Below are 461373 nucleotides of genomic sequence, written 5' to 3' on the forward strand. Positions count from 1 at the left end.
TCTAAAATATGCGTGGCAATTCTATCTAAGAACCAACGGTCATGAGAAATAACCATAGCACAACCTGGGAACTCTAAAATAGCTTCTTCAAGAGCACGTAGTGTTTCAACATCTAAATCATTGGTTGGCTCATCTAACAATAATAAATTACCACCAGTTTTAACTAATTTAGCCAAATGAACACGATTACGTTCACCACCAGATAAGTCTTTTATGAATTTTTGTTGATCGTTACCTTTGAAGTTAAAGCGCGAGCAATAAGCACGGCTTGGTATTTGGTAGTTGCCAATCTCTAAAATATCATGTCCTTCAGAAATTTCTTGATAAACGGTGTTGTTATCATCCATATCATCACGGAATTGATCAACGCTAGCAAGCTTAACCGTGTCACCAATTTCGATAGTACCTGAGTCTTGTTGCTCTGTACCTGACATCATTTTGAATAAGGTTGACTTACCCGCGCCGTTAGCGCCAATAATACCAACAATAGCACCTTTGGGAATGCTAAAGCTTAAGTCGTCAATTAATACTCGACCGTCGAACGATTTTCTAAGGTTATGTACGTCTAGAACTTTGTCACCTAAACGCGGGCCAGGTGGAATATAAAGCTCATTTGTTTCATTACGTTTTTGGTTTTCTTGGCTATTAAGTTCTTCAAAGCGTGCCATACGTGCTTTACTTTTAGCTTGACGTGCTTTTGGATTAGAACGTACCCATTCTAGCTCTTGTTTAATGGTTTTTTGTAAGGCATTTTCACTTTTACTTTCTTGGGCTAAACGTGCATCTTTTTGTTCAAGCCATGAAGAGTAATTACCTTCCCAAGGGATACCTTCACCTCTATCTAACTCTAGAATCCAACCGGCTACATTATCAAGGAAGTATCTATCATGGGTGATCGCAACAACGGTCCCAGGGTAATCATGTAAGAAGCGCTCTAACCAAGCAACTGATTCAGCATCTAAATGGTTGGTCGGCTCATCAAGTAATAACATGTCTGGTTTTTGCAATAATAAATGACATAAAGCAACACGACGGCGTTCACCACCACTAAGTACTGATATTTTTTGTTCCCAAGGTGGTAAACGTAAAGCGTCAGCCGCTCGTTCTAGCACATTGTCAATATTATGCCCGTCTTGTGTATTGATAATATCTTCAAGCTGGCCTTGTTCTTTGGCTAGTGCGTCAAAATCAGCGCCTTCTTCTGCATATTCGTTATACACTTCATCTAAACGTTTTAATGCATTTTTAACCGTAGCTACTGCGTCTTCAACCACTTCACGAACGGTTTTTTCTTCATCTAGTTGTGGCTCTTGCGGCAAGTAACCAATTTTTGTTCCGGCTAATGCACTTGCTTCGCCTTCAAACTCTTTGTCTATTCCCGCCATAATGCGTAATAGACTTGATTTACCTGAGCCATTTAGGCCTAAAACACCAATTTTAGCGCCGGGGAAAAATGAGAGAGAAATGTCTTTTAAAATGGTACGTTTGGGCGGAACCACTTTACTTACGCGGTTCATTGAGAATATAAATTTATCTGGTAATGCCATGGGAATCCCAAGAGGTGAAGATTAAGTTGTAGGCTATTTTAAGTAACAACCTAGATGTTATCAATAGCTAGACCACTTTGCTTTTGCTCTAGCTGTATTTAAGCAATCAATACTACTAAAAATCATGAGAGTATTGGCCCATATTAATACCAATATCACTAACTATGTGCTCATTTCTATTTGCTAAAATCACTAACTACATCGTTATTTATTTAATAATTAGAACAACTAGTTATTGAAATAAATGCCTTGTATTTGGCAATTTTTTCTACGTATAAAATTGTTCACTTAATTAATGAAACGGGTATAAGAAAATTTATTTAGGTAGTGGGGTAAATAGTATATCTCCACTTTGTAATCCTGAAATTACCGTTACCATATTATGGTCTTGTGTTTTACCTAATCGCACAAAACGACGTTGAACATCGCCATTCACGTTCACCCAAACAAAATCCAGTTGTCCAACATGAGATATTTTATTTGATGGAATTGTTAGATTTACTTGCTCTCCTGCAGGTATCAACATACGAGCATACATACCCGGTAATAAGTGTTCATTATGCGTAATGCGTGTTTTAATTAAAAAGCTACGTGAGCCTGTATTCGCGGCAGGTACTATTTCTTCTATTTCACCTGTAATCGTTTTGTTAATACTCGGTAATTCTATATCAATTTTTTGACCAAGCGTTAAGGTTAGCGCTAATTGCTCTCGTACTTGTGCTTCTACACGTAATAGTAACGGGTTATATAATGATAATAATTTAGCACCAGCTTGTGCAGTGTCGCCAGGTTGTGCAAAGCGATCAACAATAAGGCCATTTATTGGCGCAGTTAATGTTGCGTAACTTAGTGTGGTTTCTGCCTGAGATAACCTTTGCTCGGCAGCAGTTAGCTCAGCGACAATACTTTGGTAATCAGCATTAGCCTTGTCAAAATTGAATGTTGAAATTAGTTGTTTTGCTAATAATTCTTTTGAACGTTCAAAGTTCTGTTTAGCTTCTTTATGGCGAGCCTGTAAGGCAATAATGTTTTGCTTTGTTTGTAGCACTTGTGATTGTAAATCGCTCTGCTCAAGTTCAACTAATAAATCACCTTTTTTTACTTTATCACCCGCTCTCACGGCAATGGTATTTATTCGGGCTAACATACGTGATGAAATAATGGTGGTTTGTTTAGCTTCCACACTGGCTGCAACTGGTTCGAATATCGCATCAGATCTTTCAATGACTGTATAAGTATTAGCTTTATCAAAATTAGCCATATTGGACGCTTGATTAATATCTTCGTTCAGTGAAGGGGAAATCTTCTCATCAAATGAACCAGCGAGCCAAGCGACCATGAACAGTAGAGCGAACAAGGCGATAACCGGTAGCAGTAATTTTTTTATAATGCTTTTATTGGCACTTTTTTGAGTACTTTTGGGATTGTTAATTTGAGTCATGTTTTTTCCTAGATAACCGCTTTATTTGGTTGTTCTAATGGTGAATGGTTTGATGATTGTTGTTGATTTTTATTGTCAAAAACTAATAAGTAAACAATAGGAACAACCAATAAAGTAAATATTGTGGATGAAATAATGCCAAAAATAATAGCAATGGCTAAGCCACTAAATACAGGGTCTAATGTTATAATTAAATTGCCTAATAACGTTGTACCTGCTGTTAATAATACTGGACGCATACGTACTGAACCTGCTTGAATTAAAGCTTCTTTAATTGGTTCGCCTCTATCTCGTGCTTGAGTGATAAATTCAATTAGAATTAAAGAGTTACGTACAACAATACCGGCTAATGCTATCATGCCTATCATAGCGGTTGCGGTAAATAATACCGAGTCAGGTGCATTAGCTATGGTGCGTTCACCAAATTGGTTTAGCATAAAAAAGCCTGGCATTATGCCAATAACCGTTAATGGAATAGCCGACATGATAATGCCTGATAATGCTGCTGAGCCTGTTTGTATTCTTAACACAATAAATATAGCGGTTAACGCAAAAGCAAAAGCAATACCCATATCGCGAAATACTCTAATGGTTATACGCCATTCACCTTCACCGCTCCAAGATAAATTTATATTGTCAGGCAAATACCAAGCGTTACCACTACCACTGTTTAAGAAAGTACGACTCTGCCAATCGTTTGATTGAGCTAGAGCAGGGGAGTTATCCTCTATATTGCCCTTGATATTACGATAATGTAGATCACTACTAATGTCGGCAATCACTGCTGCTGGGGTTCTACCTGAAATATCAGCGGTGACATAAACCACAGGTTTTAAATCTTTATGCAATATTACTTTGTCACTGATACCTTGCTCAAATTGACCTAATTCACCAAGTGATACCAATGATTGTGGTGCGATATCAATTCCTTGAGGTGTGGTTTGTTGTACTGTGCCTGCTTGTCCTTTAATGGTTAGACGATAAAGATCGGCAAGTGTTTCTCTTTGCTCAATAGGAAGCTTAATATTAATGGCCAATGGGGTTGCTTCTTCGTTAACATGTAAGTGACCCGCCACAGTACCACTATTAGCAACAGCGATAGCTTGGTTAATATTTTGTGTTGAAATACCAGATAACGCTGCTTTGGTTTTATCAGTAATAAAGCGTAACCTTGGTTGGTCATCAGCCACCGTAGAGTCTACTTCGACCACATGAGGCTCTTGCTTTAAGCGTTCTGCAACTATGCTTGCTGCTTGTTGTAATTCACTGTATTGCGTTAATTCGTCACCATATAACTCAGCAACTAATGTACTTAATACCGGAGGGCCAGGGGGAACTTCGACTACTTTTATTTGAATATCATTGTCTTTAAAAAGAGAGGTGTTAATCGATTTTAAATGTTCTCTTAATCTTAAAACAATCGCGTGAGATTGATGTTCGCGTTCTGTTTTATCAAGTAATATTATTCGTAAATCAGCCATGTAAGGTGTTTGACGTTGATAATATTGTCGAACCATCCCATTAAAGTCGATAGGCGAAGATGTGCCAACGTATGCGGCAATAGCTTTTATTTCTGATAATTGCTGTACTTTATTTGAAACTACTTTTGCCATTGCTGCTGTTTGCTCTAATGTAGCGCTTTCTGGCATATCAATAATAATTTGTACTTCATTTTTATTATCAAAGGGGAGTAGTTTAAGTGGTACTAACCGCATTACCGGAAGCATGGCGGCAACAATAAACAGTGCCAATACTAGCCATAAAACTAATTTACCTTTTTTCCTGTTATCTAATAAAGGCGTTAGTATACGACGATAAAATTGATCAAAGCCTTGATTACCTTTATCGGCGATCGCTAAATCGGTCGTTGTTTTTGGTTTGATAAATTTAGAGGCTAACCAAGGTGTCACTAAAAAAGCGACTAAGGTAGAGCTAATAACGCTTAACGGTACATTAAACGCCATCGGTGCCATGTAAGGACCCATCATGCCAGTGATAAAAGCGAGTGGTACAAAGGCTAGTACTATCGTTAATGTCGACATTAATAAAGGCACGCGAATTTCGTTTATTGCACCGACAATTTTGTCTTGCAAAGAACCACTTTTCTCTTTTAAGTAACGTTCAATATTATCAACACCCGTAATAGGATCATCAACGAGTAAACCTAATGAAAGAATTAAAGCGAAGAGTGTCACGCGATTAATCGTGTAACCAAAGAGTAAATCTAGCGATAAGGTTATGCCATAACAAATAGGTACTGCTAAACCTACGACAACAGCCGAACGCCAACCTAAAAAAACAGCAATAAAAACGACAACGGTAAATACGGCAAACGCTAAACTTGTAGTGAGGTTGTTTACTTTTTCGTTAGCAGTTTCACCATAATCACGTAAAGTTTGTACATGAACATTTGCTGGAAATATCGTTTTTTGTAGCTCATTAATTTTATCATGCACTGCTTGTGCTACTTTTACAGCATTACTACCACGCTGTTTGGCAACACTGATAGTCACAAGAGGGTGATCACCATTATTAGGAAATTTTATTGCTTCTGATGAACGGTTCTTAGGAGAATAGTGCTCTTGTTGATATTCGTTAGCGAAGTCAATCCAAGTGTAATTATTTTGCTCGCTAGGTCCATCGATAATAGTCGCGATATCTTTAAGTAGCACCACACTGCCATCAATAACATTAATAGGCGTTTGTTTTAACGTTTCTATGTCTCTAAAAACATCACCACTTTCAAGACGAAAAGATTGGTTCTCTAAAGTAATATTGCCATGATGCTGTAAAGCATTTGAAGCGTGAATCGCATTCAATACTTCGTTCATCGCTATTTTTCTGGCAGTCATTTGCTCAGGATTTAAATTGACTTGAATCTCTCTTGAGCGCCCGCCAACAATATTCACTTCACTTGTGCTTTCTATCGCTTGTAAGAAAGTACTAACTTCTTCAGCCAACCGACGTAAACTGTAGTCGTCTACTGTTTCACTATCACTACTCCATAAACCAAGCATAACAATAGGCACATCATCTACTTCTATGGGCTTCACACGCCAATTACTGACAATAGAGGGAATCTTATCTGTGTTTGAGTGAAGTTTGTTGTAGGTATTAAGTAATGCTTTCTCACGATTCTCACCAACATGAAATCGTAAAGTAACTATAGTTTGGCTATTATTGGTCACTGAATAAACATGTTCAACCCCAGATACTTGTGCTAATAATTTTTCTAGGGGTGTTGTGACTAGTCGTTCTACTTGCTGAACATTGACCCCTGGGGCACTAACTATAATATCTATCATGGGTACCACAATTTGTGGCTCTTCTTCGCGTGGCGTATAGTTCAATGCCATTATGCCGGCGATTATAGATAGCATTAGCAAGATAAAAGGTACTTTGCTGTTTAATGTTTTTCTTAGCAATGTCGATGTAAAGTTGCTTGGTATTTGCATGTTCAGTTAACTTTCCTTAGATAGGAGCAATGACGATAACTTAGATATCTTCACAAAATTGTTTTTGTAAAACTTCTAATAAATACGATATTTTTTGATTGGCAATTCGGTAATAAATTGTTTGAGATTCGCGTCTAGTTGCTACTATTTCGCTTTCTCTTAATTTTGCTAAGTGCTGTGATAGCGCTGACTGTGATAAATCTATCTGTTCATTCAAGTCTCCAACGGTCAGCTCGCCGCCAGCTAAACAACATAACACCATTAATCGATAAGGGTTCGAAAGTTGCTTAAGTATCGTTGAAACGTGTTGCGCACTTTCGAGCAATTTTGTTTGATCTGCTTTCATAATATGTACAAATTTCATCCGTTGATTTTATTTTAGTCTACTATTGTACTTTAATTTAGTAAAGGCTAATATACAATATATAAGATAAACTTAATTTAGCACAAACTAATTTAACGTTATCTTATGTTAATAAAGTATATTTGTTAAAAAGTGATAACCGGTATAGAGATTACAAGGAGAATATCATGACAGTGAATGATGTATTTCGTTTGATCGTAGGCGTAATGATTCTAGTTTCATTATTGCTCACACAATACCACTCCTCAAATTGGGTATGGTTTACCACGTTTATTGGTTTTAATTTATTACAATCCGCATTCAGTAAATGGTGCTTAATGATGATTGTTTTAAAAAAGATAGGTTTGAAAGACAGTTATACTGAGTGTAGATAACCATAAAGAGAATGAAAATTTAATTGAGGATTAAATATGTTAAAAACAATTCCTGAAGTGATTGCTCACGCAAGGCAATCACTGAATACAATTACTGCAGCCGATGCAGCAATAAAATGTAAGCTTGAAAATGGTATTATTATTGATGTGAGAGAACCGGCCGAGTTCGCTGAAAGAGCAGGAGATAATACTATTAATATTCCTCGTGGATTATTAGAGATGAAAATGTTGCAAATGTACCCAGATGAAAATTTAGCTATTTTTATTCACTGTGCTACCGGTGCTAGAGCCACATTTGCTGCAGAGCAATTGACTCGTGTAGGTTATAAAAATGTTTGGGTTGTTACTTGTATGCTTGATGATATTTGCTGCGTATTTTAACCATTGAATGTTAAACAGTGCAGCAAAATGGTTGCTAACAATTAAGCGTAATAATTGCCTGGATAAGGCTTTTAGTTGCAAAGGCTTTTAATTACAAAAGATGAGTTACAAAAGATTAGTTGCAAATAATGAGTTACGAAACAGTCTACTAATATTTAATGTTACGTAACCTGAGATCTGGATAAGGTGCGGCATTTTAAGCACTCATAATGGACTGTTCCCTATCCGATAACTTAATACACGGCTTTTGTCTTTTTAAACAATAAGCAACTATTCCTGAAATTACATTAAGCATAAAACCTGTTTCACTACGATGGCGGCTGTGCTCTATTTGAGATATGTTTTTAAGTTGATCATTCACTGTCTCTATTATGTATCTCTTTGATAGTATTGCCCGATCAAAGGCTGATATTACTTTAGCTTTCATATTTTTTCGCACGGTCGTCACTAAGTCAATATCTGATTCCTTTAATGTCTGGCTCAAGTTTTTTCCAATGTATCCCTTATCTGCATATAGCTTACCAGTAAGATTTTTACATAAGTCAGGTATTGGAGTTCGGTCATTTGTATTGCCCGGCGTAATATTCAAAGCAAGGATTTCACCTTTATGATTAATCAATAGATGAAGCTTAAAGCCGAAAAACCAGCCCATTGTTCCTTTTCCTCGCTTAGCCGTATCTGCAAATACACGGTTACGTGGAATACGGATATTGTGACATACCTTTAGGCTTGTAGAATCTACAAATGCAATTCCTGTTGGCTCACCTTTCACCGTTTGAAAGTAAGCACACATTGGTACAATAAGATCTGACATTGTATTGATGAAACGAGTGTAGCTGAGCAGCTCTGGGAAATCATCAGTCCAGTATCGTTGGACTAAACCAATATAGAAGTTTTTGAAATCTCTATGATTTGACTGATGAAATGCAATCATAATGCTCATTCGCTCGCTGGTAGACATTTTCGAACTACGTCTACGCTTGCGAGTACCGTCTGATAGCAATTGTGCTTCCCATTTAGGTGAAAATTGATGACAAAAATCATCGACATCACAAAATATTTCCACTAAATTATCCATCTGCCCACCTTATTTGCTTTCAAATCGTTTCTTGGTCGAAAGATCTGATCGCTAGGTGGGTATTTAGTTCAATTTTTTATCTTCTTATCCAGAATTGAGGTTACGTAACTTATTACTTTATTGTTCTTCATTTTTATAGCTATATTTACGTGGTAATTTATAGTTATACCCAACTAGGCACAGAGTCTGCGTTTATGATCTCATCATAACTAGGTCGTGCTCTGACAACTGCAAAGTCAGATCCTTTTACCATTATCTCGGGCGCTAACATCCGTGTATTATAAGTGGATGCCATTACCGCTCCATAAGCTCCACAGCTCATAATAGCAATTAAGTCACCTGATTTTGATTCATGCACTTGGCGAGCTTTGGCAAATGTATCTCCAGTTTCGCAAACTGGGCCAACCACATCATACGTTTTAAGGTCAGTTTGGCTTTGATCAACCGCTACAATTTCATGATGAGCTTCATACATACTTGGGCGGATCATGTCATTCATGCCTGCATCTAAAATAAGAAATTGGCGTTCTTCACCTGTTTTAACATAAACAACGCTAGAAACTAAAATACCGGCATTACCGAGTAAAGAGCGTCCCGGTTCAATTATTATTTTACAATTCAAATGACCTAGCTGCTTTTTGGCTATTGAAGCATATGCTTGCTTACTGGGAATAACTTCATCGTTGTAGGTAATACCTAAACCACCACCAATATCAACAACGCTAATGTTATGACCATCGCTTCTTAAATCAATAATTAATTGGGCAATGCGCTTGTAAGCTTCTTCAAAAGGAGCAAGTTGGGTAAGTTGTGAACCAATATGAACATCAACCCCTTGTACCTTTATATTAGGAAGCGAAGCTGCTCTATTGTAAGCAATGCGAGCTTTACTAATAGGAACCCCAAATTTATTCTCAGCTTTACCGGTAGAAATTTTAGCGTGCGTATTCGCACAAACATCCGGGTTTATACGAAAGGCAATAGCGGCTTCTTTATTTAAACGAGTCGCTACTTGACTAATAAGCTCTAGCTCTGGCTCAGACTCAACGTTAAATTGAAAAATCCCTTCGTTTAATGCGTATTCTATTTCCGGCTCAACTTTTGCTACACCTGAGTAGACAATTTTATTTGCTGGAATGCCTGCAGCACGTGCACGGCGTATTTCACCTATTGAGACAACATCGGCACCTGAGCCTAATTTTGCTAAGGTTGATAAGACTGCCTGATTTCCATTCGCTTTAACTGCGTAACAAATAAGTGTGTCTTGATCAGGCAATACCGTAGAGAATGCTTGTTGGTAATCTTTATAATTTTCGCTAATCGCGGTATTTGAATAACAGTAAAAAGGCGTGCCTACTTGCTTTGCTATATCGCTAAGTGGAATATTTTCTACTAGCATTTTTCCATTAACGTGCGAGAAGTGTTTTTGTGTAGTCATTTGATTACCATCAGTATAGTTTTTTAGTAAGGTTTGCCAGCAATGTATTTCAACAAAGTCTTTATACGAATATGTCAGTAAAGCTGCGGAAAATTTATTTTATCTTGATGTTTATTCAAGTCGCTAACTGTTAAGTAAACTAGTGAGTTATTGAATAGCTATTATTGATAGCTTTGCTCGAAGAAGCTTTCAATAATAAGCCTTGCCGATTCTGCATCGATATTATCTTTTTTCAAATTTTTAAAGCCACCACGGGCAAATAATTGTTCTTTTGCATCAGCTGTCGTCAGTCTTTCATCTTGAAATTCAACTTTTAAGCCAAAGCGTCCGGCGAGTCGATTACCAAATTTTCGAGCATCTTTCGTTAATTGTTGTTCACTACCATCCATATTAAGGGGTAAACCAACAACAACTAAGTCTGGTTGCCACTCTGTTAAAAATACTGATAAGGAATCCCAATGAGGAATTCCATCAGTCGCCTTAACCGACCCTAATGGTGAAGCAGAGCCAGTGATTTCTTGACCGACAGCAACACCAATATATTTTTTACCGAAATCAAAACCAATAATGGTACGTTGACCTATTTCTTTTGTTATTTTTTTAGTCATTATGCATGACCAATTTCAGAAGATAGATGCGCAATATCTATTCCAAGTTTCTGTGTCGCTTTTTTCCAACGTAGTTCAATTGGCGTATTAAATAAAATATCACTGTCAGCATCAATCGTCAGCCAAGAGTTACTTTTTAATTCAGACTCAAGTTGACCTGGACCCCAACCGGCATAGCCTAGAGTTACCATAAATTGCTCAGGTGCTTTATCTGTACCTAATGCCATTAAAATATCTTTTGAGGTGGTGATCATTATGTCTTCACTTAATGCTAAAGAGCTTTTCCAACCAGGTTGTGTTTGATGTAAAACAAAGCCACGGTTCTGAGACATAGGGCCGCCAGAAAGTACCGGTTGCTCTAAACTGATATCTATTATTATATCTTCAGCATCAGCATCTGTTTCAGACAAAGATGTTTGCTCAGGTAGTTGTTCTAGTGCGTCATCAGTGGCTTGGTTAGCAATACTTTTATTGCTTTCTTCTCGATCACTTTCTTCAATTTGTTTTAATAAATCATGCAAGGTAATATTGACCGGCATATTGATAATTAAGCCCATAGCACCTTCGTCATTATGTTCACAAATGTAAGTTACGGTTTTATTAAAATAGTCATTGGCTAATGATGGCATAGCAATTAAAAATTGATTCTCTAAGCTTTTCATCTATTTACCTTTTATAGATTGTTTTAAACGAAAGTTTGCACTACATATGTTAAATAATACTTTATCTACATTCATGTTAGTAAAGTATTCGCATTATTTTTTACGGATGTTCTCTTCAATAGCGTCCATTAGCTTACCACTAATATTGATAGGGTAGGCCGCTTCTATTTCACGTATACATGTTGGGCTAGTAACATTAATTTCAGTAACCTTATCACCGATAACGTCTAGGCCAACAAAGAATAAACCACGTTTTTTAAGCGCTGGCGCAATAGTGTCTGCAATTAGTTTATCGCTAGGACTTAAAGGTCGTGCAACACCACGGCCGCCGGCGGCTAAATTACCGCGAGTTTCACCTTGTGCAGGAATACGAGCCAAGCAATAAGGCATTGGTTCACCGTTAACAATAAGAATACGTTTATCACCATCAACAATCTCAGGCATATATTCTTGTACCATTGCGTACTGTTGCCCATGGTTAGTTAAGGTTTCTATAATTACACCAATATTGGCATCATCTTCTTTTATACGAAAAATAGAAGATCCACCCATGCCGTCTAGTGGTTTAATAATAATGTCTTTTAATTCTTGATGAAAAGCGCGAATTTGAACATCATTTCTGGTAACCAAAGTGCGCGGAGTTAGATCTGCAAACCAAGCAGTAAATAATTTTTCATTACAGTCGCGTAAACTTTGTGGTTTATTGACTATCAGTGTGCCTTCTACTTCAGCACGCTCAAGTATATAAGTAGCATAAATAAACTCGGTATCAAAAGGAGGATCTTTTCTCATCAAAATAGCGTCAAGATCGCTTAATGGAACATCTTGTTGGTCGCTTAGTTCATACCAATGATTAGCGTCATCAAATACTTTGATTTTCTGAGTATTTGCGCGAGCTTGACCTCGATCTAGATATAAATCTTTCATTTCCATGTAGTAAATTTCATAGCCACGCTTTTGTGCTTCTAGCATCATCGCCATAGAAGAGTCTTTAGCTACTTTAACTTCACTGATAGGATCCATTACGATACCGAGCTTTATGGTTTTAGGTTGTGCTATTGTCATTTTATATCCTATCTTTATATTATTTAGTTAAGTAACTTGGTAATGATTTATGCTAAATCACCAAAACGACATTGTAATGCCGTTATTGCGGTAAGTGCCGCAGTTTCTGTTCTTAAAACTCTAGGACCAAGTAATATGTCTTGAAAATCAGCTTCATTTGCTTTGCTAATTTCATCATCACTTAATCCACCTTCTGGACCTATTAGTAACCTAACCTGAAGCGCACTTTCTGTGCTATCAACGGGTAATGTCATAATAGAATGTTTAGCCTTAGGGTGTAAGTTTAATTTAAGCGAGTTGGTTTCTTGTGCTAACCAGTCTTCTAAATACATAGGCTCTGCAACTTCTGGCACTATGCAGCGACCACTTTGCTCACAAGCGCTAATGACTATTTTTTGCCATTGGTCATGTTTTTTTGCTAAACGTTCACCTGATAACTTTACACCGCAACGCTCAGTAAACAATGGTGTTATTTTATTAACACCAAGTTCTACAGACTTTTGTAACGTGTAGTCCATACGATCACCACGAGAAATACCTTGCCCTAAATGTATATTTACAGGAGATTCATTTGCTATTACTTCCTGTTTGATAATTTCAGCACTCGCTTCTTTCTTTTTTACATCGACTAATTTAGCTGTATATTGCACAGGCTCTTTACCATTAAACAGGGCAACAGTATCGCCTTCTGATAAACGTAACACTCTGACAATATGACCGAAGGCATCATCAGATAATTTCACTGTGTCATTTAAAGTTAGCTCACTATCTTGGTAAATACGTGTTTTAGGCATGCTCGTTGATACTAATTAATGTATGGGGTTATATAGTTAAAAGATAAGGGCATAAATGATAAAAACAATACAACCTATGAACTATTTAGTACTGTATTTATTTTAACTAACCTGAGATCTGGATAAGGTGCGGCATTTTAAGCACTCATAATGGACTGTTCCCTATCCGATAACTTAATACACGGCTTTTGTCTTTTTAAACAATAAGCAACTATTCCTGAAATTACATTAAGCATAAAACCTGTTTCACTACGATGGCGGCTGTGCTCTATTTGAGATATGTTTTTAAGTTGATCATTCACTGTCTCTATTATGTATCTCTTTGATAGCATTGCCCGATCAAAGGCTGATATTACTTTAGCTTTCATATTTTTTCGCACGGTCGTCACTAAGTCAATATCTGATTCCTTTAATGTCTGGCTCAAGTTTTTTCCAATGTATCCCTTATCTGCATATAGCTTACCAGTAAGATTTTTACATAAGTCAGGTATTGGAGTTCGGTCATTTGTATTGCCCGGCGTAATATTCAAAGCAAGGATTTCACCTTTATGATTAATCAATAGATGAAGCTTAAAGCCGAAAAACCAGCCCATTGTTCCTTTTCCTCGCTTAGCCGTATCTGCAAATACACGGTTACGTGGAATACGGATATTGTGACATACCTTTAGGCTTGTAGAATCTACAAATGCAATTCCTGTTGGCTCACCTTTCACCGTTTGAAAGTAAGCACACATTGGTACAATAAGATCTGACATTGTATTGATGAAACGAGTGTAGCTGAGCAGCTCTGGGAAATCATCAGTCCAGTATCGTTGGACTAAACCAATATAGAAGTTTTTGAAATCTCTATGATTTGACTGATGAAATGCAATCATAATGCTCATTCGCTCGCTGGTAGACATTTTCGAACTACGTCTACGCTTGCGAGTACCGTCTGATAGCAATTGTGCTTCCCATTTAGGTGAAAATTGATGACAAAAATCATCGACATCACAAAATATTTCCACTAAATTATCCATCTGCCCACCTTATTTGCTTTCAAATCGTTTCTTGGTCGAAAGATCTGATCGCTAGGTGGGTATTTAGTTCAATTTTTTATCTTCTTATCCAGAATTGAGGTTAAATAAGCTTTTGTGTAAGTAAAAGCAAAAAACCAGCACTGCTTATACACAAGTGCTGGTTTTATTATTTTGTTTCAGTGTTTAATGAATAAAGCTTTTTAACTAGATTCCAGCTGATTTTCTCAAATCATCAGCTTTGTCTGTTTTTTCCCAACTAAAAGCAGTAAAGGTATCATCACCAACTGTCATTTCAAAAGGTTCTCGGCCAAAGTGACCATACGCAGCTGTTTGTTGATACATAGGGTGTAATAAATCTAACATTTTAGTGATACCGTAAGGGCGTAAGTCAAAATGTTCGCGAACAAGTTCAACTAAACGTTCTTCACTTATTTTACCTGTACCAAATGTATCAATAGAAATTGATGTAGGCTCAGCAACACCAATAGCATACGATATTTGAATTTCACAACGATCGGCTAAACCTGCAGCAACAATATTTTTAGCAACATAACGACCAGCATAGGCTGCACTACGATCAACTTTTGATGGATCTTTACCAGAGAAAGCCCCACCACCATGACGAGCCATGCCGCCATAAGTATCAACAATAATTTTTCTACCTGTTAAGCCACAATCGCCTACTGGACCACCAATAACAAAACGACCCGTTGGATTGATATGATATTTAGTATCTTTAGTTAACAATTCAGCAGGAAGTACATGCTTAATAATGTTCTCCATTACCGCATCAACTAAATCTTCTTGTTTAATATCTGGATTATGCTGAGTTGAAAGAACAACAGTATCAATTGCAACTGGCTTATTGTCTTCATAGATAAACGTTACTTGTGATTTAGCATCAGGGCGTAACCATGGAAGAATACCAGACTTACGTGCTTCAGCTTGACGCTCAACCAAACGGTGAGAGTAATAGAGTGGTGCAGGCATTAACGTTTCAGTTTCATTAGTCGCATAACCAAACATTAAACCTTGATCGCCAGCACCTTGATCTTCAGGTTTGCTGCGATCAACACCTTGCGCTATTTCTGGTGACTGCTGACCAATTAAATTCATAATGCCGCATGTTTCACCGTCAAAGCCAACATCTGAAGATGTATAACCAATGCTACTAATAACATTACGCGTAATAGTTTCTAAATCAACCCATGCGTTAGTGCTTACTTCACCTGAAATAATAGCAACGCCGGTTTTAACCATTGTTTCACACGCAACACGTGCAAATTTATCTTTAGCAATAATAGCATCTAAAACCGCATCAGAAATTTGATCGGCAATTTTATCTGGGTGTCCTTCAGACACAGACTCAGAAGTAAAAAAGTGTGTAGACATAAAACCTCAACAGTTTAAATCTTTTAATCTATGTCGCTTAATAAATAGGTATTTAGAAAGTAGATGAAAAGATGAAAATTAACATTAATACAATATATAAATGCAGTTTACTATCATAGGAATCACATTTCTATCTTTTTTACGCCTAGACGTCTAAATGGCTTTAATTTTTAAGTCGGAAATCATTACATCTATAATAAGAAAAACAAAAAACATTCATTTTACAGCAGCTTATACCGATATATAACGGCTTTAAGTGCTTTTCATTAAATTTAGGTTTTGTTGAAGCTGGGGAAATAAATCAGAGGTGGGGAACTCGGTTGAGTAATAGTTAGTTAATCAACAGCCGTTGAGGGTATTTCTATAAAAGTAAATAAAAGGGCGCCACTACAATTGGCGCCCAGCTAATTTAACCTTTCCTTTTTCTCGGTTTTACTACTTCAGTAGTATTCGATTCTTTTTTCAATTTACGTTTTTCTTTCAACGTTAATACGGGCTTTTTCTTATCATTCTTAGACATATTGTTACCTAATAATAAATTACAGATTAATTACGTATGTTTTTGCAAAAAAACTAAAAATTATAGAAAATAAATCAAATAAAATACCCTCCTTAGATAGTTATAATGAGTTAGCTAATTACTTTATGAAATAATACCAATCTCACTAACTATGTGATCATTTCTACTTGCTAAAATCACCAACTACATCGTTATTTATTTAATAATTAGAACAACTAGTTATTGAAATTAATGCCTTGTATTTGGCAATTTTTTCTACGTATAAATTTGTTCACTTAATTAATGAAACTGGTATAAATAAATCTATAAAAGATGGATACAATTAAGCCTACTTTGTTAAGCGAACTTAAAAGGAGCTATCAAATAGATATAATGTGTTTGGTTTTTATTTTGAAATACAGACGAGCGTAGAGGTACGCTCGTTTAAACGGGGAATTTTAGGGCAAAGCTCCCTAAAAATAAAATATAATAAGGTATTGATATAGGTGTTTTCATAGGCCCAATATAGCAGCTTAAATAATAACTGCAAGCCTATTTGAACACGTTTAATAAAAGGTAATATTTAACGATCATGTACATTCAATCTATAAATAATTAAAGGAAATAATAAAAGTAAGAGTTAGGGTTTTATATTACAAATAACCATTCATTTTGTCAGGGGTGATTAGGTTATCTACTTATAAGTATCTCTATAAGTACCTTTATGAGTATAAGGAGAAAATTTCTACCTAGGTAACGGAGTTGACCATACTATTGAACATCGTACAGTTTTTTAAAGATAGCGCGAAAGTTTATCGTTTGTATAGCTATATGGTAATAGGTAACTAAAGGAGGTTCTTCCAGGGTGCCGCAGTAAATCGGTGTCTGAATGTCGTGTGCTTTTCTAGAGACAGCGCGGAAGTTTATCGTTTGTATAGCTATATGGTAATTGTTAATTAAAAGAGGTTCTTCCTGGGGGCGCAGTAAAGCGGTCTCTTAACATCGTGTGCTTTTCTAGAGATAGCGCGGAAGTTTGTTTTGATTACCTATTACAAAGAGGTTCTTCCAGGGTGCCGCAGTAAACCGTAGTCCTGAACACCGTGTGTTCAGGGCGGAAGTATCATTTCAACCGTAGGCTTCCCGATACGAGCCGGGCTTGCACAATAGCTGAAAATCAACTCCCTAAGGTAAAACTTATCGGCTCAGGGACATAGTCACTTACAAACACCCCAGAAGAATCATTATTATAACTGAAATTTAATGAGTGATAAGCTTTTTTTAATAAGTGTTGTTTGTTTGCTTAATATTTAACTACTTACTAACTGTTTATAAAACCTCATTAATAGGTATGCTTAATGATAAAGTGTAAATTACAAAGCATATTGATTGTTTAAACTACAGTATCTACAGGGTTTGTATCATTGTTGAGCACTTAAACAAATAATTGAACTTTTTGATAAATAACAGTTGACCCAGTAAAAGAAATCTATACAATGCGCTCCAGTTCCAAGGGGTTCAGGTAAAACGAATCATCAACGGACTGTTTTAATAAGTTATCTACTTTCATTTAATGATAAATAGTTAATTTAACGTTTTAAAATGAAGTGTTTAAGAGTTTACAAAAACTTTTAAAAAAATCAAAATAAAACGTTGACATTAAAACTCGGAAGCGTATGATACGCATCCTGCTTCGGGGCAACAGCAACGAGCAACACGAATTAAGTTAAGTTCTTAAATCGTTAGGTGAAGAGCGAATGCGACTCTCATCTATATCGACTAACCTAGTTACTCGATATCTTCTTTAACAATTAGTTATCATGCAATTTGTGTGAATACTCACATTAACTTGTTTTTACATAGTTCTTCTTTCTTAGGAAAGTGGAACAAAAAAACGCTTAATGAATGATGTTCATGCAAATAAATATAGTTACTTATTTCTAGCGAGATAGGTGCGACTATGTAATGCGATATCAACTTCGGTTGGTATCACGACAGAATTCATTGAGCAGTAACACATCACTTTTACTTAGGTAGAATGGTGAGGTTACACAAACGATTTTTAATTGAAGAGTTTGATCATGGCTCAGATTGAACGCTGGCGGCAGGCTTAACACATGCAAGTCGAGCGGTAACAGAGATAGCTTGCTATCTGCTGACGAGCGGCGGACGGGTGAGTAATGCTTGGGAATATGCCTTATGGTGGGGGACAACAGTTGGAAACGACTGCTAATACCGCATAACGTCTACGGACCAAAGGGGGGGATCTTCGGACCTCTCGCCATTTGATTAGCCCAAGTGAGATTAGCTAGTTGGTAAGGTAAAGGCTTACCAAGGCGACGATCTCTAGCTGGTTTGAGAGGATGATCAGCCACACTGGGACTGAGACACGGCCCAGACTCCTACGGGAGGCAGCAGTGGGGAATATTGCACAATGGGCGAAAGCCTGATGCAGCCATGCCGCGTGTGTGAAGAAGGCCTTCGGGTTGTAAAGCACTTTCAGTTGTGAGGAAAGGATGTTTGTTAATAGCAAGCATCTGTGACGTTAACAACAGAAGAAGCACCGGCTAACTTCGTGCCAGCAGCCGCGGTAATACGAGGGGTGCAAGCGTTAATCGGAATTACTGGGCGTAAAGCGTTCGTAGGCGGTTATTAAGCAAGATGTGAAAGCCCAGGGCTCAACCTTGGAACTGCATTTTGAACTGGTAGACTAGAGTACTGTAGAGGGTGGTGGAATTTCCAGTGTAGCGGTGAAATGCGTAGAGATTGGAAGGAACATCAGTGGCGAAGGCGGCCACCTGGACAGATACTGACGCTGAGGAACGAAAGCGTGGGGAGCGAACAGGATTAGATACCCTGGTAGTCCACGCCGTAAACGATGTCAACTAGCCGTTTGTGCCTTGAGGCGTGAGTGGCGCAGCTAACGCACTAAGTTGACCGCCTGGGGAGTACGGCCGCAAGGTTAAAACTCAAATGAATTGACGGGGGCCCGCACAAGCGGTGGAGCATGTGGTTTAATTCGATGCAACGCGAAGAACCTTACCATCCCTTGACATCCAGAGAAGAGACTAGAGATAGACTTGTGCCTTCGGGAACTCTGTGACAGGTGCTGCATGGCTGTCGTCAGCTCGTGTTGTGAAATGTTGGGTTAAGTCCCGCAACGAGCGCAACCCCTATCCTTATTTGCCAGCGAGTTATGTCGGGAACTCTAAGGAGACTGCCGGTGATAAACCGGAGGAAGGTGGGGACGACGTCAAGTCATCATGGCCCTTACGGGATGGGCTACACACGTGCTACAATGGCAGGTACAGAGGGCAGCAATACCGCGAGGTTGAGCGAATCCCACAAAGCTTGTCGTAGTCCGGATCGGAGTCTGCAACTCGACTCCGTGAAGTCGGAATCGCTAGTAATCGTAGATCAGAATGCTACGGTGAATACGTTCCCGGGCCTTGTACACACCGCCCGTCACACCATGGGAGTGGGATGCAAAAGAAGTGGCTAGTTTAACCTTCGGGAGGACGGTCACCACTTTGTGTTTCATGACTGGGGTGAAGTCGTAACAAGGTAACCCTAGGGGAACCTGGGGTTGGATCACCTCCTTATCTTGAAGTAAAAACGAATAATGGAATGTCCCTTTTAAGAGATATTCAGAGTATTCACACAAATTACATGATAACAAAATTGAAAGAAACCCTGATGGGGCTATAGCTCAGCTGGGAGAGCGCCTGCCTTGCACGCAGGAGGTCAGCAGTTCGATCCTGCTTAGCTCCACCATTTTGACTTTTTACTACGTTGCTTCGTAGTTCGTGTAGAAAAGACTACACGTCACCACAAAGCGCCTTGTAAAGAAATCAAAATACCATCGTTTCTTTTAAATGAAGAAAGAGACCAAACTTAATCTATCAAAGCGATGATAATTTAAGTTTGGTTTTTTAAACCAAGTTTTTAACCGAATGTGAGTTAAAAATTAGTTCTTTAACAATCTGGAAAGCTGATATAAATATCGGTATTTATATGACAAACACGGTGTCGCGCTGTTGTTTGTTACAGTATAAATACCAAGCTGTTACAACATTCTCTTATCGTGAATGCTGTAATGGTGATAATGCATCCCCCAAGGATGTATTATCGAATTCATACTTGCTCTTAGAGCAAAGATGTCTTATCAAGTAACTCATCTTATATCTTCGGATATATTGAGTACGTGAAAATGTCAGACTTTACAATTACTGTGGATTAGTCTCCACGGTGTACTTTGTTTTCATTTCTTTTATTAGAAAAGACTACTTAGGGTTGTATGGTTAAGTGACTAAGCGTATGTGGTGGATGCCTTGGCAGTTAGAGGCGATGAAGGACGTGTTAATCTGCGAAAAGCTTTGGTGAGGTGATAAAAACCGTTATAGCCAAAGATGTCCGAATGGGGAAACCCACTTAGCATAAGCTAGGTATCATTATCTGAATACATAGGATAATGAAGCGAACCGGGAGAACTGAAACATCTAAGTACCCCGAGGAAAAGAAATCAACCGAGATTTCGTTAGTAGCGGCGAGCGAACGCGAATCAGCCCTTAAGCTTATTGGGCGCTAGTGGAACTTACTGGAAAGTAAGACGATACAGGGTGATAGTCCCGTACACTAAAGCAACCTTTAAGTGAAATCGAGTAGGACGGAGCACGTGAAACTTTGTCTGAATATGGGGGGACCATCCTCCAAGGCTAAATACTACTAACTGACCGATAGTGAACCAGTACCGTGAGGGAAAGGCGAAAAGAACCCCTGTGAGGGGAGTGAAATAGAACCTGAAACCGCATACGTACAAGCAGTGGGAGCCCGATTTAGTCGGGTGACTGCGTACCTTTTGTATAATGGGTCAGCGACTTATATTCTGTAGCAAGGTTAACCGATTAGGGGAGCCGTAGCGAAAGCGAGTGTTAACTGCGCGTTTAGTTGCAGGGTATAGACCCGAAACCCGGCGATCTACCCATGGGCAGGTTGAAGGTTGAGTAACATCAACTGGAGGACCGAACACACGTATGTTGAAAAATGCGGTGATGACTTGTGGGTCGGAGTGAAAGGCTAATCAAGCCGGGAGATAGCTGGTTCTCCCCGAAATCTATTTAGGTAGAGCCTCGCACGAACACCATTGGGGGTAGAGCACTGTTAAGGCTAGGGGGTCATCCCGACTTACCAACCCTTTGCAAACTCCGAATACCAATGAGTGATATGCGGGAGACACACTGCGGGTGCTAACGTCCGTTGTGAAGAGGGAAACAACCCAGACCGCCAGCTAAGGTCCCAAAGTACTAGTTAAGTGGGAAACGATGTGGAAAGGCATAGACAGCTAGGAGGTTGGCTTAGAAGCAGCCATCCTTTAAAGAAAGCGTAATAGCTCACTAGTCGAGTCGGTCTGCGCGGAAGATGTAACGGGGCTAAACTAGTCACCGAAGCTGCGGATTTAATCTTAGGATTAAGTGGTAGGGGAGCGTTGTGTAAGCCGTTGAAGGTGAATTGAGAAGTTTGCTGGAGGTATCACAAGTGCGAATGCTGACATGAGTAACGATAAGGGGAGTGAAAAACTCCCCCGCCGAAAGACCAAGGTTTCCTGTCCCATGTTAATCAGGGCAGGGTAAGTCGGCCCCTAAGGCGAGGCGGAAACGCGTAGTCGATGGGAAACAGATTAATATTTCTGTACTTCTATATATTGCGAAGGAGGGACGGAGTAGGCTAGATGAGCACGGCGTTGGTAGTCCGTGTGAAAGAATGTAGGTGGGCGACTTAGGTAAATCCGGGTTGCTGTTAACACTGAGACTCGAGACGAGTGTCTACGGACATGAAGTCATTGATGCCATGCTTCCAGGAAAAGCTTCTAAGCTTCAGATATATAGGAACCGTACCCCAAACCGACACAGGTGGTTAGGTAGAGAATACTAAGGCGCTTGAGAGAACTCGGGTGAAGGAACTAGGCAAAATAGTACCGTAACTTCGGGAGAAGGTACGCTGCTCAGGGTGATGGAACTTGCTTCCTAAGCTCAGAGCAGTCGAAGTAACCAGGTGGCTGGAACTGTTTATTAAAAACACAGCACTGTGCAAAATCGAAAGATGACGTATACGGTGTGACGCCTGCCCGGTGCCGGAAGGTTAATTGATTCGGTTAGACTTAGGTCGAAGCTGATGATCGAAGCCCCGGTAAACGGCGGCCGTAACTATAACGGTCCTAAGGTAGCGAAATTCCTTGTCGGGTAAGTTCCGACCTGCACGAATGGCGTAATCATGGCCACACTGTCTCCACCCGAGACTCAGTGAAATTGAATTTGCGGTTAAGATGCCGTATACCCGCGGCTAGACGGAAAGACCCCGTGAACCTTTACTATAGCTTGACAGTGAACATTGCTCCTACATGTGTAGGATAGGTGGGAGGCGTTGAAACAGAGTCGCTAGATTTTGTGGAGCCAATCTTGAAATACCACCCTTGTATGCGTGATGTTCTAACCTAGGGCCCTAATCGGGCTTGGGGACACTGTCTGGTGGGTAGTTTGACTGGGGCGGTCTCCTCCCAAAGAGTAACGGAGGAGCACGAAGGTTGGCTAAGTATGGTCGGACATCATACGGTTAGTGCAATGGCATAAGCCAGCTTAACTGCGAGACAGACACGTCGAGCAGGTACGAAAGTAGGTCATAGTGATCCGGTGGTTCTGTATGGAAGGGCCATCGCTCAACGGATAAAAGGTACTCCGGGGATAACAGGCTGATACCGCCCAAGAGTTCATATCGACGGCGGTGTTTGGCACCTCGATGTCGGCTCATCACATCCTGGGGCTGAAGTCGGTCCCAAGGGTATGGCTGTTCGCCATTTAAAGTGGTACGCGAGCTGGGTTTAGAACGTCGTGAGACAGTTCGGTCCCTATCTGCCGTGGGCGTTTGAGAATTGAAGAGGGCTGCTCCTAGTACGAGAGGACCGGAGTGGACGAACCGCTGGTGTTCGGGTTGTTATGCCAATAGCATTGCCCGGTAGCTACGTTCGGAACTGATAACCGCTGAAAGCATCTAAGCGGGAAGCAGGCTTTGAGATGAGTTCTCACTGGAGCTTTAAGCTCCCTAAAGGGTCGTTGGAGACTACAACGTTGATAGGTCAGGTGTGTAAGGGCTGTGAGGTCTTGAGCTAACTGATACTAATTGCCCGTGAGGCTTAACCATACAACACCCAAGTAGTTTTTAGAACTATGAAGTGCATTGTATGAAGACTGACATTAGAAAACACACGTACTTACGTGTTACTTGAATAAGAATAAAGAACAAAACGATATTTACAGCTTTCTAAGATTGCCTTTTTTTGTTTAGCGACAATAGCGCTGTGGTACCACCTGACTCCATTCCGAACTCAGAAGTGAAACGCAGTAGCGCCGATGGTAGTGTGGGAGTTCCCATGTGAGAGTAGGACATTGCTAAACTTCTATTCGTACCGCAAGGTACACCCGAAGAGCCCGTTACGAAAGTGACGGGCTTTTTGCTGTTAGCTATTAAAAAATACAACAATAGCGCTGTGGCCCTACCTGAACCCATTCGCTAATACAGCCGCGGCGCACAGAAGTGAAACGCAGTAGCGCCGGATGATGGTAGTGTGGGAGTTCCCATGTGAGAGTAGGACATTGCTAAACTTCTATTCGTACCGCAAGGTACACCCGAAGAGCCCGTTACGAAAGTGATACCAATTCCGATAATTAACTGGTCATCATGGCCCAGTCTCGGTGACATAGAGATATTACCCTTTTAGTATTACTTCTGAAGCGGTTCCAAGCTTCTGAGCACTTCTCAACAATATCCTCATAATCCTTGAAACAACGGTTAGCTATTTCATTCTGCCTCATCCATGACCACACTTGCTCAATTGGATTTAACTCGGGTGAATAGGGAGGAATATGGATGATCGTCAAATTGTTGTATTCGTCATCAAGATACTTTTGATGCCAACTGGCACCATCCATCAAGACTACAGCATGTCGTCCCTCTTCTGTCGCCTTTGAAATGAGTGCTAAGTGTGACGCCATCACATCCATATTACTTAATGGGGCTACGATAGCTTCTGTTTTTCCATTGGTGATGCAGACTGCGCCAAACAAATAAGCGTAGGTAATACCAATTCCGATAATTAACTGGTCATAATGGCCCAGTCTCGGTGACATAGAGATATTACCCTTTTAGTATTACTTCTAAAGCGGTTCCAAGCTTCTGAGCACTTCTCAACAATATCCTCATAATCCTTGAAACAACGGTTAGCTATTTCATTCTGCCTCATCCATGACCACACTTGCTCAATTGGATTTAACTCGGGTGAATAGGGAGGAATATGGATGATCGTCAAATTGTTGTATTCGTCATCAAGATACTTTTGATGCCAACTGGCACCATCCATCAAGACTACAGCATGTCGTCCCTCTTCTGTCGCCTTTGAAATGAGTGCTAAGTGTGACGCCATCACATCCATATTACTTAATGGGGCTACGATAGCTTCTGTTTTTCCATTGGTGATGCAGACTGCGCCAAACAAATAAGCGTAGGTAAACTGCTGCTGTTTGATTGCCCTAGGGCGCGTTCCTTTTTCTGCCCACACTCTGGTCGTTGTGTTTTGCTGACCAAACCGCGCTTCATCCTGAAACCACACATCGACTTGATCAAGCGATATCGATAACGGGATCTTGGCGATCGTTTCAAATTGGAATTTTTTTAAAGGTTTCTTGAGTCTCAATGGATTGCTTAGGGTGCTTTGAACGTGTTGTTACCCAGCTTAGTTCAAGCTGGTGTAGTGTGTCGTATACATTAGATTTTTGGTAGACAACACCAAACTCTGTCGCAATATATTCTTGTATATCTTTTCCTTGAAGCCTACCACCACTCGGTTTTATAGCAGAATTGATAATAAAACTTTTCAGTTGTGATAGCTGCTTATCATCCAAAGATTTTGGGCGACCTGTATGTTTTTTTTCTTTAAGTCCCTCTAAGCCATCATGTAAATAAGTATGGATCCATTTATTAACGCTAGTGCGACTAACTTTCAAGAAAGTAGCTATTTGTGTGCGATTTTTTCCATCGATAAAATGAGATACAGCAAGCAATCTTAATCGCATTCTTGCATTAGTCGTTGATGAAATAAGCTGTGATAAGTTATGAGTCATTTTAAGCCTTATATTTAAGCTTACATTAGATCACAAAATTATCGGAATTGGTATAAACTGCTGCTGTTTGATTGCCCTAGGGCGCGTTCCTTTTTCTGCCCACACTCTGGTCGTTGTGTTTTGCTGACCAAACCGCGCTTCATCCTGAAACCACACATCGACTTGATCAAGCGATATCGATAACGGGATCTTGGCGATCGTTTCAAATTGGAGTTTTTTTAAAGGTTTCTTGAGTCTCAATGGATTGCTTAGGGTGCTTTGAACGTGTTGTTACCCAGCTTAGTTCAAGCTGGTGTAGTGTGTCGTATACATTAGATTTTTGGTAGACAACACCAAACTCTGTCGCAATATATTCTTGTATATCTTTTCCTTGAAGCCTACCACCACTCGGTTTTATAGCAGAATTGATAACAAAACTTTTCAGTTGTGATAGCTGCTTATCATCCAAAGATTTTGGGCGACCTGTATGTTTTTTTTCTTTAAGTCCCTCTAAGCCATCATGTAAATAAGTATGGATCCATTTATTAACGCTAGTGCGGCTAACTTTCAAGAAAGTAGCTATTTGTGTGCGATTTTTTCCATCGATAAAGTGAGATACAGCAAGCAATCGTAATCGCATTCTTGCATTAGTCGTTGATGAAATAAGCTGTGATAAGTTATGAGTCATTTTAAGCCTTATATTTAAGCTTACATTAGATCACAAAATTATCGGAATTGGTATAAATACACACAGAATAAGTACATATATGCATCGATATGACTCCCAAGGTAGTGTGGTTCATGCTAGTTATACCAGTTTCATTAATTAGGTGAACAATTTTATACGTAGAAAGAATTGACAAATACAAGGCATTTATTTCAATAACTAGTTGTTCTAATTATTAAATAAATAACGATGTAGTATACAAAATGAAAGGTAGTTATTTGGAGCTGAATTTTTAGAGTGTGATGAATAGAAGATGAGTACAGGGGAAATCATCCATGATTAACGATCCCTGTCTTTCATCGTCCCTCAGTGGCTTCATGCCACTTAGCTCAATCCTTCAAGCCTCCATAACAAGTTATCCTTACTTGTGTTGTTACCAACATTTTAAGCATAGGACAAATTTTATAAATTGCCAATATTTTTTGTGCTTTTTTTAATCAAATAATGGTTTTTTAGCATGATTAGGAGAGTAAAATAAGTGGGGAGGCATTTTCATAGAATATTTAAAGGGTTATAAAAAATTAGATTACGTTGATGCGTCTGTAATCTAATTTATATAAAGTCAGTTACCGTTAATTAAACAACACCTTGCTCTAACATTGCATCAGCGACACGTTTGAAACCAGCTATGTTTGCGCCTAATACAAGGTTACCTGGTTGGCCAAATTCGATTGCTGTTTGATGTGCAGTTTCAAAAATATTTTTCATGATAATTTGTAATTTTTGATCTACTTCATCAAACGACCATGTTTGCATGCTTGCGTTTTGTGCCATCTCTAATTGACTTGTTGATACTCCACCTGCATTAGCTGCTTTACCTGGACCATAAGAAATTTTAGCATCAATGAATGTGTTTATTGCCTCTTGTGTTGAAGGCATATTTGCACCTTCGCTGACAAGCTGACAACCATTAGAAACTAATGCTTGTGCATCAGCTACTGTTAATTCGTTTTGTGTTGCACAAGGGAATGCTGCATCAGCTTTCATACGCCATACAGCATGGCCATCGTTAGGGTATTCTGAAGTGGGAATAAACTGAGCATCTTTATGCTCTGCTAAATAAGCTTCTAGACTTGTTCTTGATTCTTCTTTTAATTTTTTTATTAAAGATAAATCAATCCCAGATTCATGATAAATAGTACCAGTAGAGTCAGTACAAGTAATTGGTGTAGCTCCTAACTGATAAAGTTTCTCCATTGCATATATCGCTACGTTACCAGAGCCAGAAACTAGGCATTTCTTATTTTTTAAAGATTCCTCTTTAATTGATAACATATTTTCAGCAAAATAAACGACGCCATATCCAGTTGCTTCTTTACGTACGAGTGAACCACCCCATAATAAACTTTTACCTGTTAATACACCTTCGTATCGACCTGTTAATCTTTTATATTGGCCAAACATATAGCCAATTTCTCGAGCTCCTACGCCAATATCACCTGCGGGAACATCGGTAGTTGGTCCTATATGTCTATATAACTCGGTCATAAATGATTGGCAAAAACGCATAACTTCACCATCAGACTTTCCTTTAGGGTTAAAGTTAGAACCGCCTTTTCCGCCCCCAATTGGTAATCCCGTTAAAGCATTTTTAAAAATTTGTTCAAATCCTAAAAACTTAATAATACTGGCATTTACACTTTGGTGAAATCTTAAACCACCCTTATATGGACCTAAAGCTGAATTGAATTCAATACGGTAGCCTTTATTTACTTGAATCTGACCTTGATCATCTACCCAAGGAACACGAAACATTATTTGTCTTTCTGGCTCGACTAAACGCTGAATAATAGCTTGTTGCTGATATAACTTATTACTTTCTAAGATAGGTGCTAATGACTCTAGTACCTCTTCAACTGCTTGGTAAAATTCACATTGCGCTGGACTTGTGTTTTTTAAATCAGAAATTGTTTGATGAATATATGACATATAATTTATCCTTTTAATTATTTATTAGTAAAGGTATACCCAATTATTATTATAGAAAAGGATAGAGATAGGAATATTTGAGGCGTGGCTAAATAAAAATACCGTCTTTACTATGGTAAGGTTTCGTTTTATTGCTGTTATTATCAAAAAAATAAGGTTTAAAGTAAATCAATTTTAAGCTATATCCTAGCCCGTTTTGGTCCTAATAAATATACAATTACTGTTAGTGTTTTTATACATTTGTTGAGTAAAGCGGGCTTAGATGTAAATCAAGTTAATCAAATAGGAGGTGTGAATTTCGAAGATACCTCGATTGATATCACAAACTCTTGCTGACTACCCACCAATAAATTTAACTTTATAACCATTTTTTTCTAAGAGTTCTTTTATTAACTCTCTTTTATCGCCCTGAACTTCAATTGTTTCATCGACAACACTACCACCTGTACCACAGCTTTTTTTTAGTTTACTAGCGAGAGATTTTAACTCTGTGCTATTTAATCCTAAGCCACTAATAACAATTACACCTTTACCTTTTCGGCCTTTGGTTTCTCTACGTACGTGTGCAAAGCCATCACTTGGCACTACATTGACGCTTTGTTTTTTAGCTTTTATACGTCCAGTGTTGGTGGAGTATACTAATGATTCATCAGTATTTGATTGATCATTATCTATATTGACAGGTGCTTTACCAAAAGCTGAAGCAAGGTCTGCAAGGCTTGAAAGTTTTTCTTTCATTGTAATAAATACCTAGTTAGTTGATATCAAATTGATAAGAGTAGTAAATCGACTGATTTTAAATTTAATCAAGCTTATATTAATTGAAAATATTAGATGAAAAAAAACCACTACTATGAGTGGTTTTATTATAGCAAGTTAAACCTTAAAGGCAGACTTACTTTTATTTAATATGATCTTTATAACTTACTTTCAAGCTCTGGTAAGGCATCAAATAAATCAGCAACAATACCGTAATCAGCGACTTGGAAAATAGGCGCTTCAGGATCTTTGTTAATCGCTACAATGATCTTTGAATCTTTCATCCCAGCTAGATGTTGAATAGCACCACTAATACCAACAGCAATATATAGATCAGGAGCAACAATTTTACCTGTTTGACCTACTTGCATGTCGTTAGGTACAAAACCAGCATCAACAGCTGCACGTGAAGCACCAATTGCTGCGCCAAGTTTATCCGCTATACCGTCAAGTAGTTTGAAGTTATCGCCATTTTGCATACCACGACCACCAGATATTACAATGCTAGCAGCACCTAAGTCTGGACGTTCAGATTTAGTTAGCTCATCACTTACATGGCTTGAATTACCTGCGTCAGTCACTGTATCAATAGCAACAACTTCAGCGTTACCGTCTGTAGCTACAGCATCGAAACCTGTAGAGCGTACTGTGATAACTTTTTTGCTGTCTAAGCTTTGCACTGTAGCAATAGCATTGCCTGCATAAATTGGACGAACAAACGTATCACTACTTTCTACTGCAATGATGTCTGAAATTTGTGTTACATCTAATAATGCAGCAACACGTGGCATAAAGTTTTTGCCTGTCGTTAGCGCAGTAGCAACAATATGTTCATAGTCAGCTGCCAATTCAGTCACTAGTAAGCTTATATTTTCTGCTAATTGGTGTTCATAAGCGGCATTATCAGCAGCTAAAACTTTACTTACATCATTAACTTTAGCTGCAGCGTCAACAACGCTTTGGCAATTATAACCAGCAACTAATAAAGTAATATCACCACCAATAGCTTGTGCTGCGGCAACCGTTTTAAGTGTTTCAGCCTTTAATGTGCTGTTATCGTGTTCGGCAAATACTAAAATACTCATGAGATCACCTTGGCTTCATTTTTTAATTTATCTACTAATTCATCAATTGTTTCAACAATAATACCTGCTTGACGCTCTGCTGGTGGTGTTACTTTTAGTAACTTAGTACGTGGCGATAAATCAATGCCAAAATCAGCGGCGCTTTTAACATCTAATGGCTTACGTTTTGCTTTCATTATATTTGGTAACGATGCATAGCGAGGTTCATTTAAACGTAAATCAGTTGTCACAATAGCAGGCATGCTTAGTGCAAGTGTTTGTAAACCACCATCAACTTCACGAGTAACATTAACTTTATCGCCTTCAATTTTTACTTCAGAAGCAAAAGTACCTTGTGGCATACCAGTGAGTGCAGCTAACATTTGACCTGTTTGATTGTTATCACTATCAATTGCTTGCTTACCTAAGATAACTAATTGAGGTTGCTCTTCTTCAACAATTTTTTGTAGAAGTTTAGCGATATTCAATGAATCTAAACTTTCATCTGTTTCAATTTGAATAGCACGGTCTGCGCCTAACGCTAATGCTGTACGCAATTGTTCTTGACAAGATTTATTGCCAACTGAAACAGCGATAACTTCTGTTGCAACACCAGCTTCTTTCAAACGTACCGCTTCTTCTACCGCTATTTCACAGAAAGGGTTGATTGCCATTTTTACATTAGCAAGATCAACATTGGAATTATCAGGTTTTACACGAACCTTGACGTTATAATCAATTACACGTTTTATTGGAACTAATATTTTCATCGTTGCCTCTGGTTTTTTTTATTCAGTATAATAATTAATTCAGTATGAAAGCTAATTTAGTCAAGACTAAATTATATCAAAATTATAATTTCTAAAAAGACTACTACCGCTTGACGTAAACGTCAACGTAATCTTAGTTAAAACTTTCAAAGTAGGATACAATATCTTTAACCTCTGAAGTGATTGTAGTTTCTTTTCAAACAGCTGACCAATTATAGTATAGTAGAAATGGTTAATTTAACTACAGTAAAATGGTGTTTTCTAAGAAAATAGCGCCTTGCTTGGTAACTGTTAATAAGATAATATCAAACACCTGTTTTAATATCAAACAACTGTTTGAATTTTTATAAATAAAATAATATTGGGAGATACCATGGAACGTGAATCGATGGATTTTGACGTAGTAATTGTTGGCGCAGGCCCAGCTGGTTTGTCTACTGCATGTCGTTTAATGCAATTAGCGCAAGAAAAGCAACAAGAACTAATGGTGTGTGTAGTTGAGAAAGGCTCTGAAGTTGGCGCACATATTCTTTCAGGTGCAGTGTTTGAACCAAAAGCTTTAAATGAATTATTTCCTGATTGGCAAGAGAAAGGTGCCCCTTTAACTACTAAAGTTACTGGCGATGATATTTATTTATTAAATAGTGACAATAATGGTATCAAATTACCCGGTTTTTCAGTGCCTAAAACAATGCACAATGATGGTAATTATATTGTTAGTATGGGGAATGTTTGCCGTTGGTTAGCTGAACAAGCTGAACAATTGGGCGTAGAAATATTTCCTGGTTTCCCAGCTCAAAGTGTTATTTATAATGACGACGGTAGTGTTGGCGGTATTATTACAGGCGATATGGGCTTAGACGCTCAAGGAAATGAAAAAGATTCGTTTACGCCTGGGATGGAGCTTCGTGCAAAATATACGGTTTTTGCTGAAGGTTGTCGCGGACACTTAGGAAAAGAATTAATCGCTAAATTTGGATTAGATGCCGACGTTTCTCCTCAACATTATGGTTTAGGGTTTAAAGAAATTTGGGATATTGATCCTGAAAAACATCAAGAAGGTTTAGTTGTTCATACTGCTGGCTGGCCATTAGACAAAGATACCACGGGTGGTGGTTATTTATATCATGCAGAGAACAATCAAGTTTTTGTTGGATTAATTGTTGATTTAAATTATAGCAATCCTCACTTAAGCCCATTTGATGAATTTCAACGTTATAAACATCATCCTAAAATTAGCCAGTACCTTGAGGGCGGCAAACGTGTTTCTTATGGTGCACGTGCGATGGCCAAAGGTGGGTTCAATTCTTTACCTAAAATGACTATGCCTGGTGCTCTGTTAGTGGGCTGTGATGCTGGCACAATTAACTTTGCTAAAATCAAAGGTAATCATACTGCGATGAAATCGGGTATGTTAGCGGCAGAAGCAATTATAGAAACGCTTATTGTTAATGACACTGTGAGTGAAGAAGGTAAGCAAGATATAACCTTATATACAGATAAATTTAAAGATTCTTGGTTATATGAAGAGTTATATAACACGCGCAATTTTGGTCCTGCAATGCACAAGTTTGGTACTATGCTAGGTGGCGTTTATAACACAATAGATCAAAATATATTTGGCGGTAAGCTACCATTTAACTTTAAAGATGACAGTCTAGATTACGATCAACTTAAACTCGCGTCTGACGTTGTCGTTATTAATTATCCCAAACCAGACAATAAATTAAGCTTTGATAAACTTTCATCGGTATTCTTATCAAATACCAATCATGAAGAAGAGCAACCTTGTCACTTAAAACTTGCTGATAGTAGTATTCCAATTGCCGTTAATTTAGTTAAGTACAATGAACCTGCGCAGCGTTATTGTCCTGCAGGGGTTTATGAGGTAGAAAAAACGGAGGAGGGTAATAAGTTTGTTATTAATGCCCAAAACTGTATTCATTGTAAAACTTGTGATATTAAAGATCCAAGTCAAAATATTACTTGGGTAACACCAGAAGGCACTGGTGGACCAAATTATCCTAATATGTAGGGTCATATAAATTATAGATAATAAAAAAGTTGCGATAAAGTTCGCAACTTTTTACTTCTAGCTTAACGCTAGTTTATTTCTATTAAATTGAAGTCTTGAAGAGGTTTAATTGATTGATGAATCTTTTTCTCTATTTTAGCTAACTCGGTTAGCTTAAAACAAAATTGTTCAGCTTTGTTCTTTAAAGCGGTAGCACTTGCACTTATTTCTAACTCTAAATCTTTCCCCATAGTTTCCATTCTATTGTCAAACGTAGAAAGACGTTGCTCACTGCCATTATCCTCAGAATTATCACTTATCATGGCTTCACCTACAGCTAACAATATTGTGCCAATAGAGTCAGATATTATTTCCTCTATTTCTTGTTCAAATTCACCAGTGAAAATGTCATCAAAATCAGCAAAATCTTGTGGCGCTATATAAAAGTTATTAGCACTTTGATTAAAGCGTGTGCGAACTCTCCATTTTAGCTCATCAAATCTTGCTTGAATCTTTTGTTGGGAAGCGCTATTTTCCCCAGTTAAGCTACCAATAGCTTTATTCACTGCCTTTAAACCAATATCAACACCTTCTATCGCAATAGAAACTATTTCTGGCACTTGAGCACGTATTCCAAGAGAAAACTTTTGAATGAGTTGTTGTTGCTCATGTGTAAGCCCTATTTCATGGCCTTCGACAAATAGTTGGCTTTCGCCATTAATTTGAACAATGGTTCTGCTATGGTCAATCATACGAATATGGTTAGGATCAATGATTACGCCATAATTGAAATTTACAGAACACTGCTTAGCGAAGGCATTAAAATTGAACAAGCAGGTGAATATCACCAAAGTAAATAGTTTAGTCATCATATTTTAGGAATTAACAATGGGATTTATATGAATTTTTCGATCTTTGTAAGTCATTTTACTGGGACCATATTCTTTGCGAGTTCTATCGTTTATATTACCCAAAATAAATTGCACGCCATTGTATAGCTTATCTGTTGCTTCAATTGAAACACTTTCCATATAGGTTTGCATTGTGCTTTCATGGGCCTCTTTTTCAAATAAAACTTCACCCATACGCTTGGCATGAAATTGATATGTTGAAATAACTTTAGATAACATCTCAGTATTAGCAGGGCTTTTGGGTAGTTTTTTTAGTTTATCACTGGCTATTTTTAGTTCGGTTGTTTTGTCATTCTCAAACTGTATGCGTGATTCTATGTCTTGCATTTTATCATTGAGCTTATTAATGATGTTTTCGAAGCTTATAATTGTATTACTTCCCGCTGTAGCACCCACAGATCCAGCGCTAACATGTTTTCCTGCTTTAATATAACCACCAATGAGTATACCGTTTGAATACTCTTCTGAGCCCACTTTTAAATCGCCATTAACACTAATTAAACTATGAAGTAATTGCTTTTCAATGCGCATATTTTTACTACAATTAATCTGTGCATATTGGCAATATTTTGCATATAAATTACCTTTGGAATTTACACTGACGCTCATTTTTACATCGGTAATTTTTGTTGTTTCGACATCGTGTTTATGACCAATAATACCACCAGAGATAGTGACATCACCACCTGATTCAATCATAGCTGACTCAACAAAACCACCTACAGTTACATCACCGCTAGCAATGACTTTCATTCCTTCGTTGACATCACCTTCAACAATGACACTCCCGGTAAAGTTGATATTTCCAGACCCTACGGTAACATTTTTAACCCTGTATACTTCGTCAACTTCCATACCATTAGGAATCATTTTAGGTAATCCTACCCTTTTGGATACAAGTATGTTTTTATTGGTTGAACTGATTTCTGTACCATTACCTGAAACTAAAGCTACATCATTTCCTGGTTCTGCTATTAAAGGCGTTGCCGTTACTGTGTAACCATTTTCACCTAAAGTGAGTGGGATTTTTTCTGCAAGGGGATCACCAACTCTTACACAAATTATGTCACCTAAATCTCGCATATCAACACTTTCATCATCTCTTGTTTTAGGGCGTAAAATACGAGACTGGGCACTTTCAACAAGTGGGTTTATTACAGCATCTTTACCTTTTATTGCTAGTTTTCCCATTGCTATTTGTAAACTGACTAAGGTTAATGGTTTTTCTTTTGCTGCTAATTGCGCAAGCTTCACAAGGTTTTCTTTACTAAATCCTTTTTTGACGCCACTTGCTTGAGCAGCTTCTAAAATAGCTTTTGCAGATAAATTTTTTCCACCTTGTGATGCTGTTATTTCAGCGCTAGCAGCCATGACATCATGTTCAATTGATACTGATATAGTTGCATCAATACGTTCAAGCACTTGATAAGTTATTTCTCGACCAAACTTGCCACTTTGTAGTGGCTTTAGTACATCATTTAATTCAGCAATAGAATTTTTAATATTTGCGATATTAGTGTGTAATCGGGTATATTCTGACTTTTCAATTAGCTCAAAAATAGATGCCTCTGTAATAGCATCACCATCTTTAATTGGTTTTAGTAATAAATCAACATTATTTTTGTTATTAACAATTAAACTTAATTGGGTCATAAGGAATACTCCGGTTTTATCGTTAAGAAATCAACCTAACCTAATTACCTTAAAGGTTTAGCTAAAATGGTTTTTGAATTCATCAGGTAAACCATATCTTGACAAGTTACATGCAGCTATCTTGATGAATTTTAATAAAGTTTTTTGTGTCCGTTTTACTGTAATCAACTTTATATTCTCGTCCATCAAGGGCTTGTATAAATAATAGCGTTTTGACCTCGCTAAATATTTCACTTGATTCAACATGAACTATATCTTGATAAGCTTTTTTGGCTATAGCACGTTTCTCTGGAATAATTCCTTTATAAATCCCAATACCTCTATGACTAACTATTACAACGGGGTTATCCCCGTTGATAATTAATAAATCAAACTTTTTTATTTTGTGAATAATGGTATTTCGACCACTGGTAATAAAGTTTTTTTCAGCCAAAATTGACTCCTACATATGAAAACAGCATTGTTGCTTGGCTAGCTATTGCTTAATTAGCTATTTTAAATTAATTTTTTAAACAGTTATCATAATAGCGTAACTGTTTGTTTATCTAAATATATAAATCTAAATATATTTTTATCTATATTATTTGTGCATTTATAAAAAATATGAATATATCGTTTATTTTCTTTTACGCTCAGTAATATATAAAGGTGTTTCTTGGCTATTAATTAACTCTCTTCTAATTAAATCTAAGCCAATAGCTGCAACATACTTTTGGAAGTAATGCCTTGATAGTGGCATTAATAAACAAATCGATTGTAAACTATTTTTACTGCCCCAAGCTATACATACTGTACCAACTGGCTTTTCGTCACTACCACCTTCAGGTCCAGCAATACCTGATACTGCTATAGCTAAATCGGCTGATGATCGTTCTAAAGCACCTTGTGCCATCGCAATAACGACTTCTTCACTTACCGCGCCATGTTCGGCTAACAGTTGTTCAGGTACACCCAATAACTTTGTTTTCATATTATTACTATAGGTAACAAAACCAGCTTCAAATAATGCAGAAGAGCCAGGTACTTGCGTTATCATGCTAGCAATTAGTCCACCTGTACATGACTCAGCAGTGGTTATTTTTAGGTTTTGATCAGCAATTTTTGATAATACATGATCAGCTAATGACAATGGCTTAGCATTAATTCGAGCGATTAAATGATCACCTAAAACTTTTACTAATTTTGCTTCCCATATATGTTTCTGTTTATGAGCTTCCTGACTAGTAGTTGTTAATTTTATCTCTAATAATGGCATACCAGCTCGAAAACCTAAGTCAATATTATCAGGCCAATCGGGTAGTTGCTCATCAACCATTTTCTGTAAAACTGATTCACCTAAACCAAATACTTGTAAGCGCGTAACATCTGAAATGAGGTCACTAGGAAGACTCTTTGCTATATCAGGTGCTATTTCTTCTACTAGCATTGTCTTTAATTCATTAGGAACGCCAGGAGTGCAATAAATATCACAATGTAAATGATTTACTTTGAAGCCAACTGCGCTACCGTTCTTATTAGGAATAATATCGCAGTCTTTTGGAAGTATCGTTTGCTTTAAGTTCGGCGCATTTAATGTTGCACCTCGTCGTTTACACCAACGTGTTAAATGGTCTAATGCTTGTGGATGTTCAGCTAATTCAACATTAGTCGCTTTTGCTAAGGCTAATGCTGTTAAGTCATCTATTGTTGGACCTAAACCGCCATTAATAATTAAAATGTCACTTTGTTCAGCGAGTAAATTTATTTCATTGACCAATAATGCTAAATCATCAGCTATGGTTACTTTTCTAGTTATTTCTAACCCAAGCTCTTTTAATTGCTGCGCGATCATAGCCGAATTGCTGTCAACAATATCGCCAGCCATTAATTCATTCCCCGTTAATAACAATTGTACATTTGGTTTCGTCATCGGCTTTAATCTCATTTATCAATAAAAATTTTATATAATCTAAACCTTTTTAAAACGAGTTACATCTAAATCTTAAGAATTTCACTCAAATGCATACAATTTATTTAAAACATCAATACATTTGGTATAAAAGAAAATGAAGGTATGTTAAAAATTATTTTGTTTGGATAATGTTTAATTTAGGTATATATATTAATTTCGAATTCGTATAATAAGAACGTAGTTTTTGCTTTCCTTTTTAATGAGCAATTTATAGTGAAATATGAAAGAGAGTTATTATGTGGGCGTTGGTTTCGTGAAGAGACGAATACACCAAATGAAAAACTTATAGAGTATGCTCAATTAAATGCTGACGGCAGTTTTGAGTTTACTTTTATAACCTTGCAAGTCAAAGTTGACGCAGCAGATGAAATTGTTGAGCAAGTAATAGAATTAGGTGATTGGGGCTTAGTAGGCGATATTCATTTTACAATAACTAAAGATGAAATTGTTGATGACCTACTTTATGCTGCCGATCTCAATGATGGTAATAATTACCACGCTTATAAAGTATTGCAGTTAAATCATCACGTTTTTGAATATCAGCATGTTGAGACAAATGAAACTTTTATAATGCGTAAAGTTACTGACAATATTGGTCATTGTTAGTTTGTCTATCAATATAAACGCTAGGAAAATAATGAATAAGTTCAAAGCAGCCAGTTTAATAACTGCAATAAAAACACCTTATACAAGCGAAGGTGAAATTGATTTAACTACTTATGACATCCTTGTTAAAAAACAAATAGATGCGGGTGTAGATGGTATTGTAGTTGGCGGTACAACAGGTGAAGGACATTTACTTAGTTGGGAAGAACACTTAATTTTAATTGCCCACAGTGTCCATGAATTTGGTGATAAGCTATTAATTATTGGTAATACGGGCAGTAATAATACGAGTGAAGCGATTAAAGCGACCAAACATGGTTTTGCCGCGGGTATGGATGCCACATTGCAAATAAACCCTTACTATGGTCGTACGTCAATTGCCGGTGTGCTTGAGCACTTTACGCATACTTTAGATATCGGTCCTACATTTATTTATAATGTTGCAGGGCGAACAGGCCAAGATATAACACCAGATATGATTGAAGTTTTAGCGAAACATAAAAACTTTATTGGTGTTAAAGAGTGTGGTGGCAACGAACGCATTGCTCAATACGAAAAACAAGGCATTGCTTGTTGGTCTGGCAATGATGATGAATGTCATGATGCACGACATCAACATGGTTCACACGGTACTATTTCAGTTGCTTCTAATATTATTCCTGGCTTAATGCGTCAATTGATGGATAAAGAGAACACTGAGTTGAATAGTCGTTTACAAAGCTTAATAAAGTGGCTTTTCTGTGAGCCTAACCCTATTGCCATTAATACCGCATTAATGATGACAGGAGCCGTCTCTGCTAATTTCCGTTTACCTTATAAAGCATTAACAAAAGAGCAAAGACAACAAGGCTTAGATTTACTCAGTGCGATTGATGCAAATGATCTGGTAGGTGAGTCTTTATCATTACTTGACGATGATGCTTTTAAATACTGTATTTAATTGTTTCAACATCAATATTAAAATACTACTCTCTATAAGCTTTAAGCTAAAAAGTAGCAAGCTTAAAGATAGTAGTGAAAAGAGTGACAGGCAATGAATAAATATTTATGGGCTTTTATCTATCTAGCAACACTGCTGTGGTCAGCTATTGCCCCTAAAGATTATCTTACTTGGTTCCTTGAAGTGCTACCGGCAGTGATTGGTGCGGTAATGTTATTATTCACCTATCGTTCTTTTCGATTAACCTCTTTACTGTATAGCTTAATTTTACTTCATTGTATTATTTTGATGATTGGCGGCCACTATACTTACGCAGAAGTGCCATTATTTGACACGATTAAAGATATTTTTAATTTAGATCGTAATAATTACGACAAAGTAGGGCACTTTGCACAGGGATTTGTACCAGCAATTCTTGCCCGTGAGATATTAATCCGAAAAAATGTGGTAAATGGTAAAGCTTGGCTTAATACCTTTGTGATTTCTATCTGCTTAGCATTCAGTGCGTTTTACGAGCTGATTGAATGGTGGGTTGCTCTTTTAAGCGGAGAAGATGCTGAAGCATTCTTAGGTACGCAAGGTTATATTTGGGATACACAATCAGATATGGCTATAGCATTAGTTGGTGCTATTTGTGCCATAGTTTTCCTTGCTAAGTATCACGATAAGCAATTGAATTCAGCTATCTCTTAGGTCACTACCGGCATAATTCCATTGGTGTCTATTTCTCTTATTCTGTGTCTCAGCACTTCTGTCATTCTGAATCAAGTTCAGAATGACAGAAGATATTTAGGGTGACGAAAAATCGCCGTCATTCCGTAGGTGTCTTGATACGGAATCCCAAGGGTGTGGTTGAATAAAATGAGAGATTCTGAATCAAGTTCAGAATGACAGAGGATATTCAGGATGACGAAAAAAGCGCCGTCATTCCGTAGGTGTCTTGATACGGAATCCCACCCATGTGGTTGAATAATTCAGGATGAACCTCTTTTTAAACAAAACTCAGTTTAAGCGCCTCAGGTACCTCAAATACCTTTTTAATCGTTTGTCCTTTTTCAATAGATAGTGGACAAATAAAAGATAAGCTTACCGCACATAGTTGCAAGTTTTGAGCTGAATTGTTATCAGCAATACCATGTAATCTATCACCAACCACAGGAAAGCCGATACTGGCGGCATGAATGCGTATTTGATGCTTTCTACCTGTATCAATCTTTACACTAATAAGCGAGTGATCTTGAGCTTTGTCATAAGCTAAACAAGTAAAAGTGCTACGTGCTGCTTTCTCATCTACCTCGCTAGATATAACTTGTGGTTGAGCGTTAGCATTATGATCACCGTGCACAATAATTTGGTAATTTTTTGATAATAAGTTATCTTCAGTAGAACGGTTTTCAAACATATTCGTTAACGCTCTTGCAGCTTTTTTGCTGTGTGCTACCAGTATTAATCCGGTTGCGGCTTTATCTAAACGATGAACAATGAAAACAGGTCGTTCAGGTACTAAATGCTGTTGAGCAAACCGAGCAATAGTACAATGGTCACTCCATTTCGAGCCTTGCGACAACATGCCAAAAGGTTTGTACCAAACGCTATATTCACCCTCATCACTAATTAGCGTTGCCTCAGCTACCTCACTGGAAAGTACGGCTTCATTATAATAAAAATGCAACTCATCAGTGGGTAATAACGTTTTTTTCACTCGTCTTAATCGTTGCGTATGTTTACCACGAGTTAACCACAAAGCACCTTTATTGATCGCTTGCTTAATTTGGCTCGTGCTAAGTAAATATTCTGTTTCTTTTAAGCTGGCGCAAAGTACAGATAAAGCAGTGTTACTCGCATCATTAAGTGTTGTGTCAAATGTTACATGGTGTTCGAAGATAAGAGTCATAAATGCTAAAAAGATGGCGAATGTATAACACTTAGTTTAACACTTTTACGCGCTAAGCGTTATCAGGTAAGATAGACGTTTATATAGATTTTAAAGAGTGCAATATGAGTCGTGATTTAAGCCTTTTTCCACAAGACAATATCGGTGATTTTCTGTGGGAACTTGAACAAAGTGGTGGTGTTTTAGAAACTCCTAGAGAAGTTGAGTTTTCAGTATTATTCCCATCACAAGCATTAGCGTTACAATTTGGTCAATTATTACTTGAGAATAATCAAAAATTATCTTTTACGCCTTTTGAAGATGATGAAGCCTACCCCTGGGAAATAACTGCTTACCCAGAAATGCCGTTAAGTTATGAGAATATTAGTGCTTATCAAGAATTATTAGAATCGAGTTGTGCGCCATTAAATGGAAAGTTTGATGGTTTTTACTGTGTGTAGCTTCTCATACCAATCTCACTAGCTATGTGATCATTTCTACTTGCTAAAATCACCAACTACATCGTTATTCATTTAATAATTAGAACAACTAGTTATTGAAATAAATGCTTTGTATTTGGCAATTTTTTCTACGTATAAAATTGTTCACTTAATTAATGAAACTGGTATCATTAAAATATAAAAGAAGAAATCATAATGATTGACATTGAAAAGTTTGCTGCGTTACAAAAAGCGAGTAAAAACTCTTTTGCGAAACAAAAACAGATCGTAAAAAAAGTAATGGCAGGACAAAAAGTGCTGTGCTCTGTGTGTCAACAACCCTTAACTTTAGTAACGCCTGAGCAATGTAATGCTACAAATAAAAAAAATTCAGGGATTAGTTGTAAAAAGGGCTGCACCGATTTACAACTAGATTTTGTATAGCAGTAATAACATTGCTACATTATAAAAAAGTAGCAATGTTATCTAGTGATTTTTTTACTTGTGCATGAGCAGGAATAGTAGCGTCGTCACTCGGGTAACCAGCAATAAGTAACATATAAGCACGCTCATTATCACCACGTTGACAAACTTTATTTAAAAAAGACATTGGTTTTGGTGTGTGTGTTAAAGTCACTAAACCAGCATTGTGCAAAGCATTGATTAAAAACCCAGTAGCAATACCTACGGACTCATGTACGTAATAATTGGTATTTTTATCTTCCTCAGTAATGCCACCCTTTTTTTGACTAAAAATAGCAATTAACCATGGAGCATGCTCTAAGTAAGGTTTACTAGCATCGGTACCTAAATCTTTTAATGCTTCAAGCCATTCTTCGCCAGCGCGCCCATTATAAAAACCACGTTCATGATGTTCTGCCTGCTCCCTTATTTGTTTTTTAATATCAGCAGAGTTAACCGCAACAAAGTGCCAAGGCTGGTGATTCGCTCCGCTCGGTGCTGTACCTGCCGCCTTAATACAATTTTCAATAATGGCTTTGTCGACAGCTTTGTTACTAAAGTTGCGCACAGAATGTCGACGTTTAATGTCTTGATAAAACTTCTCGGAACGTTCAAGCATTTCAGCTTCAGGGTATTCAATGTAATCTTCTAGTGGTGAGCAGTCGTGTTGTTGCATAAGTTGTCTATATTTTTATTTTTAGATATAAATCACTTTAGCAGAGTTGATGCTAATTTTTGACAAAGATTTTTTAAAAAGCATAAAAAAACCGACATAAAAATGTCGGCTTTTCTTTACATGGTTATAAACGTTTCAAAGTAAAAACGTTACATACGGTCCATTACTTCAATGCCTAGAATATCTAAACCTTGCTTTAAAGTATCCGAAATCACTAGGCATAAGGCTAAACGTGATGATTTAACATCATCACTAATGCCTTCTTTAAGAATAGGGCAGGCTTCATAAAAACTCATATAAAGGCTGGCTAGTTCGTAAAGGTAATTACATAACAAGTTAGGCGTACATTCACTGATTACAGCATCAATAGTATCTTCAAGTTGTAATATTTTTAAGGCAAGTGCTTTTTCTTGTGGTTCAATAATATTAATCGTTACATCGTTTTTTAATACGCTTGGTTTAGCATCAGCTTTAGAAAAAATACTTTGAATACGTGAGTAAGCATATTGCAAATAAGGAGCCGTTGCGCCTTCAAAGCTCAACATAGTTTTCCAGTTGAAAATGTAATCACTGGTACGGTTTTTAGATAAATCAGCAAACTTAACTGCGCCAATACCTACTTTATTTGAAATTACAGCTAAATCATCATCACTAATTTCTGGGTTCTTCTCTTTAATTAAAGCACTTGCACGAACAACCGCTTCATCAAGTAATTCAGCTAGCTTGATTGTGCCACCAGTACGGGTTTTAAACGGCTTTCCATCATCACCCATCATCATACCAAACGGACAATGTTGATAACCGACACTTTCAGGTAAGAATCCTGCTTTACGCGCAACAATTTCAACTTGTTTAAAATGAAGTGCTTGGCGAGCATCAGTAAAAATGATGATACGATCAGCTGCTAGTTTGCCACTACGGTAACGACAGGCTGATAAATCAGTGGTTGCATATAAGAAGCCGCCACCAGATTTTTGTACTATAAATACTGAAGGCTCACCGTCTTTATTTGCCATTTCATCAATAAAAACAACTTTAGCACCTTGATCTTCAACGGCGATATTTTTCGCCATTAACTCATCAATAACAGTAGATAAATCATCGTTATAAGCGCTTTCGCCCATAATGTCTGAGCGTTTTAATGAAACATTTAGCTTTTCGTAAATATCTTCACTGTGTGTAATAGAAATATCAATAAACTGTTGCCATAATTTAGCACAAGTTTCATCACCACTCTGTAATTTAACTACGTCAGCACGAGCTCTATCAGCAAAGCCTTCTTCGTTATCAAAGCGTACCTTTGCTTCACGGTAAAAGTTTTCTAAATCAGCAAGTGCTGTTTCAGCAACTTCATCACCTGCAAGTTTATCGCTTAAGTGGGCGATTAACATACCAAATTGCGTGCCCCAATCACCCATGTGATTTTGGCGAATAACCTTGTCACCACGAAACTCTAAAGCACGTACAACTGCATCACCAATAATAGTTGAACGTAAATGACCAACATGCATTTCTTTAGCAAGGTTAGGCGCAGAGTAATCAACAACAACTGTTTTTACTTTATCATCAGCGTTAACACCACGTTGTGTTACACCGGTAAAGTCATCTTTAGCGACTTTGTTTAGCTGAGCTGCTAGCCAAGTTTCATCTAAATGAATATTAATAAAGCCAGGGCCTGCCAGCTCAATTTTGCTAGCGATACCAGCTAAATCTAATTGCTCAACAACCTTAGTCGCTAATTCTCGTGGATTAGTTTTAAGCTTTTTCGCTGCGCCCATTACACCATTAGCTTGATAATCACCAAACTGTGGACGGTTTGACAAACTAATAGCGGGATTAGTATCTTCAGGTAAGCCCGCAGCAACCATCGCGGCACTAACTTTTTCGGCAAGTATTTGTTTAATATTCATATTGTTTAATCTTTTCGTTTATTTTATTCGTTTGCCAATAGTAGTTCACATATTTTGCAAACTAATTTGGATTTTAGCAAAGCCGTCAAGCAATTTTATCAGGGAGCATAGTTTACTATGTGACTTGGTAAAATTGCGCCGACAATGCCGCAAAAATTCTATTTAGGAATCAAAATTAGTGTTCACGGGTTGAATGGAACGCTATCTCCGGATGACGCTCTTGCGCTAGAGACAAATTAACCATAGTCGGCGCGATATACGTTAAGTTATCTCCACCATCTAATGCTAGGTTATCACCCGCTTTCTTCTTAAATTGCTCTAAAATACGTTCATCATCACAAGTACACCAACGTGCTGTTGCTACGCTGATCGGTTCATAAATAGCATCAACCTTATATTCAGTTCTTAAGCGTTGCACAACTACTTCAAACTGAAGCACACCTACAGCGCCAACAATCATGTCGTTGTTAATGAATGGTCTAAATACTTGAACTGCGCCTTCTTCAGATAACTGAATTAAGCCTTTTTGTAATTGCTTAGCTTTAAGTGGATCACGTAAACGAATACGACGGAACATTTCAGGCGCAAAGTTAGGAATACCGCTAAATTTCATATCTTCACCAGCGGTAAAACTGTCACCAATTTGAATGCTGCCGTGGTTGTGTAAACCAATAATATCGCCGGCGTAAGCTTCTTCAACATTTGAACGATCGCCTGCCATAAAGGTTACCGCATCGGCAATTTTTACGTCTTTGCCTAAGCGAACTTGTTTCATTTTCATGCCTTTTTCATATTTGCCTGAACAAATACGCATGAATGCAATACGGTCACGATGTTTAGGGTCCATGTTTGCTTGAATTTTAAAAACAAAGCCAGAAAACTTTTCTTCTTCAGCATGAACAGTACGCACATCGGTTGCACGAGGAAGTGGCTTAGGTGCCCATTTAGTTAAGCCTTCAAGCATATGGTCAACACCAAAGTTACCTAAAGCCGTACCAAAAAATACCGGTGTTAATTCACCTGCTAAAAATTCTTCTAAATTAAACTCGTGCGACGCGCCTTGCACAAGCTCTAACTCTTCACGTAAATCGTCTGCGTAACTACCAACTGCAGCGTCAAGCTCGGGGTTGTCTAAACCTTTAATAATGCGAACATCTTGAATCATGTGACCTAAGCCAGACTGATATAAAAACGTTTCATTAGTAACTAAGTTATAAACACCTTTAAACTCTTTACCCATGCCAATTGGCCAAGTGATAGGTGCACATTTAATTTTTAGTACATCTTCAACTTCATCCATTACTTCCATTGGGTCACGCACATCGCGATCCATTTTGTTCATGAAAGTAATAATAGGGGTATCGCGTAAACGAGTAACTTCCATTAATTTAATGGTACGTGCTTCAACACCTTTCGCTACATCAATAACCATTAAACATGAATCAACTGCCGTTAAGGTACGGTAAGTATCTTCTGAGAAATCTTCATGGCCAGGCGTATCAAGTAAGTTAACTAAACAATTATTATAAGGAAATTGCATTACCGAGGTAGTAATTGAAATACCACGGTCTTTTTCCATTTCCATCCAATCAGATTTTGCATGTTGACCAGATTTTTTGCCTTTTACCGTACCGGCTTTTTGTAAGGCTTGACCAAATAAAAGTACTTTTTCAGTAATAGTCGTTTTACCCGCATCAGGATGCGAAATAATAGCAAAGGTTCTGCGGATATTTACCGCTGCTGCCTGTAAAGTGTCGGTTGTCATTAATACTGCCTTGGTAAACACAAAGGTACTCAACATGAAAAATCCCTATATTTTAAGGATAATCATAATTGAAAAAAAATTTGGCGCATTATAGCACAAAAAAAAAAGCCGCATTAAGCGACTTTTTATTTTTGTGCGGATTAACTTATTTTTGTGATAAGTAATGCTAAATAATCTTATTACATGACGTAGCTGTATCGTTAGAGCTTAAGTGACATAACAATAGCGTCTTCATAACCAAAGCCTTTGCTACTTGGATAATAACCAGTACGACGGCTTATCTCGATAAAGCCTGCGTTCATATATAACATTTGTGCACTAATATTTTTTGCTCGTACTTCTAACCAAATTTTAACCGCACCTTTTGCTTTTGCTTGATCAATAAAGTGATGCAATAGTTTTTTGCCAAAACCTTTACCTTGCTCCGTTGGGTCAACACATATATCCATTAACGTGGCTTCATCAACCACGAACTCACCAACATAAAAGCCAATTATTTTACTTGTTGTTTCAGCAGGTGTTTCGCTAAGCTTCTGGCCAAAGTATCGTCCGCCAATACAGCTTGAAAAAGTTTTCTCAGTCCACGGGTGAGAGTGGCAAGCATTCTCTATCGGCATCAATTGCGTTATATCATCCGTTGTTATTGGTGTAAGTTTTAATAAATTGGTCATAATGTTTAATCGTTAGCTCTTAATAAGTACTGCTTATTTTTAGTTAATAGCGTCAAGTCTCAGCTTAAGTATTAGCCTTGCAGTATTAATTTTTATAATTAATGTCTTAAAGTAATTTTTTGATGATGGTTTGCCATAACTGTTTTTTTAATGCTGGAGACTGGCTAATTACTGCAATACTTGGACTAAATAAATTATTGTTATTACAATAAATGGCGGGGTTATCATTGCCGGTTGAGTTGAAATACCAATTAAATAAACCTAAATCGAGGTGGTTTTCTTTATGGTTAACTTCACCGATAGATATATCGACAGATTGTAATATGTCGATAAAAATTTGTTTAGTAAGTAAATCCGATAAAGTCTTCTCGGTTTGTGTTACATAATTTATTACTGGCTTATCATTTTCTATATTTGATGGGTTATGTTTACCAGCCACAACCTTATGCTGCCACAAGCTAATGCCCATTTCAGTAAGTTGATCGAATTGTCTTTGGTTAACAGCCATAAAAGGTACTCATGAAAAAGGCATTAGCTCTAATTTAGTTCTAATCTACATAAATTAGAGCGTATAAACAGTATGTACAAGTTAGAAAGTATAAATTTGAAAATAATCGCAAGACATATAATGCCAGAATTCGTAAAAACTAAAAAGTAAACTTTGATAAAGAATATACAACCGAGACTATAAGATTTGAAAACTGTAAAAGGTTAAAAATCCAAGTAAAAAATACGGCTCAATTATTTAGATGTTTTTGAATGTTTAAGCTAGAGCAAAAGGCAAAGAAATAAAAACGAGAAAAGCAGGAACAAAAAAGGCCTAGAATAAATTCTAGGCCTTAAGAATATGGCAGGGGTGGAGAGACTCGAACTCCCAACCATCGGTTTTGGAGACCGCTGTTCTACCAATTGGAACTACACCCCTGCAACGGATTTGAATTATACTGATGAACAGCAAAAGGTAAAGCACAAATTGTTATAAAACTGAATTATTTGTCTGTTCGGTTATTTAACCATCATAAATTGTAGTAATTACGACTAACTATGATTAATTTGGAATAACGGTAGTCGCTAAATTGAGTGACAGCAGTTTAAGATAAAATCTGAATTTGGCTCATTAGTCTGTTAATGAGCTTGAAAATAACGCATTAAAGAAAATAATAAGCTAAATGTTCCACTTAACATTTAGCTTAGGGGGCAGTTTCATTTTCTATTTAAGTGACGGGCTGCTTATTCATTGCCTTTCTCATTTCACAAAATCTAAATTTATCAGGGTAAGGGTAAACATCAACATAAAGACCTTTCGCTACATTTTTCTGACACTCTTGCCAGTAGCTTGCGGTTAGTAAATCTTCATGATGAATTTTAAATGCCTTCAAATATTTAGGGTTTGCTAAGGCAAATGTTGCTATTTCTTCAGGGAACATATCGCCAGGTGCAACAGAATACCAGGGTTCAGCGGCATAAATTTGCTCTTCAGTAACTGCAACAGGTTTCACTCTAAAGTTCACCTCATTCATATAGGTAATTTCATCATAATCATAAAATATCACGCGATTATGTCGGGTCACGCCAAAGTTTTTCAATAACATATCACCAGGAAATATATTGGCAGAAATAAGTTGTTTAATGGCTTGGCCGTAGCCGTATAGTGCTTCTTCTAATTCTTTATCATTAGCTTTCGCTAAATAAAGGTTTAATGGCACCATTCGACGTTCTATATATAAATGCTCAATAATCAGTAAATCATCTTCATAGCGAATAAGTGAAGGAGCAACCTTGTGTAACTCTTCTAGTAATTCATCATTAAATCGGTCTTTAGGAAAAGCAACTTCAGAGTATTCCATGGTATCAGCCATACGGCCTACGCGATCATGAAGTTTAACTAAGCGATATTTTCCTTTTACGTCAGCGCGAGTCATATTCTTACTAGGAGAAAATTTATCTTTAATTATTTTAAAAACATAAGGGTATGATGGCAACGTGAATACCGACATCACCATGCCTTTTATACCCGGAGCTAAGGTTAACTTATCGTCGCTGTTATCAAGGTGGTGTAAAAAGTCTCGATAAAATTGTGTTTTCCCTTCCTTATGAAAACCAATAGCAGAATATAAATCAGCTCTTGTTTTATGAGGAATTAAACTCTTTAAGAACTTTACTAACGCATAAGGGTGTAAACAATCAACAAAAAAGTAAGCGCGGGCAAAACCAAATACTACCGCCATATCTTCACTTTTTGTTAATAACGCATCAATGTACAAACCGCCTTTTTCATTATTTAATACAGCAATAATAAAGGGCGTCTCACCCGCTGGCGATAAAACTCGACCAATTAAATAAGCACCTTTATTACGGTAAAAAGTGAAATTTAAAATATCAAACTGCAAATCCTCCACCTTAAAACGCGTTTTATGCGCTTTGCGGCGAAAAGCACGAATTAATACTTCTACATCACCTTCAAGGTCAACAAAAGGCACTGTACTTTTGTGCGCGTTCATAATATCGCAAATGGTTTTCTTTAAGCCTTTAACTGCTGGTTTATAGCTGGTGTAAATTTCAGGTGTTGGTCTGTCGTCTAGACGATGAGCTGTGCTCTCAACAAAAATATAATCATTGTGGTAATACTTGCGCTCAAATAAACGACAAAACACTGAATTATAAAATGTTTCTGCCAGCTCAGGTTGTTTGTGGTCTGCTAGTAAATCGATATATTCTTTTTTTACTTGTAACCACAATTCATCATCAAGCGACTCAATTAAGAAATCTTTTTTAATTGTATTAAAAGATTCTTCAACGCGTTGTTCGTAAAAGGTCGTTCTTGCCTTCGCGGCCTTTTGAATTTCTGCCCACTGACACTGCTGAAAACGTTGTTGTGCTGATTTCGTAATTTCAATAAACAGGTGTATATGTCGGTCAAATCCGGTAATAATATTTTTAGCTATTGTAGAAGCAAGGTTATTCATAAGCAGGCACAAATATTGAAGAAAGATAACAAAAGCATACTCGAAAATAAGTAATTAAACAGGCTCTTTTAGTAAAATATTCAACATCATTGATAGTTATATTGATATGTATTAATACAACTGGCTTTTTATATAGGTAAAATATTATTTAACTTGCTATCAAAGGCGGGGATCTCTAAAATTACGCGCTTCATATTTCTCTTTATTTTCATCAAGGTTTTCTTAACTACTTACTATGCGTGTATCTGACTTTTCTTTTGATTTACCCTCTGAGTTAATTGCTCGTTTTCCTATGGCAGAACGCACCGGAAGTCGTTTGATGACACTTAACGGCAATAGCGGTGCTATCGCTGATCTTGGCTTTAAAGACATCTTGTCACAACTAACGGCAGGTGATTTATTAGTGTTTAATAACACCCGCGTTATTCCAGCTCGTATGTTTGGACAAAAAGCCAGTGGTGGTAAAATTGAAGTTTTGGTTGAAAGACTTATTGATAAAAGTACGGTGCTGGCGCATATACGTGCGAGTAAATCACCTAAAGTAGGCGCAGAGCTTATACTTGAAGGAAAAGCACAAGCAACCATGGTTGCTCGTCACGGTGCTTTATTTGAATTGAAATTTAAAGGTGATAAATCAATACTTTCTATTTTAGATGATATTGGTCATATGCCATTGCCGCCTTATATAGACAGACCTGATGAGAATAGCGACCGTGAGCGTTATCAAACCGTATACAATGAAAAACCCGGTGCCGTAGCCGCGCCCACCGCAGGTTTACATTTCGACGATGCCTTATTAGAACAAATTAAAGCCAAAGGTGTTGAACTTGCCTTTGTAACCTTACATGTAGGTGCAGGCACATTTCAGCCAGTAAAAGTTGATGAAATTGCAGACCACATTATGCATGCCGAATATGTCGAAGTGTCTGATGAAGTTATTGCACAAATAAACAAAACGAAAGCTGCTGGTGGCAGAGTTGTTGCTGTTGGCACAACGTCTGTACGTTCATTAGAAAGTGCGGCAAAATCGGCACAAGAAAAAGGCACCGCGCTAACGGCTTTTTATGGTGATACTGATATTTTCATTACACCTGGCTATGAATTTCAGTTAGTGGATGCATTGTTAACTAACTTCCATTTATCTGAATCAACCTTATTAATGCTTGTTAGCGCTTTTGCAGGCTACGATCATATTATGAAAGCATATCAACATGCGATTAGTGAAAAATACCGTTTCTTTAGTTATGGTGACGCTATGTTTCTTACCAAGCAAGTGGTTGATAAAGTAGCTAACGAAAACATCACCAATTAAATTATCACTAACAAAACACCAATTAACGTCTATCACATACAAGGTAGGCGATTTGAACAACAACCATCAGCCTGTTTCGCTGATAGGTAGGAAAGATTATTTATGACACAAAAAATGAAGTATGAATTAATTAACACCGACGGCAAGGCTCGTCGTGGTCGCTTAACCTTTGAACGCGGAATAGTAGAAACTCCAGCCTTTATGCCTGTAGGTACTTACGGTACTGTGAAAGGCATGAAAGCGGAAGAAGTTGAAGCGACAGGCGCACATATTATCTTAGGTAACACCTTTCATTTAATGTTACGTCCTGGTACTGACATTATTGAACAACATGGTGGTTTGCACGGTTTTATGAATTGGAATAAACCAATTTTAACTGACTCAGGCGGTTTCCAAGTTTTTAGTTTAGGTAAAATGCGTAAAATTACCGAAGAAGGTGTACGTTTTAGTTCACCAGTAAACGGTGAAAAAATTATGTTAACGCCAGAGCGTTCAATGGAAGTACAACGTAGTTTAAATTCAGATGTTGTTATGATATTTGACGAATGTACGCCATACCCTGCAACACATAAAGAATCTCAAGACTCAATGGAGCTTTCACTTCGTTGGGCACAACGCTCAAAAGATGCGCATGGCGACAGTCCAAATGCGTTATTTGGTATTGTACAAGGTGGTATGTACGAAGACTTACGCGAAGTATCAATTAATGGTTTAAAAGCTATTGAATTTGACGGCTACGCTATTGGTGGTTTATCAGTAGGTGAACCAAAAGAAGATATGATCAGAATATTAGATCATACCGCCCCCTTGATTCCTAAAAATAAGCCCCGATACTTGATGGGTGTTGGTAAGCCTGAAGATTTAGTTGAAGGTGTACGTCGCGGTATTGATATGTTTGATTGTGTTATGCCAACACGAAATGCACGCAACGGCCATTTATTTGTTAATACTGGTGTAGTAAAAATTCGTAACGCAACGAATAAAACGGACACTGGACCATTAGATACAACCTGTGATTGTTATACCTGTAAAAATTACTCGCGTGCCTATTTACATCATTTAGATAAGTGCAAAGAGATTTTAGGTTCACAACTTAACACCTTACATAACCTACACTTTTATCAAAAAGTCATGCAAGGTTTGCGTGATGCGATAGAGCAGGGTAAATTAGACGACTTTGTTGAAGAGTTTTACTCGCTTCGAGGTTTACCTGTTCCGCCTTTAGCTAAAGGTAGCGAACAAATTTAACAAATTCGGATATGAATGTTTAAAATATAAATGCTTAGCGCATATATATTTAGAAAAGAAAACGACGAATAATCGTCAAATGTGCAATAACCTAGTCGCTTAGCAGTAATATGAAAAGTAACTAACTAATTATAAAAAAGTAAGAGGATATTATGAGTTTATTTATAGGTACAGCCCACGCCGCAGGCGCTCCAGCATCAACCGGTGGTGGTATGGAAATGATGATTATGCTAGCGGTATTTGGTTTAGTATTTTTCTTTATGATTTATCGTCCACAAGCTAAACGTGTTAAAGAACATAAAAACTTAATGTCAGCTTTATCAAAAGGTGATGAAGTTTTAACGCAAGGCGGCATCGTTGGTAAAATCACTAAAGTATCTGACGAAAAAGACTTTATCGTTGTAAGCATTGCTGAAGGTACAGAAGTGACAGTACAAAAAGGTGCTATCAACGCAGTACTTCCTAAAGGCACAATGAAATCTTTATAGCACTTAGTCTCTTTGCTATGTAACTTGAACGCAGGTAAATCAAAACTCAGGTTGTTTAGCCTGAGTTTTAATACTTAGCTTTAAGTGCCCAGCTTTAGTTGCTTAGTGCTGATTACTTAGTGTTGTAGCGACAAGGAAACCACATGACCACGGTCAGTTTAATGTTTCCTTTTTGCTACAACATCAATTTATTGCAAGCTTAAACACAACAAAATAGAAAAGGAAGAATTGTGTTAAATAAATACCCTTTATGGAAAACACTAATGGTAGCGTTAATCGTTGCTTTAGGTGCGCTCTATGCCACACCTAACTTATATGGTGAAGATCCAGCCGTACAAGTTTCAGGTTTACGTGGTGTGGAAGCAAACCTTACCACCCTTGATACAATTAAAGGGCAATTAACTGAAAACAATATTGAATACGCGAGTGTTGTATTAGAAGACGGTCAAATTTTAACACGTTTCAGAAACACTGAAGACCAGTTAAAAGCACGTGATGTACTCGACGATAGTTTAGGAGACGAATACTCAGTCGCCTTAAACTTAACGCCGGCGACACCAGACTGGTTAGCAAGCATTGGTGGAACGCCAATGAAACTAGGTTTAGATTTAAGTGGTGGTGTTAGTTTCTTAATGGAAGTTAACATGCAAGAAGCCATCAACAAAGCCAAAGTAGGTATGGTTGGTGATTTTCGTGGTGACCTACTTAATGAAAAAATTCGCTACCGCAGCGTAAAAGACGAAGGCGATGTGATAACCGTTAAATTCCGTAAAATAGAAGACTTAGAGCAAGGCTTATCTTTACTGAAAAAACGTTATAATGAATTATTATTTAATTCTGACGACGACACATTAACGCTTACCGCACAAATGACTGAAGCTAAACTTAAAGAAATTCAAGAGTATGCGCTTCAACAAAACATTACTATTATTCGTAACCGTGTTAACGAATTAGGTGTTGCTGAGCCATTAGTTCAACGCCAAGGTAAAAAACACATTGTTATTGAATTACCGGGTGTACAAGATACCGCTAAAGCAAAAGAAATTCTTAATGCTACTGCTACCATCGAGTTTCGTTTAGTTGACACTGAAGGTGATTTATCGGCCGCATTAAATGGTCGAATTCCACCGAGTTCAATTTTATTAACAGATAAAAACGGTCAACCAACATTATTGAACAAGCGTATTATGCTTACCGGTGATCATATCACTGACGCTACTTCAGGGTTTGATGAGTATTCTCGTCCACAAGTTAATATTTCACTTGATAGCGCCGGTGGCAGTAAAATGTCTAACGGCACAAAAAGTAATATTGGCAAGCCTATGGCGACAGTCTTTATTGAATATAAGCCAACAGAACGCCGTGATCCTGAAGGCAATATCATTTTTGAAAAAGTTCAAGAAGTGATCTCAGTTGCAACTATTCAAGCGCGTTTAGGTAAAACTTTTCGTATAACTGGCTCTGGCTCACAAGCTGAAGCACATAATCTAGCTTTATTATTACGTGCAGGTGCGTTAATTGCGCCCATTACTATTGTTGAAGAACGTACCGTTGGCCCAACATTGGGTGCTGAAAACGTTCAATTAGGTTTCCAGGCAATTTTAATTGGTTTTGGCTTAGTTTTCCTTTTCATGGCTATCTATTACCGTGCTTTTGGTTTGGTGGCAAACGTTGCATTGCTTGCTAACTTAGTATTAATTGTTGGCATAATGTCATTGATTCCAGGGGCTACATTAACATTGCCGGGTATGGCGGGTATTGTACTAACGGTAGGTATGGCAGTAGATGCTAACGTACTTATATTTGAACGTATTCGTGAAGAAATTCGCGAAGGAAAAACAATTCAACAAGCAATACATCAAGGGTATGAAGCCGCATTTTCAACCATTATTGATGCCAATATAACCACTTTAATTGCCGCATTAATATTATTTGCTGTTGGGACTGGGCCAGTAAAAGGCTTCGCAGTAACCTTATCAATAGGTATTATTACTTCAATGTTTACGTCGGTTATAGCTTCACGAACCATAGTAAATTCTATTTGGGGTGGAAAACGCCTCGAAAAGTTATCGATATAGTCAGACGGGAATTTAAATATAATGCAAATTTTACAGTTAAAAGAAACCGTCAGCTTTATGAAATATCGCAAATTTGCGATGATTTTTAGCGCGTTACTAATGATGGCAGCAGTCTACTCATTAGCAGTAAATAAATTAAACTTTGGTTTAGACTTTACTGGTGGAACGCTAATTGAAGTTGGTTTTGAAGAAGCCGCAGATTTACAAAAGCTACGTCAACTGATGGAAGACAACAACCATGAAGATGCCAAAGTGCAGTTTTATGGTAGTAGTCGTGATGTTGTTATTCGCTTAGGTTTACGTGGTGACGTAAAAGCTGAAATGTTGGGTAATGAAATACTCGCTATTCTTGAAGAAGGCACGCATCAAAAAGTAGATATGCGCCGTATTGAGTTTGTTGGTGCAAGTGTTGGTGATGAATTAGCAGAGCAGGGTGGCTTAGCCATGCTAACAGCGCTTATTTGTATTCTAGTATATGTTGCTTTTCGTTTCGAATGGCGCTTTGCAGTAGGCTCTGTAGTTGCTTTATTTCATGATGTTTTATTAACGCTTGGGCTTTTCTCTTTCTTAAAGTTAGAGTTTGATTTAACCGTACTTGCGGCAATATTAGCCGTTATTGGTTATTCACTTAACGATACTATTGTTGTGTCGGATCGAATTCGTGAAAACTTTAGAAAAATACGTGATACGTCAGCAGAAGAAATAATTAATATGTCTCTAACGCAAACGTTGAGCAGAACTATTATTACGTCAATAACAACGTTATTAGTATTAGCGGCATTGTTCTGGAAAGGTGGTACACTTATTCACGGTTTTGCAACAGCGTTACTGTTTGGCGTGTTTGTAGGTACTTACTCTTCAATTTATGTAGCGTCATTAGTTGCATTAGGTTTAGGTATTTCAAGAGAAGACCTGATACCAGAAGTGATTGAAAAAGAAGGTGAAGAGCAAGAAGAGATGATGCCATAAGCTAAGCTTATTACATCAGCTACTCTGCTAGCTTAATCTCATTTCTTCACTTTAGCGCTAAGCTTTAGTTTATAGCTGAGATAATAAAAACCGAACAACTCCATTGTTCGGTTTTTTTATGCCTAAAATAGTACGGGTAAAGGGGGAATTTTTTGCACTACACGCACGCATACTGTATGCTGCACCGTTCTAATATCCCCATTGGTATAATTAGCAGGTTGTCTTATACCTATTAGGTATTAATCGCTGATATCGCTGCTCGTATTCCAGAAAACCACCCAAGAGATTATTTATGAGCACCACTGCCACTAATACAACTAAATTTACCGACCTAGGCTTATCTGAGCCATTACTTAAAGCTGTTCGTGATCAAGGTTACGATACACCATCACCAATTCAAGCACAGGCTATTCCAGCGGTACTTGCGGGTAGAGATGTAATGGCAGCCGCACAAACAGGCACAGGTAAAACAGCCGGATTTACGTTACCTTTATTAGAAAAATTATCTAAAGGCGGCACGGTTAAAAGTCGAGTTCAATCAAACAACGTTAGAGCATTAGTCTTAACACCAACAAGAGAATTAGCTGCCCAAGTTAGTGACAGCATTGCTACCTACGGTAAATATTTAGATCTTCATTCAACCGTTGTTTTTGGTGGCGTGAAAATTAATCCTCAAATGATGCGACTTAGACAAGGTGTTGATGTGTTAGTAGCAACGCCAGGTCGTTTGATGGACTTATATAACCAAAATGCCGTGAAGTTCTCTCAACTAGAAGTATTCATTTTAGATGAAGCTGACCGTATGTTAGATATGGGCTTCATTCGTGATATCAAAAAAATTATTTCTGTATTACCTAAGCAGCGTCAAAACTTACTTTTCTCAGCAACATTTTCAGCTGATATTCGTGCTTTAGCGAAAGGGCTAGTACACAATCCATTAGAAATCTCAGTTAATGCTGAAAATTCAACAGCAGAAAAAGTAACGCAATGGTTAACACCCGTAGATAAAAAGCGTAAGCCAGCGGTATTAACACATTTAATTAAAGAAAATGAATGGCGACAAGTATTGGTGTTTACCAAAACTAAGCATGGTGCAAATAAGCTCACTAAATATTTAGAAGCTGAAGGCTTAACTGCTGCAGCTATTCACGGTAATAAAAGCCAAGGCGCACGTACTAAAGCGTTAGCTTCTTTTAAAGACGGTACCGTACAAGTATTAGTTGCCACTGATATTGCAGCACGCGGTATTGATATTGACTTATTACCTAACGTAGTAAATTTTGATTTGCCAAATGTACCAGAAGATTATGTTCACCGTATTGGCCGTACAGCACGTGCAGGTAATACTGGGCAAGCTGTATCACTGGTTTGCGCTGACGAATTAAATTTACTGTGGGATATTGAAAACGTTATTCAACAGCATATTGAGCGTAAAATACTAGAAAACTTCATCCCTGCTAACGAATTAGGTGAGTCTAGACCAATTCGTTCATTAAAAGCGAAGAAGGCTAAAAAAGTACATAAGCCTAACGCAGAAAAGGTTGAACATAAAGATGGTCAACGTTCAGCTAGCAACACTCATAACAGCAACAAAAACAACAGCAGCAACGGTCAACAAAAACCGCGTAATGCTAAACCTGCTACAACAGGCAGAAGAAGAAACAACAACAATACGTAATAGCTAATAGAAGTATTGAATATTTAAGTGCGTTTATAAAACGGCTACATTGGAATGAGTTGTAGCCAAATATTTAATCGTACTTAAGCTTTATTAGCAATACTCAGGCTTAGCAAAGTAATAACAACATGGTAGCTATTACTTTGCTCAAGTAACCTGAACAATAGCTTGAGCGTTTTTAGTGCTGATTTTTTGAAGTTTTTGTTTTTGTATAGCGGTTAGTATGACTAATAGTTAACCTTGTTTAACATGCGAGCCTATATTTTTTATGTACCTACGCTGGCGCTAAGTAACCTAAGTTTTTCAATTCTACATCAGCAAAGGTATCAACCACATCACCAATAACAATTAGGCTAGGTGGCTTGATGTTATGTAATATTACGAGCTCTTCTAACGTTGCTAAACTGCCTTTAATCACTTGTTGGCTTTGGTGTGTGCCTTTTCTGATTAATGCTGCTGGTGTATTTTTACTTCGACCAGCCTTAACGAGTTGTTGGGTAATAATAGGTAAACTTTTTATCCCCATATAAAATACTACGGTTTGCTCGGGATCATTTAACGTCTTCCAAGGCAGGTCAAGTGCACCATTATCTTGCACGTTGCCGGTAATAAAGGTGCAGCTGCGAGCAACTTTTCTATGTGTTAACGGAATACCTGCATAGCTGGTACAAGCTGATGCGGCAGTCATTCCAGGAACAATATGACAAGCAATGCCTTTGTCTACTATAAATTGCGCTTCTTCACCACCACGACCAAACACAAAAGGATCACCGCCTTTTAAGCGTAATACCTTTTTATTTAACTTGGCATTATCTACTAATATTTGATTGATAGCATCTTGTGGAACACGGTGGTCAGCTTGTTTTTTACCTACGTATATTCGTTCGCAGTTTTCGGGTAATAATGCCATTATCTCTTCACTTACTAGGCGATCGTAAATCACAACTTCTGCTTGTTGAATGAAACGAAACGCTTGTAAGGTTAATAAATCTGGATCACCAGGTCCTGCGCCAACTAGTGCAACCTCGCCATGTATGAAAAGTTGTTTATGTGCTGGAGGTATATATTCAGGGAAAGGTTTCATTATTGCTCAGGCTGCTTTTATTAGTTAAAGGTAAGGTTTGTCGTTATAGCTAACAGTGTTATGCTTTAAAGACGACAATTTTTTAATTGTATTTATGTTTCACCATTTATTAAAGCAAAAAAAGCGCCAATAGGCGCTTTTTAAAAATATAACTTATACGTTGTTGGTATTGTTAGCTCTGCTAGCCACTTATTTAGTTAAATAGTGGCTTAGCTATGCAACTAACTACTTACTTAACGCTTCGCCTAAATGTGGGCGAATAGTTTGTAGCAATTCTTTTTGTAATCTTGTGCTACTTGCAACAATATTTCCTGATGAAGTATGGTTATGGCCACCAACAAAATCTGTTACTAAACCACCAGCTTCTATCACAAGTAATTCACCTGCTGCTGTATCCCAAGGTTTTAAACCTATTTCAAAATAACCATCAACTCGACCAGCGGCAACATAAGCTAAATCTAATGCTGCAGAGCCTGCACGGCGAAGATCTGATGATTTTTTAAATAAAGCAGTAAACATAGCCATGTATGCTGTTGTATGTTGCTTTTGTTTATGAGGGAAACCTGTTGCAATAATTGTTGCTGCTAGCTCTTTGTGAGCTTTCACACGAATACGCATACCGTTTAATTGTGCACCTTTACCACGGCTTGCAGAAAATACTTCACCACGAATAGGGTCAAATACTACAGCTTGGTCAAGTTTGCCTTTTACTTTCAGTGCAATTGATACTGAAAAGTGTGGAATGCCTTTAATGAAGTTTGTTGTGCCATCTAACGGATCAATAATCCATTGATAGTCATCGTCTGAGCCCGTTAATACACCAGACTCTTCACCTATTATAGTGTGAGCAGGGTATGATTTACGAATAGTTTCAATAATTGCTTCTTCTGCTGCAAGATCAGCACTGGTCACAAAGTCGTTAGAACCTTTAGATTCAATTTCTACTTTATCAAGTTGCTCAAATGAGCGAATAATAACTTTTCCTGCATTGCGCGCAGCGCGCACGGCAATATTTAGCATGGGATGCATAATAATGTACCTATTTGTAAATGGCTTTTAAAAGAACGAGTCGCTTTGAAAGATAGATAAAGTAAAATTTTATCTATCAGGGATAAATCCCCTTATAATTTCAAGCGCGCGCAGTATAGCAAGTTTTAAATTTTTTAGCGAGGGGCAACTTGAAATAAATAGTTTAATTTATAAGCTGTTTATGTTTCGTCTGATTTTGTGTCGGTTGCTATATAGGAAAATAAACTATGTTAAGCGAATTTGATTTGTTGATTTTACGTGTTTTTTATTAGTCACAGCAGTATTCTTCTATGCTAGAATCACAGGCATAAAAACTGGGGCGCTTAACTTTATATATTTTCTTTATAGAGTGTATAGCCACCCAACAATGAAACAAAGTATGAGCATAAAGTAACATGTCAGATTCAAAAAGTAATAGTTTATTAGATCAAGTGCGTATTGTATTAGTGAATACGTCAGATTGTCGTAATATCGGTAGCGCTGCAAGAGCGATGAAAACAATGGGATTAAGCCAGTTAATTTTGGTTGATCCAATTGAAATGCCTAATGGCCAAGCGCAAGCGTTAGCTGCCGGTGCTACTGACGTGTTGGCAAATGCCAAAGTTGTTAGTACCTTAAGTGAAGCAATAGAAGATTGTGGTTTGGTTGTTGGTACCAGTGCTCGTTCACGTACCTTACCTTGGCCTATGTTAGAGCCACGAGGTTGTGGTGAAAAATTAATAGCGGAAGCAAATGAATATCCTGTTGCGTTAGTTTTTGGTAGAGAAAGCAGCGGTTTGACTAATGATGAATTACAGATGTGTCATTTCCATGTGCAAATCCCAGCTAATCCTGACTATAGTTCATTGAATTTAGCCATGGCAGTGCAAACCTTAAGTTATGAGGTTCGTACTAGTTATTTGTTGTCTATTGATAATGAACATCAAGAGCGAAGTACTGGTAACGGTAATTATATCGGTAAAAAAATAATTAATGCGAAAAGTGAAGACAATGAAATTTATCCGGTAACGGAAGAAACTGAGCGTTTTTATCAGCATTTCGAAAATGCGTTATTAGGTACTGGCTTTATTGTTGAGAGTCACCCAGGTTTAGTGATGACTAAATTAAGACGTTTGTTTAACCGTGCTCGTCCAGATGTAAAAGAAATTAAAATGATGCGTGGCATTCTTGCTTCAGTTGAACGAGCATCAAAAGATAAGTAATAAGGCCTGTAAGCATAGTCAGTTAGCATAGTTAGCAAGCACAGCCAGTAAGCATTAACCTAGTACAACCAAGAAAGGAACCAATATGTTTAGCCGTATCAAAGAAGACATTAATAGTGTTTTTGACCGAGATCCTGCCGCCCGAAGTAGCCTTGAAGTATTACTTAATTATCCCGGTTTACATGCTATTTGGATTCACCGATTAAGTCATAAACTATGGCGTGCTAATTGGAAGTTACTGGCACGTGTTTTATCTACCTTTTCGCGTTGGTTAACTGGCGTTGAAATTCACCCCGGCGCAAAACTCGGTCGTCGTTTTTTTATTGACCACGGTATGGGCGTTGTTATTGGTGAAACCTCTGAAATTGGTGATGATGTTACCTTGTACCATGGGGTTACCTTAGGTGGTACTAGCTGGAATGCAGGAAAACGTCACCCTACACTAGAAGATAACGTAGTTATTGGTGCTGGTGCTCAAGTACTTGGCCCTATTACTATTGGTAAAGGCGGTAAAGTCGGCTCAAATTCTGTTGTTGTTAAAGATTTACCTGCAAATGCGACTGCCGTTGGTATTCCTGCACGTATTGTTAATGGCCGTACAAACTCATTACTTGATAAAGAGTTGGGCGAAAAACTTGGTGCGAGTTTAGATAAAGAGTCGCGCGATAAAGCGGCGAAAAAATTCGGCTTCGATGCTTATGCCGTTTCTGCTGATAGTCCTGATCCTGTCGCTAAAGCAATAGGGCGTTTGTTGGATCATATGCATTTAATGGACGACCGTGTTTCAAAGGTTTGTAAAGAAGTGAATCAGCTAGGGGGTAACATTTGTCCTAACGATTTACCTGAGCTACGTGTTGGCGAGTTTGTTGAAGACAAAAAAGCGGCAGCTAAACGTCGAGAAAGCAAAGTTGAGAGTTTCGATCCTGAAATTTAAACTGGAATTTAGCCTGATTTAGTCCAGTTCTGATCTAGCACTAATACAAGTTCAGGCTTGTTAGTATTTAATTAGCTTCTGAATTGTCATTGATTAGTGATCGATTAGTTAATGTTTAGTGACTGATTTTATTATAATTAGTCTTTAGTTGGCTCCTAGTTTCCTTACTGTAAAAGTAATAGTTGATTAAAATAGTCAAGTATTACTTTTCCATTTAATCATCTTAGTGTAAAATACTTGACTAGATTACTCGGGTATATGTTTGACTATTTTGTAGGGTTATGTAAAATTGCGGTCAATTATCGTGTTCAACTACGATTTCGCAATGTTATCTACTATTAAATAGCTAACTATATATATGTCACTAAAGTGGATTAGATGGGCACATTATGAAATTAACTTCTAAAGGTCGTTATGCCGTAACTGCAATGCTTGATGTTACAATTCATGCAGTAAGTGGCCCTGTATCATTAGCTGATATTTCAGAGCGACAAGGCATTTCTTTATCGTATTTAGAGCAATTGTTTTCTAAATTACGTAAAAGTGGTTTAGTGATTAGCATTCGAGGTCCTGGCGGTGGTTATCGTTTAGGTCGATGTTCAGCACAAATTGCTATTGCCGATGTTATAAGCGCTGTTAATGAAAGTGTTGATGCGACAAAGTGCCAAGGAAAGGGTAATTGTCAGGGAGGAGAGCAATGTTTAACGCACTCTTTATGGCAAGGTTTAAGTCAGCGCATTGAAGAGTTTTTACAAAATATATCATTGGCTGAACTTATCACTAAAAATGATGTAAAAACCGTGTCAAAACGACAAAATGATATTCATATATCTGGTAAAAAAGAGTCATCGTTAGAAACCATTATTCCTATTAATTTATAACGTATTAATTTTTACATTAATTTAGCGCAGTATTTACAGCAATAGTTAGTTGATATTAGCGCTAGGTTAAATATTCGTACAAGTGGAGAGAGAGAGCCAATGAAGCTTCCTATTTATTTCGATTATTCAGCAACGACCCCTGTTGACAAACGTGTTGCTGAAAAAATGATGCAATATATGACCACTGATGGTCATTTCGGAAACCCTGCATCCCGTTCACATAAGTTTGGCTGGCAAGCTGAAGAAGCAGTTGATGTTGCGCGTAACCAAATTGCTGAATTAATTAATGCTGACCCACGTGAAATTGTTTTTACTTCAGGTGCTACAGAGTCAGACAACCTTGCAATTAAAGGTGCTGCTAACTTTTATAGTAAGAAAGGTAAGCATGTTATTACGTGTAAAACCGAGCATAAAGCTGTATTAGATCCATGTCGTGAATTAGAGCGTCAAGGTTTTGAAGTTACGTATCTTGATCCTGAAGATAACGGCTTAATTGATTTGAAAAAACTTGAAGCAGCTATGCGCGAAGATACTGTTTTAGTTAGTATTATGCATGTAAATAATGAAATTGGTGTTATTCAAGATATTGGCGAAATCGGCGAAATGTGTCGTGCTCGTAAAATTATTTTCCATGTTGATGCCGCACAAAGTGTTGGTAAAATTAACATTGACTTACAGCATTTAAAAGTAGATTTGTTATCAATATCTGCTCATAAAATGTATGGTCCTAAAGGTATTGGTGCATTGTACGTACGTCGTAAACCACGTATTCGTCTTGAAGCACAAATGCACGGTGGCGGTCATGAGCGTGGTATGCGTTCTGGTACCTTAGCGACTCACCAAATTGTTGGTATGGGTGAAGCTTGTCGTTTGGCAAAAGAAGAAATGGCACAAGATTTTGCACATGCAACTGCTATGCGTGATCGTTTATGGGCTGGCTTAAACCAAATGGAACAAGTGTTTGTTAACGGCGACTTTGACAAACGTTACCCTGGTAATTTAAATGTAAGCTTCAACTTTGTTGAAGGCGAATCATTAATTATGGCATTAAAAGACTTAGCAGTTTCATCAGGCAGTGCCTGTACTTCTGCAAGTTTAGAGCCTTCTTATGTTTTAAGAGCGCTTGGTTTAAATGATGAAATGGCACATAGCTCAATTCGTTTTAGCTTTGGTCGTTTCACTACAAGTGAAGAAGTTGATTATGCAATCGACTTAATACAGAAATCTATTGGTCACTTACGTGATATGTCACCGCTTTGGGAAATGTTCAAAGACGGTATTGATTTAGACTCAATTGAATGGGCAGCTCACTAATTTTAATCTATTCCTTACTGGCAATTATGTTGGTAAGGATTAAAAAATAAAGTGAAAACTGTTAGGAGAAAATATTATGGCTTATAGCGAAAAAGTAATCGATCATTATGAAAATCCACGTAACGTTGGTTCTATGGATAAGAATGATCCATCTGTAGCAACTGGTATGGTTGGCGCACCTGCGTGTGGCGATGTAATGAAGTTACAACTTAAAATTTCAGCAGACGGTGTTATTGAAGATGCTAAATTTAAAACTTACGGCTGTGGATCTGCCATTGCTTCAAGCTCATTGGTAACAGAATGGGTTAAAGGTAAGTCAATTGAAGAAGCTGGTCAGATTAAAAACACTGCCATTGCTGAAGAATTAGCTTTACCACCGGTAAAAATTCATTGCTCAATTTTAGCTGAAGATGCTATTAAAGCGGCAATTGAAGATTACAAAAGCAAAAACGGTTAATAAACCGAGTTTAAGTTAATAAGATAAGTTCAGTACAAGAATCAAAACAGGAAAAGTAGTATGTCAGTTACCATGACGCCAGCGGCAACAGAGCGAGTTCAATCTTTTATGACGAATCGAGGCAAAGGTCTTGGTTTGCGTTTAGGTATTAAAACGACAGGTTGCTCAGGCTTGGCTTATGTACTTGAGTTTGTTGATGATTTAAATGAAGATGATCATATGTTTAATATTGAAAACGTTAACATTATCATTGACACTAAAAGCTTAGTTTATCTTGATGGTATTGAGTTAGATTTTGTTAAAGAAGGTCTGAACGAAGGCTTTAAGTTTACCAACCCTAATGCCAAAGGCGAATGTGGTTGTGGTGAAAGCTTTAACGTATAAGTGCATAGCTTTTTAGTTTAGCTTGATTTTGTTTGGCTCTATTGCTAGATAAAAGTACTGATAAATTCTTCGGATAATATTTAAACATCCGAAGAATTATCTGCTAAACGTTATCTGTTAAGAACATAACGGACTATAAGCAACGGTATTAAGCGAGTAAACAGAGTAATAGCTTAAAGTCAGTGTACAGAGCAAGAATACAGGATGTACGGAATAATGATTTAGGTCAATTCCGTGTTTTCGTTTTATTTTTGTTATGATGTTTGTCTTATGCTTTTGCAGTTTTGTTTTTATGTAAGATACAAGCACTAAACACCGTTAACTTTAACCATCATTACAATATCTTAATCGAGTTTAAATTCTTTAGGTAACCAAGTGAATTACTTCCAATTATTCGGGATTGAAGTTACTTTCGATGTCGATTTAAATCAACTATCTCAAACCTATCAAACACTGCAAAAGTCGGCTCATCCTGACAAATTTGCTCATGCTTCGAGCCAAGAGCAGCTTATTGCAGTACAAAAATCGGCAGAGCTTAATGATGCCTATCAAACAATAAAACAACCTTTAGCACGTGCGGAATATATTCTTACCTTACGAGGCGTAGAATTACCTAACGAGCAACATACTTTTGGTGATACCAGCTTTTTAATGAGGCAAATGGAACTAAGAGAAATGTTGGAAGACGTGACCCATGCTGAAGACGTTGACGGTGCTTTAGAAGCTGCGCAACAAGAGCTTGCTCAAGAATATCAGCAACACTTTAGCTTATTACAAGCACAAATTTGCGAAAACACTGAAGCGGCTAATATGTTAGCATGCGATAATTTACGTAAATTGAAATTTTATCAAAAACTCAATATTGAAGTAGATCGTCTTGAAGATAGTTTGTTTGACGATTAGCAAACAGCGTCTTTTACTTTTTAACTCAGATAACTGAACATAATTAAAACATGGCTTTATTACAAATAGCAGAACCCGGACTTAGTACAGTACCTCACGAACATAGATTAGCTGCAGGTATCGATTTAGGTACAACAAATTCACTTATCGCTAGTGTGCAAAGCGGTGAAGCGAGCACGTTAGTTGACCAAGATGGTCGCGATATATTGCCTTCTATTGTGAGTTATCAACCAAATGATATTTTGGTAGGTGAGGCAGCAAAAGCATTAAGTGTGAGTGATCCTCAAAATACTATTGTATCGGCTAAACGTTTAATTGGTCGCTCTTTAACTGATATTCAAAGTAAGTATCCTTCTTTGCCATATCAATTTACCGGCGATGAAAACAAGCCAGAAATTGTCACTCGTCAAGGTAATATTAACCCTGTACAAGTGTCGGCTGAAATTTTAAAAAGCTTAGCCCAACGTGCTGAAAAAGCACTGGGTGGAGAGCTTACGGGTGTGGTTGTTACTGTGCCTGCGCATTTTGATGATGCACAACGTCAAAGTACCAAAGACGCGGCAAAATTGGCTGGCGTTAACGTATTACGTCTTCTTAATGAGCCAACGGCAGCTGCTGTTGCTTATGGTCTTGATTCAGGACAAGAAGGTGTGATCGCTATTTACGATTTAGGTGGCGGTACCTTTGATATTTCAGTATTACGCTTAAATAAAGGTGTATTTGAAGTACTTTCTACCGGCGGTGATTCGGCATTAGGTGGCGATGATTTTGATGTTGTTTTAGCTGATTATTTAGTTGAGCAGGCTGGTTTAACTCGCCCATTATCTCCATCGCTTGAACGTCAATTAATACAGCAAGCTTGTTATGCTAAAGAACAATTAACGACATTGGATAATGTTGACGTTACGTTAACATTCGACTCGGCTGACAGTAATGACCAAACATGGTCAACTAACTTGTCAAAAGAAACTTTTGATGGTTTGATTTCAGCTTTAGTGAAAAAAACCTTAAGAGCATGTCGTCGAAGCTTAAAAGACGCTGACATTAGCATTGATGAAGTACTTGAAGTTGTTATGGTTGGTGGCTCTACGCGTGTACCTTTAGTACGCAGTGAGGTTGAAAAGTATTTCAATAAAAAACCATTAACATCAATTGATCCAGATAAAGTTGTTGCTATTGGCGCGGCTATTCAGGCTGATATTCTTGCCGGTAATAAACCTGACAGTGATATATTATTACTTGACGTTATTCCATTATCGCTTGGTTTAGAAACGATGGGCGGCTTAGTTGAAAAGGTTATTCATCGTAATACCACTATTCCTGTAGCAAAAGCGCAAGAGTTTACTACCTTCAAAGACGGGCAAACAGCCATGGCTGTGCATGTTTTACAAGGTGAACGAGAGCTTGTTGATGATTGTCGTTCGTTAGCACGTTTTGAATTACGTGGTATTCCTGCCATGACAGCAGGTGCTGCACATATTCGTGTAACATTTAAAGTTGATGCTGACGGATTATTATCTGTGAGTGCAATGGAAAAATCTTCTGGCGTTGAATCAAGCATTGAAGTGAAACCTTCTTTTGGTATCGACGACAGTAAAATTGCACAAATGCTTAAAGATTCAATGAATAACGCTAAAGCGGATATTGATGCTCGTATGCTAAAAGAGCAACAAGTTGAAGCTGCACGTGTTATTGAATCGGTTAAAGCGGCAATCGTGTTAGATCATCATTTACTTAATGAAGAAGAAACGTCTACTATTGAGCAAGTGATAAATTCGTTAGCTGAAATTAGCCAAGGTGACGATGTTGATGCTATTGAAGCCGCGATTAAAAAATTAGATAAAGCGACTGATGTATTTGCTGAACGACGTATGGATAGTTCAATTAATAAAGCGTTAAGTGGTCAGTCTGTCGATAAATTATAAAGAAACAACTTACTTGTATCTTATGACAATACAAAGATAAAAAGAGATAAATAATATGCCAAAAATTATATTTTTACCCAACGAAGAATTATGCCCTGATGGCGCTGTCGTTGAAGCTGAGAAAGGCGAAAGTGTATTAAACGTTGCCTTGAGAAATGACATTGGTATTGAGCATGCTTGTGAAAAAGTTTGTGCTTGTACAACGTGTCACGTAATTATCAGAGAAGGTTTCGACTCAATAGAAGAGGGCGATGAACTTGAAGAAGACATGCTAGATAAAGCATGGGGCTTAGAGCCAGAATCTCGTTTAAGCTGTCAATCTATTGTAGGTGATGAAGATTTAGTTGTTGATATTCCTAAGTATACTGTGAATATGGTATCTGAAAATCACTAAAGTGAATTGAGTTTAATGCCGGCTTCTAGTTAGCTTCGCTAGGCTCAAACAAGTAATATTAAAAAGGGTAATAACAGTGATGTTATTACCCTTTTTTGTTGAACCTATATGCCGAAACTTTTAGTTTCGTTTGATTAAAAAATAGAAACACTTGAATTTTGAGGTGTTAGCTTAAGCTTTCTTTTTTGATTATCACTTTTGCGGGTCGCAACAATATCTAATACTTGCTCTGTCGGCGCAGTTCCAAACAAGTCTATTGTGTATTCCAATGGGCTAAGTAAGTCAGTTAAATTGTATCGTCCCATCACAACCAGTTGTGATACAGGATCTTTTGGTGACTGATGCGACGTGACGGGAGAAAGGATCATATCTTCTAACACTAACTTTCTTTTTTTATCTTTTAGTACAACTTTTTCGTGGATAACATTGGTAATAACACTGCGGTGTTTAGTAAATTCAGTGTTTGACAGTTTGCCGTCATTATCATCATCAACGCCTTCAAAAGCGGTAATAGGCAATGAAAGCACCATAAATACGCCATTATCAATAATGTTGAGTGTGCCACGTTGCGACACCATAACATGTGCAGATGCGTGCTGTGATAAGAGTATGCTAGATAGCAAAGTAACAACTGAGATAAGGCTTTTTTTTATATATTTCATAAGGTGGCTCTATAGTTTATTTAACTTAACTAAATTTAACTAAATTTAACTTAATTAGTTTGGATTAGTTGAGAGTATTCATTAGGAGTTAACACAACAGGCTTTTTACTAAAATCACCTGTTATGCACCTACTCAACTGAGTACTCTTATTGTGGTGGTGGACCGCCAGCCGATTCTACTTCACCTGTTACACAACGTTGGAAATATGGGTAAGTGTCAGTTGCATAATAATGATAAATTCCTTGTGGAAATTCGGGGGTAACGCCAACTCGACCATTACATTCATCTAAATCACCAGAATCAGCAATATATTCCCAATCTTCAGCAAATGTACCTAGGCTATAAGTTTCAGTTGATGGACGAGATGTTGATATGTCTGTTTTTAATTGATAACTGCCTGTTACCGCTTTTATTGCTGAGGTTGAATCGCTAGCAATGGTATAACCATAACGCGCATAGATAGGGAAGCCGTCAGCAGCCCAACCGATAATTGTCATTTTAGTCTCATTGCCATCTTGTTGAGTAATGAAGCCTTCAGGCATACCATGGTAATGATAAGCACCGCCTGGTTGTACATGCGCGTTGTTGTCGTCGGTACCAAAATCAAAATTATTGTGACCTAATGCTTCAATATGCCAATTACCTGAGTTATCGATTAAGCTACAGTTTTCTGCCGAATCATCACAACTTCCTGCTGTACCTGCATCAATTTTTACACCATTGAGTACATAACCAGTAACACCGGCAGGTCCGCCTAATGTTGTTGCTGTTGTCGTTTCAACAGGTGTTAATGTAAAACTGTCGGTTATACTTTGTTCTGTGATTGAATTTGGATTGTCTTCGTTGGGGAAAGTGCCAACAGCGTGATCAGGGACACCATTTGCTGTTATTTCACGCTCTTCATCTGTACAGCTCCAAGTAACAGTACTGTATAATTGTACTGAATTTGATTCATTATAAGCGTCGTAGTTATAGTCACATAAAACACCTGTTGTTGAACCGTCAGAAACTTCCGACACGGTAATATCAACACTATCAACTTCACTGTTTTCTTCGTCATCATTTACCATTAGCGTGACAACATAAACACCTGCTACATCTGCTGAAAATGAGGTTGTCGAGTCAGTATCGCTAGATAATGTAGCAACACTGCCGTCAGGTAACGTAGATAAGCTCCATGAGTAGCCAAGTGTGTCGCCATCAGCGTCACTACTTGCTTCGCCAGATAATGCGACTGTACTACCAACAAATAAGGTTTGGTCTGCACCAGCATTGGCAACCGGCGCAGTGTTAGTGTCAACCGTACTGCCGGTATCACCTGTATCATCCGAATCGCTGGTACTGCTTCCACCGCAAGCCGCAAGAGAAGATGCAAACAATAAGCTTAGTAAGGCGGTACTTGCATTATTTCTACAGCTTAATGTTCTTTTTATGTGTAATAGAGATGGCTTCATTTGACACACCCTCCAAGGGGATAATATTTACAATTGGTTTATATGCTGTAAATAATAATAGGTCAATGTGCAAATAATGTGCATATAATGAGGAGTTTTTTTGTTATTCTGAATATTTCTCGTCATTCTGAGTCTCGCTTTTATTCAACCACACGCATGGGATTCCGTATTAAGTGAACTACGGAATGACAGAAGTGGTGACCAACGGAGTGACGTCGCTCTCTAAGTTATGCTGTGTAGTTCTGGGGATTCAGAACCTCGCTTTTATTCAACCGCCCACGAACTGACTATATCGTGGGGCGTTTTGATTATTATCTATCAGTAACTTTTTTCAGCCTTAGTTACTTTTTCTAAATAACGGCGAGATTCTGATTTAGGGTGTTTTTGTGTCAGTAAATAATAAACATCGTTAGATGACTTTGTGTTGAGTACTTTCATCGCTGTTGTTCTATTACTGTGAAAGGTTTTTAGTACATTTCCTGCACCACCATTGTATGCAGAAATAATTGAATAATGTCGGCTAGTTGAATTAGCAACTTCGTTTAAATAGTTGTTATTTAGAATATACAAATAGGCAGCGCCAATATCAATGTTATAAGCAGGATCAAATAGTTGTTGTTTTGTTGGCATGCCAGTTTTATTTTTAATGCGTTGGAATACATCAGCACCTGCGGTTTTTGGCACAACTTGCATCAAGCCGTAGGCATTAGCTGAACTTACTGCCAAAGGGTTAAAGCTACTTTCAGTTTCAATTATTCCATAGATCAATTGTGGTGATATTTGATAACGTTTAGCTGCAGCGAGTACATAGGTACTGTATTTTTGTTCGCGTAAATGCTGATGCTTCTCAACCATATCAATTCTAACTGCGTAAATTTGTTTTCCGTTGTTGTTATATTTTTGCAATTTGAACTCGGTTAAATACTTGGAAAATCGATTAGCACGCCATTGATATTGAATCGCTTTATCATCATGATCAAGCACTTGCTGATATAAATAAGGCTGGCCTGACAGTTTGGGAATATCGCTTGAAAATATATCAGTTTTACTAGGATCTGCTGTTGATAATAGGGTAGTGGTGATGGCGTTTTGTAAATTAGTGAGCGTTTTAGTTTGAGAACTATCTGCTAAAGTTTCAATTAGTATGGTGCCTTTTTCAAAATCAACAATTGCACGGGATCTGTAATTATTTGTATATTTAACCAGTTTTTTATTATTAGGTACTTGCGGATTTTTTTCGCCCCATACGTCACCAACTTTTTGGCTTAATTCATCCAACAACGCTTTAATATCACTGACATCTTTGAGAATAAGTTTATTGGTGTGAACTGCTTGTTGAGCAATAGCAATAATATCTGGATTATTAGATTCTATTTGTTTAATTAAGGTTTCGGCGCTTCGAATTGAATCTAAGTTTGGTGTGGTTTTGCAGCTAGTTAAGCTGATGATAAGAATAAGCATTAATGTTTTTTTAAACATTACAGCTAACCTTTACATCACGGTGATTCTTTGTGCTAGTGTATTGTTTCACATTTGGGATGGGCAAAAGTCATAATCCATATTAGTGTTATATTTCACAGTTCAATAACTTTCTAAATTACTCTATAGAATACTTTGTAGATTGTTTATGCGGAATAAACAATCTACAAAGTAGGAGAACTGATAATTGTGTTTAAAAGCTTAAAGTTTAAAATGATGAACGGTTGTATTAATGAAATGTAGTACTTAGTGCTTCGATTTCTTTGGCACTATTGTTAACACTTTCTCCACTTAAGCTTACTTTATTACATAGCACTTCATTTTCTTTTGAAATAATATCTATATCTGTAATTTGCTTGTTCATTTGTTCAGATACAACATTCTGCTCTTCAGTCGCTGTCGATATTTGTGCGGTCATATCACTAACATCACCAACACTTTTCATGATATTTTCGATAGCTTGTTTAATAATTAATGTATTAGCAGAACATGCCTCAGCACTATCCTTACTTACTAGCATTACTGTACTCCACTCTTGTAAAGTTTTTTGTAATTCTAACACTGAACGTTGTATATCTCCGGTTGCATCTTGAGTTCTACTGGCTAATGTTCTCACTTCATCGGCAACCACAGCAAAGCCTCGGCCTTGCTCCCCGGCTCGTGCTGCTTCAATTGCAGCATTAAGGGCTAGTAAATTAGTTTGATCAGCAATACCTTGAATCTCACTCATAATCTTTGAGATTTTATCAACATCTAGGACTAAACTCTCTGCACTATTTGCAGCCGAATGAACATCATTAGCGAGGCTACTCATTCTTTTTTGATTGTTTGTGACTAAGTTTGTCGCATCGTCACATTCTTGTTGAACTTGTGTCACTTTATCATGTGTCGATACGGTATTTTCACTAACATTACTAATAGTGCTACTCATTTCATCAATAGCAGTAGAAAACTGTTCTAATTGTTGATTAATATTTGAAGTGCCTGTCAGCATTTCGTTTGAGGCTAATTTTAATGTTTCAGCTTGACTCGATAATATTTTTCCCGCGTCATAGCTACGGCCAAGAACAGTACGTATGCGGGCTTGCAATAAGGTAGTTTGATATTTCGTTATATTCGTTAAGCCCTTACCGGTAAAAATAAAGCGAGATGGACTATCAGAATGTTTTTTAATTTCTTCTACATAATTTGGAAAGGTAAATAATTCTTCAGAAAAAATAAGTGCTGTGGCCATGATATTCAACAAAATAATAACTGCGGTGATATATGAGTCTAAATATAATAAAGAAAATAAAAGGGAAGTGGCGAGCATAAGTCCGATAATAAGACGTTTTAATTTTGTGTTTGCGTGAAAGTCTGACACAGTTTTTTGAGCATTTAATTTATCATAAAAATTTTGAGCATCATTTTTTTGTTGAGTTGTGGGTTTTACCCTGACTGATTGATAACCTGTAATTCTACCTCCTTCTGATAAAGGGGTTACATAGGCATCTACCCAATAATAATCGCCATTTTTACAACGATTTTTAATCATACCACGCCAAGACTCGCCATTTTTTAACTTCTTCCATAGATCAGAAAAAGCTTCTTTTGGCATATTAGGGTGGCGAACAATATTGTGATGTTGTCCTTTTAGCTCTTCTAAAGTGTAGCCAGCTACCCGACAGAACTCTTCATTCGCATAAACAATATCTCCTTGTAAGTCAGTAATGGAAACTAATTGTTCATCGTTTGAAAAATTGAGTTCTTTGTTGGTTGTATTTGGCATTTATTATCCTTTAGTTAACTTTTAGACTTTGTACTACTTATTTCACTACGTATTATAGTTAACAAATTTTAATGTACTTAATTGAATTATATCTATTTATTATATATTAATTAATGGTTATAGGTAAATAGAGGTGTTAAGAAGCTTGTAACTATAGTAGTAAATATTTCAATAGTTGCGCTAACTTTACTGTTAATTATATTTATTAAATTAAAAAAATAAAATTAATATACTGTATAGATAATAATCATTGTGGTGCTATAGTATTAATTTAAATCAGTTTAAAAAGCTAAACAAGTATATTTTTAATTTACTGGAACATTAAATATACCGCACTATTTTTTGCTTAAAATGGAATATTCGTATGTCAAATAAAAATAAAAACGATGAAGAAGCACAAGAATCTATTACCCCCATTGGAGAACTTGATCAACTTAGGCAAATAGTCTTTGGTGATGCCCAGCAGCAGCTAATTACACAACTAACGACATTACGAAGTGATATGGAGCAAGCCCTTAACGAACAAGATAAAAAGTTTTCAATTCGTTTAGATAAAATGCAAATAGATATTAGTCAACAATTAGAAAATTTAGAAAAACAAGTAAATTTTGTTGATAAACGTCATGATGATAATGAAGAAAGTATGCAAAAAGACCATACCAGTTTAGCGTCAGAATACGAAATGTTTACCGTAGCAACACAGCAAGATTTTAAAGATATTGAACAGTCGCTTAATAGCGAAAGTGCGGTATTGTCTAATGGTTTCAATGAACAACTTGAGCAGCTTAAAAACCATCTTGAGGCGGTATCAAAAGAATTAAGTTCGTCTAAAACCGATCGTAAAACACTGGCTAAATTGCTGGCAACAATGGCAACAAACTTGGCAGATGACCAGCTATAATGTCGAAGTCATCTGATACCGAGCAAGTTGAATCTGAACAGCAACTTGAACAATTAAGATCGCTAATACTGGGTAAAAACAGTCATGTGGTAACCGACGCTATTCAAAAAGAAGCGCGTACTATTGTGGGTGAGGTATTTACTGAAGCATTACACGATAGACAAAAAAAAGATGGCTCGGTTAATAAAGTTTTATTGCCTATTGTAGAAGATGTGGTAGAAGATTCGGTCGCACATAATAGTGACAGGTTAGTAAACTCCCTTTATCCCTTAATGGGCAGTTTAGTAAGAAAGTCAGTGACGGCTTTTCTAACTGATTTTATGGAAAAAACAAACCAGTTAATTGATAGTAGCCTAACATTGAAAGGGTTAACTTGGCGCATTAAAGCCTGGCAAGCGGGTGTTAAATTCTCACAGTATGTTGCTTCACAAACATTTGTTTATCGAGTTGAACATGTTTTTTTAATCCATAGAGAAACAGGGTTATTACTAAACTCGGTGAATTTTAATAGCACAGCGAAAAGTGATGCCGATTTAATTTCTTCTATGTTAACGGCAATTAATGACTTTGTTGGTGATTCTTTTTTAGATAATGAAGATGGATTAAAAGAACAGCTAGAAACGGTGACAACCGATAATTTCACCTTATTAATAAAGCCAGGGCCTAATGCATTGGTAGTAGCTGCGGTAACAGGTAAACCACCGCAAAAAGTTAGTGATAAACTACAAATAATATTAGAAAGTATTCACAGTTTGTACGCCAATGATCTTATGCAGTTTAACGGCGATAATGAAGCCTTTGTTACGGCCGAAAATTTACTGAGAGATTGTTTATTAGCAGAGCAAAAAACACCAGAGCCTAAAAATAAAAAAACACCTTGGTTTGCTTGGTTGGCTGTTTTAGCCTTTATGATTTTAATTGGTTTTCAAGCGGTAAAGTGGTGGGAGAACCAAGCTTTAACCGATAAGCTGATGACGCTAGATCATGAATCAGGTGTTGTTATTAATCATATTGACGTACAAAGTAATAACAAGGTTAAACTTGATATTTTACGTGATCCTGACGCTATTTTGGTTTCTGAATGGTTAGAGGAAAACAGTCTTACTATTGAGCAACTATCATTAACTGAGCGACTGTATCATTCTTTAGATTCTGACATTCTAAATATCAGAGCACAACGGGTTTTACTTGAATATCCTGAACTTAACATGATGTGGAACAAAGAACGTTTATACTTATCGGGGACACTCGCTGTACTAAAATCTGAAAAACTGGTAACTGCATTGATGGCCGCTGGTTTTACGCTAGAAAGAAATTTAATAATAGAGGATGTTAAGCCTCCTTCTGCTAATGAAGCCATTTCAACTAAGGCGATTAAAGCGCAAATATTTAAAGATTTAGTTGGTAGGATAACAACTATTCAACTTGACTTTCCCGTTGCTAGTGCTGATGTAACACCAAATATGCACTCAACTCTGCAGCAACTTTATCAATATTTTCATCAACTAAACCAATTAGCGGATGAACTTGATTTAAACGTTGGTTTAGTCGTTATTGGCTGTAGTGATAATTCAGGTAGTATTGCTAAGAATACGTTATTAAGTAGGCAGCGCGGAGAAAATACGGGTAATGCTTTAAATCTTTTAGGGCTAAGTAAAGAGCAAATGTATGTTACAGGTTTAGGGCAAATAGATATTATGAACGTAAAAAATAATGCAAGAAAAGTTCTCTTTAACGTGCTATATGTAAGCAGTGGTGAAAAAACAAACAAGAAAATGTAATCAAATAAAAATGTAAATGTAGAATAAACGTTAAAGGGATATGCCTGATATCAACTGGCATTTTAACAGCACTATACAGAAATTGGAGACGGCTTTTGATTCAAAAGAAAATTTGTTTACTCGGTGCCTCTAGCGTAGGAAAAACAAGTTTAGTTAAGCAATTTGTGGAAGGTATTTTTAACGAAAAATACCTAACGACTATCGGTGTTAAAATTGATAAAAAAGTTGTTACGCTAGAAAATAATTCTCTGCAGTTTATGCTCTGGGATATTGAAGGCAATGATCGCTATAATGCTTTTCAAGAACGCTATTTACGTGGCGCATCAGCCTATATTATTGTCGCGGATCAAACACGCACTACCTCTTTAATCGAAGGTTTAGAAATTCATAGTCTCGCCCGAAAAGTTGCTAAATGTCCCGCTATTCTCGCTATCAATAAAAGTGATTTACAACCAAGTTGGCATTGGGAAGATAAAGGGCTAGAAGATTATAAAGATTTGTTTGATTTACATTTTTATACAAGTGCTAAAACCGGCGCAAATGTAGAAAACATGTTTATTGAGCTGGCTAAATTGCTGCAAGAGAATTCATAGCATGACTTCAATACTAAATAATGTACTAAATGCAATGCAACAAGTTATTATTGAACCTGTTGATGAAAAGCTAGCACTCTTTAAACTTATTGGTGGATCTGGCCTATGGGCTACTGAATTACTTCCTCTTTCTACTAGCCAACACATCTTTAGCATTGACGATAACTCACCTTTCTTGCAAGATTTTCTTATCGATGCGCAATTTATATGGAACGGCACTGAAAATAGCCGAGTCCGCTCTGGATTTTGGACAGAAGTTGTCGCAAATAAAAAAGAATTACACTTAGAAGCGATTGCGATTAAACAAGACGAACAGAATTTACTGATTATCAGTAATCAAACTGAAGAATTCACGCTTCGTCAAAGCACCATGCAGTCTGCTCGTGAACTCTCTTTATATAATGATCATTTAATAGAACAAAATGAGTATCTGCACACAAGAATTCTAGCTATTTTTAATAAGCCTTACGAGCAAGAAAATATTATTACTGCGCTAACTAAAGCGATTGAAAATGCAGGCTTTGCAGTACTTATTACCAAAAACAACTTTACTACTATTATTGCTAATACTGCGGCATTAAACCTGTTTAAAGAAGATGGCTCTACAATTGATAAGCCGTCGAGCCCCGTTGATATTATTGTTCAACTCTTAAAAAACCAATTACCAGAGTATGAACGCATCATCGCTACTAAATCTAGCTGGGATGGCGAGCTCTGCTGGATGTCTCCACCGTCGACATTAAAATGGTTGAAAATTGCTTTGTACCCTGTTTTAGATGACCTAAACGAAATAAAAAACTGGATTATATTTGCTAATGATATTAGTAATATCAAGTATTTAGTACAACGAAATGAAAAAAGTGATTTACAGGATATGTTAACCAAATTACCAAATAGAATTTCGTTTTGGCAAACATTGGAAAAACAAATAGTATCAAATGTTCCTTTTTATTTATTATATGTAGATATCAACGATTTTAGACGTCACAACGAATTTTATGGTCATGACGAAGGAGATAAATTACTTGTTGAGATGAGTGGTCGGATTAAAAGTAGCATCAAAACATCTGATTTTATCGCTAGGGTAGGAGGTGATGAGTTCGCTATAATTTTAACTGATATAGATAATCAGACTTGCTGTGAAGGTGTGGTTGAAAGAATCCTTGATTGTACCAGAGAGACATTTCAAACTAGTGAGTTAGAGAACTTTAATATTAACTTAAGTATAGGTGCAGCTAACTTTCCACATGATGCACACAGCGTTGAAGAGTTAATGAAGTTTGTTGATTTAAGTGCCTATAACGGTAAAAAATCAAAAGAAAATTCGTTACAATTTTATTCTCAATCTATGAAAGATGCATCACGCCTTATTATTGAAGTAGAACACGAGTTAAGAGAAGCGATTAAGAATAATGAGTTTGAATTATTCTTACAGCCGATTATAGATTTAGAGCTAAATAAAATTGTCAAAGCTGAAGCATTAATTCGTTGGAACCATCCTACTAAAGGAATGCTATTTCCTGATTCTTTTATTTCTATTGCTGAAAAAAGTGGATTGATTATAACTATTGGTAAGTGGGTGATTGATACAGCTTGCCAAATGGTTGATAAAATTAACAAAATGGGACACAAAGTTAAAATTTCACTGAACCTTTCACCAGCTCAAGTGTTTGATGAAAACCTTTTTCCTCATCTACATGCCTGTATTAAGAACAATAAAATAGACCCTGGTTTATTAGAGATAGAAATAACGGAAGGTGTGATGGTTGACGATTATGCCATTACTGAAAAGCTTCTTAATAAAGTAAGAGCGATTGGTGTTAGTGTTGCTATTGATGATTTTGGTACGGGTTATAGTTCGTTGTCGTATTTAAAAAAATTACCTTTAGACTTTTTAAAAATAGATCGATCGTTTGTTAGAGACATTGTTAGTGATGATAACGATAAAGCTATTGTTAGAGCTGTTATTGCCATGGCACACAATTTAAATTTAGGGGTTATTGCGGAAGGTGTTGAAACCCAAGAACAGTTAGACTTTCTTGCACAAAATTCATGTAATTCAGTACAAGGTTACTTCTTTAGTAAGCCAATTGAATTTAGCTCTTTTATTATGTTACTTCAAAATCAAAAAGAAAAAACCTAAAGAAGCACCGCTAAAGTGTAGGTTTAAAGCCGTACTATTTTTAAAGCTGATATTAGATTATTATTATTATCGACAACAATTTATTCTGTCCCAACATAGAAGGGGAGCTATGTTGGGACAAATTGACGATGTTTATGGTGAAGTGTGATTAATACAAATCTCACTAACTATGTGATCATTCCTACTTGCTAAAATCACCAACTACATCGTTATTTATTTAATAATTAGAATAACTAGTTATTGAAATAAAAGCCTTGTATTTGGCAATTCTTTCTACGTATAAAACTGCTCACTTAATTAATGAAACTGGCATAAGCCTAAGATAACTTCTTTTGCTGAAGTTATAAAATCGATTTCCCTTGGCTGATTAGTAATTCTTTAACTTTATTACTAAATTCATGTGCTCGTTTAATTACATTCTGTTCATTAGCGGTTAATACCTCACGATTTTTCATTAACAATTTACCATCAACAATACTATGCTTTACATCGGTCGCATAAGCCGAATAAACTAAAACTGAATATGGGTTATACATAGGGGTCATGTTGGCTGATTTTGTATCAAAAACAATAATATCAGCTAGTTTTCCTATTTCTAATGAGCCTACTTTATCTTCAAGGTTCAAAACTTTAGCACCACCCATAGTTGCCATTTTTATGATGTCTACGGCAGGCATAACACTTCGATCTTTATTCCATAGTTTGTGAATCTTTGCGACTTGGCTAAACTCGTCGATTAAGCTAATGGTATTACCAGACATAGGACCGTCAGTACCTAAACCAACATCAACCCCTTGTTTTAACATATCAAGTACAGGCGCAACGCCTTTCGCAGATTTAATATTAGCGCTGATATTATGTGCGACGCCAACGCGATTTTTTTTCAATAAAGTGATGTCATTATCATTAGCTAAAATCACATGGGCACCGACTAAATTTTTATTTAGAGCACCTATACTCTCTAAATATGCGATAGGAGATAACCCATCAGAGCGCTCTGCTATTGTGGTTTGTTCTTTCTGAGATTCTGCTAAATGAGTCAATACAGGAACATCATAAAGTAGCGATAATTCAGCTATTTTTTGTAAATCTTCAGTGCTGTTAGTATAAGGGCCATGAGGAGCAAAAGCAGGCGTTATTCGGGCATGACTCTTATATTTCTTAATGAATTTTTCTGCATAAGCAATGGCTTCTTTTGGTGTTTTAGCATCGGCTTGTGGATATTTAATAACCGTTTGGCCTAGTACCGCTCTAAGACCTATTTTATCAACAGCTTTAGCGACTTCATCTTCAAAATAATACATGTCAGCATAAGTCGTAACACCACCTTTTAACATTTCTAAGTTGCCTAATTCGGCACCTAAATAAACCATTTCACGAGAAACAAACTCTTTTTCAAGGGGAAAAATATAACCATGTAAACGATCACTAACATCATCCCCTAAAGAACGAAATAGTGACATAGATACATGGGTATGTGTGTTTATAAATCCAGGAAGCACTAAATCTCCATCGAGATCGAGCGTTTCAACAGCAGAAAACTGTTTTGCTTGTGTTTGTGGTCCTACTGCAACAATCTTGTTTCCCTTTATAGCAATAAAGCCTTGAGGGTATTGCGTTAGCTTTGCATCCATTGTTAAAACATGCCCATTGATTAGCATTATATCAACTAGTTCTTCGGAAAAAGATGCTGAAGAAAACAACAGTGCAATAATAGGGAAATATAGTGATAGGCATTTAAATGGCACTCGGGTAGACCTTAATATGTTGGTTGAATAATTCAGGATACATAACATGATGTTAAGTATCCTGTACAATTAACAGGAGTAAAATAGCTAAGGTTTAAAAGCTAATTTTAAACTCTGCTCCCCAAAAACGCCCATCGTTAACAATACCTGATAGATTGTTAAGAGTGAGTCCGCCGATGAGTGATGTTTCGTCAGTAATATTTCGACCAAAAGCCGCTACTTCAAGGTCATATTCATTTACTGGCCAGTTATAACCAGCACGAATACCACCTTCTAAGTATGGGTCTTGATGCATCTCTACTGCGTCAATTAAAGAGAATTGTACTGAACTTGCGTATGACCAATCGGTATAAACATAAAATTCACCATCACCCAATGTTTTACTATAACGTAATGTGAAATTACCGATCCATTCAGGAGCACGGGGTAGTGACAGTCCATCAACACCGATTAAACCATCTTCATTAACTGAATTTCTAACAGTACAGAAACTACAGGTAGAAATAGCAACGTCGGTATCTTTAATTTCAGTTTTATTATAACTAACACCTAAGGTCATTAATAAATCAGCAGTAATTGCGTACTCTGTATCCACTTCAAAGCCATATCCTACCGTTTTATCTAAATTTAACAATTCTTTAGCGGCACCTTCATCAAATGAAGATTGGGCTGTCATTTGTTGATCATTCATTTGAAAGTAGAAAATATCAAAATTAACACGAGCTGCGCCATCTAATAAATCGGATTTAGTACCGAATTCAATAGAGTGTATCGTTTCAGAATCAGCAACGCTTAACTTAGGGTCACTGCCACTAACAATACGGCCTTGAATACTTGGTGCTCTGAAGCCTTTAGCAATACGACTATATAAGTTAATATCATCAGAATATTTATAACTAGCACTTAAGTCCCAGCTGATTGCTGAATCTTCAGGGTTAGCATAAAAAGGGTTAAAAAATTCTCCATCACTGGCAGTTGATATAATGCGTTGCGCGACATAATCTTTTTTATCTTTTGAATAACGAATACCTGCTGTTATCTTCAATTCATTCGTTAGATCATAGTCTCCTGAAGCAAATAATGCCCATGCATCAGTTTTTTGTGTTTGTGTTAGGTAACGTTTAACACTGCCATCTTCATTGTAGTGATAAGTGTCTATATCAAGATCTTCTGAAAAAATGAAAAAACCAGCTTGATAATCAAATCTTCCTAATTCGTTTGAAGCAATACGAAATTCTTGAGAAAATTGACTGTGATCCGGTATACCATCGGCACTTTCTACTGAGAATGAAGGAACGGTACCTAGCTCACCGGTATAGCCTGAAGGGTCTGAAAAACTACTGACACGGTAACCGGCATCGACATCCGCACGTGAAAACATTTCAACAGATTCATAACCTGTAACAGAGGTATAGGTATGATTATTAACAACATATTCTAATTTAACACTGCCGCCATTGACTTCAACATCTTGAGTCGCTCTTTGTGCGGCATCATGATAAATGACATCTCGATCAAAGCCATCTTCAAAGTCATTTGTTCCCGGTTTTATTGCACTGGCACGAAAAACTGTTGGCGTACCTTCTAAATCACGCATGTGATAATTGAATAGTGCTGAAAAATCTTGATTCGGTTCGTACAAAACTTGTAATCTTGCCGCTTTATCATCGTATCCACCTAAAACATCTTTTTCTTCAAATCCAGGGGCTTTCGTTGAAATCCAATCATCACGTGTTTGATTTAATACAGATAAGCGTACTGATACAGTATCGGTTAAACCACCGCTTAATGCTGCTTGCGTTGAAATAGTATTTAATGAACCAATTGATGTGGTTAAGTATCCTTCAAAGTCTTGTGTTGGTCTTTTAGACGTAAACTTAATTAAACCAGCAGGGGTGTTACGGCCAAATAAAGTACCTTGTGGACCTCGTAGTACTTCAATACTCTCAACATCAAAAACAGGAAAGCCTTTTAATATAGGACTTTCTTGAACAATATCATCATAAATTACGGATACTGGCTGAGAAGCATTTAAATCATAATCTTGATTACCTAAACCGCGCATGTAAAAACGTGGAAATGAGCGGCCAAATGAAGATTCAATTTTTAAGCTTGGAATTCGTGCCGACATAAAACGTATATCCGCACCACTTGCGCTTGCGCTGTCTAACAAGTCACCTTTCATTACAGATACTGAAATAGGTACTTCTTGTAAGTTTTGCGATCGACGTTGTGCTGTAACGATAATTTTTTCTATAACTCTTTTATCTTTTTTAACATTAGCTGTATCAGCTTCCGTTAAATTATCAGTACTTTCTGTTGTTGTTTTAGGTTGTTTACTACTTGAATTTTGTGGTGACAGTGGAAGCTTTTTTCCTGGTTGAGCTTCTTCAATCGCGATAGTTTTTTTATTAATATAACGAAATTGAAGTTCTGTATTTTGCAGAAGCTTATTTAATGCTGCTTGCTCACTATATAAACCTGAAAATGGTTGAACTTTTAATCCTTCGGCTACGTTAGAAAAAAATACGATTTGCTTGCCAAACTGCTGAGCAACACTTTGTAAAGCATCGTCAAGGGGGAGCGCTTCAATTTTTATCGTAACTTGCTTTTCTGCTGCAGCTTCTTGAGCACTTGCCTCCATTGCAACAGTGAAGTTTCCAGCCAAAGATAACAAAATAGATAGTAATATTGGTTTCTTTTTCCACACGGGTGTTTTTATTTTCATGTTTAGGTTCCTATAACCATATAATTTTTGTTTTTTATATACAATAAAGCTTGTGATATTTTTCTCGCCTATTAATGAAGAGTTACGACAGATCATTTTTAGGTACTAATTAATTTATATTTTTTAATTTTATTTTTTTGTACCCAATCTTTGATCTACAACACTCTTATTAAATGGGGATATTTAAATGTTATTTTTATTAACTAAACATCCAGTTAAAAATATTAATAATGAATTTTTCATAACTATTTTATGATGATATAAGAATCTATGAGCAAAAGTACCGTAAATAAAAAAAGTCGTTTTATTAAAGGATTATATGAAAGTTCATATAAAGAATTATTTTCTTTTTTACTTCGACGCTCTACTAATAAACAACAGGCACAAGACTTATCACAAGAAACTTATCTCAGACTTATTCGGGTAGAGCGAACAGATCTGATTGAACAGCCAAGAGCTTACCTTTTTCGTATTGCAGCTAATTTAGTCTATGAAATGCGAATTAAAAGTGAACGACATTGTGAGAACGTGACTTATCCCTTAGAGGAAGTAGAAGATATTCCTTCGGCTGATGACCCTCAACTTAATTACGAAACTTCAAAGGCTATTAAGGATCTTGAAAAAATCATTGAAGATCTTCCGCTTATTTATCAAACTGTATTACTGATGAGAAAAAGAGATGGTTTAAGCCATAGCGATATCGCTAATAAGCTTGGAATTTCTATTCACACAGTGAGAAAGTATTTAACAAGAGCAGTTGCTGAATGTCGAAAAGCACACAGTATGGGTGATCCATCATGAATAATCATAATATTATTGAGCAAGCAAGCCATTGGGCAATGTTATATGATGAAGGCGAGCTTGATAGCAAACAAAAAGTTGACCTATCTAATTGGTTATTGAAAAGTCCTGCGCATATTGAAGAGTTTTTACATGCAGGCGCTATTTTTAACTTATTAGAAGGTATTGATGCCAACAAAAAAATATCTGTAGATGCCTTAATTGAAAAAATTAATCAGCCCACATCTGCGGTTATTGCTTTTGATTCTATGCAAAATAAAGCACCGTTAGGAGAAAATAGCACAAAGAAAAAAAGTTTTAGTAACATATTATTAGCCTTAGCTGCGAGCGTTATAATAAGTGTCTGTAGCTTATATGGTCTGCACTATTTTTCTTTAACTAACGATACCTTTGCTAATTTAAAAGTACCTAATCAAGATCGTAATCAGTACACCACAGTATTAGGCGAGCAAAGAAGTATTACGTTAAGTGATGGCACAATTGTTTATTTGAACACCTTAACTAATATAAAAATCGACTACAATGAACAGTATAGAAATATCCACCTTAATCGGGGGGAAGCGATATTTAAAGTCGCACATAATCCTGATAAACCCTTTAGAGTCTGGGTTGATGGTGTTATGTTTCAAGCGGTAGGTACTGAATTTAATGTTAGGGATAAGCAGGGGAAAGTGGAACTTACCGTTATTACTGGTGAAGTGGCCTTAACTAACCAGATAGTTAATAATGAAAAACTCGATGTTGAAGAAAATACTATCAGATTATCAGAGAATACAGATTTAGATTTGAAATCATCTAAAACACTTATTGTCACTATTGGTCAAGAAGCATCTGTTCAGGCTAATGGGAAGATCACTACCGATGTTAATGCTGATTTAAATAAAAAGACGTCATGGAAATTACGCCAGTTAATTTTTAAAAATGATACATTGGAAGACGTAATTCATGAGTTCAATCGCTATAATCAACTGCAAATAGTGATTGAATCAGATTTATTATCTCGCTTGCCTATTACCGGAATTTTCGAAAGTAACGATCCAAGCTCTTTAATTGAATTTTTGAGAAGCTCAGGCAAAGTTAGTATTAAAAAAGATAATACTAATAAGGTTAATCTTTTTTTATCGCAGAGTAATAATATTTAATTAGGGATTTGTAGTCTATAGGTTGAGTTTCAATCAATAAACTATAAATATTTGAAGACGAATTGCCTTAAAAGCAATTCGTCTTTAATATCGATAATATAAGTACTTCTCTGTACCTTAAAGACTAAAGGCCGTTATGGTATTGAACACTCGTTGACTGTGGTACTAGTGCATTAATATTGTGCGCAACTTCTTTTTCATCTGCTGCTTTAGCTAGTAGCTGTTCAAACTGTTTGATCAGTACAGCTTTGTCTGGTGATTCTTTATCGCCAGCGCCAATGTTGGTTAGATCAATCATAAAGCCGTCATATAAATCAGAAAGATCGTTAATGATCTCCATGTTTAAAAACTGATCCTGATTATAAATACTTGGGTAACCTGCTTTTTGTTTATCAATAGCAAAGTTATCGCCTTTCAAGTTGGTTATGCTCGTTGATTTATCACACGAGAGCATGCAACCGTTATCTATTCTTGGTTTGTCACAACCGACACTTTGTTGGAAGAAGCATTGTCGGCTAGTCATTAATAAAATAGGGTGATAAATACTGTAGAACAATTCAAAGTTTTCAGGGCGGGCAATACTTCTCATTTGTTGCTTGTTAATTTCGTTTGAGATAAACGCGCCGCTACAGTCAAACGTCTCTTTCATCGCTAATAAAGCATAAGAGTTAGTTGTATTTAAGAATGGACCTGCAATCCATTTAATGCCTAACCGGTATGCTTCATAAGCGATACCTGTGTTATTTGTTACGATCAGTTCAGGTTTTACTTGCTGTAAAATATTTAAAGCAACGTCGTAATCTTTACCTATTAATACCGATGGAAACCATGGGATTAATTTTGGATTTTGTTTGAAAAAATCAACGTATTTAGTGCAACCACGCTTGTAAGCATCAGGTAATTTAAAGTAAACGTTAGCATTTGTTACATTAGTTAAATTAATATCTTCTTCATCACAAATCAGTAAAGATAACTTAGGCTTAACGTATTCTGCTTGAGCGTTTGTTGGCTTAGGATAATTTTTAAGTGGTGGCAGTGTCACTTCTGGTAATACTGCTTTGTTGTTATTTAAGGTTAACGCGAGTTGCTTTTTCAATTCGGTTAATTCTTTAAACGGAATACTTAACCCTTGTGCTAAATTATCAATATTAATTGCTGTTAAATTATAGCTGTTGTTGTTAAAGCTTTTAAAACGCTTATCGATAACGCTTGAATCAATACTCGCTTTATCACTTTGTGTAAGTAAGCTGGTTGATTGCACTTTAAATTCAATATTATCGTCTTTTTCAATCACATTTGCGGTGATCGTTAAAGGCTGATCAAGTGCACCTGAAAAGGTTAATGTCAGTGGCAGTTTTTCAATGGTTAAATGTTTTATTTTATCAAAAACAGTGGCTTTAATTTCTTTGTTTTGTTGATGAAGCTCTTGTTCAACTTCATGTATTTGTACCACAGAAATTGCTTTGCTTTTATCAACGGCATGCTTAGTTGAATTATCGCGTGGGTTATCAATAAACATTGACTGATTCAAGTCACCACGTAAGAAAGCATTAGAAAAGTCACGGTTAAATACTTGGTAAAGACGTTCGCCATCTTCTGTTAGCTCGCCAGTATTTACGAAGCCATCAATTTGTTTTCTAAAACTATCTACTATGGTATGTACATAGTTAGCGCCTTTGATACGACCTTCAATTTTAAATGAATGAACACCTGCTTCAATAAGTGCAGGTAAGTCGAAGAAGGCGGAATTATCTTTAATATTTAATGGAAAATTATTGCCTGATTCTGTTGTTTCATATTCTTCACGGCAAGCTTGGCTACAACGGCCTCTATTACCTGAATTACCAACACTGGCTGAGGTTGAATAACATAAACCTGAAAAAGCAACACACAGTGAACCATGAACAAACACTTCAACTAAGGTTTCATATTCTTCTGCTACTTCAGTGATTACGGCTATTTCTTTTAGGTTTAGCTCTCTTGATAAATTAACGCGAGAAGCACCCAATTTTTTCAAGAAAGGTATTTGCCCAACATTATGCGTAGTAAGCTGTGTTGACGCGTGAATATCTAATGTCGGAAAGTGCTTGGTGATTAAATTGAACATGCCAATATCTTGCACTATTACGCCATCAAGCGTGGTATTTGCTAATTTACTTAGCAATTTTGCTAATGATTTAAACTCACGTTCTAAAATAACGATATTTAACGTTAGGAAGATTTTACATTGATACTGATGTGCTAATCGAATAACACCCACTAATTCATCAAAGGATAGGTTAGACGCTCGATTTCGGGCATTGAATGTATCTAGACCACAGTAAACCGCATCGGCACCAGCAATAATTGCCGCTTTAATCGCATCAACATCGCCACCGGGTGCTAATAATTCAATTTCAGAACTCATTTTATAACCTACTCTACAACTTTGATTGGTATAATTTTAAAGGAGGGATTTTACCCGTATACTTACCGAAAGAATAGCGTTAAATAAGTTGAGTCGCCTTTGCTTTCGGGCTTACTCGTTAAATAGAGCGTTTTTATCGACTAGTCCCTAAATTAGTATTAATACTTGATACCGAAGCAGAGGTTATACAAGCGTGGTTCTGGATAAAGTGAGAGATTCTGAATCAAGTTCAGAATGACGGAGAATCTTCACAATGACAGAGGATATTCAGAATGACGACAAAGCGTCAGCATAATGTAGAGAGCGCCGTCATTCCGTAGTTCACTTAATACGGAATCCCATATGAGTGGTTGAATCAAAAAGAAATTCTGAGTCACCTGAACTACACAGCATAACGATTTGTAAAACTATGCATGCTTAGGCTTAACGACTATTTTTCTAATCATAACTTCAATAAAAACCAACAAAGCGCCTAAACAAAAACCAACAATTAAATCGATGGTCAATGGTGTAATACTTGAAAGTATATTTCCGATAAATGGAGCTGTTGCCATAAAATCAGCGACGGCTGTTATGTAAGCTTGCGTGGCATGTATACCGTGTGTGATAAGTGAACCACCAACAAGCCACATGGCTGCCGTGCCTGCAACGGCTAAAAATTTCATTAATTTCGGAGCAAAGCCAATCATCAGTCGCCCTAAAGCACGTTTGAACTTTCCCCATATCGATGCCGACTTATCTTGTATTAGTGCTAAACCCCCATCATCAATTTTAACAATACATGCAACTAATCCATATACGCCAACAGTCATTAAAATAGCGACAAAAACCAATACTGATATTTGTGTTGAAATGTCTTTATCAGCAATAGTACCTAAGGCAATAATTATAATTTCAGCGGATAATATGAAGTCTGTTCTAATAGCGCCTTTTATTTTATCTTTTTCAAAACTTTTTAAATCTATGTTTGGATCTTGTAATGCGGATTTCAACTTTGCTTTATGCGCTTCAACCGCAGCTTTATCTGTAAAGTTATGCCAAACTTTTTCGAAACCCTCATAGCATAAATAGGCTCCACCTAGCATAAGTAGCGGCATAATGAGCATGGGTAAGAAATAGCTAAGTAATAGGGCTATAGGAACTAACATGGCCTTGTTGAGCATTGAACCTTTAAATACCGCCCAAACTACAGGTAGCTCTCGATCAGCACGTATACCACCAGAAAGTTGTTCTGCATTGACGGCAAGGTCATCACCAAGAACACCTGCTGTTTTCTTCGCAGCTACTTTCGATAATACAGCAATGTCATCGAGCAACATGGCAATATCATCAAGTAAAGTAAGTAAACTAGCGCCAGCCATAAAGAATTCCATCAAAATAATTAAGAGTAACTATCATGGTGTTTTTCTTTTTACTAATCAACCTGAACTCAACTTAATAACCTTTTATTTAATTGTATAAGCGGGCTTAATGTTATTTTTTGATAAAGCTAATTTTAGTTAAGCATATTAAGAAATAGCCTCATACTTTGCGCGGCAAGGCTATTTATTTTGCTGCTAACGATTTAATAACTTAACTCTTTAATTTTTCTTTTTGAAAACCAAGGATATAACACGGGTAATACAAAGAGGGTTAATAACGTTGCAGTGATTAAGCCACCGACAATAACGCTGGCTAAAGGTCTTTGAATTTCTGCGCCAACACCATTAGATATTAACATAGGAATTAAGCCTAACGCAGAGGTAATTGCTGTCATCAGAACTGGTCTCAACCTTGATGTAGCACCGTCAAATATCGCTTTATTGCTTGCTAAGCCATCTTTTATACGCTGATTAATACTCTCAACCATCACTACGCCATTTAACACTGCTACGCCAAAGAGTGTGATAAAGCCAACCGAACTTGGCACTGACAAATATTGTCCCGATATGTAAAGTGAGAAAACTCCGCCAATTACAGCTAACGGTACATTAACGAGTATCAACATTGCTTGTCCAACTGAACCAAAAGCAAAATAAAGCAGTAAGGCAATTAAGGCTAAAGAAATAGGGACGACAATAGCCAACCTTTTTTGGGCACGTTGCTGGTTTTCAAACTGTCCCCCGATAACAATTGAATATCCGGCGGGTAATGTAACGTTTTCTGCAATTGCAGCTCTAATATCAGCGACCACGCTTCCCATATCACGACCTTGCACATTTGCCTGAATAACCACTCGGCGCTGTACATCATCGCGTCTAATTTGAGGAGGGCCAGACTGATAAGTGACTGTGGCTACATCTCCTAAACGTACCCAAGCACCCGTGGGTGATTGAAGTCTAATATCAGCAATAGTGTCTATATTTTTGCGGTATTGTTCTTCAATGCGCACATAAATATCATACCGTTCATTGCCGTTGATTATTTGTCCAGCCTCAACTCCGCCAATACCATCTTGAACTACATCCATAATGTCTCCTACTGACAGGCCAAAACGTGATAGCTCTAGCCTGTTAGGATCAATAACTAACTGTGCTTCACCTTCAATTTGCTCTAGTGCCACATCGCGTGCACCATTAATTGTTTTGATTACCGCTTCAAGCTCTTGGCCTTTACTGGCCAAAACATCTAGCTCAGGTCCAAACAGTTTGATTGCTAACTGTGCTTTTACACCCGATAAAAGCTCATCAACACGTGTTGCTATAGGTTGAGAAAAATTTAATAAAAGTCCAGGATGAACAGCTAAAGACTCTTCCATTAGCCGTTGTAATTCAAATCTATTAGAGGCACTTCTCCATTGTGATACTGGTTTTAAGCCGATATAAATTTCAATGTTATTTACTGGCTCAGGATCGCCGCCGATCTCTGCGCGACCAATGCGGCTTAATGCATAAGTTACTTCAGGAAATTCCATAAGCTTTTGTTCAAGTATCGGTGCTACCGCTAAGACTGTTTCCAAACTCGATGATGGCGCTAAGGTAGCCCTTAAATTAATGGTGCCTTCTTCTAGCTCGGGTACAAATTCAGTTCCTATTTGAGGGATAAGAGCAAAGGCCGAGATAACAAATATAAGAGAAGTAACAATCACTAATTTAGTACTGTTCAGTGCGATTTTCAGCCCTTTTTTATACCATTTATCTAGCGGTTTCAGTACAAAGCTTTCTCGTTTTTTTAGGCCTTTTTTAAACATGAAAGTGGCTAAAGCAGGTACAACTAATAAGGCCACCATAATTGCCGATATTACCGCTAAAATTATACTAATCGCCATCGGTTGAAATAACTTTGCCTCAACGCCTTCAAAGCTAAATAAAGGCATGAAAACAACAATAATAATAGACGCTGCAAAAAATATGGGTCGAGCAACTTCTTTACCTGCCTGTTTCAATCGTCGATCTATGCTGTGATTATTGCTTTTAGCAGGGTAGGGGCTTTCATCTAAATCAGGAACCCGTGATGCTGTTTTTTGTGCATAAGTTGAGGTATTTGTATGTATTGATTTACTTTCATTAATTATTTCTGTCTTGTTAAGGTGATTAAACATGTTTTCAACCATGACCACAGAGCCATCAACCAACATACCAATGGCGACAGCAATGCCACCTAAAGACATTAAATTTGCAGAAACTTCCCACCAAGCCATCACCATTAAAGCAATACAAATTGAAATAGGGATAGAAATAAGTACCAGGAATGTTGCTCTGAAATTCATTAAAAACAAAAAAATTACAATAGCAATGAAGATAAATGCCAGTGATAAAGCTTCAACAACCGTGTTAATGGCTTTTTCTATTAAGTCGGCTTGATCATAAAATGCTTCAAACCTTACCCCTTTTGGCAATGCTTGATTAATAAGATCAATGCGAGCGTTGATGCCATCAATTGTTGCCTTTGTATTCGCGCCCATTCGCTTTAATACAATACCTGAGACTACTTCACCTAATGGTTCAATATTCCCATTTTCATCCCGTTGAGTCATCGTTGCAGCACCTTGGCGAATCTCACTGCCTAACTCAACTTTTGCAACGTCAGCTACCGTAATAACAGTACCTTCAACACTTTTCACTGGGACTTGTTTAATACTTTCTATGCCGGCTTTACCACTTTTAAACCAACCTGTGCCTCTAACGACTAATTGCTCTTGACCTCTATTCATATACCAACCGCCAACGTTGGCATTATTGCGCTCTAAAGCCTCAACAACATCGTCTTGAGATATTTGATAAGAAAGCAGTTTTGAGGGATCTACATTAACCTGATATTGTTTTACCTTCCCACCAAATGACAGCACATCCGTTACGCCATCTACCGGCATAATGAGTAGCTTCACTATCCAATCGTTTAAGCTTCTCAACGACATTGAATCATAGTCAGAATCTTTGTCGGCAATAAGTAAGTATTGATAAACTTGCCCTAAACCCGAGGTGTTAGGTCCCATATCAGGTGTACCAACGCCATTAGGTATTAGTTCTTTGGCTGCTTGCAGTCGTTCAAAAACGAGCTGCCTAGCAAAATAAATATCGGTACCTTCTTTAAAAACAACAGTTACACCAGATAATCCCGTTTTAGATATTGAACGTACTTGCTCAACATCAGGTAAAGCATACATAACTGCTTCAATAGGGTAGGTAATTAACTGTTCAACTTCTTCTGCAGCCAAACCTGGTGCTTCAGTATTTACGGCTACTTGTACATTAGTAACATCAGGAAAGGCATCTAAATTAAGGTTAGGAATAACCATCACAGCACTAATTAACGTGACAATTAAAGCGATTAATACGAGTAGTCTGTTATTGATAGACCAATCAATCATTTTATTAAACATATTGATTACTACTCCTAATGGTTATGCGGATCAAATCCGCCTTTCGCTATTTCCGAAGCAACAAAAAATGCACCTTTGGTGACGACTTTACTACCACTGGCTAAACCAATAATTTCTCGAAAATCTCCAAATGATTGTCCTAATTCAATTTCTATTGCGTTGAATTCACCGGGGTGATCTTCAACAAAAACAATCCAGTCGCCATCAGCTCCGCGAATTAACGCATTTTCAGGTACCGCCATCACTTGGTTATCGCTTTCAAACTGAAAATTGACCTTAACAAACATGCCTGAATGTAAATTGTCATCAATATTAGCCACTGATAACCTGACGATCCGTGTTCTGGTGATTGGATCAATAGTGTGTGCTTCTTGGATCACCTTCGCTTTATAATTCTGTCCATCTAAGGTGACAATAGCAGGTGAATTTATTGATAAGTTTAACTTTTTACTTGGCGCCATTTTGGCCTCAACCCATAAGTCGTTTTCATCTGCTAACAGCATAATTTCATCACCAGCAGCAACCCGTTGTCCTTGCGCGAAATCATCGCTTAATACAATACCAGCGCGTTGGGCGGTTAGTGTATATTGCCCAAAGGAAGTGCTATTACCTTTTAAAATGCTTTGAGAAATATTTTTAATGGCTTCGTCGGTTAAACCAAACGCGAAAAGTCGACCATAAGCGGCACTAAATGTTGTTTCTGCACTGAGTAAGCGACTTTCACTAACCGTTTGTTTTCCTAATTTTTTAACGCGTTGCCATTCTGTTGAAGCAATAAGATAGTCAGCTTGCGCTTGAGCCATCGCCTCACTAAAAAGCGTCACCAAACTTTGACCTTTATTAACATGTTCACCTAAAATTGCATGTCTTTTAATGATAACTGACTCAGTTCTAGGTGATACCACATAGCTTTGATAACCATTTACTTTTATTTCACCAGGTGCATAAACAGTATTGAAATGTACTTTTGGCAATATTGGCTCAACAATAATATTAGCTATCAACATTTTCTCTGGTGATAGTGTGATACCTGTTTCATGTTCTGAATTGCTTTCTGCGTCGTTTATTGCATGGTTTTCTGAGGAGTAAGCCGTGTTCGTTAATCCCACAGAAAAGAGGGCAAGCGAAAAAACCGCTATTTTTGTTCTATTAAATTTGTTCATTATCTTCATCCACAGCACTATTTAAACAAATATCATCGTTGGCCTTTTCAACCAATTGAAATGATAGAGCAGCAAAACTCACACACAGAAAAAAGCCTGCATGCATGTTAAATATGCGCATATAATATTTATTACTTTACATTAAAAATTTAGCCGAGGGCGGCCCTAAAAATTAAGTCAAATAAGTAATGGGGGGACGAATAGTTGTTTCTATAAATGTAGAAAGGGATTTAACAAGAAAAGATGATATTTCAATAGCGTTGTTCGTAACAATTTTAACTGAGTTCTTAACCGTCATCCATACTGAATGTGAGGCGCTACAATGGCCGCAGTGATGACAGTCTTTAATATCGTGTCCTGCATCGTCTGTTTCTTCAGAGGCATTATCGTTAGTGTGAACATGAACAGATTGAAGGTGCTCAATGTCTACTTGATGATTTTCAATAGACGCAGCACTAGAAGCGAAGGATTGCAGAACAATCGACACTAATAATAAAATGCTTAATAACAACCTATTGTTCAAAACGTATCTCAATGAAATATTATTTTCAACTGCAGTCTGTCAAGCTATTAACGCAAAGTCAAAAGTTAATTTACTTTCATATTGCGTATAAATTCAATGATTTTCAATGGCGATATTGTTAATGGCGCAATGTTGTATAGGAGCTTGTGATGACATATCAATCACTAAACAACTATCGGGTCGTGCATTACTGAATTTTTCGTAAATGACAAAAGCACGTGCTAAAGCATCTGTAACTTGGCAAAGATTGTTTAAGGTTGAGTTTGCTAGGTCTTTTGATCTACAAGAATTATTTCTTTTAAGCAAAGTACCCATTGTTGTATATATTTGCTGAGTTTCTTCTGAAATGTCGGCAAAGGCTAGAGAGCCGGCATTACGCACTAAATAAAAGTCTGAAATAAAATCTAATACCGTTGCCTTTTTTAACTCATGTATTTGTTTGCTACATAGTTGTTTTGTCATTAGTTTTTTTATGAGAGTTAGACTTGATAAGCAGGGGGGACTTTCTGCTATAAAATGATCAACGTGATTAGTTAACATTAAGGTATCAAATAATGATCGGTTAAGTACGTCATCACGAAAGCTTTTTGGCCATTCACGGGGGATAAATCGCCATTTTGCCAATGCTTGTAAGTGCATTTTTGTGTAATTTTGGTAATTATTAGCGCTTAACATATTTTTATTCCAAGCATTTTCAGGATCATGTTTTAACAGGTATGCATGTTCTTTTTGATAGGCGCTAAATAGCGTATTAAAGTGCTTAACATTATCAATAGTCACCGTGCTTACGGTTGCTAAGTTGTTTTCTATGTTCACTAATTTGTATGCTGGTCTATATGCTGCAATTGACGGCGCTTGAATATTAAAGAGTGTGTTGTTTTTACTTTTTATTATAGACGTGTCATTCATGTGCATATGCCCGCCAATATGTAGCCTTAAGCCTGTTTCTGCGAGTAATTTTCGGGTGTCATTTGTAGGCTCACGTTTTAGTTGAAAAGCGGTGTTACCAAACAATGCTTGTATTGACGCTGTTTGACCATCATAAAACTCACCCATTGGGAAATGACTAAAGGCGATTAATGTCTTACCCTGTGTTTTTGCACGTTGTACTACGTCTGTTATCCAAGCAAGAAGAAAAGGTTTTTCGGTGAGTACTTTGTTATAGCCGGCATTACCAGAGCCTTGAAAAGCTAATGCGCCATTTTTTACTTGAGGAATATAGACGTTTGCATCAATAGCTAATAACCAAAGGCCTGCAATGGGTTCAATTAAGTAGCTGGTATCAGGTACTTTTATGCAGTTGCTTTTATCGTTTTCAGCGCATTGCACGTAACTACGTTCAGCTAATGAGGCGCCTGTTGAGAAAGGTGTTTCCCATAATATTTCATTACCGCTAGGCATCAATCCAAAAGAAGCCATAATCTCAACTACTTCTTTGTAGCCTGCATGCGCAATTTTGTCACTGCATATTATTTTTTTATTGTCGGGAGTTATCTGTCTATTATGAGGACTTTTTTTGGTGCAATGAGGGTGATCTGTTGAGTAAATAGCTAATTCTTGACCTTGTTCATTTAAAAAGTCAGGTTTACCTCCCGCAGTTTTAAAAGGTTTTACCGGGTCATGATTGCCCGGAATGGCAAAAAAACGCATCCCATAGATTTTTGTATATTTATCAAGAATTTTTTTTAAACCCTGCAGGTGCACAGGTTGACCGTCATCGGTAAAATCACCTGGCAGTGCAACTAACTTTACCCCTTTATCTGCAATATCATTAAGTGTGGTGATTAAAGCAAAATAATTCTCGTTAAATAAACGGGTAGAATGAATTTGCGACCTCATGCTGCGAATACTAACGGGGGGCATATCTTTCGTTATTTGAATTCCGCTAAACCCTTGTTGAGAAAAGTCGCCGTAAATATCATGGAAATGAATGTCTGGTACAAACGCAATTTGGGTTTTACTGCTAGGATGCGCATGTATTGTTAGGCTTGTTAAGCAAATGATGAACAGTAATACTTTCATATTTATTTCCTATTAAGGGGAGCGAAACCTATTAATAAGTTAACTTTATTATTTCGAATCATTAAAGAAAAAGGGGATCTAAATGATCCCCTTTTTTAGGTTATTTAAAAAATTGCACGTAAACCTAATGATATTCGTCTACCCGAAAACTCATACATTGTCGGGAAGGCAGGAGCAATAGTGTAGCCTTGCGTAGCTTCGTCTGTAATATTAATTCCTTCTAATGTTACTTTAACGGTGTCGTTAATATTATAGCCAAGCGAAATATCGGTTTGGCCATAAGCATCCCGATAAACTGGGTATATATCACGTTCTATATATTCAACATATTTATCTTTGTAGTTGTAAGAAATTCTAGCGTCGAAATTATAATTTTCATAATAGAAAGTTACATTGTAAGTTTCATCGGCTAGACCTTCTGCAGGGGTAGAAATACCTAAGTCTGATGATCCTGTTAATGAATTATCTAAAGAAGTGTAGTTAGCATTAACACCAAACCCTTCTAATGCACTATGAAAACGTCCAAATGGAATTTGCGCGACTAATTCAATACCACTGACATCGTAGGAGCCTTCGGCATTAACCTTTTGATAAACATCAAAATCATATACGCCATCAATAGTACCGTTATCATTGTATTTAGTAACACCTGTGACAACGCCGGTTAATGATTCACGCACTACGCCTTGTATCTCTTTTTCAAAGTAAGATATGGCTAATAAACCGCCTTCTTCTAAATACCATTCTAGGCCCATTTCCCATTGGTCGGCATAGGTTGGTTGTAGATCTGGGTTACCGTCGCGATACTTGAATTCACTCAAACTTACGGTACGTTTGTAGGCAATGTCTGTTAAGGCGGGGCGAATAAGGGTTTCCGATGCCGCAGCACGTAAAACTAAGTTATCACTAAGATCAAGCGAGAAGTTTATGCTTGGTAGTATGTCCGTGTAGTTACCGTTTTTTGATACCGGGGCAGATGTGTAACTCGTCGAGCCATCACTACCTTGTACTTGATGGTAACCAGACGAAGTCACATCAGTATCAATATAACGAACACCGGCGTTTAAGGTTGCCGGCATTTCGCCAATATGAAAAGAAAAATCAGCCATTGCATAGATAGCGGCGGTTTTTTCTTGTACTTGATAAAATTGATCCGGTTCAAAGTCAACGGTAAAGCCTTCATATCTTAATTCATTGCGGGCGTAGCTATTTGACACTTGGCTCCAATCTACTTTTGATGCAACTTCTGGTAAGTATTCACCACCGGATACTAGATCTGAAATACTTGTTAGTTCACTGTCAGCTAATGTTCGTGTCCCTACCCATGAAGAATCACCTTCGGTTGGACCTGTTACACGGTTAGTGCCGTAGTTACGCTCTTTTGATTTGTCGGTATAGCGAGCACCAAATTGAATACTTGATAGTGCCGGTAAATAGGTTAAGTTTAATTGACGTGAAAAATCTAGTTGAGCAGCATATTTGTCATCTGAAATATCTTCGATATTTACTTCATTATAATCAAATAAATAAGCTTCAGGGGTATTATACATATCAAAACTTTCGGCATTATCACTAGAAATAGTCTCAGCACCTGTACTTGTATAACGAGAGCGTGTCGCACGATAGGCTGTGTGTTTCAAATTGGTTTTTTCTGATGACTTTTGAGCGCCGCTATAACCAATTAAACCATAAATATCCCACTGCCCAACTAACGAATCCATTGTCAGACTATATTGTTGGTAGTCAGTATCGTTGCTATTTTCTTTACTTAAAAGCTCATGTTGCGTTGCCGCGTAATCAGCATCGGTTATAACTGTAATCCCGTATTCTGACAGCGTTGTATTGTCATAAGCATGTATTTTTTCAAGCGAACTAATACTTGATGCTGTGTAGGCTGCTGCATCGTATTCGTCTTCATGGTCGTCAAAATTTCCAACTAAGCCATCGAATGTTAAGCCAAAGTTACTATTGGGTTTATATTGCAAAGATAAGGTAGCACCCCATTTTTCTTGTTCAGTTAAATAAGCGCGATCACCCACTTTATTTAAAAAAGACAACTCGGCTAGTCTCGTCATCATCAAAGCGATCGTTAATTATTATGCCTGTATCGCGTTCTAATACTGCTGCTGTTTGGTCTGCTTGAAATTGCGATGAGCCTTTTTTTTCTAACCAACGAGAAATAGGGCGAAAGTCTATACCTGAGTTACTGTCTGAACGGTTGGTACGTTCTGAGTAGGCGAAAGATGCTAATGCGCCCCAATCGCCAAAGGTATCGCTGGCTAACAATGCTAGCTTAGGATCGGTTTCTTCTGATATTTCGTTATAAGCACCTTCTATTGATGCCACAAGCTTACGCTCATTGTAATCAAAAGGTCTTGCTGTATTAATAGCAACAGAGCCTGCAATACCGCCTTCTTCATCTGCAGCGGTAGGTGATTTTTTCACGGTAACACTTTGAATTATTTCTGAAGCAAAAATATCAAACTCTACATCACGACCGCCACTACCCGATGCCGTTGCTAGATTATTAATAGACACAAAAGTGAAATCGCTAGGTAAGCTGCGAACATTAACTTTTTGGCCTAAACCTTTGTTACGTTCAATTGTTACTCCCGGCATTCTTTGTAATGCCTCGGCTAAGTTTTGTTCTGGGAAGTCTGCGATATCAGATGCGACAATCGAATCAGAAAAACCGATATTTTCGCGTTTTAAATCAATTGCTTTTTTTAAGCTTTTTGAATAGCTAGCGGTAACAACAACTTCTTCCATAGCGTGTTCATTTGAATCACTTTCTTGTGCGTGAACTTGGCTTATAAACAAAGCACTTAAAGCAAGTGCTAATGGCGACAGTTGAAACATTCGGTTAGACATTACGTTATTCCTATTTGTTAGTATTTATTAAGATTTAATAGTTATTTCTCCACTAAAGACGCAACATGAAATGAAAAGGGGACGTATATATTTGATGAAACTTTTATGTCAGTTTTACTACAGATATTTCATAAAACTGTCATCAAATCATCACAATAAACCTGTATTTTCTAAGCGAATATTAGCGCCATTTTTAATGCTCAATGATTAATGATTTGACGCTGTAAATAACTATACAAAAAAGAGAATCATGCCCCTCACTAAAATGTCATCACCGATTATTAGTAAACATACTCAGCAACATGGACCATTAGTTAGGTGCTTTATAGCGAACCAAAATTCGCTTCAGGAATTTTTTCGTCGATCGGTAGATGATCATGCTGATGCTGATGATTTATTTCAAAAGCTTTTGTTAAAAGCATTAAAAATAGAAAATACGGATCATATAGATAACTTACTTGCGTATGGTTTTCGCATGGCGAAACATTTAGTTATTGATCATCATCGTGATCAAAAGAAAATGCCTGAAAGTCTTGAACATGATCCCGAAAGTGAGGCGTTATCACTTGAAAGCTTACTCGAACATGAACAGCGTATGCGGCTATATCAGCAAGTGTTAACGCAAATGTCACCATTGCGTCGTGACGTTTTTATTCGTCGTCGGTTACATGGTGAAAGTCGGCAGTTAATCGCAAAAAGTTTGGGTTTATCTGAAGAAGCGGTCAAAAAGCATATATCGCGTGCTATGGATATGTTGAAAAACGCTATATCAACATTAATTAATAATTGATTGTCCCCTTAGCAGGGATTAAACCGTCATTCATATTAATAATGAAACATAATTAGTTATAAAAATAAATTTTAGTTAAAAAAAATTGAGACATTTAATGGTATCGGCACCTAAAAAAAACGCTAACAATGAGCAATTAACGCAGCAGATTTGGCATGATCCTGCGCTTATTGAAGCCTTGAAAAAAGTAGATAAAGAAACTGAGTCGCATGTCTTGGTAAAAGCGCCTCGAAAACTTAAATTTTGGACGTGGGGTGGTGCTTTAGCCGCGAGCGTTATTTTTTCTTTTGTAAGCCTTAATTTTATCAAATCAGACGTTACGACTTCTGCTCCAGCTAGTGTAGCGGCGCAGTATTATAGTGGTAATGATGCTGAAAATGTAGTTTTGTCTGATGAGTCTAAAGTCGCTTTAAATAAAAATTCAACGTTAAAATTTAGTGAAAATAGTCAATCAAGAACTGCACTATTAAGTAAAGGGGAAGCTTATTTTTCAATAAAAAGAGATATTGAAAGACCCTTTACACTGGAAGTAGGTAACGCGACTATACGTGTGCTTGGTACTGCGTTTAATGTGAATAATATCTTAGGTGAAACAAATATTGATGTCTTTCATGGGAAAGTTTCCGTAAAGACTATTGACGATAAACAGCAGATTGAACTGATAAAAGGACAACGAGCACGGGTTTATAACAATAATATCATTGTTTCTACCTTTACAGCCAAGCAACCTGATTGGCAACTTGGTTGGCTTAACTTTGACGATGTGTCTATTAGCAATGCTGTTTATCAGCTTAATCGTTATGCTCAAAGACCCGTTGTTCTTAGTAAGGTTGATGCCAATTTACGGGTCAGTGGACGTTTTAAAACGAATGATGTGCTTGGTGCGGTAACCCTTATTGCGCAATTAAATAAGCTTTCAATCAATACTTTTGATGACAGCATTATATTGTCTTCTACTGATTAATATATTTGCACTATTCCTAAGCTATTTTGATCACGGTTAACGAGGCTAATAAATGTTGAAACGTTTTTTATATGTAGCCTTAAGTACCATGTTATGTGGCTTGTCTTTTTATGTTAATGCGGCACGCGTTAGCTTAATTGATCAGCTCAGCAACTATTCTGAAAAGTTTTCAATCGCAATTATATATGACAGATCATTACTTGCAGGGCTAGAGGTAGCAACAGGTAGTGCTCAAAATGATGAAATTAACCGTAGTGACTTTAATAAACAGTTAACGTATTGGCTAACGCCGTATCAGCTTAACTGGAAGCAAACACCATCAGGTATTCTAATTTATAGCGTTAATAATCCCGCTAAGCACCCCATTGAAAAATCAGTAAATCAATTAGAAGAAGTCACGGTTATTGGCCAAATGCCGACGGGATCGTTATCTGAGCGATATCATGATAAATATCAACAGGCCGTTGATTATGCGCAATTAATAAAAAGTAATTATGCAGGTGAAACCGACATAATATTAGGCGCTATGCTTACCCAATTACCTGCTGAGAATTTGGCTGAAGCATTACAAGCGGTTCCTGGGTTAAGTATTACTCGCGACCGTGGTGAGGCGCTTAATATTAATGCTATGGGGTTAGGCGCAGAATATCAATTAACGCTGTTTAATGGTCGCCGTCTTGCAAATACTGAAAATGTTCGCAATTCAAACCAATATGGTAAAGCGCATCGATTTGATATTTTTAGTGCTGGGTTATTTTCAAATATTGCAGTTTCTAAAACGGCAGATCCTCGGTTACCGAGTGGTGCCATAGGCGCTACCGTCAATTTATTTAGCGATGCTCCTTTGGACTATCAAAAAAATAACGCAGACGTTAAGTTAACCGTTGCTGCGTTAGAGGGAGAGCGTGACCTTCAACCTAGCTTTGGAATAACAGCAAATACTAAGCTTGCTGATGATACCATCGGTTTAATTGTGAAGATGAATTATGAAAATCGCTTACAACGTCAATTTCAATTTGAATCTTGGCATTGGGGTGAAAATGGCGGCGCATCGAATGTTTATCAGTGGCCTGATATTGATGATCACATTTTAGTGCCAACAGATGGCTTGGCACTCACCATTGAAAATGAAGATCGTATCAGAACGACGATTTATAGTGCTTTAGCATGGCAACCAAGCAAGCAATTAACGATTAATACCTTGTGGTTTCGCTCTGAAACGGATTTTGCTTTCGATGAATATCGATTATCAATAAATCCATTAAGTCAGTCTGCCCAAGCAAATATTATTCATAATAAAAATAGCTTAGATCAGTTTCTATTTTCAAATGTTACGGGCAAATCTAGCCGTGAAGAGTCAACACTTTATTATGCGAATAAAACCTTTCAAACAGACATAAAATGGCAACCTCATCAAGGCTTAATAGTGACGCCATTCTATAGCCGTAGCGAAGCTAATAGTTTTACTAAAGAGCCTATTTCTCGTGTACATGTTGGGCTCTCGCCGATGGACGCACTTGTTGAATTACAAAACGATTCGGTTGATACGTTTACCTTTGATCGTAATTTAACACTGGTAAGTAGTTATTCTACTATTAATCAAATGAGTAAACGTAACATTAATGTATTGAATAAAGTCGATGAATGGGGCATTGATAGTCAATGGGATTCAACTGGGGATTCTATTTGGGGTGAAGGATTGAAAACATTAAGTTTTGGGTTTTTACATTCAACCCAAGCCTATAATTATACACGCCGTGATGTAAGCTTATCGACTTCTGCTTTAGCGGCATTACCTAAATTAGATGGACGATGGCTAGAATCTATTCCTGATCTTTTTTCCGCTGACTTTATGAGTTCACAAACCCAAGATTGGCTGATTCCAAAAAGTGATTTATTTCAATTGTACGATATAAGCCTACCTTTTGAAGGTGTTACCGATAATGACTTACTCAATAGCTATAAAGTCACTTACGTTTCAAAAGAGGGGGATCTTCAATCACAGTGGCAATTAGGCCATTGGTCACTTTATACAGGGCTTCGCTATAGTGATACGCAAAGTCAAATCGCGGGGACGCAATTAAATGTAGCTAGCGAAGCGATATTGCCACTTAACAATAGTCTGAATTTTGTAACCTGGTTACCGTCATTAAATATTCTTTGGCAACCGTCTTTACATTGGCAGTGGCGGGCGGGATATAGCCGTTCTTATAATCGTCCGAATTACTCGGATTTAAACCCTAAAGTGCATGTTAATTCGGGGGGGTTACCTTATGCGGAGCTGGGTAATCCCGCTTTACAACCGGTTGTTGCAAATACGAGTACACTTTCTGTTAGCTGGTTACAAACATCGTTAAATGCTCAATTATTGGGCTTTAATCATAATCTAGATAATTTGATTGTAGAGCAAAAAAAATCTTTTAATTACCAAAATATTGAATACAGCTCATTACAAAGAACAAATGACGGTTTTGGTAATATTAATGGTTTACAGGCAAGTGTTCACTGGTTACTGCCATTGCGTAGCGCTTGGTTTTCTGAAACGAGTTTAGGTGCTAATGTTACGCGTATTATCAACGCCAATTTTACCACACCAGATGCAAACAATTTTCGAATTGAAGGTGTTTCAGATTTTACCGCTAACCTTCGTTTTGTCATCAATAATGATAACTGGCAAGCAGGGCTTAATGTTAATCATCGGAGTGAGTTTCTTACCAGTAGAGATGTGACAAACAATGCTGATAGCTATATTGAAGCTTATACCAATACGGATTTAAGCTTCAGTTGGCTGTATTCAGATAATATGCGTTTACGGTTAGATGTCTTTAATGTAACCAATGAACCCCTTTTTCGTACAGCTAAAACAGATACCGCCGCTTCATTAATGAAAGCGGAAGAATTTGGCCGTCGTTTTGTTGTTGGTTTATCATTAACGTTATGAGGCTTTTTTAATTGGCATTTGCTTAATTGGCATTTGCTTAATTGACGTTTGCCTTTACTCTTAACATATATAATTTACGTATTACTCTATTTTTCCTACACTTTTCTCTCACCTACTAGCATATTGCCATCTTCTAAGAAGGTTAAAATAATTTGCTTACCAGGGCGATTATCGTCAAATAATTCGCTATATTTTTCAATTATTCTGTCTCTGTCTGCTTGGGTTCTTGCGGTAGACATTTCATCACGAAAGGGTTGTCCTTCCATGATGCCGGCGTAATGGCTTGCTAAAGCAGTCGTTGTACGTAGTGCATTTTCAACTTTTGGGTTTTCAGATAATGCCTGTTTTAATTGGTCGGCATAAGCATAATCTGCAGGTAAAACGACCTGACCGTGATTATCAAATTCTACGGTTGCTGGCGGCGATGGAATGTCATATTGCGCCAACAAGTCTTTGAATTGTTCTTGTGAATATTTCGACAAAGTATCAATGTTATGGGCCGTAGGGAGTAATAAAGGTATGTCATCCAAGTTCACTGGCGTTGATTGCTGTCCTGGAGTCAGATATTCATCTAGATTAATGGTTGTTTGATCACCTTTACTTGTATTCATCTTAAATACAGCACTTTCCTTTATTTCTTCAGGCGTTGTATTTTGTGCACTAGCTGATTGATAACTGGCAAAAACTTGTGAAAAAGTAGTGCTAGTATTACTAGCGTTGCCTGCTGTGTTATTGGCTTGTTGCACACTTTGTGAATGCGTTTGAAAATTTGTAGTGGTGACTTCCATTTTACCCTCGATACTTGATTACGTCATATAAATATACGGATGCTTAGTCAATATTTAGCAAAAAATGTACCATTACCACTTATGTTTTGTTGCGCTTGTTAACCATCAATAATTATGATTTTTATTACCATATAAATTACAAATAAATGGCAATTTATTGCCGGTGTAAAAATACTCAAAGGCATTTTTTGTCGTTTTTATTGGGTCATATTGAGTAAATCAACACACCACTAACAATTTATAGATGACGAGGGTTGGTACGCTATTTGCTCTTTAGTTTAGTATCGTAAAGAGTTAAATCATTTTATTAGTCAGTCATTTTATTATGTACATAACAGATTACTTATCAATAGGAATGAAAAAACCGATTAAGGAAGATAAATGATAAATTCAATTAGTTCACAACACTATGCTGTTCAACCAGTTCGAAACAATACCAATAAAGTTGAACCAATTGCGGCAAATAACACGCAAGTAACCAAGGCTATTGTTCATTACGATACCCGAAAAAATGCAGTTTCTTTTATTGAAAACGCTTCACCTGAAGAACTAGCCGCAAAGGTTGATTCCTTAATAGGACGAATGCAGTCAATGGCGGCGATTAATTTAAATGAAATTATGAATGCAGATAATGGTTTTGAAATAGCCGAAAGAATAAATCGTTTACAAGAGCCATTAAAACAAGCACACCAGAATGTGTTAAATTTAGAGCAAGAACTTATTAGTCAGGGGCGTGCAGAGGGTAAAAGTGATAAAGAAATTTTAATGAGTATTGTGCAAATGCAAGATGAACAGTCCGATTTATTTAAGATGTCAATGAATTGGGGAACCAAAGGGCTTACTTCACCTGACAATTATGCCAAGCTAGTTGAGTACACACCTAACTATGTCAATTCTTATGCCTAAAAAGTACTAACGGCTAACGGTGTTAAGTGATGCTATAATTTAGAGATTATTTTGTTGTAAAATCGCCTAGCCGTATAAAGACCCTTGGAAATTTATGATCTACCCGCAAACTTGTTTTAACTCTTTTAGTCAGAATATAAAAGATTACACCTTACCCGAACGTTTTACTTTCCCATTTTGCTATGATCCTCATCCATTGTGTTTATTAGCGGCAACAGAATTACAAAACCAGCTTGAAAACCATCAACAACTGTCAAAAGAGCTTGAACAACAAGGGAAAATGTTTGGCGTGTTGTTAGTGAAAAATCAGCAAGGTGAAATAGGTTATCTTATTGCTTTTTCAGGAAAACACTTTGATCTTTCTATTCATCAAGCTTCGCTTAAAAATAATATGACCTTTGTGCCAGCTGTTTTTGAGCTTAACGAGCAAGCCGAGTGGTATTACGATGACAGTATTATTATCAATCGACTTAATCATGAACTCGAGCAACTCTTAGTTAACCCTAACCTCGAAGAGTACCAATCTCAACTTACATCACTTGCTATTCAACAAGAAGAACAGCTTGCTCAGCAGCATGAAAAAATGGCGTTTAATCGGAAAACTAGAAAGGCTAAACGCAGTCAAGTAAGGGATGATTTTACTGAAGAACAGTTAGCAGAGCAGCTGAAAGAATTAGCAAAACAAAGTGTTTATGATAAAAATGAATTAAAAGCGTTAAAACAGTATTGGCTTGATTTAATAACCGCAGTGCAAGAAAAATTAACCGCGTTAACTGATGAAGTTGATGCCGTTAAAAATAAACGGAAAAAGCTGTCTACCCGTTTACAAAAAAAACTATTTAAACAATATCATTTATTAAATAGTGCTGGCGTTGAAAAAGATTTAATTGAATTATTTCAAGACACACGCCATCCAATGCCACCAGCAGGTACTGGTGATTGTGCCGCACCAAAATTATTACAATATGCTTTTATGAATAATATGACACCACTAGCGATGGCTGAATTTTGGTGGGGACGGGCGCCTAAGTCTGAAATACGTCAACATAAAAAGTTTTATGGTGCATGCTCTGGTAAATGTCAGCCAATTTTAGCGCACATGCTTGAAGGTATGGTGCTTGATGATAACCCTTTATTGATTAACCCCGCAGAAGGTAAAGCGTTAGATATTATTTATCAAGACACTGATATTGTGGTGGTCAATAAACCGAATGAATTTTTATCAGTACCCGGTAAAAACATTGAGGATTCGGTTTATTTACGAATTAAGGCGCTGTTTCCCCAAGCAACAGGCACCTTGATTGTACATCGACTAGATATGTCGACCTCTGGTTTAATGGTGTTAGCGTTAACTAAACGGGCACAAAAAAACATACAGCAACAATTTATTAATCGTACTATTAAAAAGCGTTATGTGGCATTACTTGAAAATAAAGTAGCGGCTAATATTGATAAAATAGTTGAACAAAGCGAAGGGGATATTAATCTGCCGTTAAGAGGTGATTTGGACGATAGACCCCGACAGTTAGTGTGTTTTAATGCTGGAAAAGCATCGAAAACTCATTGGCAAGTTATTGAACATACCGATGAAAAAATAAAGTTATATTTGTACCCGGAATCAGGAAGAACACATCAATTAAGGGTTCATTGTGCTCACCCACAAGGATTAAATACGCCTATATTGGGTGACGATTTATATGGAAATAACAATGACAATATTGCTCAGCGCTTACACCTTCATGCACAAAGGTTAACGTTAAGGCATCCTGTTAGCCAGGAAGAAATGACTTTTCAAGTAAACGAGGCATTTTAGGCTCGAACACAATTATATTCAGCTCAACAAAGACATGTTTAATAAACAGAAATAAAAAAGCCTATCACTAAGATAGGCTTGATATGGCGACTAGAGCAACAATGTTACGCGTTTATTTAGTCTTTAATTTCAGCATTATGATAAACGTTTTGTACGTCATCACAATCATCTAACATGGCAATGAACTTTTCAAAGTTAGCTAAGTCTTCTTCGCCTTCAATATCAATATAAGTTTGAGGCACCCAAGAGATCTCTTCAACTTCTAAGTCGTATTCTGGCATAGAGTTAGCAAATTCAGTTTTTATTTTGAAAAACTCAGTATGCGGAGCATAAACGGTAATAATACCGTCTTCTAGTTCAACGTCAGATACGTCAATGTCAGCCATCATTAAGTTTTCTAAAACTGCTTCATCGTCTTCACCTTTAAAAGCAAATATTGCTTGGTGATCAAACATATGTGAAACCGTACCAGAAGAGCCTACTTTAGAGTGTGTTTTAGTGAAACATTGACGAACATCTTTAATGGTACGATTGCCGTTATCGGTTAAGCAATCAATAATTACCATGCAATTACCTGGGCCAAAACCTTCATAACGGGCTTCTACAAAATCTTCACCACCAGCACCCGATGCTTTATTTATTGCATTATCTATTACGTGCGTCGGTACTTGATCTTTCTTTGCTCTATCAATTAAACCACGTAATGCAAGGTTGCCGTCAGGATCTACGCCACCATTTTTAGCACAAACGTAAATTGCTTTACCGTACTTTGAATAGACTTTGGTTTTTGCCCCAGCAGTTTTTGCCATGGATAGTTTTCGGTTTTGGTAAGCTCTTCCCATTGTTCAATCTCTCATTTTTTCGTTGGCATAAAATTAATGGTGTAGATTCTACCAGTCTCACAGGGCTTTTGACTAGAGGGATATACCTAAAAATTAACAACAGCCTTAATAAATAGCGAACTTGAAATAATCATTTTTATATACTAACAGTTAAGTATGCCGGTTAAATGCCGTAATCATTCAAAAAGGAAAGTGATTTATGAAAAAGTTGATTTTTTGTTTTGATGGCACTTGTAATTCACCACAAGATGCTGACGATTTCTTTGAAGACTCAAGTATCAGTAATATACTAAAGCTACATGCTTTCTTCGGTGGCAAGCTAAATAATTTTACTACTGAAAATCCTAACGTTATCAATCAACAGAGTTTTTATTATAGTGGTGTTGGTACGCGTGGTAGTTGGCTTAAGCGAAAGTTTAACGCTATGTTTGCACCAGCGTATGGTGATATGGATGATATTATTGATGAAGCGCGCAGCGATTTAACGACACACTTTAGTGAAGGGGATAGCATTTATGTTTTCGGGTTTAGTCGAGGGGCGGCTATTGCCCGTATGTTTGCCGCTCATTTACCGCATAAAGTTAAATTTTTAGGTGTTTTCGATACCGTTGCCGCCACGCGCGGATCGTTAGATTTAAACCCTGATACCTTTCCTGCGAGTGGTATTGTCTTTGAAAATGGCACGCTGGGCGAGCATGTTGAAAAAGCGGTGCATATACTCTCACTGGATGAAAAAAGAATTCTGTTTCAACCCACCTTATTTAATTATGATAAAAGAATAACTGAAATATGGTTTGCCGGCGTTCACTCGGATGTAGGCGGTAGCTATTGGTTTGACGGTCTGTCTGATATTACTTTGCAATATATGCTTGATAGTGTGCGTGATGAACTAACGATACAAGATATTAACGATATTGATTACGAAGGCTTAAAAGTTCAAGGGGGGCAAGATAGTATTTGTTTTGATGATCTTAACCTTAAACCTTTGGTAGATGGCACATTACACACGCAAATTAGAACTAACCGAAACTCCGCAACTTTGGCACCTCGTTTAGTCAGAGTCAATGTAGATGATGTAAAATCACCGCGCATTCCTATTATTCATCACACGGTCGTTGAGCGGTTTCACTTAGTGAGTGGCTACCGGCCTTACTCTTTGAGGGATTTGAATTTTAAAATTATCAATGAAAAAGGCAAGGTTGGTAAAGTACAGCAGGGGATTAGTAGTTTAGGTTAATGAAAATAATAAAAATAATGATATAATTAATCTATATTCGTTATTGTTATGGACCACCTTTATTTTATGAACACCTTAAACACCAACAGTAAAATTCCTGATATATCGATTGTTATTGATTATTTGAAAACCCTGCAAGACCGCATTTGCGAAGCGTTAGAGCAAGTAGATGGCAGTGGTCAATTTATTGAAGATAATTGGCTGCGCAAAGAAGGTGGCGGTGGTCGTACGCGAGTCATGACTAATGGCACAATAGTTGAGCAAGGTGGTGTTAACTTTTCAGTTGTATCAGGTGATAAATTACCTCCGTCAGCAACGGCTCATCGACCAGAATTAACGGGACGAACATGGCAAGCTTGTGGCGTATCGTTAGTTATTCATCCTAAAAACCCTCATATTCCAACCTCACATGCCAATGTCCGTTTTTTTATTGCTGAAAAAGAAGGCGAAGAGCCTGTTTGGTGGTTTGGTGGCGGTTTTGATTTAACACCATTTTACCCTGTAGATGAAGATGTTTTACATTGGCATCAAGTCGCGCATGATTTATCTGCGCCTTTTGGTGAAAATGTTTATGATGACTATAAAAAATGGTGTGATGAATATTTCTATCTAAAACATCGAGATGAAACACGTGGCGTAGGCGGTTTATTTTTTGATGATTTAAATGAATGGGGTTTTGATACAAGTTTTGATTACGTTAAAGCGATTGGTCAAGGTTTTATCGATGCTTATGTTCCTATTTTGAACCGTCGTAAAAATGATGAATACAGCGAACAGCAAAGACAATTTCAGTTATATCGTCGTGGTCGTTATGTTGAGTTTAATTTGGTGTTTGACCGAGGTACATTATTTGGCTTGCAATCAGGCGGCAGAACAGAATCTATTCTAATGTCGATGCCACCTTTAGCACGTTGGGAATATAACTTCCAAGCTGAAGAGAATAGTGATGAAGTAAAGCTTAACCACTACTTAGTTCCTCAAAATTGGTTAAACCGAGCTTAGGTTAATTATTCTCAAGTAAATGCAGGATATACCGGTAAGTTTAGTGCTGCTGATGAACCTGCGTTTACATTCTTTTCAGCTTTAGTAATTAATGATTGAATATCATTTTGCACACGCGAACGTAACTTATACACTTCAATGAAGAAGATAGTGCGAGTGACATTTCTATTGAATAAGCAGTGGTTAAAGAAAAAATATTAACATCCATTAACCACTACTCTTACTAGATAACCTGAGCTTTACTGCTTTATACCTTCAATATGTAGATTCAATTCTACAGTTTTTGAAGCAGGACCTAAGTCCATTTTAATTGCAAAATCAGTTAACGCTATCGTTGTTGTACCGCTAAAACCTACACGGTATCCGCCCCACGGATCTTTACCTTCACCAATAGTTTCTGCATCAATAACGATTTCTTTAGTCACACCGTGCAAACTTAATTGACCTGTAATGGCTAATTTACCATCACCTTTATCTGCAACAGAAGTACTAACAAATTTAGCATTAGCAAATGAGCTTACATCAAGAAAGTCACCAGTTCTTAAATGCTTATCGCGTTCAGCATGGTTTGAGTTAATACTACTAGTATCAATATTTACTTCAATTTTTGATGCGGCAATATTTGATTCATCATAACTAAAAGAACCGCCAAATTTGTCAAAACGACCGGTTTAACCAGCTATAACCTAAATGTTGAATTTTAAAGTTGATTGAAGCATGGGCACCTTTAGTATCAATAATGTAGTCAGCTGCATTGACCGTTGGCATGAAAGTGGCTGCAACAAACGCCGATGTTAGTGCTAATTTTGTTAATTGTTTTCTCATAGTTATTCTCCGTTTTTTTGGCGTTTGCCAATCATTCTGTTTAAAGTGTCATCTTTATCAATAAAGTGATGTTTTAGTGCTGCTAACGCATGTAATGTCGCTAGCCCTATCAGTAAATATGCTAACCATTTATGTATAAATCCAGCGACATCAGCTTGATTTTCAATGATAGATCCCAGTGCTGGTATAGTTATCATTTCAAATATTTCTATTCCTCGCCCATCCGCTGTTGAAATTAAATAACCCATTATCATGATAATAAATATCAGCACATAAAGTATCAGGTGGGTCACTTTACCTGCTTTTTTCTCAAGCGAGCTATGGCTTGCTAGATGATCTGGCGTTATTTGTTTAAATCGCCAAATTACTCTGAGTAGCATTACAGCAAAAAATATCAAACCTATACTTTTATGTAAGTCAGGGGCGGTTTTATACCATGGGCTATAATAGGTTAAATCAACCATATAATAGCCTAAGCCAAATAAGCCAAAGATAGTGACTGCAGACAACCAGTGAAAAAAAACACTAATATATCCATAAGTTGCTTTTGTGTTGTTCAATGCTAACTCCATAATTTTCTATTATTGGGCAAAGAGAGTACTTTAGCTCTCTATAAAATGTATCCAAACATTACTTAGCCGATAGTATTACAATATAAAAGCTTAATTAATATTGAAGATTTGTTTGTAACTTGTTAACTTTAGCTTAACTAGAATTATTAGTAATCTAATAATATATTCATGAAAAGTTGATTAATAAATGACATTAGAACAATTAAGAATGTTGGTGAAAGTTGCTGAGTTAGGCAGCCTTAAAGAGGCTAGTGAAAAGCTATTTAAAACTCAGCCAGCCGTTAGTCAAGGGCTTAAGCAGCTGGAAACACAATTAGGTTTACAGTTATTTAATCGCCAAGGTTATCGCTTAGTACTAACAGATAATGGTAAACAAATTTATCAACATGCCCAACGTTTAATGAATGAGGCAAAGCAAATAAAACAACTTGCTTCTTTTTTAGCGATAGGAAATGAGGCTGCAGTTACTTTAGCGATTGAAGCGTCTTATGATCTAAAAAGAATATTGCCAGTACTTGAATCAATACGTCATGACTTCCCTCATACACAGATCATCTTAAAACAAGAATATATTAATGGTGCATTAGAGGCTGTGAAGTCTGAACAGGCTGATCTTGCCTTAACAACTATTGATCTTTTAGCGTTACAGTCAGGTAATTACGAAGCAAAAAAATTATACCAAGGCGGTTTATATAACGTAGCATCACCTGCATTACTAGAGCGTCACCCAACATTGATGTCAGTTGAAGCGTTGAAAGATGAATATCAAATTGTAGTACAAGATTCAGGGCAAAGTAGTCAGGGAATAAACTATAGTGTACAAACAGGGCAGCGCTGCTGGTATGTGAATGACTTTAATACCAAAAAAACGTTAATTATGAGTGGTATAGGTTGGGGACGGCTGCCTGAATATATGATTGAAAACGAGTTGAATTCAAAAGAGCTCATCGCTTTAAAACTAAATGACGTAGAAACGTATTTAGCATTAAATTATCAAGTGATAAAACTGAAGTCTAGGTTACTTGGACCAGTTGCCAGTAGGCTATGGCAGAATATGAGCTTAATTAAAAATAGCTAAGCGTGTTTTTTTGCAGGGGCTAATGCTTGTTCAATAGTTGATTGTAGCAAGGCTATTTTTTGTTTGTTTTCTTCTTTTTCAGTTTTAAGTTTTTGTTTTGTTAATAATAGTTCATTGCTTAGATTTAATGCCGTCATTAACAACGTTTGTTCTGGGGTCGCAATTGATTTACTGTTACGTAAATTAGTTAAGCGATCACTTAACTCAGCGGCAGCACTTAATAAAGCACTTTCTTGTCCAATAGGACAAGCCACTTTTAGTTTACGGTCGAGCACATTTATTTCAACAGTCCGTTGAGTCATTTTATATAATTTCCAAGCTTATTGAACAACATAGAATAAATTTCACATTAGCTTGCACTATAACTGTGCTGATCTTTCTATGCAAGTAAATGACCATCTTTTGTATATATTTTTACCTACTTTTTACAAAGTTATTTGTAACTTAGCGTTTCACTGTGTTGTTTGGTATATTGATTTCATTTTTTTAATAGCTGTATTATTTGTAAATATTAGCTTTAAAATATTAAGGTAAAAACTATGGAAATGGATGAGTCGATTAATGTATTTGGTGAGCCACTTGAAGCCAGTATGGGTACGCCTGTCACAGGTTTTTTTCGTGACAATATGTGCAATACTTGTGAGCAAGATGTTGGTTCGCACACGGTTAGTATTAAGGCAACGGAAGAGTTTTTAGAATACTCTCGTTTTAAAGGTAATGATCTATCCACACCAATGCCTGAGTTTGGTTTTGAAGGTGTAAAACCTGGTGATACTTGGTGCTTATGTGCTGCTAGATGGTTACAGGCTGAAATGGATGATAGAGCACCACGAGTTTATCTTAAAAGAACGCATATTAAAGCGCTTGAGATAGTTCCACTTGAAATTTTAAGAAAATATGCTGCTGATTTAAGCTAATCCTTTTAAATTTGCCACGAAAGTTTGCGGTTGTGCTGATGTCTTTTAACTAGGGCAATGTTAGAATAGCTACTTAGCTTTATTTCTTTAAAATAATGTGTAATGACTCACACTCTGCAAACATTCAGTTAAAATATCAGGTGAAAATATGACCGTAAACAACACGTTAGACTTTGCTAGCATACAGGCAGATATAACTACCGAAAATGTTAAAGCCCACGCCAGTGAAATTCATGGTGTATTAACGGGGTTAATCTGTGCTGGTTTTCCAGTTGAAGATCCTAATTATTTAACGATGATCAATGATCTGTTTAATAATGGTGAAGGCTTACCTAAAAAAGTTAAATCAACAATTAAACAAATGTTCACCGAGTTATGGACTGATATTCTTGATGACGCTTACACTTTTCAACTTATGTTACCCGATGACGATGATTCTATTGTTGAGCGTGGTCATGCATTGGGTGCTTGGGTACAAGGCTTTAATTTAGGTTTTGGTTTACAACAAAAAGACAGTCCGGTGGTATCTGAAGAAGTAAAAGAAGTGCTCACTGACTTTGCTGAAATTGCCAACATATCTGATGATATGGAAGAGAATGAAGACACCGAGCAAGCCTATTTTGAAATAAATGAATACGTACGTATTTCTGCTTTATTATGTTTTAGTGAGTTAGGGACTTTATCGACTAAAGCGAGCGAGAAAACCCAAGATAATAGTACGATACATTAGTCAAACACTAGCGCCACTAACGACCCGTTACTGACACACGTTACAGATACACCTTATTGATACTAGCAGTAGTAAAATGAAAGAAGCAGATCATATGACAAGAAAAGAAAATCAATTACCCGGTTTGGCAAGTTTATCGATGAGTGATTTCAAAAACCATCGTGAGCGTTTCTTTTCTCAAATGTCAGATAATTCATTGGCATTATTCTCTGCTGCAAGTGAAGTTACTCGAAGTAATGATACCGAATTTAATTTTTGTCAGAATAAGAGTTTTTACTATTTAACCGGCTTTAATGAACCTGATGCATTATTAGTATTACTAAAGCGTGATAATAAAACACAAGCAATTTTATTTTCGCTGCCGAAAGATAAAGATCAAGAAGTGTGGCATGGCCGAAGAGTTGGTCAAGAAAAAGCCAGCCAAGAATATGGTTTTGATCAATGCTTTACGCTTGATGAACAAAACGATCTTATTTCACAATACTTAAATGGTCTAACACAAGTTTACTTTGCTTTTGACGATAAGCTACTCACTCAAAAAGTGTTTGATTTATTAGCACAAGTCAGATCAGCAGTGCGCCAAGGCGTGAAAGCGCCTTCGCAATTAGTTGATGCGAGTCCATTGATTAATGAACAACGTTTAATTAAAAGCGCTAATGAAATTGAATTGATGCGCCAAGCAAATTACATTTCTATTCTCGCGCATAAAAGAGCTATGCAACAAACCCAAGTAGGGTTGTTTGAATATCAAATAGAGAATGAAATATTACACGAATTTACGCGTCACGGCGCTCGTCATCCGGCTTATGCCACTATAGTTGCCGGTGGTGATAACGCGAATATTTTGCATTATACCAATAACGATGATCGACTAAATAATAATGATTTACTGCTTATTGATGCTGGCGGTGAGTTGTCAGGTTATGCGGCAGATATCACTCGAACTTTTCCTATTAACGGTAAATTTACCGAACCGCAAAAGATCCTTTATCAATTAGTGCTTGATGCAAAATCACAAGTGATTGCCGCGATTAAACCAGGCACGTGTTTTATTACGTTAAATGCAATTGCGAATGAATGCTTAACGAAAGGTTTAGTTGAGCTAGGCATACTGTCGGGTAACATAGCTGAACTAGTAGAAGAAAAAGTGTGTAAAAGATACTTTATTCATGGTTTAGGCCATTGGCTTGGTTTAGATGTGCATGATGTTGGTGATTATCATATGAATGAATCACGACAGCAGTGCCGAGAATTTACCCCAGGTATGGTGTTAACCATAGAACCAGGGCTTTATATGCCACTTGACGATAATACAATTGATGCGAAGTGGCGCGGTATTGGTATTCGTATTGAAGATAATATTGTTGTTACTCAGCAGGGCTGTGAAAACTTAACACAAGACTGTCCTGAAACTATTGCCGATATTGAAGCATTGATGGCTAATTAAACTAATGAAAAATAAGCGTAACACTTTTGATATTATCATTTCAGGCGGCGGTCTTTCTGGCAGCCTGATGGCATTAAGTTTAGCTAACTTGAAAAAAGCTGATGGTAGCCTACTGTCAATTGCGATAGTTGAAGCAACACCGCCGACAACAGCAGAAACGTTAGGATTAGAAAGGGCTGAGAGTGGAGAAAATAATAATGCTTCACCACTATTTGATGCTCGTGTTTTAGCACTTTCTCATGGCAGCGCATCGTATTTAAAAAAAATGGGTGTGTGGCAGCATTTAGCAAGCGATGCATGTGCGATAGAAAAAATAGATATATCTGACAAAGGTTATTACGGCAAAGCCCGTATAGAAGCACAAGAACATGGTGTTCCAGCCTTAGGTTACGTAATAGAAATGGCGCTAATAGGTCAAGCACAGCTAAAAGAATTAGCGTCAAAAAGCAATATTCACTGGTTCACACCAGATTCTATTGTTGATATTCATTGGCAAGGTTCGACACCGAATAGCGATGAAGTAACAGCTTCTACCGAACAAGTAGCGGTAATACTTGGCTCAAATCAGGTTTTACATGCTAATTTATTACTCGCTTGCGATGGCGTAAATTCCCCTTGTCGTAAATTAGCGGGTATTAAAACTAATCACAGTGATTATCAACAAGTGGCATTAATTACCAATGTTGCTACTAAAAATCCACATAACAATAAAGCCTTCGAGCGTTTTACCAAATCTGGCCCAATAGCGATGTTACCGTTAGCTAAATTGAGCTCGCAATCAAGAATTGATGTAAGTGGTGATAGTCGTTCTTCGTTAGTATGGACTATGTTGCCAGAGCAAAGAGAAGAAATTTTAGCGCTATCAGATCACGACTTTAAACAAACATTAGAGCGCGAGTTTGGTAGTTGGCTTGGCGAGATTACCCACGTGGACAAACGAAACGTTTTTCCACTCGTATTACTGCAAGCAGAACAACAAACTTATCACCGTATGGCGCTTATTGGTAATGCCTCACATACTATTCATCCTATTGCAGGGCAGGGATTTAATTTAGGTTTGAGAGACGTACAGCAAATGCGTGAGCTTATCGAGAAAAGTTTGCAAGAACAAAAAGATATTGGCCGTTTTGCTTCACTTAATGAGTATGCGCAAAAGCGTCAGCAGGATCAAAAACAAGTTATCCAATTGACTGACTCCCTTGTTACGCTATTTTCTAATGATTTAATGCCATTAGTGGCTGGTAGAAATGTTGGCTTAAAAGTAATGAATTACTTTTCGCCCATTAAAAATACTTTAGTGAATAAGTTGATGGGTTACTAATTTAAGTTACGGTAGTTTACGTTAAGCTAACTGAATGAAATAGGCTACCTAGATTAGGCTGTAGCCAATCAAGCAAGTTTAAAATAAGAGAATAAAAATGCAAAAATTTGATGTGTTAATTGTTGGTGCTGGCATGGTTGGGTTAACACTCGCTTTGGCATTAAGAAAAACGAGCAACTTAACCATTGCCATTGCAGACACCTTACCTATTTCTGAATTAACGCCTGAGCCAGAAGTGCGTGTAAGTGCTATTAATGTTGCAAGCCAGACCTTATTTGATAACTTAGATGTTTGGTCAACTATTATTGCTGAACGAGCTCAACCTTATCAAAATATGCATATTTGGGATAAAGCCGGCATAGGCAAGTTAGACTTTTCTGTTAATGATCTTAATAAATTCCCCCAAAATGAAAACCTAGGTTTTATTATCGAAAACAAAGTGATTCGTAATGTTTTATGGCATAAAGCCCAAGCAGATGAAGGCATAAGTTTTTTTACTGATAGTAAACTTGCCAATATAACGGTAGGCGATAGTGAAGCTTTTGCTAGTTTTGAAATGCCTGCAACGAGTAATGAAGCGGGTAACAAGGCTGTAACTAGCTCAATGCAAGTACCGCTTATCGCTAAGTTAGTTGTAGGTGCTGATGGCGCTAATTCTTGGTTGCGAAAGCAAATGGACATACCGATGATCAGTCGAGATTACGATCATCATGCAATAGTCGCTACGGTTAAATGTTCACAAGATCATAAGAATACCGCCTGGCAAGTGTTTTTACCGACTGGACCTTTAGCTTTTTTACCACTTTTTCCTGAAAACAGTGATACTTGTTCAATTGTTTATTCAACGTCACCAGAAGAAGCCGAGCGTTTAACCAAATTATCGCCTGCTGATTTTGCCAAAGAGTTAACGGCAGCGTGTGATGGGAAACTTGGCACTATTGAATTAATCAGTGAGCGATTTGCTTATCCATTAACAATGCGGTTAGCACAAGATTTTGTTAAAGATCGCATGGTGTTAATTGGCGATGCGGCACATACCATTCATCCGTTAGCAGGGCAGGGTGTCAACCTAGGGTTATTAGACGCGGCTTCATTAGCACAAACACTTTCTAGCACTATTGATACCGACAGTGGTGATGAATTAACACTGGCCGATCCAAAAAAACTGAAAGCATTTTCACGTTATCGAAAAAGTGAAGCTATTGAAATGATTGCTGCGATGGAAGCGATTAAACAAACGTTTTCGATTAATCAATCAGGGTTTCAATTACTCAGAGGCGTTGGCATGAGTTTACTTAATAACTTCAAACCAGCCAAAAAACACTTAATAGAACAAGCCCTTGGTTTAAAAAGTGACTTACCTGAGCTAGCACAACCGAAACGCCAATGATCGTTTAGTGCTAATTGCTTGAGATTCCGTATTAAGTGACCAACGGAATGACGGTTTTTTTTTCATCCTGAACACCTTGTCGTCATTCTGAACTTGATTCAGAATTTCAATCGCTATGCTGTGTAGCTCAAAGGGCTCAGAATCTCGTTTTTATTCAACCATAGGCATGGGATTCCGTATTAAGTGACCAACGGAATGATGGGGTTTTTTGTCATCCTGAACACCAACTTGCCTTCCTAAACACCCAGTCGTCATTCTGAATTTGATTCAGAATCTTGCTATTATCCCCACCAATAAAATTTATTGCGGCTATCTTTGTTATTAACAATAAATAACAGCGATTAATTTTTTAAAGTGAACTTTTTTGAAATTAAATTCTGTATAGTTACCAAAGTCGGTTTTAAATTTGAATTTATGGTTATATTTTGTTGAATAAGCAGAATTCAAGGGCTATAATCAGTGCAAATTTTATGAGCACCTTAATTGTTTGTCACCATACAGTTTCAGGTGTAACTACGTAAAGTATGACTTCTTTAGGAATGACGTATGACTAACAAAACCGTATTACATGCAAAACACTTAGCTTCTAACGCAAAAATGGTTGATTTTTATGGCTGGGATATGCCAATTAACTATGGCTCTCAAATAGAAGAGCATAATGCAGTTCGCCAAAAGTCAGGTATGTTCGATGTATCTCACATGACTATTGTTGATGTTCAAGGTCCCGATGCAAAAGCTTTCTTACGTCGCCTTGTTATCAATGATGTTGCTAAATTAACTGTTGCAGGTAAAGCACTTTACACTGGCATGTTAAATGAAGCCGGTGGTGTAATTGACGATTTAATTATTTACTTCTTTTCCGACACTAACTACCGTTTAGTTGTTAACTCTGCCACTCGTGAAAAAGATCTTGCGTGGATGACAAAGCAATTAGCTGGTTTTGATGCCACTATCACAGAACGTCCTGAATTTGGCATTATTGCTGTTCAAGGTCCTGAAGCCAAAGCGAAAGTTGCTAACTTACTAACACCTGAACAAATTACTGCAATTGAAGGTATGAAACCATTCTTCGGTGTACAAGTGGGCGATTTATTTATTGCTACTACAGGCTATACCGGTGAAGAAGGTTACGAAATTATTGTTCCTGAAGCTGAAGCTGAAAACTTTTGGCAAAAATTACTTGAGCTAGATGTAGCTCCTTGCGGCTTAGGTGCTCGTGACACGCTTAGATTAGAAGCTGGCATGAACTTATATGGCTTAGATATGGACGAAACTGTATCTCCATTAGCAGCTAACATGGCTTGGACTATTAGCTGGGAACCTGAAGATCGTGATTTTATTGGTCGTGATGTATTAACGGCGCAAAAAGCGGCGGGCGACCAACCTAAACTTGTCGGTTTAGTGCTAGAAGAAAAAGGTATTTTACGTTCACACCAAGTAGTTGTTACTGAATTTGGTAATGGTGAAATTACGTCAGGCACATTCTCGCCAACATTAGGTCATAGTGTTGCGTTAGCACGTGTACCACGTAGCGTAAAAGTAGGTGACGTAATCGAAGTTGAAATGCGTAAGAAGAACGTAAAAGTAACGGTAACTAAGCCTAGCTTTGTACGTAACGGCAAAAAAGCCTTCTAATTTCGTTATATGAAAAATGACAGTAAATAACGTTAATATTTGTATTTATTTTGCTTTATCGTAATGACAATTATTAAATCGATATACTATTTTTTACTAGCCATTATACTAATTATTTACTAGCCATTGTGCTATAAATTTAAACAGCTTACTTGAAGCTATTTACTTTAAAAAAAGAAAATCTAACCAACAGGAAAAATAAAAATGAGCAACATTCCTTCAGAATTAAAATATGCAAGTTCACATGAATGGGTACGCAATGAAGGTAACGGTATTGTTACTGTCGGTATTACTGAGCACGCACAAGGTTTATTAGGCGATATGGTTTTTGTTGAATTACCTGACGTTGGCGATGAAGTTAGCACAGGTGATGATGTAGCTGTTGCTGAATCAGTAAAAGCGGCTTCAGATATTTATGCACCAGTATCAGGTGAAATTGTTGAAGTGAATGAAGACCTTGAAGACTCACCTGAGTTAGTAAACTCTGATGCTTTTGGTGACGGTTGGTTATTTAAAATTAAGTTAGACGATGAAGTTGAATTAGCTAACTTATTAGATGCTGATGGCTACGCTAACTCTATCGACGAAGATTAATTTTCAGTCACATTCATTGTTTATGCTGCGTTGCTTAATTATTTGTCAAAGTCACTTAGCCCACTAAGCTCATTCGACTCATAATTTCAGCGCCTTACCTAAACATCGACTGTTTATGAAAAACTTTAGTCACGATAATCACCTTGAGGGCTTTGCCTAAATATTGATTATCTTAGCTAAACATTAAGCCTTTAACCGATTATGTTTTAGGCTTTCTTTTATTTCCATTGTTATGAAAACAATTATTTAAGTGAAATTGATATGACTTCTCAATCACCAACTAATTCTTTTGCCTCATTATCGTTGGCAGAGTTAGAGCAAACTCAAGATTTTATTCGCAGACATATTGGCCCAAGTGCAGCACAAACTCAGGCTATGGTTAAAGATATGGGCGTTGCATCAGTAGACGCATTAATTGATGAAATTGTACCAGACGACATTCGTTTACCGCAGTTACCCGCTATTGGTGATAGTAAAACAGAAGTACAAGCATTGGCTGATTTAAAAGCCGTTGCTAACTTAAATAAAGTAAATACTACGTACATTGGTTTAGGCTACTACGGTACCTTAACACCGAATGTTATTACGCGTAACGTACTAGAAAATCCAGGTTGGTATACGGCTTACACGCCTTATCAACCAGAAATTGCACAAGGACGTTTAGAGTCGTTACTTAACTATCAGCAAATGTGTATCGACCTAACAGGTTTACCGCTTGCTAGTGCATCTTTATTAGATGAAGGCACAGCCGCTGCTGAAGCGATGGCACTTGCTAAACGTGTTTCTAAAAATAAAAAATCTAACTTGTTCTTTATCTCAAGTGATGTTTTCCCACAAACTATCGACCTTGTAAAACAACGTGCCGATATGTTTGGTTTTGACGTAATTGTTGCACCAGCGAATGAAGCGCCAGAGCATGATGTTTTTGGTGCGCTTATTCAATACCCAAGTGCTACTGGTGAAGTAACTGACGTTAGCGAATTAATTGAAAAAATTCACGCAAATAAAGGTATTGTTGCGGTTGCAGCAGACATTATGAGCTTAGTGTTATTAAAAGCGCCGGGCGAATTAGGTGCTGATGCTGTTATTGGTTCAAGCCAACGTTTTGGTGTTCCAATGGGCTACGGCGGGCCACATGCAGCATTCTTTACTACGAGTGATAAATACAAACGTTCTTTACCTGGTAGAATTATCGGTGTTTCAAAAGACACTCGCGGTAACAACGCACTACGTATGGCTATGCAAACGCGTGAGCAACATATCCGTCGTGAAAAAGCCAACTCAAATATTTGTACAGCACAAGTATTATTAGCGAACATGGCTGCATTTTATGCGGTATATCATGGTCCTCAAGGTTTAAAAACAATTGCAAACCGTATTCATCGTTTTGCTGATATTTTAGCAACAGGTACACGTGTTAAAGGTTTAGCGCCTCTTCATGATAACTACTTTGACACGCTTACGTTTAACGTAGCTGACACTAAAACGAACAGCAAAGCTGAAATCGTTGAACGTGCCTTAATCTCGGGCGTTAACTTACGTACCGACGTTGAAGGTCAAATCAGTATTTCACTTGATGAAACAACAACGCGTGCTGATGTTGCTCAGTTATTTACTATTTTATTAGGTGCTGAACACGGTTTAGACGTAGCAGGCCTTGATGCACAAATAGTGACGCAAGGTTCAACGTCTATTCCAGCAGCGCTAGTGCGTGAATCTGAAATATTAACGCACCCAGTATTCAACTCGTACCACAGCGAAACTGAAATGTTGCGCTACATTAAACGACTTGAAAACAAAGATTTAGCCTTGAATCATTCAATGATTTCACTTGGCTCTTGTACCATGAAGTTAAATGCAACGGCACAAATGATACCTGTATCTTGGCCTGAATTTGCCAACATGCATCCGTTTGCTCCGCAAGACCAAGCAATTGGCTACAAGAAAATGATTGATGAACTAGCTGAGTGGCTAGTTGAATTAACGGGTTACGACAAAATGTCGATGCAACCTAACTCAGGTGCGCAAGGTGAATATGCCGGTTTAATCGCTATTCATAAATACCATGCAAGCCGTGGCGATTCACATCGTAATATTTGTTTAATTCCTGCCTCTGCCCATGGTACTAACCCAGCATCAGCTAACATGGTTGGTATGAAAGTGGTTGTTGTTGCTTGTGACAAAAAAGGCAATGTTGACATGGTTGATTTAAAAGCCAAAGCAGAAGAGTTGGCTGAAAATCTTTCATGTATCATGATCACTTACCCGTCTACACACGGTGTATATGAAAAAACTATTCGTGAAGTATGTAATATTATTCACGACAACGGTGGTCAAGTTTATCTTGATGGCGCAAACATGAACGCACAAGTGGGTATTACGTCTCCAGGCTTTATTGGCGCAGATGTATCACACCTTAACTTACATAAAACATTCGCTATTCCACACGGTGGCGGTGGCCCAGGTATGGGACCAATTGGTGTTAAATCACACCTTGCCCCATTTTTACCTGGCCACGCATTAATTAATGTTGATGAAACTACCGCTGGAAATGGCGCAGTATCGGCAGCACCATACGGTAGTGCTGGCATACTATGTATTTCATACCTTTACATTGCGTTATTAGGTAAAGAGGGCGTAACAGCCGCAAGTAAGTATGCAATTACTAACGCGAACTACTTAGCGACTAAATTAAGTGAACATTACCCATTATTATATACAGACAGTAATGGTCGCGTAGCGCACGAATGTATTGTAGATTTACGCCCAATTAAAGAAGCCAGTGGCGTAACTGAAATGGATATTGCTAAACGATTGATTGATTACGGTTTCCATTCACCTACCATGTCGTTCCCTGTAGCGGGCACGTTAATGATTGAGCCTACTGAGTCAGAATCTAAAGTTGAGCTAGACCGTTTCATTGAAGCAATGGTATGTATTCGTGATGAAGTACGTAAAGTTGAATCAGGCGAATGGACATTAGAAAACAACCCATTACACCATGCACCACATACGTTAGCTGATATTACTGACGCTAACTGGGATAGAGCTTACTCTATCAGTGACGCAGTATTCCCTGTAGCGAGTGTTGCAGCCAATAAATTCTGGCCAACGGTTAATCGTATTGATGATGTATACGGAGATAGAAACTTAGTATGTTCTTGTCCTCCAATTGAAACGTATATTGATTAGATAACTATTGGTAACAGGTATAGTTTATTAAAAAGCGAGCTTCGGCTCGCTTTTTTGTTGCTTTAATTTAATAACTCTACCAATATGATTATCTAAATTATGGAGTGATTTGATATGAAAGAAAAATTGAGTTTAACTGGTCCAAGAAACTAGAAATTACAGATATAAAGGATCAAGATGTAGTAATTGAAACATTTCCTGCTGATAAACTTGAACGGTCTAAATATGCTAAATTTTTAACTCAATACTTAATATCTTCTTCATATGATGAATCAAAATTAGCCGACTTAAATTATGTTTTAAACCTTAATTCTGAATGGGGATCTGGCAAATCTTATTTTTTACGCAGGTGGGCTCATGATCTAAAAAGTAATCATCCTGTGGTGTATATCGATGCTTGGAAACAAGACTATTCAGAAGATCCTTTGATGACAGTTATCTCTTCTTTGATCAGTCAATTAAGAGAGCAAGCAGGCATTGATCAAAATAGTATTAAGATTAAAGCTCCTAAGAAATTAATTGGTTTATTAAAAGCGGCAGCACCTAGCTTAGCTAGAGGGCTAAGTAAGCGATATCTTGGTATTGATCCAGTTAAGATTATGGAGTCTGATGAAGGCGAAACTATTGGTGATGTAGACGTTGAAAATGGGAACCCAATTGATATGGGGGTGGCGGCATCCAAGATTGTTGAGCAACTTATTAATGAACATGATTCAAAAGCTGTTGCCATAAATAATTTAAAGCTTAATGTTAAAAAATGGATTGAATTAGTGGTTCAAAAGAAGAGTTTATCTAAACCTGCATTTATTTTTATTGATGAGTTAGATCGTTGTAGACCAAGTTATGCTGTTGAAATGCTTGAAACTATAAAGCATATCTTTGATATTCCTGGAGTAGTATTTGTCGTTGCTACAGATACAGAGCAACTACAACACGCCGTTAAGGCTATTTATGGGATTGGTTTTGATGCAAGAGTTTATCTTTCAAGGTTTTTTAATAGTCGCTTTAGTCTTAAAGCGCCAAACTTAGAAAACCTGTTGGAAGTACATTGTGATATTCAAAAGTTATCAAAAGAATATTTTGATAAACTGAATATCCTTGTATGGCCTGTCAATGATGGTTATTCACTAACTCTTGATAATATCACCGCTGTATTAAACGCTTTTAAGTTATCACCTAGATCTGCTATTCAAATTACTGAACGAATAATTGCAACACTTTCAAACCTTAATCAGAATGCAAAAATTGATCTCATTATGTTAACAACCCTATTATGTATTCGAGAAAAAGAAGAATCTTTATACGAAGAAATTATAACTAAAAAGTTTAAAAGAGAAGAAAGTGGGATGAATTTAGTTTTGAATAAATATTTGAGTAATAATTTTAGTATAGAGCAAGAAAATATTAAAATTAATATTTCTATTTCTGAGTTCACAGCTCATTTCGATAATAACAATTCTCGTTTTTTGAAAGATGGAATACATATTGTTGATTATAATTATTATTTATCTAATATTTTCACTGTTTTTTTGAACAAAAAATTTACCACCTTTAAGGGGACATCGACTAATGGAGTAGGTAAAATTTCATCTATTTTACAGACTAGAGACAAGTTACAGGCATTGAACAATAATGAAACTATAAACTTTAATGGGATAAGTGCGCAATTATGGATTCAATATTCTTACCTATATAAAAATTTATATGAGGTAGATATTGGCTTTTATCAAGACCTAGTTGAATTAGCCTCTTCAATTGATTGGTTAAGTGAAGAATAGAAAATAAAAGGGCTCGGTGACACTTGCTATTTCGGGGGAGGGTAATATTGCTGGTTTGGTTGGTAGCCATAAAATACAGGAGTAATGTTAATAGCCTGATTTTATTTTATTTTTACATCCAAACCCAGCGAAATTATGGTCCCTAATAGTGTTGTGATTACTACCGACACTAAAGATCCTATTAGCACATACTCAGTCATACTTCGATCGTCTGACTTATTCAGTTCACCAAATCTAAATATTGATTTAGCTGCCAATACAAAGCCTACTGCTGCATAGCTCCCAACTAGTGTAAAGGTAAGTATTAGCACTCGCTCTAAATAACCGATCAGCTTACCACCAGCCACAAGGCCACTAGCATTATTATTTGTATCTGAAATTGGATATTTCTTCAAAATGCTACTAATCACAACGGAAGTTGGCTTAAGAATAAGTAAATAAGCAAAGACAATCATTACAGCATCAGAGAATTGATCATGCTTAAGAGCTGTCTCAATTGTTAAACCGTCTACCATATGAAATGAAATGGCCGCTAGCACTGATACATTTAAAGCCTGATCAATAAAAAAATAGAAAAGCTTATTACCGTTTGGTGTTGATACCTTCCATAGGTCGATAAAAAAATGACTTATTGCTACTACAGCTATCAAGAAAACTGTCGACTGCCAGCCAATGCCCAACACTATCGCTGGAACTAATAGTGCGATTCCGTGTAATAGTGAATGAAAGTATAGTTCAGGTGAACGGTAAGTGTTTTTTTGCTTTGCTTTCACCCATTCTTTCGGTTGTAGATAAAAGTCACAGAGGATGTGTATAAGCAAGAACGGTATTAGAGTACCAAAAAAATCAAACATGTTTGAGCCCTAAAACTTGGTTTATGAATCGCCAGTTTAATTCATTGATTAGTAGCCAACCTGATGCTTTAAGTGATTTACTAGCCGTCGCATCAGCAACATCAAGCTTTTTTGATAATTCGCTTATTGATAAACCGTCATTGGTTTTAAGCATTGGAAGCATAACTTCACATTGGCGTGAAGTTAACTCGGTTAGTTGTCTATCTAAATATTTAAACAATAAGTCAAAATTATTAGATAGTTCTAAGCGATCAGAGTTAAAAATTAATCTATCATTTTTCAACTTTTTTAATCCTCGACCGGAAAGAACAAATGCCTCACCCATCGATTCAGACACCGACTCACGTAGATCTGCATTTGAAGCAATAGCAAAGCTAATGCGACTATCAAATGGTTTACCTAGCGCCTTAATAGCAATTCGATAGATGATAGAGTATCTGAGAGCATTTTCAATATCATGCACTACGGTCTGAAACTCATCACCACGCTCAATACTATGTACATTTGATAAACTACCTTCGGTGATCAAATGTTGAATATCCTTGATCCGTATTAGTAGTTGTTCAAATTGTTCAGAGGTTAGCTTAGTTGAGTTAATAACATCGCCACTGATTACTGCAATAGGTTTATAAGTAGATTTCACATTAAAATTCCTTGCTACGCATATACTCTAATTTAGCCGTTTTTGGCTAATAACGCAAATTTAGCCGTTTTTGGCTAATAACGTCAATTTAGCCATTTTTGGCTAATAACGCCGATTTAGTCGTTTTTGGCTAAGGTATGAATTCCAACTCAATTAACATAAAAGCATAATAATGACTTCACTAGGGAGTTAATATGAATAGCACAGTAACCTTGCATGCTTGAAGTAATTATTAGAATAACATCGGTGGTCACAAACTTAATTAATACGAAAAGTTTAGATATGAGAATAAAAGGGGTCGGTGACACTTGTTAGCTATTCTCATTCAAGCTGTCACTATATTTTTTTAAAAGCTCTAACCCCACTCTCTGATGTTTAATGTCTTGAATGAGGTATAAATCTATTTCTTTTTCGGTGTTGGCCAAACAAAGGGAGCGTTCTTGCTGGTATCAGGCTTTTTAGAAGTCGTTTGTGCCACTTTATTATCTTGCGCGAGTATCGCTCTGATTATTTTCCCGGTTTCTTTATGCTTACTACAAAATGTTTTTAGGTATAAAATTTCCACTCTACTGCGCGCCCACGGGGTTGTACGCAGAAATTTTAAACTTGATTTAAGACGCGGTTTATTCATAAAACAACGAATATTAAGTAATTCACCCATTTGTTCCCAACCAACTTTTTTTTCCAGTTCGGTTAAGATTTGTTCTAGTTTTATGCCGTATAGTGGGTCATTACTGTTATTCATAGTTTGCCTAAAGTCTACCTAAGTTCAAAAATAGCATTGTAACAAGTTTCCTAAATATTGTCAGACTTATACGTTTAACTCAGTTAATAGTAAGTGAATAACGTTACGGAAGAGTGCTTGTTTTTATTGGAGAGGTTAGTGGTGTAAAGTACGCTTAATAATTTAAAGCGGAATATTGCATAAATATATAAATAAATGAAAATATTTTTACTGACACATGAACGTGAATTACATAGAGGAACCAATACTGGCTCTCTTGCAATAGACGACTCTAATGACATTGTTGAACGTATACTTTGGGAAAGAATAAATCCTAATAAAGGCCTTACTAAACTAATAGAAAATAATCAGGCGTTGTTATTATATTCTAAAGGAGAGTCTATATCAGAAGTGTCATCGTCAGCAGAGTCACCGGCTTATTCATCGACAGAATCACAGGCAAGCATTCAAGAATATGAAAATATTATCATTATTGATGGCACGTGGCAGGAGTCACAGAAAATTTTCAATCACAGCCCTTATTTAAAAGATGCGCCGAAATTTACGTTGAAAACGACAAATGATTCTTTATACAAACTTAGGGCTAATCAACCTAAAGGTGGGCTATGCACTATAGAATGTATAATCGAAGTATTAAAAATGAAAGGGCAAGATAAAATAGCATCAGCATTAGCAGTAAAGTTTGAGCAATTTAATCACTAAAATTTTTATCACTAAAAACTTACTCACTAAAAATTTAACAGCTAAATATTTAACAGGCATGAAAGCATGTTAGGAGCCGTTTATCTGTTTTATGTACTAGCGAACATGCTGGCTGTTATTGTTCAGGGATGACTTTAAGGAAGCTTAGCGATAAAATCGTAAAAATAACTTTTACACCGCCATATCTTATTTAACAAATTCTAAAATATCCTATTTATTAGTTGAGAGTAAAAAATGTTAAAACGTACTTTGTTCGTTAGTTTTGCTTGTTTCTTGATGTTTGGTTGCGCCAGTTCAAATAACACGGGTAGCGTTTATAGCGCTGAAGAAATCAATGCTCATTGGTTTAAGAAGAACCTTAAACGAGAAGGGGTAATGGTTACTGACTCGGGTTTACAATATAAAATATTAGAAGAAAGTAACGGCTGTAAACCTGATCCTGATCCTGATTATGAAGTGACGGTGCACTATACAATGTTACTAGCTAAAACGAAAAGAACCATCGACAGCAGTTACCAACGTGGTAATCCCAGTAAGGTTAAGCTAGCTAAAATGATTAAGGGTTGGCGTGAAGGTGTGCCTATGATGAATATTGGTGAAAGCAGAGAACTTTATATACCGCCCCATTTAGGGTATGGCAGCAAAGGTTCACCAGAGGTTGCGCCCAACAGCGTGCTTATTTCGCAAATAACACTTATTGATGCACGTTGCCAAGACTAGCTGTATATACCCGTTACCAATCAAGATGCGTATTTCAGAGTGCTTGAGCGATATCAATTCAAGGCAGTGCTTTGTAATAATGGTCGTTCCCTTATAAAAAGCACTAACGAAGAAGTGATGTTGCTCAAGCGCTTCTTCGATGGGTCTAAAAACAATTTATGCCGCGTTATTAACTTTAGTAAAGGAATAACCATGACATAAACTTAATGCCTTGCCTAAATTTTTTTAGTTCCCACTGAAACCTGCATCTTGAATGATAACGGGTATATAGGCCTAATTTAGCCATTTTGGCTAAAAAAAGAGGCAGAGCCAAATTAATGCATTTATACGCTTTGTATAATTCATTTTATTTTTAAAACGGCTCTGCGCCTATTTACTGTAACTAACGGCTAAATTTCTTTAACAGTCCCTCGACCATGAGACACCTTTAAGTTGATTTGGCTTTTACTTTCGGTCTCAGCTTGCGTAGATTTAGTAAAGAAAGATTGATCGTCTGAGTCTAAAGAATACTGATAGGTGCTTTCAGTCGGCACTTTAACAACGATATTACCATGTGAGTTTCGTCCTTCAATTTCAAATCTTGCTAACGATGTTTGTGTTAAATTGATTTGCCCATGCGCATTTTTTGCCTTTATAAATTTAGCATCACCTTCATAGTATATTGGTCCATGCTTATTACTTAATACGATACGTTCTGAGTCTGTTGTATTGACGCGAATATTGCTATGCGCAGCTTCAACGTCCATCATTTGGCCTTTATGTTTTACAAAATCAATTTTTGAATGAGCACTATCAAACTCAACTTGGTCAAATTGACTCTCTTCAATATCAGCCTTGCCATGACGCCACTGCGCTTCCATTTTATTGCCTACTGCCTTATCAATATCTAAAGTACTATGGCTACCATTAAGAGTTAATTGATCTGCATTGATCGTTTTAATAGCTAAACGACCATGGTGTAATTCCAACTCAGCTTGCTTTACTTGTAAATTGGTAATATCTACCTCAGTATGACTAGCATTTAACGTAAGTTCGTTGTAATTGGCGTTATCAAAAGTCATTGAACCATGTGAATGCTTGATAAGTAGATTATTTACACTTCCTTTGCCAAGTTGAATAACAAGCTTACGTTCAACAGAACAATTACTTCCCCAAACACTCGATTCTTTAATTTCAGCCGATAGTTTTAATGTGCTACTGCTATGGTCTTTTGTGAATTTTTGTAAACAATACTCAGCCTTACCTTTTTTTAGTTTTTGTTCCATGCGAAGTAAAATTAAGTCACTTTCGTTTGCTGTAATACTAATTTTAGTATGATCAAAGTCTAACGAGAGGTTTTCAATATCGTTTAGTTCGTACTCAACTTCGCTGATGACGGGGTTTGATGCTGCAAACACTAATGGGGAAGAAGCGAGTGTTGCGCAAAGTATTAATGTTTTGCTTATGGTTTTAGTTTTAGTTATGTTTTTGGTTATGCTGTTCATGTCAGTGTCCTGTATTTTTATTATAGTTTATTGATTAATAAGGTTCTTATAACAGTAAGTATGCCAATGTTTTATCTTATTGATTTAAAAGGCTTTGATGGGATTAGTGAGTTAAATATATTTTATAATATAAAAAATTAACAAACTATATAGTGGTAATCACCATTTAGTGGTTTATTTAACTAAATTAATCTTACACGTAAGTTAGGGGAGCGTTAGCAAGCCTATTTTAATACATCTTATACATGTTAAAGCATTCTGTTAGAATAGTAGGCTATCAATTAAAGTATACCGAGCCAGCATGTCAGAATTTCAAGCATTTTCACTTTTAGAGTCAATTATTGACCGTGTTAATCTTAAAGGCTATAAACAGCCTACACCGATCCAAAAAGAATGTATTCCAGCCCTTATTAATGGGGATGATCTGCTTGGTATAGCGCAAACAGGAACAGGAAAAACTGCGGCCTTTTCATTGCCTATTATCAATAAATTTGGACGCAATAAAATAGATATTAAGGCTAAGAGCACACGTTCGCTTATATTAACGCCTACCAGAGAACTTGCTTCGCAAATAATGCAAAACATTGATGACTATTCTGAAGGTCTAGCGCTTAAAACTAAGGTTGTTTATGGCGGTGTAGGAAGACAAGGTCAAGTTGACGCTATCGCAGCCGGACTTGATATTTTAGTGGCAACCCCTGGAAGGTTATTAGATTTAATTGAAACGGGTGATATAAATTTTAAAGCGCTAGAAGTTTTTGTGTTAGATGAAGCCGATACCATGCTTGATATGGGCTTTTTTAATGATGTTCAAACCATTATATCTAAACTGCCAAAGAGTCGACAAACACTCTTGTTTTCAGCGACTATGCCTGCGGAAATAGAAATACTTGCCGAGGCGATATTAACGAATCCAACAAAAATTCAAATTGCTGCTGAAACGGTTACTATCGATTTGGTTAATCAAAGTGTATACCTGATTGAAAAATCGAATAAAGTACCTTTACTGTTTAATATTCTAGAAAACCCTGTTTATGAAAAAGTGCTTATCTTTTGTAAAACAAAGTATGGCGCTGATATTATTGTTAAAGCGTTAGAAAAAGCGTCTATAACTGCCGCTAGTCTTCACAGTGGTAAAACACAAGCAGTGAGAGAGGAAGCGTTACAAAACTTTAAAGATGGTAATTTAAGAGTGTTAGTAGCGACTGATGTTGCTGCTCGTGGTATTGATGTTGATAATATTACGTTAGTGATTAACTATAATCTTCCTGAAGATCCAAGAAACTATATACACCGTATTGGCCGAACGGCGCGTGCTGGTAAAAATGGTATGGCCATGTCATTTGCTGTAGAAAATGATGTAAGACAATTAAATAATATTGAAAATAGCATAGGGCAAGTTATCCCTGTTGTTATAGATCAGCCTTTTCATAAAGAGTTTTCAAAAACGCCTAAGCCTGCCAAAAAGCCGGTTAAAAGACAGGATAACAAAAAGGGTAAAAAACCAAATAGAGCAAGAAGAAAATAAATGAAGGTAAAGCTAAACGAATAGTTAGTTAGTCAATTAAAAGGTTATAATTTATCCTTTTATTGCAATGATTTTGCGCTGTAGTGCTATTATTGTTGTATAAATGGAGTCATTATATTGTTTTTAAAATACATACCTAAGTTAGATAATAAATGAATGAAAATTTGAAAAGAATTTATACTGATGATTTAGCCGATGTTGAAGGATATCGGCGTTTTATTTTTATTGGATCTTTTATTGGTTGTTCATTTTTACTTCTGTTTTCTTTTATTGATTACTTTTTCTTAGACTTGTATTTAGACAGTGCTGTTGAAGCTATTGGCGCTGTAGTCTTATTTATAATACATCGTATTGAAGCTAAGAGGCCAACACAGTTATGGCCCGTTATTTTAGGGATTCTGACGGTTGCTTTAGTTATCATGGTTGGTGTTTTTGCTAGTCCCTCTGCTGATGGATACGTTGTTTGGTTGTCGTTATTTCCCTTTATTTGTTTTTTATTATTAGATAAAAAAACGGCTTTTATCCTGTCAATATTTCTAAGTGTATTGTTTATTTCTGCGCTCATTTATTTTTCTGTTTATTACCCTGAAAAAGGTTTTAATATTTATGGCATTGTAGCAACTACGGGAGCATTAACTTGCGGCACAATACTCGCGTGGGCCTATGCTGATAATAGAACGAAAATGATACACCTATTGGCTAAGCAGGCTAAAACGGATGCACTAACATCTTTGCTTAACAGGCGTGGGTTAATGTCTTCCTTTAATCTTTACATCGCACTGTATAAAAGGCATAAACAGGATCTTTGTGTATTCATTCTTGATTTAGACAACTTTAAATTGGTAAACGATACCTTTGGTCATGATGTTGGTGATATTTTGATTATTGAGTGTGCCAATGCTATTAAAGCTGAACTGAGAGATGTTGACTGTGTCGCCCGTTTAGGCGGAGAAGAGTATATTGCGATATTGCCTAACACTTCGTTAGCTGAGGCAGAAGTTATTGCGCTGCGGGTAAAAAATACGATTGAAGGTTTAGCGATTAAACAGCCTGATAACTCATGCGTTAAAATAACGGCAAGCATTGGTTTAACTTGTACATCTGAAAACCGTGAGTCGTTTGATGCTTTATATAAATCAGCGGATCAAGCGCTTTATAAAGCAAAAAACAACGGACGTAATAGAGTTGTGGTAGCAGAAAAAAACAATCAATAACTATGTTTAACAACTATGTTTAACAAAAATCTTTATCAACTACCTTTAACAACTCTGTTCAATAGCTTTGCTGAATAGCCTTATTGAACAAGGGCGCTCAAGAGCTAGCCGTTTATATTTGTTCAAACACGGTTAAAGGTCGAGTTGTTGTTATCCTTACACTCACTGATTGTCCTTGTTGCAAACTCACATCATGATGAGTGCGTATTTTAAGTAACTTATCACCTATTTCAACTTGGTATAAACGACTACTTCCTTCATAACGCATTGATACTATTTTACCTTTACCTTGTTCATCTTCTTGTACTAAAAGATCTTCTGGTCTTAGTAATAAATCAACATGGCCACTAAGTTGTGCGTGTTCTACCACTTGTTCAAAACCTACATCAGAAACAATAAGGTTTTTTCCTGTTGCGATTTCAGCTGAAAGAAAGTTAGCTTCTCCTAAAAATCGAGCGACAAAACGGTTAACTGGGTGGCTATAGCAAAACTCAGGCTTGTCAATTTGCTCTAATTTTCCTGCGCGTAATACACCAATTCTATCGCCTACGGACAAGGCTTCTTCTTGATCATGAGTTACCCAAATAGCGGGAATACCAGCCGCTTTTAATGCAGTACGAATTTCCCAGCGTAGGTCGTCTTTTAGCGCGGCATCTAAATTAGATAATGGCTCATCTAATAAAATAAAAGCCGGTTCATGTGCTAGCGTTCGTGCTAATGCAACGCGTTGTTTTTGCCCACCTGATAAGTTACTCGGCTTCACATGACGAAAAGCTTCTAAGCCTAAGGTTTTTATCCATCGGTCAGCTTGAGTGGTATCAGTTAATCGAAAGCCAATGTTTTTTTCAACGGTTAAATGTGGGAATAGGGCGAAATCTTGAAATACCATACCGACATTACGTTTTTCAGGGGCAATCTGTTGTTTTACATTTGCGGTCCAACTTTTATGGAATACTTCACCTTGCGCAATAGGTATTAAACCGGCAAGTGCTTTTAAAATTGTTGATTTACCACAGCCAGTAGGGCCCACTAGCATGAGTATTTCATCGCTAGCTAATTCTAAATTTAAATTGTCTATTACGGTTGTATGACCATAATTAATCGATAAGTTCTTGATTGTGAGCATTAACGCTGTTCTTCCTCATTTAATTCAACACTATTCCAGCTTTCTGTACTAAACATAAGTGCTAATCCTAGCGCTGATATGAAAATTAATATCAACCCTGGAATGGCAGCACGACCGAAATAACCGGCTTCATAAACACGCCATAAGTAAGTTGCTAAGGTTTCAAATTCAATAGGGCCTAGTAATAAAGTTGCGGGTAATTCGCGCATTACTTCAAGAAAGACTAAAGCACCACCTGCGACTATGCCACGCATTGTTAAAGGCAATGTAATACGTTGATAAGCTTCTTTTGGGCTAGCACCCAATACACGTGCCGCGTTCACTAATGAACTATCTAAGCTTTCTGTTGAACTACGTATTGTACCAACGGCTAGCGGTAAAAATCTTAATACGTAAGCTAAAATTAATAAAGCGAGTGTTTGGTATAAAAATGGTATCTGTAAACCAGCATAAATTAACGCCGTACCCATTACTATGCCCGGTATACCAAAGCCAATAAAGGTAACACGCTCCATAATTCGACCCATTGTTCCTTTAATTGCTGCATAAGCTAAAGGTAAGGCCAATATTACTGCAAAGAATGCGGCTAGTAACGATGCATAAGCTGAGTTTAATGCATAAGTAAAATCAAAGTTTCCTGTGCCTTCACGCCATAACCATAAAGAGAAAATTGCCAGAGGTAACACAATAGCTAGCATCACTATGGGTAGGGTTGTTAATAATAATAAATTAGCCTGCCAACGTTTAGGCCAAAAAGTTAAGTGACGTCCTGGTGGCTCTTGGCTGCCTTTAACTTTTGATTCTAAGTATAAAATTAACCCAACTACTACTAATAACTGCAAAGACAACATAGCCGCTTGGCTTAAACCAAAAGAGTTGTATTCAACATAAATTTCACGGGTAAAGGTATCTAACCCCATAATGGCGGGAGTACCAAAATCAGACAACGCGTACATGGCAGCGAGTAATGTACCTGCTGCTATACCATTACGAATACGAGGTAATACTACGTACCATATACTTGATAGTAGTGGCATACCGAGTGTTCTTGCGGCATAAACTTGGCTAGCATCTAAACTACTTAACGCTGCACGGGTACTTAATAAAACGAACGGGTAGGTATATAAAGCCATAATTAAGCTTGAGCCAAATAAACCATTAAGTGCTGGCGTCGCTATACCGGTGACATTTTCAATTTCACCGCCAGGGCCAAAGGCGGCATAAAAGGTAAATGCGCCTAAATAGCTAGGTAAGGCGAGCGGGGCTGCTAATAAAATCAACCAAAATCTGCGCCATGGAATTTTTACATAGGTTACTAATAACGCTAGTGGTACTCCGATGATTACCGCGCCCACAGCGGTGAATAGCATTAATAATAACGTATTGCTTAGTATTTCTAGATTACGAACATCAAACATTTGTACGCTGTCAGATGCCAGCGCAAACAGAATAATAACGGGGAAAAAAGCTAATAAAGAAATAACTAACGAAATTGTATACGATAGTGGCCAACGGGTCATATGATGCCAGCTTTACGCATTAAATTTATTGTTGGTCTTAAATCAGCAAGTTTAGTTAAATCGACTTCTGGTGGCGATATTTGATCTAAACTTGGAATACCAGCTGGTGTAGGTAAATTACCCACAAGTGGTATTTCATAAGCTTCAGTAGATAAGTACGTTTGCACTTCTTCAGAAAGTAAATAACGAATAAAGTCAGTCGCAGTTTTACCTTCTTTTAAGGCTAATACGCCAGAAGCATTGATTAAACATCCGGCATCTTTTTTCGTGAAAGCTAATGCTAATCTAGCATCAGGTTTGCCTGATTTTAATCTTAGGGTGTAATAATGATTTGCTAAACCTACATCAACTTCACCGCGTTCAACTGCCATAACAACACCAAGTTCGCCGGCATATTGTTTAGTTTTGCTTTTCATACCTTTTAGCCATTGCGTCGTGGCTTTATCACCTTCAATTAAGCGCATAGCGGTAATAAAAGATTGAAATGAGGCATAAGCAGGTGCCCAAGCAACTGATAAGTCGGTATCTGGCAAGGCCATAATACTGTCTGGAATTTGCTCTGCACTAACACGGTCAGGATTATAAGGTAAGGTTCTAATACGTCCTGAAATAGGCGCCCAATTACTAAAGCGGAATTCAGGTTGTAATTGCTGAGTTAAATCTTCAGGTAACTTTTGTGCAAGGCCAGCATCAGCAACTTGGCCAATAGCACCAGAGTCAACTGCCCAAAATAAGTCCGCCTGACTAACACCGGCTTTAGCTTCTGCCATGATCATATTTGCTAAAGCTGCTGTTGGTCCGCGGCGGATGCGTAAATTAAAGTTAGGATTACGCTTTTTTATTGCATCTAAAACGTCTTCATATAAACCACCTTCACCTCTACCAAGGTATAGGGTTAACTCTCCTTTTAATTCTGGTAATTCACTTACCGGAATCGCACGACTAGGCGAAGCAAAGCCACGAGCAGATAAAAAAGGAAAGGCGCTTGCTACACCTAGATAAGAAAGTGTTTTAATAAAGGTTCTACGTTGCATAACTTAAAATACGGCCTTTTTATTTTTTGCATTTTTTTCTAATAAAGCTTTTGCTTTACTGAGTTTTTGAGTCATAGCTAGAACAATGTCACGTACTTCTGCGACACTTTTTTGTTCTTTAATTGCTTTTGGTAACGTTACGTTGAAATCTTTCTCTAAATCTTCAACTAAACTTGCATCTAAAGCGATAAGCTCACCTTCAACACCTTCAAATAAATTAAGGTATGTGTCGTGAACTATGTTTGTTGAAGTATCAATTAACTTCTCAGCATATTTTGCTACAACAGAATGTAAATTGGTATCAATTACTGCTAATGCTTCAATTGAATTTTTTGGTGCATCAACGGTTGTTTTAACTTTGGTTAATAAACCATCGTCTTGATATTTCGCTGCCATTTTAACAGCACCTAATGCTTGCCATAATGCTTTTTCTAATTTTACTTGTTCAACTTTAACATTTTCGATAGATGATTTGTTATCAATACTATCTTTAACGCCATACAAACCTTGCCAAATTGACGCATATATTAACACATAGTTGCTTTCAATAGCTGCATGAAAATCAACTGCTTCCCAGTGTTCCATTAATGCTTCTGCATGAGCTGCTTTAGCACCACTTTTTTGATAAGCAGTAATAATACCTTCTGTTTTACTTGATAACCAATTTACTTCTTCTTCATACTTTTTAATATTGTCAGAAAGGTGATTTACATGATCACCTACTTTACCGTTAGCAAGTACTGAAAAAGTACTAAAACTAGCAATTAGTATTAAGCTAGCGACCATTTTTTTTGTTTGGATTAAGGCAAATTTCATCTGAATTGCTGTCCTTTAATTAGAGGTAATAGAATAACTATGCAAATGATACTTATTCTCAACGAAATGGTAAAGTTATAACTGTTATTTTTACGTGATTGTAAAAATTAATTAATGCCAAAATTGATGTTGGCAGAGATCGTGTAATGAAATAACTGAATTTATGCTGTTTTATGCAGTAGATGGTTATTTTATGTAAATTAATTCATTTGTTAAGAAATGTTACGCCAACCACAATTTTTATTTGTACAAGGATAAAGTGACAGGCTAAACATAACGCTTTGAGATTAATGAGTTAGCGAAGAGGAATGTAAATACCACTTATGAAATGTACTGTGCCACATGTGCTTATTTATAATATTAATAAAGTGACTATACTAGCACTCGTATTGCATTAATCGTGTAGCTGTATCATAAACCGCACGTTATGCAGAGGTCATTTACAATTATATGAATAGCGCTGAATTAATGACTGGAATATTGGCTGTTCTCGTCAGTTTTACTTCTTAAAACAAGGTATATCGTTATTTTCCTATTTACAGTGTTTTGTAAATAGCGTGTGTGTTATCTATTTCAATTTCAAAGTTATGACGGAGTTTGTGGTATTTTCGAACAAGGTTTGTGTTAGTTATGCCATTTTAAGTCAGCAATTTAAGAGAAGTATTACTTCATTTTTATTTTTAAAGGAATCAATTTATTATGTGGATAATTTTTGCATTACTCGCGACCATTTTTTTCGGTGCTCGAGGAATAATGTATCAATGGACATCACAGAAGAAGCTTAATCGTAATTTATTATTATTTGGTGTGTTTTTTGTTGGCTTTATCATCAGTATTTCAGGCGTAATCTTATTAGATCAGCAATGGTATGGATGGGCAGATGTTGCTGTTGGTTTGGCGTTAGGCGTTGGCTCTTTTGCAGCTAATGCATTTTTGCATAAAGGTTTTTCAGTTGGTAAAGCTTCCGTTATTAGTATCTTGTCAGGGTTAACGCCTTTATTTGTGCTGGTATTTGCCTTTTTGTTATGGAATGAAACGCTAAGCTCACTTCAGTTACTCGGCTTTTTTATTATTTTTGGCGGCCTGTATATTATTCGCTATTCCAACGATATTTCACTAACCAATTTACAAGGCGCGCAATGGGGATTACTTGCGGCTTTATTCTTTGCCTTTAACGATTTATTAGGTAAACAATCAACCTTGCTTGAAGCTGATACCTTTGCAACGTTAACGTCAATGTTTGGTTTTGGTAGCTTTCTTTTTGCTATGAATTGGATAGTAAAGCGCAAAAGTGGTGTTGCTGATGAACATGATGCTCGATCAGATTGGTCAGAAATAAAAACGTTTTCTTGTGGGTTACTTATTGGTTTGACTAACGTAGCAGGTATGGTTGCAATAATATCGGCTTTTGCTATCGGAAATACAGGGTTAGTTTCTGCCATTTCAGGCATGAATATTTTAATTATTTTGCTTTATTCTCGTATTATTCTAAAAGAGTCTTTTACTCGACAAGAGCTTTTCGGATTAACGACCGCATTTATAGGCGTTATTGTGCTGAGGTTGAGTTATTAGCAATAATTTTACCGATTAAACAATAATAAAGCAGCTGAACAAAATCATAAAATACACAGCGGTACTTTCAACAAAGTGTCGCCGTGTATGCCCATCAATAATATTACACAATAATGGGTTCTCTTTATTGTGAAAATCATATCAATTTTTACTTTCATTTTGCTAATCATGAAAGCTAATCGAAGCGCTTTGAGCACAATAATAATCTCGCAATGCATACATCATTGTGTGAATGCTTAGTTTGGTGGCAAATAAATCATTAACAAAGAGGAGTATTAAAAATGAAAAAGAAGTTAGCACTAATAGGCTGTGGTTATTTAAGTCAAACTATTGCTCAGGCAATAAAAGAGGGAACTCTTCCTGAATATGAGCTGATTGCGGTATTAGGTCGAAATCCAATCAGAACAAAACAATTTGCTGATTATTTTAATTGTAAACCTTGTACCGATATTGATGGGTTGATGGCGTTAAAACCTGAATTTGTTGCAGAAGCTGCATCAGCTGAGTCCGTCATTGATTATACTGAAAGAATATTAGCAGATGGTGCACATATTATTGTTTTATCTACGGCAGCATTTGCAGATGTTGAGTTATATCAAAGGGCTGTAAAAGTTGCAGCAGACAATAATACTAAAATCTATATTGCTGGTGGTGCAACGGGAGGGTTTAACCTTCTTCAAACAGCTGCATTGATGAGTGCCACACCGATTGATGTGATTATAACATCTAAAAAATCACCTGGCTTTATTGCTCGAACGCCTTTTTATAAAGATGGCTTGATGAAGATCACTGAGCAAGAAAGAGTTTTTACGGGCACAGCGAAGCAAATTGTTGAGGTTTTTCCTTATGTTTTTAATGTGATTTATGCCACCTCACTAGCGAGCGCTGGGCCCGAAGCGACTAAATTTAATATTGACGCCGTGCCTAATTTTACTGGCGATGATTATAGGATTGAAGTGAAAGGCGATAATGTTGCGTTAGATTTAACGATTAAGTCAGGTGATTATGCTATTGCAGCTTGGAGCATTGTTTCCATTCTAAAAAATGCTGCATCCCCAGTGGTTTTTATGTAGGAATAGTTCAAAAAACACTGTCACGATTAATAGATTTTAAACGTAAAAGTAAAGGGGGCTTGCTCATACAGTGGTTTTCAATTTTATCATTTATTAGGTTGCTTGATCGGAATTACGTGCATGTGGTTGAATAAAATCGGGATGACAGATTGGGGTATAAATCAGTCAATAAAAAAGCAGATACTGTTACAAGTATCTGCTTTTTTCTTAAAATAAAAATTAACCTGCTAAGAGCTAGTTACCTTTTATTGATCATTATTTTAGATTAGGCATTACTTTTGAGGTGTAATCAAGTACTTCTCACCAGTGGCTTGTTTCGAGTAAGCCGCTATCGATTTTAATTGTAATGCCTCTGCTAATGAAACTTCATGGGTATATTTGCTAGCAAATGTCGTGGTAATTTCATCGGCAACACGTTTACGCATACCCATCACAGTTTTAGTGCCTAGTTTACCTAGTGCATTGAATAATAAGAATCCATTAACAGCCCAAGCAAAACCGAAGTTACGATTTAAGGTAATCGGGCCACGGTCTAATGCGCCATAAATATAAACTTGTTTGAAGGTATCTGAGCCATAAACGCTATGTTCTGTCATATCACGAGACGCAGCAACTTCCATACAATTAAGGATGTCACTTGTTAATTTCCCGCCACCAATTGGGTCGAACGCAATGGTTGCACCTGTTTCAATAATTGCTGCAGTTAAGTCAGCAAGGAAGGTTTCGCTGCTTGAGTTAATCACATATTTTGCACCCATATCACGCAACAAGGTTTCTTGCTCAGCTTTACGTACAATATTGATTAAATCAACACCATCAGCAATACAAATACGATTCAACATTTGACCAAGACTCGATGCTGCTGCCGCATGAACGATTGCCTTATGACCTTCAGCACGCATGGTTTCAACCATTGCTAATGCCGTAAGAGGGTTAACAAAAGAAGATGCGCCTTCTTTAGCGGTAGTCCCTTCTTTTAATACTAAGCAACTTTGTACATTAGCGCATATAAATTGGCGATAAGTGCCACCACCAATTACTGCAACTGTTTTTCCCATTAATGCTTGAGCTGCTGGCGATGAGCCTGCAGCCACTACTGTTCCTGCACCTTCATTACCAACCGGTGTGGCTTTACCTACACGCGTTTTAACTGCTGGCATAAACTTAGCTGGAACATCAGCCGTAATTGTTGGGCTTTGCTCTGTGCCTGACTGTTTCGCTGTTGACATATCAGCAACGCTGAACAACACAGCTAAATCAGATGGATTTAATGGTGCAGCTTCAAGGCGAATAACGACTTCATCAGCACCTGGTTGTGGTATTTCGATGTTTTGTAAAGCCAGTGTTAATTTATTGTCTGCGCTGATTGTTGATGTTAGTTGAATATTTGATTTTGTCATGAGATTTGCTCCTGAAAATTATAAGTTCTTGAACCAATAACCATGTTGATATGGGTTGTTTATTCGTTCGTTTATATGTTCGTGATTATATTGGTACTAATGCTGTTAATAGCTTTATAACTCAATACTATTTAGTACTAGCCGCTTTAATTTGAGCGGTTACTTTTTCGATAAAATCGGGCATGTTTGTTAAGCGATCTGCCTCTACTTTATGAGTAATAGCTAATTGGCTCATTTTATTGTTCCACTCTTTCATTCCGGGGACTTCTGCAAGCACATCCCATTCAAGTTGGCTTGTACCAAAAGAGTTAACAATGGTATTGACGTAATAAACGTAAATGTCAGCCATGGTAAATTGTTCACCTGCAATCCAAGGCGAAAATTTACACAAGCGGCTTAAGGCGTTAATGCCACGGTTCTTTAATACTTGGCGAACTTCAGTTTTAACTGATTCAGGCGCATCGGTGCCTGACAGTGCATAAGGAATAAGTCGTCTGCTTGGTAATTCAAAATAAAGCTCTGCTATTTTCATAATTTGACGAACAACGGCACGTTCACTAGCCTTTTCAGGGTATAGCGCTGTGGTTGGGTAAGTCTCTTCGAGAAAATCACAAATAACACTCGACTCAGAAAGGTTAAGACCTTCAGTTGTGGTGATAACAGGTACTTTTCCTGTTGGACTGATGGCTAGTAATTCATCACTACCACCATAAATAAGGTTTTCTTGAAATGATATACCTTTGTATAGAAGTACATGTTTCACTAGGTTGTAATAGTTGCTAGCGGCAAAACCGTGCAAAGTAATCATAAGTCAGTATTCCATTATTAACGTGAAAATTGTTTTTAATTGCCGAAAGTGCAATTAAAGCTTCTGTGTTTAAAACATTACAATAATGTTTAGGCGTAATGTTTAACTTGAACCTATTATTACTTGTTTTAATTTAGATATATATAAGGGAAAATGCGAATCACTATTGCTTTAAAGACAATAATAAGGCGAAAATAAAGCATAACCTCATTTAACGGAGAAGTTAGTTGGACCAACTACGTGCAATACGATATTTCAGTAAAGTAGTCGAAATGGGCAGTTTTACTAAAGCTGCGGGTGCGTTTAATGTACCACCCTCATCGTTGTCGAGACGTGTTGCTGATCTAGAAAAGAGTTTAGGAGCGACCTTATTAAAGCGTTCAACTCGAATAGTGAAGCTAACAGAAGTCGGGCAAATTTATTATAAAGATGTACAGAAAATACTGAATCAATTAGAGCAAAGTAATGAAACGGTGCGAAGTTATCAAACAACACCAATGGGGCGTTTACGTATAAGTTCAATGGTGGGTTTTGGTGATAAAATATTACTTCCGTTGTTAGATGAATTCAGCGCGTTATATCCTGAAATTGTATTAGATGTAAGTTTAAGCGATGAGTTATCTACACTTGGGCGTGATGATGTTGATATTGCTATTCGCGGTGGTTATGCGCCAAATGAGCGAGTATTAGCGATAAGACTGATGGATAATGGGTTTATTCCTGTTGCATCACCAGGTTATTTAGCAGAGCACGGTGTGCCAAACAATGTGATGGAGTTAAAGGAACATAATGGCCTTTATTTTAAAGCGCCATCAGGGCCAACACCTTGGTTATGTCATATGAACGACCAATGGCATGATGTTTCAGGGCCTGCGGTAGCTATTTCAAATAATGGACCATGGCTGGCGAAAAAAGCCTGTGACGGGGAGGGCATTTTAATGTCAACTCGTTGGGCGCTAGCCTCATACCTTGATTCAGGGCAACTACAAGAGCTTAAGTTTGAGCATGAACTAGCGATAACGCTAAATTCTGATATGGCGGTTTATTTGTTGTATCAAAAACAGCGTTACTTAGTACCCAAAGTAAAAGCGGCTGTAGACTTTTTGGTAGAAAAAATAAAAGTAGCTAATGAACATTAAAAAAGTTGCTATGAAGAAAGGAAAGATTTGTTTTATCGGTCAATAGTTTATAACAGCCATCCTATCTTTTTTACCTTTTAACTCAAAGCTACTAGTTACCGTTTATGATTGTGATAATCTAAATAAAAAAATTTAGGATAAAACTATGAAATTTACACTTTTATTGTCAACTTGCTTGCTACTTAGTGCTTGTGTCACTAAACCCACAGAACACGCTGATATTGTGATTAGTAATGCCACTATTGTTGATGTAAAAACAGGTGAACTAAATAAAGAACAGTCATTAGCTATTCGCGATGGTGTGATCATTGAACGCAGTAGTCATTCACTAAAAAATAATTATATTGTCGATAAGCATATTGATGCTAATGATCAATTTATTATGCCTGGCTTGTGGGATATGCATGTACATTTTGGTGGTGGTGAAGAGTTAATAGCAGAGAATAAACAACTGCTGCCATTGTATCTTGCTTACGGTATTACTACTGTTCGCGATGCTGCTGCTGATTTAAGTGAGTCAGTATTAAGCTGGCGTGAGCAAGTAAATAATAATCAGTTAGTTGGCCCAACCATTTACACTTCAGGACCAAAACTTGAGGGTAAAGATTCTATTTGGCCGGGTGATTTTGAAGTAGAAACGGTTGAAGAAATGCATGCGGCGATTGATAGCCTTGATGATATGAATGTCGACTTTATTAAAATTACTGATAGTGCGTTAACACCAGCGCTTTATTTAAAAGCGGTTAAAGAAGTTAAAAAACGTGGTTACCAAATATCGGGACATATTCCTTTTTCATTATCAGTCACCGATGTTTCTAATGCTGGATTAGATGCCATAGAACATATGACCTACTTATTAAAAGCAGCAGCTATTAATGAGCCTGAAATTTCAAGAAAAGTAGCGTCTGGCGAGCTTAGTTACCGTAGTGCTTTACCTATCATTACGGCAAATATTGATAAACAAACTGCATTAAATAAGTACGCAGTACTCGCTAACAATAATACGGCGGTTGTTCCAACCTTAATTGGTGGGCAAGTTATCGCTTATATTGATGAAGATAATCATCAAAATGATGAATTTTTAAATTATCTTGGTGAGGGACTTAAAGCGACTTATCAATGGCGTGTAGATAGAGCGAATAAAGATACTCCTGAGCAAAAAATAGCGCGTAAAGAGCGTTTTATAAAAACAGCTCAATTACTTGTGTTGGCACAACAAGCCGGTGTATCAATTATTGCAGGTACCGATGCTGGCTTTTTAAATTCTTATATTTACCCCGGCTTATCACTTCATCAAGAGCTTGCTATTTTTAGTGACTATGGCTTAACACCTTTACAAACGTTGCAGTCTGCAACGCTTGCCGGCCCTAAGTTTTTAGGTAAAAGTGAGCAGTTTGGTGAATTGAGTAAAGGTAAAACGGCAGATATTATTTTCTTAAGTGATAACCCGTTAACTGATGTGCGTAATACACAAAAACTTACTGGGGTGGTTTCACATAATCGCTATTACAATCAAGCTGTTCTTGCGCAATTAAAAGCGCGAGCCAAGCAACTTGCGAGTAATTGATAATTTGTTAACACGACTATTTATCAATTAAATAATCAAAACCGAGCGACCAGAAGTTATTTTCTAGCTTTTTCAACGGTCGCTCTTTTGAACCTGGGGCTGCGTTGTATAAAATAAGGTTAATAAGATCTGAGCTTACCGCAGGGTTACTATGAAAGTAATCATGTCCGATAAAACCACCTGATTTTGGTACTTTAATTAAACTAACATTACCGACAGAATTAAAGATGTTTTGCTCGTTTTTATTGACATCTTTTGTATTTAACCGGCCAAAGCTCAAGCCATTTGTTAACCATTGAGAAATGCCTAAGGCGCTATCTTCTTGAGAGGTATAAATAGTGATTTTTCCAAATGCAGGTCCAAATTGTTCTGCCATTAATCGTTGTTTAATAATGCCAAAATCTAGATCGGGAGCCGCTAAAATTAAGTTCTCAATACGTAAATATTTTCTTGGGTTTCCACCACTGGCTCTATTTTCTATTATCAGCTCTCGTAACGTTGTGGTGACTACATCTGTGCCACGGCTATGAGCAATGATATGAATTTTTTCTATTTCAGGGTTTTTAAATAGCAGTCGTAAGGTTTCTTTTAAATGGAAAATAGTAAATTGCCCCGACTCTTTATCGGCAAAATAGGCATTAAAACCTTTGGCAGCAGCAGGCCAAGAATATACCACAGGCACACCTTGTCGTTTCATAAAATGCCAAATACCTGCAAGGGTAAATACTGATTCATTAAAGGTATTATTAAAACCGTGAACAAATAAAATAACATCTTTTTTGTTACTGTTTTTTAAGCGCTGATTGATCTGGCTGTTGAGTCTATTTTCATGAAAAGACTTTCTCTCTAGAATTTCTTCGTCAATTTGAAGTCGATCTTCTACGATTTTAAATTTATAAGGTGATAAAGGAAAACGTCCTTGCTCGTCTACTTGCTCTAAAACATAAGTTAAATCGGCAGAGCGCTCTTGAAGGTTACTTTGCGCGAGTAACTCACTCCATGGTAGTGATTTATCACCAAAATTTACTTTGGCAACACCGTAGGCAATGGATGATGAGCGGCTTGCATCGTATGTAATGTTTTTTTTCTGCGAGGTGCCACGATCGGTAACATATATAAGCTCCATACTAGTTTCACGTAGGGCTTCAGGTATATCATTTTCTAAATAATGCGTGTTTACAAATACATTTGGTGTCGGCATTAAAGTAGGGTTGGAAGAACAAGCAGATAAAACTAAAAGTGAAAGGAAAATATAGCACTTACCTGTAAAGTGGAAAAACATATTTATTCCTTATTTTGCTATTTATAATGAGTGAGAAGCGTTTAATACAGAAGGTTGCTATAAAATTTTTATACTTAGGGTAATAACTTAAGCTAATAAAATATAGCAGACTTATACAGCCTTAGGAACTTTGTTGAGAGCTGATTTTGGTATCGTTGGAGCCTTAAGCTCTATTTTATCGAAAATTTGAGTGGGAACTTGAACGGGAATTTGATCGAGAATCTTATCGTGAATTGAACGAGAACTTGATCGTTAAATTGAATAACAATCGAGAAGAGGGGCTTATTATTTGAATCCAAGTTGTAAAAGCTCTCTCAACATGGATTTTAATCCTAGTTTCTCGTGAGAGAGCTTTAATATTTAATTTTATGCTAAATGAATGACTATCTTTCGTATATTTAAGCACTACGCTGTAAATATATTAGAAGTGGTTTAATAGTAATTTTTTATTTTATTGCTTCTTCAGTTGGAAAAGGGACTAAAATTACACGCATTGCTGGGCGCAACGCGATTAAAATAGTTTCTTTATCAACACTTGGATTAAGTGCTCTACGTAAGGTGAAGCCACTTATCATTGAAAACATTACTTCGATACGGCTTTCAAGCTCTATTTCACTGTGATCTTTTATTAAACTGCGTTCACCTGTTAATAGGCTATGCATTTTCTTTCTAGCGTAGTAGTCAGATTTTTGTAACTGTTCTGATACTTTATCGTTACGTGCAGCTTCGGCGAACATTTCTAAATTAAGTGCACTTTGATTTAAATCGCTATGATGATCAATTGCATGATCTAAACCATCGATTAGAATCGTGACTAAATCACCTGACTGGTCTTCAAATTCCTGAAAAATTGAGAACATTTTTTCCATATCTTGCTCAATAATCGATTCAATGATCGCTTCTTTACTGGCAAAGTAGTTATAAATATGGCCTGCACTCATTCCTGCTGTTTTGGATATTTCGGCCATCCCTGCACCGTGATAACCTTTACGTCTAAAGCAATCTGCAGCTGCGCATAAAACTTGTTCACGTCGAGCTTGCGCAATCGCAGGATCTGTTTGTCTTTTAGATTTTTCTTTCATTATAACTCCGAAAAGCATAGCTTTTCTTTTAACCTAATAATTATCATTAGTTTACATGGCCTTAAGTGCTGACCTCATGCGTTAAATCAACGAACTTAGTAAACTAATGATAAAGTAGCTAACATTGTGGTTTTAGCAGTTATTCACTCTGCTGTGTCGGTCGTTGCCAACCACCACCAACCGCTTTGTATAAGCTAATTTGGCTAATAATATAAGCTTGTTTACCACTAATAAGTTGCTGGCCAGCACTGTACCAATTACGTTGTGCATCCAGCACTTGTAAATAGCTATCAGCACCTTTTTCAAAGCGAGCTTCAGAAAGGGTAAAGGATACTTGATTACTGTTATACAGCTCTTCAAGTGCACTTAATTGCTGCATATAACCTTCTCTATCTGTAAGCGCATCAGAAACTTCTCTAAAGGCTTGTTGAATAGTTTGTTCATAGGTCGTTAAGGCAATTTCTTGCTGTGTTTGTGCAACATCTAAATTTGCTTGATTACGGCCCATATTGAATATAGGTATCGTTATTGAAGGAATAAAACTCCAGGTACCAGTACCGCCTGAAAACAAATTATCAAGATCAGTTGAAGCTGTGCCTGCATTTGCGGTCAGGGTAATACTTGGAAAAAAAGCTGCCTTAGCTACACCAATATTAGCGTTCGCGGCTAATAACTTAAATTCAGCTGCTTTAATATCTGGGCGTTGCTCAAGTAATTCTGATGGTAAACCTACGGGTACATTGGGAAAGTTTAATACTTCATCCAAACTTTCAACAGGTAATAACTCGGCTGAAACAGGCATACCCACTAATAGATCAAGCGCATTTTTATCACGTTTTAACATGCGTTGATAATTAGCTATATCAACTTTTGCCGCTGCTACAGTGCTTTGAACTTGTGCTAAGGTTAACTTTGATGCAGCCCCAAGTGCGTAAGTTTTTTCGGTTAACGCTAATGACGCTTTTTGGCTTGTTAATGTTTCCATCGCAAGCGCTAATTGCTCTTTATCAGCCGCGTAATTCAACCATGCACCAACTAATTCAGAGATTAAGCTAATTTTTACACTCGTTTGAGTTTGCTCTGAGGCATACAAGGTTTGTAGTGCTTGATCTGACTGATTACGAACTTTACCCCATAAATCTAACTCATACGCGGTCATACCTACGGTAGCTGAATAGCTCGAGCTGATTTGTGAATTACCTGTTGACGATAAATCGCCGGGTAAGCGCTGACGCGTACCTGAGGCAGCAATATCAAGTGATGGATACAAGCCTGAATCTTCAATTTGATAAAGCGCACGTACTTGCTGCACATTAAGGGCAGCAAGTTTAATGTCTTTATTATGAGTCAGTGTTTGTTCAATCAGTTTTTGCAGTTTTTCATTGGTAAAAAACTGCTGCCAGTGTAAATTGGCAATATCACCTTGTTCGCCTTGTACTGCATAACTTTCAGGTACTGGCAGTACAATATCTTCACGTGGTGGTGCCATTTGACAGGCACTCAGCACTACAACACTTAGACTGGCTAAACTTAATGTTTTGAATGTCATTATGATTTATCCTCAGTCACAGTTTTATGTTTACCAGGGAAGATTCGACGTACTAATACAAAGAATAATGGCACAAATAACACCACAATTAATGACGACGCTAACGTACCACCAATAACTGAAATACCAAGTGCATTTTGTGCACCTGAGCCAGCACTTGAAGCGATAGCAAGTGGTAATACACCACAAATAAATGCCATTGATGTCATTAGTATTGGACGTAAACGTAATTTAACTGCAGCAATCGCTGATTCAACTAATGGCATACCTTCATCCATTTTATGAATAGCAAACTCCACAATTAAAATCGCATTTTTGGACGCCAAGCCTATGGTTGTTAACAAGCCAACTTGTAAGTAAATATCGTTTGATAAACCAGCTAAGAAGGCCGCCACTGTTGCACCAAAGATGCCTAATGGTACAATCATCATTACCGCCGCTGGTACTGACCAGCTTTCATATAATGCCGCTAAACATAAGAATACGATTAATAGTGATAGGGCATATAACAATGGCGCTTGACCACCACTTAAGCGTTCTTCGTATGAAATACCCGTCCATTCAAAACCAATACCAGCAGGTAGGTTTTGCGCTAACTTTTCGATTTCATCCATCGCTTGTCCTGTACTATAACCAGGCGCGGAAGCACCTTGAATTTCCATTGCTGAAAAGCCGTTATAACGTTCAAGACGAGGTGATCCGTAAGTCCAATACGATTGAGCAAAAGCGGTAAATGGCACCATGTCACCATTACTATTGCGTACATACCATTTGTCTAAATCTTCAGGCACCATACGTGATTCAGCATTACCCTGCAGATACACTTTTTTCACACGGCCACGGTCAATAAAGTCATTCACATAACTACTACCCCATGCGGTAGATAATGTACTGTTGATATCTGATTGTGTTAAACCAAGCGCTTGCGCTTTGGCTAAATCTATATCCAGCTCAAGTTCTGGCTTATCTTCTTGGCCATTAGGACGAACACCAGCTAATATAGGGCTTTGAGCAGCCATGCCAAGTAACATATTACGTGCTTTGAGTAATTCATCGTGACCAAGCCCTACACGGTCTTGTAAAAACAAGGTAAAACCATTAGCGGTACCAAGTTCCATAACTGCAGGGGGCGGGAATGCAAAAATAAAGGCTTCTTTTATGGTTGAGAAAAAGCCCATCGCTTTACCTGCAACAGCACGAACGGAAAGATTTGGATCTTGACGCTCATCCCAATGATTCAAACCAACAAAGCCAATAGCCGCATTTTGTCCAGAGCCAGCGAAACTAAAACCTGTTACCGTGAAAATTGAACGCACTGCATCAGACTGGTCTTCTAAATAATGACGCTCCATTTTTTGCACAACATTTAAGGTTTGTTCAGTCGTTGAGCCGGCCGGCAAACTGACTAAGTTGAACAAAATACCTTGGTCTTCATCTGGTAAAAAAGCTGAAGGTAATTGGGCAAAAATATAAATCATGCCGCCAACAATTAAGCCGTAACATAATAAAGAGCGTTTGCTTAGTTTAATCATACGACCAACAAAACTCTGTGCACCGGCATTCGTTTTATCAAAACCGCGGTTGAAGGCCATAAAGAAACGACCGATAAATGATGAATCATTATGTACATGGCTTGGTTTTAACATTGTTGCACATAAGGCAGGTGTTAAAATAAGGGCAACCAATACAGACAAACTCATTGCGGTAACTAAGGTGACGGAGAACTGTTTGTAAATAACCCCTGTGGAACCGCTGAAAAAGGCCATTGGGATAAATACTGCAGACAACACCATTGCGATACCGACTAAGGCACCTTTAATTTCGTCCATTGATTTACGTGTTGCTTCCAGAGGAGAAAGCTTCTCTTCTGTCATTACACGTTCCACGTTTTCAACCACAACAATGGCATCATCCACTAATAAACCAATCGCTAATACCATAGCGAACATAGTTAAAGTGTTAATTGAATAACCTAAGGTTTGTAGTACTGCTAACGTACCAAGTAATACAACGGGCACAGCAATTGTTGGAATTAAGGTCGCACGGAAGTTTTGTAAAAATAGATACATCACTAAAAATACTAAAATGACGGCTTCAATTAAAGTACTGACTACTTTTTCAATTGATAACTTAACAAAAGGAGTCGTGTCATAAGGAATAACCGTTGCTAAACCTTCAGGGAAAAGTGGCTCTAGTTCTGCAAGGGCAGCTTTAATCGCATCACCAGTATCAAGAGCATTAGCGCCACTTGCCAATTTAATACCTAAACCTGAGGCTGGTTTGCCATTAAAACGCGCTACAACGGCATAACTTTCACCACCAAGTGCTACGGTGGCAACATCACTTAAACGAACAACTGAACCATCAGTATTAGTTTTAACAAAAATATTTTCAAATTGTTCAGGCGTTTTTAACCGACTTTGAGCTGTCACTGTCGCATTTAATTGCTGCCCTGGCATTGCTGGTAAAGCACCAAGTTGACCTGCTGATACTTGTGCATTTTGCGCACTGATAGAAGCACTAATATCTGCGGGTGTTAGTTTATATTTTTGCAACAGATCTGGATCTAACCAGATACGCATGGCATATTGCGAACCAAATAGTTGTACTTCACCAACACCATTTACTCGTGAAACAATATCTTGCACATTGGATGCTACATAGTCACCAATGTCGATGTTATTCATGCTGCCATCTTCAGAAACAAAGCCGACAACCATTAAAAAGTTACGTGCAGATTTAGCAACAGATACACCTTGACGCTGAACTTCTTCAGGTAGTAACGGCGTTGCTAGGGCAAGTTTATTTTGTACTTGAACTTGTGCAATATCTGGATCTGTATCAGCATCAAAAGTTAGTGTTAATGTTGCTGAACCATTAGATTCAGACGTAGATGACATGTAAAGTAGGCCATCTAAGCCTTTCATTCTTTGTTCAATAACTTGAGTAACCGTATCTTCTAATGTACGTGCAGATGCACCCGGGTAGCTTGCTTGTATGCTAATCGTAGGTGGTGCAATTGACGGATATTGAGCAATCGGTAAACTCTTAATTGCAAGGACACCAGCCAACATAACAATAATGGCAAGTACCCAAGCAAAAATAGGTCGATCGATAAAAAATCGTGACATTTATATGCTCCGTTATTGAATTTTAGCGATTGATTCGGCTGGCACTGCATTAACAGAGGCACCCGGCGCTATTTTTTGTAAGCCTTCAACAATCACTTGATCGCCATCATTTAAGCCACTTGTTACTAACCAGTTAGAGCCTATGGTACGGTCAGTTTTTAGTACGCGCGCTTCAACGGTATTGTTTTTACTTACCACCATCGCTGTAGGTTCGCCTTTGCTATTACGGCTAACACCACGTTGCGGTACTAAAATTGCGTCAGTTTTAACACCTTCAACAATGACAGCTCTAACATACATGCCTGGTAACAGTAACTTTTCAGGGTTTGGAAACTCAGCTCGTAAGGTGACAGAGCCAGTGCTTGGGTCAACCGTCACTTCAGAAAACTTTAATGTGCCTTTATGAGGATATACCGAGCCGTCTTCCATTTTTAGCTCAACCTTTGATTGTGCCGTAAGATCTCTATCTAAATCACCGTTAGCAATGGCTTTTTTCAAACGCGTTAATTCACTGCTCGATTGAGTAAGGTCAATATAAATTGGATCAAGTTGGGTTACCGTTGCTAATGCAGTTGCTTGATTAGCACTTACCAAAGCACCTGCAGTGACAGTAGACTTACCAATTTGACCACTGATAGGTGATGAAACCTTACTGTAGTTAATGTTAATTTGTGCTGTTTTAAGTTGCGCTTGTGCAGTGAGTAAGTCAGCTTGTGCACTTTTATAATTTGCATCCGCTTCATCAAAATCTTGTTGACTAACTGCTTTGATTTTTAGCAAATCTGAATAACGATCTGATTTAGCTTTTGCATTAGCGATGTTTGCTTGCGCTTTAGTGATAGCTGCTTTACTGGTAGCTATTTGTGCTTCAAATGTTGCAGGGTCAATTTGATATAACGCTTGACCTTTTTTCACTTCGGCACCTTCAGTAAATAAGCGTGTTTGTACAATACCATTTACTTGTGGACGAATTTGCGCTACTTGTGATGCTGTCACTCTACCTGGCAGCTCTTTTGTAAGCGTTAGTGGCTGGCTTGTTAATTTAATAACGCCAACAGGGGTTGGTTGCTTAGCTGGCGCATTTGCCTGCTGATTTTGTTCGCAACCGGATAAAACAATTGCACTTGCCAAAGCAGTGACAATAAAAATAATGACGCGTGAACGCTGCATGTTAACCAATCTCTCTTTTAGGGTGAACGTTCATTCTAATTTAATTATTGTGGATTTCCAACATTATTAAACAATTTTTTTTAAGAAAAATAATTTTATTTAGTGAGTTTATTCACTTGTTAATCATTCAATTAGGTGCGGTACCCATGATGCTAATAACTAGCAGATTCTCATTTAAAGCGTCGATTACAAACTATTGTGTAGATTAAATTTAACGTCAGTAGAGTAATTACTTTAAGTTGATGATTTTTTCTATCGAAAAATTAATGAGTTATATAGGATACGTTAACTAGGTTTATTGAGGTGAGTTAATACGATTACTGACAATGAATGTTTTAGTTATATTGTTGTTGTGCTGAAAGCGTAGAAATTACTACTACATCAAAGTGATTTTATATTCACAATAACAGACTAAAAATAATATATTTAACAAAACATGTTGAGTGTAAAATATAAACGATTTAACCTTAAGTTATACTCAACAATGCCGATACACTTTTATAAGCGTTAACTAATGAAGGTAATACCATGAACTCACCCATTAATAGTGTTAATACCGTAATGGCAAAAAATCCCTATAGCCAAGATGCTAGTGCTATGGCTAAGTCGAAAGGCAGTGATAATAGTGTTGAAGAACAGCATACAACAGGTAAGGCCGGTGAAGTGCAGGAGTCTATTGCGGTTTCTCAAAAGAAACAGCTTAATGCCGCCATTATTGAATCAACGTTAGAATTTAGTAACTCACTTGGTGATCAACCTTTATCATTAGCATTGAAAACCGCTTTACAAGGTATTAATGAAGCATTGCAAGCAAGTGGTGTTGAAAGCAGTGTGGAAGATGCTTATGAGTCTGGCCTTGATTTTAGTCCTGAAGCAACAGCAGAGCGCATTGTGTCTTTTAGTACGCAATTTTTAGGTGCTTTTAGAGAGCAAAATCCTGATATGAGTGAAGAAGAATCTCTCAATGCATTTATGGATGTTATTGGTAGTGGTATTGATCAAGGTTTTGGTGAAGCGAAAGACATATTGGGCGGTTTGAATGTATTAGAAGGTGAAGTAAGTGATACGATTGATACTACTTACGATCTTGTTCAAAAAGGGTTACAGGCCTTTGTTGATTCATTGAATGAAAAAGAAGAAGAGAGTACTACTGAGTAATATGCTTGGTTCTTATCGACCATTTTTCATTAGTTATTGTGATACTAAATATATTTAAGGAGTCAAAGGTAAATCATCTTTGACTCCTCCTTGAAATTTTCTAGAGTCAAACCTCAATTACTTTTTATGATTAGGTTAATGGTTTTAGTCATTACAAATCACTCCGCCATCCCATTCCTGATTCTTCCATTAATCGTTCGTATACACCTTCTATATTAAGTGGCAGCCAAGCTTCATATTGTCTTAAGTCTTTAAATTCACTTAACTTAACATTTTGTTTTATTTCATCAAGCGTTTGGCCAGCTAAAATACCTTCGATTACTTTACTGTACAGTTGTTCTAGGTAACGTAAATAGCGTTTTACATCATCCTTATCCCCCATGTCAGCATGACCACCAACAAAGGTATTAAAGTCATAATTAAGTACCGTTTTAGTTGAATTTATCATGCCTTGAATATCGTAACTCCACAGTTTTTGCCATGGCATTCTACCTATCATTATCCAATCAACTACAAATAAGGTTTGTTGTTTTTCAAACAACATACTTATTGAGCCACGACCGTCATTTGGGCCATGGTAATTAAGTTTAACGCTTGAACCTCCTAGCGTAAGTATTAGTTCGTCATCGAATACTAGATCAGGGGTGACTGTTTTCATTTTAGTATTTTTAATATCTTGCGCACTTAACTTATGAGCAACGAAGGTTGTATGCGGACTTTTAAATACTTCTGCACCGTAAATATGGTCGCTGTGATTATGACTATAAATGACATATTTAACAGGTACATTAAAACGCGTTTTAATTTGTTCGTTAAGCCAAGTAGCTGCTTTTTTATTGAGAGGGTCGGTAACAATGGCACCTTGAGGTGTGATCAAAAATACTGAGCGGTGCCTATCATCTATAAAGCGGTATAAGCCACTACCTAATTCTTCAATTTCAAGCGCTTGTGCGGTAAAACCTACAATAAGTAGTATTCCTGTTAATAGTTTTATTAGTGACCTTTGCATACACCATTCCTTTGAATAGATAAAATTTAATAAGCTTGTTAAAAGTAGAGTGTGCAAACCCATAAAAAATTTCAGCTGATTAATTTAAGTGAACTAATTTAAATGAATTATGTTCGAATATTAACGTTAGTATTAATTTAATTGTGAATAAATACTACAACTACATAATTGCCCTACATTTGGTGGTTAAGCTAATGGAAATAAATTATTAACGTTTAATTTTTAAAGTTAATTTTGACTGTTAATTTTTGACGTTGAATTCTTAATGTTTAAGCATAACTTCTTGGGGGTTAAAATGATGAAAAATACTTGGGCGCTTTTATTTATTGGAGTATGTGGTTTATCACTAAGTGGATGTAATAATGGTGGTGAATTAACCCAGCAATATAGTGATACTAACGCGTTTACTTTAATAAGTTCTGCTATGGTCGATGGAGGTAAATTACCTGTTACTTATACTTGTGATGGCGAAAGTGTTAACCCTCCTTTTAGTTGGAGTGGCGCACCTGAAACTACAAAATCTTATACCTTGATTATGCATCATAATGCACCAGATGGTGTTCATTGGTACTGGACGATGTACAACATCAATGGGGATGCCACACAAATAAATAGTACTGAAACACTCGGTTTATTGGGTAGTAATAGTGTTAACGATATAAACGAATATGCGCCACCATGCTCTAAAGGTCCTGGAGTGAAAAATTATACTTACACTATTTATGCTTTGTCTGAGCCGGTTACTTTTCCAGAACGTAGTGTTTCTAATGGGCATGAAAAAGTAGATAGAGAAACATTGTTAGCCGCAATGAAAGATATCACGTTAGATTCTGCACAAATGACGGTCAGTTATGAGCGTGATAGCCAGGGCTCAAAAGGTGAGAGGCTATCAAATAAACGTTCAAATGAAGGTATGAAAAAAGGCGATGAAAAAAGACCTAAACCTGCACCTTTTATTCAACCTGACTTATCTAAACATATTGATTCTGCCCGTTGTACAACAATTCAAGAATCGATAAGTGACGCAGGTTTTGATAAAAATGTTGCTGTGATCTGTGATGAAACTTATGCCTACATTGCCTCTTCTACGTATCCAGAACATGAGATGATGACGGGTATTACCGGTACTAATGAACAAATCCCAGTACCTGCACAAGGTTATGCAGCACCGATTAAACTTGAGCCTAAAAAAGCCGATACGTTAACGACTATTGATGCTGCTGTTGGCGTTGCCGTCAATGGCGTACCTATTTATGATTATTCATCGCAAGGTGAATTAGATGTCAGTCAATACGATGCTAAACACGATACCTTAGTGTTAGGACAGTTAGATAACTGTGGTGGTCATTCTGGTCGAGGGGACGGCTACCATTATCATGTATCACCTACCTGCATGATTGATACGATGACAAATAAAGACGATAACACCATTATTGGTTGGGCATACGATGGCTACCCGCTTTATGGTGACAAGAACCCTGATGGTAGTGAAATCGCCAAAGGTGATCTCGATGTGTGCAATGGTCAAGCAGACGATACTTTTGGTTATCGCTATCAAACATCAACTACACCACCTTATATTATTCAGTGTTTAGTTGGTGAAGTTGATACCGCTAAATTGCCTAGAGTTGCTCCATTAAGTGGCGATACGCAAGGGATAAGAGCCGATCTTCGTCCACCTGCTGGCGGTGTTGAAAATTTAACTCACACTGTATCTGAAGATGGCAGTCGAACTATGCGTTATTCATATCAAGGTGAAGACTATTTTACGACTTATACATCATCAAATCAGGGGGAAAGCTGTTACGACTTTACACAAAAAACCATTAGTAATGGTGGCAAAGTTGAAAAAGGAACTTTTTGCAGAAACAGTGATCAGGCAAAAGCTGAACCAGCTAAAAATTTAAATGCTAGCCAAAAAGACCGACCTGAACCTAAGCGTAAGCAAAATGTGCTGACGCCATTAGTCACTGTTAATGCTACTAATCCAAAAATTTCAGGTGAACATAATTTTAAACTAGAAGCATGGGCTGATAACTGGTTTGCTGCTTATGTTGGTGAAAATCTTCTTATTGAGGATTCAGTTTCTATAACCACTGAGCGTTCTTTTAATGCGGAGCGAGTTATCTTTTCTGAAGATTATCCTATCCAGCTTAATTTGATTATTAAAGACTTTAAGCAAAATGATTCAGGGTTAGAGTACATAGGTGCCAGAAACCAGCAAATGGGGGATGGCGGTTTTATTATGCAAGTAACTGATATAGATACTAATGAAGTTGTTTCTGTTACAGATAGTAGCTGGAAATGTGAAGTACTTCATCGAGCACCTCTAAACAAATTATGTGAGCAAGAATCGAATCCTGTTGCTGGTGAAGGCTATTGTACTTTTATGTCTAAAGAAGCGCCGAGTCATTGGTTAATGGCTGATTTTGATGATTCGTCTTGGTCTAGTGCAACTGAACATAATACTGCCTCGGTAGGCCCAAAAGATGGTTATAACGAGATAACTTGGAATGAAAATGCTCAGATAATTTGGGGTGATGATCTTGAAACCGTCAATACATTAATTTGTCGTGCAACCATTGAGCAACCTGAATCTCAACAGTAATAAATAACCTAGGTAATAATAATGACATTAGTTAAAAAGTTGAAATGTACAAAAACCTTGCGTGCTTTAATGTTTGCTTGTATTGGTTCTTTGATAACGCTTAGCGCATCTTTGAGTGCTCATCTTTTAAATGAGACAACCGCGCAAGTTATTTTAAGAGATGGACAAGTTGAAGTAAAAGTCTACACAGATCTAGCGCATTTTAGCGCTGCTCTACAAAGTGATCAGGCTTGGTTGTTAGGCGATATTGATGCCGTAATGCCTGAGAATTTAAATAGTAGCCAACAAGAAACCTTCATTATTAATGCGCTTAAACAAAAAATGCTTTTAATGGTAAATGGAAAACCGTTAAGTGTTGAAGTCGCTTATTTAGGAACCATTGTGGATAAAAATGATGCTGACACCAGAGAAATTATTTTTCAAGCAAGACATAGTTATTCCAAGGTAACTGAACTCTCGGTTTCATTTCATAAAAGTTTAGGAGCTGTGCATACCAGCTTTGTTAAACCACAATATAAATTACTCAGCGTTGGCGAGACGGCTCATATGGTTTTTTAAAAACTTCGACTATATAGCATCGTCTATAGATAATTGGCTTATTTAACTACGACACTAAAATCGGACTTAAGTAAGCCTTTTCTTTTATGAAAACCTTAATTGTAGGCATATAGCCAATATGCAATACTGCTACCAAGCATAAAATCATGAACCTAAAGAACAGAGAACCCGTGAAGTTAATCCATAAATTCTTTTTAGCTTTTTTCATCACCAATATTACCTTAGTCGGCCTAATGTTTGTGTTTATATACATGAACTTTTCGTCTGAGTTCAATAACTTTGTTAAGCAAGAAGAGCATAAGCATCTTTCACAGGTAAAGGTGCAATTAGTTCAGCTGTATTCTGAATTAGAGTCTTGGGAAGCTATCACGCAGAACACGCAATTATGGCGCTCTATTGTTGCCCCTAAAAAGCAAAGCACGACAAAAACTAAACAACAAAATGATGATGATTTTACTAACAATAAGGCTAGTGCTATTACCGGCGTTGATAATAAACCACCGTCGTTATTATGGTTAAACATTCCTGCTGATTTACTCCAAACGGGTAAACGTATCAGTTTGTATAATGAAAATAAGCAGGTTGTAGTTGGTAGGGCTGATATAAATGAAAACCCTTATACAGAAGCGGTTACATTAAATAACAATGTAATTGGTTGGATAGGGTTAGTCCCTTCAAACTTGGTTGAAAACAGCCCAGCAGAAGCTTTTTTGTCGGCACAGCTTCATAATTATTTACTGATCACATTATTTGTTATTCTACTGGCTTTTATTATGGCGATAGTTTTATCTAAGCATTTAATTAAGCCGATAAAACAAATTGTTGCCGGCACAAATGAACTTAATAAAGGTAATTTCGCTAGCAGAATAAAACCGCTGACTCAGGATGAATTGGGCACACTGTCTAATAACTTTAATGAGCTAGCCGGCACCCTTGAACACAATCAACAAATGCGATTTCAATGGGTTTCAGATACTTCTCATGAATTAAGAACGCCGCTAACGGTATTACGCTCTCATTTGTTAGCTGTACAAGATGGCGTTTTTGTTGCCGATGAAAAGCGTATTCGTTTATTGATCAGTCAGGTTGATAATTTGAATCATATTGTAGATGACCTTGCTCAATTAGCTAACAGTGACACGGCTAGCTTAACTTACCATAAGATTGATGTTGACGTGATTCAAGTGTTTCAACAAGCAATTGAAAGTTATACAGCTCGATTTACAGAGCACAAGTTATCACTTAATTGCCAAGCCTTAAAAAATGCAGGGCTCTGTCTTGTTAGTGGTGATAAAGATAGATTACAGCAGTTATTTTCTAACTTACTTGAAAACACTTGCCGATATACCGATAAAGGGGGTCAGGTAAGTATAGAAATTAATAAGTGTGATAGTGAGTTAGAGATTGTTTTGCAAGACTCAGCACCAGGTGTTTTACCCGAAGAGCAGAGTAAACTCTTTGAACGTTTCTATCGTGTTGAAAAATCTAGAAATAGAGACTTTGGTGGCTCTGGGCTTGGATTATCATTATGTAAACAAATAGTAGAGGTTCACGGCGGTGATATTTCATTACAAGATTCACCGTTAGGTGGTTTAGCCGTAAAAGTCACACTTCCTCTTGTAGGTTATAGTAATGACAATACATAAAATACTGATTGTTGAAGATGAAGAGCACATTGCTGAAGTGCTTATCGCTTATTGCAAACAGCAAGGTTATAGCACTGAACATTTTAATAGCGGGCAGGGCGTTGTTAATTTTGTAAAACATAATCATGTTGATTTAATCTTGTTAGATTTAATGCTGCCAGAAGTAGACGGTATTACGATATGTAAAGAAGTAAGATTGTTCTCGAATGTACCTATTATTATGGTCACGGCTAAAAGTGAAGAAGTAGATAGATTGCAGGGATTAAACCTTGGTGCTGATGACTATATATGTAAACCTTTTAGTCCTAAAGAAGTTATCGCAAGAATACAGGCAGTGCTAAGAAGAGTTGATAAACCTGCAGCAAATGTTATTCATCAGGCAGGCTTTGAGGTACATAAAGAAGACTATGTTGCTTTGCTTAAAGGAAAGGATATTGGTTTTACTGCGGTTGAATTTAAAATCTTTCTGCTATTCATCACCCAAGCTGGCCGTGTATTTACCCGTGAAGATATTATTAACACACTTTATAACCAAGCTTTAGAAATGTCGGATCGCAATATAGATAATCATATTAAAAATATACGTAAAAAGATAAACCACATTGAAGAAGGTTTAAATCCAATCTCTGCAGTTTACGGTGTTGGTTATAAATTTAAATAAGGGTTTTATCTAATTAACTGTACCTTTCGGTAAGGTTTGACTTAAACTGTACCGTTAAGTACAATTGCACAATAGTTGGTTGTTTAATTTGGAGTCATTGTGACTAGCGGTAGAAAAAAATTATTTGATGAAAATACGGCTTTAAATGCTGCCATGGATGTATTTTGGCAAAAAGGCTATGTTGGTGCTTCTCTTGCTGATTTAACTAAGCGTATGGGAATCAATAAGCCGAGTATGTACAGTGCTTTTGGTAATAAAGAGGCGTTATTTGTTAAAGCGACTCAATGTTATATTGATACTAAAATGAAGCCACTAATTGCCTTGCTTTTTGAAGAAAACGTGACGCTAAAAAAACGTTTGAAAAATCATATGATGTCTATTGTATCTATGCAATGTGATACAAGTGATGCAAAAGGTTGTTATTTGGCATTGTGTCAGTCAGAACTTGTTAGCGGTGATATTCCTGAACAAGCCGAGCAGTTGCTTAAAGAAGCCGATGCTATGCCAATTCAAGTTTATACCGAGTTGTTTAATACTGACGTTGAGGCTATTAAATTAGGGCTAAATAACAATGCCCAGGCCAACGCGTTAAGTCTATACACTGTATTAAAAGGTACTGCTTCGATGGCGCGCTCAGGTATTGATAAGTCAGCACTTGAATATAGTATTGATAGCATTCTTGTTGGTATAGGTGTTCATTAAGCCGAGCTAATGAATTTAAGTAATTTAAGTAAGACTAAATCAGCTAAGCAAGATTGATTTAGAGTTTAAGATTAATAGGAATTATATATGGTAGACAAGCTCAAAATAGATATCATTTCGGATGTTGTTTGTCCTTGGTGCATTATCGGTTACAAAAATTTAGCACAAGCAATTACTGAATTAGGTGTTCAAGATCAAGTTGAAATTGAATGGCAACCATTTGAATTAAACCCTGATATGCCACCAGAAGGTGAACATTTAAGAGAACATTCAGCGAGAAAATACGGCTCTACACCAGAAAGTAGTGCTAAATTTAGAGTTGAAATGGCAGAGCGTGGCAACGAGGTTGGTTTTCAATTTAACTTTTTTGAAGAAATGAGAATAGTGAATACTCGCGATGCTCATGTCATGTTGGAATTTGCTAAAGATTACAATCTTCAAACAGCATTAAAGTTACGATTATTCGCTGCTTGTTTTAGCGAACAAAAAGACATCTCAGACCGTGAAGTACTTATTAAAGAAGTCGTTGCTGTTGGTTTAGATGAGAATGAAGCAAGAGTTATATTTGAAAATAAAAGTGCGATTAAAGAAGTTCAAGAAAAAGAAGTAGAATGGCAGCGTATGGGGATTACATCAGTACCAACCGTAGTCCTTAACCGTAAAGTTGCAGCAGCAGGCGCACAACCTGTGGAAGCATTTAAGCAATTCATTATGTCAGAATTGCAAGCTAGCTAAGCGAGTATTAGGAATAATAAGTGAGTTTTGTCGTCAACATCAGTAATTAAGCGTTGATTTCAAAACTGACTTATCGTTAATCTATGTCAGTATGGAACATATCATTTATTAAGAGCAATTAAGTCGCGGGTTTATTATCCATAAAAAAGTTCACGTTATTTAAGTCAACCATGTAGTCACGTTTCACGTGCTTATTGTTTTCTAGTTTATCTAAATCACCAATCAATGTTACTAATTTATCATGAGCGTGATGACTGGTTCTTTCATAATCTTCAGGCTTTCCGGTGTAATCAACACGCTCTGTTTCCTTTTTATCATGACTACTTTCATTCTTTTCCAGCCAAATATCGTTAATTTGTCGAATACTGCTCTCATTTGTTATTCTTTCAACAAGTGCCGTTTCTAATTCATACTGATTTGTTTTTGGGTTAAATTCATATGTTTCTTTATCAATATCTACTTGGTGTTCTTGATCAAGACCGACTAGTTCTTGCTTTTTAACCGCGGTATTAATGTTATAACTTTCAGTTTTATCATAATTATCTGGACGAGTACCTTGATAATCAAAGTGAGAATTAACGGTTTTATTTTGCGTTATGCCGTTTAATTCACCTGATTTATATTGCTCGGTTACCTGACTTAATTCTACGGCACTTTTAGGGTGTACAGATCGAGGTCCTTCTGGCTCTGACGTAAATGCAAATTTTGCGTCAAAATCAGCTAATTTAGAAATACCTGTACCTAATGTATTATCGGCGTCTTCACCAAGGCCTTTATAACGAGGATCATTAGTCACCATGTTATCAACTAGATCGGCGACCATTTCTCTGCCATTGGTGAATTCGTGTGCGGCAACTGATTCTATATTGCTATAGCGCTCGGCTGCTGATGACATACTGGTAAAAGCGTCTTTAAATACAGCAAAGCCTTGTTGCATACGAGCATCATTTTGCTTACCAAATGCAGAGTTTGCTTTACTGTCATTACTATTAAAGCGGCTGTCTTCGAGGCTTTTATCTAATGTGTTTAAGTATTGCTGCATTTGTTCTACGTCTTTACCACCAAAAATAGACATGTCTAGTGAGAAATCTATTTCGGTAACACCTGCGTTTGACTTAAACGAAAGGGCTTGTGTATCATTTTTTTCATCAAAATTATAACTGAGTTCAAAGCTGTTTTCTGAACTGGCAACGTGTTGATTTTCCGTTGTTGAAAAAGCAACATCAAAACCTGATAGCTGTTCATTGTTGAAGTCAGCTAAAAAGTCTAAGTTAAATTGAGCTTGGCCTGGAGGTACATATTTATTGTATGAACTTTGCCCAAAAGAGTTTGCACTGACTTTAAAAAATTCATCAGCCATTTCGCCAACTTCTGACAATATTTGGTTGAGTGCTTGATGCTCAGCTTCTGACAAATCACCGTCTACTTCATAGCTAATACCAAAATTATCAACCGCTTCACCTGTTGCTTCGTTATAACCTTGAGCAGAGTTAAAGATTATATTAACAACGTCGCCTTCTTTCGTTTTCACTGAGAGTTCAAAGCGATTGCTGTCGTCACCTTCATTTACTTTGCGATAGCTGCTTTCCATTAACGGGTGTAACATGCGTTCAACGCGCTGTTCACTTGATGCTAAAAATGATTCTTGTTCATGTCCTAGCTGTCCTAAACTCGATAATATATCACTGGTATTTGCGTAAGCGCCGTGAATATTTTCTACCGACTTATTCAAACGTTTCATTAATTCGTCGCTATTCTCGTTCTTATTCAACCCTTCTTGGTGGCTGCTTAATACGGTACGTACAGCTAATTCTTCGGGAGAAATATCATAGTTAACAGTAGCGGGTTGACTCGTTAACGTGATAATAGAAGCAAATTCTTGTCTGAGTAATGTTTCAACTTTTTCTTCATCAAATTGACTTAACAATTCTTGAGCCATTTCTGGTGCAATATTTTTAAGCTCATCGGTGAGGGTGTGAGCTACATCATTGATTGGTTGGGCAATGGATGCTATTAAGTTAGGCGAGCTATTTAATACATTGTTAATCATGATTTTTTAATGCTAAGTTAAAGTTAACTATGTATCGGCAATAAGAAATAAACCTTAAGCTTTTTAAGGTATTAAAATTGATAGCTCTTTAAATTCATCATATATTACTTTTTATGTAAACATAACTTTGTCCTAGTTTTAAATCAATAAACAGATAGTTTTTTATATTGACGACGCTATATAATAAGTAATTACTTAACTAACGTTTTCTCCGCTGTAGTCTAAAATAAGAGCAATATTGTATGGACGTACTGAATCTTGATATACCGTTTGATTGTCGATTTACCTGTTGGTTTTGTGGTGAAGGATCCCATCAAACGATTGTCACCACATTAGTCACACACCAAATGGTTAATATACCAATCTGTGATGAGTGCAAATCTTACCGATGCCATAATGAAGCAAGTTCACTCGTAAGACTTGAAAAGCTTATTAAAGATAAAATAGTAAAACAAAGTGCTAAAGCGTTATCAATAGGAGCTAATTGGACTGAAAAAGAACTACAAGAATCTGAACTAATAGGCAGTGCATTTGATGGCTTTAAAAAAAGTGGTTGGCGAATGTTCTTAATTGCGCGTGATCGCGTTAATTACAGTGGTTGGGAGCTGTCTATTGATGGCGTTACTATTGAAAATACAGCAGAGGATGAAAATTTTGAGTTTGATGGCCTTACATTCACAAGCTTTATCAGTATGTTGGATTATTTAAGTAGTACTTTTTCATTAAATAAAGAGTTTTTAGAACAAGTATTAACCCTTTATGGTGATAATCGTGCAATAGAGGCGGTAAAGTTTTGTCGATTAGTGCCTAATGAGTCAAAGTCTGAACGTGACAAAGCACTAGAAGACTTGATTGAATCTTTTAAAGAAAAAGAAGCACTCAAGCCGTAGAGCACGCATTATAAAGTTAGCTAACGACTTTGCTGTTTTTATTTAGCTAACTTTGCCTTTATTGCTAAGTAAATTCCTGAAAAGATAAAAAGAATGCCAATTAGATGAAAAGTATGAATTTGCTCATTTAGAAAAATAGAAGAGAGTAATAAGCCAAATAATGGCATTAAATGAATAAATAACCCTGCTTTTACTGCGCCTATATCGGCAACACCTTTGTTCCAAAAAATATAAGCAAGGATAGAAGGGAAAATGGCCATGTAGAGCACTGCGTATGTGCTCTTACTTCCCCATACAATATGCTCAGCAAAGTAAAATTCTACCGCAGAAAAAGGCAGTAATATTAGTGAACCAATAAGTACAGTTACACCAAAAAAAGTAAAGCCATCAAGTTCAGCAGGGCGCCAACGTAATAATAATGAGTAAATAGCCCAGCAGAGTACGCCAGTTAATACATATAAATCACCTACATTAAATGACAATGAAAGTAGGTTCGATATTTGACCTTGTGTTATCAGCATTAAAACGCCAACTAAAGATATAGTAACTCCAATCCATTGCTGAATAGATACAGGCTCTTTTAACCAGACGGCAGACAATATCAGAATAAATATCGGAATAGCTGATTGTAATATTGTAGCATTAGACGCGTTTGTGCTAGTAAGGCCTATGTAAATAAAGGTATTGAAACAGGCGACACTAAATATTGCGAATACCGTCAGCATTTTCCAATGAGTTATTATTACGGCTTTGTGTTTAATAAGCCTTGGTATTAAAAAAGGCAATAGAATCACCAATGCTAATGTCCAACGAAGCTCTGCCATAACAATAGGTGGCAATACTGAGTGCATTGCTCGTCCTATAACAAAATTTCCTGCCCAAAATAAAGTGGTCAGTATTAAAAGTAAGTAGGGCATTGCAGTCTCGTTGAGTTATGTCGAAGATAAAATAGAATATTTGAAAATGGTTGAAACACTGTAGCCATAATCAATGCTAATAATTAAATAACACTAGTAACTAGTTATTGGGATTATATCAACATTTGATCATTGGCTTCTTGTTATTTGACTATTGTGTGACAAAAAGCATAACTAAGCATAATTAGGCAAGCTTAATGAATCAAACATAGTGAGTTAAGCATAGTAAGCTAAGCCGATTGACCTAGCCATTATGATCTTAACGTAAGTGTTACAAGCACAATACCATGATCGGTACTCTCACCATCACGTTCAAAAATAGGATTAATTAAATGACGATCGTAAGTTTCATGTGCGCTAACTTCATAAAGACTGTCGTGATAATTAGCATCAAATTCACAAGATAATAAAATGTAATCGAGTACAGAACTCCCTGCGCCAAAATAATGTGTTGGCGTACGGGCTGCTTTCACTTCATTTACTTCAGTGTCTTCATGTGAAAGCACGGCTTGAAATAAGTCCCAAGCGTCATTTAAGCAATATTTAGCAAGATAAGCATCACGATCAATGGTTGATACAAAACGTAAAGTGTTGGTGAGTAAATGACTTAATACACCATCGGCTAGGGTATTATTAAAATCGCCCATCAATACCATTGGCTGATTAGTTTCTTCACGGCGCTTTATCATCTCCATCATTAATAATGTCGCTTCACTACCACGTTGCACCGTTGAACCCCAACTACCCGCTATTTGTGCCTTTAGGCTTTCAATAATTGTTTGCTCAGGCGACCAGTTATTATTTTTCTCATCCAGTTCAATCATTGAACGTTTAGATTTGAAATGCACTACATAACAATCACAGTTGCCTAAATGAGGAATATTAATAGTTGCTCTTAATACTTTACGATTAAAAGAGAAGTTACTGGTTAAACCTAATGTTTGGGCAAGCTCAATGTTGGGCTCTACCGCGATTACCTCAACAATAGGGAAGCGAGAAGCAATAGCGACAACAGGGCGCTGATAAATAAAATCATCAATGATTTTTGGTTGATCAACGACAGCAAAATATTTATAGCCCTGACTAGCAACTAATTCTTTTAATGCATCAGGGCTGAATACTTCCTGAAAGCCAATAATGTCAGGCTGATATTCACGTAAATATTCACTAATCCAACGTTGTTTTTTTTGCCATTGTTCTGCACTAAGAATGCGCTCAAATTCATAAGCGGCGTTTGGTGGTTCAAGGTAATTAAATAAATTGAATGTGGCAATTTTGAGCTCTGTATTGACGACTAAACCTATTAAAGATGAATCATCAAGGGATATTGTTTGGGTATTCGTTTGATCTTTATGATTGATAAAATTAACTCTACTAAATAATAAGGAAAAAATTAAGGTGGAAACTAGGGAGCTGAGCAATAGTAAAAGCAAAGATAATAATAAATGATTATTTAGCCTATAGTTGAGCTTATAGTTCAGGCTACAGGTTGCTTAATACGCTCAATAAAACTTTTACATCATGATTGTATTTCTTATCACAATCAATGAAAGCGCTAAGTTCATTATCAACTAATTTATTATTTATGTTGTACTTTTTTAAATAAATTCATCTTTTAACAACATATAAAGATTGGTAAATATATAAAATACAACTATGCTTTTAAAAAGCTAGTATTAATAAAGTAATTATTTCGTAATATTAACAAGCCTACAATATTAATTATATCTGATAAATATTCCCACCAAGGTTTTTTTCAATATTACTATTAATCTAGTAAATGGCTAACCATTAATGGCATTAAATGAATTTTAAAAACAGTATCCTGAAGAAAAGTAAATTAAAGCCTAATGAAACACAGAAAACTAATCGATTTTCTGTGTCAATGAAACTCAATGTCGTTAATGTTCTTATTATTATCTCAAGTCTAATAAGTATTATTGGCGCGTATGAAATTCAAATGGGCGGAAAAATGCATGAATTAAATTATTTTCATCAAAAATATATTACCCAGTTAGTTAAAACCGTAAAATCATTTGAAGCGGAGTCAATTTCTGTTGATGAAGTACGAAAAGACATAATGATGGTGAGAGAACAACCTATTCAATGCCTAGAATTTGTAGGCTCCTTTGAATTATTGATTATGAAACTAATAGGAACAAAAAACATACTACAAGTTTGTCATGATGATCTTGAAATTGCAGACAACCTACTACAAAAGATACAAGAGTTTGAAACCAAGGTGTTTGATAAAAAAACACTGACTAATTTTCTGTATCAAGGAATTAATGGATTTGAACACAGTGGAATGAGGTTTGAGCCCTTAGTAAGTAAAACTGTTGGCATACTTTTTTTTATTGTCATTAGTATCTTAATTACGAAAGCTTTTCTTGTGCCTTTAATTGGCTTGGTGCTTTCAAATAGTGTTGCTAAAGATTATCAATTATTATTAAAAACAAAGACTAATTTAGAAGAAGAAAAACAACGTAATGCACTTATCCAATCCGAGCGTGTTGAATCGCTAACTATTATGGTTGCGGGTATGGCTCATGAAGTTAATACGCCTATTGGCATAAGTATTACGGCTAACTCCTATTTAGGCGATACATTGAGTAACCTGCGCGAATCTTATGAAAATCAAGAGTTAACCAAGAGTAAATTTGATAACTTTATTATGGAAATGGAGAAGAGCAATAATCTTGTTACTAATAACCTTTCACGGACCGCTAAATTAGTGAAGAGCTTTAAAGAAGTATCAGTAGATCAATTTGTAGATGAACTACAAAATATTAAATTTAAATCATACATAGAACAGATATTAGTCAGCTTGATCCCTATTACCAAAAACTCAAATGTTAAATTTAAATTATGCTGCGATAATAACTTACAAGCTACTATTTATGGTGGAGTGTTTAGCCAAATATTTACCAACCTTGTCACTAATGCTATTCATCATGCTTTCCAACATAAAGAGGCCGGAATTTTATCTATTTCAGTTAAAGAATCATCTTCAAATGAAATACACTTTTCATTTGAAGATGATGGCTGTGGAATTTCTGAAATAGATAAAATTCATATTTTCGATCCCTTTTTTACCACTAAAAGAGGCGAGGGTGGCACTGGTTTAGGCCTTCATATACTGCATAACCTTGTGACGGATAAATTAAAGGGAAGCGTAACATGTACAAGTAAAATTGATGCCGGTACGCGGTTTGATATTTACTTTCCTAAAATAATAAAAGTGACTGACTAATAGTGCTTTATATTCATTTATCTCAGTAAGGTGTATATTTTTAATTGTTTTATTTACACTAAACTTACATCAACTATCGTTATGTTTTGTAGTAATATATACAGCTAAAGTTTGTCTAAGGTGTTTTTTTAGAAATGAGTGCGAAAATATTTGAAAAGCGCATGGATATGGATCTCCTTCGTTTGTCTATTCCAGGGATATACATTTACGCTATTTTTTTACCTATTACTTTTTGGCTTATTAATTTTGATACCTATTATCCTAACTTAAGCTTATTTTATTCGGTATTCATGTTAGTTGTCAGTGTTTGTAGGTTGGTTCATCTAAAATATAGCGATAAACTGTATGAAAAATCTAGGCGGCTTTGGCTCTACATACTGTCATTACTGCTAGTTCTTCATGCTGCAGCGTCAGGCTCCGTACTTGCTTTGGTAATACATGATCCCCTCTTTTCCGAGATTAACCATAGAGCGATATTAGCTATTGTCGCTATTGCAGCGAGTACCATGTTGGTACAAGTACCCAAAATTAATATCGCCCTTATTAATTTAGCTGCGTTAATATTACCGCTACTTGTTATTACTTATCTATTCGACCCATACGATAAACTCATTATAGTGACTATATTTTACTGTCTATTCCAAGCGTCAGTGCTCATTGCAGCACATAAAAATTATTTTCAAGGAATTCGTAACGAAGCAACGTTGAAAGAGCAACATGAAGAACTCGTAAGAATAAATAAAATAGATTCTCTTACACAAATATACAACCGAGGTTTTTTTAACTCAACCTATGATAATAGCTGGGAACTTGCCGCTAGAAATCAATTAGAGCAAACAATTATATTGATTGATATCGACCACTTTAAATCGTTGAATGATCAGTATGGACACCTGTTTGGTGATCAATGTTTAATTGCTGTCGCAAAAACAATCGATAATGTTGCCAAAAGAAAAACAGATGTTGTTGCACGCTTTGGCGGAGAAGAGTTTATTGTTTTGATAACCAATACCAAAGAGTCATTAAAACTTGCCGAAGATATTCGTAAAAAAATTCATGACAAAGTTTTCAGTTTTGATAATCAAAGCATTAATATTACGGTTAGTATTGGTGTGGCTACCATGACACCTGTTATGGGAAGCAGCTCGAATACTCTACTGTACAATGCAGATATTGCCCTGTATCAAGCTAAAGAAACTGGACGAAATCGTGTTTGTCACTATTCAGGGGATATATCCAATAAAGTTAGCCGTAAGATGAGTTAAGTTTCTTTTAGGGGAAAGGTAAGAAGTAAACCCAGCTAATGTATTTTACTTTTTAGACAGCTCTCGTAAGGCCTTGATAATATCTTCTGGCTCAGATCTTGTTCGGTAGTCAACATCAACAAAGCGCCATGTAATTGTACCATTACGGTCTATAACAAATGTGGCTGGTATGGGTAATATACTACCATTGCCATTATTAATTGCTTCAAGATCAAGGTTACGATCTTTTTTCATGTGCTCAATAAGAAATTCAGGTACTTTCCATCCAACACCATATTGTGAAGCAACGTTCGCGTCTTGGTCAGACAATATGATAAAGCCCATCTTATTTATTTCATCAGGTGTTAAGGAATTATCAGGTACTTGCGGGCTGATAGCGACCAGTTGTGCACCTAATGTATGAATATCGTCTAAGCGATCTTGTAAAGCTTTAAGTTGTATATTGCAATACGGACACCAGCTACCACGATAAAAAGTAACAACTACTGGGCCTTGTGTTAATAAATTAGTTAAAGATATTAATACGCCTTTCGGATTAGGTAATACAAAATTTGGCGCAATTTTACCAAGTTCAATCGCTTTATCACCTTGTTGCAATTTTTTTGCTTTAGCAATAATTTCATCAACATTTTTCATGAAATCAGGATTAGCTTCTCGACCTGCTTGAACTTTAGCATCCGTTTGTTCTTTTAAAGTTTTCATATGTTTCTTGTTCTATTAGCAGCTAACTAAAGCTTATATTTCTAATTTTAAAAAGTGAGTAATATTTTCTATTTCAATAGGTTTAGAGAAATAAAAACCTTGAAGAAAGTGTACGCCTAAATTAGAAAGCTCTGTTGCTTGAGCTTGGGTTTCAACCCCCTCAGCAACAACTAAAAAATCTAATGAGGAAGCGATATTCATTACAGCAGAAATAATAGCATGCCCATTACCGTCTAATTTATTGATGAATGAACGATCTATTTTTACCATATTAACCCCTAAGTCCTGCATAACAGAAAGAGATGAATAACCTGTACCAAAGTCATCAATGGACACTTTGATATTTCACGCTTGAAGGTTTTTAACTTGATTTACAATAATATCGGTATCAGCCGAAAATACAGACTCTGTTATCTCAATATGTAATAACTCAGGAGATAAATTACTAGTAGCAAGGGCGTCTTCGACAATATCGATAAAATTTTCATCTTTGAATTGAATAACGGAAATATTCACACAAACCGCTAATTGTAGTGTTTGATCCCAACGACTTGCTTCTATGCAGGCACTTTTTAGTACCCAAGTACCTATTTGATGTATTAAACCATATTGTTCCGCTATAGGAATAAATTCATCTGGCGTGATATTTTGTTCGTTATTCGTCCAGCGTAGAAGGGCTTCAAAGGCAACTGTTTTATGGTTAATAGAAGAAAGCAAAGGTTGAAAAACTAATCGTAGCTCTTTTTTTTCAATGGCTGTTGTTAATTCATTTTTCAAATATAATTCATGATAATAAGTTTTTTCCATTTGTTCAGAAAAAACACCCACAGTTGAACGTGCTTGTTTTTTCTGAAAATACATAGCCATATCGGCTGATTGTATAAGGTTGTCTTCCGTTGTAGCATGATCAGGGTACAAGGCAACCCCAATGGTCGCTCCAACAGATAAAATACTATGATCAATACAGTGTGGCGCTGAAAGTTCTTTTATTAAGTGTAATGATTGCTCGATGGCGCATTCCCCTCCTGTATCAGGAAGGGCAATGATAAACTCATCGCCTCCCCATCGACAGACGATAGGGTTCTTAAGGTTTCCCTGTTTAAGGCGTCCAGCAGTTTCTCTTAAAATTTGATCTCCTGCTTTATGGCCAATGGAGTCATTTATATTTTTAAAGTTATCTAAATCAATAAATAATAGGGCAATTTTTTCAGTTGGCTTTTTAGCTGATTTTTTAGTAATGGATTGTTCAATAATTGATTTTAAATGACTCAAAAAAGCGGCTCGATTGTATAATCCTGTAAGTGGATCAAGATTAGAAAGTTCGTAAATTTTCTGAGTACGTTGTCTAACTTTTTCTTCCATCTGTTGGACTAATGTTGTATTTTCATGCCTTAAAAATAAGGTGTGTTGGGTAAAATCCGCAGATTTTTTTGCTAAAATCATCATCATGATACAAAAATAAAAACAAAGAATACCTAGCATTTTAAATTCAGGTGTATTAGATAATAATAATCCTAATGAACCTGGAGCAAGTAATATAAAAGCGTAGAATATTGCCGTTTTTTTATGACCGGACAGAACTGTAGTAGAACCTCCTGCTATTGCCCCAACAGTAATAATGGTTATTGTTAACTCTATACCGTCATTGTGTATGGTTAGATACACTAAATATACGGCCCATAAAATAGCGGTAGGGTTTACACCTAAAATAAAGCGATTAATAGCTTTATTTCCATTAAATTCAGTGTGCTGTAATTTTGTTTCCCACCAGATGACGTCTATCATTCTAACAACAAGTAAGGCTGTCATTATTGACCACCATACCATTTGGAAAAATTCAGTTGCGGGGTCTCGAAAAGAAAAAGCTAAAAAAGTCGAAGTGATTGCACTGATCATGATCCCAGCAATGGCATTTTCGTAAAGAAATGTTGCAGAATCTCGCTGCATTGAGTCGTTAAGTTTTCGTGTATTACTAGTCAAAAAAACACCTCTATACTTTTAAATACGTTGTTAGTTTTATTTTTTAACGTAATTGATGTTAATTACTTAAGACCATGTTTCGTATATTCACCTTTTACTGTTAACTTAATAGTTATAGGACTATCTGTGGTGTTTTTCCAGTACCAACCATGTGACCCAGCAAAAGGTGTGGTAAAACTTCCTTTCATTTTATGTGCTGTTGCAATAGCATAACTTTCAAAATAGCCTGTAGTATCACCTTTGGGTTCGCCATGTAAATCAAAATATAATGAGATGCCATCCGTAGTCCATTCATAAGTAAGCTTTTGATATTGTTCCATTGTAAATTTGTATTCTACACCTCGCCCGGCAGGTACTATTACTGTAATAGTTTTGGTAGAGTCTTCTAACTTTTTAGCTGTCTCTGGTGATGAAAGCGAAGTTGATATTTCTGTATTTTCTTCATTAAAAACAGTTAATCCTAGTTTTTTTCCTATACCGGTAGGGTCAATATTATATTCTGCAGGTAAAATCACGAAAACTAGTACGACTACAGCGAACACTAAACTGTATATTGAGTACATAAATAGGGCACTTTTCCCTAACGAAATATTTTCAGGTGTCGTTTTTGACATTGTTTTATCTCTTTAATCATTAAATTTATGCGATTAGTAAATGCGATAATTTAATTGGTGTTAGCTAATAAAATAGCCGGTTAATTGAAAGCCTATCAACATAAATCCTGTGCTCATTAATAAACTATTTGTGATAGTAGAAAATTGTGAAAAACTGTTGTGTTTACGCCAAAAGTTCATGATTAAAATAATAATGGCTAATGCAGTAAATTGCCCCAATTCAACTCCAACATTAAAGGCAATTAAATTAGTAATTAATCCATTATCTGCTAATTGAAGCTCTTGTAACTTAGTTGCTAATCCAAAGCCGTGAAAAAGACCGAAGATCAATACCGCTAGTTTGGTATTGGGAGACTTACCAAAGAAGTGATTAAAACCACCTAAATTATCAAAGCCTTTATACACAACAGAAAAACCAATCACAGCATCGATTAAATAAGCATTAATTTGAATATCACTGAGCACACCAAATAATAAGGTTAAGCTATGCCCTAATGTAAACATACTGACATACAATAAAATATCACGACTTTTATATAAAAAAAACAAGACCCCGACCAAAAATAATAAATGGTCGTATCCCGTTATCATATGCTTAGCACCAATATACAAAAATGGAATGATTTGTACGCCAGAGTTTTGCTCTAAAAACCGTCGAGTATCATCATCAACACCATGAGCTATGGCGTTGGTTGGTAACCATATGGCAAGTATGACAATAAAACTCAACCAACCATATCGTTGTAACATATTGACCATTAACGGTTTCCTTTGAAAACTTGTTTTAGTGGGTACTCCTGTATGATTGTTAAACGTATGATTTATTCATCGTTTGATAACATTAAAACTATAACGTTAATTTATGAGGTTAAATTTCTTTATTTGCTTTGGCAACACGGATTGATGCTTTAATAATCTTAATTTCTTCTTTTGTTCTGCCTCTTCTACTACCCAATGTTTGTATTTTAGCTAAACTATCATCTAAACCTTTGACTACTTTACCAAAAATAGTATGTTTACCATCTAGAAAAGGGGTAGGTATAAAAGTAATGAAAAATTGACTGCCATCAGTACCTGGACCAGAGTTAGCCATACTTAAAATACCTGGTTCGCTATGACTTCTCTCATTAGTAAACTCACCTTCATATTTATAGCCAGGGTTACCCGTTCCATTACCTAGCGGATCACCACCTTGCGCCATAAAGCCAGGAATAACACGGTGAAAAATTAGCTCATCATAAAAACCAAGTTTAGTTAAGTAAATCGTACTCGAAACATGCATAGGTGCAGTGTCTGGAAATAGTTTAATGGTGAGGTTACCTTGGTTTGTTTCTAGTTCCCAAAAATAATCTTTTCCTGGCGTAAAGGTAAGCAAAGGAGGTTTGTTTAAATTAGTTTTCCAACTTGCGTCTGATTTATCTACTTCTTTGATCACTTCATTTATTTTTTTTATTGCTGGATCGGGGCCGCAACAAGCGGTTAACGTTAATATTAAACAAAGGCTAGTAATGATGTTTTTAGTCATATTCATATAAAATTCTTATTTCTGCTTGATGAGGAAGGTAAATTGTACAAGCGCTCATTATTACCTTAATTTATATTTTTATCTATTATGATCTTACTGTGAATATTAAGCAGTGAATAAAATGATGTGATAGAAAGCTCAATTTTTACTAATGAGCTATTGGACTAAAGGCTGAAATATTATAACCTATATCTTTAAAATATAGCTTGAAACTGGATTTCTATGAAACTGATTACATTAGCAGCTGTTGCTGCTATCACATTTACCACATCTGCTTTTGGTAATGAAAGTATTATCCCCGTATCACAAGAGATTAAAGATACCACTGTTAATCTTCGTGATAAAGCCATAAAAGATGATAGTGCTTATGAAATATTAAAGTCACTTACCACTGAAGTAGGGGCGCGCCATCCTGGAACACCAGGTGAAAAAGCAGGGATTGAATGGGGTGTTAATAAACTAAAAACTTTAGGGTTTGATAAAGTTTATACTGAAGATGTGAAAATGAATGGCTGGCTTCGTGGTATTGAAACAGCAGAAATTTTACTACCTTCTTATCAAAAAATGGTTATAACAACACTTGGCCGTTCAAAATCAACGCCCAAAGGTGGTTTAGAAGCTGAGATTGTACATTTTAAAAGCTATGCTGATCTTGAAAAAGCAACCGATGGTAGTTTAAAAGGTAAAATAGCTTTTATCAGCAAACGTATGGAGAAGTTTAAAGACGGAGCTGGTTACGGTCCAGCGGTTATTGCTCGCTCTAAAGGTCATGAACTTGCAGCCCAAAAAGGTGCTGAAGCTTTATTAATTCGCTCTATCGGTACTGATGACCATCGTAATCCACATACCGGCTCTACTAACGTAGCTATGGGGTATACCGCAGTACCGGCTATTGCCTTATCAAATCCAGATGCAGACCAATTAATACGCTTGATTGATTATGGTCACACACCTAAAATTCGCTTAAACGTTCAAACTCAGGATCTTGGTCCTATTGTGACTAAAAATGTTATCGGTGAAATTACGGGTCGAGAATTTCCTGATGAAGTTGTAGTCATTGGTGGTCATCTAGATAGCTGGGACCTAGGTACTGGTGCTGTTGATGATGGCGCGGGAGTTGCTATTGCTATGGCGACAGCTGCTTTGATAAAAAATAATACCAAGGAGCGTCCTCGTCGTACTATTCGTGTCATCCTTTGGGGTGCAGAAGAGCTTGGATTAATTGGCGCGCGTGCTTATGCTAAAGCTAGACAAGAAGATGGCACTATTGCTAACCATGTGATTGGCTCTGAATCTGATTTTGGTGCTGGTCCTATTTATGGACTTCAGTCGTCTAGTAATGTTTCTGATAACGCATTACATGTAATTGATACTATGGCTAGTTTAATGGGTACTTTAGGTGTTAGTCGTCGTAGCGGAGATACCACTGGTGGCCCAGATATGATTCCATTGTCTAAGCTAGGCGTTCCAGCATTAAAATTAATGCAAGATGGCACTGATTATTTTGATTTGCATCACACGCCTGATGATACTTTTGATAAAGTGAATCCTGAACATATGCGTCAAAATGTAGCTGCTTGGACAGTATTTACTTATATCGCTGCTGAATGGCCGGGATCTTTTAAGTAATATATATTTTATAAGTTAATTTTTGTAAGCTAGCTCTAATAAGTTAACTCTCATAAATTAAGCTGAAAAATCCTCGTTATTGCTAGCGGGGATTTTTTTTGTAGCTAAGCAAGGTAATAGTTATTAATGCTTGTTAATCAAAGCCAATTAAAAGATCAATATAACGATAAAGGCTATTTTGTTATCCGAAATTATTTTAGTGATATTGAAATTTCGCAACTAAGAGAAACCATTTTAACGTTTCATGAATTATGGAAAAAAGACAACGAAACATTCTATCAAGAAGAGGCGTTTAACTCATCGTTAATTACCGGTAGTCAATATTTATCATTTGACGATAGGGTATTACTGTTTAATTTTATCAGTTCACCTAAAGTTATGGCGGTGGTGGAATCGTTGATCCCTATTAGTCCAGCATTTATGAATACTCAATTATTTTTCAATCCGGTCAATCCCGCACAAAAAGACTTCTGGCATAGAGATTGTCAGTATGATCATGATATTGAAGGACAGAAAATAGCTATTAACAATACCCAAGTAGTTCACCTTCGGGTGCCTTTATTTGATGAGTTAGGTATTGAGCTTGTCCCTGAAACGCATAGACGATGGGATAATGATGAAGAGTTTAATGTCAGACAAGAAGAGAAGGGTAAACTAAGCAGTGATGAACTTTCATTGGGTAAAAAAATCAAGTTGGCCACTGGCGATTTATTAGTTTTTTCTGCTGATATGATACATCGCGGTTTATATGGCATGGATAGATTAGCATTAGATATTCTTGTATTTGATCCTGATAGTGAATTTGCTGATTATGTTGATGAAGATTGTTTACCTGAACCGGTCATGATGAAAAATATTAATGATCCTAGGCTATTTCAAACGACTATCGATTTAAAGTCGCAGTAATGCGTAAAATAAAGCCACTAATAACTTAAATAATTGTTATTAAAGCCATTAGTAAAGCCTCATCAGACATAGCTAACAGCTAATTTTTCTGTGTTCGTCAGGCATTACTATTAAGTGGTTTATTATTAAACAAAGTATTAGCCAAAAGTCTTATTGTTTAGCTAACTTTCTTTTGTTAGAGTCCGCCGCTTAATTCCAAATTGAAAAACGAACGGCAATTTTGTCTCGTTCTTTTTCGTTCAGTTCTATATTACAAATACACAAAGAGAAACGTACTTTATGATCATCTTTTTTATCTGTCTTACTATTCTAATTTTGGGCTACAAGTTTTATAGCCCATTTGTAGAAAAACAAGCAGGCTTGGACTCAACTATTGATACCCCACAAAAGCGCTTTAGCGAAGGTGTTGATTATGTCGCTATTCGTGAGCTTACGGCAGCGTAGCGTGACATCACGATTTTTTCAGGTACAGCTTGACCTAGGCGGTAAAGCCTAAATCATCGTGTTTGGTTTTTTTAGGTGATTGAATTTTTAGCGAGATAATTCCAGGGTAAATAATCTTCAGGGGTCTTTTTTACCTGCTCTTTTTCTCGTTGTAAGGTGGTGAAGTAGTCAAAGACATTAATACCCGCCTCACTTGCCGTCGCGATGACCGAGGTAATGACATCCCCAATCGTTGCCCCCAGTAAGGTTTTGTGGAACATCGCGTTTTTTCTGTCTCTCACCACAATTTTGAGCATCGCTTCAATACGATTATTGTCGATTTTTACTCCTTCAGTGCTGCAAAAGTAACTCAGTCCGACATAATGTTTGATAAAGTAGCGAATAGCTTTGCCTAGGCCACTGTTTTCTTCAACGGTTTCATTGGCTAAATGCGTTTCTCCCCACAATTTTATGGCTTCCATAATGGGCAGCGAATGTTGCTGATGGTAAGCAAGCCTTGCAGTCGGGGTTAACTTTTCTTCTTTCGTATGGTCATCATTGACCCATATTTCGCCATAACGTTTGAGGACATGCTCGACCTCAATTGGAAAGTGATTGATAACATCTACAAATTGTCGTCTTGCGTGGCTATTACACAGTGACGTTATCGCCTCACGTACCGTCGGCCGATTGCTCGCTAGCGCATCACTCATGATGAGTGGTTTGGTGCATGATTGACTGCGCTTGTGCAAAATACTGTCAATGAATTCTCCCGCGTGCCCGATGTTAGTCTCAAATAAAACAATATGACGGTTATCAGCCAGCGTTGCGATAACACCTGAGGTATAAACGCCCGTACGTGTGATGACTTTCTCACTGTTGCGTGCTTTCTTTATCACCGATTTCGCATCAAGAATACGGTTAGTTGTGTCATCTAAATAGTAGTGTTTACCATCAGCCGCTAAATTGAAGAGCAATTGGTACACGGGATAAATAGCATTACAAACAAGCTCTACTTGGTCAAAAACCGTTGACGCGGTGATTTTTACCCCAGTAATTTTTGAATACTGCTTTGACGATAAAAAGGCAGTCCAGCAAAGTATTTATAAATCGCCATTAAAGAACGTGCTGAATAACCATATTTTTGAGTACTTAAGCCATCGGTTAAGACATCGTCCGGCAGTGGTGCGGTAAAATAAGCACCGCAGGTATTACAACGAAGACGCTCCATGACATGCTGCTCAGGTTTGAAAGGACTTTGTCCGGTGATACGTAGCAAGCTACCTGGCTCGGTTTTATAAACCTTACCGGTTAAGCACTCAACACAGGTATCGCCTTTATTTACGTCAACTAGTCCATGAACGATAATCGTGGGTTTAACCGGGGTGAAACCTTCACCATTATCGTTGCTACGCTTTTTATTTTTCTTGCCCGATGACGCTTTAGTTTGCTTAAGCACCGAGCCTAGTTTTTCAGATGATTTTTCAATACCTAACAATTTTCGCAGTTTATGCACGGTAACATCATGATTCGCTAAGCGGGTTTGCGTGGTGGCTAAGGTCAATAACGCATCAAGTAATAACTGATAATCCTCTGGGCTTAAGGCCAGATTGTTTTCTTTGGCCTCGTTCACGCGCTCTATCAGCGCTTCAAGGGCTTTGCCATCAATGTCGGTAAAAGGTTTGCTCACGGTACGTCCAGAGTTTTAGTGTTTGGTACAGGTTTATTTTGCAGGCATTATGATCCGATAAAAGTAAAAATCAAGTGTTTATCTCAATGATTTTACTCAGTAAAGAGGATCCGTTTTTTCCCATAATGGATCGTTGTCACACAATAGTTTTCGCAGTTTTTTCGCGATGATCTGTTCAATACTTTTGTTTGATGACGGCCAATTTTGAAACTTTCCTTTAGATAAACGCTTGGTCATGAGCCAAAAGCCAGTACCATCATACGATAATGCGCGCACCATGGTTTTATTGCGATTAATAAAGACAAACACAGTACCCGAACGTGGGTTGACCGATAATTTATAACGGCATGTTGCGGCTAAACCATCAATGCCCTGGCGAAAATCAGCGGGTTCAATCGCGATTAATATGTGGGTGTCAGCGGTTAAATGGATCATGATTTCATTGCCCCAATGAGCGAAATGATGATGTTAGTATCAATAACACCAGATAAAGACATTTCATTACCTTGGGCAAAGCGTAGTTCAACAGTAAAGGGCGGTTGTGTGAGTAATGGCGGTGGTGAAATAGGAAGGTGCACAAATAGCGGTGCTTTTTCAGCAGGTTCAAGCGTATTTCGCCATTGCTTGAGCTGGCCGCCACTGATCCTTAATGCTGATGTTATTTTGCTAGAAGAATAGTGATTGAGTAATGCTACGGCTTGCTCACGCAATGCGATGGGCGTTGTGACTTGACGACCACTTCTGTTGCTACGCCAGTGCTCAAAAGCAGTAACGACCGTTGTTAATTGATCTTGGTTTGGCATGATTGCATCCTAGTAATTTGGTTGCGATCATTAAAACAGATCAAAAGGGGGAAGTTGAGCTAGGCTGCCGTAAGCTCACCGCTATTCATCCGGTACGTGCTTTTTTAATTCAATTTTTAAATATAGCCGGTGTTGGCCCAATCTTCGGTCCAATATTAGGTGCTTTATATGGCCCTGTTGCGTTGGTATGGATTGTACTGGGTAATGTATTAGGCGGTGCGGTACACGACTTCTTCTCAGGTGTTATGAGTATAAAAGAAGATGGCAAAAGTTTACCTGAGATAGCCGGAAAATATTATAACGTGGTGTTTAAAGGCTTTATGCTGTTATTTACTGCCATGTTACTGTTTTTTGTTGGTGTAGTATTTATTATGAGCCCGGCGGGCTTATTGAGTAACTTAGATTTTTTTAAAGGTACTATTTTTGCTAACAATACTTTTTGGGTATTAACTATTTTAGCGTATTACTTTTTTGCAACCTTGTTACCTATTGATAAAATAATTACTAAATTTTATCCTTTCTTTGGTTTATTAATGATTGTAATGACAACAAGTGTTGCTATTGCATTATTGATTAACGCACCACACTTACCGGTAGCCGGGGACTTTTTAGCCTATTTTGAAGCTGACCATGCACATGACTTTTTAGAACCAAATCCTGATGGCTTACCTACTTGGCCATTACTATTTATTACCATTACTTGTGGTGCTATTAGTGGCTTTCATTCTACTCAAGCGCCAATTATTGCTCGTTGTTTAACAAATGAAAAATACGTTCGCCCAGTATATTATGGTGCGATGGTATGTGAAGGAATGGTTGGTTGTGTTTGGGCTTTAGCCGGTATTGCTGCGTTTCCAGAAGGTTATGCAGGTTTAAAAGTATTGCTTGATCAAGGTGGTCCTGGTTTAGTGGTTAACCATGTAGCAAACAGTTATCTTGGTGTGTTTGGCGGTATTATGGCGATAGTTGCTGTAGCTGTTTTCCCTATTACTTCTGGTGATACTGCATTCCGTTCATTACGCTTAACGGTTGTTGATGCTTTTAATATTCCACAAAGTTTACGTAATAGATTATTACTTGCTGTGCCTATTTTAACAATTGCCTACTTTATGACTAAGTTAGATTTTTCGCTTATTTGGCGTTATTTTGCCTTCTCAAATATGCTGCTTTCTACCAGTGTATTGTGGCTTGCAACCAAATATTTATTCGACCGTGGCACATTCCATTGGATTGCTAGTATACCAGCAGTAATCGCAACAGCAGTGACATTGTCGTATATTATGACAGCGTCAATAGGTTTCAACATATCAAGTGATTTTGGTAAGCCAATTGGGGCTGTTACCGCTATTATTGTTTTAATTGGACTTGCTATAGTGCATGCAACTAAGTTTAAAAAAAGAGTTGAAGTTTAGTTAGCCTAAAATTTAACTTTAGCCCTAACTTAGCTTAGCACTGAGATTAGCTTAGCAATAAAATACTAAAGCCGTTGTAGTTGTATCGTCAATTACAGCGGTTTTTTTATATCCTATTATTTATCACCTATCACCTATCATCCATCATTTGGCTGTATTAAATATGACGGAAACGTTAAAAACAGTTGTGCTTTTATCAACACATAGTTGCCAGTTTAAATGCTCACAAATACGTTCAATAATGACAAGACCATAACCAAAACCTGGTTCAATATCCGAAGCATCATATAAATTTGATAGCGTTAGTTTATTAGCTGTAAGCTTAACGTTGATACTTGTCATCTGATCTGCAGTTTTAACGTCATTATTAGCTTTAACGTCATTATCAATGTTAGAAATATTTTCTGTTACTGGGCTGAGTGAGTAATTAAGTGCATTTTTAAATAAATTATTGATCACCACTTGCACCATATCTAGCGGTGCAAATATATGTATATCGTTTTCAATTTCAATGCCTAACGTTAATTCTCGTCGAAGAAGTTGTACCTGTAACTGTTCTATTTTTTGCTGAAGTAATTGATCAAGTGAAATATCTTCAAAGTGATGTTTGTCTATTTGTTCTTTTCCCAACAGTAGAAAGGTATTTGTTAATAAACTAATGTCGTTGCTTGCTTGAATAATACGTTGTGTAGCTTTGGTGGCTAATTGATTATTAAATTCAATGCTTGTTAGCATTTCGCCAGATCCTTTCAACACCATAAGTGGTGTTCTTATTTCATGTGCCGCAAAGTGGCTAAATTCTTGTTCACGTTTAAAAAATTGAGCAATGCGTACCTTACTATCTAATAGTGCTTGTTCAATAATCGCTATTTCTTGATAATCAGCATCAACGTCAAACAGCGGGTTAGCGGGTGCCATTTGGGCTATTTTTTGTTGAACCTTAACGAGGGGAACTGCGATTAGCCTCACCAAGTAAAAACCTAAAGCTATCATTACAGCAAGTAATGCGGTACCAAATATGAGTGAAAATATAAGTAGTTTAGTTTCATATTCATCTAAATAATCATCAGCATTGTCTTTAAATACAATATAAAATAAGTCTTTCCCGTTAGGGTGCTCTCTCACTAAAAAGTGCTTATCTTCCGGTCCTAAATGATGTTCATAAAACCCAGGGTGTTGATACGAGGTTAGCCATTCGGGAAGGTTTTCGACCTTGTCATAAAAATCAAATTCATATTGATTAGGTAACACGGGCATATTCGGCGTAGAGTTATTAGGGAGGGCGTGAAGAGATTTAACACTTTGAATATAAACGTTAGCTTCGGCATCCAACCAATGCTGTAAACTAATTATTTCCATTTGATCTTCAGCCACAATAATAATTAGGCTAAATAATGCAATAAAAAGGGCGGCTGTTGCGCTGTAAATTAAAATTAAGCGATTAAATAATTTAGGCTTAGTTGACAAGTTTAAATCCTTGACCGTGTAAGGTTTCTACACTGTTGGTATTGATGCCTTTATTAAGAACTTTGCGTAATGCATAGATGTGACTGCGAAGCGCATCGCTTGGTGGCTCTTCATCTCCCCATATTTGTTCAATCATTTGTTGCCTAGATACAACCGTTGGAAATTTTTGCATTAATAAACGCATCATTTGATGCTGTATTTTACTCAGTTTAATTGGTTCATTATTTCTATAGAGTGAATTTGTTTGTAAATTATAATATAAATCGCCTACCGTTAATGCTTGCTTATTGCCACTTTGTCCACGTTCTCCAAGTGAGTCAATACGAAGCAAAAGCTCTTCTAAGGCAAATGGCTTAACTAAGTAATCATCGCCCCCGACATTAAATGCCTTTCTTTTATCTTCTAAACTATCTCTGGCTGTTAAAAAGAGAATAGGGGTATTAATTAAATACTCATTTCGTAAACGTTCAACAGTCGCTATACCGTTTAACTTTGGCATCATGATGTCCATAATAATAACATCAAATGATTGTGTTTTTATTTGGCTGATTGCCGCTACACCGTTGTATGCGAAATCAACAATATGACCATGCAAATCTAAGTAGTCAACAATGGTTTCCATTATCGCTATGTCGTCTTCTACAATCAGTATTTTCATTCATATCTCAAAATTAAAAATAATCGGTACACTTCAAGCATCATTATACGCTTGAAGTGTACTCGTATTGATTAGGGATTAGTAATTTCAATCACATCTACGTCTATTTCGGGTGATTGTAAGAAATCTTTTTCTACGTCACCTAATATTGTAATGAGCGTGTTTTCATCAAATTGCTGTTTAGGAAACACATGATTGTCTATTTCTACACGTATTTGTTTATCACCGCTTTTAAAAATGTATTTATCACTACTGACTTTTTTTATTAAGTAACCGGTTAATTTTACATCTTGATCATCAACAGGGTCTTCTAAAATAGAAGCAATATCAGTATTTACATGTAGGTTATAACCAAAACTTTCAGCAAATACAGGTTTTAACGTTGTTAAGAGTAAAAGGCCTAAGACGATTAACATTATTACTTTTTTCATGTGATCTTTCCTAATGATAGTATTAAGTTAAAAGGTATAGCTTGCACTAAGCATTAACGAGGCATTACCTACTAAGCTTGATCTCGCATATTGAGCTTTAGCTGTTATATCAATATTTTTATAGACTTGATACTGAAGGCCTATCGCTGCAAGACCACCAATACTGGTATCACTTTGTTGAACATTAATGTGATTAATGTCAGGTCCATTTTCAACGTCAATTTTATAACTCGCATTAAAGTCTGCATCATGATGTAAAATACCAACAGCACCAACTAATTTTAAATTATCGTTAAGAGGATATAAATAGGTTGCTGCTATTGATATTTGCGTATAGTCAGCATCAGCTTCCCATTCTTCTTCCTGTGTATAATCAATGACTGTTTCAAGCTCTGTACTTTGTTCAAATGCTGTAAAAGCAAGCTCTACTCCCCAATTGTTATCAAACTTATATCCAGCAAATATATGAAAGTCGCTGCTTGTACCTTCTTTTTGTAAATTGAGTGTTACGTTATTCACCGACGTAGATTTCATCGCATTATCTTGAATGCTTGGGTTATTCGTTTGAATACCTGCACCAATGTAAGTATTAGCTAAGGTAGTAAGTGGCGTACATAAGGCAAGTAGGTATAGGTAAGTTTTTTTCATGGTTGTTTCTTATTCTTATCGTGTTTAAAAGATAGAGTAATTACACCATAGAGAATGTGAAGAAAATGTGAGGAGAAAATAATTTTTTATTTTTATATTAATATTTGTTCTTATATTAATACTCGTTTTACTCAGTTATTACTTACTTGAACTAATTAAAATGTTTTACAGCGTGGTGCTCTTAATATTAATAGCCCGCTATTGCTCAACTGAGCGACTTGCCTTGATTTATTCATTGCCGTATTGCTAGCTCATAAACTTAATGAAAAAGCGAAGAATGTAAGGTAATACTTATTATAAGCTTTGCTTGTTACTCAAATAAGGATTGCCTTTTATCCTAAAAAGCGTATAATACGCGAGCTTTTCTGTCGCCTATAGACAGGAAGTGTCTGGAAAATCCGTTTTAACACTAAAATATAAGAGGGCGATATGGTTACCATTCGTTTAGCTCGTGGTGGCGCTAAAAAGCGTCCATTCTATCAGGTTGTTGTTGCAGATAGCCGTAACTCTCGCGATGGTCGTTTCATCGAGAAAGTTGGTTTCTTCAACCCAACAGCACAAGGTCAAGCTGAAAAATTACGCTTAGACCTAGACCGTATCAACCATTGGGTTGGTCAAGGTGCTGGTTTATCTGATCGTGTGGCTAAGTTAGTTAAAGATGCTCAAGTAGCAGCTTAATAACAAGCTTAGTAGGCAATAGTAGAAATTAGTGAGTTGTTATGAGTACACAAAATCAAATTACCTTAGGTAAAGTAGGCGCTGTTTACGGTATCAAAGGTTGGTTGAGAATTCATTCATTCACAGATGAAAGCGATGCCATACTTGACTATTTTCCTTGGTCATTAAAATTAGGAAATAATACGCGAACAGTAGATGTTACTGATTGGCGCAAGCACAACAAAGGCTTAGTCGTAAAAGTTGCAGGTATTGATGACAGAGATGATGCGCAAGCATTGGTCGGTTCTGACATATTAATCAATGAAAGTTCATTGCCAGAATTATCGAAAGGTGATTATTACTGGCGTGACTTAATCGGCATGGCTGTTGTTACTACCCAAGGTTACGATCTTGGTGTGGTATCTGACATGTTGGAAACTGGCGCTAATGATGTACTGGTTGTGAAAGCGAACCTTAACGATGGCTTTAGTAAGAAAGAGCGGTTAATTCCTTATCTTTTAGAACAAGTTGTTGAGTCGGTAAGCATTGAGAATAAACAAATTTGTGTTGACTGGGACCCAGGTTTCTAGCTTGTGACTAGTGTTGATTCTTCATTGAAGAAAAGCAAAATGTGGATAGGGGTGATAAGCCTTTTTCCCGAGATGTTTGACGCTATCACTGAGTATGGGGTGACAGGCCGAGCGATACGCGGTGGGTTAATTGAGTTTCATAAATGGAACCCAAGAGACTTTACGCATGATCGACATCGTACCGTTGATGATCGTCCTTATGGCGGTGGTCCAGGTATGTTGATGATGGTGCAACCACTACGTGATGCTATTAATTCTGCGCGTAAAGCTGCAGAAGAAAATGGTAGAAAAGCGAAGGTTATTTATTTGTCGCCGCAGGGACGAAAACTGGACCAAGCAGGTGTAAGTGAATTAGCGCAAGATGACTGCCTGATATTTATAGCAGGTCGTTATGAAGGCATAGACGAGCGATTATTAGCGTCAGATATTGACGAAGAATGGTCGGTTGGCGATTACATTTTAAGTGGTGGGGAACTGCCAGCGATGAATGTAATTGATGCTGTAGCACGATTAGTGCCGGGTGTATTGGGACATAAAGAATCAGCAGAGCAGGACTCCTTCTCTAACGGTTTATTAGATTGTCCTCATTATACTAGGCCAGAAGTACTAACTACCGCTTCGGGGGATGAAATGTCAGTACCAAAAGTTTTGTTAAGTGGTAATCATGAACACATACGCTTATGGCGCCAAGAACAGTCTCTATTGAGAACATGGACCAGAAGACCAGAATTATTAACTAACCTAGCTCTGACAGATGAGCAGGATAAAATGTTAGTTTCTATTAAGAAACGCATAAGTTCCACTTAGACTGTGCATACTAGGAAGAAGGTATTATGAGTAAAATTATTGAAATGCTCGAGCAAGAGCAATTAAAAAAAGACCTACCAGATTACGCTCCAGGCGATACTGTTGTAGTTCAAGTAAAAGTTACTGAAGGTGATAAATCACGTCTTCAAGCATTTGAAGGTGTTGTTATTGCTGTTAAAAGCCGTGGCTTACATTCTGCATTCACTGTTCGTAAAATCTCGAACGGTGTTGGTGTAGAGCGTGTATTCCAGACACATAGCCCAATTGTTGATTCAATTGCAGTGAAACGTCGCGGTGACGTTCGTCAAGCGAAACTTTACTATCTTCGTGAACGTTCAGGTAAATCTGCACGTATCAAAGAGAAATTGGCTAAGAAGTAACTTTTTAAAAGTTAAGCTTCAAGCTGCTTTCCTCGTAAAGAAAGGGTGAATATTAAATTATTCACCCTTTTTTATTTCTAATTATCAGTAGATATAAGGACGGTTGATAATACCAGTTTTCAATCACTCCTTCGTAAAATCTACTTTGAAAAACAACATCTCACTAGAGTCTTAAAAATTTAATCTATATTTTTCAATTGATTAAAAACGCTCTAAAATTGAATGATATTTAATCGTTTTATTTAACTATATATGCCAATATAGTGATTCATTTATTAGGAAAATAACAATGAATAAATTAGTGCTAAGCTTTATTCTGCCATTTATTATTGTATTGACGGGATGCCAATCGAGCAATCATTTAGAAAGCAACGAGCAAGTGATTATACCATCTGATGTACTTGTTGCTACGAATTGGACATTAGCTGAAATTAACGGGGTTAAAGCTCAAAATGACAGCCAAGACAAGAATATAATTCTGCACGCTAACGATAATCGTGTGACTGGCTTTGCTGGTTGTAATCATTTTTTTGGAAGCTTTGAAGCTGAAGATTTAATTGATGGACTAGGTAAACTAAAATTTCACCATATTGGTTCAACAAAAATGGCTTGTTTAAATGTTGAAATAAATGAAAAAACCTACTTTAATGCTTTAAGTGATACCGTTTTTTATCAACTTGATGAGAGTTCATTAACATTGCTTAATGAAGCATTAACCGTATTAGCTATATTTAAAAATAAAAAATAAAAAATAAAAAATAAAAAATAAAAAATAAAAAATAAAAAATAAATTTAATGTTTGATGTATTTCGAACTTAAATATAAAAAGAGGGAATTTTATGAAAAAAGTGTCAAAAATAATTGCTGTTTTCATTGCTGCTTTCTGGAGTTTTAACTTATTCGCCACAAGTTTACAAGTTGGTGCACAAGCGCCAAACTTTAGATTACAAGATACTACAGGCGAATATTTTCAACTGAGTGATTACTTGGGTAAAAAGGCGGTGGTTTTAGCTTGGTATCCGATGGCTAATACGCGTGGCTGTACTATTGAATGTAAATCATTAGTAGAGCAAGGTCATCTAATTAGAGAGTATGATGTGCGCTATGTTATGGCGAGTGTTGACCCGTTAAATGATAATAGAGATTTTGCTAAGAAAATTGCTGCGGACTTCCCTATGTTAAGTGATCCAACGAAAGAAACCGCTAAAGCTTATGATGTGTTGAATGTTTTCAAAGTAGCGAGTCGAGTCACTTTTTATATATCTAAACAAGGGAAAATATTGAAAATAGATGAAGATGTCAAACCTGCTAGTGCTGCAGAAGATATCGCTAAATCTTTAAAAGCGCTAAATATTACGTTGGCATCTTCAAATTAAAAAGAATGTTTTACTGTTTTTTGAATACTAATAGACGATTATTAGCGGGCATAGTGTGATCGTCTATTAGGTTAAGACCAGCGGAACTAGCTAGCGCTAATATTGCTTCGATGTCTCTAATACCACTATTTTTATCTCTTTCTTTTAACCATAAATCAAAGTTAGCATTACTTTCGCTAGTGAACTTTCCTTGGTAATTAAATGGACCATAGATACAAACATTAGCGCCCGGTTTTAAATTATCAGCAATGCCTTCAAAAAACTTAACGACAAGTGCCCAGCTTATAATATGTAATGTATTTGCTGTGTAAATTGCATCTATTGCTGTATTGCCTATTGGCCAAGTCTCATTTAAATCAATAACAATAGGCTTTAATACATTCGTTAGTGCCGCCTCACTTAACCATGAGTGAATACCTGGATGATTAACAGGTAAATCACTGGTTTGCCAAGTTAGATGGGGGAGAAGCTGCCCAAAGTAAGTAGCATGTTGCCCAGTACCCGAGCCAATTTCTAAAACATGCGTATTTTTTGAGAATACATTCGTTAAAATAGCTAAAATAGGTTGTTTATTGTTTTCGCATGCTTGTGAAAAAGGTTTATTCATTGTATTTTTTAACTCATTAATTTTATTTTCTAAAAGGTAGCATCTGTTGACATTGCGCTTGGTAAGTTAGCATATGCGCTCGCTCTTGTTGACAAAAGTTTTTAATTATCTCTTTAAAAGCAGGGTGTTTTATCCAGTGATAAGAATAAGTTAACACCGGTTCGAAGCCTCTTTGTATTTTGTGTTCGCCTTGTGTGCCCGGATTGAACATTTGTAGGTTATGCTTGAGACAAAACTCGATACCTTGATAGTAACAAAGCTCAAAATGTAAATTATTAACTTGTTTAGTACAGCCCCAATACCTTCCATATAATTGATAATCATCATAAAAGAATAACGCACAAGCAATATCTTCTTGTTCATGGCTAGCAATAACTAATAAAACATTATCGGATTTTTTAGATATTATTTGCTTAAAAAATTCAATGTTTAAATGAGGTTGGTGGCCACGCTTTAAATAAGTAAGTTGATAGGTTAAATAAAAAAAGTCGAGATCTTTTGATGTGATTTCATTTTTTTTTAGTAAACGTATATCAATACTTTGCTCAATAATCGAAAGCCTCTCTTTACGCGTGTTTTTTCTTTTACGAGAAGTGAATGTATTGATAAAATCATCAAAATTTTTGTAATCTCGGTTAAACCAATTAAACTGAACAGTATTACGTTGATAAACATCGGCTGGTAATTCTGTTGTTACTTCTTCACAATACAAAATGTGCCAGCTATTAATGTCTTCTTCAAGGCAATGCTCTACTAATGGCGTAAAGAAGTCGCTTACTTGATTTGTTGAAGAGAGTAATTTATCACTAGTGACAGGGGTAAAGGGAATTGTCGCAACTAGTTTAGGATAGTAATCTAGGTTATAACGTTTAAAGGCTTCAGCCCAATCCCAATCAAAAACGTACTCACCCCAAGAGTGACTTTTTAAATACATTGGCATAATTGCCATTACATCATCGTTAGTTGTTGAAACTAAATGATGAGGCTGCCAACCTTGTTTATTATCAACACATTGGCTTTCTTCAAGTGCATTAAAAAAGTCATAATCAAGAAAAGGGCAAGATGAACTATTTAATTTTTGCCAATGATCAGGGCTGATTTGATTTATATTATTAATAAAGTTAATTTTCATTTTACCATTCTACCGCTTACTGCTTTTTAGTAGGTAGTAATTTATAGCATTATTGTACTTGAAGGTTATTTTTATGTGAGAGTGCTTGCTTGATACTTATTTCTTACAAATGATATTTATTTCTTAAAACGATAGTTATCTCTTAAAAATGACACTTATCTCTTAAAAACAATAGTTATCTCTTAAAAATAAGATTGTAATCGTTCTAATTGAAAATTATAGCTGTGGAGTTTTTATATCAGTGCAAAATTTTGTAGTTAGGCTGATTACTTAACAGTGTAATCTGTCTAACTACAGAGATAAATAAGCGTTTATTTTGAGCCTGTAACAGATTTTGTGTAAGTACTTTTCATCAGTTACCCTAGTGGTATCAAAGAAAGGTAAAACACATGAACCAGAAAGAACTTGAAGCTTTTGCAAAAGAAGCCGCAAAAAGTATTAAAACAGGCGAAGATTTAGATAAATTCAGAGCTATGCTAACCAAGGTTACTGTTGAAGCGGCATTAAATGCTGAATTAGACGACCACCTTGGTTACGCTAAACATGAAAAAACGAGTACGCCCAACAACCGTAACGGTTTTAGCGCTAAAAAAGTTAAAACCGAAGACGGAGAGTTTGAGCTAAATACACCACGTGACCGTGATGGTAGTTTTGAGCCAATCCTCGTAAAGAAAAATCAAACACGATTCACCTCTATGGACGACAAGATTTTATACCTTTACGGCAAAGGTATGACGACGCGCGATATCGTCGACTCGTTTGATGAATTTTATGGCGCAGAAGTCTCTCCCACCTTAATTTCTCGTGTGACCAATGCGGTAATTGAAAAAGTCGATGAATGGCAAACAAGGCCGTTAGAGCCTGTTTATCCTATCGTTTATATGGACTGTATCCGTCTAAAAATCAGAGAAGATAATAAGGTTATCAACAAAGCGGTTTATTTAGCGCTAGGCGTTGATGTCACAGGGCAAAAGGACTTACTGGGTATGTGGTTCTCTGAAAATGAAGGGGCTAAATTCTGGCTTAATGTGTTGACCGAGCTCAAAAACCGAGGCGTTCAAGATATCCTTATTGCCTGTGTTGATGGTTTAAAAGGCTTTCCTGATGCCATTAATACCGCCTTTGAAAATACTCAAATACAGTTATGTATTGTACATATGGTAAGGAATTCGCTGAAATTTGTGCCTTATACTGATTATAAAGCGGTAACCAAAGACCTAAAAACGATTTACCAAGCCATAAACGAAGAGCAAGCACTGAAGGCATTAGATGCATTCTCAGCACGCTGGGACGATAAATACCCAAGCATATCAGCTTCCTGGCGACGTCATTGGGATAATCTCAATACCTTATTCATTTACCCGAATGATATCCGCAAGGCTATATACACAACGAATGCGATAGAATCGTTAAACAGCGTTATACGCAAAGCGGTTAAAAACAGAAAGGTATTTCCCAACGATGACTCAGCTAAGAAAGTTATTTACTTAGCCATTACTCAAGCATCGAAAAAATGGACTATGCCAATAAGGAATTGGAAATCGGCCTTGAATCGTTTTATGATTGAATTCGAAGACCGTATTTCAGACTATATTTAAAAATGGTACTTACACAGATATTGTTACAGGGTCTTTATTTTTTCTTATTATTGGTTGATAACAAGTATATTTGCTGTTTATTTAGTGTTCTTTTTTTACTTTGCCACAGTGCACCCAAAGCTATTATGATGAAAGTTATTACTAAGGTAAAGTAAATAAAGTCATCAGGCTCTATTGTTTGTGCTGTTTGCTTATCTAGCTTTTGACCTTCCACTTGTTGCTCAGCGTTTTCCGACTGCTTTTGCTGTTCAGCAAGTTGTTGGTTATTACTCTCTTGCTGTGCTTTCGCATTGGCCGCCATTGCTTCCATTGTTTTAGCTGCTAATGGCGCTAAGCCAAAACCTTGCGCAAGTTCGTTGACATGTTCTTTCACAGCATCGTTAAGAATGACTAAATCATTTTTATTAACTACTTCAATATATTGTTCAATAAGTTGTTTTAAACGTGCAGGATCTGCTTGCCAGTAATCTTTACGCTCTGCTTCAAGCATTCTTTCCATCATACGCGCAAAGGCTGCAGGATTGATGTCTTTAAACCATTCATCTAATGCTAAATTGAGTTTATCATCAATATAAATATCCATGTATTCATCCCACTGATCATTTCTTATCAAATTAGGATCTACGACTTGCCAACCAAAGAAATTATCCATTTTAGCTGCTAATGATACAGCACCTGAATAACCTTCTTTTTGTAACTCTTTTATCCAACGCGGATGGAACATTCTAGTACGTAGCTCTTTTGCAAGAAATAACGCAGCATCTTCGGCTTTAGCATTTTTAGCATCACGAAGGTTTGCTACTACCATATCAGGGCTTTTACCATCAATATTACGCACAGCTAAACTGAGTGAGCCAAAGTATTCAAAAGGATCATCAGTACTTAACATACCAAATAAATTTGATGAACGAGCGAAAAGCGCGATATCCGTACCCGAAAGTTGTTTAGCATAAAGTTGCACTTCGTTATCTTGTTTATCTACTGCTTTTTGTCCCCAGCGGGTATTGTCTGCGCCAAAAAAGTATCCCATTTTCCCTAAATAGTTATCAGATATTTTCTTATCTGTTTCCCACGTATCACTAGACCATATGGCATCATCCACACCTGTACCATAATCGCCTGACTGGTTTGAGAATATTCGAATTGTTGATAAATACTCGGCTTCTTTTTCATCGACGCCTTCGGCAATTAAATCAGCTTTAACTTTTTGGCTATTGGTCCAAATACTATTATTGTCTTCTTTTAGTTCAGCTACTTGATTAACTGCTTTTGCCAGCATTTGCATAACATTTGGGAATGCATCACGATAAAGACCTGTAGCCGATAGAACAACATCAATACGTGGGCGTTTTAATTCACTGTAAGGAATTACTTCTGTGCCTATTACTCGTCCACTTTCGCTCCATTTTGGTTTAACACCCATGGCATATAATACTTGTGATTCAAGCACACCATAATGTCGCATTGTTTCAATAGACCAAAGTGAAAAAGCCATTTTGTCTGGATAAACGTTATGCTTTTGATAGTAGTTGGCAATCATTTGCTCGACTAGCTCTTTACCTTGCTCGAAAGCTGCTTTGGTAGGAACACGAGAGGGATTAAAACCAAATAAGTTGTAGCCTGTTGATAGTGATTCCGGATGACGAATAGGATCACCACCTGATTTTACCGGAATATATTTAGCGCTAAGGAAGTCGACCATGGCATCAAGTTCATGAATATTGATAATGCTTTTATAGAGTTTTTTACCGCGCTCTAAATCAGCTTGTAAAGACTCAGGTATATCGGTGAATGCTAATGGGCGTAAGGCAGATTGATCAGCAGCATCAATAATATAGTTTTTTACGGTTAAATACCCTGATAAACGTGTGATGTCGTTTTCTTGCGGTAAACTCTCAGAATCAGAGGTCACACTTTCGGGTGATATTTTATTATCATCGGCATGATTTTTTTCATGGTAAGTATGACTATGAACTATATTCTCATCCTGAGCATCTTGCTGGTAATCACTTTCTTGATGTTCACCGGTTAAATTGTTCGCGTAGTATTTATGTTCAAACTCACTAGCACGACGAGTAAACTCAGTGCCTAACATTTGTATCAAGGTTGATATTGTTAGTGGCTCTTCAGGAATATAACCAAAGGTATGTAAACCTAATGGTTGATTAGCTGTTGCTAATGCTTCTAAGTGAATATGTAGCGCATCAATAAATTCATTAAACTTTTGTGCTATTTCTGTTTCTTGCCAACCTAAATCTTTACAGATGTTAGTGTCAAAACATAACTCAGTAAGCTGTTTAGCTGTTTTTTGTTTTACACCACCTTGATCTAACTGTTTATATTGGTGCATTAATTCATGTAAATTACGTATTTCACCTTCTAAACCTGCTGCAGCAAAGGGCGGTGTCATATGTGAAATGACAGTTGCACGTCCACGACGCTTGGTTTGCATGGCCTCACCAACATCATCAACGATAAAAGGGTAAACAACAGGCGTATCCCAAACTGCTAAATTACCTTGATCATAAATAGACAAACCGCGCTCTTTACCACCTAAATATTCTTGTGAACCGTGAGTACCTAAATGAATAATCGCGTCTGATTGCCAATACTCTCGAGCGTAATAATAAGCAGCCAGATAGAAGTGATTTATCGGAACTACGCCTTGATGGTAAATCATGTTTTCATCATTTTTAATATCAGAGCGTGGCGGTTGTCGCATAATTAACATGTTACCATTACGAATACGAGGCAGTACAAAGAAGTCTTTACCGTTTTTATTTACGGCCATAAAGTTGTCTTTGGGCTCGCCCCAATGTTCATTGATCTCTTTAGTTAATTCAGTTGGTAAGGTATTGAACCAAGCTAAGTATTTATCAATAGGCATTAACTCTGCCAAGTCATTATCTAATAATTCAGTTAACTGATAATCACGATAGAAGGGGTCTAATATTTTTTTCACGTTATTTTCAAAATAGTCGGCATCACGCTCTGCTGTTTTATAACCATCATGAGCTAAACGCTGGCTAATAGCTTCGATACTGTCTGGAATATTCATAAATGAAGCGCCAACATCTTTATCGCCCCACACAAACATAGTGAGTTTTTTGTCTTGGTTTGCTTTATATTTTAGATTAACGACATTGATCGCTTTATTGATTAAATGCTCTAATTGATAGTCAATGATTTCGGTGCTTTGATCACTCATGTTTCTGGCAGCAACGATCATTGGATCAACAACCCCGGCATTTTCAGGTAAAACCAAGGTAAACGACATCATATTAGCGCTGACGCCTTGCATATCATTTTCCCATGCTTCTTTATCACCTGAGTAGTAGGTCATCGCATGCATAACAGGTACGTTAAATTGTTCAAATTCTACTTTACGTTTGTTAGCCCAATGAATATTCCGAAAGTTAATAATTAAATCAACATCGGTTTCCATTGTTAGGTTTTGCCCCTTGTTTTCATTATCTTCACTGGGGACTTGTAATAAGTGACTATAATCCGACGTAACAGGACTCAGCTTAAAAAAGAAGGGGACAACGTAAGCGCCTTTCGCTTCTAATTGTGCAATGGTGGCATCAATTAATTGTGTTTGCTCTGATTCGATTAATGCACGTTGTAATAATATTGCTATTTTAGCTTGTTGAGGTTTTACTGGGCGGCGTTTTTTATATTCTACTAAATCGTTAATAATTAAATCTGGTAGAGCAGGGTGGTAAATACCTTGTTGTGGGAAAATTATAGGGGCGGGTACTGAATCTGCTGCTAATACTTCTGCGCTAGTGCTGTTATTTTTTATGATGTTCACTGTAATATAAGACAACATATTATCTAAATTACGTCGTCCTGCATTCTTCCAATAGTTTTGTAAATCGGTTTGTGCTTTACTCGTTAAGCCTTTATTTAAACTGGGGTTTTCTAAGTAACTAAAAGCGACAATAGCAGTATTTGCTTTTGTTACTTCGCTTGCATAATTATCAAACGTTGCGCTCGCTTCTCTAGCGGATACTGCATCAAGAATTACTAAGTCGTATTGATTGAACAGCGTACTTAAGGCATTTGTTTTGTTTATGCTGTTTGATAATGATGCTGCTGATTTTTGTTCAATATGCCAATTTGAATCAATTCTTTCTTTAACTACTTTTTTTAATAATGATATTTTTGCGGTATTCGCATGGGCAGTACTTAAAAATAATATACGCTGTGTTTGTTTATTTAGCGTAGGTTGTATATCGCTATCGGTTACTTCTGCATAAGCATTATTAATAATATTAACAAGGCTAAACAATATGATGGAAAGTTTTAATAGAGGATTTTTCATTAAATAATATCGCTATTCTTTTACGTAAATGATGTTGCCGTCTGCCATTTCATAAGCAGTACCTGTTTTTTTACCGGTGCCAGACCCTGTTTTACCGTCACTTTTAAAGCTTTCGATAACATTGCCTTTTTTAACAATAATTTCCATATTCTCTTTACCTGCATTTTTAATAACGGTGACATCTTCAGCAAGAAAAGGGTTTAGTGGGTTTTGTGCTATAGCAATTAATAAAGCAGCAACAAGCACTAAAAAAACATCAACTAAGTTAACCACTGATAAGGCTGGATTAATGCCTTCATCTTCATCAAGCAGCCTCATGTTGTTTCTCCTCTGCTTCTGGTGATAAAGTTGATATCTCTTCTTTGTTTGCTTGAATTCTATCGTCTATTAAGGGCATAAGTGCGACCAGCTCTTCTACCATCCAGCGTTTTTTCACTGAGGCGATCCAGAAGGTGATTGAAGCGATAATTAAGCCAAAAATAACGGCAGAGAATGCAACAATTAAATTTTCGCTAATACCTTGTATATTGCCATCTGCTAAGCTTTTTAATGCAGGTCCCATTGGGATCATAGTGGCGATTAATCCTAGCATTGGTGCAAGGCGACTAACATTACGCACACCTTCAAGCTCTTTTAATGCCGCTACATCAAGTTGATCTTTACTTATGTCGGGTATTTCATTCGCTAACGTTGCCATTGGGTAACCATTTAATGTCAGCGTTTGTTTATGTCCTAACTTGCCATTTAAAAGTGTTATGAAAGATTTATAATGACGACGGCGCTGGATGGTTTGGCTGAAAAATTGACCTGAGGCAAATAATGAATAAATAAAAAGCAATGCTATAAGACATAGTACGGGTGCCATAAAAAAGTCTGACAGTTGGTACATGGTTTGTTCGATCAGGACGATCATAAGTTTTCCTAGAAATTATTTTGGGTTATGTGGAATATTTTCGCTAAAACTAAAATTAGCATTCAAACCCAAGTGACAAAAAATAAAGGCCACTTAAGTTTGAATTATGCGTTGTAGCTTTGAGGCTGAATTTTGCTACACGTTACTAAGCTTTCGTTTTACTCAGCAGCTTCGCCTGCAATTTCAGTTACTTCATCTGCTCTAAAGCTGATATTGCCAGAAGTGCCTTCTTCATCGTAATAGCTTGTTAGTTGTAACTTATGGGTTTTGGTAGGGGTTTTGATTAAGTAAATATCAAATTGTGACCATAGTAAGTGTCCGCCATTTAATGCATATTGATACCAAGGCGTATTATCAAAAGCTTTAACACTATAACTATTCTCTTTAAAGCCGTAATAACCAACTGAATCAGGGTCAACAGCATCATAGCCATTGTCGAAATCTTGTATTGCTTGGGCATCATCAGCGATATTAATGCTAAAGTCAGCACCGGTTTTATCTTCTACACAAGGAAAATTAATATCCCAACCATCGGCGCTAGTTACTTCTTGGTTGGTATCAAAATCAACATAAACATGGGTAACATCACCTGAACAAGTTAACGCTGTGTCAATAACAAGCTCTTGCTCTGCGCCAAATTCAGCATCACCGCTACCTTGATATGCTGTTGTTAAGGTTACTTGGCTAATTGCTACGCCAGCTGTGGTAATATTTGTGGTGCTAAATTTCGTAAAAGCATCATCTGAGTTAACAATAAAATAATTAGTTTCAGCGGCGGTAACAACATGCGTTGCTGAATCGTAATTGTAGAAACCGTCGATAATATTTGAGGTTACATCTCCAACAAATAATGTTTCATCTGCTGGTATGTCGTTTGTAGTAACGGCTAAGTAATCGTCTAATTCTGTCTCTGCTGTTGCTGCAATAAAGCTTTCTGCAATTGGATTACTGTCAGTGTCGAAAAACTCACTATTGTTACCTGTTGAGTAAGACTTAACAGTATTGTCACTGTTTTGGTTTAAATAAACACCACTGCGTTTAAAGGCTATATCCCATGTGGTGTCTGTTTCAGCTTGCTCTGCGGTTAGATCAACCACGACTTTATTGTCTAAGTCATAGTAAACAAAAGCTGGTTCACTAACACTACCTGTGCTGTGTGGCCCACTAATGTCACCTTGAGTTGGCGCTGTTGGTGTTGGCACAGGATCAGGCGTTACCTCTGGCGTAGAGTCATTACTTGAGCTACCACCACACGCGGTTAATAACACGCATAGTGCGATACTTGATAATTTAAAGGTAGTGTTGAGGTTTGATATTAGTTTCATGTTTTTTCCTATATTATTTTAAAATTGGTAGCTAATGCCGGCACTAACGGTGCGGCTACTAACAGGTCTTGCATCAAATAAGTTTTGGCTATTTGCTGAGCCACTTTTGTGTTCATCCAAAATATTATCAACGCTTATACGCCATGATAATTTATCGGTTAATACTTGGTTTAATACGGCATTAATTGTGAGGTATTCATTGTTTTCAATACCCTGAAAGCTGTCTGATACCTTTTCACCGGCTTGATAAACGGCATAGGTTATTAACTCGATACCGTATGATTCAATGTCGTAATTCATATTAAATTTTATTTGATGGCGTGGACGAGAAAGCAAGCGTTCATTGTTCTCATCTTCACTACTTAAGTAACTGTAATTAAGCTGTGTTTTAAAATGTTGAAAGGTTAATTCGGTACTGATATCAACGCCGTGTATTTTTGCTTTACTAATGTTTTGGTATTGATAAATAGATAAACCACTTTCGGCTGACTTTTCTACGTCAATAATTGAATCTATTAAGTCGTCAGTGTTTGAGTAATGCACACTAATGTCGCTGCGTAAGTCAACAGCGTTATTAGCTAGGCTACTGGTAAAGGTTAAGCTTGAACTGATTGATTCAGCAGTTTCTGGAGCAAGCTCTTTATTACCTAAAACCATATAACCTAAAGCGCTATGGTCAAATACGTAAAAACGTTCTTTTAAATTAGGCACGCGATAACTTTGCCCTATGCCGGCGCGCCACTGTAATTTGTCTTCACCAAAAGTGAAGTTTTTCATGGTGCTAAGACGAAGTGCATTATGCCAACCAAAGTCTGAATCATATTGGCCACGCATACCTGCTAATACTTGGTAATCAGATTTAACCCAATTCCCTTGAAAAAAAGCTTCAACGCTTTCACGCTTTTCGTTGTCTATTTCAATCAAATTATCGGCATGTTTATTTTGGTCAAGCTGATCAGCATGCACCACACCGCCAGCAACCAATTCAATATTGTTTAGTTGAAAAACTTTTTGACCATTGATTTCTGAAAGTATAATACTTGTGTCACGTAAACCGTTTGATTGGCCACTAGTTTCTTGATGGTTAATGTACCTAGCATTTAACTGCCAAGGTTGTTTAAGTTGATTAGTACTCTTTAAACCAAGCTCTACCTGTTGTTGATCAACATCTGTTTGGTAGAAAATCACCTGACTTTGTCCTGGAATAGAGGATGTATCTCGTTGTTTTTTATCACTCAACCATTGGTATTTTATGCTAGTTGCAATTTTTTCGTGAGCTTTGCTAGCACCTAAGGTAATAAATTTTTTCTCAACACTGGCAGCATCTTGGCTAATGGTATCACTGTCATAATCAAAGCCTTGATCATCAATAACTAACGCATTTAGCTGTGTTCGCCAACCATAGAAGTTATCTACAGCATTAAGTTTAATTGTTTGATTAATATCGCCATCTTCAATAGAGTTCCCCTGATATTGACTAATATCGTAGTCAATTTGTATTTGAGGATCATTAGACTTTACTGTAATGATATTGATCACTCCGCCCATTGCTGAGCTACCATACATAACGGATGCAGCACCTCGAATGACTTCTATTTGGGCTATATTACTTGCGGGAACTTGGTCTAAATCTGCTGATGATCCTGTTGGGCTAATAATAGCTTGGCCATCAATTAGCACCAGTACATGATCGCCATCAAATCCTTGCATTTGAATATTGTAGCCATCTTTTGCACTACGTTTCACTACTACACCGGGAATATAATTTAGCGCTTGGGCTAATGTGCCTTGGCTAATTTTAGCAATGGTTTCACCTTTAATAACCTCTACTAAAACAGGGGAGTTACTTAATAACTTAGCCGTACGTGTTCCAGTGATAACAATATGTTCTTCTAGATCTAAGTCTGACTTCGCCTTCGTTATAGTTGGGATAAATAAGACGATAATTAACACAGATATTTTAATTTTTATATTCATTACTACTCTTGATTAACAATCTAAATGACAATGATTTTCATTCGTAATACTATTTGATGCAAATGTAATTTGCAAGTAAAAATTAAAGTAAGGGGGTTTTTTAGTTATTTATCTAATGTTTTAAGTCGACATGATTTTCATTAATAGTCGATATTTTATTTAAATATAATGAGGGAGTCGTGCTTATAGTTTTGCCTTGGCGGCGATTGTGGGCACATCTATAGTCTTTTTTTTGATTACCGTTTTACCCAATGTTATTTGAGTAATCACGTTAGCACTCCGCTTTTTTATACCTCAATTAGTGGTAGTATTACCTGAGTGAAATTTTGTATTATGGACTGGTTGATGTAATAAAAGCTCACTTGCTATTAAGTATTGATTTAGTTGCCTTAATTACGCTTTATTTAAGGTCGTAATCTTTTGAATTTTAAAATAATAATTATATAAAATTGGGATGAATAACATGAAAAAACCACAACTATTTTTACTAAAACCAGGCTATGGCAAAGCCGCTGATCAATTCTGTCCTGACTGTGCTTTGGTAATGGGGTATTTTGATTATCAGCCGCAAATGCGTGAGCATGTTGATATTAAGCTAATTGATTTCGATAGACCACGCCATGACCTAGTAAAACTACTTGGCGAAGACTTACAGAATAGCCCCGCACTGATATTTTCTGAAGGTGAACGACCACAGCATATTAATTTATCAGAAAAGACTAACAGAGCTTATATTAATGACGGACGAGCTATTTGTCAGTGGCTTGGGCAAACGTATGGCGGATTAGTACCGTCATAGAAAAGTTACTTGAAATAAGGCTTATGCATGTATGCATGGATATTATAAATAAATCATCATCGTAAGCTACTAAGTGTGAATTAGTCTAACAATTGGGAAATTTTATGTTTAAATTATATATAGTTTTTGTACTGCTTATAACCAGTTTTATGTCTATCGCAGATCCTGTAACAGAGACACAGCCGGAAGACTCAATACTCCTTACTGTTTTTTTAAAGCATGACCAAAGTAATAGTTTTGAAGAGTATCAAAAAATTCTAGAAGAGCAGAAATTCTTTGATAAATTCCCACCAGAAGGCGTAACTGTTGTAAGCTGGTATGTGATGATGGGAATTGGTCAGGTAGTTACATTAGAAGTACCTGCACACAAGCTTAGAGACGTTAACTTGGCAGTAGAGCAAAGTGCTTGGAAAGCCTTTACAGTTGAATTTTATCCAACTTATAACCTTTATCCTGTTTTTAAAGATAAGCTAAAGAATAAGGCTAAAGTGGCATATTAATGCTAAATAGTTAACTCGTCACTTTAACGAACAATAAATGGTTGATTTTTGTAGTTGTACTATTCATTTAATCAACCATTTATTACTTCTTAATAAAATTTTATAGGATTGGAGTTTGTATGAAAATTTTACGGCTTATTTTATTATTTACGTTATTATTCGTTTCTTTTTATTCTTCGGCTTCAACAAGTAAGTTTGATTGTAAGTACCTCAATTATCATTTGGTGCTTGAGGCAAAAGGTTTTAAGCATATAGTTCACGAGTTAAGTATCAATGGAGAAATTCTTATCACGGAATTGCTCGATGATAATTGGTTCATGGAGGAAATAAACTGTAAAAAATCAGGTTATGAAATTGTTGCTAGCCATATTCAATATAATGACCCTGTTAAACAGGTATTCAAACTAACGTATAGTTCTAAACGTGGTTACAAAGTCATAAAAGGCAGATAATAAGTCAGATACTCGTAAAGTAAATCACCCTCTATTCTTCATTCACTAAAAGTATATTTATCTCTTGTACTGTTTATGTTCAATATATTGATATCATAAACTTTTATTGAACTCAGTCATCCATTGCAATCGTCTTTTTAGTCATATTTCATTGTGAATTTTTTCTGTTACTATTTTTAAATTTAAAACTTGTGTATACATATTGATTTAAATCAAAGTGCTGTATTCAATATAAACACATACTTTGCCATAGATACTCGTTATTATTAATAACGCTAATTGTGGGAACAATAAAATAATGAAAAAATTTAAAAGCTTAGGGATAACACTCGCTATTTCACTCATCTCATTTTCATCACTGTCATTTGCCGGTGAAGTATTTGATATTGAAAATATTGGCACTAAATCTAAAACTGAGGGCTTGGAACGTGTTACTCAAACTTTAGTGCCACCACCATTTTTACCCAAACATGATCAGGTTGCTAAAGGCAATCCTAAAGTCATTCAAATGACAATGGACATTATTGAAAAGGAAATAGAAATTGCACCGAATGTTTTTGTGCAGGCTATGACTTTTGAAGGCTCAAACCCTGGCCCAATGATAGTTGCTCATGTAGATGACTATGTTGAGTTGACACTTAAAAACCTTAAAACCAATACCTTGGTTCACAATATTGACTTTCATGCCTCAACAGGTGCTTTAGGTGGCGGTGCATTAACCAATGTAGCTCCGGGTGAACAAGTTGTTCTTCGTTTTAAAGCAACTAAAGCGGGCGTTTTTGTTTATCATTGCGCTCCTGGCGGCGTTATGATTCCTTATCATGTTGTATCGGGTATGAATGGTGCAATTATGATCCTTCCTCGTGATGGGTTGAAAGACAATAAAGGAGAATTGGTTACTTACGACAAAGCTTATTACATTGGCGAGCAAGACTGGTATGTGCCTAAAGATGAAAAAGGTAAGTTCAAGCGTTATACCTCTCCTGTAATGGGGATGGCAGATACCATGGAAGTTATGAAAACGCTTACGCCTACTCATTTAACCTTTAATGGCAAAGTAGGAGCTTTAACGGGTAAGAATGCGATGACTGCAAAAGTGGGAGAAACAGTATTATTTCTTCATTCTCAAGCAAATCGTGATACACGCATTCATTTAATTGGTGGTCATGGTGATCTTGTTTGGACAGGTGGTTCATTTGATGATGTTCCAACAACTAATCGCGAAACATGGGCTATTGCTGGTGGTGAAGCAGGCGCTGCTATGTATACCTTTAAACAACCAGGTCTTTATGCTTATGTTAACCACAACCTAATTGAAGCGATTATGTTAGGTGCTGCCGGTCATGTTTCTGTTGAAGGTGAATGGAATAATGACTTGATGGAACAAGTTCAAAAACCAAGTCCTATTAAATAATTATAGGGATTGATTTTCTAATGAATCAAATAAAGTGTATTTTATTCATCAGCCTAGTTTTTGCATTTGCAGTAGTAGCACCTGCTACTGCTGCAGAAGTAGAGCGTAAAGTTGAATACACTTATTCACTTAACTCAATGGCTTCTGTATTGATGGGTTGGTATGGAAGTTTATTACCTCATGACGGTTCAACGTTTGTTGTAACACCTGATATTAAATGGGATGAAAGTCGTACTCATTATCCTAATACGATAACCGGTGTGAAAATCACACAAACAGATTTAGTTAAGTTAGCAGTGAGTGAATACGCTTTTAATGTTCACTCACAAATAACCTACCTGCAGGACGATGTTATTCAAGCGAAGCAGTTAGATGAAACCTTTATTTTTCATATTGGCCCCACAGGCCAAGCGATTCTTAATAAGAAAACCAGAAATAAAGAGCAATCTGTTACCGCGATGTCATTGCCAACCTTTGATTATAGTTATTATCAAAAGCGTGAATTTGCTTATACATGGTTAGCTTATCTTGATGGCGTGAACACAAATAACAGTATTAAAGGGAAAGACTGGTTTAATACTGCTGTTTATTCAGTGAAAATGGGGACTAAAGATATTGAGGGTTCTATTTTATCCACATTAGCAGAACGTAATACCTATTTATCTAAGGGGCGGCACACCTTACGCAGTATAGAGGTCAATACCGTTGAAGGTCGTGACAACACATTTATATTAGATCTTATTATTAATTGGAAAGGTGTTAATGCTGAAGGGAAACCTGTGTTAGCAAAAATTCATCAAACCATTACGTATGAGCTTAAAGAAAATAATACGTGGTATGTAACGTTCATTAAAGAAGAACATTTACTTCCTGATATTGGCCCATGGCAGAATTTATTATGTTAAAAAAACTAGCAGTATTATTACTTATTAGCTTTATTGGTGTGCAAACAGTTCATGCCGAGGAAGAATTACCAATATACAGTGGCATAGGAGGAAATTTTTCAGCAGTTAACCAAGACGGAAAACCGATAGAGTTTAATGACTTTAAAGGTCAGCCGGTACTATTAACGTTTGGTTATACTAACTGTGCAGATATTTGCCCATTTACCTTAGGTTATTTATCCCGCATATACGCAGGTTTAACGAAAGATGAACAGAAAAAAATAAGCGTTATTTTTGTGACTGTGGATCCTAAATACGATACCCCTGAGCATTTAAAAAAGTTTATGGCGCATTTTAATTCAGAATTTATTGGTTTGTCGGGGACTAAACAGCAAATAGATAACATTGTGTCATTGTTTCAAGCTAAGTATGAAAAACTCTCAGCAGAAAATATGGTACCCACGAAAAACATTCGCCGAGTTACACAAAAAACACTGACAGACGAAACTAATACTCAAGAAGATAATACTCAAGAAGATAAATCATCTCTTTACAGCCACACAGTAACGATTTATTTAATTGATAAATCAGGTTTTACTCGTAGTATCGAATACACAGGTACACCTCAAGAAGAATTTATTGGTAAAATCAGAGGATTAATAAATGAATAATATAATCACTAGAGGTAATTGCTTATTAATATTGCTACTTTCAGTGTTTATTTCTTCGGCCTACGCAAACAACCAACCAGAGATTGTATTTGAACAGTTCTTTATTGTGGACGCAGCAGAAGTGGCACGAAGCACTGCCGGTTACGGGGTGATTAAAAATAGTGGCGAAGTAGACGATACGTTAATGAGTGTACATAGCGATGCGGCTGCAGTTATGTTGCATCGAACACAAATCACTTCGGGTATGGCAACCATGACTCATGTGTCAAATAGTGTGATTAAAGCGCATTCTGAACTAGTGTTAGCACCTATGTCATATCATTTAATGTTTATGAATATTAACCCCGCTGATTTTAGCCAAGATAAGCAAATAATCGTTCAATTTAAATTTGAAAAAGCAGGGCTCATTGAACTGAGTATCCCTGTTAAGCACAATACCTATTAACAAGCTTTCCCATTGATTTTAATAAATCATTAGTTTCTTTTTGCATTAAATTTAATTCATTATGGTCTTATCCTTTAAATATAAGGCATTAGGCTTTATTGCGTTATATTTCATTCAATAGATCGAGTGTGCATGATCTTCCCCCGATAAAACGGACACGTTTTTTCACGCTGCCTACGGTTCATATTCCACTGGCGAACAGTCTTTAATGGAATATACAGACTTTTCAATTATTGTTTTATAAGCGAGTGTTCTTGTTAATTTTATTAGGCTAAACTACTGCGGTTGAGCCCTAATAACTTTAATAAATCGCAAAGCTAATGGTTTTATACATGCGTGAGCAAACAACGAAATTGCTCCTATTATTAATATACCTATAAGCGGAATTATTGCTCCAGTAAAAATTATTGAACCAAATACATAACCAAAAATACATTCCGATCTGTATATGGGGAGGAACAACCCGACTACTAGCAAGCCTAAAGACAAGTATATTGCAACGTTTTCGTAGCCGACACTAAAGCTGAGTGACTGCACAAAACTTAAAATCAGCATGCCGAAAAAACCAATGAGTATTCCTCTTGAAATTTTTTCCTTTACTGTTGAGTCACCAGATTGAAAAATTGTACGTTTTTCTATGCGCGCTATAGAAAGCCACGCTAAGAATGGGAGAATTAATAGCCCCCACCAGTTTGATATTGCGGGATAATCAGAATGGTGCATTAAGTGATGGCTCAATATTCCACCATTTAAATGCTCCCACCACAGGTGTCCAGCTACGAATAATACGGTAATTGCAATCACGTAGTATTTCAATTTTTTAACTGATTTTCAGTCATGTTTATCCTCGGAGTACGATGGTCGAAATATATAGCCTAACACTTTGTTATGAGGCAACATACCTTCTTTCTACAAAAGAATTAACGGGGACAGTCGCTCAAACTTGAACAAGATAAGCTTTTTTAACCCAAACTTATAAGTAAGTGTAGAGCTTTAGTTAACCTTGTTGGTCTAAGTATGGTTAATCACGACTATTTATTAAATTTCAGTCATAAAAAAAGCCGCTAAAAAGCGGCTTTAATTATCAAATTGGTGGAGCTGGCGGGATTTGAACCCGCGTCCGAAAAACCTACATCCTCGGTACTACATGCTTAGTCGATTATTTATTTAACCAATTAGACGCCAATCGACAGGCTTCGTCATGGTGAGCTTAATACTATTTCGCGGTTCAGCCTTAAGCATGCTTCCCTCGCTATTCCGTTTAATGTGACCATCGATCCTCTAAACAACAGAAGAATTTTTGAGGCGATGGCTAGCCTAAGCGGCTAGTGCGAACGTTTCGTCGTTAGCAATTATAGTTTTGCGGCTTTTTACGAGGCCAACCGCCCCTCGGCATGCACCTTGGGTTTCGTGAATCTCGTCGAATCCTGAATCAGCCCCAAGTTTTTTCTTTTTCTCTTTTTACTTTATAAACAAGTTCATTACAGGGAATGAGCTTCGCTTATAACCGAAGTATACAGCGCATTTCACTGATACACAACGTAACTAAATTTGAATTATGCTAAATATCGATAAATTTTGAATAGATTGCTTAGTCTTTGTTCAACTTAACGGTATCTACTTTAATATCGCTATTTATTCTTTGTTCAAATTTTTGTTTTTCAGTATGCGTCCTTTATCAACAGCCCATTCTCTGTCTTTAATATCTGCACGCTTATCATGATCTTTTTTACCTTTACCTAAGTAAAATTCGAGTTTCACCCAGTTTTTACGCCAATACATAGCAGTAGCTATAATTGAGTAACCTTCACGGTCAACAGCGCCAGCTAAAACGTCAAGTTCTCTGCGGTTAAGTAGTAACTTGCGATCACGATTTGGATCACATACCACGTGTGTTGAGGCTTCTTTAAGCGGCATTATTTCTGCGCCTAATAAGTAAGCTTCTCTGTCTTTTATATGAACATAACAGTCAGAAATGTTTACTTTACCACTGCGAATACTTTTTATTTCCCAACCTTGTAAACTCATACCACCTTCAAACTTATCGGTTAGGTTATAGTTATGCCTAGCCTTTTTATTTAAAGCGATAGTGTTACTGTTAGATTTGTTTTTTGAACTTTTCTTTGCCATTTTGAATTCCATTATTATCGGCGATGATTATACCTACAAATAAGAGACTTGATATAACAAATTTCTTTTTAGTAAAAATTCATCGCTTATATTCAAGTAATAATGCGCTTGTTTGTGTGTTTTGGTATGATATCGCTAAGTTAGCGTAAGGGTCAAAATAAGAATGCCATCCATAAGTAGAAGTGCACTGGTTATGTACAGTGTTGAACAAATGTTTCAATTAATAAATGATGTGCTTGCTTACCCTCAATTTTTACCTGATTGTAGCAATAGTAAAATTATTACGGAAGATGATAATTCAGTTACCGCTGCTTTATTGGTTTCTAAAGCGGGATTAAATAAGTGGTTTACAACTAAAAATACATTTATTTCTAATCAGCAAGTGCAATTAGAATTAGTTGATGGTCCGTTTAATAAATTATATGGCCGTTGGCTTTTAACAGCTTTGTCAGAAGATGCTTGTAAAGTTAGTTTAGAGCTTGAATATGAGTTTTCTAATAAAATGTTTGATTTGGCTTTTGGCCGAATATTTAATCATTTAACTAATAATATGGTACAGGCATTTACCCAACGAGCTAAAGATGTTTATGGAGCAGCAGCGTAACATGGAGAACCTAAGTGAAGAAATTCAAGTAGAAGTAGTTTACGGTGTTGCACATACACAAAAGTTGTTATCTTTGTCATTTAAGCAAGGAACTACTGTTGAAGAAGCCATTGAGCAATCGGGTATTATTGAATTTTTCCCTGAAATTGATTTAACTGAAAATAAAGTAGGTATTTGGAATAAAGCGGTTAAGTTATCAACAGTTTTGGACAATTATGATCGAATTGAAATTTATCGACCTTTAATTGCCGACCCTAAAGAAGTTAGAAAGCGCAGGGCTGAAAAGGCAAAGCTTGAAGGTCGCGCAGATAAAACGACAGGTGGTCGAGTTAATCCTTTAGCTAAAAAAGAAGAAGATAAATAAACATCTAACAGCTAAAAGTAAGCCCAGCAAATGCTGGGCTTTTTGGTAGAGCTTAAACATTTTTTAAAACTTGCTTTACAATAAATCACTGAGTTGATTATTTATACAAGTCTTACTGTTTATTTCTATGGCTTCACGCCAACCACTGAACCATTGATATTGTACTTTTTACTTTTCTACTTGAGTACATTGGTAAGGGCATTGTTCTAAGAACGTTAGGATATACCTGTTTGGTTATTACCTATATGAGCCCTGTATTGGTGGTCTCGTTTTTGCCTTCTCATCATAAATGCACACTCCTTTATTACCATTGATATAGGAACACTCTTACCTTCACTTTCAAATTTAGTTAAGGTTCTGTGAAAAAGCAATATTGTTAGATGTGTTTTTTACGATAATTAATTAAGTCATTGATTCATGGTGATATTGATTTTAGTTACTAATACCAATCTCACTAACTATGTGATCATTCCTACTGGCTAAAATCACCAACTACATCGTTATTTATTTAATAATTAGAACAACTAGTTATTTAAATACATGCCTTGTATTAGGCAATTTTTTCTACGTATAAAATTGTTCACTCAATTAATGAAACTGGTATGAATAAAAAAAGCACCTAAAGGTGCTTTTTTTAGTGACTATTAGTAGTCAATAGGGCTAATACTTATCACGAAGATCTCGTGTTATTATTTAATAAACGCTGTAAACATTGTAAATAGTTAAATATACGTTTAACTAAAGAATTTACGTCGTAAACTAAATAATGCCATCAGAGATAAAAGCCCAGCGAAGTTTATACTTGCGCCTTGACGAACTACTTTTTCTTCTTCTTCTGATGTACAAACTTCACTAGTGTCAGGTGTTGGCTCTAAAGTGATTGCGCGTAATACATCTTCTGTTAATGGTGTACCAAAATCATCAACCATTACTTCACCATAAGCGTCACGACGTTCTACTTTTATCGTTGCTGTTGCGGAAATAATACCATCGTCATTAATGTCTTGTGCTTCTATAATATTATAGGTTGAGCGTAAAGCACATGGAATGGCTAAGTTGAGGTTAGTGAAAACATCATTGTTCATGTCATAAACAAAGCCAGCAGTTCTACGTGGGTTGCTAGTGCTTTCGTTATGCGTTTCAATTTCGCCTTCACCTACTATTAGATCACTATTATTGATTGCTCTAGCGGTGCTATCTGAGCCAGAAAAGAAGTCATTAGGAGTGACTAGGTTACTTTCTTCTGCGGGCGCATTAGTGTCTACATAGAAAAACTTACGTACACCGCTGCTATTAGTTACATAACCGACCGCAGTACCTGCATCATTAATATCATAAGCAACAGACGTACCTCTAATACTATGATCGCCACTAATATCTATCACGCTACCATTCTTATAAGCAACAGCATATTGATAAAACTTTCTTTGATCTACTGTTGGTGTAACTATGTTTTGATCATAAAAACCATCAGCATACCCTACTGCGACGCCATTACTATTAAGCGCTAAAGCGTAACTTGAGTAAGAACGCTCATCGTCTTCATGTGGCGTTACTAGTAAGCCTAACTCTTCAATAATAGGTAAGCCATCAGGGTTTAGGGTGGCTTTAATTGCCATAGCATCGTAGGTAGCAGATGTTGAGCCTGTCTGTACTTGTGCAATACAAGCTTCTAGTGTCATAGCTGCAGGAACAACTTCTGGGTCAGCACAACCGCCATCTTCGTTTTCAACAAAGTCAGAATAACTTGGTACTAACTTGTAACTACTAAAACCTACAGCAACGCCTACTTCATTTGCGTCCATTAGTGCAGAGAAACCACCGCCATACTCTGCTTCTAGAGGAGTTATTTCATGAATTTGACTACCTTGATTATAAGAATAGAAACCTCTCATACCATGCTCTCTAAGCCAATATATATGATCAGTATTCTCTTCGTCAGTAAAGGTTTCACTCGGTAAATAAGGCGCTGTAGCACTACCATAGGAGATACCACTATCAGTAATCCCAGCGATAATATCAACCGTTGAGCGTGTCAGTTGTTCGGTTCCATCGAAAGTTGTGTCTAACAACGGATATTCTTGCTGGAGACCGCCAACCGTTGTTATGGCAATGGTATCGCCGACTTTTTGGTATTCGATGTCACTGCCTTTTCCTGACGATGTGTCTTGTAACCATCTTATTACCCAAGATAAGTCATTCGCAGTTGGATTACCTGCTTTTAAAGCATCGATATCTTCAAGGTTATTTAAAGCATGAACACTCACGTGATTTATTGCTGCAAATAATTGAATGGCAGTAAAATCAGAGTCATCAAGGTAATCAAATTGCACTGGAAAATCATATAAACTAGTGCCTGATATGGCCATATCACCACTAATGTTTTGCTGTTGAGCATAAGTATACTTTGCTTGGTCAGCATCACCTTCATCAACAATTTGATATGTGGCGGCATTGACGCTATTTAAAAAACTTACACTTAGTGCACTACTAATGCTTAGGGCGATAATATTCTTTGCTATTTTTCTCATTCTACTACTTAACTCTTTTATTTATTGTAGGAATAAATCCCAGACTGCAGGGGTTAAAGTTCGTCTAACGCTTGCCATCTTGAATAGGCAGTGTCGAGTTTGGACTCTTTTTCGCTAAGCTGGTTCAATATATTTTTTGTATGTTTTTCATCTAGGCTAAAAAAATCGCTTTGATTGACTTGTTCTTGTAAATCAGCAACCTCATTTTCCAAGGTCTCTATTATTTTTGGCAGCTCTTCCAGCTCTTTTGTTTCTTTAAAAGAAAGCTTCTTCTTTACCGCTAGCGATGCTTCTTTTTGTGCTGCGGGTGCTGTCTTTTGTGTTACTTCTTTTTTACTAACTGATGATAAATGGCGCTGACGTTCTTCTTCTTTTAATGCTAAATAACTATCAACGTCGTCATAGCCGCCCACTATTTGATTAATTTGGCCTGTACCATCGAAATAAAGACAGCTACTTACACAGTTATTCACAAAATCACGATCATGGCTAACTAAAATAACGGTTCCTGCATAATTTGCAACTACTTCTTCTAATAACTCTAACGTTTCAATGTCTAAGTCATTGGTTGGCTCATCGAGAATAAGTAAATTACTTGGGCGTAAAAAGAGTCTTGCAAGTAATAAACGGTTCTTTTCTCCACCTGATAGGGCGCGAACTGGCGTACGTGCACGTTTAGGACTAAAGAGAAAATCTTGAAGGTAACCAAGTACATGGCGAGATTTACCGTTAACTTCTACTTCTTGTTTTCCTTCACCTACAATTTCTTGTACTGTTTTATTTAGGTCAAGCGCTTCGCGATGTTGATCAAAATAAGCGATTTCTAAATTAACTCCTGAGCGCATTTTACCGCTAGTGGCTTTGAGTTTCTCCATAATAAGCTTTATTAAGGTTGACTTACCAGTGCCGTTTGCACCAATAAAAGCTAATCTGTCGTTACGTGTAATAAGTAAGTTCAGGTTTTCAATAATAACTTTATCACCAAAAGCTACAGTTACATCTTCTGCTTCAAATACGAGCTTACCTGAACGATCACCTTGAGTAATGTTCATTGTACTTTGGTTGCGTACATCACGGCGAGCTGTACGTTCAAGACGTAGTTTCTCTAATGAACGAACACGTCCTTCATTACGAGTACGTCGTGCTTTAACACCTTGACGGATCCAAACTTCTTCTTCAGCTAACTTTTTATCAAATAGGGCATTTTGCTGTTCTTCTACTTGTAAATCATGTTGCTTTTGTTCGATATATAAATCGTAGTCACCAGGGTAGCTTTTTAGCTTACCACGGTCTAAATCTAAAATTCGGGTAGATAAACCACGAATAAACGCTCTATCATGGCTGATAAAAATAATAGTACCGCCAAAGTCTTTTAAAAACTTCTCAAGCCATAATACGCTTTCAATGTCTAAATGGTTGGTAGGCTCATCAAGTAATAAAATATCAGGGTTTGTTACTAATGCTTTAGCTAGTGCTAGTTTACGTAACCAACCACCAGATAAGTCACTAATTTTTGCATCAGGATTTAATGACAGCGTGCTCATGGCTTGTTCAATACGTTGTTCGTCTTGCCATGCACCAGCTTGTTCAAGTTCATCTTGTACTTTTGCCAGCTTATTCAGGTTCTTTTCACTTGGGTCTTCGCCAATCAAGTGAATTAATTTGTGATAGCGACTCAGTAGGTCTGCATTTTCACTAACGCCTTGCGCAACATAACTAAATACACTTAAGTCAGACGACTCCGGTGGATCTTGCTCCAACATAGCTAATTGCATCGTGCTAGATTTTAATATTTGGCCATCATCTAGGTTTTGTAAACCCATTAATATTTTCATTAATGTTGATTTACCCGCGCCATTACGGCCAACTAAACAAATACGTTCGCCGGTTTGAACGCTTAAGTCCGCTTTGTTTAAAATTTTGTCTTCACCAAAAGCGAGTTCGCCATTGGCTATTCTTAATAATTCCATCAGTTTTCAACTCTTTATTGTTAAACCGCAGTACTTGTTTGTCATCAACGAGCACTGCGGTTATCTATCAATCTAATAGCAGGGTAATTTGTTCTGCAGTAAATGGCCAAAATAGCTTTTGGTTAGCAGCTATACCCTCTGGGTTTAGTTTTTCTAATACGGGTATATGTACACCGTACAGTTCTACTAAAGTTTTACTTTCATGAGCGACGGTTTCTTGGTCAACAATATCTATTTGGTTCAATTGCGCTTTAGGTATTACTAATAAACACAGTGCTAAAGCTTCTTCGCATAAATGACAACCTTCGCTGCCATATAAATTATATATTGTCATCGTTCGCTCTTATATTTTCCTATGTTAACCCTTGCGAGTAACAGACCAACTATTATGGATATGTTTATTACGTGCAAAATCTTGGTCTCTAGTAAGATCCGACATGTTTTTAGCTTGTAATCCTAGCGCCTCTAATCCTTCAAAATCCATTTTGAAATTACGCTTATTATTGGTAAAGAATATTTCTCCACCACGGCTAAGTGATTTTAAGGCATCAGCGAGTAGGGCAACATGGTCTCGTTGAACATCGAAACTATCTTCCATACGTTTTGAATTTGAAAAAGTAGGTGGATCAATAAATATTAAATCATATTTATCGGTGTTCTTTTTCAACCAATCTAAGCAGTCGGCTTGTATAAATTGATATTTGTGACTGTTGAGTTTGTTTAATGAAAAGTTATCTTGTGCCCAATTAAGGTAGGTATTTGACATATCTACCGTTGTAATTGATCTAGCACCATGTAACGCTGCTTGTAATGACACTGAGCCAGTATAAGCAAATAAATTTAATAAGGTTTTATCTTTTGCTTTTTTAGCGACAATTTGTCGTGTTTTTCTGTGATCTAAAAACAAGCCTGTATCAAGGTAATCCCATAAGTTAATTTTAAGCAGTGCACCATGTTCATTAATGGTCATAGACTGCTTCGATTTATCAACGCGTTGGTATTGATTACTGCCTTTTTGTTTAGCACGGGTTTTTAGAACTACTTTGTCAGTAGGCACTTCTAATACTTTTGGAGCCCAATAAATGACTTCTTGTAAGCGTTTTTTGGCTTTGTCAGCGTCAATTGTTTTTGGCGCAGCATATTCTTGAATTACTAAATAATCGCCATAAACATCAATGGCAACATTGTATTCAGGAATATCCGCATCATAAAGACGATAACAGTCTATTTGGTTTGATTTAAGCCAACCTTTTAATCCTTTACGGTTTTTCTTTAAGCGGTTAGCAAAATCACTATCTTCTTCGGAAAAAGATGATTGTGGATTTACGGCATCTTTTTCTAATTGCTTTTCATCAACATTATAAAGTGCTAGTTGGCAATCTAATGGACCATTTTTAAATTTATAACGTTTGAAACTTGATAATTTAAGCATAGCAAGCAATTCAATATTGGCGGTTAAAATCGCGATTCGCCAATTGATAAACTGTGCTTTAAGTTTTTGACCAAATAATACAAAGTTTTCTACGAGTTCCGGTAGCTCACCTATACGCTCACCATAAGGTGGGTTAAATAGAATAGTACCTGCTATGCCTTTGGCGCTTGAGCCATAAACATTATTCATGTCATTGGTGTTTTGACATTTAAATTCAATAAAGCGCTGTAATTTAGCATTACGTGAGTTTTGTTGTGCTGTATTAATAACACGAGGATCAATATCAATACCAAATACTTTTAAGCTACTGATTTGTGCTTTTTCTAATGAGCTCTCAGAACTATCAATGGCATCATTGAGCTGTTCTTGCCAAATATTTTCGTCGTGCTTTAACCAATCAGCAAACCCCCAAGAGGCACGTTGAATGCCAGGTGCTTGTTTGGTTGCCATTGCTACGGCTTCAATTAATATTGTGCCTGAGCCACACATAGGATCAACTAACGGCTTACTTGTATCGTCTAGCCAGTTAGAGCGAATAATTAATGCTGCGGCTAAGTTTTCTTTTAATGGTGCTGCACCTGAGTGCTCACGATAGCCACGTTGAAATAATCCGCGGCCAGAAAAATCTAAGTATATGCTGACATGATCTTTTAGTAACCTAGCTTGAAAACTGATTTGAGGTGATTTCTTATCGACATCAGGACGTTCAAAGCCTTGATCTCTAAATTGATCAACAATAGCATCTTTAATGGTTAAACCACCAAATTGGCTATTTCGAATTTCTTCACTATAACCTACGAAGTCAATTGCAAAGGTTGTATTACTGTTAAAGTGTTCTAACCAATTAACAGAGCTTGCGGCTTTAAATAGCTCATCTTTGTCTTTAGCTTCGCCTTCGCCAAGCTTTAACATTACGCGTGTGGCTAAGCGAGTCCATAAACAAATTTTATAGCCAAGCTCCATGGATGCTGAGAAATAGACACCTTCTGGTTTTTGAATAACTTGTTCAGCACCAAGGTTCTTTACTTCATCGGCGAGTAATACCTCGATACCAGGGGAGGTTAGGGCTAAAAATTGTTGCATGGGCACTGTCATAGTGTGATTCCAGAAAAAACGATGGCGCGATTATAACGAAAGTACACTCACACATAAACAAAAGTTAAGATAATGTGACGAAATAGCTTATAATTAGGACATAACGAAGAACAATTGAGCTAACAGATGATTTTTAGCTGATTTATAAAAAAATCACTTGCTTTATTGGGGAGGGATCCTTACTATACGCATCGAATTCAGGGAGAACATCCTTGATAGCTTCTTGCAGTATGAAGTAAAACTATTGTGGCTTACCTTATCTTATAAAGAAAAGGTCATTCGGACGCGGGATGGAGCAGCCTGGTAGCTCGTCGGGCTCATAACCCGAAGGTCGTCAGTTCAAATCTGGCTCCCGCAACCAACTTATTGATTAATAACCTTTTAATCATGATTTAATGATTTATTTTATCATTAAGCTTCTTTAGTGAAAAGAAGTAAAAATCTTTACTGGCTTCCTACTTTTTGTAGGTCATTCGGACGCGGGATGGAGCAGCCTGGTAGCTCGTCGGGCTCATAACCCGAAGGTCGTCAGTTCAAATCTGGCTCCCGCAACCAACTTATTGATTAATAACCTTTTAATCATGATTTAATGATTTATTTTATCATTAAGCTTCTTTAGTGAAAAGAAGTAAAAATCTTTACTGGCTTCCTACTTTTTGTAGGTCATTCGGACGCGGGATGGAGCAGCCTGGTAGCTCGTCGGGCTCATAACCCGAAGGTCGTCAGTTCAAATCTGGCTCCCGCAACCAATCTATTTATTAAAAATAATTATCATATATCGTCTTGGTACGGTTCATTATATTATTTTATTGATAAAATATCCCCTAAGGTCACTAGTTAATATACCTATCCGAATACCATTAAAAATTCTATTTTATCTCTTTAAAATCAAATTCTTACTTATAATAAACAAATCAAAATTAATTCAATCGCTTTTATTTTATTTATTGCCTTACCGTCATTTATTCAAAAAAGATATTTATAATATTTAGGTATGGCTATTTTTATTTCTCGGATTTCTCTTTCAAATTAATAAATTTGCTAATTTGAATAACCCTTAAGTGCAACTCCCTGAAGGTCATTTAATAAAAAATAATTATCAAAAAAAACTAATAATAGCACTTCTCTTATTTTGGAAAGTTTATCAAAATTTAACCTTGTATTGAATATGTGTCCGATCCGTGTCGCACTTGTGACACGGACTATAAAATGAATCTTTATATAATAGTGAGGTTTATGCTAGTTTGACCTTAAGGTGAAAGAGGCACATTTTTCGTTTTAAACGTAAAATTCATATTTAAATCACATTAATGAATCTTATTTCACTTTATATCGTGAGCTTACGGCAGCGTAGCGTGACATCACGATTTTTTCAGGTACAGCTTGACCTAGGCGGTAAAGCCTAAATCATCGTGTTTGGTTTTTTTAGGTGATTGAATTTTTAGCGAGATAATTCCAGGGTAAATAATCTTCAGGGGTCTTTTTTACCTGCTCTTTTTCTCGTTGTAAGGTGGTGAAGTAGTCAAAGACATTAATACCCGCCTCACTTGCCGTCGCGATGACCGAGGTAATGACATCCCCAATCGTTGCCCCCAGTAAGGTTTTGTGGAACATCGCGTTTTTTCTGTCTCTCACCACAATTTTGAGCATCGCTTCAATACGATTATTGTCGATTTTTACTCCTTCAGTGCTGCAAAAGTAACTCAGTCCGACATAATGTTTGATAAAGTAGCGAATAGCTTTGCCTAGGCCACTGTTTTCTTCAACGGTTTCATTGGCTAAATGCGTTTCTCCCCACAATTTTATGGCTTCCATGATGGGCGCTGAATGCGTTTGATGATAGGCCAGTCTTGCGCTCGGGGTTAACTTTTCTTCTTTCGTATAGTCATCATTGACCCATATTTCACCATAGCGTTTGAGGACATGCTCGACCTCAATTGGAAAGTGATTGATAACATCTACAAATTGTCGTCTTGCGTGGCTATTACACAGTGACGTTATCGCCTCACGTACCGTCGGCCGATTGCTCGCTAGCGCATCACTCATGATGAGTGGTTTGGCGCATGATTGACTGCGCTTGTGCAAAATACTGTCAATGAATTCTCCCGCGTGCCCGATGTTAGTCTCAAATAAAACAATATGACGGTTATCAGCCAGCGTTGCGATAACACCTGAGGTATAAACGCCCGTACGTGTGATGACTTTCTCACTGTTGCGTGCTTTCTTTATCACCGATTTCGCATCAAGAATACGGTTAGTTGTGTCATCTAAATAGTAGTGTTTACCATCAGCCGCTAAATTGAAGAGCAATTGGTACACGGGATAAATAGCATTACAAACAAGCTCTACTTGGTCAAAAACCGTTGACGCGGTGATTTTTACCCCAGTAATTTTTGAATACTGCTTTGACGATAAAAAGGCAGTCCAGCAAAGTATTTATAAATCGCCATTAAAGAACGTGCTGAATAACCATATTTTTGAGTACTTAAGCCATCGGTTAAGACATCGTCCGGCAGTGGTGCGGTAAAATAAGCACCGCAGGTATTACAACGAAGACGCTCCATGACATGCTGCTCAGGTTTGAAAGGACTTTGTCCGGTGATACGTAGCAAGCTACCTGGCTCGGTTTTATAAACCTTACCGGTTAAGCACTCAACACAGGTATCGCCTTTATTTACGTCAACTAGTCCATGAACGATAATCGTGGGTTTAACCGGGGTGAAACCTTCACCATTATCGTTGCTACGCTTTTTATTTTTCTTGCCCGATGACGCTTTAGTTTGCTTAAGCACCGAGCCTAGTTTTTCAGATGATTTTTCAATACCTAACAATTTTCGCAGTTTATGCACGGTAACATCATGATTCGCTAAGCGGGTTTGCGTGGTGGCTAAGGTCAATAACGCATCAAGTAATAACTGATAATCCTCTGGGCTTAAGGCCAGATTGTTTTCTTTGGCCTCGTTCACGCGCTCTATCAGCGCTTCAAGGGCTTTGCCATCAATGTCGGTAAAAGGTTTGCTCACGGTACGTCCAGAGTTTTAGTGTTTGGTACAGGTTTATTTTGCAGGCATTATGATCCGATAAAAGTAAAAATCAAGTGTTTATCTCAATGATTTTACTCAGTAAAGAGGATCCGTTTTTTCCCATAATGGATCGTTGTCACACAATAGTTTTCGCAGTTTTTTCGCGATGATCTGTTCAATACTTTTGTTTGATGACGGCCAATTTTGAAACTTTCCTTTAGATAAACGCTTGGTCATGAGCCAAAAGCCAGTACCATCATACGATAATGCGCGCACCATGGTTTTATTGCGATTAATAAAGACAAACACAGTACCCGAACGTGGGTTGACCGATAATTTATAACGGCATGTTGCGGCTAAACCATCAATGCCCTGGCGAAAATCAGCGGGTTCAATCGCGATTAATATGTGGGTGTCAGCGGTTAAATGGATCATGATTTCATTGCCCCAATGAGCGAAATGATGATGTTAGTATCAATAACACCAGATAAAGACATTTCATTACCTTGGGCAAAGCGTAGTTCAACAGTAAAGGGCGGTTGTGTGAGTAATGGCGGTGGTGAAATAGGAAGGTGCACAAATAGCGGTGCTTTTTCAGCAGGTTCAAGCGTATTTCGCCATTGCTTGAGCTGGCCGCCACTGATCCTTAATGCTGATGTTATTTTGCTAGAAGAATAGTGATTGAGTAATGCTACGGCTTGCTCACGCAATGCGATGGGCGTTGTGACTTGACGACCACTTCTGTTGCTACGCCAGTGCTCAAAAGCAGTAACGACCGTTGTTAATTGATCTTGGTTTGGCATGATTGCATCCTAGTAATTTGGTTGCGATCATTAAAACAGATCAAAAGGGGGAAGTTGAGCTAGGCTGCCGTAAGCTCACTAAAAGCCTAGCGAAAAATTATCATTTGAGTTAGGCTACATCAGTCTTTGAAAGAAGGCGGTCGCACCTCCCGCAGGTGCGTGGATTGAAACATTTAAGTCAGGGTTGTTATCATCTGTGCATATGTCGCACCTCCCGCAGGTGCGTGGATTGAAACGGTTTTTTGTTCGGTTGTTGACGGAGTTATTTCGTCGCACCTCCCGCAGGTGCGTGGATTGAAACATCATCGCTTAAATGCTAAGTCGCTACCAAAAGGTCGCACCTCCCGCAGGTGCGTGGATTGAAACAACGTAGTTGGGCCCTATGCCGTCGGGTGATGAGTCGCACCTCCCGCAGGTGCGTGGATTGAAACATTACAGCAGCACCTAACGCAAAGAAAAACCAAGTCGCACCTCCCGCAGGTGCGTGGATTGAAACACTGTGCTCGTTAATTGGTACTGATGCTAGCTCGTCGCACCTCCCGCAGGTGCGTGGATTGAAACAATAACACGTATACGGTAACGCACCTGTATCAGGTCGCACCTCCCGCAGGTGCGTGGATTGAAACTTTGCTTGAACCTTATCGAATTATCAATATTTAGTCGCACCTCCCGCAGGTGCGTGGATTGAAACACATAGGTCTATCTCGGTTGCGAAACTACTACCAGTCGCACCTCCCGCAGGTGCGTGGATTGAAACGCCCATGGTTTGGCTAACAATGCTAATACCACTGTCGCACCTCCCGCAGGTGCGTGGATTGAAACGAACAACAATATTGGCAACTAAAAACAGAAGATGTCGCACCTCCCGCAGGTGCGTGGATTGAAACACGTTATCGACTACGCTAGTGCGGAATTTACCGGTCGCACCTCCCGCAGGTGCGTGGATTGAAACCCTGATTCAAAGCGCGCAAACTTATTTAGCAAAAGTCGCACCTCCCGCAGGTGCGTGGATTGAAACTATTTAAACAGGATTAAAAACAGTGAACACTAAAGTCGCACCTCCCGCAGGTGCGTGGATTGAAACTCCTGAACTGCTTGAGATAACAACGGCATCAGCGTCGCACCTCCCGCAGGTGCGTGGATTGAAACGTGTTCAAGCTGCCGATGAAAGTAACAATGTAAGTCGCACCTCCCGCAGGTGCGTGGATTGAAACAACTATACATTGGTTGAATGACAATGCTAAAAAGTCGCACCTCCCGCAGGTGCGTGGATTGAAACTACGTCTGTCAAATATGATGACTTAGTTGATTTGTCGCACCTCCCGCAGGTGCGTGGATTGAAACAGATGCGTATGCGGCACAATTAAAGGCTGGTTTAGGTCGGACCTCCCGCAGGTGGAAAATCTCTAGTATCAGTGCCACCTAATTGCATTTACCTAAGCCAGCCAATTGCGTTCAACTCTGCCACAATATTTCGATCTTAATAGACCTTTCATCTTTGGATATATTGAACACCACTAACACACACTTTTGCAGCTAAGAATTGAACTAAATTAGTCCTCAAAATTAGGCAAATTTATGTCAACAAAGATACGAAAGCGGAACAAAATATAAATTCTATTTCAACACTTAATTTGTGTTTGGTGACATAAAAAATCAGTTGCAAAGAGGGTCAGCTTTATGTTCATAAAGCTGACATAAAATTAATAATCCTAAGGCGCTTTAGGGCACATTACGCCATAGAATTTCAATCTTGATTTAGGTTTCTTTGTCGACGGTCAGTATAAAAAATAATACGAAGAATGCAGAACTGTTAATAATAAAAGGAGTTAGCGATAAAGGAAGATACAAACACAGCTATAAGTTGTGCTTGTATTTGGGGTGTTAACCGAAGTGATTAAAAGCGATTTTATTACCATCAAAATCACGGAAATAAGCGCCATAAAAGACATCAGGAATACGTTGACCTGGTTTGCCAGCGCAGGTTGCACCCAAGGTCATTGCTTTATGGTACATTTCGTCACACTTCTCTTTTGAACCAGGAGCAATAGCTAACATATTGCCATTACCACAGTTTTGTACTTCTTCGTTATGTGGAATACAAACGGCTAGCATGGGTTCTTCCATACTTTTACCAATAAATATAATACGATCCATTTTTATCAGTGTTTTTGCGCCAATTGGTGCTAATAGTTCATTATAAAACACTTCTGATTTTTCTAAATCGGTGACACCGATGGTTGCATAGCTGAGCATATTCATTCCTCTTTGTTATGATTAATGTCGTTTATGTAAGATAGTTTCCCATTGCGATTTACTGATTAATAATATCATAGATATTTAGTGTAATAGCAAAGTGATTTTGGCCACATATTTATAGCTTTTATCTCGAATTAGGGTACTTAGCGCAATAATTATTATGGAATTTTGATTAGTAGAACACAGAAAGTTTCTTTGAATATAATGGTCAATTTCAGCCATACCAACTAAATAATTTAGCTAGACGTTTTATCATCATAGTTAGTGATAGCAGGGACAAGTACTGCAAGCAACGCCCAATTATTATCATGACTTTTACTATCACTAGTAAGTTGTTCAATAAGCACATCTATTTGTTCATATTGTTTTCTAGATATTATTCCCTCTATTCCAAACGGCAACAACTCTTGCAGATCTGGACTTAAACGTACATTATTTTCAGTATCCATATGGCATCTTGAATATGTAGAAAATAAACAATAATTTATCAGTATCTTTTCACTTTTCATTGATAAAACCATTTTTTAGTGGAAAAAGGTTTCAATAATATCCTGTTTAGATATTAAAGCAGATAGCTCTTTGATGTTTTTTTGACGGTTTGGGGCACTTAAAGCCTTACAAAATATTGCATATTTAAATCTAAATGAGTGGCTATATTCGCTGTTCCACTACATACCGCCTACTGTATAGCCATGAGTCATACGTAATCGCCTACGAGCGCATTAAAAGTAAAGCGGGAAATATAACGACTGGGTTTGACAGTATAACCATTGATGGTTTCTCTAATGCATAGTGGAATTAAATATGTCACACCAGAGCAAAGGCATTGCGGTCTAGATATCGTCATTTTAAACGAACGTGAAGAGTTGTGTTAAAATCAAAATTGAATAGTCCCATTAGATGGAGTAAATACAATCGAGATTGGAGTTTATCAAAAAATTCTAGTTGAACCCTGCAAAAAAATCAGCTTAATAATATAAGTTTTCAATTTAAGCGACAACTACCTAGAACTAGAAAGCAGCGATATTAGGTGTTCTCGTTGCATTAAAATATGCTGAAGTCATGAACTAAGGTAGGCTATTTAATGATAATTAAGAATTGTATTACAATGATACATATGTATACTGGGTAGATGATTAATGCTTATATATAAACCTAATAAAGTTCCTAGATATTGCGGATAAATTGCCGTTAAACTATGTTTATATGACAATAATTGAAGAACTATTGGCTTATGTTCTAGTCAAAATATGATGAAGACATCGCTGTTTAGATGGTGACGTTTTTTTGTAAAAATTCCCAAAGCAGCTTTGAAATTTAGTACGAAATAGACAAAGAAGATATCAACCATGAGCTATGCAACAGACACTTATCCTTATTTATTTTCGCCCTTAGATTTAGGGCATACCCAACTTAAGAATCGAGCTTTAATGGGGTCTATGCATACCTCTTTGGAAGAGGCTGAAGGCGGGTTTGAACGATTGGCCGAATATTATGCTGCTCGAGCTCGTGGTGGTGTAGGTATGATTATTACCGGTGGTATATCTCCTAATGATGCAGGAAATCAATTTGTTGGTGGCGCAACAATGCAAAACCAAGCTGATGCTGTAAATCACAAGTTGGTGACAGATGCGGTTCATAACGCGGCACCCGATTGTAAAATTTGTATGCAAATTCTACACAGTGGTCGTTATGTTCATCACGAAAGTGGCGTTGCACCGTCAGCAATTCAATCGCCTATCAGCCCGTTTCCTCCCAAGGCAATGACATTAACGGATATTAAAACCCATATTGAAGACTTTGCAAATTCGGCACGACTTGCTAAAGAAGCGGGTTACGATGGCGTAGAAGTGATTGGCTCGGCGGGCTATTTATTAAGTACTTTTTTATTGGACTTTACCAACAAACGTGATGATCAATACGGTGGCTCTTATGAAAACAGAATGCGTTTTCCATTGGAGGTCATGACAGCTGTTCGCAAAGCGGTAGGCAAAGATTTTATTGTAGTTTATCGCTTAGCCGCTATGGAGATGCTTGAACAGGGGAGCACTTTTGATGAAACCTTAACGCTTGCCAAAGCAATGCAAAAAATAGGGGTTGATATAATCAGTACCCATTTTACTTGGCATGAAGCACAGGTTCCTACTTTGGCAACCATGGTTCCGCGTGCAGCCTTTACTAAGGTAACCGGTAGGCTCAAAAAACATTTAGATATTCCTTTGATTACCAGTAATCGAATCAATATGCCGGAAGTGGCTGAGCAAGTGTTGCGCGAGGGAGATGCTGATATATGTTCTATGGCAAGACCTATGCTGGCAGACCCAGAGTTGGTGAATAAAGCCGCCGAAGGGCGTGAAGATGAAATCAATACCTGTATAGCCTGTAACCAGGCGTGTATGGATCATGTTTTCAGTGGCAAGCAGGCCACTTGTTTAGTGAATCCTTATGCCTGTAATGAAACCATTATGGTAAAAACCTTGGCAGCACAGAAAAAGAGAATAGCTGTTGTTGGGGCGGGTCCAGCAGGTATGGCTTACTCAACCACAGCGGCCGAACGAGGCCATGAAGTAACATTGTTTGAATCAAGTGACAAAATTGGCGGTCAATTTAATATTGCTAAACGGATCCCCGGAAAAGAAGAGTTTGGCGAAACCTTAAGATATTTTGCGAAACAAATAGAAGTTACCGGCGTGAATTTAAAGCTTAATCAAAGAGTATCCGAAAAAGAACTCATTGAAGGGAACTTTGATGAAATTGTCCTAGCAACAGGTGTTACACCAAGGGTACCGGATATAGAAGGCGTTGATCATCCTAAAGTCATTTCATATTTGGATTGCTTATTGGATAAGAAACCCGTTGGACAAAGGGTTGCTGTTATTGGTGCTGGTGGTATTGGGTTTGATGTTTGTGAATATATTATGCATAAGCCTGGTGTTGAGTTGACGCGAGAAACATTCGCGCAAGAATGGGGAATTGATTTCTCCAAACATCCTCGAGGAGGTATTTCCGGTGTCGAGACTCACATTCCTACTTCTGGTAGAGAAGTTTATTTATTACAAAGAAAAACAACCAGTGTTGGTCGAGGTTTGGGTAAAACCACAGGTTGGACACATCGTATCCAAATAAAAAAACGTGGTGTGAAAATGGTTGCGGGTGTTGAATATAAAAAAATAAATGATGAAGGCTTACATATAACAGTGAATGGCGAAGCGCAAATATTAGACGTTGATACGATAATACTATGCGCAGGACAAAACCCTTTAAGGGAGTTGTATAGCAGTATTGAGGCTAGCGGTAAAAAAGTGTTGCTTATTGGTGGTGCCGATGTTGCTTCTGAACTGGATGCTAAACGAGCTATTGATCAGGCAACGCGTTGTGCGTTAGCAGTTTAAGCCGTTTAAAGATAAAAGATAAATATAATCTGAATCGAGCTGCACTGTAGTTTGATTCTATTTGGTATAACAATACCAGTATCACTTGAATATAAATGGTTCAGACTTCCTGAAAAGGTATCTTCAAGTGGTGCTGGTATAAAAAAAATAAAGATTTTATGGAAAGTAAAAAGCAAATCATTGACGAAGTAAATCGAATAAACGAAAAATATATTAGCTTACTCGGCGGAACGTTAGTTGATTTCGATACGGAAAAAAAATCTTGTACCTATGAATTTAACATAGGAAAAGACTACTGCCACTCTATAGATGTTGTACAGGGTGGTTTTGTGACTGCCATGTTAGATGCAGCTATGAGTCATGCTGTGGTTATCCCCGATTACGATTCTATCGGCTCGTTATCCCTAGAAATAAAAACCAGCTATTTGGAACCAACCCGTGCTGGAAAATTACGCGTGGAAGGTTGGGCGGTAAAAAAAGGTTATAAAATAGCTTTCATAGAAGGCCGTATTTACAACGAAGATAATGTGTTGACTGCAACCGCAAGCTCGATATGTAAAATAACAAGAAAGCTTAAGTAATTTACCAAGCCGTTTTTATAGTGCTTTGAAAGTACTTTTATTCATTTAGATTTTTGTGTACGCCAAGCATCAACCATTGATAGATGAGAGAAAAATATGTCCAGTAGAGTGTTAGTAAACATCAAAGAAAACGGTATCGCCGTTGTTACCTTGAATCGTTCTGAAAAAATGAATGCTATAGACCAAGAGATGTTCAAGGCTATTACCGCAGCAGGTGAATCACTAAAGAACAATCGTGCGGTAAAAGCCGTGGTGATTCACGGAGATGGTACGGGGTTCTGTGCAGGTCTTGATTTGAGTAATTTTTCCGAAGATGCTCCTGAGGTATTGGCGTTGGGGTCAGATGAAATAGGTAAGGCCCCCAACATGTATCAACAAGTGGCGTGGGTTTGGAAAGAAGTCCCAGTCCCGGTTATTGCAGCCGTTCATGGTGTGTGCTTTGGTGGAGGATTGCAAATAGCCCTAGGCGCCGATATGCGTTACGTACATCAAAATACTAAATTATCGATTATGGAAAGTAAGTGGGGTTTGATCCCCGACATGGCAGGAACACAGATTCTGCGGGATTTATGTCGTGTTGATGTAGCTAAAGAATTGACGTTTACAGGTCGAGTGTTTAATGGAGAACAAGCGGTGCAATATGGTATTGCTACTGAAGTTGCTAATGACCCGTTTGCCAAGGCAATGGCAGTGGCTGAAAGCATTGTTGCTTTAAGCCCCGATGCTATGGTGTATGCCAAGCAGTTATTTGAAGAAGGCTGGCAGTGTAGTCGTGAAGAAGGTTTACTTATGGAAGAAACACTAAATGCTAAACTTATGTGTAGTGAGAACCAGATGGAGGCGATTCGCTCTGGTATGAGCAAGTCCAAGGGAAATTATAAACCAAGGATGCAAGATACTTTTTACAAAGGTGAGTGGCTCAAATAAAGTTCACAATGTCATATAAACGTGGATAATTTTTTATGAGAAGCAAAGAACAATTCATTGAAGATAAAAACAGATATAGAGCAAAATCATTGATTTACTTTGTAGGAAATTAGCTAATTTCGACACTGAAATAAGTGCGGTACATTTGGTATGAATGATAAAACTAAAGGATATGATTAAGTATCATGGCAAAAAAAATGACGGTTTCTGAAGCAATGCGTAATCGACGCACAATCCGTGGATATAAACCTGAGCCAGTAGCGGAAGATTTGTTACAACAAATCCTTGAAACGGCCCAGCTTTCTCCTTCAAATTGCAATACCCAACCGTGGTTTTTGACTGTGGTTTCTGGTCAAGCGAGGGATCAGTTGGAACAGGCCTTAATTGCAGAACTTATTGCAGGAAAGCCCCCTGAGCCTGCATTTATGTCTGGTGATGCTAATCTAGAAGGCATTTATCGGGAGAGGCAATATGCCTGCGCAGCAGATTATTACCAGACGATGGGAATAGAACGAGAGGACAAAACGGGGCGGAATCAGTTGATGGTGAAAAACTGGCAGTTCTTCGGTGCGCCGCATGTTGCTTTTGTGACTATGCCATTGACTATGGGTCCAGTTAACGCGATTGATATTGGTATTTATCTGCAATCGTTGATGTTGTTATTTGTTGAACATGGCCTAGCTAGTTGTCCGCAAGGGGCGCTGGCTTTATATCCCCAACCGATCAAGGAGATAGCCGGTATTCCAGAAGGTCATGGCATTCTTTGTGGTATTTCCTTTGGTTATGCTGACGAAGAGGCAAAAATTAATGAGGTTAAAATGGGGCGAGCAGATTTACAGCAGAGTGTGAAGTTTGTAAGTTAATTAACCGTCATTAATTTATAGCTTATGGTATTTGAGCTTTAGCCATCTAGATTTGACTAACAACCTGCGAGCAGATTTTTTTACGCCGAATGTGCTTGTTCAGGCAGTGGTTTATATAAACTAATTTTTATTGATAAAACCTAAAGAGAGAGATTATTATGTCTAATAATCAAGATTCAGTCGTAATCGTAGGCGGAGCACGTACTCCAATGGGTGGTATGATGGGGTCTTTAAGTGACGTTCCAGCCCCTGAATTAGGCGCAACAGCGATTAAAGCGGCGGTTGCAAATTCGGGTGTTGACCCACAAAGCGTCGATCAAGTTATTATGGGGTGCGTACTACCAGGCGCAATGAAACAAGCTCCGGCTCGACAAGCCTCATTAGGTGCTGGTCTGCCTTACTCCGCAGGTTGTGTCACTATAAGTAAAATGTGTGGCTCAGGCATGAAAGCGGTGATGGATGGTCATGATCAAATCAAAGCAGGCTCCAGTGATATTATCATTGCAGGCGGTATGGAAAATATGAGTGCTGCCCCTTATCTATTGCCAAAAGGTCGTGCAGGCCTACGTATGGGGCATGGTCAAGTGTTAGACTCAATGTTTTACGACGGTCTCGAAGATGCCTATACAGGCAAACTTATGGGCTCATTCACGCAAGATTGTGCCGACGATTTTGGCTTAACTCGCGAGGCGATGGATGCGTTCGCTATTGAATCATTGAGTCGTGCTAACCAAGCAATAAAAGAAGGTTGGTTTGAAGCCGAAATTTCACCCGTTATTATCAGTACTCGTAACGGAGAAACCGTGGTAAGCGTTGATGAACAACCGGGCAATGCAAATATTGAAAAAATTCCAACGCTACGTCCTGCATTTAAAAAAGACGGTACGGTAACCGCAGCAAATGCTAGTTCAATTTCAGATGGGGCTTCAGCTGTAGTCCTTATGCGTGAAAGCTTAGCTGCAGAGCAAGGGTTAGCGCCATTGGCTCGTATTGTTGGTCACTCGACTCATGCACAAGCGCCAAGCGAGTTTGTTATTGCGCCAATTGGTGCGATTAAAAAAGTGCTAGATAAAGCTAATTGGTCAATTGACGATGTGGATTTGTGGGAAATTAATGAAGCTTTTGCAGCAGTTACTATGCTAGCCACGCAAGAACTTAAACTTGACCCAACGCTTGTTAACATTCATGGTGGCGCTTGCGCGTTAGGTCATCCTGTTGGTTCATCGGGTTCTCGTATTATTATTAGCTTAATATATGCGCTTAAGCGTTTAGGTAAAAAACGTGGCGTTGCGGCACTGTGTATCGGCGGCGGGGAAGCGACTGCTGTAGCAATAGAAATAGTGTAACTCACGTAATTGAGCATTAGCAAAGTAACCTAAAACACCGGTTCAATGAACAGGTGTTTTAGTGTGATATTCTAGAGTGATTACTTTGTTTTAACACTTGCAAGACTAATTTATTTAATTAGTCTTGCAAGTAAAGCGATTGCAAAGTCTTGCGCATAGCGGAGGTAACGCCTAAAGCCTTAGTTAAATAATTATCTACAGACTTATACTCTTTATTGATAGTATCAAACGCACTGTTTAAATAAGCACTTTTTACTTCTAATAATGGCTTTATGACGTCGAAGGGTACATTTAAAACAAAACGCTCTGAAAACTCTGCTTTATAGAATTGTTCAGCGATAAAATAATGACTAGTTAGTAAGTAATCTTGCATGATTTGATCATGAGATACACCAAGCGAAGAAAGTAATAGTGCCGCAGCAAAACCTGTGCGATCTTTACCAGCAGAGCAATGAAATAATACCCCTTCACGTTGGTTTACTATTAATTCGAAAAAACCTTTGAATATTTCGCTTTGATCCATTACAAAGTGTCGATTAAAGTCAATCATCATATCTTGTATTGATTTTGAGCGAGTAATACCATTTTTCAGATCATTGATAATTTTTGTTGTATTTCCTGCATCAATTTCTAATATAGATATGTTGGTTTTTTGTTGAGATGGAATATTAGTCGGCTTTCTTGTTCGTTCATGAGTAGAGCGAAAATCTATGACCAAACCAATATTTAAAGATTGCCAAAGCTGGTGGTCTGCTGTGCACAGTTTTGATAACTCTCCTGAACGATACAGATTTCCCCAACGAACCGGTTTGCCATCTTCACCTTTGTAACCACCTAAGTCTCGAAAATTTCTTACCCCTTTCAATGCAATACATCTATCAGAGGTCACAGCAATTTTTCGATTACCATCAAATATATGAAAATATATTCTATTCGGAATATCAATCGTAATCTCAACACGTCCTGCACCAACTAAGTTACTTCCAACTGTTTGACATAGTGCTAAAGCATTGGTGCTGGGAATCACTTGCAGTTGTACACCTGATTTCCAGGTTACAATATAGTGGCAGTTGTCATTGACTGTTACTTCAAAACTTAAATCATCTAAATTAATAAATATATTGTTCAAAATAGAATCTCTACTTTATTGGCACTGACTTTGATGTATTCATATTATTGGTTCCTTGATTATTGTAAATTTTGTTTAAAAAACTTTCGATACCTACTAATGAACAGGTCCTTGCCTTTTAAGTTTGACGTTATAAAATGACCCATCGCCATTCCTTCCTTCCCAAATGGTAGCAAACTAGCTCCAAGTTTTGGTCCTAAAGGTATAAGAATAGGGGCTACTGGCCAGGGCTTATAAGGTTGTTGAGATTCTATAGTTTTACCTTTTAAAACGGCTTTTAGAGCTTTTGCCAACCACGGAACCTGACGCGATACTGAAACGATAGTCATTGCGTCGCCAGCAGATAGTGCATCGCCTATCACAAAGAGGTTTGGACTCGACTTACTTGGGCGCATCCATCCATCTTGTGTAGCACGACCGTCTGAGGCAAATTTAACATCTTCAATGGCAGCTAACAATTTGGCTTGTGGTCGGCTACCAATCACAGGGAATACTAAATCTGCAGCGATAGTTGTACCACATGGCAACGTAATGTTGCCTTTGTAGGGTTCAGTTAATGAAGCTAAATTTTCTACTCGTTTACCTGTATGTACATTGACACCTAGTAATTCAAAATCAGCGTATAGTTTTTTAGCCAGTTTTGGGATATACATTGGAAAAAGAGATTCTTCATCGGTAATTAGATGAATTTCTTTATCGGGGTAGATGCAGGCAATTTCTCCAGCAAGTTCAGTACCTACGGGGCCAGCACCTACTATAGCGATAACCTTTGCCTGACGAATATCAGATGCTGTTTGCTCACTATTTTTTCTAAATGTATCGAGTCCTTCATGATTATGTTTAAATGGTGTGGCATAAGTAGAGCCTGTGGCTACTATGGTGATATCTGACTCTAATGCTCTGCCGTCACTTAATACAACCCCGTTTTCAGTAATTTGTTCTACCCAGCCCTTAACAATTTGTCCCTTCGGGATGAAATTATTGTAGGGGATGATGAGCTGATCTAGTAATTCACTATCGACAAGTGCACGTATAGCAGCGGGTGTATGTACGAAACAGTCTTTGTTATCTATTAGCGTTACGTTTGCTACCGTTTGTAATTCTTTAGCTAGTTCACATCCAGCGTAGCCCCCACCAATAATTATAATTTTTTTTGTCGACATTTATTTCTCCAAGGGTTTACTAAAATTAATTATTTATACTACAACGGTACATAGTCGAGTATCGTTTTAACAACTCCTTGTCACCTCACCTGTATCGGTGCAGGATTTATTAAAGGGTCATTCCACCATCTACAACAAGCTGATGACCAGTGATGTATGATGCTAATGGCGAGGCTAAGAAAACAACCGCGCCGGCTATATCTTCAGGTGTGGCCCAGCGGGGAATAGGATTAGTTTTTCCGAATGCTTGTTGCTGTTCTGCACTTGACTGGTTGACGGTTAATTTTGTCGCTACCATTCCGGGGGCCACGTTATTAACCCGAATGCCTTTTCGTCCCCATTTCATCGCTAAAGCTTTGCCTAACTGTACTAACCCGGCTTTGCTTGCGCTATAAGCCGGATTATTAAAAGCAGGGCGGATAGAGACTACGGAATCGAGGTTAATAATATTTCCACCACTAGCTTCTAATAGTGGAAAAAATTCTGTGCACAACTGCATCGCGCCAGTTAGGTTGATGTTTATAATTTTTTCGAAACCTGCTCGTTCAAACTCTTCTTTTTTCCATAGTACTGAGCCTACACAATTAACCAATACATCGACTTGTTTAAAGTTACTGGCAAATGTTGTGATAGCTGCTTCGTCTTGCAGATTAAGTGGGTAGTAGTCCATACCACTAAAATCATTATCATAATTGTCGACAGCTCTGGTTCCGGTAATGCTTACTTTAGCCCCCAAAGAAAGGAACATTGTTGCAATACCGTAGCCGATACCATCAGAAGCACCACAAATAACCACGTGCTTATTGGTAAAGTTAAGTTTATCGAGAGGGGTAATCATTTATTTCTCCATCAATGTATTAAACTGTTTATTATAGTAAAATGTTATTTTGTACAGTAGGAAAAGAACCTACCCGTTCAAGATGGTATCGTTTTATTTTTCAGGCTCTTCACTATAACGTAGGATTATTTGCTTGCCTAAAGCCATTTGATGGACTTGATCTGGGCCATCGGCTTGGCGACACCAACGAGCATAATTGAACGCTTCTGCCATAGAAAAATCTTCAGTAAGACCGCCGGCACCATGTATTTGCATACAACGATCGATAAGGTTCTGTACTAGCAACGGTACTGTCGTTTTACTCGCAGCGATAAGATCTAACGCATTTAGAGGACCTAGTTTATCCATCTTGTCACACGTTTTAAGTACTAATAAACGCGCCATTTCTATTTCAGCGAAACATTTAGAGATATCTTCTCTTATTGATTGATGTTTCATTAGTTGTCGACCAAAGGTAGTACGGGTTACAGCACGCTTACATGCTAGTTCAAGCGAGCGTTGAGCAGCACCTATTAAGCGCATACAATGATGTATACGACCTGGTCCTAAGCGACCTTGAGCTATTTCAAAGCCACGTCCTTCGCCAAGTAGAACATTGCCAATAGGTACGCGCACATTAGTAAAGTGAACTTCTGCATGTCCCAACGGTGCGTCATCGTAACCTAGGGTAGTCAACGGGCGTATGATGTCTACTCCTGGAGTTTCCTTAGGAACTAAAACCTGTGTTTGTTGTTTATGTCGATTAACATTTGTTGGATCGGATTTACCCATAACAATAAAAATATTTGTGCGTTCGTACATGGCATTGGTAATAAACCATTTTCGACCATTCAATACCCATTCATCACCATCACGTTCGATGCTAAGTTCAACGTTAGTAGCGTCAGAACACGCATTTTGAGGCTCTGTCATGCAGTAAGAAGAGCGAGATTCGCCCGCTAGAAGCGGTGTAAGCCACTGCTTTTGCTGCTCTTCATTAGCATATTTCATGAAGACTTCCATATTTCCTGTATCGGGTGCATTACAGTTAAATACTTCAGGAGCCCAAATAACGCGTCCCATAATTTCTGCCAGTGGCGCATAATCGAAATTACTTAGTCCGTCGTGTTCGCAAAATTGAGATAGGCTAGGGGGAATAAACAAGTTCCATAGACCCGCTTCCTTAGCTTTTATTTTGAGATCGTCCATCAGAGGGATTGCGGCCCAACGATTGTCTGTATTATTCAGGTACTCAGCGTACGACTTTTCGTTAGGATAAATATACTCATCCATAAAAGCAGTTAGCTTTTCCTGAAGTTGTTGTGATTTTTCACTAAATTCAAACATGTTTAGTCTCCAATGAGTTGTGGCGTGTCGTTAGGGATATCTTATAAGTTAATTGTATTACAATAATACATTATATCCAAGTGTTCTGTGCTGGGTGTAATAAAAGTAAATAAAAACAGCTTGATAGTCCTTTGAATAGCAAAACTGCCATCAATGCTAATTGATGGCAAGTGCGATAAGTTTTATGACACTGAATTGGTACTCAATCTCTAATACTGATTATTATCTTTTAGCCAGCTGACATAATCTGTAAATGCTGTTTCAAGTGTGTAGCTTGACTTCCATCCAAAGTCTTTTGTGAAAAGATCACTATTGAAACCCGCATCCATCTCAACTGGTGCTTCTGGGAGCTCAGAAGGAGTCAAACCTATTTGTTCAGCACATTCTGGCGCAACATTCAGAATTGCTTGTAATTGCTCACGCGGGCTTGTAGTGAATCCGCTGCTAATGTTGTAAATATTGTGCTTTAAATCTTTAGCGCACATTGCAATTTGAATACATTGTGCATTATCTTTAACGTAATTCACCGGAGCACCGGCAAATAATCCCCATAACATCTCTATAGGTACATGCTTATAGCCTAAATTTCCCTTGAACTGTGGTATTTTTCCAGCGACTACGTGTGCAGCAATACCAATAGGGCTCCCCATGGTCTGATAACCAGGGCCAAACATCGAGGGCGCTCGCAGAATAACAACTTCCAATTCATGTGGTTCAGGTTTCTCTGTGCCTGGTGGTACGGAAAGCCCCATTTCAAAATCTTGGCCGTAGTCAAGCGCGATAATCTCAAGCGCTCGCTTCATGGCAACTTCAAATTTTGGCATACCTACGTATTCGGCTGGCACTTCAGGGGGGAAAGTAACAGATTCTGAAAAGGGTGGTATTAGTCCGCCATAAACAGCCAGGGATCCGCCAAACACAACACGTTTTACTCCATGTTTTCGCGCCATTTCTAAACAATTGATAGTGATTGGGTAAATCTCATTATTTTTGTCGCGGGTAAGTGCATATTGATGGGTGTGAGCCAACATCACAAGGCCGGTGAATTTGTGTTTGGTGAAAAGAGTATTGAGATCGCTAGCATTATTAAGGTCAACACGTTCAACCTTAATTAATCTACTTTCTGATTCAAGTTTATCACCAACAACGTCGCTATCTTTGCGGCTGGAAACTATAACTTGTATCCCTTTAGCTGCGAATGCACGTGCTGTAGAAGCTCCTAACATGCCGGTGCCACCGGCTATAAATATCTTTTCCATTAGTCTTTTCCTCGTAAGTTGTTAATAACTAAAAAGCACAAACCATCACAATGAATTTATTAATTAAAAGAAATACTTAAACTATTGTCTATCATGTAAGCTTAAGCTTAAGCTTGATGTAGCTTTTGTATTTCTTTTAAATGCATAACTAATTTTATTCTGGAGTGAATTAAGTTGTATGATTGTAATACAATGATTCGTTCAATGGAATAGTACTGAGTGGATTGGAATGAATAATGCTCAAAACAGAACAATGTCAAAACAGAATAATGCTCCAAACAGATAGTTCAGAATCGAAGAATATCAATGCGAACTTAAGCAAACGATGCTTCAGTCCCCTTTGACCAAAAAATAACCAATATATTTTTGATGATGATTTTAAAAAATTAAATAAAATATTTAGATTAGTGCGTTTTTAATGTTATTAACTAGCACATGACAGACCAGATAATGACAGTTCAGAAAATTTTTGCTGTGAATAATCAGCATCTCCAAAGAATGAATTAATCATCATTAAACGCTTAACATAATGACCTACATCTAATTCATCAGTCATGCCAATACCGCCATGAATTTGGAGAGCGTGATCGCCAACCAATTTACCCGCACGTCCTATCATTGTTTTTAACGCCAGCACATCTTGAGGTGCATCGTCTTTTCCTTCTGTCACAGAACATGCAGCACGATACAACAATGAACGCGTTTGTTCGCATGCCATAAACATATCAACCATACGGTGCTGTAATACTTGAAAAGAGCCAATAGCAACGCCGAACTGTTTACGTGTTTTTGAATACTCTACAGTTGTACTATGAAGTTTTTCCATCACACCCATAGTCTCGCCACCTACGGCAACGATAGTTTCATCAACCACTTTTTGTAATAAAGTTAAGCCTTCACCCACAGTGCTAATAACTGCTTCAATAGCTACATTATCAAAAGTAATGTTAGCAACCATTTGACCATCCATCATTCTATAACTTGTTTTTTCAATGCCTGAAGCATTGGCATCCACCAAGAATAAAGTAATACCATCGTCATTAAATTGATCACTGCTAGTACGCGCTGAAACAATAATTTTATCTGCACTTGCACCGTTATAAACTATAACTTTTTCACCAGACAGGATATAACTCCCCGCATTTTTAGATGCTTTGGTGGCAACATCAGATAAATCAAAACGACTTTGTCTTTCGAAGCACGCTACTGAGCCCTGAAGTGAACCGTCGATAATAGACGGAATCAAGGAGTTCATTAATTCACGGTTACCACAATGATTTAAAGCACCGCCAAATAATAATACAGTGGCAATAAAAGGTTCTAACACTAAACCTTTACCGAACTCTTCCATTAACACCATACTATCAACCACGCTGCCACCAAAGCCGCCTTGCTCTTCTGCAAAGGGAATCGACAACCAACCCAATTCAGCAAAAGTTTGCCAATTATCGACACTAAAACCTAAATCGGTTTTTGCTAATTTTTCACGCACGCTAAATGCGTATTCGTCTTGAACAAATTTGGTGATACTGTCACGTAACATGCTTTGTACTTCAGTAAATGAAAAATTCATTTTTAATACCTTTAATCTTTCTATATTTTAAATTTAGTCAATTCAATTGTTTTGTCTACGGTCATTAGCGAAAATTAAAGACCCAACACAGATTTAGCAATAATATTTTTCTGCACTTCATTAGAGCCGCCATAGATGGTAGATGCACGACCGTACATGTAATTAATTCGCGCTGTGTTAGCAAAAGGATGGCCACTTGTATCTTCGTTTAGGGCAAGTACACCCATAAAAGTACCTGATAAATCCATACGCAGTTTTTGCAAGGACTGCTGGATCTCAGTACCTTTAATTTTCAATAATGAAGATTCAGCACCTGCTCCTTTACCCGAAGCTATAGACGCAACAACACGCAATTCGGTGAACTCAAGCGCCATTAATTCAATCTCAATATTGGTAATGTTTTTACGAATACTTGGATCTTCAATTAAGGCTTTACCGCCAGACATTTCAGTTGCTATTATTTTTTTCAAATCGGCCAGATTTCGTTTTGATTCAGCAACACCGGCAATAGCTGTGCGTTCATGACTAAGTAAAACTTTGGCGTAAGTCCAACCTTTGTCTTGTTCACCAATTAAGTTGGCTTTAGGCACACGCACGTTATTGAATTCAACTTCGTTTAAAGTGTATTGATTATCAATACCAATAATAGGATTAACGGTTACGCCAGGTGTTTTCATATCAATCAATAAGAAGCTGATACCTTCTTGCTTACGACCAGATGAATCGGTGCGCACTAAGCAAAAAATCCAATCTGCATATTGTGCGTAGGTCGTCCATATTTTGGCACCGTTGACAATATAATCGTCACCATCGAGAACTGCCTTGGTTTTCAATGACGCTAAATCAGAACCTGAACCTGGCTCAGAGTAACCCTGACACCACCAATCTTCACTTTTTAATATACGTGGCAAAAAGCGTGCTTTTTGTTCTTCACTGCCAAAGTTATAAATAACGGTGGCGACCATAGAAACACCGAAAGGAACAATACTTGGCGCATCTGCTAAAGATAGTTCATTTTCATAAATAAAATTTTGTGTCGGTGTCCAATTGGCACCACCATACTGTTCAGGCCAACCTGGCGCGAACCAACCTTTATTATTAAGCGCTCGTTGCCATTCAACTTGTGTCTCTTTGAAGTTTTTTTTATTTGCTAATCGCTGTCTAAATTTATCGGTAAGCGTATCACTTAAAAACGATTTCACTTCATCACGAAAAGTTAAATCGTCTGCTGAAAAAGTTGTATCCATGGTTTATTTCCCGTTTATTATCAATTGATTTTTAGTTTCTCTTGATTCATCAATATTTAATTCTGCGATATATAATGTATAAGATCGGCTATATCTCGTTTAAGTATTATAGTAGTACAATAGTTTGTTGTTGTTGCTGTGACAAGTTCTAGATTTGTTTTTTGTCTTAGTCTGCGCAATGATAATGCTGTGTAGAGAATACATAGCCGTTCAATTGAGAAGTATCTTTTGTTAGTTGCATAATTATAAGCACTCTTTAAAGGTCTTCACCTGGTGAGTATGTTGATAAATCCTCTCTTAATTTTGAAATTAATACAGCAGCACTTTCGCCGGCACTAAATATATATCGATCTGGGCGCACCAGCACATTTTGAATGCCATTTTTAGCAAAAAAGTCAAACAATTTACCATTAGTGTCTTTGAAATCCTCGTCAATGATAAAAGTCTTGCCTCCAAGCACATTAGTAAACCAAGCTGCATCAGTAATTTTTTCGTTGCTCTTAGCCTGAGTTTGGATAAGAGTAAACCCATTGCCAGTGACTTCGTCCAACAAAACCCGCTTGCCTTCATTAGTCATGATATGAGGTTGGATCATTAGATGACCTGATAACGCATGATCACCGATAAATCCTGCAATATACGGAAATCGATGGCTGGTCTTACTCGCATTTTCCATCAACCTTTTTGGGAATAAGCGCCCTAAGAAGAATGCAAAACTGCGCTTAAACTGATCTAATTTCGACGTTGTACTGATTAACTCTCCGCCGTTGGAAGCTTGTTCAATTACTTGCCTACAGTTTTCCCAACGTTCTTCTTCATAGGTGTTAAGGAAGGAGTCGTTGGCTAAGCCACGAAACACCAAATCAAGTTTGAAAGCTAGATTTGCGGCATCACGGACGCCCATATTTAACCCCTGCCCAGTGAATGGAGGGGTGCGGTGTGCTGCATCACCGGCGACAAATACACGGCCTTTACGCCAAGCTGAAGGCATCCCCGCGTAGAAGTTATAGGGAGCGATGCGCTGGAACTCAATTGAGCTGATGTCAATGTATTCTGAAATCAGTTTTCTTGCATCGTTTTCGTTGAATGTTTTTGCAATCTCTTCGGTAACTTCACAATCGAAGCGTAGATGATTGTGGAAACCTTTCACATAAACAATAGCGGCGTCTGGCCCGCACCTATATTCCCCTTGGGGAAGGATCGAACGCCATAAGGCATCATCATGAACAGTAATGTCGATTACGATCCATTTACGGCTGTAGTTCATATCAATACGCTTGGCGTCAATATACTTTCGGCAAAAACTTTGCCCACCGTCTGCACCGATTATATATTGGCCAGTGAAGTCGGAAACCTCATCTGTGTCTAGATTGCGAGCTTTTAACCTAGCTACATCACCTTCGCCGTTGATCTCGGAAACCTCGTATCCTAAAAATGAATCGATTCCTTCGCCTAATTCGAAGTCATCACGAAGAAGGCGCTCTAATCCAGGTTGATGTATCATCATGCCCATTGGGGGGTAGCCGTATTGCCCTTCAACAAGGTTATAATCTAGTGTCAACAGATGTTCTCTATTAGAATCCACAATTAAATGTCGAGTTGCGTGGCGTGCGTCATTCTTCTCGAGACGCTCCTCGATACCCAGCTCCTGAAAAACTCGGCAGCTTTCTGAATCTAGCATCATCGCACGAGGTACCGGGAATACCGCCTTATCTCGATCAAATATCGCGATCGAATATCCTCTTATACGAAGTAAATTAGCCAATGTAGCTCCGGCCGGCCCACAGCCAACGATAAGAATGTCATAGTTTTTCATTTTGCTTCTCCTTTACTGAACATAATGTAATAATCAATTAAATTACCAAGTGGAAATTTTATAGTGTCATGAGGTTAAATTAATAATAACCACTTGTAAATATAAAAATTAGATTGAGAGCAAAATGCAAATCACCGAAAAATCAGCAGCAAAGATAAAACAAGGTAGATCACGGGGCAGACCTAAGGGTGAAGATACATCGGTTCCCACAGATGAGTCCTACTTAAGAACTGCGTTGGATACATTTGCGGAATTAGGGTTTGAAGGCGTATCCGTGCGTGATCTGTCAAAGTACATGGGCGTTAGTCATACGCTTATTCACAGCAAATTTGGCACAAAGGAAGAGTTGTGGAAACTCGCAATTGCTCATGGCTTTGGGGATATGGAAGCGCAAATTATTGGTACTCTTGATGGACAACTGATAGAAAATGATCCCGTAGAGGGGCTTCGAAAATTGCTTGTCGAATTGCTTCTTTCGATAGCGCGCATACCGAGTATCTTGAAAATAATGAACTACGAAGGGGCGAGGGGAGGATTACGATTCGACTATATCACTGAGCACTTTTTAAATCATAGCTTTCCGCCAATCGAAGCAATTTTTGAACGCTGTGTTAATGAAAGAAGACTGAAAAAGATAGACCCGAGCTTTCTCTTTATTCTCGTTGCTCATGGAGGAGGCGCGATGTTAGCTCTTGAACCGCTTGCTGAAGCATTAAAACTGCCCGTGCCCAAAACGATCGATTCGATTCATACACGTGCACTTGAAATTGCAGATTTTGCGATTAATGGACTTCGTATTATCGATTAGACATGAAAAATATGATCCAACGATTTATCTTACAAGCTAGCCAAAAATCACAAAATTACATCTGTTTTTTAAAGCAAGTTCCGACCCGATTTTTTATCTAAGTCTGTGCAATAGTATGTTTCGGATAGAATATATAGCCGTTCAATTGAGAAGTATCTTTTGTTAGTTGCATAATAACTGTAAGATATTGTAATACAATCTTAACAGGCATGTTTGGTTGTCAGGGCTAATGAGCACTGGCCAGAACCGGTCTAAGACTATTTCAGGAGAAAGTTTAAGTGATAAATGATAAGAAGATTACTTCGCTCAAACGTGCAACAGCCTATCAATTGGCTGAAGAAGCATTGCGCGAGAAGATCATGGATGGGACGTTAGTACCTGGAGATCTGCTTCCTGTCGAGCATGATCTTGCGGATCAACTAGGGGTAACACGGCCGACAGTACGTGAGGCTTTACGCAAACTGGAAAGTTCAGGCCTAGTAGTACGGGGGCCACGAAGAAGAATGATGGTTTCCGCACCGTGTCCAAGTATATCTTCTACCGCTATGCAGCAAGCCATTGTACTACATGGTATCTCTTATCGAGAGCTTTGTGAACTTAACCTAGTGCTTGAACCCGCTGCAGCCGAGTTAGCGGCCAAGAGGATTAGTGCCGAACAACTTAAAAAAATTGAGGACAATCTTGAGCGAACAGCGGCTTTTATTGATGATCCAAAGAAACTTGTGGAAGCTGATATAGAATTTCATGATCTTGTTGCTGAGGCTACTAGTAATCATGCCCTTTTATTGGCAAGAGCTCCCGTAAGCGACTTTCTGTTACCTGCTTACGGTGCTGTAGTCGGAAAATTGGGGCCGGGTAAACGCCTTCTTGAAGCGCATACTAAAATTTTTAATGCCTTAAAGCAAGGTGATGCAGACGTTGCGCGTGAATGGATGATTAAGCATATTACCGATTTTCTTCGTGGTTGTGAAATGTCTGGTATTTCACTTGATGAACCTATTCGAGAAGTGAATGTCGAGATGGATATTTCTAAATTTAGTCGCGACCGTAGTTAACACTGATTTCATTAAATATCAGCCCGCTGCTCATCTACTAATGATTTTCAAGTGAACCGCGAGCTACATAGTAGCTCGTAGCGAAAACCTTGAATGTCTATTCAATCATTTCTGAGTGTCTGATTAATCATAAATATGAACAGGTCTACTAATGTATTATTGGTATCCACTTTACTCTGAAAATTGTGACTCAATTTAGTAGCGTTTGTATAATCTGTATAGAATATATTGCATCTACCCCTTGACTATTTGTATTACAATAATACAATGTTGGTTATTCGACAAAATATTGGGTCTTTAAATACCATGAGTAAAAGCGCAGATAAATTATCAGATCAAGCCAATGCTCCTTTTGAGTGGCAGCTTCCCACGCATTTCAATTTTGCAGCAGATATAGTTGATAAATGGGCAGTAGATCCGCAGCGACTGGCACTGATAGCTGTCAATGAGGCAGGTGACGAAACTCGCTTAACATACGCTGATATAGCACGTAAAAGTTGTCAGGTAGCAAATTTATTGGTGAAAAATGGTGTGACAGTTGGTGACCGAGTCATAGTTATGTTACCGCGTATAGCTGAATGGCAGATTGCTATGGTGGCGGTTCTTCGCATGGGTGCTATTCCCATCCCTTGTATTACTATGCTAACTGAAAAGGATCTAACATACCGTGCTGATCATTCCGGTGCTATTGGCATTATTACTATCAGTGATCAATGCAGTAAGTTTGATAATATTCCCTGCTTGAGCACTCGTATCTGTGTTGGAAGTGCTCCCCAAGGCTGGACTAGTTTCGATACGGCCGAGGACTATGCAAACAACTTTGCATCAGCGAATGTTAAGATTAACGACCCTGCCATTCTTTATTATACTTCTGGTTCAACGGGTAATCCCAAGGGGGTTACTCACGCTTCTCGTTCACTGTGGGCTTGGGAAAATTCAGCAGAGCATTGGCTAGATCTTGGACCATCTGATCGCATTTGGTGTACATCTGATACAGGTTGGTCTAAAGCTGGCACTAGCATCCTCTTCGGTCCCTGGAGTCGAGGTGCCGCAGCTTTGTTTTACGACGGACCTTTTGACCCATCAAAACGTTTTGCATTGTTGGATAAATATAAAATCACCTGTTTTTGTGCTGCCGCGACAGAGCTTCGGCAATTGGTGCTTGAAGATGCATCAGAGCATGATTTATCGAATTTACGCCAAACAGTATCTGCAGGTGAATCAGTAAACCCTGAAATTCTTAAACGCTGGCGAGATCTAACCAGCACTGATGTATTAGACGGGTATGGGCAGACTGAAACGTTAATGACGGTTACTAATCGTCCTGGTCGAAAAATCAAGGCAGGTTCTATGGGATGCGCATTACCTGGTATAGAAATAGCGGTACTCACGCCAGAGGGGGAAAGCATAATGTCAGGAGCCGCAGGTGAATTGTTAATTGGTTTACCTAATCCACAAGTTATGCTGGGCTACTGGGAAGATCCAGTAAGAACAGAGAATGCTCAGGTTCGCATCAACGGAAAAGACTGGTTTGCTACTGGAGATAATGTATCAATTGACGCTGACGGCTATGTGTTTTTTACTGGCAGAGGTGACGATATTATCAATTCTTCGGGTTATCGTATTGGTCCACAGGAAGTGGAAAATGCATTAGCAAGTCACGACTGTGTTAAAGAATGTGCAGTTGTTGGAATTCCCGATGAAACCCGGGGTGAGCTTGTTAAAGCTTGGATAGTACTCAAAAGTGGCTTTACAGAATCTGCTGAATTGACCAAAGAGCTACAAGATTATACCAAAGCAACAACAGCCCCTTATAAATATCCTCGTAGTATTGCCTATACCGATGAACTTCCTAAAACAGTTACAGGCAAGATCCGCCGTAATTTATTAAGAGAGCGTGGGTAGCACATTAGAATGAATTTTCAGGAGTATAATTATGATTAAATCTGGCCAATATAATTTTCTAGATCAGAAGCGCGTCATCTACGGTCGTAATTTTGTCGATGCTGTGTTTGACGAAATTACTGAAAGCAATGCAAAGAGAGTATTGGTAGTATCTTCGAAAACACTACACCGCAAGCTTGGTGTTACAGCACCATTAAAAGAACGCTTAGGCGAGCGTTTACTAGATATATATGACGATATCGCACCTCATGCGCCTTTGGACAATGTGCTCCAATTAACTCAAAAGTTGCTACGGCTTAAACCCGATGTCATTGTGTCTATTGGAGGTGGTAGTGTTATAGATACAGTCAAGGTGGCAGCATTGTCTGCTGCAGTTAATGCGGAATCTGTTGAGGAAATTGCGGCATTACGCGTTACTATCAACGAAGCAGGGCAACAGGTTTCGCCTGTCAATCCGGATAATCTTGTGCGGCAAATCGCAGTACCTACTACACTCTCCGGTGCTGAATTCGGGACTATTGGCGGTGCAGTGGATACTGCTCGAAACGTCAAAGATATCTATACTCACCCGCAGATGTGTTCACAGGTGATTATTTATGATGCGGAGTTATGCCGGTTAACGCCGAATGAACTTTGGGTGGCTACCGCTATGCGAGCAGTAGATCATGCTGTTGAAACAGTACTTTCTCCGTTAGCAACCCCCTTTACTGATGGCCCAGCATTACACGCTTTAAAATTGTTTGGACGTTCCCTTCAGGCTGGCGATCAAGAAAAAATGAGTTTAGAATTTATACAAGAATGCCATTTTGCCGTTTGGGCCGCCACTATCGGTTTAATGCGAACTCCTTATGGTGCAAGTCATGGAATTGGCCATCAGGTAGGTGCAGTAGCAGGTGTACAACATGGTTTATGCTCTTGCGTCTTACTTCCGTCTGTTTTACGTTACAATGCAAATGCAGCTGGAGAACGTGATACTTGGATTGCTGAAGCCTTGGGTTGCAAAGATATTAATGCTTCCGATGCGGTACGCAATTTAATTCTGCGTCTGGGCTTGCCTGATAGCCTGAGTAAAGCAGGGGTTAAACGTGAACAACTTCCTCTCATAGCGGCTGCAGCATTAGGTAGCTTTTTTGTTAAAAATAATCTAGAGCCTATAACAGACGTTTCCCAAATTATGGAAATATTAGAGATGGCTTGGGAGAGTTAATAAAGAGTTAATTTCACTGCACATTGGGTAATAAATTATGCATGTTGGGTGTATAGTTATAATTAGCGGTTTGATGCAATTTTATTGATGAATACACTATTTTTTACTTCCATTGATATAAGCTGATTATTCTATATAAATCAGCTTATATTTCCTTAAGTATTCAAAATAATTGAGTGTATATACTTAACTTTTTTATAGTTTTTCTTGTATTCTATTTTTCATTCATAACGCTTACATCTCATTCAAATAACCTGATTATTCTTCTGTTAAAGTAACTTTTCTTCGTGTGTCAGCTTGTAATTATCTTGAAAATAATAAATTTAGCTTTTTATGTTTCATTGTATTACAATGATACAGTAAAGTAATTTTATAAAGGATAATTCATGAATACTGAACATAGTTACCTTACTGCTGAATGGTTAACCGAAGCCCTAAGATCGACAGATACTATAGGAGCGGACATCACTGTATCGAGTATAGAAACATCGACGATAAGTGGTGGTATGATGGCAAACTCATATCTTATAAAGCTTAATTATGCTAATGGCACTGGTAGCGAGCCAGCTTCACTAGTGGCAAAAGCACCGTCGAGCAATCCTGATAGTCGAAAATCAGGTCAGGAGATGGACTCTTACCTGAAGGAAGTCAACTTTTATAAGTACATTGCACCGACATTAAATATGCGCGTTCCAGAGTGTTACTACGCACAGATAGATGCCAAGACTTCCGACTTTACCTTGCTCCTAGAAGACTTGAATCCCGCTACCATATGCTTACCTAAAGATTGTAGCCTAGAAAAATTAAAAGCATCGACTGTAGAACTAGCTTTGCTTCATGCCGGTACATGGAATGATGAAAAGTTAAAAGATTACGATTGGATGAATGACTGTGCTTCAGCGGGTTATTCGGAGCTTATTAAGCCTATAATAACAAAAGGGTGGGAGGTTTTAAAGGCGTCTGCCGACGACCGCGTTCGTAGTAATTTTGAGCAAATCGGTGATGGATTCTTGGCGGTAGTGGATCGCTGGTTAGGTGACATGGGCAAACGTTTTTGCTTGACGCACTGTGACTATCGTATGACCAATGTTATGTACACAGAAGATAATGAGTCAATCGCCATTGATTGGCAGACACTGCAGTTGGGTCGCCCCGGTCTTGATACCTTTTATCTTATTGCCAACACGCTAGATCCTGAAATGCGCAAAGCTCATGAAACCGAGTTGTTGCAGGTTTATTACGATACGTTGCTTGCCAATGGTGTCGAGGATTACAGCTTAGACGATTGTATAGAAGATTATGAGTATGGCTCTTTGTATGCGGTAATGATGGTTTTGGCAACGACTTACGGCATTGGCGCTACCTACCTTCCCGATGCTTATAAACGTCAAATATTTTTTGTGGTATCGCGCTATTGGGGTTTTGTTGAAGAGCAAAAAATCATTGAGCGTTACTTATAAAAAACCACTAAACCTAGTATTTAATACAAATTAGAAATGAGAACTGACAATGCATATATTAACTGATAATGACGAGTTTCTTCACCTGGGTTACCCTAGACAGAGTGAGTCTAAGTGGAAAGAAAACTACTATTTTAATTTTATTGATAAAGCAGCCGACGCAGTTGGTATTATCCATTTCTCGATTCGTCGGGATATTGGTAGAGCTATCTTTAATTTGCAAGGGCGCGTAGGTGGCGAGCGTTTACGTTATAGCAACAATATTGCGTGGCCTGCCATTGATCGTACGGCCTTTAAAGAAAGTGTGGTACTCAGCGATGGTTGTTTGACCCTTGAGATTGTTGAGCCTCATAAAAAGCATCGTGTTACCTTTGAAAATGATACAACAAAATTAGATTTGAATTATACGCGCCGTTTTGATGTGTATCAGTATCCGGATCATACTCCGTCTGAATCTGAAGCTAAAACTGATGTAAATATGGATATCGAACATTACGAGCAGGGCCTTCACCTAAACGGAAATATCGAGTTTAATGGGAAAGTTTTCGAACTTAACAGCCTTGCACACAGGGATCACTCATGGGGTTATCGTGACGAGTCCGGTATTGTTGGCTGGAACTGGATTGCTATTCAATTCGAGAGTGCTACGTTAAATTTCACCCAAACCGTTAGCCATAAGCTAGGTATTATGGGAAATGGGTTTATCTCTACTATCGATGGTAACAAAGCGATTGTAAAAGTAGAGGTGAACGAAGTCATTAACGACGCCAAGGGAGAGCCTGAAATAGCGAAGTATACTATTACGGATGAGAATGGCGCGAAAACTGATTTTACAGCGCGACGTTTTAACCGTGTTGTTCTTCCGATGAATAAAGAAAGAACGACGATGTGCTTTGAAAACTTCTCAGAATTTACCAATGAGTCGACGGGTGAAATTGGTTTAGGTATTGATGAGCACATGCTTAACGTTTAAAAAATGATGTCGTTTATTGGCTTCTTAGGAAGTTAGTGTACGTCAAAAATCGTATATAAAAATATAATAAAATTTTGGGAGAATAGACATGAATTTATCGAACAGTATCAAGCCTTGGCAGTTTATCTATGATGAAGTGGGGATTGAAGAAACAACTCCAGAAGAACTGCCCTTTTCTGTTGGTGTAAGTCGTCATGCCATTGAACGTCCTAATAGCGACGCGCTTTGCTATTTAAACAAAAAAATTAGCTATGCAGAGCTTGACGCTCAAGCAAGTCAACTCGCCAATGCATTAGCAGGGTTAGGTATTTCTAAGGGAGATGTAATTGGTATACAAATGCCTAACATCCCTCAGTATGCAGTCGCGTTGGTAGCTGCATCTAAAATGGGTGCCACTGTATCTAATGTATCACCTTTATTGGCACCTCCTGAGCTGATTTATCAAATTAAAGATGCCAATATCAGCACTTTAATAAGCTTGGATGCATTTACGCCACTTATACAAGCCGTAACTAAGTCATTAGAAGGTATCCTCAAACACTTTATTGTTACCGGTGCTATGGACTCTATTAATATTCCAGAGGATCCTAATGCACCAATAATTGAAAGTCTCCAAACTTATAATTATGTTAGTTTACTTGCGGGCCAAGATACTCATTTTGAGCAGGTAGCTGTCTCTGGTGATGACGTTGCGCATATACAGTACACGGGTGGCACAACAGGAAAGCCTAAAGGCGCTATGCTGACATACGGTGGTTTAGCGTGGGTGGCAGAAAACTCTTATATTTTTGGCAAAGTAGTAGCGGGAGAAAATTATTCCGCGTCGCCATTTCCAATGTTTCATATTGCGGGTTCTTCTGGCGTGATGGCGGTACTGCGGTTTGGTGGTACGAATTTATTGCTGCCAGACCCTCGGGATATTGATCATTTTATTGATAAGCTAATCGCAAATCCTCCCACAGGTTTCGGTGCAGTTCCTGCGCTCTATCAAGTGTTAGTGAATCATCCTAAAGCGGATCAAGTAGACTTTTCTAAGCTAACACTAGCAATATCTGGTGCGGCTCCACTGATGGGAGCTGACAGGGATAAGGTTGAAAAATGGGTAGGAAAAAATAAGTTGGCTGATTTTTTTGGTATGACAGAAACATCGCCAAACTATATGTGTAATCCACCGAATCGTTCTAAGCCAGCAACAGTAGGTATACCTTTACCGGGCGTTGACGTAAAGATTGTTGACTTGGAAACAGGTACGAAAGAGTTGCCGTTTGGCGAGGAGGGCGAAATTATTGTAAATACCCCAGGGCTAATGAAGGGCTACCTTAATTTGCCAGAAGAAACTGAAAATGCGCTACGCACATTCAATGGTATTACTTATATGTACACAGGGGATGTTGGTTTCATGGATTCAGAGGGCTACACAACAATCTGTGATAGAGCTAAAGATATGTTGATTGTGGGTGGATTTAAAGTCTTTTCGATAGAAGTGGAAGACAAACTGACGCAGCTGGATTTTATCGATCATGTAGCTGTGGTTGGCACACCCGATGAGGAACGACCAGGCAATGATATTGTTAATTTGTTTGTGCAGCTTAATCCTGCATATGTTGACAAAGAATCAGCGGATTTAAAAGCTGAAATTATTACTTTTTGTCGCGCCAATATGTCTCCTTACAAAGTGCCGAAGCGAATAATTTTTGTCGACCAGATTCCTGTAACAGCGATAGGTAAGCTTGACAAGAAAGCAATGCGCGAAATGGCTTGATTTAAGTTATAAAAATTAAATAAATAAAAACTCCATAATCAAATAATAACTAAAGGTATCTTATGATAATAGGTATTCCCAAAGAGTCACTAATCGGTGAAAACCGAGTTGCAGGTGCTCCAAGTTCTGTTAGTGCTCTAATTAAGTTAGGCTTTACAGTACAAGTTCAAAAAGGTGCAGGTAGTAAAGCAAGTTTCACTGATGAAGAATATAGAGTAAGCGGAGCAGAGATTGTTGCAAATAATACCTGCTGGCAAAGCGATATAATTTAAAGGTGAATGCACCAACACTCGATGAAGTCGCTTCTATGAATGATGGTGCAACACTGATTAGCTTTATCGCACCAGCACAAAGCCCTGAGTTACTTGAAGCATTGAGAGCTAAATCAATCACCACGTTAGCCATGGAAATGGTGCCAAGAATGACCCGTAGCCAATCAATGGATGCGTTAAGTTCAATGGCTAATATTGCAGGCTACCGTGCTGTTATTGAAGCCTCTCACCTTTTTGGTCGGTTTTTTACCGGTCAAATAACTGCTGCAGGTAAAATGCCGCCGGCGAAAGTGATGATCATTGGGGCAGGAGTTGCAGGCCTTGCTGCAATTGGTACCGCGGGTAGTTTAGGGGCAATAGTACGTGCTTTTGATACACGTCCTGAAGTGAAAGAACAAATAGAGAGTATGGGCGCTGAATTTCTTGAGCTTGACTACGAGGAGCCTGAAGATACAGGCTCTGGTGATGGTTATGCGAAAGAAATGAGTAAAGCGTTTATTGATGCCGAAATGGCGCTGTTTGCACAGCAAGCCAAAGACGTAGATATAATTATTACTACCGCTATGATCCCAGGAAAACCTGCGCCAAAATTAATCACCGAAGCAATGGTTAAATCAATGAAAGCTGGTAGTGTTATTGTTGATTTAGCGGCTGCAGGTGGTGGTAATTGTGATTTAACTGTTGCAGGTAAAGTAGTTAACGAAAACGGTGTACACATTATTGGTTATACTGATTTAGTGTCTCGTTTACCTAATCAGGCCTCACAACTTTATGCTAATAATTTAGTGAATTTAGCTAAATTACTTTGTAAAAACAAAGACGGAACGCTTAATGTTGATTTTGATGATGTCGTTATTCGTAATATGACAGTGGTTAAAGAAGGTGAAATTACTTTTCCACCACCTCCTATTCAAGTGAGTGCAGCTCCAGCTCAAAAAGCAACCGTTGAACTGGTTGAATCAATTGAAGAAGAACCTGCTTCGCCAATTAAAAAATATGCCCTTATAGCGGGAGGAATTGCTTTATTTGGTTGGGTAGCCAGTGTTGCTCCTGCAGATTTTCTTACTCACTTTACCGTATTTGTTTTAGCGTGCGTTATTGGCTATTACGTGGTGTGGAACGTTAGTCATTCTTTACATACCCCTTTGATGAGTGTCACTAATGCGATTTCTGGCATTATTGTCGTAGGAGCTTTATTACAAATAGGCTCTGATAACACGCTTGTACAGATACTTGCCGCGTTAGCAACGTTAGTGGCAACTATTAATATTGTCGGTGGTTTTAAAGTCACTAGTCGTATGTTAAAAATGTTCAGTAAATAAGGAATGAATATGGAATCTACACAAATAGTGTCTAATGGTTTTATTAGTGCAGCATATATCGTTGCTGCCTTACTTTTTGTTTTTAGTTTGGCGGGTTTAAGTAAACAAGTAACAGCTCAGCGAGGTAATTTATTTGGTATGGTTGGTATGGCTATTGCTCTACTTGCCACTATTATCGACCCTCGTGTATCGAATGTTTGGGTCATTATTATTGCCATGATTGTTGGCTCAGTTATTGGGTTGCGATTAGCGAATAAAGTTGAAATGACACAAATGCCTGAGCTTGTTGCTATATTGCATAGTTTCGTTGGTTTAGCTGCTGTATTAGTTGGGTTTAATAGCTATTTTGACGCAGATCATAATGCTGTTATGACGGTCGCTCAACATACTGCTATGAATATACATTTAAGTGAAATTTTCATAGGAATATTTATTGGTGCTGTGACGTTTACCGGCTCTATTGTTGCTTTTGCTAAACTACGTGGAACGATAAGCTCTAATGCTTTAATGTTGCCTCATCGTCATAAAATGAATTTAGCCGCAGGTGTTATTAGTTTTATATTATTACTTATTTTTGTGAACAATGATGGTTCAAGTTCAGCATTATTTTTAATGACTATTATTGCCTTAGTCTTTGGTTGGCACTTGGTTGCCTCAATTGGTGGCGCTGATATGCCTGTTGTGGTCTCTATGCTAAATTCATATTCCGGGTGGGCTGCTGCTGCTGCTGGTTTTATGTTAAGTAATGATTTACTTATTATCACAGGTGCTTTAGTGGGCTCGTCAGGTGCTATTTTATCTTACATTATGTGTAAGGCGATGAATCGCTCTTTTATTAGTGTTATTGCGGGCGGATTTGGCACAACCGTTGTGATTGATAATGATAGAGACTACGGTGAGCATACTGAAGTAAATGCTGAAGGGGTTGCAGAGTTGCTACGTAACGCTAAATCAGTTGTTATTGCACCGGGTTACGGTATGGCTGTAGCTCAAGCGCAATATCCTGTTTATGAGTTGACTCAACATCTAATTAATAAAGGTATTAAAGTTCGTTTTGCTATACATCCTGTAGCGGGTCGTCTACCAGGACATATGAATGTGTTATTGGCTGAAGCAAAAGTGCCTTATGATATTGTTTTAAGTATGGATGAAATAAATGATGATTTTCCTGAGACCGACGTCGTGTTGGTTATTGGTGCTAATGATACGGTTAACCCCGCTGCTGCAGAAGACCCAACCAGCCCTATTGCAGGTATGCCAGTACTTGAAGTGTGGAATGCCAAAGAGGTTATTGTTTTTAAACGCTCAATGAGTACAGGATATGCGGGTGTACAAAACCCATTGTTCTTTAAGGAAAACACGCAAATGTTGTTTGGCGATGCAAAAGAAACAACAGAGCAAATATTTAGATCTTTATAAATAGTTTTATAAATTGTGCTAAGAAAAAGTGTTACATCGACAATAAGGGGAAGTTATTGCCCTTATTGTCATCTACGCTACATGGACGTGTTTTATGACACAATTCAAACGGTACAGGAAGTACTTAATTAGCAAAGTATCGGTTTCGCTTCGCCCATTTACAAATTACTATAGTTGTAGATGGGCTTTAAATTTGAAGCTTCCACACAGATATTCTAAAGGCAATCAGCCAACTCAGCAAAATGTAACCTATTGGTCGAGAAAGACTATACCAATAAACTAATTCAAGATATTTCAGCGATTTACTCACCAGCTATTTCTCGCTAAAAAAAACAATATAAAGCAGAGTCAGTTGTAATGATTAATAAAAACCCCTATGCTTTTGTTAGTGTATTTCTTTTCAGAAATAAATACCCTGTAGGTATTAATGCTGCAATAAAAATTAACGCCGTCATGTAAAATGCATCTTGAAATGCTAGGGTTAATGCTTGTCTGTATAATTCTTTACCTAACACCCAAAATGCTACATATTCTTGCTGTCCAGGATTTATTCCTGCTTGTTGTAAGCTCGGTAACAATTGAGTAACCATCTCAATTGTTTGAGGGTTTCCCATATGTTGAGTGCTATTAATATTATCCATATGAAACTCGGTTTGTCGCTCTAAATAAATCGAGGTTAAATTTACACCTAGGGCACCGCCAAATTGACGAAAAAAGTTTGATACACCTGAAGCTTGAGGTGTTAGGTGTGTGGGTACAGAACGAAACGTTGCATTACTTAACGACGGCATAATCAGCCCTATCCCAATACGGCCAATAGTTACCCAATAAATGAATAACCATAGGTCAGTTTGTCTGTCGGAGACGAGCATCAGCATAGATGAAATAATAAAAATAATAATTCCTAGTCCTATCAATAACCAGTGAGGAAATTTATCGCTAAGTACTCCGCCTATTGGAAACATCAATGCGAGTACAAAACCTCCTGGTAATAATGAGAAGCCAGATGATGTGGCATTTAAGCCTTGAATTGTTTGAAGAAATAAGGGCACTGAATAGAAGGTTGAATAAAGTCCCGCTCCAAATATTATGGTAATTATGGAATTTGCTGTAAACGCCGGATATTTAAACAAGGTTAAATTAAATAATGGTGATGTAATACATGTTTGTCGATAGAGGAATAGGGCGGTTGTAATGATCATCGATGCGAAACACAATAAAGTAAAGTCAGACGTCCATCCTTTTGATTGTCCTTTTGATAAACCAATAAGTAATAGCGATATGGCGCCAGATAGCAAAAAAAGACCAATCCAATCAAGTGAACTTTTCTCATTATTTTCTTTTTCAGGTAAGAAATAAAAAGCCATTACAAATGCTATAAATGCCATTGGAAAAGGCATTATAAAAACATATCGCCAATGAACGTTATCAATGAGTATCCCACCTAAATATGGGCCTAAGGCTGGTGCCATTATCACCATAACGCCAAATATTCCCATTGAAAAACCTTGTTTTTCGGGAGGAAATAATTGAATCATCAACAGCATCGATAAGGGTACAAAAACACCAGATGAGGCACCTTGAATAACTCGAGATAAGATAAGCATTTCAATATTGGGACTCACTGCACCTAACAATGAACTCAGGATAAAAACAATCAACGCGCTAATAAAAGTTAAACGCATCCCAAAAGAATTGATCAACCATGCAGTACAAAGCATTGTTACTGTTGACGCTGCAAGGTAGCCTGTTGATAACCACTGTGCTACATCTTGACCCACGCCAAATGAACCCATAACACTGGGAATAGCTACATTGACATTAGTGCTACTGAGAATCGTTGAAATTGTGCCTAAGGCAATGGTTAATACGGCAAGTATGCGAAAATAATTTCCAAAGCGCTTTTGTAATATCGCTAAGGTGTCTCGTTGGGCTAGTGATTGGATAAGTGTCGTCATGTTAATTAAGAACGAGTATCAATTTTTACTACTACCATCATTCCAGGTTTCAATAAATTGTCTTGTTGTTTAATTGCTAACCTTACCGTAACTCGTTGCGTTACCTTAGTGAAATTACCACTAGGATTTGGGTTAGGTAACAATGCAAATTGACTCGTTGTTGCATTATCTATGCGCTCAACTGTTGCCTCAAATTCGAGGTCAGGATAGGCATCTATTTCTACTGTGGCATAGTCACCTATGTGCAGTTTAGTAATATCTGTTTCTTTAACGTTAGCACTTATCCAAATATCTTGAGGATCGTGGAGCATCATTAGTCGATATCCTGGAATAGCATACTCTCCAATATGAGCAAACTTTTTATCAATAACGGCATTAGGAATAGGGCTTTTAATTTGACTATCTGATAATAATAATAGCTGTCTTTCTCGGCTTACTCTTAATAAGTTCAGTTCCTGTTGGAGAATAGCGAAATTGGTATCGTGAACTTTCAGTTCCTGCAAATTAGCCTTGGCAGACAATAACCTTGACTCTTGTCCCTCTATATTTGCTTTTGCTTGCGTAAACGTATGCGTTGCTTTAGTGAGATTGAGGTTCGAATCATCCAAGTGTTGCGCCGACGTTAGCTTTTTATCGTGAGCTAGGCTGCCGTAAGCTCACAAGCTTATTAGCCTAATTGTTTTTCATTTTTTTATTGCTTAATATTTTTATTGTGCTGAGAACAGTAACAAAAAACATTGTGAATATAGAAACCAATGCTAAAGATCCAAGAATATCCTTAGTCCACCATTGATGCCCATCTAGAGTTGTAATTGAACTGCTTACATTAAAAATATAAGTTGCTATGAATTCTACAATGATAGCTCCATACATTAACGTAGGTTGTAACCAATGATTCTTTTCGTATATTAGTGTGGCTTCTTCAGGGTATTTTTCACTTTGCGATCGTTGATACAGAGCAAAAAGCTGAAATATTGTGAAGACACATAGGAACCATCCTAGAAAATTACTAAAAGGAACTCCAAAAAATACACCGCCATTTTCCCATGTCCATGCTTTTAACATAGTGGCTCTATGCGGATCCATTGAAAGATCCCACATCACCATAAGGAATGATGCTATCAGTGGAACAGTAAATACTGAAGAGTCTTTAAGTTTAGCATCAAACTTATCTAGTAACACATGTGCTACTGTCCATGTTAGGTAACCCACTGCAAAATATGAAGGCATTATCTGAATTGGAACAAGCCATATCTTTTGTCCAAGAAATGCAGAATAGTCATAACTCCCAAATGGGAAGCCCGTCAGAATACTAATCGTTTCATAAGCCCAACTTACAACAAAAGTAATGAGAAAAAATATTAGAAACTTTTTAAGACCATATTTATGTATTCCGTGAACACATGCAAATACGAACAATACAATTGTTGTATAGAAAGGTGTTAATGGGCCAAGTAAACCATCACCAGTACTGCCGAGAATGAAGTTTAGTACAGCAAGTAAGGCTATACACATCCACATTATTTGTTGTTGAAATTTTGTGTTTATCATTATTGAATTCCTCATCTATAAATTTTTAATATAAGACTAGTATTTTTAATTTAATTTTAATCTTTCAAACCAAAAAGTTTACGATATTTGCTTATAAACAGATCTTTTCCTTTAAGTTTACCAGTGACCCAATTGCCAAAGGTGCCAATAACCAAATAGGAGTTTCCTTGATTAGGACCTAGTGGTAACAATAGCGGCGCTTTTTTCCAAGGTGTGTATGGCTTGAGTTGCTCTACGTTTTTCCCTTCGGCTAACCCTTTGAACATATTAGTAAGCCAAGGAATTTGGCGACCGATAGCGACTATGGTCATCGCGTCTCCGCTACTTGCTATATCACCAGCGGCAAAGACGTTGGCATAAGAAGAGGGACGTAAGTATTTATCGACCGTCACTCGACCGTTGTTTTCTTTGCTCACGTTAGGCAATTCGTCAACTAGTTCAGACACGGCTCTAGAACCAATTGCTGGGATGATCAGATCGGCTGTTATTGTCGACCCATCCGATAAACTAAGAGAGCCAGAGTAAGGTTCTGTTAAGCTCTTAAGGTCGTCAACTCTAACGCCGAACTTAATGTTAACGCCTGCCTGTTTGAGTTTTGATGTAATGGCAGCACCAAACTTGGTTGGCATTTGCGCAAACAAACTTGAGTCGCTGGATATCAAAGTGATGCTTTTACTTGGCATGGCAGAATTGATTTCACCGGCCATTTCAGTTCCTACAGCACCTGCGCCAACGATAGCAACCGATTTAGCGGTTTGCAGTTTTGCGTGTATTTCAGTGATAACAGCACGGAAATCATCAATGCTGTCACCTGCAGGCTTAAAGGCCACACCATTAGTAGAGCCGGTGGCAATAACAATAAAGTCAGCGTCTATTTGTGTGCCATCTTCAAGAGTGACACTGTTTTCGTTCACCTTGATTACTTTGGCTTTAACAAACTTTCCTTTTGCAAGTAGCGAGTCATAAGGTAATAAGACGCGATCTAACAAAGATGGTTTAACAATCGCTCGTATCATTGCAGGTGCATGAACAAATGCATCACGTTGATCTATTAATGTGACATCTAGATCATTCTCTAACGATTTAGCTAGTTGAGCGCCCAAAGAGCCGCCACCAACGATTAACAATTTGTTAGTCATGCTTTAAATCCTATTATTTTTTTGGATAAACAATTTCATGTAAACCAACCGAATGGTAGGTTTTGCTGACACCATTTCGGGTAACAATTAACTCTTCCTTGGCGGTATATCGATAAGCATCTTCACCTGGCAGCAGTTGACCTTTTTCAATCATAACTAACTCTTCAAGAACGATATTTGCGATATAACTTAGATCACCTTTTGAGCCTTTTAGTGTCAAACTTTTTGCGAAGGTGTAGCCCATTGATTCTTCTGTCATAGTGTCGTTAATGACTGCTGTAGCTTTAACATTTTCTGGATCGGTCAAATATTCAGTTGGAGATATTATTAAGTTTTCAGGGTCAGTTACCAATGCACCGGTTGGAATTATGTTGTCTTCAAAGTCCATAATGACGGAGTAATCGATAGAAATGTCCGGAGAATGTACTTTGCCCCAATACCAATTTTTCATTATTCCAGCGACACTTTTTTCGCCCCAGTTATGGTCATGATAGCCAGTGCCTTTTACTTGGATTGTTTCGCCATCTTTATAAAGCTCACCTTCTATATCAGCAGAAGGAACCGCCACGGTCCATGGCATAGGACTCGGCGTTCCTTCAGAGGTATACGGATGATTTTGTTTATATAATTTTAGCTTGGCGCCAACCCCTTCTATTAGGGTATAAAGTTCGTAATAATCGCCGCAATCTTTACAGTATTGCTCACCTAATTTCACATCACACTTTTCATAGCTCGTTGATACATCTGCTTCTATGTACTTTGTAATTTTAGATATTTCAGCTTGACCTTTTGTGTAGATGTTGAGTCGGACAGAAGGTTGCCTAGGCTTTAGTCTTGTATCATTTAATGAGTACATAACAACAAGGTAGTCACCATTATCAAGGTGAGCATCGAAGTACCACCACTCAAAATGTTCTTCTCTATTAGTAACGGGGAAATCAATATGTGTTGCGTCTGCCTTAACGTAATTTGTGGTGTCATTAGTCATATTCATATCTCTTTTAAGTTAATGATCTTGATCAAATAAGTTATATAGCGCTTCATTGTGAATGAAGGTGCTGCTGTTTCTCTAATTAGTTTCAAGGCTATTAGTTTTACTAAATAGCCTTGAAAGGTAGTCAATATGTTGTTCTAAAATCGCATCGGAAAATGGGTCTTTACCCGACAGCCTGCTAAATTCAGGCGCAAAGGTAAAGATAGACGTTGCCGCGCCAATGAAAAGATAACGTATGTGTAGGCTGTCACCTTTAGGCATTAGCCCTAACTCTTGAGCTTGCTGCAAAATGCCTAGTTCAGCATCAGAACCTGATTTTAAAAAACGATCGGTTAGCCAGTTTAATCGTTCAGGATCACCTTGATTTGCTTGCATCATAAAGCGATGGAAGTCAGGAAGTTTTGCACAAAATTCTATGAAGTTTTTTATAAGTGTACGGATCATGGCATGCACCTCTACACCATTTAGAGCCTCACGCCGCTCAAAAAATTGCTTAGTGTAAGTTTCAAATACCCACTCAGCGGTAGCTTTCCATAGTGCATCTTTACTACCGAAGTGATGAGAAATAAGCGTGTGATTTACACCTGCTTTACTCGCAATGGCTCGGGTAGAAACGCCGTCAAAGCCCGAACCGGCAAACTCGGTAAGTGCAGCTTCAAGAATTTTAGACTTAGTCTCTTGTGTACGCACTTGCTCAGAACGTTTGGCTGGCTTTTTTATTACTGAATTTTTCATAGTTACCTCAAATAGATTAGCTACTATATTAAACAAGTGGTTAGTATAGCGCATCTAAATAAAACAATTGGTTGATTTAGAGCAAATTTCATAAAATTAATTAAATGAAATTAAAGAAAAATTAATTGGGTACTTACTCCTTGAGGGTTATATAAAATATGCGTTAGTATCTTTAGTTTTCTAGTTGCTCTAATGTTTTTTGTGGTCTTATTTTCGGTGTATTTATTAGCGCGGCTTGGCTTGGTCTGAGATAAGCGTCTGAGCAACTGCGTCTAGCCTTGCTTAATATTCCAAGGTAGCAAGTACTCTAGGCTCTCAGGCTTTTTAGCCAGTTCATTGAGACGGTTTGCAAATAGCTGTCGACCATCAAGCCATTAGCTTTAGCTGTCTCAACAAAACTATAAAATATTGCACTGGCATAGGCGCCACAGGCTGTATTTGAGAACAATTAATTATTCCTGTTATGTTGATATCAACATAACAGGAATTATGTGCAGTTTCCCGTTGTGTTAAGTTCGCGTCACGAAGCGCCAATTATGGTACGACTCGTGCTAGTGTTAATGCATATAATCATAGGTTTTCTAAAAATCCCAGAAGCTCGTAAGCTATAACTACTAGAGGAAAACTTTGATCAGTTTCAACTGGCGGCAGTTTAGAAAGTGCTTGCCTTTTCATCTTAATATCAGCCTCCATGTATTGACAACATAGTAGTGGTAAGGATACTTTGCTAGGTAACCTGAACTCGGTTAAATATCTCTTAAATCAAGTTCAGGTTACGTAGTTATTTAGAACTACCTTTGCTGTAATGCTGAATAATTAGGCTGATCGATTGCAAGCTGTCCTGCCACACTTTGTCGTAAATGCTCTGCTAAACTGGGCGTATTCAATGGCATATCCATCCTTAAGCGGTTAACCAGTTCCCAACGAAATTCGTCCAATTGACCTTCTTGCCCGAGTAAATTTTGTAGGCGAGCGTGCTCTTTAATGGCCAGTTCATTACCACATTGGAACTCTCGTTGAGCTATACCTAAAGAGTTAGCTGCAACTTTAGCAAGAAAACTACTATGGCTATCTAGCTGTTTTGAAACATCATTTTTGAGGAAACCGGCTACGCCAGCTAATAACTCTGCAGGCATGGGGAGTTGAGTACCAGTTGAAATAGGGGTGTCAAAATCAGGTATAGTAAAGTTTCCAGGAATAAGTAAATTAACACAATCCATTTGTGCCTCAGACGAGCGTCTACCAATGACAGGACGTTCGAGGCTTGGTGTTTCACCTGTGCGCCAAGCATTTGCCATTTGTAACGTTGCCATAGCCCACCAAAAAGAACCAAACACTTGCCAGTATTTAAGTTCTTCTGTTGATACTTTTACACCGCTAGTTTCATAATATCCATCCAACAAATCTTCGATTTCACCAAAGCCACCTACGGGTAATTTGTCTTTGCCAAAGCGCCAAGAATTGACACAAAGCCAACCTAAATCTCGCACAGGATCACCGATTTGAGCTAACTCCCAATCGAGAACGGCATTGATGCCATCAGCGGTAATCATTAGATTACCATTGCGAAAATCACCGTGTACTAACGTGGTGCGATATTCTGTAGGGGCATTATCGAGAAGCCACCGATAGGTATAGTCAAGCATCGGCACAGGAACATTGAGGTCGCGGTATAATTCCCAGGTTTCTTTCACTAAATTTACGGGACTTACTTGAGGTAAATCGTTAGATAAATTGGTTTTCTTCCAGTCTAATGCGTGGATTCTTCCGAGTATTTGGCCGCATTCTTTAGCAAGTTTTGGGCGAATACTTGCTAGTTCTTCGGCTCGTACGATGCGATGTCCCAAGGTTTCTCCGGCTATCCAGTCCATGATAAAACCATTACCTAGATCATCTTCAGGCTGCAGTACGTAGTGGACTTTTGGCCCAGGAATACCTGCACTTTTTGCCAATTCAAAGAGATGTGCCTCTGTTGCTAAACTGATACTACCGACGCTTGATTCTGTTTCCATGGTAGGTTGAGAACGACGAAAAGCATACTGATGTTTACCCGAGTTAACTGCAATGACTATACGATAGGTTTCTTGGCTAGCACCGGCGGTCAGTTGTTCACAAGAGAGTAAACTTTTAAAATCAGCGAATTCTCTAGCTAATACATTTTCCAGTGCAGCATTGAATTTTTCTGACATTTTATACTCCTACACCCTTAGGCTTTTTCTGATCCATAAAGCCAAATAGGTAACCTGCAGCACGTCGTATTTGTATTTCATCGGCACCTTCGGTAATTCGGTAACGACGATGATGGCGATAGATATGCTCGAAAGGTTTGTAACGAGAGTAGCCCATACCACCATGAACTTGCATTGCGAAATCGGCAGCTTCACAGCACAGTCTGTTCGCTTGATAATTACACATAGATACTTTATCTGACACTGAAAATGCGCCATCAGTGTCCATTAACCAAGCCGTTTTATGAATCAGTGCACGTAGCATTTCACAGCGAGTATTAAGGTCTACTAGTGGAAATTGAATCGCTTGGTTAGTAGATAGTGGTTTGCCAAAAGGTTTTCTTTCATTGGCGTACTTTACTGATTCGTTAATACAGTATTGTGCTGCACCTAAACTTGATGCCGCCTGACGAATGCGGTTTTCGTTGAAAAAATGCTGGATCACCATTAACCCTTTACCTTCACCACCGAAGATTGAGCTGCTTGGCACTCGCACATCGGTGAAAGATACTCGGGCGTGATCCGATGGCATGTTAAATGTCCAAAGATATTCTTCAACTTTTAACCCTGGTGTTTTCATCGGTACTAAAAACGCGGTTATGCCTAATGCATCACCGGGTTTACCTGATGTGCGAGCCATTACCATATCAGCATCAGCAATATGCACGCCGGTATTCCATGTTTTTTCACCATTGATGATCCAATGGTCGCCGTCGCGTGTTGCGCTGGTTTCCATATGGGTGGCATCAGATCCATGCTCAGGCTCTGTGATCCCAAACGCAAATCCTTGAGAGGCGGTTTTCATGCCATCGAGCCATTGGTCTTTTTGTGCATCGGTGCCGTATTTCAACATTAATAACAAACCAATATTATTGCCGACAACCGAGTGTTCATTCTGTAGATCATTATGCAAGCCAAGGCCTTTACCAGCTAAATGTTCTCTGATAATAGCCATACCTAAATTGCTGCCATTACGTCCGCCATACTCTTCGGGAAAAGGATAGCTAAAAATACCCGCTTCTATGGCTAAGTCTTTGGTTTTTCGTAATAATAATTCCCATTCTTCATTGGGGAGGCCTTCGCGTTCCCAGTCTGTTCTGGCGTCTTCTCTGCGGTGATCAAAGAAGCGAATATTGTCATCAATTTGTTCTAGAGGTTTGATCTTTTTTTCAATAAATAAATCTACTTCGGCAAGAAAGTTGGTGATTTCTGTTGGGATTTCAAAGTTCATTGTTTTTCCTTATTGTTCATGTAGCTTGTATAAAAAAATTTTTTGAGAAGCTTCAAGTACAGCCCTTGGTACGAATAGTGTTTGATTTAACTCTCTTCTATAGGCTTGTTTTTATTTGAGTTATTAAAAGTTAAAACCAGTTGTATTCAGCTGTTAAGAATATCAAGCGGGGTGCATAAAGGTTACCCGTCCATTCAGGATAAAATTTAAGTTTATTGCCTTTAGCATCTCTTCCATCGTAGGATTGTCACAATCTACTCCTTTGGAACTGCTGGTGGAACAACTCGCGCTGCAGAAATCACTGTAAGTAATATTGCATATTCTCATGCATCGCGATGACCTAATATCACTATTTTTCAAGGTAGTTGTCGCTTAAGCTGAAAATTAATATTATTAAGCTGCTTCTTTTTATTGTGTATTTTGAGGGCGATAAACTAAAACATCATTAGTTTATCGCGCAATATTTACTAAGATGCCCTATATGTTTTCCAAACAGAACTTGTGAACCGCAGCTGAATACTCTTCAGTGTTGAACATCATTAATTGATGTCCTGCGCCTTCAAACTTTTTAAGGGTAACTGAGCCACCAATTTCGCTAGCGATTAGCTCAATGCCACCTGGAGGAAGGTTAGGATCTTCAGTGCCCGCAGTATATAAGACGGGTTTTACGTTTTCACTAAGAAGTTGAGGTGGAACGTAGTTTAGGAAAGAAGCCCAAGAAGCAAGATCGTACGACCATGTGTTTAATGGATCCTGTTTTTTAGCTTCAGCTGCGCCCAAAAACCCATAGTCTTTGTCAAAATCAAAGAATAGAGCGAGATCTAATCGAGCGCCGCGACCAAGCTCGCTTAGGACTTTTTGTACTGGATCTGTACGCCAGTGTGCAGTCATAGATTTAACGGTTGGACTACCAGGTACAGCAAGTGAACCCATACAAATAACACCAGAAATTGCGGGGCAATCTACAGACGAAATAGCGGCAGCAACACCCAAGCTAGAGCCTAAAGCAAAAACAGGTACGCTGTGTTTTGTTTTTATATGCTCAGCGAAATCACGAGTAGCTTGTGCCCATTCATCCATAGTGAAGGTTCCGCGGGGGCGACCTCTAGTAGATAGACCGTGTCCAGGGGCATCATAACTCCATATATCGGCACCATGCGCGGCATGGTGCTCACAAAAAGCGCTGTAGATTCCGCCATGGCCACCAAGGCCGTGAGATATCACCAACGCGTATTTTTGTTCTATTGTATCGTCATAGTAGCGGTATGCATGTAGGTCATTAAGGGTATGTGATTCAATTTTCATAATATCTCTTTATATTGGAGTTCTATAATGAATAATCTGAAAGCGAATAACGCTTTCAGATTGGTTTAGTGCTAATTTAACTATATATAGTTATTTGTGATTACTTTTTGCCTGGTGGTTGATCGTCAGTCATAGACGCCGTTATTTGTTCATCGGTTGCTGCTAGTATGGCTTTATATTGTTCTTCAGGATAAGTAAGGTGAGGCTTAGATTCGTCATACTCAGGCTGTGGCACACTTTCAGCAGGCGTATCATAGGTCGCTGGGTTTTGGTATCTAGCCAGTTCTTCTTGTGAGATACCAGCAAGCTTCACAACTTCTGGATCAATCCATGAACCGTCCAAGTCTAATGGGTTTTCACAGTGGTCGTTAGTAGCAACCTCCAGTACTAGCGTTTCTGGGCCTGCAAAGTAGATTGACTGACACAAGCCATGTTTAATTGGGCCCATAACTGGAACACCGCGGGAGCGAATGCGATCGCGCAAGGCCAACATTTCTTTCTCAGTATCGACATTAAATGCAAGATGTTGCAAGGTACCAGGCGCTGAAGAACCACTGCCTATGCCTGCGTGGGTCAGTCCTATAGTGGTTTCTTTTTTAACATTTTCTGGTAAAAACACAAAGGCTACCGCAGATGCGCCCAGACGCATAAAACCGTGCCACGCACCTTCAGCTCCATGCATCCAGTACAAGCCGATAAGTTCCATGCCAAGTACATCACTAAAAAATTCAATTTGTTTTTTTATGTCACCGGTTGAGATAGCGACATGATGAAGAGCTGTTGGTCTGATAAAAGTATTTGACATGTTTTTCTCCGATATTATTTATTATTTAGCTGACTGTCACAATAACAGTTAGTCGACTATCACAATAACAGTATGTTTTGTAGGGTTTCAGGTTTTTCCTGACAAGTTTAGGTGGTATTAAGACAGTATGAGTTTGATTGTTTTTTGGACTTGTCATCGCGATATTGAGTTGGGGACTCACCAGTCCATACTTTGAAAGCTTTACTGAAGTTTGATGAGTCTTGGTATCCGAGTTGGTGAGCAATGTTATCGATTGACGTTGAGGTTTTTGTTAGTAAATCTATTGCAAGTTGATGACGGACATCGGCAACTATTTCTGTGAATGATGTACCTATGTCTTTAAGGCGTCGGAAGAGTGTACGTGATGAAAGGTGAAACTTACTAGCAACTTTTTCTATGCTAGGAATCTCGTTTATATGGGAAAGTATCATGTTTTTTATGGGCTGAACTAGTGCACTTTTTTCGTCTTGAATTGCTATAAGTTGTTGTTCCAGAATTTTTTCGGCTTGTTTAACTGCCGCAGGGTTGGCTGACTCTAATTGAACTTGTGCCAATTCCAGGGGAATTGATAGATAGTTTGTGTTTGAATTAAATGTTAATGAGCCGTGGAGAATATCCTTGTAGTATGACTCGTCGCTTTGTGCTGAGTATTTGAAATTGTAATGGATTTGACTTGCTATTTCGTACTCTTTAATTTGAGTTCCGTTCGCTATCAGAGAAAATCCTGTTTCAACGATAAAAACTTCGGTGTCGCCCCAAGGAAGTCTTTCGATGATTTCAAGTTGGAGCGCTTGCTCGGTTTGTTTTATCTGGAATGAAACTGATGGATTAAGGATTATTGTAGTACGAACAACAAACTCGAGCGCTTTTTGGAGATTCGCTGCAGCAATGGCACCCATTCCTAATACTCCTCCGCCTGTTTTACTTAAGCGTTGGCCAAATTCCAAACCCAAATGAGGGTTGCCTGTTAATGAAATAGCATTTTCTATCAGCTGCTTGAATTGTTTGCAAGTTATTTGGCCATCTATATCAGCCATAATTTCTAGGTTGATATGTGTTGATGCAAATATTTGTGCAATTGAAAATCTTTTTTGTTTCAACATTTCAACCAAGGCGATCGGATTAAGTATAGAAAGCCTCTGGTCGAGCTCTGGTTGATATTTTTTCATTCGGTAATACCTTCCATTAAAGAGATTAGTTTATAAATCAAAGATATATAATAACAAAGCCATGCCAAGTATTTAATATTATTGAGCTATCTATTAAATACTTTTGAGTTTAATACTGAGATACTGTAGCTGTAGACATTTCCTTTTTATTTAATTGTTTAGTCAATATTAAGCGCTATTAATTCTTTTGCACGTTTGAGTAGTCTAATGGCTGAATCGTGAAGCCCTTGGCCTACTTCTTTAGAGGCTTTACCAGCACAAGATCGTGCATAGGTTCCTTCTAAAATAATGGCGAGTTTGAAGCAGCCGAGTATGCCGTACCAAGAAATGCAATCTAGGTTTCGCGTAGAGTGCTTGCCATAATGTTCTAATAGCTCATCAATATTAGGAAGTCCATTAAGTTTTGGGCCTCCGAGGGCAAGAGTTTCAGTTCCATTAGGCTCAGGCCATGTAGCAATTATCCAACCAAGATCTATTAACGGGTCGCCAATCGTTGCTAATTCCCAGTCTATGAGTGCCGCAACTTCTCCACTGTTGTTTTCAAACATCACATTGCCAATATGCGCATCGCCGTGAATAATGCCAGGCTCGAAGGAGGTTGGACAATTTGTATTTAACCAGTCAGCAATTATGGAAATACCTTCAGCATCGTTCAGTTTCGGCCAACCTTCATACTCGCTATAGCTTTCTAATTGTGAGAGCCAGCGTGGAGCTTGCCTTTTTAAGAAACCGTCTGGTTTACCGTATGTCTCAAGCCCAACAGCTTTATAGTCAATATTCCCGAGTTTTGCCAATGCTTCAATATGAGATAGGCCCATTCTGAATTGTATATCGGGGTTTAATTGATGGAGTTTAGGTAGCCCATTGATAACGTTAAACCCGATTACAGGTTCCATTAAGTAAAAGCTTGCACCAAGTACATCTGTTTCTTCACATACTGCGATAAATCCAGGATGAGGAACAGTAGAACCACTAAGGGCAGAAAGTACTTGTGCTTCCCTACACATTGTTTTATTCGAGTTACTCCGCATGTTTATCGGTGGGCGGCGTAAAACAAAAGACTGCTTCTCTCTTTCAAACTGCATGAGAATATTTTGTGTTCCACCGGTTAACAGTCGTGGATTGATCAAGGGGCCTTGACCCAAATCTTGGTTATCCATCCAGTCAGCAAGTGCTGTTAGATCTATTAACTCGTTTACTGTAGTCACTTATACAATCCTTATCTTGGATATTGCCAAGTAGCCATAGGTGGATTAATTTCCAGACTATTAATAGACCACTTGTAGTATTGTATTACAATGACGCATAAACTACTACTGATTAAATATAAAAGACCATAAAAGAATAAAAAAGACAATAAACAACCTGCATGTAATGCTACTTTAAGAAGTTATAATCACCTTTTATCACTGTTTTTATTTCTTCGCAAAGCTCACCTAGCGGTGCTTGAATTTTTAACCTGCCATATTCTTGATGAGCTTTACGTGCAATATGTTCCCAGTTAACTCCTTCAATAGACATGTAACCTTCAGAAAAAGCTAATAACTTAGATAATTCTTTAAATTTTTCAGGATCTATTGTGAGCTTACGGCAGCGTAGCGTGACATCACGATTTTTTCAGGTACAGCTTGACCTAGGCGGTAAAGCCTAAATCATCGTGTTTGGTTTTTTTAGGTGATTGAATTTTTAGCGAGATAATTCCAGGGTAAATAATCTTCAGGGGTCTTTTTTACCTGCTCTTTTTCTCGTTGTAAGGTGGTGAAGTAGTCAAAGACATTAATACCCGCCTCACTTGCCGTCGCGATGACCGAGGTAATGACATCCCCAATCGTTGCCCCCAGTAAGGTTTTGTGGAACATCGCGTTTTTTCTGTCTCTCACCACAATTTTGAGCATCGCTTCAATACGATTATTGTCGATTTTTACTCCTTCAGTGCTGCAAAAGTAACTCAGTCCGACATAATGTTTGATAAAGTAGCGAATAGCTTTGCCTAGGCCACTGTTTTCTTCAACGGTTTCATTGGCTAAATGCGTTTCTCCCCACAATTTTATGGCTTCCATAATGGGCAGCGAATGTTGCTGATGGTAAGCAAGCCTTGCAGTCGGGGTTAACTTTTCTTCTTTCGTATGGTCATCATTGACCCATATTTCGCCATAACGTTTGAGGACATGCTCGACCTCAATTGGAAAGTGATTGATAACATCTACAAATTGTCGTCTTGCGTGGCTATTACACAGTGACGTTATCGCCTCACGTACCGTCGGCCGATTGCTCGCTAGCGCATCACTCATGATGAGTGGTTTGGTGCATGATTGACTGCGCTTGTGCAAAATACTGTCAATGAATTCTCCCGCGTGCCCGATGTTAGTCTCAAATAAAACAATATGACGGTTATCAGCCAGCGTTGCGATAACACCTGAGGTATAAACGCCCGTACGTGTGATGACTTTCTCACTGTTGCGTGCTTTCTTTATCACCGATTTCGCATCAAGAATACGGTTAGTTGTGTCATCTAAATAGTAGTGTTTACCATCAGCCGCTAAATTGAAGAGCAATTGGTACACGGGATAAATAGCATTACAAACAAGCTCTACTTGGTCAAAAACCGTTGACGCGGTGATTTTTACCCCCAGTAATTTTTGAATACTGCTTTGACGATAAAAAGGCAGTCCAGCAAAGTATTTATAAATCGCCATTAAAGAACGTGCTGAATAACCATATTTTTGAGTACTTAAGCCATCGGTTAAGACATCGTCCGGCAGTGGTGCGGTAAAATAAGCACCGCAGGTATTACAACGAAGACGCTCCATGACATGCTGCTCAGGTTTGAAAGGACTTTGTCCGGTGATACGTAGCAAGCTACCTGGCTCGGTTTTATAAACCTTACCGGTTAAGCACTCAACACAGGTATCGCCTTTATTTACGTCAACTAGTCCATGAACGATAATCGTGGGTTTAACCGGGGTGAAACCTTCACCATTATCGTTGCTACGCTTTTTATTTTTCTTGCCCGATGACGCTTTAGTTTGCTTAAGCACCGAGCCTAGTTTTTCAGATGATTTTTCAATACCTAACAATTTTCGCAGTTTATGCACGGTAACATCATGATTCGCTAAGCGGGTTTGCGTGGTGGCTAAGGTCAATAACGCATCAAGTAATAACTGATAATCCTCTGGGCTTAAGGCCAGATTGTTTTCTTTGGCCTCGTTCACGCGCTCTATCAGCGCTTCAAGGGCTTTGCCATCAATGTCGGTAAAAGGTTTGCTCACGGTACGTCCAGAGTTTTAGTGTTTGGTACAGGTTTATTTTGCAGGCATTATGATCCGATAAAAGTAAAAATCAAGTGTTTATCTCAATGATTTTACTCAGTAAAGAGGATCCGTTTTTTCCCATAATGGATCGTTGTCACACAATAGTTTTCGCAGTTTTTTCGCGATGATCTGTTCAATACTTTTGTTTGATGACGGCCAATTTTGAAACTTTCCTTTAGATAAACGCTTGGTCATGAGCCAAAAGCCAGTACCATCATACGATAATGCGCGCACCATGGTTTTATTGCGATTAATAAAGACAAACACAGTACCCGAACGTGGGTTGACCGATAATTTATAACGGCATGTTGCGGCTAAACCATCAATGCCCTGGCGAAAATCAGCGGGTTCAATCGCGATTAATATGTGGGTGTCAGCGGTTAAATGGATCATGATTTCATTGCCCCAATGAGCGAAATGATGATGTTAGTATCAATAACACCAGATAAAGACATTTCATTACCTTGGGCAAAGCGTAGTTCAACAGTAAAGGGCGGTTGTGTGAGTAATGGCGGTGGTGAAATAGGAAGGTGCACAAATAGCGGTGCTTTTTCAGCAGGTTCAAGCGTATTTCGCCATTGCTTGAGCTGGCCGCCACTGATCCTTAATGCTGATGTTATTTTGCTAGAAGAATAGTGATTGAGTAATGCTACGGCTTGCTCACGCAATGCGATGGGCGTTGTGACTTGACGACCACTTCTGTTGCTACGCCAGTGCTCAAAAGCAGTAACGACCGTTGTTAATTGATCTTGGTTTGGCATGATTGCATCCTAGTAATTTGGTTGCGATCATTAAAACAGATCAAAAAGGGGAAGTTGAGCTAGGCTGCCGTAAGCTCACGATCTATTGGTTTATCACAATCTCGGCTTAAATAAATCGCTTTACCGCCTGCTTCTGCAAGTAGTGATTCAATTTCATTTAGTTCGGTTTTAGTTAGGGGCTCAGCAGAAAATGCAGCATTGCTCAATAATATCAAAGGTAAAATTAATCGTTTCATTTATTATTCATCCAATTTAAAAGTTATATATAGGTATTATATTAAGTGAGGTGATTTTTTTTGTTAAAAAGAACCTCGTGCAATTTACAAATAACACGAGGTGTAACCTTCGTTTTATTCACCAATAAAAACAGGTTTTTCCTTCTTGAAAAAAGCGTTGACCGCGCTCGCAGAGTCTTTACTAGTTGAACAAGTTATCTGAATTTTTGCTTCAAGATCAAGTGTTTCCTCAACCGTTGATGTATGAACACCGCGCATAATTTCTTTACCAAATCTTTGTGCTAGCGGAGCACCTTCGGCAAGGGCCTCTGCCCATGCTTTAGTAGCCTGGTCAAGTTGTGAAGTCTCAACAACCTTGTTAACGAAGCCATACTGTAAACATTCATCAGCTTTAATACGGGCAGTCTCTAGAAAAGCTTGATAGGCTTTTTTATAGCCCATTGCTGAGACTAAGTGATGAGCCATGCCGCCATCTGGAACAAAAGAAAGTCCTGCAAAGGCTAAGTAAATAAAGCTATCATCTGACATAATCGCTAGATCACAAGCCAACGCTAATCCTGCACCAATACCAGCACAAGCGCCATTGATTGAAGCAATATAAGGTTTTTTCGATTGAGCAATACCCATCAATACTGGTTTGTATTCTTGCAGTATTTGCTCTTCGATAGTATCAAAGCCCGCCAAACCTTCGGTCAAGTCAGTACCTGATGAAAAGCCGCGACCTTCAGCACGTATCACAACGATGCGTGCATCTTTATCGGCTTCAATCGTATCAATAACCTGCTTCAATTCAAGGCGCATCTGTTTGCTCATGGCGTTCATTGTTTTTGGGCTATTAAGGCTAATAGTGGCTACGTGGTTTTCAAGTGTGTAGTTAATTTTTTCAAAGTTACTCATTATTTATTCTCACTTATAATTTTTGGTTAGGTTAATGCGCCCGCATTAGCCAATACTGTGATTTCATCTGCTGAAAAACCCCAGTCAGTTAATACTGATTGTGTGTCTACACCTTCTGCATGTGGGGCTTGTGGTGTAGAACATTCACTGCGACTAAACCTTGGCGCTGGGGCAGGCTGGTTTATTCCATTAACTTGGATGTAAGTACCACGTGCTTTGTTGTGCGGGTGATTAATGGCTTCGTTATAATCAAGAATACCAGCGACACAAGCATCAGTGCCTTCAAAAAGACTCGCCCACTCATCTCTCGTTTTAGATTTAAAGGTTTCAGTAAAAACTTTTTTCATTTCACCCCAAGCTTTAGGGTTATTTTGATCGGCGATAAAGCTTTCAGGCATGCCAGATTTTTGAATCATCTCAGCAAAAAATTGTGGTTCGATGGGACCTACTGAAATATGTTTACCATCGGATGTTTCATAGGCGCCATAAAATGGCACGCCACCGTCAAGCATATTGCTGGCACGAGACGGATTCCAAGCCTTCATTTCACTTAAGGTATGGAACATACTCATAAGATGTGCAGAACCGTCGGTTATGGCGGTGTCAATAACTTGACCTTTACCCGATGTTTTAGCTTCGAGAAGCGCAGAAAGAATACCGACCACTAAAAACATACTACCACCGGCATAATCACCAACCACATTAAGAGGCGGAGTGGGTTGGTCTTTGGTGCCTATCGCTGCGGCAGCACCAGTTAGCGAAATATAGTTGTAGTCGTGACCCGCCGAATGAGCTAAAGGACCCGTTTGACCCCAACCGGTCATTCGACCATAAACAAGCTTAGGATTACGTGCTAAACAAACATCTGGCCCAAAGCCTACACGTTCAGCAGCACCCGGACGATTACCTTCAAATATAGCATCAGCGCTTTCTACAAGTTTTAATAACGCTTCTAAACCCTCTGGTTTTCTAAGATCTAGCGCAATACTTTTCTTACCACGTGAATTAATATCTAGCGCTGATGGTACTGCAATAGAGTTGGGTTTTGATGCGCGTTCAACAACGATTATTTCTGCGCCAAGATCGGCTAGTATCTGACCTGCATAGGGTCCAGGGCCAATGCCCTTCATCTCAATAATTTTTATACCTGCTAAAGGTCCCATAGTTTTATCACTCAACTTAATAAAAAATATAATTAAAAAGCTCCTTAAAGAGATGAGGAGCTCAGGTTATCTAACAACAATTGGAAATGAATTCGAGATTTAGCGTTTCATCCTTTCAATTGCGATAGTTTATTATTTAGCTTGCATACGGATGCCAGCATCTATACGAATACACTCAGCATTGGTATAGTCATTTTCAACAATAAACTGAGACAGGTGTGCTACTTCTTCTGGGCGTGCTAAACGTTTAGGAAAAAGAGGACTCTTTGACAAGCTTTCAAATGCAGCTTCTGGTAAGCCATTAAACAGAGGTGTAAACACCAAGCCAGGTACGATTGTGTTAACACGAATGCCAAACTGAGATAAATCACGAGCGATTGGTAAGGTCATGCTTACAATAGCACCTTTAGAAGCGCTGTAAGCTGCTTGACCTATTTGGCCATCATAAGCAGCAACAGATGCTGTATTAATGATAACACCACGGCTACCACATTCTGTTACAGGCTCTTGTGTTGACATTTGAAGGGCAACCAAGCGCAATACGTTAAACGTGCCGATTAAGTTTACATCAATAACTTTTTTGAAAGCATCAAGAGGGAAGGCGCCTTCTCTACCTACCGTTTTTTTAGCGTCTCCAATACCTGCATAATTATTACAAATATGAACCGATCCAAACGCAGCTATTGTTGCCGCAATTGCTGCTTCAACTGATGCTTCATCCGTAACGTTTACGCTTTGATAAATAACAGCGTCGCCTAATTCTTTAGCTAACGCAGTACCACGTTCATCGTTCATATCAAAAATGGCAACTTTCGCACCTTTCTCAACATATAAGCGGACAGTCGCTTCGCCTAAACCCGATGCTCCACCTGTAATAATCGCAACTTTACCTTGAATTTCCATGATTTACCCTAAATTATTGGATGTTATTTGGCTGCTAGAACCAAAAAATAAAGCGGCTACTAGCGCCGCATAAACTAAACTGAATCAAACTAGTCTAAAAGGCTGGTATAATTTTCATTAAAAACATCACGACCAATGATGAACTTCATTATCTCAGAACTGCCCGCTAAAATACGGTTAACTCTTGAGTCAGTGAACATGCGACAAATTGGATATTCCTGCATGTAACCAGCGCCGCCGTGTAATTGAACGCCTAAATCAAGCATGCGCCATTCAAGTTCACTTCCCTGTAATTTTCCTTTAGCGGCCATATTTACTGTTAAACGACCTTCATTATGTTCACTCACACAGTGATCAACATAGACTTGCATGATATCAATTTCAGCATCCATCTCAGCCATTTTGAACTGTGTATTTTGCATGTTTGCTAGCGGCTTACCAAAGACTTTACGATCCATTACATAATCACGGGTTAAATTAAAGGCATGGCGAGCATTGGCAGTAGCACCGACCATTGCGATTAAGCGCTCTTCAGCAAGACCTTGCATTAAATAGAAAAAGCCTTTACCTGGTTCACCCAATATATTTTCTTTAGGGATCTTTACATTGGTGAAGAATAGCTCAGCTGTATCTTGTGCTTTTAGCCCCATTTTATCGAGGTTACGACCACGTTCAAAACCTTCCATGCCACGTTCAACGACACAAAGTGTCATAGCATGTGGGTTATTTTCAGGATCAGATTTAGCTGCTACAATTACCAAATCAGCCAATATGCCGTTGGAAATATAGACTTTCGAGCCATTAAGTAAGAAGTGGTCATCTTTTTCTACTATAGTAGAGCGCATGCCAGACAAATCACTGCCTGCATCCGGTTCAGTCATAGCAATACCAAGGATTTTTTTACCGGTAATACAGTCAGGCAAAAAACGTTGTTTTTGCTCATCATTTCCAAAGTGATCTATGTATGGTCCAACCAAACGGCTGTGCAATGTTGCAAACCACTCGCCAGTACCAGCACGGACGTTTTCTTCAATAATCACTTGTTCAAAACGGAAATCATTATCGCCTAAACCACCATATTGCTCATCTGGCCAAATCATTAAAAAGCCTTGCTCACCGGCTTTTTCAAAGGCTTCACGGTCTACGATTCCCTGCTCACGGTAACGTTCCATGTGAGGTTTTATTTCAGCCTCTAGAAACTTGCGATAAGCATCACGAAACATGGTTTGTTCTTCAGTAAAATTACGCATATTAAATCTCCTTTAAAAAAAAGGGCTGAATCCAATGATTCAGCCCTTTATTAAATAGTTATTGGAATGTTTCGCCAGAGGCAATTTTCTCGCCAACGATAGCTGGACAATTAAAACGTTCACCGTATTTTGCGGCCAATTCACCACAACGGGTTTGGAATTTTTCTAAGCCGTAAGTGTTTACGAACTGTAAATAACCGCCAGTCCATACTGGTGCGCCAATACCCATAATAGAGCCGATATTACCATCAGCTACGGTGCGCAAAACGTTAGTTTCAAGACACTTAAGTGTTTCAATAACGCTACGGAACAACAAACGGTCTTTAATATCTTGATCTGAAATATCATAGTTTTCGTTATAGTATTTTTCAACTAAACCAGGCCAGATTGTTTTGGTTTTATCAGCATTATAGTCATAGTAACCGCCACCGTGATGACGACCACCGCGGCCGTTTTCGATAACCATAAACTCTATCATTTCAGTTAGGGCAGCTTGCTCACCAAATGCGTTACTCACGCCCATATCAGCCCATGTTTTTGCAGCTTTTCGGCTAAGCTCTAAGCTAGTTTCATCGTGTACTGTTAATGGTCCAACAGGCATACCAATCGCTTTACCTAAGTTATCAACACGTACTGGGTTGGCACCTTCAACAACAGCGCGAACGCCTTCATCAAAGTAAGTACCAAAAGTACGCGAAGTAAAGAAGCCTAAAGAATCGTTAACAACAATCGGTGTTTTCTTGATTTGACGTGCGTAATCATACGCTTTAGCTAATGCTTCATCACTGGTTTCTTCACCACAGATGATTTCAACTAAAGGCATTTTATCAACAGGCGAGAAGAAGTGAACACCAATGAAGTCTTTAGGTGTACTTGATGCTTCTGCTAACTGAGTAATTGGTAACGTAGAAGTATTAGAACCCCATACTGTGCCTTCAGATAAATAAGGTTCAGTCGCTTTTGTTATTTTGTTTTTCAGTTCAATATTTTCGAACACAGCTTCAATAATAAGATCACAACCTTTTAGATCTTCATTTTCAGCTGTAGGTTTAATTAACCCTAATATCTGTGCTTTTTTCTCTTCAGTCATGCGGCCACGGCCGATAGCTTTGTCTAGCAATTTAACTGAGTAAGCTTTACCTTTCTCTGCTGCTTCAACGCTAATGTCTTTAAGAATAACTTCAATGCCTGCCATAGCAGACACATAAGCAATGCCTTGTCCCATCATGCCAGCGCCAAGTATACCTACTTTCTTAGTTAGTTGCTTTTCAACATCTTTTGGACGTGAAGCACCACCATTAAGCTTGTTCATTTGGAAGAAGAAAGTAGTGATCAAGTTTTTAGCTTCAGGTGTTGTTACCAAATAGGTAAGCCCACGGCCTTCAACTCTCATCGCTGCATCAAAATGTAAACGAGCGGCTTCGGTTGCAGCGTTTAAAATTTGCTCTGGTGCAGGAAGTAAACCACGAGTGGTTTTTGCCAGCATTGCTGGAGCACCCATCATTATTTGAGCTAGCTTTGGCGAGCCAGCGTTGCCACCAGGGATTTTGAAGCCTTTTTTGTCCCAAGGTTGCGTAGTCGCATCTTCATTGCCTTTTTGCTCAAGAATATACGCTTTAGCACGTGGGACTAATTCATCAAGGGTGTTAACAACTTCGTTAATCATTCCTGCTTTTAATGCTTTCTCTGGTGTTACTTTTTTACCTTCCATTAGATAAGGAAGAGCAGTTTCTAGCCCTAACATACTTACCATACGAACAACACCGCCGCCGCCGGGCAATAAACCTAAACCGACTTCAGGTAAACCAATTTGAACTGATTTGTGGTTGTAAGCGATACGATAGTTAGTTGCTAAACATATTTCAAAACCACCGCCTAGCGCAGCGCCATTGATTGCTGACACTACAGGTACAGGTAATTGTTCTAAACGACGTAAACGATTTTTAAGCGCCATATTACCGTCGAAGAATGCTTCTTCATCGCCTTTTTGTACTGTTAAAAGGGCTTTTAAATCACCACCGGCGAAAAAGGTTTTCTTAGCAGAAGCTAAAACAACACCCGTTAGTCCTTCTTCCGCTTCAAGACGGTCAATAGTCTCAGTCATTGCTAAATTATATTCATCGTTCATGGCATTGACTGGACCAGTCATATCCATAGTAACGGTTACAATGCCATCGGCATCTTTATTATAGTTAAATACACTCATGATTTTTATCCTAAATTTTGTCAGTTTGATTAACGATTGGGGGTTATACAACTTCGATAATAGTGGAAATACCCATGCCGCCACCAACACAGAGCGAAAGCATTGCTCGTCTAAGACCGCGACGTTCTAGTTCGTCTAGCATAATACCTACTAACATACCGCCAGTAGCACCAAGGGGGTGACCCATAGCAATTGAACCACCGTTAACATTAGTGATTTCGTGGCTGATATCTAAATCTTTCATGTAGCGCATTGCAACAGAAGCAAAAGCTTCGTTGATTTCCCACAAATCAATATCAGATACTTTAAGACCCGCTTTAGCTAGTGCTTTTTTAGCTGAAGGGCCAGGGCCTGCTAACATAATTGTTGGACAAGTTGACAATACAGCGGTAGCTACAACGCGACCACGAGGTGTAAGTCCTAAATCTTTACCGGCTTTTTCGCTGCCGATTAATACAGCAGATGAGCCATCAACAATACCTGAAGAGTTACCTGGTGTATGAACATGAGTAATCTTTTCTAGTGTGTTGTACTTTTTAAGCATGATGTCATTGAAACCAAAAGGCCCCATTTTTTGGAAAGAAGGTTTTAAGTTGCCTAGGCCTTCCATAGTGCTGTGAGGTTTGATGAAATCATCTTTTGCTAAAATGATTATGCCATTTCTATCTTTTACTGGGACAACTGATTTGTCAAAGTAGCCATTGTCGCGAGCAAAAGCTGCACGACGTTGTGACTCGAGGGCAAACGCATCAACCTCTTCGCGGCTATAACCATCAAGGCTAGCGATAGTATCTGCGCCAATACCTTGTGGAACAAAGCCTTGGTCTAGTTGAAATTCAGGGTCGCCTACCATTGCACCGCCAGATGAACCCATAGGTACACGAGACATAGACTCAATACCACCGGCAACAACTAAATCTTCCCAGCCTGAAGCAATTTTTTGGGCTGCAATGTTAACGGCTTCTAGTCCTGATGCACAGTAGCGATCTAGTTGAACTGCTGGTACTGATTCATCCCAACCAGCATTTTGTACAATCATTTTGGCAACATCTGAGCCTTGCTCACCTACTGGGCTTACACAACCCATAACGACGTCATCAACATAAGAGGTATCTAAATCATGGCGAGCTTGTAGCGCTTTTAGCAGGCCTGCACCTAGATCTATTGGTTTAACTTCGTATAGACTTCCGTCTATTTTTCCTTTGCTTCGGGGAGTACGTATTGCGTCGTAAATATAAGCGTGATGAGTCATTGTATGCCTCTTTAGTGGTTAATGAATGGGAGTTTAAAACCCAAGTTTAATTTTTGTTGGATTCAGTGTGCCCCTTTGACACCTTGTTAACCATGGCATTGACTTTCAAATAAATAGGCATTATCTTACTTTTTATTAGTTTTTAATATTTTGTCTGAACTCAAGGAATACCTATGAAAGAGATCACAATCTCACCTGTGTTTATAAAAGGCTTGCTAGAAGGCTCTATTATTAAAGGGTATAGCCAAGATGAAATACTTCAGGCACAGGGCCTTTCAAGTAGAATTTTAACTAACCCGAAGTTGAGAGTATCGGCAAAAACTTTCTCAGAACTCAGTTATGCAGTTACACAGCTTTTACGAGATGAGGCCTATGGATTGCTAGCCAAACCCATGCCTTTGGGAACGTTTAATTTATTAGCTCGGGCCTGTCTTAGTGGTGACACTATCAAAGATTGTTTAAATGTTTGGCGGGATAGTAATAACCTGCTTAACAATAGCCTGGTTGCTTATACTTATTTTTCAGATAATGGTGGGTGTTTAGTCATCAAAGATACTAAGCATGTAGGTGTGCAAAGCAACTTTATTATTGAGTCGATACTCACTAGTGCACATCGTTTGCATTGCTGGTTAGCGAACGAGTACCTTCCTATTGAAAAGATTGATCTAACTTGTTCGGAGCCTGAATTTAGTGAAGAATACCGTTTTGTTTTCTATGGTGCACTTGTTCGCTTTAATCAAAAGCAAAACGCTATCTACTTTAGTCGACAAACTCTAGAACTTTGCTGTCACAGAGATAAGACAGATTTAAACAAATTACTTAAGCGACCTTATCTTTCTTTGTTGCGTCAGCCGAAACAAAGTAAATCCACCTACATCCGAATTAGAATATGGATGGAAAATTTGTTTCGTGAAGGTAATAGTAATCCGCTACTCGATCAGGCCGCTGAGCATATGAATTTAACTGAGCAAACATTGCGTCGGTATTTGCATAAAGAGGGCTATAGCTTTCAACAATTGAAGGATGATACTCGCCGGGATATGGCTATGTTTTTTATTGATCGAAAAGAACAAAGTATTGAAGATATTGCTTTTCGTTTAGGATTTTCTGAAGCCAGTACTTTTATTAGGGCCTTTAAAAAATGGACAGGATTAACCCCTTTGGCTTATAGAAAACTAACCTAATACCAACTTATTACTTCAATTACTAAATTATACCCATTAGTATTATTGATCTTTGAAGTTCGGTGGACGTTTATTAATAAACGCATCAATGCCTTCTTTGTGGTCTTCGCTCATAGAACAGAGTATTTGCTGCCTGTCCTCAAGGGCTATAGCAGAGTCCATGCTGTTGGCATCAATGTTAGCATTGAGTCCTGATTTGGTAAGTCTTAACCCCATAGGGGATGTATTCAGCATTTTTTCAATGAAATTATTCGCTTCAATGTGAAGTGTTTCAATCGCACCAATCCTCGAAACCAAACCTATCTCTTTCGCTCTATCGGCATGAAGAAAGTCTCCTGTTAGGAGCAGCTCAGAAGCGATAGATGCACCTACAAGCCTGGGCAGCATATAGCTAACTCCCACGTCACAACCTGAAAGGCCAATTTTAATAAAAGCTGCATTCATTTTTACGTTAGGTGTTACTAGTCTGATGTTGGAGGCAAGCGCAAGCGCAAAACCACCGCCACAAGCGGCACCCTGAACTATGGATATAATAGGCTGAGGACAATCACGCATGAGTTTTACAATGCGTGATACACGTTGTTGAACTCGGATTCCTTCAGGGCCTGAAGCTAGTGATACCGCATGCTCTTTTGACAAGTCGTAGCCTGCACAAAATGCTCTTCCTTCTGCCTTTAGCACAATAATACGGATCTCTTGATGATATAGCAGGCTCTCGAAGTAATGCTGCAGTTCAAGCATCATTTCTGGGTTCATTGCGTTAAGTGATTCGGGACGGTTTAATGTTAGCCAATCAACATTTTGTTTTGTTTCTACTTTTATATACTCGTACGGAGGTGGTTTAGGTTGGAATAGATTCATTGTAAATTCTCGCTATGGCTGAATAATATTTTTGATTTTGTTACTAGGAGATTGTACGTGGCTTGATGCATTTAGTTGTTTATCAGTGCTTTAGGGGATAACAGCTTTCATATGGTATAGACAAATTACTGAAAATTAGTTAAAAAGATAGATTGCTGGGTGTAACTATGTTTTTGTGTGTCTGTGTAATTGTAATACAATGCTCTTGTTGTGTATACTGTTTCGAAAGGTGGCAATATTTATATGTTTTGAGGGGGGGGGATCGGTAGTGACATTCGTTTTGAATCAGTACATCAAAGGGGTGATCGGGTGTTATAACTTAGCTGGTATGAGCGTGGTCAATTGCGTCTCTTTAGTGCTTTTTGTGATAAAACTATCGATTTTGAAAATCATTACGTTACACATAGCGGTATAGAAAACAAACAAACAAAGAAACAAACGGGTAATATTATGATAAATCTTGAAGATTTTAATGAGTTAGTAATGGCGCGTCGGTCTATGCGCTCATTTCTGAGCACCCCGGTGCCAGATATAGATATTAAACGTATTTTAGAAACAGCGCAGTATGCGCCATCTAATTGTAATACCCAACCATGGAAGGTTTGCGTGGTGTCTGGTAAAAAGAGTACTGAAATTCAGCAAGCGTTGCTTGAATCTATAGGGGTAGGAGAATTCCAGCTTGATTACCCTTTTGATGATAGCCTTTATAAAGGGGCACACAAAGAGCGCCAAGTAGGCGCTGCTAAGGCTTATATGCAAGCCGCGGATGTTGCGCGTGAAGATACCGAAGGCCGTAATGGCTTTATGAAACGTAACCTTAGTTTTTACAATGCACCTCATGCAGCATTTATTTTTATGCCTGACTGGTGCGGCGTGCGAGAGGCTTCTGACGTAGGTATGTATGCACAGAATTTATTATTGGCTATGCGCGCTCACAATGTTGGCAGTTGTCCGCAAACTATATTAGGTTTTAATGCAGATGCGGTGCGTAAAGTACTGGATATACCAGATAATATGAAATTATTGTTTGGTGTATCGTTTGGTTATTTTGATGCTGAGCATCCATTAAATACCGTACGCACTGAACGCGCAAATATTAAAGACAGTGTAAGTTTTTATTCTTAAGTATTTTCTATATTTTACAAAGCCAAAGAAAATAGTTTTATATCGGGAGCATAATATATTGCCTGGTTTGAGATAGACAAGTAGTGTTTGTTTGGCAGATTTCAACCTATACCATCGTTCGAATTACAATAAAAATATTATTAATTTAAGTTAGGGGAAAATAAATGAATATTACTAACAAGACCAAACCTTGGCAGTTTATCTATGACGAAGCAGGCATAGAGGAAAAAACTCCTCAGATAATGCCTTTTTCAGTTCATGTCAGTCAACACGCTATTGATCGCCCAAATAGTCCTGCTCTTGGCTATTTAAACCAAAAAATAAGTTTTGCTGAACTTGACGCTCAGGCAAATCAGCTTGCCAATGGATTAGTCGCAATGGGTATATCTCAAGGTGATGTGATTGGTATTCAAATGCCTAACATCCCTCAGTATGTTGTAGCGTTGGTGGCTGCTGCAAAAATGGGTGCCATTGTTTCTAATGTATCCCCTTTATTGGCACCTCCAGAGTTAGTTTATCAAGTTAAAGATGCCAATATTAGTACTTTGATTATCCTAGACGCATTCGTTCCCATTACACAAGCGGTATCGAAACAGCTGGAAGGTACGCTCCGTAATGTTATTGTTACCGGCGCTTTAGACACGATTAAAACACCAGAAGATTTGAAGGCTCCAGCCATCGAGGGTATTCAGGCTTACCATTATACTAGTATAATGGTTGACGAAAACACTCACTTCGAACAAGTTTCTGTTTCACCTGATGACGTTGCAATTTTACAATACACAGGAGGAACAACAGGTAAGCCCAAAGGCGCTATGCTAACACACAGAGGCTTGGCGTGGGTGAATACAAACTCCTACCTCTATGTAGATATGGTGGCAGGGGAGGATATATCTATGTCGCCATTCCCACTGTTTCATATTGCGGGTGCCTCTGGCATTATGGCAACACTTCAGTTTGGGAGTATGAACGTGATGATCCCGGATCCTCGCGATATGGATTATTTTGTTGCTCAGCTTATCGCTAACCCCCCGACACTTTTCTCGGCAGTCCCTACTCTTTATCAAATGTTGCTGGCCCACCCGAAATCCAAAGACTTAGATTTTTCTAAATTGAAGGGCGCTGTTTCAGGCGCTGCCCCGTTGACGGGAAGTGATCGAAAGAAAGTAGAAGAATTAATAGGCGAGCAGAAGCTAGCTGATTTTTTTGGAATGACGGAAACGTCGCCGACTTATGTAGCTAATCCCCCTAAGCGCTGTAAACCTACAACAGTTGGTATTCCTTTGCCGGGTGTTGATGTGAAAATTGTCGACTTAGAAACAGGTACTAAAGAATTACCGTTCGGCGAGGAAGGCGAAATTGTTGTAAATACCCCAGGGTTGATGCAAGGGTATCTCAATTTACCAGAGGAAACCGAAAAAGCATTGCGCCTCATACATGGTAAGCAATATATGTATACGGGAGATGTTGGATTCATGGATTCTGAAGGTTATATCACGGTGTGTGATAGAGCCAAAGACATGTTGATTGTTGGTGGTTATAAAGTCTTTTCTATAGAGGTTGAAGACAAACTGACTGATCTTGATTGTGTAGAAGCCGTTGCAGTGGTGGGCACGGCTGATGAAAAACGCCCTGGAAATGATATCGTTAACCTGTTTGTGCAACTTAAATCTGCTTATGTGGATAAAGATAAGTCGGTTTTAGAGGCTGAAATTATTGCCTTTTGTCGCGCCAACATGTCGCCTTATAAAGTGCCAAAAAGACTGTTTTTTGTTGACCAGCTTTCAGTTACCGCAGTAGGGAAGCTAGACAAGAAAGTGATGCGCGAGATGGCGTGCTCATAGTTTTTACATGTCGAAGTAGGGGGTATTATGTCAGGTACTGTAAAGGAACAACGAATCTTAGAAGGACAAATAGCGTTAATCACAGGAGGATATTCTGGTATAGCCAGCTTTATGATCAGAGCAGTATTAGTAGTTGATGGCGGTATAACCGCTTGGACGGGTCAACCAAATTTATTTGAATAGACAACTTTTTATGGATCTGCAGGTAACTGTAGAATGATGTAATGAATAATGAAATTAATGCACTTTTTTCTCTTAGTGGTAAAACAGCACTGGTAACTGGCGGCGCAAGAGGCTTGGGTGAAATGATGGCTAAGGGCCTGCTTCAAGCGGGTGCGAAGGTTTATATTACCTCTCGTAAGCTAGCTGATTGCGATGCTAAAGTTGAAGCGCTTTCTATTTATGGTGATTGCAAAGGTATTGTCGCTGATGTGGCGACTATGGAAGGTATTGAAAAGTTAATAGCGAGCTTTGGTGAGCAAGAACAGTCGCTAGATATATTAGTGAATAACTCCGGGAAAACGTGGGGCGCACCACTCCTTAATTTCCCCGAAAAAGCTTGGGATGAGGTTATGGCTATCAATGTCAAATCTCCTTTTTATATTATTCAAAAGCTACTCGGACATCTGCAAGCGGCATCTTCAGCAGAACAACCTGCACATGTTATTAACATTGGCTCTATTGCCGCGCTAACTAAAGACAGCATGAGTGCTTTCCCTTATGGAGCATCTAAGGCGGCTTTACATCATCTTACAGGGGTGTTGGCTAAAGAATTATCAAGTAAACACATCAATGTTAATGCCATAGCACCGGGCTCATTCCCTAGTAAGATGACAGCGGGTATCACTAAAACAGATGATGCTATGCAGTCGTTACTCGATACTATCCCTATGGGTCGTATGGGCGAACCTGACGATATTGCGCAGCTACTTATTTATTTGTGTTCTAGCCGATATATGACAGGGCATGTAGCCGTGTTAGATGGTGGGGCTAGTTTGTAACGTTTTCATAATAGCGACTTTAAAAACATAAAAAATACCACTTAAAATATACAGAGAAGAGATTAACCATGAGCTATGCAACAGATACTTATCCTCATTTATTTTCGCCCTTAGATTTAGGACATACACAACTTAAGAACCGCGCCTTAATGGGGTCTATGCATACCTCTTTGGAAGAGGCTGAAGGCGGCTTTGGGCGATTGGCAGAATATTATGCTACGCGAGCTCGCGGTGGTGTAGGCATGATTATTACAGGTGGTATAGCGCCTAACGATGCCGGTAATCCATTTGTGGGATTAGCAAAAATGCAAACTAAAGCAGATGCTTTACAACATAGAATGGTGACAGAAGCCGTTCATAAAGCCGCACCTGATTGCAAGATTTGTATGCAAATATTACACGCCGGTCGTTATGTTAATCACGAAGGCGGTGTTGCACCTTCATCCATTCAAGCGCCTATCAGCCCTTGTGCCCCGAAGGCAATGACACTAGCGGATATTGAAGAGCATATTGCAGACTTTGCAAATTCGGCGCGGCTTGCTAAAGAAGCGGGTTACGATGGCGTAGAAGTGATTGGCTCGGCGGGCTATTTATTAAGTACTTTTTTATTGGACTTTACCAACAAACGTGATGATCAATACGGTGGCTCTTATGAAAACAGAATGCGTTTTCCATTGGAGGTCATGACAGCTGTTCGCAAAGCGGTAGGCAAAGATTTTATTGTAGTTTATCGCTTAGCCGCTATGGAGATGCTTGAACAGGGGAGCACTTTTGATGAAACCTTAATGCTTGCCAAAGCAATGCAAAAAATAGGGGTTGATATAATCAGTACCCATTTTACGTGGCATGAAGCGCGGGTTCCTACCTTAGCAACCATGGTTCCTCGTGCAGCCTTTACTAAGGTAACCGGTAGGCTCAAAAAGCATTTAGATATCCCCATGATTACCAGTAATCGAATCAATATGCCTGAAGTAGCTGAGCAAGTGTTGCGAGAGGGAGATGCTGATATATGTTCCATGGCAAGACCCATGCTGGCCGACCCAGAGTTGGTAAATAAAGCCGCTGAAGGGCGTGAAGATGAAATTAATACCTGCATAGCCTGTAATCCAGCATGTATGGATCATGTTTTTAGTGGTAAGCAGGCCACTTGTTTAGTGAATCCTTATGCCTGTAATGAAACCATTATGGTCAAAACCTCGGCAGCACAGAAAAAGAAAATAGCCGTAGTAGGTGCAGGTCCAGCAGGTATAGCTTACTCAACCACAGCGGCTGAACGAGGCCATGAAGTAACATTGTTTGAATCAAGTGACAAAATTGGCGGTCAATTTAATATTGCCAAACGGATCCCCGGAAAAGAAGAGTTTGGTGAAACCTTACGATATTTTGCAAAACAAATAGAAGTTACCGGTGTGAACTTAAAGCTTAATCAAAGAGTATCTGATAAAGAATTAATTGAGGGTGGTTTTGATGAAGTTGTACTAGCAACGGGTGTTACTCCAAGGGTACCGGATATAGAAGGAGTTGATCACCCTAAAGTCATTTCATATTTGGATTGTTTACTGGATAAGAAACCCGTTGGACAAAAAGTCGCTGTTATTGGTGCGGGTGGTATTGGTTTTGATGTTTGTGAATATATTATGCATAAACCTGGTGTTGAGTTGACACGAGAAACGTTCGCGCAAGAATGGGGAATTGATTTTTCTGAGCACCCTCGAGGAGGTATCGCCGGTGTCGAGACGAAAAAATTCCTACTTCTGGTAGAGAAGTTTATTTATTGCAAAGAAAAACAACCAGTGTTGGTCGAGGTTTGGGTAAAACAACAGGTTGGACACATCGTATTCAGATAAAAAAACGCGGTGTTAAAATGGTCGCGGGTGTTGAATATAAAAAAATAAATGATGAAGGCTTACATATAATAGTTAATGGCGAAGCGCAAATATTAGACGTCGATACAGTAATACTATGCGCAGGACAAAACCCGTTACGAGAGTTGTACAACAGTATTAAAGCAAGCGGTAAAAAAGTATCACTTATTGGTGGTGCCGATGTAGCTTCTGAGCTGGATGCTAAACGCGCTATTGATCAGGCAACACGTTGTGCTCTTGCCGTTTAATAAAACTAAGCAAAGAGTGTCGTTGGTAAAAAGATAGGAAATATATAAATTCAGCTCGCCCTTAAACGTCAAAATATTAATAAGAGAAAAATATGTCTAGTAGAGTGTTAGTAAACATCAAAGAAAACGGTATTGCTGTTGTTACCTTGAATCGTTCTGAAAAAATGAATGCTATAGACCAAGACATGTTCAAGGCTATTACCGCCGCAGGTGAGTCACTAAAGAACAATCGTGCGGTAAAAGCTGTGGTGATTCACGGAGAGGGGGCAGGGTTCTGTGCAGGTCTTGATTTGAGTAATTTTTCCGAAGATGCTCCTGAAGTATTGGCGTTGGGGTCAGATGAAATAGGCAAGGCTCCTAACATGTATCAACAAGTGGCGTGGGTTTGGAAAGAAGTCCCTGTGCCGGTTATTGCAGCCGTTCACGGTGTGTGCTTTGGAGGTGGATTGCAAATAGCGCTGGGAGCCGATATGCGTTACGTACATCAAAATACTAAATTATCGATTATGGAAAGTAAGTGGGGTTTGATCCCCGACATGGCAGGAACACAGATTCTGCGGGATTTATGTCGTGTTGATGTAGCTAAAGAATTGACGTTTACAGGTCGAGTGTTTAATGGAGAACAAGCGGTGCAATATGGTATTGCTACTGAAGTTGCTAATGACCCGTTTGCCAAGGCAATGGCAGTGGCTGAAAGCATTGTTGCTTTAAGCCCCGATGCTATGGTGTATGCCAAGCAGTTATTTGAAGAAGGCTGGCAGTGTAGTCGTGAAGAAGGTTTACTTATGGAAGAAACGCTTAATGCTAAACTTATGGGTAGTGAGAACCAGATGGAGGCGATCCGTTCTGGTATGAGCAAATCCAAAGGTAACTATAAACCACGAATGCAAGATACTTTTTACAAAGGTGAAATGCTTAAATAACAGACAGTTACAGTATGACACAACCATATGTATGGTTGTGTCATACACGAATACGGATTTTTTTATGAAAAGCAAAGAACACGTTATTGAACAGATAAATAAACAGAGTCCAAAATTTATCGGTTTACTCGGTGGAAAATTGGTTGATTTCGACACAGAAAGACATGCTTGTACGTTTGAATTCAATATTAGCAAAGATTACTGCCATTCTATAGATGTAGTACAAGGAGGCTTTGTTACGGCCATGCTCGATGCTGCTATAGGATATGCTGTATGGGTAAACGACTCAGAAATCACTAATGTTTTAGCGATAGAAATAAAAACCAGTTATCTGGAACCAACTCGTGCTGGAAAATTACGTGTTGAAGGCTGGGTGGTAAAAAAAGGCTATAAAATAGTCTTTTTGGAAGGCCATATTTACAATGAAGACAATGTGTTGAGCGCAACAGTAAGTTCGGTATGCAAAGTTTCACGAAAAGCTAAATAAAAGAGCATTGATTACGCCTATATTCAATTGGTATAAGCTATGAAAACAGGTATCTATTTACATGAAAAGTAAAGAACAAATAATTGAAAAATCTAATCGGCATGCTGCCAAGTACACCTGTTTTCTCGGTGGGAAGTTAGTTGATATAGATACTAAAAAAAACGCTTGTACATATGAATACAATATTAGTAAAGACTATTGTCATTCTATAGACGTTGTACAGGGAGGCTTTATTACTGCCATGTTAGATACTGCTATGAGTCAACCTTTGATAGTGGCACATCCTGATATGACCCACATGTCATCGCTAGAAATAAAAACTAATTACCTAGAGCCAACCCGTGCTGGAAAATTACGTGTTGAAGGCTGTGTGATAAAAAACAATTATCCAATAATCTTTATGGAAGGTCGTATTTACAACGAAGATAATGTACTGACAGCAACAGCGAGCTCGGTAGGTAAAATAAAAATATCAACTAAGCAATAACGCCAATACACAATTAGTTATAAATAATAAATAATAAATAATAAATAATGGATCATTTTAATGAAAAATAAAGAACAAATAATTGAAAAGATAAATCGACAGCTGCCAACGTTCGTCGGTTTACTCGGTGGAAAATTAGTTGACATAGATACTGAAAAAAAATCTTGTACATTTGAATTCAATATTAGCAAAGACTATTGTCATTCCGTTGATGTTGTACAAGGTGGATTTGTTACTGCCATGCTAGATACTGTTATGAGTCATGCTGTGTTGTTACAAGATCAAAATCTTACAGGTATTTCATCCCTTGAAATAAAAACCAGTTATCTGGAGCCAACCCGTGCTGGAAAATTACGTGTTGAAGCTTGGGCGGTAAAAACAGGTTATAAAGTAGCCTTTATGGAAGGCCATATTTACAACGAAGATAATGTATTGACAGCAACAACGAGTTCGGTAGGTAAATTATCAAGAGCCGCTAAGTAAATAAAAGCATCAATTATATCTAGAACCTATCAATAAAGGTAAGTATTTTAATGGAAAACAAAGAACAATTAATTGAAAGATTAAATCGACAGGCTCCCACATTCAGAGGTTTACTTGGTGGAAAGTTAGTTGATTTCGATACCGAAAAAAACGCTTGTACATTTGAATTTAATATTAGCAAAGACTATTGTCATTCTGTAGACGTTGTACAGGGAGGCTTTGTAACTGCCATGCTAGATACCGCTATGGCTAATGCTGTATTTTTACAAGATGAAGATATTAAAAGCATGTCATCTCTTGAAATAAAAACCAGTTATCTGGAACCTACCCGTGCTGGAAAATTACGTGTTGAAGGCTGGGCGATAAAAAAAGGTTATAAAATCGCTTTTATGGAAGGCCGTATATTCAATGAAGATGATGTGTTAACAGCAACAGCGAGTACGGTAGCAAAACTATTAAGAATGCCTAAGTAGTCTTACCGTTAAATTTTTCACTCTGTTTTTTGTTATCTTTAATTATTTAGCGTGCCTCTGGAAACCCATGGGCACGCTAATCAGATAAGATAATATATTTAATATAAATATTGAAAAAAATCATAGTCGTGATGAAGGTAAAAACAAGTTTAAGTTTCCCAAATTACCGTTTCTAAGGGATTGGTAATAGCTTTTTCAATTGTAGCTAAGTAGAACTTTTCAACATCATCACGCAATATTTTCAGTGTATGGGTTAGTAATTCATTCTCTATCGTCCAAGGCTCTAAGCAAATAATTACATGGCTTATTCGTTCGTGGGCTTCTAATTGTTTATTGGTTTGTTGTAGATGGTGTGCCAACTTCTGTTTAAGTTCATCATCATTATTCTCCCAGCCAGTTATTACTACTAGCATCACCGTTTGCGCTAAGCCACTACCTACAAGACAGCATTGTTCTATACCTGAGAAGTGCGCAAAGTTATTTTCGATAGGTGTGGGAGCTACGTATTTTCCTTTGGCTGTCTTGAAAATATCTTTTATTCGACCTGTAATGAATACGAATCCATCTTCATCAATACGGGCTTTATCGCCGGTGTGAATCCAACCATCAATAATAGTTTCACGGGTTTTTTCTTCATCACGATAATAGCCAAGCATGTTGCCAGCCGAGCGTAATAATAATTCTCCTTGTTCAGAAATACTTACTTCTGCAGAAGGTGTTATGGGCAGGCCTATACTGCCTACTTTATAATTATCAACCCGGTTAAATGTACCTGACATGGATTCGGTTTGTCCAAACCCTTCACATAACGGCATACTTAAACAACGCCAAGCTTCAATATCTGCTCGTGGAATGGGGGCGCTACCGGTTAATGCAATTTCAACAGCATCAAGCCCCATAGATGCCAGTACTTGTTTGCCTGTTTCTGCTCCAAATATTTTATCACTTGTACAGCGTTGCCAAGTCGCTTCGCCTAATTTTGCTACAATGCCAGCTTTAAGATTGGCCCAAATACGTGGTACTGCAAAGAAAATAGTCGGTCGTATTAAAATTAAGTCTTCAATAAATGAATCTTTATTCCGGTTGAAACCTACCATGCCACCACAGTAAAAACTGTGCAGTTCTATTGCGGAACGCTCTGCCATATGCGCCAAAGGTAGATAAGAAAAAAAACGTGTTTTTTCACTGGTTCTGGTTAATTTAGCTGTTTCCATTACAGAGGAAGGCATGGTCGAAAAGCTGTGCATTACGCCTTTAGGTTGTCCTGTGGTGCCTGAGGTATACGAAATAGTCCACAAATCATTCCAATCACGCAATGGATTACCAAAAGCTTTGGAAGTCGAATTGAGTAATTGCGACCAGTCATTGTTGTTACAGCCTAACCCACATACCTCAATATTATTGCCAAAGGCAGCTTTTATTTGTTCTAATGATAAAGCACAGTTGTCGCCCACAAATAAAAATGCCATTTCACTATGATCTACAATATAGCGAATTTTATCTTCAGGCATAGACGTATAGATAGGTACGCTTACGAGTCCTGCCATCATTATGGCTAAGTCGGTGATAAACCAGCGGGCAGAGTTTTCGGCATATAAGCCTATTTTATCATCTGGGTTGAGTCCTCGTGCTTGTAACCCAGAAGCAATTTTGCGAGCCATTTCTCCAGCTTGCTTCCATGAATACTCTCGCCATTGTCCATCTTCATATTGACTAAGCCATGTTGTGTTAGGTTTTATTTTTTCCCACTGGTAAAACATTTCTAATGGCGTTTTAAAACCTTCGGGTAATTCACTTTTATGATTCATGTGATAGCTGCTCTCAATATTATTTATAACTAAATATACCAAGATTTCATCATAAGTAACCCTATTATTTGTTTTATTGTAGTACAAACAAACAAAAGAGTGGAAAAATTTAAGTGTTGTGCGAAAATGAGTTAAGTAGAATGATAAACTAATCGATGTGAGTAATTATAATGACAAAAACGATGACGGTTTCTGAAGCAATGTGTAAGCGACGAACTATCCGTGGGTTCAGGCCTGAGCCGGTAGCTGAAGATTTATTAAAGAAAATTCTGGAAACGGCGCAGCTTGCTCCGTCAAATTGTAATACACAGCCATGGTTTCTTACTGTGGTCTCAGGTCAGGCTCGCGATAAACTTGAGCAGGCATTAATGGCAGAGCTTATTTCGGGGAAGACGCCTACACCAGTATTTACACTTGGTGATGCTAATCTAGAAGGCATATATAAAGAGCGACAGTACGCATGTGCAGCAGATTATTACCAGACGATGGGAGTTGAGCGAGCAGATAAAGCGGGGCGTAATGAGTTGATGGCGAAGAACTGGCAGTTTTTTGGTGCTCCGCATGTGGGGTTTTTGACTATGCCCTCGACAATGGGACCGGTGAACGCCATTGATATGGGCATATATCTACAATCATTGATGTTGTTACTAGTAGAGCATGGCCTGGACAGTTGTGCGCAAGGAGCGCTGGCGAATTTTCCAGATCCAATCAAGGAAATAGCAGGCATACCTGAGGGACATGGTATTATCTGCGGTCTTTCTTTTGGCTACGCGGATGAAGAAGCAAAAATTAATGAGGTTAAAATGGACCGAGCAGATTTAAAACAGAGTGTGAAGTTTGTCAGTTAGTCAACTGTTAATAAAGAGATTTTAGCTTAAGACAAGTTCACCGTCATGGCGATGCCTCCAAATTAAGCTATGTGTAATAAGTGTTAACGCAAATGATTATACCACTTTGAATTAATACCAATTTAAGTAGGCTCTGTTGATCATTTTTACGGCGTAATCGCCTTTTTATGTGGAACAATCACATGACAAAGGCTCTGCCTTTTATAAACACCCAACAAATAGCTGTAAAAATAATCTCCAAAGATCAACAGACCCTAATGAAAAAACAAAAGATTATTTCAATTGGTATATTAACTTGTGAGCGGATATTTAACGCCGACTGTTTAGGCAGCGGCTTTTTGTAAACTCAATAATATTGAGCAAATTTAAAGAGAGTAATAACAATGTCTAATAATAAAGATTCAGTCGTTATCGTAGGCGGAGCACGTACGCCAATGGGTGGTATGATGGGCTCACTGAGTGACGTTCCTGCACCTGAATTAGGTGCTACAGCTATTAAGGCTGCAGTTGCCAATTCAGGTATTGATCCGCAAAGCGTTGAACAAGTTATTATGGGATGTGTATTGCCAGGAGCAATGAAACAAGCTCCGGCTCGACAAGCCTCACTAGGTGCAGGTCTGCCTTTTTCTGCCGGCTGTGTCACTATCAGTAAAATGTGTGGCTCTGGCATGAAAGCCATTATGGATGGCCATGATCAAATCAAAGCAGGTTCGAGTGATATTATTGTTGCAGGAGGCATGGAAAATATGAGTGCGGCACCTTATTTACTGCCAAAAGGTCGTGCTGGTTTACGCATGGGACATGGTCAAGTGTTGGACTCAATGTTTTATGATGGCCTCGAAGACGCTTACACCGGTAAATTAATGGGATCTTTTACCCAAGATTGCGCCGACAATTTTGGCTTAACTCGAGAGGCAATGGATGCATTTGCTATTGAATCATTAAGTCGAGCTAACCAAGCTATTAAAGAAGGTTGGTTTGAAGCGGAAATGTCACCTGTTACTATTACTACTCGTAAAGGTGAAACGGTTGTTAGTGTTGATGAACAACCAGGTAATGCTAATATTGCAAAAATTCCAACGCTGCGCCCAGCATTTAAAAAAGACGGTACGGTAACTGCAGCAAATGCCAGTTCAATTTCAGATGGGGCTTCAGCTGTTGTGTTAATGCGCGAAAGCCTTGCAATAGAGCAAGGTTTAGCGCCATTAGCTCGCATTGTAAGTCATTCAACCCAAGCACTAGCGCCAAGCGAGTTTGTTATTGCACCAATTGGTGCGATCAAAAAAGTGCTAGATAAGGCAAATTGGTCAATTGACGATGTGGATTTGTGGGAAATTAATGAAGCTTTTGCAGCCGTTACTATGATCGCCACGCAAGAACTTAAGCTTGATCCAACGCTTGTTAACATTCATGGTGGCGCTTGCGCGTTAGGTCATCCTGTTGGTTCATCAGGTTCTCGTATTATTATTAGCTTAATATATGCGCTTAAGCGTTTAGGTAAAAAACGTGGCGTTGCGGCATTGTGTATTGGTGGTGGCGAAGCGACTGCTGTGGCAATAGAAATACTGTAACCCACGTCATTGAATATTAGAAAAGTAACCCCAAATACCTGTTCAATGAACAGGTATTTTAATGTGATATTTTAGAGGGATAACTTTGTTTTAACACCAGCTAATACTCATTTGTTTAATTAGCCTTGAAGGTAAAGCGACTGCAAAGTTTTGCGCATATTGGGGGTAACGCCTAAAGCCTTAGTTAAATAATTATCTACGGACTTATACTCTTTATTGATAGTATCAAATGTTGTTGGTGCAATAAGGCTAGGACACTTAGAATATACTATAACTCAGCAATATGAAAAGACCGTCAATGGAGAAGCCATTATTGATTTTTTCTCTCATATTAAAGAAAAATATCGGAATAAAAGCGTCATTAATCTAGTACTAGATGGTGCTGGTTATCACCGCTCACATGACGTGATTGATAAAGCGAAAGAATTAGGTATCACACTTCACTATTTACCTGCATATAGCCCGAATTTGAACCCAATAGAACGGCTTTGGAAAGTAATGAATGAGTATGTAAGAAATAATAAATATTTTGCCACAACAAAGGATTTCCGGTGAAGTATTAATTATTTTATTGAGGTAACTTTACCTGGTATAGCCGATTGGACAAGTCTGCCAAATTTATTTGAATAGACAACTTTTTTAGCAGCTGCAGGTAACTGCAGAGTGATGTAATGAAATTAATGCACTTTTTCCCTTAGTGGTAAAACAGCACTGGTAAGTGGTGGTAGAGAGCTTTAATTTTTTGTCTAAATCTGATATAGGAAGTTTTGTATCTTTCTACCAAGCTTATTCATGTCAGAGTTATTGTTATTAAAACAGTACAAAGCGATCTTACTGCTGACTGGTTAATCGAGGCGCTAAGATCGACATCAGCTTCTTGTTACTGAGGTGAGTAAGGCAGATAAAAAAGCGATGCGTGAGATGTCGAGTTCGCAGTTATCAAAATTACTTTTGTTACTCATAGATGATTTGAATGTTTTTGTGTATTTATTTAATAGCAGTCTTATGTTAATGCACTAAGGCAATTATGCACAGACTTGATTATTGTCATCTAAATTTCTATGTTATAATCATGATATATTGTTGAGGTTAAAGCGTAACGCCTCTTTTACTTAAAGACTCTTAAATAAATGACTAAATCTAATATTGAACTAGATAGAACAACATCAAGGAAATCAAAGGCTCGCCAAAAAATGATTGAAGCCGCTGACGAGTTGTTCGAAGAACTGGGAGGATTTGACGGAGGCTATGAGGCAACAACCATAGACTTAATTGTCGAAAGAGCAGGTGTGTCACGTCGTACTTTCTTTAATCATTTTACGGGCAAGGCAGATGTTATATTGCTTGATTTTTCTGTTTCAATCAGTGAACACCTAAAGGCTTATGATTTGCGTCCCGATGATGAGCCTCCGGTAACTTCTGCGATAATGGCCGCAGAAAATCTTTATCAAAATTTACTTATAAATCCGGTGTATGCTCGCCGTTTAAAACGCCAAATGGCATATGGATTTACTAAATCAAGTCAATTGTCTTTAAGGGAAGAGTGGGAGCGCAAACTTGCTGCCAAGATGATGAAAAAACTTAAAGGTAAGCATAGGCCAGAAAGGGCAGCGGTGATGTCAGCACATGCGCTACTGATTATTCGTACGGCAAATATTGACTGGTATCATAACGTACTAAATCAAGACCAACATCAAGACCAACCAATGGCGAAGTCACTAAGAAAAGCTGAGTCTTTGATAAACAAAGTCGCGGAAGAAGTCTATCCTATTATTATAGATTAATAGGTCATTAAAAAGAGAGATTAACTCTCTCACATATATTAACCTTCATACTTTATGCTCTCAAAAAAATCTTTGTAAAGGCCAGCTAGAGCCGGATTTAAAGGATCCGGACCTGCGCTGGTAAACCAAGTCACTTCTTTCGATTTAAATTTCCATTCCCCTTCACCATCTAGCTCAATATTATCAGTATATATACCACAACCACGAATCCTCCAGCCTTGCTCCGCATTCAGCTCTAGAACAACAACTTGGGTAGTGGCTAGCGCCTTATCGTTGTCAATATTAATCAGAGAATTCATTTGTAGATGCCTAGTACCACTCAATTCAGGCTGCTGTGCATCCATGGTTTTAGCTGCATCTAATAAAGATCTTATTTGTTTTCGGCCAGTTAAGGTCACACCATTATCGGTAAAAGAACAGTTATCAATATAGTGACTTGCAATAAAATCAGGGTCACGGGGGCGTGAATCAATACTTTGGCCATAGCTAGCAATGAGGTTTCGGATAGCATCGTAATCACTCATGTGTATTCGTTGATTATTTAGTTTTTTTGTTTGTCTAATATTACTCATTTTTACCTTATCTTGACATATGTCGTCTTTTTATTTTCTTCATTGTATATTTTTAGCGTTACCACTCTTACAATTATTATACACTAGTATAGTTGTTGGTTTTCTTGTTTGTGCGTATTCTGGATGTAATAGTGCATTTATACTCATCGTTTACGTGAGAAACACATCATAATTATAAAGGCTTGACACTTCAAGTGCACTAGTGCATATTTGGTGTGTTCGCTAATGATATTTTTTTATCGGTAAAATTTAATCATGGAGCACCTCGGTGTTCAATAATGTTAGCTCAGATGTAAGACATATATTAATAGATTAGGAGAATAACTTGAAAAATTCCTGGATTCAAAAGTCAAGCGGAACTTTCGTGCGTCAAGCACGTGTAGGTGTTCGTGAAATGAATGAAGAACATATTAGTCGTGAGGCTTTTTTTGGTCCGGCTAGCATGATTTACCATGAGCGACCAGCCGTTGCACCAAAGCGTGTTGAGGGCTCTCTTACATTGGGTCTCGCTGAACTTAAAAATTTTGAACAGTCTGATGAAAATAACACGGCAGGCCTTCCTACAGTCATGTTGTCAAATAGTGATGTGAGTATTTCGTTAAGCCGTCGCTCTACTGACATGCCGTTTTTGTTGCGTAATGTAGACGCAGATACCTTAATTTATATTCAGCACGGCAGTGGTATTCTTGCTACGGAGTTTGGTCCGCTAAATTATAATCAAGGCGACTATCTATATATTCCTAAAAGCATTAGTTACCGTCAACTCCCATCGACAGATACACTCGCAATGGTAGTAGAATCTATTGCGCCTATAAACATCGCTGAACATGCGATGTTGGGTCGTCATACGCCGTTTGATTCTGGTGTGTTAGATATTCCTGAAGCCACTCCATACAACTGGCCTGAGCAAGATGAGTGGGAGTTAAAGCTAAAGCACGGTAACGAAATTACGTCTTGGTTTTATGAAGACCTTCCATTTGATCTTATTGGCTGGAAAGGCGATCTATTCCCGTTCCGTTTGAACGAAAATGACATCCGTAACATCAATTCAGACAAAATGCATATAGCCCCTTCATCATGGTGTATCTTTGAATCGGCTAGCTTTTTATGTGTCGCATTTCGTCCTATGCCAGGTGTTCAAGACGTCGAAGCTGAAGAATTACCTAGTCGACACCGCAATGTAGACACAGAAGAAGTCTTGCTGATTCGAAATCTTTTTGCGGGCATTGAAGCTAATGCTTTTTGGCACTTGCCGCAAGGTGTTACACATGGCCCTCTTGCTCAAGATAGAGCAATGTTTGAAGGGTTTAGAAAGCAAGTAGAGGCAGCTGGTGCACCTCTATCACGTGATTTTGAAGCAGTAAGTATCGACCCATTCAAACGGCTGACCCCGTCTAAGGCATTTTTAGATATGCTTGCTAAGGGTGCGAAATAATACTACCCAATTTTAAAATACTATGAGGTATACAATGTCACAAAGAAAATTAGAACAAGCACGATCGTTTATGTTTGTGCCAGGCAATAAGCAACGTTTTTTGGATAAAACTGAAAGCTTACCGTTAGACGTAGCATTTTTTGACTTAGAAGACGGTGTTTTGCCGGAAGAAAAGCCAAAAGCACGAGAAATGGTTGCCGCTACACTTGATAAATCTTGGGCTGGGCCACGTCGGTTCGTTCGACTGAATGCACAAACGACCCCTTGGTTTGAAGATGACCTTAAAGCCGTGATACGCCCTGGTATAGAAGGTGTCTGCATGACTAAGGTTAATAGTGTTGATGAACTTCTTGCGGGTATAGACTCTATCGGAAAACGCGAAAAAGAAGCCGGTATGGCACCTGGGACTGTACGCGTAGTTGCTGCAATTGAAAGTCCTCGTAGTTTATTAGTCGCTCATAATATAGCTGCCGCACATCCTCGTGTTTGCGGTCTTATTTTTGGTGGCGAAGACTACGCACTTGAGGTTGGTCTTGGAGCTAACCGGATTGCAGAAGCAGCAGAAATGCTTCATCCACGAAATGTGATTGTCGTCGCAGCAGCAGCAGCGGGTGTTCTGTCAATTGATGGTGTTTTTCCAGACTTAAGTAATGATGAAGGGTGCCTAAAAGATATTTGGCAAGGACGTCGTCTTGGTTTTACGTCGAAGTCTACGTTTAACCCTGCTCAGGTTAACATGATCAATGAAATATTTTCCCCTCGACCTGAAGATATTGACTATGCAAAACGTTTAGTCGCTGCCTTTGAAGAAGGTAAAGCGAAAGGCGAAGCGTCAATAGCATTTGGCGGACAATTAGTAGATTTACCTATTTTAATGCGTGCACAGCGCATTCTTGAAGAAGCTGGAGAGAGTTAATTATGAGTCAAATAAAAGAAGGTTGGGTTGGACGTTATTTTGAAGATTTCGTGCTAGGTGATATTTACCGTAGTCGTTTGGGTCGTACCATCACACTGACTGACAATATTCAGTTCACGATGATCACCAACAACACGAATCAACTGCATTTCAATGAGCACTATGCCGAACAAACTGAATTTGGTAAGCCGCTAGTAAACAGCGCGTTGACATTATCTGTGGTTGCTGGCTTAGCAGTTATCGATGTAAGCGAGCACGGCTTTGCACTGGGCTGGGATTATATTAAATTGCCTAACCCTGTTTTTCCTGGTGATACTATTTATGCTGAAACTGAAGTGCTTGAAGTACGTGAAAGTAAATCTCGCCCTAATCAAGGTGTAGTAAAAGTTTGTACTCGCGGCGTCAATCAACATGGAAAAATAGTGATTGATTATGCTCGCTCAGTCATGATTTGGAAGAAAGGTGCTGCGCCAGCAACGTCTATTTTTCCTGAAATAGTCTAATGAACGCTGCTCAAGATAAACCTAGCCGAAAAACGCTAGGTCAGCCGCTTAAAGGTGTCACGGTGGTTGCTCTTGAGCAAGCCGTTTCGATGCCTTACTGCACATTTGTTTTAGCAGAAATGGGCGCTGAAGTCATTAAAATCGAACGGGTTGGCAGTGGCGATGTGGTCAGAGGCTGGGATTCAGCTGTACATGGCTTGTCGACCGGTTTTGTTTGGGTGAATGCAGGTAAAAAAAGTGTCGAACTTGATCTTAAAAATGAGGAGGGGCGTAAAGTTCTTCGTCAATTGATTAGCGATGCAGATATTTTTGTTGAGAATTTAGGTCCCGGTGCAGCGGCCCGTTTAGGGGTTGGCCCAGATGACTTTACTGATCAGCCCGGGCTAATTTATGCCAGCTTGTCCGGTTACGGTCAAGATGGCCCTTATCGTGACGTTAAAGCCTACGATTTAACGATGCAGGGTGAAACGGGAATATTGCTGAGCAATGGTTACCCCGACCAACCAGCAAAAGTAGGTTTACCTATAACAGATCTGATTGCAGGATCTAATGCAATCACTGGGATTATGATGTCACTGTATCAGCGGCAAACGACGGGCAAAGGCGCCTACCTTGATATCTCAATGTTCGACTCTGCGCTGACGTGGCTGGGTTATTTCCCTCACCATGCATGGCACAGCGGATCTGAGCCACCTTTATCGGGTATGAAACACCAGTATATTGTTCCTTATGGCCCTTATTTGGCTTCTGATGATCGTTATGTCTCTTTAGTTGTTGCTGATGATAAGAGTTGGAAACGCCTGTGTGAAGATGTGATTGATAAACCAGAATGGCTCACAGACCCTGTCATGATGAGCATTGCTTCTCGACGAGAAAATCGTACTGTTGCAGAAGCAGCAGTTGAGAAAGTAATGGCTTCTCAACCTAGCGATGTGTGGAAAGCGAAGCTTGATAAAGTTGGCATTCCTTACGGTGATGTTAATACCATGGCTGATGTCATAAAGCATCCACAAGCATTGGCCCGCAATATGTTCGTTGAAACAAGCTCAGAGCATGGAAAATTACCACTTGTGCGTTTTCCATTAGCGCCGGCGGATAAAGAACGTCATTTACCTAGCTTGGGCGAGCATACAGATTCGGTTCTTAAAAAGACCTAATTACCTTGCTAGCAAATAAAAGATCAAATTAACTAATATATTAGTTAATTTGATCTAACAAATACTTAATACCTCAAATGAGAGAGAGTAAAAATGAGAACTGATTTTCAAGCCGGAGCCGCACACGGCTACGAATATGCGACAACAGGTGACGCGCCTTATAGCTTGTTGATTGTCCATGGAATTGGTGGTCACGGTGGCACCTATGATGTTTTTTGTGAGCCACTAGCTAAGCGTGGTGTCAATATTGTTTCTTTAGATCTTCCAGGACATGGTTTAGCACGTTGTCGGGATGGCGAAAAAGGTAACTGGCGTTTTGTTGAATGGTTAGAAGATATTGATGTTGCAGCTAAAGCAATGCAGAAAAAATTTGGCAAACCGGTATATGTATTGGGCTCAAGTCAGGGAAGTGCTGCAGCGTTTCACTCCTTAGCGTTTTCAGAGGCGGTTAGTGGCGCAGTCTGTATGAATATTATTCTTACCGAGGTAGAGCCTAAAGAGACCGATCCTGCTTATCCACATTATATAAAACTGAGATCTGATGCGATTAAACAATATGCAGCTCAAGTGGGCGATAGTGAAAGAATAGATTTATCAGAAGTTGTGGATTGGAACAAAAACTACGCGTCGGATGATCCTAATATTTTAGCCAAGAAACAAGAAGATGAATTACGTGCATGGACTTACGGTATGGCCAGCATGGTGAGCTATTGGAATTACGAGCCGCCTATTTCCGCAGCTGAAAATACTAAGCCTGTTCACTTAGCTTATGGTGAAGCAGACAAGTTTACCTCTGCTAACTATATGAAAGCTTGTTATAACGCAATAGGGGGTCCTAAAGCGTTGGTGTCTATTAAAGACGGCTCGCATCAATTAATGCTTTATCATACAGCTGAATATATAGATATTGTTGATAAATGGATCAGAGAACAGGTGAAATAAGTATATGAAATTTGTAAGAGTAGGCAAGCTAGGCGCTGAAAAAGCTGGTGTGATTGATACAAACGGAAAAATTCGTGATATTAGTTCACTAGTAGAAGATGTTGATGGTGATATATTCTCTGGCACGACTCTAGCACAGTTGAAAAATTGTGATCTAAGCCAACTTCCCGTGTTAACTGAAGAACGCTATGGCGCTTGTATAACAAATGTTGGCAAGATTATCTGTGTAGGTCTTAACTACTATGATCACGCGAAAGAATCGGGTATGGAAGCGCCAGCAGAACCCGTTTTGTTTATGAAAGCGACAAGTTCACTTAGCGGCGCGAATGATAATGTCGTTATGCCCATTGGTGGTGAAAAGCTCGATTATGAAATTGAGTTAGGTGTTGTCATTGGCAAAGCAGCTAAAAACGTTTCGGTTGATAACGCTGCAGAGCATATCGGTGGCTTTTGCATATTTAATGATGTATCTGAACGCGCTTTTCAATTGGAAGGTACAGGTCAGTGGGTAAAAGGTAAAAGTTGCGATACTTTTGGTCCTTGTGGTCCTTGGTTAGTAACACCTGATGAAATTGACGATGTTGGCAGCTTGGACTTAGAGTTGTCAGTTAATGGTGATGTTCGCCAAAAAGCCAATACCAAAGATATGTTGTTTAATGTGCCTGAAATTATAGCCTTTATTAGCCGGTTTATGACATTACTACCAGGAGATTTGATCGTAACGGGTACTCCTCAAGGAGTGGTACTTGGTATGGAACCGAAGGTTTACATGAAACCAGGTGACCAGATGTCGTTAATGATTGAAGGACTTGGCACACAATCTCAAATGGTTGTGGGTAGTGAACACGCGTAGTTCCGATATCAAAGGAGCCGTCAATAGTGAATGCGAAGATTACAATGAACGGTGAAGACTGGGCAACTGGAAAAGTTATTCTTATTACAGGTGGAGCCTCAGGCATTGGATAGGCGGCAACGATTCGTTTTTCCATGGCCGGTGTAAAAGTCGCCATTGTCGATATCAACGAAACTGCGGGCAAAAATTTAGTGTCGAGGGTGGTCAATAGTGGCGGAGAAGCCATCTTCATCAAAACGGATGTGACGAAAAGTGATGATGTGGAAAATATGGTTGCACAAACCGTCAAGCAATTTGGTGCTTTAGATTTTGCGTTTAACAACGCAGGAATTGAAGGTAAGCTGGGTGTTCCTGCGGCGAATATAACAGAGGATGACTGGGGAAGAATTTTATCCATCAATCTCACCGCAGTATGGTTATGCATGAAATATGAACTACAGCACATGGTTGAAAATGGTGGGGGCGTAATAGTCAACACAAGCTCAACCGCAGGCTTGGCTTCGGCGGTTAATTCTGGCGCCGCTTATTGTGCAAGTAAGCATGGCGTTATTGGCCTGACAAAAACAGCGGCTAAAGAATACCGAGCACAAAATATTCGTATAAATGCTATTTGCCCCGGCGGCGTAAATACGCCATTGTTGCAGAGAACTGCTGGCGATGCAGATATATCTTCAATAATGAAAACTAACCCTGGGTTAATTTCTTCTCCAGAAGATGTCGTAGAGTCAGTTGTTTGGCTTTTTTCACAGAGTTCATCCATTGTTAATGGTCACGCTTTGTTACTTGATAATGGGATGTTGGCCTAAATCGTCAACAGTGGATAACGGTTATAACTAAAAGAACGAGATTATATGAATAATGAACAGACGTCAGTATTGCGCATTGATATGGTGTCAGACATTGTCTGTCCGTGGTGTATTATTGGCTATAAAAAATTAGAAAAAACATTAGAAAACCTAAAAAGATCTCGACCTGAACTTTCGGTTGAAGTGAACTTTAAACCTTTCCAATTAATGCCTCAAATCCCGCCTGAAGGTAAGGATGTTAAAGAGCATATTATTGATAAATACGGTTCCTCAGAAGCTGCCCTCCAGGGTGCCGCTGCTTATCATGAACGTATTAAAGCTGTTGCTCGTGAGCATGGCGTGGCATTAAATGCAGGACCAGAATCACGGGTTTACAACACTTTTGAGGCGCATAAATTATTACATGCCGCAGAAAGTCCTGAGCAACAACTGGCATTGAAACTGGCTTTGTTTAAGGCAAATTTCACTGACCTGAAAAACATATCGGATCGAGAAACCCTAGTGAGTATAGCAAGTGAGGCGGGTATGGAGCCTGATCAAGCCCGCCATATTTTGCAGGATGACGCTATCGCGAAGGAGCTCGCTCACGATATTTATAAATACATAGAAATGGGCGTCAATTCAGTACCAACCTTTTTTATCAATGGACATCATAGTACCAATGGGGCTCAGGACGAAGTAGTACTACAACGCTTTATCGAAAATATCTTAGATGGTAGAGCATAAAGCTAAAGTGAAATGAGATATTTCATTTAATTGCATTAGTATATAATTAGTGTGTTGACACTTTAATTACACTAGTGCATTATTTGGTGGTAATCTAAAAAGAATCATTTAGATATTATTTATTTATGTATATATACAGGAAAAGTGAACTATGAAACGACTTGATAAAAAAGTAATTGTTATGACTGGCGGCGGTGGTTCTATTGCAACAGCGGCTGCAAAACGCTGTGCTGAAGAAGGAGCAACACTCGTTTTAACTGATATCCGAGAAGATGCTTTAGAAGCCTCGGCTGCGGGTGCTCGTGCTGCAGGAGCTGAAGTATTAACGATGGTGTCTGATACTCGTTCGGAAGAGCAGTGTGAAGAAGTAATGGCGAAAACTGTTGAAAAGTTTGGTCGCATTGATACAGTTTGGGCGAATGCTGGAGAAGTTTGGGTTGCAGAAGCGCTTGATCAAGATAAAGACTTTTTTACAAAATGTCTTGAACTAGAAGTAACAGGCCAGTGGTTACCCATTCGTGCAGCACTTCCAACGATGATTAAACAGCAAAGTGGCTCGGTATTGGTTAGCTCTTCAATGACCGCGAATGTTGGTATCAAACACATTGCCGCGTACAGCGCAGCCAAAGGCGCACTTCAGGCGCTTATGGTGACTTTAGCGGTAGAGCACGGTTGTAACAACATACGCTTCAATAGCTTAGCAATTGGCTCTGTCGAAGGGCGACATATTATAGCATCCAACGCGATGCGCCAGGGTATTTCATACGAGGAGGCTGAGAAATTAGTTAATACGACCAAAAAGGTCAGAGATATGATCTTTAGTCTAGGCCGTATGGGCGAGCCTGCCGATATTGCGCCTGTAGTTGCATTCTTCGCGTCGGATGATTCTAAGTGGGTTACGGGTACTAACTTTTTCCCTGATGGTGGGCTTACACACAATGGTATGGCCGGTCTTCATGGGCTTTCGCCGGAGCAGTCAGCAAGCTTTATGCAACATGTCGTAAAATAATGAATGTTGCAAAATATTGAATGGCGAGTTAAGGAGGCAAGTGATTGGTTCCTTAACTCGGTTTATTACCAATATCACTAACTATGTAAACACGTAGTTAGTGATATGGGTATTATTTTTGTATTTTACCTTGATAACTAACATTAGTTATATTCTTTATCCACATGCATATCTATGCTTTCCATTGTAACGAGGTGCATTTGAATAACTCATTAACAAAAGAAGTCGATGTCATTGTTATTGGATCGGGTGCGGCAGCATTTTCCGCCGCTTTAACGGCAGCGATTGGTGGTTTAGAGGTTCTCATTGTTGAGAAGTCTGAATTTTTTGGTGGAACAACCGCCATTTCAGGTGGTGCACTGTGGATCCCTGAATCAACGCACGCCAAAAAAGCAGGGTTACCTGATGATCGTGATCAGGTTCTCACTTATCTAAAATCAGTTATTGGGGATCATCTGCAACAAGATAAGGTGGATGCATTTCTTAATGCAGGGCCAGAAGCTTTGGACTTTCTTGAAAAACATACCTTAGCAAAGTTTATTGTCCGTGATGTAGCGCCTGACTATCAATCTGAACTTAAAGGCTCGGTGTCCGCTGGGCGAACACTCGATACCTCTGTATTTGACGGTAGACTACTCGGTAAAAACTTTGATAAATTAAGACCTCAATTACCACAATTTATGGCGTTAGGTGGAATGATGGTAACGCTGGAGGATGCCGAGGCTGCAGCGTTACTTGGCCGTTCTTGGTCGGCTACTGCTCATCTATTCAAATTGGTTGGTCGCTATTTTATGGACCGATTAAAGTACTCCCGCGGCACGCGTTTAGTTTACGGTAATGCGCTAATAGGTTCGTTGTTGAAGTCTGCAATCGACATGGATATTCGGTTATGGAACCAAGCTGAGGCGACTTCTTTGATTAAGGAAAATGGTCGCGTAAGCGGTGTTTCCATTAAGCTTAATAGTAAACAATATGACAATCAGAATATAGATGTTCGGGCTCGTGGTGGTGTTGTGCTAGCAGCAGGAGGAGCGCCTCATAACCCAGAATGGCGCAAGTCAAATTTACGTTCGCCTGAAACACATATCAGCATGGCTCCTGCCAGTAATACCGGTGGTGGAATTACCTTAGGTATTGAAGCAGGGGGAATGCTTTCAAAAGAACAGTCAGAAGCCGCGTTTTATGTACCGGTGTCAGTATGGCATAAAGAAAATGGTGAAGAAGTTAAATACCCACATTTACTGGGTGATCGTCTGAAGCCAGGATCGGTTGCGGTGGATAGCAGTGGATTACGTTTTACTAATGAATCCTCTTCTTATCACACTTTCGTTCAAGGGATGCACGAAACGAGCAAGACCGATTCTATTGGGCCAGTTTTTCTAATTTGTGATCAACAGTTTATAAAAAAATATGGGTTAGGTTTAGCTCGTCCTGGACCTAGTGCACACAAGGAACTATTAAATGCTGGCTATTTAATTAAAGCCGATAGTATTTCTGGACTCGCGGATAAGCTGGAAGTTCCAGCCGTGTCACTTCAAAAAACAGTAGCACAGATGAACAAATATGCTGACCAAGGCCATGATCCTGATTTTGGAAAAGGCAGCACTGAATATAACCGGTATCAGGGTGATAAAGCACATTCACCGAACCCTTGTTTAGGTGAAATAAAGCAGGGACCGTTTTATGCGATTAAATTATGGCCGGGTGACATAGGCACTGCTCTCGGCTTGACTACCGATAGCGCTGCTAGGGTACTAAATACAGATAATAACCCTATTGAGGGCCTCTATGCTTGTGGTAATGACATGAACTCCATCATGTCAGGATTCTACCCGGGTGGTGGTATTACGATTGGACCTGGACTGACTTTTGGTTACCTAGCGGCAAAGGATATTTTAGCTAAGGTAAAGTGAAAGTTTAGCAGATAAATAGCTGATGGAAAGCCATCGATTACGACGTATTAAGCAACTTTTATTTTTTATGATACTTAACTGAAGGATCCACAATATATAACCATAACCATAACCATAACCATAACTATAAGACGCTAGGTTGCCATAAAATGAGTACTTTAAAATGAAAGAATTTAAATTAGGTTGGAAAATTGTATTAACTGCTATGTTAGGTATAGCATTTAGCGGATCGAATATGTTGCTTTATGCGGTCGGCTCTCTTGCACCTGAGCTCTCTGCAGAGTTTGGTTGGTCACATGGTTCTATCCAACTGGCTTCTTTGTTCAGTATCATCACTATCGTGTTAAGTTTACCTATTGCGGGTTACCTATCCGATAAATTTGGGGTACGGTTGGTAACACTTATCTCGGTTTTACTGACGGTAGCTTCCATAGCGCTTCATTCATTTCTTACAAATAATATTGTTTATTATTACCTTTTGGCATCAATTACTTCCTTAGCCTTTGCTGGTACTTTACCGCTTACTTGGACCAAAATGGTTACTTCGTGGTTTGACAAGCGTCTGGGTTTAGCACTTGGTTTAACCTTGCTTGGTACAGGCTTAGGTGGTGCTTTAATAAAACCTATCACGGCCGGCTTAATTGTTGAGTTTGGATGGCGTGGTACTTATTTGGGATTAGCTATTATTCCACTTGTGATTGTTTTTCCTTTGGTTTTGATGTGGTTTAAGGATCCTGAAGAAAAACATAATACCTCTGATGAGTTTATTGAAGACGAGGTATCAGCAACTATTAACATCACGTTTAAACAGGCATTAAAAGACTGGCGTTTTTGGATTATTGCAATCGCCTATATGCCTATTGGATTTGCCGTATCTGGCTTGATTACTAATATGGAAGTTATCCTTGCAAGCGGTGGTGCAGATGCAGGTCTTGTTGTTACTGCGGCAACGGCTTTCGGCGTATTTGTAGTCATAGGTCGTATTGTTGGCGGTTTTTTATTGGATAAATACAACCCTGGGGTTGTTGGTGGCACGCTCATTATGTCTTTGTCGGTTGCTTTTTTGATACTGAATCAACAAGACTTGAGTATGTCTATGGCCTTATTAGCAATGGGACTTGCAGGCTTTGGAACAGGGGTTGAGTTTGACGTACTATCATACATCATAAGCCGTATTTTTGGGCGTGTACACTACTCCAAAATATTTGGTTCGGTGATTGCGTTGATGTATGTGGCATCAGCATTCGGACCAATGTCATTTGGCGCCACCTATGATAAATATGGCAATTTTAGCATCGTGCTTATCGCTACGGCTGCGGCGGTCTTTGTGTCGTCACTATTGATAGGGACTTTAAGAAACAGTTTGAAAATACAAAAAATTAACGAGAGTTAACAAAAACATAACGAATCATAAGTGGTTAGTTTGGTTGTTTAACTCTAACTGAACTAAACCAACTTTGAGTAGTTCAAGGTAACGACTTTTTTCCATGTTTGACAGGAAGCTGATAGTATTTTCCAACCCTGTTACGCGAATGTTTTTTAACTACAATGCAAATTTTTAACGTTGTGTTTTATAATTTTACTCCAAAATATAGTGCTGTCTTATTTGCCTTTAATTTTTTATCAACTAAATAGTCTGAGGAGTTAATTAATGTTTTATGGGTGGCGAATAGTCAGTGGTTCAATACTGGCTAATTTTTTGACTTCAGGTTTTTTTACTTATGCGTTTAGTTTACTCATCGTTCCCTTGAAAGAAGAGTTTAACGCATCTCTCCAAAGTGTCATGTACGCAAATATGTCCGCTGCCGTGTTTGGATTGTTGTTGATGCCTGTGGGCGGTATTCTAATTGATCGATTTTCAGCCCGCTGGACCATGACCTGCGGTGGCTTAGCTGCTGCTATAGGCTTGTGGTATATGTCATATGCAAGCAGTATCGTCGAATTCAATTTGGCATTTGGTATTACAGCGGGTGTCGCGGTGGCATTTATGGGGCCGGTATCGACCAGTGCAGTGGTCACTCGGTGGTTTACCCGTAACCGGGGTAAGGCTCTGGGGATTACAGCAATGGGAACATCATTCGGGGGCATACTAATGCCCGTTATTGTGGCCTATTGCCTAGCGGTTGGCTCGTGGCGTGAGACGATCGTGTATGTAGCATTGTTAACTTGCCTGATTATCTTACCACTAATTTTTATCTTGATCCGAGGAAAACCGTCTGATATCGGCATGGAACCAGAGCCGGATACCGATTCAGATAGCAGCGAAGCGGATGTTGGAGATCCCGTTCTCACCAGTAAGCAGATAATTTTTCATCCCTCTTATTGGTTCCTAGGGCTCAGCCTGGGGCTACTGGTAACGTGCTTTACTGCCACTGTTGCAAATATCGGCCCCTTTATAGCCCAGACAGGGGGTACACCTGCCCAAGCATCAATGTTTATTTTGGTCATGTCGATTGCTGGGATATCTGGAAAAATAATTTTCGGGGTAATGGCCGACAAAATAAATCTCAAGTACGGGTTATGGATTTCACAGTGCCTGCTTATTATCTCTCTACAACTTCTTAGCTTAGAACCTAGTTTTGTACTCTTGGCTATTGCCTCAGTAGGCTTGGGGCTCACGACTGGGAGTATGCTGCCAGTGTGGGGTTCAATGATGGCACGACTCTACGGGGTAGTGAGTTATGGCCGAGCAATGGGCGTAATGATGCCCCTAGTGAGTATTCTGGCCATTATGGGTTTTCCGCTCATTGGAGCACTCTTTGGCATTAACGAAAGTTACCAACTTCCGTTCGCAGTGTTTACCGGCATAACGGTGCTTTCAGCGATGTTGCTGTTGCCGCTAAAGTTAGATCATGTAACGGTACGCCATTCAGTAAAAAAGATACGGGTTTAACATTATCCTGTGATATCTCTTAAGGGATTAATGCGCTAATGAGATAGCAAAAGAAGACTCAAATTACTTTTACAGAGCGTAGCGAAAATCTAGGGAGCTTTTAAAAGCTTTGTTAGCTTTACCGTTTGCGATAAGCATTGGATTATCTTAAATTTAGGTCGATTGCGAGCGAGATTTTATACTAAGCCGTTTTCTCTTATCTATCGTATGTACATTTATCAGAGGTTGGGGTTTAAAGATGGAGATAGTGAATTTAATGGAGGGAATAGATTTTAATCATTGATTATTTTTCTGAGCAACCATTTTGAGGTTTTAGTTTGTCTTTATCAAAATAGTCATCAATATAGCGTTTGATGCTTTATCATGAATAAGTAACGCTTCAACAATATTTACCAAAGATCAGACCTTGTTACGCAATAAAATAGCTTTTATTCGATCACATTCCTTTTGCTCGCGGCTACAAACTCTTTTGTGTTCCCTAAGCGTTTTTATTTGTTTAAAAAGTATTTTTTGAATGATCATCGATATAGTATGATATTACAAGGATGCCCATTTAAAATGAAAACGCTTAGATTCAAGCGTTTTCACTTCATTTTGTTTGCACTCTAGTTACACTTTTATTGTGCAGTATTGAATGTTAGAAAGCTGCCGTTTATCCTGAAGTTTAAAACCAGTTGTATTCAGCTGTTAGGAATATCTGGCGTGGTTTGTCAACATTAGAATAGTATGCGCCTATAGCTTGAGGTGTTGCACCCCCGTAGCTGACAGTTGTCTCATCAGTCAGGTTTTTCCCTATAAGTGATACTTTCCAATCGTCATCTTCACTTGTCAGGTTTACGCTAAAGTCAACCTTAGTGAAAGCATCCTGAACCATATAGGCATCATTTTGACTACCCCAGAAATAGTCATCGCTATAGATTAAGTCGCCTCTTAAGTCGAGTTTCATTCCGTTAGATAGGTCATATTTATAGGTCGCATAAAGGTTGCCGGCCCAATCAGGACTAAACCTAAGCTTATCCCCTTTCGCATTTCTAGTGCTAGTGACAGGATCACAGTTTGCTTCTTTTGATATACCACCTGAACAGCTCGCACCGGGGAAATCATCGAAGGTAGCGTCTAGATAGGCCAGAGCGCCGCCAATTTCAACACTATCTGTGACCGCATAACGAATATCCGCTTCTAGTCCTTGTGTAGTCGCTTCTGCAGCATTTTTGAAGAAAAAAGAATTAGTATTGCTGTCAAGTGCAGAAACCTGAAGGTCGTCGAATGAGGTGTTATAAAGAGCTACATTTGCCAATAGAGTGCCTTCAAGGAAACTACCTTTGAGACCTATTTCATAGCCTGTAGCCCTCTCGGAATCGAAACTAGTGATGTCAGGACTGTTGGCTGATGAATTAAAACCACCTGCTTTAGTCGCTTTAGTATATGAACCGTAGAGCATAATGTCCTGATTAACGTCCCATTGCACAGACACACTGGGATCTAAGCTACTATTGCTAATTTTGCTGCGAGGGAGATCTGCTGTTGTAAAGTACTCAACTCCGAATACGCTCCTACTGAAAGCGTTCAAATCGGGAAGGCCTGGGTATAAAACAGGATCAAAAATCACTAAATTTGAGCCTTGAGGACCGGGTTGAAAACTGTATTCTACTTCCTTAGTTTCATCGGTATAGCGAGCCCCAACATTGATACGAACATCATCGTTAACATTCCAAGTAACCTGTCCAAACGCAGAATATGATTCGGTATTTTCATCAAAATGACGCTCGTTGGCAGCATCAAAAAATTGATAAACAAAAGCTGTTTGGTAATCGTCTGGGATATTATCGAAATTACTAAATGGGAGATTGCCATTACTAAAGTTGATTGCGGACGTGGCTCCATCATATTTGATATTACGATCCATGTAAAAGGCGCCAACAATGTAAGTAAAAGCTCCAGTATCAGCGGAAACAAAACGGATTTCTTGGGTCAATTGGTCAAATTCTTCGCCACCATCACCTTTCTCGTCTCGAAAAACCAACCAGTCTGTAGGGGCCATGGTAGTTACCATTGCTCTCGATTGTTCAAACGCACTATAGCTAGTAATACCCGTCAGTGTACCTTGTTCTATTTCATAGTCGATTTGACCAGTGAATGAAGCACTATCAACAGCTGTTTCAAGAGGTTTATTGTCAGCCTCAAATTTGTTGGTTTCTGGGTTGTAGGTAAAGTTAAAGCCGTTGGATACTACGCCATTATCGATTGTGTCGTAGTTAGGATCTTTACTTAAAAAGAAGGCGTCGATCGGTACGCCGGCGTAAGTTGCTCCAGGTTGGTTTTTCAAGCCGCTAAATGATGTTCCTCTTACTTTACGTTCACCTGTTTCAACTTTTCCGAACAGAGTTAGGTCGTCAGTAGGCTCCCAGACCAAACTCAAGCGAAAAATAGAGAACTCATCTTCGTTTTGGTCTTTTTCCCCATTCAGCATTACGCCGTCTTGTGAAAGTCTAGAGTTGGTGTCAAGCCAGCCACCCACTAAATTGTTCTGGACCACTACGCGAGCAAAAAGGTTATCTGAAATCCCCCCAGAGACCATTCCTTCAAGGTTATAGCCACCATTTTCAATTTCGTAACCGGTACGTACTCTCGCTTCAAAGTCGTCTGTAGGACGACGCGTGGTAATCACTATGGCGCCAGCTACACTATTTTTACCTTGTAAAACACCTTGCGGTCCTTTAAGAACTTCAACACGTTCCACATCAGTAAAGGGTGCATTAAATTGGAAGCCTCGGCTTAAGTAGGTACCATCGACGTACATGCCTACTGATTGTTCTGCTGCTGCATTATCAGTTCCGGTGCCAACGCCGCGCATGCTGATTGAGCTTATGCTAGGCGAAGAGCCAAGGTACACATTGGGCAAGCGTTCAACAAGCCCTCCAAAATCGACAATACTTAGTTCGTCTAGCATATCCCCCGTGGCAACCTGCATCGAAACAGGTACGTCAGCCATTGTTTGGATACGTTTTTGTGATGTGACGGTGATCACTTCCAGCTCTGCTGCATATGCTGCCCCGCTGAGTGTTGTAAGTCCAATTGCAATGGCTATTGCTTTCTTTTTAAAGTTATTATGTTTCATGTTGTGAGCTCTTTTGATTATTTGATTGCTTCGCTACTATTCAGAAATACTTCTACTTTTGACTTTTTTATTGTAATAGTGAAATAACTTGTCATTATACACTAGTGTATAACATCATATTATTATAAAGTGCACTAGTGCATTTTTTATCATGGTGTTATGTGAATGTCAACTTGAAAATTAAATAATGCTCTTAGGGTTTATTCTCTGGGGCTAAATTTCTTAAGCAAAAGTAAGCTTTACTGACCGGAAGAACATATCTAATCGAAAAACCCTAGTACTAATTTTTATGAAACAGATATTAGGTCGGTCAATCCAAAGCTGTTTTTTAGGATTAAGCTTAATAATTATGTTGTCATTTAATATTGACGTCTGATAGTTGACCTGTGCTCTTAAATATTCGCGCAAAAAACATTAATCAATAAATTTAGTGTTCAACTAGATGTTGATACTTATATCAATAAACTAACTAAGTGATCTTTTAAATGATCTAAATATCCAATCACATCGTTGCTTTCAATCCCAATAGCCAGCTATTATTTACATTGGCAAAATAATGGAGGGTCTATACCCCAACAAAGCACTAGTGCTTTGTTGGGGTATAGACAGTACTGGGAATTGATTTAAGTTCTTTATAATGTGTACTCATGCTAGAGCTCTTGGTATCATTACACTGTCAAAATTAATTATAGATATAAGCGTCTTTATTTTTACCGAAAAACATCTGCTCCCAAAGGCCTTCTTGTTTGAATTGTTGAGTCTCTCCGTCTTTTTCAATGGTAAGAATTACCTCACCTAAAGTTCTTGTGTAGGTTGGGTTCATACCAATAATTTTTGCTATTGTTCTTTTAAACGGCGAGATGATTTCAAGTAGACTCGCTGAAACGATATCTCTATCTCGTATCATTTCTACTTTATATACAGTGCCGTCATTTGATTTTTGAATCCAAGTAATACTATTATCGTAAAACTTGCCGGTTACTGGATGTTGTATTGTATCTTTTCTAATAACGGTGGTTAGTTTCTGATTATCTTCTAGGATCACCCCATTTTTTGCGATCATAATGACGGGAAGTCGCGTGTATCCAGTTTTCTTTTCTGTGATGATATCGGAGGCTATTATGTTGTATTCGCCTACTTTAGCGCGTCCCCAGTACCAATGGTTAATGACTTTATTCATTGGGATATTTCCCCAATTATGGTCGTGATAGCCTGTACCCTTTAGATCTTTGGCAACGCCATCCCTTGTTAGGGTTGCAGTGATGTTTGATGAAGGTTGAGCCACAATCCAAGCAAAGAAGTCTTCTTGTTTATCACCGAAATACCAATGTCCTGTGTCTGGCCGCCACATGGGAAGTGCTGATTCCATAAAGGCAGAAAACTCTATTGTGCCGTCATTGAAGTAGAGCTCATAATTACCCTCTACATACTTTAGATAACAGTCCCCAACTTTTACATCAGCCTTTTCTTTTGAGGAATTAATAACGGTTCCCTTAGGCTCAGATACGGTTTGTGTAATTTTAGTCCCATCAGGATAAGTTAAGGTGAGCTCTGCGGTTGGTCTGGCAGGACCTTTTAGATCAAAATGATCCTTGGTATAGAATACGACAACAATCGTTATACCATCGTTTAATTCCATATCGGTATACCACCACTCATAAGTGCCAGACTTTCCATGTGTTCTAATACCGTCTTCCCATATTTGAATAGATTTTTCTTTAATTCCCAATTCTTCATATTTTGATAAAGAATCATTTAATAATGCTATTTCATTATTTTTAGGTGATTTTTTGAACATTGTATTTCCAGTTTTTAGTAGAAAAATACCATAATACGTCTAATATGACTTGTTATTACAGCTGAATAAGGATGTTTTTTTATTAATAACACATAGATCTTTTAACATTGAGTTATTAAGTGTCAATTGTCAGAAAAGATAGCGCGTTTGCCCAATTTTATTTGGCAAACGCGCTAGTGTTTATAAAAATTTATTTCTATCTCATTAGGTCTTCTTAAAAGAAATTGTACTGCGCATTAATAAAAATCTGTCTTGGTTTACTGCTATTCGCCCAGTACGCACCTGTTATCAATGGGGTTGCACCACCAAAGTTAGCCGTTATTTCATTCGTTAGATTTTTACCAACAATAGATACAAGCCAGCTATCGTCTTCGCTTTTTATTTCTAACATTAGGTTTGCTTTTACAAATGACTCCTGAAGGCCATAGGCATCATTTTGAGAGGTAAAGAAATACTCGTCGCTGTAGGTTAGATCACCTCTTAGACCCATTTGTATTCCGTTGTCCAGACTCCAGCGGTAGTCGGCGTATAAGTTACCTGTGACTTCAGGAGAGAAGCGTAGCGAGTCGCCTGCAGTGTTTCTTGTGAAGGTTGTAAGATCGCAGTCGGCCTCGATAGATTCTCCAGAAGAACAGCTTGCGCCAGGGTAGTCATCATAGACCGCTTCAAGATAAGCAAGAGCCCCACCTACTTCTAAGTTATCGGTGACTGCAAAACGTAAATCGGTTTCAATGCCTTCTGAAGTTGCTTTTGCTGCATTTTGGAATGTAAGGGCGCTTGTATTAGGATCCAATGTGCTCACTTGTAGGTCGTCAAACTTGGAATTGAAAATGGCTACATTGATATTTATTCGACCATCCATTAAAGAAGACTTTAGACCTACCTCAAAACTATCTGATGTTTCAGAATCAAATATAGAACCGTCCAATTTAGTTGCTGTTGAATTAAAACCACCCGCTTTTGTCGCGGAAGTTAGTGATGTATAGAGCATGTTGTTGCTATCAATATCCCATTGAAGTGAAACGCTTGGATCGAAGTTGTTTTCATCGATTTTAGTTTGATCTATATCTTCAGTGGTGAATGGAACTATTCCAAAAACGTCAAGCATAGCCTGGTTAGCGGGAGGAATATCGACTATAAATGTTGGCTGAATTGAATGCTTAAGTCTTTCTTTGGTTTCATTAGTATAACGTGCACCAATGTTTGCTCGTAGAGTTTCACTTATATTCCAAGTGATCTGGGCAAAACCGGAAAGGGAGGTTGTTTGCTCTTTATACGTTCTCACACTGGTGAAATCTGCAAACGCTGGAAAACCCAAAGAGGTCAGTCTAAAGTTCTGACGATAGCCTTTCTGTTCAATAGTACGATCCATATAAAATAAACCTACTATATAGTCAATTGTCTCGTTACCAGGTGAAACAAGACGGATTTCTTGTGAGTATTGATCAAGTTGATCACCACCTGCTCCTTTATCGCCTTCGAAAGTGAGCCATTCAATTGGAGCCATTGCTTGTGATATCAACTCTTCGCTTTCGAAAGTAGAGTAACCTGATATACCTGTCAGGGTGCCTATGTCTCCCAAATCCCAATCAAATTGAAGGGTTGCCGACTGCGCATCCACATTAATAAATTGTCCTTCGTTAGTTATATCAAGAGTATTTGAATCTTCGTCATATTCTACAGCATAGGCATTTGATGCTACGCCATCAGTAATATAACCAAAATTAGGGTCGATAGCCTCGAAAGTAGCGAGTGCTGTTTGTCCGTCAACCCCATCTTGTACGCCGAACAAACCAAAATGTGTACCTTTCGTTTTTCTTGTAGACGACTCTAGTTTCCCATAAAGAGACAGGTCGTCAGTTGCTTCCCATACTACACCTAAACGCAGTGCTTGCACTTTGTTGGTGTTTTGGTTTTTCTTGCCTTCAAGCTGTGTAACGCCGTCTGAGGCTATGCGAGAGTTAGTGTCTATCCAGCCGTCTTCGAAATTATTCATCGCGGTTAAACGAGCGAAAATAGTGTCTGTTAAGGCTCCTTGGAAAGCGCCTTCTAAAGTGTAGCCTTCATTTTCAATGTCGTAGCCGGCGCGAAAATACCCTTCAGTGTCGTCTGTAGGACGGCGACTATTAATGACAACCGCACCTGCGACAGAGTTTTTACCTGCAAGAACTCCTTGAGGCCCTTTGAGTACTTCAACACGCTCTATATCAAGGAAGGGAGCATTAAATTGATAGCCGCGGCTTACGTAAATGCCATCGACAAACATACCTACAGATTGTTCGGCTGACGTATTAGACCCTGTACCGAGCCCCCTGATTGTTATGTAGCTAGGACCTGAAGTGTTGGAAAAATTCACGTTGGTTAAATGGGTCGTTAGATCTTGTATTTCATTAATATTTAGACTTTCCATAGCATCTCCTCCAAATGCTTGTATAGAAAGAGGGGTTTCACTTAAGCTTTGTATGCGTTTTTGCGCTGTAACCATAATCACTTCAAGCGTAGGTTTCTTATTCTCTGTTGTTGCGTCTTCGGCTATTGCGGCATTAGCATATATGGGCATAGCCAGAGCGGCACCCGATAGGAATGTTATCGCGCGGGCTATTTTGTTTTTGAGTATGTTGAACATTGTAATTCCTCAAGTTTTTTCACTATATCGTGTGTTTTAGATGTAGTAATAGCGTATTAGCTATTCTATATTTATTTTTTATTATTATTGCTACTAATGCACTGGTGCACTGACAAACAATATTACAGAGTAATTACATTAGTGCAAGTGTATTTTTTTGAACAGTTTACTTTGCGACCTGTTGTACTATTTAGTGATTTACGCCTATTAATAAAATATGCACTAGTGTATAAGTGTATGGGTGTCTAATAAACTTAATACAAGAGGAGTAATAATATGGGATTTGAAGGTAAGATTGTATTTGTAACAGGAGCTTCAAGCGGAATAGGGCTGGCGGTAGTGAAAGCTTTTTCTGAGCACGGTGCAAAAGTTTGGGCCGCGGATATTAACAATGAACCCGAAGCGTTCAGTGGTGATGATAATATAGAATTTAGACGTCTTGATATTACCCGATAGTGCTAACTGGGACGCAGTTGTTAATTCTATTACTACTACAGATGGGTCTCTTGATATCCTCGTAAATTGTGCTGGCCGTATAGATTTTGGTTTAATTGCCGAAACACCTTGGGAAACTGTCGCAAAAGCCATGGACGTTAATTTAGGTGGTGCTTACCGTGGTATTCAAGCATGTGTTCCTCTTTTACTTAAACGTGATGATGATGCTCCATGGGCTTCAATTATTAATATATCGTCGATGGCTTCATATGGCGGCGTACCTTTTTCTTCTACGTATGCGGCTAGTAAGGCAGCCTTAACATCGTTTTCAAAAAGTGCAGCTCAAGAGTTTGCAAAGATGGGGCAGCATATTCGAGTTAATTCTGTACATCCAGGTACCATTGATACACCAATGGTTACTGAAACCGATAAAGCCGTTGCTGCCGCTTTGGGTACTAATCAGGAAAATGTTCGTCTCGAAGCTATTGCTAGGCACCCTGTAGGCAGAATTGGCTGCGTTGATGATGTTGTTTTTGGTGTGCTTTATTTAGCTGATGAGCGCGCAGCTTTTACAACAGGGTACGATCTCAAAGTGAGTGGGGGTAGGGAACTTTAATAGGTAAATAAAGTCTTTATTATTGTATAAGGGTAGTGGTAATAATTTTTATAGGGGTGTAATAGGGACATTATTACCTTCCTCTCAAATTATTAATATAAGCTAGGGGAAACGGGTCTAAAACGAACAGAATTGATTCGAATATTGTGCTAGCCTCATTTTTTCTAAATTATTTTGATGATCATTAAGAATCGATTTGACGGTCTTCTTTACTTGTGGCATATAATGGTCTTTGTCTGAGATTATTATGAGTCTGTAGTGGTCGCCACATCGCGACAATACCTTTGCAATCCTCATAAATGGAAAGCTCTTCAACTTTAGCATCGCAATCAGCTGGCGTACGAGAGGTAATATAAACTTTCGCACCCGCTTGAAGTAGGCCCTTAGCCATCATTTCACCCAAGCCTCTTGCGCCGCCAGTTACCAGTGCTGTTTTTCCACTAAGGAAAAAAGTGTATTAATTTCATTATTCATTACATCATTCTACAGTTACCTGCAGCTCACAATACTTATTTTTCCTTAGGCTCATAAGTCTTTGAGCTGATTATTTATAATTTTTCTAATACTTTTTCTGGCTCTTTTGTTGGAGTAACCAGTTGCACCAACTTGATCAAACTACCGAAAAATAAAGCACCTAGCGCTATTGCGGTAGCTACTTCAATCGGGTCGATGATTTCTAATATCGAGGGTGCTGCAAATACTGTAAGAAATAGCATTGCCGCTTTGTTAAGCGCAATAGGTACCCAATCCATGATGTGTATATAAACGGCAAAAACCAAAATTAATATAGAAACGATCATGCCTGTTGTCCCTAGTTCCATCGGTAAATACTTTAACTGTAAAGCTAATAAAAGCCCAGTAAATGCGCCTATAAAGGTTGGTAACCAACGATCAAAATTTGCTTCTTCTATGGCAGCCCAATACCAGAGAAACAGGAATGAGGCAAAAAATGAAGTAACATTGAACAATTTGCTACCCAGTAAAATACAGATAACACTTGCCACAACGATTACTACTGTGATAATCAGTCCTTCTAAGGGCGTTGGTTTTTTTACTTGCTGTTCTTCTTTCATCCGAGTTTCCCTATTTTAGTAATGAAGTTATTTTCTTAGTTATGCTGATCAGAGAAGATCGCAGACCTGATGCGCTGTAGCCATATTAGATATGCGATCGAATTCGTTATCTACTTTCATCTACTTCAGCCTGAGCTTTCCCTAACGCGCCGCCCAACTGCATCATGTGCACCTCATCTGGACCGTCGGCGAGGCGCAGACAACGTTGAGCAGCAAAAGCATGAGGTAAGAACGTATCTTGACCCACACCTGCGCCTCCATGTATTTGAATTGCTCGGTCGATGACATCAAGCGCCATATTCGGTGCAACAATTTTGATCATGCCGATTAGATCTTTTGCACCCTTGACGCCCAACTCATCTATTGTCTGTGCGGCTTTTAGGTTGAGTAGGCGAGATTGCTCTATCTGGCAATGGGATTTGGCAATGCTTTCTCGTACCGATTGATTTTTAATCAACGGTTTACCAAATACCGTTCGGGTATTGGCTCGTGTGCACATCATATCTAGTGCGCGTTGTGCCATACCGATAGATCGCATACAGTGATGAATACGCCCAGGTCCAAGACGTCCTTGTGCAACTTCAAAACCGCGACCTTCACCGGCGATAATATTACTAACGGGTACACGCACATTGTCAAATACAATTTCTGCATGGCCTTCTGGTGCATCGTCGTAACCGAATACGGTCATCGGTCGAATCACATTGACACCTGGCGTTTTCATTGGTACTAAGACTTGAGATTGCTGTATGTAACGATTGGTGTTGTCTGGATCTGTTTTACCCATAACAATCATGATTTCGCAACTTTCGCGACATGCCCCACTTATATAAAATTTACGGCCGTTAATGACATATTCATCGCCATCACGAACAATCGAAGTTTCTACGTTGGTGGCGTCACTGCAAGCAACATCTGGCTCCGTCATGGCAAATGCTGAACGTATTTCACCAGACAATAAGGGCTCTAACCACTTTTTCTTTTGCTCTTCGTTGCCGTATTTAGCCAAGACTTCCATATTGCCGGTGTCGGGAGAAGAGCAATTAAATACTTCTGAAGCCCACAAAACTTTGCCCATTTCTTCGGCTAGTGGTGCGTATTCCAAATTGGTTAGGCCACCACTGTACTCACCATAGCTTAGTGGTAGAAAAAAATTCCACAAACCTTGTGCTTTGGCTTTGGCTTTCATCTCTTCTATAATAGGAGGGGTCTTCCACGGGGTCTTTTTTATTTGTTCGTGGAACAGTGCCTCGTTGGGGTACAAATTATCTTCCATGAAGGTTTTAACTTCTTCTATCAATCCTTTTACTTTATCGCTGTATTTAAAATCCATAGGGACTCCTCCATTAATGGTTTGTTAGTTGTAAGTGGCTTTATCGATACGCTAGAGCGAAACTAGCTGGGGTACATGATTGTAGCTGGCTATATGTACAACGTCTTACTAAGTAAAGTTTTGGCGTATTACCTTTTTTAAATCTGATTCACACCGTTACTTATTGGTTGGATCGTTTGTTCGGTGCAGTTGTACATTCGATAGTAATGTTAGAGTAGGGTGTTATCCACTATTTATGAAATTTATTATATGAATTAACTACTATTCATATTCGTAATGATATATTTTGTGGACATGGCTAATAAACAGAATTATTGTAAGGTGTATTAATGCGACTTAATCAGTTAGACCTGAACCTTTTTTTGGTATTTGAAATTGTCTACCAGCAGCGTAATTTAACCCGTGCTGCCGAAATACTGAATATTACACAACCGGCTGTCAGTAATGCTCTTGCTCGTTTGCGCGATAAGCTTAACGACCCTTTATTTGTGCGCACCACTGCGGGTATGACGCCAACACCATTGGCAGATAATATTATTGGCCGTGTGCGAGAAGGCTTACAAATGCTTCACACCAGTGCCACCGAAGGAAATGTGTTTGATCCAGCGACCAGTAATCAAATTTTTCGAATCAGTATGAATGATATAACTGAGTCTATGGTGTTGCCGTGGCTGGTAGAACGATTACAGCGTGTTGCACCGTATGTGGGATTGGAATGTCATTATATTGCACGTGCTGACATTGAACGGGAACTGACAGCGGGTACGTTGGATTTTGCCATAGACATACCCCAAGTAACCAGTAATCAAGTTTGTCACGATACGCTGATAAAACAGCATAGTGTTTGCGTAGTACGTCATGATCATCCCATTATTGGCGATACTCTTACCCTTGATGAATACCTTGCTCTTGACCATATTCAGGTGTCTTCACGGCGTAAGGGCGAGAGCTATGACGACATTGCCCTTAACCGTTTGGGGTACAAACGTCATGTTCGGATGCGGGTACAGCACCATCTAGTATCCCCTTTACTAGTCGAACTAACTGATATGGCGCTAACGATTCCTGCCTCTATAGCAAAAAAATACAACTTGAAAATATTGGAATTACCCTATGAGTTACCTCCAGTACAAATGAACCTTTTTTGGCATAAACGCGCTGATCACGATAACGCCAACCTTTGGATGCGCGGCCTCTTGCAAGAGGTAAAGAGCGAAGGTTAGCACATGGGTTTCTTGAGGCTAAAACTTTTGATGTATCTAATTATTAGGCTCAAATTTTATTTTACAGTTTGAAGTGGATCTGCTTAAAGTATTCAGCGCTCTCCAAAAATACAGTTTACTCGTTGGCAATAACTTCCCTGTAAATATTTGTACCTTTTTGTAGGCTGTGTTTACATCGACAGATTATTTGTCTACTAAGTACTGAGTAGTAATCTCCCGGAGTGTACTAATAAATACCAAAAGCGAAGAAGTGCCATTTGATTGTGCCGTATTTAAGTCACTTGCCAATCAATGAATTGAATACGGGTGTAGAGATCTTTAGTCTGGACGAGATAGTATATTCCAAATTTTTGTATGACTTACAACTTATTGGCTTCATTAAAGCGTTTTATTAACAAATGAAACAATTAATGATCCATTCATCACTTCTAATTGGTATTTAATAGTGTTGAATAAGGCCCAGTCTCTAAAAGGTGATTAGGATTGAGAATTAAAAAAAGGGGGATAAAATAATTCTCAGCCTTTGTAGAGTTTAATTGTTTTTAGTTATAATGTATTATTGTAATACATTGTGTATGTATTAGTGTTATTGACGATAGTATCCATTCTGAACTCAATTGATCGGACAATTATTGCTGCAGTTCACAGCCATTGTTACATAGGTGCGTTGGAAGTATAGCTTGCAGCTGACTTTATTGTAGCGGCTGACAACGCTAAGCTAGCTGACACGCACGCAAAATGGGCACTAACCCCAATTTGGGGGATGAGTCAGCGTTTGACTAGACGTGTTGGTACTGCCACAGCTAAACGCTTAATGTTTACCTGTGCCACAGTTGGCGCAGCAGATGCGCTAAGTATCGGCTTGGTTGAGGCGGTTTATCCGCTGGACGAATTTGACCAAAAGGTTGAGCAATTAGGGCGAAATATATTGCTCAATTCATCTTTTAGTCACGCTGCTAACAAGCGACTTTTGTAAGCGACGGATGACGATCCACTGGAAAAAGGCTTACAGTAAGAAGCACTAGAGATCGAAGGCGTTGGGCCCGATGCCCAATATAGAATAAAAGCTTTTATGGGCGGATAAATAATCTGATTTTAAACTAGTATAAAATATTTATTTTATCAATAAAGTTAAGGATTTATTCGTTATTTTGAATTGTGGCCATTGTCATTGCTTTTTGGGTGTTCGGATTTTTTTATTTACACGTGAACATAGAGATATTTTTAGGGAGATAGAAAACTTTCTGGAAAAATAGCTAGGTTCGTTACTGATGAAAAATATTGTATTCGCGTTACCACTTGACCATATAACAACCTGAAAAGTATATTGGCCGGTAAAATTTAATATTGGGTCATTATGACGAAAAATGCTCAGTATTTATGAGTGACAACAGACTATTAGTGGAGAAAATATTGTGAGTCTTTGGTTTAAAAAGCCCAATTTAAAAGCGTGAACAGCTCATGTGAAAATACGATAATAAGGCATCTTGGCATTGATATAACTGCTATTGGCGATGACTATGTAGAAGGAACAATGCCTGCAGATAAACGGACACACCAACCTTACAAGCGAGTTCATGGTGGAGCAAATGTTGTATTGGCTGAGACTTTAGCATCTGTCGGTTCGTTATTAACATTAAATCCAGTTGAATATTTTTGTGTTGGACAAGAAGTGAATGCAAATCATTTGAGGGGGTTACAACTGGCCTCGTTACGGGTAGAGCAGAGCAAGTCTACAGTGGTAAAACCTCCCAGGTTTGGGAAGTAAAACTATACGACGATAGGAATAAAATAACGTGTATTTCAAGGCTTACCTTAGCGTTAGTTAAAAGTTAAAATGTACGAAAAGTGTTGTTGAGCAGGATACATGGGCAAAAGCTTTCGTACCACACAACGGGTATTATTTAAATTTAAGATGAGAAAACCATGAGAAAATTTACCAATAGTAATGTATCAGATCAATCAGGAAAAACATTTTTTATTACCGGCGCGAATACAGGCCTTGGTTTTGAAACTGTGGTCCCAGTAAACGTGGTCAAACCGTAGGTCCTGCGATTATTGTAAAGGCTAATCGGAAAGCGAGAGATGCAAATCTAGCGAGAAAACTATGGGATATATCGTGTGAAATGACAGAGTTAGATCCTTTCAAAGACGCTAAAATCTAAGGCGATAGATATTGATAAGGCACATGCTTATCGTTTTAAAAAAGATGTTTGGAGTAAGAGCGGTTTATATCGTAGCTAAGCATGGTATGTAGTAGCTTCAAGATACAAATATCTTGAATTGTTTTTCCTGAATTTCCTTAATAGGAATATATGTGGAGTTTTAGTTTGTTATGAATTTTATCCGTTCCGTTCATGTTTCAAGGCGTGATAATGGCGATTTCTGGTTACATTGGACGCCAGAATTTAGCTCAATGCCCGTTACTGTATTTTCATCTGATAACCTGGAAAAGTTGACTTCTGGTGTACCGGTGGTCAGTGATGTACTCAATAGCGTAGAGCTTTCTGGTTGCCTTGATGGCAAACGGCGTTATTTTTATCTCAAGTCTCAAGATGGCGCTGAGGCCATTGTTGCTGAAAGGCTATTACCTTTGGATGGTGGCACTAATTTTAGAGATTGTGGTGGTTATCCTGCAGCTAATGGCCGTAGAGTTAAGTGGAATCACCTTTATCGTTCAGGTTACATGTCTAATTTAAGTCCCGCTGATGTAGGTTACCTTAGTAATCTAGGTATTAAAATTTGCTGTGATTTTCGTGGCGATAAAGAACAAAAAAATGAGCCTAGCGTGCTCCCAGAAAGCACTAAAATAATCCCCTTAACGATTGATACGGGTGATATAACTTCATATTTTAAGTTAGCCTCTTCTGGCACAGATAATCTTCCTGATATGTCTAATATGATGGCTGATTTCAATATTAAGCTTGTGGAAAATTATACTGAACAATATGGTGCTATGTTGTCACAGCTTTTAGCGTTGAAGGACGGCGCCTTTATGGTGAATTGTTCGGCAGGGAAAGATCGAACTGGTTTTGGCGTGGCGCTCATATTAATGGCATTGGGTGTTCCTCGAGAAGCGATAATGCATGACTATCTGCTGTCTCAGAAATACTTTTTAGTGAATAAAGAAATTAAGCGCATCGTTAAAAAGTATCAGAAAATCTCTAATTCCCACGTGGATGAAAACCTCTTGCGACCGTTATTGGAAACCAAGGAAAGTTATTTAGGGGCTGCCTTGGATTATATAGAAAAACAGTATGGGACACCGGAGCAGTACTTACTAAAAAAGTTTTCCATCGATCAAGGTGCATTAGACACTTTGCGGGATTCGTTTACGGAATAATTACAATTGGCATACAAAGCCCCCATAATAGGGGGCGTTGTATGATATTTAGATTTATACGTTGTTATTGATTTTGTGAATCGAACAACCATTCCCTGCAATCAATACCTTGTCTAAATCGTTTTTATCTCCCACTGAAACCTGCACTTTGAATGGTCACGGGTATAAAAGTCTTACAAGGTTATAACGTTTACAAAAAGTCGTTGAGATCTTGCATGAATCGATCAAACTGATCGTGGTGAAGCCAGTGTCCCGCGTTTTCATATTCTTTAAAAGTAGCGTTACTAAAGTGCTTTAAGCGGCCGTCTTTTTTTGGGCTCGATGCCCAGCTGTCTTTACCGTAAAGCAGAAGGAGGGGGCAGCTGATGCGTTCCCATAGATCTCGCAGTTCGGCATTGGGTATGTCGATACCAGCCGACATATTCAAGTAATTATCAAATTTCCAGCTGTAACTCCCATCTTCATTCTGGCTGCTGCCATGTACGGTAAGATGTCTGGCTTGCTCTTCAGTGAGGAAGCTGTTCTCAGTCTTCATGCGTTGATAGGCATCTTCAAGCGTCGGATAACGTTTGATTTGCCGGCCAGAGGAGTTTCGCTTTTGCTCTATCCACTCACGTAGGCGTTCGTCCCTGGGTTTAGTGTTTATTTCGTCGATCATCTTAGGCGAAAAACCCAAGCCCTCAATAAGTACCAAGCTTTTAACTTTATCTGGATACAGGGCAGCGTAGCGTGAACAAATCATACCGCCCATTGAATGTGCGACAATCGTTACGGGTTCTAGTTGTCTCTGATGAATGAGTTGAGCTATGTCATACACAAAACTAAATGGTGTATAATTTCCATCTGGTGCCCAGTCGCTATCACCATGGCCGCTAAGATCGGGCGCGATAACATGCCAATCCTTGCTGAGTTGCTCGGCAACCCAGTCCCAACTGCGGCAGTGATCTTTACCGCCATGTACTAGTAACAGTGGTGGCGCAGTTGGATTTCCCCAATCGACATAATGTAGGTTCATTCGCTGTGATTTATAACGGTGAGATGATGGGCGTAATTGTATAGTTAGCATAAGTTATTTTTTAATCCTATTTAATTTTGTGATATGAATGAAAGAAAATGAAGCAACGTAGTGGGTAAAACACTGGAAGTAAAAGAACTGAAAATAAGTCACTTTTAATATTAAAAAACAACGTACTAAAATTAACTTCGGCATTATTCTAATCAACTCATTGCTACTGAATTATTAAACATATTATCTAAATGTATACCAGGTGTTTGACACTCATGCAAAAAAACTCTTGTATGAGTATTGCTTCACGCGCTGATGAACGATGAACGCCATAACACAGCGCCATCTCCTTATTGGTTAATCGATAAAATGTCACCTACTTTCAGTTCTCGGCTGAATTTTATTGCATTAATAATATTGTAGATTTGGCGACACAGGGGCTCGCGCGTTAATGCATTATCGATCATAAACTCGTTGTATTCCTTACTACATGATTGAAGTAGTTATTTCTGACCTAATAGGTAATTAGAATGACTAGCCTATTCACTTTCATAGGGTTTGTCTATAGTCTTGATGTAAATGTATTACAATGATACATTAATATGATCCTTAAGGTTGAAAAGTGCAGTATTTGTGGATCAGATTTACACATGTACCATGGTGATGTGATAGGCAGAAAACTAGATTACAGCCAGCCCATGCCTAAATTCTGTACCGGGCACGAGACGATTGGTGAAGTGGTTGAAGTAGGTTCAGGAGTTTCTAAACATAAGATCGGAGACCGCTTGGTGATTGCCGGTGGAAAGGGTTGTGGACAGTGTAAGCGCTGTCTCAGGGGTGAGATTAATCTTTGTGACCAAGCGTTTATCTAAAGGAAAGTTTCAAAATTGGCCGTCATCAAACAAAAGTATTGAACAGATCATCGCGAAAAAACTGCGAAAACTATTGTGTGACAACGATCCATTATGGGAAAAAATGGATCCTCTTTACTGAGTAAAATCATTGAGATAAACACTTGATTTTTACTTTTATCGGATCATAATGCCTGCAAAATAAACCTGTACCAAACACTAAAACTCTGGACGTACCGTGAGCAAACCTTTTACCGACATTGATGGCAAAGCCCTTGAAGCGCTGATAGAGCGCGTGAACGAGGCCAAAGAAAACAATCTGGCCTTAAGCCCAGAGGATTATCAGTTATTACTTGATGCGTTATTGACCTTAGCCACCACGCAAACCCGCTTAGCGAATCATGATGTTACCGTGCATAAACTGCGAAAATTGTTAGGTATTGAAAAATCATCTGAAAAACTAGGCTCGGTGCTTAAGCAAACTAAAGCGTCATCGGGCAAGAAAAATAAAAAGCGTAGCAACGATAATGGTGAAGGTTTCACCCCGGTTAAACCCACGATTATCGTTCATGGACTAGTTGACGTAAATAAAGGCGATACCTGTGTTGAGTGCTTAACCGGTAAGGTTTATAAAACCGAGCCAGGTAGCTTGCTACGTATCACCGGACAAAGTCCTTTCAAACCTGAGCAGCATGTCATGGAGCGTCTTCGTTGTAATACCTGCGGTGCTTATTTTACCGCACCACTGCCGGACGATGTCTTAACCGATGGCTTAAGTACTCAAAAATATGGTTATTCAGCACGTTCTTTAATGGCGATTTATAAATACTTTGCTGGACTGCCTTTTTATCGTCAAAGCAGTATTCAAAAATTACTGGGGGTAAAAATCACCGCGTCAACGGTTTTTGACCAAGTAGAGCTTGTTTGTAATGCTATTTATCCCGTGTACCAATTGCTCTTCAATTTAGCGGCTGATGGTAAACACTACTATTTAGATGACACAACTAACCGTATTCTTGATGCGAAATCGGTGATAAAGAAAGCACGCAACAGTGAGAAAATCATCACACGTACGGGCGTTTATACCTCAGGTGTTATCGCAACGCTGGCTGATAACCGTCATATTGTTTTATTTGAGACTAACATCGGGCACGCGGGAGAATTCATTGACAGTATTTTGCACAAGCGCAGTCAATCATGCGCCAAACCACTCATCATGAGTGATGCGCTAGCGAGCAATCGGCCGACGGTACGTGAGGCGATAACGTCACTGTGTAATAGCCACGCAAGACGACAATTTGTAGATGTTATCAATCACTTTCCAATTGAGGTCGAGCATGTCCTCAAACGCTATGGTGAAATATGGGTCAATGATGACTATACGAAAGAAGAAAAGTTAACCCCGAGCGCAAGACTGGCCTATCATCAAACGCATTCAGCGCCCATCATGGAAGCCATAAAATTGTGGGGAGAAACGCATTTAGCCAATGAAACCGTTGAAGAAAACAGTGGCCTAGGCAAAGCTATTCGCTACTTTATCAAACATTATGTCGGACTGAGTTACTTTTGCAGCACTGAAGGAGTAAAAATCGACAATAATCGTATTGAAGCGATGCTCAAAATTGTGGTGAGAGACAGAAAAAACGCGATGTTCCACAAAACCTTACTGGGGGCAACGATTGGGGATGTCATTACCTCGGTCATCGCGACGGCAAGTGAGGCGGGTATTAATGTCTTTGACTACTTCACCACCTTACAACGAGAAAAAGAGCAGGTAAAAAAGACCCCTGAAGATTATTTACCCTGGAATTATCTCGCTAAAAATTCAATCACCTAAAAAAACCAAACACGATGATTTAGGCTTTACCGCCTAGGTCAAGCTGTACCTGAAAAAATCGTGATGTCACGCTACGCTGCCGTAAGCTCACAAGCTTTTAACGTTGTCAGGGTAGATCCCGGCGTAGCGTGAGCAGACCATGCCGCCCATTGAATGCGCGACTATCGTTACGGGCTCCAACTGCATCTGATGAATGAGTTGGGCTATGTCGTAGACAAAACTAATTTGTGTGTAATTTCCGTCAGGTGTCCAGTCGCTGTCGCCGTGGCCGCGCAAATCGGGCGCTATGACATGCCAATCCTTGCTGAGTTCCTCAGCTACCCAGTCCCAACTGCGGCAGTGATCTTTGCCACCATGTACGAGTAACAGAGGCGGTGCACTTGGATTTCCCCAGTCGACATAGTGTAGGTTCATTCGCTGTGATTTATAACGGTGGGATGGTGTAGGTTCATTCGCTGTGATTTATAACGGTGGGATGAAGGGCGTAATTGCATGAGTTACCTCTTTTTAATTTGTTTTAATCAACTGATAATGGGATGGAAGCAGACGAAGCTACTAGGTGGACAAAGCTTTGAAGTGACAAGGGCGGTTAAATCGGTCTTTTTTCGGCAGAATCGCAGGTATAACGCATCTGCGTACTACACGGCTCAATTCCCCTGTGCCAAGTCATTTAGCATATCTCCTAGGTTTACACCTAATACATTACAGCCACGCAAGAAATCCTCTATGTGCCTGCGAGCCCACAACTCAGCAGCTTGCTTGTCTCTGTCCTTGATAGCACCAACGATGTGTTCATGGGCCACTAACATGCGCTTGCCGGGCTCCTTTAGGTTAGCCAAAAGTTTTCGCTCGGCAGGGTAAAACAGGCCACTCATCCCTAGCCGACTCCACTGGAGCGCGCGATTTTTTGAGGCCTCAGCCAGCAGGTTGTGAAATTCTTGATCAAGTGCCGTTAAGCGTTCAGGGTCATTGAGCGCTTCACGGGTTGTGTCTAAATTAGCTTCAAGTTTTTCAAGCAATTCTGGCGTGACACGCTCGGCGGCCATTGCCGCCATTGAGGGTTCTATGGTCAATATTGCTTCGTATACTTCGCCCAGGGATACCTCATCAATCAACATGGTGGTAGAAATACGCCGAGAGAGCTTGTCCTTTTTGGGTGCGGTCACCAGTAGTTTCTTTTTACCCGCAGCTCGACCAATCAAGTCATTTTCTTCCAATAATCGAATGGCTTCACGTATTGATGATCGATGCACGCCATAGCTGAGCGCCAAGTCTGTCTCTGAAGGCAAAGCATCTCCCACTTTCAGTTCTCTGTTGACGATCTTGGCTTCCAACTGATCGTAAATTTGACGATATAATGGCGCGCGCTGTAATGGATTAGCGATCATAAGCTGACTGTATTCCTTATCTATCTGACTGAGATTGTTGTTGGCTTAAAGAATTTCTTATATAGCGACTAGCCTATTGACAATTTTAATGTTTGTCTATAATATTTTTATAATTGTCGGACAGTAATACTATGTTACTTAATCGTTTCTAAGAAAGGCACTAAATTATGGATTTTGAATATACAGATAAAATGAAGGGGCTTATTGCCCGCGTTGATGCATTTATGAAAGAGCATATTCTTCCCGCTGAAGCTGAGTATGAAGAGTTCGTTCACGACCCAGCCAACCTATGGGTTGTACCGCCTATTATGGAAGAGTTGAAAGCTAAAGCTAAAGCGGAAGGGCTTTGGAACCTGTTTCTACCAAAAGATTACGGCGAATATAGTCCTGGTTTGACCAATCTTGAATACGCACCACTGGCTGAACTGATGGGACAAAATGAGTGGGCCAGTGAAGTTTTTAACTGCAGTGCGCCTGATACTGGCAATATGGAAGTATTAGCGCGCTACGGCTCAGAAGAGCAAAAGAAAGAGTGGCTAGTTCCTCTTCTTAATGGCGACATACGCTCTTCTTACTTAATGACAGAGCCGCAAAATGCCTGCTCTGATGCAACTAATGTAGAGTGTTCTATTGTACGCGAAGGCGACGAATATGTGATTAATGGTCGAAAAACTTGGTCATCCAGTGTTTTTGATCCGCGATGCAAGCTATTACTAGTAATGGGTAAAACAGATTTTAACGCGCCTCGTCATATACAACAATCCACCATCATCGTACCTAAAAACACCCCTGGCGTTAAGGTACTTAGACCGTTGAAAGTAATGGGCGAACTGCATTCACCTCAGGGTCACGGCGAAGTACTTTTAGAAAACGTTCGTGTACCAGTAGGTAACATTATTTTAGGCGAGGGAAGAGGCTTTGAAATTGCTCAGGGTCGTTTAGGACCTGGCCGTATTCATCACTGTATGCGATTAGTAGGTGCTGCTCAGCGTTGTCTTGAATTGATGTGTGTGCGCGTAGAAAACCGCTCGCCATTTGGTAAAAAATTATCTGCTCAAGGAAGCATTCGTCAAGATATTGCTAAGTCACGTTGTGAAATAGAGCAGGCGCGTATGCTAACCTTACTCGCGGCTAATAAGCTTGATAACTTTGGCAACAAAGTAGCACTTGATTTGATCGCGATGATCAAGATAGTAGCCCCTCAGATGTGTCAAGATGTAGCAGACAGAGCCATGCAAGCTTTTGGCGGCATGGGTGTGAGTCAAGACACGCCTATCGCTCAAATATGGGCTTATGGACGTTTTGTTCGTATTGCCGATGGTCCAGACGAAGTACATATGTCGCAACTGGGTAAACTAACCATTCGTAAATATAACGAAGAGGTAATACTATGAAAGCTTTAGTCTTTAACGGTCCAAGAAACATTCAGTACGAAAGTTTTGATGATCCTAAAATCACCAATAATAGTAACCTGATCCTTAAGGTTGAAAAATGCAGTATTTGTGGATCAGATTTACACATGTACCATGGTGATGTGCTAGGCCCAAAACTAGATTACAGCCAACCGATGGCGAAATTTTGTACCGGGCACGAGACTATAGGTGAAGTGGTTGAAATTGGGTCGGGCGTCTCTACGCACAAGGTTGGTGATCGCGTACTTATAGCTGGTGGCATGGGTTGTGGTAAGTGTAAACGTTGCCTCAGTGGTCAGTTGAATATTTGCGAGCAAGCGGCTTCAGGAAAGCCTGCACTGGCCTATGGCATCACTCCTGGTTTTAACGGTGGCCATGCGGAATACATGGAAGTACCATTCGCAGATATTGGCGCTGCCAAAATACCTGATGGCGTGACTGATGAGCAGGCAATCCTTTTAACCGACGCGCTAGCGACGGGTTATTACGGCGTTAAAATGGCACACGTAAAACCGGGTGATAGCGTCGCGGTTATTGGTCAAGGTCCTGTTGGCTTAATGGCTGCAGAAGCCGCTATGGCGGTTGGTGCATCACGCGTTTATTGCATTGATCCAGATGAAACCCGTCGAAACTTGAGTTTGCATTTTGGTGGAATCCCACTTTCACCTGATGAAGCTATTGAGCGTATTAGAGAAGATACTAACGGTATTGGTATTGACGCCGTGATAGAAGCGGTGGGTGTGGGGCCGACTTTGAAACAGGCTGTGCGTTTATTACGCTGGGGTGGATCTCTTTCTGTACTGGGTATGTTGCAGAAAGGTACCGAGCTTCCGCTGCAAATAATGCAAGCCAAAAGTCTGAATTTTCATGCGGGTGTTTCTGGCATCGTAAGTATGTGGGATGAACTTATCCCGCTGGTGCAAGCTGGTCGTATACAAGGTAAAGGCGTGTTTACGCATGAGTTTAGCCTTGCTGAGGGTGCAGAAGCCTTCCGTTTATTTGATGCGCGTGAAGATGGCGTTATTAAAACTATGATCACGTTATAGCTTTATAGAGGCTGTCCTACATAGACGAAGTGCATATGTCGCAACTGGGTAAACTAACTATGCCTAAACATAAGGAAGAGTAATACCATGAAAGCTTTAGTATTTAATGGCCCTAAAAATATTCAATACGAAAATTTTGATGATCCTAAAATCACCAATAATAGCAACCTAATTATTAAAGTGGAAAAGTGCAGTATCTGTGGATCTGATTTGCATATATACCACGGTGCAGAAGGTGTCAGCGAAGATTATAGCAAGCCAATGCCAAAATTTTGTACCGGGCACGAGACCATTGGTGAAGTGGTAGACATAGGCTCGGGAGTTTCGACACACAAAATCGGCGATCGCGTGCTCATTTCCGCTGCAGCGGGTTGTGGGCAGTGTAAGCGTTGTCTCAAAGGTGAGATTAATATGTGTGAAAACACGCGAGGAGGGAATGGCGCAACAGCCTATGGTACATCCCCCCGCGTAAATGGTGGTCACGCAGAGTTTTTGGAAGTTCCATTCGCAGACTTTGGTGCTGCCAAAATTCCCGATGGTGTGTCAGATGAGCAGGCAATACTTTTGACTGACGCATTAGCAACGGGTTATTACGGCGTAAAAATGGCGCATGTAAAACCGGGTAATAGCGTTGCGGTTATTGGTCAAGGTCCCGTGGGATTAATGGCTGCAGAAGCTGCTATGGCGATCGGAGCATCACGGGTTTATTGCATTGATCCGGACGTTACTCGTCGTAATTTGAGTCTGATTTTTGGTGGAATACCTCTTTCGCCCGATGAAGCCTTGGCGTACATTAGAGAAGATACACGCGGCATAGGTGTTGATGCTGTGATTGAAGCGGTAGGAGTGGGTCCAACTTTAAAGCAGGCTGTGCGTTTATTACGCAGTGGTGGGTCTCTTGCTGTACTGGGTATATTACACAATGACTCGGAGCTTCCGTTGAAAATCATGCAAGCTAAGAGTCTGAATTTTCACGCGGGGATTTCTGGCGTCGTAAACCAGTGGGAAGAGTTGATCCCACTGGTACAAGGTGGTCGTATACAAGGTAAGGGTGTTTTCACACACGAATTTAGCCTCGCCGATGGGACAGAAGCTTTCCGCCTATTTGACGCCCATGAAGATGGCGTTATCAAAGTCATGATGACGTTATAGCTTTATAGAGAGATATTTTACGATGAATGCATTAAATGCGTTGAAATTTACTGGAAAAACTGTCGTTGTTTGCGGTGCATCTGACGGCATAGGCTATGGCATAGCCACTATTTTTAAAGAATTGGGCGCTACGGTGCACATTACCGGCACGCGTGATGCCGATGCCTATGATAATGATTTTTCAGGTATGACGTTTCACAGCTTAAAATTAGACAGCGCTAATAATATTTCTGCGTTTGCTAAAGAATTTGAACACGTTGACGTAATGGTCAATTGTATCGGTACTGTGCTTTGGGGCAGTAAAGAATTCGAACGTGAAGGGTTTGAGCAGATTATAAACATTAACCTCACGGGTGCGATGCAACTGTGCACCGAGTTTTTTCCACTGTTACAAGCTAGCGGCGGTAATATCGTTAATTTGGACTCTGTTGTGTCTATACGTCCTGCGTTTAATAACCCAGCGTATTCAGCGAGTAAGGCGGGTCTATTACAGCTAACAAAATCGTTGGCAATGAAATGGGGACGAAAAGGTGTACGTGTCAATACTGTTGCGCCAGGCATGGTGCCAACCAAGCTAACGGTTAATCAATCGACACCCGAGCACGAAGCTCAATTTGCCAAAACGTGTCCTGTTGGACGTTTTGGTAAGCCAGAAGATATTGCCGGCGCGGTTGTCTATCTTGCTTCTCCACTTGCATCTTATGTGACGGGCCATCAATTAGTTGTTGACGGTGGCGTAACGCTATAAAGGATATTAACTATGATGAATCAAGAAGAATGGAAAAAAATTGCTGATTACTTAGAGAGTAAAGGCCATACGCTAGACCTCTCAGTGAGTCCTGCACAGCTATCTGGTGGAGTCGCTAATTTCAATTATAGTATTCTACTCGATGGGAAAAAAGCGGTATTGCGCCGACCACCAAATGGCCCATTGCCACCGGGTGCCAACGATGTCGCCCGTGAGTATAAGGTATTGTCACGCTTGTATAAACACTACCCGCCCGCGCCGGCAGGTTTAGTCTTTTGTGATGATGAGTCTGTGATTGGTGTGCCATTTTGTATTAGTGAGTTTCGTGAAGGTATTTGTATTAGTCGTAACCTCCCTGAATCGCTGAAAAACACTGCAAACATTGGCGACGACTTGAGCCGCTTAGTGGTTGAGTCTTTGGCCGGTTTGCATAAAGTTGATCTAAAGAAAGCTGATTTAGAAGACCTTGGTTCAGCGGATGGTTTTATTGAACGACAGGTGTCGGGTTGGTACAAGCGTGGTTCGCGCGTACTCACCGAGCCGCAGCTTAAGCAATTAGCGACCATCCGTGATTGGTTGCAAAGCCACTTACCTGACAATAAAATAGCCACACTGGTACATAATGATTTTAAGCTCGACAATATGCTGATCGATATCGACACGTTACACGTCAATGGTGTTGTTGATTGGGATATGTGCACGGTTGGTGATCCCTTTTATGAGTTAGCTATAATGCTTGCTTATTGGGGTAATACCAACGACGTACCTGCTTATAAATTTCAGTGCCGCATGCCGATGGAAGCCGAAGGCTGGTGGTCTCGAGAAAAAGTCATAGAAGAATATCTTCGCCTGACTGGATTATCTGTTAATGAACAAGATTTGAAGTTTTATCAATGGTTAACGTACTACCGAAACATCGTAGTATATGGACAGCTTCAGAAGCTGTTTGAAAAAACGGGAGAATGCCCTGCGGTATTAACAGAAGAAGAATTTAATGGTATAGCAGATAACAACCAATTATTGTTAGATACGATTGAGGCCGAGGTTAAAGCGCAATAGCGAGTTAATTGACGCTTAGGGCCCAAGGCTTCTACGTCGGAACTGATTATTTAATTTGAATTCAAACCTAAATTGACCTTACCCTCAACCTGCTTGCGGCGTACCATGAACTAGAGAGATAAAATACGATGAATTACGAAACCATTAATTACACAGTTAAAAACCACATTCTTACCATTGAGCTTAATCGTCCGGAACGGATGAATGCTATGACGGAACAGATGGGTTATGATTTACTTGCCGCTCTTGATGCTGCAGACAACGATGATGATGTTCGCGTTATTGTTGTTACCGGCGCTGGTCGAGCCTTTTGTGCGGGGGCCGACCTGGAATCCGGTGCTGACACGTTCAATTATGACGAATCGAAAAACGAGCACGAAATACCACGGGATCACGGAGGATTGGTTACACTCAGGATTTATCAGTGTAAGAAACCAATGATAGCAGCTATAAATGGCGCAGCAGTCGGCTTTGGCGCAACGTTTACATTGCCAATGGATATTCGGCTAGCCTCTGAAAAGGCCAAGTTTGGGTTTGTTTTTACCCGCAGGGGGATTGTTCCTGAGTCGGCTTCAAGCTGGTTTCTGCCTAGAGTGGTTGGTATAAGTCAGGCTCTGGAGTGGAGTATTCTGGGCAATGTCTTCGATGCGGAAGAAGCGCGTGCAGGAGGTTTGGTGAAAGCGGTTTATCCCGAATCTGAGTTGCTGCCTGCAGCTTATGAACTCGCTCAGGAAATTGCACAAAACACAGCCCCGGTATCGGTGGCACTCACCCGTCAGATGATGTGGCGTATGCTGGGTGCAGATCACCCTATGGAAGCACATAAATTGGACTCAGTTGGGGTATTCAATCGTGGAAAACAGTCGGATGCCAAAGAGGGCGTGGAGTCCTTTTTAGAGAAACGCGAACCTGATTTTTGTGATAAACCCAGTGTAGATATGCCCGGATTTTATCCGTGGTGGGAAGAGCCAAAATATAGCGACCATCCGTGATTGGTTGAAAGCCACTTACCTAACAATAAAATTGCCACACGGGTACATAATTATTTTAAGCTCGACAATATGTTGATCGATATCGACACGTTACAGGTCAATGGTGTTGTTGATTGAGATATGTGCACGGTTGGTGATCCCTTTTATGACCTTATGGTCAGGAATAAGGATACAGGGAAAAATCATCCGTGATCAACATTTCCTGTTTCATTCATTCTTCAGTAGCATAATTCTACCTTGCTTAGTCTCTAAAGCGTCCATAACAAGTCATCCTGACTTGTGTTGTTACCAACAAACTAAGCGTCGAATAAAAACTTTAAACTTAACGGCAATTAATAAAAAACCGAGTCTTATACAGACTCGGTTTTTTTATTTTCTAATTTACTAATTAATTAAAATTAAGACAGTCCAATATTAAAACCAGTAATAAGTGGCTGATGCTTTAATTTCACGACCGCGATCTCTGCTAACAAAGTAGGTTCCTGGTAAAAAAAGCTTGTTCTCCAGCAAAGGTTGTAGGTTGTTCGTCAGTAATGTTGAACACACCTAAGCTCGCCACCCAACTATCATCAGCAGAGTTCAGGGTGAAATTCAGATTAAGCTTTGTGTAAGCTTCTTCTGTAAGGTTAGAGTCCTGAGAAGAGCTAAGCATGACATCATCCTTGTAATTGATATCAAATCTTATGCCAGCATTCATTTCACCAATAGTGGTAAAGTACTCAGCAAACATCGTTCCAGTAAACTCTGGTGAGTTTTCTATCTGGAAGCCAGCTAGATCGTGCTCCAACGCTCCACTAGTAGACCCAGCTACCGGTGTACAGTTAAGTTTAGCTGCTTCAATTGCGCTTATTGGGCATGAGGAAGTGAATTCATTGTATTCTGCTTGCAAATACGCAACACTCGCGCCGACGGTTAGGTTGTCACTTACAGCGTACAATCCGTCAATTTCAATACCTTGTGAAGTCGCTGAGCCTGCGTTCGTTGTAACGTAGGCACCTGTTGAATTGTTAGCGTTTGGATCATATGAGCTTACCTGAAGATTATTGAAATCAGTTTTAAATATGGCTATATTTAATCGAGCACTACCGTCAAGTAAATCCATCTTTACGCCTATTTCAAACTCTGTAGCTTCTTCTGGATCGTATTGAAATACAGCTTGATCATTTACCCCTTCAGCCGCATCAAAGCCGCCGGCTTTGGTGGCCTTTGTCACGCTAACATAAGTCATGGTGTCATCGTTGATATTCCATTGAGCACTAAAAGAAGGATCAAAACTTTCTTCTTTTAATGTCCTCTCTTAGTTCCATGTGCCTGGACCAAAAATACCACCCAAAACTGCGTTTCGAGTTTGGTCATAAGCGTTTGGTCTTTCAGAAAGCAGATCAAATGAATCATAATCGTAAGGTAAGCTGCTAACTAACCGCCTTGTTGATATTCCAAGGTAGTAATGCCTCTACATCTTCAAGTGTTTTTGCTTGGGGTAATAGCGTCATACCGTAATGGAACGTTTCTTTAGACGTTTGAAAACAGAGCGTCTAAATACGATTAGCTTTTTAAATCATCATTCAGTTATTAATGAAGTTGATAATTACATTCTTTTTTATAATTACAAAAGGCGTCATTCAAGTACTGATTATATGACGCCTCATCAGAAATTAAATTAGTTGAAAAAGGTGGCTTAAATTCTCTCCAGATTTAGTTGACCATTACATCCTAAAGCTTAAACTTATTTGATATCAGCAAATATAGCGGCGGTAAATTAACTGACTAATCTCAGATCAGTTAATTTATCGACGCTAAATTAAAATGATGTCATTGTAAAATTAAAACCAATAATAAGTAGCTGACGCTTTGATTTCACGACCGCGTTCTGTGCCTACATAGTAGAGTCCAGGTACAAAGGCTGTTTCTCCACCAAAGGTTATCGGTTGTTCATCAGTCAGGTTGAATACGCCTAAACTAGCAGACCATGTGTCCTCAGCTGAGGTCAGAGTGAAGTTGATATTAACTTTAGTATAGGCATCCTCGGTAAGATGAGAGTCCTGAGAAGTGCTAAGGGTGATATCATCCTTGTAGTTTGCATCTAAGCGTACTCCAGCATTCATATCACTTATAGTGGTAAAGTACTCAGCAAACATTGTGCCTGTTAATTTTGGTGCATTTTCTATTTGGAATCCAGAGAGTGACTGCTGAAGTTCGCCGTCTATCTCTACGCAGTCAACTTTGGCTGCTTCTAGTGCGTTTAATGGGCAACTGACATTGAACTCCTTATATTCTGCCTGTAAATACCCAACACTCGCGCCGATGGTTAGGTTGTCGTTTACGGCGAGTAAACCGTCCACTTCAATACCTTGCGAAATTGCAGAGCCTGCGGTGAGCTAGGCTGCCGTAAGCTCACATCTAGTCTGTGTTGATTGACAAGTAAGTTGTGTCATGTATATTAAGATAAGTACCATTGTAGTACAATGTAATAATACAACAATAAGTATTAAAACAAAACACCATAATTTAAGGGGAGAATTTACAATATGAAACAACCAAATTTTAAGAAAAAGGCAATAGCCCTCGCAATAGCACTTACAACACTCTCAGGTGCAGCAAATTCAGCAGAGTTGGAAGTGATTGAAGTAACATCACAGAAACGTGTAGAAAATTTACAAAACATAGCCGTTTCCGTCATTGCCTTGTCAGGAGAAGACATTGCTAACACTGGCGCTACTGATTTTGAAACTATTTCTGACGCATTGCCAAATGTAGATATATCATCAGCACCAGGCATCAAAAAAATATCAATCCGCGGCCTAGGCAGCGGCACTGGTAATCCAGCATTCGAACAATCCGTTGGCCTTTATGTCGATGGTGTATACGCTTCTCGCGTGGATCTGTTCCAAGAACCCTTTTTGGATATTGATCGCTTAGAAGTACTAAAAGGACCACAAGGTGTACTATTAGGTAAAAATAGTATCGCCGGTGCTTTGTCAATTAATTCTGTCAAACCCACGAATGTTTTAGAAGGCAGTATTTCAGCCGGCTATGAATTTGAAAACGAAAGCTATCAAACGACCGGTATAATTAACGTCCCTATTACAGACAATCTAGCAGGTCGCTTGGCCGTAAAATATTCATCTACAGGTGCCTACCTGGATAATGGATCCATCGGCAATGATGCAACCGAAGCTAAGGCAACTACCATCCGCGGTTCACTACTCTGGGACGCCAGTGATGATACCCAAATATACCTGAAGGTTGAAACTTCCGACCTTGACGAAACTGGCAGCCCTTTCCAGCTAGAGGCTGATAGGACTCCCGGTTCTTTACCTTACATCATGGATAATACGCCTCCTGGAAGTCTTGGACCAGCAGGAGGACTTGCTGAAGCCTACTATCGTGGTTCTATTGCTGGAGGCGAAGATTATATTATGAATGGTACATCATACACCAATGAAGATACAATACTTGACCAGCAATCCGAAAGTGTCACTTTTCAGGTAACCCATAATATTGGCGATCATGAGTTGGTCTACCTAGCTGGATACGCTGGATTCGACAAGGAAGCACTGATTGATCAAGACTTTTCTGCTACGGATATTCTAACAACTGACGAGACGAGAGACTATAAACAGTTAAGTCATGAATTAAGAATTGTGTCGCCCAAGGGTGAAACAATTGATTATATCGCCGGTATATATTACCTAGATCGTGAATTCAATCAGCTTTCCAATGTTTATGCTTTTGGTCCAATCGAAGCTTTAAGGGCAACAAGTCAAGCTAATTATAACGAAGAATCAACATCTAAGTCAGCATTCGGACAAGTCACCTGGAATATTGCAGATAACTTCAGAGCCAGTGTAGGTGGTCGTTATTCAGAAGAAAAGAAAACAGGGACTAAAGGTGAGCTTCGAAGTGAATTCCGGTCAACCGATCCAATAACAGACCCAATTAAAGCCGCTACGCTTGCTGCCCTGTTCGGTCCTGGTACTTGGGAATATACGCGGAGCATAACTGAATACAGTTTTGACCCTTCTTTTAATGTTCAATGGAATATTGATTCTGACAAGATGGCCTATTTTAGCTGGACAAAGGCTAGTAAAGCTGGCGGCTTTGATGCGAGTGAAGGTTTAAACCAACCCGAGAACTTTATTTACAAACCAGAAGAAGCCGCAGGTATCGAATTCGGCTTAAAGATGGATTTACTTGAAAACAGCGCTCGACTAAATATTACTATCTTTAGAACGGAGTTCGATGATCTTCAGGTAAGCTCATGGGATCCAACCACTGGGGTATCTGGTGCCTTCGTAACAACGAACGCAGGTAAGGCTATTTCACAAGGTATTGAAGTAGACGCTCTGTATGCCGTAACGGATAGCCTAACTGTTGGTGGTAATGTTGCCTATTTACAATCGGAATACGATGAGTTTTTTACCGGATGTGCAACCAATGCTGTCGAAGCAGCTAAACTTGGCTGTGAAATTATTGACGGCGTAAGTCAGAAAAATCTGTCTGGATACCAGACCGAAAGTGCGCCTAAGTGGACAGGTTCAATCTTTGGAGAGTACTTTACAACTATTGGTGGTATGAATGCTAAAACACTAGTAAATGCTATTTATAAGAGTGAAACAGTGCTTGACCCTTCTCAAGATTCACACCTCATTGAAGATGGCTACGTAAAGGTTAATGTTAATTTTACGCTAAGCTCAGAGGATGACGTATGGGCTGTTGATTTAGGTGTATACAACTTGACCGACGAGCAACCTACCACCTTTGGTGGACAGGCGCCCTTTGTTCCTGGAACATACTGGAAGAATCTAGGTCGCGGTCGTGAAATCAAAGCGAACGTAACATATAGATTTGAAGAATAGTCATAGTTTACAAGTTTCAATTCCAGTGTAACCGTGGTTAGTAAACGTTATTATACAAGGAATTGCTCACCTAAATGAAGTTGAAACAGAAGTGAGCTTACGGCAGCGTAGCGTGACATCACGATTTTTTCAGGTACAGCTTGACCTAGGCGGTAAAGCCTAAATCATCGTGTTTGGTTTTTTTAGGTGATTGAATTTTTAGCGAGATAATTCCAGGGTAAATAATCTTCAGGGGTCTTTTTTACCTGCTCTTTTTCTCGTTGTAAGGTGGTGAAGTAGTCAAAGACATTAATACCCGCCTCACTTGCCGTCGCGATGACCGAGGTAATGACATCCCCAATCGTTGCCCCCAGTAAGGTTTTGTGGAACATCGCGTTTTTTCTGTCTCTCACCACAATTTTGAGCATCGCTTCAATACGATTATTGTCGATTTTTACTCCTTCAGTGCTGCAAAAGTAACTCAGTCCGACATAATGTTTGATAAAGTAGCGAATAGCTTTGCCTAGGCCACTGTTTTCTTCAACGGTTTCATTGGCTAAATGCGTTTCTCCCCACAATTTTATGGCTTCCATGATGGGCGCTGAATGCGTTTGATGATAGGCCAGTCTTGCGCTCGGGGTTAACTTTTCTTCTTTCGTATAGTCATCATTGACCCATATTTCACCATAGCGTTTGAGGACATGCTCGACCTCAATTGGAAAGTGATTGATAACATCTACAAATTGTCGTCTTGCGTGGCTATTACACAGTGACGTTATCGCCTCACGTACCGTCGGCCGATTGCTCGCTAGCGCATCACTCATGATGAGTGGTTTGGCGCATGATTGACTGCGCTTGTGCAAAATACTGTCAATGAATTCTCCCGCGTGCCCGATGTTAGTCTCAAATAAAACAATATGACGGTTATCAGCCAGCGTTGCGATAACACCTGAGGTATAAACGCCCGTACGTGTGATGACTTTCTCACTGTTGCGTGCTTTCTTTATCACCGATTTCGCATCAAGAATACGGTTAGTTGTGTCATCTAAATAGTAGTGTTTACCATCAGCCGCTAAATTGAAGAGCAATTGGTACACGGGATAAATAGCATTACAAACAAGCTCTACTTGGTCAAAAACCGTTGACGCGGTGATTTTTACCCCCAGTAATTTTTGAATACTGCTTTGACGATAAAAAGGCAGTCCAGCAAAGTATTTATAAATCGCCATTAAAGAACGTGCTGAATAACCATATTTTTGAGTACTTAAGCCATCGGTTAAGACATCGTCCGGCAGTGGTGCGGTAAAATAAGCACCGCAGGTATTACAACGAAGACGCTCCATGACATGCTGCTCAGGTTTGAAAGGACTTTGTCCGGTGATACGTAGCAAGCTACCTGGCTCGGTTTTATAAACCTTACCGGTTAAGCACTCAACACAGGTATCGCCTTTATTTACGTCAACTAGTCCATGAACGATAATCGTGGGTTTAACCGGGGTGAAACCTTCACCATTATCGTTGCTACGCTTTTTATTTTTCTTGCCCGATGACGCTTTAGTTTGCTTAAGCACCGAGCCTAGTTTTTCAGATGATTTTTCAATACCTAACAATTTTCGCAGTTTATGCACGGTAACATCATGATTCGCTAAGCGGGTTTGCGTGGTGGCTAAGGTCAATAACGCATCAAGTAATAACTGATAATCCTCTGGGCTTAAGGCCAGATTGTTTTCTTTGGCCTCGTTCACGCGCTCTATCAGCGCTTCAAGGGCTTTGCCATCAATGTCGGTAAAAGGTTTGCTCACGGTACGTCCAGAGTTTTAGTGTTTGGTACAGGTTTATTTTGCAGGCATTATGATCCGATAAAAGTAAAAATCAAGTGTTTATCTCAATGATTTTACTCAGTAAAGAGGATCCGTTTTTTCCCATAATGGATCGTTGTCACACAATAGTTTTCGCAGTTTTTTCGCGATGATCTGTTCAATACTTTTGTTTGATGACGGCCAATTTTGAAACTTTCCTTTAGATAAACGCTTGGTCATGAGCCAAAAGCCAGTACCATCATACGATAATGCGCGCACCATGGTTTTATTGCGATTAATAAAGACAAACACAGTACCCGAACGTGGGTTAACCGATAATTTATAACGGCATGTTGCGGCTAAACCATCAATGCCCTGGCGAAAATCAGCGGGTTCAATCGCGATTAATATGTGGGTGTCAGCGGTTAAATGGATCATGATTTCATTGCCCCAATGAGCGAAATGATGATGTTAGTATCAATAACACCAGATAAAGACATTTCATTACCTTGGGCAAAGCGTAGTTCAACAGTAAAGGGCGGTTGTGTGAGTAATGGCGGTGGTGAAATAGGAAGGTGCACAAATAGCGGTGCTTTTTCAGCAGGTTCAAGCGTATTTCGCCATTGCTTGAGCTGGCCGCCACTGATCCTTAATGCTGATGTTATTTTGCTAGAAGAATAGTGATTGAGTAATGCTACGGCTTGCTCACGCAATGCGATGGGCGTTGTGACTTGACGACCACTTCTGTTGCTACGCCAGTGCTCAAAAGCAGTAACGACCGTTGTTAATTGATCTTGGTTTGGCATGATTGCATCCTAGTAATTTGGTTGCGATCATTAAAACAGATCAAAAAGGGGAAGTTGAGCTAGGCTGCCGTAAGCTCACCGATGTTCAAGCAGCCATACGGGGCTTTGATCGTCCAATTATTGGTGCGATTAATGGTGTTGCCGTAACTGGCGGGTTTGAGTTGGCGTTATGGTGTGATGTTCTTATAGTATCGCCAGAGGCTAAATTTGCCGACACCCATGCGCGTGTAGGTGTAATTCCCGGTTGGGGGTTGTCACAGCGTTTGTCCCGACTGATAGGTATCAACCGAGAGCGAGAGCTCTCTTTTACAGGTAACTTTCTTTCTGCGTCGAAGGCAGAAAACTGGGGTTTGGTTAATCGCATAGTGGAGTCAGAGGCGTTGCTGCCCATTTGCAAAGCACTTGCTGAGGATATGGCCAGTTGTGACAGGCAAACCCTCGTTCGCTATAAACAGATAATAAACGAAGGTGCAGGAATGGATCTTGATAACGCCCTTAAATACGAGCGACTCGGTACGGAGTTACACTCGGCAAGTCAAACAAAGCTTGCGGTGATGAAGAACAAAGACAGCATTATGTCTCGGTCCAGAGCCAAGTCAGCTGTGTAGGCAAAGTTTACTTGAAGGAAACGCTTCATTTCGCGTCAGTAGCTATACCACATTATTGGTGTAGTCATTTTGCAATGGTATGTTACTGGATATGACCCTGAGCATAAGATCAACTAAGTTATCTGTTTACGATTTTTTCTGCTTGGATATTTTTGCGATACAGTTCAATATTTCTGTTTGGTAGCGTTTACCTCGCTCATTGAGAAAATCTAGTGCGTGTAGCGTTGTTGGTACAAACGAGAAGCCAATATCCAGCTCTGGGTGCCACTGGAAAATAGATCCACCGAATCCCATCCACCCATAAAATCCTTCTCTACCTTGATTCAAGGCACGCTCACTATGAGTGCTATCTGGAGTGCATGTTGTGAAACTGTCTATGCCGCCTTGGGTAAATCGAGTAATGGTTAATCCGCCCATATCCGCCTTCACGGGGTTTTCGTGCATTGCTTTCCAGGCTTGTTCGCTCAAATATTCGGTGCCTTCCCATTTACCACCAGCTGACATCATGGCTGCAATCTTTGCTAAACCTCTCGCAGAGCTGAATGTATTAGCAGATGGGGTTTCGCCCATGGTGAAGCTTGGGGTATTGATGAATCCTATGCCGGTTATGCCACTGAAAACAGGAGGGTTGCCTGCTTTCACCTTTTTATATATGCTAGGAACAAGTTTGATTATTGACCCTATAATTTGAGCGATGTTGTGTGGCGTGACTCTACCAAGGAACTTAGGTTTCAAGCTCTCTAGGAATTGGGTTCCAAACCCTAGTGGTGTTACTTCGGATATTTGCGAGATTTCATGTTTTTTGACGCCAATAATGGTATCTGCTTTGAGCGGGTTACTGATATCTTCACGTAGAAACTCGCCAATGGTACGGCCAGTGGGGTCAACTCTTCGAAACACCTCGTTGGCAATCCAACCCCGAGTGAGAGCGTGATACTGTCTTTTACTTCCGTCTGGGCTGGCATAGATTTGTGCTTGGCTTTCAATAATACGGCCAACGTTGTTCTTTTTGATACTTTCTGTGAAGAGATCCTCCATCTCGAGAGATGTATCAAAATTTGCAAGACCTGCTTCATGACGCATTAGGTCAGCAACGGTTAGCTCTTCTTTACCGTTCGCACCAAATTCTGGCCAGTACTGTGTAATCTTGGCGTCGTAGCTGAGCAAACCTTTGCTTACAAGCGAGGCCATCGCGATAGCTTCAAGGCTTTTTCCACTACTGAATATGTTGATTATAGAGTCAGGTGAGAAGTTGTCATCTTCCGTTGTCGATGCCCACAAATCGACTACTTTATCTCCTTGGTAGTATACACACAGCTGAGAATTTTCTTCTGTAGTCTGCATATTGTGTTCGTACAGCTGTTTAATTGACTCAAATCCAGGTTCTACCATGCCATGGATTTGGCATTTTTTTTCTGTAGTAGACTTCATTTATTAATCCATCTGATTTATATCATAGCTAACAAGACAATATACTACTAGCGTAGCCGCTTATCAGCATTCAAATCTAGCGTGTGATGACCATACTATTCGCCATCAATCAAAATGTAATCGCCTTAGTCACTTTAGTCGATGGTAACTGAGGCGATCACTGTGGTATGAATACGTAAGTTGAGGCTTTGCTATTCAAACCAGCAGTGACAATAGTTTATAACAACAACATCTAGCTGATAAATGTTGCCAAACGTGATTGCAAGCTAGCTTTAGCTTCTGTAACCATACGGTTAATCAGCACTTCACAGGTAGGGATGTCATCAATAAGACCTATAACCTGCCCCACTGTCCAAATACCATCATTGATTTCACCTTTTTCTATACAACGCTCACGACCGCGTGCACCCGCCACTAGCGGCTGTAAATCGCTAAAGTCTGTCGGCCCATCTTTCGCTTCTATTGCAACAACTTGCTTGGCGATATCGTTTTTAAATACGCGTGCCGTGTTATTGAGTGTACGAAACATTAAGGTGGTATCCGTTTCGCTGGCTTCAACGATGGCTTGTTTCATGTTTTCATGAACAGGCGCTTCTTGAGTGGCAACAAATCGTGTGCCCATATTGACGCCCTCAGCACCCAATACCATCGCCGCTGCCATTTGAGAGCCTGTCGCTATACCACCAGACGCAACAAATGGAATGGTTAGTTTGGCGAATGCTGCAGGTAACAAGACAAGATTGGTTACGTCGTCTTCACCAGGGTGGCCTGCACATTCAAAACCATCAACACTGACCGCATCACACCCTATCTTTTCAGCTTTTAGGGCATGACGTACCGAGGTGCATTTATGAATAACTTTAATACCTGCCGCTTTAAATGCTGGCATGAAGGGCTCAGGACTTCTTCCAGCGGTTTCTACTATTTTTACACCGCTTTCTATAATAACTTGTGCATATTCTTCGTAAGGAGGAGGTGTGATAGACGGTAAAAGGGTAATATTTACACCGAACGGTTTATCGGTCATGCCTTGGCAACGCTTTATTTCTTCTCTAAGAGCTTCAGGCGTTGGTTGTGTGAGGGCGGTTAAAATGCCTAAACCACCTGCGTTAGATACCGCCGCAGCAAGCTCTGCACGTCCAACCCACATCATGCCACCTTGGATAATTGGGTATTTAATATTCAGTAATTCTGTTATACGTGTCTTCATCTTATTGTTTCCTATGTTTTATACCAATTGCCTAAACAAAATTGTCCGTTTAGTCAAAGGTTAGCATTATCGCCTTAGTGTCTTTGACGTTGTGATTACGACAAAGTATTAATCGAATCTCCTGAGTATTGCTCAAGTTCTTCATATTTACCGTTCCGAATTTTGTTTGTCCAGTTAGGATCTTGTAATAAAGCACGACCAACAGCGATCAAGTCGAACTCTCCCTTGTCCATACGTTCAATCAAATCATCAATTGAACGGGTAGCCGCACCTTTGCCGGCCATAGCGCTTATAAAATCGTCACCTCCAAGTCCGACCGAACCAACACTGATGGTAGGTTTACCGGTGATTTTTTTGGTCCAACCGGCTAAATTCAGTTCACTTCCTTCAAATTCACTTTCCCAGTAGCGGCGAGTTGAACAATGGAAAATATCAACACCGGCATCACATAAAGGTGCTAAGAATTCCTCCAGTAATTGCGGCGTTTCTAACAGCTGAACCGTGAAATCTTGCTGCTTCCACTGAGAGTAGCGAAATACAATAGGGAAATCAGGTGCCGTTGCTGCACGAATAGCTTTGATAATTTCTACAGCAAAGCGCCCGCGATTGGCCATACTCCCACCCCACTCATCTGTTCGTTGATTGGTACCACTCCAGAAAAATTGATCAATAAGATAACCATGTGCCGCATGAATTTCAATTCCGTCGAAACCAATACGCATTGCATCGGCCGCAGCGACAGCAAATCCCTTAATTACGTTTTCAATTTGAGCCAAAGTCATCGGCTCTGTCAGTTGTTTTCCTGGGAGAAGTAAACCAGAAGGTCCTATACTTGATAACTCTGAATTAGGAGATATTTTAGGATCGCGCATCATACCTGCATGCCATAATTGAGGCATAATTTTGCCCCCGAAGGAATGCACAGCTTTTACTGTATTTTCCCAACCTGCCAGCGCTTGTTCACCGTGGAAATAGGGGATGCCTTTTCCCATAGAAGCTACTGGATCGTTAATCGTTGTACCTTCCGTAATAATTAAACCTGTACCACCTTCAGCCCGACGTTGATAATAATCAGCCATATCAGAAGTGGGTAGACCACCACGCGAAAATCCTCGCGTCATAGGAGCCATCACTATTCTATTTTCTAGTGACAAGCTTTTGAGGCTGAATGGTTTAAATAGTGAATCTATATTTTTATTCATGTGTTTACCTTTTTCAAAAATTATTTAACTCATTTTGATTTATGATCCGATCGCTGCTGTCTCGCTAGTTTCATTATTATCGTACGATTCAGGAAGCAAATGATGACAGATGGATACTCGGCGCGACCTAACCACATAAGACCGCCTTGGATAATTGGGTATTTAATATTTCTGTTATGCGTGTCTTCATCTTATTTTTTACTACGTCGTTGCGTCTCGTTGTAGAGTATTTGTTGTATCAAGTTCAAAAGTATATTTATCTATTTTTCTTTTTTACTTTTTCTAAAACGGCCATCATTTCGCCGAAATCTACCGTCTTATTGTGAGGGAATGAGTATTTTTCTTCCAACAACAATCCTTGCTCTAACGTCGACTTCCATCCCTCGTTGATGAGCTTCTTTAGGTTTTGAGTATTGATTTGGATATGTTCAGCAATTGATTGGGCTTTAGTGAGGGTTTCTTCTAGCAGAGTTTCTTTACTACACAGTTTATTGACTAATCCCCATTGCATAGCAGTTGATGCGTCTATGATATCACCGGAGAGGCTCATTTCGCGTGTGCGGTTAATACCAATAATCCGTGGTAATTTTTGTGACATTCCCCACGTAGGCATCAATCCTACTTTGGCGTGTGTATCTCCAAATATGGCTGAGTCTGCCGCATAAAGAAAATCGCAGTAAAGCGCCAGTTCAAGCCCTCCTGTCATGGCCGCGCCGTTAATGGCGCCGATAATCGGTTTTTTACATTGTTCGAAAGTTTCCATCATCTCACGCTCCTCAACGATATTAGAATCATTGTCAGCAATGTCTTTGAGGTCAACACCGGCACAAAATGCGCGACCAGCACCGGTCAAAACGATAACGTTAACGTCTTTTGCAGCATCAGCGGTTTTAATTGCGTTAATGAGGGCGCTGGTCATCCCCTCTGATATGGCGTTAAGTCTACCTGGGCGGTTAAGTGTAATAAGTGCTACCTTACCGATTTGTTCAGTTAGTACAGGGGAGGGTGCTTGATTATTTGCTTCTATAGTACTCATGGCTTTCCTTTAAATCAGTTGGCGAATTAATGATAATTAAACTGCCGTGAATCTTACTTTAAATACACGGAATGTATCATTGTATTACAAAAATTTATTAATGTGTACTGTGATCTATTTCCTACTAGTTATATATATGTACGGGCAGTTATTGAAATCAATTTCTACTATGCACATTGGACATTAGCATTAGTTTGATTTTTTATAGGTTCATTGCGTTAAGTGACTCGGGACGGTTTAATGTTAGCCATTCAATATTTTGTTTTGTTTCTACTTTTATGTACTCGTACGGAGGTGGTTTGGGTTGGAATAGATTCATTGTAAATTATCTCTATAGCCCAATAATAACTTTGACTTTGTTGCTAGAGGATTGTACATGGTTTGATATTTTCAGTGGTTTATCAGTAATTTCGAAAATGATAGCTTTCATCTGATGCATGCAGATTCCTGAAAAGTTAGTTAAAAAGATAGATTATTAGATGAAACTATATTTTTGTATAATTGTACATTTGTAATACATTGCTATTATTGTGTATACTGTTTCAAAAGGCGGGCATTTTTATGTGTTTTGAGTGGGATTCATCGGTAGTGTAATTCATTTTTAATCAGTACATAAAAGAGATGGAGCGGGTTATCACAGAAAAGAAGAGGTTGTAAATAAAGCTAAGGAGTTAGGAATGGCGCTGCATTATTTGCCTGCCTACAGCCCCAATTTAAACCCAATAGAACGGCTAACTAAATTCAAAAGCGAAGAATCTGCTAACATGTTCTTCAACTCCGAAGCATACGCCCCCTTAAGAAACTTAGGATTGAAAAACACAGTAACGGTGGTAATTTAGTAATTCTACCTGGTGTGCGTTAATCACATAACAAATAAGAATAGGTGTCGCGCAGCCGACACCTTATTCGGGGGTTGGACAAGCCCGAAGCTCTCTTTATAGTGGAAATAGCGATTTGTTTGTTGAAGGGATTGCGACCAATTACCTGATCGCAAGACGCACGAAGTTAAGACGTAAAATAACTGATGTTTTTCGCCGAGTCATTCGTTACTGTTTCATGTTGTCTTTCTTTGTTTTCCTTTCTCTTTATTATTCATTATAGCCATTATCCTTATTGTATTTGCCTTTCGGCTAGGGCGTTCGTGTAATACCGATGCAGTGCATTTTATGGTGACAGCAAGGACATATTCTCGTAGGTCTACTTGGCGTAGTTTCTTCTTTCTTGGGTTTTAGCCAGTCGGCTCAGGAGTGATGGCCTTTGTATTGTCTGGAGCATTTCCGTTAAGTTCAGATAAATATTGTTTTTTCCAGCGAGCGACTGCGGACGAAAAAGCACCTGATATTTCCATGATCTATTTTGTTGTATAGCCTTCATCAACCATTAATTTAGCAAATTCTAATTTTTGCTCTGAAGAGACAATAATTCGTGATTTCATATTTTTTACTTGGATCATTTTTTATTCCTGAGAGTTTGTTATTTTACGCTAAAACTCTCTCCAATATAGTTAGATCACTTTAACTCATCTCATCTATAGCTTGATAGTGACCGGTCTTGCGCCAAAGTCATTTTATCAACTAGCAGCTGACAGTAGCCGGATACAGGCACATTATGAAGGTCTCCCCGTTGATGTTGTCGCGGCAGCCGTTGTTGCCACATCCGCTTCGAGTGCCCGGTATATCGGGCGTTTAACATTACCAATTATCATGCAGATGATGGTAATTCACTTGATGCGTTCGTTGATTGGATTGAATCGGCGGGTTACCCAATAACACGTGTCGGTGATCATGGTGAGTGGTTCAAACCCTTTTCAGAAAAGCTAAATTCTCTGCCGGAAGAACAAAAGCAACGTTCAGCTGTAGATATTACGGGAGTTTATGCATAGCCTTATCGCAACGATGAAGGAGTGCAATTTGATTGCGAAGAATTTAAGTCGCTCGCTAATGACTTGAGTACAGGAGCAGATATTCCTAGCTTGGATGAGGCGTATATCCACAAATGTTTGAATTACTTGCAGGTACTTGGATTAATTGAAGAACCTTAACACGGTCGAATAATGCCCGATCCCGTAATAAGTGCGAGGGTCGGTCAATTATTTCCGTTGTTGAATAACTCTTATGTCGAAGGACTTTTTACAAAATTCAATGGGGTAATTTTAAGTTGACAACGTGGGGCTAGCTTATAAAAATCAACTAACGGAACCTACGAGTCTCGTTAGTTGGCTGCTATGTTTTTTGAGGGGGCATTCTGGGTAGTGCCAGCAGTTCTAGGTAAAATTAACAATCAAGCAGACTATGGCCTGTAGCCAAAGTAAAAAAAGACTTTTCGCGCTATTTTTTGTCTCAATAAAAAAATAAAATTATTTATTGAACTTTTTATCAATGCCAAGATCAGAACAAATTAATTATCTGGTAATCTTATGGCATCATCATTTAAAACAAAAAACACCTAAACTTTAAAACACTTAGAAAATCGATGGCGACAAGTTTTAGCGATATTCCAGACAGTCGTCAACAAGGTAAATGTACCTACAGCCAGCATGATGTTTTAATGAGCGCCTTTGCGTGCATGTTCTTTCAAGACCCTTCATTACTGCATTTTCAAAAACGTCTTGAGCAAAAACGTCTTGAGCAAAAACATCAATGCAATAATCTTAAAAACATTTTTAACGTGACTAATATTCCTAGTGATAACCAATTACGTGGTGTGCTTGATAACATACCCAATGAAGTCTTAGCACCTATTTTTAAAGACTTTCATGAAAAACTAAGACGGCACAAGCATTTAGAAGACTACGCTATTATGCCCAACGTATTGATGTGCACAATTGATGGTACCCAATACCATAGCTCTACCTCAGTGCATTGTGAGTGTTGTTTAACCAAAGCGCATAAATCAGGTGAAATCACTTATAGTCATGGCGTCCTACAAGGCGCCATCATGCACCCTGATAAGAAACAAGTCATTCCTGTCATGCCAGAAGCGATAAAAAATAAAGATGGCACAAAGAAGCAAGACTGTGAGCTCAATGCATCTAAACGCTTTATCGCCAACTTAACCGCAGCACATCCCAGACAGAAGTTTATGCTCTGCGGTGATGGTTTAATGTCAAACCAGCCCCTGATTGAAGAAACAATAGCCGGTGACATGCACTATTTATTTGTTGCCAAGCCAGGTAATCATAAATATTTAGTAGAGTGGCTTAGCGCTTATGATACGCTACCAACCACTGAATTTACGGATACTAAAGGAAATAGTCATATTTATACGTGGCAAAATGATGTGCCTCTTAATGGCAATAAAAAGACGATAAAGGTGAATTGGTTTCAATATCAGTTCAAAAACAGCCAAGGAAAAATCACCAAGACCCATAGCTGGGTAACCGACATAGCAATGAGTAAAGATAATGTCATCGCTATGACTAAGGCAGGCCGGTGCCGATGGAAAATTGAAAACGAGTGTTTCAACACACTTAAAAACCAAGGCTACCACCTAGAGCATAATTACGGTCATGGTGATAAAAACTTGAGTTATAACATGTACCTGCTGACGTTACTTGCTTTTTACTTCCATCAAATATTTGAATTGACCGATGGAGTGTACCAAGCTTGCCGCGTCTCGTTTGGCTCTAAAGCCCATTTATGGGAGAACTTCAGAGTCACAATTAGGATGATTATAGTAGAAGATTGGACTCAATTAATGGACTTAATGCTAAACCCTGATAACTATGAGGACATGAAGGCTAAAAAAATATAAGTCGATATATTTAAAATAGAGCACTTAACTGTATTACTCGACCTGTGCCTGAAAGAAAAGTTGAAAAACAATTGTCGAGCGGTAAGTTAACAAAAAACTGAAAAATGACTGAAAAAGTCATTTTAGCTCATCAAAAGCCAAATCACCGAGAATTGCTGGGGTAGTGCTAGATAAACGGAGTAATAAAGAATAAGATGCGATCAATGAATGAGCGCTTTGTTCTACACAAACTAATCACCGCCTAATAATTTTTTCATTTCTTCCTTGGTGACTCCGGCAGCTTCTACTGTACTAGGCTCTATCCATTCTCTGATATTATTTGTCGTTAATGTTGATATTTCGAGTGCAGTTTCGTCAGGCCCAACAAAATAAATAGATTGGCAAAAACCGTGGTCCATAGGGCCTACACAGTGAACACCGCAAGATCTTATTCTGTCGCGCATTGCTAATAAATCTTCAAGCGAATCAACATTTAAAGCGTTATGCTGTAATGTTCCAGCCGTAGTAGAGTCGCCAGCATTTATAGAATGAGTGACACCAAGTTCAATAACGTCACTTGTACGTAAAGTACATAGAAATGAAATCATTGAATTTTTATTAAGTTGCATCACTGCTCGAACTGCTGCTTTGGACTGATCGGCCCATTTTATAGATACCAAAGGTAAGGCAAGTACATCAGAAAAATATGCTAGTGTTGACTTCATGTCTTTCGTATTAAGTTCTAAATTACTATAGTCATTTAGCTGAATATTTTTCATAGCTTTCTCCAGGAATTAAAAATAGCGTGATACAAGAAATGTGAGAATAAAGTCAGTCCTGCAGTTACTTTTCGCATTTGGAAGGGCGATTTTTGATTGGGAGGAAGAGCTTCTTGTGTAAAATTGAATAACGTTTCATCTGATACAGAAATCATAGTTCTATAAAGAGCTGGAGGATAGTGCATCCTGAATCCTGCGTCTTGTCCAATAGGGACATTTTTTATAGGTGAGTTTGAATTGCTATAAGCTTTAGGGTGCTTCAATTTTTCTAGCTCATTTTCATCAATGCCTACGGCAAGCGCTGCATCGTTGTCCCAAAGATCGTCTTCATTAGTCTCTTGCTTACAGGCTACTTCCAGCAACATTCCTTCTGGTCCGGAAAATTGTATTGAGCAATTATTAGATTTAGGTGTGGTAAATGCAATACCTTTAGCTGTTAATCTATCTTTCAAGTTGGCTAAACCTTCAATAGATTCAACGTTGAAAGATAGATGATGCATGGTCCCTCTAGTACTTGTTCCATCCATAGTACCTGGGTGAGTCTTGCCCACCTGAATGTTAGTACTAACTGTTGGGTGGTAAACAAAGGCTAGTAATGCAGATTCATTAATTGTTAAAAAGCCATGGATAGTGCCCTTCACGCCGTGCATCCAGTATAATGCAGCAAGGGGGAATCCTAAGACATCATTAAAATAGAGTAGTGTTTTTCTCATATCTGACGTTGAAATAGCAACGTGATTAAATCCGTTGGGTTGTAAAGTCATCTTTTTTCCTTTTAATATTTATAGTGATGTTAGTTATCTATTTTCAGATAAATATTCTCTACTCATATCTTTTTTAGTACGTTTTTTTTCGTTATTTTAAGGGGCCAGTGTATGACGGCTGACGGACAGTATTTCGACAACTAGGCTAAGAAGTTAAATAATATTTAACTTCAATGATTTACTTATAGTAATTAAACCGCATTATGGTAATGTATTATTGTAATACAATATCACGGGTGGTTACTATATACAATATAACTACCTCCCGTGCTGACAAAAAATATACTTCGTTATATTTAACTACATGTACCAAATACATATTTTGGTACATGTAGTTAATAGTTGAAATTTTAGATACCGTTTGGAGTAGTATGGTTATTAAAGTACAAAGCCCTGCAGGATTTGCAGAGCAATATATTGTTGAGTCAATTTGGAATGGAGGTTTTCCGCCTGGCTCAATATTACCGGCTGAACGAGTGTTGTCTGAACATATAGGTGTTACTCGGACAACGTTACGTGAAGTTTTACAACGACTTTCACGCGATGGTTGGTTGACCATTAAACATGGTAAACCCACTAAAGTGAATAACTTTTGGGATACGTGTAGTTTAAATATTCTTGAAACACTCACTCAACTTGACCAAGAAGGGGTTCCTGATTTAGTTGATAACTTAATGTCTGCAAGAACTAATATTAGCGCAATTTATGTTCGCAGTGCGATTAAAAAAAACCCTAAAAAAACGATTGAATTAATCAAAACGTATGAAAATATTGAAGATACAAGTCAAGCATTTGCTGAGTTCGATTATCGACTGAATATAGAATTAGCTTCGGTTGCAGGTAACTCTATTTATTTACTTATTTTGAATGGTTTTAAAGGTCTATATTCACGTCTAGGTTTATTATATTATACTAACCCTAAAGGTCGTGACATTACACGTGTTTATTATAAAAATTTAATCGAGTTAGCCAGTAAAAATAAATTCGATGAATCTTCATTTTGTGTACGTGAATATGGTGTTGAGTCAGGCAAAATTTGGTTAGAGCTTAAAGATGATGTACTTAAAGAGTTATCCGAATAAACGACTACAAACTAACACAAGAAATTGTGCTTATTAAGCAAAGAGCATAAATACTTGCGGGCTTATTAAAAAACCTTGTATCCTCATTTTAATTCAATCATAAAACTCGGTTGGTTCGATAAAAGCTTAAATAGGGCATTTAACACTGAAAACTACGACGAAAATGTTGTGCTTTGCCAATCTAATCGTTTTATTGAGTCACTTCCTTATAACAAGATAAGTAATAGAACTGACTTTGAAAAAGTGATTGATAAAAACAGACTTGCTTATTGGAATATTATATCGAACGCTCAGAAGAATTAGCTTCAGAGATGACTGATTTTGTTCAAAAGCAATATTTATAATAAAGTTAATCTCTCAATTGAATAAATGATGGAAATTAATGAATAACGGATGGGATACTGCCATCCGTACATTCGAGGGGCTGTTTGTATTTGTGTTAATTAAACGACTCATTTGTTATTTTTTTGCAATAGCCTGAAAAAATCTACATAGCGCTCTCTACCACGTGCACCCGCCACTAAAGGCTGTAAATCGCTAAAATCTGTCGATCCGTCTTTAGCTTCTATTGCAACAACCTGCTTGGCAATAACATTTTTAAATACGCGAGCCGTGCTGTTAAGTGCACGAAACATTAAGGTGGTATCTGTTTCTCTGGCTTCTACGATGGCCTGTTTCATATTCTCATGAACAGGTGCCTCTTGAGTGGCAACAAATCGTGTGCCCATATTAACGCCTTCAGCGCCCAATACCATGACAGCGGCCATTTGAGATCCTGTCGCTATACCACCAGACGCAACAATTGGAATGGTTAGTTTGGTAAACACGGTGGGTAATAAGACAAGATTAGTTACGTCTTCTTCAGGGGGGGCTTGCATATTCAAAGCCATCAACACTCACTGCATCACAACCTAGTTTTCAGCTTTTAGGGCGTAACGTACAAAGGTGTATTTATGAATAACTTTGATGCCAGCGGCTTTAAATGCAGGCATAAATGCTTCAGGACTTCTGCCTGCCGTTTCTACTACTTTCACGCCGCTTTCGATAATAATTTTTGCAAAATCTTCGTAAGGAGGTGGAGTGATAGACGGTAAAATGGTAATGTTTACGCCAAAAGGTTTGTCTGTCATGGTGCGACAACGCGCTATTTCTTCTCGTAGTGCTTCTGGCGTTGGTTGTGTTAGGGCGGTTAAATCTACCGTTCTATTGTGCGGGTATGAGTATTTTTCTTCTAGCAATAACCCTTGCTCTAACGTCGACTTCCAGCCCTCGTTCATGAGTTTTTTCAGGTTTTGAGTATTAACTTGGATATGCTCTGCAATTGAGTGGGCTTTAGTGAGTGTTTCATCTAGCAGGGTATCTTTACTGCACAGCTTATTCACTAATCCCCATTGCATCGCAGCCGAGGCGTCTATGATATTTCCAGATAAGCTCATTTCGCGAGTGCGATTAATACCTATAATTCGTGGTAATTTTTGAGACATTCCCCACGTAGGCATCAACCCTACTTTTGCGTGTGTATCCCCAAATCTGGCTGAGTCTGCCGCATAAAGAAAATCGCAGTAAAGCGCCAGTTCAAGCCCACCAGTCATTGCTGCGCTGTTAATGGCGCCGATAATCGGTTTTTTACATTGTTCAAAAGTTTCCGTCATCTCACGACTCTCAATGATATTAGAATCATTCTCAGCAATATCTTTGAAGTCAACACCTGCACAAAATGCGCGACCAGCACCGGTCAAAACGATAACGTTAATGTCTTTTGTAACATCAGCGCTTTTAATGGCGTTAATAAGGACGATGTTCAGTCCCTCTTATATGACGTTAAGTCTATCAGGGGGTTAAGTGTAATGAGTGCCACTTTACCGATTTGTTCGAACAGTACAGGGGAGGTCGTTTGATATTTTTTCATAATTCAAGGCAAATTTCGCGTCAATAGATGGTCTATTGGAAGTAAATTTAACAAAAAAGTAAGGAAAAATAGCTGCTAGAGAAACATTTGTTAAACCGAGCTCAGATTAACTACATATTAGGATAGTTTGGACCACCAGTTCCTTCTGGTGTAACCCAAGTGATATTTTGGCTTGGATCTTTAATATCACACGTTTTACAATGAATACAGTTTTGAGCATTGATAACAAACTTATCGCCCTCTGCCGTTTTCTCCACTTCATAAACCCCAGCAGGACAATAACGCTGCGCAGGCTCATTATATTTAGCCAAATTAACACTAATAGGAATACTACTATCCGCTAATTTTAAGTGACAAGGTTGCTCTTCTTCATGGTTTGTATTGGATAAAAATACCGAAGAAAGTTTATCAAAACTCAATTTATTATCGGGTTTAGGGTATTTAATCACAGCAACTTCTGAAGCCAGTTTAAGCTGATCGTAATCTACCGTGTCATCTTTAAAATTAAACGGTAATTTACCACCAAAGAAGTTTTGATCAATCATATTATACGCACCACCTAACATGGTACCAAACTTATGCATAGCAGGACCAAAGTTACGCGTATTATATAATTCATCATATAACCATGAATTTTTAAACTTATCAGTATATAAGGTTAAATCTTGCTTACCTTCTTCCTTAACGCCATCACTGGTAATCAATGTTTCAATAATAGCTTCTGCGGCTAACATACCTGATTTCATCGCAGTATGATTACCTTTGATTTTAGCAAAGTTAATCGTTCCTGCATCACAACCTACTAATAATGCACCCGGCATAGTCATTTTAGGAAGTGAATTAAAACCACCTTTTGCCATAGCACGTGCACCATAAGAAACACGCTTACCGCCGTCAAGGTACTGACTAATTTTAGGATGATGCTTATAACGCTGAAATTCATCAAAAGGGCTTAAATGCGGATTGCTATAATTTAAATCTACAATTAAACCAACAAACACTTGGTTATTCTCCGCATGATATAAATAGCCACCACCGGTAGTATCTTTTTCTAGTGGCCAACCTGCAGTATGAACAACTAAACCTTCTTGGTGTTTAGCAGGGTCAATATCCCAAATTTCTTTAAAACCTAAACCATAATGCTGAGGAGAAGCATCACTATCTAAATTGAACTTTGCAATTAATTCTTTACCCAAGTGTCCACGACAACCTTCGGCAAAAACAGTATATTTAGCTCGAAGCTCCATACCCGGCATAAAAGAATCTTTTTCTTTCCCCTGGGCATCTAAACCCATGTCACCAGTAATAATACCGCCAACACTGCCATCATCATTGTAAATAACACTTTGAGCAGGAAAACCCGGGAATATTTCAACACCTAATTGCTCTGCTTGCTCAGCAAGCCAACGACAAACATTGCCCATACTAGCAATGTAGTTACCGTCATTATGCATAGTTTTTGGCACAGAAAATCCTGGTAATTTAATACCATTACTTTCACTATTAAGTAAATAAATATCATCGCCAGTAACTTTTGTTGTTAACGGTGCGCCTTTTTCCTGCCAATCAGGAAATAACTCATTCAAAGCTCTTGGTTCAAACACTGCACCAGAAATAATATGGGCACCTACTTCAGAGCCTTTTTCAACAACACACACCATTAGCTCTTGTTGCTTTTCTTGCGCCAACTGCATTAAACGACATGCTGTTGATAAACCAGCAGGACCTGCACCAACAATTACAACGTCAAATTCCATCGATTCACGTTCCATGGTATCTCCCAATTTTTTAGTTTTATTTTATTAATGAATGAAATCTAAGAGGGTTGATTTTATATTAATTGTGGTTGCCAAGCAAAGTAATGTTGTCATACAATACGCATCAGCATAATATAGTTATCGTAGCTAAATAAATAGTAACGAGATTAAAATCATTAAAAATATAAGCAGAGGAAACAATGAAAGTATTAGTTCCGATAAAACGTGTTATTGACTATAACGTCAAAGTTCGCGTAAAACCCGATCATTCAAATGTAGATCTTGCTAATGTAAAAATGGCAATCAACCCTTTTTGTGAAATAGCCGTAGAAGAAGCCGTTCGCCTTAAAGAAGCAGGTATTGCAACAGAAGTTATCGCTGTATCAATTGGTGATAAATCTTGTCAAGAACAGCTACGTACTGCACTTGCTTTAGGCGCAGACCGTGCTATTCAAATTGAAACCAGTGAAAATTTAGATTCATTGAATATTGCTAAACTTTTACAAAAAATTGTTGAAGAAGAGCAACCTCAATTAGTTATCTTAGGTAAACAAGCCATTGATAGTGATAATAACCAAACAGGACAAATGTTAGGTGCACTAACTGGTATGGCGCAAGGTACCTTTGCCTCTGAAGTAAAAATTGAAGGCGATAAAGTGCATGTAACGCGTGAAGTTGACGGCGGTTTGCAAACTGTTGCACTAACATTACCGGCTATTGTAACAACAGATTTACGACTAAATGAACCTCGTTATGCTTCACTACCTAATATAATGAAAGCTAAACGCAAACCATTAGATGTTAAAAATGCTGCTGATTTCGGTATTGATTTAGCACCACGAACTAAGTTACTAAAAGTAACGCCACCAGCTGAGCGTAAAGCGGGTATTATTGTTGAAACAATTGATGAATTAGTAGAAAAATTGAAAAATGAAGCCAAGGTGATCTCATGAGTATTTTAGTATTTGCAGAACACGATAACAGTACATTAAAAACTGAAACACTTAAAACAGTTGCCGCAGCGCAAGCTATTGGTGGTGATATTACCTTATTAGTTGCTGGTTATAATTGCCAAAGTGTTGTTGATGCTGCCGCTAAAGTAAATGGCGTAAGTAAAGTTTTAGTTGCTGACAATGCTATTTATGAACATCAACTAGCAGAAAACGTGAGTTTATTAGTTGTTGAGTTAGCTAGCGATTATGAGCACATTATTGCAACTGCACTAACAACAGGCAAAAACTTTATGCCTCGCGTTGCTGCGTTATTAGATGTAACTCAAATTTCAGATATCATCGCTGTAGAAAGTAGTGATACCTTTGTTCGTCCCATTTATGCGGGCAATGCTATTGCCACAGTGCAAAGCTTAGACAACAAAAAAGTAATTACAGTACGTTCAACAGGCTTTGACGCCGTAGCAACTGATGGCAATGCAGAAGTTGTCGCACTAGATATTGTTACAGATGCAGGAACTTCAAGCCACGTAAGTGACGTATTAACTAAATCTGAACGTCCTGACTTAGGCGCTGCGAGCGTTATTATTTCTGGTGGTCGTGGCATGCAAAATGGCGACAACTTCAAATTACTTGACGGTATTGCAGACAAACTAGGCGCTGCTATTGGTGCTTCTCGTGCTGCTGTTGATGCAGGCTTTGTACCTAACGATATGCAAGTAGGTCAAACAGGTAAAATTGTTGCGCCTGATTTATACATCGCCGTTGGTATTAGTGGTGCAATTCAACATTTAGCGGGCATGAAAGATTCAAAAGTCATCGTCGCTATCAACAAAGATCCTGAAGCACCTATTTTCCAAGTTGCTGATTACGGTATTGTTGCTGATTTATTTGATGCGCTTCCAGAGCTTGAAAGTAAGCTATAAGTTTAACTTTTAATAAAACATTGGCCAGAAACCAGGACAAGATCGTGCTTTAAGCAATAACGTGATCTAATAGCCTCCTTTACACAGTATCACTGCATGGAGTAAATCCAGTGGACTTTCATTATCACAGGCGAGAAGTGAGGGTAAGAAAAATGAAAACGCTAGCGTATTAGAGATGTTAGATACATTGAATATCTTAGGGGCTATCGTCAGTGCAGACGCAATGATCACACAAAAGAAAATCGTGACTAAAATCGTAAAGAACGGCAGTTATGTATTATGTGTTATGTGTAATGTGTTAAAAATAATCCTAAATAACTAAATCGCAACCTATTTTCATAACGTAACACGAGAGCGAATGAAAATGTTGGCATGATTAGACGTTTTGTACTGAATTTATCATTACTTCACCCGAGTAAAATCAGTATGCGCAGGAAATTTAAGCGAGCAGCCAGAGTTAATGAATTTAGAATTGAAATTATTTCCAGTAAAAAAATGAATCAAGGTATGCGGTTTTTCTATAGTTAAATAAATTTTAATAAAACAATAAAGTTCATGTTGTGGATGATTAAAAGACAAAAACACAATCAAATTCAACTGATAATAATTTGGATAAAGGGCATTTATGAATTTTTTACTGAACGATGAGCAATTAGCCTTTCAAGATGCTGCTCGAAATTTCTCAACGGGAGAGATGAAGCCGTTTGCGAGTGAATGGGATGATAAAAAAATATTTCCTAAAGCTTTGTTTAAAAAAGCTGGTGAATTAGGATTTATGGCAATGTACTGCCCAGAAGATACGGGTGGTTTGAATTTATCGCGTTTAGATACTTCCATTATTTTAGAGGAATTAGCTGTAGGTTGCACTTCAACTGCAGCATTTATTTCTATCCATAATATGGCGAGTTGGATGATTTCAACTTGGGGAACCGAGTCAATCAAACAGCAATGGTGTAGTGATTTAGTGATGGGCGAAAAACTTGCTTCATATTGCTTAACTGAACCTGGCGCTGGCAGTGACGCTGGATCATTGCGCACTACTGCAAAAAAAGACGGTGATAATTACCTTCTTAACGGTAGCAAAATGTTTATCAGTGGTGCAGGTGAAACTGATGTATTGGTTGTTATGGCACGAACGGGTACTCAATCAGACGGCGCTAGAGGTATATCAGCTTTTGCAGTACCCGCTGACCTTCCTGGTGTTACGTATGGTAAAAATGAAGACAAAATGGGCTGGAACTCACAACCTACCCGCGCCATTAGTTTTGAAAATGCTGTATTGCCGGCAAATTGCTTATTAGGTGTTGAAGGTGAAGGTTTTAAAATTGCGATGAAAGGGTTGGACGGAGGTCGAATTAATATTGCTAGTTGTTCAATTGGCGCAGCACAGGCATGTGTTAACTTATCACAAGCTTATATGAATGAGCGTAAACAATTTGATAAACCATTAGCGGCATTTCAAGCCTTACAGTTTAAGCTAGCCGATATGGTGACAGAATTAGTTGCTGCACGGCAAATGATTCGATTAGCGGCAAGTAAAATAGATATAAATGATGCAGATAAATCTACTTATTGCGCGATGGCAAAGCGTTTTGCAACAGATGTTGGCTTTAATGTTTGTAACGAAGCACTGCAATTACACGGTGGTTACGGTTATATCAAAGAGTATCCTATCGAGCGATATATGCGCGATTCGCGTGTTCACCAAATTCTTGAAGGTACTAATGAAATTATGCGTGTGATTACGGCACGACGTATTTTAGAAGAGGGTGCAACCGATATTATTCGTTAGCACCGTATTATCAATTTAGGTTTCAATAATAGTTTATGGAGTTATCAATGAGTGATTTATTAAAAATAGAAAAACGCGGCCATGTTGCAATTATAACTTTCAACAACCCTCCTGCAAATACGTGGACACCCGAGAGCTTAAATTACTTAAAACAGCTGATAGCTGAGCTCAATCAAGATAAAAATAACTATTCACTTATTTTAACAAGCGAAAGTGAAAAATTTTTTAGCGCCGGCGCAGATCTCAAACAATTTAATCATGACGATAAAGGCTTATCTTTTGATTTTTCTGCCGCTTTTGGTAGTGCATTTGAAGCATTAACGAATTATCAAGGGGTTTCCATCGCGGCTATCACCGGCTTTGCTATGGGGGGTGGTTTAGAAGTCGCTTTGTCTTGTGATGTAAGAATATGTGAAGAACAAGCACAAATGGCATTACCTGAAGCAGCCGTTGGTTTATTGCCCTGCGGATTAGGTTCACAGCAATTATCATGGTTAATCGGTGAAGGTTGGGCTAAACGTATGATTTTATTAGGTGAGCGCATTAAAGCACCGCAAGCTGAAAAAATAGGACTTGTTTCTGAAGTTGTTGCGACGGGTACATCATTAGATCGAGCTTTAGTACTGGCAGAAAAAGTAGAAAGTCAATCACCTACATCAGTCACTTATTGTAAGTCACTCATTATGGAAGCGCGTAATGGCGACATCAGTTCAGCGTACACTAAAGAACGTGAACTCTTTGTAAAGTTATGGGATACACAAGATCAAAAGGAAGGTGTTAGTGCCTTTATTGAAAAACGTAAACCTCAGTGGAAGAATAGCTAATGACAAGCCCTGTACTATTTGAAGAGTTACTGGTTAAAAATGGCCAATTGATTGGTGTAATAACACTAAACAGTGAAAAGACTTTAAATGCATTAACGTTAGAAATGATTGACTTAATGTTAGAACAATTACAGCAATGGAACAGTAATGATAAAATAGCCGCTGTATTTATTCAGGGCGCTGGTGAAAAATCGTTTTGTGCTGGTGGTGATGTACAAGCTTTGTATCATTCATCAATTGAACAGCCTGGCGGACCATGTGAGTATGCCGAAACCTTTTTTGAACGAGAGTATCGCCTAGACTATTTACTACATAATTACACAAAACCAACCATTGCTTGGGGTCATGGTATTGTCATGGGTGGTGGCCTTGGTGTGTTTGCTGGTTGTTCTTATCGTATCGCCACAGAAAAAACACGTATTGCGATGCCAGAAGTTACCATTGCACTATTTCCAGATGTAGGGGGCAGTTACTTTTTAAATAAAATGCCCGGTTATTGCGGTAGATTTTTAGCACTTACAGGTGCATCAATAAATGCGGCTGACAGCTATTATGTTGATATTACCAACTACACAATTTGTCATGCGAGCAAAAATAAAGTAATCGATGAGCTACTTTCATTGGACTGCCCTGCTACCGACATTGATAATAAATTAACCAGTATTTTTAGCTATCATCATAACCTATCTATCTCTGACATTCCTGAGGGAAATTTACAGACTCATCAGGCGCTGATTAATGACTTATGTCAATGGGATGATATAGAAAAAATAGCTTTCAAATTTTCAGAACTCAACACAGATGACAAGTGGCTACAACGAGCAAAAAATGGTATTGCGACTGGCTCTCCTTTAGCTATTAAATGGATCTTTCATCAGCTGGCGTTATGCGAAAATTTAGAATTAAAAGAAGTTTTTCAACATGAAATTTCATTAGCAACAACTATTATTCGTCACACTGAGTTTGCAGAAGGAGTAAGGGCCTTATTAATTGATAAAGATCAAAATCCTAACTGGCAATATAAGAAACTACATGATGTAACAGATGACATTATAGCTCCATTCTTTGAAGCTCCTTGGCAACAGAACCCATTAACAGATTTATAGCTTTCACGTAAAAAACACATTATTTAATGAAGAAATTAAGAGGACAGTATTATGACTAAAAAAGTGGCTTTCATTGGTTTGGGAAATATGGGCAGTGGTATGGCTATCAACTTGGTTAAAGGAGGATTTAATGTACATGCTTATGATCTTTCTCAAACCGCACTAGCTAATGCTAAAAAAGGTGGCTGTACTATTTCTGAAACAGCGGATGAAGCGGTGATTGATTCCGATTACGTCATAAGTATGTTACCCAATGGTGCTATCGTTGAAAATTTATTTATAGGCGACTCTACAACTAATGGTTTAATCAATAATATACCTAAAAATGCCTTAATTATAGATTGTTCTACTATTGCACCTGAAAATTCTCGCCGGGTGGGTATTGCTGCAAAAGCAGCAGGTATTCGTTTTGTTGATGCGCCCGTTTCAGGTGGCGTTGCAGCTGCTAACGCAGGAACTTTAGCCTTTATGGTTGGAGGAGAAGAAGCTGACTTTACATCTTCGCAATCAGTCTTAAATACTATGGGTGCAAACGTATTCCATGCCGGTGACTTAGGAGCGGGACAAACAGCAAAAATTTGTAACAATATGCTATTAGCAATTCATATGGCAGGCACCGCTGAAGCTTTACAACTTGGTGTTGATAATGGTTTAGATCCTGTTGTACTTTCAGATATTATGTTGAAAAGTTCAGGTTGTAATTGGTCATTAGAAAAGTACAACCCTATGCCTGGCGTAATGCCAACTGTTCCCTCTTCAAATAACTATCAAGGAGGGTTCATGGTAGATCTAATGTTAAAAGATTTGGGATTAGCTATGGAAGCATCAATCAATAGTCGTTCTTCTATCCCTATGGGATCAACCGCTAGAAACTTATTTAACTTACATAAAAATTCATCTGGAGAGGAACAAGGTACAAAAGACTTTTCAAGTATTCAACGTTTTTACTCTAAAACTAGCGGCATTTAATATTTATTGTTTCAACAAAATTAATTTTTAGGTATTGAAGAATATTTGTTATAGGCTCTATTTTTTCATGAGAGTATATTTTTCAATCCGATATTGTCATATGTTTTTTAAAACAGAAACGTGAAGTACTAAACCGTTTTATAACTCGCTTCACGCCCTGAGCCTGAGATCAAGTTAAATTAACTTGAAATCAATGGAGAACCCCTATCTTTTAATGCGCGTAAGTACTGTGTTTCATTATAGGTTTTTCCATCTTGCCAGCACTTGTATACTATCCTAATCCATTTGAATGCTAGTGCTCGTATAGCCGCTTGGTGAGAGCTACCTTTCTCTCTTTGTTGTAGATAATATAAATTAGCCCAATAAGATTTCAAACGTGAATGGCTTGCCCATTCTATAAATGTTTGTCGTAAAAATGTTTAACACTGCCAGCGCCAATGAACCCAAGATTTTTGCCCACTTCTTTCAGTTACAGGTGCTATACCGGCATATTGTTGCACTTCTTGTGCTGATTTAAACCGGTCTCGTTGTTCCCCAAATGCGGCTAGTAACCGTGATGATAATGCAGCACCTGCGCCAGGTAAACTATTGAAAATAGGGGTGTCAGGCAGTTTATCCATGAGTTCTGATATCGACTTATTGTACTCTTGAATGCATTTCATTGAGTTAACTATCCGTTCGATATAGAAAGTTACTAGCATTGCATGGCTATCAATTACTGCTTTGTCATCCGTGAGTGGTTTGGCCTTTTTTATCAGAGATACTCGATGGTCAACTATTGTCGATTTATGAATACCATGGTCGTTGAAAAACTTTACTAAGGTTGATTTATGGGCTTTTTTAGCTTGTTGAATGGTTGGCCAACGAGCAATAAAATCACAGAAAATATGGGTGTCTTTTTTACAAAACCATTCATTAGCTTGCGGGTAATACTGTTTGATTGCATTAATCATTTGATTAACCACTCGCTGTTTATCATCAACTACTTTTCTCCTATGCTCCACTAAAAACATCAATTTACGCATGTTGACACTTTGCTGGTTTAAAGGAGGAAAGTGATTTGGGTAACGAAGCATAAGCTCTAATGCAAACTCAGCATCAGTGGGATCATCTTTAGCTTTACTGGGTTTAAAAGCCGTTCGATATTTTGCAAGTGTAGTAGGGTTAATTGGTACAATAACAATGAAATCATACCGCTGTAGGGCATATACAATAGGTCCTTTTTTTAACTCAACGGCAACAGCAATGGGTGAGCCAAATCTTTTATGAAGTTCTTTTACCCATTTATCAATCGTGAGCTTACGGCAGCCTAGCTCAACTTCCCCTTTTTGATCTGTTTTAATGATCGCAACCAAATTACTAGGATGCAATCATGCCAAACCAAGATCAATTAACAACGGTCGTTACTGCTTTTGAGCACTGGCGTAGCAACAGAAGTGGTCGTCAAGTCACAACGCCCATCGCATTGCGTGAGCAAGCCGTAGCATTACTCAATCACTATTCTTCTAGCAAAATAACATCAGCATTAAGGATCAGTGGCGGCCAGCTCAAGCAATGGCGAAATACGCTTGAACCTGCTGAAAAAGCACCGCTATTTGTGCACCTTCCTATTTCACCACCGCCATTACTCACACAACCGCCCTTTACTGTTGAACTACGCTTTGCCCAAGGTAATGAAATGTCTTTATCTGGTGTTATTGATACTAACATCATCATTTCGCTCATTGGGGCAATGAAATCATGATCCATTTAACCGCTGACACCCACATATTAATCGCGATTGAACCCGCTGATTTTCGCCAGGGCATTGATGGTTTAGCCGCAACATGCCGTTATAAATTATCGGTCAACCCACGTTCGGGTACTGTGTTTGTCTTTATTAATCGCAATAAAACCATGGTGCGCGCATTATCGTATGATGGTACTGGCTTTTGGCTCATGACCAAGCGTTTATCTAAAGGAAAGTTTCAAAATTGGCCGTCATCAAACAAAAGTATTGAACAGATCATCGCGAAAAAACTGCGAAAACTATTGTGTGACAACGATCCATTATGGGAAAAAACGGATCCTCTTTACTGAGTAAAATCATTGAGATAAACACTTGATTTTTACTTTTATCGGATCATAATGCCTGCAAAATAAACCTGTACCAAACACTAAAACTCTGGACGTACCGTGAGCAAACCTTTTACCGACATTGATGGCAAAGCCCTTGAAGCGCTGATAGAGCGCGTGAACGAGGCCAAAGAAAACAATCTGGCCTTAAGCCCAGAGGATTATCAGTTATTACTTGATGCGTTATTGACCTTAGCCACCACGCAAACCCGCTTAGCGAATCATGATGTTACCGTGCATAAACTGCGAAAATTGTTAGGTATTGAAAAATCATCTGAAAAACTAGGCTCGGTGCTTAAGCAAACTAAAGCGTCATCGGGCAAGAAAAATAAAAAGCGTAGCAACGATAATGGTGAAGGTTTCACCCGGTTAAACCCACGATTATCGTTCATGGACTAGTTGACGTAAATAAAGGCGATACCTGTGTTGAGTGCTTAACCGGTAAGGTTTATAAAACCGAGCCAGGTAGCTTGCTACGTATCACCGGACAAAGTCCTTTCAAACCTGAGCAGCATGTCATGGAGCGTCTTCGTTGTAATACCTGCGGTGCTTATTTTACCGCACCACTGCCGGACGATGTCTTAACCGATGGCTTAAGTACTCAAAAATATGGTTATTCAGCACGTTCTTTAATGGCGATTTATAAATACTTTGCTGGACTGCCTTTTTATCGTCAAAGCAGTATTCAAAAATTACTGGGGTAAAAATCACCGCGTCAACGGTTTTTGACCAAGTAGAGCTTGTTTGTAATGCTATTTATCCCGTGTACCAATTGCTCTTCAATTTAGCGGCTGATGGTAAACACTACTATTTAGATGACACAACTAACCGTATTCTTGATGCGAAATCGGTGATAAAGAAAGCACGCAACAGTGAGAAAGTCATCACACGTACGGGCGTTTATACCTCAGGTGTTATCGCAACGCTGGCTGATAACCGTCATATTGTTTTATTTGAGACTAACATCGGGCACGCGGGAGAATTCATTGACAGTATTTTGCACAAGCGCAGTCAATCATGCACCAAACCACTCATCATGAGTGATGCGCTAGCGAGCAATCGGCCGACGGTACGTGAGGCGATAACGTCACTGTGTAATAGCCACGCAAGACGACAATTTGTAGATGTTATCAATCACTTTCCAATTGAGGTCGAGCATGTCCTCAAACGCTATGGTGAAATATGGGTCAATGATGACTATACGAAAGAAGAAAAGTTAACCCCGAGCGCAAGACTGGCCTATCATCAAACGCATTCAGCGCCCATCATGGAAGCCATAAAATTGTGGGGAGAAACGCATTTAGCCAATGAAACCGTTGAAGAAAACAGTGGCCTAGGCAAAGCTATTCGCTACTTTATCAAACATTATGTCGGACTGAGTTACTTTTGCAGTACTGAAGGAGTAAAAATCGACAATAATCGTATTGAAGCGATGCTCAAAATTGTGGTGAGAGACAGAAAAAACGCGATGTTCCACAAAACCTTACTGGGGGCAACGATTGGGGATGTCATTACCTCGGTCATCGCGACGGCAAGTGAGGCGGGTATTAATGTCTTTGACTACTTCACCACCTTACAACGAGAAAAAGAGCAGGTAAAAAAGACCCCTGAAGATTATTTACCCTGGAATTATCTCGCTAAAAATTCAATCACCTAAAAAAACCAAACACGATGATTTAGGCTTTACCGCCTAGGTCAAGCTGTACCTGAAAAAATCGTGATGTCACGCTACGCTGCCGTAAGCTCACCCCGTAACCAACTTCACTTAAGTAAAAACTAAGCTCATCAGTTTGCTTTCATAATATATCGGCCCCACAACTAATTTCACTTAAATAAAAACTAAGTAAGTATAAAAGTAAGCTCGTCAGTTCACTTTCATAATATATCGGCTCCCGCAACTAAATTCACTTAAGTACAAAATTAAGTATAAAAGTAAGCTCGTCAGTTCGCTTTCATAATATACGGCTCCCACAACCAATTTCACTTCAGTACCAAATTAAGTATAAAAGTAAGCTCGTTAGTTCGCTTTCATAATATACCGGCTCCCGTAACCAACTTCACTTAAGCAAAAACTAAGTAAGTATAAAACTAAGCTCGTCAGTTCGCTTTCATAATATATCGGCTCCCGTAACCAATTTCACTTAAGTACAAAATTAAGTATAAAGCTAAGCTCGTCAGTTCGCTTTCATAATATACCGGCTCCCATAACCAATTAAAAAATCTCTAAACCCCTCTAATTGAAAGCTTTATAGAAATATATAAAATAAGTATTAATATACCTATTTAGGTTTTATTTATTGATTTTTTTTTATTACGCTACGGGCGATTTGAAAAGCCAACAATAAATAACCTCAATTCTGGATAAGAAGATAAAAAATTGAACTAAATACCCACCTAGCGATCAGATCTTTCGACCAAGAAACGATTTGAAAGCAAATAAGGTGGGCAGATGGATAATTTAGTGGAAATATTTTGTGATGTCGATGATTTTTGTCATCAATTTTCACCTAAATGGGAAGCACAATTGCTATCAGACGGTACTCGCAAGCGTAGACGTAGTTCGAAAATGTCTACCAGCGAGCGAATGAGCATTATGATTGCATTTCATCAGTCAAATCATAGAGATTTCAAAAACTTCTATATTGGTTTAGTCCAACGATACTGGACTGATGATTTCCCAGAGCTGCTCAGCTACACTCGTTTCATCAATACAATGTCAGATCTTATTGTACCAATGTGTGCTTACTTTCAAACGGTGAAAGGTGAGCCAACAGGAATTGCATTTGTAGATTCTACAAGCCTAAAGGTATGTCACAATATCCGTATTCCACGTAACCGTGTATTTGCAGATACGGCTAAGCGAGGAAAAGGAACAATGGGCTGGTTTTTCGGCTTTAAGCTTCATCTATTGATTAATCATAAAGGTGAAATCCTTGCTTTGAATATTACGCCGGGCAATACAAATGACCGAACTCCAATACCTGACTTATGTAAAAATCTTACTGGTAAGCTATATGCAGATAAGGGATACATTGGAAAAAACTTGAGCCAGACATTAAAGGAATCAGATATTGACTTAGTGACGACCGTGCGAAAAAATATGAAAGCTAAAGTAATATCAGCCTTTGATCGGGCAATGCTATCAAAGAGATACATAATAGAGACAGTGAATGATCAACTTAAAAACATATCTCAAATAGAGCACAGCCGCCATCGTAGTGAAACAGGTTTTATGCTTAATGTAATTTCAGGAATAGTTGCTTATTGTTTAAAAAGACAAAAGCCGTGTATTAAGTTATCGGATAGGGAACAGTCCATTATGAGTGCTTAAAATGCCGCACCTTATCCAGATCTCAGGTTAAATATTAAAATATCATTGATAATCTTAGTGATAATGATTATTATTTGTATTGCCGCTTAGGAAGTGAATGCTCTCCACTAAATAAGTTACATCAAGTATGGAGCTCGGTGATTATGATTCAGGACCATAATCACTGAGTGACTACTTACCTAGTAGCTACTTATGTGGTAGCTAAGTTACGCAGTACATAATGTAATATGCCACCGTGTTGGTAATAACTAAATTCGTTTGGTGTATCAATTCGAATCTTCGCTTCAAATGAACGCTGATTGCCATCCTCATTTGTGACAAATACGGTTACTGTTTTTTGTCCGCTTTTCACCGCTGAAATACTAAATTTTTCTTCACCTGTGATATTTAATGAATCAGCACTATCATCAGACATAAATTGCAATGGCAATATGCCCATGCCAACTAAGTTTGAACGATGAATACGTTCATAGCTTTGAGCAATAACTGCTTTAACGCCCAATAATGCAGGTCCTTTGGCGGCCCAATCACGTGAGCTACCTGTACCGTATTCTTTACCAGCTAATACAATCGAAGCAATCTTCTGCTGTTGATATTGCATAGCGGCATCAAATACACTCATTTTTTCACCCGATGGCATCATTCGAGTCCAACAACCTTCGGTGCCCGGAGCTAACAAATTACGTAAACGCACATTAGCAAAGGTACCTCGCATCATTACTTCATGATTACCGCGCCTAGAGCCATAAGAGTTAAAATCTTTGACCGACACACCTTCCTGTTTTAAATACTCAGCTGCAGGACTATCTAGCGCAATTGAACCTGCAGGTGAAATATGATCTGTGGTGACACTATCGCCCAGTTTTAACAAGCATCGAGCATTTTCAATCGTTTTAATTTCCGGTATTTTGGCGCTAATATTAGCAAAAAATGGCGGTAATTTTACGTAAGTAGAGTCAGGCCAATCATATTTTTGGCTTTGGACTACTTCCATATTTTGCCAGTCTTTATTACCACTATAAACATCAGCATAACGGGAAATAAACATCGAACTGTCAATAACGTTTTTGATAACCTCTTTAATTTCCTGACTATCTGGCCATATGTCATGCAAATAAACGGGGTTGCCTGAGTCATCATCACCCAAAGAATCAGTGGTAATATCTATTTTCATATTACCTGCTAACGCATAGGCAACCACTAAAGGAGGGGAGGCTAGATAGTTAGCTTGTATTTCAGGATGAATACGTCCTTCAAAGTTGCGATTACCTGATAACACCGAGGTAACCGACAAATCGCCTTGATGAATTGCTTCACTAATTTCTAGAGGCAAAGGACCTGAATTACCAATACATGTGGTACAGCCATACCCCACAAGTTGAAAACCAAGGGCATCTAAGTCTTCATTTAAACCAGACTTATGGAGATAGTCTGTGACAACTTGAGAACCTGGCGCGAAGCTCGTTTTTACCCAAGGTTTAACGTTTAACCCACGCTGCCTAGCATTTCTGGCTAATAAACCCGCGGCAATTAATACCGACGGATTCGAGGTATTAGTACAGCTGGTAATCGCTGCAATCACTACCGAACCGTGTTTCAATATAAACTCTTCATCACCATATTTGCAGGGGATACCAGGATCTTCGTCACTTGCTGGTAATAACACTGAAGGTTGTCCGCCTTCACTTTCAAAGCCACTTTCATCTTTGTTCGAACTGGTTTTTTGTACGCCGTGTTGTAACGTTAACCAGTCTTGATAGGCCGCACCAGCATGGTCTAGTGAAATTCTGTCTTGTGGGCGCTTTGGACCGGCAATTGAAGGCACCACTGTATCTAATTGCAGGGATAATCGACTGTTATACACCGCATTATCTTGAGACTCAGTACCCCACATACCCATTGTTTTTAAATATAGCTTTATGCGCTCAATATGTTCGCTGTCACGTCCTGTTAATTGCAAATAGTCGATGGTTTGATTATCGATAGGAAAAATACCGCAAGTAGCTCCGTATTCTGGTGCCATGTTGGCAATAGTTGCTCTGTCGGCTAAGGTCAGTTCATTCACTCCAGAGCCAAAAAATTCAACAAATTTCCCCACTACACCGGCAGCACGCAATTGTTCGGTTACTGTCAATACTAAATCAGTAGCGGTAGTACCCGAAGGTAACTTACCTTTTAATTCAAAACCGACTATTTCTGGTAATAACATAGTAACCGGTTGGCCTAACATCGCCGCTTCAGCTTCTATACCGCCAACTCCCCAGCCTAAAACGCCTAGGCCGTTAATCATGGTGGTATGGGAGTCGGTGCCAACTAAAGTATCAGGGTACAGTAAATTATTTTCATCTGTTTTTTTAAAGACAACTCGCGCCAAATATTCGAGATTAACCTGATGGACTATGCCACGACCTGGAGGTACTACTTTAAAATTATCGAAACTTTGCTGACCCCAGCGTAAAAACTGATAGCGTTCTTTATTACGTTGAAACTCAATGGCTGTGTTTTGTTCCATGGCATCGGCTTTACCGAAGACATCGACCATCACAGAATGATCAATAACCAACTCGACCGGGTTTAACGGATTTATTTTGTCTGCTGAGCCGCCCATTTTTACGATGGCATCGCGCATAGCTGCTAAATCAACTACGGCAGGAACTCCTGTGAAATCTTGTAAAACTACACGAGAAGGCACAAAGGAAATTTCAGTATCTTGCCAGTTATCTACATCCCACTTGGCTAAGGTTTCAATATCACCTTGCTGTACAAAATCATGTTCAGCATGTCGCAATAAATTTTCTAACAGAATTTTTGCTGCGAAAGGTAAACGTGAAATATCATATTTTTCTGCCAAACTATCAAAACTATAGTAGTGGCAAGTTTCACCGTTAATTTCAAGTGGCTTCAAAGATTGTATTGATTTGGTCATTAATCGTTACCTCCATTAAAAAGTGTCTTTATAGATCAAACTAAAGCTTAGTAAATCTACATTAACATACAAGAGTATTTGTTGCCTGTTAGTGAACAACTGCTTTAAATATATACTCGTGCTTTAGTTATATACTGTTTTAGAAAGCCTTAGCGATTCATAACTAAATTCACTTTGTTATTGGGTATTCAACATAGCACCGAGTTGGAAAGAAATTTAATAAATTATCAAAACTGTCCATTAACGCACCGAGTATCACTATTGTCATCTTTGCAGTGCGCTTTAGGTAAAGTAATGCGCGAGAGCGTGATAGCCCTGCTTAATATGATTAATTAATAATGTTATTTTCTCTGGCTTGTATCGTGTATATGGGTAAACAGCAAAAACACCTAACGAACGCGCTTTATAATCATGTAGTACATTAACAAGTAAGCCTGTTTGTAACTCTTCATAAACACTACATTTAGGTACATAAATAATCCCAATATCGTTTAACGCCGCTTTTTTTAACGAATAAGCATTATTTGAAGACATACTGCCTTTTACGAGTATTGATTTTTGCTCGCCATTGTCATCAAAGCGCCACTCATTACTACCATTTGCTTGCAGATCGTAACAAAGGCAATTATGGCGTTTCAGATCTTCAATTGTATTTAATGCTTCATTCGCTTTTAAGTACTCGGGTGATGCACATACAACCCACTTAGACTCCAATAAATGCACAGCTATAAGGGAAGAATCCTCTAGTACAGCTGTTCTAATAGCTAAATCAACACCATCTTCAACTAAATCAACTAGCTTATTTTCAAGTCTTAATTCAATGGTGATTTTTGGGTAGGTTTTGCAAAAACTTGATACTAACTCTGCCAGTAATAACTCGCCTGAAATGGTCGGTACAGACATTGTAATATGACCAGAAACTTCTTTAGATAACTCGTTAACCGCGGTAAAAGCATCATTTGCTTGCTGGTTAATACCTTTTGCATGTTTATAAAGTAATTTACCTGCGTCAGTAAGACTAAGTTTTCTTGTGGTTCTATAAAGTAACTGTGTATTTAACTGTTTTTCTAGTGCCGATATTTTTTTACTAACAACGGTTTTGGATAAACCTGTTTTTTGAGCTGCCAGACTGAAAGACTTCTCTTCTACTACTACAGCAAAAATAGCTAACTCAGACGCACCGTTCATATACAACTCATTATGCTTAAAATGGAAATAGTTTGTTCTTCTATTGCAAATATACACCTAAACATCAAAAGAGTATATTGCTTATATCGTAGCTAATATGATGGATAATTAAATAATTGCACCATCCCTATATTTTTGAATGTAACTATAGGCTACAAAAAACGTATTGATAAATACGCTTTTATAAATCACATAGGGCTACAACAGTCATTATGTTTATTTCTTAGTTAATAGCTTACATCTGGATATGATATTTATATTCAAAATCACCTTCGTAGAATAAGGGCGAGTAAATGTCTGACAAAAATAATTACACTGACGCGAGTCAATCAAATACGATTGAATGTTTAAATATTTCCGAGAAGAGAGTTGGGCTATTTGTTACCTGTTTGGTAAATACAATGCGTCCTTCAGTTGGTTTTGCTTCAATCACTCTACTTGAGCAAGCAGGATGTACCGTTGAAGTGCCAACCGCTCAGTCGTGTTGTGGACAACCCGCATTCAATTCAGGTGATGATGAAGGAACACGTCAAATTGCTTATCAAATTATTGAGCAGTTTGAAGAATTTGATTATGTTGTTTTGCCTTCGGGTTCATGTGCATCAATGATCAAAAATAATTTTATAGAAGTGTTTAAAGAGCAGCCAGAATGGCAAGCAAGAGCTCAGCATTTAGCCGATAGAACTCATGAGTTACTTTCTTTTTTAGTCGATGTATGTCATTTCACCCCTAAGGGTATTGAGCTTGATGGTACCTTTACTTATCACGATAGTTGCTCTGGCTACCGCTCGCTTAATGTTTACGAACAGCCGAGAGCAATGCTAGCAAAGGTGAAAGGTTTAGAATCTAAACCATTAAATGGTCATTCTGAATGTTGTGGTTTTGGCGGAACATTTTGTGTTAAATACTCAGACATTTCGAATGCCATTGTTAGCGAAAAAGTAGAGAATGTTGTTGCTGCCGATGCTGATTATCTTCTTGGTGGCGATATGGGCTGTTTAATGAACATAGCCGGTAAACTTAACAGAGAAGGCAATAAAAAAATAACAGCATTGCATACGGCTGAAGTTTTGGCTGGTTTAGCGCCAAAGATTTTAGGAGCTAACGATGCAAGCTAATAAACCTGAAAACTTCGCTCAAAATGTTACTGAGGCTTTAGCGCAACCTGATTTGAAAATGATCATCAGACGCACAACCGACAAAGCAGAAGCAAAACGTTCTGATGCCATTGCAAACTTTCCTGAGTTTGAAAAGGCGAGAACGCAGGGACAAAAAGTTAAAGACCATACCATTAAGTATATGGATCATTATTTAGCTGAATTTGAAAAGAATGCGCTAGCTCAAGGAACTATTGTTCATTGGGCGAGTACTGCTGAAGAAGCTTCAAAAATTGTGTTAGATATATGTCGCGAGCACAAAGCAAAAAAAGTGACTCGCAGTAAATCAATGTTGGGTGAAGAAATTGGCTTAACCCATGCTTTTGATAATTCAGACATGGAGCGAATTGAAACCGATCTTGCCGAACATATCATTCAACTTGCAGGCGATCCGCCATCTCATATCATTTGGCCAGCTATGCACAGAAGTAGGGAAGACGTTGTTAAGCTTTTTAGAGAGTTTCATACTGACCCAACTTACTCTGAAGAAATTACCGATTTGGTAAGAAGTGCTCGACGAGATTTACGTACTAAGTTTTTAACATCTGATATTGGTATTAGTGGCTCTAATTTCTTACTTGCCGACAGTGGCTCAACTTGTACGGTAACTAACGAAGGTAATGCTGAACTTACAATCACGCCACCTAAAGTACATATAGTGACTGCTGGTATAGAAAAGCTCGTACCATCAATGGCACATGCTATTCCTTTATTACGTTTATTAACGCGCTCCGCTACGGGTGCAGATATAACGCAATATATAACTTTTCATAATGGTCCAAAAAGAAAGAACGATGCAGATGGACCCCAAGAATGTCACATTGTATTAGTGGATAACGGCCGAACAAAAATGCTGGCAGAAGGCATGGAAGAAATGCTGCGCTGTATTCGCTGTGGAGCTTGTATGAATCATTGTGTGGTATACAAACATATTGGCGGACATGCTTATGGCTCTGTATATCCTGGGCCTATGGGCTCGGTACTTACGCCTCATTTACAAAGCCTTGAAGTCGCCAATAAGCAAACTCATGCTTGTACCATGAACGGCCGTTGTGAAGATGTTTGTCCTGTTAATATTCCTCTGCCTAAATTATTACGCTCGCTGCGCGCACAATCGTGGGAGAAAAAGTATGAACCTTTAACCAATCGCTTTGTTGTTAAATTTTTCGGTGTTCTAGCTAAAAGACCTCAACTGTTTCAACTGTTCTCATCTTGCAGTCTTATTTTTATGAAAGCCTTCAGTCGTAATGGCTGGATCAAATACATGCCATTTACCTCAGGTTGGACACGCAACCGAGACTTGATTGAACCAGAAACAACAACGTTTATGCATCAATATAAAAAAATGAAAAAATCGAATAGTGGTGGATCGTAAATCATGAATAAACAAATAAGTGATATGAGCAGAGAAAAAATATTTAGTGCTATTCAAGCTGCAAAACCAACAGTTACAGCCGATGTTAAAACTATTGAAGATGAAGCGCTTGAGCTTTTAAAAGAAAGTGAATTTGCGCGTCCTCAATTAATGTCTGCAGACGCTACAGAAGCGTTAATGTTAAGAATTGAAGCAGGTTTAGTAATTGGTACAACATGCGAGAAAATTTCAACGCTTGATACTTTACCTAATGCAGTTAAAAAGTTTTTTGATGTAAATGATTTACCGCCTGAACTTAAAGTGCAAGGTGTTGAACAACTCAATACGTTGGATTGGGAAGGCATTACGATAGACGTAGATATTGAAAAAGATAACACAGTAGGGCTATGTTTGGCTGAATATGGTGTTGCGGAAACGGGCTCATTTGTTGCTCACTCAAGCCCTGAAATGCCCATTTTATTGAATTTTCTTTCGTTATATTTAATTGCTGTTATTCCTAAGTCAAAAATACTTCACTACATGGATGACTACGCGCTTATCGCAAATGAAATTGCTAAGAAAAAACAAACGCCACGAAATATGTGTTTAATATCAGGCGTTAGTGGTACAACAGATATTGAAGGTGTGTTAGTGAAAGGTGCTCACGGACCTGAAGTTTTGCATATTATTATTGTTGAAGATGAGTAAAATCAGATTGAATAATGTGAGTTATTATTTGTTGATGGCTACCTCATTTGCTTCTTGCTGGAAATAAGTCAGTTACTGATATTTGACGATAAAAATATTTAGGCAAAAGGGAGGCGATAAATAATATAATTTATGAGGCAAGATAAAGAATATTTATAGTTTCAGTCTAATTATTGTACAGTGGTGACTGACTAGATCTAAATAGTGATAAAAGCTTAAAGAACTGGCCGAAATGAAAGGATGTTGAACTATTTAATACTTTTATAAAATTTTAGCTTACTTTATCAGTATGATATCTCAACATTGGAAACTCAATAAGCAATAATTAGAGCACGTTTTTCTGAACATTAAGCCGTATAATAAAAAATTATTACGAAGTTAATTTAATAAAGTAAGTTTTAAGGTAAATATCATTTGAATATTAAATATGTAGTAAGTTTTTTTTGTTTTTTATTTTTATCTGTTACTTCAGTACAGTCAGCTGAAGTTAGTGGACATGATTTCCAGAAAAAAGCGCCTATTTCAAATCAAACCTGTACTTCATGCCATGCTCAGTCAGAGCAAGAGTGGGGACATTCTGATCACGCAAAAGCTATGTCTGTTGCTGATAGCACAACGGTAGTTGGTGATTTTTCAGGTGTAGATATTGAGCATTATGGTCAAAAAGCTCACTTCTTTATTAAAGATAACCATTATCAAGTCACTGTTTCTTATGACGATAACGTTGACACGTACCCAATAAAATATACTTTTGGCTATACGCCATTACAACAATATTTAGTTGAAACTGCGCCAGGAAAGCTACACGTACTGCCTTTTGCTTGGGATGCTAGAGATAAAGAACAAGGTGGACAGCGTTGGTATCACAACTATAGTCATGAAGAAATTCGTCCAGAAGATAGACTACATTGGCGTCAGCCTTTACAAAATTGGAACGGCATGTGCGCAGATTGTCATTCGGATGGGCTGGTTAGAAACTATGATGGTCAAGATAACACCTTCAAAACTGAATTTGATAACATCAATGTAGGTTGCTTATCTTGCCATGGTGATATGACCGACCATATGAAAACACCAAAGAAAGCAGAGGTACGTGATAGCGTTACATCAATCAATCATCCTACAGGTCGATGGTTACGAAGCATAGGCGATAAAACAGCTCATTGGGAAGGTGGCGAACGTAATAACGATTTTATGGACAATTGTTTTGCGTGTCATTCACTTAGAGCCCCATTAATCGACGGCTTTAAAGCAAACACCCCATTTTTAGATCAATTTACACCTAATTTTACCGCTAGCCCTAACTATTATGCTGATGGTCAAATTAAAGAAGAAGTATATGTTTATGGCTCTTTTTTACAAAGTAAAATGTATAAAGAAGGTGTTAATTGTTTAGATTGTCATGATAAACATACGATGAAACTAAAAGTTGAGGGTAATGGTTTATGTTTACAATGTCATGGCGGTGAAGTTTATAATGTTAAAAAACATCATCAACATGAAGAAAGCTCAACAGGTGCTCAATGTGTAAATTGTCACATGCCTGAAACTACCTATATGGGCGTTGATGATAGAAGAGATCATAGCTTCAAAATTCCTCGTCCTCATTTATCTGAAACGTTCGACACGCCTAACGCTTGTGTACAATGCCATGAAGACAAGTCTAACGAATGGGCAAGTACTAGTTTAGAAAAGTGGCACGGTAAGCCTAAAGCTATTCTCTCAAGTAAGCATTTGTTGATGATTTTAAATAGCGGACAAGGTATTTCGTTAGTGCAGCATTTGTCTATTATGGCTGATGAGCAACTTGATATTATGAGCCGAGCTTCTGCTATTCAATTACTAAGTTACACCACAACTACAATTAGTGTAGCTGAGTTGGAGCCGTACTTATCTCATAAGGAAGCATTAATAAGGTTAAGTGCTGCAAGTGTTGCAACTTTATTGTCACCATCGGACAGAGTTAATCAACTAAGTCCTTTATTAAAAGATAAATATAAGTCGATAAGAGTTGCGGCTGCTCGTAGCCTATTGTCTGGTGATGTACTTTTTCTTAATAAAACCCTTTTTGATAAGGCATTTAAAGAGTTAATTATTTCTAATGATGTTAATAGTTGGCGTGGTGAAGGCATGGCAAATAAAGGCATATTAGCGCTAGAAATGAATAGAAAAACAGAGGCTGAAGAGGCCTTCAAAAAGGCGATTAAAATAGAGCCTTATTTTGATACGGGCTATATCAACTTAGCTGATATATATCGCTCTCAACAGAAGACATTTCAAGTAGCGTCAGTACTTTCAAAAGGTATTAAACTCAACCCTAAGTCAGCTGCTTTACATTATTCCTATGGATTACACTTTGTTCGTCAAAAACGCTTAGACAAAGGATTACCTCTGTTTGAAAAATCTATGCAGCTTATGCCAAGTAACCCAGAATATGCTTATACTTATATTCTCGCATTAGATGGTGCAGGACAAAGTCAGGATGCATTAGTTAAGCTAAAAGCATTATTTCCAAACTACCAAAATAATTCACAGCTTAAAGAGCTAGGTTTGTATCTATCACAGAAGCTTAATTCGAGAGCTGATTATAATTGGTTTATTAATAATTAATAATCGCCTATAGATTTTTTGAGAGGCGCACAATATGTTTCGCCTCAAGTTTACAACTAGTATTCAAAAAGTCTAATTCAATTCAGTAAGCTAGCAAAATAAAAGTATGGCATGATAAACAACAGAAATAACTTGCCATTGTAGTAAATAAGCTAATAAATGCATTATGGTTATATTTATCCTATATACCACTGGTAATTTTTGGTCATAAGACTATGCTTGAATTTCATTCTTGAATTATTTAATGGAGTACGACTTATGGGATCTGATAATACCGATAGAAATAAACCAGGGATAGCCAATTTTGCGGCCTTAAAAACCGCTATAGTTAATGGTGAAGACCAACTGGTAAAAGAGTTACTACCAAACGAACCTATGCTTGATATTGAAAAAAGCTATCTTATTGACTTAGCACAATTAAACAAAAGCCATACGATCATCAAATTACTTGAAGAGATCCCCGTAAAGAAATAGCTTTTTTTATTTGAGCTGTTAAGGGGAGGCTAGCGGTTAAATAACTCAAACTTTGCTATAGCTCTATCTGTTTCAATTACATGATTTACCTTCAACAAACCAACGTAAATCATGTGATGACGTGGTTTAATTGATTCGACTACCCCAGTTAAGGAATAATGAACTTAATCGGAGAATGAAAATGACAACACGTAAAAAATATTCCAAGGAATTTAAACTTGATGCTATCTCTTTAGTCAGAGATCAAAACATTAGTATTTCTGAAGCTAGCAGGAATCTAGGGATTGGAAATCAAATGCTCGGCCGCTGGATCAAAGAAGCTGAAAATGAAGATGGTCAAGCTTTTCGAGGTAATGGAAAACTGACACCCGATCAAGAAGAAAATCGTCAATTAAAAGCGCAAGTCAAACGCCTAGAAATGGAGCGCGATATATTAAAAAAAGCGACGGTCTTCTTTGCAAAAGAAACGAAGTAAAATATTCGTTTATTACCCATCATAAGAAGATCTGGTCGGTGGTATTAATGTGCCGCGTATTGGGTGTGAAAACTAATAATTATTATAGTTATCAGAAACGTAATACAAATAAAACAAATGATGCAACACATCAAGAAATGATTGAGTTAGTAAAGGATATAGCCAAATTCAGTGACAATACTTATGGCGAAAGGCGTATTAAAGCGGTACTGAATGCTTTGAGTTTTTCCTATCAGTCGATGGAAAGTAGCCAAATTAATGAAAGAGGCAAATGTTTGGGTTCGCTATAAAAAGAAATATAAAGTCACTACTAATAGTGATCATAATAAGCCACTTTATAAAAATGAACTTGAACAAAACTTTACCACAGAGCAAGCAAATCAAGCATTTGTCGGTGATATTACTTACATTTGGACAGCAGAAGGTTGGCTCTATTTAGCCGTTGTTATTGACTTGTACTCTCGTAAAGTTGTTGGTTGGAGCATGGGGTCGAGAATGAAAGCTCAACTTGTCTGTGATGCACTAACAATGGCTATTTGGCAAAGAAGCCCTGAGAAAGGACTTATTGTTCATTCCGATCAAGGTGTTCAATACGCAAGCCACCAGTATAGACAATTACTCAATAACAATGGCTTTATTGGTAGTATGAGTAAGAAGGGTTGCTGTTGGGATAATGCCGTTGCCGAAAGCTTCTTTGGCAGCCTAAAGCAAGAGCGTGTCCACTGGAAAAATTATGAAACACGCTATGAAGCTCAACAAGATATAATGAATTACATAACCATGTGGTACAACAGTAACCGACTACACTCTTACTTAGGGTATCAAAGCCCTAATGATTTTGAATTGAAAATTAATGAGTTAGAAAAAGTAGCTTAACTAGGGTGTCTGAATTTACTTGACCAGGTCATGAGTTAGCTAACTAAAGAGTGATATTTTAGGGGAGAGCACAACTATAATATAATTCACCTTCAATAATTCTCATCAAATTAAACACAAGCTACTACGCTTGTTCATATTCTAAACTTACCTTGCTGGCTTTACATTATTTTATTATTATCTTTAGTATTAAGTTATACATTTTCACTAGGGTGAATGCATAACTTCAGTTATGATCTTTTTCAATTAACTTATTATAAATATTTGAGGTATTAATGTTAGGTACAGCTTGTTCAGCTTCGGCAACAAAAGTAATGATGTTAGGTTGCGGAGAATTAGGTAAAGAAGTGGTTATTGAGTTACAACGCTTAGGTGTTGAAGTTATTGGTGTTGATCGCTATGCCAATGCGCCTGGTATGCAAGTAGCTCATCGAAGCTATGTTGTTAACATGCTTGATGGTGATGCGCTACGCGCATTAGTTGAAAAAGAGCGTCCTCATTTTATTGTTCCTGAGATTGAAGCTATTGCTACAGACACTTTAGCTGAGCTTGAGCAAGAAGGCTTCAATGTTGTGCCAAGTGCTAGAGCAACACAATTAACAATGAACAGAGAAGGTATTCGATGTTTAGCGGCTGAAACGTTAGGGCTAGCTACTTCAGCATATATATTTGCTGCTACGTATGAAGAGTTTACCGCCGGTATTGAACAAATAGGCATACCGTGTGTTGTTAAACCTATTATGAGTTCGTCGGGTAAAGGTCAATCACTAATTCGCTCAAATGATGATATTGAAACTGCTTGGAAATATGCACAAGAAGGCGGTCGTGCTGGTAAAGGTAAAGTTATCATCGAAGGTTTTGTTGATTTTGATTATGAAATAACGTTATTAACGATTAATGCTAAAGATGGCATACATTATTGTGCTCCTATTGGTCATCGTCAAGAAGACGGCGATTATCGTGAGTCATGGCAGCCAGCCGTTATGTCTGATTTAGCTATTGAAAAAGCACAACAAATGGCTAAAAGTGTCGTTGAAGCTTTAGGTGGTCGCGGTTTATTTGGTGTTGAGCTATTTATTAAAGGTGATAAGGTTATTTTTAGTGAAGTATCACCACGCCCACATGATACCGGATTAGTTACTCTTATTTCACAAGATTTATCTGAATTTGCTTTGCATGCTCGTGCGATTTTAGGCTTGCCTATTCATCAAATAGAGCAGTATGGCCCAAGTGCTTCAGCGGTTATTTTGCGAGAAGGTACCTCAAAAGATATTCGTTTTTCAGGTCTTGAAGATGCATTAGCTCAGCCTCAAACACAAGTTCGTCTATTTGGTAAACCTGAAATTGATGGACGACGTCGCTTAGGTGTTATTTTAAAGCGTGCAGAATCTATTGAAAAAGCTATTGAGATAGCAGTGGATACTGCAACTAAGGTTAAAGTAGACTTTTAAAGTAAAGCGCTATAATTCTCTTAATATTTACCGTTATTTTATCAGCGATGAATTTAATGAGAATAACGATATTCTGATAGGGTAATGTTTATATGAATGGCTAGAAAGCTTGCTATTCTTGAACATTATCTCTATCTCTATCTCTATCTCTATCTCTATCTCTGATGCCTGATGTTTATGTTAGAGTCATTGCTGTACCCTAAATAATTCCAATGGGTTACATCTTTATCGATGAGTGAGCTAGGGCATTAAAATAATATTTTGTTATTTTTAATACATATCTTCAAAATTTGGAATCGCCTGTTCCCAAACTGGTGTTTCTTTGCCAATATATTCACGTACCGCATCAAAAAATAACCTTGTTCTAACAGGAAGATCTCGGTGGGGATAATAGGCATAAATTGCCCCGAACTGTATTAGTTTTATATTAGTCAATAAAGGAACTAATTCTCCCTCCATTATTTCGTTAGCGAGTATAAAAGCAGGCGCAATAATAAAAGTAGTACCTGAAAGTGTTTTCATCAGTAGTACTTCAGGATCATTAGCTCTATATACACTTTTAAGTTTCTGTTCTTGTAGCTTATCGTGTTCATCATAATACTGCACACGGTCAATTCTATAAGATGCACCAGCATAGGTCGCTGCGGGTAGTTTAGCTAAATCCTCCATGGTATTAGGCATACCATAATTTTTAATAAACTCGGGTGTTGCCAGTATTAATAAACGATTTCGAGCAATTTGGCGGGCAATTAGTGACGAATCTTTGGGCTCGCCTACGCGAAAAGCTAAATCAAACCCTTCTGAGACAATATCCATTAAGCGATCACTTAAATTCAATTCAACTTCTACTTGTGGAAAACGCTTTTGAAAATCATTAATCACTGGTTGTAAGTAACGCTTACCAAATAAAGTACTTGAGGTAATTCTAAGTAACCCTTGTGGCTCTAAATGAAAGTTCTCTGCAATACGTACTGTGTCACCGAGTAGCGTTCGTAATTCTGTTGCTTTTTTTATCATTTCAGAGCCAGCAGCGGTTAATGAGAATGAACGTGTGGTCCTATTAAGTAGTCTTACGCCTAACTCATCTTCTAAACGGTTAATTTGTTTGGAAATAACGGAACGATCTATATTGCGTATTTCAGCTGCTCTGATAAAAGAACCTTGCTCTACCACTTCAAGTAACATTAATAATCGACTCGTTGTGTCCATTAGTTATCCCCACTGATTATCACGATTTAACTCTATTGTTGCCATTTTGGCACTAATCAAATGTAAAAACTATTCTTTTTGTCACTAAACAAATTACATAAAATTGCGGCCACATCACCATAGGAGTTAACATGAACAAACATCTAATCTCAATAGTTATTACTATTGCTATCTTAACACTAGCCGGTTGCTCACCAGAGCCGAACGCACAAAAACAACAGGCGCCATTACAATCGATTGATGTTGCAAACGTTATTGTTAAACCTGTACAAAATTGGCACACCTATACCACACGCTTAGAAGCACCTGAACAAGTGGCTTTAAAGCCACGTGTGTCTGGTGTTATAGAGCATATCGCCTTTAATGAAGGTGAAAAAGTTAAACAGGGTGATCTACTTTTTCAATTAGATGACCGTCCTTTCTTGGCTATCGTTGCTAGTTTAGAAGCGCAAAAAGATAGTGCTGAAGCGGCATTAGAGCAAGCAAAAAGCGAAGAAAAACGCGCTATACGCTTAACTGAACGTAAAGCTATATCAACAGAGCAAGCTGAATCACGTACATCAACCTTACGTCAACGCCAAGCACAACTTGATGCTTTACAGGCACAGTTAATCGCTGCAAAACTTGAATTAGAGTTTACCGCTATTCGTTCGCCAATTGATGGAATAATCTCTCGTGCCAGTATTACTAAAGGTAATAACGTTATTGCAGGACAAAGTGTGCTTACAAGTATTGTGTCAGATAAAGCAATGTATGCTTATTTTGACGTAGATGAGCGTACATGGAATAGATCATTTTCTGATGTTACCGCTACTGATAAACAGCAAGTTGTCATGCAAAAAGTTGGACAGGATGATTTTGCCTTTAAAGGTCACATTGATTTTATTGATAATCAGATTGACTCAGCAACAGGCACGTTACGTGTAAGAGCTGTATTTAACGAAAATCAAAGTCAACTTAGAGCCGGTTCATTTGCTCGCATTAAATTAGCGGCTAATGGTATAAGTGATAAAATTATTGTGCCTGATCGCGCTATTGGTACTGATTTAAAAAACCGTTTTGTTTTAACGGTAGGCGAAAACAATATTCTAGAATATAAAGCAATACAAGTCGGTGAACTTTACGGCAGCTACAGAGCGATTAACGCTGGTTTAGTTGCAACTGATGTTATTGCCGTGAATGGTCCTGCTCGAGTTGGTCCAGGTATGCCTATTTCCCCAAACACTATAATACTTGATAGTACAGGTGTTACTTTTACTTTATTACCTATTGCTGATGCCAATTTAACGGCACAGCTAACGTCACAAGAGTAAGAATTAACAATGAAATTTTCCCACTTTTTTATACAAAGACCTATTTTCGCAGCGGTCTTGTCTATGTTAATTCTAATTGCCGGCAGTATTTCGCTTTTTCAATTACCTGTTAGTGAATATCCTGGAGTAGTGCCGCCAACGGTTGTTGTTACAGCAAGTTACCCTGGTGCTAATCCGTCAGTTATTGCGCAAACTGTTGCAACGCCACTTGAGCAAGAAATAAATGGTATTGAGAACATGTTGTACATGTCATCTCAAGCGACAAGTGATGGCCGAATGAGTTTAACGGTAACCTTTGCACTGGGTACTGATCTTGATAGAGCTCAAGTACAAGTACAAAATAGTGTTAATAGTGCATTATCTCGTTTGCCTGAAGAAGTACAACGACTAGGTGTTGTTGCTGAAAAATCGACACCTGATTTAACGATGGTTGTGCATCTATTTTCACCAGAGAAAACTCACGACACGGCTTATTTGTCTAACTACGCAGATCTTTATATTAAAGACCAAATTGCCCGTTTAGCGGGTGTTGGTGATGTTAGATTGTTTGGCGGTGGTCAATTTTCAATGCGCGTTTGGCTTAATCCTGATGCTTTAGCTTCACGACAAATAACTGCATCGGACGTTATCAGTGCGTTACGTTCACAAAACCAGCAAGTTGCAGCGGGCAGCTTAGGCTCTCAACCTGCAGCTAATGATAGCCAATTTCAAATATTATTAAATGTTAAAGGTCGACTTGATAACGTTGAAGAATTTGAACAAGTGATCATTAAGGTAGGCGATGAAGGTCAACTTACACGTTTACAAGATGTAGCACGTGTTGAATTAGGACAAGATTCTTATTCTTTGCGCGCTATGTTAGATAGTCAACCTGCACTTGCTATCCCAGTGTTCCAACGTCCAGGCTCTAATGCTATTGAATTGTCAGATCAAGTACGTGAAACTATGGCGCGCTTATCTCAAGATTTCCCTGCGGGCGTTGAATACGATATTGTTTATGATCCAACTATTTTTGTACGTGACTCTATCGACGCGGTTATTACAACGTTAATTGAAGCGATAGTGCTTGTTGTGATTGTAGTGATACTCTTTTTACAAACATGGCGTGCGTCAATTATTCCATTAATTGCAGTACCTGTTTCATTAATAGGTACCTTTGCTGTGATGCATTGGCTTGGTGTTTCTATCAATACCTTATCTTTATTCGGTTTAGTACTCGCCATAGGGATTGTGGTGGATGATGCCATTGTCGTTGTTGAAAACGTTGAACGTAATATTGAAACAGGTTTATCTCCGTTGGAAGCGACAAAAGTTGCAATGACCGAAGTAACTGGGCCTATTATTGCAATTGCTTTAGTGCTTAGTGCTGTATTCATTCCCACAGCATTTATTAGTGGTGTATCAGGTCAGTTTTATAAACAATTTGCGCTAACTATTACTATATCAACGATCATTTCCGCCTTTAATTCATTAACGTTATCGCCAGCATTAGCCGCTATATTGTTAAAGTCACATGACAGCAAACCAGACAGGTTAACGCGAATATTAAATAAACTGTTTGGTGCTTGGTTATTTGCTCCTTTTAATCGCCTTTTTGATCGTGCGAGTAAACGATATCAAAAAATAGTTAAAAAATTAATGCGCATGAGCGTTATTGCGATTGCCGGTTATATTATTCTGGTTGGTGGCACTGTGCAGTTATTCAATACAGTGCCGGGTGGTTTTATTCCTGCACAAGATAAACAGTATTTAGTGGGCATTGCACAGTTACCTGATGCCGCAAGTCTTGACCGTACAGAAGCTGTTGTAAAAGAAATGGAAGCGATTGCACTACAAGTATCAGGTGTTGCTAATACGGCTGCTTTCCCTGGTTTATCAATAAATGGTTTTACTAATAGTCCCAATAGCGCCATTGTATTTATGCCATTAGACTCATTTGATATGCGTACAGATCCTAGTCAATCGGCTATGGCGATTGCTGCACAGTTAAATCAAAAGTTTATGGCAATAGATAAAGCGTTTGTTGCGGTATTCCCACCACCACCAATTCGTGGTTTAGGAACAACGGGCGGCTTTAAATTACAAATTGAAGACCGTGGCAACAAAGGTTTTGAAGTATTATTTAACAGTTTACAAAGTGTAATTAACAAAGCAAGACAAGACCCTGCCTTAATGGGGCTGTTTTCGAGCTTTCGAGTTCAAGTTCCACAAATGGATATTGAAATTGACCGTGAACAAGCGTTAATTCAAGGAATACCGTTAGATGAAGTCTTTGATGCACTGCAAATTTACTTAGGCTCTGTTTATATTAATGATTTCAATATGTTTGGCCGTACTTATCAAGTGAAAGCGCAAGCTGAAGCTGAATTTCGTCAAGTACCTGAGCAAATCCTTAACTTAAAAGTACGTAATCGCCAAGGTAATATGGTGCCATTAGGTTCAATATTAACGGTTACGCCAACCACCGGACCTGATCGTGTTATGCACTACAATGGTTATCCAAGTGCTGAATTAAATGGTAGCCCTGCACCTGGTTATAGTTCAGATCAAGCGCAAGCAGCGATAGAGAAAGTTTTAGCAGAAGTACTACCAAAAGACATTACGTATGAATGGACCGAGGTAACGTACCAACAAATATTGGCTGGTAATACTATGGTATATGTATTCCCTTTAGTGGTACTGCTCGTTTTCATGGTATTAGCTGCGCAATATGAGAGTTTACGTTTACCATTAGCGATTATATTAATTGTACCTATGACTATATTTTCAGCGTTGTTAGGTGTTTGGTTAGTAGGCTCAGACAATAATATATTTACTCAAATTGCATTAATTGTACTGGTCGCGCTAGCCTCTAAAAATGCTATTTTGATGGTGGAATTTGCTAAAGATCAGCATGAACAAGGCTTATCTCACTTCGACGCAATTATTGAATCGTGCCGATTACGTTTACGTCCAATATTAATGACTTCCATTGCATTTACCGCCGGTGTTGTGCCATTAGTGTTAGCGACAGGCGCTGGCGCTGAAATGAGACATGCGATGGGGAATGCTGTATTTTCAGGCATGATAGGAGTAACGGTATTTGGTTTATTATTTACTCCGGTATTTTATATTTTACTGACGGCACCTAAACAAAGAACAGGAAAGGGGGAGTCATGATTAACTTAACAAATAAGCTTAGGTGCAAATTACCGCATAAGTTAGCTATTAGTGTTATTTTAATTACCTCTGTGTTGTCTGGCTGTGCTAGTAAAGTAGATGAACAAAACTATCTGCAATCAATGGAAGCTTTCGTTGCAGAAACGAATGTTGCAGCGCATTTAGCCAGTGAAGATGAAATAAATTGGTGGCAACAATTGCATTCAGCTCAGCTTAATCAACTGGTTAACGATGCGTTAGCCAGTAATTACGATTTGAAGACCAGTCAATTACAAATGAAAAGTGCGCTGGCAAGATTAGGTGCGCAAAAAGCTAAGTACCTTCCACAAGGTGGTGTGTATCTTGGTGATCAACGTACAGGGTTAGCTGATGATATTACTCGTCAATCATCAGCTAATTTAGGATTAAATTGGCAACTTGATTTATTTGGTCGAATTACTGCATTGGTTGACGGGGCTAATGCATCAGCTATGAGTCAAGCTGAACAGTTAAGAGCACTACGAATTGAAGTGGTATCTGCCGTAGTCACCGGTTATATCAGCTATCAAGGTAATAAACAGAAGGAACAAATTCTTAATTTACAGATTACTGCTCTAGAGCAAAGTATTGATGTACTTGAAGCACGCGTGCAAGAAGGGATTGCAAATGAGCTTGATTTAAATCGTACACATGCGCAACTTAGTCAACAACAGGCGTTATTACCTGATGTAAGCTATGCGCAATATCGAGATTTATCAACTTTAGCTATGTTAACAGGGCGTTTTAGTGGTGATATTACACTGGAAGACGAGCAAACTATTTTAGATACACTTTTTACTGTGGCTTTAGCTGAGCCTAATAAGGCTATTGCCTTACGTCCTGATATTAGTAGGGCGTTATATGACTTTAGCCAAGCTAATTCGCTAAGTGTTGCTGCAAGTAAAGCATTGTTACCTGATGTTAGCTTAGACGCCTTTGTGGGTATTGTAAGTCTTGGTACTAATACGCTAAGTAATACGCAGCAACAATGGCAAGTTTCACCACAAATCGAATGGTCATTATTAAGTTATCCTGCATTATTAGCGCAACGTGATGCACAACAATATTTGAGTAAAGCTGCTTATAATGAATACCAAAAAGTAGTATTGGCCGCACTTAACGACAGTGAACTTTCATTACGTTTACTATCAAAAAGTATTGCACAAAAAGGGTATGCCGATCAGCGTTATAGCTTTGCTAAAAAAGCATTTTTGCAAGCTAATGCGATGTATCAAGAAGGGCAAATTCCATACTTAGAGTTGTTAGATGCACGGCAAGATGTTTTAATAGCAGAAGATAATGCAGTTAATGCAAAGATCACTTCATCATTAGCGAAGGTAAAGGCTTACCAAGCGTTTAATGGTCGATGGAGTTATGGTTTAAAGACCTTATAATATTTGAGTGTTTCATGTTAAATAGCAACGAAATAAACATAATTGACCTACCTAAATCGATGCGAGCAATTGTACTTGATAAACCTAATGATGAATTAACTTTATCTGAGGTTCAAATTCCACTTCCAATACGCGGTGAACAAGAGCTGTTAGTTAAAGTGGAATATGTAGGTTTGAATCCTATTGATGCAGAATTAGTTAAAACTGGTTTTTGTGATTGGCAATACCCTCATACTATAGGGTTTGATGCTGTAGGCACTGTTGTAGAAGCCAAGAAAGGCTTATTTCCTAATGTTGGCGACCGTATTATGTGGCACGCCAATATAGAAAAACAAGGTATATTAAGTGATTATGCTACCGTACCTAATTTCGCTGTGTCAGTTGTTCCTAATAATATTAGCGGTAGTGATGCCGCAACATTACCATGCTCAGGAATGGCGGCTTTAATCGCCATGAAAAAGTTACAAGTTACACAAGGTGAAGTAATATTTATTGATGCAGGTGCTAGCAGTGTAGGGCAATTTGCGATTCAATTTGCTAAAAGCTTAGGGGCTGATGTCTTTACAACAGCAGCTAAACGTAATCATAGATTAGTAAAGCAATTAGGGGCTGATTTTGTCTTTGATTCTCAGGATGACAAGCTACATCAGAAAATAAGTTCAGAGATAGGGCCCGAAGGTTTTGATGCTGTGCTTGACTCACTTGGTGGGGAATTTACCGCTCGTAACATCGAACTTATGCGCTTTTGTGGTCGTATTGCTTGTTTGAAACCCTTACCATTTTTAGAGCCTGCACTTATGTTTAGAAAAGCACCAAATATTGGCGTTATTTCTTTAGCAGGGGCATGGTTAAGCAATAGTTTATGTGCTCAGCAAAAAATGGGGTTTATGAGTAATGAATTACTTGATGCTGTGGCAAAAAATAGTGTTCATACACCTGAAGTCACCTTAGTGAGTTTTTCTGCAAAAGATGTTTCTTACGCGTTACATACACAAATTAATGGCGGTTTTACTGGGAAACAAGTGATAAAAGTAGGGTGATAATTTTGTTTAATAAAGTATTAGGCACATAATTAAGTAAAGGTGAAATCACTATAAAAGTGGAGCTTATAGTGATTTAGAACAAACAAGGATGTTGTCTTTAAGGAGAAACCCTCCTGTAATACGCAATAGAAGCTGCTGACCATGTGCAATACAAAAGTCAGGTATTTTTGCATGTAAAGCTCGTGCAAAATCAACTTGTTGATTAATAATACGTTGTGAATCAGTAAGCTGTTCTTCAATATCAATTATGTCACATAAAGTAACTTCATCTGTCTGATGTGTTTTTAACACTAGCTGCAAGTTACCCTCATTCATTTTTTTTTGGAAAGTAACAAATATTCTAGTAAATGATGTTGTTTGTTTTATTTCAGTATCATTAAGTAATAGCTCATAAGAAGACTGTTCGATAAGCTCTTTGTTGTTTAATAAATATTGCTGATATCCCTTATGAAGCGCAAAAGCATAATCATCAGAGTAATAAGTGGGTAATATATTACGGTTTCTTTTTTCCCATTGTTCCGGTGCTAGTAAGCTTCCATTTTCTTCATTATTATCTTTAGGAATAGTCTTAATCGAAATATTTGCCTGTTGATTTTGGGTATTGATATTAATGTTATTCATGAGTCATCTTAATGGAAATAGTTAAAAGGTTTATCATCAGTTATCGTTTAATAAAACCGACATACCGACCTATAACGGATTGAACATTAGAAAGTCACAAAATTTTATTTATGTTTAGCTAATAAAATAATTACGTAAATTAAAGTAGAATACACCGGCTCAATAAATAATCGAAATGTATACAAGGATAAAAGTTAAGGATATATAAATTTAAATGTGACTTTTGAGCGACTCAATCGTTATAAGGTAAAGCGATAAAAAATTATTGCTAGAGGATAAGATGAAAAATATAGAAAAGAATATAGCTGTAGAGCTTAAGCGTGATGCTGAATTTGCTTTTAATACTTCAGATGATGAACTATTTAAGCGCGCCACGGTAACTATAAATAACCAGCAAGGTTCGAAAGACCTTCTTACACTGGGTATGGCTTCTATTTGGATAGTGTTTGTTAGCATATTTATGAAGATACTAAAGCCAATATTTAAGAAAGTAGCAGCAAACCCAAAGACGATAAATACTAACACGATAAATGATGAGAGCAAATGATGGATACTGAAAACATTACGGATAAAGCATATACCGGTTTTATGGTTATTTGGCATAAAGTGGTCACTTTTATACCAGACCTAATTGTCGCCATTATCTTTTTACTGGTTGGTTGGATGATTTCTTCAATGATTAAACGTTTTTTAAATAAAACATTAATCAAAATTGGCTTTAATACCTTTTTAGATAAGCTTGGTTTAGATGATTTATTGAAAAAAATGGAAGTATCGGTTACGGGTAGCCAAATTGTTTCTAGTCTTATTTCAATATTTTTCCTATTAATATTCTTATTAGCCGCATTAGATATTGTTGGTTTAACAGTACTTTCAGGTTTAATTGATACACTAGTTTTATTTTTACCTAAACTACTTGCTTCACTCGCCGTATTATCTTGTGGCTTTTTTGTTGCGCAAATTGTTTTCAATGGCGTAAAAATAGCTGCTAAGAACACTGGTGTAGATTATGGTCGCTCTGTTGCAGAAGTATGTCGTGGCATTATTATTGTTATCACTATTTCGCTATCAATCACTCAACTTGATATTGATGTATCTCTGCTTAACAACATTATGACCGTTGTTATTGCTAGTGTTGGTTTAGCTGCCGCTATTTCTTTAGGAATAGGGACTAAGTCAATGGCACAAGAAATTGTGGCGGGTGTTTATTTACGAGAAATGTATCAAGTAGGCGATAACATTGAAGTAAAAGATATCAAAGGAACGTTAGCTTCTATTGGTAGTGTCGCAAGTAAAGTTATGGGTGAAGATGAATCGATAACAACAGTGCCTAATACCTTTTTATTAGCGAATAAAGTTACTAAACAATAACTAGGTTTTTTAACTTTTGAATACCCTTACCGAACGCCAGCTTGTTGCTTTAGTGCAAGAAAGTCTGCCTTACGATACGCGTCTGTTTCAGCAATTAATTACACCCTATTTACCTGTGTTAAAAGGATATTGTGCTAAATTGTTGAACAACCTATCTGATGCAGAAGATGTTGTACAAGAAACAATTATTAAGGCTCTTACCCACTTAAAAATCTTTAAGTGGGTTGGGTCTTTTAAAGCATGGTTATTTAAAATTGCACACAATGAATGTATTAATAAAATAAGAGATCGCCGCTGGGATGCTATGATAAATGACGATGAGTACCTGGATAACTTAATAGTAGAGAATAATGATTATCAAGATTTACCTTCTGTATTATCGGCATTAATGAAAAACTTATCATTCGAGGATCGTAATATAATGTTATTGCGTTATCGAACTGAATTAGAATTTCAAGAAATAGCAGATATCTGTAATTTAAAACTATCTGCTATAAAAATGCGACATAAAAGAGTTATAGAGTTCTTACAAGGAAGATTAGAGTAGGTGATTATTAGTTTACTAGCGAACCTTCTTTAAAAGAATATATCACCGAAAACGTTATTTCTAATTAATTTAAATATAAAGATTATAACGTTTTGGGATATGTATCGAAGATGGTATTAATAATCAGTTTTCAAACGTTGTGCATGATTTAATATTGGTGCATGGTTGTCTAAAGTAACCTCAGTTACACTTGTTGTTTTAACAACTGTTGGCGCGACTATTCGTTGTGGATAAGAAGAAGCAGTGGCATTAATTTTTATATTATCATTAATAAACTTGCGTGTGCGTAAACTCATTTTTTTCATTTTTGTCTTGTTACCTATCTAATTTGCGAAAATTTAAAGTTAATTTTTAGTATTCATTAAAAAAGTAAAAGGGATAAATTTACTTCCTAGTAATATAACGAACAGTAAACTCAAAAGTCACAATTTTAATTAGCTATATTGTTATTAATACTGAATGAAGTGCAGTATACAGCTTAATGGGAATTTATTAACAATAAAAAGCACTTGAAACGAGCTTTTAAATAAGAATGTTTTTTATTTATTTTATCTTCTAATACGTATCAAGGCTTGTCTTTCACGGGGTTAATAAGAACAATATTTTATAATATTAAGCCGAAAAAATAATTAATCGGCTAAATATTTAGCTGATTAATTATTTCAATAAATAAAGCATGGATGTTTTTAATTTCATTGGCTTTACGGGTTTATTTAATAATAAAATACCGCTTTCTTTTACTTCATTTTTAAGCTCTTTACTGTAATTTGCTGTAATCATCATTATGGGGAGAGGCTCACTACGTGAGGCGTTAATTTCCTTCGCTAATGATAGTCCGTTCACATCATCATCAAGATGATAGTCAACAATCAATATATCTGCTTTATCGCTGGTAACACTGACTTGTTGTTCTAGATGATGCAAACTTGCAGCTGTTATCACAACACAGCCCCAGCGCTCTAACAATTGTGACATACCGGCACAAATACTGGCATCATTATCAATAAGCCAAATTTTACTATTGGTTAGTAAAGTAGTGTCAAGGTTGTAATTATATTGGTCACTGGCGTGTGATAAATTACTAATTTTACCAAGGGGGACTTTTACTGAAAAAACTGAACCTTTACCTAGCGTAGAATCAACCATTATAGGGTGTTCGAGTACTTTAGATATTTTATCAACAATCGCTAATCCTAACCCAAGACCATTACGAAATGCAGTGTGAGAAGAGCTTAATCTTTTGAATTCTTTAAATATTTCTTGAATTTGACCTTTAGCTATACCTGTACCATTATCCCAAACTTCAATTAAAACATGATTACCTTTACGTCGACAGCCAAGTAAAACCTTACCGTTGTCTGTATATCGAAAAGCATTTGATAGGAAATTACGTAATATACGTACGAGTAGTACACTGTCGCTGTGCACAATAACATCACTACGAACATGGCGTAGTTCTACTTGAAATTGCCCACTGACGTGTTGATATTCACTCACTAAGTTATCGAGTAATTCTGATAATTTGAAGGAACTCTTATCGGCTTTAACAACGCCGGCATCAAGTTTTGAAATATCGACCAAGGTGCAAATTAAATTTTCTAAATCATCTAATGAATTGCAAACAGAGTGCAGTAGTTTCTTGGTTTTCCCCTCTAAAGGCGAGTCCATTAATGAACTCGTAAATAGTTGCGCAGCATTTAACGGTTGTAATAAATCATGGCTTACCGCAGCAAGAAACTTTGTTTTTGAACTGTTAGCGAATTCAGCTTCACTTTTGGCTTTTTGTAAATTGGTTTGTGCCTGGCGGCGATCTTCTACTTCTGTCTGTAACTTATTATTTAGGCCTTGTAATTGAAATGTTCGTTCTTGAACTCTAATTTCGAGTTCATCATGAGCTTTTTGTAAAGCTAGAGCATTTTTACGTCGTTCAGTAACATCACGAATGAGCACGAAAAAACCTTGAACATCACCTTTAGCATCGCGGTTAGGTACGTAGGATTTCAATAAATAACTTAATTCATTATCTTTGTTTTTTTCTTTTATTTCAAAAATGACACTTTCACCATTTAAAGCGCGATCAACATAGGGCTTTAATTTGATGAATTCTGATTGCACACGGTTTTGCTCTAACTCTAAGCCATTTAAGGCACCTTGAGGCCAGCCATACCAGTCAACATAAACCTGATTGGTAAATTGATATTTTAAATCTTTACCCACATAAGCAATCATTGCAGGAACGTTATCTGTGATTAGTCGTAACCAACTTTCACTTTTTATTAATGATTCAGCATAACGATGACGTGCGGTAATATCGCTATAGGTTTTAATTATTTTCCCGTTATTTAGCCGGTGATCTCTTATTTCGAGTACCGTTCCATCTGTGAGTGTTTGTATGTAGTAATCGTTATTGGTATTTAATTTGGGCGCTAAGTCTAATTCTGTTAATTTTTGCATATTATCAGTACTAGGGGTTAGCTGTAAGAGATTAGAAGATAATGAACTTATCTGTGAAAAGCGCCTATTCCATACTTCAATTTTATTTTGGTTACTAATTAACACTACACCCTGGGATAGGTTATCAATGAGGTTTTGCAATAATAATGACTTTTGCGCCATTCCTCGCTCATAACGAGCACTTTCTGCAGTTTTTACCGCAGTTATGTCGGTATAGAGCATTACCCAACCGCCTTCACTAGTTCGATGTTCATTTAATTGAAACCATCGTTCATCTGCTAATTGGTAGACAGGGCTGGCAAACGCATCACCAGGTGAAGCGCGTCGAATTAGGCCGCGTGTTTTGGCTAATTCTTTTAAATCTTTTAAATTTGCACCTTTTTTAACAGGTAAACCAGAGTTGTCCCAAAAGTTAGCAAAATTACTGTTTTGTAAGATAATACGACCTTTACTGTCGAGTAATACAAAGGCTTCTGTAATGCTCTCTATAGCATCGACAAAGCGCTGTTTAAATAGGTTAGCTTGGGCGTTAGCTTGCTTTAAAGCATGATTACTTCGCTCAAGTTTTGCTAAAGTTTCATTTAGAGTGTGAGTTTTTTCTCTAACTTGTTCAGCTAAATGTACTGAATGTTCAAAAGCGGTATAGGGGGCATATTGATTTTCACCACTATCTTCAACGCGCTGCATTAAGGCATCGTTAATTTTTTTTAATTTACTATTTTGTTGTTTTAGCTGGGCAAGTTGTTCTTCTAAGGCTTTGTTACTCATTGATGCCTCCGGCAATATAAACACCGGTAAATGTTTGATTTAAATGTGTGCCATTGATGTGCTCGCCATAGGTGTTAAATCCTGCAATATTGTATTTTTTATTGAGTTCTCTTACTTTACCTTCAAGGCCTTTTTGTTCTATTTCTAAGCGTCTTAAAAAACAATCACAGGCTAAAACTAGCTCTGGTTTTCCGTAACGAAGTGATATTTCGTCTAATTGTTGTATTACTGGCGCGAATATATCACCCATTTCAACTGCCGTTAGTACAATGCCAACATCTACAGCGCAATAAAAGGTAAGGCTTAAATCAGCCTCATTCACTTTTTGAATTGATCGAATATAGTAGTGACCACCAACTTTTACTGCAAGCGGATTAAGTGAAAACACTTCTGGGCTTAAGTCTTTCAAATCCATATTTAATAATTTTGCATATTCAAGTGCTGCAGGCTCAGCATTCAGTTCATAAACAGTTCTAGTCTCTGCGTTTGCCGCCGTCACTACTAACTTTTCTATAGGGCGTGCAATATGGTTACAGTTAAAAACTTCGAAAGGTAGAATTGTATTTATCATGATGACTATGGCTGAATTTTGATAAAAACTGCCCTGATAATAGACATGCGTTTTCGCTAAACTAATATCATCACCAGCAGACCCACCAAAGTGAGGGATACCTCTACAAGCCGAGTTTAGTGTTACTAAAAACTGTTCTTCGTTTGAAGAAAGTCCATCAAGTAATGTGAGTAAAAAACTATTATTTTTAATGTCGGTTAATTTTTTAGCTTGGCACTGTTCTATTAGTTCGTTAATGGTTGATTGTGCGCTGATGGTGTCGAATGTTTCCATTGATTCAATTAAGGCTGCACTGATGGCAAAGTATTGACTAGAAAACCCAATAGCAACAATAGAGTGCTGTTTGTAACCTTGCTGGCTTACTTCTCCTGCCGTTGTACAGCCAACAATATCGATATCTTTAAAAGTACTCTCCATTGTTTGTGCTAGTGTGTATAACGCATAAGTTGATGAGCAATAAAATAATATAAAACAAATATCTTCTTGATTAAGTTGTTGATAAAGCTCTTGGCTGGCAATTAATGGATCGGTAGCAGTACTGACTGCGGTTATTGTTTTTATTGTCTGCATAGGGTTGCCTATTAATCATATTGTTATTATGCACCCATCATATTCTCCACCCGTTATAGTTCAATATATTTAATTTTTAGTGGTGGAGGCGTTGGTGCTTTATTTTTTTTATTTGGTTTATTTGCATACTTGTTCACAACACACAGTTGTGGGCTTTCAATAGTAACTAAACATTCCAAACATTGAATACATTCCCCGTAATCAATGGAGCCATCTTGATTTATTGCGTCTATACCACATTTTTTGTTACGACAAAGTTGACAGGAGGACCCGCATTCTTTGCGTCGTCTTAACCATTTAAACATAGGGTAGCGACCAATAATAGCAAGGCCCGCTCCTAAGGGACATAAATAGCGACAATAAAACTTATGAATCTTTAAGCTAAGGGCTAATAATAAAACAACATATAAAACAAACGGCCAGTATCGAACAAAATTGAGTGTGATACTGGTTTTAAATGGTTCTATTTCGGCAAGCTTCTCTGCAATAGTAAGTGAATAAAAGGAGCTACCAACTAATAAAATTAATACGACATATTTTATTTTCTGTGCCTTGCTATGGTGATGCGGTTTTATTTTTATTTGTTTTATTTTTAATTTTTTGGCAATTAAAGCAGCAAATTCCTGGAGTGCACCAAAAGGGCATAACCAACCACAAAATAAACCTCTTCCAAATAAAAATAGACTAATAAAAACGAAAACCCATAAAATAAAAATGATGGGATCAAGTAAGAAAACATTAATGTTAAAACCTTGCCATATTGATAAAAATAACGTGTAAATGTTTACGACAGATAACTGGCCTTGAGAATAAAAACCGATAAAAAACAGGACAAAAGTTAATGATGCAAATCGTAATTTATGAGTGACTTCAACATTTTTAGCAATGGTTTCTTGTTTAATGAATAACCAGGATAAAAAGATAAGGTAAGCGCTTAGTAGTATTATTTCAACAGTTCGGTCTATCCAGATTTTTAACCATAAAGGTCGGTTTTCTTCTGGATTTACGACTAGATCTTTATGAATAAAAAGGTTGTCAGGCAAAATATTATCAATGGTAAAACTATATTGATTTTTAGATAGAAAAGATTGGTTGTAGTTTAATGTTAATGATAAAGATAAGTTTTTATTCAATTCAAAACCGGATTGAGATTTTATCCGAAAGACTTTTATATTATTGAAATCAGGGACAGTCTGAGCAAATGATGGTTCGTAATAGCTATAAAAGTCGATGTCACGAAGATCAACAGGCAAAGTTGCTTGCTGCCCACTTAAACGACTAGGTACTGTTTGTGGGATAAACTCCTCACTCACAAAAGCATATTTACCATGACCAAATACCATTAATGCGTGTTCACCGGGTTTTAAATTTTCAATTAACCGTTGGTATTCTTGCTCGCCTAATAAATTTTTACCAATAATAGGAACATGAACAAATGCAAAGTAGAGGTCAATAAAATCATTCTCTCCTTCACTTACTTGGTTAATTTTATTTATTAAGCTCGTTGACGATTTATCAACAATTGCGAGGGCTTGATCACGGGTAACTTGCCAATGTGTCACAAGATTTTCACTCAATAGCTCTGAGAATGTGAGCGGCTTATAGTAATCAGGGTTTATGCTCGTTCGTGATGGGGCAACAAAACCAGAGAGCCGTTCTCGTGCAACTTGAATAGCAGAAGCGGTAATGGTGTCATTAATAACTAACACAGAGATGGTTGCCTTAGTAACACCATCAATAAACGTTGCCCCAAGCGAGTCTTTATTACGGGCATTTACGATAAAACGCTCTTTAACTGAATGTCCCTTGAATTGCTTAATAAAATCAAACATTGGCTCTTCACCTAAGCCATGTAAGAAGATGGGTTCATTATGTTTTAATATTTTTAAGCCAGTAAAAACGCCTTCGGTATCGATACCAATTAATACGTTAATTGTTTGACCAGAAAAGCCAATAAAATTGACAAAATCATCAGATTCGAAAACATAACCTAGCAGCTCATTAAGTTGATAAACAGGTGTGACTGGAATTTCTTTGTCAACAGGGCCAATACGTGTAGCGCTGGGGAATATATGGTAAATTTCATCCGCCATAGAAGCGGCATTTGGACTTTCTTGTGTATTAAAAGCAGTAGCGTGAAAAGAGGGTGAGAACATCAAAAAAAGGGTTAGGGTTACCCAAAACATTAACGGGTTTACTTTTTTAGAATGCATGTTCACACCCAAAGAAATTGTTATAGTCTTTACTTCATATTTAATGACATGCTAAGTAAAGACTATATTATTTATTTAATTTTTGTTGGCTGAATGAGTAGCGGTTTTCCTTAGATGCCACTCATTCAGTTAACATCCATAAGCTTAGAAGAAGCCTAAAGGACTTGTGCTATAGCTAACTAATAAGTTCTTAGTTTGCTGATAATGATCAAGCATCATTTTATGGGTTTCGCGACCAATACCTGATTTCTTATAACCACCAAATGCAGCATGTGCAGGGTATAAATGGTAACAGTTAGTCCATACACGTCCAGACTGAATACCACGACCCATACGATGAGCAACGTTGGCATCACGTGTCCAAACACCGGCACCCAAACCAAAGGCACTGTCGTTAGCAATAGCAAGTGCTTCAGCTTCATCTTTAAAGGTTGTTACGGCGATAACTGGTCCAAAAATTTCTTCTTGGAAAATACGCATTGAGTTATTACCTTGCATGATTGTTGGTTGCACGTAATAACCAGTACCTAGATCGTTATCTAAAGTTTCTTTATCACCACCAGTTAGTACTTTCGCACCTTCATCTTTACCAATGGTTAAGTAGCTCATTATTTTATCGAACTGTTCTTCTGATGCTTGAGCACCAACCATAGTTTCAGTATCTAATGGGTTACCACGAATAATTTTATTCGCTTTAGCGATAACTTTTTCAATGAATTCGTCAAAAATATCTTCTTGGATTAATGCACGAGAAGGACAAGTACATATTTCACCTTGGTTGAAGAATCCTAAAACAAAGCCTTCAGCACATTTTTCAAGGAATTCATCTTCAAATTGAGTGATATCATTGAAGAAGATGTTTGGTGATTTACCACCTAGTTCAACCGTAGATGGAATTAAGTTTTCAGCAGCACATTTTAGGATATGTTGACCAACAGGTGTAGAACCTGTAAAGGCAATTTTACCTATACGTGTACTTGTTGCTAATGCTTCTCCGGCTTCTTTACCGTAGCCATTTACAATATTTAATACGCCAGGAGGAAGTAAGTCAGCGATAAGCTCTATTAATATTAAAATACTAACAGGTGTTTGTTCAGCAGGCTTTAATATGACACAGTTACCAGCAGCAAGTGCCGGAGCAAGTTTCCATGCAGCCATTAGTATTGGGAAATTCCAAGGAATAATTTGGCCAACAACACCGATAGGTTCGTGGAAATGATAAGCAACAGTGTCATCATCTATTTGAGAAAGAGTACCTTCTTGAGCTCGGATACAACCAGCATAGTAACGGAAGTGATCAACACTTAACGGGATATCTGCTGCAAGTGTTTCACGTACTGGCTTACCGTTGTCCCATGAATCTGCGATAGCAATCGTTTCTAAATTTGCTTCTATTCTATCAGCAATTTTTAGTAAAATATTTGAGCGCTCTTGAACTGAAGTTTTTCCCCATGCTTCTTTTGCTGCATGAGCTGCATCTAATGCTAATTCAATATCTTCTGCACTTGAACGTGGGATTTTACAAATCTCTTGGCCTGTAATAGGTGTTGTATTGGTAAAATAATTACCCTTAACAGGAGCAACCCAATCACCGCCGATAAAGTTTTCATATTTAGGTTTAAAAGAAACGACAGAACCTTCACTGCCTGGGTTTGCATAGATCATATATCACCTCGTAATTAGATCAGTCAGAATTAGACTCTTTTCCGTGATCTTGTTTATGTATACTTTGATTGTTACCAAAGTGTTTTGGTATATCTATAATAAGGTCGTTAAGGCAAGTAAAACTATTGTCCCTTTGCATTGAAAACATCATACTTTAGAAGGAATAGGTGCTTTTATGCTGCTTTTTCATATCTTTTTTAATTTGGTTAGTTGAATTACTTTAATTAAAAAAAAGGCTTTTGAATAAAATTCAAAAGCCTTTTATGTGGTTATTTAGATTAAACTACTTAGGTAGTTTAAATGTCCACACACTGCCACCTTGGTTAAAGTGTTTTACACGCTCGGCAACATCACCGCCCCATAAAGGTACAGCGCCACCCCAACCAGATAAAACAGAGATGTATTGTTCACCATTCATATCCCAAGTAACGGGAGTACCAACAATACCTGAGCCAGTGTTAAATTTGTATTTAACTTCACCTGTTTTAGCATCAAGTGCTAATAGGTAGCCTTCTGGCGTACCGGTAAATACCAGGTTACCTGCGGTAGCAAGTACACCACCCCATAATGGTGAGTAGTTATTGTAGCGCCAAACAACATTACCTGTTTTAGGGTCAATTGCTTTTAACACACCAATATAGTCTTTATTAATGGGTTTAATCGTGAAACCAGCACCTAAGTAAGCAGCCCCTTTTTTGTAGGCTGTCGGCTCGTTCCATATATCCATTTCCCACTCATTTGAAGGTACATAAAATAGCTCTGTATCTTGACTGTAAGCCATAGGCATCCAGTTTTTACCGCCTAAGAAAGCAGGAGCTGAAAGAACAGTACTGCCTTTATTACCATCTTGTGATTTACTTGGATCACTTGGTCTATTGGTATCATCGTAGATTGGACGTCCTTTATCGGTAAGTCCTTTAGCCCAAGTGATTTTATCAACAAATGGGAAGCCTCGAATGAAATCACCATTTTCACGGTTCAATACATAGAAAAAACCGTTTCTATCAGCTGTAGCTGCGGCTTTAATCGTTTTACCGTTTTCTTTATAATCGAATGGAATTAGTTCGTTAACACCATCGAAATCCCAACCATCATGTGGTGTAGTTTGGAAATGCCAAACAATTTTTCCGGTATCTGGGTCTAGTGCTAAACGAGATGATGAGAAAAGGTTGTCGCCTGGACGTAAGTGAGAGTTCCATGGTGCAGGGTTACCTGTACCAAAGAAAAGCAGATCAGTGTCAGCATCATAAGTGCCGCCTAACCAAGGCGCTGCACCACCTGATTTCCAAAGATCGCCAGGCCATGTTTGTCCTGGTTTACCACCAGAAATGCCATTCTCCATTTTTTTACCATCTTTCCAGATGTACCCCATATGGCCTTCAACCGTTGGGCGTTCCCAAACTAATTGACCATTTTTAGCATCATAAGCTCTTACTTTACCTACTACGCCAAATTCACCACCCGCAACACCTGTGATGATTTTACCTTTGACAACAATAGGGGCAGCAGTAATTGAGTAACCGGCTTTATAATCTTCTACCGTTTTTTTCCAAACTACTTTACCTGTGTCTTTATTAAGAGCAACAAGTTTAGCGTCAAGCGTACCAAAAATAACTAAGTCGCCATATAGCGCAACACCACGGTTGATAACATCACAACAAGGCATAATGCCGTCAGGTAGACGAGCATCATATTGCCAAATTTCGTCACCTGTATTTACGTCAATAGCGTATGCTCTTGAGTATGAGCCTGTAATATACATAACGCCGTCTTTAATCATCGGTTGAGATTCTTGACCACGTTGTTTTTCGCCACCTAATGAAAATGCCCATACTGGGCGTATTTCTTTCACTGTGTCGATATTTATTTTATCAAGAGGGCTGTAACGTTGTCCTCTTAGACCCATTCCATAAGACACAATACTTTCAGTGGTCATTTGGTCTTGTGCAATATCTTTATCAGTTACATTAGCATTTGCTATGCCAGTTAGTGATAAAGATATCGCCATGGATAATGACAATACCTTGGTTTTACATGTTGTTATCATTGTTATTTCCTCTCGGGTTGTAAATTTTTGGTTAAAGATCATGTACTATGTTTACTTACCTGCTTAAGATTAATTAATTTGTATATCAATTATAGATATGAATAAAACTTTGAAGCAGGTTCTAACGATATTAAAATGTCTCTATTTACTTATATATGACTCGGCGGTAGCGTTTTTTTCATCATTTAGTATGATTAAAGGGATGAAGTTGAATATCGTTCTTTTCGACTACTCTTCTATCCCTGCATAATAGTCAGGCATTTGGTAGATTGCATTGTATTGGGTGAAAATATTTTTCATTGTTCCCTGAACAACCATCGCTTGGACAATATCACCAATGGCATAGCCTAGTTGACGATAATCACTTTTTATCGCCATTCCAATATCCCATTGCTGTTTCCCTATCATTGGAAAAGCATTGTTTGCCAATACATAGGTTTGTGAATCAAGTTGTGCTTGATAGTGGCTTATTTGGCTGCGTAAGCCCATAACAGCATCAACTTTCTGCGATTGCATTGCAGAAATAGCTAAAGGTAAAGAAGGGAATTGTTTCGTTTTGCTAGCCATTCGACCATTAAAAACAGATAAAAGGTAAAACTGTGGAATAGAATCGACTTCGACACCAATGTTGTGATACTGAAAAACAGCCATGGTACTGACATCGTCAATTTTTGTTTTATTGAAAATAATTTTCCATGATTCTGTGTGGTAAGGAGCAAACATGTGTACTTGCTCATGTACCGGTTCACCAATATCGTCTCTAAGATTAGAGTAGGCTTGGTCGTAGGGTATTCTAAGCATTAAGTCGGCAATGGTACGTTCAAGGTAATGACCTTTCCAAATATTATTGCGTAAATCACCTTCTACGTCTTCATCTGCTGTGGCCCATTTAATATGAAGCTTTACACCCAACTCTTTAGCGATATGTTTGGCGACTTCTATATCAATACCTTTTTCTTTACCATCTTCTTGATATGAAAAAGGGGCATAGTCTCGATAAACAGCAACGGTAATTTCTTTGCTTTCAATAATATCATCGTAAGAACGCGCAAAAGCTGTTGAGCAAATAATGCTGCAACAACTTAGGCACAAAATTAACGCATTTAAAATATTATTTTTCACTGACTGACTCTAACCATGTACGGATTGCCCAAAGTGCTTCTTGGTTTAAATGCTCGGTCATTTTCGGCATATAGACAGCACCATTTCTTACAGCACCATTCTGCACTCGATAAATATACCACTCATCGCCATCAAAATCTGCAGGTAATATGCGTATGTCTGGAGCGATACCACCCGATATACCACCTAAACCATGACAACGAGCACAATTTTGGTTATAAGCTGAAGCACCTACACGTAAAATTTCAGTACGTACATCACCTTCTTTTTCTCGGTAAGGGTTCATGTCAGCCCATTCTTCACCTAACGTAGGTAATGTAGAGGTATTTATTGCTTGAGGTGTTACAGGACCGTGAGCCGCTAGGCTAAATGAACAAATTGATATTAATGTAATTAAACATTTTTGGCCTAAACCTAAATTAAACTTTATCATCACTCAGTACTCCAATTTCTACAAAATTAATTATGTATATGTTTTTAATGATATAAGCTTAACTGTGTTGTTGTAGTTGAAGAATTATACTTTAGCGCGGTTAGTTCTCATCACTTAGTATGATTTTAAGGGTGTAGAAAGTGGTATTTTAATTTTAATTTGTTTTATATCAAACTTTTAAGGTGTTTTATGTGATAGTTAATTCTTTTTACTTTATGACGTTTTTCTATATGCTTATATAAATATATTCATTTGACGTCGTGTTGTTGATTTCTTTTATACGTCTTTATACAGTTGGGGTACACATGTTTTTTGTGACAAGGACAAAGTTTAAAAAATATCTATTAAAAGGGGCTGCTATCATTGCGTGGGCTATCTGTTCTACCGCTTTAGCAGAGCCTATAAAGGTTGATATTAGTTATATTCAGTTACTGCAGAAGCATCCGCCAGCCTTATCAAATATTTTTCCAATACCAGAGGATACGGGATATTCTGGCGCTAAACTCGCAATTAACGATTCTAATACGACAGGTAAGTTTTTACAGCAACATTTTGATATAACTCATTATGTTACGAAGAAACCGACAGAACTATTAACCTACATTGAAGGTGAATATAATTTAGGACGGAAAATCTTTATTCTTGATGTTCCGTTAACGCATTTAATACCAATCAATCAGTGGGCTAAAGATAAGTCGGTATTACTGTTTAATGTGGGAGAGCCGGCGGATGAAATTCGAAGCACTCAATGTTTAGCAGCGATATTCCATACTATACCTAGCGATGCAATGAAGTCTGATGCGCTGGCACAATGGTTACTTTATCGTCGTATGAGTAATGTGCTATTGGTACGAGGTAGCCAAGTTGAGGATATTCAACTAGCAAAATCTTTTAAACGTTCAGCCAAACGTTTTGGTATTAAAATTGTTGATGAGAAGGAATGGGATTTTAATACGGATATGAGACGTACTGCACAACAGGAAATTCCTTTATTTACTCAAACAGTTAAAGACTATGATGTTGTCTATGTAGCTGATAGAGCTAAGGACTTCTCAGAATTTATACCTTTTAATACTTACCTACCTCGACCTGTAATTGGCTCGTCAGGTTTAGAAGCGTTAGCGTGGCATGCCGTAATAGAGCAGTGGGGAGCTGCACAGTTACAAGGGCGTTTTATGGCGTTGGCTGATAGAAAAATGAATGAAACCGACTTTGCCGGTTATCTTGCCGTTCGGAGTGTTGCTCAAGCAGTGCACGAACTGCATACCAATGATAATGCTAAGCTTCTTGATTATATTAAGTCTGACGCATTTGAATTGGCAGCATACAAGGGACGGAAACTGAGCTTTAGATCATGGAATAAACAATTAAGAATGCCGTTAGCGTTAGTACATCCACATGCCTTGGTATCGCAGTCGCCACAGCCAGGTATGCTTCATCCAACAACTGAACTTGATACGCTTGGATTTGATATTCAAGAATCTCAATGTAAATAAGGTTTACAATAAATTATGAAACACATACTACTGTTTAAATTATTAAGTCTTGCTATTTTATTAAATATTACCGCGAGTAATGCTAACGAGTTTGCTTATGTTACTAATGAAAAAGATGACAATATTTCGGTAATCGATTTAAGTCAAAATAAAGTCATTAGAACAATAGATGTTGGTCAACGACCGCGTGGTATTATCTTAAATAAAGACCAATCACTTGCTTATGTTTGTGCGAGTGACTCTGATCGTATTCAAATTATCGATCTAAATACGGAACAAATTATTGGTGAATTGCCATCAGGTGAAGACCCTGAAACCGTAGTATTACATCCTAATGGTAAGGTTATTTATACCGCGAATGAAGATGATGCTTTATTAACGGTTATCAATATTGAAGATGCTACTGTTACTACGCAGATAGATGTAGGTGTTGAGCCTGAAGGACTAGCCGTAAGCCCTGATGGAAAAATGGTTGTGGTCACCTCAGAAACAACCAATATGGTGCATTGGATAAACACTGAAACTCACGAAAATTTTGCTAATACATTAGTTGGGTCCAGACCAAGGTCTGCGCTTTTTACTAAAGACAACAAATTTTTATGGGTGAGCTCTGAAATTGGTGGCATGGTAGTTATTATTGACGTCGCTACACAAAAAATTGTTAAAGAATTTACCTTTAATATTAAAGGTATTCATCGGGATCGTGTTCAACCTGTTGGTATTGAATTAACTGAGGATGGTCGATATGCGTTTATCGCATTAGGGCCAGCAAACCATGTTGCTGTTATTGATAGAGAAACAATGAAAATTGAGAAATACTTATTAGTTGGACGCCGAGTTTGGCAACTTGCTTTTAATCATGATGAAAGCCAGTTAATAACAACAAATGGTATTAGTGGTGATGTTTCCTTGATAGATATTAAAGAAATGAAAGTAACTAAATCAATTAAAGTAGGTCGTTATCCTTGGGGCGTAGTGATACGTCAAATGCCATGAGTATAGTGACTAATCAACTGTCTTTTTATTATGGTAAAAAGGCAGCTGTTTATGACTTAAATTTAACGATTAACAAAGGATTTAACGTTTTACTTGGACCTAATGGGGCGGGGAAAAGTACATTATTTTCAATGCTAACGGGTCTGTATCAGCCATCATCAGGTAATATCAAGATAGATGGTTATGACTTTCGAGAAAATAGAACAGAAATAATGAAGACTATGGGAGTCGTTTTTCAGCAAAGCACGGTTGACTTAGATTTATCGGTTAAACAAAACTTGGTTTATTATGCCGCTTTACAAGGTATTTCATCGTCACAAGCGTTAGCAAATATTGGTGACATACTTTCTCAGTTGGAATTGACGCAACGACTTAATGATAAGGTAAGATCATTAAATGGCGGGCACCGTCGTCGTGTTGAAATTGCACGAGCATTAATTCATAAACCCAACGTATTATTGCTTGATGAAGCAACGGTAGGTTTAGATATTGATAGCAGAAAAATGATCACAGAATATGTTAAAAAATTAAGTGAAGAACGTGGGATTTGCGTGTTATGGGCAACACATTTAATTGATGAAATATCTGTAGATGATCAGCTAATCCTTCTAAATGTAGGGAAAGTAAAAGCGCAAGGAATAAGTAGTGAACTATGTAAAACACATAATGTTGATGATGTATATCAACTGTATAGAACCTTAACTGCTAGTGCGGAGATTACTTAATGAACCGTAATTATCTTTATTGTTTTAATGGCATTGTTAAGCGTGATGTTTTTCGTTTTTTTCAACAACGTTCCCGTTTATTAAGCGCATTAATTAGGCCATTATTGTGGTTAGTTGTTTTTGCCGCGGGTTTTAGGGCGGCATTAGGGGTTTCTATTATGGAGCCTTATGGGACTTATATTACGTATCAGCAATATATTGTTCCCGGACTTTGTTGCATGATTATTTTATTCAATGGTATGCAAAGCTCTCTTTCTATGGTGTATGACAGAGAGATGGGTAGTATGAAAGTATTATTGATGAGCCCATTACCCAGACCATTTTTATTGGGTAGCAAGTTAGTTGCTAGCGCATTATTGTCATTGTTACAGGTTGTTATTTTCTTGTTTTTTGCCCAATTTGTTGATGTAGATATCCCGCTTATTGGCTATTTTACAGCGATACCAGCAATTTTCTTAGTGGCTTTTTTTCTTGGCTCACTCGGCCTTATGTTGTCTAACCTTATTAAACAGTTAGAGAACTTTGCAGGTGTGATGAACTTTGTTATTTTTCCAATGTTCTTTTTATCAAGTGCGTTATACCCTTTATGGAAGATGAAAGAAGCAAGCCTTTGGTTATATTGGCTATGTCAATTCAACCCATTTACTGCTTGTGTCGAGTTATTAAGGTTTGCGCTTTATGGGGAAGTTGAACCGACTGCTTTAACTACTGTGATAATTGTAACAACCGTTGTATCATTTTTTGCGTTAATGAGCTTTAGGCCGCAACATGGTCGTAGTGGTAAATAACTTAATTTCAGCAGACATAAACGCGTTAATTCACTTTATTAATGTATGCGTTGCAAATAAATACCAATACGGGAATATTTTTTATTGAATAGCCAACTATTTGGTCGGCTATTTTAATACAACACTTTTATCATTAGGCATATGTTGATAATTACTATTAATATATAAGCTTTTCATTTCAGCGCCATATTGTGTTGAAACAGTATGTTGATAGCCACATGGGAGCCAAACTGCATTTTCAGGAGGAATAAATAACCTTTCTCCAATCACGTCAACAATCAATACACCTGAGGTTGCTGAGTTTCCTGTAAATCAAAATACCATCTGTACTCTAGTGGGGGCTTTTGCTCTAACAGTATCAGATAGCAAAGTGAGCTCTCTTTCAAAGACATGTTTGTACATAAAAACAATTGAACATAATGCTAAGTTTTGAGTTGAAGATGTTACCTGCCTATTAACCGCTAAATAAGTGAGATAATTACTGACTTCTTGCTCTCCCATGTCCTTGGGGTGGCGTTTTTGGTTGAAGAGAATAAATCGTTTAATCCATAGTAAATACGTTTTTTCAGTTTGAATACTGTAATGCTTTGTACGGAGGATATGACGGATACTTTCAAGAAAAGGAGATGTAGACATTTTTCAAACCCTTGTGACTATGTTTATATACAGTTTCGGTTTGAGGTAAATAAATATCAAATATTATATCAGCGGATATTACTGAGAAGTCTCAGTAAATGACAATAAACAGGATTAACTCATTATGGTGATAGGTTAACCTTATGAAAAATATCAATTTAATTGGTTTTATGGTAATTGGATATTACTGAGACTTCTCAGTAATATCCAATTATAAATATTTTCTTAAATTTTAATCTTTCTAATTCATTGAAATTATGGAATATTAAGCGTTAATAAATTAATTTTATGGGACGGACATTACTGAGAAGTCTCCATAATAAGCTGTTAGCATTACAAGGAGGTTTGGTGACAACATCTAAAAAAGAACTACGGTTTCTTACAACCTATATGACTCTGCTGTTAGTTTTATTAAGTTCTGATTGGATATTATCTTTAATAGGTTTTGAATATAATATATGGACAGATCCTTTTGAATATAATATATGGTCAGATCCTTTTGATATTATTAAATTTATAATTAAGCTCATGACTATTTATCTTTTCTGTTTTATTGGTAATAAGTTTTTTAGTTGGTTGTATTCTGCATCACCACAAAAAACTAAAGAGTAAACTTGGCAGTTATTTAAAGTAAAGCTAACAAGAGACTATGGCGTCAATAGTTAATTTTGCACTTTTGGCGCTTCCCACATTACCCCATCTCTTAACATAGAATTTAAGATCACAATCATCTTTCTAATACAGGCTATAATGGCTACTTTCTTAGGTTTACCTGCAGCTAATAATCGCTGATATGTTGCCTTGAAAACAGGGTTAGATTGCATCGCTGACATCATTGCCATGTATAATACTGTCCTCACCTGAGGCCTGCCGCCTTGTATTTTTCGCTGGCCTTTATATCGCCCACTATCTCGATTCATTGGCGCTACTCCAATTAAAGCACTGGCCTGTTTGCTGTTAATATAACCTAACTCTGGCAGGTTGCTGATGATTGAGGCCGCGGCTATTTTGCCAATGCCTTTCATACTTTGTAATATCATATCTTTGGCTTGATATTCAGGGCAACTTTCGATGAGTTTTGCGATTTTATCTTCAACCTTGGTGATGAGGTTTTTAAAGAGTGTTAACACGGGTTTAATCGTCATAACGAGTTCTTTAGGCATGATTTGTAATCGATTTTTTTCCATCGTTTGCAGAGTGAGTAATTGATTTCTACGTGAGACTAAATCACTCATGGCTTGCATTTTCTCTGGCTTTAGACGCGATAATTTTGGTTGTATGGCTTCGCTATAATGTGCAATCAACTGTGCATCTAACTTATCTGTTTTTGCACGTTGGCCAAGCGCTCCTGCAAACCTTTTAATATGGACAGGGTTAGCAATCGTAAACGGTAAGTTGGCTTTTGCACAAGCAAGGATAAAGGGCATTTCTAGCCGTCCTGTTGCTTCGATGACAATACGATTGGGGTTATATTTTTTGATTTTTTTTACCGCTTCTTTAATACCTTTATCATTGTTTTCTACGGTGAAGTAGATATCTAAAGGGCGGATATAAATGTCGAGTTGGTATTTACCTGTATCAACGCCAACGTTAATGTTTTGATTTGTTTTCATATTCATAATAAGCTAACTCTTACTTGCAAAATGCGGGTTCGAGACCCAGTAGACTATTCGAGTGTGGTGCTTGGAGTCCTTTGTCGCGTTCGTTCTTGTTATCGGTCTCTCAACAGAGGAGCCTTCATTCAATCGAACTACGACAAGGAAAGCTTAAGTTGCTGCTTAAGCCTGGGTCTCACATTACCCGAAAAGGGTTTAAAATAGTAATTTAGATGGGTGTATTATCCATACAAGAAATTGAACTAGGACAAAAAAACAGTTGGCTTTTGCTCCTTCGTCGCTTATTTTAGCCAACAATTTTTTGCCTGTTAATTGGGCGTTGGTATGACTCCCCACGTCAAGTTAAATACACTGATCCTTATTCACTAATTTAAGAATCCTTTATATTCACTTCTATGATTAAGTGAGTTAACGCATAGAATGAAGCAAGTAATTTCGTCGGTTATCATGCTGATATTCGTGGATTATTAACCTATTGGTTAACAGCGCCTACCTTACTCATTTCGTCGTGACACCTGTCTTCAGTCTATGTTCGTGGTTCAATAGCCGTTAGGCTATTGCCATCCTAACGCCGTCGGTGGTTGTGCCACACCCGATGCTTGATCCCATGCGCTAACTCAAAACTCTTCTCTATTAAAATATTCATGCAGGCATCCTTGCTAAACGTAACTTCACATCAATGACAGGCAAGACAACTTCTCGTGATATTGCCCAAATATAGGCTATCATTTCTCTGGCGATAGCCGTAACAACCACATTACGATGCTTACCTTTGTGCATTAACCGGTTATACCTGCGACATAGCCTTAATTGCGCTTGCCATGCCATATCTATGACCTGATCTTCCCCCGATAAAACGGACACCAAAATCTAACTAAAGATGAGGTGTTACATGACTAAGGAAGACTACAGTGGCAGGTAAGCTCGATAAAGTTGACAAAGCTTTTGCTTTTTTCAAAATATACTCAAACAACGCTACTTCTTTCAAATTAGATGAGTTAGCTAAAAATACTGGTTGGGGTCTTTCAACAGTACAAACGTATAGTACTAAAAGGTGGTCTACATTTCTTAAGAAATCAAAAAGCTCCTTTTCAGTTGATAAATCTTTCAATAAATTTAATAAGAATACTTTTCGTCAACATCATAGTCAGAAATATTCTGTAAAGAAATTCTTCTATCAACTATTAGTCGATAAAGCCGTAACAGCGTGTGTTTCCGCAATTGAAATTTATAATAAACCCGACTTCAAATTTAGAGAAGAAAGTTTTTCGATTCTAATGATAAATGCTTGGGAGCTTTTACTTAAAGCCAAACTACTAGCAGATAATGACGACGATAAAGAGGCTATATATTTCAAGAATAAAGGAAGTATTGTCACAACTGCCTCTGGCAACCCAAAAACAATTTCAATTTCAAAAGCAATAAACCTACTAGAATCAGCCGGTATCTTAAAGAAGGTTGTTAGTGACAACGTAAGATTACTTATTGAGATTCGTGATGAGTCTGTACATTTTATTCATAACGATATGTCGTTAGCTGTAAAGGTACAATCTATTGGTATGGCGTCATTAAAAAACTTTATGACATTAACTATGGACTGGTTTGGTTTCGATTTTAAAAAATATAATTTCTATTTAATGCCTGTGTCATTCTTTCATCTATCTGACGTGGAAAGCTTTAGCATTGATAATAATTCAAAGGACAACTTAGTCAAACATCTTAATAAAGTTGAAAAGTCACATGAAAATGATGACGATCCTCAATTTAGTGTTTCGTTAAAACTTGAAACTAAACTGGTAAAAACAACCTCAGATGAAGCGGTTCAATTCAGAGCGACAGATGATCCTAACGCTCCTGAAATCAAAATATCAGAAGAAGATGTGTTAAAAAACTACCCTTATACTTATCAAAGCCTTTGCGATGTTTTAAGGAAACGATATGGAAACTACAAACAAAACAAGCAGTTTAATCAACTGATGAGAGACCTTAAAATTAAGGGTGATGAATTCTGTAAAGAAAGAAGACTAGAGCCTGATAATCCTAAAAGTATATATAAAATTTTCTACCATAGTAGAATTGTAGAGGAGTTTGATAAGCATTATCAGCGTAAATAGTCATGTAAGTTGCTCAAAAGGGCAACAAACAGCTTGCTGTTTTCGTGCCTCAAACATTATAGCAAACTATTTTTTGCCTCTTAGCAAAGCGTTAGGCTAAATATTTCGACCATCGCACTCCGAGGATAAACATGACTGAAAAGCAGTTCGAAAAATTAAAATACTACGTGATTGCAGTTACTGTATTTTTCGTAGCTGGACATCTGTTGTGGGAGCATTTGAATGGTGGAATATTGAGCCATCACTTGATGCACCATCCTGGTTATCCTTTAATATCAAACTGGTGGGGGGTATTAATCCTCCCATTCTTGGCTTGGCTTTCTATAGTGCGGATAAAGAAGCGTATAACTCTTCAACCTAGTGACGCGCCTGAGAGAGCAAAGATTTTACGAGCCGTACTCATCGGTTTTTTTGGCATGCTGGTCTTGAGTCTTGTACAGTCAGTCAGTGTTATTTTTGGCTACGAGAACGTTGCAATGTACTTGTCGTTAGGGCTGGTAGTAGTCGGTTTGTTCCTGCCTATATACAAAGCGGAGTGTATTTTTGGTTATGTATTTGGCTCAATAGTTTTTACTGGAGCAGTAATTCCACTTATAGGTATATTGGTAATTGCGGGGATTTCATGGTTTTCTCACCTATGTATAAAGCCATTAGTTTTTCGAGTTCTTAGGGCGCAACCGCAGTAGTCTAGGCTAACAACCCACGTCATTCGGGGCCTGTGACCCCTGCGACGCTCACAAGTTCGCGCGCATGCGCGAGGCGTTATCGATACAAGATCTAATCCAATACATTGATTAGGACTTAGTGTAGTGGCATAGTTAATTTGGCCACCTAACTAGAGGTGTTACAATGAATTTATTTGGGAACTCAGCCACAGTATGAATGCTTGAGTATTCAGGATTTGACAACAGAGGGTGGTTACTTTTAGTTTACAGTCGATAGTGTAAGTGCGAATTGAATATTTATGCAACTTTAAGTCGTTTGAACCGTCTTGTTATTTAAGGCATAAGTTATGAATAGCGCTATTGTTCTTAGTATTACAATCCTACTAGTTATGAAAATTTATTGTTGTTTATTGTTCACGTCCCCTCCGTCTGAAGCGACGCGCTTCACTCAATGTTGATTAACGGACATTGACAACTTACTCTTCAATTTGTATCTATCAGGGAAAGCATATACTAGTTGATGCCATTTATGTGTATGTATTGGGAAGTAGTGTTTTGCTGGTATATGTTGTTGTCGAACAAACACATCGCGCGGTAGGTTTTCTAAATCAAGTAATTTAAGTTGATTACTCTTTAATTTACGAGAGACAGTTGGCATTTTTTTCACATTTTGAGGCTTTATCTGTATATATTGTCATAATGTATAGAGATAGTTTTTTTATTATTCGTTATTCTACGGTATAAGATTTTAATCTGTGATGTTGTATGAAATTATCAGAACAATTTAAAGTTCAATTTGCCTGTGTACTTGGTGGCGTAATTACTGTTGGTATCGCGAGATTTGCCTATACACCAATGCTACCTGAAATGGTTGAAGATATTGGCCTTACTGAGACGGTTGCAGGTTTTCTCGCTGCAGCAAACTATGCCGGATATTTATCTGGTGCACTACTGATTTCACTTATTCACAATCTTCAATTAAAAGTTAAATTATACCGTTATGGCTTGATGGCAGCAGTCTTTACTACACTATGCATGGCGGCGACCACGCATGAGTGGTTATGGTACTTATTACGCTATATTTCTGGCTTAAGCAGTGCTGCAGGTATTTTATTGGGGGCTGGATTATTAATGCATTGGCTCAGACATAACAATGCAAAAGCTGAACTAGGTATTTTCTTTTCAAGCTTAGGTATTGGTATTGTTTTGACGGCAATTACTGCCCAGTTAATTAAAGTTGAATATACTTGGGATGAACAGTGGGTTATTTATGGTTTGCTGTCTTTATTGCTTATTCTTCCTGTGATGTATTGGTTTCCTGATTTTTTTAAATCGACAACTAGTACAGAACACTCTGAGCACAAAGAAACTCAATCTCCCCCTTCAAAAAAATTCTTGTTAACCTTACAAGCCGCTTATTTTTGTGCAGGTTTTGGCTATGTAGTCACGGCTACATTTTTGATTGCAATCGTTGAATTACTTCCTGGTATGAAAGGGCTGGGTTGGGGTGTTTGGTTATTAGTAGGCATTGCTGCTGCACCAGGATGTTGGTTGTGGGATATTTACGTAAGAAAGGTAGGTCTTTGGTCATCGTTGTTTCAAGCATATATTTTAAATATGACCAGCACCGCTTTGCTTTTGTGTGATCCGTCGCCAGCAATAATTTCTATTAGTGCAATTATATATGGTTTAAGTTTTATTGGTATTGTGAGTATGACATTGTCAATGATAGGTCGGTTGTATCCAGACAACTCGTCTAGATCGATGAGTCATCTAACATTCAGTTACGGACTGGCACAGGTTATTGCACCTGCGTTAGTTGGGGTTATTGCTGAAAAAAATGAAAGTTTCACTGATGGGTTGATAATCACAGTAGTGGTGATGTTAATAGGAATTGGTTTATTGGCACGAGCGGTAATATTATTGAAAGAAGAAAAATGTGAACAGTTATCACAAGTTAATGGTTCTAAAACCACTTAAGTAGTTCTTGGTTATAGCTCGAGTATCGCCCAGGTATAATTCAAATATGGCGCTAAAATAGTGGATAAAAATCAATAAATTATTTATTTAGCAGGTAAGGTGATGAAATCGTACCTGCTTATTTATAACTAAATCAGTGAATTATTATATGTAAAAATAAAGACGTCGCGTGAATATTAACTCTCTTTTGCAAAATCGATAAGTGTTTGACCTGACATGCGATAACCAACCCATTCATCTTGTGATTGGGCACCAATTGATTGGTAAAAATCACGGGAAGGTTTATTCCAGTCTAAGCAACTCCATTCAAATCTACCACAATTATTATCGACAGCAATTTTAGCCATTGTTTTAAGTAGTAGCTTTCCGCCACCTTTACCTCTGTGTTCTAAAGAAATGTATAGATCCTCTAAATAAAGCCCTGATTTCGCCAACCATGTTGAATAGTTATAAAAGTAAATAGCTATCCCAATGGCGTGATCGCCTTGCATGCAAATTAATGCACTAACATGACTATTTTCAGCAAAAATTGACTGCTTAATGGTATCTTCAGTTGCTAACACTTCATGCTCAGCTTTTTCATAAATAGCCAGTTCACGAATAAAATGTAAGATTAATGCTGCATCTTTTGTTTCAGCTTTACGGACGGTTAATTTTTCCATCATTTACTCCTTTGATTTTATTGGTAATATCATAACGTGCCATTCGTTTTATGTGAATAAGAATAGTTAATTAGTACTCTTAATAACAATTAGATGTGGCAGAAGTTGTAATAGGTCGTTAGGTTTTATATAAATAAAATATGTATTTCAATTTATTTAGGTTTTTTATCAACTTAAGCTATAAATATTGGGTAGTAAATTAATCATACTTTAGCATGATAACCATTGACTGAGTTTTATTTATCTTATTGTATTTAATAGTTTTATTTTTACGTTGAGTGTTATTTGAACATTAGCATAAATTATTACATTTTTATGAATGAGGGTAGACTGAAGAAAGAGATTATTTATTTGGAAACTGTAATGAAAAGATTATTAACTTGTATTATTACTTGCACTTGTTTACCTGCTTTAGGGGATGATATTGCTGCTGTTGAAAAAATTAGTATATATGGACAAACACCACTTTCATCAAATGCAGTTAGCGAGAAAAGTATTTTTGGTAGTGTTCAGATGATCAATGCGAAAGCGCTTGATGAATCTCAAAGTATTTCATTAGCAGAGCATATGAAAAATCAGTTAACGAGTGTCCATATCAATGATGTACAAAATAATCCTTTCCAACCTGACGTGCAGTACAGAGGTTTTACAGCATCACCATTACTAGGCTTACCCCAGGGAATTTCTGTTTATTTAAACGGTGTACGATTTAATGAACCTTTCGGTGACACCGTTAATTGGGACCTTATACCCCTTGCGGCAGTTGATACGGTATCTTTATATTCCGGCTCTAATCCTGCTTTTGGTCAAAATACCTTAGGTGGTGCATTAGCTTTACAAACAAAAAATGGTTTTAGCTATACAAAAAATGAACTTGATGTACGTGTTGGTAGTTTTGGACAACAGCAATATACGTTGCAGTCGGGCGGTAATAAAGGTAATTGGGGTTATTATGTTTTGGCCAATCATTACAAAGAAGACGGCTGGCGAGATTATTCGGAAAGTGAGTTGAATCAGCTGTTTGCAACACTAAGTTATGTCACTGATGTACGTACTGTTGAGTTTACTTTTGCAGGTAATGACAATGAAATGCTTGGTAATGGTGCTATACCTGAAATACTTGCTGATTTAGCAAGCAGAGATGCTATTTATACGCAACCAGATAAAACTCATAATCGTTATAAGCAATTTAGTCTTAAAACAGATAGTGTTATTAATAGCGAAATGTCATGGCAGGCTAATGCCTATTATCGTCAAAACGAAATTAATAGTATTAATGGCGATGACAGTGACTATGAAGAGTGTGAATTTGGTGAAAGCTACAGCTTATGTGAAGAAGAGGAAGAAGATGAGTTAGAGCTGGTGCATTTTGTTGGTTATGATGAAGGGGTTTTTCTCAGTGATCTGAGCGATATAGATCCTGATACCGTTGATGGCACACTTAATACTGGTTTCACTGATAATGAAAGTTATGGCGCAGCATTACAATTTGTTAAGTTAGGTAAGTTGGCCTCTTTTGATAACGAATTTATTTTTGGTTTAGGTATAGATAAAGCAAATATTCATTTTAATAGTGATACACAATTTGCCGTACTTCATAATGAAACAGTAACGGATGATCGCTCAGTAACGGGTATTGGTTTTTATGATATGGAATCACGTGTTGATTTAAAAGTTGACACAAAACAGCAGTACCTTTACTTTTTGAACGCTATATCCATTAACGATAAACTTACTATTAACCTTGCTGGTCGATATAATCATGCTCATATAAGTATGCAAGATCAAATAGACACGGGAGAAGGATCACTTAATGGTGAACACTCTTTCAATCGATTTAATCCAGCGATATCTGCTGATTATCAGCTTTCTTCTGAATATATGGTTAAATTAAGTTACAGCGAGTCATCAAGAACACCTAGCCCAGCAGAACTGAGCTGTGCAGATGAAAATGACCCTTGTAAATTACCTAATGGCTTTGTGGCCGATCCTCCGCTTGAACAGGTTGTGGCGAAAACAACAGAAGCCTCGTTAAGTTATAACAAAGATAATTTTTCTGCACTTGCAACGGTTTTTTCAACGATTAGCTATGAAGATATTATTTTTCAACAAGCGACAAATAAGTCTAATCAAGGTTACTTTATCAACCTTGATAAAACTCAACGTCAAGGTGTTGAACTTGCCTTTAACACCCAAATAAAAGCGGTGGATTTTGGCGCTAGCTATAATTTATTAAAGGCAACTTTTGAATCACCTTTTGTTTCTTTTAGCCCTGTGAATCCGTTAGGCGCGAATCGACAAGTTAATCCAGGCGATACGATTCCGGGTCAACCAGAGCATCAAGTTAAGTTTCACGCTAATTGGCAGATTAATGATGCTGTTAACCTTGGCACTGAGTTTTTATATGCCTCGTCATCATATTATCGTGGTGATGAAGCAAATGAAAATAAGAAGATACCGTCGTATTCTGTCACCAATATTTACCTAAACTATCAAGTTACCGAACAGTTACGATTATCAGCTAAAGTTGATAATGTCTTTGATCGTGAATTTGATACCTTTGGTACGTATGGTGAAGCGGATGAAGTGTTAGAAGATATATACCCAGATGCTGATTTTGATGAGTATTTTGTTGGACCATCAAGACCACGCTCGGCAAGTATTAATCTGAACTATCAATTTTAATATTATCAATTTTAGTAGTATCAATTTTAATATTATCCATTTTAATTTTGTTAACTAAAATGGGTCCAAGGTTGTACAGTAAAGCCCTTGTGTTTAAAGATAAGCTTTTCTTACTAAAAGATGAGCTTTGTCATACTAAAGAAGGGACGTATTGTTGATAAAGTCCTAATAGAATTAGGGCTATATTTTATTTACTTATTTTTAAATGAAATAAGTAAATAAATACTGAGTATCGATACTATCAACGCCATTTATTTCATTGAAATTCTAATTATTCTACTGGCGTTTATACTCAAACCATCTCGTTTAAACTGGTTAATCATAGACTTTACATCTTGGGATGAATGTTATCTATTAACATTCAACTCTACTCAGGAAAATTTCAAAATAAAGGGGATAATATGAGTAAATGGTTGATCAGTATAGCATTATGCATTTCATTGCCTTTTCAAGCTTTTGCTAACCCTGAAGTACGTGTTGGTGTTTTAAAATATGGTACGGTTAATTGGGAAATAGCGGTAATTAAGCACCATCAGTTAGATAAAAAATTCCAATTTGATTTAAAAGTCATGTCACTAGCAAGTAAGAACGCCTCGGCTGTGGCGCTACAAAGTAATGCGGTTGATATTATTCTTAGTGATTGGCTTTGGGTTAATCGTCAGCGATATGAACAGCGAATGTACACGATATTCCCAACATCAATGGCGACAGGTGGGCTCTATATTTCGGCTAATACTGGCATTAAATCTTTAGTTGATCTTAAAGGGAAGAAAATTGGTATTGCAGGTGGCGCTGTTGATAAAAATTGGTTGTTGTTACAAGCATACAGCAAGAAAAAATATGGTTTTGATTTGAATAATGAAACAGAGCCTACGTTTGCTGTACCACCATTATTAAACAGACTGATACTGAGGGGAGATTTGGCAGCCGCCATTAATTTTTGGCACTATGGTGCTCGGCTAAAAGCGGCAGGTTATAAGCATTTAGTCACGATGTCAGAAATGCTTACAGAGTTTGGTATTGAAGCTAAAATTCCTTTATTGGGCTGGGTTTTTGATCAAGAGTGGGCAAACCAACACCCTAATGCAATAACACGATTTTTACTCGCCTCACGCGAAGCAAAGCTGATATTAGCGTCGTCTGAACGTGAGTGGGAGCGTATTCGGCCTTTACTTAAGGCTGAGAATGATGATGTGTTTACTGCATTAAAAACAGATTACCGTGCAGGCTTATTAAGTGAATTTGGAGCGAAAGAAATTGACGCTAGTAAACAAGTGTTCGATATTTTGGCACAGGAAGGCGGCCGTACTTTGGTGGGTAAAGCGACATCGCTAAGTGATGGACTCTTTTGGAAATCAAATCAGTAGACGTATTTAAATCATATTTCCGTTGATCTTCATAAGGATCAGTGAAGATTTTTCTGTTAATTATTGTTAAGACAAAGGGGGAAGGAATATGGCACTTTTAAACAAATTACTTTCCTTTTTATTGACTAAGTTTGGTGTTGTTTTTGTCTTGTGTGCCCTGTGGCAAAGTATAGCTTTATTAATTGATAACCCCGACTTTCCTTCTTTACTTGTCGTTATTAAAAGCTTACACCTTCATTTAACCGAAGGTGAAATGATTAGCAACCTCTTCATTACTTTAAAGCGAGCATTATTAAGCTTTATTATTGCTATGTTACTAGGTGTTTTCATTGGCATTATGATGGGTGTTAATGCCTGGACCAATAAGCTTACAGATTCACTACTTATTATTATGCTCAATATTCCTGCGTTAGTGACTATATTACTTTGTTATATTTGGATTGGTTTAGTTGAAACTGCCGCAATTACCGCTGTGGTTATCAATAAAGTACCCACGGTTGTCATAATGATCAGGGAAGGAGCTAGAACCGTAGACCAAGATTTATTAGCGGTAGCTAAAATTTATAAATTGTCACCGAGTAAAACTTTCTTTCGTGTTTTTTTACCCCAACTTTATCCCTACATCATAGCTTCTGCGCGCTCTGGTTTGTCTTTGATTTGGAAAATAGTACTAGTGGTTGAATTGTTAGGACGAAGTGATGGTGTTGGCTTTGCGCTTAATACTTTATTTCAGTTTTTTGATATTGCCGGGATTCTTGCGTACACCATCGCCTTTGTCATTATTATATTAATCATTGAACTATTGTTCTTTAAACCTTTTGATAAACTTGTCGCTAGAGGAAAACGTTTTGATTGAACTCAATGTTGCCATTAAAGATAAGTATTATGGAAATAGCGAAACTCCGGTATTGGCGAAGCTTAATTTTAGTGTGAAGCCGGGAGAATTTGTTGCCATTATCGGTCCTTCAGGGTGTGGGAAAACTACGTTATTAAATATGATTAGTGGTCTTGAATCATGCGTGGGGCAGCATATTAATTATCGCCATAGCTTAGAAAATAGTGATGTTATAAACAATCATAAGGGCTTAGAAAGTGATAGCTCAAAAAGTAACGGTGAAAAAAATAATCGCACCAAGGGTGAATGCCTAGTAAATAAGCAGCCTAGTCGTATTGGATATATCTTTCAGCAACCAAGATTAATGCCATGGTTGACCGTGCGAGAAAATATCGAATTAGTATTAGATCCAACACAGTTCAACAAAGTAGAAGGGTTATTAGCACAAGTTGGTTTAGCACAAAAAGGTGAATATTTTCCTAGCCAGCTATCTGGCGGAATGCAGCGACGGGTTAGTATTGCTCGTGCTTTTGCAATAAACCCACAATTGTTATTATTAGATGAGCCATTTAATTCTCTCGATGCTCCTACTGCTGGTCGGTTGAGAAAGCTATTAATTGACTTGTGCACAGAAAAAAAGACGACAGTCGTGTTTGTTACTCATGATTTACAAGAGGCTATATATTTAGCAGATCGCATTATTTTCTTAAGTGACTCACCTTGCACTATGATCCATGAATCTATTATTAATTTACCTAAACCCCGTTCAGAATCTGGTATTGCTGAATTAGCATTTCAAGCGAAACTCATAACGCAATTTCCGTTTTTACTGTCGGGTATTATTGACTGATTTTTGGAACAACTTAATGACACCTAATCTCAATACAGAAGCGAAAAAAGCAACGGTTAAGCATTGTCATTCCACGCGCGCAAACATTGTTGTTTCTCCGCTACGCCAGCAAATATCACAAGAACTACACAATAGACCATCACCACAAGTTTATGCACCAACTTCGATAACGCACATGGCGGTTCGTTTAACCGAAAAGGATCAAGAACAAGAATATCAGCAAATATATTCCTTATGCCAACGTTATAATGTTAACCCACCTAGCCGCGATGCAAGTTGCTATTATCAAGATTTTGGTGGTTTTGAATTACGTTGGGAACGTCATTTGGAGTTTTCAAGTTATAGTTTTATTCGAAAAGGGCTAGGAGAATACCTTTTCGACGGTTATGCAACAGAGTTTGTGCCACAAGAGTGGTTCGACAATATTGTTGGTGAATTAGTGAGTGCGGTAAATTTAATTATTAATAAAGATAAAATCTCAGAAGAAGTATTACACTGTGCATTTGAAGGACATCAAATATTGGGAAGTCGTGTTTCTGATAATAGAGCAAATGTTTATGCTTCTTTTAGAGTACATAGTGATGGTTTTGACCGTATTATCATTCAAAGTGATTTACTGAATAGCTATCAAGCTGGTCGGTTAATACAACGGATGTTAGAAATACAAACCTACCAAGTGATGGCACTCTTGAGTTTACCTATTGCTCGCTCTTTATCACCTAAGGTGGCGCAAATGGAAAATGATTTAGTCAAAATAAATCAGGAAATGGCAGGTGTTGGTGAAAAAAATGATAGTAAGATGCTTGATAAACTCTCAGATTTAGCTGGAAATACCGAGCAACTGATCGCTGATATTAGTTATCGTTTTAGTGCCACAAACGCTTACTATGAGTTAGTTTGTGCTCGACTTGAACAACTTAAAGAAACAGACATTGAAGGTATTGAACGCATAAATGAATTTGTTACCCGACGATTAAGTCCCGGTATTCGAACTTGTCAGGCATTATCTGTTCGTTTGGAAGGGTTAACACGTCGAATTGCTCGGGCAAGTAGTTTACTGAGAACTCGAGTTGACTTAACCATTGAACAACAAAATCAACAATTATTATCTGCGATTAACCAACGTGGTAAAGTGCAATTGCGTTTACAACAAATGGTTGAAGGTGTTTCTGTTGCGGCGATGGCTTTTTACTTGATGGGGTTGCTAGATTATGTACTTAATGCAGTGACTCTTGCAGGTTTTGAGCTTAATAAAACGCTCGTGAAAGGTTTTTCTGTTCCAATTTTTTTACTCATTACGTGGTTATTTGTGCGACTTGCTATTCGTTATGTCAAAAAAGCCCCATGAATTATTGTCATAATGAATTTATTTAAATCTATGTAATATAGAGTAATTAATAAATGCCGTGGCAGGTAAACTTAATTGTTATCCTACTTCTTAATTTTTCCTCCTACTAAAGCAGTAAGACTTTTACTTACGACTAAAGCACAATTAATTTCGATAAGTTGACTCATTCTCTTTGCTTAAGGTTATTTTTATTATGATTGAACTCTAATAACGATAAAAAAGGAAGCATGAAATGACTAAACGATTCAAAATTAGCTTAATCACTGCGACATTAGCTATGGCAGCATTTAACTCAAATGCTGCAGTTGAAATATACAATAACGACGGGATAACCTTTAGCACAGACGGGTTAGTTAATGTATTTTATTCTAATAGTTCAATTGATACAACTGATGCTGCCGGTGTAGAAGCAGATCGCACACAATCACGTGTCCGTACTGGCTTTTTACCAAGTAATATTGGTTTCAATATCGCTAAACAACTTGATGATGTAAAAATCTCTATGCGTTCATCATTTTGGGTATCACTAAGTGACACCGATAATGTGCGTGATGAATCTCCTCTTGATTTAGGCACAGGTTCATTAATTGATGTTCGTCAGTTTTATGCCACTATCAGCGGTGACTTCGGGGAAGTACTAATTGGTAAAGACTTTGGTTTATATAACCGTGCTAACATTCTTGGGGATGAATTGTTGCTAGGTTTTGGTCAAACATCTGACTTCTTTGGCTTAGCCGATGGTAACAATGTCTCTTTTGGTAACATTGCGACAGGTTATACCTACCCAATGCCAAAATCACAAATCACTTATAGAACACCCGATTTTAATGGCTTCAAGTTAGCAGTTGCCATTATGGATCCTAATAAAATTGGTGTTGGATCTTCAGAAGAGCTACCTCGTTTTGAAGCTGAATTAATGTATAGCACTAACTTTAATGATGACTCTTCGTTAAAGGCTTGGGTTAGTGGTGTTACTCAGTCAAGTGAAATAAATGACGTTGAACATGATCAGACTGGCGTTGGCTATGGTATTAACTTTAAAATTGCTGGCTTATCATTAACTGTGTCAGGTTACAGTGCTGAAGGATTAGGTCATGTTGCTGGCTTAGATCAAATCGTTGGGCCAGACACTATTGAAACTGAGGGTTACTTAGTTCAAGCAGCTTATACAATGAATGATAACCGTATTGTATTAACTTATGGTGAGTCAGAAACCAGTAACAGTGGTAATGTTGAAACTGTTGGTATTGTAGGTGATGCTACCCATAGTAATACGGGTATTGCTTACTTTAGAACAATTCTCCCAGGTTTAACTGCAGTAGTTGAATATAATAATACTGAGGCAGACGCGACTGATTCACTAATAGCAGAAGATAACAATACTTTCTCAATTGGTGCTGTGGTCACTTTCTAATATCGTTATTTAAATCAAGGAGTAGGAAATAGTTTTCTACTCCTTAAAAACCAAAGACATAATGTTTTTTAAACAAATATAACGCTAAAATTATATTTTATACCTAAAAGATGAGTTTTTTACAACTATAGGAGGGTTAACTAGTTGGTAATAAACTGCTAGAGTCTAGTAGCTTACTCATTTTACGGTATTTTACCTTATGTATAAAATCTTGGTCGCAGACGATCATCCGCTATTTAGAGATGCCATTGTTAATATTATTGGCATGAAATTTCCAGGATCAACGACTTACGAAACTGAAGATATTGACTCTACTCTAGCTTTTGTTAAAGATAATGATGAAATTGATTTAATACTTCTAGATTTGAATATGCCTGGTATGTCAGGCCTTAATGGTTTACTTGATTTACGTAATCAATGCCCGACAACGCCTGTTGTTATTGTTTCAGCAGAGCAAGAAAAACAAAAAGTTTTGCAAACCTTGTCTTATGGTGCGGTGGGTTTTATTTCTAAATCCTCTTCAAAAGATGTTATTGGTGAAGCAATAGAGAGTGTTTTTCAAGGTAATGTTTATTTACCATCAGATATCATGCGTTCCGAATCTACAACAACAACGTCAAGCTCAACAGCAAAAGAATATAAAGTTTTACCTGAAAATATCTCCTTACTTACTCGCCGTGAATTGATTGTGTTAAAACACTTAACTAAAGGCGAGGCTAATAAACAAATTGCGTTCAATCTTCATATTTCAGAAACTACAGTAAAATCTCATGTTTCATCAATTCTTAAAAAGTTAGGTGCATCTAACCGAGTGAAAGTAGTACTTGGGTGTAGTGATATCGACTTCAATCAATATTTAAAGCGTTAGTTTTGACTAGAGCTAGCGGTATTAGCTAACTCTCTAACTTATTTCACTTGAAGGTTATTAACGTATACTTCAAGACACGAAAAACAATCAAAAAAAAGCCCTTATCATCGAGATAAGGGCTTTGTATTGAAATATTCAATTTAACAGCTCAATTTAGCTTAGTTTTCCAATATCATCACTAATGATCTTAAAATTAATACTCACTAACACAAAACTAATTTCATCACTTTGAAGCGAATATAAGTCACTAGAACCCAACTAACTGATTTCAGATAAACTGAAGCTATCATTCATACATCATTTATATCAAGGGTGACAAAAACAGCACCTTTAGTGTCCAATGTTATGTCATTAGAATCTTCTGCCCATAATGTTTCTGTACTTAAAGCACTATGGGTAACAAAACTTGATGCAACACAAAGGCCTATCAAGCTTTAATTTATTCTACTATTGCCGAGAAGCTGACTTGTTTTTACCTTATTCGTTCTCATTTAATCTCTCCAAGTTTATAATCATTATTTTTTAAAAGTTAAAACTTATTCTGAACTTTACATATTGCATTACTGTTAAAAAAACGTAAGTAACTAGTTAAGGTTGATTGGGTAGCCAATATATAACGCTTAAATCATTACTTTTAATGATTTATAATAATTTTCATTTTAACCATCGACTTTAGGTTTCAATATAACAATGATAGAAATAACTAACTTTAAGCATGAAAACCTCAGCATTAAGCAGTGGACAATCACTAACAATGAAACTTGGTGTGTTTTGGGGCGAAATGGATCTGGCAAAGAGTATCTTGATCAATTATTAACAGGGGAATTATCTGATTACACAGTCGATCATTTCCACTTACCTACGCCGAATAAAGTTGGAATAGTTTCTTTTGAAGCACAACAAGTTATTTATGAAAATGAATTAAAAATGGATGCGACAGATTTTACTGATAGTAATGATATAGGTACGCAAGCGAAGAACTTTCTTCCTCAAGATAAGTTAACTGACCCATTAATCACTCAATTTGGTTTAGAACATAAATTAGAAAGTGGGTATCGACAACTTAGTACTGGAGAAGGGCGAAAGTTACTTATTTTACAAGCAATACTCAGTGGTGTTGATTTATTGGTGTGTGATAACCCGTTTGACAGTTTAGATGAAGCTTCTTGTGACGCACTATCAACAATATTAGCATTATTACCACAACAAAATATTAATGTCTTACTGATTTTAAGTAATCGTCAAGACATCCCAACTTGGTGCCAGAAAGTTGCTTTTATTGAACGTGGACAACTTGATGTTATAGGCGAATTTGATAATGAAGAAACAAAACGTCAATTAGATGCTTTACTTACACCGAAACCCGATAACCTTGAATGGCCGAAATCGATTAATTCATTGTCTGATTATGAACATCCATACATAGTTAAATTAACTAATGGTAAAGTACACTATGGTGGCGTGAACGTATTTGAAAATCTAAATGTTACGATAAAGCCCTTACAACATACGTTAATAACAGGTAAAAATGGCAGTGGAAAATCGACATTAATGCAGCTTATAACGGGTGATTGTACACAATGTTATAGTAACGATATTGAAGTATTAGGCTTTAAGCGTGGTTCAGGTGAAAGTATCTGGCAACTAAAAGAGCATATGGGCATTGTTAGCTCCGAGTTCCATCGACAATATCGGGTAAAAGGAGAGCTCTTAACTGTAGTTTTATCAGGTTTATTTGATTCTGTAGGTTTATATCAAAAACCTGAAAACTATCAGATTGAAATAGCTCAAAAGTGGCTGGATATGGTGGGATTATTGTCATGTCAGCATGCGATGTTTCAAGAGTTAAGTTATGGTGAACAGCGATTAGCTTTAATTGCTAGGGCGCTTGTGAAATCGCCTTATTTATTAATATTAGATGAACCTACACAAGGTTTAGATGAAATTAATCGTCATAGAGTGCTTAATTTCTTAGAAATATTGGTTCAACAAAAGCACAGTACGTTGATATTGGTGAGTCATCGTAAAGATGAGCATTTACCTATATTCACACAACATATCTCATTATAAGGTTTTCGGGCGATAAAGTGACTATTTACAAGTTATATTAAGAGATTTATTAATATAACTTGTAAACTGGTATGCTTTGTGTATAATGCGCACCCTCGATGAAGGGATGTTGATTCAACCGATTTTTATATCAAAGTAAAATCAACAAAATGATAGATAACACTTAATTTTAAAAATAGTGTTCAGCTTATTAGTCATATTCTTAAAGAAAGAATCTCAAAAAACTAATAAGCTCATCGATATGAGTAGGGGTTTTCCGCCCAATAGACTTGCCCAGCTGAACATTTCGTTTTCAGCAGAAATATAGCGTTCCTACGCTATGCGCTTTAAGTCTTCCTGGTGGTTTCCTCGTATGATGTACGCAGGTTAAGACTTAGCAATTTAAAATTTATTCAATTCAGTACACTTTCCATAACAATGTTATGTGTGAAGGTGAGCTATTCTTTGTTCTTTATTTTTTGCTAATTTTTCTTTATTAGAAGTCTTTCTATAAGTGTCTTAGAGATGCTCTAAACACCTGCCTTAAAATGATGATAATTAAAATGACTGAACAAACAAACACAGAAAATAATAATGAACAAACTAATGATGCAGTAGAAAAACTAGCTGTTACCTTTGACTCTTTAGGTCTACCTCAAGACTTATTAACAGCAGTTCTTTCTATTGGCTTTACTTCTGCTACAGATATTCAAGCACAAACTATTCCTCCTTTATTAGCAGGTAAAGATGTTCTAGGTGAAGCACAAACGGGTACTGGTAAAACGGCTGCGTTTGGTTTACCTGCACTAGCAAAAGTAGATACTTCAATTAAAAAACCACAATTAATGGTTTTAGCACCTACACGTGAATTAGCTATGCAAGTAGCTGAAGCCATTGAATCTTTCGGCAAAAACATGAAAGGTTTACGTGTTGCTACATTGTATGGTGGCCAATCTTACGGTCCACAATTTCAACAATTAGAGCGCGGTGCGCAAGTTGTTGTTGGTACACCTGGACGTTTAATGGATCATTTACGTCGTAAAAGCCTTAAATTAGATGATTTAAAAGTATGCGTACTTGATGAAGCTGATGAAATGTTAAACATGGGCTTTTTAGAAGACATTCAGTGGATTTTAGATCACTTACCTAAAACTACACAAATGTGTTTATTCTCTGCAACTATGCCTCCAGCCATTCGTAAAATAGCGAATCGCTTCTTAAAAGATCCAGAGCATATTAAAATTGCAGCAGTTAAAAAAGCTAAAGCTAACATTACACAGTATGCATGGAAAGTAGGTGGCATTACTAAAATGACCGCTTTAGAGCGTATTGCTGAAATTGTTGATTACGATGCAATGATAATTTTTGTACGCACGCGTAATGATACTGTTGATGTTGCTGAAAAATTAGAGCGTGCGGGTTACCCTGCATTAGCCCTGAATGGTGATCTTAACCAAGCACAACGTGAGCGTTGTATTGATCAAATGAAATCAGGTAAGTCATCAATATTGGTAGCGACTGATGTTGTTGCTCGTGGACTAGATATTCCTCGTATTTCTTTAGTTATTAACTACGATTTACCTGGTGATCATGAAGCTTATGTTCACCGTATTGGTCGTACAGGTCGTGCTGGTCGTGAAGGCATGTCAATTGCTTTTGTTCGTCCACGTGAAATGTATTCATTACGTCACTATGAGCGTTTAACCTCAGGCACAGTGAATATGTATGAATTACCAAACATACAAGAGTTAGGTCAAAAACGTGTTGAACGTGCTCGTGATGAAATAGCTAAAATTATTGAGTCAAAAGAATTAACTGCTATGCGTGAAATTGTTGAAGCAATGGCAAGTGAATCTGATATGTCGATGACAGATTTAGCTGCTGCGTTAATATACCAAAAGCAATTAAAACAGCCATTCCAACCGAAAGAAGATCCTAAACCACGCCGCGATGCTCGTACAGATACTCGCTCAGAAGGTCGTGGTGAGCGTAATGGTCGTGATAGAAATGACCGTGGTAGAGATTCTCGTCGTGACGCTAGATCAGATAGCAGAGGCGATCGTAACAGCCAACGTGGTTCACGTGATGAGAAGCCGCGTAAAGCAAAAGTAGATCGTAATGATGTTGATTGGCAGACTTACCGTTTAGAAGTTGGTAAAGAACATGGTGCTCGTCCAGGTGACATCGTTGGCGCAATTGCTAATGAAATTTCATTAGATAGCAGCTACATCGGTGCAATAAACTTGCATGACAAGCATAGCTTTGTACAGTTACCTAAAGGTATTCCTGATGATTTATTTAAACAATTAAAAGGTGTACGTGTACGTCGTCAACCTTTAGCTATCACAGCTTCAGAAGAACAAGTTGAAAGACAACAAGCTCCACGTCGTCGTAGTGAACGTCCACAACGTCAAAACTAATTTGTTGTAATTTATTACTCAATAGAAGGCGCTTTTAAGCGCCTTTTTTATTGCCTGTAAATAATTAAGTACATCCTCTATCAAGCCTATACATAGATTTGCTTTATATTTGTTCCATTTATATGGAATTTAACGTAAATATTCATTTACGTACACTTTACTTTTACTGTTGAACATAGCCTTCCGTAATAGCTAAATCCTCTAGATAATGAAGTTATAACAATAAGCGCCTTACTTAATTTAATAAGGTGTAACAATTTCAAAATTAAGAGATTATAAAATGAATAGCACAACATTAATCAATCATAATCCGTTAAAACTATGTGGCATAGAATTTATCGAATTTGCCAGTCCCGACTCTGATTTTATGGAGCAAGTTTTCTATGGCTTTGGCTTTTCAAAGACTAAAAAATTCAAAGGCCTTGATATAGATTACTTTAATCAAAATGATATTCATTTCTTGCTTAACAGAGAAATAAAGGGGTTTTCAAAAGAGTTTGCTACTAGCCATGGACCCGCAATTTGTTCAATGGGGTGGCGTGTTGATGATGCTGGCTTTGCTTTTAAAGAAGCGCTTAAACGTGGTGCAAAGTCAGCTAAAAATGAAATAGGTAAGTTACCTTATCCAGCCATTTTTGGTATTGGAAAAAGCCTAATTTACTTTATAGATAATTTTATCAAAGAACAAAAAAAGGAAAGTAAAAACAAAGGGAATATATATGATATTGATTTCGACACTCATGACTCACCTGTTTTAGTAGAAGATAAAGGGTTCTTAGCTGTAGATCATTTAACTAATAATGTTTATCAGGGCACTATGAGTGTATGGGCTGATTTTTATAAAGACATTTTTGGATTTACTGAGGTACGTTATTTTGATATCAAAGGTATTAAAAGTGCGTTAATTTCTTACGCCTTACAATCACCTTGTGGAAAATTTTGTATCCCTATTAATGAAGGTAAGGGTAATAGTAATAATCAAATTGATGAATATCTGGATGAATATAATGGCCCAGGTGTACAGCACTTAGCTTTTATAACCGATGACTTAGTGGGTTCTTTAGATAAGTTAGATCGTAATATCGTTGAAACATTGCATATTGTGCCAGAATATTATGACGAAATATTTAATCGTGTTCCTTGGATTAAAGAAGATAAAGAAAAAATTAAAGCGCATCAAATATTAGTTGATAGCCAAGCTGAAAATACTTATTTACTACAAATTTTTACTAAAAATTTGTTTGGGCCTATTTTTATTGAAATGATTCAGCGGGTAGATGATCAAGGTTTTGGCGAAGGTAATTTCTCTACTTTGTTTAAATCTATTGAGTTAAATCAAATGGAGCGAGGCACGTTATAAACTTTAATATTTTATATGTAGCAGGATGATGATGTATTGTCGTCATCCTGCTTTGTATTTTATTTATTACTACTTACAGAAACATTCAAGTCTTTTAAAATACCATCACGTAAATTATAAACTACCCCATGTACGGTTACATTTTGTTCAGCAAGCCATGCACTACGTAATATGGTTGTATTTGAAATATTAGCGACTTGTTCAATAACATTAAGCTCACAAAGTAAATCAATGCGCTCTGCTTCACTTTTAACATCATTTAATTTAGCCTGATTAAAGCGATATACATCTTGTATATGGCGCAACCAGTTATCAATTAAACCATGGCTTTCATCATGATAAGCAGCATGAATACCACCACAACCATAATGACCACAAACAATAATATCTTTTACTTTTAAAATTTCTACAGCAAATTGGATTACCGATAAGCAATTAAGATCCGAATGAACAACTTGGTTGGCAATATTACGATGAACAAATACTTCTCCTGGTAGCATGCCCAATAATTCATTTGCAGGTACGCGAGAATCCGAACAACCTATCCATAAATATTTAGGTGATTGTTGCTCGGAAAGACTTTTGAAAAAAGTAGGGTTGTCTGCTGTGATTTTGTCAGCCCATTGTTTATTATTTTCAAATAAATGATCAATTGTGCTCATATTTGTTGGTTACATTGATTGAGTTAAGTTATCCACATTTTATGGTAATAACTAATTTAGTAAAAGATATTTATGGTATTACCAGTAGAATAATACCTAGCTATTATCTTAAAGGTGTATAACAGCGGAGTGAGGCTCGACATGGTTAAAAGTTTTAACTATGTCGGTAAAGATCAATAATTCACTATTTATCTTTCTCTTCTTCTTCCTCTTCTTTGTCTAACTCATCATTACGTTTTTTGACTTTTTCTAGTTGCTCAGGAGTTAAGTTAAATTTTTGAGCCGTTTTTCTTATAAAATACACGCTGCCAATTATTGAACCTAATGCTATGACAGTTATAACTATTCCAAATAATGACATAAAACCTCTTTATTGAATTTTATCCTAATAGCCATTGTTAAATAGTAATAATAAAACAGCTCCTTAACAAATTACTTATTTTTTAAATAAACATAATAATCAGTACTGTTGGATAAATGTATGAATGAAAATTTAAGTACAAAGCTTATTTTAACTATGATGGTCATAGTCTTTGCTTTAGCTATTTTTTTTACCCGAATCGATAAGTGAATATAACGTATTTGTTATTATAATAATACTTGTTATAACTTATGTTATACCAATCTCACTAACTATGTGATCATTCCTACTTGCTAAAATCGCCAACTACATCGTTATTTATTTAATAATTAGAACAACTAGTTATTGAAATAAATGCCTTGTATTTGGCAATTTTTTCTACGTATAAAATTGTTCACTTAATTAATGAAACTGGTATTACCTTTTCAAACTTCTCTGTGTGCTCAAGAACAACATAACTCAACCGTATCAATTAATGAGGATATGGTGGCATTATTGTTACTCAGTAGCGAGGTAAATGAAGGACTAGCTTTTGTTACTAAACATGAAAATTTAGAAGAGAAACATCTACAGAAGTAGATATTATCTTAACTCGTCTTTGTGTTTAGTGTTAATTATCAGTGAAGATAAATGGATTTTTTTAGAAAGGATCTTTTAATATTTTATCGATAATCCATTGATTTTTATCATTTTGAATTAAAGAAAGACGCTTAACATCTTTTATAACGTCTTCATCTTGATAACCAGATAAATAAACGGTTACTTCAGTTGAATTTTTAAATATTTCTCTGATTTTTATGCCAGAGACATCAGGCTCTATTTGTGTAACCCTATCATATGACATGTTAAACAAGTGCCTGGCAACAGATTGTGGTGTTTTATAGTGCAGTAACAAACGAGCTAATTTAGGTGAGCAAGCAGAAGCGGCTTTAATAATATTTTTCTCGTTATATATGGCTTCAAAAAAAGCAACGGCGACAAGCTGTGGATCATCAGTCTCGATAATTCTGTCTTCATCGCTACAAGCAGGAAGAAAAATGATAAACATGAATATTAAAGAAAGTGTCTTATACATAAGGTAAAACTAACTAAGCCAACTAACGAGTATTAATCTTAGCATAAACGCAAACTTGATAGGCTATTCAATAAAAAAGGTGCCGAAGCACCTTTAAAAGATAAAGTGAAATAAACCGTTATTTCACTAGCTTTACTAAATATCTATAAAGCTTATTGTACTAATTCTTTTTCTGAAAAAGTATCACTAAATAAAGCACTAGATAAATAACGCTCTGCTGAGCTTGGTAGAATAGCAACAATAACTTTACCTGAGTTTTCTGGTTTTTCAGCAAGACGTTTAGCAGCCATTACCGCTGCGCCAGATGAAATACCTGCAAGAATACCTTCTTCTTTCATTAATCTATGAGCCATAGCCATAGATTCATCATTTGTTATTTGTTCAACACCATCAATTATATCTAAATCAAGGTTACCAGGAATAAAGCCAGCACCAATACCTTGAATTTTATGAGGACCAGGTGTTAGATCTTCACCAGCAAGTTTTTGTGTAATAACAGGTGAATCTGTTGGTTCAACGGCAATACTTTGAATTGCTTTACCTTTTGTTAGTTTGATATAGCGGCTAGTACCAGTAATCGTTCCGCCTGTACCTACACCTGCAACTAAAATATCAATAGCACCATCAGTATCACGCCAAATTTCAGGACCCGTAGTTTTTTCATGAATTTGTGGGTTAGCTGGGTTGTCGAACTGACCTAATAAAACATATTTTTCAGGGTTAGAATCTTTAATTTCTTGGGCTTTAGCAATCGCACCATTCATACCTTTAGCGCCGTCAGTTAATTCAACTTTTGCACCTAAAGCAGTTAATAATTTACGACGTTCTAAACTCATCGTACTTGGCATAGTCAACGTAATACCGTAACCTCGAGCAGCAGCAACAAATGCAAGGGCAATACCTGTATTGCCACTGGTAGGCTCAACAATTTCTTTACCAGGAACTAATAAACCTTTTTCTTCTGCGTCCCAAACCATACCTGAGCCAATACGACATTTAACACTAAAGCTAGGGTTTCTTGACTCTATTTTTGCGTAAACTGTTGCTGTAGGAGTGCCTTCACTGTTTTTACTAGCGATTACACGGTTAAGTTTTACCAATGGAGTATTTCCAATGGAGGTTGAATTATCTTCAAATATATTAGACATAGCGGGATCCTCTGACTTCTTTCACATAAGTATATTTGCTAAGATTAGTCCTTTATAACAGAAAAAGAAGTGATATTTTGTTATAACTTATATGCTTTTATGGAATAGATATATACTTTTCTAGTATTATTCAAAAAGTGTAAAGTAAGCACACCACTATTATTATAAATTATTGGAAATTACATATGAACGCATTTCAAGGTACAACCAATTATATAGCATCAAAAGATCTTCAATTAGCTGTAAATGCTGCCATTGCTTTAGAAAAGCCATTACTAATAAAAGGTGAGCCAGGAACAGGCAAAACGATGTTAGCAGAAGAGTTAGCCGCTAGTTTAAATGTAGAACTTATTCCGTGGCACATAAAGTCAACGACTAAAGCCCAGCAAGGGTTGTATGAGTATGATGCGGTATCTCGGTTAAGAGATAGTCAGTTAGGTAATGATAAAGTTGAAGATATTGGCAACTATATTATTAAAGGAAAACTGTGGCATGCATTTACTGCAGACAATCGTCCGGTATTACTTATTGATGAAATTGATAAAGCTGATATTGAATTTCCGAACGATTTATTATTAGAGCTTGATAAAATGGAGTTCTTTGTTTATGAAACACAAGAAAAAGTTGTTGCTAAGCAAAGACCTATTATTATTATTACATCAAATAATGAAAAAGAGTTACCCGATGCATTTTTACGTCGTTGCTTTTTCCATTATATTAATTTTCCTGAAAAGGATGAAATGCAAGCCATTGTTGATGTTCACTTTCCCAAAATAAAACAAAAGTTATTAGATGAAGCCCTTGCTTTATTTTTTGATTTACGTGATATGCCAGGACTGAAGAAAAAACCATCTACATCTGAATTAATTGATTGGCTAAAATTATTACTTGCCGAAGATATTTCAGAAGAAGTTTTACATGAAACCAGACAGAAAAAAGTGATTCCACCATTACATGGTGCTTTATTAAAAAATGAACAAGATGTTCATTTATTTGAAAAACTTGCTTTTATGAACCAGCGCAACCGTTAATCGAAGGCTGAAATTCTTATGTTAATTGATTTCTTTTGTAAAGTACGAGACTACAAAGTGCCTTGTACATTACGTGAATTGTTAGATTTGCTACGTGCGTTAGAACAGGGCGTTGTGTTTGCTAGTATTGATGATTTTTATAGTGTAAGTCGTACGATTCTTGTTAAAGATGAAGCGCATTTTGATAAATTTGACCGTGCTTTCGCTGATTATTTTAAAGGCGTGGCATCATTAGAGTTAGATTTGTCTGAAATACCAGAAGAGTGGCTTAGAAAACATTTTGAAAAACAATTAAGTGATGAAGAAAAAGCAAAAATAGCTGCTTTAGGTGGCTTAGATAAGTTGATGGAAACGCTCGCTGAACGCCTGAAAGAACAAGAAAAGCGTCATCAAGGTGGTAATAAATGGATCGGTACTGGTGGTACATCTCCTTTTGGTGCTTATGGTTATAACCCAGAAGGTGTTCGTATTGGGCAAGATACCTCTAGGCATCGTAAAGCGACAAAAGTTTGGGATAAACGCCAATTTAAAAACCTTGATGCAAATGTTGAAATAGGTACGCGTAATATGAAGGTTGCGTTGCGCAAGCTACGTCAATTTGCTCGCACTGGCAGCAGTGAAGAGCTTGCGCTTGATGACACTATTGCCGCGACAGCACGTAATGCAGGTTATCTAGATATTAAAATGAAACCTGAACGCCATAACGCCATTAAGGTACTGATGTTTTTTGATATTGGTGGCTCAATGGATGATCATATTAAAGTGTGTGAGCAATTATTTTCTGCAATGCATGGTGAATTTAAGCACTTAGAATTTTTTTATTTTCATAACTGTCTTTATGAAACTGTTTGGCGTGACAACAATCGTCGACAAAGCGAAAAAATAGACTTATTGCAAGTGCTGCATACCTATAGTCGAGATTATAAAGTCATTTTTGTGGGAGATGCCACTATGGGACCCTATGAAATTACGTATCCTGGCGGTAGTGTTGAACATTGGAATGAAGAAGCCGGTAGTGTGTGGATGAAAAGATTAACTGATCATTTTGATAAAGTTATTTGGTTAAACCCTCAACCGGAGCCGCAATGGCCTTATTATGCTTCTATACAAATAATGCAGCAACTTGTAGAGCGTAAAATGTATCCGTTAACGCTGGCTGGTTTAGGGCAAGGTATTAAAGCCTTAATTTAGGTTAACTTAAATTAACCTAAATTATATTTATTAACTATTTAGCCCAAGCATAACTGATTTTTGTAAAAAAAGTTCTATCAGTTCGGGTTAACTTAGTTAAATCTTGATCTTGATAGCTATTGTCTGAATAACCTAAGAAAAATACAGTTTGGGGGTTAAGCTTATAAGCATATATTAATTGTGTCGATAACGCTTTTATGTTCTCAGAGCCTGAGTATTCAATATTATCATAGACCAAACTGAGCTTTAAATAACTGAGTACATCAAATTGATAAGATAGGCGTAGTTCTGAAATATTGGCGATATAAACATTAACATCATGATCATCTTCTTTGGCATCTAATTTACTGTAGGTTTGATAAAAATCAAATTCTAAATGATCAGTAATGAAAACAGTTAAATTACCCGTGGCTTCTATCAAGTCGCCTAAACGGTCATTGGAATAATCAATTTTATCACCAACAATTACATTAAGTGATAGATAGGTACGGTTATTTACATTAGCACTTGAGTATAATTGGAGCTGATCCTCGTTAAACATTGAAGTATTACCATCAATATCGGTTAAACTCTTGTCGTAACGAAGCCCAACCCTTTCACCATGAATGAAATCGATTTCAAATATGGATTGTAGGGGACCGTCAATACTAAAGCTTGCTGTTAACTCTCGCTCTATCAGCTCATTATTTACATTATGAGCAATTTTCCACTCTCCTGATATTCCCGCTTCTTGCCAGTAACTGTCTTGGTCGGAATAAAAGGTTCTTTTAAGTAATACTTCGTTTGTTTTTATATCTGTTTTGGGGATATAGCCTAAATCAGCACGAAAGTCTGCGCCTATACTTTGGTGTTCTAAGTCGAGCAACCAATATTCGGAGTGGTGATTAAAGTTCACTTTAAAAGCTTGATCATTCAAGCTGCTATTATTTAGTTCAACGTATTTAGGGGCATTATTTGAGAATATAATGTCAGAATATTCGCTATCAGAGCTTAATAGTTGTGCTTTAATAGCATTTGATTCTGATAAACGATAACGTGCATCAATTCCTGCAACATAGTTATGGTAGCTATCTGCTGAACGAAATGTTGCTATAGAGCCAACGGTTAAATTTTCATTAAAGTCATAACGATAACGTAAAGCACTAGAGTTGTTCTTCTTATCTAAAGTGACTAGCCTAGAGTTTAAATTACCGGGGAGCAGTATATTCGTTTCAGTGTCATTAGCGGTGAATACACCGTAACTATGCTTATCTATACGGCCTGTGAGTTTAGCACCAAAGTCTGGATCAGCAATATTTCGCGTATATATCAAGTCAAAATCACTACTAAAATAATCGCTATTATCTAAGAAAAAAGCACGCTTTTCTTCATAATATAATGAAAAGTTAGTATTAACGCTAAGTTGTCCACTATCACTCTCTACTGTAGAAAAATCAGGATTAATCGTTGCATTTAGTAAGTTATTCGTATTTATTCCCCAACGTAAATCAAGACCAACTTCAATATCATCTTCTGTAACCCAACCATTCGTTGGATCATCATTAGCTAAATAAACATCACGAAATTCATCTCTAGTTGCTGTAAGTGTTGGTGTTAATCTTACATTCTTTCCTATTTTAGTTTTTTTAAAGCCTTTCGCTTCAGGGTATTGGCAAAGCCAGCAGGGGTTATCTCTATTTAATGGCACATGAGAAATACGTAAATTGGTATCTCTTGGGTAAGTTCTAACTAACTCAATGGCCCATTTTTTTTCTTGGCCATCACTTTTAAAGTTTAATATATTATAGGGAATCGCTATCTCTACTTGATAGCCTTGTTCTGTTATTTTACCAAAAGAATACCAAAGACCATCCCATGAAGTATTGCCTTCGCCAGTAATTTCATTAAAAGTAGCATCATTTTGTACACCATAAGGGTTAACAAAGAATTCATAATTTAAGCGACGATTATTATGTGTATCAAGCTTAATACCTACCAAGTCATGAAACCAGGCATTATCACGGTCAGTTAAGAAGGCTTGTATTTTTTCAGGGTTAGGATCTATTGCAGTAAATGATATATAAAGGAACTCACCATTTTCCACAAGTTTTGCGGTTGTTTTTACCGGGCTAGGAAGGTTATCCCATGGACTATTTACAAGGTTTAGCTCTACAGAACGTGCGTGTATCCACAAATCATCATTGAGTTCTCCATCAATATTGATTTTACCTTCGTAATAGGGAATATCTATAGGTTGAACTGTTATTTCATTTTTTTGTTGTGTGTTAAATGCTTGAACTGCTGAAGTTTGTGATATCAGTATAAAAGCAACAAAAAGCACAAATAAGTTATTAAAACTTAGCTTTTGCATACATCATCCGTAAATTTATTATTATTATGAATTTAAAATACATTATGTATTTCAAATTTATCCCTATAGCTGTTAATAACTGTTAATTTATTCCATAGTCTATAGTAGGTTAAGTCTAACAGTACAAATTTTGAGGTAAATTGTTACAAATTTTATTCGTTAACACAATGTTTACTTTTTTTGACTATTTAGATCGTTCAATAGAGAGTAGTAAAACTCAAATGTTTTCCATTTTATTGAGAAAAAAATCAATAATCATTGATATTGTGTTGCAGTATTTAACTAAAAAGTTAATATTGCTAACGTTAGTTCACCCTTATAATTTCACGAGTTTTAAATGCCCTTATCGATAATTGATGTTTTTGCCTTGTTCACGTTTATCCTATCTTGGTTTGGCTATAGTTGGTTTGCTCGTAGAAAAGCAAAAAGTACCGACTGTTTGGCACGTAGTTTACATCAACATAGAATTCACTGGATGCATGAAGCTATTACTAAAGAGATGAGAGTAGGTGAAGCTTCATTATTATCAAATTTAGAGCGTAATATAACGTTCTTTGCCTCTAGTACACTATTAGTTTTAGCGGGTTTATTAACGCTTTTTGCTAAAATTGAAACCCTAGACATGGTTATTTCATCCATGCCTTATGCTGATCATACTAGTCCTTTAATGATACAACTAAAGTTAAGTTTGCTTACTTTCATTTTTGTTTTATCATTTTTTCAATTTACTTGGTCTATGCGCCAATATGGATTTGTTAATGTTATGATGGGCGCTGCTCCTATTGATGTTTCAGGTCAAAATGAAAATCTAAAGTCTTATGCAAAACAAATGGCTACTGTGCAGGATCAAGCAGCTCACTCCTATAATTATGGGCTTCGTTCATACTATTTCGCTTTAGCTGCAATGTGTTGGTTTTTTCATCCTGTTTTATTAATTTTAATGAGTGTATGGGTTGTGTATACCTTATATACACGTGAATTTAATTCAAAAGCAGTAAAAGCAATCACTGAAGGACAAAGATTATTGAAAATTGAACGTGACACTAGAATGCAAAATAAGGCCAAGAGGTGAATAAAAAAACCTCTAAAAAATATCAGAACTATTCTGTAGGCGATTTTGATAACTATGACTGCTTAAAACTATCAAAAAAGTTTTATTTAATTTTAATTTTTTTACTACGTGGTTATCTCGTTTGGTTGATGTCAGTGACTAATATGCGTGATAGAGTGAGTATTGTATCTTGGATATATCCTGAAAAATCTCTGTTTTATTTTAGCTTGTTTTCAGGAGCTATTGGTTTGTTTGTTTTACTAATTATCAGTTTACGCAGACCAGAAGCAAGCTCATGGGTGCAAACAAGCTGGCGACATTGTCGAACAATTTTAAGCGTTGCGCTATTATTTGATTTACTGACCCATGTGATTGGCTATTTTTATTGGCAACTTTTCTCATTAGAATGGCTTATAATTCAAACTATAATTACATTAACGTTAATTTTACTTTGTTACACTAGCGAGAGGTTTAAAATTAATCTCTCGGAATTTCCACAGAAAATGCCTGAAAAATAACTTCATCAAAAGAATTAGAGATATTTATAGTGAACTTAAGCAATAACCCTATTGAGAAAGCAACAAGAACCGACACTAAAGTAGAAGAGCGGTTAATTATTCTTGATACGGAAACAACGGGTATTAACCCAAGAGAAGGGCATAGAATTGTTGAAATTGGCTGTGTAGAAATGATCAATCGACAATTAACAGGTCGAACGTATCATGCCTATATAAAACCGATGGATTCTCGCGGAGAAGTCTTCGTTATGGATCAAGAAGTTATTAATGTTCATGGCCTAACGAATGAATTTTTAAATGATAAACCTATCTTCTCGCAAGTTGTTGATGAATTTATAGACTTTATTCGTGGTGGAAATTTGGTTATTCATAATGCCAAATTCGATGTTGGCTTTATGAATAATGAATTTTCTTTATTGAATTTTGCTGAACGCTCTCGTAATAAAGTCCCTATGACGGAAGATATTTGTACGGTTACAGATACGTTAAAAACCTCAAAAGATGAATTTGGTTCGCCTAAAACCTTAGATTACTTAGCTCGTTTTTATAAAGTTGATAAGTTAATTGATCGTACTTATCACGGGGCTTTGATTGATGCCCAACTACTTGCTTTTGTTTATATTGAAATGACACGCAAGCAGTCTACATTTAATCTTTCTGTTGGTAATAATAGTGGTGGTGATGCAAATGAAATTAGACGACTGAGTCCGGATAGAGAAAAATTAAAGGTTATTGCCGCTACTGTCGATGAAAAAGAAGCGCATAAAGAAAGATTAGACGTTGTTAAGCAAAAAGGGGGAGAGCCACTTTGGAAATTACCAAGCTACTAGCATTTTGTTTCCTGTTACTGATGAGTGTTAATGACGCTTTTTCACAAGAGGTAACAAAAGCAGAAGTACAAACCATGGAAAAAGATGGTGATGTATTTGATAGTGAGGAAAAACAGCTAACAAAGCGTGAAATAGACTTTTATCAAAGTGATAATATAACCAATGAAATACCTTATTTTGATAATCGATTTCATATTGATGCTGAACTTGATGAAATAACACTGATATTTTTCAGAGTGCGGGGCAGTAAGCCCATAATTCTAGTACAACCGGATGGCAAAAAAATACGTGTCAGTGATGATGATCCTGAAACGGTAAAATGGCATGACGACAGTACTTTTGACATGGTACAAATTAAGAAACCTATGCCTGGTCCTTGGCAAGCAATCGGTGATATTTTACCTAAAAGTAAAATATTAATTGTGTCAGAAGTTAAAATTGAAATAGAACCTTTTCCAAACGTTTTATTATCTGGAGAAACAATAAAAGTTGTTGGTAAGCTATTCAATGGCAATAGAAATATTGAGATTTCAGAATTTAAAGAGGTTGTTGAATTAGATGTTAATTTTTTTAGCACCAACAATTCTGATTATGCTAATTTTGGCGCAGATGCCCTTAAAGTAAGTTCGTTTAGTGATAATGGCCGGGGGCTGGATGAATATGCAGGAGATAATATTTATACTGGTGAATTCATTTTAGATTTTGCTCCAGGTGAGTGGCAACCAGTTTTTGTTATAAAGCTCCCTTTAATGACAAGAGAACTTCGTTATGAGCCCATTATTTTACATAAAGCACCCGTAGAAATTTCGGTAGTGCCAGCAGAAAATGAGACTATGCCACATAGCTTAGTGTTGACTATTGATCCTACTTACGTCGATCCGAGCAGCTTAGTTTTTCAAGGAAAGATAACCTCACCTGATAGACATACAAGACCATTTTCAATTGTTGATGATGAAAGCATAGAAAATCCTACCATTAGAACTAAAGGTTTCCCTTATACTGAGCCAGGTATTCATCGTGTGACTTTGGATGCTTTTGGCCGGACGATAACAGGACGTGAATTTCGTTTAGCTGTACCTGAGTTTTCTTTCAATATTAGAGAATTCATCAATGAAACCGCAGAAATACCAGAAAGTGATTTACTGCTTGATCAACAAATGAAACTTGCTGAGAAACAAAAAGATGAACTGGCTGATAAAATAGAGCAACAACAAAAATTAGATGAAGAAAACAATATGAATACTATTCTTATTATTGCTGTCGCTAATATTGTTATTATTTTGTTCGCTGTTGCTTTGTTTTTCTTTATACGTAAGAGAAAAGTTAACAGTTGATTATGTACTGTCGGTAATTTTTTACAAGATTAAAGCGCAGCCATTAGGATTGGGTAAAGTTAACTTAGACGATGGTAGTTGGGTAACTAGCTTTACTTGTGAAGGTTACGCATCGAGTCTACTACTGACATCACTCATTTAGGTGGCTGGTAAGCTTATACTCATCAAGATAAGTAATTGCTCGGACTTATATATCAATAAAAGGGGGCAGAGCTTTTACTTTGCACTCTTTTATTATAGTTAAAACCAAGCTTTTAAAGATGATTTTTAAGCATAAATCTTCAAATAAAAGCTTTAAACTTAAGTTTTAATTTAAGCTTTCAAGTATTGTTAGCCTTTAATCGTTCGTAATAAGTAAACCAAAATATGTTTATCTACGTATAATCTATTACTGTAATTTTAGGAGTAATGATAATGTTCGGAATATTTAAGAAAGATCCAATTAAAAAGTTAAATAAGGCTTATGAAGCTAAACTTGAGCTAGCGATGAATGCACAAAGAAGTGGTGATATTAAGTCTTACGCTATGATTACCGCTGAAGCTGAAATCATTAGAGAAAAAATAGTAGTGTTAGAAAGTTCTACCGCAGATTAATGTGTTAATTATAAATAATAAACAGTTGGTTAAATCAATAAGTAACGAAGGACAACCAACTATTCTTTATGTTCTCAATACAACGAGATTGTTATAGTGAGAATGTTATAGAGAAAATTTATTAAAGCTTAATTTCACTAATCTGAATTTGAGGTTGTATATTTGTGAAATTAGCAAGATCAGCCATGATAGTCTCAGCATGAGGCCCAAAAGCTTCTTGAAAATTTTCAACTGAATCAAATGTCATATGTGCCATTGCAATAAAGGCAGGCTCTTCCCCAGGAGCACCTCCAGCGATGCCTGAATCAATAGCTACATTCTTTAAGGCACCTCCTAATAGCTCACCGACGAGTGGAATATGTGTTTTACAGTAATAATTCATGTCGAAAGTTCCATCTAAAGACTTTGGATACATCACGCTAACTTTTATCATTATTTTTATCCTTATAGCTTATATTTATTCAAGGGTTTAGAATATTGCTAACGCTAAAATGCACGTTAACTTTTAGCTTTTTATTTGAACGCCTCATGGATAATACACTGATATAATTTACTATTACAACTCATTTTTTGAGCAATAATAAAGTCAGGCTGAAGCTAAAAATGCTATTTTTTATATTGTCGATATAGATTTTACACTTGTATCATGATTGTTATATTTAAACAATTTGATAAATGAGTATAGAGAAAAAGAACATATAAAATAGCTATAGATAGAGCTAATTTGTATCAGTTTTTTCATTATGCAGAAGCGAACTAGGTACTGTCTTTTTCTTCGTGTAATACAATATTCACAAGTTTATGGACGATAGGAGACACAATAATGATGGCTGGAAATGCAACGAGAAAAGCAAAACTCCAAGCGTTTAACCAAATATCAATGATGTTGCTAACCATACCTACGTTAAAAACACTGATAACAAAAGACATAATACATGACATGAGTAATGCCATAAAAAAAGAAAATACTATTTTGTGATGTTTACGTGAAATCATTGAGTTACTCGGTATTGGTATGACGCCTTATTAATGGCGTAAAATAGTTGGCTAAAATAATCGATGAGTGAGCAAAAGCCAACTATTTTTTTGTTTCTGTTTTATTTAGTTTACAATATATTAGGATAATTCATTGTAAACTATCCTTGAATCTAAAACATCGAACCGAAACTTTTTTAAAGAGTAATAATGAAGATCGAACAATACAATAATGATAACAACGAACGAGAAGTTATTTATTTTGCCGGTGGATGCCTTTGGGGCGTACAGGAATTTCTTAAGCATCTCCCGGGTGTTTTTGAAACGGAAGCAGGTCGAGCTAATGGTTTAACTGATAGCACTAAAAGTAGTTATGACGGTTACGCAGAATGTGTAAAGGTAACTTTTTCTCCAAACGCAGTTAATGTTAATGAACTTATTGGTTATTTTTTTGAAATAATTGACCCTTATAGCATTAATAAGCAAGGGGAAGATATTGGCAAGAAATACCGAACAGGTATATACAGCAAACAAAGCCGCCATCTCAAAAGCGCTGCTCAGTTTATTACGCGTCGTGATGATGCGGATCAGATTGTTGTTGAAATATTACCGCTTGTTAATTATGTGAAAAGTGACGAGGAACATCAAGAAAGGCTAACTCGCTTCCCGAATGATTATTGTCATTTACCTAAAAAAATATTACACAAATATAAGTAATAGTAATGTTTTTCATTTGTTGAATATTCGAATAAGTTAAGCGTTACTGTAAGTTATTGTTATAAATTACGATTATTATAAAATATTATAGGTAAAGCTTGTTATGAATTCTGCAGTAATAAGTTAATAATGAATGTTATGCATTAACGAGTAGTATTTCTACACTCTCATCAAAATCTAATAACCCCAATTGATAACCTAGGCTAACTAGCATCAGTAATTTACGTTATTATTATTATTATAATGTTTCTTATATGAACAGATGTAAACCGTATGCTGTTTGGGTTGGTTTACATCTGTGATGTTTTAGTGACTCCTATATAATGCTCATTAACATAACGATTACTTTCTAACTGAACCCAGTATTATTTACGGTATTTCTGCTGGGATGTTTCAATAATTAAGTTCCGCTTTATATTAGCAATCGAAGTAAGACCTTCTTTGCTAATGACTTATGTGCTTAAAAGAAAGTAATCATTTTTATCAAGAGAGTGAATAGAGAATATTAACATGATTCGAATTGTAAAAGTTGCCTTACCTGCTTTGTTGTTTAGTTTATCGACTTCTGTATTAGCATCTGATATTAATCAGGAAAAAAATAATGATGCAAACAATGAAGTAAAAAATGATGTTGAAAAACCAAGTCCTGATATTGAAAAAATTATGGTGGAAGGTTCAATTACGGCTAATAACAAACCTGTAGGAACTTTTGGTTCGCCAGTGTCAAACCTAGAATATGATCCTCGCGTAGATCTTCAGTCACGTAACATGGCAGAAGCTCAAGCCGATGTAACGATTCGTGGCGGAATTTTCGAAAATACAGGTTTTAGGGTGGGTAGTGCTACTTTAGTTGATCCACAAACAGGGCATTACTTTGCAGAAATCCCTATTGCTCAAGAAATGTTAGGAAATGCTAATGTATTTACTGGTGCTGATAATGCACTTCTTGGCATGAATAGTTCTGTAGGAACAGTATCTCGTGAATGGAAACAGATAAAAACTGCAGGTAGTGCTTCAATTGGGGCAGGTAATAATAATTCTAACCTTCAACGTATACATAGTGCAGTTAGTATAGAACTTGAAGATTTCACTGATTGGTCTATCGGTTTTGAAGGTGAATATTCGCGCTCTGAAAGTGATGGTACTATAGAATTTGGTGATCACGACTTTCAACGGGCTTCTGGTCGTATTCAATTAGCGGGTCCATCATCTCAAACTGATTTGTTTTTTGGTTCTCAAGAAAAGTTTTTTGGCTGGCCAAATATGTATACGCCATTTAATGTTAATGAAACGGAAGATATTAAAACAAAATTATTAATACTGAATCATAAACAGCATTATGCTCAAGACAGCACATTTGAAGTCTCTGCTTACTACCGTAATAACAACGACCATTATGTTTTTTCTCGTGAAAATCCAGAGTCATTTGAATCTTTCCATGAAACAGATGTTAAATCGATTGGGTTATCTGGTCGTCATGCACAAACAACAGCATTTGCATTAAATTACTCTGCGCAGTTTATAGAAGACAATATTAGATCAACGTCACTTGAGAATAACTTTACCTCTCGTACTTATTACAAATTTAGTGTATTACCTGAGTATCGAATTGAGTTACAAGATGAACAACAGTTATCTTTTCGTTTGGGTGCTGCTTTTGATGATACTAACCGAGATGATTCACAAGCTTCATTAATTGGTGATATAACATGGAATACAGTCAATGCTGATGATACTTCTCAAACACTTTATATTTCCTATGCCGAAGCGAGCCAAGTAGCAGGTTATACCGCTATTGGAGGCAGTAATACCGGTGGATTATTTAGAAGTAATTATGAGCTTGAGCGAGAAACGACTAAAAATATAGAGTTAGGCTTGGCTTTAGATCGAGAAACTTGGCGCTTAGATTCTGCTATTTTTTATCGACAAGATAATGATTTAACCGATTGGACTTACAGCCTAACTTCAACGTCTGCTCGTACTGCAAACCCGGTCGACATCGATACATTAGGTGTAGAGCTGATTGCGATAAAGCGTTTAGAAAATGCCGAAATAATTACTAGTTATACCTTTCTTGATAAATCTGAAGACTATGGCCTTGCGGATATTGATGCTAGCTTTTATGCTTTGAACTTTCCCGACCACCGTGTAACCTTAGGTGTTATCTGGCGTCCTACTAGCATTGTTGAAGTTCGTGTTGATAATGAATGGCGCAAACAAGAAAAAAATATTCTTCGCAACGGAGATGAAGATGCTTTATTTACACACCTAACGGTAAAAATATCTCCTTCACAAATTAAAGGTTTAGATATTATGCTTGCTGCTGATAACCTTTGGAATGAATCTTTTGAAGAAGTGCCTGGTACGCCTGGCCGTGGTGAACAATATACTATTAGTGCTACTTACCATTGGTAACATTGTAAAGGCATAGTGTAACGCCCCCTATTCATTGGATAGGGGGTAATAGTTTTAAGCAGTATTTGAATAAGATGCAATGGTGTATTTATTAAAGTAGTTAATGAATATGTTGACCTTACTTATAGAGATTTTTGATGATTTATTTAGTGATCACCACGTTGATTTGGGCTTTTTCTTTTGGTCTTATTGGTAATACGCTCAAAGGTATTGATCCACTTCAAATTGCCGATACTCGCCTATTACTTGCGCTAATCGCTTTTCTTCCTTTTATCAAGCTGCGCAATACTAATTGGCAGGAGAAAAAGCAACTTATACTACTGGGTGCTCTTCAGTATGGTGTAATGTATACCTGCTACCTTTCTGCTTTTCGTTATTTGCCGTCGCATTTGGTTGCGCTATTTAGTGTACTTACACCACTTTATATAGTTATTATTAACGATCTTCGACAACGCAGTTTTACCCCTTGGTATTTAATAGCCACTATTCTTTCTGTGTGTGGTGCAGCTATTATAAAAATGGGTAATATAGACTCAAACGAAGTTTGGTTAGGATTTGCTCTAATGCAAATAGCTAATATCGCTTTTGCTTTTGGGCAAGTTTATTATCGTGATTGGAAACAAAAACGACCACATATTAGCGATAGTTCTATTTTTGGATTTTTATATTTTGGTGCAGCTATTTTTACTATGCTTGCAACACTATTAATTTCACAGAAACCACCTTTACCTTTAAATGCCACAGCTGAACAGTGGTTCGTTCTAGTGTATATGGGAGTGATTGCTTCTGGGCTTAGTTTCTTTTTCTGGAATAAAGGGGGAACTCAGACAAGTGTGGGGGTATTAGCCGCGTTTAATAATGCTGTTGTTCCACTAGCGATGTTTGCTTCTTTATTTGTGTTCGGCGAAGCTAAGGGGGGAACACCTGAAGAGTTAGTTAGGCTTGCTATTGGTTCCATTTTTATTGTTGCAGCGCTATTTATTGCTAAACGTAGAACATAATTTTATTCGCTGATTTGATGATAAGGCTATGGATTGCGTGATAATTATCGTACTTTGGCAGATTTTATTTTAAACAAATATTGCTATACTGCTCTTATACAGAAAAATAATAAACTACTTGAATGAAATTTACGATAGGTTTTAGAAGCGTAACGCATGAAGATTTAGATTTTTTATTAATTTTAAGAAAAAAATCAATGTCTAAGCATTTAGCTAATGCGAAAATAAAGCTAACTAGTGAACAACACCTTGATAGAGTGAAAGAGCACTATTACGATTCTCACATTATTTTAAGAGATCGCAAACCAATAGGTTTGTTAAAGCTTGGTATAGTTTCCCTTAACAATACAAGTAAAAGCTTACACATCAGGCAATTACAAATATTGCCTGAATATCAAGGGAAGGGTATTGGTAGTAAAGTGTTAACGGTAGTTAAAAAGAAGGCATTACAACTTCAGCTACCTATAACCCTAAATGTATTATTAAAAAACCCTGCTAGAGGGCTTTATTTACGCCATGGCTTTCAAATTGAAGGAAAAAACAAAATAGAATTTCAAATGCGTTGTTCACTTGATGTTCTCGCTAGTTAGTTTATTAACGTCAGTTAATAAATAACACCTCTATTTTTTACTTTATTTACATCTATGCGTGATGGCGTCACTGAACCATCAACCAAAGGTTGAGTTGCAACGGTAAGTGCTTCTATTACTTTATGTAAAGAAGGTAAATTTAATGAAGACAGGTCATCAGTCACATTATGATAATGTTTATCTTTGTCTAGCTGAGTGCTACTAAAGCTATGAGCAGGTACGCCTAATCTTGCTAATGTTGCATTGTCTGAACGATAAAATAAACCTTGATCAGGGTAAGGGTCTTGATGAATTTCGTTACCTGATTTAGCTAACACTTGGTTTAATTGCTCACCTAAGCTGGATCTTTCCATTCCTGTCATCCACATCGTTCCTGCACCAAACTTAGAGGGTTTACCAATCATTTCAATATTTATCATCGCCGTGATACTGTTAGGATCTAATTGCTTTGAAAAATACTCTGACCCAAAACCACCGAGCTCTTCTGCACTAAAAGCTGCAAACATTAAGGTACGAGCATTATTTCCTTGTTTAGCATAATACTGGGCAATATTGATGATTGCGGTTGTACCTGAAGCATTATCATCAGCACCATTAAAAATATCATCACCTTCTTTGTTTGTCATACCTAAATGATCATAATGTGCAGAATAAAGAACTACTTCATTCGGTTTGGTTTTTCCTGGTAATACTGCTATTACGTTGGCAAGTTCACTGATACTTCTTTTGTTTTTAGCGACGAGAGCTACGTTTTTAACTTCTTCTGATGTTACTTTAGAAAGCGCTATTACTATTGTGCCACCAATATCTTGCTGATTATTTTTTTCTACCAGTTTAGTGACTCCGCGGGCAAATCGCTGTTGATAGCGTTGGAATGTTTTTTCATGTGCAGGGTTTAAAAGAACCAGGTGATCTCCACCTTGGCTATTTATATTGCTCAGTGCGTCACGCAGGCTATCATCTTCACCAATAGTGTGAATTGTAAACTCATTGCTTTTAACACCATTAGTCATTAACCATGATACGTCTGTTGCCGTACTGGCTATTGTTAAGCTGTCAGTGACCTGTGCTTGTCCATTTAAAACTAAGTCCAGTTTTGTAGAACTCATTTTTAATATTTTATATTTTTGTAAAAAGCCATGCGTCGCTATATCTTCAGCACCCGTTAAACCACTCTCTTCGAAACGTTTTGCTATATAATTGGCCGCTTGCTTAATTTCGGTAGAGAAATTTCCTCTACCTTTTAAATCATCACTGGCTAAGTAGGTTATATCTTTAGTTACTTGCTCTAAAGATATCGTGCTTTGCTCTGCTAACGTAGAAAATGAAGAGACTAAGCTTGTTGCTAATATACTGACAGTAAATAAAGACGTAGAGATTTTTTTAATCATATTATTTTCCTATGTTTCCTATTAAGTATGAGCAAGGCTTTATGAAATTACTGCTCTATTTTTAATGTATTTGTTTCTATTAATAAAGATTCACCACCACAGCTTAGCCATAATTGACCATCTTGAATGCTGCATTGGAATTCCATCGTTCTATTGAGTAGTTTAACCAATTCGTCTGTAGTACTGGTTTCAAACTGTTCAATACTCAGTTTTGGAAATTTACTTAATGAATTTTGTGATTGTGACCACCAAGTTTCAACGCTTGGTCCATAACAGTAAAGTTTTACATGAGCTGATTTGTTACAGGCCTTTTTGATGCGCTTTTCATCTATTTGTCCTAATTCAATCCATAAAGCTATTTCATCACTATAGTTTACTTGCCAAATGACCGCTTCGTCTTCATCACTTAACCCCTTACCAAACTGTAAGTCATTATGAGCATTTAAAATATAACTGATCAAACGCACCATAAGTCGTTGATCTGTTTCAGAAGGGTGCTGTGCTATGGTAAGTTGCAAAGAGTCGTAATAGTTACGATCCATGTCTGCAAGTTCAATGTTAGCTTTATAAATTGTTGCTTTAAGTGCCATGTGTATTTTTTTACTATTTCAAAAAATAAGTTATTGATAATGATAACAGTATAAGAAATCCTTACTACACATTTTTAAAATAAATAGTTGAGATAATGGCGATAAATTTAATAAATAATTTAGAAAATGTTATGGTATTGTTCTAATAATTTTTTTATTTGAGTTTATTATGCCAATTCAATCTTTTATACCACCAGAACGTACATTAATGGGACCAGGTCCTTCAGATGTAAGTCCTAGAGTTTTATCTGCACTTGCACGACCTACTATAGGTCATTTAGATCCTATGTTTATTGAAATGATGGATGAAGTTAAATCGTTATTACAATATGCCTTTCAAACTAAAAATACCTATACCATGGCAATATCGGCTCCAGGCTCTGCGGGAATGGAAGCTTGTTTTGTTAACTTAGTTACACCTGATGACACGGTTATTGTTTGTCAAAATGGCGTTTTTGGCGCACGTATGATTGAAAATGTTGTCCGTATTGGCGCTAAAGCTGTGGTAGTTGAAGGTGAATGGGGTAGAGCAGTTGATCCAAAAGCCTTAGAAGAAGCATTAAAGCAAACACCACAGGCTACTTTTGTAGCATTTGTGCATGCAGAAACTTCTACCGGCGCGCTGTCAGATTGTAAAACCTTATGTGAAATAGCACGTAAATATGATTGTTTAACTATTGTTGATGCCGTTACTTCATTAGGTGGTGTTGAATTAAGAGTTGATGATTGGGGAATTGACGCAGTTTATTCTGGTAGTCAAAAGTGTTTATCTTGTGTTCCAGGATTATCACCAATAAGCTTTAGTGATAAAGCGGCTGAAATTATCAAAAACCGTGATAGCTCTGTGCAAAGTTGGTTTTTAGATCAGTCATTGGTGATGGGATATTGGTCTGGGCAGGGTAAACGAAGCTACCATCATACTGCACCAGTAAACTCTTTATATGCATTACATGAATCGTTAGTTATGTTGCAAAATGAAGGTTTGGAAAATAGTTGGGTGCGTCATCAAGCACAACATAAAAAATTAGCGGCTGGGTTAGAAAGCTTAGGGCTTGAGTTTATCGTACCTGAAGATGAGCGTTTACCACAATTAAACCTAGTTTACATTCCCGAAGGGATTGATGATGCTAAGGTACGTCAATTTTTATTAACTGAATATAATTTAGAAATTGGTGCTGGTTTAGGAAAATTTGCAGGTACTGCTTGGCGAATTGGCTTAATGGGACATACTGCGCGTAATGAAAATGTATTGTTATGTTTAGCAGCGCTTAAAGAGGCTTTAGCTCAATAAGCATTGCTAAGAGCTAAGTATATTATGTGTAATAATGTACTTAGCTAGTTAATGATAGTGCGAAATACTACCAAGAGCCTATATTTTCCATGCTTAACCAAGGCTCTTGTGGTGGCAGTGCGTCGCCTTTTTGTAGTAACTCAATTGAAATATTATCAGGTGATTTAATAAATGCCATATTGCCACATCGCGGTGGGCGATTAATAACAACACCACTGTTTTGTAGTGATAAACATGTTTGATAAATATCATCTACTTCAAAAGCTAAATGACCAAAGTTACGCCCACCTTCATAGTTTTCTTCTGAACCCCAGTTATGAGTTAGTTCAACTTCAGGCTCTCCTATCGCCGTAGCTAAATAGATTAAGGTGAATTTTCCTTCAGGTACATCTACGCGTTTTGTTTCAATTAAACCGAGCTTGTTGGTGTAAAAGTCTAGTGATTGCTCAAGATCACGAACACGCACCATAGCATGTAAAAATTTCATTGATATTCCTTTGGTTGTGAATTTATAGCAAAATATAATCTTAGTTAAACGGGGGTTACTTAGTTTCTACGTTTCTATTAGTAAATTGTACTTATTTAAGTCATGCAATAATAGAAGAATGGCCTTTTTTTATTAACAACACATACCTTATTGGTTATTTTCAATAATAAGCTTTCGCTGAGCTTGTTTCGGGGTTTCTTGATATTTATCTTTAAAGCATTTCGAAAAGTGGGGCAAGGTTGTAAAACCACAAGATATTGATATATGGGAAATACTATCACCGAATTTTAGCATTTCATATGCGCATTGAAGTCGATATTCTCGAATAATATCTTTAGGTTTTTGTGATAGGTAAAGTTCTGATTTACGTCTTAAAGTTCTTTCATCCATTGCTAATAACTCTGACAGTTTTTTTACATTAAATTCGGGATCAGGAAAGTGTATTTTTAAAAACTCTCTAGTTCGTTGAATAAATTTATTAGCAGTACTATCGCCTGATAGCTCTATTTGTAAATGGTTAGCTGCTACTGCCGTAATTATATTTCTAGTTTCGGTTGATGAATTTAATAAATTTGCAATTTTCAATTTTAATATTTCGCCACTAAAAGGTTTACTGACATAATCTGTAGCGCCAACTTGCAAGCCTTGTTTTTGGCTTGCTATATCACTTTTTGCGGTAAGTAAAATGATAGGGCATTTACTATATGGTTTATCGCTTGTTCTGATAAATTGACATAATTCAAAGCCATTCATTAATGGCATCATCACATCAGATAAAATTAAGTCAGGTTGAAATCCATCAATAAGCTCAACGGCTTCTTTTCCATTGTGTGCGCTTAAAACTTCATAGTTTGATGCCAGTAATTCAGTCAGAAATTGGTTTATTTCTAGGTTATCTTCAACAATAAGTAGTTTGATATTACACTGATTTAGACCGATGTTGGTTTGTAAGCTAGCCTCACGACTGCTTTTATCCTCTATTAATGTCTGATCAATGTTAAAAATCAAATCAATAGGTAAGGAAACAATAAATTGAACTAGATTGGGTTGGGTATTATCTAAAGTTAACATGCCTTGATAAGACTCAGCTAACTCTCTACTAGAGGAAAGGCCTATTCCTTGTCCCTCCGTTTGATAGTGATGTTCAAGACGGTAAAACTTTTCAAAAATAATGTTTTCGTATTGTGTTGGGATATTATCCCCTACATTGCTGACTCTAATAATGCAAAAAGGAGTTTCTAGCATACAGGTGATTTTAATTTCACTTGCATTGTGTGCATATTTAATGGCGTTTGAAACAAGGTTACTCAAAATTGTCTCTAATGTTTCAGTTTCAATTATTAGCTCTATATTAGTTTTGCAATCAAGCGTCAAGGTTAGTTCTTTTTCTGAGGCTAAAGTGGAAAAATTATTAATGACTTGTATGCAGGAATTCTTCAGCTCAACAATTGATTTATTTGCTGTTGATTGTTCGTTGTTAGCAAGCGATAACAACTGTTCAACAAGATTAAATAAGCGTTTTCCATTATGTTTGATATTGCTCATCTTTTTATTATTTTCGGCGCTTAATTCTGTATTGGATACAGTTTCCAAAGCGTTAAAAATTAATGTTAATGGTGTTTTTAATTCGTGCGATATGTTTTCAATAAAATGCTGCTTTTCTTTAAGTAGTTTTTCAACTTCATTTTTGCTTTGTAATATCTCTACGGTTTTTAATTTAACCTGACTTTTAAGTTGATTTTCACGTTTACTATGTTCCTTTTGCCGAGCTAACATATAAAGATAAATGCCGGTGATAATAGCAATGATATATAAAGTAAGTGCTGTCCAAGAATAATAAAATGGCGGTGTAACTGTTAGCATTAGTGTTGTGGGATTATTAGACCACATACCTTCGTTATTACTGGAGTCAATTTCAATTTTATACTGCCCAAACGCTAGCTTTCTAAATGTTAAGTCTTTGAAGTTAGGGTTGATGCTTGACCAGTAGCCGTTATCGACTCTATAGCGATACTGATTTTCTTCTGGCTGAGTAAATTCATTATTAGCCACAGAGAGTGAGAAGGGCTGATCATCATAACTGAGTTGTAATTTATCTGCGTAGCCTATCCATTGGTCTAAACCTTGATGTAATTCAGGTGTGATCAGCTGGTCTTTAATTCTAAGTTGGCTAAAAAATGTGTTTTTGGGAATATTTGGGTTAGAGCCCATATGCTTTTCTGGATTAAAACTAAGTACACCATTTAAACCGCCAAAAAATATTGTACCGTCTTCGGCGTGAAACGCGCTCTCTGAATCAAATTCAATTTCCGATAACGGAGCTGAAAATTTATAGTGCTTTATTATCGGCTCGCATTGATAGTTAAATGCGACTGGGTATCTGTGACAAGGGATCATTTTATCAAGCCCTCCAGCGGAGCTAATCCACAGACTCCCTAATGTATCTTCAAAAATAGCATAAATAACATTGCTCGAAAGACCATCTTTCATCGTGTAATGATGGAAACTTTTACCATCATTTTTTAATAAATTAAGACCTCCACCCCAAGTTCCAACCCAAATGTCTTGGTGGCTATCAACTTTAATGGCAAATATTAAATCATTAGATAAACTATCTAGTTGTTCGGGATCATGATTAAAGTTTTTCCATTCGTGACTTAGCGTATTAAATTTATATAAACCTCTCGCATAAGTGTATTTTTCTTGTTCTTTTGATTTATTAAAGTGAGTACCTATCCATAAATTGTTTTTATTATCAGGGCTTAATGCTCTAACCATTGGCGAAGTATCATTGTCTTCTACTGGAGAATAATTGGTAAATTCGTGAGACTTTGTTGAAAAAGAAGTGATCCCTCGGCCATGACCTATCCATAAGTTATGCTCTTTTCCTTCATGTAAATTGAAAATGTGATCTTGCCAACCATTTTGTTTAAATCGCTGCCATTTTTGGGTTTGTTCGTTAAATAAATTAAGGCCTCCTCCTTCTGTGCCTGCCCAAATGTTACCTTGTGCATCTTCAAGTAGTGCTCTTACATGATTATTTGACAAGGCGTTTTTGTCATTTTTACGATGAGAAAAATAATCCCATTTTTTAGTTTGGCTGTGATAGCGGCTAATACCTTTATCTTGGCTACCCAACCATAAGCGATTTTTAGAATCATACATAATTGCACGACTCAATGTGCTAATAGGACCAAAGGATGACTTAGGATCAAAAAGGTAGTTATTAAATGTGGGCCGGTTAAAAGTTACTTTGGCAATACCCTGTGAGGTTATCATCCATAAGTTTTGTGAGGTATCACTAAAAATATTAAGTATCTCGTTGCTTACGTCACTTTTGGGGAAAGCGCCTAATTGGATACGTTTCATTGTTTGGCTAGCATAATCATATTCGACTAATGAACTGGGTAATGCTATCCAAAGTCTTCCATCCATTTTTTTTATCGCGAGGGCTTCGTTGGTTTCAGATTGATTAAAGCGCTTCGGTTGAAAGTGTTTGAGCAGCTTGTTTTCTACTGACAGTTGGTAAATACCATTTTGAGCTGTTATCCAATAACTAGAATCACTTTCAATAAGTATATCTAGCAGCTTATTCGATGAAGAGTCCGTAGCGAAAACTAATTTAGTTTCGCCTGTTTTATTATTAATTTTATAGACTGACTCATTGGTTAAAACCCAACTATAGCCTTTATTGTAAATGAATTTATCTACGGGTTTATTCTTTAAAGAATTAGATGTTAGTGGTGTGAATTGTTTTTGCTCCTCTTGCCAAAAATAAACCCCTTGGCTTGTTGCTAGGGCCATTTGATTATCAGTGAAGTAACTAACTTGATTAAAAATCAGTAGCTCATCAGGCTCCTGATTGGCGATAGGAATTGCAGTGAGTAATTGTGTGTTGGCATTATAAATAAATACACCTGAATCAGTGGTTAACCAAATTGTCCCTTTTTTATCAACAAAAACCTGATGACCGGTTAGCTCTATTAATTTACCGTGTAGATCTCTGAATGAGACTTTAGCTAGTTTCCATTCTCGTTTGTCTAATCGAAAAATACCATTAGAAAAATTTAAAAACCAAATTCCTTTTTGGTTATCTTCATAAATGTGGGCAACATTTAATGGCTTTTCTCCTGTGTCATTCAACTGAACGGCTAACTTGTTAAATTGCCCACCTAAATTCCAATTAACATCAGTTTCTGTACCAGCCCAGATAATACCATCGCTATCTTGAAAAATAGTATGCAAATTTGAGTTACTTAATCCTTGTTCTTTACCAAGGTAATCAATAGATACTGCCAAACTAGCGGGTGAAAAAAACAAGATAAACAATACCCCCCAAGAAAAGGAGAGTAGTGAAGAGTTATTTTTTATTATTTTTGATGGCATAGTAAATTGTTTATACGTCATTTTAGCAGTAAGTCATTATTGTCGCATTTCAGACAAACATCGTAAAACTATTTATTTTTAACGTGTTAAATCATGATTCATATAATAAAAAATTATTCCGAACCTATTTAGACCGTTTTTGATAAAAAAACGCCCGGTTTCGATAAACGCTAAAATTGCTTTGGCCCTATCATAGATACATTGTTTAAGTGCTCACCTGTAGTGTTAAATGTTACATAAATGAGCGAAGGAGAACTTAATGAAGAATAAGCTGTAGGCGTTTTAGTTGCCTTAATAACTTCTTTTGTATTTACATTAGTGGATCAATTTCGTGATTTATCACAAGTTATTCCTAGCGATTTCTGTTGGTGATACAACCCTTAATTAATTTATTCAATCTATAAACTTACTAATAGTTTATAGATTCTACTAAACCCCTTAAGAAGAGTTTACTTTACTATGCTTAATGAACGGCAGCTTGTTGCTTTAGTACAAGAAAGTATTCCTTATGACACGCATTTATTTCAGCAATTAATTACACCGTATTTACCTGTGTTAAAAGGGTATTGTGTGAAGTTGCTAAATAATCAGTCTGATGCTGAAGATGTTGTACAAGAAATTCTTATAAAAATATTACACAATCTAAAAAATTTTAAGTGGGTGGTGTCGTTCCGAGCATGGCTATTCAAAATAGCTCATAATGAGTGTATTAATAAGATAAGAGAGAGGCGTTGGGATCTTATTGATGATAATGAAGAATACCTCGAAAACTTAATAGACGAAGAAAATTATGGCGAAGACTCAGTTTACGTATTATCCGAGTTAATACAATACTTATCATTTACTGATCGTAACATTATGTTGTTACGATATCGTACTGAATTAGACTTTAAGGAAATTGCCGACATTCATCATTTAAAACTTTCAGCAGTAAAGATGCGACATAAACGGGTTATCGAATTTTTAAAAGAAAAGTTAAAGTAATAGGGGATTACTCTGTTTTTTCCTTGAAATCACATAAATCTTCTATAATACACGAACCACATTTAGGTTTACGAGCTGTGCAAGTGTATCGTCCATGTAAAATGAACCAGTGATGTAAATTAAACATAAATTCTGTTTTGTTTGGAGTATTCTTGATGATGGCCTGCTCTGTTTGTTCAACCGTTTTACCTTTTGCATAGCCCGTACGGTTTGCCAGCCGCTGAATGTGAGTATCAACGGCTAAAAAGTAGTTACCTTCATTATCTTTAAGCCAACCAAAAGCTGTGTTTAGTACAACATTTGCTGTTTTTCTACCAACACCGGGCAATGCTTCAAGTGCAGCTCTATTTTCTGGTACTTCACCACCGTGTAAATCGACTAACATTTGACAGGTTTTCATGGTGTTTTTAGCTTTGGTATTAAATAAGCCTATGGTTTTCACATAAGATATTAAACCCTCTAACCCTAAATCGAGTATTGCCTGAGGTGTGTTCGCTACAGGGTATAATTTAGCGGTTGCTTTATTTACACCAACATCAGTTGCTTGAGCAGAAAGGAGTACTGCTATTAGTAATTCAAATGGTGTATTAAAATTTAATTCTGTTGTTGGCTCTGGATTATTTTCACGCAGCCTAGTTAGCATTTCTAATCGTTTAGCTCTATTCATGTGTATAGGTCACTATTGTTTATTGCAGTTCATCATATTTTACTTATGAGTCAAAGTTAACTCTAACTCGCTCAATAGTGGCTTTGTCTTCTTTTGGCTGACGTTGTTTTATATAAGTATCAATACTGTTTTTAAGTGCAATGATAAAGCCCATAGCAATAAATGCTCCAGGAGGAAGTATTGCTAACAAAAACTGACTATCTAATTGCACAACTTCAATTCGTAAAACAGTTGCCCAATCACCAAAGAGTAAGTTGGCACCATCAAACAATGTACCTTGTCCTAAAATTTCTCGAATAGCGCCTAACAAAATTAACACTAATGCAAAGCCAAGTCCCATCATTAAACCATCAAAGCTTGCTTGCTTTATTGGGTTTTTAGATGCATAGGCTTCTGCTCTACCAATAATGGCACAATTGGTTACGATTAAAGGGAGAAATATCCCCAATGATTGATAAATACCGTAAGTGTATGCGTTCATTAATAGCTGAACACAAGTAACAAATGATGCAATAATTAAGACGAAAATAGGTATACGAATTTCTTTAGGTACCCAATGTCGAATAGCCGAAACAGTTGCATTAGATGCGACTAAAACTAACAAGGTAGCAAGCCCCAAACCTAGAGCATTGGTCACAGTAGCAGTTACTGCTAGCAATGGACAAAGACCGAGTAATTGAACTATACCAGGGTTGTTTTTCCA

Annotated in this window: 386 protein-coding genes, 5 tRNA genes, 4 rRNA genes, 2 other RNA genes, 12 pseudogenes and 1 CRISPR repeat array (2 of these 410 cut by a window edge); of the genes and pseudogenes, 213 read left to right on the forward strand and 196 right to left on the reverse strand. The window is 37.8% G+C overall.

The annotated features are described in order from the left end of the window. The 4 genes from ettA to GQS55_RS05735 form a co-directional block, all read right to left on the reverse strand. Positions 1-1547: the 5' portion of an energy-dependent translational throttle protein EttA gene (gene ettA / locus GQS55_RS05720; RefSeq protein ID WP_159818788.1), read on the reverse strand. It extends 127 nt beyond the left edge of the window; only the first 1547 of its 1674 coding nucleotides appear in the window; the start codon lies at positions 1545-1547; the stop codon falls past the left edge of the window. Positions 1548-1863: 316 nt separating this feature from the next. After that, positions 1864-2988: an efflux RND transporter periplasmic adaptor subunit gene (locus GQS55_RS05725; RefSeq protein WP_159818790.1), complete on the reverse strand. Its 1125-nt coding sequence runs from the start codon at positions 2986-2988 to the stop codon at positions 1864-1866. A gap of 8 nt (positions 2989-2996) precedes the next feature. Then, positions 2997-6443 carry an efflux RND transporter permease subunit gene (locus tag GQS55_RS05730; RefSeq protein ID WP_159818792.1) on the reverse strand — a complete coding sequence of 1149 codons (3447 nt, stop codon included), beginning with the start codon at positions 6441-6443 and terminating at the stop codon, positions 2997-2999. Between the two features lie 40 nt (positions 6444-6483). After that, complete coding sequence (locus tag GQS55_RS05735) at positions 6484-6789, reverse strand: ArsR/SmtB family transcription factor (RefSeq protein ID WP_159818794.1); 306 nt, start codon at positions 6787-6789, stop codon at positions 6484-6486. Positions 6790-6974: 185 nt separating this feature from the next. Between GQS55_RS05735 and GQS55_RS05740 the strand changes: the two genes are divergently transcribed. After that, on the forward strand, positions 6975-7181 hold the full coding sequence (locus GQS55_RS05740) for a YgaP family membrane protein (protein ID WP_159818796.1): 207 nt from the start codon (positions 6975-6977) through the stop codon (positions 7179-7181). Between the two features lie 36 nt (positions 7182-7217). After that, the gene (locus tag GQS55_RS05745) at positions 7218-7562 is read left to right on the forward strand and encodes a rhodanese-like domain-containing protein (protein ID WP_159818798.1); all 345 of its coding nucleotides are present in this window, start codon (positions 7218-7220) and stop codon (positions 7560-7562) included. Positions 7563-7758: 196 nt separating this feature from the next. On the opposite strand, the gene GQS55_RS05750 is transcribed toward GQS55_RS05745, so the two are convergent. The 9 genes from GQS55_RS05750 to ssrS all read right to left on the reverse strand — a co-directional run bounded on the left by GQS55_RS05750 (position 7759) and on the right by ssrS (position 17356). Beyond that, positions 7759-8640 carry an IS982 family transposase gene (locus GQS55_RS05750; protein WP_159818800.1) on the reverse strand — a complete coding sequence of 294 codons (882 nt, stop codon included), beginning with the start codon at positions 8638-8640 and terminating at the stop codon, positions 7759-7761. Between the two features lie 163 nt (positions 8641-8803). Then, positions 8804-10078, reverse strand: a complete 1275-nt coding sequence (gene lysA, locus GQS55_RS05755) for a diaminopimelate decarboxylase (protein ID WP_159818802.1) — start codon at positions 10076-10078, stop codon at positions 8804-8806. A gap of 161 nt (positions 10079-10239) precedes the next feature. After that, complete coding sequence (ruvX, locus tag GQS55_RS05760) at positions 10240-10686, reverse strand: Holliday junction resolvase RuvX (RefSeq protein WP_159818804.1); 447 nt, start codon at positions 10684-10686, stop codon at positions 10240-10242. Then, positions 10686-11348, reverse strand: coding sequence for a YqgE/AlgH family protein (locus GQS55_RS05765; protein ID WP_159818806.1), 663 nt, complete (start codon positions 11346-11348; stop codon positions 10686-10688). The genes ruvX and GQS55_RS05765 overlap by 1 nt, the downstream gene beginning before the upstream one ends. 93 nt (positions 11349-11441) lie before the next feature. After that, entirely contained in the window at positions 11442-12413 is a 972-nt protein-coding gene (gene gshB / locus GQS55_RS05770) for a glutathione synthase (RefSeq protein WP_159818808.1), read from the reverse strand. A gap of 47 nt (positions 12414-12460) precedes the next feature. Then, positions 12461-13207, reverse strand: a complete 747-nt coding sequence (gene rsmE, locus GQS55_RS05775) for a 16S rRNA (uracil(1498)-N(3))-methyltransferase (protein WP_159818810.1) — start codon at positions 13205-13207, stop codon at positions 12461-12463. Positions 13208-13344: 137 nt separating this feature from the next. Then, the gene (locus tag GQS55_RS05780) at positions 13345-14226 is read right to left on the reverse strand and encodes an IS982 family transposase (RefSeq protein WP_159818812.1); all 882 of its coding nucleotides are present in this window, start codon (positions 14224-14226) and stop codon (positions 13345-13347) included. 204 nt (positions 14227-14430) lie between these two features. Further along, positions 14431-15618 carry a methionine adenosyltransferase gene (gene metK / locus GQS55_RS05785; RefSeq protein ID WP_159818814.1) on the reverse strand — a complete coding sequence of 396 codons (1188 nt, stop codon included), beginning with the start codon at positions 15616-15618 and terminating at the stop codon, positions 14431-14433. A 1557-nt stretch (positions 15619-17175) separates the two neighbouring features. After that, a non-coding RNA gene (ssrS, locus tag GQS55_RS05790) (6S RNA) lies at positions 17176-17356 on the reverse strand. Between the two features lie 821 nt (positions 17357-18177). On the opposite strand from ssrS, the gene GQS55_RS05795 reads away from it, so the two are divergent. The 5 genes from GQS55_RS05795 (at position 18178) to rrf (GQS55_RS20245) (ending at position 23769) form a co-directional block, all read left to right on the forward strand. Continuing rightward, positions 18178-19716: ribosomal RNA gene (locus GQS55_RS05795) — 16S ribosomal RNA — on the forward strand. 96 nt (positions 19717-19812) lie between these two features. After that, a tRNA-Ala gene (locus GQS55_RS05800) sits at positions 19813-19888 on the forward strand. 525 nt (positions 19889-20413) lie between these two features. Continuing rightward, positions 20414-23308 (forward strand): 23S ribosomal RNA (locus tag GQS55_RS05805). Between the two features lie 139 nt (positions 23309-23447). Further along, positions 23448-23562: ribosomal RNA gene (gene rrf, locus GQS55_RS05810) — 5S ribosomal RNA — on the forward strand. A 74-nt stretch (positions 23563-23636) separates the two neighbouring features. Next, positions 23637-23769 (forward strand): 5S ribosomal RNA (gene rrf, locus GQS55_RS20245). The 16S, 23S and 5S rRNA genes sit together here with 1 tRNA gene alongside, the layout of an rRNA operon. A 63-nt stretch (positions 23770-23832) precedes the next feature. Here rrf (GQS55_RS20245) and GQS55_RS05815 read toward each other — a convergent pair. From GQS55_RS05815 to GQS55_RS05845, 7 genes and pseudogenes are all read right to left on the reverse strand, one after another. After that, positions 23833-24237: pseudogene (locus GQS55_RS05815) on the reverse strand (transposase); the annotation flags it as partial. A gap of 23 nt (positions 24238-24260) precedes the next feature. Then, positions 24261-25284, reverse strand: a protein-coding gene (locus tag GQS55_RS05820; RefSeq protein WP_442872173.1) for an IS630 family transposase whose coding sequence is annotated in 2 segments (ribosomal slippage) — positions 24261-24831 and positions 24830-25284 — 1026 coding nt in all. Because the reading frame shifts where the segments join, the coding sequence is not laid out codon by codon here. A 202-nt stretch (positions 25285-25486) separates the two neighbouring features. After that, on the reverse strand, positions 25487-25951 hold the full coding sequence (locus GQS55_RS05825) for a helix-turn-helix domain-containing protein (RefSeq protein WP_159818820.1): 465 nt from the start codon (positions 25949-25951) through the stop codon (positions 25487-25489). A 615-nt stretch (positions 25952-26566) separates the two neighbouring features. Next, positions 26567-27919, reverse strand: coding sequence for an NADP-specific glutamate dehydrogenase (gene gdhA, locus GQS55_RS05830; protein WP_159818822.1), 1353 nt, complete (start codon positions 27917-27919; stop codon positions 26567-26569). A 336-nt stretch (positions 27920-28255) separates the two neighbouring features. Next, a complete protein-coding gene (locus GQS55_RS05835) occupies positions 28256-28594 on the reverse strand; it encodes a stress response translation initiation inhibitor YciH (RefSeq protein WP_236559833.1) in 339 nt (112 codons plus the stop codon). Between the two features lie 242 nt (positions 28595-28836). Then, a complete protein-coding gene (locus GQS55_RS05840; protein ID WP_159818826.1) occupies positions 28837-29763 on the reverse strand; it encodes an electron transfer flavoprotein subunit alpha/FixB family protein in 927 nt (308 codons plus the stop codon). After that, positions 29760-30512: an electron transfer flavoprotein subunit beta/FixA family protein gene (locus GQS55_RS05845; protein ID WP_159818828.1), complete on the reverse strand. Its 753-nt coding sequence runs from the start codon at positions 30510-30512 to the stop codon at positions 29760-29762. Before GQS55_RS05845 ends, GQS55_RS05840 begins: the two co-directional genes overlap by 4 nt. 373 nt (positions 30513-30885) lie before the next feature. Between GQS55_RS05845 and GQS55_RS05850 the strand changes: the two genes are divergently transcribed. Beyond that, positions 30886-32547, forward strand: a complete 1662-nt coding sequence (locus GQS55_RS05850) for an electron transfer flavoprotein-ubiquinone oxidoreductase (protein ID WP_159818830.1) — start codon at positions 30886-30888, stop codon at positions 32545-32547. 68 nt (positions 32548-32615) lie between these two features. Here GQS55_RS05850 and GQS55_RS05855 read toward each other — a convergent pair whose 3' ends face one another. The 4 genes from GQS55_RS05855 to GQS55_RS05870 all read right to left on the reverse strand — a co-directional run bounded on the left by GQS55_RS05855 (position 32616) and on the right by GQS55_RS05870 (position 36999). Further along, entirely contained in the window at positions 32616-33359 is a 744-nt protein-coding gene (locus GQS55_RS05855; RefSeq protein ID WP_236559770.1) for a DUF2884 family protein, read from the reverse strand. Between the two features lie 42 nt (positions 33360-33401). Next, on the reverse strand, positions 33402-35090 hold the full coding sequence (locus GQS55_RS05860) for a DUF342 domain-containing protein (protein WP_159818832.1): 1689 nt from the start codon (positions 35088-35090) through the stop codon (positions 33402-33404). A 106-nt stretch (positions 35091-35196) separates the two neighbouring features. Continuing rightward, positions 35197-35523 (reverse strand): hypothetical protein, encoded by a 327-nt coding sequence (locus GQS55_RS05865; protein ID WP_159818834.1) that lies wholly within the window; start codon positions 35521-35523, stop codon positions 35197-35199. A gap of 183 nt (positions 35524-35706) precedes the next feature. Next, the gene (locus tag GQS55_RS05870) at positions 35707-36999 is read right to left on the reverse strand and encodes a CinA family nicotinamide mononucleotide deamidase-related protein (protein WP_159818836.1); all 1293 of its coding nucleotides are present in this window, start codon (positions 36997-36999) and stop codon (positions 35707-35709) included. 255 nt (positions 37000-37254) lie between these two features. Here GQS55_RS05870 and GQS55_RS05875 point away from each other — a divergent pair, with 255 nt between their 5' ends. From GQS55_RS05875 to GQS55_RS05885, 3 genes are all read left to right on the forward strand, one after another. Then, positions 37255-37647 (forward strand): hypothetical protein, encoded by a 393-nt coding sequence (locus GQS55_RS05875; RefSeq protein WP_236559771.1) that lies wholly within the window; start codon positions 37255-37257, stop codon positions 37645-37647. A 31-nt stretch (positions 37648-37678) separates the two neighbouring features. Beyond that, positions 37679-38587 carry a 4-hydroxy-tetrahydrodipicolinate synthase gene (dapA, locus tag GQS55_RS05880; RefSeq protein ID WP_159818838.1) on the forward strand — a complete coding sequence of 303 codons (909 nt, stop codon included), beginning with the start codon at positions 37679-37681 and terminating at the stop codon, positions 38585-38587. Between the two features lie 93 nt (positions 38588-38680). Next, complete coding sequence (locus GQS55_RS05885) at positions 38681-39280, forward strand: DUF2238 domain-containing protein (RefSeq protein ID WP_159818840.1); 600 nt, start codon at positions 38681-38683, stop codon at positions 39278-39280. A gap of 298 nt (positions 39281-39578) precedes the next feature. On the opposite strand, the gene GQS55_RS05890 is transcribed toward GQS55_RS05885, so the two are convergent. Beyond that, positions 39579-40481, reverse strand: coding sequence for an RluA family pseudouridine synthase (locus tag GQS55_RS05890; protein WP_159818842.1), 903 nt, complete (start codon positions 40479-40481; stop codon positions 39579-39581). Positions 40482-40585: 104 nt separating this feature from the next. Between GQS55_RS05890 and GQS55_RS05895 the strand changes: the two genes are divergently transcribed. Further along, a complete protein-coding gene (locus tag GQS55_RS05895) occupies positions 40586-40921 on the forward strand; it encodes a ribonuclease E inhibitor RraB (protein WP_159818845.1) in 336 nt (111 codons plus the stop codon). 195 nt (positions 40922-41116) lie between these two features. Then, on the forward strand, positions 41117-41344 hold the full coding sequence (locus GQS55_RS05900; RefSeq protein ID WP_236559772.1) for a hypothetical protein: 228 nt from the start codon (positions 41117-41119) through the stop codon (positions 41342-41344). Between the two features lie 19 nt (positions 41345-41363). On the opposite strand, the gene GQS55_RS05905 is transcribed toward GQS55_RS05900, so the two are convergent. The 7 genes from GQS55_RS05905 to aceK form a co-directional block, all read right to left on the reverse strand. Next, complete coding sequence (locus tag GQS55_RS05905; RefSeq protein ID WP_159818847.1) at positions 41364-42038, reverse strand: nitroreductase family protein; 675 nt, start codon at positions 42036-42038, stop codon at positions 41364-41366. A 149-nt stretch (positions 42039-42187) separates the two neighbouring features. After that, on the reverse strand, positions 42188-43948 hold the full coding sequence (gene argS, locus GQS55_RS05910) for an arginine--tRNA ligase (protein ID WP_159818848.1): 1761 nt from the start codon (positions 43946-43948) through the stop codon (positions 42188-42190). Between the two features lie 175 nt (positions 43949-44123). Further along, positions 44124-45713: a peptide chain release factor 3 gene (gene prfC, locus GQS55_RS05915; protein WP_159822593.1), complete on the reverse strand. Its 1590-nt coding sequence runs from the start codon at positions 45711-45713 to the stop codon at positions 44124-44126. Between the two features lie 200 nt (positions 45714-45913). After that, positions 45914-46384 carry a ribosomal protein S18-alanine N-acetyltransferase gene (rimI, locus tag GQS55_RS05920; RefSeq protein WP_236559773.1) on the reverse strand — a complete coding sequence of 157 codons (471 nt, stop codon included), beginning with the start codon at positions 46382-46384 and terminating at the stop codon, positions 45914-45916. Between the two features lie 106 nt (positions 46385-46490). Then, on the reverse strand, positions 46491-46892 hold the full coding sequence (locus GQS55_RS05925) for a DNA polymerase III subunit psi (RefSeq protein WP_159818850.1): 402 nt from the start codon (positions 46890-46892) through the stop codon (positions 46491-46493). Between the two features lie 340 nt (positions 46893-47232). Continuing rightward, positions 47233-47309: transfer RNA gene (locus tag GQS55_RS05930), tRNA-Trp, on the reverse strand. Positions 47310-47598: 289 nt separating this feature from the next. After that, positions 47599-49350 carry a bifunctional isocitrate dehydrogenase kinase/phosphatase gene (gene aceK / locus GQS55_RS05935; protein WP_159818852.1) on the reverse strand — a complete coding sequence of 584 codons (1752 nt, stop codon included), beginning with the start codon at positions 49348-49350 and terminating at the stop codon, positions 47599-47601. Between the two features lie 235 nt (positions 49351-49585). Here aceK and queA point away from each other — a divergent pair, with 235 nt between their 5' ends. From queA to GQS55_RS05965, 6 genes are all read left to right on the forward strand, one after another. Next, positions 49586-50662 (forward strand): tRNA preQ1(34) S-adenosylmethionine ribosyltransferase-isomerase QueA, encoded by a 1077-nt coding sequence (gene queA / locus GQS55_RS05940; protein WP_159818854.1) that lies wholly within the window; start codon positions 49586-49588, stop codon positions 50660-50662. Positions 50663-50776: 114 nt separating this feature from the next. Continuing rightward, positions 50777-51910, forward strand: coding sequence for a tRNA guanosine(34) transglycosylase Tgt (gene tgt / locus GQS55_RS05945; RefSeq protein WP_201294647.1), 1134 nt, complete (start codon positions 50777-50779; stop codon positions 51908-51910). Between the two features lie 152 nt (positions 51911-52062). Next, positions 52063-52398 carry a preprotein translocase subunit YajC gene (gene yajC / locus GQS55_RS05950; protein ID WP_159818858.1) on the forward strand — a complete coding sequence of 112 codons (336 nt, stop codon included), beginning with the start codon at positions 52063-52065 and terminating at the stop codon, positions 52396-52398. 230 nt (positions 52399-52628) lie between these two features. Continuing rightward, on the forward strand, positions 52629-54476 hold the full coding sequence (gene secD, locus GQS55_RS05955) for a protein translocase subunit SecD (RefSeq protein WP_159818860.1): 1848 nt from the start codon (positions 52629-52631) through the stop codon (positions 54474-54476). Positions 54477-54497: 21 nt separating this feature from the next. Beyond that, positions 54498-55445 carry a protein translocase subunit SecF gene (gene secF, locus GQS55_RS05960; protein WP_159818862.1) on the forward strand — a complete coding sequence of 316 codons (948 nt, stop codon included), beginning with the start codon at positions 54498-54500 and terminating at the stop codon, positions 55443-55445. Between the two features lie 292 nt (positions 55446-55737). After that, positions 55738-57123, forward strand: a complete 1386-nt coding sequence (locus tag GQS55_RS05965; protein WP_159818864.1) for a DEAD/DEAH box helicase — start codon at positions 55738-55740, stop codon at positions 57121-57123. Positions 57124-57397: 274 nt separating this feature from the next. Here the strand turns inward: GQS55_RS05965 and cobA are convergent, their stop codons facing one another. Continuing rightward, the gene (gene cobA / locus GQS55_RS05970; protein WP_159818866.1) at positions 57398-58207 is read right to left on the reverse strand and encodes a uroporphyrinogen-III C-methyltransferase; all 810 of its coding nucleotides are present in this window, start codon (positions 58205-58207) and stop codon (positions 57398-57400) included. 225 nt (positions 58208-58432) lie between these two features. Next, positions 58433-59236, reverse strand: coding sequence for an inositol-1-monophosphatase (suhB, locus tag GQS55_RS05975; protein ID WP_159818867.1), 804 nt, complete (start codon positions 59234-59236; stop codon positions 58433-58435). A 395-nt stretch (positions 59237-59631) separates the two neighbouring features. On the opposite strand from suhB, the gene trmJ reads away from it, so the two are divergent. From trmJ to fdx, 9 genes are all read left to right on the forward strand, one after another. Then, a complete protein-coding gene (gene trmJ, locus GQS55_RS05980; RefSeq protein ID WP_159818869.1) occupies positions 59632-60438 on the forward strand; it encodes a tRNA (cytosine(32)/uridine(32)-2'-O)-methyltransferase TrmJ in 807 nt (268 codons plus the stop codon). 85 nt (positions 60439-60523) lie between these two features. Continuing rightward, positions 60524-61372: a serine O-acetyltransferase gene (gene cysE, locus GQS55_RS05985; protein WP_159818871.1), complete on the forward strand. Its 849-nt coding sequence runs from the start codon at positions 60524-60526 to the stop codon at positions 61370-61372. Between the two features lie 389 nt (positions 61373-61761). Beyond that, on the forward strand, positions 61762-62253 hold the full coding sequence (gene iscR, locus GQS55_RS05990) for a Fe-S cluster assembly transcriptional regulator IscR (protein ID WP_159818873.1): 492 nt from the start codon (positions 61762-61764) through the stop codon (positions 62251-62253). A gap of 99 nt (positions 62254-62352) precedes the next feature. Next, complete coding sequence (locus GQS55_RS05995) at positions 62353-63567, forward strand: IscS subfamily cysteine desulfurase (protein WP_159818875.1); 1215 nt, start codon at positions 62353-62355, stop codon at positions 63565-63567. A 76-nt stretch (positions 63568-63643) separates the two neighbouring features. Then, complete coding sequence (gene iscU, locus GQS55_RS06000) at positions 63644-64024, forward strand: Fe-S cluster assembly scaffold IscU (protein WP_159818877.1); 381 nt, start codon at positions 63644-63646, stop codon at positions 64022-64024. Between the two features lie 60 nt (positions 64025-64084). Then, the gene (iscA, locus tag GQS55_RS06005; protein WP_159818879.1) at positions 64085-64408 is read left to right on the forward strand and encodes an iron-sulfur cluster assembly protein IscA; all 324 of its coding nucleotides are present in this window, start codon (positions 64085-64087) and stop codon (positions 64406-64408) included. Between the two features lie 375 nt (positions 64409-64783). Continuing rightward, positions 64784-65311: a co-chaperone HscB gene (gene hscB, locus GQS55_RS06010; protein ID WP_159818881.1), complete on the forward strand. Its 528-nt coding sequence runs from the start codon at positions 64784-64786 to the stop codon at positions 65309-65311. Between the two features lie 50 nt (positions 65312-65361). Next, positions 65362-67236, forward strand: coding sequence for a Fe-S protein assembly chaperone HscA (gene hscA, locus GQS55_RS06015; RefSeq protein WP_159818883.1), 1875 nt, complete (start codon positions 65362-65364; stop codon positions 67234-67236). Between the two features lie 55 nt (positions 67237-67291). Continuing rightward, positions 67292-67630 carry an ISC system 2Fe-2S type ferredoxin gene (gene fdx / locus GQS55_RS06020; RefSeq protein ID WP_159818885.1) on the forward strand — a complete coding sequence of 113 codons (339 nt, stop codon included), beginning with the start codon at positions 67292-67294 and terminating at the stop codon, positions 67628-67630. A 134-nt stretch (positions 67631-67764) separates the two neighbouring features. Here the strand turns inward: fdx and GQS55_RS06025 are convergent, their stop codons facing one another. The 4 genes from GQS55_RS06025 to GQS55_RS06040 form a co-directional block, all read right to left on the reverse strand. Beyond that, positions 67765-68292 (reverse strand): hypothetical protein, encoded by a 528-nt coding sequence (locus GQS55_RS06025; RefSeq protein WP_159818887.1) that lies wholly within the window; start codon positions 68290-68292, stop codon positions 67765-67767. 147 nt (positions 68293-68439) lie between these two features. Next, positions 68440-69747: a YHYH protein gene (locus GQS55_RS06030; RefSeq protein ID WP_236559774.1), complete on the reverse strand. Its 1308-nt coding sequence runs from the start codon at positions 69745-69747 to the stop codon at positions 68440-68442. 318 nt (positions 69748-70065) lie between these two features. Continuing rightward, positions 70066-71226, reverse strand: coding sequence for a murein transglycosylase domain-containing protein (locus GQS55_RS06035; RefSeq protein WP_159818889.1), 1161 nt, complete (start codon positions 71224-71226; stop codon positions 70066-70068). Positions 71227-71455: 229 nt separating this feature from the next. Next, the gene (locus tag GQS55_RS06040; protein WP_159818891.1) at positions 71456-72994 is read right to left on the reverse strand and encodes a methyl-accepting chemotaxis protein; all 1539 of its coding nucleotides are present in this window, start codon (positions 72992-72994) and stop codon (positions 71456-71458) included. 364 nt (positions 72995-73358) lie between these two features. Here GQS55_RS06040 and GQS55_RS06045 point away from each other — a divergent pair, with 364 nt between their 5' ends. From GQS55_RS06045 to GQS55_RS06060, 4 genes are all read left to right on the forward strand, one after another. Then, entirely contained in the window at positions 73359-73895 is a 537-nt protein-coding gene (locus GQS55_RS06045) for a hypothetical protein (RefSeq protein ID WP_159818893.1), read from the forward strand. After that, positions 73895-75676, forward strand: coding sequence for an OmpA family protein (locus tag GQS55_RS06050; RefSeq protein WP_159818895.1), 1782 nt, complete (start codon positions 73895-73897; stop codon positions 75674-75676). Before GQS55_RS06045 ends, GQS55_RS06050 begins: the two co-directional genes overlap by 1 nt. A 95-nt stretch (positions 75677-75771) precedes the next feature. Next, on the forward strand, positions 75772-76269 hold the full coding sequence (locus GQS55_RS06055) for a Rab family GTPase (RefSeq protein ID WP_159818897.1): 498 nt from the start codon (positions 75772-75774) through the stop codon (positions 76267-76269). A 1-nt stretch (position 76270) separates the two neighbouring features. Next, positions 76271-78412 (forward strand): sensor domain-containing protein, encoded by a 2142-nt coding sequence (locus tag GQS55_RS06060; protein WP_159818899.1) that lies wholly within the window; start codon positions 76271-76273, stop codon positions 78410-78412. 341 nt (positions 78413-78753) lie between these two features. On the opposite strand, the gene GQS55_RS06065 is transcribed toward GQS55_RS06060, so the two are convergent. Together GQS55_RS06065 and GQS55_RS06070 are read right to left on the reverse strand one after the other, a co-directional pair. Next, positions 78754-80160 (reverse strand): amidohydrolase, encoded by a 1407-nt coding sequence (locus GQS55_RS06065; RefSeq protein WP_236559775.1) that lies wholly within the window; start codon positions 80158-80160, stop codon positions 78754-78756. Between the two features lie 94 nt (positions 80161-80254). Continuing rightward, positions 80255-82888, reverse strand: coding sequence for a TonB-dependent receptor domain-containing protein (locus GQS55_RS06070; RefSeq protein WP_159818903.1), 2634 nt, complete (start codon positions 82886-82888; stop codon positions 80255-80257). Between the two features lie 270 nt (positions 82889-83158). Between GQS55_RS06070 and GQS55_RS06075 the strand changes: the two genes are divergently transcribed. Both GQS55_RS06075 and GQS55_RS06080 read left to right on the forward strand, forming a co-directional pair. Further along, a complete protein-coding gene (locus GQS55_RS06075) occupies positions 83159-83689 on the forward strand; it encodes an RNA polymerase sigma factor (RefSeq protein WP_159818906.1) in 531 nt (176 codons plus the stop codon). Continuing rightward, entirely contained in the window at positions 83686-84831 is a 1146-nt protein-coding gene (locus GQS55_RS06080) for a FecR family protein (protein WP_159818908.1), read from the forward strand. The genes GQS55_RS06075 and GQS55_RS06080 overlap by 4 nt, the downstream gene beginning before the upstream one ends. Before the next feature lie 124 nt (positions 84832-84955). Here GQS55_RS06080 and GQS55_RS06085 read toward each other — a convergent pair whose 3' ends face one another. The 9 genes from GQS55_RS06085 to GQS55_RS19965 all read right to left on the reverse strand — a co-directional run bounded on the left by GQS55_RS06085 (position 84956) and on the right by GQS55_RS19965 (position 98618). Continuing rightward, positions 84956-87238 (reverse strand): peptidase U32 family protein, encoded by a 2283-nt coding sequence (locus tag GQS55_RS06085; RefSeq protein ID WP_159818910.1) that lies wholly within the window; start codon positions 87236-87238, stop codon positions 84956-84958. A 407-nt stretch (positions 87239-87645) separates the two neighbouring features. Beyond that, a complete protein-coding gene (locus GQS55_RS06090) occupies positions 87646-88599 on the reverse strand; it encodes a DUF808 domain-containing protein (protein WP_159818911.1) in 954 nt (317 codons plus the stop codon). 203 nt (positions 88600-88802) lie between these two features. Next, a complete protein-coding gene (locus GQS55_RS06095) occupies positions 88803-92039 on the reverse strand; it encodes an efflux RND transporter permease subunit (RefSeq protein WP_159818913.1) in 3237 nt (1078 codons plus the stop codon). Between the two features lie 14 nt (positions 92040-92053). Continuing rightward, the gene (locus tag GQS55_RS06100) at positions 92054-93202 is read right to left on the reverse strand and encodes an efflux RND transporter periplasmic adaptor subunit (protein WP_236559776.1); all 1149 of its coding nucleotides are present in this window, start codon (positions 93200-93202) and stop codon (positions 92054-92056) included. Then, the gene (locus GQS55_RS20155; RefSeq protein WP_268892431.1) at positions 93189-93323 is read right to left on the reverse strand and encodes a hypothetical protein; all 135 of its coding nucleotides are present in this window, start codon (positions 93321-93323) and stop codon (positions 93189-93191) included. The genes GQS55_RS06100 and GQS55_RS20155 overlap by 14 nt, the downstream gene beginning before the upstream one ends. A gap of 51 nt (positions 93324-93374) precedes the next feature. Continuing rightward, entirely contained in the window at positions 93375-93725 is a 351-nt protein-coding gene (locus GQS55_RS06105; RefSeq protein WP_159818917.1) for a hypothetical protein, read from the reverse strand. Between the two features lie 93 nt (positions 93726-93818). Beyond that, entirely contained in the window at positions 93819-95747 is a 1929-nt protein-coding gene (locus GQS55_RS06110) for a metallophosphoesterase (protein WP_159818919.1), read from the reverse strand. Between the two features lie 104 nt (positions 95748-95851). Next, a complete protein-coding gene (locus GQS55_RS06115) occupies positions 95852-97825 on the reverse strand; it encodes a TonB-dependent receptor (RefSeq protein WP_236559777.1) in 1974 nt (657 codons plus the stop codon). Then, the gene (locus tag GQS55_RS19965) at positions 97788-98618 is read right to left on the reverse strand and encodes a TonB-dependent receptor plug domain-containing protein (protein WP_236559778.1); all 831 of its coding nucleotides are present in this window, start codon (positions 98616-98618) and stop codon (positions 97788-97790) included. The genes GQS55_RS06115 and GQS55_RS19965 overlap by 38 nt, the downstream gene beginning before the upstream one ends. Positions 98619-98868: 250 nt before the next feature. Between GQS55_RS19965 and GQS55_RS06120 the strand changes: the two genes are divergently transcribed. From GQS55_RS06120 to GQS55_RS06130, 3 genes are all read left to right on the forward strand, one after another. Beyond that, a complete protein-coding gene (locus GQS55_RS06120; protein WP_159818921.1) occupies positions 98869-99408 on the forward strand; it encodes an RNA polymerase sigma factor in 540 nt (179 codons plus the stop codon). 97 nt (positions 99409-99505) lie between these two features. Continuing rightward, a complete protein-coding gene (locus GQS55_RS06125; RefSeq protein ID WP_159818923.1) occupies positions 99506-100372 on the forward strand; it encodes a FecR family protein in 867 nt (288 codons plus the stop codon). Positions 100373-100424: 52 nt separating this feature from the next. Next, on the forward strand, positions 100425-103313 hold the full coding sequence (locus GQS55_RS06130) for a TonB-dependent receptor (RefSeq protein ID WP_159818925.1): 2889 nt from the start codon (positions 100425-100427) through the stop codon (positions 103311-103313). A 95-nt stretch (positions 103314-103408) separates the two neighbouring features. On the opposite strand, the gene GQS55_RS06135 is transcribed toward GQS55_RS06130, so the two are convergent. Then, entirely contained in the window at positions 103409-104101 is a 693-nt protein-coding gene (locus tag GQS55_RS06135) for a hypothetical protein (protein ID WP_159818927.1), read from the reverse strand. A gap of 381 nt (positions 104102-104482) precedes the next feature. Between GQS55_RS06135 and GQS55_RS06140 the strand changes: the two genes are divergently transcribed. Together GQS55_RS06140 and GQS55_RS06145 are read left to right on the forward strand one after the other, a co-directional pair. Further along, the gene (locus GQS55_RS06140; RefSeq protein WP_159818929.1) at positions 104483-105007 is read left to right on the forward strand and encodes a hypothetical protein; all 525 of its coding nucleotides are present in this window, start codon (positions 104483-104485) and stop codon (positions 105005-105007) included. Positions 105008-105101: 94 nt separating this feature from the next. Continuing rightward, a complete protein-coding gene (locus GQS55_RS06145) occupies positions 105102-106820 on the forward strand; it encodes an RluA family pseudouridine synthase (RefSeq protein WP_159818931.1) in 1719 nt (572 codons plus the stop codon). 116 nt (positions 106821-106936) lie between these two features. Here GQS55_RS06145 and GQS55_RS06150 read toward each other — a convergent pair whose 3' ends face one another. Continuing rightward, positions 106937-107662: a YebC/PmpR family DNA-binding transcriptional regulator gene (locus tag GQS55_RS06150; RefSeq protein WP_159818933.1), complete on the reverse strand. Its 726-nt coding sequence runs from the start codon at positions 107660-107662 to the stop codon at positions 106937-106939. 199 nt (positions 107663-107861) lie between these two features. On the opposite strand from GQS55_RS06150, the gene GQS55_RS06155 reads away from it, so the two are divergent. Both GQS55_RS06155 and hemF read left to right on the forward strand, forming a co-directional pair. Further along, entirely contained in the window at positions 107862-108899 is a 1038-nt protein-coding gene (locus tag GQS55_RS06155; protein ID WP_159818935.1) for a phospholipase effector Tle1 domain-containing protein, read from the forward strand. Positions 108900-108965: 66 nt separating this feature from the next. Beyond that, a complete protein-coding gene (hemF, locus tag GQS55_RS06160) occupies positions 108966-109901 on the forward strand; it encodes an oxygen-dependent coproporphyrinogen oxidase (RefSeq protein ID WP_159818937.1) in 936 nt (311 codons plus the stop codon). 239 nt (positions 109902-110140) lie between these two features. Here hemF and GQS55_RS06165 read toward each other — a convergent pair. Both GQS55_RS06165 and GQS55_RS06170 read right to left on the reverse strand, forming a co-directional pair. Continuing rightward, positions 110141-110726 (reverse strand): annotated as a pseudogene (locus GQS55_RS06165) (YceI family protein). 2 nt (positions 110727-110728) lie between these two features. Continuing rightward, complete coding sequence (locus tag GQS55_RS06170; RefSeq protein ID WP_236559779.1) at positions 110729-111286, reverse strand: cytochrome b; 558 nt, start codon at positions 111284-111286, stop codon at positions 110729-110731. A gap of 199 nt (positions 111287-111485) precedes the next feature. Between GQS55_RS06170 and GQS55_RS06175 the strand changes: the two genes are divergently transcribed. Next, on the forward strand, positions 111486-112376 hold the full coding sequence (locus tag GQS55_RS06175) for a LysR family transcriptional regulator (RefSeq protein ID WP_159818941.1): 891 nt from the start codon (positions 111486-111488) through the stop codon (positions 112374-112376). Here the strand turns inward: GQS55_RS06175 and GQS55_RS06180 are convergent. After that, entirely contained in the window at positions 112373-112678 is a 306-nt protein-coding gene (locus GQS55_RS06180; protein ID WP_159818943.1) for a cell division protein ZapA, read from the reverse strand. The two genes, GQS55_RS06175 and GQS55_RS06180, sit on opposite strands and share 4 nt — an antisense overlap. A 237-nt stretch (positions 112679-112915) precedes the next feature. Here GQS55_RS06180 and GQS55_RS06185 point away from each other — a divergent pair, with 237 nt between their 5' ends. The 9 genes from GQS55_RS06185 (at position 112916) to GQS55_RS06225 (ending at position 125380) form a co-directional block, all read left to right on the forward strand. Further along, positions 112916-113293 carry a DUF2237 family protein gene (locus tag GQS55_RS06185; protein ID WP_159818945.1) on the forward strand — a complete coding sequence of 126 codons (378 nt, stop codon included), beginning with the start codon at positions 112916-112918 and terminating at the stop codon, positions 113291-113293. 148 nt (positions 113294-113441) lie between these two features. After that, positions 113442-114023, forward strand: a complete 582-nt coding sequence (locus GQS55_RS06190; RefSeq protein WP_159818947.1) for a UPF0149 family protein — start codon at positions 113442-113444, stop codon at positions 114021-114023. Positions 114024-114147: 124 nt separating this feature from the next. Continuing rightward, on the forward strand, positions 114148-115470 hold the full coding sequence (gene pepP / locus GQS55_RS06195; RefSeq protein ID WP_442872189.1) for a Xaa-Pro aminopeptidase: 1323 nt from the start codon (positions 114148-114150) through the stop codon (positions 115468-115470). A gap of 4 nt (positions 115471-115474) precedes the next feature. Continuing rightward, complete coding sequence (ubiH, locus tag GQS55_RS06200) at positions 115475-116791, forward strand: 2-octaprenyl-6-methoxyphenyl hydroxylase (protein WP_159818949.1); 1317 nt, start codon at positions 115475-115477, stop codon at positions 116789-116791. 97 nt (positions 116792-116888) lie between these two features. Beyond that, positions 116889-118181 (forward strand): FAD-dependent monooxygenase, encoded by a 1293-nt coding sequence (locus GQS55_RS06205; protein WP_159818951.1) that lies wholly within the window; start codon positions 116889-116891, stop codon positions 118179-118181. Between the two features lie 546 nt (positions 118182-118727). Further along, positions 118728-119816, forward strand: a complete 1089-nt coding sequence (gcvT, locus tag GQS55_RS06210) for a glycine cleavage system aminomethyltransferase GcvT (RefSeq protein ID WP_159818953.1) — start codon at positions 118728-118730, stop codon at positions 119814-119816. Positions 119817-120020: 204 nt separating this feature from the next. Continuing rightward, a complete protein-coding gene (gene gcvH, locus GQS55_RS06215; protein WP_159818955.1) occupies positions 120021-120410 on the forward strand; it encodes a glycine cleavage system protein GcvH in 390 nt (129 codons plus the stop codon). A gap of 261 nt (positions 120411-120671) precedes the next feature. Then, a complete protein-coding gene (gene gcvP, locus GQS55_RS06220) occupies positions 120672-123602 on the forward strand; it encodes an aminomethyl-transferring glycine dehydrogenase (protein ID WP_159818957.1) in 2931 nt (976 codons plus the stop codon). A gap of 164 nt (positions 123603-123766) precedes the next feature. Continuing rightward, complete coding sequence (locus GQS55_RS06225) at positions 123767-125380, forward strand: KAP family P-loop NTPase fold protein (protein ID WP_442872190.1); 1614 nt, start codon at positions 123767-123769, stop codon at positions 125378-125380. 101 nt (positions 125381-125481) lie between these two features. Here the strand turns inward: GQS55_RS06225 and GQS55_RS06230 are convergent, their stop codons facing one another. The 3 genes from GQS55_RS06230 to GQS55_RS06240 all read right to left on the reverse strand — a co-directional run bounded on the left by GQS55_RS06230 (position 125482) and on the right by GQS55_RS06240 (position 127622). Continuing rightward, entirely contained in the window at positions 125482-126234 is a 753-nt protein-coding gene (locus GQS55_RS06230) for a DUF3307 domain-containing protein (RefSeq protein WP_159818959.1), read from the reverse strand. Beyond that, positions 126227-126877 (reverse strand): hypothetical protein, encoded by a 651-nt coding sequence (locus tag GQS55_RS06235; protein WP_159818961.1) that lies wholly within the window; start codon positions 126875-126877, stop codon positions 126227-126229. The genes GQS55_RS06230 and GQS55_RS06235 overlap by 8 nt, the downstream gene beginning before the upstream one ends. Positions 126878-127277: 400 nt before the next feature. Continuing rightward, positions 127278-127622 carry a VF530 family DNA-binding protein gene (locus GQS55_RS06240; RefSeq protein WP_159818963.1) on the reverse strand — a complete coding sequence of 115 codons (345 nt, stop codon included), beginning with the start codon at positions 127620-127622 and terminating at the stop codon, positions 127278-127280. Positions 127623-127817: 195 nt separating this feature from the next. Between GQS55_RS06240 and GQS55_RS06245 the strand changes: the two genes are divergently transcribed. Together GQS55_RS06245 and GQS55_RS06250 are read left to right on the forward strand one after the other, a co-directional pair. Continuing rightward, on the forward strand, positions 127818-128324 hold the full coding sequence (locus GQS55_RS06245; protein WP_159818965.1) for a tRNA-uridine aminocarboxypropyltransferase: 507 nt from the start codon (positions 127818-127820) through the stop codon (positions 128322-128324). Positions 128325-128558: 234 nt separating this feature from the next. After that, complete coding sequence (locus tag GQS55_RS06250) at positions 128559-129044, forward strand: FKBP-type peptidyl-prolyl cis-trans isomerase (RefSeq protein WP_159818967.1); 486 nt, start codon at positions 128559-128561, stop codon at positions 129042-129044. 389 nt (positions 129045-129433) lie between these two features. Here the strand turns inward: GQS55_RS06250 and GQS55_RS06255 are convergent, their stop codons facing one another. After that, positions 129434-130528: a DUF4097 family beta strand repeat-containing protein gene (locus GQS55_RS06255; protein WP_159818969.1), complete on the reverse strand. Its 1095-nt coding sequence runs from the start codon at positions 130526-130528 to the stop codon at positions 129434-129436. A 301-nt stretch (positions 130529-130829) separates the two neighbouring features. Between GQS55_RS06255 and GQS55_RS06260 the strand changes: the two genes are divergently transcribed. Both GQS55_RS06260 and GQS55_RS06265 read left to right on the forward strand, forming a co-directional pair. Continuing rightward, the gene (locus tag GQS55_RS06260) at positions 130830-132056 is read left to right on the forward strand and encodes a DEAD/DEAH box helicase (protein ID WP_159818971.1); all 1227 of its coding nucleotides are present in this window, start codon (positions 130830-130832) and stop codon (positions 132054-132056) included. A 152-nt stretch (positions 132057-132208) separates the two neighbouring features. After that, positions 132209-133270 (forward strand): GGDEF domain-containing protein, encoded by a 1062-nt coding sequence (locus GQS55_RS06265; RefSeq protein WP_159818973.1) that lies wholly within the window; start codon positions 132209-132211, stop codon positions 133268-133270. Between the two features lie 112 nt (positions 133271-133382). On the opposite strand, the gene GQS55_RS06270 is transcribed toward GQS55_RS06265, so the two are convergent. The 4 genes from GQS55_RS06270 to GQS55_RS06285 are packed head-to-tail and all read right to left on the reverse strand — an operon-like array spanning position 133383 to position 137766. After that, complete coding sequence (locus GQS55_RS06270) at positions 133383-134396, reverse strand: ABC transporter ATP-binding protein (RefSeq protein WP_159818975.1); 1014 nt, start codon at positions 134394-134396, stop codon at positions 133383-133385. After that, positions 134396-135916 carry an ABC transporter permease gene (locus tag GQS55_RS06275; RefSeq protein WP_159818977.1) on the reverse strand — a complete coding sequence of 507 codons (1521 nt, stop codon included), beginning with the start codon at positions 135914-135916 and terminating at the stop codon, positions 134396-134398. The genes GQS55_RS06270 and GQS55_RS06275 overlap by 1 nt, the downstream gene beginning before the upstream one ends. Continuing rightward, positions 135913-136950: an extracellular solute-binding protein gene (locus GQS55_RS06280; RefSeq protein ID WP_159818979.1), complete on the reverse strand. Its 1038-nt coding sequence runs from the start codon at positions 136948-136950 to the stop codon at positions 135913-135915. Before GQS55_RS06280 ends, GQS55_RS06275 begins: the two co-directional genes overlap by 4 nt. A 3-nt stretch (positions 136951-136953) precedes the next feature. Then, the gene (locus GQS55_RS06285) at positions 136954-137766 is read right to left on the reverse strand and encodes a hypothetical protein (RefSeq protein ID WP_159818981.1); all 813 of its coding nucleotides are present in this window, start codon (positions 137764-137766) and stop codon (positions 136954-136956) included. 699 nt (positions 137767-138465) lie between these two features. Between GQS55_RS06285 and GQS55_RS06290 the strand changes: the two genes are divergently transcribed. Next, positions 138466-139338 (forward strand): DMT family transporter, encoded by an 873-nt coding sequence (locus tag GQS55_RS06290; protein WP_159818983.1) that lies wholly within the window; start codon positions 138466-138468, stop codon positions 139336-139338. A 281-nt stretch (positions 139339-139619) separates the two neighbouring features. After that, positions 139620-140411: an aspartate dehydrogenase domain-containing protein gene (locus GQS55_RS06295; RefSeq protein ID WP_159818985.1), complete on the forward strand. Its 792-nt coding sequence runs from the start codon at positions 139620-139622 to the stop codon at positions 140409-140411. Positions 140412-140683: 272 nt separating this feature from the next. Here GQS55_RS06295 and GQS55_RS06300 read toward each other — a convergent pair whose 3' ends face one another. Together GQS55_RS06300 and GQS55_RS06305 are read right to left on the reverse strand one after the other, a co-directional pair. After that, on the reverse strand, positions 140684-141811 hold the full coding sequence (locus GQS55_RS06300; protein WP_159818987.1) for a zinc-binding dehydrogenase: 1128 nt from the start codon (positions 141809-141811) through the stop codon (positions 140684-140686). A 127-nt stretch (positions 141812-141938) separates the two neighbouring features. After that, entirely contained in the window at positions 141939-142619 is a 681-nt protein-coding gene (locus GQS55_RS06305; protein WP_159818989.1) for a glutathione S-transferase family protein, read from the reverse strand. A gap of 227 nt (positions 142620-142846) precedes the next feature. Here GQS55_RS06305 and GQS55_RS06310 point away from each other — a divergent pair, with 227 nt between their 5' ends. Continuing rightward, on the forward strand, positions 142847-143758 hold the full coding sequence (locus GQS55_RS06310; protein WP_159818991.1) for a LysR family transcriptional regulator: 912 nt from the start codon (positions 142847-142849) through the stop codon (positions 143756-143758). 145 nt (positions 143759-143903) lie between these two features. Continuing rightward, complete coding sequence (locus tag GQS55_RS06315) at positions 143904-145325, forward strand: amidohydrolase family protein (RefSeq protein ID WP_159818993.1); 1422 nt, start codon at positions 143904-143906, stop codon at positions 145323-145325. A gap of 16 nt (positions 145326-145341) precedes the next feature. On the opposite strand, the gene GQS55_RS06320 is transcribed toward GQS55_RS06315, so the two are convergent. The 5 genes from GQS55_RS06320 to GQS55_RS06340 all read right to left on the reverse strand — a co-directional run bounded on the left by GQS55_RS06320 (position 145342) and on the right by GQS55_RS06340 (position 153539). Next, positions 145342-146607, reverse strand: coding sequence for an alpha/beta hydrolase (locus tag GQS55_RS06320; RefSeq protein WP_159818995.1), 1266 nt, complete (start codon positions 146605-146607; stop codon positions 145342-145344). Positions 146608-147053: 446 nt separating this feature from the next. After that, positions 147054-147689 (reverse strand): TetR/AcrR family transcriptional regulator, encoded by a 636-nt coding sequence (locus tag GQS55_RS06325; RefSeq protein ID WP_159818997.1) that lies wholly within the window; start codon positions 147687-147689, stop codon positions 147054-147056. A 139-nt stretch (positions 147690-147828) separates the two neighbouring features. After that, on the reverse strand, positions 147829-149238 hold the full coding sequence (locus GQS55_RS06330; protein ID WP_159818999.1) for an efflux transporter outer membrane subunit: 1410 nt from the start codon (positions 149236-149238) through the stop codon (positions 147829-147831). Then, the gene (locus GQS55_RS06335) at positions 149238-152369 is read right to left on the reverse strand and encodes an efflux RND transporter permease subunit (RefSeq protein WP_159819002.1); all 3132 of its coding nucleotides are present in this window, start codon (positions 152367-152369) and stop codon (positions 149238-149240) included. Before GQS55_RS06335 ends, GQS55_RS06330 begins: the two co-directional genes overlap by 1 nt. A 12-nt stretch (positions 152370-152381) precedes the next feature. Next, positions 152382-153539 (reverse strand): efflux RND transporter periplasmic adaptor subunit, encoded by a 1158-nt coding sequence (locus tag GQS55_RS06340; RefSeq protein WP_159819004.1) that lies wholly within the window; start codon positions 153537-153539, stop codon positions 152382-152384. Between the two features lie 528 nt (positions 153540-154067). On the opposite strand from GQS55_RS06340, the gene GQS55_RS06345 reads away from it, so the two are divergent. After that, positions 154068-154697 carry a DUF5610 domain-containing protein gene (locus GQS55_RS06345; protein ID WP_159819006.1) on the forward strand — a complete coding sequence of 210 codons (630 nt, stop codon included), beginning with the start codon at positions 154068-154070 and terminating at the stop codon, positions 154695-154697. A 151-nt stretch (positions 154698-154848) separates the two neighbouring features. Here GQS55_RS06345 and GQS55_RS06350 read toward each other — a convergent pair whose 3' ends face one another. Continuing rightward, positions 154849-155706, reverse strand: a complete 858-nt coding sequence (locus GQS55_RS06350; protein ID WP_159819008.1) for an MBL fold metallo-hydrolase — start codon at positions 155704-155706, stop codon at positions 154849-154851. Positions 155707-156001: 295 nt separating this feature from the next. Between GQS55_RS06350 and GQS55_RS06355 the strand changes: the two genes are divergently transcribed. From GQS55_RS06355 to GQS55_RS06380, 6 genes are all read left to right on the forward strand, one after another. Beyond that, positions 156002-158314 (forward strand): YHYH protein, encoded by a 2313-nt coding sequence (locus tag GQS55_RS06355; RefSeq protein ID WP_236559780.1) that lies wholly within the window; start codon positions 156002-156004, stop codon positions 158312-158314. A 21-nt stretch (positions 158315-158335) separates the two neighbouring features. Next, positions 158336-158872, forward strand: coding sequence for a hypothetical protein (locus GQS55_RS06360; protein ID WP_159819010.1), 537 nt, complete (start codon positions 158336-158338; stop codon positions 158870-158872). Between the two features lie 170 nt (positions 158873-159042). Beyond that, positions 159043-160518, forward strand: coding sequence for an ATP-binding protein (locus GQS55_RS06365; protein WP_236559781.1), 1476 nt, complete (start codon positions 159043-159045; stop codon positions 160516-160518). Next, positions 160505-161179, forward strand: coding sequence for a response regulator (locus GQS55_RS06370; RefSeq protein ID WP_159819012.1), 675 nt, complete (start codon positions 160505-160507; stop codon positions 161177-161179). The genes GQS55_RS06365 and GQS55_RS06370 overlap by 14 nt, the downstream gene beginning before the upstream one ends. Positions 161180-161278: 99 nt before the next feature. Further along, entirely contained in the window at positions 161279-161881 is a 603-nt protein-coding gene (locus tag GQS55_RS06375) for a TetR/AcrR family transcriptional regulator (RefSeq protein WP_159819014.1), read from the forward strand. Positions 161882-161968: 87 nt separating this feature from the next. Then, a complete protein-coding gene (locus tag GQS55_RS06380) occupies positions 161969-162616 on the forward strand; it encodes a DsbA family oxidoreductase (RefSeq protein ID WP_159819016.1) in 648 nt (215 codons plus the stop codon). A 118-nt stretch (positions 162617-162734) separates the two neighbouring features. On the opposite strand, the gene GQS55_RS06385 is transcribed toward GQS55_RS06380, so the two are convergent. Then, a complete protein-coding gene (locus GQS55_RS06385) occupies positions 162735-164666 on the reverse strand; it encodes a hypothetical protein (protein WP_159819018.1) in 1932 nt (643 codons plus the stop codon). Positions 164667-164908: 242 nt separating this feature from the next. Here GQS55_RS06385 and GQS55_RS06390 point away from each other — a divergent pair, with 242 nt between their 5' ends. After that, positions 164909-165556: a hypothetical protein gene (locus tag GQS55_RS06390; RefSeq protein ID WP_159819020.1), complete on the forward strand. Its 648-nt coding sequence runs from the start codon at positions 164909-164911 to the stop codon at positions 165554-165556. A gap of 38 nt (positions 165557-165594) precedes the next feature. On the opposite strand, the gene GQS55_RS06395 is transcribed toward GQS55_RS06390, so the two are convergent. Both GQS55_RS06395 and GQS55_RS06400 read right to left on the reverse strand, forming a co-directional pair. Continuing rightward, positions 165595-166473, reverse strand: coding sequence for a DMT family transporter (locus GQS55_RS06395; protein WP_159819022.1), 879 nt, complete (start codon positions 166471-166473; stop codon positions 165595-165597). A 251-nt stretch (positions 166474-166724) separates the two neighbouring features. Next, positions 166725-167747: an endonuclease/exonuclease/phosphatase family protein gene (locus GQS55_RS06400; protein WP_159822608.1), complete on the reverse strand. Its 1023-nt coding sequence runs from the start codon at positions 167745-167747 to the stop codon at positions 166725-166727. A 530-nt stretch (positions 167748-168277) separates the two neighbouring features. Here GQS55_RS06400 and GQS55_RS06405 point away from each other — a divergent pair. Both GQS55_RS06405 and GQS55_RS06410 read left to right on the forward strand, forming a co-directional pair. After that, positions 168278-169726: a sensor histidine kinase gene (locus GQS55_RS06405; RefSeq protein WP_159819024.1), complete on the forward strand. Its 1449-nt coding sequence runs from the start codon at positions 168278-168280 to the stop codon at positions 169724-169726. A gap of 134 nt (positions 169727-169860) precedes the next feature. After that, a complete protein-coding gene (locus GQS55_RS06410) occupies positions 169861-170991 on the forward strand; it encodes a GGDEF domain-containing protein (RefSeq protein WP_159819026.1) in 1131 nt (376 codons plus the stop codon). A 45-nt stretch (positions 170992-171036) separates the two neighbouring features. Here the strand turns inward: GQS55_RS06410 and GQS55_RS06415 are convergent, their stop codons facing one another. The 5 genes and pseudogenes from GQS55_RS06415 to GQS55_RS06435 all read right to left on the reverse strand — a co-directional run bounded on the left by GQS55_RS06415 (position 171037) and on the right by GQS55_RS06435 (position 175818). Further along, the gene (locus tag GQS55_RS06415) at positions 171037-171693 is read right to left on the reverse strand and encodes a peroxiredoxin-like family protein (protein WP_159819028.1); all 657 of its coding nucleotides are present in this window, start codon (positions 171691-171693) and stop codon (positions 171037-171039) included. A 33-nt stretch (positions 171694-171726) separates the two neighbouring features. Continuing rightward, positions 171727-173640 (reverse strand): annotated as a pseudogene (locus tag GQS55_RS06420) (putative bifunctional diguanylate cyclase/phosphodiesterase). A gap of 95 nt (positions 173641-173735) precedes the next feature. Next, on the reverse strand, positions 173736-174287 hold the full coding sequence (locus GQS55_RS06425) for a hypothetical protein (RefSeq protein ID WP_159819030.1): 552 nt from the start codon (positions 174285-174287) through the stop codon (positions 173736-173738). A 60-nt stretch (positions 174288-174347) separates the two neighbouring features. Further along, positions 174348-175037: a HupE/UreJ family protein gene (locus GQS55_RS06430; protein WP_442872191.1), complete on the reverse strand. Its 690-nt coding sequence runs from the start codon at positions 175035-175037 to the stop codon at positions 174348-174350. Positions 175038-175155: 118 nt separating this feature from the next. Next, positions 175156-175818: a peptidylprolyl isomerase gene (locus tag GQS55_RS06435; protein WP_159819034.1), complete on the reverse strand. Its 663-nt coding sequence runs from the start codon at positions 175816-175818 to the stop codon at positions 175156-175158. A gap of 216 nt (positions 175819-176034) precedes the next feature. Here GQS55_RS06435 and GQS55_RS06440 point away from each other — a divergent pair, with 216 nt between their 5' ends. The 3 genes and pseudogenes from GQS55_RS06440 to GQS55_RS06450 all read left to right on the forward strand — a co-directional run. Continuing rightward, complete coding sequence (locus GQS55_RS06440; RefSeq protein WP_159819036.1) at positions 176035-177441, forward strand: M20/M25/M40 family metallo-hydrolase; 1407 nt, start codon at positions 176035-176037, stop codon at positions 177439-177441. Between the two features lie 126 nt (positions 177442-177567). Continuing rightward, on the forward strand, positions 177568-178347 hold the full coding sequence (locus GQS55_RS06445; protein ID WP_159819038.1) for a phytanoyl-CoA dioxygenase family protein: 780 nt from the start codon (positions 177568-177570) through the stop codon (positions 178345-178347). 279 nt (positions 178348-178626) lie between these two features. Beyond that, positions 178627-178785 (forward strand): annotated as a pseudogene (locus GQS55_RS06450) (carbon starvation CstA family protein); the annotation flags it as partial. 77 nt (positions 178786-178862) lie between these two features. On the opposite strand, the gene GQS55_RS19805 reads toward GQS55_RS06450, so the two are convergent. The 4 genes from GQS55_RS19805 to GQS55_RS06465 form a co-directional block, all read right to left on the reverse strand. Further along, positions 178863-179873, reverse strand: a complete 1011-nt coding sequence (locus GQS55_RS19805) for an IS66 family transposase (protein WP_201294639.1) — start codon at positions 179871-179873, stop codon at positions 178863-178865. Then, the gene (locus GQS55_RS19810; protein WP_201294501.1) at positions 179816-180460 is read right to left on the reverse strand and encodes a hypothetical protein; all 645 of its coding nucleotides are present in this window, start codon (positions 180458-180460) and stop codon (positions 179816-179818) included. The genes GQS55_RS19805 and GQS55_RS19810 overlap by 58 nt, the downstream gene beginning before the upstream one ends. A gap of 96 nt (positions 180461-180556) precedes the next feature. Next, entirely contained in the window at positions 180557-180895 is a 339-nt protein-coding gene (tnpB, locus tag GQS55_RS06460) for an IS66 family insertion sequence element accessory protein TnpB (RefSeq protein ID WP_159817815.1), read from the reverse strand. Continuing rightward, positions 180892-181263 carry a hypothetical protein gene (locus GQS55_RS06465; protein ID WP_159818046.1) on the reverse strand — a complete coding sequence of 124 codons (372 nt, stop codon included), beginning with the start codon at positions 181261-181263 and terminating at the stop codon, positions 180892-180894. Before GQS55_RS06465 ends, tnpB (GQS55_RS06460) begins: the two co-directional genes overlap by 4 nt. Positions 181264-181265: 2 nt before the next feature. Between GQS55_RS06465 and GQS55_RS06470 the strand changes: the two genes are divergently transcribed. Further along, the gene (locus tag GQS55_RS06470; RefSeq protein WP_236559782.1) at positions 181266-182675 is read left to right on the forward strand and encodes a carbon starvation CstA family protein; all 1410 of its coding nucleotides are present in this window, start codon (positions 181266-181268) and stop codon (positions 182673-182675) included. Positions 182676-182819: 144 nt separating this feature from the next. Here the strand turns inward: GQS55_RS06470 and GQS55_RS06475 are convergent, their stop codons facing one another. The 4 genes from GQS55_RS06475 to GQS55_RS06490 form a co-directional block, all read right to left on the reverse strand. Beyond that, complete coding sequence (locus GQS55_RS06475) at positions 182820-184142, reverse strand: sensor histidine kinase (RefSeq protein ID WP_159819040.1); 1323 nt, start codon at positions 184140-184142, stop codon at positions 182820-182822. After that, entirely contained in the window at positions 184132-184800 is a 669-nt protein-coding gene (locus GQS55_RS06480; protein WP_159819042.1) for a response regulator transcription factor, read from the reverse strand. The genes GQS55_RS06475 and GQS55_RS06480 overlap by 11 nt, the downstream gene beginning before the upstream one ends. A 71-nt stretch (positions 184801-184871) precedes the next feature. Continuing rightward, the gene (locus tag GQS55_RS06485) at positions 184872-185231 is read right to left on the reverse strand and encodes a YgiW/YdeI family stress tolerance OB fold protein (RefSeq protein ID WP_159819044.1); all 360 of its coding nucleotides are present in this window, start codon (positions 185229-185231) and stop codon (positions 184872-184874) included. A 27-nt stretch (positions 185232-185258) separates the two neighbouring features. After that, positions 185259-185879, reverse strand: a complete 621-nt coding sequence (locus tag GQS55_RS06490; protein WP_159819046.1) for an AcfA family outer membrane beta-barrel protein — start codon at positions 185877-185879, stop codon at positions 185259-185261. Positions 185880-186308: 429 nt separating this feature from the next. Between GQS55_RS06490 and rpsP the strand changes: the two genes are divergently transcribed. From rpsP to GQS55_RS06520, 6 genes are all read left to right on the forward strand, one after another. Then, a complete protein-coding gene (gene rpsP, locus GQS55_RS06495) occupies positions 186309-186557 on the forward strand; it encodes a 30S ribosomal protein S16 (protein ID WP_076420269.1) in 249 nt (82 codons plus the stop codon). 41 nt (positions 186558-186598) lie between these two features. Continuing rightward, positions 186599-187126: a ribosome maturation factor RimM gene (gene rimM, locus GQS55_RS06500; protein WP_159819048.1), complete on the forward strand. Its 528-nt coding sequence runs from the start codon at positions 186599-186601 to the stop codon at positions 187124-187126. Positions 187127-187165: 39 nt separating this feature from the next. Beyond that, positions 187166-187933, forward strand: a complete 768-nt coding sequence (gene trmD / locus GQS55_RS06505; protein ID WP_159822610.1) for a tRNA (guanosine(37)-N1)-methyltransferase TrmD — start codon at positions 187166-187168, stop codon at positions 187931-187933. Between the two features lie 26 nt (positions 187934-187959). Beyond that, positions 187960-188313 carry a 50S ribosomal protein L19 gene (gene rplS, locus GQS55_RS06510; protein ID WP_159819050.1) on the forward strand — a complete coding sequence of 118 codons (354 nt, stop codon included), beginning with the start codon at positions 187960-187962 and terminating at the stop codon, positions 188311-188313. A gap of 289 nt (positions 188314-188602) precedes the next feature. Beyond that, the gene (locus GQS55_RS06515) at positions 188603-189061 is read left to right on the forward strand and encodes an META domain-containing protein (RefSeq protein ID WP_159819052.1); all 459 of its coding nucleotides are present in this window, start codon (positions 188603-188605) and stop codon (positions 189059-189061) included. A 91-nt stretch (positions 189062-189152) separates the two neighbouring features. Continuing rightward, positions 189153-189689, forward strand: a complete 537-nt coding sequence (locus GQS55_RS06520) for a peroxiredoxin family protein (protein ID WP_159819054.1) — start codon at positions 189153-189155, stop codon at positions 189687-189689. Positions 189690-189699: 10 nt separating this feature from the next. Here GQS55_RS06520 and GQS55_RS06525 read toward each other — a convergent pair whose 3' ends face one another. Then, on the reverse strand, positions 189700-190296 hold the full coding sequence (locus GQS55_RS06525; protein ID WP_159819056.1) for a DUF938 domain-containing protein: 597 nt from the start codon (positions 190294-190296) through the stop codon (positions 189700-189702). A 22-nt stretch (positions 190297-190318) separates the two neighbouring features. Next, positions 190319-191428, reverse strand: coding sequence for a GNAT family N-acetyltransferase (locus GQS55_RS06530; RefSeq protein ID WP_159819058.1), 1110 nt, complete (start codon positions 191426-191428; stop codon positions 190319-190321). 389 nt (positions 191429-191817) lie between these two features. Between GQS55_RS06530 and GQS55_RS06535 the strand changes: the two genes are divergently transcribed. Further along, a complete protein-coding gene (locus GQS55_RS06535) occupies positions 191818-193026 on the forward strand; it encodes an IS256 family transposase (RefSeq protein ID WP_159819060.1) in 1209 nt (402 codons plus the stop codon). A gap of 34 nt (positions 193027-193060) precedes the next feature. Here the strand turns inward: GQS55_RS06535 and GQS55_RS06540 are convergent, their stop codons facing one another. The 5 genes from GQS55_RS06540 to GQS55_RS06560 form a co-directional block, all read right to left on the reverse strand. Next, positions 193061-197353 carry a cobaltochelatase subunit CobN gene (locus GQS55_RS06540; RefSeq protein WP_159819062.1) on the reverse strand — a complete coding sequence of 1431 codons (4293 nt, stop codon included), beginning with the start codon at positions 197351-197353 and terminating at the stop codon, positions 193061-193063. A 12-nt stretch (positions 197354-197365) separates the two neighbouring features. Then, positions 197366-197671, reverse strand: coding sequence for a DUF2149 domain-containing protein (locus tag GQS55_RS06545; RefSeq protein WP_159819064.1), 306 nt, complete (start codon positions 197669-197671; stop codon positions 197366-197368). After that, on the reverse strand, positions 197658-198266 hold the full coding sequence (locus GQS55_RS06550; RefSeq protein WP_159819066.1) for a MotA/TolQ/ExbB proton channel family protein: 609 nt from the start codon (positions 198264-198266) through the stop codon (positions 197658-197660). Before GQS55_RS06550 ends, GQS55_RS06545 begins: the two co-directional genes overlap by 14 nt. Positions 198267-198424: 158 nt before the next feature. Next, positions 198425-199591: an HmuY family protein gene (locus GQS55_RS06555; RefSeq protein ID WP_159819068.1), complete on the reverse strand. Its 1167-nt coding sequence runs from the start codon at positions 199589-199591 to the stop codon at positions 198425-198427. A gap of 18 nt (positions 199592-199609) precedes the next feature. After that, positions 199610-201568, reverse strand: a complete 1959-nt coding sequence (locus tag GQS55_RS06560) for a TonB-dependent receptor plug domain-containing protein (RefSeq protein ID WP_159819070.1) — start codon at positions 201566-201568, stop codon at positions 199610-199612. Between the two features lie 463 nt (positions 201569-202031). Here GQS55_RS06560 and GQS55_RS06565 point away from each other — a divergent pair, with 463 nt between their 5' ends. The 7 genes from GQS55_RS06565 (at position 202032) to GQS55_RS06595 (ending at position 206733) form a co-directional block, all read left to right on the forward strand. Next, on the forward strand, positions 202032-202367 hold the full coding sequence (locus tag GQS55_RS06565; RefSeq protein WP_159819072.1) for a DUF3088 family protein: 336 nt from the start codon (positions 202032-202034) through the stop codon (positions 202365-202367). Between the two features lie 104 nt (positions 202368-202471). Then, a complete protein-coding gene (locus tag GQS55_RS06570; protein WP_236559783.1) occupies positions 202472-202867 on the forward strand; it encodes a hypothetical protein in 396 nt (131 codons plus the stop codon). Positions 202868-202986: 119 nt separating this feature from the next. Next, positions 202987-203319: a hypothetical protein gene (locus GQS55_RS06575; protein WP_159819074.1), complete on the forward strand. Its 333-nt coding sequence runs from the start codon at positions 202987-202989 to the stop codon at positions 203317-203319. Positions 203320-203617: 298 nt separating this feature from the next. Continuing rightward, positions 203618-204733 (forward strand): copper-containing nitrite reductase, encoded by a 1116-nt coding sequence (gene nirK, locus GQS55_RS06580; RefSeq protein ID WP_159819076.1) that lies wholly within the window; start codon positions 203618-203620, stop codon positions 204731-204733. 20 nt (positions 204734-204753) lie between these two features. After that, a complete protein-coding gene (locus GQS55_RS06585; protein ID WP_159819078.1) occupies positions 204754-205638 on the forward strand; it encodes a hypothetical protein in 885 nt (294 codons plus the stop codon). After that, the gene (locus GQS55_RS06590) at positions 205632-206288 is read left to right on the forward strand and encodes an SCO family protein (RefSeq protein ID WP_159819080.1); all 657 of its coding nucleotides are present in this window, start codon (positions 205632-205634) and stop codon (positions 206286-206288) included. The genes GQS55_RS06585 and GQS55_RS06590 overlap by 7 nt, the downstream gene beginning before the upstream one ends. Next, positions 206281-206733: a copper chaperone PCu(A)C gene (locus GQS55_RS06595; protein ID WP_159819082.1), complete on the forward strand. Its 453-nt coding sequence runs from the start codon at positions 206281-206283 to the stop codon at positions 206731-206733. Before GQS55_RS06590 ends, GQS55_RS06595 begins: the two co-directional genes overlap by 8 nt. A gap of 276 nt (positions 206734-207009) precedes the next feature. Here GQS55_RS06595 and GQS55_RS06600 read toward each other — a convergent pair whose 3' ends face one another. The 3 genes from GQS55_RS06600 to smpB all read right to left on the reverse strand — a co-directional run bounded on the left by GQS55_RS06600 (position 207010) and on the right by smpB (position 208863). Then, entirely contained in the window at positions 207010-207537 is a 528-nt protein-coding gene (locus GQS55_RS06600) for a hypothetical protein (RefSeq protein ID WP_236559784.1), read from the reverse strand. 286 nt (positions 207538-207823) lie between these two features. Beyond that, positions 207824-208173: a transfer-messenger RNA gene (gene ssrA, locus GQS55_RS06605) on the reverse strand. A gap of 195 nt (positions 208174-208368) precedes the next feature. After that, positions 208369-208863, reverse strand: coding sequence for an SsrA-binding protein SmpB (gene smpB, locus GQS55_RS06610; RefSeq protein WP_159819086.1), 495 nt, complete (start codon positions 208861-208863; stop codon positions 208369-208371). A 163-nt stretch (positions 208864-209026) separates the two neighbouring features. Here smpB and GQS55_RS06615 point away from each other — a divergent pair, with 163 nt between their 5' ends. Then, positions 209027-209467: an SRPBCC family protein gene (locus GQS55_RS06615; protein ID WP_159819088.1), complete on the forward strand. Its 441-nt coding sequence runs from the start codon at positions 209027-209029 to the stop codon at positions 209465-209467. Position 209468: 1 nt separating this feature from the next. After that, positions 209469-209831 (forward strand): RnfH family protein, encoded by a 363-nt coding sequence (locus GQS55_RS06620; RefSeq protein WP_159819090.1) that lies wholly within the window; start codon positions 209469-209471, stop codon positions 209829-209831. 734 nt (positions 209832-210565) lie between these two features. Here GQS55_RS06620 and GQS55_RS06625 read toward each other — a convergent pair. The 4 genes from GQS55_RS06625 to rlmKL all read right to left on the reverse strand — a co-directional run bounded on the left by GQS55_RS06625 (position 210566) and on the right by rlmKL (position 216859). After that, entirely contained in the window at positions 210566-212362 is a 1797-nt protein-coding gene (locus GQS55_RS06625) for a DUF3466 family protein (protein WP_159819092.1), read from the reverse strand. Between the two features lie 53 nt (positions 212363-212415). Further along, positions 212416-214332 (reverse strand): ATP-binding cassette ATPase Uup, encoded by a 1917-nt coding sequence (gene uup, locus GQS55_RS06630; RefSeq protein WP_159819094.1) that lies wholly within the window; start codon positions 214330-214332, stop codon positions 212416-212418. Between the two features lie 67 nt (positions 214333-214399). Next, complete coding sequence (locus GQS55_RS06635) at positions 214400-214666, reverse strand: glutaredoxin family protein (protein ID WP_159819096.1); 267 nt, start codon at positions 214664-214666, stop codon at positions 214400-214402. 24 nt (positions 214667-214690) lie between these two features. Then, the gene (gene rlmKL / locus GQS55_RS06640; protein WP_236559785.1) at positions 214691-216859 is read right to left on the reverse strand and encodes a bifunctional 23S rRNA (guanine(2069)-N(7))-methyltransferase RlmK/23S rRNA (guanine(2445)-N(2))-methyltransferase RlmL; all 2169 of its coding nucleotides are present in this window, start codon (positions 216857-216859) and stop codon (positions 214691-214693) included. A 284-nt stretch (positions 216860-217143) separates the two neighbouring features. Here rlmKL and GQS55_RS06645 point away from each other — a divergent pair. The 3 genes from GQS55_RS06645 (at position 217144) to GQS55_RS06655 (ending at position 217608) form a co-directional block, all read left to right on the forward strand. Further along, positions 217144-217220 (forward strand) — tRNA-Met (locus tag GQS55_RS06645). A 117-nt stretch (positions 217221-217337) separates the two neighbouring features. Beyond that, positions 217338-217414 (forward strand) — tRNA-Met (locus GQS55_RS06650). Positions 217415-217531: 117 nt separating this feature from the next. Continuing rightward, positions 217532-217608: transfer RNA gene (locus tag GQS55_RS06655), tRNA-Met, on the forward strand. Positions 217609-218284: 676 nt separating this feature from the next. Here GQS55_RS06655 and GQS55_RS19815 read toward each other — a convergent pair. From GQS55_RS19815 to GQS55_RS06680, 6 genes are all read right to left on the reverse strand, one after another. Then, complete coding sequence (locus GQS55_RS19815; RefSeq protein ID WP_201294652.1) at positions 218285-219295, reverse strand: IS66 family transposase; 1011 nt, start codon at positions 219293-219295, stop codon at positions 218285-218287. After that, entirely contained in the window at positions 219238-219882 is a 645-nt protein-coding gene (locus GQS55_RS19820; protein WP_201294501.1) for a hypothetical protein, read from the reverse strand. The genes GQS55_RS19815 and GQS55_RS19820 overlap by 58 nt, the downstream gene beginning before the upstream one ends. 96 nt (positions 219883-219978) lie before the next feature. Beyond that, positions 219979-220317 (reverse strand): IS66 family insertion sequence element accessory protein TnpB, encoded by a 339-nt coding sequence (gene tnpB, locus GQS55_RS06665; protein ID WP_159817815.1) that lies wholly within the window; start codon positions 220315-220317, stop codon positions 219979-219981. Beyond that, positions 220314-220685, reverse strand: a complete 372-nt coding sequence (locus GQS55_RS06670) for a hypothetical protein (RefSeq protein ID WP_159818046.1) — start codon at positions 220683-220685, stop codon at positions 220314-220316. The genes tnpB (GQS55_RS06665) and GQS55_RS06670 overlap by 4 nt, the downstream gene beginning before the upstream one ends. 139 nt (positions 220686-220824) lie before the next feature. Beyond that, positions 220825-222029: a CRISPR direct-repeat array (repeat unit 32 nt; unit sequence GTCGCACCTCCCGCAGGTGCGTGGATTGAAAC). Positions 222030-222569: 540 nt separating this feature from the next. Further along, a complete protein-coding gene (locus tag GQS55_RS06675) occupies positions 222570-222941 on the reverse strand; it encodes a VOC family protein (RefSeq protein WP_159819098.1) in 372 nt (123 codons plus the stop codon). A gap of 239 nt (positions 222942-223180) precedes the next feature. Next, on the reverse strand, positions 223181-223393 hold the full coding sequence (locus tag GQS55_RS06680; RefSeq protein WP_159819100.1) for a hypothetical protein: 213 nt from the start codon (positions 223391-223393) through the stop codon (positions 223181-223183). A 900-nt stretch (positions 223394-224293) separates the two neighbouring features. On the opposite strand from GQS55_RS06680, the gene GQS55_RS06685 reads away from it, so the two are divergent. From GQS55_RS06685 to GQS55_RS06705, 5 genes are all read left to right on the forward strand, one after another. Beyond that, entirely contained in the window at positions 224294-226336 is a 2043-nt protein-coding gene (locus GQS55_RS06685; protein ID WP_159819102.1) for an NADPH-dependent 2,4-dienoyl-CoA reductase, read from the forward strand. 158 nt (positions 226337-226494) lie between these two features. Beyond that, positions 226495-226917: a PaaI family thioesterase gene (locus GQS55_RS06690; protein ID WP_159819105.1), complete on the forward strand. Its 423-nt coding sequence runs from the start codon at positions 226495-226497 to the stop codon at positions 226915-226917. Between the two features lie 96 nt (positions 226918-227013). Continuing rightward, a complete protein-coding gene (locus tag GQS55_RS06695; protein ID WP_159819107.1) occupies positions 227014-227844 on the forward strand; it encodes a crotonase/enoyl-CoA hydratase family protein in 831 nt (276 codons plus the stop codon). A gap of 185 nt (positions 227845-228029) precedes the next feature. Beyond that, entirely contained in the window at positions 228030-228707 is a 678-nt protein-coding gene (locus GQS55_RS06700) for a nitroreductase (RefSeq protein ID WP_159819109.1), read from the forward strand. 158 nt (positions 228708-228865) lie between these two features. Continuing rightward, positions 228866-230053 carry a thiolase family protein gene (locus GQS55_RS06705; protein WP_159819111.1) on the forward strand — a complete coding sequence of 396 codons (1188 nt, stop codon included), beginning with the start codon at positions 228866-228868 and terminating at the stop codon, positions 230051-230053. A gap of 118 nt (positions 230054-230171) precedes the next feature. On the opposite strand, the gene GQS55_RS06710 is transcribed toward GQS55_RS06705, so the two are convergent. From GQS55_RS06710 to GQS55_RS06745, 8 genes are all read right to left on the reverse strand, one after another. Further along, positions 230172-231182: a tyrosine-protein phosphatase gene (locus tag GQS55_RS06710; RefSeq protein WP_159819113.1), complete on the reverse strand. Its 1011-nt coding sequence runs from the start codon at positions 231180-231182 to the stop codon at positions 230172-230174. 59 nt (positions 231183-231241) lie between these two features. Then, positions 231242-232345: an FAD-dependent oxidoreductase gene (locus tag GQS55_RS06715; RefSeq protein ID WP_159819115.1), complete on the reverse strand. Its 1104-nt coding sequence runs from the start codon at positions 232343-232345 to the stop codon at positions 231242-231244. Positions 232346-232454: 109 nt separating this feature from the next. Continuing rightward, a complete protein-coding gene (locus GQS55_RS06720) occupies positions 232455-233183 on the reverse strand; it encodes an SDR family NAD(P)-dependent oxidoreductase (RefSeq protein ID WP_201294577.1) in 729 nt (242 codons plus the stop codon). A gap of 93 nt (positions 233184-233276) precedes the next feature. Beyond that, complete coding sequence (locus GQS55_RS06725; RefSeq protein WP_159819117.1) at positions 233277-234509, reverse strand: acyl-CoA dehydrogenase family protein; 1233 nt, start codon at positions 234507-234509, stop codon at positions 233277-233279. Positions 234510-234718: 209 nt separating this feature from the next. Continuing rightward, positions 234719-235768: an NAD-dependent epimerase/dehydratase family protein gene (locus tag GQS55_RS06730; RefSeq protein WP_159819119.1), complete on the reverse strand. Its 1050-nt coding sequence runs from the start codon at positions 235766-235768 to the stop codon at positions 234719-234721. 424 nt (positions 235769-236192) lie between these two features. Continuing rightward, positions 236193-237341 (reverse strand): acyl-CoA dehydrogenase family protein, encoded by a 1149-nt coding sequence (locus tag GQS55_RS06735; RefSeq protein ID WP_159819121.1) that lies wholly within the window; start codon positions 237339-237341, stop codon positions 236193-236195. 74 nt (positions 237342-237415) lie between these two features. After that, entirely contained in the window at positions 237416-238588 is a 1173-nt protein-coding gene (locus GQS55_RS06740; RefSeq protein WP_159819123.1) for an acyl-CoA dehydrogenase family protein, read from the reverse strand. A 256-nt stretch (positions 238589-238844) separates the two neighbouring features. After that, positions 238845-240404, reverse strand: a complete 1560-nt coding sequence (locus GQS55_RS06745; protein WP_159819125.1) for an FAD-dependent monooxygenase — start codon at positions 240402-240404, stop codon at positions 238845-238847. A gap of 124 nt (positions 240405-240528) precedes the next feature. Between GQS55_RS06745 and GQS55_RS06750 the strand changes: the two genes are divergently transcribed. The 9 genes and pseudogenes from GQS55_RS06750 to pntB all read left to right on the forward strand — a co-directional run bounded on the left by GQS55_RS06750 (position 240529) and on the right by pntB (position 252587). Then, positions 240529-241212 (forward strand): TetR/AcrR family transcriptional regulator, encoded by a 684-nt coding sequence (locus GQS55_RS06750; protein ID WP_159819127.1) that lies wholly within the window; start codon positions 240529-240531, stop codon positions 241210-241212. A 278-nt stretch (positions 241213-241490) separates the two neighbouring features. Then, the gene (locus GQS55_RS06755; protein WP_159819129.1) at positions 241491-242267 is read left to right on the forward strand and encodes a FadR/GntR family transcriptional regulator; all 777 of its coding nucleotides are present in this window, start codon (positions 241491-241493) and stop codon (positions 242265-242267) included. A gap of 306 nt (positions 242268-242573) precedes the next feature. Continuing rightward, positions 242574-244172 carry an acyl-CoA synthetase gene (locus GQS55_RS06760; protein WP_159819131.1) on the forward strand — a complete coding sequence of 533 codons (1599 nt, stop codon included), beginning with the start codon at positions 242574-242576 and terminating at the stop codon, positions 244170-244172. A 31-nt stretch (positions 244173-244203) separates the two neighbouring features. After that, positions 244204-245379, forward strand: coding sequence for an iron-containing alcohol dehydrogenase (locus GQS55_RS06765; protein ID WP_159819133.1), 1176 nt, complete (start codon positions 244204-244206; stop codon positions 245377-245379). A gap of 386 nt (positions 245380-245765) precedes the next feature. Beyond that, positions 245766-246839 carry an oxidoreductase family protein gene (locus tag GQS55_RS06770; protein WP_159819135.1) on the forward strand — a complete coding sequence of 358 codons (1074 nt, stop codon included), beginning with the start codon at positions 245766-245768 and terminating at the stop codon, positions 246837-246839. 49 nt (positions 246840-246888) lie between these two features. Further along, positions 246889-247812 carry a hypothetical protein gene (locus GQS55_RS06775; protein ID WP_159819137.1) on the forward strand — a complete coding sequence of 308 codons (924 nt, stop codon included), beginning with the start codon at positions 246889-246891 and terminating at the stop codon, positions 247810-247812. A gap of 88 nt (positions 247813-247900) precedes the next feature. Then, positions 247901-249574, forward strand: coding sequence for a class I adenylate-forming enzyme family protein (locus GQS55_RS06780; protein ID WP_159819139.1), 1674 nt, complete (start codon positions 247901-247903; stop codon positions 249572-249574). Positions 249575-249636: 62 nt separating this feature from the next. Beyond that, positions 249637-251168, forward strand: a pseudogene (locus GQS55_RS06785) (Re/Si-specific NAD(P)(+) transhydrogenase subunit alpha). Positions 251169-251195: 27 nt separating this feature from the next. Continuing rightward, on the forward strand, positions 251196-252587 hold the full coding sequence (gene pntB / locus GQS55_RS06790) for a Re/Si-specific NAD(P)(+) transhydrogenase subunit beta (protein ID WP_159822618.1): 1392 nt from the start codon (positions 251196-251198) through the stop codon (positions 252585-252587). 374 nt (positions 252588-252961) lie between these two features. Here the strand turns inward: pntB and GQS55_RS06795 are convergent, their stop codons facing one another. From GQS55_RS06795 to GQS55_RS06905, 23 genes are all read right to left on the reverse strand, one after another. Beyond that, positions 252962-254545 carry a DHA2 family efflux MFS transporter permease subunit gene (locus GQS55_RS06795; protein ID WP_159819141.1) on the reverse strand — a complete coding sequence of 528 codons (1584 nt, stop codon included), beginning with the start codon at positions 254543-254545 and terminating at the stop codon, positions 252962-252964. Positions 254546-254550: 5 nt separating this feature from the next. Continuing rightward, a complete protein-coding gene (locus GQS55_RS06800; RefSeq protein WP_159819143.1) occupies positions 254551-255153 on the reverse strand; it encodes an HlyD family secretion protein in 603 nt (200 codons plus the stop codon). A gap of 64 nt (positions 255154-255217) precedes the next feature. Beyond that, on the reverse strand, positions 255218-256096 hold the full coding sequence (locus GQS55_RS06805; RefSeq protein ID WP_159819145.1) for a carotenoid biosynthesis protein: 879 nt from the start codon (positions 256094-256096) through the stop codon (positions 255218-255220). A gap of 56 nt (positions 256097-256152) precedes the next feature. After that, positions 256153-257235 carry an NAD(P)/FAD-dependent oxidoreductase gene (locus GQS55_RS06810; protein WP_159819147.1) on the reverse strand — a complete coding sequence of 361 codons (1083 nt, stop codon included), beginning with the start codon at positions 257233-257235 and terminating at the stop codon, positions 256153-256155. 13 nt (positions 257236-257248) lie between these two features. Further along, entirely contained in the window at positions 257249-258223 is a 975-nt protein-coding gene (locus tag GQS55_RS06815; RefSeq protein WP_159819149.1) for a hypothetical protein, read from the reverse strand. 81 nt (positions 258224-258304) lie between these two features. Beyond that, complete coding sequence (locus GQS55_RS06820) at positions 258305-258964, reverse strand: TetR/AcrR family transcriptional regulator (protein ID WP_159819151.1); 660 nt, start codon at positions 258962-258964, stop codon at positions 258305-258307. A gap of 791 nt (positions 258965-259755) precedes the next feature. Then, on the reverse strand, positions 259756-261153 hold the full coding sequence (locus GQS55_RS06825) for a phosphotransferase family protein (RefSeq protein WP_159819153.1): 1398 nt from the start codon (positions 261151-261153) through the stop codon (positions 259756-259758). Between the two features lies 1 nt (position 261154). After that, positions 261155-262423 (reverse strand): acyl-CoA dehydrogenase family protein, encoded by a 1269-nt coding sequence (locus tag GQS55_RS06830; protein ID WP_159819155.1) that lies wholly within the window; start codon positions 262421-262423, stop codon positions 261155-261157. A gap of 477 nt (positions 262424-262900) precedes the next feature. Continuing rightward, positions 262901-263728 (reverse strand): alpha/beta hydrolase, encoded by an 828-nt coding sequence (locus GQS55_RS06835; protein ID WP_159819157.1) that lies wholly within the window; start codon positions 263726-263728, stop codon positions 262901-262903. A 100-nt stretch (positions 263729-263828) separates the two neighbouring features. Then, positions 263829-264533: a VOC family protein gene (locus tag GQS55_RS06840; RefSeq protein WP_159819159.1), complete on the reverse strand. Its 705-nt coding sequence runs from the start codon at positions 264531-264533 to the stop codon at positions 263829-263831. 107 nt (positions 264534-264640) lie between these two features. Next, on the reverse strand, positions 264641-265702 hold the full coding sequence (locus GQS55_RS06845; protein WP_159819161.1) for an AraC family transcriptional regulator: 1062 nt from the start codon (positions 265700-265702) through the stop codon (positions 264641-264643). Between the two features lie 158 nt (positions 265703-265860). Next, positions 265861-266910 (reverse strand): phosphotransferase family protein, encoded by a 1050-nt coding sequence (locus tag GQS55_RS06850; protein ID WP_201294579.1) that lies wholly within the window; start codon positions 266908-266910, stop codon positions 265861-265863. Between the two features lie 169 nt (positions 266911-267079). Further along, a complete protein-coding gene (locus GQS55_RS06855) occupies positions 267080-267223 on the reverse strand; it encodes a hypothetical protein (protein WP_159819164.1) in 144 nt (47 codons plus the stop codon). 149 nt (positions 267224-267372) lie between these two features. After that, positions 267373-268971, reverse strand: a complete 1599-nt coding sequence (locus tag GQS55_RS06860; protein WP_159818048.1) for an IS66 family transposase — start codon at positions 268969-268971, stop codon at positions 267373-267375. Positions 268972-269067: 96 nt separating this feature from the next. Then, positions 269068-269406 (reverse strand): IS66 family insertion sequence element accessory protein TnpB, encoded by a 339-nt coding sequence (gene tnpB, locus GQS55_RS06865; RefSeq protein WP_159817815.1) that lies wholly within the window; start codon positions 269404-269406, stop codon positions 269068-269070. Further along, positions 269403-269774 (reverse strand): hypothetical protein, encoded by a 372-nt coding sequence (locus GQS55_RS06870; protein WP_159818046.1) that lies wholly within the window; start codon positions 269772-269774, stop codon positions 269403-269405. Before GQS55_RS06870 ends, tnpB (GQS55_RS06865) begins: the two co-directional genes overlap by 4 nt. A gap of 59 nt (positions 269775-269833) precedes the next feature. Next, positions 269834-270010 carry a hypothetical protein gene (locus GQS55_RS06875; protein WP_159819166.1) on the reverse strand — a complete coding sequence of 59 codons (177 nt, stop codon included), beginning with the start codon at positions 270008-270010 and terminating at the stop codon, positions 269834-269836. A 114-nt stretch (positions 270011-270124) separates the two neighbouring features. Beyond that, positions 270125-270907 (reverse strand): enoyl-CoA hydratase/isomerase family protein, encoded by a 783-nt coding sequence (locus GQS55_RS06880; RefSeq protein ID WP_159819168.1) that lies wholly within the window; start codon positions 270905-270907, stop codon positions 270125-270127. A 26-nt stretch (positions 270908-270933) separates the two neighbouring features. Beyond that, positions 270934-272070, reverse strand: a complete 1137-nt coding sequence (locus GQS55_RS06885; RefSeq protein WP_159819170.1) for a CaiB/BaiF CoA transferase family protein — start codon at positions 272068-272070, stop codon at positions 270934-270936. 132 nt (positions 272071-272202) lie between these two features. Next, positions 272203-272973 carry an SDR family NAD(P)-dependent oxidoreductase gene (locus tag GQS55_RS06890; protein ID WP_159819172.1) on the reverse strand — a complete coding sequence of 257 codons (771 nt, stop codon included), beginning with the start codon at positions 272971-272973 and terminating at the stop codon, positions 272203-272205. 89 nt (positions 272974-273062) lie between these two features. Then, positions 273063-274223 (reverse strand): acyl-CoA dehydrogenase family protein, encoded by a 1161-nt coding sequence (locus tag GQS55_RS06895; protein ID WP_159819174.1) that lies wholly within the window; start codon positions 274221-274223, stop codon positions 273063-273065. Between the two features lie 58 nt (positions 274224-274281). After that, positions 274282-276429 (reverse strand): 3-hydroxyacyl-CoA dehydrogenase NAD-binding domain-containing protein, encoded by a 2148-nt coding sequence (locus tag GQS55_RS06900; protein ID WP_159819176.1) that lies wholly within the window; start codon positions 276427-276429, stop codon positions 274282-274284. A 43-nt stretch (positions 276430-276472) separates the two neighbouring features. Further along, complete coding sequence (locus tag GQS55_RS06905; RefSeq protein ID WP_159819178.1) at positions 276473-277681, reverse strand: acetyl-CoA C-acetyltransferase; 1209 nt, start codon at positions 277679-277681, stop codon at positions 276473-276475. A gap of 173 nt (positions 277682-277854) precedes the next feature. On the opposite strand from GQS55_RS06905, the gene GQS55_RS06910 reads away from it, so the two are divergent. Next, a complete protein-coding gene (locus GQS55_RS06910; protein WP_159819180.1) occupies positions 277855-278865 on the forward strand; it encodes an AraC family transcriptional regulator in 1011 nt (336 codons plus the stop codon). Positions 278866-278907: 42 nt separating this feature from the next. On the opposite strand, the gene GQS55_RS06915 is transcribed toward GQS55_RS06910, so the two are convergent. Continuing rightward, positions 278908-279726 (reverse strand): enoyl-CoA hydratase/isomerase family protein, encoded by an 819-nt coding sequence (locus tag GQS55_RS06915; RefSeq protein WP_159819182.1) that lies wholly within the window; start codon positions 279724-279726, stop codon positions 278908-278910. A gap of 342 nt (positions 279727-280068) precedes the next feature. Between GQS55_RS06915 and GQS55_RS06920 the strand changes: the two genes are divergently transcribed. The 10 genes and pseudogenes from GQS55_RS06920 (at position 280069) to GQS55_RS06965 (ending at position 288662) form a co-directional block, all read left to right on the forward strand. Further along, a complete protein-coding gene (locus GQS55_RS06920) occupies positions 280069-280851 on the forward strand; it encodes a nitroreductase (protein ID WP_201294581.1) in 783 nt (260 codons plus the stop codon). Between the two features lie 164 nt (positions 280852-281015). Continuing rightward, a complete protein-coding gene (locus GQS55_RS06925) occupies positions 281016-282695 on the forward strand; it encodes a class I adenylate-forming enzyme family protein (RefSeq protein ID WP_159819184.1) in 1680 nt (559 codons plus the stop codon). Positions 282696-282722: 27 nt separating this feature from the next. Further along, positions 282723-282878: a hypothetical protein gene (locus GQS55_RS06930; RefSeq protein WP_159819186.1), complete on the forward strand. Its 156-nt coding sequence runs from the start codon at positions 282723-282725 to the stop codon at positions 282876-282878. Between the two features lie 41 nt (positions 282879-282919). Beyond that, positions 282920-283696, forward strand: coding sequence for an SDR family oxidoreductase (locus tag GQS55_RS06935; RefSeq protein WP_159819188.1), 777 nt, complete (start codon positions 282920-282922; stop codon positions 283694-283696). A gap of 68 nt (positions 283697-283764) precedes the next feature. Further along, positions 283765-285809: pseudogene (locus GQS55_RS06940) on the forward strand (oxidoreductase). A gap of 92 nt (positions 285810-285901) precedes the next feature. Further along, on the forward strand, positions 285902-286732 hold the full coding sequence (locus GQS55_RS06945; RefSeq protein WP_159819190.1) for a crotonase/enoyl-CoA hydratase family protein: 831 nt from the start codon (positions 285902-285904) through the stop codon (positions 286730-286732). Positions 286733-286796: 64 nt separating this feature from the next. Beyond that, the gene (locus tag GQS55_RS06950; protein WP_159819192.1) at positions 286797-287219 is read left to right on the forward strand and encodes a PaaI family thioesterase; all 423 of its coding nucleotides are present in this window, start codon (positions 286797-286799) and stop codon (positions 287217-287219) included. A 61-nt stretch (positions 287220-287280) separates the two neighbouring features. Next, positions 287281-287706 carry a PaaI family thioesterase gene (locus GQS55_RS06955; protein WP_159819194.1) on the forward strand — a complete coding sequence of 142 codons (426 nt, stop codon included), beginning with the start codon at positions 287281-287283 and terminating at the stop codon, positions 287704-287706. A 60-nt stretch (positions 287707-287766) separates the two neighbouring features. Beyond that, positions 287767-288189, forward strand: coding sequence for a PaaI family thioesterase (locus GQS55_RS06960; RefSeq protein ID WP_159819196.1), 423 nt, complete (start codon positions 287767-287769; stop codon positions 288187-288189). 50 nt (positions 288190-288239) lie between these two features. After that, positions 288240-288662 (forward strand): PaaI family thioesterase, encoded by a 423-nt coding sequence (locus GQS55_RS06965; RefSeq protein WP_159819198.1) that lies wholly within the window; start codon positions 288240-288242, stop codon positions 288660-288662. Positions 288663-288811: 149 nt separating this feature from the next. Here the strand turns inward: GQS55_RS06965 and GQS55_RS06970 are convergent, their stop codons facing one another. Then, entirely contained in the window at positions 288812-290470 is a 1659-nt protein-coding gene (locus GQS55_RS06970) for an AMP-binding protein (RefSeq protein ID WP_159819200.1), read from the reverse strand. 170 nt (positions 290471-290640) lie between these two features. Here GQS55_RS06970 and GQS55_RS06975 point away from each other — a divergent pair, with 170 nt between their 5' ends. Then, complete coding sequence (locus GQS55_RS06975) at positions 290641-291318, forward strand: nitroreductase (RefSeq protein ID WP_159819202.1); 678 nt, start codon at positions 290641-290643, stop codon at positions 291316-291318. A gap of 383 nt (positions 291319-291701) precedes the next feature. Then, entirely contained in the window at positions 291702-292889 is a 1188-nt protein-coding gene (locus GQS55_RS06980) for a thiolase family protein (RefSeq protein WP_159819204.1), read from the forward strand. Positions 292890-293008: 119 nt separating this feature from the next. Here GQS55_RS06980 and GQS55_RS20250 read toward each other — a convergent pair whose 3' ends face one another. Then, positions 293009-293161 carry a tyrosine-protein phosphatase gene (locus GQS55_RS20250; protein ID WP_159822624.1) on the reverse strand — a complete coding sequence of 51 codons (153 nt, stop codon included), beginning with the start codon at positions 293159-293161 and terminating at the stop codon, positions 293009-293011. Here GQS55_RS20250 and GQS55_RS06990 point away from each other — a divergent pair. Continuing rightward, positions 293106-293444, forward strand: a complete 339-nt coding sequence (locus GQS55_RS06990) for a transposase (RefSeq protein WP_159819206.1) — start codon at positions 293106-293108, stop codon at positions 293442-293444. The two genes, GQS55_RS20250 and GQS55_RS06990, sit on opposite strands and share 56 nt — an antisense overlap. A 575-nt stretch (positions 293445-294019) precedes the next feature. Further along, positions 294020-294673 carry a TetR/AcrR family transcriptional regulator gene (locus GQS55_RS06995; RefSeq protein ID WP_159819208.1) on the forward strand — a complete coding sequence of 218 codons (654 nt, stop codon included), beginning with the start codon at positions 294020-294022 and terminating at the stop codon, positions 294671-294673. A 38-nt stretch (positions 294674-294711) separates the two neighbouring features. Here GQS55_RS06995 and GQS55_RS07000 read toward each other — a convergent pair whose 3' ends face one another. Continuing rightward, on the reverse strand, positions 294712-295245 hold the full coding sequence (locus GQS55_RS07000; RefSeq protein WP_159819210.1) for a nuclear transport factor 2 family protein: 534 nt from the start codon (positions 295243-295245) through the stop codon (positions 294712-294714). A 325-nt stretch (positions 295246-295570) separates the two neighbouring features. Here GQS55_RS07000 and GQS55_RS07005 point away from each other — a divergent pair, with 325 nt between their 5' ends. The 12 genes from GQS55_RS07005 (at position 295571) to GQS55_RS07060 (ending at position 308398) form a co-directional block, all read left to right on the forward strand. After that, on the forward strand, positions 295571-296680 hold the full coding sequence (locus GQS55_RS07005; RefSeq protein ID WP_159819212.1) for a homogentisate 1,2-dioxygenase: 1110 nt from the start codon (positions 295571-295573) through the stop codon (positions 296678-296680). 34 nt (positions 296681-296714) lie between these two features. Next, positions 296715-297596: an HpcH/HpaI aldolase/citrate lyase family protein gene (locus tag GQS55_RS07010; RefSeq protein WP_159819214.1), complete on the forward strand. Its 882-nt coding sequence runs from the start codon at positions 296715-296717 to the stop codon at positions 297594-297596. Between the two features lie 2 nt (positions 297597-297598). Continuing rightward, positions 297599-298099: a MaoC family dehydratase gene (locus GQS55_RS07015; RefSeq protein WP_159819216.1), complete on the forward strand. Its 501-nt coding sequence runs from the start codon at positions 297599-297601 to the stop codon at positions 298097-298099. Then, positions 298099-299256, forward strand: coding sequence for a CaiB/BaiF CoA transferase family protein (locus tag GQS55_RS07020; protein ID WP_159819218.1), 1158 nt, complete (start codon positions 298099-298101; stop codon positions 299254-299256). The genes GQS55_RS07015 and GQS55_RS07020 overlap by 1 nt, the downstream gene beginning before the upstream one ends. A 93-nt stretch (positions 299257-299349) precedes the next feature. Next, positions 299350-300198 (forward strand): alpha/beta hydrolase, encoded by an 849-nt coding sequence (locus GQS55_RS07025; RefSeq protein WP_159819220.1) that lies wholly within the window; start codon positions 299350-299352, stop codon positions 300196-300198. A 4-nt stretch (positions 300199-300202) separates the two neighbouring features. Further along, complete coding sequence (locus tag GQS55_RS07030) at positions 300203-301051, forward strand: fumarylacetoacetate hydrolase family protein (RefSeq protein WP_159819222.1); 849 nt, start codon at positions 300203-300205, stop codon at positions 301049-301051. A 134-nt stretch (positions 301052-301185) separates the two neighbouring features. Then, positions 301186-301857, forward strand: a complete 672-nt coding sequence (locus tag GQS55_RS07035) for an SDR family oxidoreductase (protein WP_159819224.1) — start codon at positions 301186-301188, stop codon at positions 301855-301857. Positions 301858-301902: 45 nt separating this feature from the next. Then, positions 301903-302583 (forward strand): DsbA family oxidoreductase, encoded by a 681-nt coding sequence (locus tag GQS55_RS07040; protein WP_159819226.1) that lies wholly within the window; start codon positions 301903-301905, stop codon positions 302581-302583. Between the two features lie 151 nt (positions 302584-302734). Beyond that, a complete protein-coding gene (locus GQS55_RS07045; RefSeq protein ID WP_159819228.1) occupies positions 302735-303592 on the forward strand; it encodes an SDR family NAD(P)-dependent oxidoreductase in 858 nt (285 codons plus the stop codon). Between the two features lie 200 nt (positions 303593-303792). Further along, positions 303793-305505, forward strand: a complete 1713-nt coding sequence (locus tag GQS55_RS07050) for an FAD-dependent oxidoreductase (RefSeq protein ID WP_159819230.1) — start codon at positions 303793-303795, stop codon at positions 305503-305505. Between the two features lie 163 nt (positions 305506-305668). Continuing rightward, positions 305669-306898, forward strand: coding sequence for an MFS transporter (locus GQS55_RS07055; RefSeq protein WP_159819232.1), 1230 nt, complete (start codon positions 305669-305671; stop codon positions 306896-306898). Between the two features lie 306 nt (positions 306899-307204). After that, entirely contained in the window at positions 307205-308398 is a 1194-nt protein-coding gene (locus tag GQS55_RS07060) for an MFS transporter (RefSeq protein WP_159819234.1), read from the forward strand. Between the two features lie 664 nt (positions 308399-309062). Here the strand turns inward: GQS55_RS07060 and GQS55_RS07065 are convergent. From GQS55_RS07065 to GQS55_RS07075, 3 genes are all read right to left on the reverse strand, one after another. Further along, positions 309063-311516, reverse strand: a complete 2454-nt coding sequence (locus GQS55_RS07065; RefSeq protein WP_159819236.1) for a TonB-dependent receptor — start codon at positions 311514-311516, stop codon at positions 309063-309065. A gap of 682 nt (positions 311517-312198) precedes the next feature. Next, positions 312199-313314: a hypothetical protein gene (locus tag GQS55_RS07070; RefSeq protein ID WP_159819238.1), complete on the reverse strand. Its 1116-nt coding sequence runs from the start codon at positions 313312-313314 to the stop codon at positions 312199-312201. 214 nt (positions 313315-313528) lie between these two features. Then, complete coding sequence (locus GQS55_RS07075) at positions 313529-315940, reverse strand: TonB-dependent receptor (protein WP_159819240.1); 2412 nt, start codon at positions 315938-315940, stop codon at positions 313529-313531. Between the two features lie 276 nt (positions 315941-316216). Here GQS55_RS07075 and GQS55_RS20160 point away from each other — a divergent pair, with 276 nt between their 5' ends. Further along, positions 316217-316396, forward strand: a complete 180-nt coding sequence (locus GQS55_RS20160; protein WP_159819242.1) for an SDR family NAD(P)-dependent oxidoreductase — start codon at positions 316217-316219, stop codon at positions 316394-316396. Further along, on the forward strand, positions 316380-316991 hold the full coding sequence (locus GQS55_RS07085) for an SDR family NAD(P)-dependent oxidoreductase (RefSeq protein WP_159819244.1): 612 nt from the start codon (positions 316380-316382) through the stop codon (positions 316989-316991). The genes GQS55_RS20160 and GQS55_RS07085 overlap by 17 nt, the downstream gene beginning before the upstream one ends. Positions 316992-317175: 184 nt before the next feature. Here GQS55_RS07085 and GQS55_RS07090 read toward each other — a convergent pair whose 3' ends face one another. The 3 genes from GQS55_RS07090 to GQS55_RS07100 form a co-directional block, all read right to left on the reverse strand. Continuing rightward, complete coding sequence (locus GQS55_RS07090) at positions 317176-317418, reverse strand: SDR family NAD(P)-dependent oxidoreductase (protein ID WP_159822626.1); 243 nt, start codon at positions 317416-317418, stop codon at positions 317176-317178. A 121-nt stretch (positions 317419-317539) separates the two neighbouring features. After that, positions 317540-318064 carry a hypothetical protein gene (locus GQS55_RS07095; protein WP_159819246.1) on the reverse strand — a complete coding sequence of 175 codons (525 nt, stop codon included), beginning with the start codon at positions 318062-318064 and terminating at the stop codon, positions 317540-317542. A gap of 106 nt (positions 318065-318170) precedes the next feature. After that, positions 318171-319397, reverse strand: a complete 1227-nt coding sequence (locus GQS55_RS07100; RefSeq protein WP_159819248.1) for an acyl-CoA dehydrogenase family protein — start codon at positions 319395-319397, stop codon at positions 318171-318173. 329 nt (positions 319398-319726) lie between these two features. On the opposite strand from GQS55_RS07100, the gene GQS55_RS07105 reads away from it, so the two are divergent. The 4 genes and pseudogenes from GQS55_RS07105 (at position 319727) to GQS55_RS07120 (ending at position 323963) form a co-directional block, all read left to right on the forward strand. Beyond that, positions 319727-320620 (forward strand): LysR family transcriptional regulator, encoded by an 894-nt coding sequence (locus tag GQS55_RS07105; RefSeq protein ID WP_159819250.1) that lies wholly within the window; start codon positions 319727-319729, stop codon positions 320618-320620. Between the two features lie 691 nt (positions 320621-321311). Next, positions 321312-321596, forward strand: a pseudogene (locus GQS55_RS19825) (enoyl-CoA hydratase/isomerase family protein); the annotation flags it as partial. Between the two features lie 558 nt (positions 321597-322154). After that, a complete protein-coding gene (locus GQS55_RS20255; protein ID WP_442872174.1) occupies positions 322155-322388 on the forward strand; it encodes a hotdog fold thioesterase in 234 nt (77 codons plus the stop codon). Positions 322389-322955: 567 nt separating this feature from the next. Continuing rightward, a complete protein-coding gene (locus GQS55_RS07120) occupies positions 322956-323963 on the forward strand; it encodes a tyrosine-protein phosphatase (RefSeq protein WP_159819252.1) in 1008 nt (335 codons plus the stop codon). Between the two features lie 190 nt (positions 323964-324153). Here the strand turns inward: GQS55_RS07120 and GQS55_RS07125 are convergent, their stop codons facing one another. Continuing rightward, positions 324154-325029 carry an alpha/beta fold hydrolase gene (locus tag GQS55_RS07125; protein ID WP_159819254.1) on the reverse strand — a complete coding sequence of 292 codons (876 nt, stop codon included), beginning with the start codon at positions 325027-325029 and terminating at the stop codon, positions 324154-324156. A 590-nt stretch (positions 325030-325619) separates the two neighbouring features. Between GQS55_RS07125 and GQS55_RS20260 the strand changes: the two genes are divergently transcribed. From GQS55_RS20260 to GQS55_RS07140, 3 genes are all read left to right on the forward strand, one after another. Beyond that, positions 325620-325841 carry an alcohol dehydrogenase catalytic domain-containing protein gene (locus GQS55_RS20260; RefSeq protein WP_442872175.1) on the forward strand — a complete coding sequence of 74 codons (222 nt, stop codon included), beginning with the start codon at positions 325620-325622 and terminating at the stop codon, positions 325839-325841. Then, the gene (locus GQS55_RS07135) at positions 325780-325962 is read left to right on the forward strand and encodes a hypothetical protein (protein ID WP_201294718.1); all 183 of its coding nucleotides are present in this window, start codon (positions 325780-325782) and stop codon (positions 325960-325962) included. Before GQS55_RS20260 ends, GQS55_RS07135 begins: the two co-directional genes overlap by 62 nt. Positions 325963-326058: 96 nt before the next feature. Continuing rightward, positions 326059-327657, forward strand: a complete 1599-nt coding sequence (locus tag GQS55_RS07140) for an IS66 family transposase (protein WP_159819260.1) — start codon at positions 326059-326061, stop codon at positions 327655-327657. Positions 327658-327744: 87 nt separating this feature from the next. Here the strand turns inward: GQS55_RS07140 and GQS55_RS20265 are convergent, their stop codons facing one another. Together GQS55_RS20265 and GQS55_RS07150 are read right to left on the reverse strand one after the other, a co-directional pair. Then, positions 327745-328071: an alpha/beta fold hydrolase gene (locus GQS55_RS20265; RefSeq protein ID WP_159819262.1), complete on the reverse strand. Its 327-nt coding sequence runs from the start codon at positions 328069-328071 to the stop codon at positions 327745-327747. Positions 328072-328304: 233 nt separating this feature from the next. Continuing rightward, complete coding sequence (locus GQS55_RS07150; RefSeq protein WP_159819264.1) at positions 328305-329045, reverse strand: FadR/GntR family transcriptional regulator; 741 nt, start codon at positions 329043-329045, stop codon at positions 328305-328307. A gap of 167 nt (positions 329046-329212) precedes the next feature. Here GQS55_RS07150 and GQS55_RS07155 point away from each other — a divergent pair, with 167 nt between their 5' ends. From GQS55_RS07155 to GQS55_RS07180, 6 genes are all read left to right on the forward strand, one after another. Then, positions 329213-330439, forward strand: coding sequence for an acyl-CoA dehydrogenase family protein (locus tag GQS55_RS07155; protein ID WP_159819267.1), 1227 nt, complete (start codon positions 329213-329215; stop codon positions 330437-330439). Further along, positions 330436-331503: an alcohol dehydrogenase catalytic domain-containing protein gene (locus GQS55_RS07160; RefSeq protein WP_159819269.1), complete on the forward strand. Its 1068-nt coding sequence runs from the start codon at positions 330436-330438 to the stop codon at positions 331501-331503. The genes GQS55_RS07155 and GQS55_RS07160 overlap by 4 nt, the downstream gene beginning before the upstream one ends. Positions 331504-331590: 87 nt before the next feature. Further along, the gene (locus GQS55_RS07165) at positions 331591-332655 is read left to right on the forward strand and encodes an alcohol dehydrogenase catalytic domain-containing protein (protein ID WP_159819271.1); all 1065 of its coding nucleotides are present in this window, start codon (positions 331591-331593) and stop codon (positions 332653-332655) included. Positions 332656-332677: 22 nt separating this feature from the next. Then, positions 332678-333403, forward strand: a complete 726-nt coding sequence (locus tag GQS55_RS07170; protein WP_159819273.1) for an SDR family NAD(P)-dependent oxidoreductase — start codon at positions 332678-332680, stop codon at positions 333401-333403. Between the two features lie 12 nt (positions 333404-333415). After that, positions 333416-334462, forward strand: a complete 1047-nt coding sequence (locus GQS55_RS07175; RefSeq protein ID WP_159819275.1) for a phosphotransferase family protein — start codon at positions 333416-333418, stop codon at positions 334460-334462. Between the two features lie 128 nt (positions 334463-334590). Continuing rightward, positions 334591-335454: a crotonase/enoyl-CoA hydratase family protein gene (locus tag GQS55_RS07180; RefSeq protein WP_159819277.1), complete on the forward strand. Its 864-nt coding sequence runs from the start codon at positions 334591-334593 to the stop codon at positions 335452-335454. Positions 335455-335920: 466 nt separating this feature from the next. Here GQS55_RS07180 and GQS55_RS07185 read toward each other — a convergent pair. Beyond that, positions 335921-336721: pseudogene (locus tag GQS55_RS07185) on the reverse strand (TonB-dependent receptor domain-containing protein); the annotation flags it as partial. Between the two features lie 223 nt (positions 336722-336944). Here GQS55_RS07185 and GQS55_RS07190 point away from each other — a divergent pair. After that, a pseudogene (locus tag GQS55_RS07190) lies at positions 336945-337118 on the forward strand (IS3 family transposase); the annotation flags it as partial. A 159-nt stretch (positions 337119-337277) separates the two neighbouring features. On the opposite strand, the gene GQS55_RS07195 reads toward GQS55_RS07190, so the two are convergent. Next, entirely contained in the window at positions 337278-337814 is a 537-nt protein-coding gene (locus tag GQS55_RS07195) for a TonB-dependent receptor (RefSeq protein WP_268892444.1), read from the reverse strand. Positions 337815-337982: 168 nt separating this feature from the next. Between GQS55_RS07195 and GQS55_RS07200 the strand changes: the two genes are divergently transcribed. Then, complete coding sequence (locus GQS55_RS07200; RefSeq protein WP_159819283.1) at positions 337983-340313, forward strand: TonB-dependent receptor; 2331 nt, start codon at positions 337983-337985, stop codon at positions 340311-340313. 182 nt (positions 340314-340495) lie between these two features. Here GQS55_RS07200 and GQS55_RS07205 read toward each other — a convergent pair whose 3' ends face one another. From GQS55_RS07205 to GQS55_RS07215, 3 genes are all read right to left on the reverse strand, one after another. Beyond that, the gene (locus GQS55_RS07205) at positions 340496-342094 is read right to left on the reverse strand and encodes an IS66 family transposase (protein WP_159819285.1); all 1599 of its coding nucleotides are present in this window, start codon (positions 342092-342094) and stop codon (positions 340496-340498) included. Positions 342095-342190: 96 nt separating this feature from the next. Next, positions 342191-342529 (reverse strand): IS66 family insertion sequence element accessory protein TnpB, encoded by a 339-nt coding sequence (gene tnpB / locus GQS55_RS07210; RefSeq protein WP_159817815.1) that lies wholly within the window; start codon positions 342527-342529, stop codon positions 342191-342193. Continuing rightward, positions 342526-342897 (reverse strand): hypothetical protein, encoded by a 372-nt coding sequence (locus GQS55_RS07215; RefSeq protein WP_159818046.1) that lies wholly within the window; start codon positions 342895-342897, stop codon positions 342526-342528. The genes tnpB (GQS55_RS07210) and GQS55_RS07215 overlap by 4 nt, the downstream gene beginning before the upstream one ends. 2 nt (positions 342898-342899) lie before the next feature. Here GQS55_RS07215 and GQS55_RS07220 point away from each other — a divergent pair, with 2 nt between their 5' ends. Then, entirely contained in the window at positions 342900-343505 is a 606-nt protein-coding gene (locus GQS55_RS07220; protein WP_159819287.1) for an enoyl-CoA hydratase-related protein, read from the forward strand. Positions 343506-343631: 126 nt separating this feature from the next. On the opposite strand, the gene GQS55_RS07225 is transcribed toward GQS55_RS07220, so the two are convergent. The 4 genes from GQS55_RS07225 to GQS55_RS07240 all read right to left on the reverse strand — a co-directional run bounded on the left by GQS55_RS07225 (position 343632) and on the right by GQS55_RS07240 (position 348384). Next, positions 343632-344936: a serine hydrolase domain-containing protein gene (locus GQS55_RS07225; RefSeq protein ID WP_159819289.1), complete on the reverse strand. Its 1305-nt coding sequence runs from the start codon at positions 344934-344936 to the stop codon at positions 343632-343634. Positions 344937-345168: 232 nt separating this feature from the next. After that, positions 345169-346146, reverse strand: a complete 978-nt coding sequence (locus GQS55_RS07230) for an NAD(P)H-dependent flavin oxidoreductase (RefSeq protein WP_159819291.1) — start codon at positions 346144-346146, stop codon at positions 345169-345171. Between the two features lie 95 nt (positions 346147-346241). Beyond that, positions 346242-347348, reverse strand: a complete 1107-nt coding sequence (locus GQS55_RS07235) for an NADH:flavin oxidoreductase (RefSeq protein ID WP_159819293.1) — start codon at positions 347346-347348, stop codon at positions 346242-346244. Positions 347349-347604: 256 nt separating this feature from the next. Further along, a complete protein-coding gene (locus tag GQS55_RS07240) occupies positions 347605-348384 on the reverse strand; it encodes an enoyl-CoA hydratase (RefSeq protein ID WP_159819295.1) in 780 nt (259 codons plus the stop codon). A gap of 620 nt (positions 348385-349004) precedes the next feature. Between GQS55_RS07240 and GQS55_RS07245 the strand changes: the two are divergent. Next, positions 349005-349148, forward strand: a pseudogene (locus GQS55_RS07245) (transposase); the annotation flags it as partial. Positions 349149-350856: 1708 nt separating this feature from the next. After that, positions 350857-352137: a hypothetical protein gene (locus GQS55_RS07250; protein WP_159819297.1), complete on the forward strand. Its 1281-nt coding sequence runs from the start codon at positions 350857-350859 to the stop codon at positions 352135-352137. Positions 352138-352367: 230 nt separating this feature from the next. Here GQS55_RS07250 and GQS55_RS07255 read toward each other — a convergent pair whose 3' ends face one another. Together GQS55_RS07255 and GQS55_RS07260 are read right to left on the reverse strand one after the other, a co-directional pair. Further along, positions 352368-352895 carry a VOC family protein gene (locus tag GQS55_RS07255; RefSeq protein WP_159819299.1) on the reverse strand — a complete coding sequence of 176 codons (528 nt, stop codon included), beginning with the start codon at positions 352893-352895 and terminating at the stop codon, positions 352368-352370. Beyond that, entirely contained in the window at positions 352892-353659 is a 768-nt protein-coding gene (locus GQS55_RS07260; RefSeq protein WP_159819301.1) for a VOC family protein, read from the reverse strand. Before GQS55_RS07260 ends, GQS55_RS07255 begins: the two co-directional genes overlap by 4 nt. A 371-nt stretch (positions 353660-354030) precedes the next feature. On the opposite strand from GQS55_RS07260, the gene fadR reads away from it, so the two are divergent. Next, positions 354031-354741: a fatty acid metabolism transcriptional regulator FadR gene (gene fadR / locus GQS55_RS07265; protein ID WP_159819303.1), complete on the forward strand. Its 711-nt coding sequence runs from the start codon at positions 354031-354033 to the stop codon at positions 354739-354741. Positions 354742-355193: 452 nt separating this feature from the next. Here the strand turns inward: fadR and GQS55_RS19830 are convergent, their stop codons facing one another. From GQS55_RS19830 to GQS55_RS07275, 3 genes are all read right to left on the reverse strand, one after another. After that, a complete protein-coding gene (locus tag GQS55_RS19830; protein ID WP_201294587.1) occupies positions 355194-355631 on the reverse strand; it encodes an NAD(P)H-dependent flavin oxidoreductase in 438 nt (145 codons plus the stop codon). A gap of 21 nt (positions 355632-355652) precedes the next feature. Continuing rightward, positions 355653-356546 carry an enoyl-CoA hydratase-related protein gene (locus tag GQS55_RS19970; RefSeq protein ID WP_328698894.1) on the reverse strand — a complete coding sequence of 298 codons (894 nt, stop codon included), beginning with the start codon at positions 356544-356546 and terminating at the stop codon, positions 355653-355655. Positions 356547-356760: 214 nt separating this feature from the next. Continuing rightward, positions 356761-358422, reverse strand: a complete 1662-nt coding sequence (locus GQS55_RS07275) for an electron transfer flavoprotein-ubiquinone oxidoreductase (protein WP_159819305.1) — start codon at positions 358420-358422, stop codon at positions 356761-356763. A 185-nt stretch (positions 358423-358607) separates the two neighbouring features. Here GQS55_RS07275 and GQS55_RS07280 point away from each other — a divergent pair, with 185 nt between their 5' ends. From GQS55_RS07280 to mmsB, 7 genes are all read left to right on the forward strand, one after another. Then, complete coding sequence (locus GQS55_RS07280) at positions 358608-359360, forward strand: electron transfer flavoprotein subunit beta/FixA family protein (RefSeq protein WP_159819307.1); 753 nt, start codon at positions 358608-358610, stop codon at positions 359358-359360. After that, positions 359357-360283, forward strand: a complete 927-nt coding sequence (locus GQS55_RS07285) for an electron transfer flavoprotein subunit alpha/FixB family protein (protein ID WP_159819309.1) — start codon at positions 359357-359359, stop codon at positions 360281-360283. The genes GQS55_RS07280 and GQS55_RS07285 overlap by 4 nt, the downstream gene beginning before the upstream one ends. Positions 360284-360371: 88 nt before the next feature. Further along, a complete protein-coding gene (locus tag GQS55_RS20270) occupies positions 360372-360605 on the forward strand; it encodes a hypothetical protein (protein ID WP_442872192.1) in 234 nt (77 codons plus the stop codon). Between the two features lie 303 nt (positions 360606-360908). Beyond that, the gene (locus GQS55_RS07290) at positions 360909-362075 is read left to right on the forward strand and encodes an acyl-CoA dehydrogenase family protein (RefSeq protein ID WP_159819311.1); all 1167 of its coding nucleotides are present in this window, start codon (positions 360909-360911) and stop codon (positions 362073-362075) included. A 47-nt stretch (positions 362076-362122) separates the two neighbouring features. Beyond that, positions 362123-362899, forward strand: coding sequence for an enoyl-CoA hydratase (locus GQS55_RS07295; RefSeq protein WP_159819313.1), 777 nt, complete (start codon positions 362123-362125; stop codon positions 362897-362899). After that, positions 362899-364005, forward strand: a complete 1107-nt coding sequence (locus GQS55_RS07300; RefSeq protein ID WP_159819315.1) for an enoyl-CoA hydratase/isomerase family protein — start codon at positions 362899-362901, stop codon at positions 364003-364005. Before GQS55_RS07295 ends, GQS55_RS07300 begins: the two co-directional genes overlap by 1 nt. Before the next feature lie 51 nt (positions 364006-364056). Further along, complete coding sequence (gene mmsB / locus GQS55_RS07305; RefSeq protein ID WP_159819317.1) at positions 364057-364974, forward strand: 3-hydroxyisobutyrate dehydrogenase; 918 nt, start codon at positions 364057-364059, stop codon at positions 364972-364974. A 419-nt stretch (positions 364975-365393) separates the two neighbouring features. Here mmsB and GQS55_RS07310 read toward each other — a convergent pair whose 3' ends face one another. After that, a complete protein-coding gene (locus tag GQS55_RS07310; protein WP_159819319.1) occupies positions 365394-366344 on the reverse strand; it encodes an IS110 family transposase in 951 nt (316 codons plus the stop codon). Between the two features lie 2 nt (positions 366345-366346). Here GQS55_RS07310 and GQS55_RS07315 point away from each other — a divergent pair, with 2 nt between their 5' ends. The 6 genes from GQS55_RS07315 to GQS55_RS07330 all read left to right on the forward strand — a co-directional run bounded on the left by GQS55_RS07315 (position 366347) and on the right by GQS55_RS07330 (position 370420). Further along, a complete protein-coding gene (locus tag GQS55_RS07315) occupies positions 366347-366718 on the forward strand; it encodes a hypothetical protein (protein ID WP_159818046.1) in 372 nt (123 codons plus the stop codon). Continuing rightward, a complete protein-coding gene (gene tnpB / locus GQS55_RS07320; protein WP_159817815.1) occupies positions 366715-367053 on the forward strand; it encodes an IS66 family insertion sequence element accessory protein TnpB in 339 nt (112 codons plus the stop codon). The genes GQS55_RS07315 and tnpB (GQS55_RS07320) overlap by 4 nt, the downstream gene beginning before the upstream one ends. A 96-nt stretch (positions 367054-367149) precedes the next feature. After that, positions 367150-367488, forward strand: a complete 339-nt coding sequence (locus GQS55_RS19840; RefSeq protein ID WP_201294589.1) for a hypothetical protein — start codon at positions 367150-367152, stop codon at positions 367486-367488. Between the two features lie 71 nt (positions 367489-367559). Then, the gene (locus GQS55_RS19845; protein ID WP_201294591.1) at positions 367560-367793 is read left to right on the forward strand and encodes a hypothetical protein; all 234 of its coding nucleotides are present in this window, start codon (positions 367560-367562) and stop codon (positions 367791-367793) included. Positions 367794-367795: 2 nt separating this feature from the next. Beyond that, the gene (locus GQS55_RS19850) at positions 367796-368746 is read left to right on the forward strand and encodes an IS66 family transposase (protein ID WP_236559837.1); all 951 of its coding nucleotides are present in this window, start codon (positions 367796-367798) and stop codon (positions 368744-368746) included. 792 nt (positions 368747-369538) lie between these two features. After that, positions 369539-370420: an IS982 family transposase gene (locus GQS55_RS07330; protein WP_159818812.1), complete on the forward strand. Its 882-nt coding sequence runs from the start codon at positions 369539-369541 to the stop codon at positions 370418-370420. Positions 370421-370610: 190 nt separating this feature from the next. Here the strand turns inward: GQS55_RS07330 and acnA are convergent, their stop codons facing one another. Beyond that, a complete protein-coding gene (gene acnA, locus GQS55_RS07335) occupies positions 370611-373346 on the reverse strand; it encodes an aconitate hydratase AcnA (protein WP_159819321.1) in 2736 nt (911 codons plus the stop codon). 282 nt (positions 373347-373628) lie between these two features. After that, positions 373629-374534, reverse strand: a complete 906-nt coding sequence (locus GQS55_RS07340; protein WP_159819323.1) for a LysR family transcriptional regulator — start codon at positions 374532-374534, stop codon at positions 373629-373631. Positions 374535-374827: 293 nt separating this feature from the next. Between GQS55_RS07340 and GQS55_RS07345 the strand changes: the two genes are divergently transcribed. From GQS55_RS07345 to purT, 7 genes and pseudogenes are all read left to right on the forward strand, one after another. Continuing rightward, entirely contained in the window at positions 374828-375652 is an 825-nt protein-coding gene (locus GQS55_RS07345) for a (Fe-S)-binding protein (protein ID WP_159819325.1), read from the forward strand. After that, complete coding sequence (locus GQS55_RS07350) at positions 375642-377066, forward strand: lactate utilization protein B (RefSeq protein WP_159819327.1); 1425 nt, start codon at positions 375642-375644, stop codon at positions 377064-377066. Before GQS55_RS07345 ends, GQS55_RS07350 begins: the two co-directional genes overlap by 11 nt. 3 nt (positions 377067-377069) lie before the next feature. After that, positions 377070-377753, forward strand: a complete 684-nt coding sequence (locus GQS55_RS07355; RefSeq protein WP_159819329.1) for a LutC/YkgG family protein — start codon at positions 377070-377072, stop codon at positions 377751-377753. 414 nt (positions 377754-378167) lie between these two features. Beyond that, the gene (locus GQS55_RS07360; RefSeq protein WP_236559790.1) at positions 378168-380363 is read left to right on the forward strand and encodes a cytochrome c3 family protein; all 2196 of its coding nucleotides are present in this window, start codon (positions 378168-378170) and stop codon (positions 380361-380363) included. 258 nt (positions 380364-380621) lie between these two features. After that, the gene (locus tag GQS55_RS07365) at positions 380622-380837 is read left to right on the forward strand and encodes a hypothetical protein (RefSeq protein ID WP_159819331.1); all 216 of its coding nucleotides are present in this window, start codon (positions 380622-380624) and stop codon (positions 380835-380837) included. A 181-nt stretch (positions 380838-381018) separates the two neighbouring features. Continuing rightward, positions 381019-382188 (forward strand): annotated as a pseudogene (locus tag GQS55_RS07370) (IS3 family transposase). A 275-nt stretch (positions 382189-382463) separates the two neighbouring features. After that, positions 382464-383639, forward strand: coding sequence for a formate-dependent phosphoribosylglycinamide formyltransferase (purT, locus tag GQS55_RS07375; RefSeq protein WP_159819333.1), 1176 nt, complete (start codon positions 382464-382466; stop codon positions 383637-383639). Between the two features lie 270 nt (positions 383640-383909). On the opposite strand, the gene GQS55_RS07380 is transcribed toward purT, so the two are convergent. After that, complete coding sequence (locus tag GQS55_RS07380; RefSeq protein ID WP_159819335.1) at positions 383910-384848, reverse strand: LysR family transcriptional regulator; 939 nt, start codon at positions 384846-384848, stop codon at positions 383910-383912. A gap of 131 nt (positions 384849-384979) precedes the next feature. On the opposite strand from GQS55_RS07380, the gene GQS55_RS07385 reads away from it, so the two are divergent. Genes GQS55_RS07385 through GQS55_RS07400 form a run of 4 tightly spaced genes read left to right on the forward strand, consistent with a single transcriptional unit; the run spans position 384980 to position 391772 of the window. Continuing rightward, positions 384980-386161, forward strand: a complete 1182-nt coding sequence (locus GQS55_RS07385) for an efflux RND transporter periplasmic adaptor subunit (protein ID WP_159819337.1) — start codon at positions 384980-384982, stop codon at positions 386159-386161. Positions 386162-386170: 9 nt separating this feature from the next. Then, positions 386171-389320, forward strand: a complete 3150-nt coding sequence (locus GQS55_RS07390; protein WP_159819339.1) for an efflux RND transporter permease subunit — start codon at positions 386171-386173, stop codon at positions 389318-389320. Beyond that, positions 389317-390732 carry a TolC family protein gene (locus GQS55_RS07395; protein WP_159819341.1) on the forward strand — a complete coding sequence of 472 codons (1416 nt, stop codon included), beginning with the start codon at positions 389317-389319 and terminating at the stop codon, positions 390730-390732. Before GQS55_RS07390 ends, GQS55_RS07395 begins: the two co-directional genes overlap by 4 nt. Positions 390733-390746: 14 nt before the next feature. Next, entirely contained in the window at positions 390747-391772 is a 1026-nt protein-coding gene (locus tag GQS55_RS07400; protein ID WP_159819343.1) for a zinc-binding dehydrogenase, read from the forward strand. A gap of 66 nt (positions 391773-391838) precedes the next feature. On the opposite strand, the gene GQS55_RS07405 is transcribed toward GQS55_RS07400, so the two are convergent. Continuing rightward, positions 391839-392396 carry a hypothetical protein gene (locus GQS55_RS07405; RefSeq protein WP_159819345.1) on the reverse strand — a complete coding sequence of 186 codons (558 nt, stop codon included), beginning with the start codon at positions 392394-392396 and terminating at the stop codon, positions 391839-391841. A 280-nt stretch (positions 392397-392676) separates the two neighbouring features. Here GQS55_RS07405 and GQS55_RS07410 point away from each other — a divergent pair, with 280 nt between their 5' ends. From GQS55_RS07410 to sigX (GQS55_RS07420), 3 genes are read left to right on the forward strand one after another with little or no spacing between them, the layout of a single operon-like run. Next, positions 392677-392943 carry a hypothetical protein gene (locus tag GQS55_RS07410; RefSeq protein WP_159819347.1) on the forward strand — a complete coding sequence of 89 codons (267 nt, stop codon included), beginning with the start codon at positions 392677-392679 and terminating at the stop codon, positions 392941-392943. Continuing rightward, complete coding sequence (locus tag GQS55_RS07415) at positions 392940-393767, forward strand: mechanosensitive ion channel family protein (RefSeq protein WP_236559791.1); 828 nt, start codon at positions 392940-392942, stop codon at positions 393765-393767. The genes GQS55_RS07410 and GQS55_RS07415 overlap by 4 nt, the downstream gene beginning before the upstream one ends. A 16-nt stretch (positions 393768-393783) precedes the next feature. Next, positions 393784-394314 (forward strand): RNA polymerase sigma factor SigX, encoded by a 531-nt coding sequence (gene sigX, locus GQS55_RS07420; protein ID WP_159819349.1) that lies wholly within the window; start codon positions 393784-393786, stop codon positions 394312-394314. A 116-nt stretch (positions 394315-394430) separates the two neighbouring features. On the opposite strand, the gene GQS55_RS07425 is transcribed toward sigX (GQS55_RS07420), so the two are convergent. The 8 genes from GQS55_RS07425 to pedF all read right to left on the reverse strand — a co-directional run bounded on the left by GQS55_RS07425 (position 394431) and on the right by pedF (position 406157). After that, positions 394431-394619 carry a hypothetical protein gene (locus GQS55_RS07425; protein WP_159819351.1) on the reverse strand — a complete coding sequence of 63 codons (189 nt, stop codon included), beginning with the start codon at positions 394617-394619 and terminating at the stop codon, positions 394431-394433. Between the two features lie 352 nt (positions 394620-394971). After that, the gene (locus GQS55_RS07430) at positions 394972-397536 is read right to left on the reverse strand and encodes a hybrid sensor histidine kinase/response regulator (RefSeq protein WP_159819353.1); all 2565 of its coding nucleotides are present in this window, start codon (positions 397534-397536) and stop codon (positions 394972-394974) included. Further along, positions 397529-398677, reverse strand: a complete 1149-nt coding sequence (gene nosP, locus GQS55_RS07435; RefSeq protein WP_159819355.1) for a nitric oxide-sensing protein NosP — start codon at positions 398675-398677, stop codon at positions 397529-397531. Before nosP ends, GQS55_RS07430 begins: the two co-directional genes overlap by 8 nt. Before the next feature lie 53 nt (positions 398678-398730). Continuing rightward, positions 398731-400890, reverse strand: coding sequence for a 4Fe-4S binding protein (locus GQS55_RS07440; RefSeq protein ID WP_159819357.1), 2160 nt, complete (start codon positions 400888-400890; stop codon positions 398731-398733). Positions 400891-401034: 144 nt separating this feature from the next. After that, a complete protein-coding gene (gene exaC, locus GQS55_RS07445) occupies positions 401035-402555 on the reverse strand; it encodes an acetaldehyde dehydrogenase ExaC (RefSeq protein ID WP_159819359.1) in 1521 nt (506 codons plus the stop codon). Positions 402556-402838: 283 nt separating this feature from the next. Further along, the gene (locus GQS55_RS07450; protein WP_159819361.1) at positions 402839-404602 is read right to left on the reverse strand and encodes a PQQ-dependent methanol/ethanol family dehydrogenase; all 1764 of its coding nucleotides are present in this window, start codon (positions 404600-404602) and stop codon (positions 402839-402841) included. A gap of 228 nt (positions 404603-404830) precedes the next feature. After that, positions 404831-405724: a transporter substrate-binding domain-containing protein gene (locus tag GQS55_RS07455; protein WP_159819363.1), complete on the reverse strand. Its 894-nt coding sequence runs from the start codon at positions 405722-405724 to the stop codon at positions 404831-404833. Next, positions 405714-406157, reverse strand: coding sequence for a cytochrome c-550 PedF (gene pedF, locus GQS55_RS07460; protein ID WP_159822634.1), 444 nt, complete (start codon positions 406155-406157; stop codon positions 405714-405716). Before pedF ends, GQS55_RS07455 begins: the two co-directional genes overlap by 11 nt. Before the next feature lie 305 nt (positions 406158-406462). On the opposite strand from pedF, the gene GQS55_RS07465 reads away from it, so the two are divergent. From GQS55_RS07465 to GQS55_RS07480, 4 genes are read left to right on the forward strand one after another with little or no spacing between them, the layout of a single operon-like run. Then, the gene (locus tag GQS55_RS07465) at positions 406463-407653 is read left to right on the forward strand and encodes an ABC transporter substrate-binding protein (protein WP_159819365.1); all 1191 of its coding nucleotides are present in this window, start codon (positions 406463-406465) and stop codon (positions 407651-407653) included. Between the two features lie 15 nt (positions 407654-407668). Further along, entirely contained in the window at positions 407669-408649 is a 981-nt protein-coding gene (locus GQS55_RS07470) for a YVTN family beta-propeller repeat protein (RefSeq protein ID WP_159819367.1), read from the forward strand. Beyond that, positions 408646-409374, forward strand: a complete 729-nt coding sequence (locus GQS55_RS07475; protein WP_159819369.1) for an ABC transporter ATP-binding protein — start codon at positions 408646-408648, stop codon at positions 409372-409374. Before GQS55_RS07470 ends, GQS55_RS07475 begins: the two co-directional genes overlap by 4 nt. Then, positions 409374-410162, forward strand: a complete 789-nt coding sequence (locus GQS55_RS07480) for an ABC transporter permease (RefSeq protein WP_159819371.1) — start codon at positions 409374-409376, stop codon at positions 410160-410162. The genes GQS55_RS07475 and GQS55_RS07480 overlap by 1 nt, the downstream gene beginning before the upstream one ends. A 108-nt stretch (positions 410163-410270) precedes the next feature. Here the strand turns inward: GQS55_RS07480 and GQS55_RS07485 are convergent, their stop codons facing one another. Next, entirely contained in the window at positions 410271-410432 is a 162-nt protein-coding gene (locus tag GQS55_RS07485) for a hypothetical protein (protein ID WP_159819373.1), read from the reverse strand. A gap of 42 nt (positions 410433-410474) precedes the next feature. Further along, the gene (locus tag GQS55_RS07490; protein WP_201294593.1) at positions 410475-410798 is read right to left on the reverse strand and encodes a phage integrase N-terminal SAM-like domain-containing protein; all 324 of its coding nucleotides are present in this window, start codon (positions 410796-410798) and stop codon (positions 410475-410477) included. Positions 410799-411146: 348 nt separating this feature from the next. Between GQS55_RS07490 and GQS55_RS07495 the strand changes: the two genes are divergently transcribed. After that, complete coding sequence (locus tag GQS55_RS07495) at positions 411147-411410, forward strand: hypothetical protein (protein WP_159819375.1); 264 nt, start codon at positions 411147-411149, stop codon at positions 411408-411410. Between the two features lie 50 nt (positions 411411-411460). Here GQS55_RS07495 and GQS55_RS07500 read toward each other — a convergent pair whose 3' ends face one another. Both GQS55_RS07500 and GQS55_RS07505 read right to left on the reverse strand, forming a co-directional pair. Beyond that, positions 411461-412417 carry an IS110 family transposase gene (locus GQS55_RS07500; protein WP_159819377.1) on the reverse strand — a complete coding sequence of 319 codons (957 nt, stop codon included), beginning with the start codon at positions 412415-412417 and terminating at the stop codon, positions 411461-411463. A gap of 639 nt (positions 412418-413056) precedes the next feature. Continuing rightward, a pseudogene (locus GQS55_RS07505) lies at positions 413057-413254 on the reverse strand (IS110 family transposase); the annotation flags it as partial. Positions 413255-413325: 71 nt separating this feature from the next. Here GQS55_RS07505 and GQS55_RS07510 point away from each other — a divergent pair. Beyond that, positions 413326-414528 carry a DUF3644 domain-containing protein gene (locus tag GQS55_RS07510; protein ID WP_159819379.1) on the forward strand — a complete coding sequence of 401 codons (1203 nt, stop codon included), beginning with the start codon at positions 413326-413328 and terminating at the stop codon, positions 414526-414528. 131 nt (positions 414529-414659) lie between these two features. Then, complete coding sequence (locus GQS55_RS07515; RefSeq protein ID WP_159819381.1) at positions 414660-415214, forward strand: hypothetical protein; 555 nt, start codon at positions 414660-414662, stop codon at positions 415212-415214. A gap of 427 nt (positions 415215-415641) precedes the next feature. Here GQS55_RS07515 and GQS55_RS07520 read toward each other — a convergent pair whose 3' ends face one another. Beyond that, complete coding sequence (locus tag GQS55_RS07520) at positions 415642-415851, reverse strand: hypothetical protein (RefSeq protein ID WP_159819383.1); 210 nt, start codon at positions 415849-415851, stop codon at positions 415642-415644. A gap of 107 nt (positions 415852-415958) precedes the next feature. Between GQS55_RS07520 and GQS55_RS07525 the strand changes: the two genes are divergently transcribed. Beyond that, positions 415959-417173 (forward strand): YbfB/YjiJ family MFS transporter, encoded by a 1215-nt coding sequence (locus tag GQS55_RS07525; protein ID WP_159819385.1) that lies wholly within the window; start codon positions 415959-415961, stop codon positions 417171-417173. 176 nt (positions 417174-417349) lie between these two features. Here GQS55_RS07525 and GQS55_RS07530 read toward each other — a convergent pair whose 3' ends face one another. Next, the gene (locus GQS55_RS07530; RefSeq protein WP_201294595.1) at positions 417350-417838 is read right to left on the reverse strand and encodes a GNAT family N-acetyltransferase; all 489 of its coding nucleotides are present in this window, start codon (positions 417836-417838) and stop codon (positions 417350-417352) included. Between the two features lie 360 nt (positions 417839-418198). On the opposite strand from GQS55_RS07530, the gene GQS55_RS07535 reads away from it, so the two are divergent. The 10 genes from GQS55_RS07535 (at position 418199) to hppD (ending at position 433031) form a co-directional block, all read left to right on the forward strand. Then, positions 418199-420520 carry a TonB-dependent receptor gene (locus tag GQS55_RS07535; RefSeq protein ID WP_159819389.1) on the forward strand — a complete coding sequence of 774 codons (2322 nt, stop codon included), beginning with the start codon at positions 418199-418201 and terminating at the stop codon, positions 420518-420520. 401 nt (positions 420521-420921) lie between these two features. Then, a complete protein-coding gene (locus GQS55_RS07540) occupies positions 420922-421887 on the forward strand; it encodes an ABC transporter substrate-binding protein (RefSeq protein ID WP_159819391.1) in 966 nt (321 codons plus the stop codon). A gap of 88 nt (positions 421888-421975) precedes the next feature. Next, the gene (locus tag GQS55_RS07545; RefSeq protein WP_159819393.1) at positions 421976-422743 is read left to right on the forward strand and encodes an ABC transporter permease; all 768 of its coding nucleotides are present in this window, start codon (positions 421976-421978) and stop codon (positions 422741-422743) included. Beyond that, the gene (locus GQS55_RS07550) at positions 422736-423572 is read left to right on the forward strand and encodes an ABC transporter ATP-binding protein (protein WP_159819395.1); all 837 of its coding nucleotides are present in this window, start codon (positions 422736-422738) and stop codon (positions 423570-423572) included. Before GQS55_RS07545 ends, GQS55_RS07550 begins: the two co-directional genes overlap by 8 nt. Positions 423573-423588: 16 nt before the next feature. After that, positions 423589-424920: a DUF3422 family protein gene (locus GQS55_RS07555; protein ID WP_159819397.1), complete on the forward strand. Its 1332-nt coding sequence runs from the start codon at positions 423589-423591 to the stop codon at positions 424918-424920. A gap of 232 nt (positions 424921-425152) precedes the next feature. Continuing rightward, positions 425153-426334 (forward strand): porin, encoded by a 1182-nt coding sequence (locus GQS55_RS07560; protein WP_159819399.1) that lies wholly within the window; start codon positions 425153-425155, stop codon positions 426332-426334. A 199-nt stretch (positions 426335-426533) separates the two neighbouring features. Further along, positions 426534-427202 (forward strand): response regulator transcription factor, encoded by a 669-nt coding sequence (locus GQS55_RS07565; RefSeq protein WP_159819401.1) that lies wholly within the window; start codon positions 426534-426536, stop codon positions 427200-427202. Positions 427203-427892: 690 nt separating this feature from the next. Further along, on the forward strand, positions 427893-429272 hold the full coding sequence (locus GQS55_RS07570) for an ATP-binding cassette domain-containing protein (RefSeq protein WP_159819403.1): 1380 nt from the start codon (positions 427893-427895) through the stop codon (positions 429270-429272). Positions 429273-429814: 542 nt separating this feature from the next. Further along, positions 429815-431671 (forward strand): DEAD/DEAH box helicase, encoded by a 1857-nt coding sequence (locus GQS55_RS07575; protein WP_159819405.1) that lies wholly within the window; start codon positions 429815-429817, stop codon positions 431669-431671. Positions 431672-431951: 280 nt separating this feature from the next. After that, a complete protein-coding gene (hppD, locus tag GQS55_RS07580) occupies positions 431952-433031 on the forward strand; it encodes a 4-hydroxyphenylpyruvate dioxygenase (RefSeq protein WP_159819407.1) in 1080 nt (359 codons plus the stop codon). A gap of 59 nt (positions 433032-433090) precedes the next feature. Here hppD and can read toward each other — a convergent pair whose 3' ends face one another. The 4 genes from can to cysK all read right to left on the reverse strand — a co-directional run bounded on the left by can (position 433091) and on the right by cysK (position 436277). Continuing rightward, the gene (gene can, locus GQS55_RS07585; protein ID WP_159819409.1) at positions 433091-433693 is read right to left on the reverse strand and encodes a carbonate dehydratase; all 603 of its coding nucleotides are present in this window, start codon (positions 433691-433693) and stop codon (positions 433091-433093) included. A gap of 184 nt (positions 433694-433877) precedes the next feature. Then, positions 433878-434054, reverse strand: a complete 177-nt coding sequence (locus GQS55_RS07590; RefSeq protein WP_159819411.1) for a DUF2897 family protein — start codon at positions 434052-434054, stop codon at positions 433878-433880. A 640-nt stretch (positions 434055-434694) separates the two neighbouring features. Continuing rightward, complete coding sequence (locus GQS55_RS07595; protein ID WP_236559792.1) at positions 434695-435102, reverse strand: hypothetical protein; 408 nt, start codon at positions 435100-435102, stop codon at positions 434695-434697. 179 nt (positions 435103-435281) lie between these two features. Then, positions 435282-436277 (reverse strand): cysteine synthase A, encoded by a 996-nt coding sequence (gene cysK / locus GQS55_RS07600; protein WP_159819415.1) that lies wholly within the window; start codon positions 436275-436277, stop codon positions 435282-435284. A 185-nt stretch (positions 436278-436462) separates the two neighbouring features. Between cysK and GQS55_RS07605 the strand changes: the two genes are divergently transcribed. Beyond that, entirely contained in the window at positions 436463-437308 is an 846-nt protein-coding gene (locus GQS55_RS07605) for an AAA family ATPase (RefSeq protein ID WP_159819416.1), read from the forward strand. An 18-nt stretch (positions 437309-437326) separates the two neighbouring features. Further along, positions 437327-438499, forward strand: a complete 1173-nt coding sequence (locus GQS55_RS07610; protein ID WP_159819418.1) for a vWA domain-containing protein — start codon at positions 437327-437329, stop codon at positions 438497-438499. A 34-nt stretch (positions 438500-438533) separates the two neighbouring features. Here the strand turns inward: GQS55_RS07610 and GQS55_RS07615 are convergent, their stop codons facing one another. Next, entirely contained in the window at positions 438534-440849 is a 2316-nt protein-coding gene (locus GQS55_RS07615; RefSeq protein ID WP_159819419.1) for a carbohydrate binding family 9 domain-containing protein, read from the reverse strand. A 337-nt stretch (positions 440850-441186) separates the two neighbouring features. Here GQS55_RS07615 and GQS55_RS07620 point away from each other — a divergent pair, with 337 nt between their 5' ends. The 6 genes from GQS55_RS07620 to GQS55_RS07640 all read left to right on the forward strand — a co-directional run bounded on the left by GQS55_RS07620 (position 441187) and on the right by GQS55_RS07640 (position 445176). Next, on the forward strand, positions 441187-441921 hold the full coding sequence (locus GQS55_RS07620; RefSeq protein WP_159819421.1) for a DUF599 domain-containing protein: 735 nt from the start codon (positions 441187-441189) through the stop codon (positions 441919-441921). Then, positions 441918-442418 (forward strand): DUF2919 family protein, encoded by a 501-nt coding sequence (locus tag GQS55_RS07625; RefSeq protein ID WP_159819423.1) that lies wholly within the window; start codon positions 441918-441920, stop codon positions 442416-442418. Before GQS55_RS07620 ends, GQS55_RS07625 begins: the two co-directional genes overlap by 4 nt. A 29-nt stretch (positions 442419-442447) precedes the next feature. Next, positions 442448-443248: a DNA polymerase III subunit epsilon gene (gene dnaQ / locus GQS55_RS07630; RefSeq protein WP_236559793.1), complete on the forward strand. Its 801-nt coding sequence runs from the start codon at positions 442448-442450 to the stop codon at positions 443246-443248. Beyond that, the gene (locus GQS55_RS07635) at positions 443227-444582 is read left to right on the forward strand and encodes a TIGR03503 family protein (RefSeq protein WP_159819425.1); all 1356 of its coding nucleotides are present in this window, start codon (positions 443227-443229) and stop codon (positions 444580-444582) included. Before dnaQ ends, GQS55_RS07635 begins: the two co-directional genes overlap by 22 nt. Then, a complete protein-coding gene (locus GQS55_RS20275; RefSeq protein WP_442872177.1) occupies positions 444539-444724 on the forward strand; it encodes an allophanate hydrolase-related protein in 186 nt (61 codons plus the stop codon). The genes GQS55_RS07635 and GQS55_RS20275 overlap by 44 nt, the downstream gene beginning before the upstream one ends. A gap of 272 nt (positions 444725-444996) precedes the next feature. Next, positions 444997-445176: a DUF6435 family protein gene (locus GQS55_RS07640; RefSeq protein ID WP_159819427.1), complete on the forward strand. Its 180-nt coding sequence runs from the start codon at positions 444997-444999 to the stop codon at positions 445174-445176. Positions 445177-445297: 121 nt separating this feature from the next. On the opposite strand, the gene GQS55_RS07645 is transcribed toward GQS55_RS07640, so the two are convergent. Together GQS55_RS07645 and GQS55_RS07650 are read right to left on the reverse strand one after the other, a co-directional pair. Further along, a complete protein-coding gene (locus GQS55_RS07645; protein ID WP_159819429.1) occupies positions 445298-445609 on the reverse strand; it encodes an EthD family reductase in 312 nt (103 codons plus the stop codon). A 323-nt stretch (positions 445610-445932) separates the two neighbouring features. Next, complete coding sequence (locus tag GQS55_RS07650) at positions 445933-446172, reverse strand: DUF2798 domain-containing protein (RefSeq protein ID WP_159819431.1); 240 nt, start codon at positions 446170-446172, stop codon at positions 445933-445935. Positions 446173-446361: 189 nt separating this feature from the next. On the opposite strand from GQS55_RS07650, the gene GQS55_RS07655 reads away from it, so the two are divergent. From GQS55_RS07655 to GQS55_RS07670, 4 genes are all read left to right on the forward strand, one after another. Next, the gene (locus GQS55_RS07655) at positions 446362-446868 is read left to right on the forward strand and encodes a peptide-methionine (S)-S-oxide reductase (RefSeq protein ID WP_159819433.1); all 507 of its coding nucleotides are present in this window, start codon (positions 446362-446364) and stop codon (positions 446866-446868) included. Between the two features lie 510 nt (positions 446869-447378). After that, positions 447379-449283, forward strand: coding sequence for a TonB-dependent receptor plug domain-containing protein (locus GQS55_RS07660; protein WP_159819435.1), 1905 nt, complete (start codon positions 447379-447381; stop codon positions 449281-449283). A gap of 137 nt (positions 449284-449420) precedes the next feature. Beyond that, positions 449421-450284: an EamA family transporter gene (locus GQS55_RS07665; RefSeq protein ID WP_159819438.1), complete on the forward strand. Its 864-nt coding sequence runs from the start codon at positions 449421-449423 to the stop codon at positions 450282-450284. 122 nt (positions 450285-450406) lie between these two features. Beyond that, a complete protein-coding gene (locus GQS55_RS07670; RefSeq protein WP_159819440.1) occupies positions 450407-450874 on the forward strand; it encodes a GNAT family N-acetyltransferase in 468 nt (155 codons plus the stop codon). A gap of 14 nt (positions 450875-450888) precedes the next feature. Here GQS55_RS07670 and GQS55_RS07675 read toward each other — a convergent pair whose 3' ends face one another. Both GQS55_RS07675 and GQS55_RS07680 read right to left on the reverse strand, forming a co-directional pair. Further along, positions 450889-452265: a M28 family peptidase gene (locus tag GQS55_RS07675; RefSeq protein WP_159819442.1), complete on the reverse strand. Its 1377-nt coding sequence runs from the start codon at positions 452263-452265 to the stop codon at positions 450889-450891. Positions 452266-452312: 47 nt separating this feature from the next. Continuing rightward, complete coding sequence (locus tag GQS55_RS07680) at positions 452313-452855, reverse strand: YaeQ family protein (RefSeq protein WP_159819444.1); 543 nt, start codon at positions 452853-452855, stop codon at positions 452313-452315. Positions 452856-453024: 169 nt separating this feature from the next. Between GQS55_RS07680 and GQS55_RS07685 the strand changes: the two genes are divergently transcribed. Continuing rightward, a complete protein-coding gene (locus GQS55_RS07685) occupies positions 453025-454146 on the forward strand; it encodes a pyridoxal-phosphate-dependent aminotransferase family protein (protein WP_159819446.1) in 1122 nt (373 codons plus the stop codon). 67 nt (positions 454147-454213) lie between these two features. Here the strand turns inward: GQS55_RS07685 and GQS55_RS07690 are convergent, their stop codons facing one another. Together GQS55_RS07690 and GQS55_RS07695 are read right to left on the reverse strand one after the other, a co-directional pair. Continuing rightward, entirely contained in the window at positions 454214-454633 is a 420-nt protein-coding gene (locus GQS55_RS07690; RefSeq protein ID WP_159819448.1) for a VOC family protein, read from the reverse strand. 147 nt (positions 454634-454780) lie between these two features. After that, positions 454781-459040, reverse strand: coding sequence for a hybrid sensor histidine kinase/response regulator transcription factor (locus tag GQS55_RS07695; protein ID WP_159819450.1), 4260 nt, complete (start codon positions 459038-459040; stop codon positions 454781-454783). A 438-nt stretch (positions 459041-459478) separates the two neighbouring features. Between GQS55_RS07695 and sigX (GQS55_RS07700) the strand changes: the two genes are divergently transcribed. After that, positions 459479-460003, forward strand: coding sequence for an RNA polymerase sigma factor SigX (gene sigX, locus GQS55_RS07700; protein ID WP_159819452.1), 525 nt, complete (start codon positions 459479-459481; stop codon positions 460001-460003). A 7-nt stretch (positions 460004-460010) separates the two neighbouring features. Here sigX (GQS55_RS07700) and nth read toward each other — a convergent pair whose 3' ends face one another. Continuing rightward, on the reverse strand, positions 460011-460670 hold the full coding sequence (gene nth / locus GQS55_RS07705) for an endonuclease III (protein ID WP_159819454.1): 660 nt from the start codon (positions 460668-460670) through the stop codon (positions 460011-460013). A gap of 43 nt (positions 460671-460713) precedes the next feature. Further along, positions 460714-461373, reverse strand: the 3' portion of a protein-coding gene (locus tag GQS55_RS07710; protein WP_159819456.1) for an electron transport complex subunit E. 135 nt of this gene lie beyond the right edge of the window; only the last 660 of its 795 coding nucleotides appear in the window; its start codon lies beyond the right edge, outside the window; its stop codon occupies positions 460714-460716.

This window comes from Colwellia sp. 20A7 (genome assembly GCF_009832865.1).
GTDB lineage: Bacteria > Pseudomonadota > Gammaproteobacteria > Enterobacterales > Alteromonadaceae > Colwellia.

What these genes read in the sequence shown, in the direction of transcription:
- GQS55_RS06205 (WP_159818951.1), top strand. Translation starts at nt 116,889, where the DNA reads ATGCAAAAATTTGATGTGTTAATTGTTGGTGCTGGCATGGTTGGGTTA.
- GQS55_RS07660 (WP_159819435.1), top strand. Translation starts at nt 447,379, where the DNA reads ATGATTCGAATTGTAAAAGTTGCCTTACCTGCTTTGTTGTTTAGTTTA.
- GQS55_RS06520 (WP_159819054.1), top strand. Translation starts at nt 189,153, where the DNA reads ATGAAAAAAGTGTCAAAAATAATTGCTGTTTTCATTGCTGCTTTCTGG.
- GQS55_RS07545 (WP_159819393.1), top strand. Translation starts at nt 421,976, where the DNA reads ATGGCACTTTTAAACAAATTACTTTCCTTTTTATTGACTAAGTTTGGT.
- GQS55_RS05730 (WP_159818792.1), bottom strand. Translation starts at nt 6,443, where the DNA reads ATGCAAATACCAAGCAACTTTACATCGACATTGCTAAGAAAAACATTA.
- GQS55_RS06075 (WP_159818906.1), top strand. Translation starts at nt 83,159, where the DNA reads ATGAGCAAAAGTACCGTAAATAAAAAAAGTCGTTTTATTAAAGGATTA.
- GQS55_RS06405 (WP_159819024.1), top strand. Translation starts at nt 168,278, where the DNA reads ATGAATTTTAAAAACAGTATCCTGAAGAAAAGTAAATTAAAGCCTAAT.
- GQS55_RS20160 (WP_159819242.1), top strand. Translation starts at nt 316,217, where the DNA reads ATGGGATTTGAAGGTAAGATTGTATTTGTAACAGGAGCTTCAAGCGGA.
- GQS55_RS06900 (WP_159819176.1), bottom strand. Translation starts at nt 276,429, where the DNA reads ATGAGTGTATTTAACTATAATAAAGATGCCGATGGCATTGTAACCGTT.
- GQS55_RS05885 (WP_159818840.1), top strand. Translation starts at nt 38,681, where the DNA reads ATGAATAAATATTTATGGGCTTTTATCTATCTAGCAACACTGCTGTGG.
- GQS55_RS20155 (WP_268892431.1), bottom strand. Translation starts at nt 93,323, where the DNA reads ATGCGCATATTTAACATGCATGCAGGCTTTTTTCTGTGTGTGAGTTTT.
- GQS55_RS05765 (WP_159818806.1), bottom strand. Translation starts at nt 11,348, where the DNA reads ATGAAAAGCTTAGAGAATCAATTTTTAATTGCTATGCCATCATTAGCC.
- GQS55_RS07650 (WP_159819431.1), bottom strand. Translation starts at nt 446,172, where the DNA reads ATGATTTCACGTAAACATCACAAAATAGTATTTTCTTTTTTTATGGCA.
- fdx (WP_159818885.1), top strand. Translation starts at nt 67,292, where the DNA reads ATGCCAAAAATTATATTTTTACCCAACGAAGAATTATGCCCTGATGGC.
- GQS55_RS05840 (WP_159818826.1), bottom strand. Translation starts at nt 29,763, where the DNA reads ATGAGTATTTTAGTATTTGCCGAACACGATAACAGCACATTAAAGGCT.
- GQS55_RS06265 (WP_159818973.1), top strand. Translation starts at nt 132,209, where the DNA reads ATGAATGAAAATTTGAAAAGAATTTATACTGATGATTTAGCCGATGTT.
- GQS55_RS05870 (WP_159818836.1), bottom strand. Translation starts at nt 36,999, where the DNA reads ATGACGAAACCAAATGTACAATTGTTATTAACGGGGAATGAATTAATG.
- GQS55_RS07295 (WP_159819313.1), top strand. Translation starts at nt 362,123, where the DNA reads ATGAGTGATTTATTAAAAATAGAAAAACGCGGCCATGTTGCAATTATA.
- GQS55_RS06545 (WP_159819064.1), bottom strand. Translation starts at nt 197,671, where the DNA reads ATGAGGCTGCTTGATGAAGATGAAGGCATTAATCCAGCCTTATCAGTG.
- GQS55_RS06720 (WP_201294577.1), bottom strand. Translation starts at nt 233,183, where the DNA reads ATGATTACCCCTCTCGATAAACTTAACTTTACCAATAAGCACGTGGTT.
- GQS55_RS06975 (WP_159819202.1), top strand. Translation starts at nt 290,641, where the DNA reads ATGACAAAAACGATGACGGTTTCTGAAGCAATGTGTAAGCGACGAACT.
- GQS55_RS06625 (WP_159819092.1), bottom strand. Translation starts at nt 212,362, where the DNA reads ATGAGAAAAATAGCAAAGAATATTATCGCCCTAAGCATTAGTAGTGCA.
- GQS55_RS06840 (WP_159819159.1), bottom strand. Translation starts at nt 264,533, where the DNA reads ATGTCAAATACTTTTATCAGACCAACAGCTCTTCATCATGTCGCTATC.
- GQS55_RS07150 (WP_159819264.1), bottom strand. Translation starts at nt 329,045, where the DNA reads ATGATCGCTAATCCATTACAGCGCGCGCCATTATATCGTCAAATTTAC.
- GQS55_RS06260 (WP_159818971.1), top strand. Translation starts at nt 130,830, where the DNA reads ATGTCAGAATTTCAAGCATTTTCACTTTTAGAGTCAATTATTGACCGT.
- GQS55_RS05845 (WP_159818828.1), bottom strand. Translation starts at nt 30,512, where the DNA reads ATGAAAATATTAGTTCCAATAAAACGTGTAATTGATTATAACGTCAAG.
- GQS55_RS06150 (WP_159818933.1), bottom strand. Translation starts at nt 107,662, where the DNA reads ATGGGAAGAGCTTACCAAAACCGAAAACTATCCATGGCAAAAACTGCT.
- iscU (WP_159818877.1), top strand. Translation starts at nt 63,644, where the DNA reads ATGGCTTATAGCGAAAAAGTAATCGATCATTATGAAAATCCACGTAAC.
- purT (WP_159819333.1), top strand. Translation starts at nt 382,464, where the DNA reads ATGTTAGGTACAGCTTGTTCAGCTTCGGCAACAAAAGTAATGATGTTA.
- GQS55_RS06565 (WP_159819072.1), top strand. Translation starts at nt 202,032, where the DNA reads ATGAAAAAACCACAACTATTTTTACTAAAACCAGGCTATGGCAAAGCC.
- GQS55_RS06765 (WP_159819133.1), top strand. Translation starts at nt 244,204, where the DNA reads ATGATTAAATCTGGCCAATATAATTTTCTAGATCAGAAGCGCGTCATC.
- GQS55_RS06830 (WP_159819155.1), bottom strand. Translation starts at nt 262,423, where the DNA reads ATGAACTTTGAAATCCCAACAGAAATCACCAACTTTCTTGCCGAAGTA.
- GQS55_RS06730 (WP_159819119.1), bottom strand. Translation starts at nt 235,768, where the DNA reads ATGGAAAAGATATTTATAGCCGGTGGCACCGGCATGTTAGGAGCTTCT.
- GQS55_RS06350 (WP_159819008.1), bottom strand. Translation starts at nt 155,706, where the DNA reads ATGCAAAGGTCACTAATAAAACTATTAACAGGAATACTACTTATTGTA.
- GQS55_RS20260 (WP_442872175.1), top strand. Translation starts at nt 325,620, where the DNA reads ATGTACCATGGTGATGTGATAGGCAGAAAACTAGATTACAGCCAGCCC.
- GQS55_RS06035 (WP_159818889.1), bottom strand. Translation starts at nt 71,226, where the DNA reads ATGTTTAAAAAAACATTAATGCTTATTCTTATCATCAGCTTAACTAGC.
- GQS55_RS06295 (WP_159818985.1), top strand. Translation starts at nt 139,620, where the DNA reads ATGAAAAAGAAGTTAGCACTAATAGGCTGTGGTTATTTAAGTCAAACT.
- GQS55_RS07400 (WP_159819343.1), top strand. Translation starts at nt 390,747, where the DNA reads ATGTTAAATAGCAACGAAATAAACATAATTGACCTACCTAAATCGATG.
- GQS55_RS05745 (WP_159818798.1), top strand. Translation starts at nt 7,218, where the DNA reads ATGTTAAAAACAATTCCTGAAGTGATTGCTCACGCAAGGCAATCACTG.
- GQS55_RS05895 (WP_159818845.1), top strand. Translation starts at nt 40,586, where the DNA reads ATGAGTCGTGATTTAAGCCTTTTTCCACAAGACAATATCGGTGATTTT.
- GQS55_RS06585 (WP_159819078.1), top strand. Translation starts at nt 204,754, where the DNA reads ATGAATCAAATAAAGTGTATTTTATTCATCAGCCTAGTTTTTGCATTT.
- nosP (WP_159819355.1), bottom strand. Translation starts at nt 398,677, where the DNA reads ATGCAGACAATAAAAACAATAACCGCAGTCAGTACTGCTACCGATCCA.
- GQS55_RS06965 (WP_159819198.1), top strand. Translation starts at nt 288,240, where the DNA reads ATGGAAAACAAAGAACAATTAATTGAAAGATTAAATCGACAGGCTCCC.
- gshB (WP_159818808.1), bottom strand. Translation starts at nt 12,413, where the DNA reads ATGACAATAGCACAACCTAAAACCATAAAGCTCGGTATCGTAATGGAT.
- GQS55_RS06100 (WP_236559776.1), bottom strand. Translation starts at nt 93,202, where the DNA reads ATGAACAAATTTAATAGAACAAAAATAGCGGTTTTTTCGCTTGCCCTC.
- GQS55_RS06680 (WP_159819100.1), bottom strand. Translation starts at nt 223,393, where the DNA reads ATGGATACTGAAAATAATGTACGTTTAAGTCCAGATCTGCAAGAGTTG.
- GQS55_RS07570 (WP_159819403.1), top strand. Translation starts at nt 427,893, where the DNA reads ATGATAGAAATAACTAACTTTAAGCATGAAAACCTCAGCATTAAGCAG.
- GQS55_RS07590 (WP_159819411.1), bottom strand. Translation starts at nt 434,054, where the DNA reads ATGTCATTATTTGGAATAGTTATAACTGTCATAGCATTAGGTTCAATA.
- rimI (WP_236559773.1), bottom strand. Translation starts at nt 46,384, where the DNA reads ATGACCAATTTATTAAAACTTACACCAATAACAACGGATGATATAACG.
- GQS55_RS06370 (WP_159819012.1), top strand. Translation starts at nt 160,505, where the DNA reads ATGACAATACATAAAATACTGATTGTTGAAGATGAAGAGCACATTGCT.
- GQS55_RS06700 (WP_159819109.1), top strand. Translation starts at nt 228,030, where the DNA reads ATGGCAAAAAAAATGACGGTTTCTGAAGCAATGCGTAATCGACGCACA.
- GQS55_RS07285 (WP_159819309.1), top strand. Translation starts at nt 359,357, where the DNA reads ATGAGTATTTTAGTATTTGCAGAACACGATAACAGTACATTAAAAACT.
- GQS55_RS06835 (WP_159819157.1), bottom strand. Translation starts at nt 263,728, where the DNA reads ATGAAAATTGAATCACATACCCTTAATGACCTACATGCATACCGCTAC.
- GQS55_RS07120 (WP_159819252.1), top strand. Translation starts at nt 322,956, where the DNA reads ATGAATTTTATCCGTTCCGTTCATGTTTCAAGGCGTGATAATGGCGAT.
- GQS55_RS07350 (WP_159819327.1), top strand. Translation starts at nt 375,642, where the DNA reads ATGCAAGCTAATAAACCTGAAAACTTCGCTCAAAATGTTACTGAGGCT.
- GQS55_RS06735 (WP_159819121.1), bottom strand. Translation starts at nt 237,341, where the DNA reads ATGAATTTTTCATTTACTGAAGTACAAAGCATGTTACGTGACAGTATC.
- GQS55_RS07695 (WP_159819450.1), bottom strand. Translation starts at nt 459,040, where the DNA reads ATGACGTATAAACAATTTACTATGCCATCAAAAATAATAAAAAATAAC.
- GQS55_RS07030 (WP_159819222.1), top strand. Translation starts at nt 300,203, where the DNA reads ATGAAATTTGTAAGAGTAGGCAAGCTAGGCGCTGAAAAAGCTGGTGTG.
- GQS55_RS07015 (WP_159819216.1), top strand. Translation starts at nt 297,599, where the DNA reads ATGAGTCAAATAAAAGAAGGTTGGGTTGGACGTTATTTTGAAGATTTC.
- GQS55_RS06590 (WP_159819080.1), top strand. Translation starts at nt 205,632, where the DNA reads ATGTTAAAAAAACTAGCAGTATTATTACTTATTAGCTTTATTGGTGTG.
- GQS55_RS07065 (WP_159819236.1), bottom strand. Translation starts at nt 311,516, where the DNA reads ATGAAACATAATAACTTTAAAAAGAAAGCAATAGCCATTGCAATTGGA.
- GQS55_RS05905 (WP_159818847.1), bottom strand. Translation starts at nt 42,038, where the DNA reads ATGCAACAACACGACTGCTCACCACTAGAAGATTACATTGAATACCCT.
- GQS55_RS06385 (WP_159819018.1), bottom strand. Translation starts at nt 164,666, where the DNA reads ATGATTAACAATGTATTAAATAGCTCGCCTAACTTAATAGCATCCATT.
- GQS55_RS07560 (WP_159819399.1), top strand. Translation starts at nt 425,153, where the DNA reads ATGACTAAACGATTCAAAATTAGCTTAATCACTGCGACATTAGCTATG.
- GQS55_RS07670 (WP_159819440.1), top strand. Translation starts at nt 450,407, where the DNA reads ATGAAATTTACGATAGGTTTTAGAAGCGTAACGCATGAAGATTTAGAT.
- GQS55_RS07280 (WP_159819307.1), top strand. Translation starts at nt 358,608, where the DNA reads ATGAAAGTATTAGTTCCGATAAAACGTGTTATTGACTATAACGTCAAA.
- GQS55_RS06325 (WP_159818997.1), bottom strand. Translation starts at nt 147,689, where the DNA reads ATGAAAGAAAAATCTAAAAGACAAACAGATCCTGCGATTGCGCAAGCT.
- trmJ (WP_159818869.1), top strand. Translation starts at nt 59,632, where the DNA reads ATGTCAGATTCAAAAAGTAATAGTTTATTAGATCAAGTGCGTATTGTA.
- GQS55_RS06555 (WP_159819068.1), bottom strand. Translation starts at nt 199,591, where the DNA reads ATGAAACTAATATCAAACCTCAACACTACCTTTAAATTATCAAGTATC.
- pedF (WP_159822634.1), bottom strand. Translation starts at nt 406,157, where the DNA reads ATGATAAAGTTTAATTTAGGTTTAGGCCAAAAATGTTTAATTACATTA.
- GQS55_RS07100 (WP_159819248.1), bottom strand. Translation starts at nt 319,397, where the DNA reads ATGGATTTTAAATACAGCGATAAAGTAAAAGGATTGATAGAAGAAGTT.
- tnpB (WP_159817815.1), bottom strand. Translation starts at nt 180,895, where the DNA reads ATGATCCATTTAACCGCTGACACCCACATATTAATCGCGATTGAACCC.
- GQS55_RS05890 (WP_159818842.1), bottom strand. Translation starts at nt 40,481, where the DNA reads ATGACTCTTATCTTCGAACACCATGTAACATTTGACACAACACTTAAT.
- GQS55_RS07415 (WP_236559791.1), top strand. Translation starts at nt 392,940, where the DNA reads ATGATGGATACTGAAAACATTACGGATAAAGCATATACCGGTTTTATG.
- GQS55_RS07255 (WP_159819299.1), bottom strand. Translation starts at nt 352,895, where the DNA reads ATGAAAAATATTCAGCTAAATGACTATAGTAATTTAGAACTTAATACG.
- GQS55_RS06080 (WP_159818908.1), top strand. Translation starts at nt 83,686, where the DNA reads ATGAATAATCATAATATTATTGAGCAAGCAAGCCATTGGGCAATGTTA.
- GQS55_RS06185 (WP_159818945.1), top strand. Translation starts at nt 112,916, where the DNA reads ATGGAAATGGATGAGTCGATTAATGTATTTGGTGAGCCACTTGAAGCC.
- GQS55_RS06890 (WP_159819172.1), bottom strand. Translation starts at nt 272,973, where the DNA reads ATGGAAATTCAAGGTAAAGTTGCGATTATTACAGGTGGAGCATCGGGT.
- GQS55_RS06440 (WP_159819036.1), top strand. Translation starts at nt 176,035, where the DNA reads ATGAAACTGATTACATTAGCAGCTGTTGCTGCTATCACATTTACCACA.
- GQS55_RS06760 (WP_159819131.1), top strand. Translation starts at nt 242,574, where the DNA reads ATGAGTAAAAGCGCAGATAAATTATCAGATCAAGCCAATGCTCCTTTT.
- GQS55_RS07615 (WP_159819419.1), bottom strand. Translation starts at nt 440,849, where the DNA reads ATGCAAAAGCTAAGTTTTAATAACTTATTTGTGCTTTTTGTTGCTTTT.
- GQS55_RS06530 (WP_159819058.1), bottom strand. Translation starts at nt 191,428, where the DNA reads ATGAAAATTAACTTTATTAATAATATAAATCAAATCAGCCCTGATCAT.
- GQS55_RS07055 (WP_159819232.1), top strand. Translation starts at nt 305,669, where the DNA reads ATGAAAGAATTTAAATTAGGTTGGAAAATTGTATTAACTGCTATGTTA.
- cysK (WP_159819415.1), bottom strand. Translation starts at nt 436,277, where the DNA reads ATGTCTAATATATTTGAAGATAATTCAACCTCCATTGGAAATACTCCA.
- GQS55_RS06675 (WP_159819098.1), bottom strand. Translation starts at nt 222,941, where the DNA reads ATGCTCAGCTATGCAACCATCGGTGTCACCGATTTAGAAAAATCAGAA.
- GQS55_RS07200 (WP_159819283.1), top strand. Translation starts at nt 337,983, where the DNA reads ATGAAACAACCAAATTTTAAGAAAAAGGCAATAGCCCTCGCAATAGCA.
- GQS55_RS07680 (WP_159819444.1), bottom strand. Translation starts at nt 452,855, where the DNA reads ATGGCACTTAAAGCAACAATTTATAAAGCTAACATTGAACTTGCAGAC.
- gcvH (WP_159818955.1), top strand. Translation starts at nt 120,021, where the DNA reads ATGAGCAACATTCCTTCAGAATTAAAATATGCAAGTTCACATGAATGG.
- GQS55_RS06270 (WP_159818975.1), bottom strand. Translation starts at nt 134,396, where the DNA reads ATGCTCACAATCAAGAACTTATCGATTAATTATGGTCATACAACCGTA.
- GQS55_RS07235 (WP_159819293.1), bottom strand. Translation starts at nt 347,348, where the DNA reads ATGAATAAAAATATAGATTCACTATTTAAACCATTCAGCCTCAAAAGC.
- GQS55_RS07330 (WP_159818812.1), top strand. Translation starts at nt 369,539, where the DNA reads ATGGATAATTTAGTGGAAATATTTTGTGATGTCGATGATTTTTGTCAT.
- GQS55_RS07490 (WP_201294593.1), bottom strand. Translation starts at nt 410,798, where the DNA reads ATGTCTACATCTCCTTTTCTTGAAAGTATCCGTCATATCCTCCGTACA.
- GQS55_RS06300 (WP_159818987.1), bottom strand. Translation starts at nt 141,811, where the DNA reads ATGACAAAATCAAATATTCAACTAACATCAACAATCAGCGCAGACAAT.
- GQS55_RS06690 (WP_159819105.1), top strand. Translation starts at nt 226,495, where the DNA reads ATGGAAAGTAAAAAGCAAATCATTGACGAAGTAAATCGAATAAACGAA.
- GQS55_RS06430 (WP_442872191.1), bottom strand. Translation starts at nt 175,037, where the DNA reads ATGTTACAACGATATGGTTGGTTGAGTTTTATTGTCATACTTGCCATA.
- lysA (WP_159818802.1), bottom strand. Translation starts at nt 10,078, where the DNA reads ATGACTACACAAAAACACTTCTCGCACGTTAATGGAAAAATGCTAGTA.
- GQS55_RS06230 (WP_159818959.1), bottom strand. Translation starts at nt 126,234, where the DNA reads ATGTTTGATTTTTTTGGTACTCTAATACCGTTCTTGCTTATACACATC.
- GQS55_RS06070 (WP_159818903.1), bottom strand. Translation starts at nt 82,888, where the DNA reads ATGAAAATAAAAACACCCGTGTGGAAAAAGAAACCAATATTACTATCT.
- cobA (WP_159818866.1), bottom strand. Translation starts at nt 58,207, where the DNA reads ATGAAACCTTTCCCTGAATATATACCTCCAGCACATAAACAACTTTTC.
- metK (WP_159818814.1), bottom strand. Translation starts at nt 15,618, where the DNA reads ATGTCTACACACTTTTTTACTTCTGAGTCTGTGTCTGAAGGACACCCA.
- GQS55_RS07690 (WP_159819448.1), bottom strand. Translation starts at nt 454,633, where the DNA reads ATGAAATTTTTACATGCTATGGTGCGTGTTCGTGATCTTGAGCAATCA.
- tnpB (WP_159817815.1), bottom strand. Translation starts at nt 269,406, where the DNA reads ATGATCCATTTAACCGCTGACACCCACATATTAATCGCGATTGAACCC.
- trmD (WP_159822610.1), top strand. Translation starts at nt 187,166, where the DNA reads ATGTGGATAGGGGTGATAAGCCTTTTTCCCGAGATGTTTGACGCTATC.
- GQS55_RS06550 (WP_159819066.1), bottom strand. Translation starts at nt 198,266, where the DNA reads ATGATCGTCCTGATCGAACAAACCATGTACCAACTGTCAGACTTTTTT.
- GQS55_RS07380 (WP_159819335.1), bottom strand. Translation starts at nt 384,848, where the DNA reads ATGGACACAACGAGTCGATTATTAATGTTACTTGAAGTGGTAGAGCAA.
- sigX (WP_159819452.1), top strand. Translation starts at nt 459,479, where the DNA reads ATGCTTAATGAACGGCAGCTTGTTGCTTTAGTACAAGAAAGTATTCCT.
- GQS55_RS06885 (WP_159819170.1), bottom strand. Translation starts at nt 272,070, where the DNA reads ATGGGACCTTTAGCAGGTATAAAAATTATTGAGATGAAGGGCATTGGC.
- GQS55_RS06855 (WP_159819164.1), bottom strand. Translation starts at nt 267,223, where the DNA reads ATGTCTATTGAAGGAGTTAACTGGGAACATATTGCACGTAAAGCTCAT.
- GQS55_RS06465 (WP_159818046.1), bottom strand. Translation starts at nt 181,263, where the DNA reads ATGCCAAACCAAGATCAATTAACAACGGTCGTTACTGCTTTTGAGCAC.
- GQS55_RS07180 (WP_159819277.1), top strand. Translation starts at nt 334,591, where the DNA reads ATGAATTACGAAACCATTAATTACACAGTTAAAAACCACATTCTTACC.
- GQS55_RS06390 (WP_159819020.1), top strand. Translation starts at nt 164,909, where the DNA reads ATGGACGTACTGAATCTTGATATACCGTTTGATTGTCGATTTACCTGT.
- GQS55_RS07000 (WP_159819210.1), bottom strand. Translation starts at nt 295,245, where the DNA reads ATGAGTAATATTAGACAAACAAAAAAACTAAATAATCAACGAATACAC.
- GQS55_RS06135 (WP_159818927.1), bottom strand. Translation starts at nt 104,101, where the DNA reads ATGGAAGTCACCACTACAAATTTTCAAACGCATTCACAAAGTGTGCAA.
- GQS55_RS06805 (WP_159819145.1), bottom strand. Translation starts at nt 256,096, where the DNA reads ATGATAAACACAAAATTTCAACAACAAATAATGTGGATGTGTATAGCC.
- GQS55_RS07470 (WP_159819367.1), top strand. Translation starts at nt 407,669, where the DNA reads ATGAAACACATACTACTGTTTAAATTATTAAGTCTTGCTATTTTATTA.
- GQS55_RS07465 (WP_159819365.1), top strand. Translation starts at nt 406,463, where the DNA reads ATGTTTTTTGTGACAAGGACAAAGTTTAAAAAATATCTATTAAAAGGG.
- GQS55_RS07450 (WP_159819361.1), bottom strand. Translation starts at nt 404,602, where the DNA reads ATGATAACAACATGTAAAACCAAGGTATTGTCATTATCCATGGCGATA.
- GQS55_RS07250 (WP_159819297.1), top strand. Translation starts at nt 350,857, where the DNA reads ATGGCGACAAGTTTTAGCGATATTCCAGACAGTCGTCAACAAGGTAAA.
- GQS55_RS07155 (WP_159819267.1), top strand. Translation starts at nt 329,213, where the DNA reads ATGGATTTTGAATATACAGATAAAATGAAGGGGCTTATTGCCCGCGTT.
- queA (WP_159818854.1), top strand. Translation starts at nt 49,586, where the DNA reads ATGCGTGTATCTGACTTTTCTTTTGATTTACCCTCTGAGTTAATTGCT.
- GQS55_RS06255 (WP_159818969.1), bottom strand. Translation starts at nt 130,528, where the DNA reads ATGAACAGCATAACCAAAAACATAACTAAAACTAAAACCATAAGCAAA.
- fadR (WP_159819303.1), top strand. Translation starts at nt 354,031, where the DNA reads ATGGTTATTAAAGTACAAAGCCCTGCAGGATTTGCAGAGCAATATATT.
- GQS55_RS05860 (WP_159818832.1), bottom strand. Translation starts at nt 35,090, where the DNA reads ATGACCCAATTAAGTTTAATTGTTAATAACAAAAATAATGTTGATTTA.
- GQS55_RS06360 (WP_159819010.1), top strand. Translation starts at nt 158,336, where the DNA reads ATGACATTAGTTAAAAAGTTGAAATGTACAAAAACCTTGCGTGCTTTA.
- GQS55_RS05925 (WP_159818850.1), bottom strand. Translation starts at nt 46,892, where the DNA reads ATGGCTGTTAACCAAAGACAATTCGATCAACTTACTGAAATGGGCATT.
- GQS55_RS07045 (WP_159819228.1), top strand. Translation starts at nt 302,735, where the DNA reads ATGAAACGACTTGATAAAAAAGTAATTGTTATGACTGGCGGCGGTGGT.
- GQS55_RS06875 (WP_159819166.1), bottom strand. Translation starts at nt 270,010, where the DNA reads ATGAAACGATTAATTTTACCTTTGATATTATTGAGCAATGCTGCATTT.
- can (WP_159819409.1), bottom strand. Translation starts at nt 433,693, where the DNA reads ATGAGCACAATTGATCATTTATTTGAAAATAATAAACAATGGGCTGAC.
- GQS55_RS06040 (WP_159818891.1), bottom strand. Translation starts at nt 72,994, where the DNA reads ATGCCAAATACAACCAACAAAGAACTCAATTTTTCAAACGATGAACAA.
- GQS55_RS07500 (WP_159819377.1), bottom strand. Translation starts at nt 412,417, where the DNA reads ATGAATATGAAAACAAATCAAAACATTAACGTTGGCGTTGATACAGGT.
- GQS55_RS05850 (WP_159818830.1), top strand. Translation starts at nt 30,886, where the DNA reads ATGGAACGTGAATCGATGGATTTTGACGTAGTAATTGTTGGCGCAGGC.
- GQS55_RS06290 (WP_159818983.1), top strand. Translation starts at nt 138,466, where the DNA reads ATGTGGATAATTTTTGCATTACTCGCGACCATTTTTTTCGGTGCTCGA.
- GQS55_RS06525 (WP_159819056.1), bottom strand. Translation starts at nt 190,296, where the DNA reads ATGAATAAACCTTTTTCACAAGCATGCGAAAACAATAAACAACCTATT.
- GQS55_RS06340 (WP_159819004.1), bottom strand. Translation starts at nt 153,539, where the DNA reads ATGCAGCGTTCACGCGTCATTATTTTTATTGTCACTGCTTTGGCAAGT.
- GQS55_RS06180 (WP_159818943.1), bottom strand. Translation starts at nt 112,678, where the DNA reads ATGACTCAACGGACTGTTGAAATAAATGTGCTCGACCGTAAACTAAAA.
- GQS55_RS07645 (WP_159819429.1), bottom strand. Translation starts at nt 445,609, where the DNA reads ATGATAAAAGTTAGCGTGATGTATCCAAAGTCTTTAGATGGAACTTTC.
- GQS55_RS06925 (WP_159819184.1), top strand. Translation starts at nt 281,016, where the DNA reads ATGAATATTACTAACAAGACCAAACCTTGGCAGTTTATCTATGACGAA.
- GQS55_RS07230 (WP_159819291.1), bottom strand. Translation starts at nt 346,146, where the DNA reads ATGAAGACACGTATAACAGAATTACTGAATATTAAATACCCAATTATC.
- GQS55_RS06280 (WP_159818979.1), bottom strand. Translation starts at nt 136,950, where the DNA reads ATGCAACGTAGAACCTTTATTAAAACACTTTCTTATCTAGGTGTAGCA.
- GQS55_RS07105 (WP_159819250.1), top strand. Translation starts at nt 319,727, where the DNA reads ATGCGACTTAATCAGTTAGACCTGAACCTTTTTTTGGTATTTGAAATT.
- GQS55_RS07610 (WP_159819418.1), top strand. Translation starts at nt 437,327, where the DNA reads ATGTTAATTGATTTCTTTTGTAAAGTACGAGACTACAAAGTGCCTTGT.
- GQS55_RS06480 (WP_159819042.1), bottom strand. Translation starts at nt 184,800, where the DNA reads ATGAAAATACTGATTGTAGAAGACGACATAGCGATAATGGAAACCATT.
- GQS55_RS07170 (WP_159819273.1), top strand. Translation starts at nt 332,678, where the DNA reads ATGAATGCATTAAATGCGTTGAAATTTACTGGAAAAACTGTCGTTGTT.
- GQS55_RS06935 (WP_159819188.1), top strand. Translation starts at nt 282,920, where the DNA reads ATGAATAATGAAATTAATGCACTTTTTTCTCTTAGTGGTAAAACAGCA.
- GQS55_RS07165 (WP_159819271.1), top strand. Translation starts at nt 331,591, where the DNA reads ATGAAAGCTTTAGTATTTAATGGCCCTAAAAATATTCAATACGAAAAT.
- GQS55_RS06575 (WP_159819074.1), top strand. Translation starts at nt 202,987, where the DNA reads ATGAAAATTTTACGGCTTATTTTATTATTTACGTTATTATTCGTTTCT.
- tgt (WP_201294647.1), top strand. Translation starts at nt 50,777, where the DNA reads ATGAAGTATGAATTAATTAACACCGACGGCAAGGCTCGTCGTGGTCGC.
- GQS55_RS06540 (WP_159819062.1), bottom strand. Translation starts at nt 197,353, where the DNA reads ATGAAAAATCCTCTATTAAAACTTTCCATCATATTGTTTAGCCTTGTT.
- GQS55_RS07440 (WP_159819357.1), bottom strand. Translation starts at nt 400,890, where the DNA reads ATGCATTCTAAAAAAGTAAACCCGTTAATGTTTTGGGTAACCCTAACC.
- GQS55_RS06175 (WP_159818941.1), top strand. Translation starts at nt 111,486, where the DNA reads ATGACATTAGAACAATTAAGAATGTTGGTGAAAGTTGCTGAGTTAGGC.
- GQS55_RS06320 (WP_159818995.1), bottom strand. Translation starts at nt 146,607, where the DNA reads ATGTTTTTCCACTTTACAGGTAAGTGCTATATTTTCCTTTCACTTTTA.
- GQS55_RS06120 (WP_159818921.1), top strand. Translation starts at nt 98,869, where the DNA reads ATGCCCCTCACTAAAATGTCATCACCGATTATTAGTAAACATACTCAG.
- GQS55_RS06685 (WP_159819102.1), top strand. Translation starts at nt 224,294, where the DNA reads ATGAGCTATGCAACAGACACTTATCCTTATTTATTTTCGCCCTTAGAT.
- GQS55_RS07395 (WP_159819341.1), top strand. Translation starts at nt 389,317, where the DNA reads ATGATTAACTTAACAAATAAGCTTAGGTGCAAATTACCGCATAAGTTA.
- GQS55_RS06275 (WP_159818977.1), bottom strand. Translation starts at nt 135,916, where the DNA reads ATGACCCGTTGGCCACTATCGTATACAATTTCGTTAGTTATTTCTTTA.
- GQS55_RS06795 (WP_159819141.1), bottom strand. Translation starts at nt 254,545, where the DNA reads ATGACGACACTTATCCAATCACTAGCCCAACGAGACACCTTAGCGATA.
- GQS55_RS06315 (WP_159818993.1), top strand. Translation starts at nt 143,904, where the DNA reads ATGAAATTTACACTTTTATTGTCAACTTGCTTGCTACTTAGTGCTTGT.
- GQS55_RS07035 (WP_159819224.1), top strand. Translation starts at nt 301,186, where the DNA reads ATGGCCGGTGTAAAAGTCGCCATTGTCGATATCAACGAAACTGCGGGC.
- GQS55_RS06130 (WP_159818925.1), top strand. Translation starts at nt 100,425, where the DNA reads ATGTTGAAACGTTTTTTATATGTAGCCTTAAGTACCATGTTATGTGGC.
- GQS55_RS06780 (WP_159819139.1), top strand. Translation starts at nt 247,901, where the DNA reads ATGAATTTATCGAACAGTATCAAGCCTTGGCAGTTTATCTATGATGAA.
- GQS55_RS07640 (WP_159819427.1), top strand. Translation starts at nt 444,997, where the DNA reads ATGTTCGGAATATTTAAGAAAGATCCAATTAAAAAGTTAAATAAGGCT.
- GQS55_RS06285 (WP_159818981.1), bottom strand. Translation starts at nt 137,766, where the DNA reads ATGAAATTTGCCTTAATCCAAACAAAAAAAATGGTCGCTAGCTTAATA.
- GQS55_RS07365 (WP_159819331.1), top strand. Translation starts at nt 380,622, where the DNA reads ATGGGATCTGATAATACCGATAGAAATAAACCAGGGATAGCCAATTTT.
- GQS55_RS06125 (WP_159818923.1), top strand. Translation starts at nt 99,506, where the DNA reads ATGGTATCGGCACCTAAAAAAAACGCTAACAATGAGCAATTAACGCAG.
- rsmE (WP_159818810.1), bottom strand. Translation starts at nt 13,207, where the DNA reads ATGCCTAAAACACGTATTTACCAAGATAGTGAGCTAACTTTAAATGAC.
- GQS55_RS07240 (WP_159819295.1), bottom strand. Translation starts at nt 348,384, where the DNA reads ATGAGTACTATAGAAGCAAATAATCAAGCACCCTCCCCTGTACTAACT.
- mmsB (WP_159819317.1), top strand. Translation starts at nt 364,057, where the DNA reads ATGACTAAAAAAGTGGCTTTCATTGGTTTGGGAAATATGGGCAGTGGT.
- GQS55_RS07385 (WP_159819337.1), top strand. Translation starts at nt 384,980, where the DNA reads ATGAACAAACATCTAATCTCAATAGTTATTACTATTGCTATCTTAACA.
- hppD (WP_159819407.1), top strand. Translation starts at nt 431,952, where the DNA reads ATGAATAGCACAACATTAATCAATCATAATCCGTTAAAACTATGTGGC.
- rpsP (WP_076420269.1), top strand. Translation starts at nt 186,309, where the DNA reads ATGGTTACCATTCGTTTAGCTCGTGGTGGCGCTAAAAAGCGTCCATTC.
- GQS55_RS06775 (WP_159819137.1), top strand. Translation starts at nt 246,889, where the DNA reads ATGCATATATTAACTGATAATGACGAGTTTCTTCACCTGGGTTACCCT.
- GQS55_RS06415 (WP_159819028.1), bottom strand. Translation starts at nt 171,693, where the DNA reads ATGAAAACTTTAAAAGAACAAACGGATGCTAAAGTTCAAGCAGGTCGA.
- GQS55_RS06635 (WP_159819096.1), bottom strand. Translation starts at nt 214,666, where the DNA reads ATGACAATATATAATTTATATGGCAGCGAAGGTTGTCATTTATGCGAA.
- GQS55_RS06445 (WP_159819038.1), top strand. Translation starts at nt 177,568, where the DNA reads ATGCTTGTTAATCAAAGCCAATTAAAAGATCAATATAACGATAAAGGC.
- GQS55_RS07275 (WP_159819305.1), bottom strand. Translation starts at nt 358,422, where the DNA reads ATGGAACGTGAATCGATGGAATTTGACGTTGTAATTGTTGGTGCAGGT.
- hemF (WP_159818937.1), top strand. Translation starts at nt 108,966, where the DNA reads ATGAACACCTTAAACACCAACAGTAAAATTCCTGATATATCGATTGTT.
- GQS55_RS07605 (WP_159819416.1), top strand. Translation starts at nt 436,463, where the DNA reads ATGAACGCATTTCAAGGTACAACCAATTATATAGCATCAAAAGATCTT.
- GQS55_RS06705 (WP_159819111.1), top strand. Translation starts at nt 228,866, where the DNA reads ATGTCTAATAATCAAGATTCAGTCGTAATCGTAGGCGGAGCACGTACT.
- GQS55_RS07595 (WP_236559792.1), bottom strand. Translation starts at nt 435,102, where the DNA reads ATGTTTATCATTTTTCTTCCTGCTTGTAGCGATGAAGACAGAATTATC.
- GQS55_RS06380 (WP_159819016.1), top strand. Translation starts at nt 161,969, where the DNA reads ATGGTAGACAAGCTCAAAATAGATATCATTTCGGATGTTGTTTGTCCT.
- GQS55_RS06140 (WP_159818929.1), top strand. Translation starts at nt 104,483, where the DNA reads ATGATAAATTCAATTAGTTCACAACACTATGCTGTTCAACCAGTTCGA.
- GQS55_RS07515 (WP_159819381.1), top strand. Translation starts at nt 414,660, where the DNA reads ATGACTGAAAAGCAGTTCGAAAAATTAAAATACTACGTGATTGCAGTT.
- GQS55_RS06670 (WP_159818046.1), bottom strand. Translation starts at nt 220,685, where the DNA reads ATGCCAAACCAAGATCAATTAACAACGGTCGTTACTGCTTTTGAGCAC.
- hscA (WP_159818883.1), top strand. Translation starts at nt 65,362, where the DNA reads ATGGCTTTATTACAAATAGCAGAACCCGGACTTAGTACAGTACCTCAC.
- suhB (WP_159818867.1), bottom strand. Translation starts at nt 59,236, where the DNA reads ATGCATCCCATGCTAAATATTGCCGTGCGCGCTGCGCGCAATGCAGGA.
- GQS55_RS05900 (WP_236559772.1), top strand. Translation starts at nt 41,117, where the DNA reads ATGATTGACATTGAAAAGTTTGCTGCGTTACAAAAAGCGAGTAAAAAC.
- GQS55_RS06950 (WP_159819192.1), top strand. Translation starts at nt 286,797, where the DNA reads ATGAAAAGCAAAGAACACGTTATTGAACAGATAAATAAACAGAGTCCA.
- GQS55_RS07685 (WP_159819446.1), top strand. Translation starts at nt 453,025, where the DNA reads ATGCCAATTCAATCTTTTATACCACCAGAACGTACATTAATGGGACCA.
- GQS55_RS05725 (WP_159818790.1), bottom strand. Translation starts at nt 2,988, where the DNA reads ATGACTCAAATTAACAATCCCAAAAGTACTCAAAAAAGTGCCAATAAA.
- tnpB (WP_159817815.1), bottom strand. Translation starts at nt 342,529, where the DNA reads ATGATCCATTTAACCGCTGACACCCACATATTAATCGCGATTGAACCC.
- GQS55_RS07040 (WP_159819226.1), top strand. Translation starts at nt 301,903, where the DNA reads ATGAATAATGAACAGACGTCAGTATTGCGCATTGATATGGTGTCAGAC.
- GQS55_RS06910 (WP_159819180.1), top strand. Translation starts at nt 277,855, where the DNA reads ATGAAAGAGATCACAATCTCACCTGTGTTTATAAAAGGCTTGCTAGAA.
- argS (WP_159818848.1), bottom strand. Translation starts at nt 43,948, where the DNA reads ATGAATATTAAACAAATACTTGCCGAAAAAGTTAGTGCCGCGATGGTT.
- nth (WP_159819454.1), bottom strand. Translation starts at nt 460,670, where the DNA reads ATGAATAGAGCTAAACGATTAGAAATGCTAACTAGGCTGCGTGAAAAT.
- GQS55_RS06845 (WP_159819161.1), bottom strand. Translation starts at nt 265,702, where the DNA reads ATGAAAAAATATCAACCAGAGCTCGACCAGAGGCTTTCTATACTTAAT.
- tnpB (WP_159817815.1), top strand. Translation starts at nt 366,715, where the DNA reads ATGATCCATTTAACCGCTGACACCCACATATTAATCGCGATTGAACCC.
- GQS55_RS06960 (WP_159819196.1), top strand. Translation starts at nt 287,767, where the DNA reads ATGAAAAATAAAGAACAAATAATTGAAAAGATAAATCGACAGCTGCCA.
- GQS55_RS07655 (WP_159819433.1), top strand. Translation starts at nt 446,362, where the DNA reads ATGAAGATCGAACAATACAATAATGATAACAACGAACGAGAAGTTATT.
- GQS55_RS19830 (WP_201294587.1), bottom strand. Translation starts at nt 355,631, where the DNA reads ATGGCTTTGAATATGCAAGCCCCCCCTGAAGAAGACGTAACTAATCTT.
- GQS55_RS07665 (WP_159819438.1), top strand. Translation starts at nt 449,421, where the DNA reads ATGATTTATTTAGTGATCACCACGTTGATTTGGGCTTTTTCTTTTGGT.
- uup (WP_159819094.1), bottom strand. Translation starts at nt 214,332, where the DNA reads ATGGAATTATTAAGAATAGCCAATGGCGAACTCGCTTTTGGTGAAGAC.
- GQS55_RS05740 (WP_159818796.1), top strand. Translation starts at nt 6,975, where the DNA reads ATGACAGTGAATGATGTATTTCGTTTGATCGTAGGCGTAATGATTCTA.
- GQS55_RS05825 (WP_159818820.1), bottom strand. Translation starts at nt 25,951, where the DNA reads ATGACTCATAACTTATCACAGCTTATTTCATCAACGACTAATGCAAGA.
- GQS55_RS07390 (WP_159819339.1), top strand. Translation starts at nt 386,171, where the DNA reads ATGAAATTTTCCCACTTTTTTATACAAAGACCTATTTTCGCAGCGGTC.
- GQS55_RS05735 (WP_159818794.1), bottom strand. Translation starts at nt 6,789, where the DNA reads ATGAAAGCAGATCAAACAAAATTGCTCGAAAGTGCGCAACACGTTTCA.
- GQS55_RS07290 (WP_159819311.1), top strand. Translation starts at nt 360,909, where the DNA reads ATGAATTTTTTACTGAACGATGAGCAATTAGCCTTTCAAGATGCTGCT.
- GQS55_RS06895 (WP_159819174.1), bottom strand. Translation starts at nt 274,223, where the DNA reads ATGCGTAATTTTACTGAAGAACAAACCATGTTTCGTGATGCTTATCGC.
- GQS55_RS07480 (WP_159819371.1), top strand. Translation starts at nt 409,374, where the DNA reads ATGAACCGTAATTATCTTTATTGTTTTAATGGCATTGTTAAGCGTGAT.
- ubiH (WP_159818949.1), top strand. Translation starts at nt 115,475, where the DNA reads ATGAAAAATAAGCGTAACACTTTTGATATTATCATTTCAGGCGGCGGT.
- GQS55_RS06740 (WP_159819123.1), bottom strand. Translation starts at nt 238,588, where the DNA reads ATGGATACAACTTTTTCAGCAGACGATTTAACTTTTCGTGATGAAGTG.
- GQS55_RS06060 (WP_159818899.1), top strand. Translation starts at nt 76,271, where the DNA reads ATGACTTCAATACTAAATAATGTACTAAATGCAATGCAACAAGTTATT.
- ruvX (WP_159818804.1), bottom strand. Translation starts at nt 10,686, where the DNA reads ATGACTAAAAAAATAACAAAAGAAATAGGTCAACGTACCATTATTGGT.
- GQS55_RS07525 (WP_159819385.1), top strand. Translation starts at nt 415,959, where the DNA reads ATGAAATTATCAGAACAATTTAAAGTTCAATTTGCCTGTGTACTTGGT.
- GQS55_RS07555 (WP_159819397.1), top strand. Translation starts at nt 423,589, where the DNA reads ATGACACCTAATCTCAATACAGAAGCGAAAAAAGCAACGGTTAAGCAT.
- GQS55_RS07160 (WP_159819269.1), top strand. Translation starts at nt 330,436, where the DNA reads ATGAAAGCTTTAGTCTTTAACGGTCCAAGAAACATTCAGTACGAAAGT.
- GQS55_RS06250 (WP_159818967.1), top strand. Translation starts at nt 128,559, where the DNA reads ATGTTAAAACGTACTTTGTTCGTTAGTTTTGCTTGTTTCTTGATGTTT.
- GQS55_RS06955 (WP_159819194.1), top strand. Translation starts at nt 287,281, where the DNA reads ATGAAAAGTAAAGAACAAATAATTGAAAAATCTAATCGGCATGCTGCC.
- iscR (WP_159818873.1), top strand. Translation starts at nt 61,762, where the DNA reads ATGAAATTAACTTCTAAAGGTCGTTATGCCGTAACTGCAATGCTTGAT.
- GQS55_RS06745 (WP_159819125.1), bottom strand. Translation starts at nt 240,404, where the DNA reads ATGAAAAACTATGACATTCTTATCGTTGGCTGTGGGCCGGCCGGAGCT.
- GQS55_RS07315 (WP_159818046.1), top strand. Translation starts at nt 366,347, where the DNA reads ATGCCAAACCAAGATCAATTAACAACGGTCGTTACTGCTTTTGAGCAC.
- GQS55_RS06145 (WP_159818931.1), top strand. Translation starts at nt 105,102, where the DNA reads ATGATCTACCCGCAAACTTGTTTTAACTCTTTTAGTCAGAATATAAAA.
- GQS55_RS06110 (WP_159818919.1), bottom strand. Translation starts at nt 95,747, where the DNA reads ATGAAAGTATTACTGTTCATCATTTGCTTAACAAGCCTAACAATACAT.
- GQS55_RS05965 (WP_159818864.1), top strand. Translation starts at nt 55,738, where the DNA reads ATGAGCACCACTGCCACTAATACAACTAAATTTACCGACCTAGGCTTA.
- GQS55_RS07225 (WP_159819289.1), bottom strand. Translation starts at nt 344,936, where the DNA reads ATGAAGTCTACTACAGAAAAAAAATGCCAAATCCATGGCATGGTAGAA.
- GQS55_RS07405 (WP_159819345.1), bottom strand. Translation starts at nt 392,396, where the DNA reads ATGAATAACATTAATATCAATACCCAAAATCAACAGGCAAATATTTCG.
- cysE (WP_159818871.1), top strand. Translation starts at nt 60,524, where the DNA reads ATGTTTAGCCGTATCAAAGAAGACATTAATAGTGTTTTTGACCGAGAT.
- GQS55_RS06435 (WP_159819034.1), bottom strand. Translation starts at nt 175,818, where the DNA reads ATGAATATGACTAAAAACATCATTACTAGCCTTTGTTTAATATTAACG.
- smpB (WP_159819086.1), bottom strand. Translation starts at nt 208,863, where the DNA reads ATGGCAAAGAAAAGTTCAAAAAACAAATCTAACAGTAACACTATCGCT.
- GQS55_RS06030 (WP_236559774.1), bottom strand. Translation starts at nt 69,747, where the DNA reads ATGAAGCCATCTCTATTACACATAAAAAGAACATTAAGCTGTAGAAAT.
- GQS55_RS06355 (WP_236559780.1), top strand. Translation starts at nt 156,002, where the DNA reads ATGATGAAAAATACTTGGGCGCTTTTATTTATTGGAGTATGTGGTTTA.
- GQS55_RS06330 (WP_159818999.1), bottom strand. Translation starts at nt 149,238, where the DNA reads ATGACATTCAAAACATTAAGTTTAGCCAGTCTAAGTGTTGTAGTGCTG.
- GQS55_RS06305 (WP_159818989.1), bottom strand. Translation starts at nt 142,619, where the DNA reads ATGATTACTTTGCACGGTTTTGCCGCTAGCAACTATTACAACCTAGTG.
- GQS55_RS06815 (WP_159819149.1), bottom strand. Translation starts at nt 258,223, where the DNA reads ATGACTAATGACACCACAAATTACGTTAAGGCAGACGCAACACATATT.
- GQS55_RS06425 (WP_159819030.1), bottom strand. Translation starts at nt 174,287, where the DNA reads ATGTCAAAAACGACACCTGAAAATATTTCGTTAGGGAAAAGTGCCCTA.
- GQS55_RS06770 (WP_159819135.1), top strand. Translation starts at nt 245,766, where the DNA reads ATGAATACTGAACATAGTTACCTTACTGCTGAATGGTTAACCGAAGCC.
- GQS55_RS07020 (WP_159819218.1), top strand. Translation starts at nt 298,099, where the DNA reads ATGAACGCTGCTCAAGATAAACCTAGCCGAAAAACGCTAGGTCAGCCG.
- GQS55_RS07175 (WP_159819275.1), top strand. Translation starts at nt 333,416, where the DNA reads ATGATGAATCAAGAAGAATGGAAAAAAATTGCTGATTACTTAGAGAGT.
- GQS55_RS07300 (WP_159819315.1), top strand. Translation starts at nt 362,899, where the DNA reads ATGACAAGCCCTGTACTATTTGAAGAGTTACTGGTTAAAAATGGCCAA.
- GQS55_RS06715 (WP_159819115.1), bottom strand. Translation starts at nt 232,345, where the DNA reads ATGTCGACAAAAAAAATTATAATTATTGGTGGGGGCTACGCTGGATGT.
- GQS55_RS06945 (WP_159819190.1), top strand. Translation starts at nt 285,902, where the DNA reads ATGTCTAGTAGAGTGTTAGTAAACATCAAAGAAAACGGTATTGCTGTT.
- yajC (WP_159818858.1), top strand. Translation starts at nt 52,063, where the DNA reads ATGAGTTTATTTATAGGTACAGCCCACGCCGCAGGCGCTCCAGCATCA.
- GQS55_RS06725 (WP_159819117.1), bottom strand. Translation starts at nt 234,509, where the DNA reads ATGTTTGAATTTAGTGAAAAATCACAACAACTTCAGGAAAAGCTAACT.
- GQS55_RS06820 (WP_159819151.1), bottom strand. Translation starts at nt 258,964, where the DNA reads ATGAAAAATTCAGTAATAAAAAAGCCAGCCAAACGTTCTGAGCAAGTG.
- GQS55_RS07530 (WP_201294595.1), bottom strand. Translation starts at nt 417,838, where the DNA reads ATGATGGAAAAATTAACCGTCCGTAAAGCTGAAACAAAAGATGCAGCA.
- prfC (WP_159822593.1), bottom strand. Translation starts at nt 45,713, where the DNA reads ATGACAACCGACACTTTACAGGCAGCAGCGGTAAATATCCGCAGAACC.
- GQS55_RS07345 (WP_159819325.1), top strand. Translation starts at nt 374,828, where the DNA reads ATGTCTGACAAAAATAATTACACTGACGCGAGTCAATCAAATACGATT.
- GQS55_RS07355 (WP_159819329.1), top strand. Translation starts at nt 377,070, where the DNA reads ATGAATAAACAAATAAGTGATATGAGCAGAGAAAAAATATTTAGTGCT.
- exaC (WP_159819359.1), bottom strand. Translation starts at nt 402,555, where the DNA reads ATGATCTATGCAAACCCAGGCAGTGAAGGTTCTGTCGTTTCTTTTAAA.
- GQS55_RS06570 (WP_236559783.1), top strand. Translation starts at nt 202,472, where the DNA reads ATGTTTAAATTATATATAGTTTTTGTACTGCTTATAACCAGTTTTATG.
- GQS55_RS06970 (WP_159819200.1), bottom strand. Translation starts at nt 290,470, where the DNA reads ATGAATCATAAAAGTGAATTACCCGAAGGTTTTAAAACGCCATTAGAA.
- GQS55_RS06515 (WP_159819052.1), top strand. Translation starts at nt 188,603, where the DNA reads ATGAATAAATTAGTGCTAAGCTTTATTCTGCCATTTATTATTGTATTG.
- GQS55_RS07010 (WP_159819214.1), top strand. Translation starts at nt 296,715, where the DNA reads ATGTCACAAAGAAAATTAGAACAAGCACGATCGTTTATGTTTGTGCCA.
- GQS55_RS06115 (WP_236559777.1), bottom strand. Translation starts at nt 97,825, where the DNA reads ATGATGACGAGACTAGCCGAGTTGTCTTTTTTAAATAAAGTGGGTGAT.
- GQS55_RS06155 (WP_159818935.1), top strand. Translation starts at nt 107,862, where the DNA reads ATGAAAAAGTTGATTTTTTGTTTTGATGGCACTTGTAATTCACCACAA.
- GQS55_RS07125 (WP_159819254.1), bottom strand. Translation starts at nt 325,029, where the DNA reads ATGCTAACTATACAATTACGCCCATCATCTCACCGTTATAAATCACAG.
- GQS55_RS06695 (WP_159819107.1), top strand. Translation starts at nt 227,014, where the DNA reads ATGTCCAGTAGAGTGTTAGTAAACATCAAAGAAAACGGTATCGCCGTT.
- rlmKL (WP_236559785.1), bottom strand. Translation starts at nt 216,859, where the DNA reads ATGACAGTGCCCATGCAACAATTTTTAGCCCTAACCTCCCCTGGTATC.
- GQS55_RS06095 (WP_159818913.1), bottom strand. Translation starts at nt 92,039, where the DNA reads ATGTTTAATAAAATGATTGATTGGTCTATCAATAACAGACTACTCGTA.
- GQS55_RS06050 (WP_159818895.1), top strand. Translation starts at nt 73,895, where the DNA reads ATGTCGAAGTCATCTGATACCGAGCAAGTTGAATCTGAACAGCAACTT.
- rimM (WP_159819048.1), top strand. Translation starts at nt 186,599, where the DNA reads ATGAGTACACAAAATCAAATTACCTTAGGTAAAGTAGGCGCTGTTTAC.
- GQS55_RS07520 (WP_159819383.1), bottom strand. Translation starts at nt 415,851, where the DNA reads ATGCCAACTGTCTCTCGTAAATTAAAGAGTAATCAACTTAAATTACTT.
- GQS55_RS06750 (WP_159819127.1), top strand. Translation starts at nt 240,529, where the DNA reads ATGCAAATCACCGAAAAATCAGCAGCAAAGATAAAACAAGGTAGATCA.
- GQS55_RS07475 (WP_159819369.1), top strand. Translation starts at nt 408,646, where the DNA reads ATGAGTATAGTGACTAATCAACTGTCTTTTTATTATGGTAAAAAGGCA.
- GQS55_RS07565 (WP_159819401.1), top strand. Translation starts at nt 426,534, where the DNA reads ATGTATAAAATCTTGGTCGCAGACGATCATCCGCTATTTAGAGATGCC.
- GQS55_RS06395 (WP_159819022.1), bottom strand. Translation starts at nt 166,473, where the DNA reads ATGCCCTACTTACTTTTAATACTGACCACTTTATTTTGGGCAGGAAAT.
- GQS55_RS07215 (WP_159818046.1), bottom strand. Translation starts at nt 342,897, where the DNA reads ATGCCAAACCAAGATCAATTAACAACGGTCGTTACTGCTTTTGAGCAC.
- GQS55_RS06485 (WP_159819044.1), bottom strand. Translation starts at nt 185,231, where the DNA reads ATGAAAAAAGTAATAATGTTAATCGTCTTAGGCCTTTTACTCTTAACA.
- GQS55_RS07675 (WP_159819442.1), bottom strand. Translation starts at nt 452,265, where the DNA reads ATGATTAAAAAAATCTCTACGTCTTTATTTACTGTCAGTATATTAGCA.
- iscA (WP_159818879.1), top strand. Translation starts at nt 64,085, where the DNA reads ATGTCAGTTACCATGACGCCAGCGGCAACAGAGCGAGTTCAATCTTTT.
- GQS55_RS07425 (WP_159819351.1), bottom strand. Translation starts at nt 394,619, where the DNA reads ATGAAAAAAATGAGTTTACGCACACGCAAGTTTATTAATGATAATATA.
- gcvT (WP_159818953.1), top strand. Translation starts at nt 118,728, where the DNA reads ATGACTAACAAAACCGTATTACATGCAAAACACTTAGCTTCTAACGCA.
- GQS55_RS07575 (WP_159819405.1), top strand. Translation starts at nt 429,815, where the DNA reads ATGACTGAACAAACAAACACAGAAAATAATAATGAACAAACTAATGAT.
- GQS55_RS05995 (WP_159818875.1), top strand. Translation starts at nt 62,353, where the DNA reads ATGAAGCTTCCTATTTATTTCGATTATTCAGCAACGACCCCTGTTGAC.
- acnA (WP_159819321.1), bottom strand. Translation starts at nt 373,346, where the DNA reads ATGACCAAATCAATACAATCTTTGAAGCCACTTGAAATTAACGGTGAA.
- dapA (WP_159818838.1), top strand. Translation starts at nt 37,679, where the DNA reads ATGAATAAGTTCAAAGCAGCCAGTTTAATAACTGCAATAAAAACACCT.
- GQS55_RS06240 (WP_159818963.1), bottom strand. Translation starts at nt 127,622, where the DNA reads ATGAATAACAGTAATGACCCACTATACGGCATAAAACTAGAACAAATC.
- GQS55_RS06410 (WP_159819026.1), top strand. Translation starts at nt 169,861, where the DNA reads ATGAGTGCGAAAATATTTGAAAAGCGCATGGATATGGATCTCCTTCGT.
- GQS55_RS07070 (WP_159819238.1), bottom strand. Translation starts at nt 313,314, where the DNA reads ATGTTCAAAAAATCACCTAAAAATAATGAAATAGCATTATTAAATGAT.
- aceK (WP_159818852.1), bottom strand. Translation starts at nt 49,350, where the DNA reads ATGAATAACCTTGCTTCTACAATAGCTAAAAATATTATTACCGGATTT.
- GQS55_RS07430 (WP_159819353.1), bottom strand. Translation starts at nt 397,536, where the DNA reads ATGAGTAACAAAGCCTTAGAAGAACAACTTGCCCAGCTAAAACAACAA.
- GQS55_RS07410 (WP_159819347.1), top strand. Translation starts at nt 392,677, where the DNA reads ATGAAAAATATAGAAAAGAATATAGCTGTAGAGCTTAAGCGTGATGCT.
- GQS55_RS07540 (WP_159819391.1), top strand. Translation starts at nt 420,922, where the DNA reads ATGAGTAAATGGTTGATCAGTATAGCATTATGCATTTCATTGCCTTTT.
- GQS55_RS07620 (WP_159819421.1), top strand. Translation starts at nt 441,187, where the DNA reads ATGCCCTTATCGATAATTGATGTTTTTGCCTTGTTCACGTTTATCCTA.
- GQS55_RS05750 (WP_159818800.1), bottom strand. Translation starts at nt 8,640, where the DNA reads ATGGATAATTTAGTGGAAATATTTTGTGATGTCGATGATTTTTGTCAT.
- GQS55_RS06870 (WP_159818046.1), bottom strand. Translation starts at nt 269,774, where the DNA reads ATGCCAAACCAAGATCAATTAACAACGGTCGTTACTGCTTTTGAGCAC.
- GQS55_RS19965 (WP_236559778.1), bottom strand. Translation starts at nt 98,618, where the DNA reads ATGTCTAACCGAATGTTTCAACTGTCGCCATTAGCACTTGCTTTAAGT.
- GQS55_RS06345 (WP_159819006.1), top strand. Translation starts at nt 154,068, where the DNA reads ATGAACTCACCCATTAATAGTGTTAATACCGTAATGGCAAAAAATCCC.
- GQS55_RS07075 (WP_159819240.1), bottom strand. Translation starts at nt 315,940, where the DNA reads ATGTTCAACATACTCAAAAACAAAATAGCCCGCGCGATAACATTCCTA.
- GQS55_RS20265 (WP_159819262.1), bottom strand. Translation starts at nt 328,071, where the DNA reads ATGAACCTACACTATGTCGACTGGGGAAATCCAAGTGCACCGCCTCTG.
- GQS55_RS07260 (WP_159819301.1), bottom strand. Translation starts at nt 353,659, where the DNA reads ATGACTTTACAACCCAACGGATTTAATCACGTTGCTATTTCAACGTCA.
- GQS55_RS06025 (WP_159818887.1), bottom strand. Translation starts at nt 68,292, where the DNA reads ATGAAATATATAAAAAAAAGCCTTATCTCAGTTGTTACTTTGCTATCT.
- GQS55_RS06335 (WP_159819002.1), bottom strand. Translation starts at nt 152,369, where the DNA reads ATGTCACGATTTTTTATCGATCGACCTATTTTTGCTTGGGTACTTGCC.
- tnpB (WP_159817815.1), bottom strand. Translation starts at nt 220,317, where the DNA reads ATGATCCATTTAACCGCTGACACCCACATATTAATCGCGATTGAACCC.
- GQS55_RS07535 (WP_159819389.1), top strand. Translation starts at nt 418,199, where the DNA reads ATGAAAAGATTATTAACTTGTATTATTACTTGCACTTGTTTACCTGCT.
- GQS55_RS06535 (WP_159819060.1), top strand. Translation starts at nt 191,818, where the DNA reads ATGAACCAGAAAGAACTTGAAGCTTTTGCAAAAGAAGCCGCAAAAAGT.
- GQS55_RS20255 (WP_442872174.1), top strand. Translation starts at nt 322,155, where the DNA reads ATGCCTGCAGATAAACGGACACACCAACCTTACAAGCGAGTTCATGGT.
- GQS55_RS07095 (WP_159819246.1), bottom strand. Translation starts at nt 318,064, where the DNA reads ATGAAAGAAGAACAGCAAGTAAAAAAACCAACGCCCTTAGAAGGACTG.
- GQS55_RS05780 (WP_159818812.1), bottom strand. Translation starts at nt 14,226, where the DNA reads ATGGATAATTTAGTGGAAATATTTTGTGATGTCGATGATTTTTGTCAT.
- GQS55_RS07025 (WP_159819220.1), top strand. Translation starts at nt 299,350, where the DNA reads ATGAGAACTGATTTTCAAGCCGGAGCCGCACACGGCTACGAATATGCG.
- GQS55_RS07340 (WP_159819323.1), bottom strand. Translation starts at nt 374,534, where the DNA reads ATGAACGGTGCGTCTGAGTTAGCTATTTTTGCTGTAGTAGTAGAAGAG.
- GQS55_RS06490 (WP_159819046.1), bottom strand. Translation starts at nt 185,879, where the DNA reads ATGAAAAAAACTTACCTATACCTACTTGCCTTATGTACGCCACTTACT.
- GQS55_RS06915 (WP_159819182.1), bottom strand. Translation starts at nt 279,726, where the DNA reads ATGAATCTATTCCAACCTAAACCACCTCCGTACGAGTATATAAAAGTA.
- GQS55_RS06930 (WP_159819186.1), top strand. Translation starts at nt 282,723, where the DNA reads ATGTCAGGTACTGTAAAGGAACAACGAATCTTAGAAGGACAAATAGCG.
- GQS55_RS06810 (WP_159819147.1), bottom strand. Translation starts at nt 257,235, where the DNA reads ATGACTAACAAATTGTTAATCGTTGGTGGCGGCTCTTTGGGCGCTCAA.
- GQS55_RS06190 (WP_159818947.1), top strand. Translation starts at nt 113,442, where the DNA reads ATGACCGTAAACAACACGTTAGACTTTGCTAGCATACAGGCAGATATA.
- secF (WP_159818862.1), top strand. Translation starts at nt 54,498, where the DNA reads ATGCAAATTTTACAGTTAAAAGAAACCGTCAGCTTTATGAAATATCGC.
- GQS55_RS06090 (WP_159818911.1), bottom strand. Translation starts at nt 88,599, where the DNA reads ATGGCTGGCGCTAGTTTACTTACTTTACTTGATGATATTGCCATGTTG.
- GQS55_RS06595 (WP_159819082.1), top strand. Translation starts at nt 206,281, where the DNA reads ATGAATAATATAATCACTAGAGGTAATTGCTTATTAATATTGCTACTT.
- GQS55_RS06085 (WP_159818910.1), bottom strand. Translation starts at nt 87,238, where the DNA reads ATGAGTTCTGAAATTGAATTATTAGCACCCGGTGGCGATGTTGATGCG.
- GQS55_RS06825 (WP_159819153.1), bottom strand. Translation starts at nt 261,153, where the DNA reads ATGTCAGAAAAATTCAATGCTGCACTGGAAAATGTATTAGCTAGAGAA.
- gdhA (WP_159818822.1), bottom strand. Translation starts at nt 27,919, where the DNA reads ATGTCATATATTCATCAAACAATTTCTGATTTAAAAAACACAAGTCCA.
- GQS55_RS06620 (WP_159819090.1), top strand. Translation starts at nt 209,469, where the DNA reads ATGGAGAACCTAAGTGAAGAAATTCAAGTAGAAGTAGTTTACGGTGTT.
- gcvP (WP_159818957.1), top strand. Translation starts at nt 120,672, where the DNA reads ATGACTTCTCAATCACCAACTAATTCTTTTGCCTCATTATCGTTGGCA.
- GQS55_RS06905 (WP_159819178.1), bottom strand. Translation starts at nt 277,681, where the DNA reads ATGACTCATCACGCTTATATTTACGACGCAATACGTACTCCCCGAAGC.
- GQS55_RS06980 (WP_159819204.1), top strand. Translation starts at nt 291,702, where the DNA reads ATGTCTAATAATAAAGATTCAGTCGTTATCGTAGGCGGAGCACGTACG.
- GQS55_RS06615 (WP_159819088.1), top strand. Translation starts at nt 209,027, where the DNA reads ATGCCATCCATAAGTAGAAGTGCACTGGTTATGTACAGTGTTGAACAA.
- GQS55_RS06245 (WP_159818965.1), top strand. Translation starts at nt 127,818, where the DNA reads ATGAAAATATTTTTACTGACACATGAACGTGAATTACATAGAGGAACC.
- GQS55_RS06560 (WP_159819070.1), bottom strand. Translation starts at nt 201,568, where the DNA reads ATGAATATAAAAATTAAAATATCTGTGTTAATTATCGTCTTATTTATC.
- GQS55_RS06880 (WP_159819168.1), bottom strand. Translation starts at nt 270,907, where the DNA reads ATGAGTAACTTTGAAAAAATTAACTACACACTTGAAAACCACGTAGCC.
- GQS55_RS06995 (WP_159819208.1), top strand. Translation starts at nt 294,020, where the DNA reads ATGACTAAATCTAATATTGAACTAGATAGAACAACATCAAGGAAATCA.
- GQS55_RS06045 (WP_159818893.1), top strand. Translation starts at nt 73,359, where the DNA reads ATGTCAAATAAAAATAAAAACGATGAAGAAGCACAAGAATCTATTACC.
- nirK (WP_159819076.1), top strand. Translation starts at nt 203,618, where the DNA reads ATGAAAAAATTTAAAAGCTTAGGGATAACACTCGCTATTTCACTCATC.
- rplS (WP_159819050.1), top strand. Translation starts at nt 187,960, where the DNA reads ATGAGTAAAATTATTGAAATGCTCGAGCAAGAGCAATTAAAAAAAGAC.